Source organism: Haemophilus parainfluenzae, assembly GCF_014931375.1.
Classification (GTDB): domain Bacteria; phylum Pseudomonadota; class Gammaproteobacteria; order Enterobacterales; family Pasteurellaceae; genus Haemophilus_D.
The window spans coordinates 230,687-692,059 of the sequence record NZ_CP063117.1; the positions used below are offsets into that span (position 1 = coordinate 230,687).

General features: G+C 39.8%; 420 protein-coding genes, 13 tRNA genes, 7 rRNA genes, 7 pseudogenes and 1 riboswitch (2 of these 448 only partly in view). Of the genes and pseudogenes, 223 read left to right on the forward strand and 224 right to left on the reverse strand.

The window, feature by feature from the left end:
• The 7 genes from INP95_RS01130 to glnA all read right to left on the reverse strand — a co-directional run.
• Positions 1 to 578: the 5' portion of an acyltransferase family protein gene (locus INP95_RS01130; RefSeq protein ID WP_197560727.1), read on the reverse strand. The gene continues 526 nt to the left of window position 1, outside the view; only the first 578 of its 1,104 coding nucleotides appear in the window; its start codon is at positions 576 to 578; the stop codon falls past the left edge of the window.
• 7 nt (positions 579 to 585) lie between these two features.
• Positions 586 to 1,590 (reverse strand): glycosyltransferase family 2 protein, encoded by a 1,005-nt coding sequence (locus INP95_RS01135; RefSeq protein WP_197560728.1) that lies wholly within the window; start codon positions 1,588 to 1,590, stop codon positions 586 to 588.
• Positions 1,591 to 1,594: 4 nt separating this feature from the next.
• Positions 1,595 to 2,611, reverse strand: coding sequence for a glycosyltransferase family 2 protein (locus INP95_RS01140; protein WP_197560729.1), 1,017 nt, complete (start codon positions 2,609 to 2,611; stop codon positions 1,595 to 1,597).
• A gap of 497 nt (positions 2,612 to 3,108) precedes the next feature.
• Positions 3,109 to 3,666, reverse strand: a complete 558-nt coding sequence (locus INP95_RS01145; RefSeq protein WP_197560730.1) for an acyltransferase family protein — start codon at positions 3,664 to 3,666, stop codon at positions 3,109 to 3,111.
• A gap of 44 nt (positions 3,667 to 3,710) precedes the next feature.
• On the reverse strand, positions 3,711 to 4,442 hold the full coding sequence (locus tag INP95_RS01150) for an ABC transporter ATP-binding protein (RefSeq protein WP_197560731.1): 732 nt from the start codon (positions 4,440 to 4,442) through the stop codon (positions 3,711 to 3,713).
• Positions 4,442 to 5,233 (reverse strand): ABC transporter permease, encoded by a 792-nt coding sequence (locus tag INP95_RS01155; RefSeq protein ID WP_197560732.1) that lies wholly within the window; start codon positions 5,231 to 5,233, stop codon positions 4,442 to 4,444. Before INP95_RS01155 ends, INP95_RS01150 begins: the two co-directional genes overlap by 1 nt.
• 126 nt (positions 5,234 to 5,359) lie before the next feature.
• Positions 5,360 to 6,778: a glutamate--ammonia ligase gene (gene glnA / locus INP95_RS01160; protein WP_197560733.1), complete on the reverse strand. Its 1,419-nt coding sequence runs from the start codon at positions 6,776 to 6,778 to the stop codon at positions 5,360 to 5,362.
• Between the two features lie 248 nt (positions 6,779 to 7,026).
• On the opposite strand from glnA, the gene typA reads away from it, so the two are divergent.
• The gene (typA, locus tag INP95_RS01165) at positions 7,027 to 8,877 is read left to right on the forward strand and encodes a translational GTPase TypA (protein WP_014064214.1); all 1,851 of its coding nucleotides are present in this window, start codon (positions 7,027 to 7,029) and stop codon (positions 8,875 to 8,877) included.
• An 83-nt stretch (positions 8,878 to 8,960) separates the two neighbouring features.
• On the opposite strand, the gene rdgC is transcribed toward typA, so the two are convergent.
• The gene (rdgC, locus tag INP95_RS01170; RefSeq protein WP_197560734.1) at positions 8,961 to 9,872 is read right to left on the reverse strand and encodes a recombination-associated protein RdgC; all 912 of its coding nucleotides are present in this window, start codon (positions 9,870 to 9,872) and stop codon (positions 8,961 to 8,963) included.
• Positions 9,873 to 9,940: 68 nt separating this feature from the next.
• Here rdgC and proC point away from each other — a divergent pair, with 68 nt between their 5' ends.
• Genes proC through xerD form a run of 3 tightly spaced genes read left to right on the forward strand, consistent with a single transcriptional unit; the run spans position 9,941 to position 12,812 of the window.
• A complete protein-coding gene (gene proC, locus INP95_RS01175; protein ID WP_070590125.1) occupies positions 9,941 to 10,756 on the forward strand; it encodes a pyrroline-5-carboxylate reductase in 816 nt (271 codons plus the stop codon).
• Positions 10,756 to 11,916 carry a 3-phenylpropionate MFS transporter gene (locus tag INP95_RS01180; RefSeq protein WP_197560735.1) on the forward strand — a complete coding sequence of 387 codons (1,161 nt, stop codon included), beginning with the start codon at positions 10,756 to 10,758 and terminating at the stop codon, positions 11,914 to 11,916. Before proC ends, INP95_RS01180 begins: the two co-directional genes overlap by 1 nt.
• A 2-nt stretch (positions 11,917 to 11,918) precedes the next feature.
• On the forward strand, positions 11,919 to 12,812 hold the full coding sequence (xerD, locus tag INP95_RS01185) for a site-specific tyrosine recombinase XerD (protein WP_005698164.1): 894 nt from the start codon (positions 11,919 to 11,921) through the stop codon (positions 12,810 to 12,812).
• A 58-nt stretch (positions 12,813 to 12,870) separates the two neighbouring features.
• Here xerD and INP95_RS01190 read toward each other — a convergent pair whose 3' ends face one another.
• The 9 genes from INP95_RS01190 to epmB all read right to left on the reverse strand — a co-directional run bounded on the left by INP95_RS01190 (position 12,871) and on the right by epmB (position 23,202).
• Positions 12,871 to 14,001 (reverse strand): glycerate kinase, encoded by a 1,131-nt coding sequence (locus INP95_RS01190; protein WP_197560736.1) that lies wholly within the window; start codon positions 13,999 to 14,001, stop codon positions 12,871 to 12,873.
• 14 nt (positions 14,002 to 14,015) lie between these two features.
• Entirely contained in the window at positions 14,016 to 15,272 is a 1,257-nt protein-coding gene (locus INP95_RS01195; protein WP_197560737.1) for a GntP family permease, read from the reverse strand.
• 148 nt (positions 15,273 to 15,420) lie between these two features.
• Entirely contained in the window at positions 15,421 to 15,777 is a 357-nt protein-coding gene (locus INP95_RS01200; RefSeq protein ID WP_049364783.1) for a diacylglycerol kinase, read from the reverse strand.
• A gap of 20 nt (positions 15,778 to 15,797) precedes the next feature.
• Positions 15,798 to 18,047 carry a GTP diphosphokinase gene (gene relA, locus INP95_RS01205; protein WP_070590111.1) on the reverse strand — a complete coding sequence of 750 codons (2,250 nt, stop codon included), beginning with the start codon at positions 18,045 to 18,047 and terminating at the stop codon, positions 15,798 to 15,800.
• A gap of 101 nt (positions 18,048 to 18,148) precedes the next feature.
• On the reverse strand, positions 18,149 to 19,459 hold the full coding sequence (rlmD, locus tag INP95_RS01210; protein ID WP_070590105.1) for a 23S rRNA (uracil(1939)-C(5))-methyltransferase RlmD: 1,311 nt from the start codon (positions 19,457 to 19,459) through the stop codon (positions 18,149 to 18,151).
• A gap of 35 nt (positions 19,460 to 19,494) precedes the next feature.
• Complete coding sequence (gene recO / locus INP95_RS01215; RefSeq protein ID WP_070590100.1) at positions 19,495 to 20,199, reverse strand: DNA repair protein RecO; 705 nt, start codon at positions 20,197 to 20,199, stop codon at positions 19,495 to 19,497.
• 7 nt (positions 20,200 to 20,206) lie between these two features.
• Entirely contained in the window at positions 20,207 to 20,614 is a 408-nt protein-coding gene (locus INP95_RS01220) for an MliC family protein (RefSeq protein WP_049364780.1), read from the reverse strand.
• Between the two features lie 105 nt (positions 20,615 to 20,719).
• The gene (oapA, locus tag INP95_RS01225; protein WP_070590096.1) at positions 20,720 to 22,111 is read right to left on the reverse strand and encodes an opacity-associated protein OapA; all 1,392 of its coding nucleotides are present in this window, start codon (positions 22,109 to 22,111) and stop codon (positions 20,720 to 20,722) included.
• Between the two features lie 74 nt (positions 22,112 to 22,185).
• Positions 22,186 to 23,202, reverse strand: coding sequence for an EF-P beta-lysylation protein EpmB (gene epmB / locus INP95_RS01230; RefSeq protein ID WP_070590660.1), 1,017 nt, complete (start codon positions 23,200 to 23,202; stop codon positions 22,186 to 22,188).
• 36 nt (positions 23,203 to 23,238) lie between these two features.
• Here epmB and efp point away from each other — a divergent pair, with 36 nt between their 5' ends.
• Positions 23,239 to 23,805, forward strand: a complete 567-nt coding sequence (efp, locus tag INP95_RS01235; protein WP_005695259.1) for an elongation factor P — start codon at positions 23,239 to 23,241, stop codon at positions 23,803 to 23,805.
• A 121-nt stretch (positions 23,806 to 23,926) separates the two neighbouring features.
• Here efp and INP95_RS01240 read toward each other — a convergent pair whose 3' ends face one another.
• The 7 genes from INP95_RS01240 to rdgB all read right to left on the reverse strand — a co-directional run bounded on the left by INP95_RS01240 (position 23,927) and on the right by rdgB (position 30,253).
• On the reverse strand, positions 23,927 to 24,430 hold the full coding sequence (locus INP95_RS01240) for a surface-adhesin E family protein (protein WP_070582679.1): 504 nt from the start codon (positions 24,428 to 24,430) through the stop codon (positions 23,927 to 23,929).
• A gap of 53 nt (positions 24,431 to 24,483) precedes the next feature.
• Positions 24,484 to 25,224 (reverse strand): pyruvate formate lyase 1-activating protein, encoded by a 741-nt coding sequence (gene pflA / locus INP95_RS01245; protein WP_049364777.1) that lies wholly within the window; start codon positions 25,222 to 25,224, stop codon positions 24,484 to 24,486.
• Positions 25,225 to 25,353: 129 nt separating this feature from the next.
• Positions 25,354 to 27,666 carry a formate C-acetyltransferase gene (pflB, locus tag INP95_RS01250; RefSeq protein WP_049364776.1) on the reverse strand — a complete coding sequence of 771 codons (2,313 nt, stop codon included), beginning with the start codon at positions 27,664 to 27,666 and terminating at the stop codon, positions 25,354 to 25,356.
• Between the two features lie 55 nt (positions 27,667 to 27,721).
• Positions 27,722 to 28,576 (reverse strand): formate transporter FocA, encoded by an 855-nt coding sequence (gene focA / locus INP95_RS01255; protein ID WP_049372705.1) that lies wholly within the window; start codon positions 28,574 to 28,576, stop codon positions 27,722 to 27,724.
• A gap of 213 nt (positions 28,577 to 28,789) precedes the next feature.
• Complete coding sequence (locus INP95_RS01260; RefSeq protein WP_070590092.1) at positions 28,790 to 29,152, reverse strand: helix-hairpin-helix domain-containing protein; 363 nt, start codon at positions 29,150 to 29,152, stop codon at positions 28,790 to 28,792.
• A 145-nt stretch (positions 29,153 to 29,297) separates the two neighbouring features.
• The gene (locus INP95_RS01265; RefSeq protein ID WP_005695251.1) at positions 29,298 to 29,615 is read right to left on the reverse strand and encodes a heavy metal-binding domain-containing protein; all 318 of its coding nucleotides are present in this window, start codon (positions 29,613 to 29,615) and stop codon (positions 29,298 to 29,300) included.
• 38 nt (positions 29,616 to 29,653) lie between these two features.
• On the reverse strand, positions 29,654 to 30,253 hold the full coding sequence (gene rdgB / locus INP95_RS01270) for an RdgB/HAM1 family non-canonical purine NTP pyrophosphatase (protein ID WP_070776201.1): 600 nt from the start codon (positions 30,251 to 30,253) through the stop codon (positions 29,654 to 29,656).
• A gap of 131 nt (positions 30,254 to 30,384) precedes the next feature.
• On the opposite strand from rdgB, the gene copM reads away from it, so the two are divergent.
• Positions 30,385 to 30,756 carry a CopM family metallochaperone gene (copM, locus tag INP95_RS01275; RefSeq protein WP_070776202.1) on the forward strand — a complete coding sequence of 124 codons (372 nt, stop codon included), beginning with the start codon at positions 30,385 to 30,387 and terminating at the stop codon, positions 30,754 to 30,756.
• Between the two features lie 48 nt (positions 30,757 to 30,804).
• Here copM and ispH read toward each other — a convergent pair whose 3' ends face one another.
• The 3 genes from ispH to glmU form a co-directional block, all read right to left on the reverse strand.
• Complete coding sequence (gene ispH / locus INP95_RS01280; RefSeq protein ID WP_197560738.1) at positions 30,805 to 31,749, reverse strand: 4-hydroxy-3-methylbut-2-enyl diphosphate reductase; 945 nt, start codon at positions 31,747 to 31,749, stop codon at positions 30,805 to 30,807.
• Entirely contained in the window at positions 31,746 to 32,237 is a 492-nt protein-coding gene (gene lspA, locus INP95_RS01285) for a signal peptidase II (RefSeq protein WP_197560739.1), read from the reverse strand. Before lspA ends, ispH begins: the two co-directional genes overlap by 4 nt.
• 116 nt (positions 32,238 to 32,353) lie before the next feature.
• Entirely contained in the window at positions 32,354 to 33,724 is a 1,371-nt protein-coding gene (gene glmU, locus INP95_RS01290; RefSeq protein ID WP_197560740.1) for a bifunctional UDP-N-acetylglucosamine diphosphorylase/glucosamine-1-phosphate N-acetyltransferase GlmU, read from the reverse strand.
• Positions 33,725 to 33,981: 257 nt separating this feature from the next.
• Here glmU and pyrG point away from each other — a divergent pair, with 257 nt between their 5' ends.
• Both pyrG and INP95_RS01300 read left to right on the forward strand, forming a co-directional pair.
• Complete coding sequence (pyrG, locus tag INP95_RS01295) at positions 33,982 to 35,619, forward strand: glutamine hydrolyzing CTP synthase (RefSeq protein WP_197544942.1); 1,638 nt, start codon at positions 33,982 to 33,984, stop codon at positions 35,617 to 35,619.
• 122 nt (positions 35,620 to 35,741) lie between these two features.
• Positions 35,742 to 36,677, forward strand: a complete 936-nt coding sequence (locus tag INP95_RS01300) for a glycosyltransferase family 2 protein (RefSeq protein ID WP_197560741.1) — start codon at positions 35,742 to 35,744, stop codon at positions 36,675 to 36,677.
• 73 nt (positions 36,678 to 36,750) lie between these two features.
• On the opposite strand, the gene INP95_RS01305 is transcribed toward INP95_RS01300, so the two are convergent.
• On the reverse strand, positions 36,751 to 38,412 hold the full coding sequence (locus INP95_RS01305) for a DUF4153 domain-containing protein (protein ID WP_232088520.1): 1,662 nt from the start codon (positions 38,410 to 38,412) through the stop codon (positions 36,751 to 36,753).
• A 396-nt stretch (positions 38,413 to 38,808) separates the two neighbouring features.
• On the opposite strand from INP95_RS01305, the gene eno reads away from it, so the two are divergent.
• The 6 genes from eno to INP95_RS01335 all read left to right on the forward strand — a co-directional run bounded on the left by eno (position 38,809) and on the right by INP95_RS01335 (position 44,340).
• A complete protein-coding gene (gene eno, locus INP95_RS01310) occupies positions 38,809 to 40,110 on the forward strand; it encodes a phosphopyruvate hydratase (RefSeq protein WP_197560743.1) in 1,302 nt (433 codons plus the stop codon).
• 82 nt (positions 40,111 to 40,192) lie between these two features.
• Positions 40,193 to 40,612 (forward strand): DUF2251 domain-containing protein, encoded by a 420-nt coding sequence (locus tag INP95_RS01315; RefSeq protein ID WP_197560744.1) that lies wholly within the window; start codon positions 40,193 to 40,195, stop codon positions 40,610 to 40,612.
• Between the two features lie 8 nt (positions 40,613 to 40,620).
• On the forward strand, positions 40,621 to 41,328 hold the full coding sequence (locus tag INP95_RS01320; protein WP_197560745.1) for an HAD-IA family hydrolase: 708 nt from the start codon (positions 40,621 to 40,623) through the stop codon (positions 41,326 to 41,328).
• A 7-nt stretch (positions 41,329 to 41,335) separates the two neighbouring features.
• Positions 41,336 to 41,962: a hypothetical protein gene (locus tag INP95_RS01325; protein ID WP_197561023.1), complete on the forward strand. Its 627-nt coding sequence runs from the start codon at positions 41,336 to 41,338 to the stop codon at positions 41,960 to 41,962.
• A 2-nt stretch (positions 41,963 to 41,964) separates the two neighbouring features.
• Positions 41,965 to 43,146, forward strand: a complete 1,182-nt coding sequence (locus INP95_RS01330) for a glutathionylspermidine synthase family protein (protein ID WP_005695232.1) — start codon at positions 41,965 to 41,967, stop codon at positions 43,144 to 43,146.
• A 48-nt stretch (positions 43,147 to 43,194) separates the two neighbouring features.
• The gene (locus INP95_RS01335; protein ID WP_070714742.1) at positions 43,195 to 44,340 is read left to right on the forward strand and encodes an iron-containing alcohol dehydrogenase; all 1,146 of its coding nucleotides are present in this window, start codon (positions 43,195 to 43,197) and stop codon (positions 44,338 to 44,340) included.
• A 154-nt stretch (positions 44,341 to 44,494) separates the two neighbouring features.
• Here the strand turns inward: INP95_RS01335 and rplA are convergent, their stop codons facing one another.
• The 8 genes from rplA to lysM form a co-directional block, all read right to left on the reverse strand.
• A complete protein-coding gene (rplA, locus tag INP95_RS01340) occupies positions 44,495 to 45,184 on the reverse strand; it encodes a 50S ribosomal protein L1 (protein WP_005695230.1) in 690 nt (229 codons plus the stop codon).
• A 4-nt stretch (positions 45,185 to 45,188) separates the two neighbouring features.
• Entirely contained in the window at positions 45,189 to 45,617 is a 429-nt protein-coding gene (gene rplK / locus INP95_RS01345) for a 50S ribosomal protein L11 (protein ID WP_005695228.1), read from the reverse strand.
• 171 nt (positions 45,618 to 45,788) lie between these two features.
• The gene (gene nusG / locus INP95_RS01350; RefSeq protein WP_005695227.1) at positions 45,789 to 46,346 is read right to left on the reverse strand and encodes a transcription termination/antitermination protein NusG; all 558 of its coding nucleotides are present in this window, start codon (positions 46,344 to 46,346) and stop codon (positions 45,789 to 45,791) included.
• 1 nt (position 46,347) lies between these two features.
• Entirely contained in the window at positions 46,348 to 46,764 is a 417-nt protein-coding gene (gene secE / locus INP95_RS01355) for a preprotein translocase subunit SecE (RefSeq protein WP_005695226.1), read from the reverse strand.
• A 121-nt stretch (positions 46,765 to 46,885) separates the two neighbouring features.
• Positions 46,886 to 48,124, reverse strand: coding sequence for an ATP-dependent protease ATP-binding subunit ClpX (gene clpX / locus INP95_RS01360; RefSeq protein ID WP_197560746.1), 1,239 nt, complete (start codon positions 48,122 to 48,124; stop codon positions 46,886 to 46,888).
• 9 nt (positions 48,125 to 48,133) lie between these two features.
• Positions 48,134 to 48,715 carry an ATP-dependent Clp endopeptidase proteolytic subunit ClpP gene (clpP, locus tag INP95_RS01365; RefSeq protein WP_005695224.1) on the reverse strand — a complete coding sequence of 194 codons (582 nt, stop codon included), beginning with the start codon at positions 48,713 to 48,715 and terminating at the stop codon, positions 48,134 to 48,136.
• A gap of 145 nt (positions 48,716 to 48,860) precedes the next feature.
• Entirely contained in the window at positions 48,861 to 50,159 is a 1,299-nt protein-coding gene (gene tig, locus INP95_RS01370; protein ID WP_197560747.1) for a trigger factor, read from the reverse strand.
• Positions 50,160 to 50,372: 213 nt separating this feature from the next.
• The gene (lysM, locus tag INP95_RS01375; RefSeq protein WP_014064256.1) at positions 50,373 to 50,813 is read right to left on the reverse strand and encodes a peptidoglycan-binding protein LysM; all 441 of its coding nucleotides are present in this window, start codon (positions 50,811 to 50,813) and stop codon (positions 50,373 to 50,375) included.
• Positions 50,814 to 50,990: 177 nt separating this feature from the next.
• Here lysM and ypfJ point away from each other — a divergent pair, with 177 nt between their 5' ends.
• Positions 50,991 to 51,827 (forward strand): KPN_02809 family neutral zinc metallopeptidase, encoded by an 837-nt coding sequence (gene ypfJ / locus INP95_RS01380; RefSeq protein ID WP_070714739.1) that lies wholly within the window; start codon positions 50,991 to 50,993, stop codon positions 51,825 to 51,827.
• Positions 51,828 to 51,939: 112 nt separating this feature from the next.
• On the opposite strand, the gene ileS is transcribed toward ypfJ, so the two are convergent.
• The 3 genes from ileS to murJ are packed head-to-tail and all read right to left on the reverse strand — an operon-like array spanning position 51,940 to position 57,348.
• Positions 51,940 to 54,765, reverse strand: coding sequence for an isoleucine--tRNA ligase (ileS, locus tag INP95_RS01385; protein WP_197560748.1), 2,826 nt, complete (start codon positions 54,763 to 54,765; stop codon positions 51,940 to 51,942).
• Between the two features lie 32 nt (positions 54,766 to 54,797).
• Positions 54,798 to 55,724: a bifunctional riboflavin kinase/FAD synthetase gene (gene ribF, locus INP95_RS01390; protein WP_049384851.1), complete on the reverse strand. Its 927-nt coding sequence runs from the start codon at positions 55,722 to 55,724 to the stop codon at positions 54,798 to 54,800.
• A gap of 49 nt (positions 55,725 to 55,773) precedes the next feature.
• Positions 55,774 to 57,348: a murein biosynthesis integral membrane protein MurJ gene (gene murJ, locus INP95_RS01395; RefSeq protein WP_197560749.1), complete on the reverse strand. Its 1,575-nt coding sequence runs from the start codon at positions 57,346 to 57,348 to the stop codon at positions 55,774 to 55,776.
• Between the two features lie 266 nt (positions 57,349 to 57,614).
• On the opposite strand from murJ, the gene rpsT reads away from it, so the two are divergent.
• The 3 genes from rpsT to rlmB all read left to right on the forward strand — a co-directional run bounded on the left by rpsT (position 57,615) and on the right by rlmB (position 61,140).
• Positions 57,615 to 57,878 carry a 30S ribosomal protein S20 gene (gene rpsT, locus INP95_RS01400; RefSeq protein WP_070590027.1) on the forward strand — a complete coding sequence of 88 codons (264 nt, stop codon included), beginning with the start codon at positions 57,615 to 57,617 and terminating at the stop codon, positions 57,876 to 57,878.
• Between the two features lie 159 nt (positions 57,879 to 58,037).
• The gene (rnr, locus tag INP95_RS01405; protein WP_197560750.1) at positions 58,038 to 60,383 is read left to right on the forward strand and encodes a ribonuclease R; all 2,346 of its coding nucleotides are present in this window, start codon (positions 58,038 to 58,040) and stop codon (positions 60,381 to 60,383) included.
• 16 nt (positions 60,384 to 60,399) lie between these two features.
• Positions 60,400 to 61,140 carry a 23S rRNA (guanosine(2251)-2'-O)-methyltransferase RlmB gene (rlmB, locus tag INP95_RS01410; protein ID WP_005698098.1) on the forward strand — a complete coding sequence of 247 codons (741 nt, stop codon included), beginning with the start codon at positions 60,400 to 60,402 and terminating at the stop codon, positions 61,138 to 61,140.
• 65 nt (positions 61,141 to 61,205) lie between these two features.
• On the opposite strand, the gene brnQ is transcribed toward rlmB, so the two are convergent.
• Complete coding sequence (gene brnQ / locus INP95_RS01415; protein WP_197560751.1) at positions 61,206 to 62,507, reverse strand: branched-chain amino acid transport system II carrier protein; 1,302 nt, start codon at positions 62,505 to 62,507, stop codon at positions 61,206 to 61,208.
• A gap of 202 nt (positions 62,508 to 62,709) precedes the next feature.
• On the opposite strand from brnQ, the gene nhaA reads away from it, so the two are divergent.
• Both nhaA and INP95_RS01425 read left to right on the forward strand, forming a co-directional pair.
• Positions 62,710 to 63,897: a Na+/H+ antiporter NhaA gene (gene nhaA / locus INP95_RS01420; RefSeq protein ID WP_197560752.1), complete on the forward strand. Its 1,188-nt coding sequence runs from the start codon at positions 62,710 to 62,712 to the stop codon at positions 63,895 to 63,897.
• Between the two features lie 8 nt (positions 63,898 to 63,905).
• On the forward strand, positions 63,906 to 65,438 hold the full coding sequence (locus tag INP95_RS01425) for a glycosyltransferase (protein ID WP_197560753.1): 1,533 nt from the start codon (positions 63,906 to 63,908) through the stop codon (positions 65,436 to 65,438).
• Positions 65,439 to 65,529: 91 nt separating this feature from the next.
• On the opposite strand, the gene INP95_RS01430 is transcribed toward INP95_RS01425, so the two are convergent.
• Together INP95_RS01430 and INP95_RS01435 are read right to left on the reverse strand one after the other, a co-directional pair.
• The gene (locus tag INP95_RS01430; RefSeq protein ID WP_111327541.1) at positions 65,530 to 66,669 is read right to left on the reverse strand and encodes a DUF2827 family protein; all 1,140 of its coding nucleotides are present in this window, start codon (positions 66,667 to 66,669) and stop codon (positions 65,530 to 65,532) included.
• Positions 66,670 to 66,800: 131 nt separating this feature from the next.
• The gene (locus tag INP95_RS01435; protein ID WP_197560754.1) at positions 66,801 to 71,117 is read right to left on the reverse strand and encodes an ESPR-type extended signal peptide-containing protein; all 4,317 of its coding nucleotides are present in this window, start codon (positions 71,115 to 71,117) and stop codon (positions 66,801 to 66,803) included.
• A gap of 405 nt (positions 71,118 to 71,522) precedes the next feature.
• Here INP95_RS01435 and INP95_RS01440 point away from each other — a divergent pair, with 405 nt between their 5' ends.
• Together INP95_RS01440 and INP95_RS01445 are read left to right on the forward strand one after the other, a co-directional pair.
• Positions 71,523 to 72,692 (forward strand): EmrA/EmrK family multidrug efflux transporter periplasmic adaptor subunit, encoded by a 1,170-nt coding sequence (locus INP95_RS01440; protein WP_197560755.1) that lies wholly within the window; start codon positions 71,523 to 71,525, stop codon positions 72,690 to 72,692.
• 8 nt (positions 72,693 to 72,700) lie between these two features.
• On the forward strand, positions 72,701 to 74,227 hold the full coding sequence (locus tag INP95_RS01445; RefSeq protein WP_197560756.1) for a DHA2 family efflux MFS transporter permease subunit: 1,527 nt from the start codon (positions 72,701 to 72,703) through the stop codon (positions 74,225 to 74,227).
• 56 nt (positions 74,228 to 74,283) lie between these two features.
• On the opposite strand, the gene uvrA is transcribed toward INP95_RS01445, so the two are convergent.
• Positions 74,284 to 77,115, reverse strand: coding sequence for an excinuclease ABC subunit UvrA (uvrA, locus tag INP95_RS01450; RefSeq protein ID WP_049384229.1), 2,832 nt, complete (start codon positions 77,113 to 77,115; stop codon positions 74,284 to 74,286).
• 162 nt (positions 77,116 to 77,277) lie between these two features.
• On the opposite strand from uvrA, the gene INP95_RS01455 reads away from it, so the two are divergent.
• From INP95_RS01455 to INP95_RS01475, 5 genes are all read left to right on the forward strand, one after another.
• Positions 77,278 to 77,745: a single-stranded DNA-binding protein gene (locus tag INP95_RS01455; RefSeq protein ID WP_049357843.1), complete on the forward strand. Its 468-nt coding sequence runs from the start codon at positions 77,278 to 77,280 to the stop codon at positions 77,743 to 77,745.
• A 286-nt stretch (positions 77,746 to 78,031) separates the two neighbouring features.
• Entirely contained in the window at positions 78,032 to 78,622 is a 591-nt protein-coding gene (locus tag INP95_RS01460) for a hypothetical protein (protein ID WP_197560757.1), read from the forward strand.
• A 220-nt stretch (positions 78,623 to 78,842) separates the two neighbouring features.
• Positions 78,843 to 79,637, forward strand: a complete 795-nt coding sequence (locus INP95_RS01465; RefSeq protein ID WP_197560758.1) for a formate/nitrite transporter family protein — start codon at positions 78,843 to 78,845, stop codon at positions 79,635 to 79,637.
• A gap of 239 nt (positions 79,638 to 79,876) precedes the next feature.
• Positions 79,877 to 80,950: a T6SS immunity protein Tli4 family protein gene (locus tag INP95_RS01470; protein ID WP_197560759.1), complete on the forward strand. Its 1,074-nt coding sequence runs from the start codon at positions 79,877 to 79,879 to the stop codon at positions 80,948 to 80,950.
• Positions 80,951 to 81,288: 338 nt separating this feature from the next.
• The gene (locus INP95_RS01475; protein ID WP_197560760.1) at positions 81,289 to 82,929 is read left to right on the forward strand and encodes an ABC1 kinase family protein; all 1,641 of its coding nucleotides are present in this window, start codon (positions 81,289 to 81,291) and stop codon (positions 82,927 to 82,929) included.
• A gap of 134 nt (positions 82,930 to 83,063) precedes the next feature.
• On the opposite strand, the gene INP95_RS01480 is transcribed toward INP95_RS01475, so the two are convergent.
• Complete coding sequence (locus INP95_RS01480) at positions 83,064 to 83,432, reverse strand: rhodanese-like domain-containing protein (RefSeq protein ID WP_197560761.1); 369 nt, start codon at positions 83,430 to 83,432, stop codon at positions 83,064 to 83,066.
• A gap of 303 nt (positions 83,433 to 83,735) precedes the next feature.
• Between INP95_RS01480 and ygiD the strand changes: the two genes are divergently transcribed.
• Positions 83,736 to 84,521, forward strand: a complete 786-nt coding sequence (ygiD, locus tag INP95_RS01485; protein WP_197560762.1) for a 4,5-DOPA-extradiol-dioxygenase — start codon at positions 83,736 to 83,738, stop codon at positions 84,519 to 84,521.
• A gap of 121 nt (positions 84,522 to 84,642) precedes the next feature.
• Here the strand turns inward: ygiD and INP95_RS01490 are convergent, their stop codons facing one another.
• The 4 genes from INP95_RS01490 to INP95_RS01505 form a co-directional block, all read right to left on the reverse strand.
• Positions 84,643 to 88,686, reverse strand: coding sequence for a helix-turn-helix transcriptional regulator (locus INP95_RS01490; protein ID WP_197560763.1), 4,044 nt, complete (start codon positions 88,684 to 88,686; stop codon positions 84,643 to 84,645).
• Between the two features lie 330 nt (positions 88,687 to 89,016).
• A complete protein-coding gene (locus INP95_RS01495) occupies positions 89,017 to 89,223 on the reverse strand; it encodes a YnbE family lipoprotein (RefSeq protein WP_005695183.1) in 207 nt (68 codons plus the stop codon).
• Positions 89,207 to 91,954 (reverse strand): YdbH family protein, encoded by a 2,748-nt coding sequence (locus tag INP95_RS01500; RefSeq protein ID WP_197560764.1) that lies wholly within the window; start codon positions 91,952 to 91,954, stop codon positions 89,207 to 89,209. The genes INP95_RS01495 and INP95_RS01500 overlap by 17 nt, the downstream gene beginning before the upstream one ends.
• A 48-nt stretch (positions 91,955 to 92,002) precedes the next feature.
• Positions 92,003 to 92,479, reverse strand: coding sequence for a DMT family transporter (locus INP95_RS01505; RefSeq protein WP_070592640.1), 477 nt, complete (start codon positions 92,477 to 92,479; stop codon positions 92,003 to 92,005).
• Positions 92,480 to 92,779: 300 nt separating this feature from the next.
• Here INP95_RS01505 and INP95_RS01510 point away from each other — a divergent pair, with 300 nt between their 5' ends.
• From INP95_RS01510 to INP95_RS01530, 5 genes and pseudogenes are all read left to right on the forward strand, one after another.
• Positions 92,780 to 93,748: a mannose/fructose/sorbose PTS transporter subunit IIB gene (locus INP95_RS01510; RefSeq protein ID WP_197560765.1), complete on the forward strand. Its 969-nt coding sequence runs from the start codon at positions 92,780 to 92,782 to the stop codon at positions 93,746 to 93,748.
• A gap of 18 nt (positions 93,749 to 93,766) precedes the next feature.
• Entirely contained in the window at positions 93,767 to 94,564 is a 798-nt protein-coding gene (locus INP95_RS01515; protein ID WP_005695178.1) for a PTS mannose/fructose/sorbose transporter subunit IIC, read from the forward strand.
• Positions 94,565 to 94,574: 10 nt separating this feature from the next.
• Positions 94,575 to 95,408, forward strand: coding sequence for a PTS mannose transporter subunit IID (locus tag INP95_RS01520; protein WP_049364739.1), 834 nt, complete (start codon positions 94,575 to 94,577; stop codon positions 95,406 to 95,408).
• A 70-nt stretch (positions 95,409 to 95,478) separates the two neighbouring features.
• Positions 95,479 to 95,847 (forward strand): annotated as a pseudogene (locus tag INP95_RS01525) (hypothetical protein); the annotation flags it as partial.
• 121 nt (positions 95,848 to 95,968) lie between these two features.
• Entirely contained in the window at positions 95,969 to 96,514 is a 546-nt protein-coding gene (locus tag INP95_RS01530; protein ID WP_005698926.1) for a carboxymuconolactone decarboxylase family protein, read from the forward strand.
• A gap of 43 nt (positions 96,515 to 96,557) precedes the next feature.
• On the opposite strand, the gene INP95_RS01535 is transcribed toward INP95_RS01530, so the two are convergent.
• Positions 96,558 to 97,034: a redoxin family protein gene (locus tag INP95_RS01535; RefSeq protein WP_111387124.1), complete on the reverse strand. Its 477-nt coding sequence runs from the start codon at positions 97,032 to 97,034 to the stop codon at positions 96,558 to 96,560.
• A gap of 9 nt (positions 97,035 to 97,043) precedes the next feature.
• Positions 97,044 to 98,105 carry a bifunctional peptide-methionine (S)-S-oxide reductase MsrA/peptide-methionine (R)-S-oxide reductase MsrB gene (gene msrAB, locus INP95_RS01540; RefSeq protein WP_070592645.1) on the reverse strand — a complete coding sequence of 354 codons (1,062 nt, stop codon included), beginning with the start codon at positions 98,103 to 98,105 and terminating at the stop codon, positions 97,044 to 97,046.
• A gap of 112 nt (positions 98,106 to 98,217) precedes the next feature.
• On the opposite strand from msrAB, the gene INP95_RS01545 reads away from it, so the two are divergent.
• The 9 genes from INP95_RS01545 to INP95_RS01585 all read left to right on the forward strand — a co-directional run bounded on the left by INP95_RS01545 (position 98,218) and on the right by INP95_RS01585 (position 108,908).
• Positions 98,218 to 99,084 carry a DMT family transporter gene (locus tag INP95_RS01545; protein WP_070592649.1) on the forward strand — a complete coding sequence of 289 codons (867 nt, stop codon included), beginning with the start codon at positions 98,218 to 98,220 and terminating at the stop codon, positions 99,082 to 99,084.
• 91 nt (positions 99,085 to 99,175) lie between these two features.
• Positions 99,176 to 100,066, forward strand: coding sequence for a Fe(3+) dicitrate ABC transporter substrate-binding protein (locus INP95_RS01550; protein WP_070592650.1), 891 nt, complete (start codon positions 99,176 to 99,178; stop codon positions 100,064 to 100,066).
• Entirely contained in the window at positions 100,066 to 101,055 is a 990-nt protein-coding gene (gene fecC, locus INP95_RS01555; RefSeq protein ID WP_111387122.1) for an iron-dicitrate ABC transporter permease FecC, read from the forward strand. The genes INP95_RS01550 and fecC overlap by 1 nt, the downstream gene beginning before the upstream one ends.
• Entirely contained in the window at positions 101,055 to 102,038 is a 984-nt protein-coding gene (gene fecD / locus INP95_RS01560; protein WP_197560767.1) for a Fe(3+) dicitrate ABC transporter permease subunit FecD, read from the forward strand. Before fecC ends, fecD begins: the two co-directional genes overlap by 1 nt.
• On the forward strand, positions 102,038 to 102,805 hold the full coding sequence (gene fecE, locus INP95_RS01565) for a Fe(3+) dicitrate ABC transporter ATP-binding protein FecE (RefSeq protein ID WP_197560768.1): 768 nt from the start codon (positions 102,038 to 102,040) through the stop codon (positions 102,803 to 102,805). Before fecD ends, fecE begins: the two co-directional genes overlap by 1 nt.
• 217 nt (positions 102,806 to 103,022) lie before the next feature.
• Positions 103,023 to 105,440 carry a poly-beta-1,6 N-acetyl-D-glucosamine export porin PgaA gene (gene pgaA, locus INP95_RS01570; protein ID WP_197560769.1) on the forward strand — a complete coding sequence of 806 codons (2,418 nt, stop codon included), beginning with the start codon at positions 103,023 to 103,025 and terminating at the stop codon, positions 105,438 to 105,440.
• A 21-nt stretch (positions 105,441 to 105,461) separates the two neighbouring features.
• Complete coding sequence (gene pgaB, locus INP95_RS01575; RefSeq protein WP_197560770.1) at positions 105,462 to 107,378, forward strand: poly-beta-1,6-N-acetyl-D-glucosamine N-deacetylase PgaB; 1,917 nt, start codon at positions 105,462 to 105,464, stop codon at positions 107,376 to 107,378.
• 9 nt (positions 107,379 to 107,387) lie between these two features.
• Positions 107,388 to 108,629 carry a poly-beta-1,6-N-acetyl-D-glucosamine synthase gene (gene pgaC, locus INP95_RS01580; RefSeq protein WP_197560771.1) on the forward strand — a complete coding sequence of 414 codons (1,242 nt, stop codon included), beginning with the start codon at positions 107,388 to 107,390 and terminating at the stop codon, positions 108,627 to 108,629.
• 3 nt (positions 108,630 to 108,632) lie between these two features.
• Complete coding sequence (locus INP95_RS01585; RefSeq protein WP_049369877.1) at positions 108,633 to 108,908, forward strand: hypothetical protein; 276 nt, start codon at positions 108,633 to 108,635, stop codon at positions 108,906 to 108,908.
• Between the two features lie 248 nt (positions 108,909 to 109,156).
• Here the strand turns inward: INP95_RS01585 and pckA are convergent, their stop codons facing one another.
• On the reverse strand, positions 109,157 to 110,773 hold the full coding sequence (gene pckA / locus INP95_RS01590) for a phosphoenolpyruvate carboxykinase (ATP) (RefSeq protein ID WP_197560772.1): 1,617 nt from the start codon (positions 110,771 to 110,773) through the stop codon (positions 109,157 to 109,159).
• A 257-nt stretch (positions 110,774 to 111,030) separates the two neighbouring features.
• On the opposite strand from pckA, the gene INP95_RS01595 reads away from it, so the two are divergent.
• Complete coding sequence (locus INP95_RS01595; RefSeq protein WP_049381443.1) at positions 111,031 to 111,855, forward strand: alpha/beta hydrolase; 825 nt, start codon at positions 111,031 to 111,033, stop codon at positions 111,853 to 111,855.
• Between the two features lie 43 nt (positions 111,856 to 111,898).
• Here the strand turns inward: INP95_RS01595 and hslO are convergent, their stop codons facing one another.
• From hslO to INP95_RS01630, 7 genes are all read right to left on the reverse strand, one after another.
• A complete protein-coding gene (gene hslO, locus INP95_RS01600; protein WP_049381434.1) occupies positions 111,899 to 112,765 on the reverse strand; it encodes an Hsp33 family molecular chaperone HslO in 867 nt (288 codons plus the stop codon).
• A gap of 198 nt (positions 112,766 to 112,963) precedes the next feature.
• Positions 112,964 to 114,085 carry a porin gene (locus INP95_RS01605; protein ID WP_049381432.1) on the reverse strand — a complete coding sequence of 374 codons (1,122 nt, stop codon included), beginning with the start codon at positions 114,083 to 114,085 and terminating at the stop codon, positions 112,964 to 112,966.
• A gap of 164 nt (positions 114,086 to 114,249) precedes the next feature.
• Entirely contained in the window at positions 114,250 to 115,203 is a 954-nt protein-coding gene (gene rfaC / locus INP95_RS01610; protein WP_197560773.1) for a lipopolysaccharide heptosyltransferase RfaC, read from the reverse strand.
• Complete coding sequence (locus tag INP95_RS01615) at positions 115,200 to 116,105, reverse strand: DMT family transporter (RefSeq protein WP_197560774.1); 906 nt, start codon at positions 116,103 to 116,105, stop codon at positions 115,200 to 115,202. Before INP95_RS01615 ends, rfaC begins: the two co-directional genes overlap by 4 nt.
• Positions 116,102 to 117,145, reverse strand: a complete 1,044-nt coding sequence (waaF, locus tag INP95_RS01620; RefSeq protein WP_193451575.1) for a lipopolysaccharide heptosyltransferase II — start codon at positions 117,143 to 117,145, stop codon at positions 116,102 to 116,104. The genes INP95_RS01615 and waaF overlap by 4 nt, the downstream gene beginning before the upstream one ends.
• A 98-nt stretch (positions 117,146 to 117,243) precedes the next feature.
• Positions 117,244 to 118,167, reverse strand: coding sequence for an ADP-glyceromanno-heptose 6-epimerase (gene rfaD, locus INP95_RS01625; RefSeq protein WP_197560775.1), 924 nt, complete (start codon positions 118,165 to 118,167; stop codon positions 117,244 to 117,246).
• 52 nt (positions 118,168 to 118,219) lie between these two features.
• Entirely contained in the window at positions 118,220 to 118,723 is a 504-nt protein-coding gene (locus tag INP95_RS01630) for a protein disulfide oxidoreductase (RefSeq protein ID WP_197560776.1), read from the reverse strand.
• Positions 118,724 to 118,833: 110 nt separating this feature from the next.
• Between INP95_RS01630 and deoC the strand changes: the two genes are divergently transcribed.
• Positions 118,834 to 119,508, forward strand: a complete 675-nt coding sequence (gene deoC / locus INP95_RS01635) for a deoxyribose-phosphate aldolase (RefSeq protein WP_197560777.1) — start codon at positions 118,834 to 118,836, stop codon at positions 119,506 to 119,508.
• Positions 119,509 to 119,577: 69 nt separating this feature from the next.
• Here the strand turns inward: deoC and proS are convergent, their stop codons facing one another.
• From proS to truD, 6 genes are all read right to left on the reverse strand, one after another.
• Positions 119,578 to 121,293 (reverse strand): proline--tRNA ligase, encoded by a 1,716-nt coding sequence (gene proS / locus INP95_RS01640; RefSeq protein ID WP_197560778.1) that lies wholly within the window; start codon positions 121,291 to 121,293, stop codon positions 119,578 to 119,580.
• 95 nt (positions 121,294 to 121,388) lie between these two features.
• Complete coding sequence (nlpD, locus tag INP95_RS01645; protein WP_070714362.1) at positions 121,389 to 122,624, reverse strand: murein hydrolase activator NlpD; 1,236 nt, start codon at positions 122,622 to 122,624, stop codon at positions 121,389 to 121,391.
• Positions 122,625 to 122,647: 23 nt separating this feature from the next.
• Positions 122,648 to 122,836: a hypothetical protein gene (locus INP95_RS01650; protein ID WP_049363974.1), complete on the reverse strand. Its 189-nt coding sequence runs from the start codon at positions 122,834 to 122,836 to the stop codon at positions 122,648 to 122,650.
• A 16-nt stretch (positions 122,837 to 122,852) separates the two neighbouring features.
• A complete protein-coding gene (locus INP95_RS01655) occupies positions 122,853 to 123,428 on the reverse strand; it encodes a YqaA family protein (RefSeq protein WP_197560779.1) in 576 nt (191 codons plus the stop codon).
• Between the two features lie 51 nt (positions 123,429 to 123,479).
• Positions 123,480 to 124,220, reverse strand: a complete 741-nt coding sequence (gene surE, locus INP95_RS01660; RefSeq protein WP_197560780.1) for a 5'/3'-nucleotidase SurE — start codon at positions 124,218 to 124,220, stop codon at positions 123,480 to 123,482.
• Positions 124,220 to 125,242: a tRNA pseudouridine(13) synthase TruD gene (truD, locus tag INP95_RS01665; protein WP_197560781.1), complete on the reverse strand. Its 1,023-nt coding sequence runs from the start codon at positions 125,240 to 125,242 to the stop codon at positions 124,220 to 124,222. The genes surE and truD overlap by 1 nt, the downstream gene beginning before the upstream one ends.
• 206 nt (positions 125,243 to 125,448) lie before the next feature.
• On the opposite strand from truD, the gene rraB reads away from it, so the two are divergent.
• The 3 genes from rraB to slyD all read left to right on the forward strand — a co-directional run bounded on the left by rraB (position 125,449) and on the right by slyD (position 127,351).
• Positions 125,449 to 125,877, forward strand: coding sequence for a ribonuclease E inhibitor RraB (gene rraB, locus INP95_RS01670; protein ID WP_049363970.1), 429 nt, complete (start codon positions 125,449 to 125,451; stop codon positions 125,875 to 125,877).
• Positions 125,878 to 125,954: 77 nt separating this feature from the next.
• Positions 125,955 to 126,668, forward strand: coding sequence for an SIMPL domain-containing protein (locus INP95_RS01675; protein WP_197560782.1), 714 nt, complete (start codon positions 125,955 to 125,957; stop codon positions 126,666 to 126,668).
• 44 nt (positions 126,669 to 126,712) lie between these two features.
• Complete coding sequence (gene slyD / locus INP95_RS01680; protein WP_178161724.1) at positions 126,713 to 127,351, forward strand: peptidylprolyl isomerase; 639 nt, start codon at positions 126,713 to 126,715, stop codon at positions 127,349 to 127,351.
• 66 nt (positions 127,352 to 127,417) lie between these two features.
• Here slyD and hslU read toward each other — a convergent pair whose 3' ends face one another.
• Both hslU and hslV read right to left on the reverse strand, forming a co-directional pair.
• Entirely contained in the window at positions 127,418 to 128,752 is a 1,335-nt protein-coding gene (hslU, locus tag INP95_RS01685; RefSeq protein ID WP_049369891.1) for an ATP-dependent protease ATPase subunit HslU, read from the reverse strand.
• A 9-nt stretch (positions 128,753 to 128,761) separates the two neighbouring features.
• A complete protein-coding gene (hslV, locus tag INP95_RS01690; RefSeq protein WP_005695137.1) occupies positions 128,762 to 129,292 on the reverse strand; it encodes an ATP-dependent protease subunit HslV in 531 nt (176 codons plus the stop codon).
• A 220-nt stretch (positions 129,293 to 129,512) separates the two neighbouring features.
• On the opposite strand from hslV, the gene aphA reads away from it, so the two are divergent.
• The 3 genes from aphA (at position 129,513) to INP95_RS01705 (ending at position 132,585) form a co-directional block, all read left to right on the forward strand.
• Positions 129,513 to 130,220, forward strand: a complete 708-nt coding sequence (aphA, locus tag INP95_RS01695; RefSeq protein WP_111327791.1) for an acid phosphatase AphA — start codon at positions 129,513 to 129,515, stop codon at positions 130,218 to 130,220.
• A gap of 115 nt (positions 130,221 to 130,335) precedes the next feature.
• Positions 130,336 to 131,946: a DNA recombination protein RmuC gene (locus tag INP95_RS01700; protein ID WP_178161726.1), complete on the forward strand. Its 1,611-nt coding sequence runs from the start codon at positions 130,336 to 130,338 to the stop codon at positions 131,944 to 131,946.
• 81 nt (positions 131,947 to 132,027) lie between these two features.
• Entirely contained in the window at positions 132,028 to 132,585 is a 558-nt protein-coding gene (locus tag INP95_RS01705; RefSeq protein WP_178161728.1) for a TIGR00645 family protein, read from the forward strand.
• A gap of 39 nt (positions 132,586 to 132,624) precedes the next feature.
• Here INP95_RS01705 and hslR read toward each other — a convergent pair whose 3' ends face one another.
• Positions 132,625 to 133,020: a ribosome-associated heat shock protein Hsp15 gene (hslR, locus tag INP95_RS01710; protein ID WP_049376016.1), complete on the reverse strand. Its 396-nt coding sequence runs from the start codon at positions 133,018 to 133,020 to the stop codon at positions 132,625 to 132,627.
• 64 nt (positions 133,021 to 133,084) lie between these two features.
• On the opposite strand from hslR, the gene nudE reads away from it, so the two are divergent.
• The 14 genes and pseudogenes from nudE (at position 133,085) to INP95_RS01775 (ending at position 143,433) form a co-directional block, all read left to right on the forward strand.
• Entirely contained in the window at positions 133,085 to 133,636 is a 552-nt protein-coding gene (nudE, locus tag INP95_RS01715) for an ADP compounds hydrolase NudE (protein ID WP_049384635.1), read from the forward strand.
• 117 nt (positions 133,637 to 133,753) lie between these two features.
• Positions 133,754 to 135,754: an OPT family oligopeptide transporter gene (locus INP95_RS01720; RefSeq protein WP_197560783.1), complete on the forward strand. Its 2,001-nt coding sequence runs from the start codon at positions 133,754 to 133,756 to the stop codon at positions 135,752 to 135,754.
• Between the two features lie 50 nt (positions 135,755 to 135,804).
• The gene (locus tag INP95_RS01725; RefSeq protein ID WP_049376015.1) at positions 135,805 to 136,209 is read left to right on the forward strand and encodes an HI_0559 family membrane protein; all 405 of its coding nucleotides are present in this window, start codon (positions 135,805 to 135,807) and stop codon (positions 136,207 to 136,209) included.
• A 9-nt stretch (positions 136,210 to 136,218) separates the two neighbouring features.
• Positions 136,219 to 137,025 carry a 3'(2'),5'-bisphosphate nucleotidase CysQ gene (cysQ, locus tag INP95_RS01730; protein WP_197560784.1) on the forward strand — a complete coding sequence of 269 codons (807 nt, stop codon included), beginning with the start codon at positions 136,219 to 136,221 and terminating at the stop codon, positions 137,023 to 137,025.
• 72 nt (positions 137,026 to 137,097) lie between these two features.
• Positions 137,098 to 138,579, forward strand: a complete 1,482-nt coding sequence (zwf, locus tag INP95_RS01735) for a glucose-6-phosphate dehydrogenase (RefSeq protein ID WP_111327782.1) — start codon at positions 137,098 to 137,100, stop codon at positions 138,577 to 138,579.
• A gap of 61 nt (positions 138,580 to 138,640) precedes the next feature.
• A complete protein-coding gene (gene pgl, locus INP95_RS01740) occupies positions 138,641 to 139,339 on the forward strand; it encodes a 6-phosphogluconolactonase (protein ID WP_197560785.1) in 699 nt (232 codons plus the stop codon).
• A 33-nt stretch (positions 139,340 to 139,372) separates the two neighbouring features.
• Complete coding sequence (locus tag INP95_RS01745; protein ID WP_049373071.1) at positions 139,373 to 139,765, forward strand: GNAT family N-acetyltransferase; 393 nt, start codon at positions 139,373 to 139,375, stop codon at positions 139,763 to 139,765.
• A gap of 26 nt (positions 139,766 to 139,791) precedes the next feature.
• Entirely contained in the window at positions 139,792 to 140,208 is a 417-nt protein-coding gene (locus INP95_RS01750; RefSeq protein WP_232086146.1) for a hypothetical protein, read from the forward strand.
• 32 nt (positions 140,209 to 140,240) lie between these two features.
• Positions 140,241 to 140,573, forward strand: coding sequence for an avidin-fold protein (locus tag INP95_RS01755; protein WP_197544995.1), 333 nt, complete (start codon positions 140,241 to 140,243; stop codon positions 140,571 to 140,573).
• A gap of 16 nt (positions 140,574 to 140,589) precedes the next feature.
• Positions 140,590 to 140,746, forward strand: a pseudogene (locus tag INP95_RS09825) (GNAT family N-acetyltransferase); the annotation flags it as partial.
• Positions 140,747 to 140,770: 24 nt separating this feature from the next.
• Positions 140,771 to 141,160: a hypothetical protein gene (locus INP95_RS01760; RefSeq protein WP_197560786.1), complete on the forward strand. Its 390-nt coding sequence runs from the start codon at positions 140,771 to 140,773 to the stop codon at positions 141,158 to 141,160.
• An 85-nt stretch (positions 141,161 to 141,245) separates the two neighbouring features.
• Positions 141,246 to 142,700 carry a decarboxylating NADP(+)-dependent phosphogluconate dehydrogenase gene (gene gnd, locus INP95_RS01765; protein ID WP_197560787.1) on the forward strand — a complete coding sequence of 485 codons (1,455 nt, stop codon included), beginning with the start codon at positions 141,246 to 141,248 and terminating at the stop codon, positions 142,698 to 142,700.
• 79 nt (positions 142,701 to 142,779) lie between these two features.
• Positions 142,780 to 143,100 carry a DUF4298 domain-containing protein gene (locus tag INP95_RS01770; RefSeq protein WP_070712503.1) on the forward strand — a complete coding sequence of 107 codons (321 nt, stop codon included), beginning with the start codon at positions 142,780 to 142,782 and terminating at the stop codon, positions 143,098 to 143,100.
• Positions 143,101 to 143,229: 129 nt separating this feature from the next.
• Positions 143,230 to 143,433, forward strand: coding sequence for a YMGG-like glycine zipper-containing protein (locus INP95_RS01775; RefSeq protein WP_049373078.1), 204 nt, complete (start codon positions 143,230 to 143,232; stop codon positions 143,431 to 143,433).
• A 43-nt stretch (positions 143,434 to 143,476) separates the two neighbouring features.
• On the opposite strand, the gene srmB is transcribed toward INP95_RS01775, so the two are convergent.
• A complete protein-coding gene (srmB, locus tag INP95_RS01780) occupies positions 143,477 to 144,805 on the reverse strand; it encodes an ATP-dependent RNA helicase SrmB (protein WP_049373080.1) in 1,329 nt (442 codons plus the stop codon).
• Positions 144,806 to 144,875: 70 nt separating this feature from the next.
• Between srmB and INP95_RS01785 the strand changes: the two genes are divergently transcribed.
• Complete coding sequence (locus INP95_RS01785) at positions 144,876 to 145,574, forward strand: tRNA1(Val) (adenine(37)-N6)-methyltransferase (protein ID WP_197560788.1); 699 nt, start codon at positions 144,876 to 144,878, stop codon at positions 145,572 to 145,574.
• 202 nt (positions 145,575 to 145,776) lie between these two features.
• Positions 145,777 to 145,926, forward strand: a complete 150-nt coding sequence (locus tag INP95_RS01790) for a hypothetical protein (RefSeq protein ID WP_197560789.1) — start codon at positions 145,777 to 145,779, stop codon at positions 145,924 to 145,926.
• An 83-nt stretch (positions 145,927 to 146,009) separates the two neighbouring features.
• Here INP95_RS01790 and pnuC read toward each other — a convergent pair whose 3' ends face one another.
• A complete protein-coding gene (gene pnuC, locus INP95_RS01795; protein WP_197560790.1) occupies positions 146,010 to 146,687 on the reverse strand; it encodes a nicotinamide riboside transporter PnuC in 678 nt (225 codons plus the stop codon).
• A gap of 199 nt (positions 146,688 to 146,886) precedes the next feature.
• Here pnuC and rapA point away from each other — a divergent pair, with 199 nt between their 5' ends.
• Positions 146,887 to 149,649, forward strand: coding sequence for an RNA polymerase-associated protein RapA (gene rapA / locus INP95_RS01800; protein ID WP_197561024.1), 2,763 nt, complete (start codon positions 146,887 to 146,889; stop codon positions 149,647 to 149,649).
• 1 nt (position 149,650) lies between these two features.
• Entirely contained in the window at positions 149,651 to 150,310 is a 660-nt protein-coding gene (gene rluA / locus INP95_RS01805) for a bifunctional tRNA pseudouridine(32) synthase/23S rRNA pseudouridine(746) synthase RluA (protein WP_049373088.1), read from the forward strand.
• Between the two features lie 58 nt (positions 150,311 to 150,368).
• On the opposite strand, the gene rplQ is transcribed toward rluA, so the two are convergent.
• The 31 genes from rplQ to ftsY all read right to left on the reverse strand — a co-directional run bounded on the left by rplQ (position 150,369) and on the right by ftsY (position 167,487).
• Entirely contained in the window at positions 150,369 to 150,752 is a 384-nt protein-coding gene (rplQ, locus tag INP95_RS01810) for a 50S ribosomal protein L17 (protein WP_005695104.1), read from the reverse strand.
• A 40-nt stretch (positions 150,753 to 150,792) separates the two neighbouring features.
• Entirely contained in the window at positions 150,793 to 151,782 is a 990-nt protein-coding gene (locus INP95_RS01815; protein ID WP_197560791.1) for a DNA-directed RNA polymerase subunit alpha, read from the reverse strand.
• Positions 151,783 to 151,813: 31 nt separating this feature from the next.
• A complete protein-coding gene (gene rpsD / locus INP95_RS01820; RefSeq protein ID WP_005625866.1) occupies positions 151,814 to 152,434 on the reverse strand; it encodes a 30S ribosomal protein S4 in 621 nt (206 codons plus the stop codon).
• A 29-nt stretch (positions 152,435 to 152,463) separates the two neighbouring features.
• On the reverse strand, positions 152,464 to 152,853 hold the full coding sequence (rpsK, locus tag INP95_RS01825; protein WP_005543603.1) for a 30S ribosomal protein S11: 390 nt from the start codon (positions 152,851 to 152,853) through the stop codon (positions 152,464 to 152,466).
• Positions 152,854 to 152,869: 16 nt separating this feature from the next.
• A complete protein-coding gene (gene rpsM, locus INP95_RS01830) occupies positions 152,870 to 153,226 on the reverse strand; it encodes a 30S ribosomal protein S13 (RefSeq protein WP_005548758.1) in 357 nt (118 codons plus the stop codon).
• A 141-nt stretch (positions 153,227 to 153,367) separates the two neighbouring features.
• Entirely contained in the window at positions 153,368 to 153,481 is a 114-nt protein-coding gene (gene rpmJ, locus INP95_RS01835) for a 50S ribosomal protein L36 (protein WP_005625868.1), read from the reverse strand.
• Between the two features lie 28 nt (positions 153,482 to 153,509).
• The gene (gene secY / locus INP95_RS01840) at positions 153,510 to 154,835 is read right to left on the reverse strand and encodes a preprotein translocase subunit SecY (RefSeq protein WP_005695101.1); all 1,326 of its coding nucleotides are present in this window, start codon (positions 154,833 to 154,835) and stop codon (positions 153,510 to 153,512) included.
• A 7-nt stretch (positions 154,836 to 154,842) separates the two neighbouring features.
• Positions 154,843 to 155,277 carry a 50S ribosomal protein L15 gene (rplO, locus tag INP95_RS01845; protein ID WP_005695100.1) on the reverse strand — a complete coding sequence of 145 codons (435 nt, stop codon included), beginning with the start codon at positions 155,275 to 155,277 and terminating at the stop codon, positions 154,843 to 154,845.
• Between the two features lie 4 nt (positions 155,278 to 155,281).
• The gene (rpmD, locus tag INP95_RS01850; RefSeq protein WP_005543631.1) at positions 155,282 to 155,461 is read right to left on the reverse strand and encodes a 50S ribosomal protein L30; all 180 of its coding nucleotides are present in this window, start codon (positions 155,459 to 155,461) and stop codon (positions 155,282 to 155,284) included.
• Positions 155,462 to 155,467: 6 nt separating this feature from the next.
• Complete coding sequence (gene rpsE / locus INP95_RS01855) at positions 155,468 to 155,968, reverse strand: 30S ribosomal protein S5 (protein ID WP_005695098.1); 501 nt, start codon at positions 155,966 to 155,968, stop codon at positions 155,468 to 155,470.
• 14 nt (positions 155,969 to 155,982) lie between these two features.
• The gene (rplR, locus tag INP95_RS01860; RefSeq protein ID WP_005695097.1) at positions 155,983 to 156,336 is read right to left on the reverse strand and encodes a 50S ribosomal protein L18; all 354 of its coding nucleotides are present in this window, start codon (positions 156,334 to 156,336) and stop codon (positions 155,983 to 155,985) included.
• A 13-nt stretch (positions 156,337 to 156,349) separates the two neighbouring features.
• Positions 156,350 to 156,883: a 50S ribosomal protein L6 gene (gene rplF / locus INP95_RS01865; protein ID WP_005698881.1), complete on the reverse strand. Its 534-nt coding sequence runs from the start codon at positions 156,881 to 156,883 to the stop codon at positions 156,350 to 156,352.
• Between the two features lie 15 nt (positions 156,884 to 156,898).
• Entirely contained in the window at positions 156,899 to 157,291 is a 393-nt protein-coding gene (rpsH, locus tag INP95_RS01870; RefSeq protein ID WP_005625877.1) for a 30S ribosomal protein S8, read from the reverse strand.
• 36 nt (positions 157,292 to 157,327) lie between these two features.
• A complete protein-coding gene (gene rpsN / locus INP95_RS01875) occupies positions 157,328 to 157,633 on the reverse strand; it encodes a 30S ribosomal protein S14 (RefSeq protein WP_005695094.1) in 306 nt (101 codons plus the stop codon).
• 11 nt (positions 157,634 to 157,644) lie between these two features.
• The gene (gene rplE / locus INP95_RS01880; RefSeq protein ID WP_005695093.1) at positions 157,645 to 158,184 is read right to left on the reverse strand and encodes a 50S ribosomal protein L5; all 540 of its coding nucleotides are present in this window, start codon (positions 158,182 to 158,184) and stop codon (positions 157,645 to 157,647) included.
• A 17-nt stretch (positions 158,185 to 158,201) separates the two neighbouring features.
• Positions 158,202 to 158,513: a 50S ribosomal protein L24 gene (rplX, locus tag INP95_RS01885; protein WP_005695092.1), complete on the reverse strand. Its 312-nt coding sequence runs from the start codon at positions 158,511 to 158,513 to the stop codon at positions 158,202 to 158,204.
• Between the two features lie 13 nt (positions 158,514 to 158,526).
• Positions 158,527 to 158,898 carry a 50S ribosomal protein L14 gene (gene rplN, locus INP95_RS01890; protein ID WP_005619403.1) on the reverse strand — a complete coding sequence of 124 codons (372 nt, stop codon included), beginning with the start codon at positions 158,896 to 158,898 and terminating at the stop codon, positions 158,527 to 158,529.
• Positions 158,899 to 159,137: 239 nt separating this feature from the next.
• On the reverse strand, positions 159,138 to 159,395 hold the full coding sequence (gene rpsQ, locus INP95_RS01895; RefSeq protein WP_005695091.1) for a 30S ribosomal protein S17: 258 nt from the start codon (positions 159,393 to 159,395) through the stop codon (positions 159,138 to 159,140).
• Positions 159,395 to 159,586: a 50S ribosomal protein L29 gene (gene rpmC / locus INP95_RS01900; RefSeq protein ID WP_005695090.1), complete on the reverse strand. Its 192-nt coding sequence runs from the start codon at positions 159,584 to 159,586 to the stop codon at positions 159,395 to 159,397. Before rpmC ends, rpsQ begins: the two co-directional genes overlap by 1 nt.
• A complete protein-coding gene (gene rplP / locus INP95_RS01905; protein ID WP_005695088.1) occupies positions 159,586 to 159,996 on the reverse strand; it encodes a 50S ribosomal protein L16 in 411 nt (136 codons plus the stop codon). The genes rpmC and rplP overlap by 1 nt, the downstream gene beginning before the upstream one ends.
• 13 nt (positions 159,997 to 160,009) lie before the next feature.
• Positions 160,010 to 160,717, reverse strand: coding sequence for a 30S ribosomal protein S3 (gene rpsC / locus INP95_RS01910; protein WP_005640982.1), 708 nt, complete (start codon positions 160,715 to 160,717; stop codon positions 160,010 to 160,012).
• 17 nt (positions 160,718 to 160,734) lie between these two features.
• Entirely contained in the window at positions 160,735 to 161,067 is a 333-nt protein-coding gene (gene rplV, locus INP95_RS01915) for a 50S ribosomal protein L22 (protein WP_005625897.1), read from the reverse strand.
• 11 nt (positions 161,068 to 161,078) lie between these two features.
• Positions 161,079 to 161,354 carry a 30S ribosomal protein S19 gene (rpsS, locus tag INP95_RS01920; RefSeq protein ID WP_005539416.1) on the reverse strand — a complete coding sequence of 92 codons (276 nt, stop codon included), beginning with the start codon at positions 161,352 to 161,354 and terminating at the stop codon, positions 161,079 to 161,081.
• Positions 161,355 to 161,378: 24 nt separating this feature from the next.
• Positions 161,379 to 162,200, reverse strand: coding sequence for a 50S ribosomal protein L2 (gene rplB, locus INP95_RS01925; protein ID WP_005640979.1), 822 nt, complete (start codon positions 162,198 to 162,200; stop codon positions 161,379 to 161,381).
• Positions 162,201 to 162,217: 17 nt separating this feature from the next.
• The gene (gene rplW, locus INP95_RS01930) at positions 162,218 to 162,517 is read right to left on the reverse strand and encodes a 50S ribosomal protein L23 (RefSeq protein ID WP_005632756.1); all 300 of its coding nucleotides are present in this window, start codon (positions 162,515 to 162,517) and stop codon (positions 162,218 to 162,220) included.
• Positions 162,514 to 163,116, reverse strand: coding sequence for a 50S ribosomal protein L4 (gene rplD / locus INP95_RS01935; RefSeq protein ID WP_005695085.1), 603 nt, complete (start codon positions 163,114 to 163,116; stop codon positions 162,514 to 162,516). The genes rplW and rplD overlap by 4 nt, the downstream gene beginning before the upstream one ends.
• A gap of 15 nt (positions 163,117 to 163,131) precedes the next feature.
• Positions 163,132 to 163,758: a 50S ribosomal protein L3 gene (rplC, locus tag INP95_RS01940; protein ID WP_005632753.1), complete on the reverse strand. Its 627-nt coding sequence runs from the start codon at positions 163,756 to 163,758 to the stop codon at positions 163,132 to 163,134.
• Positions 163,759 to 163,774: 16 nt separating this feature from the next.
• Positions 163,775 to 164,086, reverse strand: a complete 312-nt coding sequence (gene rpsJ, locus INP95_RS01945) for a 30S ribosomal protein S10 (RefSeq protein WP_001181005.1) — start codon at positions 164,084 to 164,086, stop codon at positions 163,775 to 163,777.
• Between the two features lie 330 nt (positions 164,087 to 164,416).
• A complete protein-coding gene (gene ftsX / locus INP95_RS01950) occupies positions 164,417 to 165,349 on the reverse strand; it encodes a permease-like cell division protein FtsX (protein ID WP_070776255.1) in 933 nt (310 codons plus the stop codon).
• 9 nt (positions 165,350 to 165,358) lie between these two features.
• On the reverse strand, positions 165,359 to 166,015 hold the full coding sequence (ftsE, locus tag INP95_RS01955) for a cell division ATP-binding protein FtsE (protein WP_049364690.1): 657 nt from the start codon (positions 166,013 to 166,015) through the stop codon (positions 165,359 to 165,361).
• A gap of 14 nt (positions 166,016 to 166,029) precedes the next feature.
• The gene (gene ftsY, locus INP95_RS01960; RefSeq protein WP_197560792.1) at positions 166,030 to 167,487 is read right to left on the reverse strand and encodes a signal recognition particle-docking protein FtsY; all 1,458 of its coding nucleotides are present in this window, start codon (positions 167,485 to 167,487) and stop codon (positions 166,030 to 166,032) included.
• Between the two features lie 98 nt (positions 167,488 to 167,585).
• Here ftsY and rsmD point away from each other — a divergent pair, with 98 nt between their 5' ends.
• Together rsmD and trmL are read left to right on the forward strand one after the other, a co-directional pair.
• On the forward strand, positions 167,586 to 168,170 hold the full coding sequence (rsmD, locus tag INP95_RS01965; protein WP_197560793.1) for a 16S rRNA (guanine(966)-N(2))-methyltransferase RsmD: 585 nt from the start codon (positions 167,586 to 167,588) through the stop codon (positions 168,168 to 168,170).
• A 9-nt stretch (positions 168,171 to 168,179) separates the two neighbouring features.
• Positions 168,180 to 168,656, forward strand: a complete 477-nt coding sequence (gene trmL, locus INP95_RS01970; protein WP_197560794.1) for a tRNA (uridine(34)/cytosine(34)/5-carboxymethylaminomethyluridine(34)-2'-O)-methyltransferase TrmL — start codon at positions 168,180 to 168,182, stop codon at positions 168,654 to 168,656.
• 430 nt (positions 168,657 to 169,086) lie between these two features.
• Here the strand turns inward: trmL and INP95_RS01975 are convergent, their stop codons facing one another.
• Positions 169,087 to 169,842, reverse strand: a complete 756-nt coding sequence (locus INP95_RS01975; RefSeq protein WP_197560795.1) for a DeoR/GlpR family transcriptional regulator — start codon at positions 169,840 to 169,842, stop codon at positions 169,087 to 169,089.
• Between the two features lie 21 nt (positions 169,843 to 169,863).
• A complete protein-coding gene (locus INP95_RS01980; protein WP_197561025.1) occupies positions 169,864 to 170,439 on the reverse strand; it encodes a rhomboid family intramembrane serine protease in 576 nt (191 codons plus the stop codon).
• 96 nt (positions 170,440 to 170,535) lie between these two features.
• Here INP95_RS01980 and INP95_RS01985 point away from each other — a divergent pair, with 96 nt between their 5' ends.
• On the forward strand, positions 170,536 to 170,853 hold the full coding sequence (locus tag INP95_RS01985; protein WP_197560796.1) for a DUF5389 domain-containing protein: 318 nt from the start codon (positions 170,536 to 170,538) through the stop codon (positions 170,851 to 170,853).
• Positions 170,854 to 170,956: 103 nt separating this feature from the next.
• On the opposite strand, the gene pgdx is transcribed toward INP95_RS01985, so the two are convergent.
• Positions 170,957 to 171,682: a hybrid peroxiredoxin PGdx gene (gene pgdx / locus INP95_RS01990; protein ID WP_049364685.1), complete on the reverse strand. Its 726-nt coding sequence runs from the start codon at positions 171,680 to 171,682 to the stop codon at positions 170,957 to 170,959.
• Positions 171,683 to 171,813: 131 nt separating this feature from the next.
• Between pgdx and oxyR the strand changes: the two genes are divergently transcribed.
• Both oxyR and fabR read left to right on the forward strand, forming a co-directional pair.
• On the forward strand, positions 171,814 to 172,719 hold the full coding sequence (oxyR, locus tag INP95_RS01995) for a DNA-binding transcriptional regulator OxyR (RefSeq protein ID WP_197545010.1): 906 nt from the start codon (positions 171,814 to 171,816) through the stop codon (positions 172,717 to 172,719).
• A 25-nt stretch (positions 172,720 to 172,744) separates the two neighbouring features.
• Complete coding sequence (gene fabR, locus INP95_RS02000) at positions 172,745 to 173,368, forward strand: HTH-type transcriptional repressor FabR (RefSeq protein ID WP_014064558.1); 624 nt, start codon at positions 172,745 to 172,747, stop codon at positions 173,366 to 173,368.
• Positions 173,369 to 173,435: 67 nt separating this feature from the next.
• Here the strand turns inward: fabR and INP95_RS02005 are convergent, their stop codons facing one another.
• Positions 173,436 to 174,254 carry a 5'-nucleotidase, lipoprotein e(P4) family gene (locus INP95_RS02005; RefSeq protein ID WP_197545011.1) on the reverse strand — a complete coding sequence of 273 codons (819 nt, stop codon included), beginning with the start codon at positions 174,252 to 174,254 and terminating at the stop codon, positions 173,436 to 173,438.
• 251 nt (positions 174,255 to 174,505) lie between these two features.
• Between INP95_RS02005 and ftsB the strand changes: the two genes are divergently transcribed.
• The 3 genes from ftsB to ispF are packed head-to-tail and all read left to right on the forward strand — an operon-like array spanning position 174,506 to position 175,940.
• Entirely contained in the window at positions 174,506 to 174,784 is a 279-nt protein-coding gene (gene ftsB, locus INP95_RS02010) for a cell division protein FtsB (RefSeq protein WP_014064556.1), read from the forward strand.
• Positions 174,784 to 175,467 carry a 2-C-methyl-D-erythritol 4-phosphate cytidylyltransferase gene (gene ispD, locus INP95_RS02015; RefSeq protein WP_197560797.1) on the forward strand — a complete coding sequence of 228 codons (684 nt, stop codon included), beginning with the start codon at positions 174,784 to 174,786 and terminating at the stop codon, positions 175,465 to 175,467. The genes ftsB and ispD overlap by 1 nt, the downstream gene beginning before the upstream one ends.
• Complete coding sequence (gene ispF, locus INP95_RS02020; RefSeq protein WP_049369923.1) at positions 175,464 to 175,940, forward strand: 2-C-methyl-D-erythritol 2,4-cyclodiphosphate synthase; 477 nt, start codon at positions 175,464 to 175,466, stop codon at positions 175,938 to 175,940. The genes ispD and ispF overlap by 4 nt, the downstream gene beginning before the upstream one ends.
• Before the next feature lie 58 nt (positions 175,941 to 175,998).
• On the opposite strand, the gene mscL is transcribed toward ispF, so the two are convergent.
• The 11 genes from mscL to INP95_RS02075 all read right to left on the reverse strand — a co-directional run bounded on the left by mscL (position 175,999) and on the right by INP95_RS02075 (position 187,687).
• Complete coding sequence (gene mscL / locus INP95_RS02025; RefSeq protein WP_049364681.1) at positions 175,999 to 176,385, reverse strand: large-conductance mechanosensitive channel protein MscL; 387 nt, start codon at positions 176,383 to 176,385, stop codon at positions 175,999 to 176,001.
• 78 nt (positions 176,386 to 176,463) lie between these two features.
• The gene (trkA, locus tag INP95_RS02030; protein WP_197560798.1) at positions 176,464 to 177,840 is read right to left on the reverse strand and encodes a Trk system potassium transporter TrkA; all 1,377 of its coding nucleotides are present in this window, start codon (positions 177,838 to 177,840) and stop codon (positions 176,464 to 176,466) included.
• On the reverse strand, positions 177,837 to 178,652 hold the full coding sequence (locus INP95_RS02035) for a glycosyltransferase family A protein (protein WP_197560799.1): 816 nt from the start codon (positions 178,650 to 178,652) through the stop codon (positions 177,837 to 177,839). The genes trkA and INP95_RS02035 overlap by 4 nt, the downstream gene beginning before the upstream one ends.
• Positions 178,653 to 179,990: a 16S rRNA (cytosine(967)-C(5))-methyltransferase RsmB gene (gene rsmB, locus INP95_RS02040; RefSeq protein WP_197560800.1), complete on the reverse strand. Its 1,338-nt coding sequence runs from the start codon at positions 179,988 to 179,990 to the stop codon at positions 178,653 to 178,655.
• Entirely contained in the window at positions 179,990 to 180,946 is a 957-nt protein-coding gene (fmt, locus tag INP95_RS02045) for a methionyl-tRNA formyltransferase (RefSeq protein ID WP_049384350.1), read from the reverse strand. Before fmt ends, rsmB begins: the two co-directional genes overlap by 1 nt.
• Before the next feature lie 59 nt (positions 180,947 to 181,005).
• A complete protein-coding gene (gene def / locus INP95_RS02050) occupies positions 181,006 to 181,515 on the reverse strand; it encodes a peptide deformylase (protein ID WP_049384351.1) in 510 nt (169 codons plus the stop codon).
• Between the two features lie 123 nt (positions 181,516 to 181,638).
• Positions 181,639 to 181,754, reverse strand: a 5S ribosomal RNA gene (rrf, locus tag INP95_RS02055).
• Positions 181,755 to 181,897: 143 nt separating this feature from the next.
• Positions 181,898 to 184,795: ribosomal RNA gene (locus INP95_RS02060) — 23S ribosomal RNA — on the reverse strand.
• Between the two features lie 182 nt (positions 184,796 to 184,977).
• Positions 184,978 to 185,053, reverse strand: a tRNA-Glu gene (locus INP95_RS02065).
• Positions 185,054 to 185,165: 112 nt separating this feature from the next.
• A 16S ribosomal RNA gene (locus tag INP95_RS02070) occupies positions 185,166 to 186,705 on the reverse strand.
• Positions 186,706 to 187,018: 313 nt separating this feature from the next.
• Positions 187,019 to 187,687 (reverse strand): TfoX/Sxy family DNA transformation protein, encoded by a 669-nt coding sequence (locus INP95_RS02075; RefSeq protein ID WP_111388082.1) that lies wholly within the window; start codon positions 187,685 to 187,687, stop codon positions 187,019 to 187,021.
• A gap of 228 nt (positions 187,688 to 187,915) precedes the next feature.
• Here INP95_RS02075 and INP95_RS02080 point away from each other — a divergent pair, with 228 nt between their 5' ends.
• From INP95_RS02080 to recX, 3 genes are all read left to right on the forward strand, one after another.
• A complete protein-coding gene (locus INP95_RS02080) occupies positions 187,916 to 188,758 on the forward strand; it encodes a patatin-like phospholipase family protein (RefSeq protein ID WP_197560801.1) in 843 nt (280 codons plus the stop codon).
• Positions 188,759 to 188,894: 136 nt separating this feature from the next.
• Entirely contained in the window at positions 188,895 to 189,950 is a 1,056-nt protein-coding gene (recA, locus tag INP95_RS02085) for a recombinase RecA (protein WP_197560802.1), read from the forward strand.
• 68 nt (positions 189,951 to 190,018) lie between these two features.
• Positions 190,019 to 190,471 carry a recombination regulator RecX gene (gene recX / locus INP95_RS02090; RefSeq protein ID WP_197560803.1) on the forward strand — a complete coding sequence of 151 codons (453 nt, stop codon included), beginning with the start codon at positions 190,019 to 190,021 and terminating at the stop codon, positions 190,469 to 190,471.
• On the opposite strand, the gene crcB is transcribed toward recX, so the two are convergent.
• The 7 genes from crcB to INP95_RS02125 form a co-directional block, all read right to left on the reverse strand.
• A complete protein-coding gene (crcB, locus tag INP95_RS02095; RefSeq protein ID WP_197560804.1) occupies positions 190,446 to 190,841 on the reverse strand; it encodes a fluoride efflux transporter CrcB in 396 nt (131 codons plus the stop codon). The two genes, recX and crcB, sit on opposite strands and share 26 nt — an antisense overlap.
• Positions 190,842 to 191,660 carry a Cof-type HAD-IIB family hydrolase gene (locus INP95_RS02100; protein WP_197560805.1) on the reverse strand — a complete coding sequence of 273 codons (819 nt, stop codon included), beginning with the start codon at positions 191,658 to 191,660 and terminating at the stop codon, positions 190,842 to 190,844. It abuts the gene before it with no gap.
• 157 nt (positions 191,661 to 191,817) lie between these two features.
• A complete protein-coding gene (gene tuf, locus INP95_RS02105) occupies positions 191,818 to 193,002 on the reverse strand; it encodes an elongation factor Tu (protein WP_197544004.1) in 1,185 nt (394 codons plus the stop codon).
• Between the two features lie 104 nt (positions 193,003 to 193,106).
• Positions 193,107 to 193,182: transfer RNA gene (locus tag INP95_RS02110), tRNA-Thr, on the reverse strand.
• Positions 193,183 to 193,185: 3 nt separating this feature from the next.
• Positions 193,186 to 193,260: transfer RNA gene (locus INP95_RS02115), tRNA-Gly, on the reverse strand.
• A 41-nt stretch (positions 193,261 to 193,301) separates the two neighbouring features.
• Positions 193,302 to 193,386 (reverse strand) — tRNA-Tyr (locus INP95_RS02120).
• Positions 193,387 to 193,416: 30 nt separating this feature from the next.
• A tRNA-Thr gene (locus INP95_RS02125) sits at positions 193,417 to 193,492 on the reverse strand.
• Between the two features lie 214 nt (positions 193,493 to 193,706).
• Between INP95_RS02125 and coaA the strand changes: the two genes are divergently transcribed.
• Entirely contained in the window at positions 193,707 to 194,642 is a 936-nt protein-coding gene (gene coaA, locus INP95_RS02130) for a type I pantothenate kinase (protein WP_005695046.1), read from the forward strand.
• Between the two features lie 39 nt (positions 194,643 to 194,681).
• On the opposite strand, the gene cydC is transcribed toward coaA, so the two are convergent.
• The 5 genes from cydC to INP95_RS02155 all read right to left on the reverse strand — a co-directional run bounded on the left by cydC (position 194,682) and on the right by INP95_RS02155 (position 202,390).
• A complete protein-coding gene (gene cydC, locus INP95_RS02135; RefSeq protein ID WP_070589998.1) occupies positions 194,682 to 196,340 on the reverse strand; it encodes a thiol reductant ABC exporter subunit CydC in 1,659 nt (552 codons plus the stop codon).
• Entirely contained in the window at positions 196,333 to 198,078 is a 1,746-nt protein-coding gene (locus tag INP95_RS02140) for an ABC transporter ATP-binding protein/permease (protein WP_197560806.1), read from the reverse strand. The genes cydC and INP95_RS02140 overlap by 8 nt, the downstream gene beginning before the upstream one ends.
• 252 nt (positions 198,079 to 198,330) lie before the next feature.
• Positions 198,331 to 200,757 carry a DNA topoisomerase (ATP-hydrolyzing) subunit B gene (gene gyrB / locus INP95_RS02145; protein WP_197560807.1) on the reverse strand — a complete coding sequence of 809 codons (2,427 nt, stop codon included), beginning with the start codon at positions 200,755 to 200,757 and terminating at the stop codon, positions 198,331 to 198,333.
• 176 nt (positions 200,758 to 200,933) lie between these two features.
• Entirely contained in the window at positions 200,934 to 201,779 is an 846-nt protein-coding gene (locus tag INP95_RS02150; protein WP_232088521.1) for a DUF3137 domain-containing protein, read from the reverse strand.
• A 53-nt stretch (positions 201,780 to 201,832) separates the two neighbouring features.
• Positions 201,833 to 202,390 (reverse strand): LemA family protein, encoded by a 558-nt coding sequence (locus INP95_RS02155; RefSeq protein WP_232088522.1) that lies wholly within the window; start codon positions 202,388 to 202,390, stop codon positions 201,833 to 201,835.
• Positions 202,391 to 202,791: 401 nt separating this feature from the next.
• On the opposite strand from INP95_RS02155, the gene hybO reads away from it, so the two are divergent.
• The 6 genes from hybO (at position 202,792) to hybE (ending at position 209,040) form a co-directional block, all read left to right on the forward strand.
• The gene (gene hybO / locus INP95_RS02160; RefSeq protein ID WP_005697985.1) at positions 202,792 to 203,940 is read left to right on the forward strand and encodes a hydrogenase 2 small subunit; all 1,149 of its coding nucleotides are present in this window, start codon (positions 202,792 to 202,794) and stop codon (positions 203,938 to 203,940) included.
• A gap of 2 nt (positions 203,941 to 203,942) precedes the next feature.
• The gene (gene hybA, locus INP95_RS02165) at positions 203,943 to 204,983 is read left to right on the forward strand and encodes a hydrogenase 2 operon protein HybA (protein ID WP_070589986.1); all 1,041 of its coding nucleotides are present in this window, start codon (positions 203,943 to 203,945) and stop codon (positions 204,981 to 204,983) included.
• A complete protein-coding gene (gene hybB, locus INP95_RS02170; protein ID WP_070589981.1) occupies positions 204,976 to 206,202 on the forward strand; it encodes a Ni/Fe-hydrogenase cytochrome b subunit in 1,227 nt (408 codons plus the stop codon). Before hybA ends, hybB begins: the two co-directional genes overlap by 8 nt.
• The gene (gene hybC, locus INP95_RS02175; RefSeq protein WP_049371972.1) at positions 206,202 to 207,911 is read left to right on the forward strand and encodes a hydrogenase 2 large subunit; all 1,710 of its coding nucleotides are present in this window, start codon (positions 206,202 to 206,204) and stop codon (positions 207,909 to 207,911) included. The genes hybB and hybC overlap by 1 nt, the downstream gene beginning before the upstream one ends.
• Complete coding sequence (locus INP95_RS02180) at positions 207,911 to 208,390, forward strand: HyaD/HybD family hydrogenase maturation endopeptidase (RefSeq protein WP_049372989.1); 480 nt, start codon at positions 207,911 to 207,913, stop codon at positions 208,388 to 208,390. The genes hybC and INP95_RS02180 overlap by 1 nt, the downstream gene beginning before the upstream one ends.
• A gap of 140 nt (positions 208,391 to 208,530) precedes the next feature.
• A complete protein-coding gene (hybE, locus tag INP95_RS02185) occupies positions 208,531 to 209,040 on the forward strand; it encodes a hydrogenase-2 assembly chaperone (protein ID WP_049372988.1) in 510 nt (169 codons plus the stop codon).
• A gap of 110 nt (positions 209,041 to 209,150) precedes the next feature.
• Here hybE and serA read toward each other — a convergent pair whose 3' ends face one another.
• From serA to lon, 4 genes are all read right to left on the reverse strand, one after another.
• On the reverse strand, positions 209,151 to 210,383 hold the full coding sequence (gene serA, locus INP95_RS02190) for a phosphoglycerate dehydrogenase (RefSeq protein ID WP_049383967.1): 1,233 nt from the start codon (positions 210,381 to 210,383) through the stop codon (positions 209,151 to 209,153).
• Positions 210,384 to 210,402: 19 nt separating this feature from the next.
• Entirely contained in the window at positions 210,403 to 211,062 is a 660-nt protein-coding gene (rpiA, locus tag INP95_RS02195) for a ribose-5-phosphate isomerase RpiA (protein WP_197560809.1), read from the reverse strand.
• A gap of 108 nt (positions 211,063 to 211,170) precedes the next feature.
• Positions 211,171 to 212,319 carry a radical SAM family heme chaperone HemW gene (hemW, locus tag INP95_RS02200; protein ID WP_197560810.1) on the reverse strand — a complete coding sequence of 383 codons (1,149 nt, stop codon included), beginning with the start codon at positions 212,317 to 212,319 and terminating at the stop codon, positions 211,171 to 211,173.
• Positions 212,320 to 212,366: 47 nt separating this feature from the next.
• Positions 212,367 to 214,784 (reverse strand): endopeptidase La, encoded by a 2,418-nt coding sequence (lon, locus tag INP95_RS02205; RefSeq protein ID WP_014064526.1) that lies wholly within the window; start codon positions 214,782 to 214,784, stop codon positions 212,367 to 212,369.
• A 234-nt stretch (positions 214,785 to 215,018) separates the two neighbouring features.
• Between lon and INP95_RS02210 the strand changes: the two genes are divergently transcribed.
• Both INP95_RS02210 and INP95_RS02215 read left to right on the forward strand, forming a co-directional pair.
• Positions 215,019 to 215,897 (forward strand): VirK/YbjX family protein, encoded by an 879-nt coding sequence (locus INP95_RS02210; RefSeq protein ID WP_197560811.1) that lies wholly within the window; start codon positions 215,019 to 215,021, stop codon positions 215,895 to 215,897.
• A gap of 170 nt (positions 215,898 to 216,067) precedes the next feature.
• Positions 216,068 to 217,591, forward strand: coding sequence for a YfcC family protein (locus INP95_RS02215; RefSeq protein WP_197560812.1), 1,524 nt, complete (start codon positions 216,068 to 216,070; stop codon positions 217,589 to 217,591).
• A 54-nt stretch (positions 217,592 to 217,645) separates the two neighbouring features.
• Here the strand turns inward: INP95_RS02215 and INP95_RS02220 are convergent, their stop codons facing one another.
• The 3 genes from INP95_RS02220 to ansB all read right to left on the reverse strand — a co-directional run bounded on the left by INP95_RS02220 (position 217,646) and on the right by ansB (position 220,913).
• The gene (locus tag INP95_RS02220) at positions 217,646 to 218,281 is read right to left on the reverse strand and encodes a hypothetical protein (RefSeq protein ID WP_049369711.1); all 636 of its coding nucleotides are present in this window, start codon (positions 218,279 to 218,281) and stop codon (positions 217,646 to 217,648) included.
• A 125-nt stretch (positions 218,282 to 218,406) separates the two neighbouring features.
• Entirely contained in the window at positions 218,407 to 219,708 is a 1,302-nt protein-coding gene (locus INP95_RS02225; RefSeq protein WP_049365060.1) for an anaerobic C4-dicarboxylate transporter, read from the reverse strand.
• A 155-nt stretch (positions 219,709 to 219,863) separates the two neighbouring features.
• Positions 219,864 to 220,913 carry an L-asparaginase 2 gene (ansB, locus tag INP95_RS02230; RefSeq protein WP_049369709.1) on the reverse strand — a complete coding sequence of 350 codons (1,050 nt, stop codon included), beginning with the start codon at positions 220,911 to 220,913 and terminating at the stop codon, positions 219,864 to 219,866.
• Between the two features lie 249 nt (positions 220,914 to 221,162).
• Between ansB and INP95_RS02235 the strand changes: the two genes are divergently transcribed.
• The 5 genes from INP95_RS02235 to INP95_RS02255 are packed head-to-tail and all read left to right on the forward strand — an operon-like array spanning position 221,163 to position 224,818.
• Positions 221,163 to 221,609: a rhodanese-like domain-containing protein gene (locus INP95_RS02235; RefSeq protein ID WP_005695015.1), complete on the forward strand. Its 447-nt coding sequence runs from the start codon at positions 221,163 to 221,165 to the stop codon at positions 221,607 to 221,609.
• Positions 221,610 to 221,618: 9 nt separating this feature from the next.
• Positions 221,619 to 222,125 (forward strand): protein-export chaperone SecB, encoded by a 507-nt coding sequence (gene secB / locus INP95_RS02240; RefSeq protein WP_197560813.1) that lies wholly within the window; start codon positions 221,619 to 221,621, stop codon positions 222,123 to 222,125.
• A 53-nt stretch (positions 222,126 to 222,178) separates the two neighbouring features.
• Positions 222,179 to 223,186, forward strand: a complete 1,008-nt coding sequence (gene gpsA / locus INP95_RS02245; RefSeq protein ID WP_049369704.1) for an NAD(P)H-dependent glycerol-3-phosphate dehydrogenase — start codon at positions 222,179 to 222,181, stop codon at positions 223,184 to 223,186.
• A 9-nt stretch (positions 223,187 to 223,195) separates the two neighbouring features.
• Positions 223,196 to 223,993 (forward strand): serine O-acetyltransferase, encoded by a 798-nt coding sequence (gene cysE / locus INP95_RS02250; RefSeq protein WP_005695011.1) that lies wholly within the window; start codon positions 223,196 to 223,198, stop codon positions 223,991 to 223,993.
• Positions 223,994 to 224,002: 9 nt separating this feature from the next.
• On the forward strand, positions 224,003 to 224,818 hold the full coding sequence (locus tag INP95_RS02255) for a shikimate 5-dehydrogenase (protein WP_049368192.1): 816 nt from the start codon (positions 224,003 to 224,005) through the stop codon (positions 224,816 to 224,818).
• Between the two features lie 43 nt (positions 224,819 to 224,861).
• Here INP95_RS02255 and INP95_RS02260 read toward each other — a convergent pair whose 3' ends face one another.
• From INP95_RS02260 to INP95_RS02270, 3 genes are all read right to left on the reverse strand, one after another.
• A complete protein-coding gene (locus tag INP95_RS02260; RefSeq protein ID WP_049365067.1) occupies positions 224,862 to 226,217 on the reverse strand; it encodes an MFS transporter in 1,356 nt (451 codons plus the stop codon).
• A 201-nt stretch (positions 226,218 to 226,418) separates the two neighbouring features.
• Positions 226,419 to 227,177 (reverse strand): uridine phosphorylase, encoded by a 759-nt coding sequence (gene udp, locus INP95_RS02265; RefSeq protein WP_049368191.1) that lies wholly within the window; start codon positions 227,175 to 227,177, stop codon positions 226,419 to 226,421.
• A 49-nt stretch (positions 227,178 to 227,226) separates the two neighbouring features.
• The gene (locus INP95_RS02270; RefSeq protein WP_049368190.1) at positions 227,227 to 228,726 is read right to left on the reverse strand and encodes a helicase HerA-like C-terminal domain-containing protein; all 1,500 of its coding nucleotides are present in this window, start codon (positions 228,724 to 228,726) and stop codon (positions 227,227 to 227,229) included.
• A 122-nt stretch (positions 228,727 to 228,848) separates the two neighbouring features.
• Here INP95_RS02270 and INP95_RS02275 point away from each other — a divergent pair, with 122 nt between their 5' ends.
• From INP95_RS02275 to ppx, 7 genes are all read left to right on the forward strand, one after another.
• Positions 228,849 to 229,514 carry an MOSC domain-containing protein gene (locus tag INP95_RS02275; RefSeq protein ID WP_049383954.1) on the forward strand — a complete coding sequence of 222 codons (666 nt, stop codon included), beginning with the start codon at positions 228,849 to 228,851 and terminating at the stop codon, positions 229,512 to 229,514.
• A 1-nt stretch (position 229,515) separates the two neighbouring features.
• On the forward strand, positions 229,516 to 229,989 hold the full coding sequence (locus tag INP95_RS02280) for a YchJ family protein (protein ID WP_049368188.1): 474 nt from the start codon (positions 229,516 to 229,518) through the stop codon (positions 229,987 to 229,989).
• Positions 229,989 to 230,813, forward strand: a complete 825-nt coding sequence (locus INP95_RS02285) for a virulence factor BrkB family protein (RefSeq protein WP_049368187.1) — start codon at positions 229,989 to 229,991, stop codon at positions 230,811 to 230,813. Before INP95_RS02280 ends, INP95_RS02285 begins: the two co-directional genes overlap by 1 nt.
• Positions 230,810 to 231,244 (forward strand): D-aminoacyl-tRNA deacylase, encoded by a 435-nt coding sequence (gene dtd, locus INP95_RS02290; protein ID WP_049368186.1) that lies wholly within the window; start codon positions 230,810 to 230,812, stop codon positions 231,242 to 231,244. The genes INP95_RS02285 and dtd overlap by 4 nt, the downstream gene beginning before the upstream one ends.
• A 188-nt stretch (positions 231,245 to 231,432) precedes the next feature.
• Positions 231,433 to 233,169, forward strand: coding sequence for an autotransporter assembly complex protein TamA (gene tamA / locus INP95_RS02295; protein WP_049368185.1), 1,737 nt, complete (start codon positions 231,433 to 231,435; stop codon positions 233,167 to 233,169).
• Between the two features lie 3 nt (positions 233,170 to 233,172).
• Complete coding sequence (gene tamB / locus INP95_RS02300) at positions 233,173 to 237,072, forward strand: autotransporter assembly complex protein TamB (protein WP_420026392.1); 3,900 nt, start codon at positions 233,173 to 233,175, stop codon at positions 237,070 to 237,072.
• Between the two features lie 8 nt (positions 237,073 to 237,080).
• Positions 237,081 to 238,625, forward strand: a complete 1,545-nt coding sequence (gene ppx / locus INP95_RS02305) for an exopolyphosphatase (protein ID WP_197560815.1) — start codon at positions 237,081 to 237,083, stop codon at positions 238,623 to 238,625.
• 22 nt (positions 238,626 to 238,647) lie between these two features.
• Here ppx and INP95_RS02310 read toward each other — a convergent pair whose 3' ends face one another.
• Positions 238,648 to 239,013 (reverse strand): hypothetical protein, encoded by a 366-nt coding sequence (locus INP95_RS02310; RefSeq protein ID WP_111315842.1) that lies wholly within the window; start codon positions 239,011 to 239,013, stop codon positions 238,648 to 238,650.
• A 111-nt stretch (positions 239,014 to 239,124) separates the two neighbouring features.
• Here INP95_RS02310 and INP95_RS02315 point away from each other — a divergent pair, with 111 nt between their 5' ends.
• From INP95_RS02315 to purT (INP95_RS02330), 4 genes are all read left to right on the forward strand, one after another.
• The gene (locus INP95_RS02315; RefSeq protein WP_049365078.1) at positions 239,125 to 239,724 is read left to right on the forward strand and encodes a beta-phosphoglucomutase family hydrolase; all 600 of its coding nucleotides are present in this window, start codon (positions 239,125 to 239,127) and stop codon (positions 239,722 to 239,724) included.
• Complete coding sequence (locus tag INP95_RS02320; RefSeq protein WP_049372968.1) at positions 239,724 to 240,203, forward strand: YqaA family protein; 480 nt, start codon at positions 239,724 to 239,726, stop codon at positions 240,201 to 240,203. The genes INP95_RS02315 and INP95_RS02320 overlap by 1 nt, the downstream gene beginning before the upstream one ends.
• A 256-nt stretch (positions 240,204 to 240,459) precedes the next feature.
• Positions 240,460 to 240,963: an S-ribosylhomocysteine lyase gene (gene luxS / locus INP95_RS02325; RefSeq protein ID WP_049369677.1), complete on the forward strand. Its 504-nt coding sequence runs from the start codon at positions 240,460 to 240,462 to the stop codon at positions 240,961 to 240,963.
• A 9-nt stretch (positions 240,964 to 240,972) separates the two neighbouring features.
• Positions 240,973 to 242,154, forward strand: a complete 1,182-nt coding sequence (gene purT / locus INP95_RS02330; RefSeq protein ID WP_197560816.1) for a formate-dependent phosphoribosylglycinamide formyltransferase — start codon at positions 240,973 to 240,975, stop codon at positions 242,152 to 242,154.
• Positions 242,155 to 242,244: 90 nt separating this feature from the next.
• Here purT (INP95_RS02330) and INP95_RS02335 read toward each other — a convergent pair whose 3' ends face one another.
• Together INP95_RS02335 and INP95_RS02340 are read right to left on the reverse strand one after the other, a co-directional pair.
• A complete protein-coding gene (locus INP95_RS02335; protein WP_197560817.1) occupies positions 242,245 to 243,189 on the reverse strand; it encodes an immunity 49 family protein in 945 nt (314 codons plus the stop codon).
• 17 nt (positions 243,190 to 243,206) lie between these two features.
• Entirely contained in the window at positions 243,207 to 245,120 is a 1,914-nt protein-coding gene (locus INP95_RS02340) for a VENN motif pre-toxin domain-containing protein (RefSeq protein WP_232088523.1), read from the reverse strand.
• Between the two features lie 19 nt (positions 245,121 to 245,139).
• On the opposite strand from INP95_RS02340, the pseudogene purT (INP95_RS09830) reads away from it, so the two are divergent.
• Positions 245,140 to 245,280: pseudogene (gene purT / locus INP95_RS09830) on the forward strand (phosphoribosylglycinamide formyltransferase 2); the annotation flags it as partial.
• Positions 245,281 to 245,371: 91 nt separating this feature from the next.
• Here purT (INP95_RS09830) and INP95_RS02345 read toward each other — a convergent pair.
• Genes INP95_RS02345 through INP95_RS09905 form a run of 4 tightly spaced genes read right to left on the reverse strand, consistent with a single transcriptional unit; the run spans position 245,372 to position 248,417 of the window.
• Positions 245,372 to 245,746 (reverse strand): DUF5376 family protein, encoded by a 375-nt coding sequence (locus INP95_RS02345; RefSeq protein WP_049369768.1) that lies wholly within the window; start codon positions 245,744 to 245,746, stop codon positions 245,372 to 245,374.
• 2 nt (positions 245,747 to 245,748) lie between these two features.
• On the reverse strand, positions 245,749 to 246,099 hold the full coding sequence (locus INP95_RS02350; protein WP_049369769.1) for an EndoU domain-containing protein: 351 nt from the start codon (positions 246,097 to 246,099) through the stop codon (positions 245,749 to 245,751).
• On the reverse strand, positions 246,096 to 246,503 hold the full coding sequence (locus tag INP95_RS02355; protein WP_049369770.1) for a DUF5376 family protein: 408 nt from the start codon (positions 246,501 to 246,503) through the stop codon (positions 246,096 to 246,098). The genes INP95_RS02350 and INP95_RS02355 overlap by 4 nt, the downstream gene beginning before the upstream one ends.
• A gap of 9 nt (positions 246,504 to 246,512) precedes the next feature.
• Positions 246,513 to 248,417 carry a VENN motif pre-toxin domain-containing protein gene (locus INP95_RS09905; RefSeq protein WP_197560818.1) on the reverse strand — a complete coding sequence of 635 codons (1,905 nt, stop codon included), beginning with the start codon at positions 248,415 to 248,417 and terminating at the stop codon, positions 246,513 to 246,515.
• 256 nt (positions 248,418 to 248,673) lie between these two features.
• Here INP95_RS09905 and purT (INP95_RS09845) point away from each other — a divergent pair.
• Positions 248,674 to 248,814: pseudogene (purT, locus tag INP95_RS09845) on the forward strand (phosphoribosylglycinamide formyltransferase 2); the annotation flags it as partial.
• Between the two features lie 602 nt (positions 248,815 to 249,416).
• Here the strand turns inward: purT (INP95_RS09845) and INP95_RS02365 are convergent.
• Positions 249,417 to 251,390 carry a VENN motif pre-toxin domain-containing protein gene (locus INP95_RS02365; RefSeq protein WP_197560819.1) on the reverse strand — a complete coding sequence of 658 codons (1,974 nt, stop codon included), beginning with the start codon at positions 251,388 to 251,390 and terminating at the stop codon, positions 249,417 to 249,419.
• Between the two features lie 19 nt (positions 251,391 to 251,409).
• On the opposite strand from INP95_RS02365, the pseudogene purT (INP95_RS02370) reads away from it, so the two are divergent.
• A pseudogene (gene purT / locus INP95_RS02370) lies at positions 251,410 to 251,550 on the forward strand (phosphoribosylglycinamide formyltransferase 2); the annotation flags it as partial.
• A gap of 211 nt (positions 251,551 to 251,761) precedes the next feature.
• On the opposite strand, the gene INP95_RS02375 reads toward purT (INP95_RS02370), so the two are convergent.
• From INP95_RS02375 to INP95_RS02390, 4 genes and pseudogenes are all read right to left on the reverse strand, one after another.
• On the reverse strand, positions 251,762 to 251,950 hold the full coding sequence (locus tag INP95_RS02375) for a hypothetical protein (RefSeq protein ID WP_049368180.1): 189 nt from the start codon (positions 251,948 to 251,950) through the stop codon (positions 251,762 to 251,764).
• A complete protein-coding gene (locus INP95_RS02380; RefSeq protein ID WP_197560820.1) occupies positions 251,950 to 252,597 on the reverse strand; it encodes a hypothetical protein in 648 nt (215 codons plus the stop codon). The genes INP95_RS02375 and INP95_RS02380 overlap by 1 nt, the downstream gene beginning before the upstream one ends.
• A 414-nt stretch (positions 252,598 to 253,011) precedes the next feature.
• Positions 253,012 to 259,395: pseudogene (locus tag INP95_RS02385) on the reverse strand (hemagglutinin repeat-containing protein); the annotation flags it as partial.
• Complete coding sequence (locus INP95_RS02390; protein WP_070775824.1) at positions 259,373 to 260,626, reverse strand: VENN motif pre-toxin domain-containing protein; 1,254 nt, start codon at positions 260,624 to 260,626, stop codon at positions 259,373 to 259,375. The pseudogene INP95_RS02385 and the gene INP95_RS02390, both read right to left, overlap by 23 nt.
• Between INP95_RS02390 and INP95_RS09925 the strand changes: the two are divergent.
• Positions 260,571 to 260,786 (forward strand): annotated as a pseudogene (locus tag INP95_RS09925) (hypothetical protein); the annotation flags it as partial. The gene INP95_RS02390 and the pseudogene INP95_RS09925 sit on opposite strands and share 56 nt — an antisense overlap.
• Before the next feature lie 516 nt (positions 260,787 to 261,302).
• On the opposite strand, the gene INP95_RS02400 reads toward INP95_RS09925, so the two are convergent.
• The 6 genes from INP95_RS02400 to INP95_RS02425 form a co-directional block, all read right to left on the reverse strand.
• Complete coding sequence (locus INP95_RS02400; RefSeq protein WP_197560822.1) at positions 261,303 to 261,773, reverse strand: hypothetical protein; 471 nt, start codon at positions 261,771 to 261,773, stop codon at positions 261,303 to 261,305.
• Positions 261,774 to 261,801: 28 nt separating this feature from the next.
• A complete protein-coding gene (locus INP95_RS02405; RefSeq protein WP_197560823.1) occupies positions 261,802 to 262,170 on the reverse strand; it encodes a hypothetical protein in 369 nt (122 codons plus the stop codon).
• Positions 262,171 to 262,418: 248 nt separating this feature from the next.
• Positions 262,419 to 262,784, reverse strand: coding sequence for a hypothetical protein (locus tag INP95_RS02410; RefSeq protein ID WP_032827297.1), 366 nt, complete (start codon positions 262,782 to 262,784; stop codon positions 262,419 to 262,421).
• Between the two features lies 1 nt (position 262,785).
• Positions 262,786 to 270,858, reverse strand: coding sequence for a two-partner secretion domain-containing protein (locus INP95_RS02415; RefSeq protein WP_197560824.1), 8,073 nt, complete (start codon positions 270,856 to 270,858; stop codon positions 262,786 to 262,788).
• Positions 270,859 to 270,928: 70 nt separating this feature from the next.
• Positions 270,929 to 272,704: a ShlB/FhaC/HecB family hemolysin secretion/activation protein gene (locus tag INP95_RS02420; RefSeq protein ID WP_197560825.1), complete on the reverse strand. Its 1,776-nt coding sequence runs from the start codon at positions 272,702 to 272,704 to the stop codon at positions 270,929 to 270,931.
• Positions 272,705 to 272,925: 221 nt separating this feature from the next.
• Positions 272,926 to 273,408 carry a hypothetical protein gene (locus INP95_RS02425; RefSeq protein ID WP_197560826.1) on the reverse strand — a complete coding sequence of 161 codons (483 nt, stop codon included), beginning with the start codon at positions 273,406 to 273,408 and terminating at the stop codon, positions 272,926 to 272,928.
• Positions 273,409 to 273,951: 543 nt separating this feature from the next.
• Here INP95_RS02425 and INP95_RS02430 point away from each other — a divergent pair.
• Complete coding sequence (locus INP95_RS02430) at positions 273,952 to 274,629, forward strand: helix-turn-helix transcriptional regulator (RefSeq protein WP_197560827.1); 678 nt, start codon at positions 273,952 to 273,954, stop codon at positions 274,627 to 274,629.
• Between the two features lie 87 nt (positions 274,630 to 274,716).
• Here INP95_RS02430 and INP95_RS02435 read toward each other — a convergent pair whose 3' ends face one another.
• The 8 genes from INP95_RS02435 to INP95_RS02470 form a co-directional block, all read right to left on the reverse strand.
• Entirely contained in the window at positions 274,717 to 275,013 is a 297-nt protein-coding gene (locus INP95_RS02435; protein ID WP_049384238.1) for a hypothetical protein, read from the reverse strand.
• Between the two features lie 62 nt (positions 275,014 to 275,075).
• A complete protein-coding gene (gene cdiI, locus INP95_RS02440; protein ID WP_197560828.1) occupies positions 275,076 to 275,519 on the reverse strand; it encodes a ribonuclease toxin immunity protein CdiI in 444 nt (147 codons plus the stop codon).
• Positions 275,520 to 275,671: 152 nt separating this feature from the next.
• The gene (locus tag INP95_RS02445) at positions 275,672 to 276,886 is read right to left on the reverse strand and encodes an aromatic amino acid transporter (protein ID WP_049366722.1); all 1,215 of its coding nucleotides are present in this window, start codon (positions 276,884 to 276,886) and stop codon (positions 275,672 to 275,674) included.
• Between the two features lie 163 nt (positions 276,887 to 277,049).
• Positions 277,050 to 278,426, reverse strand: coding sequence for a tyrosine phenol-lyase (locus tag INP95_RS02450; RefSeq protein ID WP_049365086.1), 1,377 nt, complete (start codon positions 278,424 to 278,426; stop codon positions 277,050 to 277,052).
• Between the two features lie 528 nt (positions 278,427 to 278,954).
• On the reverse strand, positions 278,955 to 279,215 hold the full coding sequence (locus INP95_RS02455; RefSeq protein WP_049384236.1) for a hypothetical protein: 261 nt from the start codon (positions 279,213 to 279,215) through the stop codon (positions 278,955 to 278,957).
• A gap of 507 nt (positions 279,216 to 279,722) precedes the next feature.
• Positions 279,723 to 279,959, reverse strand: coding sequence for a hypothetical protein (locus tag INP95_RS02460; protein ID WP_049384234.1), 237 nt, complete (start codon positions 279,957 to 279,959; stop codon positions 279,723 to 279,725).
• A 502-nt stretch (positions 279,960 to 280,461) separates the two neighbouring features.
• Positions 280,462 to 280,716 (reverse strand): hypothetical protein, encoded by a 255-nt coding sequence (locus INP95_RS02465; RefSeq protein WP_070583590.1) that lies wholly within the window; start codon positions 280,714 to 280,716, stop codon positions 280,462 to 280,464.
• 166 nt (positions 280,717 to 280,882) lie between these two features.
• Positions 280,883 to 281,071, reverse strand: coding sequence for a hypothetical protein (locus INP95_RS02470; RefSeq protein WP_049384802.1), 189 nt, complete (start codon positions 281,069 to 281,071; stop codon positions 280,883 to 280,885).
• Between the two features lie 408 nt (positions 281,072 to 281,479).
• Between INP95_RS02470 and INP95_RS02475 the strand changes: the two genes are divergently transcribed.
• On the forward strand, positions 281,480 to 281,782 hold the full coding sequence (locus INP95_RS02475; protein ID WP_014064485.1) for a YMGG-like glycine zipper-containing protein: 303 nt from the start codon (positions 281,480 to 281,482) through the stop codon (positions 281,780 to 281,782).
• Between the two features lie 88 nt (positions 281,783 to 281,870).
• On the opposite strand, the gene INP95_RS02480 is transcribed toward INP95_RS02475, so the two are convergent.
• The 7 genes from INP95_RS02480 to rimO all read right to left on the reverse strand — a co-directional run bounded on the left by INP95_RS02480 (position 281,871) and on the right by rimO (position 292,964).
• A complete protein-coding gene (locus INP95_RS02480) occupies positions 281,871 to 283,325 on the reverse strand; it encodes a DASS family sodium-coupled anion symporter (protein WP_049384801.1) in 1,455 nt (484 codons plus the stop codon).
• A 207-nt stretch (positions 283,326 to 283,532) separates the two neighbouring features.
• Positions 283,533 to 286,010 (reverse strand): trimethylamine-N-oxide reductase TorA, encoded by a 2,478-nt coding sequence (gene torA, locus INP95_RS02485; RefSeq protein ID WP_197560829.1) that lies wholly within the window; start codon positions 286,008 to 286,010, stop codon positions 283,533 to 283,535.
• A 28-nt stretch (positions 286,011 to 286,038) separates the two neighbouring features.
• Positions 286,039 to 287,139 carry a NapC/NirT family cytochrome c gene (locus INP95_RS02490; protein WP_197560830.1) on the reverse strand — a complete coding sequence of 367 codons (1,101 nt, stop codon included), beginning with the start codon at positions 287,137 to 287,139 and terminating at the stop codon, positions 286,039 to 286,041.
• A 185-nt stretch (positions 287,140 to 287,324) separates the two neighbouring features.
• Positions 287,325 to 288,260, reverse strand: coding sequence for an alpha/beta fold hydrolase (locus INP95_RS02495; RefSeq protein WP_197560831.1), 936 nt, complete (start codon positions 288,258 to 288,260; stop codon positions 287,325 to 287,327).
• 54 nt (positions 288,261 to 288,314) lie between these two features.
• On the reverse strand, positions 288,315 to 289,430 hold the full coding sequence (gene asd / locus INP95_RS02500) for an aspartate-semialdehyde dehydrogenase (RefSeq protein WP_054420070.1): 1,116 nt from the start codon (positions 289,428 to 289,430) through the stop codon (positions 288,315 to 288,317).
• A 138-nt stretch (positions 289,431 to 289,568) separates the two neighbouring features.
• A complete protein-coding gene (locus tag INP95_RS02505) occupies positions 289,569 to 291,587 on the reverse strand; it encodes a UDP-glucose:protein N-beta-glucosyltransferase (RefSeq protein ID WP_197560832.1) in 2,019 nt (672 codons plus the stop codon).
• A 39-nt stretch (positions 291,588 to 291,626) separates the two neighbouring features.
• Positions 291,627 to 292,964 carry a 30S ribosomal protein S12 methylthiotransferase RimO gene (gene rimO / locus INP95_RS02510; protein ID WP_197560833.1) on the reverse strand — a complete coding sequence of 446 codons (1,338 nt, stop codon included), beginning with the start codon at positions 292,962 to 292,964 and terminating at the stop codon, positions 291,627 to 291,629.
• A 164-nt stretch (positions 292,965 to 293,128) separates the two neighbouring features.
• Here rimO and INP95_RS02515 point away from each other — a divergent pair, with 164 nt between their 5' ends.
• The 5 genes from INP95_RS02515 to mutS all read left to right on the forward strand — a co-directional run bounded on the left by INP95_RS02515 (position 293,129) and on the right by mutS (position 299,713).
• Entirely contained in the window at positions 293,129 to 293,845 is a 717-nt protein-coding gene (locus INP95_RS02515) for an MgtC/SapB family protein (RefSeq protein WP_014064479.1), read from the forward strand.
• A 249-nt stretch (positions 293,846 to 294,094) separates the two neighbouring features.
• Entirely contained in the window at positions 294,095 to 294,175 is an 81-nt protein-coding gene (tnaC, locus tag INP95_RS09930; RefSeq protein ID WP_080972355.1) for a tryptophanase leader peptide, read from the forward strand.
• Positions 294,176 to 294,263: 88 nt separating this feature from the next.
• Positions 294,264 to 295,682 carry a tryptophanase gene (gene tnaA, locus INP95_RS02525; RefSeq protein WP_197560834.1) on the forward strand — a complete coding sequence of 473 codons (1,419 nt, stop codon included), beginning with the start codon at positions 294,264 to 294,266 and terminating at the stop codon, positions 295,680 to 295,682.
• 82 nt (positions 295,683 to 295,764) lie between these two features.
• On the forward strand, positions 295,765 to 296,997 hold the full coding sequence (locus tag INP95_RS02530; protein WP_197560835.1) for an aromatic amino acid transporter: 1,233 nt from the start codon (positions 295,765 to 295,767) through the stop codon (positions 296,995 to 296,997).
• Positions 296,998 to 297,130: 133 nt separating this feature from the next.
• Positions 297,131 to 299,713 (forward strand): DNA mismatch repair protein MutS, encoded by a 2,583-nt coding sequence (mutS, locus tag INP95_RS02535; RefSeq protein ID WP_197560836.1) that lies wholly within the window; start codon positions 297,131 to 297,133, stop codon positions 299,711 to 299,713.
• Between the two features lie 59 nt (positions 299,714 to 299,772).
• Here mutS and glpX read toward each other — a convergent pair whose 3' ends face one another.
• Positions 299,773 to 300,786 carry a class II fructose-bisphosphatase gene (gene glpX / locus INP95_RS02540; RefSeq protein WP_197560837.1) on the reverse strand — a complete coding sequence of 338 codons (1,014 nt, stop codon included), beginning with the start codon at positions 300,784 to 300,786 and terminating at the stop codon, positions 299,773 to 299,775.
• A 143-nt stretch (positions 300,787 to 300,929) separates the two neighbouring features.
• Between glpX and zapB the strand changes: the two genes are divergently transcribed.
• The 13 genes from zapB to INP95_RS02605 all read left to right on the forward strand — a co-directional run bounded on the left by zapB (position 300,930) and on the right by INP95_RS02605 (position 311,742).
• The gene (gene zapB / locus INP95_RS02545) at positions 300,930 to 301,148 is read left to right on the forward strand and encodes a cell division protein ZapB (protein ID WP_049370030.1); all 219 of its coding nucleotides are present in this window, start codon (positions 300,930 to 300,932) and stop codon (positions 301,146 to 301,148) included.
• 51 nt (positions 301,149 to 301,199) lie between these two features.
• The gene (gene mioC, locus INP95_RS02550) at positions 301,200 to 301,637 is read left to right on the forward strand and encodes an FMN-binding protein MioC (RefSeq protein WP_049370029.1); all 438 of its coding nucleotides are present in this window, start codon (positions 301,200 to 301,202) and stop codon (positions 301,635 to 301,637) included.
• Positions 301,638 to 302,066: 429 nt separating this feature from the next.
• The gene (gene mnmG / locus INP95_RS02555) at positions 302,067 to 303,956 is read left to right on the forward strand and encodes a tRNA uridine-5-carboxymethylaminomethyl(34) synthesis enzyme MnmG (protein ID WP_197560838.1); all 1,890 of its coding nucleotides are present in this window, start codon (positions 302,067 to 302,069) and stop codon (positions 303,954 to 303,956) included.
• A 170-nt stretch (positions 303,957 to 304,126) separates the two neighbouring features.
• A complete protein-coding gene (gene rsmG / locus INP95_RS02560; RefSeq protein WP_178162431.1) occupies positions 304,127 to 304,738 on the forward strand; it encodes a 16S rRNA (guanine(527)-N(7))-methyltransferase RsmG in 612 nt (203 codons plus the stop codon).
• A 140-nt stretch (positions 304,739 to 304,878) separates the two neighbouring features.
• A complete protein-coding gene (locus INP95_RS02565) occupies positions 304,879 to 305,247 on the forward strand; it encodes an ATP synthase subunit I (protein ID WP_005699282.1) in 369 nt (122 codons plus the stop codon).
• Between the two features lie 41 nt (positions 305,248 to 305,288).
• Positions 305,289 to 306,086, forward strand: a complete 798-nt coding sequence (gene atpB / locus INP95_RS02570; protein WP_005699269.1) for a F0F1 ATP synthase subunit A — start codon at positions 305,289 to 305,291, stop codon at positions 306,084 to 306,086.
• 56 nt (positions 306,087 to 306,142) lie between these two features.
• Positions 306,143 to 306,397, forward strand: a complete 255-nt coding sequence (gene atpE, locus INP95_RS02575) for a F0F1 ATP synthase subunit C (RefSeq protein ID WP_005699353.1) — start codon at positions 306,143 to 306,145, stop codon at positions 306,395 to 306,397.
• Between the two features lie 37 nt (positions 306,398 to 306,434).
• Positions 306,435 to 306,905: a F0F1 ATP synthase subunit B gene (atpF, locus tag INP95_RS02580; protein WP_005699345.1), complete on the forward strand. Its 471-nt coding sequence runs from the start codon at positions 306,435 to 306,437 to the stop codon at positions 306,903 to 306,905.
• Between the two features lie 12 nt (positions 306,906 to 306,917).
• Positions 306,918 to 307,451, forward strand: a complete 534-nt coding sequence (gene atpH, locus INP95_RS02585; RefSeq protein ID WP_102704235.1) for a F0F1 ATP synthase subunit delta — start codon at positions 306,918 to 306,920, stop codon at positions 307,449 to 307,451.
• Positions 307,452 to 307,463: 12 nt separating this feature from the next.
• Positions 307,464 to 309,005: a F0F1 ATP synthase subunit alpha gene (atpA, locus tag INP95_RS02590; RefSeq protein WP_049365101.1), complete on the forward strand. Its 1,542-nt coding sequence runs from the start codon at positions 307,464 to 307,466 to the stop codon at positions 309,003 to 309,005.
• Positions 309,006 to 309,023: 18 nt separating this feature from the next.
• A complete protein-coding gene (gene atpG / locus INP95_RS02595) occupies positions 309,024 to 309,893 on the forward strand; it encodes a F0F1 ATP synthase subunit gamma (RefSeq protein WP_005694946.1) in 870 nt (289 codons plus the stop codon).
• 16 nt (positions 309,894 to 309,909) lie between these two features.
• Entirely contained in the window at positions 309,910 to 311,283 is a 1,374-nt protein-coding gene (gene atpD / locus INP95_RS02600) for a F0F1 ATP synthase subunit beta (protein ID WP_005694944.1), read from the forward strand.
• A gap of 30 nt (positions 311,284 to 311,313) precedes the next feature.
• Complete coding sequence (locus INP95_RS02605; protein ID WP_005699104.1) at positions 311,314 to 311,742, forward strand: F0F1 ATP synthase subunit epsilon; 429 nt, start codon at positions 311,314 to 311,316, stop codon at positions 311,740 to 311,742.
• Positions 311,743 to 311,792: 50 nt separating this feature from the next.
• On the opposite strand, the gene ilvA is transcribed toward INP95_RS02605, so the two are convergent.
• The 5 genes from ilvA to INP95_RS02630 form a co-directional block, all read right to left on the reverse strand.
• Positions 311,793 to 313,334: a threonine ammonia-lyase, biosynthetic gene (gene ilvA, locus INP95_RS02610; protein ID WP_197560839.1), complete on the reverse strand. Its 1,542-nt coding sequence runs from the start codon at positions 313,332 to 313,334 to the stop codon at positions 311,793 to 311,795.
• A gap of 86 nt (positions 313,335 to 313,420) precedes the next feature.
• Entirely contained in the window at positions 313,421 to 315,259 is a 1,839-nt protein-coding gene (ilvD, locus tag INP95_RS02615) for a dihydroxy-acid dehydratase (protein ID WP_049384789.1), read from the reverse strand.
• A gap of 407 nt (positions 315,260 to 315,666) precedes the next feature.
• Positions 315,667 to 315,885: an acetolactate synthase 2 small subunit gene (ilvM, locus tag INP95_RS02620; protein ID WP_197560840.1), complete on the reverse strand. Its 219-nt coding sequence runs from the start codon at positions 315,883 to 315,885 to the stop codon at positions 315,667 to 315,669.
• 1 nt (position 315,886) lies between these two features.
• Complete coding sequence (gene ilvG / locus INP95_RS02625) at positions 315,887 to 317,542, reverse strand: acetolactate synthase 2 catalytic subunit (RefSeq protein ID WP_049384723.1); 1,656 nt, start codon at positions 317,540 to 317,542, stop codon at positions 315,887 to 315,889.
• 183 nt (positions 317,543 to 317,725) lie between these two features.
• Positions 317,726 to 318,364: a tellurite resistance TerB family protein gene (locus tag INP95_RS02630; RefSeq protein WP_197559891.1), complete on the reverse strand. Its 639-nt coding sequence runs from the start codon at positions 318,362 to 318,364 to the stop codon at positions 317,726 to 317,728.
• 159 nt (positions 318,365 to 318,523) lie between these two features.
• Here INP95_RS02630 and INP95_RS02635 point away from each other — a divergent pair, with 159 nt between their 5' ends.
• Positions 318,524 to 320,038, forward strand: a complete 1,515-nt coding sequence (locus INP95_RS02635; RefSeq protein WP_070583632.1) for a sodium-dependent transporter — start codon at positions 318,524 to 318,526, stop codon at positions 320,036 to 320,038.
• Between the two features lie 2 nt (positions 320,039 to 320,040).
• A complete protein-coding gene (locus INP95_RS02640) occupies positions 320,041 to 320,139 on the forward strand; it encodes a methionine/alanine import family NSS transporter small subunit (protein WP_032827301.1) in 99 nt (32 codons plus the stop codon).
• Positions 320,140 to 320,196: 57 nt separating this feature from the next.
• On the opposite strand, the gene cpdB is transcribed toward INP95_RS02640, so the two are convergent.
• Entirely contained in the window at positions 320,197 to 322,170 is a 1,974-nt protein-coding gene (gene cpdB / locus INP95_RS02645; protein WP_197560841.1) for a 2',3'-cyclic-nucleotide 2'-phosphodiesterase, read from the reverse strand.
• A gap of 229 nt (positions 322,171 to 322,399) precedes the next feature.
• Here cpdB and INP95_RS02650 point away from each other — a divergent pair, with 229 nt between their 5' ends.
• From INP95_RS02650 to potE, 4 genes are all read left to right on the forward strand, one after another.
• Complete coding sequence (locus tag INP95_RS02650) at positions 322,400 to 323,404, forward strand: ornithine carbamoyltransferase (RefSeq protein WP_197560842.1); 1,005 nt, start codon at positions 322,400 to 322,402, stop codon at positions 323,402 to 323,404.
• Between the two features lie 216 nt (positions 323,405 to 323,620).
• The gene (gene speFL, locus INP95_RS09885; RefSeq protein WP_197545070.1) at positions 323,621 to 323,815 is read left to right on the forward strand and encodes a leader peptide SpeFL; all 195 of its coding nucleotides are present in this window, start codon (positions 323,621 to 323,623) and stop codon (positions 323,813 to 323,815) included.
• A 253-nt stretch (positions 323,816 to 324,068) separates the two neighbouring features.
• A complete protein-coding gene (speF, locus tag INP95_RS02660; protein WP_197560843.1) occupies positions 324,069 to 326,231 on the forward strand; it encodes an ornithine decarboxylase SpeF in 2,163 nt (720 codons plus the stop codon).
• Positions 326,232 to 326,336: 105 nt separating this feature from the next.
• Positions 326,337 to 327,653: a putrescine-ornithine antiporter gene (potE, locus tag INP95_RS02665; RefSeq protein WP_232088524.1), complete on the forward strand. Its 1,317-nt coding sequence runs from the start codon at positions 326,337 to 326,339 to the stop codon at positions 327,651 to 327,653.
• Positions 327,654 to 327,759: 106 nt separating this feature from the next.
• Here the strand turns inward: potE and INP95_RS02670 are convergent, their stop codons facing one another.
• The 6 genes from INP95_RS02670 to INP95_RS02695 all read right to left on the reverse strand — a co-directional run bounded on the left by INP95_RS02670 (position 327,760) and on the right by INP95_RS02695 (position 331,406).
• A complete protein-coding gene (locus INP95_RS02670) occupies positions 327,760 to 328,200 on the reverse strand; it encodes a SoxR reducing system RseC family protein (protein ID WP_197560844.1) in 441 nt (146 codons plus the stop codon).
• The gene (locus INP95_RS02675) at positions 328,194 to 328,961 is read right to left on the reverse strand and encodes a class I SAM-dependent methyltransferase (protein WP_197560845.1); all 768 of its coding nucleotides are present in this window, start codon (positions 328,959 to 328,961) and stop codon (positions 328,194 to 328,196) included. The genes INP95_RS02670 and INP95_RS02675 overlap by 7 nt, the downstream gene beginning before the upstream one ends.
• The gene (trmA, locus tag INP95_RS02680; protein WP_197560846.1) at positions 328,943 to 330,034 is read right to left on the reverse strand and encodes a tRNA (uridine(54)-C5)-methyltransferase TrmA; all 1,092 of its coding nucleotides are present in this window, start codon (positions 330,032 to 330,034) and stop codon (positions 328,943 to 328,945) included. Before trmA ends, INP95_RS02675 begins: the two co-directional genes overlap by 19 nt.
• Before the next feature lie 101 nt (positions 330,035 to 330,135).
• Positions 330,136 to 330,471: a MaoP family protein gene (maoP, locus tag INP95_RS02685; protein WP_197560847.1), complete on the reverse strand. Its 336-nt coding sequence runs from the start codon at positions 330,469 to 330,471 to the stop codon at positions 330,136 to 330,138.
• 53 nt (positions 330,472 to 330,524) lie between these two features.
• Entirely contained in the window at positions 330,525 to 331,130 is a 606-nt protein-coding gene (dsbA, locus tag INP95_RS02690) for a thiol:disulfide interchange protein DsbA (protein WP_049370007.1), read from the reverse strand.
• 9 nt (positions 331,131 to 331,139) lie between these two features.
• A complete protein-coding gene (locus INP95_RS02695; RefSeq protein ID WP_005694923.1) occupies positions 331,140 to 331,406 on the reverse strand; it encodes a YihD family protein in 267 nt (88 codons plus the stop codon).
• A 66-nt stretch (positions 331,407 to 331,472) separates the two neighbouring features.
• Between INP95_RS02695 and mobA the strand changes: the two genes are divergently transcribed.
• On the forward strand, positions 331,473 to 332,039 hold the full coding sequence (mobA, locus tag INP95_RS02700) for a molybdenum cofactor guanylyltransferase MobA (protein ID WP_197560848.1): 567 nt from the start codon (positions 331,473 to 331,475) through the stop codon (positions 332,037 to 332,039).
• Between the two features lie 78 nt (positions 332,040 to 332,117).
• Complete coding sequence (gene htpX, locus INP95_RS02705; protein ID WP_192829122.1) at positions 332,118 to 332,969, forward strand: protease HtpX; 852 nt, start codon at positions 332,118 to 332,120, stop codon at positions 332,967 to 332,969.
• 52 nt (positions 332,970 to 333,021) lie between these two features.
• Here htpX and INP95_RS02710 read toward each other — a convergent pair whose 3' ends face one another.
• Positions 333,022 to 334,470, reverse strand: a complete 1,449-nt coding sequence (locus INP95_RS02710; protein ID WP_197560849.1) for an aminoacyl-histidine dipeptidase — start codon at positions 334,468 to 334,470, stop codon at positions 333,022 to 333,024.
• Positions 334,471 to 334,581: 111 nt separating this feature from the next.
• Here INP95_RS02710 and gpt point away from each other — a divergent pair, with 111 nt between their 5' ends.
• From gpt to pdxH, 23 genes are all read left to right on the forward strand, one after another.
• The gene (gene gpt, locus INP95_RS02715) at positions 334,582 to 335,040 is read left to right on the forward strand and encodes a xanthine phosphoribosyltransferase (RefSeq protein ID WP_049364228.1); all 459 of its coding nucleotides are present in this window, start codon (positions 334,582 to 334,584) and stop codon (positions 335,038 to 335,040) included.
• An 88-nt stretch (positions 335,041 to 335,128) separates the two neighbouring features.
• Positions 335,129 to 336,349: a tetratricopeptide repeat protein gene (locus INP95_RS02720; protein ID WP_232088525.1), complete on the forward strand. Its 1,221-nt coding sequence runs from the start codon at positions 335,129 to 335,131 to the stop codon at positions 336,347 to 336,349.
• A 35-nt stretch (positions 336,350 to 336,384) separates the two neighbouring features.
• Positions 336,385 to 339,864 (forward strand): DNA polymerase III subunit alpha, encoded by a 3,480-nt coding sequence (gene dnaE / locus INP95_RS02725; RefSeq protein ID WP_197560851.1) that lies wholly within the window; start codon positions 336,385 to 336,387, stop codon positions 339,862 to 339,864.
• Positions 339,865 to 339,944: 80 nt separating this feature from the next.
• A complete protein-coding gene (gene pyrR, locus INP95_RS02730; protein ID WP_049365120.1) occupies positions 339,945 to 340,484 on the forward strand; it encodes a bifunctional pyr operon transcriptional regulator/uracil phosphoribosyltransferase PyrR in 540 nt (179 codons plus the stop codon).
• A 77-nt stretch (positions 340,485 to 340,561) separates the two neighbouring features.
• A complete protein-coding gene (locus INP95_RS02735) occupies positions 340,562 to 341,494 on the forward strand; it encodes a peptidylprolyl isomerase (protein ID WP_049365121.1) in 933 nt (310 codons plus the stop codon).
• A gap of 64 nt (positions 341,495 to 341,558) precedes the next feature.
• Positions 341,559 to 342,608: an endolytic transglycosylase MltG gene (gene mltG, locus INP95_RS02740; RefSeq protein WP_197560852.1), complete on the forward strand. Its 1,050-nt coding sequence runs from the start codon at positions 341,559 to 341,561 to the stop codon at positions 342,606 to 342,608.
• Entirely contained in the window at positions 342,608 to 343,240 is a 633-nt protein-coding gene (gene tmk / locus INP95_RS02745) for a dTMP kinase (RefSeq protein WP_197560853.1), read from the forward strand. The genes mltG and tmk overlap by 1 nt, the downstream gene beginning before the upstream one ends.
• Entirely contained in the window at positions 343,237 to 344,217 is a 981-nt protein-coding gene (locus INP95_RS02750; RefSeq protein ID WP_197560854.1) for a DNA polymerase III subunit delta', read from the forward strand. The genes tmk and INP95_RS02750 overlap by 4 nt, the downstream gene beginning before the upstream one ends.
• Positions 344,218 to 344,224: 7 nt before the next feature.
• Positions 344,225 to 345,007, forward strand: a complete 783-nt coding sequence (locus INP95_RS02755; protein ID WP_197560855.1) for a YchF/TatD family DNA exonuclease — start codon at positions 344,225 to 344,227, stop codon at positions 345,005 to 345,007.
• Between the two features lie 26 nt (positions 345,008 to 345,033).
• Positions 345,034 to 345,558: a DUF1523 family protein gene (locus INP95_RS02760; RefSeq protein ID WP_049371396.1), complete on the forward strand. Its 525-nt coding sequence runs from the start codon at positions 345,034 to 345,036 to the stop codon at positions 345,556 to 345,558.
• A 112-nt stretch (positions 345,559 to 345,670) separates the two neighbouring features.
• Entirely contained in the window at positions 345,671 to 346,981 is a 1,311-nt protein-coding gene (gene paeA / locus INP95_RS02765; protein WP_197560856.1) for a polyamine export protein PaeA, read from the forward strand.
• 81 nt (positions 346,982 to 347,062) lie between these two features.
• A complete protein-coding gene (locus INP95_RS02770; RefSeq protein WP_049365129.1) occupies positions 347,063 to 347,593 on the forward strand; it encodes an HI_0449 family lipoprotein in 531 nt (176 codons plus the stop codon).
• A 74-nt stretch (positions 347,594 to 347,667) separates the two neighbouring features.
• A complete protein-coding gene (gene fruB, locus INP95_RS02775; protein WP_197560857.1) occupies positions 347,668 to 349,188 on the forward strand; it encodes a fused PTS fructose transporter subunit IIA/HPr protein in 1,521 nt (506 codons plus the stop codon).
• 3 nt (positions 349,189 to 349,191) lie between these two features.
• Complete coding sequence (gene fruK / locus INP95_RS02780) at positions 349,192 to 350,133, forward strand: 1-phosphofructokinase (RefSeq protein ID WP_197560858.1); 942 nt, start codon at positions 349,192 to 349,194, stop codon at positions 350,131 to 350,133.
• A 4-nt stretch (positions 350,134 to 350,137) separates the two neighbouring features.
• Complete coding sequence (locus tag INP95_RS02785) at positions 350,138 to 351,814, forward strand: fructose-specific PTS transporter subunit EIIC (RefSeq protein WP_197560859.1); 1,677 nt, start codon at positions 350,138 to 350,140, stop codon at positions 351,812 to 351,814.
• Positions 351,815 to 351,898: 84 nt separating this feature from the next.
• The gene (locus INP95_RS02790) at positions 351,899 to 352,156 is read left to right on the forward strand and encodes an FAD assembly factor SdhE (protein WP_197560860.1); all 258 of its coding nucleotides are present in this window, start codon (positions 351,899 to 351,901) and stop codon (positions 352,154 to 352,156) included.
• Positions 352,157 to 352,273: 117 nt separating this feature from the next.
• Positions 352,274 to 352,849 (forward strand): RNA polymerase sigma factor RpoE, encoded by a 576-nt coding sequence (gene rpoE, locus INP95_RS02795; RefSeq protein ID WP_014064431.1) that lies wholly within the window; start codon positions 352,274 to 352,276, stop codon positions 352,847 to 352,849.
• 21 nt (positions 352,850 to 352,870) lie between these two features.
• Positions 352,871 to 353,452, forward strand: a complete 582-nt coding sequence (locus INP95_RS02800) for a sigma-E factor negative regulatory protein (RefSeq protein WP_049366672.1) — start codon at positions 352,871 to 352,873, stop codon at positions 353,450 to 353,452.
• 70 nt (positions 353,453 to 353,522) lie between these two features.
• On the forward strand, positions 353,523 to 354,467 hold the full coding sequence (rseB, locus tag INP95_RS02805; protein ID WP_197560861.1) for a sigma-E factor regulatory protein RseB: 945 nt from the start codon (positions 353,523 to 353,525) through the stop codon (positions 354,465 to 354,467).
• A gap of 134 nt (positions 354,468 to 354,601) precedes the next feature.
• On the forward strand, positions 354,602 to 355,111 hold the full coding sequence (mobB, locus tag INP95_RS02810; protein ID WP_197560862.1) for a molybdopterin-guanine dinucleotide biosynthesis protein MobB: 510 nt from the start codon (positions 354,602 to 354,604) through the stop codon (positions 355,109 to 355,111).
• Positions 355,090 to 356,499, forward strand: coding sequence for an MDR family MFS transporter (locus INP95_RS02815; protein WP_197560863.1), 1,410 nt, complete (start codon positions 355,090 to 355,092; stop codon positions 356,497 to 356,499). Before mobB ends, INP95_RS02815 begins: the two co-directional genes overlap by 22 nt.
• Positions 356,500 to 356,632: 133 nt before the next feature.
• Positions 356,633 to 358,279, forward strand: coding sequence for an ABC transporter substrate-binding protein (locus tag INP95_RS02820; RefSeq protein WP_197560864.1), 1,647 nt, complete (start codon positions 356,633 to 356,635; stop codon positions 358,277 to 358,279).
• 66 nt (positions 358,280 to 358,345) lie between these two features.
• The gene (pdxH, locus tag INP95_RS02825; RefSeq protein ID WP_197560865.1) at positions 358,346 to 358,978 is read left to right on the forward strand and encodes a pyridoxamine 5'-phosphate oxidase; all 633 of its coding nucleotides are present in this window, start codon (positions 358,346 to 358,348) and stop codon (positions 358,976 to 358,978) included.
• 51 nt (positions 358,979 to 359,029) lie between these two features.
• Here the strand turns inward: pdxH and INP95_RS02830 are convergent, their stop codons facing one another.
• From INP95_RS02830 to INP95_RS02845, 4 genes are all read right to left on the reverse strand, one after another.
• Entirely contained in the window at positions 359,030 to 360,037 is a 1,008-nt protein-coding gene (locus tag INP95_RS02830) for an FRG domain-containing protein (RefSeq protein ID WP_197560866.1), read from the reverse strand.
• A gap of 91 nt (positions 360,038 to 360,128) precedes the next feature.
• Positions 360,129 to 361,235, reverse strand: a complete 1,107-nt coding sequence (locus tag INP95_RS02835; protein WP_014064423.1) for a Gfo/Idh/MocA family protein — start codon at positions 361,233 to 361,235, stop codon at positions 360,129 to 360,131.
• 10 nt (positions 361,236 to 361,245) lie between these two features.
• On the reverse strand, positions 361,246 to 362,319 hold the full coding sequence (locus tag INP95_RS02840; protein WP_197561029.1) for a Gfo/Idh/MocA family protein: 1,074 nt from the start codon (positions 362,317 to 362,319) through the stop codon (positions 361,246 to 361,248).
• Positions 362,309 to 363,019 carry a FadR/GntR family transcriptional regulator gene (locus tag INP95_RS02845; protein ID WP_197560867.1) on the reverse strand — a complete coding sequence of 237 codons (711 nt, stop codon included), beginning with the start codon at positions 363,017 to 363,019 and terminating at the stop codon, positions 362,309 to 362,311. The genes INP95_RS02840 and INP95_RS02845 overlap by 11 nt, the downstream gene beginning before the upstream one ends.
• Positions 363,020 to 363,192: 173 nt before the next feature.
• On the opposite strand from INP95_RS02845, the gene INP95_RS02850 reads away from it, so the two are divergent.
• Positions 363,193 to 364,419, forward strand: coding sequence for an MFS transporter (locus INP95_RS02850; protein WP_197560868.1), 1,227 nt, complete (start codon positions 363,193 to 363,195; stop codon positions 364,417 to 364,419).
• A gap of 154 nt (positions 364,420 to 364,573) precedes the next feature.
• Positions 364,574 to 365,959, forward strand: coding sequence for an SLC13 family permease (locus INP95_RS02855; protein WP_197560869.1), 1,386 nt, complete (start codon positions 364,574 to 364,576; stop codon positions 365,957 to 365,959).
• A gap of 70 nt (positions 365,960 to 366,029) precedes the next feature.
• On the opposite strand, the gene INP95_RS02860 is transcribed toward INP95_RS02855, so the two are convergent.
• The 5 genes from INP95_RS02860 to INP95_RS02880 form a co-directional block, all read right to left on the reverse strand.
• Positions 366,030 to 367,121 (reverse strand): extracellular solute-binding protein, encoded by a 1,092-nt coding sequence (locus INP95_RS02860; RefSeq protein WP_049373729.1) that lies wholly within the window; start codon positions 367,119 to 367,121, stop codon positions 366,030 to 366,032.
• Between the two features lie 19 nt (positions 367,122 to 367,140).
• On the reverse strand, positions 367,141 to 367,992 hold the full coding sequence (locus INP95_RS02865; RefSeq protein WP_049369977.1) for an ABC transporter permease: 852 nt from the start codon (positions 367,990 to 367,992) through the stop codon (positions 367,141 to 367,143).
• Positions 367,989 to 368,858, reverse strand: a complete 870-nt coding sequence (locus INP95_RS02870) for an ABC transporter permease (protein ID WP_049373727.1) — start codon at positions 368,856 to 368,858, stop codon at positions 367,989 to 367,991. The genes INP95_RS02865 and INP95_RS02870 overlap by 4 nt, the downstream gene beginning before the upstream one ends.
• On the reverse strand, positions 368,855 to 369,925 hold the full coding sequence (locus tag INP95_RS02875; protein WP_197560870.1) for an ABC transporter ATP-binding protein: 1,071 nt from the start codon (positions 369,923 to 369,925) through the stop codon (positions 368,855 to 368,857). The genes INP95_RS02870 and INP95_RS02875 overlap by 4 nt, the downstream gene beginning before the upstream one ends.
• Positions 369,926 to 370,064: 139 nt before the next feature.
• Positions 370,065 to 370,286 carry a SlyX family protein gene (locus INP95_RS02880; RefSeq protein WP_005699194.1) on the reverse strand — a complete coding sequence of 74 codons (222 nt, stop codon included), beginning with the start codon at positions 370,284 to 370,286 and terminating at the stop codon, positions 370,065 to 370,067.
• A gap of 94 nt (positions 370,287 to 370,380) precedes the next feature.
• Here INP95_RS02880 and fkpA point away from each other — a divergent pair, with 94 nt between their 5' ends.
• From fkpA to INP95_RS02905, 5 genes are read left to right on the forward strand one after another with little or no spacing between them, the layout of a single operon-like run.
• Positions 370,381 to 371,103: an FKBP-type peptidyl-prolyl cis-trans isomerase gene (fkpA, locus tag INP95_RS02885; protein WP_049373724.1), complete on the forward strand. Its 723-nt coding sequence runs from the start codon at positions 370,381 to 370,383 to the stop codon at positions 371,101 to 371,103.
• Between the two features lie 59 nt (positions 371,104 to 371,162).
• The gene (locus INP95_RS02890; RefSeq protein ID WP_080971329.1) at positions 371,163 to 371,828 is read left to right on the forward strand and encodes a helix-turn-helix transcriptional regulator; all 666 of its coding nucleotides are present in this window, start codon (positions 371,163 to 371,165) and stop codon (positions 371,826 to 371,828) included.
• Positions 371,828 to 372,208, forward strand: a complete 381-nt coding sequence (gene tusD / locus INP95_RS02895; protein ID WP_049373722.1) for a sulfurtransferase complex subunit TusD — start codon at positions 371,828 to 371,830, stop codon at positions 372,206 to 372,208. Before INP95_RS02890 ends, tusD begins: the two co-directional genes overlap by 1 nt.
• Positions 372,205 to 372,564, forward strand: coding sequence for a sulfurtransferase complex subunit TusC (tusC, locus tag INP95_RS02900; protein WP_049373720.1), 360 nt, complete (start codon positions 372,205 to 372,207; stop codon positions 372,562 to 372,564). Before tusD ends, tusC begins: the two co-directional genes overlap by 4 nt.
• Before the next feature lie 8 nt (positions 372,565 to 372,572).
• Entirely contained in the window at positions 372,573 to 372,860 is a 288-nt protein-coding gene (locus tag INP95_RS02905) for a DsrH/TusB family sulfur relay protein (RefSeq protein WP_049373718.1), read from the forward strand.
• Here the strand turns inward: INP95_RS02905 and INP95_RS02910 are convergent.
• Together INP95_RS02910 and INP95_RS02915 are read right to left on the reverse strand one after the other, a co-directional pair.
• Positions 372,855 to 373,256, reverse strand: a complete 402-nt coding sequence (locus tag INP95_RS02910; RefSeq protein ID WP_005699125.1) for an HI_0559 family membrane protein — start codon at positions 373,254 to 373,256, stop codon at positions 372,855 to 372,857. The two genes, INP95_RS02905 and INP95_RS02910, sit on opposite strands and share 6 nt — an antisense overlap.
• Before the next feature lie 67 nt (positions 373,257 to 373,323).
• A complete protein-coding gene (locus INP95_RS02915; RefSeq protein ID WP_049373715.1) occupies positions 373,324 to 373,812 on the reverse strand; it encodes a YbaK/prolyl-tRNA synthetase associated domain-containing protein in 489 nt (162 codons plus the stop codon).
• A 157-nt stretch (positions 373,813 to 373,969) separates the two neighbouring features.
• Between INP95_RS02915 and INP95_RS02920 the strand changes: the two genes are divergently transcribed.
• Positions 373,970 to 374,368, forward strand: a complete 399-nt coding sequence (locus INP95_RS02920) for a pyrimidine dimer DNA glycosylase/endonuclease V (RefSeq protein WP_049373713.1) — start codon at positions 373,970 to 373,972, stop codon at positions 374,366 to 374,368.
• A gap of 68 nt (positions 374,369 to 374,436) precedes the next feature.
• Here the strand turns inward: INP95_RS02920 and INP95_RS02925 are convergent, their stop codons facing one another.
• The 9 genes from INP95_RS02925 to hemC all read right to left on the reverse strand — a co-directional run bounded on the left by INP95_RS02925 (position 374,437) and on the right by hemC (position 383,195).
• A complete protein-coding gene (locus INP95_RS02925; protein WP_049356856.1) occupies positions 374,437 to 375,549 on the reverse strand; it encodes an ABC transporter substrate-binding protein in 1,113 nt (370 codons plus the stop codon).
• Positions 375,550 to 375,772: 223 nt separating this feature from the next.
• Entirely contained in the window at positions 375,773 to 376,630 is an 858-nt protein-coding gene (locus INP95_RS02930) for a cysteine ABC transporter substrate-binding protein (RefSeq protein ID WP_014064400.1), read from the reverse strand.
• Positions 376,614 to 377,378 carry an amino acid ABC transporter ATP-binding protein gene (locus tag INP95_RS02935; RefSeq protein ID WP_049356852.1) on the reverse strand — a complete coding sequence of 255 codons (765 nt, stop codon included), beginning with the start codon at positions 377,376 to 377,378 and terminating at the stop codon, positions 376,614 to 376,616. The genes INP95_RS02930 and INP95_RS02935 overlap by 17 nt, the downstream gene beginning before the upstream one ends.
• A gap of 18 nt (positions 377,379 to 377,396) precedes the next feature.
• Complete coding sequence (locus INP95_RS02940; RefSeq protein WP_005699119.1) at positions 377,397 to 378,065, reverse strand: amino acid ABC transporter permease; 669 nt, start codon at positions 378,063 to 378,065, stop codon at positions 377,397 to 377,399.
• The gene (locus INP95_RS02945) at positions 378,055 to 378,714 is read right to left on the reverse strand and encodes an amino acid ABC transporter permease (protein ID WP_049373711.1); all 660 of its coding nucleotides are present in this window, start codon (positions 378,712 to 378,714) and stop codon (positions 378,055 to 378,057) included. Before INP95_RS02945 ends, INP95_RS02940 begins: the two co-directional genes overlap by 11 nt.
• A gap of 173 nt (positions 378,715 to 378,887) precedes the next feature.
• Positions 378,888 to 380,174 carry a heme biosynthesis protein HemY gene (locus tag INP95_RS02950; protein WP_049373709.1) on the reverse strand — a complete coding sequence of 429 codons (1,287 nt, stop codon included), beginning with the start codon at positions 380,172 to 380,174 and terminating at the stop codon, positions 378,888 to 378,890.
• A 9-nt stretch (positions 380,175 to 380,183) separates the two neighbouring features.
• The gene (locus INP95_RS02955) at positions 380,184 to 381,482 is read right to left on the reverse strand and encodes a uroporphyrinogen-III C-methyltransferase (RefSeq protein ID WP_049373708.1); all 1,299 of its coding nucleotides are present in this window, start codon (positions 381,480 to 381,482) and stop codon (positions 380,184 to 380,186) included.
• Between the two features lie 9 nt (positions 381,483 to 381,491).
• Complete coding sequence (locus INP95_RS02960; RefSeq protein ID WP_049373706.1) at positions 381,492 to 382,253, reverse strand: uroporphyrinogen-III synthase; 762 nt, start codon at positions 382,251 to 382,253, stop codon at positions 381,492 to 381,494.
• Between the two features lie 9 nt (positions 382,254 to 382,262).
• Positions 382,263 to 383,195 (reverse strand): hydroxymethylbilane synthase, encoded by a 933-nt coding sequence (hemC, locus tag INP95_RS02965; protein WP_049373705.1) that lies wholly within the window; start codon positions 383,193 to 383,195, stop codon positions 382,263 to 382,265.
• Positions 383,196 to 383,331: 136 nt separating this feature from the next.
• Here hemC and INP95_RS02970 point away from each other — a divergent pair, with 136 nt between their 5' ends.
• Positions 383,332 to 385,836, forward strand: a complete 2,505-nt coding sequence (locus tag INP95_RS02970) for a class I adenylate cyclase (RefSeq protein ID WP_049373703.1) — start codon at positions 383,332 to 383,334, stop codon at positions 385,834 to 385,836.
• A 181-nt stretch (positions 385,837 to 386,017) separates the two neighbouring features.
• Entirely contained in the window at positions 386,018 to 386,647 is a 630-nt protein-coding gene (locus INP95_RS02975; RefSeq protein ID WP_005694852.1) for a response regulator, read from the forward strand.
• A gap of 48 nt (positions 386,648 to 386,695) precedes the next feature.
• Here INP95_RS02975 and INP95_RS02980 read toward each other — a convergent pair whose 3' ends face one another.
• Both INP95_RS02980 and envC read right to left on the reverse strand, forming a co-directional pair.
• Complete coding sequence (locus tag INP95_RS02980; RefSeq protein ID WP_197560871.1) at positions 386,696 to 387,538, reverse strand: divergent polysaccharide deacetylase family protein; 843 nt, start codon at positions 387,536 to 387,538, stop codon at positions 386,696 to 386,698.
• A complete protein-coding gene (gene envC, locus INP95_RS02985; protein WP_197560872.1) occupies positions 387,538 to 388,770 on the reverse strand; it encodes a murein hydrolase activator EnvC in 1,233 nt (410 codons plus the stop codon). Before envC ends, INP95_RS02980 begins: the two co-directional genes overlap by 1 nt.
• A 186-nt stretch (positions 388,771 to 388,956) precedes the next feature.
• On the opposite strand from envC, the gene INP95_RS02990 reads away from it, so the two are divergent.
• Together INP95_RS02990 and INP95_RS02995 are read left to right on the forward strand one after the other, a co-directional pair.
• Positions 388,957 to 389,640, forward strand: a complete 684-nt coding sequence (locus INP95_RS02990) for a 2,3-diphosphoglycerate-dependent phosphoglycerate mutase (RefSeq protein WP_070583749.1) — start codon at positions 388,957 to 388,959, stop codon at positions 389,638 to 389,640.
• Positions 389,641 to 389,703: 63 nt separating this feature from the next.
• The gene (locus INP95_RS02995; RefSeq protein ID WP_197560873.1) at positions 389,704 to 390,513 is read left to right on the forward strand and encodes a hypothetical protein; all 810 of its coding nucleotides are present in this window, start codon (positions 389,704 to 389,706) and stop codon (positions 390,511 to 390,513) included.
• A gap of 2 nt (positions 390,514 to 390,515) precedes the next feature.
• Here the strand turns inward: INP95_RS02995 and INP95_RS03000 are convergent, their stop codons facing one another.
• The 3 genes from INP95_RS03000 to ilvC form a co-directional block, all read right to left on the reverse strand.
• Complete coding sequence (locus tag INP95_RS03000; RefSeq protein ID WP_197560874.1) at positions 390,516 to 391,202, reverse strand: rRNA large subunit pseudouridine synthase E; 687 nt, start codon at positions 391,200 to 391,202, stop codon at positions 390,516 to 390,518.
• A gap of 55 nt (positions 391,203 to 391,257) precedes the next feature.
• Positions 391,258 to 393,411 (reverse strand): autotransporter outer membrane beta-barrel domain-containing protein, encoded by a 2,154-nt coding sequence (locus tag INP95_RS03005; RefSeq protein WP_197560875.1) that lies wholly within the window; start codon positions 393,409 to 393,411, stop codon positions 391,258 to 391,260.
• Positions 393,412 to 393,481: 70 nt separating this feature from the next.
• Positions 393,482 to 394,963: a ketol-acid reductoisomerase gene (gene ilvC / locus INP95_RS03010; protein ID WP_197560876.1), complete on the reverse strand. Its 1,482-nt coding sequence runs from the start codon at positions 394,961 to 394,963 to the stop codon at positions 393,482 to 393,484.
• Between the two features lie 162 nt (positions 394,964 to 395,125).
• Here ilvC and ilvY point away from each other — a divergent pair, with 162 nt between their 5' ends.
• From ilvY to glpE, 3 genes are read left to right on the forward strand one after another with little or no spacing between them, the layout of a single operon-like run.
• Positions 395,126 to 396,004, forward strand: a complete 879-nt coding sequence (gene ilvY / locus INP95_RS03015; RefSeq protein WP_197560877.1) for an HTH-type transcriptional activator IlvY — start codon at positions 395,126 to 395,128, stop codon at positions 396,002 to 396,004.
• Between the two features lie 31 nt (positions 396,005 to 396,035).
• On the forward strand, positions 396,036 to 396,923 hold the full coding sequence (gene rarD, locus INP95_RS03020) for an EamA family transporter RarD (RefSeq protein WP_049384667.1): 888 nt from the start codon (positions 396,036 to 396,038) through the stop codon (positions 396,921 to 396,923).
• Complete coding sequence (gene glpE / locus INP95_RS03025) at positions 396,913 to 397,230, forward strand: thiosulfate sulfurtransferase GlpE (RefSeq protein WP_049373687.1); 318 nt, start codon at positions 396,913 to 396,915, stop codon at positions 397,228 to 397,230. Before rarD ends, glpE begins: the two co-directional genes overlap by 11 nt.
• A 53-nt stretch (positions 397,231 to 397,283) precedes the next feature.
• Here the strand turns inward: glpE and INP95_RS03030 are convergent, their stop codons facing one another.
• On the reverse strand, positions 397,284 to 398,321 hold the full coding sequence (locus INP95_RS03030; protein WP_049384665.1) for an LLM class flavin-dependent oxidoreductase: 1,038 nt from the start codon (positions 398,319 to 398,321) through the stop codon (positions 397,284 to 397,286).
• Positions 398,322 to 398,461: 140 nt separating this feature from the next.
• Here INP95_RS03030 and INP95_RS03035 point away from each other — a divergent pair, with 140 nt between their 5' ends.
• From INP95_RS03035 to lptD, 6 genes are read left to right on the forward strand one after another with little or no spacing between them, the layout of a single operon-like run.
• Positions 398,462 to 400,378 carry an ABC transporter ATP-binding protein gene (locus INP95_RS03035; protein ID WP_197560878.1) on the forward strand — a complete coding sequence of 639 codons (1,917 nt, stop codon included), beginning with the start codon at positions 398,462 to 398,464 and terminating at the stop codon, positions 400,376 to 400,378.
• Between the two features lie 9 nt (positions 400,379 to 400,387).
• Positions 400,388 to 400,930: a DNA topoisomerase family protein gene (locus tag INP95_RS03040; protein WP_197560879.1), complete on the forward strand. Its 543-nt coding sequence runs from the start codon at positions 400,388 to 400,390 to the stop codon at positions 400,928 to 400,930.
• A complete protein-coding gene (gene tsaC / locus INP95_RS03045) occupies positions 400,927 to 401,478 on the forward strand; it encodes an L-threonylcarbamoyladenylate synthase type 1 TsaC (protein ID WP_197560880.1) in 552 nt (183 codons plus the stop codon). The genes INP95_RS03040 and tsaC overlap by 4 nt, the downstream gene beginning before the upstream one ends.
• 3 nt (positions 401,479 to 401,481) lie before the next feature.
• Positions 401,482 to 402,300 carry a shikimate dehydrogenase gene (gene aroE, locus INP95_RS03050; protein ID WP_197560881.1) on the forward strand — a complete coding sequence of 273 codons (819 nt, stop codon included), beginning with the start codon at positions 401,482 to 401,484 and terminating at the stop codon, positions 402,298 to 402,300.
• The gene (locus INP95_RS03055; protein ID WP_178162546.1) at positions 402,297 to 402,848 is read left to right on the forward strand and encodes a DNA-3-methyladenine glycosylase I; all 552 of its coding nucleotides are present in this window, start codon (positions 402,297 to 402,299) and stop codon (positions 402,846 to 402,848) included. The genes aroE and INP95_RS03055 overlap by 4 nt, the downstream gene beginning before the upstream one ends.
• Positions 402,849 to 402,894: 46 nt before the next feature.
• Positions 402,895 to 405,237 (forward strand): LPS assembly protein LptD, encoded by a 2,343-nt coding sequence (gene lptD, locus INP95_RS03060; protein WP_197560882.1) that lies wholly within the window; start codon positions 402,895 to 402,897, stop codon positions 405,235 to 405,237.
• A gap of 84 nt (positions 405,238 to 405,321) precedes the next feature.
• Here the strand turns inward: lptD and xerC are convergent, their stop codons facing one another.
• On the reverse strand, positions 405,322 to 406,209 hold the full coding sequence (gene xerC / locus INP95_RS03065; RefSeq protein ID WP_014064388.1) for a tyrosine recombinase XerC: 888 nt from the start codon (positions 406,207 to 406,209) through the stop codon (positions 405,322 to 405,324).
• Complete coding sequence (locus tag INP95_RS03070) at positions 406,209 to 406,643, reverse strand: GNAT family N-acetyltransferase (RefSeq protein ID WP_070868226.1); 435 nt, start codon at positions 406,641 to 406,643, stop codon at positions 406,209 to 406,211. The genes xerC and INP95_RS03070 overlap by 1 nt, the downstream gene beginning before the upstream one ends.
• 200 nt (positions 406,644 to 406,843) lie before the next feature.
• Between INP95_RS03070 and tpiA the strand changes: the two genes are divergently transcribed.
• On the forward strand, positions 406,844 to 407,611 hold the full coding sequence (gene tpiA, locus INP95_RS03075) for a triose-phosphate isomerase (RefSeq protein ID WP_049365182.1): 768 nt from the start codon (positions 406,844 to 406,846) through the stop codon (positions 407,609 to 407,611).
• 63 nt (positions 407,612 to 407,674) lie between these two features.
• On the opposite strand, the gene INP95_RS03080 is transcribed toward tpiA, so the two are convergent.
• The gene (locus tag INP95_RS03080; RefSeq protein ID WP_070868227.1) at positions 407,675 to 408,433 is read right to left on the reverse strand and encodes a glycosyltransferase family 2 protein; all 759 of its coding nucleotides are present in this window, start codon (positions 408,431 to 408,433) and stop codon (positions 407,675 to 407,677) included.
• 61 nt (positions 408,434 to 408,494) lie between these two features.
• Here INP95_RS03080 and waaA point away from each other — a divergent pair, with 61 nt between their 5' ends.
• The 7 genes from waaA (at position 408,495) to INP95_RS03115 (ending at position 412,983) form a co-directional block, all read left to right on the forward strand.
• Positions 408,495 to 409,790, forward strand: coding sequence for a lipid IV(A) 3-deoxy-D-manno-octulosonic acid transferase (waaA, locus tag INP95_RS03085; protein ID WP_197560883.1), 1,296 nt, complete (start codon positions 408,495 to 408,497; stop codon positions 409,788 to 409,790).
• Positions 409,787 to 410,263, forward strand: a complete 477-nt coding sequence (coaD, locus tag INP95_RS03090) for a pantetheine-phosphate adenylyltransferase (RefSeq protein ID WP_049369942.1) — start codon at positions 409,787 to 409,789, stop codon at positions 410,261 to 410,263. The genes waaA and coaD overlap by 4 nt, the downstream gene beginning before the upstream one ends.
• Positions 410,260 to 410,472 (forward strand): YceK/YidQ family lipoprotein, encoded by a 213-nt coding sequence (locus tag INP95_RS03095; RefSeq protein WP_049369941.1) that lies wholly within the window; start codon positions 410,260 to 410,262, stop codon positions 410,470 to 410,472. Before coaD ends, INP95_RS03095 begins: the two co-directional genes overlap by 4 nt.
• A gap of 13 nt (positions 410,473 to 410,485) precedes the next feature.
• The gene (gene rep, locus INP95_RS03100; RefSeq protein ID WP_197560884.1) at positions 410,486 to 412,498 is read left to right on the forward strand and encodes a DNA helicase Rep; all 2,013 of its coding nucleotides are present in this window, start codon (positions 410,486 to 410,488) and stop codon (positions 412,496 to 412,498) included.
• Between the two features lie 160 nt (positions 412,499 to 412,658).
• Positions 412,659 to 412,752, forward strand: a tRNA-Ser gene (locus tag INP95_RS03105).
• 24 nt (positions 412,753 to 412,776) lie between these two features.
• Positions 412,777 to 412,853: transfer RNA gene (locus INP95_RS03110), tRNA-Arg, on the forward strand.
• Positions 412,854 to 412,906: 53 nt separating this feature from the next.
• Positions 412,907 to 412,983: transfer RNA gene (locus tag INP95_RS03115), tRNA-Arg, on the forward strand.
• 53 nt (positions 412,984 to 413,036) lie between these two features.
• Here INP95_RS03115 and INP95_RS03120 read toward each other — a convergent pair.
• On the reverse strand, positions 413,037 to 413,717 hold the full coding sequence (locus tag INP95_RS03120; RefSeq protein WP_197560885.1) for a metallophosphoesterase family protein: 681 nt from the start codon (positions 413,715 to 413,717) through the stop codon (positions 413,037 to 413,039).
• 1 nt (position 413,718) lies between these two features.
• Positions 413,719 to 414,828 carry a multifunctional transcriptional regulator/nicotinamide-nucleotide adenylyltransferase/ribosylnicotinamide kinase NadR gene (gene nadR, locus INP95_RS03125; protein WP_197560886.1) on the reverse strand — a complete coding sequence of 370 codons (1,110 nt, stop codon included), beginning with the start codon at positions 414,826 to 414,828 and terminating at the stop codon, positions 413,719 to 413,721.
• A 127-nt stretch (positions 414,829 to 414,955) separates the two neighbouring features.
• A riboswitch (FMN riboswitch) is annotated at positions 414,956 to 415,131 on the forward strand.
• Between the two features lie 88 nt (positions 415,132 to 415,219).
• Here nadR and ribB point away from each other — a divergent pair.
• Positions 415,220 to 415,867 (forward strand): 3,4-dihydroxy-2-butanone-4-phosphate synthase, encoded by a 648-nt coding sequence (gene ribB, locus INP95_RS03130; RefSeq protein ID WP_197560887.1) that lies wholly within the window; start codon positions 415,220 to 415,222, stop codon positions 415,865 to 415,867.
• Between the two features lie 71 nt (positions 415,868 to 415,938).
• Here the strand turns inward: ribB and dusA are convergent, their stop codons facing one another.
• On the reverse strand, positions 415,939 to 416,925 hold the full coding sequence (gene dusA, locus INP95_RS03135; RefSeq protein ID WP_197560888.1) for a tRNA dihydrouridine(20/20a) synthase DusA: 987 nt from the start codon (positions 416,923 to 416,925) through the stop codon (positions 415,939 to 415,941).
• Positions 416,926 to 416,928: 3 nt separating this feature from the next.
• Entirely contained in the window at positions 416,929 to 418,314 is a 1,386-nt protein-coding gene (locus INP95_RS03140) for a chloride channel protein (protein ID WP_197560889.1), read from the reverse strand.
• Positions 418,315 to 418,544: 230 nt separating this feature from the next.
• On the opposite strand from INP95_RS03140, the gene INP95_RS03145 reads away from it, so the two are divergent.
• The 5 genes from INP95_RS03145 to tuf (INP95_RS03165) all read left to right on the forward strand — a co-directional run bounded on the left by INP95_RS03145 (position 418,545) and on the right by tuf (INP95_RS03165) (position 424,133).
• Positions 418,545 to 419,426 (forward strand): hypothetical protein, encoded by an 882-nt coding sequence (locus INP95_RS03145; RefSeq protein WP_197560890.1) that lies wholly within the window; start codon positions 418,545 to 418,547, stop codon positions 419,424 to 419,426.
• A gap of 278 nt (positions 419,427 to 419,704) precedes the next feature.
• Complete coding sequence (gene rpsL, locus INP95_RS03150; protein ID WP_005543325.1) at positions 419,705 to 420,079, forward strand: 30S ribosomal protein S12; 375 nt, start codon at positions 419,705 to 419,707, stop codon at positions 420,077 to 420,079.
• 146 nt (positions 420,080 to 420,225) lie between these two features.
• Complete coding sequence (rpsG, locus tag INP95_RS03155; RefSeq protein WP_005699184.1) at positions 420,226 to 420,696, forward strand: 30S ribosomal protein S7; 471 nt, start codon at positions 420,226 to 420,228, stop codon at positions 420,694 to 420,696.
• 84 nt (positions 420,697 to 420,780) lie between these two features.
• Positions 420,781 to 422,883 (forward strand): elongation factor G, encoded by a 2,103-nt coding sequence (gene fusA, locus INP95_RS03160; RefSeq protein ID WP_049384788.1) that lies wholly within the window; start codon positions 420,781 to 420,783, stop codon positions 422,881 to 422,883.
• Between the two features lie 65 nt (positions 422,884 to 422,948).
• Positions 422,949 to 424,133, forward strand: a complete 1,185-nt coding sequence (gene tuf / locus INP95_RS03165) for an elongation factor Tu (protein ID WP_197544004.1) — start codon at positions 422,949 to 422,951, stop codon at positions 424,131 to 424,133.
• A 149-nt stretch (positions 424,134 to 424,282) separates the two neighbouring features.
• Here the strand turns inward: tuf (INP95_RS03165) and INP95_RS03170 are convergent.
• A tRNA-Sec gene (locus tag INP95_RS03170) sits at positions 424,283 to 424,377 on the reverse strand.
• A 72-nt stretch (positions 424,378 to 424,449) separates the two neighbouring features.
• Between INP95_RS03170 and selA the strand changes: the two genes are divergently transcribed.
• From selA to INP95_RS03185, 3 genes are read left to right on the forward strand one after another with little or no spacing between them, the layout of a single operon-like run.
• On the forward strand, positions 424,450 to 425,832 hold the full coding sequence (gene selA, locus INP95_RS03175; RefSeq protein ID WP_070589876.1) for an L-seryl-tRNA(Sec) selenium transferase: 1,383 nt from the start codon (positions 424,450 to 424,452) through the stop codon (positions 425,830 to 425,832).
• On the forward strand, positions 425,829 to 427,688 hold the full coding sequence (gene selB / locus INP95_RS03180) for a selenocysteine-specific translation elongation factor (RefSeq protein WP_070589873.1): 1,860 nt from the start codon (positions 425,829 to 425,831) through the stop codon (positions 427,686 to 427,688). Before selA ends, selB begins: the two co-directional genes overlap by 4 nt.
• A gap of 7 nt (positions 427,689 to 427,695) precedes the next feature.
• On the forward strand, positions 427,696 to 428,598 hold the full coding sequence (locus INP95_RS03185; RefSeq protein WP_065243656.1) for an RsiV family protein: 903 nt from the start codon (positions 427,696 to 427,698) through the stop codon (positions 428,596 to 428,598).
• Between the two features lie 28 nt (positions 428,599 to 428,626).
• Here INP95_RS03185 and tusA read toward each other — a convergent pair whose 3' ends face one another.
• Positions 428,627 to 428,866 (reverse strand): sulfurtransferase TusA, encoded by a 240-nt coding sequence (tusA, locus tag INP95_RS03190; protein ID WP_005697464.1) that lies wholly within the window; start codon positions 428,864 to 428,866, stop codon positions 428,627 to 428,629.
• Positions 428,867 to 428,981: 115 nt separating this feature from the next.
• On the opposite strand from tusA, the gene INP95_RS03195 reads away from it, so the two are divergent.
• The 12 genes from INP95_RS03195 to mazG all read left to right on the forward strand — a co-directional run bounded on the left by INP95_RS03195 (position 428,982) and on the right by mazG (position 438,383).
• A complete protein-coding gene (locus tag INP95_RS03195; RefSeq protein WP_070589869.1) occupies positions 428,982 to 429,593 on the forward strand; it encodes a YigZ family protein in 612 nt (203 codons plus the stop codon).
• A gap of 10 nt (positions 429,594 to 429,603) precedes the next feature.
• A complete protein-coding gene (locus INP95_RS03200) occupies positions 429,604 to 431,067 on the forward strand; it encodes a TrkH family potassium uptake protein (RefSeq protein ID WP_070589863.1) in 1,464 nt (487 codons plus the stop codon).
• Entirely contained in the window at positions 431,067 to 431,573 is a 507-nt protein-coding gene (gene hemG / locus INP95_RS03205) for a menaquinone-dependent protoporphyrinogen IX dehydrogenase (protein WP_070589856.1), read from the forward strand. Before INP95_RS03200 ends, hemG begins: the two co-directional genes overlap by 1 nt.
• A 341-nt stretch (positions 431,574 to 431,914) precedes the next feature.
• Positions 431,915 to 433,454 (forward strand): 16S ribosomal RNA (locus INP95_RS03210).
• 82 nt (positions 433,455 to 433,536) lie between these two features.
• Positions 433,537 to 433,613, forward strand: a tRNA-Ile gene (locus tag INP95_RS03215).
• Positions 433,614 to 433,666: 53 nt separating this feature from the next.
• Positions 433,667 to 433,742 (forward strand) — tRNA-Ala (locus INP95_RS03220).
• A gap of 244 nt (positions 433,743 to 433,986) precedes the next feature.
• A 23S ribosomal RNA gene (locus INP95_RS03225) occupies positions 433,987 to 436,884 on the forward strand.
• A gap of 148 nt (positions 436,885 to 437,032) precedes the next feature.
• Positions 437,033 to 437,148 (forward strand): 5S ribosomal RNA (gene rrf / locus INP95_RS03230).
• 50 nt (positions 437,149 to 437,198) lie between these two features.
• A 5S ribosomal RNA gene (gene rrf / locus INP95_RS03235) occupies positions 437,199 to 437,314 on the forward strand.
• A gap of 14 nt (positions 437,315 to 437,328) precedes the next feature.
• Positions 437,329 to 437,405, forward strand: a tRNA-Asp gene (locus tag INP95_RS03240).
• Between the two features lie 15 nt (positions 437,406 to 437,420).
• A tRNA-Trp gene (locus tag INP95_RS03245) sits at positions 437,421 to 437,496 on the forward strand.
• Between the two features lie 98 nt (positions 437,497 to 437,594).
• The gene (gene mazG / locus INP95_RS03250; protein ID WP_197560891.1) at positions 437,595 to 438,383 is read left to right on the forward strand and encodes a nucleoside triphosphate pyrophosphohydrolase; all 789 of its coding nucleotides are present in this window, start codon (positions 437,595 to 437,597) and stop codon (positions 438,381 to 438,383) included.
• Positions 438,384 to 438,419: 36 nt separating this feature from the next.
• Here the strand turns inward: mazG and INP95_RS03255 are convergent, their stop codons facing one another.
• Positions 438,420 to 439,214: a sulfite exporter TauE/SafE family protein gene (locus INP95_RS03255; protein ID WP_197559931.1), complete on the reverse strand. Its 795-nt coding sequence runs from the start codon at positions 439,212 to 439,214 to the stop codon at positions 438,420 to 438,422.
• Between the two features lie 213 nt (positions 439,215 to 439,427).
• Between INP95_RS03255 and INP95_RS03260 the strand changes: the two genes are divergently transcribed.
• The 8 genes from INP95_RS03260 (at position 439,428) to INP95_RS03295 (ending at position 448,114) form a co-directional block, all read left to right on the forward strand.
• A complete protein-coding gene (locus INP95_RS03260; protein ID WP_049373818.1) occupies positions 439,428 to 441,140 on the forward strand; it encodes a solute:sodium symporter family transporter in 1,713 nt (570 codons plus the stop codon).
• 49 nt (positions 441,141 to 441,189) lie between these two features.
• Complete coding sequence (locus INP95_RS03265) at positions 441,190 to 442,635, forward strand: sulfatase family protein (RefSeq protein WP_049373817.1); 1,446 nt, start codon at positions 441,190 to 441,192, stop codon at positions 442,633 to 442,635.
• A gap of 38 nt (positions 442,636 to 442,673) precedes the next feature.
• On the forward strand, positions 442,674 to 443,261 hold the full coding sequence (locus INP95_RS03270) for a Crp/Fnr family transcriptional regulator (RefSeq protein WP_197560892.1): 588 nt from the start codon (positions 442,674 to 442,676) through the stop codon (positions 443,259 to 443,261).
• Positions 443,262 to 443,282: 21 nt separating this feature from the next.
• Complete coding sequence (locus INP95_RS03275; protein ID WP_070775995.1) at positions 443,283 to 444,428, forward strand: anaerobic sulfatase maturase; 1,146 nt, start codon at positions 443,283 to 443,285, stop codon at positions 444,426 to 444,428.
• Between the two features lie 37 nt (positions 444,429 to 444,465).
• Positions 444,466 to 444,795 carry a DMT family transporter gene (locus INP95_RS03280; RefSeq protein WP_111388048.1) on the forward strand — a complete coding sequence of 110 codons (330 nt, stop codon included), beginning with the start codon at positions 444,466 to 444,468 and terminating at the stop codon, positions 444,793 to 444,795.
• A gap of 132 nt (positions 444,796 to 444,927) precedes the next feature.
• Positions 444,928 to 446,592, forward strand: a complete 1,665-nt coding sequence (locus INP95_RS03285) for a bifunctional metallophosphatase/5'-nucleotidase (protein ID WP_197560893.1) — start codon at positions 444,928 to 444,930, stop codon at positions 446,590 to 446,592.
• A 163-nt stretch (positions 446,593 to 446,755) separates the two neighbouring features.
• Complete coding sequence (gene rpe / locus INP95_RS03290) at positions 446,756 to 447,427, forward strand: ribulose-phosphate 3-epimerase (RefSeq protein WP_197560894.1); 672 nt, start codon at positions 446,756 to 446,758, stop codon at positions 447,425 to 447,427.
• A gap of 12 nt (positions 447,428 to 447,439) precedes the next feature.
• The gene (locus INP95_RS03295) at positions 447,440 to 448,114 is read left to right on the forward strand and encodes a phosphoglycolate phosphatase (RefSeq protein ID WP_197560895.1); all 675 of its coding nucleotides are present in this window, start codon (positions 447,440 to 447,442) and stop codon (positions 448,112 to 448,114) included.
• Between the two features lie 46 nt (positions 448,115 to 448,160).
• On the opposite strand, the gene INP95_RS03300 is transcribed toward INP95_RS03295, so the two are convergent.
• On the reverse strand, positions 448,161 to 448,958 hold the full coding sequence (locus INP95_RS03300) for an SAM-dependent methyltransferase (protein ID WP_197556196.1): 798 nt from the start codon (positions 448,956 to 448,958) through the stop codon (positions 448,161 to 448,163).
• A 175-nt stretch (positions 448,959 to 449,133) separates the two neighbouring features.
• On the opposite strand from INP95_RS03300, the gene purL reads away from it, so the two are divergent.
• The 4 genes from purL to INP95_RS03315 all read left to right on the forward strand — a co-directional run bounded on the left by purL (position 449,134) and on the right by INP95_RS03315 (position 454,908).
• The gene (purL, locus tag INP95_RS03305) at positions 449,134 to 453,027 is read left to right on the forward strand and encodes a phosphoribosylformylglycinamidine synthase (protein WP_197560896.1); all 3,894 of its coding nucleotides are present in this window, start codon (positions 449,134 to 449,136) and stop codon (positions 453,025 to 453,027) included.
• Between the two features lie 202 nt (positions 453,028 to 453,229).
• On the forward strand, positions 453,230 to 453,859 hold the full coding sequence (locus tag INP95_RS03310; protein ID WP_005697450.1) for a YkgB family protein: 630 nt from the start codon (positions 453,230 to 453,232) through the stop codon (positions 453,857 to 453,859).
• A gap of 193 nt (positions 453,860 to 454,052) precedes the next feature.
• Positions 454,053 to 454,343: a hypothetical protein gene (locus INP95_RS09855; RefSeq protein WP_232088526.1), complete on the forward strand. Its 291-nt coding sequence runs from the start codon at positions 454,053 to 454,055 to the stop codon at positions 454,341 to 454,343.
• Entirely contained in the window at positions 454,324 to 454,908 is a 585-nt protein-coding gene (locus INP95_RS03315; protein ID WP_232088527.1) for a hypothetical protein, read from the forward strand. Before INP95_RS09855 ends, INP95_RS03315 begins: the two co-directional genes overlap by 20 nt.
• A gap of 134 nt (positions 454,909 to 455,042) precedes the next feature.
• Here the strand turns inward: INP95_RS03315 and glpQ are convergent, their stop codons facing one another.
• From glpQ to glpT, 3 genes are all read right to left on the reverse strand, one after another.
• Complete coding sequence (gene glpQ / locus INP95_RS03320) at positions 455,043 to 456,128, reverse strand: glycerophosphodiester phosphodiesterase (protein WP_005697412.1); 1,086 nt, start codon at positions 456,126 to 456,128, stop codon at positions 455,043 to 455,045.
• 17 nt (positions 456,129 to 456,145) lie between these two features.
• Positions 456,146 to 457,057 carry a hypothetical protein gene (locus INP95_RS03325; RefSeq protein ID WP_049367604.1) on the reverse strand — a complete coding sequence of 304 codons (912 nt, stop codon included), beginning with the start codon at positions 457,055 to 457,057 and terminating at the stop codon, positions 456,146 to 456,148.
• Between the two features lie 93 nt (positions 457,058 to 457,150).
• Entirely contained in the window at positions 457,151 to 458,590 is a 1,440-nt protein-coding gene (gene glpT / locus INP95_RS03330) for a glycerol-3-phosphate transporter (RefSeq protein ID WP_197560897.1), read from the reverse strand.
• A 291-nt stretch (positions 458,591 to 458,881) separates the two neighbouring features.
• On the opposite strand from glpT, the gene glpA reads away from it, so the two are divergent.
• Together glpA and glpB are read left to right on the forward strand one after the other, a co-directional pair.
• Positions 458,882 to 460,573 carry an anaerobic glycerol-3-phosphate dehydrogenase subunit A gene (gene glpA, locus INP95_RS03335; RefSeq protein WP_197560898.1) on the forward strand — a complete coding sequence of 564 codons (1,692 nt, stop codon included), beginning with the start codon at positions 458,882 to 458,884 and terminating at the stop codon, positions 460,571 to 460,573.
• On the forward strand, positions 460,563 to 461,373 hold the 5' portion of the coding sequence (gene glpB, locus INP95_RS03340; protein ID WP_197559937.1) for a glycerol-3-phosphate dehydrogenase subunit GlpB. The gene runs 479 nt beyond the window's last position; the window shows 811 of its 1,290 coding nt (coding positions 1–811); its start codon is at positions 460,563 to 460,565; the stop codon falls past the right edge of the window. The genes glpA and glpB overlap by 11 nt, the downstream gene beginning before the upstream one ends.

Below are 461,373 nucleotides of genomic sequence, written 5' to 3' on the forward strand. Positions count from 1 at the left end.
ATCCATCTATCATTAAGGAAAACAATCATTCCTCTAAACATCATCATCATCAAAATCAGCAAAAAGAGATATTTTTTTCCATATTTAGCATAAAAAGAAATTAAAAATGGAAATAGCAAATAAAATTGAAACTCAACAGCTATAGTCCAAATAGGACCTGAAGGAAAATATTCCTGTCCCCAGCCTGTATCAGGATTCCCTGTATTCAACTGAAGAGTAAATACTCTTAAAATATCTAAAGGAGATGAGTTCGCTCTATTTACAGTTATTACAGCAAAAACAACTAAAGTAAGTAAAGGTAAAATCCTTAGTACTCTATTATAAATAAATTTCCAGTAGATTATCTGTTTCTTTCCTCCCGCACAAATTAAGGTAAATAGAAAAGCACTTAAAACTAGAAAAAGACTAACGCCGGTATGTCCATGCTCAACCCAAACCCTAGAAATTTTTTCAAATATATTTGAATAAGTAAAATTATTAAAATTAATTCCTTTGAAATGAAAAAAAACAACTAATATGGCAGCAAAAAACCTTAAATGGTCCAGTCTAGACAGGTATATAAAATTCTTAGACTTCATATAGTCCTCACTTCAATAAAAATCTTCTAATAAAATTATATTTATTTGCTAATAGTTTAGCCCGATAGCTAAGTTTAACTCCACCCAATTTATATTTTTTCCATAGCATAATTACTATTTTATCAACTTTAGAAAAATAAGTATCTTTATTACAATTATATAACTCATCAACAAAGGATGAATTAAGAATCTTATCAAGAACATTATCCCTTAATTTAATATTTTTCTCATGCCATAGATAATAAAATAGACAACCTCTTATTTTAATATAAAGCCAATGAGATAAAAAAGCCTGCTCAAACTCGTTAAGTGGATAGGTAGAGAACATTTTTAATTGAGTTGATATAACAGACTTTTCATAATCCCAATATTTTTCATCATATTTATTAGTTGCGGAAGATGCATGAGGAATATAATGATACAATCTTTGTCTAATTGTTCTTATCCGTCTACAATGCTTTAAGTAATCAGAAATAAACAAAGCATCTTCCCCTAATTTTAGGGTTGTATCAAATTTAATATGATTATCAATTAAAATATCTCTTTTAAAGAGTTTATTTACAGAAAAATTAGTATATTGAACATAATTATACATACTTGGCTTAGATAAAAAGGATCTAATATCCATATAACCATCTGATACAGGGAACCACTGCTCATCAATGCTACAAACAACAAGATCTGCGTTTCTTATATTTTTTACCAAAGAATAGAGAAAATTATTTTCAACAAAGTCATCAGCATCGTGAAAAACAATATATTTTCCACAAGCAATCTCAATTCCTTTATTTCTAGCTGCTGACACCCCAAGATTTTCCTGTGTGAAAAACTTTATTCTTTTATCTTGAGAATATTCTTTTTCTAAATGAGAATAATCTTTTTTACTTCCATCATTAATAAGCAGCACTTCAAAATTTATAAAGCTTTGCTCCAGAATAGAATCTAGAGCCTTTCTTAGCATAAGATGAGGTGTATTGTAAAACGGTATTATAATAGATACATCGACTAACATATAATTACACTCCCTCAAAAATATTAATTTTTCTCTTTTTATCTCTAAGCGTTTGGATTTTACCCACTATGCTATATCCAAAGAAACCAACTTTTCTTAAAAACTTAACTGCCCCATTTTCTATACTATTATAATAATCAGGATAATTCGCTTTTAATTCTCTATCAAACGCAATTAGCGCATCTTTATGCTCTTTAGTACCATTTAAGGCAAAAAAGAATATATATTGCCACTCACATACCCAATGTAATCTTTCTTTAAAAATCTTTTTAGTTCTCTCTGAAGTTATATTTTTCTTTTCATAATCTAACATTACCGATAACATTTTGAGATGATCTCGCCAATTTTTTCGAACACCCTCTATGCTCATACTTTGACCATTTCTAGCCAATCTATAGTAATAAATAGGTAATTCGTAATAAGAGAACGTCTTGCAGAATCCCATAACCTTCAATACAAATTCAACATCAGTATAGAAACATTTCTCTGTGATAGTGACATGATTATTTTTTAAAATATCCAATTTCACAGTTACAGTATGCATCGCAGGACAAAATAAAGGTATTTCAGATATTAAAATATCTTTTCTCCAAGGGATATCCCACCCTGAGGATAGTGTTCTTAAAATAGCTCCATTCTTATCGGAAAAAGTTGTGAAAGGAGAATGAATCAGATCTGCATTTGTATTTTTGAGATAGAGAATAAAATCATCTAAATTTTCATGAGAAAAATAATCATCACCATCTAATTGTTTAAAATACTTACCCGTGCCAATCTCAATTCCTTTATTTAATGTTGATCCCCAGCCACCATTTTCCTTTGTAACTAATTTAAAAGTATTAGGGTATCTTTCTTCATATTTTTTGGCTATCTCAGCAGTATCATCTTTAGAACCATCATCAACTATTAAGATTTCAAGTTCATCCTTATACACAGAATTAGTAAATGGTTCTAATGCTTCATCTAAATATTTAGAAACATTATATGCAGCAATAGATACAGTTAAAATTTTTTGGTTCATTACGTCCTCACTTTAAATAGTTTTCAATATATCTATATGAAATTTCAGAAAATATAGCCATTATTACAATACCTAATATAAAACTCCCACAACCTTCAGTAAAACTAAAATAGGAATATACCTCTTTCACTAGAAACCAAGAAAACATATGAGAGCAATAAATTGAATAAGAACGACTAGCTATCCAATCAATACTTTTATTAATATATTTTAAATCAATATAAAAATATCCATTACCACTTATAGCTAACAACACCATGATACTAGCAATCATTGCAGATATACTAATATTAAGATTAGGATATTCAGAAAAAACTCTTAGCACTCCAGAAAGAATAATTACTAGAGACAAAGAAATAATAGTTTTCCAAAATATACTAACTCTAAAAATCTCTTTTAATTTAGATTGTGGAACATGCTGTAAAAGGTAAAATATAATTACACCATATAATATAGAATCAAACCTAAACAAATACACATAATCTGCCCCACCAAATCTAAAAAAGGTCATCAAAAAAAATAAAAAACAAACTTAAATATATAGAAACCCTTTTACCTAAAAAAACATATATAATTGAGAATAAAATAAACACTTGCAACTCAAGCGAGACAGCCCAGTACACCCCAAACCAACCAACATCCGTTGTTTCTGTAAAATTACGAAGAAACATAATAGTAGACAGGAATTTCTTTGTTTCAATTATTGAGTCTTGCCATGGATATTGATTTTTACTTAACAACCCAAAAATAAAGATAATGCTAGCCCAAAAATAAACATTTGGAGCTAATCTCTTAAATTTTTTTACTAGAAACATCAAAAGAGTTTCAACCTTCCCAATTTCTTTTTCAGCTGATGCTTTTAAAAAACGCTCTAAAGAATAAATGAGAAAATATCCAGCAAGTACAAAAAAAATCTCTACCCCTGTAGAGGTAAAGAATAAACGCTGAAGCTTTATAACATAATCTTGCCAACTTGGAGGAACAATAGCCAGCCCATGAACTACTAAGACCATTATAATTGCAATGGCCCTTAAGCCTTGAATTTCTTTAATCATAATACCAATATATCAACTGCTTTTTTATTTAAGTAAGGCTCACACTACTCTGCATATAGCGGAATCACATCCTCTGCCTTCCCCACTGCCTTTACGATACCTTTATCAATCCAAATAACATTCTGACAAAGCTCTTTTACCTGTTCAATAGAATGCGAAACAAATAAAAGTGTTGTTCCATCTGAAAGCATTTTCTCCATACGAAGCTTACATTTTTCTTGGAATGCTGCATCGCCCACAGCCAATACTTCATCCACAATTAAGATTTCTGGTTTCACAATCGTTGCAACAGCAAATCCAAGTCTCGCAGCCATACCTGATGAAAAGTTTTTAAGTGGTACATCTACAAAATCTTGCAGTTCCGCAAACTCAATAATCTCATCAAAATGTTGCGCCATAAAAGCCTTTTTATGACCAAGTAATGCTCCATTAAGATAAATATTTTCTCTTGCAGTCAGCTCACCATCAAAACCAGCCCCTAACTCAATCAATGGCGCAATATTACCGCGCACCTCTACAGTACCTTTATAGGGTTTTAAAATACCACAAATTAACTTTAAAAGAGTCGACTTACCAGAACCATTGGTACCAATTAATCCCCAAGACTCACCTTTCTTCACTTCAAGATTAACATCTTTTAATGCTAAAAACTCTTGGAACATAAGTTCCCCCTTTAGCATTTTAATCACATACTCTTTTAAGCCATTATATTGTTCGGTTGCTTTATTAAAACGCACCGTAGCATTAGTGACTTTAATTACTGTTTCTTTATTCATTAGATATATAAAATAAACTCGTCTTGTTTTTTATTAAAATACCAAGCCCCAAGGACAAGAACCAAAATAGCCGTACCAAAACCGATTAGAATCGAATCAGTTTGTGGGAATCTTGCATGTAAAACAATATCTCTAAATTGCTCGATATAGCCATACATTGGATTTGCATTTTTGTATAACTCTTGGTATTCCTCGGGAATAATAGATACAGGGTAAAATAGTGGAGTAAGGTACATCCACATTGAAATAAATACCCCCCACAAATATTGAACATCTCGGAAAAATACTGTTATCGCTGAAAGCCATAAACCTAGTCCGAGGCTAAAGATAAAAACCTCAAAAATAATTATTGGAAAAAATAAAAGATTCCAAGAAAACTCAGCATTAGTAAAAACCATAACTAGCAATAAAGCACCAAGTGAGAAAAGTAAATTTACTAATGAGCTTCCAACTTTAGAAACTGTGAAAATATACTTTGGCACATACGTTTTTTTGATCAAGGAAGCATTTCCTGTAATTGAAGAAACGGACATATTTGTTGCCTCAGTCATGAAACTAAAAAGAAATTGTCCCGAGATCAGATAAAGTGGAAAATTAGGAATGTCAAAACGAAATAGATTAGAAAAAATAACGACAAGAACCATCATTAACATTAATGGGTTCAAAATACTCCATAGATACCCCAAATAACTGCGGCGGTACTTGAGTTTTACATCTCTTATGATAAGTTGTTTTAAAAGTTCATCGAATGCATAAAATCGGCGAAATTTGCCTACAAATTTATTTAGCATAATCTAGTCCTATCTATAATCGGATTTCGATTATACACGAATTAAATACAATATACACATACAAAAAGTGCGGTCAAAAATAACCGCACTTTTCTTGTTCAACAACTTAAATTCTGTTGTTTATGATTATGCATAATACATCTCAAACTCAACCGGATGTGGTGTCATATTTAAACGTTCTACTTCTTTACGTTTAATATTCATAAATGCTTCGATAAAGTCTTTCGCAAACACACCACCTTGCGTTAAGAATTCATAATCTTTTTCTAATGAATTCAACGCTTCTTCTAGCGAGCTCGCGACTGCTGGAATATCTTTTAATTCTTCCGGTGGAAGATCATAAAGATTTTTATCCATTGCATCGCCTGGATGAATTTTGTTCACAACACCATCAAGACCTGCCATTAATAATGCAGCGAAAGCAAGATATGGATTTGCCATCGGATCTGGGAAACGCGCCTCAATGCGGATTGCTTTCGGGCTAGTTACTGCCGGAATACGAATTGAAGCTGAACGGTTACTTGCAGAATAAGCCAACAATACTGGTGCTTCAAAACCAGGCACTAAACGTTTGTATGAGTTAGTACTTGGGTTGGTGAACGCATTTAATGCTTTTGCATGCTTAATGATACCGCCGATGTAATAAAGCGCGGTTTCAGAAAGCCCCGCATATTTATCACCTTGGAAAATGTTTTTACCGTCTTTGCTTAATGACATATTACAGTGCATACCAGAACCATTATCACCCGTAATTGGTTTAGGCATAAAGCAAGCGGTTTTACCGTGTTCTAAGGCAACGTTTTGCACCACATATTTATAGATTTGTGTTTCATCTGCTTTTAAGGTTAAGCTGTTGAATTTCGTTGCAATTTCGTTTTGACCTGCTGTTGCCACTTCATGGTGATGAGCTTCGATGACTAAGCCCATTTCTTCTAAAATTAAACACATTTCAGAACGAATATCATGAGCTGTATCAATTGGTGCCACCGCACAATAACCACCTTTCTTCAATGGACGATAAGCATTGTTGCCGCCTTCGTATTTTTTATTGGTGTTCCAAGCGGCTTCAATGTCATCAATGGCGAAAGAAGCACGGTTCATTGATACATCAAAACGCACATCATCAAATAAGAAGAACTCTGGCTCAGGACCAAAGAATGCCTGATCTGCAACGCCTGTTGAACGCATATAATTTTCTGCTCGAATAGCGATTGAGCGCGGATCACGATCATAGCTTTGCATGGTTGTTGGCTCATAAACGCTACAACGAATTGAAAGTGTTGGGATCTGCGCAAATGGATCGACTACTGCAGTCTCAGCGATTGGCATTAAAAGCATATCGGCTTTGTTAATGGTTTTCCAACCTTCAACAGAAGAGCCATCGAACATTTTGCCATCTTCAAACATATCTTCATCGACAAGGCTAACCGGGATGGAAACACCATGTTCTTTACCTTTAATGTCGGTGAAACGAAGTAGCACGAACTTAATATCGTTCTCTTCGATCAGTTTAAATACGTTGGCAATTGCATTTGCATTTGGCATAAGGAGTCCTCTATTTTGCTATGTGTATAATCTTTATAAAAATTAAAAGAGCATTATAACGCAATCGCTTGCCTTTTTCATAAGATTTATTTTATGTCTTGGCATAGCAGAGCAGCGAAATATCGTGTATAATTTTTGCCCTTTCGAGATTCTCGTAGAGTGGGTTTACTCACTAATTCAAACTACTTGGACTATTCGGTGGCATAAAAATTCCACCCTACAAAACTTAAACTTTAAGAACGTAATAAATGAAAAACGACATTGATATTAATAAATTGCGCAATATCGCAATTATCGCTCACGTTGACCATGGTAAAACCACCCTCGTTGACAAACTCCTTCAACAATCCGGTACATTTGAATCAACTCGTGGTGATGTTGATGAACGCGTAATGGACTCAAACGATCTTGAAAAAGAACGTGGCATTACCATTCTTGCAAAAAATACTGCAATTAACTGGAATGGCTATCGCATTAACATCGTAGATACTCCAGGACATGCCGACTTCGGTGGTGAAGTAGAACGTGTACTTTCTATGGTGGATTCTGTACTTTTAGTGGTAGATGCTTTTGATGGCCCAATGCCACAAACACGTTTCGTGACCCAAAAAGCCTTTGCTCACGGTTTAAAACCAATTGTAGTTATCAACAAAGTTGACCGTCCAGGCGCGCGTCCTGATTGGGTTGTGGATCAAGTATTCGATTTATTCGTCAACCTTGGCGCAACCGATGAGCAACTAGACTTCCCAATTATCTATGCTTCAGCATTAAATGGTGTTGCGGGTCTCGAACACGAAGAATTAGCGGAAGATATGACGCCGTTATTTGAAGCGATTGTTCAACACGTTGAACCGCCAAAAGTGGAACTTGATGCCCCATTCCAAATGCAAATTTCCCAACTAGACTATAACAGCTATGTGGGTGTTATCGGTATCGGCCGTATCAAACGTGGTTCAATCAAACCAAATCAGCCTGTGACTATCATTGATGGCGAAGGTAAAACTCGCCAAGGTCGTGTGGGTCAAGTATTAGGTCATCTTGGTTTACAACGTTATGAAGAAGATGTTGCTTACGCAGGCGATATCATCGCGATTACCGGTTTAGGTGAATTAAATATCTCGGATACTATTTGTGATATCAACGCCGTTGAAGCCTTACCGTCATTAACTGTTGATGAACCGACTGTCACCATGTTCTTCTGTGTAAATACTTCACCGTTTGCGGGTCAAGAAGGTAAATATGTGACTTCTCGTCAAATTCTTGAACGTTTAAACAAAGAATTAGTTCACAACGTGGCATTACGCGTAGAAGAAACGCCAAACCCAGATGAATTCCGTGTTTCTGGCCGTGGTGAATTACACCTTTCTGTATTAATTGAAAATATGCGTCGTGAAGGCTATGAGCTTGCGGTTTCTCGTCCTAAAGTAATCTACCGTGAAATCAACGGCAAAAAACAAGAGCCTTACGAACAAGTGACTATCGACGTAGAAGAACAACACCAAGGTTCTGTTATGGAAGCATTAGGTATCCGTAAAGGTGAAGTTCGCGACATGATGCCGGATGGCAAAGGTCGTGTACGTTTAGAATACATCATCCCAAGCCGTGGCTTGATCGGTTTCCGTGGTGAATTCATGACTATGACATCTGGTACTGGTTTACTTTACTCTAGTTTCGATCACTACGATGACATCAAACCAGGTGAAATCGGCCAACGTAAAAACGGTGTATTAATTTCTAACGCAACCGGTAAAGCACTTGCTTATGCACTATTTGGTTTACAAGAGCGTGGTAAATTAATGATCGAAGCCAACGTAGAAGTTTACGAAGGTCAAATCATCGGTATTCACAGCCGTACAAATGACTTAACTGTTAACTGTTTACAAGGTAAAAAACTTACCAATATGCGCGCATCAGGTAAAGATGATGCCATCGTCTTAACTACGCCGGTGAAATTTACACTTGAACAAGCTATCGAGTTTATCGATGATGACGAGTTAGTGGAAGTAACACCAGAATCAATCCGTATCCGTAAAAAACTCTTAACGGAAAACGATCGTAAACGTGCAAACCGTACCACAACCAGTACAAGCACACACTAATTAAAAACGTGCGGAAATTTGACCGCACTTTTAAACAAACAAAAGGCGAACATCATGTTCGCCTTTTTATTTCATGATTAAAACTAGCCTAATCTGACTTTCTCGCCACCGAATTCATCAAGCAAGTTTTCGGTTAACTTGGATAAAATGCCTGTCATTAATACAAAATCAGCATCAAAGCGTTGCGCATAATCTTCTTTTAAAATATCCGCATTTTTCTCACGCACTGCATCGGCAAATTTTAAACGTTTGAGCGTACAATCTTCATTAAATACAAACGTCAGCGTATCTTCCCACTCCAATGCGAGCTTGCTCACCACTTTTTTACCATCTTGTAAAAGCGCGAGAATCTCTTCATTTTCTAAAGGTTGTTTCTTACAACGAATCATGCTGTCTTCTTGGCTTCCACGAAGTTCAGCCTCCTCTAACGCCACCAACCAATGCGGAATTTTTTCCTGCACAATCCAATCCGTTAAAATGGTCGAAGGTTCATTTGCAAATGCCAACGGCACAACCGGTAACGAACCAAGTGATTTACGTAATAACGCCAAGGCATCTTCTGCTCGTTTACTGGATGCCGCATCGACATGCACAAGGTTGTTCTCCGTATCAATCCATACAGAAGTTTGCTGATTTTTAGTGAATGCGCGTGGCAATAAATTCATCACCACATCATCTTTTAACGTTTGTTTTTCCGTTTTCTTCAATTTACGGTTTTCTTTTTGCTCAAGGCTTTCAATGCGTTCATCTAATTCACGTTTTACCACATTCGCCGGCAACATTTTCTCTTCTTTTTTCGCAACCAATAAAATGTGTTTACCGACAGAAAAATGCAATAATTCGCTACCTTTCAAGGGATTCGTCCAGCCGAATTTACTTTGATCTTGTGAACCACAAGGATGAAATTCACAATCTGACAACTGGCGTTGTAATTCATTAAGATCCCAATCTAAGGGCTTCGTCAGCCTATATGACATTAAATTTTTAAACCACATCGTAACACTTCCTTCATAATAGGGTAAAATATGCAACATTGTAGCCCATAAACTCACGGGAAAAAATGATGCAACAGAAATTAATTGCCTTCATCGGCGGTGGCAATATGGCACAAGCGATTGTGTTAGGCCTATTAAAACAAGGTTATCCAGCCGACCAAATTATTGTTAATGATCCTAATGAAGAGAAACGTGCCTTTTTTGCTCAATATGGCATCGCCGTTTCGACAGACAACGAGCAATCCATCATACAATCTCAAGTTGTGTTATTTGCCGTTAAGCCACAAGTTCTTGCTGATGTTTGTAAGCCATTAAGTGCGGTTGATTTCTCTGATAAATTAATTATTTCTATTGCAGCAGGAATTTCGACTGCCCGATTAGCTGAACTCATTCCAACAGCAAAATCCATTGTACGCGTGATGCCAAATACCCCTGCATTAGTGGGTGAAGGTATGGCTGGCTTATTTGCTGATAAAAACACACCTGAAATTGACCGCACTTTTGCGGAAGATTTACTTTCAGCTGTAGGGAAAACCACTTGGGTGACAAATGAAGCTCAAATGCATGCTGTCACCGCTGCATCTGGCAGTAGCCCAGCCTACTTCTTCCAATTTTTAGAAGCCATGCAACAAGGCCTAATGGAAATGGGATTAGATGAAAAGCAATCGCGTGAGCTAGTACAACAAGCTATGTTAGGCTCAGCGAAGTTGGTGATTGAAAACCCACAGACTTCGCTTTCCACATTACGAGAAAATGTGACCTCAAAAGGCGGCACTACTGCAGCCGCATTAAATGTATTCAATCAACACCAATTTAACGACATCATTAAACAAGCGATGCAGGCCTGCGTGGCACGCTCACAAGAAATGGAAAAATTATTCTAATGCAAGTTCGTCCTTTTACTTGGCTCGCTTTGAGCTTTTTTGGCTACTATTGTGCCTATGGTGTGTTTCTTCCGCTTTTCCCTGCATGGTTGAAAACGCAATCTTATAGCGAAGAAAGCATCGGCTTATTGCTCGCCTGTGCCTACATTTTCCGTTTCAGCGGCGGTATTTTATTTTCTGGCTTAATCAAACGTGTTTCCCTCTTAGTAAATGGCTTACGTTATTTAGGTGTGGCCAGTGCCATTACGATGGCCTTAATTGGACTGATGTCGCACAATTTCTGGCTATTATTTATTGGACTTGCGTTGTATTCCATGGTGAATGCGGCCGGAATGCCGATTGGTGATAGCCTCGCCAGCACGTGGCAACAACAAATTCATTTAGATTATGGCAAAGCGCGCTTAATTGGTTCCTTTGCGTTTGTTGTTGGTGTGATGGTATTCGGGTATTTTGTTGGACTCGTGGGTGAGCAATATATTACTTGGATGATCACAGGCATACTCGTTTTTTACTGTATTGTGCAATTACTTCATCCGAACCCAATGCCGCAGGATGAATCCCAAAGTGCGGTCGAAAATTCCGTTGGATTTTTAGACTTGCTGAAAAATAAAACTACCCTTCGCTTGTTTATTGCGATTGCACTGATTCAAGGATCGCACGCAGCTTATTACTCATACAGCACCATTTTTTGGACAAATCATGGCCACTCCGTTTCCGATGCAGGCTTATTTTGGGGAATCAGTGTATTAGCTGAAATCGTGGTCTTTTTCTTCTCCACTCGATTATTCAAAAACTGGACCATTACAGCCCTTTTCTATCTTACCGGTATTGCGGCTATCGTGCGTTGGCTCGCGTTCGGTTATGCCGATACCTTTGTTGAAATCGTCCTATTGCAATGTTTTCACAGTCTTACTTATGTCGTCGGCCATTACGCGACCGTGCGTTATATCACCACTCAACCACAAACCCATATTGCGAAATTACAAGGCTTATACAATGCCTTGGCGGGATGTGCAGCCATTGCGATTTTCACTGCGCTTTCTGGTGTACTTTATCCGATTTCGCCAGTTTATGCCTTTAGCTTAATGGCCGCCTTTGCCTTCGTTGGCTTATTTATCACCCCACGTGGCGTGAAAGCTTTTTTGATACATAGAGTGTAAACATGAATAACCTCACGCTAGTTGATTTGTTCTTGAATGAATATTGGATCGAAAAAGGATTGTCTGAAAACACCGTGCAGTCTTATCGTCTCGATTTGACCGCACTTTGTGATTGGTTAGATAAACAAAATTTATCCCTCGAAACCCTCGAACCCTTAGATCTACAACAATTTTTAGGCAGCCGTTTAGAGCAAGGTTACAAAGCCACGAGCACAGCGCGAATGCTGAGCGCGATGCGGAAATTATTCCAATATTTATATCGTGAAAAGTATCGTACGGATGATCCGAGTGCCGTACTGAGCTCACCTAAATTGCCAAGCCGCTTACCTAAGTATTTAACCGAGCAACAAGTCACGGATTTATTAAATACGCCTGATGTCGAAATTCCGCTCGAGTTACGCGATAAAGCCATGTTGGAATTGCTATACGCCACTGGATTACGTGTCACGGAATTGGTCACGCTCACTATTGAAAATATGAATCTGCAACAAGGCGTGGTACGTGTAATTGGTAAAGGCAACAAGGAACGTATTGTACCAATGGGGGAAGAAGCAGCGTTTTGGGTGCGACAATTTGTGCTTTACGGTCGCCCTATTTTGCTCAATGGACAAAGTTCTGATGTGGTCTTTCCCAGTCAACGGGCTCAGCAAATGACTCGCCAAACCTTTTGGCATCGTATAAAGCATTATGCCGTGTTAGCAGGAATCGATACGGATGCGCTATCTCCACACGTTCTCCGTCATGCCTTTGCAACACATTTGGTGAATCATGGTGCGGATCTTCGTGTTGTGCAAATGCTCCTCGGACACAGCGATCTCTCCACCACGCAAATTTATACTCACGTGGCTAAAGAACGCTTGAAACACCTTCATGAAAGATTTCATCCAAGGGGATAAAATAAAAAAGTGCGGTCAAATTTATCGTTATTTTTGATCGCACTTTAGTATGAAAAGCTTATTTCAATGACAACAATCTCGCCACATTTTGAGCTGTTGAGATTAAATTCTGCTCGCCCTGTTTGAGAATTGTCGGTAAATCACCCAGATTACGAATAATTGGAAATACTGCGTCAATGCCATGTTCATACACCACTTCATAATCCTCACGCAAACAACCCACAATCGCAATGACTGGCTTATTAAATTGTTTCGCCGTGCGCGCCACACCGATTGGAGTCTTACCTAAGATACTTTGCGCATCCATACGGCCTTCACCAGTAATCACTAAATCAGCCTCTTTAACTTGCTCAGCGAGTTTCAAATTATCTAACACGATCTGCACACCAGCTTTCAGTTGCATATTAGGTAAAAGCAATAAACCACCACCCATACCACCGGCCGCCCCCGCCCCTGGTTGATCTTGAATTTTTTTACCACAATCCCGCTCGGCAATTTCGGCGAAATGGGCTAATGCCGCATCGAGTTCCTTCACCATCTCAGGCGTGGCACCTTTTTGAGGGCCAAAAATTGCAGAGGCACCTCGTTCACCACAAAGTGGATTATTCACATCACAAGCCACTTCGATTTGTACGTGTTGCAATCGAGGATCTAAATCAGCCAGTTGAATTTCAGCAAGATTAGATAATGCTGTACCACCAAAGCCAATGGATTGCCCATTTTTATCCAATAAACGTAAGCCTAATGCTTGCAGCATACCCGCACCACCGTCATTTGTAGCACTCCCACCAATCCCTAAAATGATATGTTGTACGCCAAGATCTAGGGCTTGCTTAATCAGCTCACCCGTGCCAAAACTGGTGGTTTGACAAGGATTGCGTTTATCCATCGGAACAAGATGCAATCCCGATGCGGCTGCCATTTCGATAATCGCCGTTTTACCATCACCTGATAAACCGAAAAAACTTTTTACTTGGTTGCCTAACGGTGCCGTAACTTCTGCCTCAATTAAGCGCCCCTGAGTGGCATCTACCAAAGATTGTACGGTTCCCTCTCCCCCATCTGCCATTGGTAATTTCACATATTCAGCATTCGGAAAAATACGCTTAAAGCCTGTTTCAATCGCATTAGCCACTTCAAGTGCGGTTAAACTTTCTTTGAATGAATCAGGCGCAATGACAATTTTCATATATTCTCCTTAAACTAATTAAATACACCAAAAATTAAGGTGGATACAATGGTCATAATTAACCCCACTGCACTTTCATAAGGAATCAATTTTAAGCGTTCTTTCATGTCCATATTTACGCTACCACCAGTTGCATGGAAGAAAGAACCATGTGGCATATGATCGAAAACTGTCGCCCCCGCATGAATCATCGCAGCACCTGCCAGACTACTCACCCCCAACTCTAATAGCGTTGAACTGAACACATTCGAAGCAACAGCTGTACCTGCAGTTGTTGATGCCGTCGCAAGCGACATGAGTGCACCTGAAATTGGCGCAAGGATATAAGAAGGTAAACCCGAATGTTTTAAGCCTTCAATGAGCACATCTTTCATGCCGGAATTGGCAATAATACCGGCTAAAGCTCCCGTACCAAGTAGCATAATCGCCACCGGAGCCATTTTCCCTAAACCGCTAATCGCATAGTTATTGGCGTGGCGAAGCTTGCCCATACAGAGTGCGCCAATCAGACCACCAAGTGGTAAAGCGATTAAAGGATCGACTTTAATATCGGCTAACGGACGAAGTGCTAGTAAGAAGATGGCAACCAAAGGTGCCACAAGTGCGGTCAAAAATGAGGGTAGATTCTGTGTTTCTACCGCGACAACCTCTTGGGATGAAACGCGCGAACCTTTATTTCTTAAACGTTTTGCTAAGAAATACGTCAATATTAAGCCAAAAATAGCGGGGATAATCCCTGCCATCATCACTGACGTTAAAGGAAGATGGAATGTATCTGCTGCAGCAATCGCATTAGGATTAGGTGACATTAAGTTTCCTGCTTTTCCCCCACCAATCATCGCTAAGAGAATAGCGGGTTTTGATAAGTCAGTACGACGAGCAAGTGCTAAGGCAATTGGAGAGACCGTAATCACGGCAACATCAATAAATACACCAACAGCGGTTAAAATTAATGTAGCCAACGCTAACGCTAATAATGCTCTGGTTTCACCTAACTTGTTTGTAATGGTTTCAGCAATGGTATTAGCCGCACCTGATTCAATCAGTACTCCCGCCAATACCCCTGCTGCAAGAATTCGCATGACTGCGGTAGTTATACCTTGAGCGCCTCCGATCATGAGACTCACGGTTTGAGATAAATCAGCGCCGCCAACTAATCCCCCTACTAAAGCCCCGACTAACATACCATAGGCTGGTGAGACTTTTTTCAAAATAAGGAAAATAGCGACAATGAGTGCAATGAGTGCACCTAAGGCTGAGACTGTAGGCATAGCGTCCTCCTGTTGATATAAATATGCAAAAATCTTTCTTATTTATATCAGCAAAAGTAGAGGAATAAAATCTTGTCCGACTTCCACCAACAAAAACGGCTTATGTAAAACACATAAGCCGAAATTATTACTGAAAATTGACCGCACTTTAGAAAAATAAAATACTTCCCCAAACCACGACAACAATGCAAAGTGCAATGAATACCGCTGCTGAGCCTTGGTCTTTGGCTCTCCCTGAAAGCTCATGTCGTTCTGTGCCAATGCGATCCACCACGGCTTCAACGGCGCTATTTAAGAGTTCTACTGCCATCACAAGTAAAACCGATGAAATCATAAGTGCGATTTCAATTTTAGTGTCACCCAGCCAAAATGCGAGCGGAATCAGAATGCACGCAAGAAAACATTCGTGGCGAAATGCGGTTTCATTTTTGAATGCACTTTTTAAGCCTTGTAAAGAATATTTTGTAGAGTTAATTAAATGGGTTAATCCCGTGGTTTTATACATAAAAGTTCCTATGTTGTAATCTATAAACGTTTTGCTTCGATAACGTCGTCTAACTTCGCTAATCTGGCCAGTATTTTACTTAAACTTTCGACATTTTTCAGTTCAATTTCCATGTCCATCGTTGCCACTTGTTTTTTGGTGTCTGCACGGCTTGAAACCCCTAACACGCTGACTTTTTCATTTGCAAGCACGGTCGTAATATCGCGCAATAAACCGTTACGATCACTGGCCACAATGCGAATATTAATATGAAAACCAGCCGCATAATTATCCCCCCAAAGGGCTTCTACTACACGTTCCGGATGGGCAGCTTGTAATTCAATAAACTGTTCACAATCGCAACGATGAATTGAGATACCTCGTCCCATCGTAATGTAACCTGCAATCGCATCACCTGGAATTGGCTGACAACAACGTGCCATGTGGTGCATTAAATTACCGACCCCTTCAACAATGACATAGCCTTTATTCTGTTGTTGCTCGGCTTTCTGCTGCGCCTTTTGCTGTGCAGTATTTGCACTTTTACTCGCCACATGACGGAGAATTTCTTGATCTGCTTCTTCAGCCGTCACTTTGATCAATCGGCTTTGCAAGAAATTCATTAACTGATTTAAACGGATATCCCCACTACCAATACCCGCGTATAAATCTTCAAGGTTTTTTAAGTTATAACGCGGCAAAGCAAGCTGCTCAACCTGTTTCAAACTTATATTCAAACGAGCAAGTTCATTATCTAACTGCTCTTTACCCGCTGGAACGTTTTTATCACGATCTTGTTTCTTAAACCACGCTTGGATTTTGGCGCGCGCTTTTGAGGTATGGGTAAAGCCTAAGTTCGGATTGACCCAATCTCGGCTTGGGTTAGGATTTTTCTGCGTGATGATATCCACTTGCTCACCCATTTGCAGGTGATAAGTGAATGGCACAATACGTCCCCCAACTTTCGCCCCGATACAACGGTGGCCAATCTCACTGTGGATCGCATAAGCAAAATCGAGAGGCGTGGATCCCGCAGGTAAATCAACCACTTCACCTTTCGGTGTAAACACATATACGCGATCATCAAAAACTTGGCTACGTAATTCAGCCATCACTTCGCCAGAATCCGTAATATCATCTTGCCATGCAAGTAATTTACGCAACCAAGTGATTTTTTCTTCGTAAGCGGAAAGGCTACCTGTCGTACCCTCTTTGTATTTCCAGTGAGCCGCTACACCAAGCTCCGCATCATCATGCATTTGCTGGGTTCGAATTTGCACTTCGATTGGCTTACCACCTTTGCCTAACACCACAGTATGAATGGATTGATAGCCATTTGGTTTCGGGTTGGCGACATAATCATCAAATTCTTTTGGCAAGTGTTTGAAATGTGTGTGGACGATACCGAGCGCCGTATAACAATCTTGCAATTTATGTACGATCACCCTAACCGCTCTGACATCATATAAGCCACTGAATTCCAAATGTTTCTTTTGCATTTTTCGCCAAATGCTATAAATATGTTTCGGACGGCCGTAAACCTCAACCTGGTCGATATTTTCTTTTAAATAACCGGTTAACTCTGTGACGAAATCTGCAATATACTGCTCACGATCTAAACGGCGCTCATGTAATAATTTGGCAATATTTCGATATTGTTCTGGATGCAAATAACGGAAGCAGTAATCTTCAAGCTCCCATTTCAATTGACCGATACCTAAACGGTTCGCCAACGGGGCATAAATATTGGAACATTCTTTGGCTGCCAACACTTTTTCTTCTTCGCAAAAATGATTTTCCGCATCGCGAAGAAACGTAATACGTTCAGCAAGTTTGATGATCACACAGCGGAAATCGTCCACCATCGCGAGGAGCATACGGCGCACATTATCCACTTGGGAAGCATTGGCAGAATGACTGGCGTTGAGCTGACGGATGTTATCCATCTCTTCCACACCTTTGAGTAATTTGGTGATTTTAGGACCAAAATCTTCTTGAATTTGTTCCCAATCTACGAGCTGGTTGGCTACTAATGGGAATAGCATCGCAGTGAGCAAACTCTCACTGTCCATATTCATTTCATGCAGAATTTCCACCATTTCCACACCAGATTGCAATGTGAGCACTGCATTTTCCATTTTATCGGCGTGTTCAGCTATTTTAGCTTGAGCGTAATACCAGGCATCAATCAGGGATTTTTCAGTGGCGGCAGGAAGTTTAAGGCTCGAACACCATTGCTCGATCACAAAATCTTGCGGATTTAATAAGTGAGAACCACGAACTGCAACCATAATACCCCCTTGTTGATGAATATGGCTCGGTGACATCCTGTCAACCGAGTTGTCTTTTTAAGACAACAAAAAAGTCTGACTATTCTATCAGAATTTACACCTTATTTGATAAATAATGTCACTGACTCCAAATGACTGGTATGCGGGAACATATCAATCATGGCCGTTTTGATGATGCGATACCCGAAAGAACGGAGAATTTCTGCATCTCGTACTAAAGTTGCAGGATTGCAAGATACATAAAGAATTTTTTCTGCACCAAGCTCACATAACGCATTCAGCGCAAAAGCGGCACCACTGCGAGGCGGATCGAGAAGAATTTTATTGAAATGTTGTTTTGCCCAAGGTTGTTCTGAAAAAGCTTGGTCTAAATCGGCTTGATAAAATTCAACATTCTCAATGTGATTAAATTGTGCATTCGATTGGGCTTTTTGAACCATATCAAAAACACCTTCAATTCCAACCGCACTTTTCACGCGTTTGGCTAAAGGCAACGTGAAATTGCCCATGCCGCAGAATAAATCTAAGACATGATCATCCTGATTCAAATCAAGCCAATCTAAAGCCGTCTCAACCATTTGCTGATTTAGATGAGTATTCACTTGAATAAAATCGCGGATATCAAAAGATAAACGAATACCGTCTAACGCATAATAAGGCATTTCACCATGCACAAGTTGGATGTTTTGATCATCTTGCAGAAACAAATTCACAGCATTTACGCGTGCAAACTCGAGCAACAAAGTGCGGTCAGTTTCGGCTAAATTTCCTTTGTAACGTAACAACATGGCTACGCCATTATCCGCTGAAACTAATTCAATATGCCCTAATTGTTTCGGGGTTGAATATTTAGCCCAAAGTGCGCTCAATTTGGGGATAAGATGATTAATCGCAGGCTCTGCGACTAAGCATTGCTGAATACTCACTAGCTGATTGGAGTTTTTCTGACGAAATCCCATTTCAACGGTTTTGTTTTTAGCATTCCATAGCAAACTTAATCGTACACGACGGCGATAGCCCCATTGTTCGCCACAAATCATTGGCATTAATTGAATAGGCTCTGCCTGCAGTTTACTTAATCGAGAAAAAAGGGCTTTCTCTTTCGCTTTACGTTGCATTTCCACAGGAATATGTTGGCCTTGACAACCACCACAACGTCCATAATAACGACATTGTGGCTCAACACGCTGACTACTCTTTTGTAACCACTTTTGCGCCGTGGCTAAACCATATTGACGCTTTTCATCAGTCACTACCGCTTCCACTTTTTCCATTGGCAAAGCATTTTCAATGAACCAGGTTTTACCTTGAACTTTGGCGACACCTAACCCTTGATAATCTAAATCCTGAATCTCAGCGACAACTTTTTGGGTGGTTTTCTGTTTTTTTTGTGGAGCGTAAAGTAAAGCCATGATGGTGTATTAATCTGTTTATATCAAAGAAAGGATTATTTTAAATAAAGCACGTTTTGCGTAAATAACTCTCGACTTTTCAGCGGCTTATCGCCTAAATAAGGTTTGAGCGCGATTCGAGTAAAGCGCTTTGCTGCTTGCAAGACGGACTCATCGGTGAATTCCAAACGGTCAAAAGCAAGCAAATCTCGCCCATAAAAGGTTAAGTTATCTTTCACTAACGAGGCGATAAACCCCTTTTCCGCACGGTATTGGTAAGTCATCGATTCATCTACTGGTAAACCTGAGCCTGCACAATGCAAAAAATCGATGCCATAACCTAAGATTTTAAGTAAATGAAATTCAAATAGACGCAGTGTAGGCTCAACCTGTGGTTGAGTGGCTAAGCCTGTTAAGCATTGAAGATAATGCTGAAAAAGTTGTGAATTGGCCGTTTCGGGCTCGATCACTCGAGTAATCAGCTCATTTACATAAAACCCGCTATATAAAGCCGTTTGCTGCAAAGGCAACGTAATTGCTGCGGGCTCTGCTTTCGTGAGTGTTTTTAATGCGCCTTTTCCTGACCAACGAAGAAGTAATGGCGTAAAAGGCTGTAAGACAGATTTCCATGCCGAACGTTTCGCACGTGCACCTTTTGCAATAACCGTCAAACGTCCCGTTTCTTCAGTGAATAAATCCACCAAAAGGCTGGTTTCACTATAAGGACGACGATGTAACACAAAGCCGCGTTGGAGATCCATAAAAGAATTATTTGCCTGATTTTAATTCACTTGGTTGTTTAACACAGCGTTCCGCGAGCACTTCACCTACGCTAGTTTGTAATTGACTGAAGTCATCACGCTCCTGCCAATACCAACGAATATTCGCATAATTTCTCCCACGCTCAGAAATCACTCGTGTCAATTTTTCGGTTACATCATTAAAAGTAACGGTCACCTGGCTGAGTGTTTTTTTACTTTTTTGTTTTTGCTTGGTATGAACCACACTCACTTCTTTATTGCCTTTACACAAATAAACCGTCGCTGAACCCTTTTGGGATTTTTTATCAACGGTTTGCACTTTCATTTTCTGTGGTGCGGGTTTGCTTAATTCAACATTTTGTGAACAAGCGGAAAGACAAAGTGCGGTCAAAATTACGCTTAACTTTTTTAACATGAATTCTATTTCCATCAAGGGTTGTTTATGATTGCTCACTTTGCGAAATGAGCAAGGATAAACAATCTTATCTAGAAAAATGGGCGATTACTCGCCCACTAAAAATTATTTTTTATACTGATATGAACCGTCGGCTTGACGAATGAACTTGCCGCCATTTGATAAGCGAAGCTCACTTACTCGACCTTGACTATTCACAGAAACCTGTACTTTATCACCAGGTTTGAAACTGCTTAATGCATTACCAGCACCGCTTGCTTTGGTCATCGCATTCACATCTGAAATATTCAGTTTATTATCACGGAATACTTGCATAAGTGACACACCTTGTGGCACCGTTAATGTTTTTGTTGCACCAGTTGAAGCGGTTTGTGCTGCCGGTTCAGCTGCTTTCACTGCATTGTGGGTTGCTGATTTCGCTTCCACAATTTGAACCTTACTGTCTTTAGTCGCAACAGGTTTCGCTTCTTGAATTTTGCTTGACTCTTTTTTCACGGTTTGAGTCGGTTGAGCTGTCGCTTTTTCAGTTACTGGTTTAGGTTGTTTTTTCTCTTGAACCACTGGTGTCTGTTCACGACGTGGTTCTACTTTATGCTCAACCATTGCGGTATGTTTTTCTACAGTTGGTTGTACTGTTTTCACTGGTTCTTTAACTGGTGCTGGTGCAACAGCTGGTTGAACCGGCGCAGGTTGTGTCGCTGGTTGTTGAGTAACAGTTTGTTGTGCAGGTTCTGCAGTTTGTGATTTAGCGGCATCTGCTCTATCACCTACATATTCCATTGCTGGAGGTGTATCTGATTTAGCATCATTTGCTGTTTGTTCTGTGGTTGCAGGAGCCGTAGTATTATTGTTATCTAATACTGTAGTTTCAACTGGTTGAGACTGATCCAATGATTGGAATTGAACTGGAATTTCATTACTGGTTTGTTGTTCAAAAGACTCCACCGTATCTGAGTTTGGTTTTAGGGTGAAGAAAATGATCAGTAATACCACTAAACCTAAAATTGCAATAAATAAACGACGATGTTTTTCTGGTAACATTTGTAGAACCTTCCATTTTTCAGGTGATTTCAAGCTTGCTGCCGCAGCGGCTGCCGGTGCAACTGTTTCAGCTTGAGTTGTCACTTCTTCCACAATCTCTTCTGCAGGCGAATTTTCAAAAATCACTTTTTCTTCCGCTACGTTTTCTACCTGAACATTCTCAACGGGCTCTTGAGTTCCGAAAGCACTTGATGGCGCTGATTGTTCAGTATTTTCACTTTGAAATGCTTGAGAAGGTGAAAAAGGTTGGCTTGCTGCCGCACCAAAAGTTGGTTCGCGACGAACATGGAATTGCGTATCTGGTTGCTCTTTTTTACCAAATAAACCTTTGGCTTTATCAAAAATTGAGCCACTTTGTTGAACCGGTTTTCTTGGGGTCACAGAGTCAGAGTGATTAAATCCTAAATCTAATTCATTTTGAGATGAATTGTCGTTAGGTTGATTTTTATTATCCACGGTATTACCTCGATTTGCTAAACTAAAGATCGCACAAAAGTGCGGTGAAAAATTGAATCGTATTTTATCGGATCTTAAGCGGTGTATAAAGTCTTATTTGGCTCTCCACCGATTTCTCGTGCTAATTTGGGCACTAAATAGCCAGAAGTGAGCGTCTGCAATTCTTTATAAATTTGTAAGGCACGCTCATCCGAGATATAGAAATGGCTCGCCCCCTGCACTTTATCCAATAAATGCAAGTAATAAGGCAGAATACCCGATTGAAACAACTTATCGCTCAATACTTTTAATATATATGGGTTATCATTCACATCTTTTAAAAGGACTGATTGATTGAGTAAGGTAACTTTAGCGCCTACCAGTTTTTGCATAGCCAAAGAGAGCGCCTCATCAATTTCATTTGGGTGATTGATATGCGTTACAAACACCGCTTGTAATCGGCTTTTTAGCAATAAATCACAAAATTCATCCGTAATGCGATCTGGAATCACGACTGGCAAACGAGAGTGAATACGTAAGCGCTGTAAGTGCGGTATTTTTTCAAGGCGTTCTAATAGCCATGCCCATTCACTATCCTTTGCCATCATCGGATCGCCACCCGAAAAAATCACTTCTTCAATTTCTGAATGGGTCGCAATATAGTCTATTGCTTGTTGCCAACTCGTTTTATTGCCTGGGTTTTGATCATAAGGAAAATGGCGACGGAAACAATAGCGGCAGTTAACTGCACAGCCCCCTTTTGCCATGAACAGCAAGCGATTTTGGTATTTATGCAGAATATTAGGCACGGCATTTTTTTGCTGTTCATCTAAAGGATCTTGGCTAAACCCTTCGGCCTCAATAAATTCTTGTTGAGCCGTCATCACTTGTAAAAAAAGTGGATCTTTCGGATTCCCTTTTTCCATTTTTTCAACAAAAGGCAAAGGCACTCGCATAGCAAAAAGTTTACGAGCGGCGATATCCTCGGCAAAATCGTCAACGGGCAGATTTAAGGTTTTTAATAAGATTTTCGGATCAGAAATCGCATTTTTTAGGGTTTCTAACCAATTTTGTTCTTCTCTAATCGCAATATTTCGGGTTAAAATACGCACTTTCAAACAATCTCTATTTTTTAGGATATTTTTAATATGGCTACATATACTACCAGTGATTTCAAACCAGGTCTAAAATTTATGCAAGACGGTGAGCCTTGTGTGATCGTTGAAAACGAATTCGTTAAACCAGGTAAAGGCCAAGCTTTTACTCGTACTCGTATTCGTAAATTAATTTCAGGCAAAGTATTAGATGTAAACTTCAAATCTGGTACTTCGGTTGAAGCTGCTGATGTTATGGATCTTAACCTGACTTATTCATACAAAGATGATGCATTCTGGTACTTCATGCACCCAGAAACATTTGAACAATACTCTGCTGATGCAAAAGCAGTGGGTGATGCTGAAAAATGGTTATTAGACCAAGCAGATTGTATCGTGACTTTATGGAACGGTGCGCCAATTACTGTCACTCCACCAAACTTCGTAGAATTAGAAATCATCGATACTGACCCTGGTCTTAAAGGTGATACTGCGGGTACAGGCGGTAAACCAGCAACATTAAGTACTGGTGCTGTGGTGAAAGTACCTCTTTTCGTTCAAATCGGTGAAGTAATTAAAGTCGATACTCGTTCAGGCGAATACGTTTCTCGTGTGAAATAATCTTTCATTGAGAGATAAAAAGAGCGGTCAATATTTGATAAATATTGGCCGTTTTTTATTGCCTGCTCATTAGTTTCATAGAGATAAAAAATGCGGTTATTTCTAACCGCACTTTGATTGATTATTTCGCTTTTGAGCCTTCTAAATCTAAAGAAGGTTTTCTATCTGAGTTAACACAAATGATTTGTGCCGCCGCATAAAGCGTTGTATTAGGTTTTAAGCTAATAGTGTATTTCTCTTGTTTTTTCGGTGCGGCACGTAAGCCTTCGCCCCAGAAATCATCATAAAAATCAGTACGAACTTGGGTTAAATGGTAGTTCTTACAGTTTAAGATTTTATATTGGCGAACAGAACGTGCATAACGTCTTTTCTCATTTGGATACACATATAAACCTTTATCCAAATTCACCACGGCATCAAAATGCACTTGGTTTAAATCTTGGTTGTCCACCCAAATTGAATCGGTATCAATGTAGTAATTTTTATCTTTTACTAATCGAACATACCCTACTCTATCTTTTGAAGGGGGCGTTAATGTCACCTCTTCTTGTGTAACTGGCGATTGAACAGCTGAACAGCCTGCTAAAAGGGCTACACCTAAAAACGTTAATGCTAATTTTTTCATTTTTCCTCCTTAAAGCTTTCTAAAGCCTGCTGTTAATCTTTTTACACCTTAGCTTAATATTTTACCGTATGTCCATATCCTTCAAGGATTGTTTTAATATGCTCAAGTGATTCTTTCGTCGGTGGTAAAACATCTGCGAGCTCATATTCAAAACCAAGGGTTTTCCATTTATGAGCGCCTAATCGATGATAAGGGAGAAGTTCGACTTTTTCAATATTGGTCATACCTTCAATAAACTGTCCGAGCAGATGAACATCATGATCGTTATCGGTATAGCCAGGAACCACTACATAACGAATCCAGGTTCGCTGATTACGTTTTTGCAGATATTTTGCAAATTCCAACGTACGTTTGTTTGGCACTCCAATAAGATTTTGGTGCACTTGATCGTTCAGTTCTTTTAAATCAAGCAAAACAAGATCGGTTACATCGATCAGTTCATCAATAATGTGATCATAATGACGTACAAACCCATTAGTATCTAAACAAGTATTAATGCCTTCTGCTTTACAAGCTCGGAACCAATCTCGTACAAACTCAGCTTGAAGAATGGCCTCACCACCTGATGCTGTTACACCACCACCGGTTGCATTCATAAAATGGCGATAGCTCACGACTTCTTTCATGAGTTCTTCCACACTAATTTCGCGACCACCATCAAGATCCCAAGTATCACGGTTGTGGCAATATTTGCAACGCATTAAACAGCCTTGCATAAATAAAATAAAACGAATGCCGGGACCATCCACGGTTCCACAGGATTCAAAAGAGTGAATTCTTCCTAGAACAGACATACATAAATTTCCAAAAAATAAATCTAGCTAAATTTTACCAAAAATATCATCTATAAAAAATGAGCCTGACTTAAATCAGGCTCATAATTTTTATGTTCCCGCTAAAGTGCGGTTAAATTTTATCGTGTTTTAGAACGATTCTGTGAATGTACGAGTTACAACGTCTTGTTGTTGCTCTTTAGTTAAAGAGTTAAAACGCACTGCGTAACCAGATACACGAATAGTTAATTGCGGATATTTATCCGGATTTTCCATCGCATCTAATAACATTTCACGGTTTAATACGTTCACATTTAAGTGTTGACCACCTTCTACTGCAGCTTCGTGGTGGAAGTAACCATCCATTAAGCCTGCAAGGTTGCGACGTTGTGCTTCTGGATCTTTACCTAATGCATTTGGTACGATTGAGAAGGTATAAGAAATACCATCTTTCGCGTAAGCAAATGGAAGTTTAGCTACAGAAGTTAATGATGCTACCGCACCTTTTTGGTCACGACCGTGCATTGGGTTAGCACCTGGTCCAAATGGCGCACCTGCACGACGACCATCTGGGGTGTTACCTGTTTTCTTACCATAAACTACGTTAGAAGTAATGGTTAATACAGATTGTGTAGGCACAGCATTGCGGTAAGTTTTAAGTTTTTGAATTTTCTTCATGAAACGTTCAACTAAATCACAAGCGATGTCATCAACACGGTTGTCGTTGTTACCATATTGTGGATATTCACCTTCGATTTCGAAGTCGATCGCGACGTTGCTTGCTACAACATTGCCATCTTTATCTTTGATGTCGCCACGAACTGGTTTAACTTTCGCATATTTAATTGCTGAAAGTGAGTCAGCTGCAACAGAAAGACCTGCGATACCACAAGCCATGGTACGGTATACATCACGATCATGTAATGCCATTAATGCTGCTTCGTATGAATATTTATCATGCATATAGTGGATGATATTTAAGGCAGTCACATATTGTTTTGCCAACCAATCCATAAAGCTGTCCATACGAGTCATTACGGTGTCGAAATCTAACACTTCATCAGTGATTGGTGCAGTTTTCGGACCTACTTGCATACCTAATTTTTCATCGATACCGCCGTTGATTGCGTATAACAATGTTTTCGCTAAGTTTGCACGCGCACCGAAGAATTGCATTTGTTTACCAACAACCATTGGTGATACACAACATGCGATTGCGTAGTCATCATTGTTGAAGTCTGGACGCATTAAATCATCGTTTTCGTATTGAACTGATGAGGTATCAATCGATACTTTCGCACAGAAACGTTTGAAGTTTTCAGGTAATTGTTCAGACCAAAGAATGGTTAAGTTTGGTTCTGGAGAAGTACCCATGTTGTAAAGGGTGTGTAAAATACGGAATGTATTTTTGGTTACTAATGTACGGCCGTCTAAACCCATACCTGCGATGGTTTCAGTTGCCCACATTGGGTCACCAGAGAATAACTGATCGTATTCAGGTGTACGTAAGAAACGAACCATACGAAGTTTCATGACTAAGTGGTCAACTAATTCTTGCGCTTCAGTTTCAGTAAGTTTACCTGCTTTTAAATCACGCTCGATATAGATATCGATGAAGGTTGCAGTACGACCGAATGACATCGCTGCACCATTTTGTGATTTGATTGCTGCTAAGTAAGCAAAGTACATCCATTGAATTGCTTCTTTAGCGTTAGTTGCAGGGTTAGAAATATCGTAACCGTAGCTTGCTGCCATTTGTTTCATTTGGCCTAATGCACGGTGTTGTTCTGCGATTTCTTCACGTAAACGAATAGTTGCTTCTAGATTTACGCCATCTTCTAAGTCTTTTTGTAAAGAAGAGAATTGTGCGTATTTATCTTTCATTAAGAAGTCAACACCATAAAGTGCGACACGACGATAGTCACCGATGATACGACCACGACCGTAAGCATCTGGAAGACCAGTTAATACACCTGATTTACGACAACGTAAAATGTCTGGCGTATAAACATCGAATACACCTTGGTTGTGGGTTTTACGATATTCAGTGAAGATTTTTTTCACTTCAGGATCTAATTCACGACCGTAAATTTTGCATGACCCTTCCACCATTTTAATACCACCAAATGGCATAATAGCACGTTTTAATGGAGCATCGGTTTGAAGACCTACGATTTTCTCTAAGTCTTTATTGATATAACCTGGTGCGTGAGAAGTAATCGTTGAAGGCGTATGTTCGTCAAAGTCTAATGGCGCATGTGTGCGGTTTTCAACTTTAATTCCTTCCATTACGGTTTCCCAAAGTTTTGTTGTCGCTTCGGTTGGACCTGCTAAGAAAGAATCATCACCTTCATACGGGGTGTAGTTCTTTTGAATAAAATCACGCACGTTGACGTTTTCTTGCCAATCACCGGCAACGAATCCTGCCCACGCAACTTTTTGTGCTTCATTAAGTTCTGACATAGTCATTTCCTTTTTTAATTGATAAAAAATAAGTCTTGTTTAGTTCGTTAGTACATTAGTGAGCTTTGGTTAAATAACGTTGGAATAAGCCGATACAAACCGCACCACCCACAATGTTTCCTAACGTTACTGGAATCAAATTCTTCACAATGAAATGATAGAGATCTAAATCTGCATATTTCATTGGATCCACACCAATTTGTTGCCAAAATTCTGGCGTACTAGAATGAGCTGTGATAATGCCTAGTGGAATCATAAACATATTTGCCACACAGTGTTCAAAACCAGATGCGACAAATAAACCAATCGGCATGATCATAATAAATGCTTTGTCTGTAACAGTTTTACCGGAATAAGACATCCATACCGCTACACACACCATAATGTTACATAAAATACCAAGGTTAAATGCTTCAAACCAAGTATGATGAATCTTATGTTGAGCGGTTGCCAAAATGGTTAAACCCCATTGACCATTTGCTGCCATGGTTTGTCCCCCAAACCAAATCACTGCAGCAATAAATAAACCGCCCACAAAGTTGCCCAAATATACCACAATCCAATTTCGGATCATTTGAGTTGTGGTTATCTTACCGCCTACGCGGGCAACTAAGGTTAAAGTAGAAGAGGTGAATAATTCAGATCCTAAAATTACCACCATAATTACGCCTAAAGAGAAGACTAACCCACCGACTAACTTGGTTAATCCCCAAGGCGCTCCTGCGCTTGCTGTTTGTGTCGTCGTATAGAATACAAAGGCTAAAGCAATACAAGCCCCAGCACTAATACCAGACAGAAATGATAAAAATGGGCGTTTTTGCGCTTTATACGCAGCGACGCTTTCAGCATAATCCGTTGCTTCAACTGGTGTGAGAGCAACAGAAGATTGATTTAAATTTTCTGATGCCATATCTAACTCCAAATAGTTGGTTTATTATTTCTTATACTACAACATAGGTATTCCTATACCCATTTGGTATTCTACTCTCTTATAAAACCATTGCAAGAAATCCCCAACTTATTCCAAAAAAATTTGATATTTTGCAAGTTTTGGTAAATTTTCTGCTCAAAAAATAAAAAAGCGGAATATCACTATTCCGCTTTTCATATAAAAATAACAACATTAAAACACGATACGATCTCGGTTTTTTTCTAACGTAGCTTTACCAATGCCTTGTACTTCAAGTAGTTGTTCTGCCGCAGTGAAACTACCGTGTTTTTCACGGTATTGCACAATGGCTTCTGCTTTTTTCGCCCCAATACCAATCAGCGCTTTTTGAATGTCTGATACGCTAGCGGTATTGATATTTAATTTATCACTCACCGTTTGTTGTACTGTTTGTGATGGTGCTTGTACAGCTGTTTGTTGCTGCACTTGCGTTTGCGGTTGAGCCTGCTCAGCTGTTTTTTCTTCTGCAAGCGCTTCTGTGCTCAACATCGCGCCTGCAATAAATAATGAACTAAATAAATGTTTCATCAATTTCATAAAAATGTCCTTTATTAACAAATAAGTACCGTTGATTCATATCAACAGTGACATTTTTAAGAAACACAGAAAACACGCAAGAAATCAACCGCACTTTTGCGATCTTGATCGCAAAAATTACATTTAAGCAAATAAAAAAACGACCTTATCGCACCACTACAGCTGTGCCACTCGCAATCACCATAAACATACTTTTATTGCTTACTGTTGCGTAATTAATCTCTACGCCAACCACAGCATTTGCCCCTAAAGCAATTGCTTTTTCTTCCAACTCTTTCAAGGCATCTTGGCGTGCACGACTAATACGACGCTCATAAACACTCGAACGCCCACCAATCACATCGGTAATAGCCGCAAAAAAATCACGGATGAAGTTTGCCCCAGCAATCACTTCCCCAAAGACGACTTGTTTATATTCTACGATTTGTTTACCTTCAATATTAGGCGTAGTGGTAATAATCATTTTGTATCCTTTAATTCTCGTTAAAAATCAACCGCGCTTTAGGCCGTTAATTTTGATTTCAAAACAGCTAATGCCTTCGCACGATGAGAAATTTTCTTTTTCTCTACGGTTTCTAATTCGGCAAAAGTACAGCCTTTTTCAGGGCTAAAAAAGAGCGAGTCGTAACCGAAACCATTTTCACCTTTTTCTTCATAAATAATCTGCCCGTCACATTCACCTTGAGCAATGATCGGAGAAGGATCACTTAGGTGTTGTAATAACACAATCGTACTCACAAATTTTGCTTGGCGACGTTCAGTCGGTACATCGGCTAATTCTGCCAATAATTTTTCTCGGTTTTTCGCATCAGCTTCGTCACCATCCACACCGGCATAACGAGCAGAATACAATCCAGGCGCACCATTTAACGCATCCACTACAAGACCGGAATCATCTGCAATGGCCGGTAAACCTGATTTTTCAGATGCATAACGTGCTTTCAAAATCGCATTTTCAACAAACGTTAATCCTGTTTCTTCTGGACTTTCAATGCCTAAATCGGTCTGAGCAATGACTTCAAAACCGAAATCGGCTAATACGTCTGCCATTTCTTTTACTTTGCCTTTATTGCCCGTGGCAAGCACAATTTTTTGCTTCATGATTCTGTCCCTCATATCAAATATTGTCTTATTTTAGCACCTCACCAAAAATTTTCGGAATAAATATTGACTTTAACCTTAGGTCAAGGTTTATGATTCGTGCGCATTCAGTTATCACATAGGAGAAAAACATGAAAAAACTTATGACTTTTATCACACTTAGCGCTGCTGCAGTTTCAATTTATGCCCAAGCTAATGAACAACCGCATCAAGCACACATGAATATGCCAATGTCGACAGATTCTGCAATGCAACAAGAATTAATGCAAGGTATGAATCAAATGAATCAAGACATGATGGCAGCTGCGCAATATAAAGATCCTGATGTTGCTTTTGCAGCAGGTATGTTGCCACACCATATTGGCGCAGTAAAAATGGCGGAAGTTGAATTGAAATACGGAAAAGATCCTGAGATGCGTAAGCTTGCTGAGAATATTATTAACGCTCAACAAGCAGAAATTGAACAAATGCAAAAATGGCTTAAAGTGCATAATAAAAAATAAAATAACACAAAAAAAGTGCGGTAAATTAACCGCACTTTTTTAATAGAATTAGTTCACTTCTTTTATTCTTAACTCTTTTGGCACTTCAAAGAACATATTTTCTTCTAAGCCTTGAAGCTCTTCAATAGCATCGGCACCAAATTCTTTTAATCGAGCAATCACAGATTGCACCAATTCTTCCGGTGCAGAGGCCCCCGCTGTTACGCCAATTGTTTTAACGCCTTCAAACCAATCTGCCGACACATCATTTGGATCATCAATCAATTTTGATTTCACCCCCATACGCGATGCCAACTCAGCTAAACGGTTAGAATTTGATGAGTTTTTAGAACCTACAACGACCACTAAATCACATTGTTTCGCTAATTCACGCACCGCTTCTTGTCGATTAGTTGTTGCATAGCAAATATCATTTTTATGTGGGCCTTGAATCGCAGGATATTTATCTTTCAATGCACTGATAGTTTCCGCCGTATCATCAAGAGAAAGTGTGGTTTGTGTCATAAAGGTTAAATCATCACTTTCTTGAACCGGCAAACGAGCAATATCTTCCACGCTTTCAATTAAGAAAATACCACCTTCCTCGTTTCTGTACTGCCCCATTGTGCCTTCCACTTCTGGATGGCCTTTGTGTCCGATCAAAATCGCTTTCGTCCCTTTACGGCTCGCACGAGCCACTTGCATATGTACCTTGGTTACCAACGGACAAGTTGCATCAAATACTTTTAACTGACGATCTTTCGCTTCTTGACGAACGGCTTGTGACACGCCATGAGCGGAGAAAATCACAATGGCACCATCTGGCACTTCACTTAATTCTTCTACAAAAATTGCCCCACGCTCACGCAAACCATTTACCACAAAACGGTTATGCACCACTTCATGACGTACATAAATCGGTGCACCATGAATTTCAAGCGCTAATTCAACAATGCTAATGGCTCGATCGACACCTGCGCAAAATCCGCGAGGGTTAGCTAAAATTATCTTCATTTTTGACCGCTCTTTTTATCACCTTTAAAGGCATCTAATGCTAATAAACCCGCACCAATACAAATCGCAATATCTGCCACATTGAATACCGGATAATGATAAATATCCCAATAAAAATCTAAGAAATCCACCACAAAACCGTTATACACACGGTCCACCATATTGGCTAACGCACCGCCAATAATCAGTGCATAAGCTGAGTTTTGTAATTTTTGCTCTGCAGAATTCTTTTTCATAAAGTAAACCAGCATTAAAGAAATCCCGATTGCTAGCACGATAAAGAAATATTTCTGCCAACCACCATGCTCAGCAAGGAAGCTAAACGCTGCGCCATAGTTACGCACATAGGTTAAATTAAAAACGGGCAATATGTTCACACTTTCATATAAATCAAAGCGTTGTACTACGATATATTTAGTCAGTAAATCAAGGATAAATGCGACCGCACTTAGCCAAAGGAATGAAAGTCCTGTTTTATTTTTTGTCATAGGAAATTATCTGTCTTTATAAATGGACGATGATTTTAACAACTCGAATAGCCTTTATAAAGCAAAAGGCATCAAATTATAAAAGGCGAACACATTGGTTCGCCTTGCAATGTTAATTACTTTTTCTTCACCGGTCTTTGCCAACCTTGAATATGGCGTTGTGGCACGCGAGTAATCACAAGCTCATCTTTCTCAATATTTTGAGTAATCGTTGAGCCCGCACCGATCGTTGCGCCATCTGCGACGGTAACTGGTGCGACTAACTGCGTATCTGAGCCCACGAATACATTGTTACCAATGATTGTTTTAAATTTATTTGCACCGTCATAGTTACAAGTAATCACACCCGCACCGATATTACAGTTCTCACCGATTTCGGTATCACCAACATAAGTCAGATGGTTGACTTTAGAGCCTTTACCCACTGTGGATTTTTTAATTTCTACAAAGTTACCCACATGGGTTTCAGCAGCTAATTCAGCACCTGGACGTAAACGAGAGAATGGACCAATCGCCGCTTTCTCACCAATTGTCGCATCTTCTAAAACAGAATAAGGCTTGATCTCAACATCATTACCAATAGTCACGTTTTTCAATACACAACCTGCACCGATTTTTACACGGTCACCCAAGCGTACATTGCCTTCCACAATTACGTTCACATCAATCTCAACATCTTTACCGTGCTCTAATGTGCCGCGTAAATCAAAACGCTCAGGGTCAATCAACATCACGCCTGCAAGTAAAAGTTTTTCTGCCTGTTTACGTTGATAATAGCGTTCCATTTTGGCTAATTGTAGGCGATTATTTACCCCTTCAACTTCCATAAAATCAGTTGCTTGCACAGCTACAATCGGACAACCATCTTGATGAGCTAAGCCAATTACATCAGTAATATAAAACTCGCCTTGTGCATTATTATTATCTAAACGCGCTAACCATTTTTTGAAACTTGCACCATCTGAAACTAACACACCTGTATTAATCTCTTGAATTTTAAGCTGCTCAGGCGTTGCATCTTTTTGTTCAACAATCCCTACAACTTTGCCATTTTCACGTACGATTCGACCATAACCTGTTGGGTTATCTAATACGACCGTTAACACTGCGATACCATTTTCAGGTTTCGCATCGATTAATTTTTGCAATGTTTCCGGTGTAATCATTGGGCCATCGCCATACACCATTAAAACATTTTCATCATCACGGAAAAAAGGCATTGCTTGTTGCATAGCATGTCCTGTACCCAATTGTTCCGCTTGGAACACCCAGTTCACGCTTTCATTTGCCAAACGCTCACGCATTAATTCGCCACCGTGACCATAAATCAAATGTACGTTTTCCGCACCTAATTGATTTGCCGTATCGATCACATGTTTTACCATCGGTTTTCCTGCCACTTTATGCAAGACTTTCGGTAAATCAGAATACATACGAGTGCCTTTACCGGCCGCTAAAATCACCACGCTTAATGCTTTATTTGTCATAAATTCTTCTCTTCTTTTTAAAAAAATTGAACGTATTCTATCGTAGAATGGAGAATATGATAAGCCATTTAATTTTCATACATTCCTGACAAGACAAGATTGTATAAAAATCTCAAATCCTGTAAACTATCCTCCCGTCTTGATAGCTAATCATCTTTTCTTTTATTTTTGACCGCACTTTTCAGCACTCTGCACAAATTTGCATAAAAGATGATTGGCTATAATCATTTTTATCCCAACATTTTAGGTCTCTTACTATGGCTACAAATTATATTTTCGTCACAGGCGGTGTGGTTTCATCGTTAGGTAAAGGTATTGCTGCAGCATCATTGGCAGCAATTTTAGAAGCACGTGGCTTAAACGTGACTATTATGAAATTAGACCCTTACATCAACGTGGACCCAGGTACAATGAGCCCAACCCAACACGGCGAAGTGTTCGTGACACAAGACGGGGCGGAAACCGATTTAGACTTAGGTCACTACGAGCGTTTTATTCGTACCAAAATGACAAAACGCAACAACTTCACCACAGGTAAAATTTATTCTGAAGTATTACGCAAAGAGCGCCGTGGTGATTATTTAGGTGCGACAATTCAAGTTATCCCACACATCACCAATGAAATTAAAGATCGTGTGATTGCCGGTGCACAAGGCCATGATGTGGTTATCGTGGAAGTAGGCGGAACCGTGGGTGATATTGAATCACTTCCATTCTTAGAAGCACTTCGTCAACTTGCCGTACAAGTCGGTCGTGAGAATACTCTCTTTATGCACTTAACGTTAGTGCCATATATCCCAACGGCGGGCGAAGTGAAAACCAAGCCAACTCAACATTCTGTAAAAGAATTACTTTCTATTGGTATTCAACCAGATGTGCTTATCTGCCGCTCAGATCGCATGATTCCACCAAACGAGCGTGCAAAAATCGCCTTATTCTGTAACGTACCAGAACGTGCCGTCATCTCATTAAAAGATGTGAATTCAATCTACCAAATTCCTGCGTTATTGAAATCACAAGGTTTGGATGAATTCATCTGCCAACGTTTCCACTTAGACTGTCCAGAAGCGGACCTTTCAGAATGGGAACAAGTGCTTTATCAAGAAGCAAACCCAGTGGGCGATGTGACCATCGGTATGGTAGGTAAATATACTGAATTACCAGACGCTTATAAATCAGTGAATGAAGCCTTAAAACACGCAGGTTTGAAAAACCGTTTAAGCGTGCATATCAAATACATTGATTCTCAAGATGTTGAAACCAAAGGCACTGATGTGTTAAAAGGTGTCGATGGTATTTTAGTACCAGGCGGCTTTGGCTATCGCGGTGTAGAAGGCAAAATTTTGACAGCAAAATATGCGCGTGAAAACAATGTTCCTTACCTAGGCATTTGTTTAGGGATGCAAATTGCATTAATCGAATATGCGCGTAATGTTGCAGGTCTTGAGAAAGCGAACTCATCTGAATTTGATCGCCACTGCGAACAACCAGTAGTTGGTTTAATTACAGAATGGCAAGATGCGGAAGGACACATTGAAACCCGTGATGATAATTCAGATCTGGGTGGTACGATGCGTTTAGGTGCGCAACAATGTCATTTAATTGAAGGCTCAAAAGCGCGTGCATTATATGGTAAAGAAACTATCGAAGAGCGTCACCGTCACCGTTATGAAGTGAACAATAACCTGCTTCCACAAATTGAAAAAGCGGGACTTAAAGTGACTGGCTTATCTGCGGATCGTAAATTAGTGGAAATTATTGAAGTACCAAACCACCCATGGTTTGTAGCATGTCAATTCCATCCAGAATTTACGTCAACGCCACGTGATGGCCACCCATTATTCGAAGGCTTTGTCAAAGCAGCCAGAGAAAATCAGTTAAAAACTGAAAAGTAATTTACTGATAATTCAATAAACAAGTGCGGTCAAAAATTCTTGTGTTTTTGACCGCACTTTGTATTAATAGGGAATAATATCATCTGTACCTTATTCACTCATTTAATAATGGATAACCAAAAATGAAACTTGCAGTAATTTTACCCGCATACAATGCAGAAAATTTTATTGCTGAATGTTTAGATTCATTATTGAATCAGACATTTAGTGATTTTTGTATTCTTGCGGTTAATGATGCTTCTACCGATAACACAGGCAAGATTCTCGAAACTTATGCAGCAAAAGATGCTCGCTTACGTGTTTACCATTTACCTCAAAACCAAGGTGAACCTGCTGTAATGCAATTTGCCATGGATATGCTTAACTATATGAATGTTGAATATGTTGCACGTATGGATGCCGATGATATTTGTTTGCCACACCGTTTTGAAAAACAAGTTCAATATTTAGATGAGCATCCCGAAATTGATATTTTAGGAAGTAATGCTCTGCTCTTTAATGATGGGCAAACTGATAAAACGACTAAAATAAGTACACTTCCTCTTTTAGATAAAGATATAAAAGCACATTTTTCTTTAGCTCGTGACCATATCATTAATCCCTCTTCAATGTGGCGACATTCTAGTATCAAAGCACTCAACATCAATTATGCACAAACAGCCACAGCGCCCGATTTTCACATGTGGGTACAATGTGCATTGCACAAAAAGACATTTGCGAATTTACCGGAGCCCTTGTTGCTTTATCGACTACATCCAGGGCAAGAAAGTAAAAAACATGACAAAATTAACGAGTCTGTTCAATACTCTATGGAACTCTGGATCAGTCATTTATTTCCAGAATTAACACCTAAAGAAGTCAGCCTATTAAGTCTTATACTGCACGGCAAAACCATTAAATTACGCACTGAAGAGTTTGAAATCGCCTTTTCGGCTTATGACAAAGTTCGTTCTAATAATGGAAACTCGCTATTTGGAGAAGATCGAGAAACCATGTTTAGTATTTTAGACAGACATACGCAAGCTTTAAAAAAGGTATTCTATAAACACATATCTTAATATTTAAAGCGGTCATTTTTAGCTAATTTTTAACAAAAACGCTGTGAAATATCACAGCGTTTTATATTTACGATTACTTATCAAAAATAGCTTTCGTATATATTCGACTATAGTAATAACCGCTTTCTGGTCTAAATTCCATATCAAGCTCACTCAAATAAATCGTAAAGCTTGGTCTATCAATTTTTAATAAATCTTGGTTAAGCGATTTAAGCTCAGCTTTAGAGATTTTTTTCATCGGGTCTAGCTGATGTTCTTTGAATACTTTGTGAATATGTTCATCCATATTCGTACAATATCTGTCATGATCTTCAACAAAGCAAACCTCTGGCTTCTCTTCGTGCTTATCCGCTTTTTCATCAGATTTCATATAAGTCTGAACCTCTGGACGATAAAATCCAGGTCTCGGTACACGAATCCATTTTTTATACTGCGTGACATCAATTGACGTCCATTCAAATCCTACTGTTGTTTTTCGGTCGCTAATTACTTGGCCATCGATGCGGATCTCATCACGATAAATATCGACTTTCAAAAGTTCTTTCGATTTTTCACCATATTGCTTCTTAAATACCTCTTGTCTTCCTTGATAAGCATCTTCCACAGAAGAGTCTAGCTCAATACTGTAAAGCAAATAGTCTGATACACTATCTAATTCTTTCCAATCCTTAAGCTCGCTTTTTGGCATATTTTCTAAACGTTCGACAAAATCTACATCATCACGAACTTTTCCTTGTCCATCAGATAAATTAAGCTTTGTGAGTAAATGCTCAAAACGTTCCGCTTGGCTTTGGTAAGCGATTTCTTTTGGCTTCACTACCCAAGTCATGGCAAAAATTGCCACCATGACAACCCCAGAAATCAGGCGGTATTGACGTGCTTTTGGCACAATCAGAATCGCATAAGCAATCGTAATCGCTGTAGCTAAAGCCACTAAATAAATACGTTGTTCCGTCCAAGCATAGGCACTAATACGGCGATCAATCGCCAACCATAACAACACGATTGGCACAATAGCAAGATATGGATAGAACTTAAAGAAAGTTTCCCAGCGGGCTTTAGCACAAATAGAACGTAATGCATATACGCCTAAACCACCAAGCAGGTAAGGCAAGGTAATATTAGCCAGCATGCCTTTTGGTAATACGCCTTCAAAAATAATTTGAACAACATAAGCATAAAGCAACACAGTGAAAATCATCAATGCGGGTGCTAATACGAAATTAACTAAAATTTCAAAAATGCGATTTAACGTCATTTCCGATTTAGCTTGGCGTTGTTGGAACACTAAGAAAAAGAGTGGCTGAGTAAAAATGCCTAAAGAAGTATAAAAATGACTGTAGAAACTATCAGAAAACTCGACATTAAAGAGTGTTGTAATCGTAAATAGAATAGCCGCTACTAATCCAAACACCAACAACCATACCGCCGTCGCTAAGCCAAGATGGAATAGATTGGTAAAATTACGGTAGGTAAACCCTTGATTATTTTTTTCAAATGGGAAGCCTAATAATACCAGTAACGCAATAAAATTTGCGCCCCAAAATTTTGGACTCGTGAGATAAAACTCTGCACTATCATTAGTCATGCCAATAATGGCCAGCGCCACCAATGGCACAATCCATGAAAAACGATACCAAGAATATGGGCGAGAGAGATAAACAAAGATAAACAACATTGGCTCAAATACCCAATAAGCCAAATGATCATTTCCTTGACGAGGCTCTAATTCCATAAACCAAATTCCAATTGCAAATGCACTAATTAGAAAAATTTCAATCGGATGTGCAGACACTGCATTTTTTATCTGCGCTTTAGTCTTTTCGAAAAATGTTGAAACAGACATCATCATTCCTTTTTTATTCTATAAAGTCTTAATTAACACTTAATAATTCATACTGAAATAGTATGGAATTTACTGGCACTTTAACGAACTTTTATGGATAAATCCACTAAAATTAAATAGATATTGGATAAAAAGAGACAAAATCTCACCGCACTTTATTGAAAAACAAGATGCAGATCAAAGTGCGGTCATTTTTCCAAGACAAATATCTAAATTTGCTTTATTATATTCCCGTTTTAGGTTCGCCTAACTAATTTTAATTAACTTTAAACAGAGGAAAACAAAATGGCAAAAATCGTTAAAGTCATTGGTCGTGAAATCATCGACTCTCGTGGTAACCCAACTGTAGAAGCTGAAGTTCATCTTGAAGGTGGTTTCGTTGGTTTAGCAGCGGCTCCATCAGGTGCATCTACTGGTTCTCGTGAAGCATTAGAATTACGTGACGGCGACAAATCTCGTTTCTTAGGTAAAGGTGTATTAAAAGCGGTTGCTGCAGTAAACGGTCCTATCGCTGATGCATTAGTAGGTAAAGAAGCATCTAACCAAGCTGAAATCGACCAAATCATGATCGATTTAGACGGTACTGAAAACAAATCTAACTTCGGTGCAAACGCAATCTTAGCGGTATCTTTAGCAACAGCGAAAGCCGCTGCAGCATCTAAAGGTTTACCACTTTACGCTTACATCGCAGAACTTAACGGCACCCCAGGTGTTTACTCTATGCCATTACCAATGATGAACATCATCAACGGTGGTGAGCACGCAGATAACAACGTTGATATCCAAGAATTCATGATTCAACCAGTTGGTGCGAAAACGTTACGTGAAGCACTTCGTATCGGTGCTGAAGTATTCCACAACCTTGCGAAAGTATTAAAATCTAAAGGCATGAGTACTGCTGTAGGTGATGAAGGTGGTTTCGCGCCTAACCTAGCATCTAACGCTGACGCTTTAGCATGTATCAAAGAAGCAGTTGAAAAAGCAGGTTATGTATTAGGTAAAGACGTCACTTTAGCAATGGACTGTGCATCTTCTGAGTTCTACAACAAAGAAACTGGCAAATACGAAATGAAAGGCGAAGGCCGTTCATTCACTTCTCAAGAGTTCACACACTATCTTGAAGAATTAACTAAACAATACCCAATCGTGTCTATCGAAGATGGTCAAGATGAATCTGACTGGGAAGGTTTTGCATACCAAACTAAAGTGTTAGGCGACCGCGTTCAATTAGTGGGCGACGACTTATTCGTCACTAACACCAAAATCTTAAAAGAAGGTATCGAAAAAGGTATCGCAAACTCTATCTTAATCAAATTCAACCAAATCGGTTCTTTAACTGAAACTTTAGCAGCAATCAAAATGGCTAAAGATGCAGGTTACACAGCAGTTATCTCTCACCGTTCAGGTGAAACTGAAGATGCGACTATCGCTGATTTAGCGGTTGGTACAGCAGCAGGTCAAATCAAAACTGGTTCTATGAGCCGTTCTGACCGTATTGCGAAATACAACCAATTAATCCGTATCGAAGAAGCATTAGGTGACAAAGCACCATTCTTAGGTTTAAAAGCGGTTAAAGGTCAAGCATAATTTTTGCTTAATTTAATGTAAAATAGCACCGCACTTTGCAAAAAGTGCGGTGTTTTTCTATCTAATATTCAAAGGAAAGAAAATGTTACATTTAACCCTCGAAGATCAACTCTTTCTCGGTCAACCAAAACAAGTCGGCACACACTCGACAGTGCATGATCATCTGGCAGTGATGTTTGAAGATGACGGTGAAACCGGCTATTTTTATGCGTTAGATATGCGTCAAAATGCACAGCCTGTTGTCGATTGCTTACATGTTTATAACGTCGATAATACACGCAATCACCACGAAGCACGTAAATTAGAAATCTGCTGGGATGAAAGCGGTTATTTAGCCTTATTGCTTATTAACGGCTATCCACATGCTGTATTTGATTTTGCTCATTTGATCGGCTATAACACCAACAAACATCCTCAACCTGACTTAATGAGCATGTGGACACACGAAGAAATCACCAATGAACGTGCGACCACATGGCTTGGTGTGAATACGATTAAATAGGATTAACTATGCGATTTTACCGTGGTCTTCAGCCTTTCAAGGTCATGAGTTTTGATCTTGATGATACCCTTTACGATAACAGTGATGTCATTCGTTTGGCCGAAGAACGCTTTCTTCAATGTGTGCAAGAACACGCACAACTGAGCGAGCTTACCTCAGAATATTGGCGAGAATGGAAATGGCAACTGGCGAAGAAAGATCCCTTGATTGCTGAAGATGTGATTGCCTGGCGTGTCGAAACGTTACGGCACTTACTGATGCATCATGGTAAAAGTGCGGTTGAAATTGACCGCACTTTGGTCCTTGCCATGGAAGAATTTATTGAATGGCGACATAAAATTGATGTGCCAGCTGAAAGCATTGAAGTATTAAACCAACTGAAAGATCGCTACCCGCTTAGCGTGATTACTAATGGTAATGTGATTGCAACACGCATTGGGCTTGAACACTTTCAGCTGCGTTTACGTGGTGGAGAGCAAGGCAGAGCGAAACCTCATCAAGATTTGTTCCACCAAACCGCCCATTATTTTGGCGTAAAACCGAGTGAAATTTTACATATTGGTGATAACTTAACCACGGATATTCAAGGCGCCATTCAAGCCGGCTGCCAAGCTGTATGGATTAATTTATCAGGCAAAAACCTCAATTCATTTACTGAAGCAAGAGTTTTGCCTACATTAGAAATCAATCATTTAACTGAATTATTAACACTTTAACTCTATGATGAAAAAGAAAAATCAAGTTCTCGTCAGCCTTTCCATTGTGGCTTTACTGGGCGGTTGCTCAGAAGAGCAAGTTCAACGTGATGTTTATAATAGCCTTGAGGATTGTTTAGCTGATTGGCAAAAAATTGAATTATGCGAAGCTGACCAATCTAATGAAAATAACAGCAGCACGACTGCACATGCAGGATCTGGCTCCTCTCTCTCGGGTAATTTAAATACACGTCCAAGCAATAATAGTGAATGGTCAGAAGACAATCAAACCGTCAAACAAACCTTAAATCCAGATGGAGCGACTCACTCTGGCAACTCAAGCAGTTCTGAGGGAACAAGCCACACGAGCTCTGCAACAGGAGAAGGACACGGCAGTATGGGTAGTGCGATTGCAGGTGCCGCAATGGGTTATATGATCGCGCGTACGATGGGCTCATTTTTAGGCCCTAGCTATAATCCAAGTAACCGTGCCGTTTCAACCCCAACCGGTCAAGTTATCCAACCTCAAACTAATCGTTCTGTCGGTAAACCTGTATTAGTGAAAGGTAATGCAGGTAGCACTTACAGTAAACCGGTTTCTCGCGGTGGATTTAAAAGCTCAAATTCAAGCAGCAGCCGTAGCTCAGGCGGTTAAACATGAAACGTATCACAGGCTTTCCTACTCGTCCCAATATGGTGCAACAATTATTAGATGTGGGCTTTGATTACTATAATCTGCCTTCTTCTGATGGCTCCCATTATTGGTCAGATAATGTGGCGTATGAATTTACCCTAGCGGAAATCGATCATATTGAAGACGCCACCAACGAATTGCACGCGATGTGTATGGACTTTGTTGCCGATGAAGTGAAACAAGGTGATTATGCCCATTATCGCTTCACCGATTTACAGAAAAATCTGATTGAACAAACATGGGCTAAAAACGTACCGCACTTATATGGCCGTTTTGATTTTGGTTATGACGGCGAAAACCTCAAAATGTTTGAGTACAATGCCGACACGCCCACTTCCCTGCTTGAAGCTGCCGTGGTGCAATGGCAATGGTTAGAGCAAATTGAAGGCTTAGCACATCGTGATCAATTTAATTGGATTCACGAAGAATTGCTCAATCGCTTTCAGTTTATTCAACAGCAAACAGGGCTAAACGATTTCCATTTTAGTGCCATGCAAGAAGCGGGCCGTGAAGATTGGGGCAATATAGATTACTTGGCGGATGTGGCTTACAATGCAGGTTGGCATATTCATCAGCTTGCTATTGAAGATGTAGGTTACGATAAAGACAGTCAACAATTCCTCGATCTGAATAATCAGCCTATTGATTGTTTATTCAAGCTCTACCCGCTTGAATGGATGACTACCACCGAATATGCACCACACATGCTTAATTCATCCACCACCTTTATTGAACCTGCGTGGAAATTACTATTAAGCAATAAAGTGCTATTAGCGAAATTGTGGCAAAAACATCCAAACCACCCTTTATTACTACCCGCTTACTTTAGCAAGCATGATATTACCGATCGCCAATCAATATGGGTGAAAAAACCGACGTTAGGCCGTGAGGGCGCCAATGTTTCTTACTATGAAAAACGTAATGGTCTAGAATTTGCCGCCAAAGGCAGCGAACATTCTGCCTTTTACGATCAAGCAGGATACATCTATCAACAAAAATTTGAACTGCCAAATTTTGATGGTATGTATCCAATGATTGGTTCTTGGGTAGTAGGTGATGTGGCTTGTGGCATCGGATTAAGAGAAGATTTTACCCCAGTTACCGGCAATGATAGCCACTTCATTCCGCATTACTTTGTGGAATAAAAACAACACAAAAACTGACCGCACTTAATAGATAATAAGGAGATAAATATGTATCCATTTAGTTTTCAAAACCCAACTCGCATTGAATTTGGACTCGATAAAGAAAAAGAGATGGGGAAATATATGCACGAATACGCTGCAAAAAAGGCCTTAATTATCTATGGTAGTGAGCGTGTCAAACAATCAGGCTTATTTGAAGATGTGGCGAAAAGCTTGCGTGAGCATGGCATTGAATACATTGAATGTGGCGGGGTAAAAAGTAACCCAACAATCAGTAAAGTCCGTGAAGCCGTTGCAATGGCAAAAGCCTTTGGTGCAGATAGTGTGTTGAGTATTGGTGGCGGCTCTTGCCTTGATAGTGCGAAAGCGATCGCAGCAGGTGCGTGCTATGACGGTGATACTTGGGACTTCTTTAAAGGCACACCTGTGCAAAAAGCATTGATGATTTTTGATGTAATCACCCTTGCAGCAACAGGCAGTGAAATGAACTGGGGCTCAGTCATTACCAATGAAGAAACGCAACAAAAATATTCGATTCACAGCAACCATTTATTCCCAAAAGTATCAGTCATTAATCCGAAATTACAAGCGACCGTCAGTCGTGATTATTTAGTGTATTCTGCTGCGGATATTATTGCTCATTCTATTGAAGCCTACTTCACGGCTGAATATCGCCCTGAAATTATTGATTTCTTAGTAGAAAGCAATATTAAAACGGTTATTCGCACCACGGAAATCTTGCTTAATGACCCACAAGATCTCAATGCACGTAGTGAATTTGCCTGGGCGGCTACACTTGCGTTAAATGGTTTAACGCATTTAGGTATCTCACCTTACGGTTTCCCAAATCATATGATTGAGCATTCCATGAGTGCGATTTCAGATGTGCCACATGGAGCTGGGCTGTCCGTCATTATGCCTGCGTGGATGCAATGGTATCAATCTCAAAGACCTGCTCAATTCAAACGCTTTGCTAAAGAAATATTTGGCCTAGATAATGCTGAAGAGGGTATCTTCGTCTTAAAAGCTTGGTTTGATAAAATCGGCACACCAACTCGTCTTGAACAACTTGGTATTGATGATAAAACCTTAGCTGAAATTGTCGATAATGCGGCTCAAACTGCAATCAGAGCGAAAGTGGAAAAAACGTATACCAAAGAAGCTATTGAAGCCATTTTTGCTTTAGCGAAGTAATCTCTCATAAAAAAGAGCGGTCAAATTCAAAATATAATAAAATTTGAGCGCTCTTTTTATATTCTCAATATTTCACTTATTGAAAGCATGTAAAAAATAACCGCACTTTAGTTACCCAAAGTGCGGTTAATTTGAATTAAGTTTTAACGCTTAATTATAGTGAAGCTTGATCAACAGCCACACCAGCACCCATAGTTGTAGAGATGCTTACTTTCTTGATAAAGATACCTTTTGCAGTAGTTGGTTTTGCTTTGTTTAAAGCAGCCAATAATGCTTGAAGGTTTTCTTTTAATTGAACTTCAGAGAAGTTTGCTTTACCAATTGTTGTGTGGATGATACCGTTTTTATCGTTACGATAACGGATCTGACCAGATTTAGCATTTTTAACTGCTTCAGCAACGTTTGGTGTTACGGTACCAACTTTAGGGTTTGGCATTAAACCACGTGGGCCTAATACTTGACCTAATTGACCAACAACACGCATTGCATCAGGAGAAGCGATAACAACGTCAAAGTTCATTTCGCCTTTTTTGATTTGCTCTGCTAAATCTTCCATACCGACTAAATCAGCACCAGCTTCTTTAGCTGCATCTGCGTTAGCACCTTGGGTGAACACAGCTACGCGTACTTCACGACCAGTACCGTGTGGTAATACAGTTGCACCACGAACGTTTTGGTCTGATTTACGAGGATCGATACCTAAGTTTACTGCAACGTCAACACTTTCAACGAATTTAGCTGTTGCGAATTGTTTTAATAACGCGATTGCTTCGTTGATTTCGTATGCTTTAGTAGAATCTACGCCAGCTTTGATTGCTTTCATTTTTTTAGTCAATTTAGCCATCGTATTATTCCTCCACCACTAAGCCCATTGAGCGAGCAGTACCAGCAATTGATTTCATTTTAGTTTCGATAGTCGCGCCAGTCATATCTGCTGCTTTAGTTTCAGCGATTTGACGAACTTGATCTAAAGTTACTTTACCCACTTTATCTTTGTTCGGTTTACCAGAACCAGATTTAATACCTGCAGCTTTTTTCAATAATACTGCTGCTGGTGGAGTTTTAGTAATGAAAGTGAATGAACGGTCTGCATATACAGTGATAACAACTGGAATTGGTAAACCTTTTTCAATGCTCTCAGTACGAGCGTTGAATGCTTTACAGAATTCCATGATGTTCACACCTTGTTGACCTAATGCAGGACCAACTGGTGGTGATGGGTTTGCCATACCAGCTGCAACTTGCAACTTAACGTATGCTTGGACTTTTTTTGCCATTTTTTAGTTTCCTCTAAATGGGTGATAACGCCGAAATCGGCTCCCCTGTTAATGAAAGGCTGTATTTTAATTAATCAGCCTCGAAATTTCAAGTAGAAAAACTACTCGAAAAACAACCGCACTTTATTGCTTAAGTGCGGTCATTAAATCTCTTATTTTGGAAAAGGGAAATTAACGTGTTTTTTCCACTTGACCAAATTCAAGCTCAACTGGTGTTGCACGACCGAAGATAGATACAGACACTTTTAAGCGGCCTTTTTCGTAATCCACTTCTTCAACCGTACCATTAAAGTCAGCAAATGGACCTTCTGTCACACGTACTTCTTCACCTGGTTGATATTCTTTACGATGACGTGGTTTTTCAGCACTTTGCTCTAAACGATTTAAAATTAAATCTGCTTCACGTTTAGAAATTGGCGCTGGCTTATCTGGTGTACCACCAATAAAACCCATTACACGTGGTACACTTTTCACTAAGTGCCATGTGTCATCATTCATTGCCATTTCAACTAATACATAGCCAGGGAAGAATTTACGTTCACTTTTACGACGTTTACCTGCTACGTTTTCAACGACTTCTTCAGTCGGCACTAACACTTCGCCAAACTGATCTTCCATTTGTTGTTGTTTGATATATTCACGCAATGTGATTGCAACACGACTCTCAAAGCCTGAGAATGCTTGCAATACATACCAACGTTTTTTGGATACGTTTTCAGTTTCGCTCATTTTAGAATCTCAAATCAGTTAAGAAGTTAATCAATGCAATGATAATTGAATCAATTGCCCAGAAGAATAAAGAGGTAAGCACGGTTACTGCAATCACGATTAAAGTGGTTTGACGTGTTTCTGCACGAGTTGGCCATACCACTTTACGACCTTCAACTTTTGCTTCGCTAAAGAATGTACGAGCTTTTGTACCTTGGTTGGTAATTGCAGCGAAACCAAAGGCAATTAATAAGGCGACAACTACGCCAACTACACGCACAGGTAAAGAAAAGGCTTCTTTAAAATAAACGTTACCAATTGCTGCGGCGGTAAAAAATGCCACAGAAAGAATCCAAAGAAGCGTGTTTAAGCCTTTTGATTTTCCTTCTACGACTTGTTCTTGGTCGTGTTTCTTTTTCTCAACAATTTCAGTTGCCATAATTGAATCCGTATAAAATAAGGGATAAATAATTTTTAGATTAATTTCAGAACGTGCGATTGTAGCATTTTCTTTGGGGATTGCCTATGAAAAATATTAGAAAAAACAACCGCACTTTCTGTTAATTTTTATATTCGAGTTTTGGTGGTTTGTTATCAACGATGGTTTCTTCATCCACAATCACTTTTTGCAAGTTTTCGATTGAAGGTAAATCATACATCGTATCTAACAACACAGCCTCAACGATTGAGCGTAAACCACGCGCACCGGTTTTACGTTCAAGGGCTTTTTTCGCCATTGCTTTTAATGCTTCTGGGGTGAATTCAAGTTCCACATCTTCTAAGCCAAATAATGCTTGATATTGTTTGGTCAGTGCATTTTTCGGTTGAGTCAGGATCTGAATCAACGCTTCTTCATCTAATTCGCTTAATGGCGCAATCATTGGAAGACGACCAATAAATTCTGGAATCAAACCAAATTTCATTAAATCATCCGGCTCAACTTGACGGAATAATTCAGAAAGATTTTCTTTCTCTTCTTCCTTCTCTACTTTCGCATCAAAACCAATTCCAGTATCAGTTTGTGTACGCTTACCGATGATTTTATCTAAGCCGGCAAATGCCCCACCACAGATAAAGAGGATTTTTGAGGTGTCCACTTTCAACATTTCTTGTTGAGGATGTTTACGTCCACCTTGTGGCGGTACAGACGCAATCGTACCTTCAATTAATTTCAACAAGGCTTGTTGCACACCTTCACCAGACACATCACGAGTAATAGATGCGCCTTCTGATTTACGGCTAATTTTATCAATTTCATCAATATAGATAATGCCCTGCTCTGCTTTTTCTGTATCAGAATCGCAATTTTGCAATAATTTTTGCAGAACATTTTCCACGTCCTCGCCCACATAACCGGCTTCAGTTAACGTCGTCGCATCGGCCATAGCAAAAGGTACATTTAAACGACGCGCTAAGGTTTGTGCTAATAAGGTTTTACCGCTACCTGTTGGACCGATTAACAAGATGTTACTTTTACCTAATTCCACATCATTGCTTTGGTGGTTCGTGCGTAAGCGTTTATAGTGATTATAAACCGCCACTGACAAGACTTTTTTCGCATAATCTTGCCCAATCACATAATCATCTAAGTGTGCACGAATTTCGTGTGGGGTTGGTAATTTTTCTTCAACTGCCAGTTCGCTAGGTGTTTCGATTTCACCACTGTCTTCTAACATACTGTGGCAAAGCTCGATACACTCGTTACAAATATAACCATCTGTACCCGCAATTAATTTACCTACTTCACTTTTCTCTCTTCCGCAGAAAGAACAGTGAAGATCATTATCATTTGTTGTCATGTTAAATCCTTAACGTTTAATCAACACATCGTCCACTAAGCCGTAAGCTTTTGCTTCTTCTGCCGACATAAAGTTGTCACGATCGGTGTCTTTTTCGATACGCTCGATGCTTTGACCTGTATGGAAAGCAAGACGCTCGTTTAAGGTTTGTTTAATTTTTAAAATTTCTTGTGCGTGGATCTGAATATCTGATGCTTGTCCACGGAAACCACCTAACGGTTGGTGAATCATTACGCGTGCATTCGGTAATGCAGCACGTTTTCCTGCCGTACCACCCGCAAGTAAGAATGCGCCCATTGAGCAAGCTTGCCCAATACAAAGGGTACGCACATCCGGTTTAATAAATTGCATGGTATCGTAAATTGCCATACCCGCAGTCACAGAGCCACCCGGTGAGTTAATATAAATATTGATGTCTTTTTTCGGATCTTCTGATTCTAAGAAAAGTAGCTGTGCCACGATCAAATTTGCCATACGATCTTCTACTTCACCACTCAAGAAGATCACGCGCTCTTTTAATAGGCGGGAATAAATGTCGTACGAACGTTCACCACGAGAGGTTTGTTCGACAACCATAGGAATTACACTCATTTTTGCCCCTAAATATGTGCTAAAAAATCGGGCAATATTCTACCCGAAAATCAGTAAAAACAAAAATGCGGTCGCTTTTCATTGAAAAAAACAACCGCACTTTTCGATGATATGCTTGTGAATTTAATTCACGTTCTATCAATTATTATGCTTGTGGATTCATGATCTCATCAAATGAAGACGCTTTTTCAGTCACTTGAGCTTTAGCAAGAACGGCATCAACTGCTTGTTCTTCTAATACTACGTTGCGAATGTTGTTCATTAACTCTTCATTTTTGCTGTAATACTCAACAACTTCAGCTGGTTGTTCGTAAGCAGAAGCGATATCCGCGATCATTGCTTTCGCACGTTCTTCATCCGCTTTCAATTCGTTTGATTTGATCACTTCAGAGAATAATAAACCGACTTGAACACGACGTTTTGCATCCGCTTCAAATAATTCGCGTGGTAATTGTGCAGCTTGTTGTGCATTGCCACCGAAACGTTGTGCTGCTTGGTTACGTAATACATTGATTTCTTCTTCTACTGCAGAAGCTGGAACATCAATTGGGTTTTGTTCGATTAAACCGTTGATTACTTGTTGTTTAACGCGAGAAACTAATGCATTTTTCAATTCTCGTTCCATATTTTTACGAATTTCTGCACGTAAATCTGCCACAGTTTTGGTGTTTGGACCAAATTTAGCAACGAACTCATCTGTTAATTCTGGTAATTCCATTTCTTCTACTTTTTTCAAGGTAATCGCAAATTTTGCATCTTTACCTTTTAAGTTTTCAGAATGGTATTCCGCAGGGAAAGTCACATTGATATCGAACTGTTCGCCTGCTTTGTGACCTACGATACCTTCTTCGAAACCAGGAATCATACGACCTTGTCCCATGAATAGAACGAAATCTGTTGCTTTACCGCCTTCGAATTCTTCGCCATCTACTGAACCAACGAAGTCGATGGTTACACGAGAATCTTCTTTAGCTGCTGCTTTGCTTTCAGCCCAAGTGGCTTGTTGTTTACGTAATACATCGATCATTTTATCGATATCAGCTTCAGTGATTTCAACAGTTGGTTTCTCAACTTTGATGTTTTCTAAACCTTTTAATTCAACTTCTGGGTACACTTCGAAAGTTGCAGTGAAGGATAAATCTTTACCTGGTTCGAACGTTTCGATTGCGAAAGTTGGACGACCTGCGATGTTGATTTTCTCAGCGATGACTGCGTCAAAGAAATGACGTGGTAATAAATCGTTTAATACATCTTGACGGATTGATGCGCCAAAACGTTGTTCAATGATGTGAGCTGGCACGTGACCTTTACGGAAACCATCAACACGTACATTTTTTGCTGCACGTTTGAATTCTTCACGAGTTGCTTTTTCTACAGCTTCAGCTGGAACGGTGATCGTCACACGACGCTCTAAACCTTGAGTTGTTTCAATATTTAATGACATTTGTAACCTCAATTAATGTTGCACTCGGTAAAAACCACACCGAACACGTTATTGTTTGTAAAAATAAAAAACCGCCAAATTATAGCGAAAGAAAATCAAACAGTCGATAGAAACCGGAAAATTCAATAGAAAACCGGCTAAAATTGCACAATTTATCAACAATTTTTGATAAAGAAAAAAGTGCGGTCAAAAATAACCGCACTTTTTATCGAATTATAAACCTTTCGGTAAACGAATTTTTTGACCTGGGAAAATCTTATCCGCGTCTTTAATCACTTCTTTGTTCGCTTCAACGATAGCGGTATATTTCGCGCCATTTCCATAAGCTTTCTCAGCGATTTTCCACAAGGTGTCACCTTTTTGGATTACATAGAATGTTTCATCACTGCCTAAGGTTTCACCGTTATTGATGCTTGCATCGCTGGTTACTGAGTGGATACCTTGAATGTTACCTGCCATTAATACTGCTTTTTCTAATGCTGCGGCAGTTGATGCCACACCTTGGATATTTGCTACACCATTTTCAACGGTAACAGATAAGTTTTCTACACCTGGATTATCTTCAGCGATGTGTTGAGTCACTGCTTTAGATGCATCTTCTTCTTTAGAGAAAACTTTCTTACCAATGTCACTGACAAAATCAAATAAACCCATTTTAAAGTTCCTTTTGTATGTTTGTTTAAGGGAGTATTACGATACTGAAATTCCCTTAAGAAGTCTATAAATCAGAGTGTAAAGCTATGTAAATATTTCAAGAAAACTGATCTAAAATTGACCGCACTTTGATAGAATACGCCGATTTTTAATTTACTCACACAAAAAGGACAAATTATGCGTTGGGAAGGTCGTAGAGAAAGCTCAAATATTGAAGATAGACGTGGCTCTGGCGGCGGTAACTTCGGTGGCGGAAAAGGCGCCAGTGTACTCGGTATTATCATTCTTTTAGTCGGCGCTTATTATGGTGTGGATCTTTCAGGCTTAGTGGGTACGCCTGATTTTTCAGGACAAAGCTCTCAACAATTAGAAACCCAAGAAGAACAGCAGCTTGCGAGTCTTTCTAAAGTTGTATTAGCCGATACTGAAACCGTTTGGGGACAATATTTCAGACAAATGGGTAAAACCTATAGCGAGCCAACCATGGTGCTTTACAATGGTGTAACGCCGACCGCTTGTGGTACGGGTCAATCTGCAATGGGTCCATTCTACTGCCCGAGCGATCGCAAAGTTTACCTTGATTTATCATTCTATAACGAAATGAAAAATAAACTGGGTGCAGCAGGTGATTCAGCCTTTGCTTATGTGATTGCACACGAAGTTGGTCACCACGTACAAAATATGCTCGGCATTCTGCCGCAAGTGAATCGCGCACAACAAAGCAGCGATCGTAAAACTGCAAATCAACTTTCTGTTCAATTAGAACTTCAAGCTGACTGCTTCGCCGGTGTTTGGGCGAGCCAAGCGGTAAAAAGTGGTTTATTTGAACGCGGTGATGAAGAAAAAGCATTTAATGCAGCAGAAGCTGTGGGCGATGACCGTTTACAAAAACGCAGCCAAGGTTATGTGGTGCCTGATAGCTTCACTCACGGCACATCTGCACAGCGTCTAGAATGGTTTAGAAAAGGCTTACAAAGCGCTAATCCTTCTGTGTGTAATACTTTTAACCAATAAAATCTTTAAGGCTGATTCATGTCAGCCTTTTTTATTTCTGTGCATTTCAGCATAAAAAAAGAGCGGTCAATTTTGACCGCTCTTTTTCTTTATGGTGTTTATGGTGTTAAGCTTACGCGAACTGACGTACTTCGCCGTTACCCGCTACGTTTTCCACACAACGTGGACAAAGTGTCGGATGTTCAGGATTCACGCCGATTTTGTCAGAATAATGCCAGCAACGTGGACATTTTTCACCGTTAGAACGTGCAACGCTTACAGCAATTCCCTCTAACTCTCCCGTAGCTACATTTGCAGGTTTGTCAGCTAATGGTTTCACTTCCGCTTTTGAGGTAATTAACACGAAACGTAATTCATTGCCTAATTGTTCTAACAATGCTCGATATTCATCGTTAGCATAAACTGTTACTTCTGCTTCTAAACCACCACCGATCACTTTATCATTACGGGCGATTTCTAATACACGGTTCACTTCAGAACGAACTTTAATCAGTTGTTGCCAGTAAGCATCATCTAATTTTTCATTCTCGCCTAAACCAAATAAGCCTTCGTAGAATTCTTCAGTAAAGACAAATTCTGCACGAGCAGTTGCGGTTTGTGGCAAGTAGCCCCAAATTTCATCTGCCGTGAATGACAAGATTGGTGCCATCCAACGAACTAATGCTTCTGCAATGTGCCATAACGCTGTTTGGCAGCTACGACGAGCAAGGCTGTCTGCTTTGGTGGTGTATTGACGGTCTTTAATAATATCAAGGTAGAACGAGCCCATTTCCACAGAACAGAAACGCATTAAACGTTGTACCACTGTGTGGAATTGATAGTTATCGTACGCGTCTTTAATTTCTTTTTGTGCATCTAACGCACAAGCTACCGCCCAACGATCCAAGCTAATCATATCTTCCGGTTTAACCGCATCACGTTGCGGATCAAAACCATTTAAGTTCGCTAATAAGAAACGTGCGGTGTTACGAATACGACGATAGCTATCCGCGGCACGTTTTAAGATCTCATCAGAAACGGTCATTTCACCGGTATAGTCGGTAGAAGCGACCCATAAACGTAAAATATCACCACCGAATTTATCCATGACTTCTTGTGGGGTTACGATGTTACCGATAGATTTTGACATCTTACGGCCTTGACCATCCACGGTGAAACCATGGGTTAATACTTGTTTGTATGGTGCTTTGCTGTCTGTTGCCGTAGAAAGCATTAAAGAAGACATAAACCAACCACGGTGTTGATCAGAACCTTCTAAATACATATTGATATCTTGACCGTTAAATTCTGGGCGATTCGCCACAACAGAAGAATAGGTTGATCCTGAGTCAAACCATACGTCAAGGGTATCAGGCACTTTGCGATAGGTTTCTGCGTCAGCCCCTAATAATTCTTTTTCGTCTAAATCCCACCATGCTTGAATACCGGCTTTCTCTACACGTTTAGCCACTTCTTCAAGTAATTCTAAGGTACGCGGATGAAGCTCTTCGGTTTCTTTGTGCACGAATAAGGTCATCGGCACGCCCCAAGTACGTTGGCGGGAAATACACCAGTCTGGGCGGTATTCAACCATTTTCTCAATACGTGCTTGACCCCAATCTGGAATCCAACGTACACCTTTGATTTCACCTAAGGCTTGTTGGCGTAAACCTTGTGTTTCCATACCGATAAACCATTGTGGGGTTGCACGGAAAATAATCGGGGTTTTGTGACGCCAGCAGTGTGGGTAGCTGTGTTTAATTTTCTCAACTTTTAATAAGTTGCCCACTTCTTGTAATTTTTCAACAACCAATGGATTGGCTTCAAATACGCCTTTGCCTGCAAAGAATTCAGTCGTTGAAATAAATTTACCGTCATTAGATACGAGACCCGCCATTGGTAAATTATATTTTTGTCCAACAATAAAGTCGTCCAAACCGTGATCTGGTGCGGTATGAACTAAACCTGTACCACCATCAGTAGTCACGTGATCACCTAAAATCACTGGTACAGTGAAATCATAGAACGGATGATTAAAGCGTACTAACTCAAGCGCTTGACCTTTTACTGAACCTAACACTTCAACGTGTTCTACACCCACCGCTTTCGCCACAGATTCCACTAATTCAGCAGCTAAAATCACACGCTCATCGCCAAGTTGTACTAAGTTGTATTCTAAGTCTGCATTTACCGCAATCGCACGGTTAGATGGCATTGTCCAAGGTGTGGTTGTCCAAATCACCGCAGATAATTTGCCATGGCCTTTGCCTACTGCGTTAAATTTCTCTTCAATTTCAACCGCACTTACTGCTGGGAAACGAACATAGATAGATGGAGAAACTTTGTCTTCATATTCCACTTCTGCTTCTGCTAAAGAAGAGCCACAATCCAAACACCAATGCACTGGTTTTGAACCTTTGTATAAATGGCCATTCGCAATCACTTTACCGAGTGTACGGATGATGTTTGCTTCTGTGTTGAAGTTCATTGTTAAATAAGGATTATCCCAATCGCCTAACACACCTAAACGGATAAAATCTTTTTTCTGACCTTCTACTTGCTCTGCGGCGTATTCACGGCATTTTTGGCGGAATTCAGCTGCGGTCACTTTCTCGTTTGGTTTGCCCACTAAACCTTCTACTTTTAATTCAATTGGCAAGCCATGACAGTCCCAACCTGGGATATAAGGCGAGTCAAAACCTAATGCAGTTTTAGATTTAACAATAATATCTTTCAGAATTTTATTAACGGCGTGACCGATATGAATATTGCCGTTCGCATATGGAGGGCCATCATGCAAAATAAAGGATTTTTTGCCTTTAGTCGCTTGGCGGATTTTTTGATACAACTGTTTGTCATACCAATTTTTTAACATTACAGGTTCGCGTTTGGCTAGATCGCCACGCATTGGGAAACCTGTTTCAGGTAAATTTAACGTGTTTTTGTAATCAACTGTCATGTTATTTTCCAATTTTATATTTCAATATAATTCTATTTTGCAAAAAAGGCTTTCGCTGTTTTTACGTCTTGTTCAATTTGAACTTTCAACGCTTCAAAAGACGGAAACTTTATCTCATCGCGAATCTTCTGGCAGAATTCCACTTCGACCATTTGTCCATAAATATTCTGAGAAAAATCAAATAAATGAACTTCTAATAATTGTATCGTACCGTTAATGGTTGGGCGTTTTCCCATGTTAGCGACGCCGTTAAAAATCTCGCCCGATTTTAACCGCACTTTCACCGCATAAACCCCTTTTACTGGATTCACTTGGCGATGTAAGCGAACATTCGCGGTAGGAAAACCAATGGTTCGCCCTAATTTATTGCCATGTATAACTCGACCCAAAATACGATAAGGCTTACCGAGTAAATTTTGCGCGTGCTGTAAATCATCTTTAGCCAACGCTTCTCGAATAGCGGTGCTACTGATACGTAACTCATCTAAACAGAAGGTGCGACTGTCTTCAACTTCAAAACCAAACTGCTTTCCGGCTTGTTGCAACATCGCAAAATTGCCTAAACGTTTCGCACCAAATTTGAAATCATCGCCAATGCTGAGAAACTTCACATTTAATTTGCGTACAAGCCAATCTTCAATAAATTGTTCTGCTGGAAGATCAGCAAAAGTGCGGTCAAATTTCGCGACGATCACCACATCCACACCCGCCTGAGCCAAATAATGCAATTTATCTCTTAATCGCATTAAGCGCGCAGGGGCTTTGTCGCCCATAAAATATTCACGCGGTTGTGGTTCGAAAAGCATCACCGCCATAGGTAAATTCAGCGCATTCGCTTTCTGACGAAGATGACGCAAAATCGCCTGATGCCCCAAATGCACCCCATCAAAATTGCCAATGGTTAATGCGCACCCTGACAAATATGGCTGTGAATTATGAAGCCCACGAATTAATTGCATTACATCTTATCCAAAAAACAAAAAATAATCGGTGCATTATAGCGGTAACTTAATGTTTTGTCAGTAAATGGTGTTTACGAACACCCAAGAGCACCAATACGCCTAAATAAACGACCGCAGCCAGCCCAATTAACCAAACCAACCAATAGATACGTATTAAAAATGTCATGGCAGCCCATTCTTGAATCAACGGGCAGTTATACCAAACCAAACCGCCCATGGCTAAGGCTGCGCCTAAAACTTTCAGAAAAAAGACCGCACTTTTACGTGAAAAATGGTATACATCTTCTTTCGCTAAACCACGATAAAGCAAATAAGCATTTAAGGTTGCTGACATGGCAGAAGCAATCGCTAAACCCACATAACTAAATGGAATCGCCAAGACATTAAAGCCCATATTACTCACCATGGCGATGATCCCGATTTTCACGGGCGTTTTGGTATCTAGACGTGCGTAATAGCCATTAGCCAAGATCTTAATCAGCATAAAGCTAAGTAAACCGGCATTGAATGCCCATAAAGAATAAGAGGCCGCATGTACATCTGTTAAGGTAAAACTGCCACGCATAAACAATACCAGTAACATTGGTTGGGCTAACACGGCAATACCAATCGCAGCCGGCACGCCGAGTAATAAAATCATTCGTACGCCCCAGTCCATTGTATTGCGAAAATCAACCGCACTTTGGGAAGAATTATCTTCTCGATTCACATGATGGCGAGCAAGCGTCGGTAAAATCACAGTGGAAATCGCAATACCAAATAGCCCAAGCGGAAACTCTAATAGACGATCAGAATAATAAAGCCAACTAATGGATCCCGTCATTAAGAAACTGGCAATGACCGTATCAAGCAGCAAGTTGATTTGACTTACGGAAACCCCGAACAAGGCAGGAATCATCAATCGACGGATTTTGGCTACCCCTTCATCATGCCATGCCCATTTTGGTTTTACGAGCAAGCCTGCTTTCTTCAAGAAAGGGATTTGGAATAAAAATTGTAGTAAACCGCCTAAGAAGATCCCGATAGCAAGGGCAAGATCAGGATTGTCTAATCTTGGTGCGAGGAAAAGTGCGGTCGCAATCATGGCGATATTTAACAAAACAGGCGAAAACGACATCACGCCAAATTTGCCTATCGTATTTAAAATCGCGCCTGAAAGTGCCACAAAGGTGACGAACCATAAATAAGGAAAAGTAATTTTTAAGAGTAAAGATGCTTGTTCAAATTTGTGTGCATCGGGTCCGTCATTTAGCCAATCGGTAAACCAGCCCATCCCAAAGATCGCCGCCACAACAGGTGATCCCACCATAGCAAGCAAGGTGACAATACTGACTAAGCCGCCTAGCGTACCCGACACTTTCCCGATAAATTCTCTCGTTTTAGAAAGATCGCCCGATTTTTGATATTCGGCTAACACAGGGACAAAAGCCTGAGAAAATGCCCCTTCCGCAAATAAACGACGTAAAAAGTTTGGGATACGGTTAGCGAATAGAAACACGTCCGCCGCTGCACCAGCACCGATTAAATGGGCAATCACCACATCGCGGACTAAACCTAACACACGGGACACTAATGTCATCCCACTCACGATAATGCCGGATTTTAAAAGTCGTTTACTCAAAATAGGGGTCTCTTCAAAAAAATTTGCCTTAATTGTATAGAATTTTTGTTTTTACGCTATATTCCAACGAAAAAAACTGATAAAATCCTGCCCACATCGTTTGTGTGAGCCAATAGAAAGCGCTTTTTTTAAATAACGATGCTTACTTTCGGTTGTGTCTCACCGAAATCAACACAAATTATTCATTGACAAAAGTATAAAAAATCGGCATATTCTACGCCCTTATTTTGTCATAATCATCTAACAGAAATTTTAGGAGTTTGACCTTGGCTAATATCAAGTCAGCAAAAAAACGCGCGGTTCAATCTGAAAAACGCCGCCAACACAACGCAAGCCAACGCTCTATGATGCGTACTTACATCAAAAAAGTATATGCTCAAGTAGCAGCAGGTGAAAAAGCAGCAGCTGAAGCAGCATTCGTTGAAATGCAAAAAGTTGTTGACCGTATGGCTTCTAAAGACTTAATCCACGCTAACAAAGCAGCAAACCACAAAGCTAAATTAGCTGCTCAAATCAAAAAATTAGCGTAATTAAAGCATTAAAACAGCTTAAAAATAAAACCGCACTTTGGTGCGGTTTTTGTTTGCCGTAAACCTCCTGCCACAAACACCTCATAACGAGCTTGCATTCCCTCCTTTAACCTGTAAACTACCCCACAACTTAAAAATTAATCATAAAATAAACAATAAATGACCAAAAAATCTTTTAAAAAAGCGGATCCAAATTATCAAAAAGAATTAGCCAAATATGGTAATCCGATCCCAAGCAGAGACTACATTCTGCAAATCATCCGTGAAAATAATGCCCCGATGAGTCGGGAAGAAATTCTGACCGCACTTTCAATTAAAAGTGATGAACAACAAGAAGCCATGCGCCGCCGCTTGCGCGCCATGGAGAATGATGGACAATTAGTTTTCACTAAACGTAAATGCTATGCCTTGCCTGAAAAATTAGATTTATTCAAAGGCATGGTCATTGGCCATCGCGAAGGCTATGGCTTTTTACAAGTCGAAGGTAAAAAAGAGGATCTCTTTATTCCTAATCACCAAATGCAACGTGTAATGCACGGTGATTTTGTATTAGCCCAACCTGCAGGCTTAGATCGCCGTGGTCGTCGCGAAGTCCGCATTGTTCGCGTACTTGAAAGTCGCAAAAAACAAATTGTCGGCCGTTTCTTCTTAGAAAATGGTTTTAGCTATGTGGTGCCTGATGACAGTCGTATCGGACGAGATATTTTAGTCCCTAATGAACACCGCAATGGAGCACGAATGGGGCAAGTTGTCGTGGTTGAATTGCAGGAACGCTCTGCCTCCTTTACTCAACCAGTTGGCATCATCACCGAAATTCTGGGTGACAATATGGCAAAAGGGATGGAAGTGGAGATTGCTCTTCGTAATCATGACATTCCTCACCAATTCCCAAGTGCGGTCGAAAAATACGTTAAAAAATTCACGGAAGAAGTGCCTGAAGAAGCAAAAAAAGGCCGTGTAGATTTACGCAATCTGCCACTGGTTACCATTGATGGCGAAGACGCACGCGATTTTGATGATGCCGTATATTGCGAAAAAAGCGGTAAAGGCTGGAAACTTTGGGTGGCAATTGCCGATGTCAGCTATTATGTGCGTTTACGTTCTGCACTAGACACTGAAGCCTATAACCGAGGTAACTCCGTTTACTTCCCAAATCGTGTCGTGCCAATGCTGCCAGAGATTTTATCAAACGGATTATGTTCACTGAATCCACAAGTTGATCGCTTGTGTATGGTGTGTGAAATGCACATCTCCGCAAAAGGTAAACTCACCGATTATCGTTTTTATGAAGCAGTAATGAACTCCCATGCACGTTTAACCTACACGAAAGTCGCGGCAATTTTAGATGGTGATGATGAGCTCCGCACCCGTTATCAAGGGCTTGTGCCACATTTAGAAGAATTGCATCACCTCTATCAAGCGTTACTCAATGCACGCAAACAACGTGGTGCCATCGATTTTGAAACCATCGAAACCAAATTTATTTTCAATGCCATGGGACGAATTGATCGCATTGAACCCGTTGCGCGAAATGATGCTCACAAAATCATTGAAGAATGCATGATTCTTGCGAATATTGCAGCGGCAAACTTTATGGAAAAACATAAAGAGCCAGCACTCTATCGTATTCATGCCACACCGAGCGAAGAAAAACTGACGTCTTTCCGTGCATTTTTAGGTGAATGTGGCTTAAGCCTTGAAGGCGGCATGAAACCGACCACAAAAGATTATGCGAAATTATTAGAGCAAGTGAAAGATCGTCCGGATCACGAACTCATTCAAACCATGTTACTTCGCTCATTAAGCCAAGCGGTTTATCATGCGGATAATATCGGCCACTTTGGTTTGGCATTAGAGGAATATGCACACTTCACTTCCCCGATTCGTCGTTATCCGGATTTAACCCTTCATCGTGGGATTAAGTATTTATTAGCGAAAGAAAAAGGCGCTAAACGTAAAACCACAGATACTGGCGGCTATCACTATTCCTTTGATGAAATGGATTTGTTAGGCGATCACTGCTCGATGACAGAACGCCGTGCCGATGATGCCACTCGCGAAGTAGCAGATTGGCTGAAATGTGAATATATGCAAGATCACGTGGGCGCTGAATTTAGCGGAGTGATCTCATCTGTAACCGGTTTTGGCTTATTCGTACGTTTAGATGATTTATTCATTGACGGCTTAGTCCATATTTCCACTTTAGATAACGACTACTATCAATTTGATGCGGCAAAACAACGTTTAATCGGTGAAAATAGTGGTATGATCTACCGCCTTGGCGATAAAGTCAAAATTCGCGTGGTCGCCGTTCATTTAGAACAAAAAATGGTAGATTTCAGTTTAGTCGAAAGTGCCAGAAAACCACGTCGTGTGGGAAAAACGGCGAAACAAAAAGCGAAAAAAGTCTTTAAGGAACTGCCACCTAAAGCGTCAAAAAAACGTAAAAGTGCGATTAAAAATAAAGATGTATCGAAGAAACCGACGAGAAAACGGAAGAAATAATAAATAAGAGAACCCTATGTCAGAAAATATCTATGGTATCCATGCTGTAAACAGCATTTTAGCAAATAGCCCTGAGCGTTTAATTGAAGTATTTGTGCTGAAAGGCCGTGAAGATAAACGCCTGCAGCCCTTACTCAATGAGCTCTATGCTTTAGGCATTGCGGTGCAATTTGTAAACCGTCAAACATTAGATAAAAAATCCAACGGTGAAGTGCATCAAGGTGTGATTGCTCGTGTGCAAGAAGCAAAAGAGCTGAATGAACATGATCTGGATGAACTTCTTACTCGTAAACAAAATCCACTTTTATTGGTGCTTGATGGTGTGACGGATCCCCATAACCTGGGCGCCTGCTTACGTACTGCAGATGCTGCTGGAGTGAGCGCTGTTATCGTACCCAAAGATAAATCCGCTCAACTCACTTCTATCGCACGTAAAGTGGCTTGCGGTGCTGCGGAGACTGTGCCATTAATTCGCGTAACCAATTTAGCGCGTACTTTGCGAGATCTACAACAAAATCATAATATTTGGGTAGTAGGTACGGCTGGCGAAGCAACAGAAACCATTTATCAGAGCAAACTTACGGGTTCTCTTGCCTTAGTGATGGGGGCCGAAGGTGAAGGCATGCGCCGTCTTACTCGTGAGCATTGCGATCAACTCATTAGTATTCCAATGGCGGGCTCAGTGTCATCCCTGAATGTTTCCGTTGCAACAGGTGTATGTTTATTTGAAATTGTGAGACAACGTCTTGCAGCCTAAAAATGCGTGAAAAAACGACCGCACTTGATATAAAAAATGCCGATAAATCATTGTCAGCATTTTTGTTATTTTGAAATCGTTTTCCCGAATATCATGGAAAGCACTAAAGTACATAATGCGGGCACAAGCCACGCAAGCCCTTGTGAATAGAGCGGGAAATGAGTCATGATTTGATGTAACCCTTCCGGCAACATATCCAAGTTTTTCAGGCTATCAATCAAACTAAAACAAACCGTTACTAAAATGGTCACGTAATAGCTCAATCGAATAGAAGGCAATTTATTACGCACAAGCTGTAAAACCACCAACATAATCGCCATTGGGTAAATCAACAACAAGGCAGGAATCGTCACTCGGAGTAATTTTGTTAAGCCATATTGTGAAATGATTGTCGTCATGGCAGTGAAGAAAACAATCCAGAATGGATAAGAAAAACGTGTCGAAAACTTAGAGAAATAATCACCACACGCACTGGTTACGCCCACTAATGTGGTTAAACTTGCTAAAGTAATAATACCCGCCATAATCCAGGTTCCTGCCATGCCAAATAAACTGTTCACATAACGAGAGAAAATTTGTCCGCCATTTGTTGCGCCTTGTGCCACCGCATCAGAAGTCGCCCCTAAGTAGAATAAGGCAAAATACAAGCAGCCTAATAAAATGACTGAGACAAAACCCGCTGAAATCGTATATTGAACAATCTTTTGTGGATTGGTCACATTTTTTGCAGATAACGCCCGTGCAACAATGCCACCAAAGGCAATCGCTGCCAGTACATCCATCGTTTGATAACCACTAATTAAGCCTGTGGTTAATGCTGAATTCTCGGCATACGCCTGCGACGGAGCAACAATGTCAGAAAGAGGTGAAACAAAAACCGTGATCCCAACAACGAGTAATAATACCAACAATGCCGGCGTCATCACTTCACCCACTGTTGAAATAATGGTACTTGGGCGAATCATGAATCCCATCGCGATAATATTAAAGATCACAGAGAAAATAAGACGTGTCGTCGCACTATCTTCAACGAGCCCCAATGGTAACCATGCCATTTCATAAGCAACATTGGTAATTCGAGGCATCGCAAAGGTTGAACCGATGACTAAATAAAGAATAGTTAAAAAGGATACGCCTGCCCATTTGGGCAAGTCCTTAGTCAGTTCTTCGCCACGTCCTAACACTGACACAACAACCAATGTAATAAATGGCATGAGTACGCCTGTTATCACAAACCCTAGCGAAGCCGTTGCCCAATGATTGCCTGCGGAGTACCCCTCCATCGGTGGGAAAATAATATTTCCCGCGCCTAAAAATAAAGCAAAAATCATCATACCTAGTACGATGATGTCTTTTTTTGAAAACATAAGTATTCTCGAATAAATAAATCTTAAGGATTTTACTATTAAATTGTTTTTTATTCCAAAAATGAAAATAATTTTTGTGAAATAGATCACGAAATCTATCACATCTCGATTAAATCACACATTATCCATAGCCTATTTTCCCTAAATTAGTAAATTTGTGATAATATCCAGCCTTTATTATTACTTTTTTAGGAGAGAATGAATGAATAAACTGAGTTTGATTCAACAAATTCAGCGTTTTTTCAAATTGGAATCAGCTGGCGGAATTTTATTACTTTTTTCAGCAGTAGTCGCAATGCTATTAGCCAATTCACCGCTCAATCAAAACTATAACGACTTTTTAAACTTACCAGTCAGCATTCAAGTCGGTACCTTTTCTATCGATAAAACCTTAATTCACTGGATCAACGATGGTTTTATGGCGGTATTCTTTGTTTTAGTGGGAATGGAAGTCAAAAGAGAATTATTTGAGGGCTCCCTTTCAAGCTATCAACAAGCGGTTTTCCCTGCCATTGCTGCAGTTGGCGGAATGGTTATTCCTGCCTTGGTTTATATTTTTATCGCCCAACAAGATCCCGCTTTAGCCGATGGCTGGGCAATCCCAATGGCAACCGACATTGCCTTTGCACTCGGTATCATGGCGTTATTAAGTAAACAAGTGCCACTCCCACTAAAAATCTTTTTACTTGCTTTAGCCATCATTGATGACTTAGGTGCCATTGTCGTTATTGCACTGTTTTTCTCACACGGATTAAGTGTACAAGCACTTATCTTTGCTGCGGTTGCTATTGTTGTACTTATCGCATTAAACCGCTTTAAAGTGACCGCACTTTGTGTCTATATGGTAGTGGGAACAATCTTATGGGCTTCGGTATTAAAATCAGGTGTGCATGCTACCCTTGCAGGGGTTATCATCGGATTTTGTATTCCATTGAAAGGCAAAAATGGCGAAACACCATTACACGACTTTGAGCACATTCTTGCCCCTTGGTCATCCTTTGTGATCCTGCCATTATTTGCATTTGCCAATGCAGGTGTAAGCTTTGATGGCATTGATCTCAGCATGCTGACATCTCCATTATTGCTCGCGATTTCTCTTGGCTTAATTATCGGAAAACCACTCGGCGTATTTGGTTTCAGTTATCTTTCCGTTAAACTTGGCATTGCAAAACTTCCACAAGGCATCAACTTTAAACAAATTTTTGCCGTAGCAATTTTGTGTGGTATCGGCTTCACCATGTCAATGTTCTTAGCCAGCCTTGCCTTCAATGCTGATGCCGGTGAAAGCATTAACGCCCTTTCTCGATTAGGGATCTTATTAGGCTCCACTGTTTCTGCGATTTTGGGGTATATGGCGTTAAAAGCGACTACCGCGAAAAATAAAGGGTAATCAAAACGATGGAAAAACTAACCTGTTATGTGATTTATGCTTCTGAAAAAATAGAGAGGCTGAGTCATTTTTTACAATGTGCCTCTGACTCTCATGTTGTTCCTATTTCTGCAGTAACTAAAGAACAGGTTAGCTTACTCGGTAATTCTTCAGCCTTATTTAATTTAAAGAAAGCAGAAGAACTACTTGATCGGACTCCCAATAACAAAGAAATTGCCCACACGCTATCTCATATTCAGTGCTGGAAGACAATTGCTGAAAATAAACAGCTACAAGATAATGATTTTGCTTTAATTGCTGAAAGTGAAATACAACCTGTTGAAAACTTCATTCAGCATACTATCCATTATGCCAATAAATATTCCTCTTACGGAATTATCAAATTACAGCGCGATGGTGAAACTCCTGCTTGTGAACGCCTATACCAAGCTAGTGATGAGCCGAATGCATTAATCTATGGTGATACAAATCAGTACAACTATGGTTGTTCGCTTTATCTCATCCGCAAAGATGTCGCAAAAAAATTAACCGTACTTTTAAGTGAAACAAAACCCTACTGGCTTGCAGATCAATTTACTGCATTCCATGAACCTCAAAATATTGCTCAAGCACGTTATCTATTGGGGAAAAATCCAAGACAAAAACAACAAGATAAAGTTGAAAATCCACTATTTAGTATCATTGTACCAATCTATAATGTTGAACGTTACCTCGAGCAATGTATTGAATCTGTCTTAGCGCAAGATTATCAAAATTATGAACTTATTTTAGTTGATGATGGTTCACCAGATAATTCTATCGACATTTGCGCCAAATATGCTAAACAATATTCTAATATTGTTTTTATCCATAAAATTAACGGTGGAGTATCCGACGCAAGAAATGCAGGCATTCAAATTGCTCGAGGAGAGTATTTAATGTTTTTAGATAGTGATGATTATTGGGAAGGAACAACTGTTCTCTCTGATTTACAAAAGATAATTACTGAAAATAATCCCGATATTATCTTCAATTATATGAGCAGTATCTATCCTGACAAAATTGTAAACCATTACATCAACCGAGATAAGCTAATAGGTTCTTTTAGGGAAGACTTTCAAGGTCTTTATCAAGATGGAATTTATCTTGGGTTCCCCTTTACAAAAACAATAAAAAGAGAATTAATTTTAAAAAACCACCTCTTTTTTATAAAAGGACGATCTTTTGAAGATGTGGCATGGAGTTTTTTTCTTACTAAATATATTAGTAGTTATGCGATTTATAAAAACTGCTTTTATATGTATAGAAGAGAAAGAAAAGGTTCAATTAGTTCTGTTGCGACCTCTAAAAATCAAGTAAGTCTATTTCAAAATCTATCTGATGTAATAACTGAAATAGAAAATATGAAACTCAACAATGAGTTGTTGCCTGGATTTAAAAAATATGTAGATGATATTTATGGATATGTAATGACATGCTATGAACTACTGCCAGAGAATGAAAAAGTAGATTTTCTTAATTTGAAAGAAAAATACGAAAAAGAATTTAATGCTTTGTGGTAAATATTATAGATAAACACACTATTAATACTAATTAAGATTTATAAGTTGAATAAAAAATCCCTTAGTGCTCACTGAGGGATTTTTACAAGTCTTATTCAGAAAACAACCGCTTGATCTCTTTCTCGTACAAATAAATATTCACAGGATTAGTTGGTAATTGAGAATCCAAATATTCATTTGCTCTTTTCACATATTCTTCATGATGCTTATCATGGTTATCAATCACATCAAGCAACACTTTTGCACCTTCAAATGCGTCAAACTGATCGTAGTAATACCCCACGCCTTTAGGGATAAGTTTTGAATTATGAATAAATGGATAGCCACCATACAAAGCATCATTGTAAGCATAATTCAAACCATTTTCCCACTGATGACTTAGCACAATATCTACATAGCGAGTAAGAAAATCAGGCATTTGATAACGCCCTTCTACCGTCATCACCCCATTTTTAACAAGATTAGTTCGACCTATAAAATTGAAAAAGGTTGGATTATCTTTTTTATCGTAGGTGTTGCACATATAGACGTTTTTAATTTTCTCAGGAGCTTCACGATAGGCCTGTTCAGCAATTAACACTGGTGTAAAACACGTTTTTACAATGTTAATATTGGCTTCAAAAGAAGCTATACGCTTAGCTTTTTTCTCAGTATCTGGTTTATACCCAAAAGTAAGATTATGCTTCTCTTTGATTCGCTTAATCACCTGATCACAGAATACCGGCGACCAAATTGCAGGCACCACATAAGCAGGACAACGATACATAATGGAAAAATAAGATTTACAGGTATTCTCATGCTGTGGGATCATCCATACAGAATCAAATAACGTACCATTAAACACTCTTCCTGCTTTCTTATCAAAGAGGAAATTTTCCATATCCATAATAAAGTCATTGCCCATTTTATAGCAAACAACTTTACCACCATGCTGATGCATTCGAGTAACTTGATGAGGTTCAATCACTAATGTCCCCTCAATCAATACGTCTAATTGATCAATTACATCCTCAATATAAGCGTATTTCAAATTTAATCCATCAAGCATAAACCCTTCTGGAGGTGTAGTGCGCTTTTCTGGTCCCCAAGAAACCAGAATAACATCTTCTACAATTGACGAATGTTGAAATAAATGAAAAAGATGAATGACATTTTGATTTGCGCCGTTTGCCCAAATATCCGTAACCTTCGCCTCTAAATTAAACGTAATTCCAATTTTATATTTACGCATATTCTTTTTCCTCTTCTATTATTTAAGTCATCTAAAAGTGCGGTCAAAAATAGAACTATTTTTAAATGGCTTAAATAATAAAAATCACTCGGATATTCCTACCCGAGTGATTTGTCTAGTCTAGTAAGTGACTACCATTGATAACCTACACCAGCACCAACATTATAATCACCTTGAGTGGTTGCAGCCCCGCTGACTTTGAAGATAACTTTATTGTTATCGCTCGCACGAGAGTAACCTACTGCAACGGCACTTTCACCTTTGTAGTTACCTACACCAAGGCCAACCATTGAACCACCTGGTTTAGTCACTTGTGGAATATTCGCTGCAGCAGTTGCTCCTGCGATACCACCACGAAGTTTCTTATCAGTTTTCTTCATTTCACTACGAACTGCACCAACAGAACGATCAACATATTGTTTGTTTGCTGCATCCGTACCACGAACAGGATCTGCGACATTTGTGATTCGGCGTTCATTACCAACTGAACCCACTGAAACAGTATTAGCTTCATTTGCTACAGAGCCTTGGCCTAGTGCTACTGAGTTAGCTGCAGTTGCTTTCGCACCTTGACCCACTGCGGTTGAGTTTTTACCTGAAGCTTGTGAGTTATTGCCCAATGCAGTGCCATTTTCGCCACTTGCATTTGATCCATAACCAACCGCAGTCGCATCTTTACCTTTCGCTTTCGCACTATCACGTTTACTAGTGTTATCCGCTGCAAATGCAGTTTTACCATCTTTACTGATCAATCCTGAATCTTCAATACGTTTTGCTGTGCTTTCAGCCGCTGTCGCTGAAGATTTAGCTGCCGAAGCAGAAGAGCTTGCTGCAGTCGCTGAACTATCTGCCGCTGAAGCTGATGAGCTTGCTGCAGTTGCAGAGCTGTCTGCTGCTGATGCTGAGGAGCTTGCTGCTGTCGCTGAGCTATCTGCCGCTGAAGCGGATGAACTTGCTGCTGTCGCTGAGCTGTCTGCTGCAGATGCTGATGAGCTTGCTGCAGTCGCTGAGCTATCTGCTGCTGATGCTGAGGAGCTTGCTGCGGTTGCAGAAGAATCTGCCGCTGAAGCTGAAGAGCTTGCTGCGGTTGCAGAAGAATCTGCCGCTGATGCTGAAGAGCTTGCAGCTTTTGCAGAGCTGTCTGCTGCTGACGCTGATGAACTTGCTGCGGTTGCTGAGCTATCTGCCGCTGACGCTGAAGAACTTGCTGCGGTTGCTGAGCTATCTGCCGCTGACGCTGAAGAACTAGCTGCGGTTGCTGAGCTATCTGCCGCTGAAGCTGAAGAGCTCGCTGCAGTCGCTGAAGAATCTGCTGCTGATGCTGAAGAACTTGCTGCAGTTGCAGAAGAATCTGCCGCTGATGCGGATGAGCTCGCAGCTGTCGCTGAGCTATCTGCTGCTGAAGCTGAAGAGCTTGCAGCTGTTGCTGAGCTGTCTGCCGCTGAAGCGGATGAACTTGCAGCTGTCGCTGAGCTATCTGCTGCTGAAGCTGAAGAGCTTGCTGCGGTCGCTGAGCTGTCCGCTGCTGAAGCTGATGAACTTGCTGCAGTCGCAGAAGAATCTGCCGCTGATGCTGAAGAACTTGCTGCAGTCGCAGAAGAATCTGCCGCTGATGCTGAAGAACTTGCTGCTTTTGCAGAGCTGTCTGCTGCTGACGCTGATGAGCTTGCTGCGGTTGCTGAGCTATCTGCTGCTGAAGCTGAAGAGCTTGCTGCAGTTGCAGAAGAATCTGCCGCTGATGCGGATGAGCTTGCGGCTTTCGCTGAAGAATCTGCTGCTGATGCTGAAGAGCTTGCTGCAGTCGCAGAAGAATCTGCCGCTGATGCTGAAGAACTTGCTGCTTTTGCAGAGCTGTCTGCTGCTGACGCTGATGAGCTTGCTGCGGTTGCTGAGCTATCTGCCGCTGATGCTGAAGAACTTGCTGCTTTTGCAGAAGAATCTGCCGCAGATGCTGAAGTACTTGCTGCTGTCGCTGAGCTATTTGCTGATGAAGCGGCACTTACAGCTGCTGAAGCTGCACTTTCAATTTTACTTAAGTTGCTGGTAACCACTTCCGCCGCTGATGTTGCCGCTGAAGCTGCTGTAGAGGCTAAAGAAACTGCACTACTTGCACTTGAAGCGGCTGTCTTAGCTGTTTCGTTTGTTTTATCTAATTGTGAAGTTACTGCATAAAGTTGTGAACCATTGATCGCTTCTGTTGAAGTCGCGGAAATATTTCCTGCTGCAACATTGATCAATTTACGCTCATCACCTGCCGCACCGACGCTTACGAAGCTACCTGCACCTGCAACGGTTCCTTTGAAGCCACTATAGGTTAAATTACCTACAGTTGCAGAAGTTACATTCGCAATTGAATGTGAGCCTGCTGTGGTTGAATGATTACCTAATACTACCGCTTCATCTAAACCCGCAGCGATATTTAAGTTATTACCCAATACGGTTGTGCCATTTGATGCAATAGTATTACCGTGTCCAATAATCGTGTTATTTTTAACGCCATCTTTTACATTATTTGCAACGCCTACAGCAATGGTATTTTGAGTATTATTACCAACAAGGTTATATACCCCTAACGCGGTGCCATTATTCACATTTTCGCCAACCCAAGTGCGAGCACCAACTGATGTACCATTTGTTGTGCTGTTATCCACACCAGCGTAATGACCTAATGCTGTGCCATCATTCGTATTTGGACGAACATAACTTCTTGAACCTACAACGGTTGCATTCACAGAATCTTTACCTGCAGCAGAGAATTGACCAACAACAGTCGCATTTTGGGCACCAGCTTGAACTTCTGAGTTAGAACCTAATAGAGTTGCATTAGTACTACCCGCTTTTATGCTTGAGTTTTTACCAATGACTGTTGCATTTGCTGCATCAGTATAAACAGCACTACCAGAACCAATTACAATTGCATCTTCAGATGCTGCTGAAGATTTATACCCCATCACAACGGCACCAGCTGCAGCTGTTGTTGTAGTGGCTTCTACACCTGCAGTAATAGAGTTTCTGCCTTGTGCCCCACCTGCTAAACCAACTTTATCATTATTAGTAGTTTTAGCAGCATCAGAAGACGCATCATTAGAACCATTATTTACATGGAAATAGTTAGTTGTATTTAATGCTTGATTTGCTGCATCTAATGCTGTATTAGCTGTTGTATTAGCTGCGTTAGCTGTTGTATTAGCCGCATTAGCAGTTGTGTTAGCCGCATTAGCAGTTGTATTAGCCGCATTAGCCGTTGTGTTAGCTGCATTAGCCGTTGTGTTAGCCGCATTAGCAGTTGTGTTAGCTACAGTTGCTGTGCTTAATGCATTGCTAATATTAGCTTTAGCTGTAGTAGAAAGATCGTAAACTACATCACCAGTGCTAGAAACAGTTGCAATAGTTTCTGTTCCATTTTTAAAATTAAGCTTACTATCATTGTTAATACGTGCTTTTGATAAACCATTTTCTGCAGCATTAAAGCCCACATTAGTCATTACTGCATAAAGTTGGCTACCATTAACAGCATCTGTAGAAGTGCTACTTAGGCGACCAGCACCCACGTTTTGGATTTGGCGTTGTTGTTGTTCTGTACCAACAGAAACTGCTCCAGAAAAACCTGTAGTGCCAGCAAAATCAACGGGTTTGCCATTAAATGTTGCTTTTTTAGCTGAGTCATCGAATTTATTTTCTTTAGCTTCAGATTGCGCACCTAATGCCACACCATACTCAACACCAGTCTTAGCAAGCATACCAATTGCTACTGCGCCAGTAGCTGTTACATTCGCTCTAGTACCTAAAGCGGTACCTGAAGCGCCACTTACAAATGCATTTGCCCCAAATGCAGAACCATAATTCGCGGCCTCAGTAACATTAGCCTCAGGACCAACAGCAACACTATATGCACCTACTGCTTTAGCACCCTGTGAAATCGAAGTAGAATTAAGTCCAGCAGCTTCAGCTTCAGCACCAATTGCTATCGCATTATCTTTACGAACAATTGCAGTATTACCGACAGCTACACCATTAGCTGCAGCATTAGCTAAACGTCCTACAGCAACAGATTGAGTTTGAGCATTTGAATTCGAACCAATAGCGACTGCATCTTGCCCATTAGCATAAACAGTATGACCAATTGCGATACCTTTAACCCCTCCAGTTGCTTTTGATGATGCCCCCACAACAACAGCACCAGGCCCATCCGTCCAACTTCCACTACCAATTGCTATCGCTTGACCAGCAGTTCGAGTCACTGTGCCTTCAGGAATTGCAGCATATGCAATACCCGTTACATCTAAAAGCAATAAAGATAATGCCGATAATTTAAAAATTTTGCCTAATGAGGACTTGCTCTCCCCGTGCGTGTCACAAGATGATTTCACTTGCCCTTTTGCTAATTCGGACGTTACTACCAACGACTGAGTAGTACGATTCCAAATCACTTTAAAAATCTTATTCATAAAAAAATAAAACTCCTTTGCATAAATTTAACTATTATAAAACGATGATCCTACCTCAAAACGCAAAAGCAGAAACCAATCCCCATTATCTAACACACGCTTAATAAAATCTAGGCATTTTCAATATAATTTTTGTAAAAGTATGTAAATAAATTATCTTAAAAAAACAAACACATATTTATTTTATTTTTATACTCAGAAACTATAACAAAATCCCACTCTCTGCTTTAGCAATACCGACACTTGTTTGTTATGAAAAAACGTCATTAAAATTGACCGCACTTTTATCTAAACAAGCGCGGTCATTCTTGAAATAATTCTAATTCACGTTCATAATGAACAAATATTCATATTTTATAGACTGAAGCTTTTTTTACTTCAGCATTTTTTCATAAGGCTCGCATTATGACCGAGCAACATTCAGATATACAAAATTCTTCCAATAATAAATCCCAACAACGTAAAAAAGGACTTTCTATTTTTATCCTTTTGCTTCTTCTGATTGCAATCGGTTCGGCGGCTTATTGGTATCTCTTTATTAAAGGCTTTGAAGAAACGGAAGATGCCTATGTCAGCGGCAATCAGGTGATGGTATCGGCACAAGTCGCGGGGAATATTTCGAAAATTAATGTCGATAATATGGATCCCGTACAAGCGGGTGACGTGTTATTAGAACTGGATGATACCAACGCCAAATTAAGTTTTGAGCAAGCTAAAAGCAATTTAGCCAATGCGGTTCGCCAAATTTCTCAACTAAATTACACTGTAAAACAATTGAAATCCGCCGTTCGTGCGAATGAAATCACCCTTGCTCAAGCACAAGGAAACTTGAACCGTCGTGTGCAATTAGTCAAAGATGGGGCGATTGATAAAGAATCTTTCCAACACGCCAAAGAAGCGGTTGAGCTTGCCAAAGCAAACTTAACGACTTCACAAAACCAACTTGAGGCTAATCAAGCCTTATTGCTAGACGGGCCTTTAAGTGAACAACCCCAAATTCAAAGTGCGGTCAGTAATTTGAAACAAGCTTGGTTGAATTTAGAACGCACAAAAATCCGCAGTCCAATTAAAGGCTATGTGGCTCGTCGTAATGCTCAAGTAGGACAAGCGGTTTCTGTTGGTGGCGCATTAATGGCGGTGGTGACTACCGATCAAATGTGGTTAGATGCCAACTTCAAAGAAACACAATTAACCCATATGCGAATTGGTCAGCCAGTTGAAATTCATTTCGACCTTTATGGCAAGGATAAAACCTTTAATGGAAAAGTCGTCGGAATTGAAATGGGGACAGGCAGCGCATTCTCATTATTACCCACTCAAAATGCGACGGGGAACTGGATCAAAGTGGTGCAGCGTGTGCCGGTGCGTATTCAATTAGATCCGCAACAGCTGGCTGAAAATCCATTACGCATCGGTCTTTCTGCCACTGTGAAAGTAAATGTGAGCGATAGCCAAGGTGAAACCTTGCGTGACCAAGCGCCATCTACAACGCTTTATTCCACGAATGTGCTGCAATATGATGAAAGTGCGGTCAATAATTTGATCGAATCTATTATTCGCGACAATAGCTATTAGGTTCTGTTATGCCGCAATCTCATTTCAAGCCGCTGCAAGGCGGTGCGCTAGCGATGCTCACATTGGTGCTTTCATTAGCCACCTTTATGCTTGTGCTGGACTCCACCATCGCTAACGTAGCCATTCCAACCATTGCAGGGGATTTGGGTGCCTCGTCCAGCCAAGGAACCTGGGTGATCACCTCGTTCGGTGTGGCAAATGCTATTTCGATTCCGATTACAGGCTGGCTGGCAAAACGTTTTGGTGAAGTGCGGTTATTTTTAATCGCAACGCTATTATTCGTGCTAGCCTCTTGGCTTTGTGGTATTGCAAATAGCTTGGAAATGTTGATCGTTTTTCGCGTCCTTCAAGGTGCGGTAGCCGGCCCAATCATTCCCCTTTCTCAAAGTTTATTATTAAATAACTACCCACCTGAAAAACGCGGAATGGCATTGGCCTTTTGGTCAATGACGATCGTCGTCGCCCCGATTTGTGGCCCGATTTTAGGCGGTTGGATCAGCGATAATATTCACTGGGGTTGGATTTTCTTTATCAACGTTCCGATTGGGCTTGCCGTTGTCTTAATCAGTTGGAAAGTTTTAGAAGGCCGAGAAAGCAGAATTTCTCATCAACCTGTTAATACGGTTGGGCTGATTTTGTTAGCGCTCGGTGTAGGTGCGTTACAATTGATGCTGGATCAAGGTCGCGAGCTAGACTGGTTTAATTCCACTGAAATTATCGTACTCACCATTATCGCAGCGATAGGGTTAATCGCCCTCATCATTTGGGAACTCACGGACGATAATCCAGTTGTGGATGTCTCCTTATTCAAATCCCGAAATTTCACCGTAGGTTGTGTTTCGACTAGCCTTGCTTTCTTGGTGTATTCAGGGACGGTCGTGCTCATCCCGCTGCTGCTCCAACAGGTTTACAACTATACCGCAACATGGGCGGGGCTTGCGGCTGCACCAGTTGGATTATTACCGATTCTACTTGCACCGATTATCGGAAAATTCGGCAATAAAATTGATATGCGGATTTTAATCACCGTCAGTTTTATGGTTTATGCGCTCACCTTTTATTGGCGAGCCGTGACGTTTGAACCTGGCATGACCTTTGCCGATGTTGCCTTGCCACAATTTGTGCAAGGTTTAGCGGTTGCTTGCTTCTTTATGCCGCTGACAACCATTACGCTTTCTGGTTTACCGCCCGAAAAAATGGCTTCGGCGTCGAGCTTATTTAATTTCCTTCGAACCCTTGCCGGCTCAATAGGCACATCACTTACTACTTTTATTTGGTATAACCGCGAAGCCGTGCATCATACTCAACTCACGGAAGCGATTAACCCATATAATCCGATTTCCCAACAGTTCTTCCAAACGATGGGGAGTTTTGGTTTAAGTGAAGAACAAACGGCATCATATATTGCCAGACAAATCACTGCTCAAGGCTTTATTATTGGTGCTAACGAGATCTTCTTTGTCTCCGCGATAACGTTCATTTCCTTGGTTGTTCTCATTTGGTTTGCTAAACCACCGTTCAGTAGCAAACATTAAAAACATCCAAAAAAATAACCGCACTTTAATGATGTTCAAAAGTGCGGTTAGTTTTTCTAGCCTTTTGCCAAAATGTCTTTTAGGAATCTCGCGGTATGCGAGCCTTTGACTTTAGCGACCTCTTCCGGGGTGCCTGTCGCGATGATTTGACCACCGCCACTGCCCCCTTCTGGACCAAGATCCACAATCCAGTCTGCGGTTTTGATCACATCTAAGTTGTGTTCGATCACCACGATAGTATTGCCTTGATCGCGCAAGCGGTGTAACACTTCGAGAAGTTGTTTAATATCGGCAAAATGCAGACCAGTTGTCGGTTCATCCAAAATATAAAGGGTTTTACCGGTATCGCGTTTTGAAAGCTCTGTCGCTAACTTAACGCGTTGTGCCTCACCACCTGAAAGCGTGGTAGAAGACTGACCTAAACGAATATAAGACAAGCCTACATCCATTAGGGTTTGCAATTTACGCGCAATCATTGGGATGGCATCAAAAAACTCACGGGCTTCTTCCACCGTCATATCTAACACTTGGTGAATAGTTTTACCTTTGTATCGGATCTCTAAGGTTTCACGATTATAGCGTTTACCTTTACATTGATCACAAGGCACATACACATCCGGCAAGAAGTGCATTTCCACTTTTAGCACGCCATCACCTTGGCATGCTTCACAACGACCACCGCGTACGTTAAAACTAAAGCGTCCTGGATTATAACCACGCGCACGCGCCTCTGGTACGCCCGCAAATAATTCACGAATTGGCGTGAATAAACCGGTGTAAGTTGCAGGGTTAGAACGCGGTGTACGGCCGATCGGACTTTGGTTAATGTCGATCACTTTGTCAAAATATTCCAAGCCTTCAATGGATTTATAAGGCGCAAAATCCGTTTTTTCCGCACGATTTAAGGCGTTTTGAGCCAATGGGAATAACGTATCATTAATTAGCGTTGATTTGCCTGAACCTGATACCCCTGTGATGCAAGTAAATAAGCCCACTGGGATCTCTAAATTCACACCTTTCAGATTATTCCCTGTCGCACCTTTTAATTTTAGAAGTTTGCTTTTATCAAGTGCGGTTCGTTTTTTAGGAATTTCAATTTTTTCTTCGCCTGATAAGAACTTACCCGTAATTGAATTTGGGTTCGCCATAATTTCTTTGGCTGTCCCCTGAGCAATCACTTGACCACCATGCACACCAGCTCCAGGGCCAATATCAATAATATGATCGGCTTCTCGAATAGCATCTTCATCATGTTCCACCACGATCACGGTGTTGCCTAAATTACGCAGATGAATCAGCGTATTTAACAGACGCTCATTATCGCGTTGGTGTAAACCGATAGAAGGCTCATCCAACACATACATGACACCCACTAATCCCGCACCAATCTGACTCGCAAGACGAATACGTTGCGCTTCCCCCCCCGAAAGAGTCTCGGCAGAACGAGAAAGGGAAAGATAATTTAACCCCACATTCACTAAGAATTCTAATCGCTCTCTGATCTCTTTCAGGATTTTTTCCGCAATTTGTGCTTTTTGACCGGTTAAAGTAAGCCCTTGGAAAAACTCAAGGCTTTCACCAATGCTTTTCTCTGAAATTTGCGGCAAGTTAATGCTGCCAATATACACGTTTCGAGCTTCAGGGCGAAGACGCGAGCCGCCACAATCTGCACAAGGTCGGTTACTGATATTTTTCGCCAATTCTTCGCGTACAGACATGGATTCCGTTTCTTTATAACGGCGCGCCATATTATTTAAAATCCCTTCAAAAGGATGTTTACGGATCACCACATCGCCACGGTCATTCATGTATTGGAATTCAATTTCTTCCTTGCCTGAACCGTGCATCACAATATCTTTAATTTTTTGTGACAAATCTTCGTATGGCGTTTCAATATCAAATTTATAATGCTTCGCCAACGAGGTAAGCATTTGATAGTAATAGAAATTGCGACGATCCCAACCTTTCACCGCACCACCTGCGAGGGAAATACTTTCATTTTGCACCACACGGCTTTCATCAAAGAACTGCTGAACACCTAAGCCATCACAAGTCGGACACGCCCCTGCCGGGTTATTAAATGAGAATAAGCGAGGCTCTAATTCTGGTACGGAATAGCCACAATGCGGACAAGCAAAATTCGCCGAGAAAACTAATTCTTCAGCATTAGGATTATCCATATCAGCCACCACAGCCGTACCACCAGAAAGCTCCAATGCTGTCTCAAAAGATTCTGCCAAACGTGTGGCTAAATCTGACCGCACTTTAAAGCGATCCACCACCACTTCAATGGTATGTTTTTTCTGTAAAGCAAGTTCTGGTGGATCGGATAAATCACAGATTTCACCATCAATTCTTGCACGAATATAACCTTGTGCCGCCAAGCTATCTAACAACTTAACATGCTCACCTTTACGGTTTTTCACCACGGGCGCAAGCAACATCATTTTGCTTTCTTCAGGCAGACTTAAAACTTTATCCACCATTTGACTGATGGTTTGTGCCGTTAATGGCACATCATGATCAGGACAACGCGGCTCCCCTACGCGAGCAAACAGCAAACGCAGGTAATCGTAAATTTCGGTGATCGTGCCCACGGTTGAACGCGGGTTATGAGAAGTGGATTTTTGCTCAATAGAAATCGCTGGCGACAAGCCCTCAATCGAATCCACATCAGGTTTTTCCATCAAAGAAAGGAACTGACGCGCGTAAGCAGAGAGCGATTCCACATAACGACGCTGCCCTTCCGCATAAAGCGTATCAAATGCTAAAGAAGATTTGCCCGAACCGGACAAACCTGTAATCACAATTAATTTATCGCGCGGAATGGTTAAATTGATGTTTTTGAGGTTGTGGGTTCTAGCCCCACGAATGTCGATAGTATCCATAAAAAAAGCGATTGCCTTAAGAAAATAAATTCAAAAATTGCGACCATTATCGCATATTTCAATATCTGTGCAAATATCCAGTTAATTTTTATGGATCTTTTGTTTCTTTTAAGGCAAAATAGCCAAAATTTTTCATCTTATTTCTAAAATATAGAGGATTCTATGGCAGGTATTAATAAAGTAATCATCGTAGGTAATTTAGGTAATGATCCTGAAATCCGCACGATGCCAAATGGCGAAGCGGTAGCGAATATCAGCGTGGCAACAAGTGAAAGCTGGACAGATAAAAACACGGGCGAACGTCGTGAAGTCACCGAATGGCACCGTATCGTGTTATATCGTCGTTTAGCGGAAATTGCGGGTCAATACTTACGCAAAGGTTCACAAGTTTATGTTGAAGGTCGTTTAAAAACCCGTAAATGGCAAGATAACAACGGCCAAGATCGTTACACCACTGAAATCCAGGGTGATAACTTACAAATGTTAGGTGGTCGTAATCAAGAGATGGGCGGTTATACACCTGCGCAATCAGCACCACAACCAAGCTATCAATCTCGTCCAGCACAATCTGCGCCAGCGCCACAAGCTGAGCCACCAATGGACGCATTTGATGACAACATTCCATTCTAAATTGTATTAATACAAGATTATCTATACGAAGAGAGACCTTTCATTGAAAGGTCTCTTTTTTATCTCTCATTTTGACATCAATTATTCGTGCGCCTGCACTAAAACGCAATAAATATTCAATTTATTGCACAGCATCCGAATCTAATATATCTTTATTTGAATACTGGAAAATAGTATAGATATCAAGGAGAACATTTCTTAGATGGGCAACATCACTCTAATCAGGAAAAAGAAAACGATGTATCTTTGCTTTATTTCCTTTGAACATCTTCAGGAGTAAGAATATATGGAAAATTTTAAACAAATCCTTTCGAAATTATCTGTTATTTTTTTATTATTCTATTCGCAAAATATATTTTCCATGACACAAACCGAAATCCAATTGGAAAAAGCTTATTTAGCAGAAATGATTGATATGGCATCTGAAATTATGGAGAAAAAACAATCTATTGATCCTGATTCATTGCAATATAAACGTAGGAATATCAAGGTTTTTACTCATACAAACATGAAAAACGGTTATACAAGCTACACTTTGGAAAAATCAAAAGTTCATTTGGTTGTACCTAAAGAGTTAAAACAGAATACAAAACTTAATCTCTATTGGGATGAAAGCAAAGGTTCAATAAATATCCTATTTGACAAAGATGAATTGACAAAATACTTTCATCTGAATCTTAAAAAAAGTGAGGAAAAATCAGAAACACTGAAAACGGTTTTTGATGAGACCATATATTTTTTCACTTCCTATGAATTTTCTATCGATAAATACCCTAACGTTACCATTGAGTTTCGTCTCTACCATTCACCTGGTACGACATTCAGATTGGACTACCCGACTGAATTTACGCGGATTTTGATTTATAGAAAAATGTAACAGACGATGTTTCCTTATACCGTTTCTAACTTAGGCGACATTGTTCAACCACCGACCGCACTTTGCCCTCAAAAAAAGAACCTAAACACCTAATTTGAAGTACGAATTATTATTCAATTTCGTTATAACTAAAAATCAGTACATATATTTAACAATTCTTTCGGTTTTGCTATGTGGTTTGCTACATTTTTACCGTCTTATTTTTACTAGAGGTACAACTATGCAGCATCGCGATCTTTATCCCCACGAAATCTTACAAGATGTTATTGATAAAAGTTATGCTAAGTCGCAAGGACACCTAAAAACACTTTCTATTTTAAGTTTTTTAGGTGGCGGCTATGTGAGTTTTGGTTATATGGCCTATTTAAAAGTCGTGAGCGGTATTCCTCCAGAGTGGAGTGGGCTATCAACATTACTTGGTGCGGCCGTGTTTCCTATTTGTTTGATTTGTATTCTGATCGGTGGTGGTGAATTAGCCACGGGAAATATGATGATGATGGCATTAGGCCGTTTAACAAAAAGAGTAAGCCTCAAAAAATTATTTCGTAACTGGATTGTAGTGAGTTTGGGCAACCTGCTCGGTGCGCTGTTTATGGCCTATTTCTTAGGGCATTATGTCGGTTTATCAGAAGGTGCAGCCTCTGCTAAAACCATTGCTATCGCCGAGGCTAAAGTGCAAATGGATTTTGGTCGCGCCTTTGTTTCTGCCATTGCCTGTAACTGGATGGTCTGCATGGGTATTTGGTTCTATTTCGGTGCCAAACAAACCTCCGGTCGTATCCTAGCCATATGGTTCCCAGTGATGATTTTTGTGCTTATCGGATTACAGCACTTTGTCGCCAATATGTTTATTATTCCTGCCGGGATTTTTGCTGGTGCTAATGTGACTTGGAGCCAATTCTTCTTCAATATGATTCCTGTCTTTTTAGGCAATGTTACCGGTGGTGCAGCATTTGTCGGTGCGTCTTATCTTTACGCCTATCGTCACTTATTAAAAGAAGATTATTGTATTTAGTAAATGAAAATCTGCCCGCACTTTGGCGTGAAAAAGGTCTTTTGAAATGTCAAAAGGCCTTTTATTCTCTCTAAAATGTATTGAATCGCCTTTTAATTACCCTTTCTTAAATAGTGTAAAGTTGCACTTTACACTAAAAGCATGTAAACTCATCTATTAAGATCAATATGGAAAGAAAAGTGTTAGCAGAATTTCCATATTATTTAGCATCTTCAAATTTACACTAAGGAAGAGATCACATGCCGAAGATGAAAATTTCTAGACTGATGTTTTATAGCACTGTTTTGACTAGTGTTATGTTGTCTTCTTGCAGTCAACACGCCCAAACCCACTCAACAGTAGAAAATACAGCAAGCAATTATGCTCAAAATGCGGCAACGTATTGGACTGAACAGCCATTTTGTAGTGGGCGTTACCAAATTAACTTACCATCTAACCGTATAAGTGGGACTGGTTGGCTTAAATACAATGGTTGGCAGATAAGAGTGCGACCAGATTATTGGAATCTGAAAGTAGAATCCGCATTAGAGGTTAAAGAAAAAGGATATAATGGAAACGAGAGTTTTATAGAGTACCGCACGGTTATTCCTAATAAAGCGATAGCGATGGTCACACAGGCTCCTGGTTCATGGGAACACGCGGTGTCAAAGCATCTAAAAGGCATGATCTATTATGTCAATTTCTATTTCAAGTTAGGTAAGAATGATGCCTATTCCATTCAAACTCTTTCAAGCATTATGCCTGTCAACGGCAAAGCTCCCCCAAACCTTAAGCAACTGGAAAAAAGTAAAGCAGATGAAGCTATTAGTCGTATACGGAATGATTTTTTCGACAAGCTGAGAGATCGTAAAGATACTGAAATGCCACAGCAACAAGGTGTCTGTTTAACAGAAGGATTTATTGCCGATAAGGGAACCGAGCCGTTTTTTGGCAGTGCGGGAATCAAAATCAAAGACTATAAAGACGTTTATGCCGAGCTGACGACAGGTGGATCTTTGGAGGAAGGTGATAAACCGCTATTAGAACGCGATCTTTTCGTTAAAGATAGTGCTTTAGATAAACTCTTCTCATGGGCGAAATACAGCACCATCCGTAAAGGAAAGCGCGATATTAATGGTATGGCAGGTAATGAAAAATTGGTGAAATGGCAAGGAAATCGATATCTATTTATTTGGGAAAAAGAGGATGGCAGTGTGAGATTTAAGATGACTTTCGGTGCTAATGAGAAAAATACCAAGGGTTCGCCACTCAGTGAGAAAGAGGCTTTAAGCGCTTGGGATGCAATATTGCCAACATTGAAAAAACGACTTTAAACAAGGGACTACTGCAGTTAAATTGAAGTAAAAATACAAGCGGTCAAGTTTTGAAGAGCATTTGCAAAAACACCTCAAAATTTGACCGCTCTTTTAAATCAAAAGCCTTCAAAACTTAGCGCATTGAGATTTTTATTATTAGTATTAAATTAAAAAAATCTAATGTGGCTTGCCTTGGAAATAATTGTAGAGATCCAATTGAAGAATGGATAAACTGAAATCATCAGCAATTTTCGAAAATCTTCAGTTAGAGATGTAAAAGACCTGTCTCAATTTAGTCGCAAATCAACCTTATTTTAAATACTCGCCAAATAGCATGCACAAAGAGGAAAGTTACAATGGCTATTTTTAACAAATTTCAACGTACCAAGCAGGTTGCAGAAATCTTATTACGTTATGGTTTAGATGAGTTTTTTGAACGCAGTAATTTAGAGAAGTGGTTACCGGAATCCCTTTCAAATAAGTTAGTCAATGAATCAAGTGGAAGCGTGTCTGTATATGAACGTATCCGTCAAGCGATGGAAGAGCTGGGCACAACTTACGTTAAATTAGGGCAGATGTTAAGTGATCGCCGAGATTTGCTACCAGTTGAAATGATTACTGAACTACAAAAATTGCAAGATAAAGTAGAAGTTCAGCCCATTAATATTGCAGAGAAATTTCAGCGTGAATTAGGCATAGATATTCATGAACATTTCGAAACGCTTGCTTCAGAGCCTATGGCATCAGCTTCTATCGGTCAAGTATTCAAAGGGCGCTTGAAAAACGGACAAGATGTTGCGGTAAAAATCAAGCGAGAAGGCATTGATCAAGTCATTAAGGCAGATTTACTTATCTTACAAGATCTCGTGAATTTTCTAGAACAACGCAACGACATTATTTCTAACCTTCAACCTAAAGCGTTATTAAATACCTTCAAAGAATCCATTACAACAGAACTCTCCCTTGAAAGTGAACGTCGTAGCATTGAACGTTTTGCTAATAATTTTAAGCAAGATTCACGTATTTTAGTCCCACAAACCTATTCGAATTTATCAAACAATAACATTCTTTGTATGGATTTTGTGTATGGCTCAAAAGTGACCAATAAAGCACAGATTGAACAACAAGGTTTACTGGCTAAAGATGTTGCTTTACTTGGATTAGATCTCTATATGAAACAAGTATTTGAGTTTGGTTTCTTTCATGCTGATCCCCACCCTGGCAATATTCTATTAACGCCTGACGGGCGGATTGCTTTTATTGACTTGGGGGCAATGGGCAAACTCAGCCCTAAAGAACGCGAATTACTCGGAAATTGTTTGTACTATTCCTCTCAAAAAAATGTGCGAAAAATCATCGAGACCATTAAGCAGCTTGCTGTCAGTTATAATGTGCCGAATGAAAAAGCACTAGAAAATGATCTTTCTGAGATTTTCATGCTCCTCACTGAAAGCAATTTGGCAGGGTTAGATATCGGTGAATTGATGAATCGTTTTACCAAAATTATGAGCGAAAATAGCATTATTATGCCTGAGGGCGTTTATTTGCTAGCAAAAGGTTTTGCCCAGATTGAGGGGATCGGACGTTATCTCTATCCTGAATTAGATATTGCAGCCGTACTTAAACCTTATGTTACACAAATGCTCAAGAAACGATTTTCACCTAAACGCGTGATTAGTGAAAGTTTCGAAAAAATTGCTGACAGCTACAACAACTGGCTTTCGCTTCCAGAAGAAGTCAAAATTTTCTTACAAAAAATCAGCAATAAGGAAATTCGTCTTGAACATGAAATTCACGGATTAGAGCGTTTTCGTAAGACTGTCGAACGAGTGGGCATTATGTTGATTATTGCCGCACTCATTATTGCAGCGTCTATTTTATCGTTGAACAAAAATCTCCCTCAGCGTAATGGCATCCCAATACCAAGCTTGATTTGCGGTGCGATTGCATTAGTACTGGCCGTCTTTTTATTGATTAAGCGAATAGATAAGAATTAATGTAATGAGTACAATACAAGCGGTCGAATTTTTAAGATGATCTGCAAAAATACCTCAAAATTTGACCGTGCTTTGGAGTAAAAAAATCCCCTAAATACTAAATCTAGGGGATTTTTCTTTAAATGATGTGATATTTATTTCAAACCTTTCTTAACCAAATCTTCATAACCACCATGATTGGTTACATTGGTATAGCCTGCATTTTTCAACTCAGTGAGCGCGGCTTCGGCACGGCGGCCACTACGACAATAAAGGTTGATCGGTGCATCTTTATCTGAGCCAATCGCTTTAACACCTTCAATGATTTTATCGTGTGGAATATTCACCGCATCTTGTAAATGACCTGCGTTAAATTCCTCGGCTGAACGTACATCAATCCAAACGCCTTTTGCTTTTTCCTGTTGTACTGCGCTTTGTTCTGTTTGTGGCGCAGTATTCGCAGAAGCAAAAAAAGGTACAGCAATCGCTGCCGCAGAAAGTACTGCTGTGAATAATTTTTTCATTATTCAATCTCCTATTAAATAGAAATAATATATTTACCTAAATAAATTTAGGGATTATGTAAAACTAATAGTCATCATACGCCTAAATATAAAGATAATAAACTGTAAATGAAGTAAATTTTAAGTAAAATTTTCGTAAAATTTAACCGCACTTTGTAATATTTCCCCTATTTTATACGCCCATATCTCTAAACCTTACCATTCATTATTTCCGATTAGTAAAAGATGTTGTTCATAAAGTAGTATTTTTCACACAAAGATTTAACCGTACAATCTGCTCCATCAAATATTGAGGAGAAAATAATGAAAAAAATGCCTGTATTATTTGTTGGGCATGGTAGCCCGATGAATGCGTTAGATAAAGAAAACCCGTTCAATCAGAATTTCAGCCTAATTACACAAAAGTTTACTAAACCAAAAGCCATTTTGATGATTTCAGCGCATTGGTACAGTAGCCGTTTGCAGGTAACATCAGGTGAACATCCTGAAATGATTTACGATTTCTACGGTTTTCCTGAAGAGCTCAGCCAAGTGCAATATCCTGCACCCGGTTCGCCTGAGTTGGCGGAGCAAGTGCGGTCATTATTACAGCCGGAAAATGTCGAGCTGAACCCAACACGAGGCTTTGATCATGGTGCTTGGGCGGTATTGAAATTTCTCTATCCTAATGCCGATATTCCCGTGGTACAACTTAGTCTTAACCGTTTGCAATCGGCTGAATGGCATTTCAATTTGGCAAAAAAATTATCTGCCTTGCGAGAACAAGGTGTGTTGATTATTGGGAGCGGCAACATTGTGCATAATCTAAGAGTGATAAGCTGGGAACATATCGACCAAATCGGTGCAGGTTATGACTGGGCGTTTGCTTTCCGTGAAACAATCAATCAAGCGATTGCGACACAAGATGATAAAACTTTGGTGCATTATGAGCAGTTAGGTGAAAAAGCCGACCTTTCAGTACCAACACCAGATCATTATTTGCCGTTGCTTTACATTATGGCGTTATGCGAACCGCAAGACGAGATTACGTTTTTCAATAATAAGCTGATTACAGGATCGCTCAGTATGATGTCGGTTTTAGTGGGGTAATATATTTGCAAAAACGTTTGAAAATCTGACCGCTCTTAAAAATAAAAAAGGCCATCTGAAATTTAACATTCAGATGGTCTTCTTAATTATTAACACAAATGTTTTATGTCATTAGATTTTATTACAAATGCATATCTAATCGGTGTTCATCATCCCACATTTCAGCTTCATGTTTATAAGAGCTAGCCAGCCAACCAAGCAACTCATCTGCTACAAACGGATGAGTAATAGCTAATTGTCTACTCCAATCTTGATATTGTTCGACTATTCTCCATTCTTGAGCACCTCCATCACCAAATGAACGGCTTGTAACTCCCCTGCTATTACGTTTTTCTATATACATTCCTTCAATCATATTTTTAGAATGTATATCTTCAACTAAATCACGTACACCTTCACAAGGCCAAATTCCATCTTCTCCATTTTGACAATGACCTAATAATTTACCAATAAAATATTCAACGATATTTCTACACCCTTTCTTTTCAGCAAGGTTAATTGCTTGTTGTACCCATTCTTCAAGCTTTTCGGTATTAATTTTTCCTGAATTATCTTCACCAGGTATATGGCTTAAAGCCCCCAAAGCATCGAAACACTTAGCCCTAAATTCTTTCTTATTTGTATTTTCATCTCTGTCATCCTTTCCATCATCTCTTTTAGAAAGCTCTGAAATAAGTTGAACGAAGAATTCAGGATGTTCTTCCAAATATCTTTCCAAACTTTTAATTGAACAATTTTCACTTTTCAACCCACAAGGTGCTAAAACCTCTATATAAGCAAATTCTAAACTCGCCTTTTGTTCTAAGCTCAACATTTCATACTCAGAAATTTGAGAAAACGCCTCTCCTAATCGATAACGATCGGGTGGATTATTTTCATCTTTTGATGTAGGTAAAAGCATTGCTGATAAAATATCAAAAATCAATTTAGGGGATATTTTTTTGAGAATTAAATCAATATATAAGAAAGCAGTTTGAGGCCTATCGGCTAACAACAAATATTTTACCGCTTCTTCTGCTTCATCTTCATTCTGACAATAAGATGGAACTATTTCCCCCCAATACGCTTGTTGGTAATTTTCATCTAGAGAATCAACCAAGCGCCATACCTGTGAGCCAAAAGGAGACTGCAAGTATACCTGTACTTTATCAGAATCATCCAAACACACAGAAAGAGATTCAAATAAAGAGATATTATCATTACTTTCGGATAATAATCCCCGAATAATGTTCTTATAATTAATGTGAGCATCTTTTTTAAAAGACTCCAGAGCCAATTTAATTAATTGTACTGACTCCTCATCTGATGAAAATACAAAACGTCTTAGAAGAAAACCTATCGTACTTGCGCAATCTCCTTTTAAAGATAATTCTAGAATTCCTGAAAATCCTTTTTCTTGTAGAATTTCTTTTAACGCAATAACACGCTTTTGCCTAATAATTTCTTCTCTTTCTTCAAAATTCATATTTTGATAATCTTCTACCTCATCAGCAGAGTCATCAACCCAATGAGAAGCAAATAACCAAAAATGTTTATCTATTAATTCTTTTGGTTCTAATGTTGCATATACCTTCTCTCCCAACTCTGTAAACGTAATTCTATTAGAATGCCTTTTAGCTCTTTTGGATAAAACAGTCGTGCGAAGCTTTTCTCGCATGGTAATTTTCTCAGATTCTGTAGCTTGGTTTAATGCCCAATCTTCAATGAGAAGCCAAATCTTATCTTGCTGCTCAGTTGTTAAACCATAAATATGGCTGACCAAATCAAGTAATTGTTCAAATGTATAACTTGCCCAAGTTAATGCTATTTCTACTGCTGCATTGCAGAAATCATAAACGTCTTTCTTGGTTACTATATTTGGTCCGCAATTATTCCTCCAAATACATTTACTAGCCGGAAATGCTGTTTGGGGAAGCGAGCCTGGAAATTGGCTAATACAAATTCGCCAACCGATATCTGGAAATTTTCTAACTAACTTTTTTAATAATTGAATACGTTCCTGCGTCTTAATACTTGTGTCAGGACACCAAGATCTGAAAATGCCTAATAAGGATGAAAAGGGTTTATTTCTATAATTATCATTAATTTCTTTTTGGCTTAATTGAGCTAAAATTTTTACCACTCTAGTAACCGTTGACTTATCCCAAGCTAACTTCTCCAATGCCCACAATAAATCAGTATACTTAGGTGAAGAAAAAATATTAGTAGAAACTGGTTGCATCAGCTCTAAGAATTGCTTATCAGTTTTCAAATCGTTTTCTATAATACTTAAAAATACTTTTGGGCTCGCTTCTGCATACACTGAGAAATCAGATGATTGTGCTAGTAATACTCTTAAGTTAAGCGGAGAGAATAATTCTTCCACAAGTTTATTTACTGCTTCCTCACAATTAAAAGCTAATCTACTTTTAAATAATTCATTACCATGAACTGCCAATAAAATAAGCATCTCCCCTATACTATTTCTTAAGTATTTAGAATACTGTCGCTTTTTATCGTATATATTGGCTTGCCACTGCTGATCTTCTGGTAAATCTAAAGCAGGGTCATCTTCTCCTAAAACTAACGTAGCTATCTTAAAGAAGTGCTCTAAATCTACTTTAGTAATATATGATGCAATAGCAAATAACAAATCTATTTTTGATATTACCCCCCTATGCGAACTTACCGCCCAAACGGGAGAGTCATTAAGAAGTAAACTTGCTTGAAGATCTTTCTCTAAATCTTCATACGATAAACCATTTGATAAATCTTCTAAAATCGAAATATCATATTGATTAGAACTATCCCATACCCCAGCAAATAGAAATGGAATAAGAACTTGATTATAGCCGTCTACCCATTCTGGCTTATTAACAGCCTCATTCTTTGACAGTTGACGTCGCAGGACAGTTAATGAATAACCAGATTTTTTTGCCAACGCTTGTGCTTCATCATAAGAGCAACCCATTTTTTCTAACGAATGAATAAATGTTACCGAATCTAATATTTCAATTTTTAGATCAAAATTTTGTATTAGAGTATTTTTGGGATAAACAACAAAGGCATGAATCTGCTGCGAATATTGAGCTAGCTCTTTTTCGACGTTTTTATTATCAGTGATTGCAATAAAACTCTTAGAGCCTTGAGCAAGACGAGGAAGGACACTCTCTTCTTTAAATACTAGACAATTATCTCTATAAGAAATAAATTTTTTATCTAAGAACAGGGCGGACAAAAATGCCATTGCTTCGATTTTAGAATCAGCTGCAATGTAAAAAGGTTTTTGAGGTGGTTTGGATAAATAATCCAAAATCTGTTCTTCATATACTTTAATTAATTTGTTGAAGAAAGATGTATTTAAACTTGGATTACACACATTTGCCCATTCTTGCCATACACTATCTAAGGAATCTACATTTTGTGTAGGTAATTTTGCTTCATTTGCCAGCCAGCTTTGTGCTGGTAATGACTGAGCTAGCCACTGTTCAAGATCGCTTGCATCATATGCTCTGACATCTTTCCATTTATTAAGAGCTTTCTTTTGCTGAACCCATTTATTTTTTCCAGGCCAGCGACGAGGTGTTACAAAAATAAACGTTATATTTGAAGAATCTGAAAGGTGAGCCTTAAGGCTTTTATCAAAATCACTATCAGCTTTGGCTTTAATATCTTTATTAACACCAAATTCCCAGCCTGAATTACCATCAGGAATCCACGGAGTTGCCTCATTTGACTCAATCCAACCATCCCAGCCAGGTCGTTGTGAATCATCATTTCCAGGAAAATCAATTTGAGTTATTTTTTCGCTCGTTGAGTGGATCAGTGTTCTCAAAAAAACAGATAAACGTGATCTTGATGAAATTTCGCAAGTATTGACCCAATTTTCAATATCATTTGCTTTTATATCTAAAAAAGGAGGAGCATAAATATGAGTTGCGGGAGCTTCAGTTTGTTGAATTAGAGCATCTTCATACTCAGCCTGCCATTGCATTAATTGATCTAATGGGAAGTTAAAGGTCTTTGATAACCGCTGAGCCATGTTAGGTGACAACATTGCTTTACCATTCAAGAAATTAGATAGTGCAGGTCGACCAATTGCTAGCAATTTTGCAGCTTCTGTTACCGTCATTCCTTTAGGTAATAACTCTTCTTTGATTCTTAAGCCAGGATGTTTTACAATCATGTTTAGTTCCTTATTTAAGGGTTTATCAGATGCATTTCTGCGTATATTTTGTAACACTAACGATACGCCAATACTGTGTAGCGTTACACAATACAGATTAACTCTGAGGAATTAAAAAGTCAAGCATATGCTTGGCTTTTTCTTTGGGAATAATAATGCTACTTAAGAGCCTTTAGATGCCCTTTCGATAATAAACAATATCATAATTGCTGAAATCATAATTAAGCATAATCCCAATAATTTATGTAAACACCTAAAAATTCAACCGCACTTAAAAAGAAAAAAGCCATCTGAAATCTAACATTCAGATGGCCTTTTCAATTTATTCGATTATTTCTTCGCAGGCTCTACTTCACCCACGGCTTTCTGTGATTTTTCATCCATTTCCACTTTAATATTGTGGTCCACCACCACATTCATATTAATGGTGATGCCTTCCTTTGGTGTGTCCAATTGAATGGTTGGTGTGCAAGCTGTAAGTGTAAACATCGCCGCAAAAATAAAAAAGTGCGGTTGAAATTTAAGGTGTTTTATCATTTGTCTTGTCTAATTGCTTATAAAGTTTATATTGCAGATTTTGTTCAAATTGCGAGCCATAGTCAATCATATTCCACAATTCAAACATATTTTCTTGGTGCGTATAATTTAACGTTATCGGATTATTGGTTCGCTTGGTTGGATTAAACCCGCTGATACTCGCACGCAATGTCATTTGCCCTTTCGGATCGAGCGTCACCGCTGCATGGGAATTTTGTAGTTCCATTTCTTTTAATAAATCCACCAAGATATTTTCTGTCCAACCACCTTTTTTCAACCCTTTCACCATTTCATCGGTTAATTTGATGGACACATTTCCCACTTGTTCCAATGTACCATTACAAATCAAACATTCCTTATGTCCAAGCCAAAATGGCAGGGTCGCATTGGCGCGGCCGGTTAAGGTTACTTGGTTATATTGTGCCAAGGCTAACACTTGGGCTAAATCAATATTAGTAAAAGAAAGTGTCGCCATTTTACTTTGTGGAAAACTGAGCTGAGGCACCGTCAATACGCCATCAAATAAGGAAAGTTTCACATTTCTCAAAGTAAGCGGATTTTTCATGGTATTCGGATAACGCCCAAACAAATCCAATTCTCCATTTGCGACGGAAAGCGCACCATAGCGAATATTGTGAGTCGAAATATGGATTGGTTTGCTCGAAGACACTTGCAATGCCGAGTTTTCATAATTCATCGGGAAGCGAATGTTTAAGCCATAAATCTCGCCATCTGGCATAGTGATTTTGCCATTTTTAAGATTCAGCTCCCCCTTCATCTTCACGCCATTGCCATTGATTGCGAATTCACTCTGCCCTTTAATGCTACCCTCATGAATTAACCAATTCCATTGTTGAGGGAAAAGTGATTGGAATACTTTTGCAGATTGTTCTTTCCAGCTGATTTTGCCTGAAAGTGCAGTATTTTGATATACACCCAAGACATCTAAAGGCCCAAGCGAACCAGCCTTTAAATCACCTGCGAAATTGAAGTTACTGATACTCTTACCATCAATACCTAAACCGAAAACAGGCGAAACAAAACGACCGCCATAAGCCAGTTCAATCCAATCTGTTTTCGCTTGCAACAAACCTCGAATATGCTCTTCTTCATAATCCCAGCGGAGTCGGTCTTTGAGTTCTAACGAAAGCGGTGCCATTTTCACCTCTTTCATTTTCACTTCATTAGAACGTGCAGAAAGCTGATTTAATTCAATATGATCCGCTTCCCAAAAACCTTTCCCTTCCATTTTGACTGGCGTATTTAAGGATTTCCAGTTTGCACTGCCATTGATTGTCCAATCCCAACGGTTTGTCGCTTGTTTTTCTACAGACTGCAACTTATGTTCTTCATCCCGCAAATCAAACACGGTTTTAATACCGGCAATAAACTCATGGGCGTTTCCGTCTAATTTTAAATCGAGATTTTCAAACTGTGGTGTCGTGCCCGTTAATGTTGCGAGCAAACGACCTTCCAAACCATAACGACCAATAATAATGTCATCTAACGGTAAACGAACGTGCAACTTGGTATCTGGCTGAACGGTATCCATTTTAAAGACGGAACCCGGGTAAAAATACACCACTGGATGTGTGAAGAGCCCGCCAAGATGATAGGTTAAATTGGTTTGTGCCACGGTAGCGTTATAACGTAAATCCCCGCGTGTTTTCAGCTCAAAATCCAATTCATTATTGTCATCGCCACCGCCGATTTCACCATTTTTGCCTGAAATCACAATCTCCCCTTTGCCCATTTCACCAAAGGTTTGCAAGATAACGTTCATATCAATGCTTAATGGCAATAAGCCTTCAGCAGCACGGTGAATAGATAACCCAAGGAAGCCTTTGATTGGTTGATAGCTATCAAAGGTCCAATAAAATTTCCCCCATGAAATATCCAAGCCATCTTTGGTGAACACAAAAGGCACATCCAACAATGGTGAATTAGTTGTTAAATCTTGGGCATTTAACTGACCATCCGCCCCTTGCCACGACACTTTTGCCTCGCCTTTTGTGACGGCTAGTTCTGGGTTATTCCAATTGAATAAAACATTTCCTTGTTGAGGCAGTTGAGAAAGATCGGGCTCAAAATTTGCAGTGAACTGAAGATCATAGGTTTTATCGCCTGATTGTTTGATATCGGTATTGCCCGTCCATTGGAAGATCCCATCTCGTGGCGTGACCGTGGATTGGTGATGTAGCTCAAGCCCATCATTATTCGCTTGAGCTTCAAGCGCTAATTGATTGCCATTATAGTTGGCATCTAACGCCCAATCAGCTGATAAAAAAGGCTGCAAAGCAGCTTGTTTCAGCGCTTCGGTATTCGTTAATTGAAAGTGTTTAACTTTGACATCAGAAATAGGTAATGCCGCCCAAAGTGCGGTCAAATTTGGTGGTGTTTTTTCAGCGTTATCGCTTGGTAAATGAGTTAAACAATCATAATCCAAACTAGCCTTTTCAATATCAAGACTATGCGTATTCCACCAAGTGAGTTGCGCATCATTGAGATTTACGAGGGTACATTGATCTGTTTTCACTTTTAGTTCAGGCAGTGTTAAACCTGTCGCTTTCCATTGCCAGTCATCAGCTAATTCAATGTGATAATGCGGTGCTAAAAAATGATTGGTAAGTTGCGCTACACGTTTTGGGGTCGCAAAAACGCGTAATAAGCCAACGCTTACTACGATTAACAGCAACAAAATAATCAAAGCCCACAGGCAACGCTTTCGCATAGTTTCCCCAATTACGCGATAAATAAATGAACAGAGACGTATTCTATCTTATCTCGTCCCAAATAGCTCAACTAACTTATCCCCAAAGAAATAAAATACTAATCCAAAGGCGACAATAATTAAGCCAATAAATTTCGTGATATTGACTTCTCGAATCGGCATACCGATAAGACCGAAATGATCAATAGTGGTTGCGGTAATTAATTGTCCGACGATGATAAAAAATAACATCGCGGTAATGCCTAGCTTAGGTGCAAGTAAAACCGTTGTGAACACGACAACTGCACCAAGTATCCCACCAATTAATTTCCACCAAGGTTGTGAAGGGACGGTTGATAAATTGCCCCATAAATCGGTTTTTACCCAAGCAATAAAAAAGAGAACGATTGTTCCCACTGCAAAAGAAATAAAGGTCGCGATCACCGCTTCGCCACTCATGGCCTTCGCCAACTGCGTATTAATGGCTGATTGCGTCGCGAGTGCGACACCTGCCGCTAAGGCGATAATAAGATAAACAAAAAACATCTAAACTCCCAACAGAAGATTTGGCTTATTTTAACCTTTTCCTATTTGTCTTGTCGCGAAATGCTTTCCATTCGATAAAAATCGTCCAAAAATCAACCGCACTTTGCATTTCATTTATAAATACCTCAAAAGTTGTAAGTCATCTTACCTGTTTATTTGATCTCGATCACTATTTGACTATTCTTTATTTGACGGTAATCTTCAAATCAATACACTTAACTCCATTCGGAGCAATCGTTTGCGTAATGCGTATTGAAAGCAAAATAGACTGATTTTATCAACTCAATGGGAGGAATATCCATGACCCACATTATCGTTGCAACGCACGGTAAGTTTTCTGAAGAAATCGTCAATTCCGCCGCTATGGTGTATGGCGAAGATGAAAACTGCCATGTCGTGACTTTCTTACCGGGTGAAGGCGGTGAGCATTTAATCGAGAAATACAATGCGATTATTGCCACGCTGCCTGAAAATGAACCGGTGCTCTTTTTGGTCGATTTATTTGGTGGTAGCCCATACAACGCGGCAAGCCGAATCGCCAGTGAAAGGGATAATACCGATATCGTCACCGGCATTAATCTACCAATGTTGCTTGAAGTGCTTGATGCTAAAGATGGCGCTAGCTTAGATGAATTGGTAGAAACCGCGAAAGAAGTCGGGGTCGCTGCCGTGAAATCCTTCCGTCAACCTAAAGAAAGCAAGCCTGCTCCAACGCCAGCCGCTAAACCAGCTGAAGCACCAAAAACCGCTCCAAATCCAACCGCACTTTCCGGCAATATGAACATTTCCTTATTACGTATTGATAGCCGTTTAATCCACGGCCAAGTGGCGACCTCTTGGGCGAAAGCAGTGAAATGTGAAGCGATTTTTGCGATAAATGATGATGTGGCGAACGATGCGCTTCGTCGTGATTTATTACTTCAAATCGCGCCTGAACATTTAAAAGCTTATGTGATTCCTGTGGAAAAAGCCATTAAAGTGTATCACAACCCGAAATATGCGGGAAAAAACATTCTTTGGTTAGTGACTAATCCAACAGATATCGTGCGCTTAATCGAAGGCGGTGTGAAAATTGATAAAGTCAACGTGGGCGGTATGACGTTCCGTGAAGGCGACAAAATGCTTTCCCAAGCAGTTGCTGTCAATACAACTGATGTGGCGGCATTTAAACAGCTTTTAGATAAAGGCGTGGAATTAAGCTTACAACAAGTGGCGAGCAGCCCGAAATCAATGCTCACACACAAAGAGCTTGATGCGATTCAATTTTAATTACGAGGACAATTCATTATGACAACAATGGAAATTATTTTAGTCACGCTCGTTGCCGCCATTTGCGGTATGGGGAGTGTATTGGACGAACGTCAAACTCATCGTCCTTTAGTTGCTTGTACCCTAATCGGCTTAGTATTAGGTGATTTAGAAACCGGTATTATTGTCGGTGGTACCCTTGAATTAGTGGCATTAGGCTGGATGAACGTGGGTGCGGCAATGGCACCAGATGCGGCATTAGCCAGTGTGATTGCGACTATCCTCGTCATCAAAGGCGGCCAAGATAAAGGGAGCGCATTAGCGATTGCGATTCCAGTAGCAGCTGCAGGTCAAGTATTAACCATCTTCGTTCGTACTTTAACCATCTTCCTTCAACACAAAGCCGATGATTTTGCCGCAAAAGCGAACTTCCGTGGCATTGAATTCTGTCACTTTAGCGGTCTTGCATTACAAGCATTACGTGTGGCAATTCCAACCTTCTTCGTTGCGTTAGTAGCAGGTACAGATACGGTGACTGAAGCATTGAACGCGATTCCTGAAGTAGTCACTCGCGGTTTACAAATCGCCGGTGGCTTTATCGTGGTCGTCGGTTATGCAATGGTAATCAATATGATGCGTGCAGGTGCATTAATGCCATTCTTCTTCCTAGGCTTCGTGATCGCCTCTTTCACCAATTACAACCTTGTAGGTCTCGGTATTTTAGGCACATGCTTAGCGATGATTTATATTCAATTAAACCCACGTTTCCATCAATCTACTGCCCCACAAGCAGTTGCAAAACGTGAATTAGCTGATGATGAACTTGAAGGACTATAAGGAAGAAATTATGACTGAACAAACTAAAAAATCATTAACAAAAGGCGATATCCGTAGCACTTACTGGCGTTCAACTTTCTTGCTAGGTTCCTTCAACTTTGAACGTATGCAAGCAATGGGTTTTTGTGTATCCATGATCCCTGCCATTAAACGTCTTTACAGCAAAAAAGAAGATCAAGCAGCGGCATTAAAGCGCCACTTAGAATTCTTTAATACCCAACCTTGGGTGGCCTCATCTATCATCGGTGTAACCGCCGCGATGGAACAAGAGCGCGCGAACGGTAACGATATTGATGACTCAGCAATCAGCGGGGTGAAAGTCGGCTTAATGGGCCCATTAGCCGGTGTGGGTGACCCAATTTTCTGGGGAACATTACGTCCTGTACTAGCAGCTCTTGGTGCGGGCTTAGCCATTACTGGTAGCCTTTTAGGGCCATTACTTTTCTTCATCGGTATCAACCTTTGCCGTGCAGTAACTCGTTGGTATGGTTTCAAATACGGCTATGAAAAAGGTACCACAATCGTTAACGATATGGGTGGCGGTCGCTTACAAAAATTGACGCAGGGGGCATCTATCCTCGGTCTCTTTGTCATGGGCTCTCTGGTATCGAAATGGACGAGTATCAACATTCCATTAGAACTTTCCCGCTATAAAAACCAAATGGGCGAAGAAGTGGTTACCACTGTGCAAAGCGTGTTAAATGACCTTCTCCCAGGCCTTGCAGCGTTAGGTTTAACCTTCTTATGTATGTATTTATTACGTAAAAAAATCAACGCTATGTACATCATCTTCGCCTTATTCGGCGTGGGTATTTTAGGCTATCATTTTGGTGTGTTAGCATAATATATTATGGTATTGCCTTCCCTCTTTCTCTTGAGGGAAGGCAAATTTTTTAGCATGACATATAAATCCTATGAACTGGAAAGATCTCATCAAGCCACCACCGGCTGAAGGCTATATTAAAAATTCATCCAATTTAGTGACCGCACTTTTTGTTCTGGCGGGCATTCTTTATTATCCCACTAATGGCTATGGCGCCGTCATCGCTTTAATTGCCGCATTAATTGTATTAATCGGACAAAAAGTGCTGCTTGCTCAAACCAATAAAGATTTCACTGAAATGCAATTAGCCGAAAAGCAATTCCAAGAAACCCAAAACAGCGATTACCTCCGCTTTATTGAAGCACGCGCCACCCAAATGTTGCACGACAACAAAGTCCTTTCCGAAAAAGGCAAAAAAGAGTTGGAGAGATTACTGTCTATCGTCAAAACGCATTTAGCATAGCTGATCCAAAATAATCATAACTTTTAGCTATATGAAATAAGCTTTTCTTCTTTTTCTTACTTAAGTTAGAAAGGTATTATCAAGCGGAAATTTATGATTTATCCCTTAGGAGTAGTTTATGTCTCAATTTAAAATTCACACTATTGAATCAGCCCCTGAAGCAGCACAAGAAGCTTTAAAAGCCGTAAAAAATGCCAATGGTTTTATTCCAAATTTAATTGGTGTTCTTGCGAACGCCCCTACCGCACTTGAAACTTATCGCACAGTGGGTGGCATTAATGGTCGTAACAGCTTAACGGCAACAGAACGCGAAGTAGTGCAAATTACCGCGGCAGTAGTCAATGGCTGTGGTTTCTGTGTAGCAGGCCATACGAAGATCGCTTTAAAAGTATTAAAACTTGAAGAAGAGCTTGTGAACCAAATTCGTGCAACTGCTCGTATTGAAAGTGATAAAAAACTCGATACTTTAGCGCGTTTCACCCTTGCCGTTATTTTGCAAAAAGCAAAATTAACTGAAGCACAGCTTAAAGCGTTCTTTGATGCAGGTTATACTCAAGAAAATGCCATTGATGTGATTTTAGGTGTCAGCCTCGCCACATTATGTAACTATGTGAATAATATCGCTGAAACCCCAATCAATCCTGAATTACAGGCATTTGCATAATCAAGCCAATAATAAAAGTGCGGTCAAAAATGACCGCACTTTTTTATTCCTTCACAAATTGTTTAATTTGATCTGAATTCAAATGTCCAGGTTGTGCTTTGATAAGATTTAAATCCTTATCCAATAGTAAATTAAACGGATAGCCTAATACATTAGCTCGTTTAATGATTTCACCGTTTTCATCCAATAATACGGTGATATTTTTATAGTCCAAGCCTTTATACCAATTGATAAATTTTTGACTATTTTGTTCATTCTTTTGTCCAGGTGAGGCAATCGTAATCACATTAAAATCAAGGTTCTTTTCAGCACTGAGATCATCAATTTCTGCTAACCCCGCTAAACAAATTGGACACCAAGATGCCCACATTTTGATATAAAGCGGTTTGCCTTGATATTGTGATAAAGAGACGGTTTGATTATCCAACGTCTTCAAGGGGATGTCCGCCAAAGACACATTCTCTTGTGCAAAACTCAATGGACTCAAAAACAATAAAAGTGCGATCAATATTTTTTTCATTTTTTCCTCTTATTTCACAAAGGGAATCAAATCGCCATAGCCTTGTTTTTCCATTTCATCTAATGGAATAAACTTAATCGATGCGCTATTGATGCAATAACGTAAACCGCCTTTATCACGAGGGCCATCATCAAATACATGACCTAAATGGGCATGGCCACTGCGGCTTAATACCTCAATGCGAGTCATATTAAAGCTATTGTCTCTTTGATACTCCGCCACTTCAGCGGCAATCGGTTTGGTAAAACTTGGCCAGCCGCAACCTGATTCAAATTTATCTTTAGAAGAAAATAACGGTTCTCCCGTGGTGATATCCACATAAATACCCGGCGCGAAATTATCCCAATATTCGTTACTAAAAGAGCGTTCGGTATGTTTGCCTTGCGTCACATCATATTGAAGTGCGGTCAGTTTTTGCTTTAATTCTGCATCACTTGGTTTTGGGTATTTTTTATCATCAATTAATGGCTCATCGGCTTTTTTGATGTCAATATGGCAATAACCATTCGGGTTTTTCTTGAGATAATCCTGATGATACTCTTCCGCCTCCACATAATTTTTCAGCGGTTCTACTTCAATTTGAATCGGCACTTGATATTTACTTTGTAAGGTTTTTAATGCCGCTTCAATAACGGCTTTATCTTGCTCATTTTGATAATAAATGCCGGTGCGATATTGTCTGCCTCGATCATTGCCTTGCTTGTTAATACTGGTTGGATCGATAACGCGGAAATAATATTGCAGTAATTTATCTAACGAAATTTTATTTGGATCGTAAGTGACTTTCACCGTTTCCGCATGATCTGTCGCATGCAATAATTGGTAGTTAGTGGTATCACCTTTTCCATTGGCATAACCAGAAACAGCATCAGTCACGCCTTGAATTCTTTCCATATAAGCTTCTAGTCCCCAAAAACAACCACCGGCAAGATAAATAATTTGTTGTTCTTGTTTACTTTCCATTGTCATTTTTTGCTCCTTTGATGATTCTGTGTGATCAGCATACGTTAAACTACTTTGCAAACCGCCAAAAAGTGCGGTCAATATGAGAAATGTTTTTGTATATTTCATTTTCTTTCCTTATTATAGAAAAATCTTCAGCTTGCATTTCATTAGACGAAGACAAGCCCATTTTCTTACAAAATAAGGCAATTTTTTACCGCACTTTGTGCAAGGAACCTTTATGCCAAACATACATCTCCGCAATAATTATCAAAAAGCTGTTGTTTGTATGGTGTTAGCTTACATCAGCATTGCCTTAATGGGTGTATTTGTAAAATACGCCTCTGATGAATTACCGTCCAGTGAAATTTTATTTTCCCGCTTCTTTATTGGTTTTGTTTTTCTCTTGCCCTTTTTAATTAAAGATGGAGATTTCAAAGTCGATATGTCGCAATGGAAGTTTCTCATTTTGCGTAATCTAGCCGGCATTGCCAGTATGTTGCTAACCTTCTACGCCATTAAATATTTGCCGATTTCTATTGCGATTTTATTGATGAATACGTCCGCACTTTTTGTGCCTTTATTGCTGTTTTTCTTTAAAGTCAGAACGCCATTAAAAGTATTAGCTTGCAGTTTTATGGGGTTTATCGGTGTATCCATCATTATGCTGACCAACGGTTCAATGAATATCAACCCTATCCATGTAGGCTATGCGTTAGGTGCTGCAGTATTGGCGGCCATGGCATTTATCAGCTTACAAGAGCTCAATAAACACAACTCACCTAAAAATATCGTGTTTTACTTCCACTTATTAGGCTCGATTTTATTGCCACTCTTTTTTATTACTCAATGGGAAATACCAACACTACATGGATTCACATTACTGCTTTTAGTGGGCGGATTTGGTCTTATTTTCCAATTATTACTCACTCGCGCCTTTAAATACGCCCCTGCCAATGTCATCACGCCTTTTGCTTTTACTGGCGTGATTTTCTCCAGCATCTGTGACTGGTTCTTCTGGGATAACGTACCAAGCCTAAATTTCTGGATTGGTTCATTAGTCATTATTATTGCCGTCAGTTTACTTGCCAGAATGCGGGCAAAATAGAGAAATCCGACCAAATAGCTAGAATATAACTATTCTCAATAACATTGTTTGAGTGTATAATCCAAATGCTTTTTATTATTGAGGACACAACATGAAAAAATTATTCAAAACTACTTTAGCTTCCGCATTATTAATGGTATCCGCATTCGCTAGCGCCGTGACGGTTAAAGATGCGAAAGGTGAATTTACCCTTGATAAAACCCCAAGCCGTGTTGTGGTATTGGAATATTCTTTTGTGGATGCTTTAGCCCAAGTCGGTGTAAGCCCAGTAGGTGTGGCTGACGACAACAAAATCGATCGTATTTTGCCGCAAGTGCGCGAAAAAATTGCTGCATGGCAATCCGTTGGCACGCGTTCTCAACCGAGTCTTGAAGTGATTGCTTCTCTCAAACCCGATTTAATTATTGCTGATCCATCTCGCCATACTGCAGTATTTGAAGAATTGAAAAAAATTGCGCCAACGGTGATGTTTGATTCCCGTCATGAAAGCTACCAAGAAAATCTTGAAACTGCGCAGAAAATTGGTGATTTAGTCGGTAAAAGCGCTGAAATGAAAGCGAAGATCAATGAACATAATGATTACATTGCCAACATCGCAAAAAATTTAGGTGTACAAGGCAAAAAAGCCTCATTTGGTACTTCCCGAGAAGATAAATTTAATATCCAAAATGACAATGGCTATGTGGGTAGTTTCTTAACGACATTAGGTTTTGCGCCAACTAAACTCAATAGCGATCAAGCTTTCGTAGAAATCAACCTTGAACAATTAGTAATGGAAAAACCGGAATACTTGTTCATTGCCCATTATCGTGATGAAAGTATTGCGCGCAAATGGGAAGCTGAGCCACTTTGGAAAGCCATTCCTGCGGTCAAAGCGAACCATGTTTACAGTGTTGACTCCGACATGTGGGCGCGTGGTCGCGGTTTAGAAGCAAGCAAAATTATGGCAAAACAAATTGAAGATTTCGTGAAGCAAAAATAATGATGAAGTCTGCTTTCCGTTGGGGACTTCCCCTTATCATTCTGGCTTTCCTATTATGGGGAAGCCTGTTTTTGTATTATCCCATCGAAATTCGACCGCTTGCAGCGTTACAAGCGTTCCTCCCCGATGGCGATGAAATTGCCAAAATTACGGTAACCGATTTACGCCTACCGCGCGCATTAGTTGGCATGATTTTAGGTGCCAATCTTGCGGTGGCGGGGGCGTTGTTACAAACCATTACGCGCAACCCGCTTGCTTCACCTACGCTACTCAGCGTGAACTCTGGAGCTAGTCTTGCCATGGTAACCGCCAGTGCGTTTAGCCCCTTGATTCTTTCTGGTTATAGCATTGCCTTAGTGGCTAGTATCGGCGGCGGTCTGAGTTGGTTTGTGGTGATGCTGATCAGCAACGGATGGAAAGATAATAGTGGAGATCGTAGCCGAGTGATTTTAGCGGGGATTGCCGTATCACTACTTTGTGCCGCGCTCACGAAATTGGTGCTCATTATCGCGGAAGATCATGCCTTCGGTATTATGAGCTGGCTAGCTGGCGGCATTGCACATGCCCGTTGGAATGAATTATTGACGTTATTTCCGTTCTTTATTTTGACCGCACTTTTCTGCCTGCTTTTTGCCAGTCGTTTGAATTTACTCAATTTAAGCGATGAATCTGCGCGTTCGTTAGGCATCAATCTCTTCCGTTTACGTTGGTACGCTAACATCATGGCGTTATTGATTGTAGGTTCAAGCGTGAGTGTTGCTGGCCCAGTAGCCTTTATCGGCTTACTAGTGCCCCATCTGGCACGCTATTGGATTGGTTATGACTTGCGAAAATCGCTCCCTATGGCGATGTTACTTGGCGCAATTTTAATGCTCGCTGCAGATACCATTGCCCGCGCGGTCAACTTTCCTAGCGAAGTGCCTGCTGGTGCGGTGCTTGCCTTAATCGGTGCCCCAGTCTTTGTATTATTTGCCAGAGGAAGACACTAATGCGAACCTCTCATGTATCTTTTCGTGCTATCAGCTTTTATGTCGTCACGCTTAGTCTAATGGTACTGCTCTTTGGATTGAGTATTCGCCTTGGCACTTATACGCTTTCTTTTGAGGAAATTTGGGCGGCCTTTCAGCCTGATGATAAAAACTATTTTACCTTGATGGAATATCGCCTACCCCGTGCAGTATTAGCGATTTTATTAGGCGGAGCCTTAGCAATTTCTGGTGTGTTAGTGCAAAGCGTGGTGCGCAATCCACTTGCCTCTCCCGATATTTTAGGGATTAACAACGCGGCTGGGTTGGTTGCCGTTTCGGTATTGATGTTCTTGCCAAACTTAGCATTTTACTGGATGCCAATTTTTGCCTTTTTAGGAGGTGTGCTCTCTTTTGCCATTTTATGGATCGTGTGCGGTTTTAACTTCCGCCCTATCAAAATGGCAATCATTGGGGTCGCACTTTCCGCATTGTGGGCAGCCATTAGTCATTATCTGATGCTGACCAATCCGGTCGAGATCAATACGGCGATGTTATGGCTTACAGGAAGCCTATGGGGGCGCAGCTGGTCTTATTTGAATGTGGTATTGCCATGGTTAATCGTATTACTGCCCTTGCCATTTATTTTCTGTCGCGATCTCGACACCCTTGGTTTAGGTGAAAACAAAGCCTCAACCCTTGGCGTGACCGTAAATAAAGTGCAAATCAGCGTTTTAGTGCTAGCGGTAGCCCTTTCCACTACAGCCGTGGCAATTTGTGGTCCTATTGCCTTTTTAGGCTTGGTTGCGCCGCATCTTGCCCGTCGTTTAGTCGGCGGTAGACACCGCACCCTATTACCGGCAGCCTTGATTATTGGCGCCCTCTTATTACAACTTTCGGATATTTTGGCGCGGGTGATTGACCCACCAACTGAACTACCAGCGGGTATTCTGACCGCGATTATCGGTGCGCCATATTTCTTCTACTTATTGATGAGAACTAAATAATGAGCATTGAAATCAATAATTTATCTTTAGGTTATCAAGATAAACTCGTGGTTAAAAATCTGTCGCTAAAATTCCCGAAAAATAAAGTGATTGCGTTAATCGGCCCAAATGGCTGCTGTAAATCCACCACATTAAAAGCGGTAGCGCGCTTGCTTAAGCCAAAGCAAGGCTCAATCACCCATAAAGGTCAGGATATTTGGCAAAAAAGCCCTAAAGAATATGCCCAAGAATTGGCTTTTCTCCCGCAGCAACACTTAGTGCCAGAAGGGATTAAAGTACACGAATTGATCGCTTACGGGCGTTCGCCTTACTTAAACCTCTGGGGTAAACTCAGCCAAAAAGATGAAGAATTGGTTAATTGGGCGATGACACAAACACAAACTGCCGAACTCGCCGAACAGTTAGTTTCCGATTTATCTGGTGGTCAGCAACAACGGGTATTTTTAGCTATGACTCTTGCGCAAGATGCTGAATTAGTGCTACTCGATGAGCCGACTACTTATCTAGATTTAAACCGCCAAGCTGAACTCATGGGCATGATGCGACAAATGCAACAAAACGGCAAAACCGTGATTACGGTGTTGCATGACCTCAACCAAGCCTGCCGCTATTGCGATCACTTAATCGTCATGAAAAAAGGTGCAGTGATGGCACAAGGTACGCCTGATGAAGTGATGACCGAAGGGTTGCTGAAGGATGTGTTTGATTTGGATGTCATCATTCATCGTGATCCTATCAGCAACACACCGATGTTTATTTTGAAATAACGCTAAATCACTTCTCTAATATATCTCTAATATATAAGATAGGCGTTTTATTTTACTAAAACGCCTATTTTTCTATCTAAAACACCTGCGTTCATACGCAATTAATATTTTCCATTGCCCGCAAAGAGATCCGACCACTTTGCAAAACTTACACTTCTTTACACTGTCTGAAATAACGAAGCACTAGATAATTATTATTAATATAGTAGAACTTAAAATGAAATCTCTAGCCCATGTCTTTAAGGCAATGCTATTAGCGGGTGTCAGTACCTCAGTAGCACAGGTTGCCTATGCCCAAAAATCCTCTGTTGATACCGAACGAGAAAATATCATCATTTTCTCCCGTCAAGGAGATTCCCAATTAAATCAAGCTATTCCCAAACTTGAATCCTTATTTAAGAGGACTCACGATGTAAAAGTGCGCGATGATTTAATGACACTCTATCTGAGGACGAATCAATCCGCTAAAGCACTTTCACTTTGCGAAAGCTGCGCACCAGCGCAATTTTCCCAAAATGAACTGGAAAATTTAGGCAAAGCCGCTCGAAATGAAAAACAATACGATCGTGCCGTTGCATTCTATTCCCAATTGCAAAAGCAATACCCTGATAATCCAAATGGCTGGCTTGGTGGCGCATTAGCTTTCACAGAAACCAAAAACTACAATGCGGCAAAAAATGCACTGAGTGTTTATAAAAAACGTTTTGGACAAGATAATGCCTATCTTGATGCTGAGAGTTATTTGCTTGATTTCACTGAACCCGATATGGCTAAACTTGGCCGTTGGCAACGTCAGTTAGAACAAAATCCGAAAAATATCACCTTAATGAGAGAGTTGTATCGTTTAGCATCAAAATACAACCTTCTGCCATTACAAGAGAAACTACAAAAAGCCTATCCAGATCAATTCAATCAAAAAGACATGATGTGGTTTGAGCATGGTAAGACGATTACCTCCTCAAAAAATGCGACAACGCCTGCACAGCAAGAAAAATCATTTGAAGAATTGACCGCACTTTTGGCTAAAATTAACCCTGAACATCCTTTGTATCAACAAGCATTGCAAGATCATTTTGTGATGGGTGTCCGATTGAATAAATTTGATGAAATAGAGGATGACTTCAATACATTACAGGCTCAACCTAATGTGCCCGCGTATTTAGAAGAAGCCTTTGGTGATTATTGGGCAGCAAAAGGCTCACCACACAAAGCATTAGCGATTTATCAAGCAATTGAACAACAAGCCTTAAACAATAAACTCGCTGTGAGCGATGGTTTACTTCATAAACTCTCTCTCACTGCAAGCGATGCGGGCAAATTTGAATTGGCTCAACAATATTTAGAGCGTATGAATTCAAATATTTATATCAATGACTATACCCGAACATCAAAAATTCTAAATCCAGGCCACGATTCTCGCTATTTTAGTTTGGCTCGTTTAGCATTATGGCGTGGTAACAGCAAATTGGCTCAGCAACTGATTGATGATCGTCTATTTAATAAAACGCCAGGTGATCCATGGGTTATGTTGCAAAAAGCAGAACTTGAGCGAAATCGTGGCAACTATGATGATGCCAAATTATGGGCGGAAAAAGCTGGTTATTTTTTGAGAAAAAATGATCAGCAAGAAGCTCGTAATAACCTGGCTGAAACTGCCTTAAGTCAAAATGATTTACCAGCAGTTTCAAAAACGATTAATGCAATGAATGAAGAACAACGTCAGTCAGCGCAATCCCTTATTAAGCATTATGAACAAGCGCGTTCTGGCAAAATTGTAGGGAGTGTCGGCTTACAGCATCGCACCTCACCAATAAGTTATAGCAATGAAAGTAGCCAAGATTATGCGATTTACACACCGAAAACAGCAAATGGGCACGATCTCTACGTTCATTACTTAGAAACTCGCTCCCCTTATGACAAAGAAAGTCTTATTTCTCGCCGAATTGGTGTAGGAACAGAGCTCAATTTCTATCCACTCCAAGTGAAAATGGAAGGCGGGAAAGGCATTAAGCTTAATGATAAAGCCTATTTCTCTACAGAGGCAAATTATACCCTCAACCAGCATTGGTCATTTAATTTAGACGCCAATATTAATGGTAGTGGCACTCCAGTTAAAGCCATCAATAAGGGTGTGTATACCAAAGATATTGGTTTCTCTACCACGTATTCCTATTCCGATATTTTCCAAGCTGGGCTAGGTGGTGGCGTCATGAAATTTGATGATGGCAACTTAAGAAAAGAAGCCAATTTCTGGTTGAATCTCAATACATTCAAACATGACCGTTGGGCGCTAACCAACAATTTCAGAGTCGATTACAGCAAAAATAAAACCATTGATTCTGCTGAATATTACAACCCATCAAAAGCGACAAGCTTGGAATTGGGTGCGGATTTAAGTTACTACCAACCACTTAATTATGGCTTAGTCTTAAATCATCACCTGAAAGCCAGTGTGGGTGCTTATAAACAGGCAGAACTCAGTCGAGAAAAAATGTGGTCGATAAGTTACGGACACCAATGGCGTGTTGGTAAAAAATTTGGCGTGTCTTATGAAATTGGTCGTAAAAAGAATATTTACGACGGTAGTGCTGAATTCAACAATTTCGGAAATTTAAACTTCTCTATTTATTATTAAATACTTAAGCGGTATAACTTTATGAGATCTCTAAAACATTTTGCAAAAATCATTATTTGCACGCTTTCCCTTTTTTCGGCTTTTGCCTTTGCGCAAGATCGTTATGGCGTATTAGCTTATCACTCTGTTGTAGATGAAAGTGCGGCTGAAAATCAAAAACATTATTTTCCTCAAACGATTTCAGCCCAAACCTTAATTAAACATTTTAATTGGCTAAAAGAAAACGGATACAACGTGATCAGTTGGCAGCAAGTTATCGATGCTGAAAATGGTAAAGGCACATTACCTGATAATGCGGTATTGCTAAGCTTCGATGATGGCTATGAAACCATGTATAACGTGGTCTTTCCTCTATTAAAGGCCTATCACTACCCTGCTGTTTTTGCGCCAGTGACAGGCTGGTTGGATACACCGGCAAATCAAAAAATCACTTATGCCGATAAAATGCTAGATCGTTCTGTTTTTGCCACTTGGTCGCAAGTCAAAGAAATGGAACAAAGTGGGCTCGTTGAAGTAGCCTCACATACTCATAATCTTCATAACGGTATTAATGCTAACCCATCTGGTGGCCAATTACCCTCAGTGATTGCGCCTGAATATAAAAATGGAAAATATGAAACAGAAGATGCCTACAAAAACAGATTGAAATCTGATTTTGCTCGTTCTGTTCAAACGTTAGTCAATCATATCGGTAAGAAACCACGTGTAATGGTGTGGCCTTATGGACAATTTAATGATGTTGCTGTGCAACTTGCACGACAAGCAGGAATGCCACACTATTTCTCATTAGGTGAAAAAATCATCAATAAAGTTGGCGATAAACATATTGGACGCTTATTACTTAATGCAGAAACCGATCTAAATACCGTTAAAAACTATCTTGATGGCATTGATGAAAGCAAACAAATTCAACGAGTACTGCATGTTGATTTAGATTATGTCTATGATGCGGATAAAGCTCAGCAAGCCAAAAACCTTGATAAGTTAATCGACCGCATCTATCGCTATGGTGTGACGACAGTTTATCTTCAAGCTTTCTCCGATCCTGATGGGGATGGTGTAGCCGATGCCTTGTATTTCCCCAATAAATATCTTCCTGTACGAGATGATATTTTTGGCCGAATTGCTTGGCAATTACAAACACGCGCAGGCGTAAAAGTCTACGCCTGGATGCCTGTACTCGCCTTTGATTTACGCAAAAGCGTAAAAGAGGCAGAATATGTCATTGATAGCCGCACGGGCAAGCCTTCAACAAAGGCTTATTTACGCCTTTCACCTTATAACAAACAGAATGTTGAAATCATTAAATCCATTTATAACGATTTGTCATTCTACGCCAAATTTAATGGCATTTTATTCCATGATGATGCGTTCCTAACCGATTTTGAAGGCGCAGAAGGCAATCACGCTGAAGGCATAGTTAGCCCACAAGCAAAACAAAAAACACAAGATTTAATCCAATTAACCCATCAACTCACTGATGCGTTAAAACCTTATTTCTTGCGTGGTTCATATTCTCTTAAAACGGCTCGTAATCTTTATGCATCAGTGATCACCAATCCCAATGCAGAAGAATGGTTGGCACAAAACTTAAAAACGCTCACTGACAATTACGACACGACGGCCATTATGGCGATGCCATACATGGAAAATGAGCAGCCGATTTCACAAGAAGAAGCCTATCAATGGTTTGCCTCTCTCATTGAAAATGTGAAAGCCCAAGCACCATTAGATAAAGTCTTATTTGAATTCCAAGCGGTGAATTGGCGAACTCAAAAGCCAATTCCTGAATCCGAATTGATTGATTGGATGATGCTATTACAAAAAAATCATATTTATAGCTATGGCTACTATCCAGATAACTTTTTAACTAATCAGCCGGATCTGAACAAAATGAAACCGTATTTTTCTGTAAATACGAATGCAGGAAAAAAATAAGGATTGATCATGAACCAACAATTCTTAGAAGCAGTGAGTATTTTCGTATTCATGTATCCTGCTGGAATGGCAATATATTGGGTGACGGCAAGTTTGTGTTATTACCTTTTTATGGAAGGAAAACTTGGGCAACCAACTTTCCAACAAATGCCCAAAGAACGCGTGCCAATGGTCAGCATTATGGTGCCTTGCTACAACGAAGGGGACAACCTAGATGAAGCTATTCCTTACTTGCTTCAACTTCGATACCCAAACTATGAGCTGATCTTTATCAATGATGGCAGTAAAGATAACACGGGTGAAATTATTGATCGTTGGGCAAAAGCTGATGAGCACATCGTGGCGCTTCACCAAGAAAACCAAGGTAAAGCCAGCGCATTAAATCATGGTTTGTTAGTTGCTAAAGGTGAATATGTAGCCTGTATTGATGGTGATGCCGTATTAGATTTCGATGCGATCGACTACATGGTGCAATCCCTCGAATTAAACCGTGCTTATGGTGCTGTTACTGGCAACCCACGCGTACGTAACCGCAGTACTATCTTGGGACGTTTACAAGTGTCTGAATTTAGCTCCATTATCGGTTTAATCAAACGAGCTCAAAGCTTGATGGGAACGATCTTCACGGTATCCGGCGTATGTTGTCTATTCCGCAAAGATGTGATGGAAGAAATTGGTGGCTGGAGCACCAATATGATCACGGAAGACATTGATGTCAGCTGGAAAATTCAAACGGCCGGTTACAACATCATGTATGAACCCCGTGCCTTATGTTGGGTATTAATGCCCGAAAGCCTGCGCGGATTATATAAACAACGCTTGCGTTGGGCACAGGGTGGTGCAGAAACCATCCTCAAATATTTCCCACAGGTCTGGCGCTGGAAAAACCGTCGCCTATGGCCTATGTATGCAGAATATTTCATTACCGCAACTTGGGCAATCTTATTGGTTGCACTCGCGGCTCTTGCACTATACCGCAAGATTGCTTTAGGTATAGGTATTCAAAACATGGAGTTGTTTGAAATCAATATCTCGATCATGTTTTTTTCCTTCTTCTTACAGTGTCTCTTAAGCTTATACATTGACTCACGTTATGAAAAAGGATTAATCCAATATGGAATTTCCTGCATTTGGTATCCCTACGTTTATTGGTTACTCAATACTGTAACGTTACTCATTGGAATCCCAAAAGCGATTTTTAGAAACAAGTCCAAGCTAGCTGTCTGGACAAGCCCTGACAGAGGAGTTTAAACAATGGCAACCGCCACTTTACAACAATTGATGGTAATTAATAAAGGTAGCAGCCTTCCCTTGCTGATTAAAGCCAAAAGCTTTGTACTCGATATAATCACCTGGGGGTTATGGGCTTATATCATCACTTTTGTCGCGAGATATGCAGAACGCATCTTCACTAAACCGATTCTGGAAAGTTTCTTTTTCGTTGATGTGATAAGCATAATGTTTTCTGTTTCTGCGGTATTGGTTATATTGGCTTATATTTGGTCTATTCTCACTGTAGCAAAAGAATAGCTCGCAAAAATCTTAATATAAAAAACCGCACTTTGGTTTTGAAACCAAAGTGCGGTTATTTTTATAGATGTTTTCACTCAGCTGATTCAAAATCGCAAACTTATCTTTATGGTATCAACCATATTGATGACACTTATTTATATTTAGTCTACTCTCATTATGTCGAAAGGATAAAGAAAACCGCACTCTGATTTGTAAACCAAAGTGCGGTTATTTTTTATCGATATTTTAACTAGATACTAATCTAATTAAGCTTTTGGACCTGCTGCGATAAGTGCTTTACCTTCTGCATTAGTCGCATATTTTTCGAAGTTTTTCACGAAACGACCTGCAAGATCTTCAGCTTTAGCTTGCCATTGTGCTTTATCTGCATAAGTATCACGTGGGTCTAAGATCGCTGGATCTACACCTGGTAATGCTTTTGGAATCGCTAAGTTAAAGATTGGTAACTCGCCCATTTCTGCTTTTTCGATAGAACCATCTAAGATTGCATCGATAATACCACGAGTATCTTTGATTGAGATACGTTTACCTGTACCATTCCAACCGGTATTAACTAAATACGCTTCTGCACCAGCAGCTTGCATACGTTTAACTAAAACTTGAGCATATTGTGTTGGGTGGAGGGTTAAGAACGCCGCACCAAAACATGCTGAGAAGGTTGGAGTTGGTTCAGTAATACCACGCTCTGTACCGGCTAATTTAGCGGTGAAACCAGATAAGAAGTAGTATTTGGTTTGCTCTGGTGTCAATTTAGACACTGGAGGTAACACACCGAATGCATCCGCAGTTAAGAAAATGACTTTCGTTGCGTGACCAGCACGAGACACTGGTTTAACAATATTATCAATGTGATAAATTGGGTAAGACACACGAGTATTTTCAGTTTTAGAACCATCATCGAAATCAACTGAACCATCTGCACGAACCACTACGTTTTCTAATAACGCATCACGACGGATTGCACGATAGATATCTGGTTCATTTTCTTCAGAAAGATGAATAGTTTTCGCGTAGCAACCACCTTCGAAGTTGAAGATACCTACATCATCCCAACCGTGCTCATCGTCACCGATTAATTCACGTTTTGGATCGGTAGAAAGGGTGGTTTTACCTGTACCTGATAAACCGAAGAAAATTGCTACATCACCGTCTTTACCTACGTTAGCAGAACAGTGCATTGCACCTACACCTTTAAGTGGTAGGAAGTAGTTCATCATTGAGAACATACCTTTCTTCATTTCACCGCCGTACCAAGTACCACCGATTAATTGGATACGCTCAGTTAAGTTGAATGCAACGAAATTTTCAGAGTTCAAACCTTGTTCTTTCCAGTTCGGGTTGGTGCATTTAGAACCATTCATTACCACGAAATCTGGTTTAAAGGTTTTTAATTGTTCTTCTGTCGGACGAATGAACATATTTTTCACAAAGTGTGCTTGCCATGCTACTTCAGTCACAATACGTACCGCGATACGGTCTTGTTCACTTGCACCACAGAAACCATCAACCACGAATAAACGTTTGCCAGAAAGTTGTTTAGTCACAAGACCTTTCAAGCTTGACCAAGTTTCTTGAGTCATTGGTTTGTTATCGTTTTTCGCCACATCAGAAGTCCACCACACAGTATCTTTTGTGGTATCATCTAAAACGATGTATTTATCTTTCGGTGAACGACCGGTAAAGATCCCTGTATCAACAGCCACCGCGCCAGTTGTGGTAAGCGTACCTTTTTCAAAGCCTTCTAAGCCGGGTTTTGTTTCTTCTTCAAAAAGTTGTTCATAGCTTGGGTTATAAACCACTTCTTTTACATCATGAATACCAACGGCTTCAAGTTCTTTAATTACATTTTTAATGTCAGTCATAGTTCACCTCTTGATTAAAGTCTAAAAATTTTTCCTATGTTTATTGTAGGGGAATTGCCAGAAAAAAAATGTTAACTAGATCAAATTTTTGAACATTCATTAGAAATTTCTACCTATTTTTAGGGTGTTTTTGAGATCCAAGATGAAGTGCGGTTGATTTCACCTTTACTTTTCCTATATAGTGAGAACCATTATCAACTCAAGGCTCGATAACCATGTTCTCATTTCTGCGTTTACCCTTTTTATTTTGTCTGCTGATGTTTACGCAAAGCACGCAAGCAGAACCTGATTTTAAGATTCCACCTATTCAAGAAAGCATGAAAAAAATGTATCAAATTCAACAAAAAGATTTTACTTTTGAAGGCAAGCATTATCGTTTGTTTATTGCTGTTCCACCGAAAACGTCGAAAAAACTGACCGCACTTTATACGCTAGATGGTAACGCTCAATTTCCAATAGCAGTGAATGCTGTCAATCCTAACAAACCGCTCCCCCTTATTGTCGGTATCGGTTATGTATCTGATAAAGCTTACGTCATTGAAGAACGCACGAGAGACTACACTTTTCCTGCAGAAGGTGCTGAATTCGCCAAAGGAGGAAAAGCCGCCGATTTTCTACGTTTTATTCAACAAGACGTAAAACCTTATATTGAGCAACATTTTGATATCAATAAGGAAAAACAATATTTCTTTGGGCATTCTTTTGGTGGGTTATTTGGATTGTACGTGCTCTTCCATCAACCAGATTTATTTCAATATTACACCTTGGCAAGCCCTTCTCTTTGGTGGGGAAATGGCTCATTTTTACCTCAAAATGAGCCATGGATTAGCCAAAAACCATCACATATCCTGATTACATTAGGCTATTATGAAGAACATCCTGAGCAGGATCCAAATATGACTGAAGAACAATTACAACGAATTAATCAACGGAAACAAATGCGAACGCTCAATGCACATCAATTAGCGGAAATATTGGAAAAACAAGGTAATTCCGTGACGTTTGTTTCTATCCCCAATAAAAATCATGGTGGCTCGATTCCGGACGCCATCAAACATTGTTTGGAACAGGTTCAACAATAAAAAACCATAAAAAAATCCCCGTCATCATGAACGGGAATTTTTCTTATTGGGCTTGTTTGAGTTTATTGATTGCTTCTTTATTGAAGAAGTAATGCGTGCCACAACATTCACACTGCATATCAATGCTGCCTTTATGCTCTTCTAAGATTTCCTCAATTTCAGCTTCTGGAATCAGTAATAATGCTGCCCCTGAACGCTCAGGTGAGCAACCACAGAAGAAAGAAACTGATTGTGGTTCAAAAACTTCCACCACTTCTTCGTGATATAAGCGATAAAGCAATTCTTCTGCGGGTAATCCAAATAACTCCTCATCTTTTACGGTTGCAGCTAACGTAGTTAAATGCTCAAAATCCTCTGGTGTACCTTGGCCATCCGGCATAATCTGTAGCAACATTCCTGCAGCAACTGGTTTGCCTTCATATTCACCCGTGCGAATAATAAGCTGAGTTTGTAATTGTTCTGAACGAACAAAATAGTCTTCTAAACATTCCGTAATCGTTGGTTTATCTAAACCGATAACGCCTTGATACCGCTCACCTTCAGTTGGAGCAATCGTAATCACTAATACGCCTTTGCCGATCATATCATGAAGGCTCATACCGTCTTGAATATCGCCTTGTACACGTGCTAATGCACGGATCTGTTGTTGGTCATTACCATTTACTAAAGCTAATTTTAATGGACCATCACCTTGAATTTGAACAGTAATATTACCGTTAAATTTTAATGTTGCAGTCAATAAATTAGTCGCCACCATCATCTCACCTAATAAGTTTTGTACCGCTTTTGGATAATGATGAGTATTCAACGTATCAGTAAAAGTTTGATTTAATCGCACCCATTCACCACGCACGGCACGGTTTTGGAAAAGGTAGCGGTAAAGTTTGTCATTGTCTTGAGTGTAATTCATTATTTGTTCCTATTTATTCTTTGAGTAAAAAGCGCGGTCAATTTTTCGAATAAATCGTAAACATTCAAAAAAGATGTCATTTTGTTACCGCACTTTGCGCCTGAGCAGTATTATGGGGGTGAAAATCAAAATTACAAGCCAAAAAGAAAAGCGGATAGCTTTCACTATCCGCTCACTTTATAAAATTAAACTGATAAATTACCAGTATGCACGTAAACCGATAACAGTTTTGAAATCACGGCTACGATCAAGCTGTTTACCTGCGTCATCAAAGGTATTCTCGTATTTAGTACGAGTCGCTTGCCATTCAATGAATGGTTTAACTTTTAATGAACCTTGATTATACACATAGTATTCAGTACCCACTAAGAATTGGCGATCTGTTGATTTGGAATATGCAGAACCCACAGGTAACGTTTTCTCAGTTTTATAAGAATACATTGCATATACGTTCCAGTCTTCATTTAAACCTTGGCGAATTACTGCGGTTACTTCATTATTTTTTACCTTGTTACCTGCGCCATCTTTATTTTTAGTATCTTTGTGAGCAAAGTCTAAACCATAAGTAGTGTGAACAAAGTTATATGCTAAGCCTAAAGCATAAGCATTGCTGTAGTATGCTGTTTTGTCAGCATTTTCAGAAATTTCACGAGTGAAACCTGCTGCGACAGTTACATTTTGGATACTATCAATTTCATGATCAAAGATAAGACCTGTACCCCAAGTGTTTTTACGGTTATTTTTTAAATCTACGTTTTTGATGTCACGTTTGCTTGAACCGCCATAGTACGCACCAAATTTCACTTTATTTGAGCCGTAGTCACCATTATAAACATATTGTGCTACACGACGAGCTGAAGTCTCTAATAAACCATCAGTCAAGCTATAAGTATTTGCTAAATCACTTTGTGTTACTTCATCAGTGATAGTTACCATGTTACCGTAAGTTAACTCACCGAATTGTTTGTGGCCAAAACCAGCATAAAGTTGACGAGTATAAACATGGTCAAAATCATGTTGTGAAGGCGCTTCACCACGCATACGCCATTCCGCACGACCTAAAGCATAGAAATCGCCACCTAAACTTTGTTTTAATTTAAAGCCAAAACGTGAACCATCGTTATCAACTGCATGGTTGATGTGCTCTTTGCTTTCACCGCCCGCTACATAGTTAGTTTTGTTAGAGGTGCTTTCCCATTTAACACGTAAAGAACCGTAAAAATCAACATCTGTACCAGTTTGGTCAATGTGGAAGTTATAAGCTTGTGCAGAACCTGCTGCTAATGCCGCTACAGATAAAGCAAGAAGTGTTTTTTTCATAACGCTTTCCTTATGATTTAATGAAGTTAATAAAAAATTGAACTTTTTTAGTCTATACACCAGAACCAGAATGTGTCAATCTTAAATTTTCCCAACTATCAGAAAATAGGCAATTTTTTGACTAAAATCAATTCAGATAAATATATTTTTGATTATTTTATCGCCTATTTAATTAATAAATTTAGCGCAGAAAATACTTGGTCTGAGGTAATATTTTCCATTGAATTCGCTGTTAAATAATGCTGATTTTGACCATAACAGCCAATTAAGGTCGGATCTGTTGCGCCATAAAGCGTAATATTTGGTTTATCCAGTGCGGCAGTCAAATGGGCAAGACCTGTGTCTACCGATACCACGGCTTTCGCATTGGCAATTTGTTCAGCCAATTCATGCAATGAAAGCTTAGGCAAAACAACTGCATGAGATAAGCTGACAGCTAATCGCTCGGCTCTCGCCTTTTCTTTTTCATTTCCCCAAGGCAAACGAACCTGAACAGAAAGTGCGGTCAGTTTTTCAATTAAATTTCGCCATTCATGTTCTGGCCAATGCTTTTCATCTCTTGTCGTAGAATGAAAAAAGATCACATAAGGTTCGATAGAATCTGCGGAAATGAAATGACGCGCAATGTCATAATCCCCTTTCTCTTTCGGTAATGGATAAGATAATGCTTGTGCAAAAAGTTGACGAATACGTTCTACCGCATGTTGTTGATAAGAAATCGCGTATTTTTTATCGTAAAACAAGGAGGCAATTGGTTCTCGGATACTTTCGCGATCATAGCCATGTTTAACGCCATTAGCTAAGCGTGTCGCAAAAAAGGCACTCTTAAAAAGTCCTTGTGCATCAATCACTGCATCATATTGATTGGCTTGTAATAAAGTGCGGTAAGATTTCCACTCTTTTTTGGTCTGAGCCGAAAAAGGCGATTTTCGCCAGCGTCTTAAGGCGATTGGAATGATTTGCTTCACTGCCGAATGCCAACGAGGAATTTCGGCAAAATTCTCTTCCACCACCCAATCAATAGAGAGATTAGGAATAGCACGCTGTGCATCAGTCAATGCCGGCAAAGTATGGATTACATCTCCCATAGAAGACGTTTTGATCACGCATACTTTCATTTAATTAACCTTCTTCCCCAGTGCATAATACCGAGACCTGATACAGCTAAAATACCACCAATAATTAAGGATGAATCCACTTGTTCATTCAACCAAACGGCTGAGAATAAAATCCCTAAAATTGGCACAAGAATAATATAAGCTGAGGCATTACCTGCCCCTAAGTATTTCACCCCATCAAAATACCATGCATAGGCTAATACTGTTGCACCAAATGCGAGGCCAAGCAAACTGATCCACTCACCTTGAGATAAATTCAATACCGTAAGCCAATCGTCTGCACTTTCCACGCATAACGCGCTCATAAATAACAATAAAAAACCAAAAATAGAAGATAAGGTGGTTGCGGTGAGCGAATCAATTCCCGCGAGTACTTTTCTCGCCAATAAGGTGTAAACGACCCAACAAATTAGCGCCCCAATTAATAATATTTGCCCAAAGCCAAAGGAATCCATCATTTGTGAAAAATTTCCTTTTGTGAGAGCTAATAACGATCCACTCATGGCAATAATCATTCCGAGTATTACCCATCGATTCCATTTTTCTTTAAATAAAAAAATTGCCAAAAGCGTCGTGAAAACTGGGTTTGTTGCCACAATAACGGCAGCTTGCCCTGCAGGAAGATATTTCAGTCCCCAGATAAAAAACGTGGAATAGGCAAAAACACCGAAAAAGGCAGTCACAAACAAACCTATCCATTGGTTTGCCCTTAGTTGTTTCGCGTATTTAAAGCGATTTGCCACATATAACCAAATTATGAGCGGAATAATCGCGAACAAAAATCGCAAACTTGAAGCCACAAATGTCGGCATAGCTTGGGCAACCACTCGCCCCCAAGGCCAAGATGCACCCCATAAAATCGCCATTCCGATTAATTGTAAATGTATACGGAGAGGGTTCATTTTGCTAATAATGCCTCTAATTTTTCTAATGCCATTTCAGGTGTAATATCAATCAAACTTTGATGATACCCTTCCGAGCTATCTGCACTTTTACGTACCTTAATTAAATCGCCTTCAATTAAACGAATAATCACGGCTTTATCTGATAATGGTGGCGTATAAGTTGGGCTCGTTGGGCCATAAAGCGCAACTAATGGACGATCTGTCGCAGCGGCAATATGCATTAAGCCGCTATCATTGCTCACCACTGCCGTACAGTTAGCGATTAAATCTACCGCTTGATTCAGGTTTGTTTGTCCCGCTAAATTTAAACAAAATGATTGTAGCTCGGCTGGTAATGCATTACGAATTTGCTCTCCTGCTTCCACATCTTTTGGTGAACCAAATAATTCCACGGCATAGCCTTTTTCAATCAGCATTTCCGCTAATTTAGCGTAATGATAATGCGGCCAACGTTTTGCCGGGCCAAATTCAGCTCCAGGACAGAAACCGATAACCGGACGTTCGCCTAAAAGTGCGGTCTGTTTTTCAAAGTTTTTTAAGGTTTCCGCTTGTTGAGTGGGATCAACGGTTAAATAAGGTTTTAGAACAGGAATATCTGCCGCTTTAGGTACCGCATTTTGCTCAAAAGCTAACGCGACATAACGCTGCACCATCATAGGATAATCACGTTTATTATTGCGTAAATCGTTAAGCAAGAAATAACGGCTTTCCCCTTTCCAACCACGACGTACCGCAATTTTTGCAAAAGCGGGAATAAAGGCTGATTTCAAGGAATTTGGTAACACAATCGCCATATCATATTGATTGCGCAATGCCTTACCTAAACGATAACGTTCACACAAGGCAAATTTGCCGTGTCCGAGTGGCATTTCAATAGCATGACGCACTTCTGGCATACGGGCTAAAAGTGGTTTACACCAATTCGGTGCCATCACATCAATTTGGCAATTTGGATATTGCTGTTTGAGTTGTTGATACAAACTGTGCGACATCATCATATCGCCGACCCAAGACGGGCCGATAATTAAAATATTCATATTTGACCTTATAACAAAAGTGCGGCTAAAAATAAGACTAATTTTAACCGCACTTTATTCATTTTCTAGTATTGAACAACATTATTTGTTCAATATTTTTATTTATTTAACCACGCCATATACTCAGCTACACCTTCCGCTACAGTTTTAAATGGTTTGTCGTAGCCAGTTGCGCGAAGTTTCGTTAAATCTGCTTGAGTATATTCTTGATAGCGAGATTTTAAATGCTCTGGGAATGGAATGGTTTCCACTGCACCTTTGCCATGGAATTTAATCACCGCTTTCGCCACTTCTGCGAAAGACTCCGCATTGCCGGTACCACAGTTGAAGATACCTGAAATGCCATTTTGCCAGCACCAAATATTAACTTGTGCCACATCACCTACATAAACGAAATCACGGCGGAAGTGTTCACTACCTGCAAATAATTTTGGATTTTCGCCTTTCAGGATTTGGTTATTTAAGTGGAATGCCACGCTTGCCATTGAACCTTTGTGGCCTTCACGCGGACCATACACGTTAAAATAACGGAAACCACATACTGGTGATTTTGCTTCAGGTAAAATCGCTCGCACATATTGGTCGAATAAGAATTTAGAATAACCGTACACATTCAATGGGCCTTCAAATTCACGCTCTTCACGGAATTCAGTTTTGTCGCCATAAGTCGCCGCACTTGATGCATACAAGAACGGAATTTGACGATCTAAGCAGTAATGCAATAACTCTTTTGAATATTCGTAGTTATTATGCATGATGTATTTACCGTCCCATTCAGTAGTCGCCGAGCAAGCGCCTTCATGGAATACCGCATCGATCTCACCTAAATCATCACCAGCAATAATTGACGCAATGAAGTCCTCTTTATCGCAGTAATCTGCGATATCAAGATCCACTAAGTTAATGAATTTAGTCCCGTCTTTTAAATTATCCACCACTAAAATATCTTTGCGTCCCATATCGTTTAATGCTTTAACGATATTACTGCCGATAAAGCCGGCGCCACCTGTTACGATAATCATAATTCTGTCCTCTTTAAAATAAGTCTGTGTATTGTAATAGATTTTGTACCGCTTAGCCAAAAAACTCTGTGAAAAACAACCGCACTTTTAAGCCCCAGTAACTTGTCCAGCCTGTTGTGGCCAAATCCATTTTTCCTTTATTTAAAATAATAATGGTCGGTGTCACATTCACCTGCCATTGATCCGCAATCTTGCCTTGAGGATCATTCACCGTTGTAAACTGATAGTGATGCGTTTGTAAATAATCCTCCACGTCCTTATTTGTCCCCGAACGCAGTGCGACAGAGACTACCGGATAGCCTTCTTCTGAAAGTGAATTAATCGCTGGCGAAGTATAACGACAATAGCCGCACCAACTCCCCCAGAAATAAATAATCGTCGGCTTAGCTTGATCTAATTGGGGTAAAAAGAAGGCATTTCCCTGTAAATCATAAAGCGCCGTCGCATTGATTTCAGGTGGAATATTAGGTTTACGAATAAAATCGAGAATACTGCTTACGATAATCAATGTTAGCAGGAGCGAAATTACATTTTTTAATAAAGTTTTAAGTTTCACAATAAAATTTCATGCTCTAGGATAAATGGATTGTAATCGATCAGAAAAGTGCGGTCAAAATTACAGATATTTTGCTATGATAACCACATCATTTAATAAGGAGAAAAAATATGGATAGTAAACAATTAGCACAATATATTGACCACACTACCCTTACAGCTGAAAAAACAGAACAAGATATTCTTAAGCTCTGCGATGAAGCCATTCAATACGGCTTTTATTCAGTCTGCATTAATTCAGGTTATATTCCTTTAGCCAAAGAAAAACTCGCTGGCTCAAACGTCAAAATTTGTACGGTTGTTGGTTTCCCACTTGGTGCCAACTTATCCTCAGTCAAAGCGTTTGAAACCCAAGAAGCCATCAAAGCTGGTGCGGGTGAAATCGATATGGTAATTAATGTCGGCTTAATTAAATCCAATAAATGGGATGCCGTAAAAGACGACATTCAAGCTGTATTAACCGCTTGTCATGGCGTGCCGCTTAAAGTGATTTTAGAAACGTGCTTACTCACCAAAGAAGAAATCGTAAAAGCCTGTGAAATCTGTAAAGCATTGGGTGTTGCATTTGTTAAAACCTCAACGGGTTTCAATAAAAGCGGCGCAACCGTAGAAGATGTGGCATTAATGAAGAAAACGGTAGGCAACATTGGCGTGAAAGCCTCTGGCGGTATTCGTGATACTCAAACCGCACTAGCAATGATTGAAGCAGGTGCGACTCGAATTGGCGCAAGCGCAGGCATTGCGATTGTAACGGGTGTTTCTGGTGCTACCTCAAGTAATTACTAATCTAATCGATAATAAAAAAGGAGATTGAAGTGTGTGCCTCAATCTCCTTTTTAGTCATCAAAGACTTAATTAAGCTTTAATTTGTCCTTTTAAGAAATCTAACAACTGCTCTTTTGCAATCATTTGTTTTTCACCGGTGCGGCGATTTTTGTATTCGATTTCGCCATTTGCGAGATTTTTCTCACCAATCACCACCATGTGTGGCACGCCGATAAGTTCCATATCTGCAAACATCACACCTGGGCGTTCTTTACGATCATCAAAGATCACTTCTACACCTTGTGCTTGTAAAGTGCGGTACAATTCTTCGGCATATTCTTGAACGCTTTCAGATTTATGCATATTCATTGGTACAACGGCAACTGTGAATGGCGCAATTTCATCTGTTGGCCACACAATACCGCGTTCGTCAAAATGCTGTTCAATCGCTGCAGCAACCACACGTGTTACACCAATCCCGTAACATCCCATGGTTACGACCATTGGACGACCATCTTCACCTTGAACGGTTGCATTCATCGCTTCTGAGTATTTTTTACCTAATTGGAAGATATGACCCACTTCGATACCACGTTTAATCAATAAGGTACCTTTACCATCTGGGCTTGGGTCACCTTCAACCACGTTACGAATATCCGCCACTTTTGGTAACGCCACATCACGTTCCCAGTTAATATTGAAGTAATGTTTACCATCAATGTTTGCACCCGCGCTGAAATCAGATACTAACGCCACTGAACGGTCAATAATCACTGGAATATTGAGATTAACAGGGCCTAATGAACCCACACCTGCACCGATTTTGGCTTTGATAACAGCTTCATCTGCAAACTCAAATGGTGAAGCCACTTCAGGTAATTTTTCCGCTTTGATTTCATTTAATTCATGGTCACCACGAATCACTAATGCCACTAACGGTTGATCTTCGCTTGCACCTTTTACAATTAAGGTTTTAACCGTTTTCTCAATAGGCAAATTGAATTGTTCCACCAACTCAGCAATGGTTTTTGCATTTGGCGTATCAACTAATTCCATTGCTTTCGTTGGCGCGGCACGTTCACCAATCGCCACCGCTTCGGCTAATTCAATGTTTGCTGCGTAATCTGATTCAGTAGAGAAAATCACATCATCTTCACCGCTATTTGCTAACACTTGGAATTCATGTGAGGCGCTACCGCCGATAGAACCAGTGTCCGCTTGTACTGCACGGAAATCTAAACCTAAGCGATTAAAAATATTGCTGTAAGTTTGGTACATCACATCATAAGTTTGTTGCAAGCTCGCATGATCCGCATGGAAAGAATACGCATCTTTCATGATAAACTCACGTGAACGCATGACACCAAAACGAGGACGCACTTCATCACGGAATTTGGTTTGAATTTGGTATAAATTGATTGGGAGTTGTCTGTATGATGACACTTCGCGGCGAACTAAATCCGTAATCACTTCTTCATGTGTTGGACCTAATACAAAGTGACGATTACCACGATCTTCAAAACGAAGTAATTCGGGGCCATATTGTTCCCAACGGCCTGATTCTTCCCATAATTCTGCTGGCTGCACGACTGGCATTTTGATTTCAAGAGCGCCGCTTTTATCCATTTCTTCACGAATGATTTTTTCTACTTTACGGAGCACACGCCAGCCGGTTGGCATCCAGTTATAGAGACCTGAAGCAAGAGGACGAATCATCCCTGCACGAAGCATTAATTGATGGCTCACAATGGCCGCTTCAGCTGGGGTTTCTTTAAGTGTTGAGAATAAATATTGACTTGTACGCATTGAATTAACCTTAGATTCTAAGCATTGAGAAAAAATTGGTGAGAGTATAACAAAAAGTGCGGTCATTTTTAACCGCACTTTTTTCTGAGAAAAGATTATCTTCTCGGTAAGTATCTGACAGGATCGACAGATTTACCTTTATAACGGATCTCGAAGTGAAGTTTCACAGCATTGGTTCCTGTGCTACCCATTTTCGCAATCTCTTGACCCGCTTTCACTTCTTGTTGATCGCTCACAAGGATCTTGTCGTTGTGCGCATAAGCACTTAAGAAATCATCATTATGTTTGATGATGATTAAGTTACCGTAGCCTCGTAATGCGTTACCCGCATAAACAACACGACCGCTCGCTGCCGCTTTAATCGCTTGTCCGCGAGAACCACTAATATCAACCCCTTTATTACCACCATCAGAGTTAGAGAAACCTTGGATCACGTTGCCTTGTGTTGGCCATTGCCATGCCACATTCGATGCAACTGGAGCCACAACGTTCGCATTAATCGGTGTATCGTTCGTAGTAGTTTCCACTTGCGTTGTCGTTGTCACCGGTGTGCTCGGTGTATTGTTGGTAAACGCTGGTGTTGATGCACCACCTGTTGCAACACCTGATTTAATTGGACCAATTACCGTACCATCAGAACCAATTTGCGTACCGTTCGCACCTGGTGTATAAGTCACTTCTGGCTCAGCTGGGGCTGCCGGTGCAGCTGGTGCCGTCGTTTTTACCGGTACAGTCGTAGTAACCGTTTTAGTTGAACAATTTGAAATTTTTAACGTTTGGCCTACACTTAAGCTATAAGGCTCTTTCATATTGTTCATGCTTGCCAAATCTTTCACGTCCATACCCGTCAAGTAAGCGATTAAGAACATGGTATCGCCTTTGTTTACTTTATAGGTATTTCCTTTGTATGAACCTTTTTGAATTTGGCTGTAATCCGGTGCATTGGTATTTGGATTACGCGGCACGTTGATTGCGCCAGAGCTAGTGCAATCAGAAACCGTTTTAGTTACTGTTTTAGTTTGTGGTTGAACCGGTGCAGGAGCAGGCGTTGGTTTAGGCTGTGCTGCAGCAGGTTGTTGAACCGGTTGATAAGTCGGTTGAAAACTTGGTTGTGGTGTTTGAGTTCCCGTTGGCACGCTATTGCCCATGGTATTTGGCATCGTATTTTGTTGGATTTCTGGCTGCCATGTACCGCTCGAATTATTATCAACAGGCTGCATTACCCCTGGAGAAAGTGTGCCATCTACATTTTCAATTGGCGCAGGGCTATTTGAACTACACGCCGTTAAAATAGCGATACTCACAGGGAGCAATAAAAACGATTTTTTCATTTATTCTTCCTTTAACATTAAATTTATTTCATTTGATTTGGCATCGAATTCTTTTCAATTTCCGGCATAAAGCTACCACCGGCAACAGCTCCCGTTCCTTCTACGGGTTGCATAATACCATTAGGTAATGCATCGGGATCTTGTTTTTGTGGTTCTCCTGTACAAGCTGAGATCAGCAATGCACTTGAGATAATTAAGAGTAATTTATTCATAAAAAAGGTCATCCTGTTATTTTAAAATAAGATAAGCAATCACAGCCAGAGCAACCACACTCCAACCAATGATTTCAATAGATTTACGTAATTTCGTTGCGAATTTCTCTCCGCCCCATGCGGCAAGTTTTGCCACTAAAATAAAACGAGCAAAACGCGATACAAATGCGGTAATCACAAAGGGGATAAATGCCATTTGCATCACACCTGCACAAATCGTGAAAACTTTATAAGGAATTGGACTAAAACCAGCAACAAAGACTACTAAAATGCCCCATTCTTTAAACCACGCCATGGCCTGTTCCCAAGCAGCTTGGTAGCCCCATTGTTGAATATAACCTTGAACCCAACCAAAGGCATAGTAACCAATAGCATAACCAATCATTCCACCGACAACCGAAGCAATCGTAGTATAAAGTGCAAAACGAAATGCACTTTTCGGCTTTGACATTGACATCGGAATCAACATCACATCCGGTGGAACAGGGAAAAAAATGGCCTCAATAAAACTCACAAAGGATAACCAAAACACGGCAAAGCGATGTTTTGACCATTGCATTGTTTTATCATACATCGCACCAAAAATATTCATTCACTTATCCTTTATTGCTTCAATAGGGAAATTTCGTTTCAAAACGGCACATTATTCACTTTCCAGCCAATCTTGTAAAGCAGCAATTGACTGATGAGCCGTAAGATCGGCTTGAATTGGCGTAATGGCGACATAACCATTTTTTACCGCATGGAAATCTGTACCTTCACCATCATATTCTGGCAAGCCTGATGGTCCAATCCAATAAATATTTTCGCCACGATGATCTTCTTGTTTAATTACTTCCGCAGCGGATGAGCGATAGCCTAAATGACAGACTTTAATGCCTTTGAGTTCTTCGTAAGGCAAATCTGGCACATTGATATTGATCACTTCGCGTTTATTCAATAATTGAGGATGTAATTTGGGAATCAAATCACACACCACGCGAGCCGCTGTTTCATAATGCAGACGACCATCTAAAGAGACGGCAATGGCTGGCAATCCCAAATGGCGACCTTCTAATGCTGCAGCCAAGGTGCCTGAATACAATGTATCATCACCCATGTTACAACCTGCATTAATACCTGATACCACAAGATCCACTTGGCCAGATAAAAAACCGTTCAATGCCAAATGCACACAATCAGCCGGCGTGCCATTTACGCAATAATCACCACTATCTAAATGACGAGGGCGAAGCGGCTCAACAAGCGTTAATGAGCTTGATGCCGCGCTACGATTACGATCGGGCGCAACAATCACTACATCGGCAATTTTTCGTAATTCTTTTGCTAAAACTTGAATCCCTTCGGCGTGAAAACCGTCATCATTGCTGACTAAAATTCGCATTATTCTTTTTCCTTAATATTCACCAACTCTCGCACCAATGCAGTGGCATAACTCCCTGCCGGCAAATAAAATGAGAGCTTCAATCCTTCTTCAACAAACGACCAATGGAAATCTTTTGCCTGCATCAATAAAGGGCGGCGAGCGGCTTTCATTCGTTCTTGTTTCATTAATTCTTGGAAAACCTGGTGTTCTAAAACCACTTGATTTTCGACCGCACTTGCAGATAAATTTTCTTCGCCAATTAAAGGCGCAGTCAATAAAATATCTTGCTCGTTCAAACGTTGCTGTAAAACCGCTAAATCTTCATTTTCATCGGCTTTAAACCAACTGTGCGATCCGTTTAATTGCACAATATCGTCTCTTAGAACCCGATCTGCCACATTTTGTTCAATTCGTTCTGCCACAACTAAATTAAAAATTTCACTGCGAGCCGCTGAAAGGTAAAAACTGCGTTTTTTACGATCTTTGACCTTAATCTCCCCTTTCGCCCAACGAATCGCTTGAGTCAGATTATGGCCGTCGCGTCCAAAACGTTGTTCGGTAAAATAGTTAGGGAAACCGTATTTCGCCACAAAATTTAAGCGCTCATTCAACTCGTCACTTTCTTTTGCGTCACGCAATAAAATCTCGAAGGCATTTCCTTGAAGGCTACCAGTACGAATTTTACGATTGTGGCGAGTCACTTCTAAAATCTCGACGCCTTCTAATTGAAATTGGCTAAAATCAGGCGTTTCTTTCCCCGGCATTTGCAAACAAAACCATTGTTCTGTAATACCATGACGATCTTTTAAACCGGCATACCCCATATTTCGATCAGAAATACCCGCAAACTTGGTAAGTTTTTCACCCACAAACAGTGTATTGCAATCCGTTTTACGGATTTTTACCGCGACAAATTCGCCTTCGCCTGACATTTCATAGCCAAGATCTTCTTTAACGATAAAATCAGCAAATTCTTGCTTTAAAAGTGCGGTTGTTTTTGGCTGTGTTTTTAAGGTGAAATAAGGGAGATGTTTGACCATTTTTTTCGTTCTAAAATAAGAAAGCCCAACTTTTTTCGCTGCAATAAATAGCGTGATCAGCTGGGCATGTTAAGCACAATTTATTCGCGCAGAATTTTAACCTTTCCGCCCCCTCAAGGCAAACTGAAATGAGCATAAATTTTTAGCGACATTTTCATCTTTATCCCCTACAATGACCGCACTTTTTCTGACAAAAGGAATGCCTTATGACGAACTTTAACGAACTCCAAGAAGAAACCCGTGAAATCATTACGGATTTATTAAATGACGGCAGCGATCCGGATGCCCTTTATATTATCGAACATCATATCGCCCATTATGATTTTGATACCTTAGAAAAAATTGCCGTGGATGCTTTCAAAGCAGGCTATGAAGTGTCAGAAGCAGAAGAATTTGAAGATGAAAATGGCAAGGTCATTTTCTGTTTTGACATCATCAGTGAAGTGGAATTAAAGCCTGAAATTATTGATGCACAACAAAAAGAAATTTTACCATTAGTCGAAAAATACAAAGGCATTTATGATGGCTGGGGCACATATTTTGAAGATCCGAATGCAGAGGACGATGAATACGGCGATGACGGCGAATTTTTTGACGATGAAGATGTCGAAGACGACAACGAACGTTTACATTAATAACGTTTACATTAATAATAACACAGGGCGTGTCAAACCGCCCTTAATTTTTATCTTACCAAAATAGGAATGAAACAATGAAACTCAAAGCGCTTTCTTTAGCATTACTTGCCTTGCCTATCACTTCTTTTGCTGCAGAACCCGTACCTCATCAGCCAACTGATGTCAGCTTTAGTGTTGAAGCTGAAAGAGAGGTAGAACGTGATTTATTGCAAGTCTCCCTTTTTTACCAAGCGGAAGGCAATGATTTATCTGCACTCAATAAAACTATGGCAGAAAAAATGAATAAAGCCATTGAGTTGGCAAAAGCACAAAGTGCGGTTGAAATTAAAGATAATTCTCGTAATACCTGGATTCGCTATGACAATAAAGGCAAACAACAAGGTTGGATTGCACGTGCAGAATTAACTTTGGAAAGTAAAGATTCTCAAGCGTTATCAACCTTAGTGCATGAATTAGATGGTGTATTAGCCATTGATCGCGTTAGTGCGTCTGTTTCACGTGAGAAATTAAGTAGTTTAGAAAAGGAATTAACTAAAGAAGCTTTAGCGAAAGTTAAAGATAAAGCACTCTTAATTCAAGAATCTTTGCAGATGAAAGGTTATCACACACAAAGCCTTGACGTATCTTCTGCCAATGATTCAGCGAATGATTTCCGCCCTTATGCCGCAGGGGCAATGATGGCAAAAAGTTTCTCTTACTCGGATGAAAAAGATGAAACTTACACTCAAAGTGGCAAAGAGAAAATTAAAGTCAGTGTGAATGCGCGAATTGCATTGCTTAAAGAATAATTTTCTATACAATGAATGACGATTTTTTTAATAAGGAAAACAATATGAAAGTAGCAAAAAATACGGTTGTGAGTATCGCTTACCAAGTACGTACTCAAGACGGTGTATTAGTTGATGAAGCACCAGCAAATCAACCATTAGAATATTTACAAGGCCACAATAACTTAATCATTGGTCTTGAAAATGCCTTAGAAGGTAAAGAAGTTGGCGACAAATTTGAAGTGCGTGTTCAACCTGAAGAAGGCTACGGCGAATACAATGAAAACATGGTTCAACGTGTACCAAAAGAGGTATTCCAAGGCGTTGATGAAGTCGTTGTTGGCATGCGTTTCTTAGCTGACACGGATATCGGCCCTGTTCCTGTTGTGATCACTGAAGTGGATGGCGATGAAGTAGTGGTTGATGGTAACCACATGTTAGCGGGTCAAGAATTACACTTCACTGTGGAAGTTGTTGGCACTCGTGAAGCAACATTAGAAGAAATTGCTCACGGTCACGTGCATGGTGAACACGATCATCACCATCATCACGATGATGAAGGTGGTCACGGCTGCGGTTGTGGCGGTCACGGTCATCATCACCATGATCACGATCATGGACACGGCGGTTGCTGTGGCGGTGATCATAAACACGATCATGATCACGGACACGGTCATGGCGGCTGTGGTTGCGGCGGTCACTAATCTTAATCTAGAGACAAAAAAAGTGCGGTTAAAAATAACCGCACTTTTTCTTTATCTAAACTTTCATTACAGAATAAATCGACTTAAATCTTCATTCTCGATCACTTCGCCTAATGCCTCAATCACATAGGCCGCATCAATATTTACGGTTTGTCCGTTCATATCGCTCGCATCGAATGAAATTTTATCCATTAAACGTTCCATAACGGTATGTAAACGTCTTGCGCCGATATTCTCCGTTTTCTCATTCACACGGAAGGCGGCTTCAGCAATTTTCTTAATCGCATCTTGTGTAAACTCAATGCTCACGCCTTCTGTTGCCATGAGCGCTTTATATTGCTCCGTTAAAGATGCATTTGGTTCAGTTAGAATACGCTCAAAATCTTCTGCCGTTAATGCTGATAATTCAACACGAATCGGCAAACGACCTTGCAACTCTGGGATTAAATCCGATGGACGCGCCACTTGGAATGCACCCGATGCAATAAAGAGAATATGATCAGTTTTCACCATCCCGTGTTTGGTATTAACCGTTGAACCTTCCACTAATGGCAATAAGTCTCGTTGCACGCCTTCACGAGAGACATCGGCACCACTGTATTCGCCTTTTTTACAGATCTTATCGATCTCATCAATAAACACGATACCGTTTTGCTCAACTGCATCGATAGCTTTTTGTTTCAATTCCTCTGGATTGATCAATTTGGCTGCTTCATCATCAATTAAGGTTTTTAACGCATCCTTAATTTTCATTTTGCGTTTTTTAGTTTTATCCGATCCCAGGCTTTGGAACATGGATTGCAACTGATTAGTCATTTCTTCCATGCCTGGAGGCGCCATGATTTCTACGCCCATTGACACGCCCGCAGACACATCAATTTCGATTTCTTTATCGTCTAATTGTCCTTCACGTAATTTTTTACGGAACGCTTGGCGAGTGCTGCTGTTGGTGTCGTGGTTTTCGACTTCACCCCATTGATTTTTCGGTGGGGGCAATAATGCATCTAAAATACGATCTTCCGCCGCATCTTCTGCTTTCGCACGATTTTTCGCAATTTCTTGTTGGCGAACCAATTTCATCGCACTGTCCGTTAAATCACGGATAATGGAATCCACTTCTTTCCCCACATAGCCCACTTCGGTGAACTTGGTTGCTTCCACTTTAATGAATGGTGCATTAGCTAATTTTGCAAGACGACGCGCAATCTCGGTTTTACCCACGCCCGTTGGTCCAATCATTAAAATATTTTTAGGGGTAACTTCATGGCGAAGTGGCTCTTGCAACTGCATTCTTCTCCAACGGTTACGCAACGCGATCGCAACCGCTCTTTTCGCCTCTTTTTGGCCGATAATATGTTGATCTAATTCGGAAACAATTTCACGAGGGGTCATTTCAGACATAATTTTTCCTTATTTATTCGGTAATTCTTCGATAGTGAAATTCGTATTGGTGAACACGCAAATATCACCCGCAATTTTTAAAGATTTTTCTACAATTTCACGAGCTGATAAATCGGTATTTTCTACCAACGCACGGGCTGCTGATAATGCATAATTACCGCCTGAACCAATGGCTAAAATCTGATCAGCTTCTGGTTGCACCACATCACCAATACCGGTAATGATTAAACTTTCTTTTTCATCCGCCACAATCAGCATCGCTTCTAACTTGCGTAACGCACGATCGGTTCGCCAATCTTTGGCTAATTCCACCGCAGCTTTTAACAAATGTCCTTGATGCATTTCTAATTTACGCTCAAATAATTCAAATAAGGTGAACGCATCGGCTGTACCACCTGCGAAACCGGCTAAAACTTTGCCATTATATAAACGGCGCACTTTACGGGCATTCCCTTTCATCACTGTGTTGCCTAATGAAACCTGTCCATCGCCCCCAACAACCACTTGGCCATTACGACGTACGCTTACAATTGTTGTCATTCTTTTAATCCTTCTTTTAAGAAAAGTTACTCGTTATATGGCGATCGATTCCACCAAATTCAAGGGAAAATTTTTCTTTGATGCTTTATTAGACAATCAGTTTTAAAAAATGTGACAAAGATCACTTTTTTAAATAGCAAACGATTGCTATTATTTCACACCTTTATTTTAAAGGAATATGATTTGTTACAAATAAAACAAACTACTTAATGAGGAAAACATGAAAAATTTACTTAAACTTTCTGCCATTGCAATTTTAGCGGCAAGCGCAGCCTCTACTTTTGCATCAAACAAAGAACCTTACACTGAACAAGGTACGAATGCTCGTGAAATGACAGAGCAAAAACCGATTCACTGGATCTCTGTTGAGCAGTTGAAAAAAGAATTAGAAGGCAAAGCACCAATTAATGTGAGCTTCGACATTGATGATACTGTACTTTTCAGTAGCCCTTGTTTCTACCACGGCCAAGAAAAATACTCACCAGGTAAAAATGATTACTTAAAAAATCAAGATTTCTGGAATGAAGTGAATGCGGGTTGTGACCAATATTCCATTCCAAAACAAATTGCGGTGGATTTAATTAATATGCACCAAGCACGTGGTGACCAAATTTATTTCATCACAGGTCGTACAGCGGGCGATAAAGATGGTGTGACACCTGTGCTACAAAAAGCCTTTAATATTAAAGATATGCACCCTGTAGAATTCATGGGCGGTCGCAAACTTCCAACTAAATATAACAAAACACCGGGTATTATTGACCACAAAGTGAGTATTCACTATGGAGACAGCGATGACGATATACTCGCAGCAAAAGAAGCAGGTGTTCGTGGTATTCGTTTAATGCGTGCAGCAAACTCTACTTACCAACCAATGCCAACCCTTGGTGGCTACGGTGAAGAAGTATTGATTAACTCAAATTACTAATCTTCCTAAAAAGTGCGGTTATTTTGACCGCACTTTTCTTATCTAATTAACCATCTTAATTTTTAAAAAGTTTCTGGGAATATGCTAAAATTTTTCTGTTTTCAGGAGCCTATTTATGTCAGAACTCACGTCTAATCAATACTTAATTATCATTGCCGTGCTGGTTTTTATCAGTATTGTGATGCTTTTTCTATTAAGCCGTAGCAAACAAGATACACAAGAATTACAACAAGATCTCAATAAAACTATCGGCGATTACAATCAATTGGCTGAGCGTTTTGACTCCTTAAGTGCGGTCAAAAATCAATTAGAACAACAAGCCGTTAAAGTACAAACTCATGCGGAAGGTTTGCAAACTCGTCTTAATGAACGTGATGAAAAAATCCAATATTTAGAAAAAGAATTAGATGAAGAACAGCTCCGCCACGATCAAATTGGCGGGCAAATCACCGCATTAAAAGAACGCTTTGGGATAGCATCTGCACAAGCAGAAAGCTTGCAAGGTCAATTACAACAAGCACAAGAAAATGTACTTAGAAAAGAACAAGAGCAGCAAAAAACGCAGGAAAAATTGACCGCACTTTCACAAGAATTAACGGAGCTCAAAACCACCCTTTCCGAAAAAGAAAAACATTTTGCTGAACAGCAACAGCATATTGAGCAATCCAAACAACAGCTAGGTGTGGAATTCCAAAATCTGGCCAACCGCATTTTGGAAGAAAAAAGCCAATCCTTTAATCAAACCAATCAAACCGCATTGGAAACCTTGTTGAAGCCTTTCCGTGAACAAATCGAGGGCTTTCAAAAACGAGTCAATGAAATCCATTCGGAATCGGTGAAAGGCAATGCGGGTTTAGAAGCGGAAATCAAAAAGGTGTTGGAAATTGGCTTAAATATGTCGCAAGAAGCCAATAATTTAACTTCTGCTTTAAAAGGTGAAAAGAAAACCCTAGGCAACTGGGGAGAAGTACAACTTGAGCGCGCACTTCAGTTGGCAGGCTTGATTGAAAACGTGCATTACAGTGCACAGGCTCATTTTAAAGATGAACAAGGCGGTCGAAACTATCCTGATTTTGTGCTCAATTTACCTGATGAGAAAAATATTATCATCGATAGCAAAATGTCATTGAATGCTTACGAAAGTGCGGTCAATTCTGAGGATGAATTTGAACGTGAGCGTTTACTAAGGGAGCATATTAAAGCCCTGAAAAATCACATTGATGACTTGCACCGCAAGGATTACAGCAATTTGATTGGCATGCGCAGTCCTAATTTTGTCTTGATGTTCATTGCAGTGGAACCCGCTTATATTGAAGCCTTAAAATTAGACCCAAGTCTATTTAATTATGGCTACGAGAAAAATGTCATTATGGTTTCACACACGACTCTCATGCCAATTTTACGCACAGTGGCAAATTTATGGCGTATCGAACGAGGCAATGCCGAAGCCAAAGAAATCGCAGAAAAAGCAGGTGAAATTTACAACCAGATTTGCTTGGTGGCCGAACGCTTGAACAAACTAGGCAACACCCTTTCCACAGTGAGCAATCAATACAACAGCACCGTTACTGCCCTAGTGGGGCAACAAGGTTTAGTGGGGAAAGTGGAACGCTTTAAAGACTTGTCAGCGAAAGCTAACAAGAGCATGCCAAACGTTGAATTGCTCAATAATGACGTGGATTTAACGCGCCTATCCCTTATCACTACCGAGAATGAGGTAAAATAAAAAACATCGGTTGAATTTTTCTTTAAAAGCGGCTATTTTCTTGCCGCTTTTTTATTTGAATTTTTATTTATGAGGAATTTTATGGCAACGGAACAAAAAGAAATCTCGGATCCATGTGCAAAATATAATGAACAAACTAGCTTTCTAAGCAAAACGATTTTTGCAAGTCGTTGGTTACAAGTGCCTATTTATTTAGGTTTAATTGTTGTACAAGGCATCTATGCCTACAAGTTTATGAAAAACTTGTGGTATCTCATCACCAATGTTAATGAAATGGATGCGGACACCATTATGCTCGCCGTCCTCAATCTCATTGATGTGGTGATGATTGCAAACTTATTGGTGATGGTAACATTAGGCGGATACGAGATTTTTGTTTCAAAACTTCGTACAAAAAACCATCCTGATCAACCTGAATGGATGAATCATGTGAATGCAACCGTACTGAAAGTGAAACTTTCTATGTCAATTATCAGCATTTCGTCTATTCACTTATTGCAAACCTTTGTGAATGCCTCAAAAATTTCTGAAAAAACGATTATGTGGGAAGTGATTATTCATTTTTCTTTCTTGATTTCTGCAATTGCCATGGCTTATACCGACAAAATTCTCTACAGTACAAGCCACAAAAACCATTAATACAAAAAGTACGGTCAAAATTGATCGCACTTTTGTTTTTTAGAACTCATCTTGATGTTTAAATTTCAATAAATCTCGACGTTCTTTTTTATTTGGACGACGATCCGGGTGTGGCATCGAAAGGGCATTATTTTTTCTTGCCCACGCCATTTCTTCCCGTTTTTTCACACTCTGTGCTGTTTCTTGGTAAAGCAGTTGAGCCTCAGGTGCACCACGACGTTGATCGCTCAACGCAATCACTTCAATTTCTTTCTCATCATTGCCTTGGCGGAGTTTAATCATTGCACCAACTTCCACGGTTTTACTCACTTTAGCACGTTGACCGTTATAATGGACTTTGCCCCCTTCAATCATCGCTTTCGCAATGCTACGAGTTTTATAAAAACGTGCCGCCCAGAGCCATTTATCTAATCGTACTTCGTTATTTTCAGCCATAACTCTTCCTATTTCTCTCACTTTGCGTATGATGAGCCAATGACAAGATAATAGGGCTAATATCATGAAAAAACAACTTCCACACATTCTCTCCCTTTCCACCGTGGCAAAATCCCGTTTATTTGAAATTCAAGCTGTCGAACTCAAATTCTCCAATGGAATTGACCGCACTTATGAACGTTTTCGCCCTTTCAATCGAGATTCCGTGATGGTGATTGCGATTGATGGTGAAGATTTACTTCTTGTTCGTGAATACGCGGTAGGAACAGAACAATATGAGTTAGGCTTTGTAAAAGGTGGAATGGATATGGGAGAAACTCCAGAACAAAGTGCAAATCGAGAATTACAGGAAGAAATTGGCTTTGGCGCAAAAAAATGGACATTTTTACGTACCATGAAAATCAATCCACAAATTATGGGGCATAAAATGCACGTTTTATTAGGCGAAGATCTGTATCCAAATCAACTAGAAGGCGATGAGCCTGAACCATTAGAAATCGTGCGTTATCCTTTATCGCAACTTGATGCACTTTTAGTCAGTGATGAATTTAATGAGGCCAGAAATCTTGCTGCACTTTATTCTTTGCGCGATCATTTAAAAAAACGCCAAAATTAATCGAATAAATTTAAATAATTTCTAATAGCAAGCGATTAACTTTAAAGAAAACTTGCATAAATATTCTTTTTTTGAGAATGTATCGCCATTTTTCGAAAAATATATATAGGAAAATCTATGTCTCATAATAATTTAAAAGAATTGACCTTCCGAGGGATGTTCCTTGGGGCGTTAATTACAGTGATCTTCACTGCATCTAACGTTTATTTGGGTCTTAAAGTGGGGATGACGTTTGCGTCCTCCATTCCTGCTGCCGTTATCTCTATGGCTGTTTTAAAATTCTTCAAGGATTCCAGTATTTTAGAAAATAATATGGTACAAACCCAAGCTTCATCAGCAGGGACGTTATCTTCTGTTATTTTCGTGCTTCCTGGTCTATTAATGATGGGTTACTGGCAAGAATTCCCATTCTGGCAAACAGTGCTTATTTGTGCCGCTGGTGGTACCCTAGGCGTACTATTTACTATTCCATTACGTCGTGCAATGGTGGTGAATAGTGACTTACCTTACCCTGAAGGTGTGGCAGCGGCTGAAATCTTAAAAGCGGGTAATAATGACGAAAGCGACAGTGGTGTAAAAGATATTGCTTACGGCGGTATTTTTGCAGGAACCGTTGCATTCTTAACCAACGCATTACGTGTCATGTCTGATAGCGCGAGCGCATGGTTCTCTAACGGCAAAGCGATTTTCCAATTACCAATGGGCTTCTCTCTTGCCTTAGTGGGTGCCGGTTATTTAATTGGTATCGTGGGCGGTCTTGCCATGTTATTCGGTACATTCCTTGCTTGGGGTGTAGCGGTACCTTATTTCACCGCAACAGGTGATATGCCAACTGATGCCTCTATTGTTAGTTATGCCATGGCTGAATGGAAAACCAAAGTTCGCTTTATTGGTGTGGGTACTATCGGTATTGCAGCAATTTGGACATTATTAATCCTTCTCAAACCAATGATTGAGGGGATGATTCATTCTTTCCGTATGTTAAAAGGTTCCCAAGAGGAATCAGAACATCGTATTGATATCGACTTATCACCAAAAACCATCATTTACATTTTATTGGCGACTGTCGTGTTAATCGTGATTTCCTTATATCACTTTGTGGCAGCAGCGCCTATTTCTGCTGAACTTGCCGTATTATTAGTGGTGGTTTGTACGCTGCTTGCGGTGTTAATTGGTTTCTTTGTTGCTGCCGCATCGGGTTATATGGCTGGACTTGTGGGCTCATCTTCTAGCCCTATTTCTGGTATCGGTATCATTTCTGTTATCGTGATTTCACTTGTTTTGGTGACTATCGGTAAAAGCAGTGGTTTATTTGAAACAACGGACGGTCAAAAATTCTTAACCGCATTGACCTTATTCACGGCATCTATCGTTTTAACCACTGCAACCATTTCAAACGATAACTTACAAGACTTAAAAACCGGTCTTTTAGTGGAAGCAACTCCTTGGAGACAACAGGTTGCATTGATTATCGGTTGTTTCGTTGGTGCATTAGTCATTGCACCGGTATTAGAAATTCTATACCACGCTTATGGTTTCACTGGCGCATTACCACGTAATGACATGGATCCTGCACAAGCGCTTTCAGCACCACAAGCAACCCTTATGACTACCATTTCACAAGGTATTTTCACCAACCATTTAGAATGGACTTACATTTTAACTGGTGTAGGTTTAGGTATTGTGTTGATTATTGTGGATGCATTCATGCGTAAAACCAGTGACAGCCGCTTTGCCTTGCCGGTATTAGCGGTGGGGATTGGTATCTACCTTCCACCATCAATCAATATGCCGGTTGTAGTCGGTGCAGTAATGGCATGGTTTATCACCCGTCACATTAAAAACTATGCAAAACGCACTAACGATACCGAAGTGGAGAAAAAAGCAGAACGTTTCGGCACACTTTTCGCTGCGGGTTTAATTGTGGGTGAAAGCTTGATGGGCGTAATCTTAGCCTTCATTATTGCGGCGTCTGTTACATCAGGTGGTTCTGAAGATCCATTAGCCTTAGGATTAGAAAATTGGGATAATATTGGCGAATTACTTGGTCTTGTCGTATTTATCTTTGGTATCTTTATTTTCGTTTCTCGTGTATTACGTGCGAAGAAATCGAAATAATGGATTAAAATAGGCTGTCCTCGGATAGCCTATTTTTCTAGGAGCTTAAGGTGTCAACGCAATCCCCTTATCTAAAAGCAATTATCATCTTCCCATTGGTTACACAGATAATAGGTAGCATTATTGCTTATGTCGCTTTCGGAATGGACTACTGCAAAGAAGGTAACTTCGATGCCGCATTATTTGGTTTCTTTCTAACATTCTGGCCACTCACCGTGCCAGCAATAATCAACGCTTACTTTGCTAAATACCGCGGCTATCTACGTCATCAGTGGAATAAAATTCTCATTTTTTCATTCATCATTCTTTTTTGTTATTGGAGTATCGGCAATCTTCTCATCGCACAAAATACCCAATATCTGACTGACCGTGTATTATTCGTCTTAGAGGGTTCTGTTATCCTGGCAATCTATACGACAGTCTTCCTCTCCTTGTTATTACCGAAATCAAAGTAGGAAATAAACATGCAATTATCTCAATCTCTTCTCGATCAAGTCCTCACGCTCGCTAATGAAGCGGGAAAACATTTAGCTCGTTTTTACCAACAGGACGTGACAATACAAACTAAATCGGATAACACCCCTGTCACGGAAGCCGATTTATTTGTCAGCCAATTTCTAATCGAAAAACTGACCGCACTTTTCCCTGACATTCCTGTTATTTCAGAGGAAAACTGCAATATCCCCTTTGAACAACGCCAAACTTGGCACACTTATTGGCTAATCGATCCCCTTGATGGCACGCAGCAATTTATTGATCGCACCGATCAATTCTCCGTATTGATTACACTCGTGCAAGACCACCAACCTGTGCTAGGCGTGATTCACTTCCCTATTTTGAATATCACCTATTACGCCATGAAAGGTTTTGGGGCATTCAAACAAAGTAACAAAGAGATAACACGCTTACAGCCAAGAAACATAGATCTCACCAAACCGTTAAAAATCGCCGTAGGCGCCACCACCTCACAAGAAAAAGTGCGGTCAATTTTAGCGAAGAATTTGTCATGTGAATTTACTGTGGTGGGTTCGAGTAGTTTGAAAAGTGGTTTGGTTGCAGAAGGAATTGTTGATTGCTATGTTCGCCTCGGTAAAACCGGTGAATGGGACACGGCTGGCGCTGAAATTTTATTAGCTGAAATCAATGGAATGATTTTCGATCCGCAGTATCAGCCGCTCACCTATAATCAGCGTGAAAGTTTAATTAATCCACCCTTTGTGATGGTGGCAGATAATACACAAAATTGGGCATCTGTCTTTCAATTTAATTGATTGGTTCGATTGGTAAAGTGCAGTAATATATTGCATTATTTAAAAATACTACTCGGAACAATAAGGAATAATATGCAAACTAATAATAACTGTATCGTGATTTTTGGTGCTTCCGGTGATTTGACTCACCGTAAACTCATTCCAGCACTTTATAATCTCTTTAAATTTGGTCGTTTAAACAAATTTTCTGTATTAGGTGTCGCGCGTTCAGAATTAAACGATGAGACTTTCCGTGAAAAAATGCGTGAAGCGTTACTTGAAACAGAAGAAACCACACCTGAAACGCTAGACGCTTTTTGTAGTCATCTCTATTACCAAGCGGTAAACACATCTGATGCGGCCGATTACGGAAAATTAGTCCCACGTTTAAAAGAATTACATACTAAATATCAAACGAATGGCAACACCCTTTACTATATGTCTACGCCACCAAGCTTATATGGTGTGATTCCAGAATGCCTTGCAGCTCATGGTTTAAACACAGAAGAAGACGGTTGGAAACGGATTATTGTCGAAAAACCTTTTGGTTATGATGAAAAAACCGCACAAGAACTCGACGTCAAAATTCATCGTTTCTTTGAAGAACATCAAATCTATCGTATCGACCATTATCTTGGTAAAGAAACCGTACAAAACTTACTTGTTTTACGCTTCTCAAATGGTTTATTCGAACCGCTTTGGAACCGTAATTACATTGATTATGTCGAAATTACGGGAGCCGAAGCCATTGGTGTAGAAGAACGTGGTGGCTATTATGATGGTTCCGGTGCAATGCGTGACATGTTCCAAAACCACTTATTACAAGTTTTAGCCATGGTTGCCATGGAACCACCTGCTATCATTAATGCGAACTCAATGCGTGATGAAGTGGCCAAAGTCATGCACTCTTTACGTCCATTAACGCAAGATGACGTTGAGCATAATTTAGTGCTAGGTCAATACATCGCAGCAGAAATTGATGGCAAAGAAGTCAAAGGTTATTTACAAGAAAAAGGCGTGCCGTCTAACTCTCGCACTGAAACCTTTATGGCTTTACGTTGCGAAATCGAAAACTGGCGTTGGGCGGGCGTACCTTTCTATGTACGTACAGGTAAACGCTTACCAGCACGTGTGACGGAAATTGTGATTCACTTTAAAACCACACCACATCCAGTATTCAGTCAAAATGCGCCTGAGAATAAATTGATCATCCGTATTCAACCTGATGAAGCCATTTCAATGCGCTTCGGTTTGAAAAAACCAGGGGCAGGCTTTGAAGCCAAAGAAGTCTCAATGGATTTCCGTTATGCTGATTTAGCCGATGACCAAGTCCTGACGGCTTATGAGCGCTTATTGCTCGATGCGATGAAAGGTGATGCAACACTCTTCGCTCGTACTGATGCCGTTCATGCTGCATGGAAATTCGTTCAACCAATTTTAGACTACAAAGAAGCGGGCGGCCGAGTTCATGAATATGAAGCGGGAACTTGGGGACCTGTTGCGGCGGAAAAACTTATCGCAAAAAGTGGTCGTGTATGGCGTAAACCAAGCGGCAAAATGAAGAAAAAGGTTTAATTATTAATATCTCGCCTTCTTCAATAGGAGAAGGCTTATCACCGAATAGAGAGAAGCGAACATGAACACCATTACTTTCCCAACAGCTCAGCATGCTGTTGAAAAGATTGCCGAAGAATTTGTGATTTATAGCCAATTAAATCACCCTGTGCATATTTCTCTTTCTGGCGGTTCAACGCCTAAGCTGTTATTCAAAACCTTAGCCCAAACGCCTTATGCGGAACAAATTAACTGGAAAAATCTGCATTTTTGGTGGGGTGATGATCGCATGGTTCCACCAACCGATTCAGAAAGCAACTACGGTGAAGTGCAAAAACGCTTATTCGATCATATTCAAATTCCAACGGAAAACATCCACAGAATTCGTGGAGAAAATGAACCGCACTTTGAACTAAAACGCTTCGAAGAAGAATTAAGTGCGGTCATTCCAAACGGTATTTTTGATTGGATCATTCTAGGTATGGGAACTGACGGTCATACCGCTTCTCTTTTCCCACATCAAACCAATTTTGATGATGAAAACCTTGCTGTTATTGCAAAACACCCTGAAAGCGGTCAAATCCGCATTTCTAAAACAGCCAAACTGATTGAACAAGCCAAACGCATTACCTATTTGGTCACTGGCGAAAGCAAAGCGGATATTTTAAAAGAAATCCAAACGACTCCTGCAGAAAATCTGCCTTACCCTGCTGCCAAAATTCAGGCGAAAAACGGCGTGACGGAATGGTATTTGGATAAAGCGGCGGCTAAATTGCTATAACAAGTTGAGTATCAAATATCATAGGTTTGCAAAATGATAGACTACAAAGTGAATGAACCAATTTCAGTTAAACAATTTATTGAATTGCTAAATAAGACAACGCTTGGGGCGCGCCGTCCATTAGAGGATGAAAAGCGTGTCGCGGCAATGTTACACCATGCAGATTTATTAGTGACCGCTTGGGATGGTGAACGATTAGTGGGTGTGGCACGTTCCGTGACAGATTTTGCCTACTGCTGTTATTTATCTGATTTAGCGGTTGATGAACAATATCAAAAACAAGGTATCGGCTTGCAGTTAATTGAACACACTAAACAAGCCTTACATCCACAAGCCAAAATTGTGCTTTTATCCGCTCCACAAGCAGTGGATTATTATCCGCATATTGGATTTACTCAACATATGAGTGCATGGACGAAGAGTTAATTTATTAGAATGATATGGTGACAAAAATGAAAAAACTGTTTGTACTACTTACTTCAACTTTGTTATTTGCTTGTTCATCTGGTCCATCTTTAGATCAGTTAGCGGCACAAATGCCAAAAGATAATCGCTCAGTAATGCTTCAAGTTCCGGAAGCAGGAAACCCAGTTTCAAATGGAATGCTAGTAGCAACGATTAGAACCGCAGGTGGTACTTCAGGAAAACGACTCGTATCTCTTTTAGCTACAGATAATTTACACATTGGAATTGCAGGAAACAGTCAATCTGTGAATAAAGCAGTTGCTATGTATGGACTAAATAATGCAGAAAAGGTCGGCAAGGATGTATCTTTATACCTTGTTGGAGATAGTCAAAGTGATAAAACAGATCTAGAAAAAGCCGCAAAAGCGAAAAATGTAGAAATGCATTACATTATGCAAAAATAAGATATAGATACATCAGATGCAGAGTGACTTTAATGTTGAATTTAGATAATAAAAAATTTATTGCTGTTGAAAACACCGAAAATGGTGAGGTGAGTAGCCAAACAGAATTTCATTACCATCAACAAGGTAAAATGATTTGGGCCGAATATTGTGGTGGTGAAATTTTAAAAGGCTTTTTAATTGGGAAGTGGATTAACGATACTCAAATTGAATTTACGTATCAACATTTAAATCAATCTCTAGAAAATCGTTTGGGGCGTTGCTGTACAACATTTTCTTTAGAAGAAAGCAAACTCATCGGTCATGAAAAATGGCAGTGGCTAGACACGTTAGAGCAAGGCAGCTCTTTAATTAAAGAAATTTAAAAGAAGTTTTTCTATAGAATATCTGAAACAAGGTATCATCTTGCAATTGATTGAACACACTAAACAAGTCTTACATCCACAAGCTAAAATTGTGCTTTTATCTGCTACGTAAGCTGTAGATTATTATCCGCATTAGATTTATGCAACATATGAGTGCGTGGGCAAAGAGTTAATTTAATTGTATAAGGGAAACCTTGATGTCTACAACACAGATTGAAAATGCGAAAAAAATTATTGATGATAATTATGAAGAAAATCCTAATAGTTTTTTACACGACTTTTGTCACAATTCTTTTTTTAGCAGAGAAAAATTCGAAGAATATTTAGATGCTATCGGCTATCTGATTGCTGTTGATTATCAAAGATATAAATTTGATAGAGTAAAGTTAGTTCAGATAAATGATATACAAGCTCAAATTCTAATTTATCTTGGATATCATAAAGATCCTTCAGATGTTATTTTTATTGAAAACTTACCTGAATATATAAATGAAGGAATTATTACTCCTTTACGGGAAAGAACAAATAGCTATAACTCAGGATTTTTTAATAGAGATGTTTTTGATTATATTATAAAAAATAAATAATTTATATTTTAGAGTGGGATTTGTCCCACTATTAACCATTTCCAAAATCACGGTGGGCATCCCCACACTACAACAGGAGAAAACAATGTCAGTAAAAGGCGACATCGGTGTTATCGGCTTAGCCGTAATGGGGCAAAACCTCATTTTAAATATGAACGATCATGGCTTTAAAGTCGTAGCATATAACCGCACCACTTCAAAAGTGGATGAATTTCTACAAGGTGCAGCAAAAGGCACGAATATTATCGGCGCATACTCTTTAGAAGATTTAGCTTCTAAATTAGAAAAACCACGTAAAGTGATGTTAATGGTGCGTGCGGGTGATGTAGTGGACCAATTCATTGAGGCATTACTGCCACATTTAGAAGAAGGTGACATCATTATTGATGGTGGTAACTCAAACTATCCTGATACTAACCGTCGTGTAAAAGCATTGGCTGAAAAAGGCATTCGCTTTATCGGCTCGGGTGTTTCTGGTGGTGAAGAAGGCGCTCGTCATGGGCCATCTATTATGCCTGGTGGTAACCACGAAGCATGGCCATATGTTAAGCCAATCTTCCAAGCAATCTCTGCTAAAACAGAACAAGGTGAACCTTGCTGTGACTGGGTTGGTGGAGAAGGTGCTGGCCACTTTGTAAAAATGGTTCACAATGGTATCGAATATGGCGATATGCAATTAATCTGTGAAGCTTACCAATTCTTAAAAGAAGGTTTAGGCTTAAGCTATGAAGAAATGCAAGCTATCTTCGCAGAATGGAAAAAAACTGAACTTGATAGCTATTTAATTGATATCACTACCGATATTCTTGGTTATAAAGATGCTGATGGTGAACCATTAGTTGAAAAAATCTTAGATACAGCTGGCCAAAAAGGGACTGGTAAATGGACAGGTATCAATGCATTAGATTTTGGTATTCCATTAACCTTAATCACTGAATCTGTCTTTGCTCGTTGCGTATCTTCATTTAAAGATCAACGTGTTGCCGCTAATCAATTATTCGGCAAAACAATTCAACCTGTTGAAGGCGATAAAAAAGTTTGGATTGAGGCGGTGCGTAAAGCCTTATTGGCGTCTAAAATTATTTCTTATGCACAAGGCTTTATGCTGATTCGTGAAGCCTCTGAACAATTTGACTGGAACATCAACTACGGCGCAACGGCATTATTATGGCGTGAAGGTTGTATTATCCGTAGCCGTTTCTTAGGCAACATTCGGGATGCATATGAAGCAAATCCAGATTTAATCTTCTTGGGTTCAGATAGCTACTTCAAAGGCATTTTAGAAAACGCATTAAGCGACTGGCGTAAAGTGGTGGCAAAATCTATCGAAGTGGGCATTCCAATGCCATGTATGGCATCTGCGATTACGTTCTTAGATGGCTACACATCAGCACGCTTACCAGCAAACTTATTGCAAGCACAACGTGACTACTTCGGTGCTCACACTTATGAACGTACTGATAAACCACGTGGTGAATTCTTCCACACCAACTGGACAGGTCGCGGTGGCAACACAGCATCTACCACTTATGATGTGTAAGTCTAAAAACTCATGATAAACTCACCGCACTTTGTTCGAATAAAGTGCGGTTTATTTTTACCTTATTTTGGAGAAACCTATGTTACCTCAATCACGCTTAGATAAAATTTCAGAAATGGAAAACCTTCTCAATGAAGCGGAGAGTTTCTTAGCTGACGCGGAACAATTTCTTGAAAAATGGCAAGCTTTCTTACCAAAAATGAAAACCTTAGAACACTATTATTTTGATGGTGACTGGCGAGACGATTATCAAGCTTATGAGGACGGTAAAATCCCAGAGGATATGCCTTGTGGTGTATTAAGTGAAGATTTAGTATTTAATGCGAGTACAGGACACCATGGATTGGCGATTGAATATTTGAAAGTGGTTGCGAAAGTATTAGATCAAGCTAAAGATTAACATTCAATATATTCAATTGTTCAAAAAAACATCGAAAAACGCATATTTTTGAACTTTCATTCATCTCCGTTTGTCTTATGGAGTACTATCAATATGGATAGTTTTATATGTTAAACACGGAGAGATCCTATGAAATTAATTGGAAAATCACTTGTTATCGCGATGACTATTATTTCCCTTGCTGCATGTGGAAATATGAACCGTACACAAAAAAATACAACAGCTGGCGCAGCTATTGGTGGTGCAGCAGGCTATATGCTTGGTGGTAATACCGCGACCACATTAGGTGGTGCCGCATTAGGTGGCGTAATCGGTAGCCAAGTCAATAAATAGTCAAAAAAATAACCGCACTTAATAAGTGGCGGTTATTTTTTTATTATTTCTCATCTGTTTTTTCTGTGCTTGGTTTACGGCGTTTACCAATATTTTTCGTATCTTTATGACGTAATTTGGCTTTCTTCTTCACCTCTGATTTTTTCTTTTCTTCACGTTTTTCTTTAATACGCGCCTTTTGCTTTTTAGACATGGATTTTACTTCACCATCTTTTGGTGGTTTAGTGCGAGGTTCTAAGCCTTCTAAAATCCGTGCTTTCAAAAGCTCTTCCGTATAACGTTTTATTTTACCGAGCAATTTATAATCATGGGCTTCAACAAAAGAAACAGCTGTGCCCTTTTTCCCTGCACGAGCCGTACGACCAATACGATGTAAATAGGTATCTGCACTGTAAGGTAAATCGAAGTTCATGACATGTGTCACATCATCAATATCAATCCCACGAGCAGCGACATCAGTAGCCACTAACACAGTAACAACACCTGATTTTAATTTATCAATGGCATTATTACGTTGTGTTTGCGCCATATCGCCTTCTAAATAAGTAGAACGAATACCGCGTTTACGCAAAGTCTCAGAAAGCTCACGCACATCTTCTCTACGACGCACAAACACAATGCCGCGACTCACGTTCTCGGTTTCGATAAAACGCGCAAGCAACTTGATTTTATGTTCATTGCTGTCGGCATGATAATACCATTGGTTGATTTTCTTGCGCTCACGACGACTTGGTTCTGCATCGATTTTTACCGGATCATTTAATAAACGATCTGCAAAATCGACTAATAACTCCCCTTCTAATGTGGCAGAGAAAAGAAGGGTTTGTTTACGCCAACGCGTTTCAGCGGCAATTTTCTCCGCATCTTGGCCAAAGCCCATTTGCAACATGCGATCTGCTTCATCAAAAATCAATATTTCTACCGCACGACAATCAAAGTTTTCTTCTTTGATGTATTGCAACAAACGCCCCGGTGTTGCCACCACGATATCTTGATTTGAATTAAACACTTCCCCATGATTTTGATACGCCACACCGCCAGTAATGGTTGCAATCTTCAAATGTGTGAATTGTGTCAACTCTTCCGCTTGCTCTGCAACCTGCATCGCTAACTCACGGGTTGGCGTTAAAATTAAAATACGAGGTGCCCCTGGTTTACGACGTGGATAATCCAATAAATGCTGAATCGCGGGCAATAAAAATGCAGCAGTTTTGCCTGTACCTGTTGGTGCAGAACCGAGCACATCACGTTCTTCCATGGCTGCCGGAATCGCTTCTAATTGGATTGCGGTCGGGCGGGTGTAGCCTTTCTTTTCTAAGGCTTTTAATAATTCGGGGGAAAGATCGAATTCTTCAAATGGGGATAAATTCATTATTTTGCATTAATTTGTTAAAATTGGGGCTGATTATACCTGAAAGTGCGGTCATTTTCCGCAAGATTTTATGAGCAGCTTTACCTTTAAACAATTCCATATTAATCAACAACATTGTGCAATGAAAGTCGGCACAGATGGCATTTTACTGGGTGCTTGGGCGGATGTGTCTGATTGTCAGCGGATTCTTGATATGGGAACTGGCACAGGCTTGGTTGCACTAATGCTCGCCCAACGAAGTCATGAGCATTGCCAAATTGAAGCCGTTGAACTTGATCCCCTTGCAGCACAACAAGCACAAGAAAACTTCAAGGCTTCGCCATGGCACAATCGTCTTCATTTAACACGCCAAGACGTGCAAACTTATTGCCAACAAACAGCGCATCAATTTGATTTAATTGTGGCGAATCCGCCTTATTTTGCACAAGGCGTTGAATGTAAAAATGATGAGCGTGCTCTTGCCCGTTATGTTCAACAAAGTCATTTAGATTGGTTAAATTGGGCGTCGAGTTGTTTATCCGAAAAAGGGAAGATCAGTTTTGTCTTGCCTTATGAGGCGGGGAAAACATTGATAAATTCAACCGCACTTTATTGCATTAAGCAGACTGATGTCATTACAAAAATAGGGAAAACTCCACAACGGATGTTGCTAACCTTTAGCAAAGAAGCCTTACCACAAATGAAAGAGAGGTTAATTATTTATGATGAGAATAATCGATATACAGTTGCATTTGTCACTTTAACTAAAGATTTTTACTTAAATTTTTAATATAAAATGAATTGAATACTACTTTATAAAACCGAGCACTAAAGCTCAAACAAGAGCTTAACTCTTTAAAAACTATTTAAAACTGTTACAATCAACAGGGAACTAGGTTGAAAAACAAATTATTGGTTAATTACAATAATATTATTTTTCAATTTTCTTGCATCACGCGTGCAAATTTATTATTTTAAATCAAGGAGGGTATATGAAATCAATAATTGGTATTTTATGGGCAATTGCACCACTCTATGCTGCATATCATGACTTTCAGAATGGGAATTGGATTCTAGCATTAGCCGATTACATCTTTTTCCCACTAGGGCTTATTAGAAGTATCATGTTTTTATTTGGTTAATATAAAGAAGTTTTTATTTTATTAAATCATCCCAAAAGGCAAGCTTTTTAGCTTGCCTTTTTTATGAATAATGTTGTCCTACCTCAATCTAATTTTACTAATTTCGTCCAGTTGTAATAACCATACAATGAGTTAAGTAAGTAAGCACTATACATTAAATACATCGCTGGCTGCCCTTGCCAAAGCAAAATGGAAAGCACATTTAAGACAATCCATAATAACCATTGCTCACGATAACGCAAAATCATCAATAATTGCGCCGCTACAGTGATAATTGTGGTTAAACCATCTAGCGTTGTAGAACTCCCACCCGCTGCTTTTAAAGCCTGTACAAAACAAAGAGTACCAATTCCAACACTCACAAGCAAAATTGCCCAACCTTTCGGTGTTAAGGCTTTGGCTATCACACTTTCACCACCATTATCGTTTTGCATGTTTTGTTTCCACATGAAATACCCGATAAATTGTGATGGAATATAGACATAGAGCGCCGTATTCATTTCACCAAGAAAATTGCTTCCCCAGGAGACATAAAAATACGTGTAAGCAAAAATAAGCCCAAAGAAATAGTTACTAATTTTTCCTTTACTCACAAATACTACACAGAGAATACCTGCAATCCCCGAAATCATGCCTAATGCGCTATCCGGCATAAGAACATAAGCAATAATTTGTGCTGCAAGGAAAATAACTACCCATGCCACTTCAAAAGGCTTCCAACCTGATAAAAATTCTTCTTTAAGTCGTTCTGTCCAATTCATGGAACACTCCTGTTTTATGAAAAAGTACGTCATTTTTACACCGCACTTTTTTAAAGTAAAGCTTAGGTGACATTTAATTTAATTATTGTGAGAAAAATCACACTTTATTTTTCATGCTTTTACTCGCCTGTACCTTGCATTCCCTTATAATCAGACTACAATATCGCCCCATTTTAAGAGATTCATTAAGAGGAAGATGATGTCATTTGCAATCGGTCAACGTTGGATTAGTGAAACAGAAAATAGCCTCGGATTAGGGATGATTACCGCCTTAGATTTCCGCTCGGTTACCCTTCACTTTCCTGCCACAGATGAAACCCGAATTTATGCGGTGGCACAAGCGCCATTAACCCGAATTGTGTTGAATAAAGGAGAACAACTTCATCACCAAGCAGGTTGGCAAGGTGAAGTCCTTGATATTCAAGAAATGAATGGTCTCTTATTTTATTTAGTCAAAAATGCACAAGGCGAAGACGTTATCGTCAATGAAAAAGAACTTTCTCCGATAATTTCTTTTAGCCAAGCGAAAGATCGCCTCTTTTCATCACAGATTGATCGTAGTGAACATTTTGCGTTGCGTTATCAAACCCTTCTGCATCAACAAGCTCAATTTCAATCGCCTTTGCGTGGCTTACGAGGCAATCGTGCGGGTTTAATTCCTCATCAACTTCATATTGCGCAAGAGGTAGGTAATCGTATCAATCCTCGCGTGCTCTTAGCGGATGAAGTGGGGTTAGGTAAAACCATTGAAGCAGGCATGATTTTGCAAAACCAGCTTTTTGCTGAAAAAGTACAACGTGTGTTAATTATTGTACCGGAAACCTTGCAGCATCAATGGCTTGTCGAAATGCTTCGTCGTTTTAATTTACATTTTTCATTATTTGATGAAGAACGTTGTGAAGATTTTGCCGAACAAGCGATCAATCCATTTAGTACTGAAAGCTTAATTATTTGTGCACTAGATTGGTTGAAATCTCACCCTCATCGCGTACAACAAGCCATTGAAGCTGAATTTGACTGTTTAATTGTCGATGAAGCACATCATTTAGCTTGGTCTGAAAATGCGCCGAGTACCGCTTATTTATTGGTGGAACAATTAGCCAACGCTATTCCGTCTGTTTTATTACTCACTGCAACGCCTGAACAACTGGGTTTGGAAAGCCATTTTGCACGCTTACGCTTGCTTGATCCTGAGCGTTTTTATGATTACCAAGCGTTCTTGAAGGAACAGGAAAATTATCAACCTGTGGCCGATGCGGTGCAATCTTTACTCTCAGAGAAGCCACTAATTGCGGTCGAAAAAAATCATATTTCTGATTTACTCAATGAGCGGGATGTCGAACCATTATTCAAAGCTTTAGCCTGTCATAATGATGAGGAGAAGCAAGCTGCGAGACAAGAGCTCATTCAAAATCTCATCGATCGACATGGCACAAGCCGTATTTTATTTCGCAATACACGCCAAGGTGTAAAAGGTTTTCCACATCGGTTTTATCACCAAGTAACGATTGATGCGACTGAGACTGATGAAAAAATTCATTGGTTAATTGATTTCCTAAAATCACACCGAAATGAAAAAATCTTAGTCATTTGCAAAACTGCACAAACGGCAATTCAACTTGAGCAAATTTTACGAGAAAAAGAAGCCATTCGTAGTGCTATTTTCCATGAAAGAATGTCAATCATTGAACGAGATCGTGCTGCCGCTTATTTTTCCGATAGCGAAAATGGTGCTCAAGTTTTACTGAGTTCTAGCATTGGTTCTGAAGGCAGAAATTTCCAATTTGCTTGTCATCTCGTACTCTTCGATTTACCGGAGAATCCTGACTTACTTGAGCAATGTATCGGTCGTTTAGATCGTATTGGGCAAACACGAGACGTGCAAATTTATGTCCCTTGCCTAGCAGGTTCTGCACAACAAGATTTAGCCCGTTGGTATCATGAGGGCTTAAATGCCTTTGAACAAACTTGCCCTATTGGTATGGCATTGTTTGAACAATATGAAACTTTATTAAAAGTGCGGTCAGAAAATAAAGCAGATTTTGAGCAACTCATTCTCCAAACGCAAAAACAAGCAAAAGCATTGCGTTTAGCCTTAGAGAAAGGCCGTGATCGTTTGTTAGAATTAAATTCTAATGGTGGCGAAAAGGCACAACGACTTGCGGCAGAAATCGCTCAAACTGATAATTCACCACAATTAGTCGATTTTGCACTGAATTTATTTGATATTATTGGCGTAGAACAAGATGATTTAGGTGAAAACAGCATTGTTATCACACCAACGGGCACCATGCTTGTTCCCGATTTTCCAGGACTAAAAGAAGAAGGTGTTACAGTAACCTTTGACCGACAACTTGCTCTTGCGCGTGAAGAATTAGAATTTCTTACCTGGGATCACCCAATGATACGCCAAGGCATTGATTTAATCGCTTCTGGTGACATCGGCAAAGCAGCAATGGCATTATTAGTTAATAAACAGCTGCCCGCAGGCACGCTGTTGGTTGAATTAATTTATATGATTGAAAGCCAATCACCAAAAGGTTTGCAACTGAATCGTTTTCTTCCGCCTACACCTGTTCGCTTATTGCTGGATAGCAAAGGAAACGATCTCGCCGGACAAGTTAATTTTGATACATTGCAAAATAAACTTAAGCCGCTAGGTAAAGATATTGCGAATAAAATGGTTAAAATGGCTCGTCTAAATATTGAGCAATTAATTAAACTAGGCGATCACAAAATAACTGAAATTGCACAATCTCAAATTCGAGAAGCCAGTAGATTAGCAGATCAAACATTGAGTACTGAAATCAATCGACTTATAGCCTTGAAAGCAGTAAATAAAAATATTCGCCAGGCGGAAATTGATGTATTAGAAAAACAACGTTTAGTTTCTTTGGAAGAGTTAAGTAAAGCAAGCTGGCGATTAGATAGCCTTCGGGTAATAGTGACAAACAAGGAATAATATGGCACTTATTGAATACCATCCCCCTTTAGAACCTTATTTAGATATCATCTACCAAGATAATCATATCTGCGTGGTAAATAAACCAAGCGGTTTACTTTCTGTTCCTGGCAATCAACCAGAATACTACGATAGTGCAATGAGTCGAGTGAAAGAGAAGTTTGGATTTTGTGAACCTGCACATCGTCTAGATATGGCCACAAGCGGGATTATTCTGTTTGCATTAAGTAAAGCGGCAGATAAAGAGTTGAAACGTCAATTCCGTGAACGTGAACCAAAGAAATATTATCAAGCGTTAGTCTGGGGACACTTAGAACAAGATAGTGGGGAAATTAATCTTCCAATGATTTGCGATTGGGAAAATCGCCCGCGTCAACGCATTGATTTTGTATTTGGCAAAAGAGCGGTCACTTTTTATGAAGTTTTAGAACGATTACCGACTAACTGTACTCGAGTTAAACTGACTCCAATTACAGGACGCTCACACCAACTACGTTTGCATACACTTGCACTTGGACATCCCATTTTAGGTGACAAGTTTTATTCTCACCCACAAGCTAAATCGATGTCACCTCGCTTATGCTTACATGCAGAAGAACTTACGATTACGCACCCTATCACTGGTGAAAAAATGACATTCAGAGCTGAAGCTGAATTTTAGGAAAACAAGACATAAAAAAGGCTCACATCAGTGAGCCTTTTTATTTTATAACAAATTATTATTCCGCTGCTGCTTCTGCAACTTCTGGACGATCAACTAACTCAATGTATGCCATTGGAGCGTTGTCACCTGCACGGAAACCACATTTTAAGATACGGGTGTAACCACCTGCACGTTGAGCAAAACGTGGACCTAATTCATTGAATAATTTCGCAACAGTTTCAATGTTACGAGTACGAGCGAATGCTAAACGACGGTTTGCAACGCTATCTTCTTTTGCTAATGTAATTAACGGTTCAACTACACGACGTAATTCTTTAGCTTTTGGTAAAGTTGTCTTGATGATTTCATGACTAACTAAAGCACTTGCTAAGTTACGGAACATCGCTTGGCGATGGCTGCTATTACGGTTTAGTTGACGACCACTCTTACGATGGCGCATGATCTTATCCTTCTCAGAAAAATCTTAACCTATGACCAAACTAGTCTTCAGCAATACTTGCTGGTGGCCAATTCTCAAGGCGCATACCAAGTGACAAGCCACGTGAAGCGAGAACGTCTTTAATTTCAGTAAGAGATTTCTTACCAAGATTAGGCGTTTTTAATAACTCAACTTCTGTACGTTGTACTAAGTCACCGATATAGTGAATTGTTTCTGCTTTCAAACAGTTAGCAGAACGAACTGTCAACTCTAAGTCATCAACAGGACGTAATAAAATCGGATCAAATTCCGGTTTTTCTTCCTTGACTTCAGGTTGACGAACATCACGCAAATCAACGAATGCATCGAGTTGCTCTGCTAAAATTGTTGCTGCACGACGAATTGCTTCTTCCGGATCAATAGTCCCGTTAGTTTCTAACTCGATAACTAGTTTATCTAAGTCAGTACGTTGTTCAACACGTGCTGCTTCAACATTGTAAGCAATACGGTCAACCGGGCTATAACAAGCGTCTACTAATAAACGACCAATTGGACGATCTTCATTTTGTGAATGAGTACGAGCAGATGCAGGTACATAACCTCTACCACGTTGAACACGAATACGCATATTAATAGATGCATTTTCGTCTGTTAAGTGACAGATTACATGTGATGAATTAACAATCTCAACATCACCATCGTGGGTGATATCTGCTGCAACAACAGGGCCAATTCCAGATTTATTTAATGTCAGAATAACATCATCTTTATTCTGTACTTTAACCGCTAGACCTTTAAGGTTTAAAAGAACTTCAAGAATATCTTCCTGAACACCTTCTTTACTACTATATTCGTGCAGTACGCCATCAATTTCTACTTCAGTTACAGCACAACCTGGCATTGAAGACAGAAGGATACGACGTAATGCATTCCCTAGAGTATGACCAAAGCCACGCTCTAACGGTTCTAAGATCACCTTAGCATGAGTAGAGCTAATTTGCTCGATATCTACTAAGCATGGCTTTAAAAATTCTGTAACAGAACCCTGCATTTTATCCTCTCTTTGCTTTTAAGCTTAACTATTATTTAGAGTAAAGCTCAACGATCAGATGTTCGTTAATGTCTGCTGATAAATCAGAACGTTCAGGAACACGTTTGAACACACCTTCCATTTTTGCAGAATCAACTTCTAACCAAGTTGGTTTTTCTCTTTGTTCTGCTAATTCTAATGATGCTTTAATACGTGCTTGTTTTTTAGATTTCTCACGAACAGCAACAACATCATTTACAGAAACTTGGAAAGATGGGATATTTACAACACGACCATTTACGACAATCGCTTTGTGGCTCACTAATTGACGAGCTTCTGCGCGAGTTGCAGCAAATCCCATGCGATAAACAACGTTATCCAATCTACCTTCTAATAATACTAGTAAGTTTTCACCAGTATTACCTTTTAAACGGTTTGCTTCTTTATAGTAGTTACGGAATTGACGTTCTAAAATACCATAGATACGACGAACTTTTTGTTTTTCACGTAATTGACTACCATAGTCAGACAAACGCGGTTTACGAGCACCGTGTTGACCTGGTGCTGTATCAATTTTACATTTTGAATCAATCGCACGCACACCTGATTTAAGGAATAAATCAGTGCCTTCACGACGGCTGAGCTTGAGTTTAGGGCCCAAATATCTTGCCATTTTCTTTCTCCAACTATCCTATTACGCCATTAAACACGACGTTTTTTCGGTGGACGACAACCGTTATGAGGAATCGGAGTCACATCAGTGATGTTCGTGATACGGAAACCCGCTGCATTTAACGCACGGATTGTTGATTCACGACCCGGACCCGGACCTTTAACCATAACTTCCAAGTTCTTTAAGCCGAATTCTTTAACGATTTCAGCACAACGTTCTGCAGCAACTTGTGCAGCGAACGGGGTAGATTTACGAGAACCACGGAAACCTGAACCACCTGCTGTAGCCCAAGCTAAAGCATTACCTTGACGGTCAGTAATGGTAACGATTGTATTATTGAAAGATGCGTGAATATGTGCTACGCCATCTACAACTTGTTTTTTTACACGTTTACGTGCACGAACTGGTGTTTTAGCCATTCTTTATTTACCCCGACTATTTTTTGATCGGCTTACGTGGACCCTTACGGGTACGCGCATTAGTTTTAGTACGTTGACCACGTACCGGTAAACTACGACGATGACGTAAACCACGGTAACAACCTAAGTCTAAAAGACGTTTGATGTTTAGTGTTACTTCACGACGTAAGTCACCTTCAACGGTAAATTTACCAACTTCGTCACGCAGTTTGTCAATCTGCTCTTCAGACAATTCGCTGATCTTAACATCTTCAGCAATACCCGCTGCAGCACAAATGCTTTTAGAACGAGTTTTACCGATACCGTAAATTGCAGTTAAAGCGATTACAGCGTGTTTGTGATCAGGAATGTTAATGCCTGCAATACGGGCCACTATGCACTCCTATTATTTTAACTAATTTGGTATTCTGATCTTGAAAAGCCCGTTTTCAGGATACTCAAACAGAATACCAAGGACATAAATGAGTTGAGTAGTATAACTACTCAACCGGTTCTTTGCAAGAAGAAATGTTAATTAACCTTGACGTTGTTTGTGTTTAGGGTCGCTGCATAATACGCGAACAACACCTTCACGTTTAACAATTTTACAGTTACGACACATCTTCTTAACGGAAGCACGAACTTTCATTGCTTATCCTTTTTACTTAAATGAACAATTATTGTCCAAAACCTTTAAGGTTTGCTTTTTTTAACGCAGATTCATATTGAGACGACATTAAGTGACTCTGAACTTGCACGATAAAATCCATAATTACAACAACAACGATTAATAAGGAAGTACCACCGAAGTAGAATTTAACATCCCATGCTGATGTCATAATATAAGGGACTAAACATACGAACGTTACATAAAGACCGCCAATTAATGTTAAGCGAGTCATTACTTTATCAATGTAACGAGATGTTTGTTCACCTGGTCTAATTCCTGGGATAAATGCACCAGATTTTTTTAGATTATCTGCTGTATCACGTGGATTATATTGCATTGCAGTGTAGAAGAAACTGAAGAAAATAATCGCTACCGCATAAACAAGAAGATATAAAGGTTGTCCAGGATTCAACAACATTGATAAGTCATTTAACCACTCAAACTTATCATTCTGACCAAACCATTGTGTCAATGTAGCAGGGAATAAAATAATGCTTGAAGCAAAAATTGCTGGCATTACGTTTGCCATATTAACTTTTAATGGTAAGTGAGTTGAATGACCACCTAAAATTTGACGCCCTTGTTGACGCTTAGCATATTCAACACGAATTCTACGTTGTCCACGCTCTACGAAGACAACAAAGTAAGTTACTGCAAAAACAATAGCAGCGATTAGTAGAAGAACTAAAGGATGCATTTGTCCTTGACGAGCTTGCTCAACTGTTTCGATGATTGCATGTGGCAATCCTGCAACAATACCACCAAAAACAAGAATTGAGATACCGTTACCAATACCTCTTTCAGTAATTTGCTCACCTAACCACATTAAGAACATGGTTCCGGTAACAAGACTCACTACTGCAGTGAAGTAAAAAGTAAAACCGATATTTGGCACTAATTGTGGCAACATATTCGGTAAACCGGTAGAAATTGCGATAGCTTGGATAGTAGCAAAAACCACCGTTGCATAACGAGTATACTTGGTGATTTTTCTTTGTCCTGCAGCGCCTTCTTTTTTCAATTCTGCTAAAGCAGGTGAAACCGTAGCAAGCAATTGCATTACGATAGATGCCGAGATATACGGCATGATACCTAATGCTAAAATTGATGCTCGGCTCAATGCACCACCAGAGAACATGTTTAACATATCAATGATGGTGCCTTTTTGTTGTTCAACTAATTGAGCTAGCACGGCGGCATCAATACCAGGAAGCGGAATAAAAGAACCAATACGATAAACGATAAGTGCACCTAATACAAAAAGCAATCTGCTTTTTAGTTCACCAGTACCACTATTAGTACTTCTGCTTTGATAACCTGGTTGTTTAGCCATTTGCTAATTATTCCTCAACTGAACCGCCAGCAGCTTCGATTGCTGCTTTTGCACCTTTAGTTACACGTAAACCACGTACAGTAACTGCAGATTTCACTTCACCAGCTAAGATAACTTTAGCGAATTGAATATCTTTAGTTAAAATGTTTGCAGCTTTTAATGCTTCTAAAGTGACAACATTTCCTTCAACTTTTGTTAATTCGTTTAAACGAACTTCAGCAGTTACCGCTGATTTCATTGAAGTGAAACCAAATTTTGGTAAACGACGGTATAATGGCATTTGGCCACCCTCGAAACCACGACGAACACCGCCGCCAGTACGAGATTTTTGACCTTTATGACCACGACCACCAGTTTTTCCTAAACCTGAACCAATACCACGACCAAGGCGTTTTGCGCTGTGCTTAGCACCTTCAGCCGGAGATAGAGTATTTAAACGCATTCTCTTACTCCTCCACTTTAACCATGTATGAAACTTGGTTAATCATACCACGTACTGCCGGAGTATCGATTAACTCAACAGTATGGTGCATATGGCGAAGACCAAGACCACGCAAGGTAGCTTTGTGCTTCGGTAAACGAGCAATTGAGCTACGAACTTGAGTTACTTTAATAGTTTTAGCCATTATCAATTACCCCAAAATTTCATCAACGGTTTTGCCACGTTTAGCAGCAACCATTTCTGGTGATTTCATATTTGCTAATGCATCAATAGTTGCACGAACAACGTTGATTGGGTTGGTTGAACCATACGCTTTAGAAAGAACGTTACGTACACCAGCAACTTCTAACACTGAACGCATTGCACCACCTGCGATGATACCTGTACCTTCGCTAGCTGGTTGCATAAATACGCGAGAACCAGTGTGAACACCTTTAACTGGGTGTTGTAATGTACCTTCATTTAAAGCGACATTAATCATATTGCGACGTGCTTTTTCCATCGCTTTTTGGATCGCTGCCGGAACTTCGCGAGCTTTACCATAACCAAAACCTACGCGACCGTTACCATCGCCTACTACTGTTAAAGCAGTAAAGCTCATAATACGACCACCTTTTACAGTTTTTGATACACGGTTTACTGCGATTAGCTTCTCTTGCAGTTCACCAGCTTGTTTTTCGATGTTTGACATCTCAATTTACCTCATTAGAACTGTAGACCAGCTTCACGTGCAGCGTCCGCTAAAGTTTGGACACGACCATGATATTTAAAACCGGAACGGTCAAAAGCAACGTCTTTAACGCCTTTTGCTAATGCGCGCTCAGCAACAAGTTTACCTACTACTGCTGCGGCATCTTTATTACCGGTATATTTAACTTGCTCACGAATTGCTTTTTCAACAGTTGAAGCAGCGGCAAGCACTTCTGAACCGTTTGGTGCAATAACTTGTGCGTAGATATGACGCGGAGTACGGTGAATAACTAGACGAGTTACACCTTGCTCTCTCATCATATGACGTGCACGAGCTGCACGACGGATACGAGCTGATTTCTTATCCATAGTGTTACCTTAATTATTTCTTCTTAGCCTCTTTCATACGTACTACTTCATCAGAGTAACGTACACCTTTACCTTTATAAGGTTCAGGACGGCGATAAGCACGAATATCTGCTGCAACTTGACCAATTAACTGCTTGTCAGCACCTTTTAAAACGATTTCCGTTTGTGAAGGGCATTCAGCAGTAATACCTGCTGGTAAAGTGTGCTCCACAGGGTGAGAGAAACCTAAGCTTAATGCAACTACGTTGCCTTTAACTTGAGCTCTGTAACCAACACCCACTAGTTGTAATTTCTTAGTGAAGCCTTCAGTAACACCGATAACCATTGCATTAACTAATGCACGAGCTGTACCCGATTGAGCATTCGCTTCAACAAAACCTTCACGTGGAGTGAAAGTAAATTGACCATTATCTTGTTTAACTTCAACTGAGTGATGAATTGTGCGAGATAACTCGCCATTTTTTCCTTTTACTGTTAATAGCTGACCGTCGAGTTTAACTTCAACGCCGGCAGGAATATTAACAGGTGCCTTTGCAACACGAGACATTTTCCTACCCCTCTATTAAGCTACGTAACAGATGATCTCACCGCCTAAGCCCGCTTGACGAGCTGCACGGTCAGTCATAACACCTTTAGATGTAGAAATTACAGCAACACCTAAACCACCCATAACTTTTGGTAATTCGTCTTTACGTTTGTAAATACGAAGACCAGGACGGCTTACACGTTGGATGCTTTCTACAACCGGTTTGCCTTGGAAATATTTTAAAGTAATTTCCAATTCAGGTTTTGCACCTTCTAAAACTTTAACGCTTTCGATATAACCTTCAGCAGCTAATACGTTGGCAATTGCCACTTTTAGCTTGGAAGAAGGCATATTGATTGCAACTTTGTTCGCAGCTTGACCGTTACGAATACGGGTCAACATATCTGCGATTGGATCTTGCATACTCATTGTACTTTTTCTCCGATTCCAAAATAAAGTGGTATATTACCAGCTCGCTTTTCTAAGGCCTGGGATCTCGCCGCGCATAGCAGCTTCACGAACCTTAATACGGCTTAAACCAAACTTACGTAAAACGCCGTGAGGACGTCCAGTTTGGCGGCAACGGTTACGTTGACGACTAGGGCTAGAATCACGTGGTAAAGTTTGTAATTTTAACACTGCATTCCAACGATCTTCGTCAGAGGCATTGACATCAGAAATGATTTTCTTTAATTCTGCACGTTTAGCGAAGAATTTTTCAGCCAATTTAACGCGTTTTACATCGCGTGCTTTCATTGATTGTTTTGCCATTATAACCTGCCTTATTTACGGAATGGGAAATTAAAGGCAGCAAGTAGTGCTTGACCTTCTTCATCATTCTTAGCAGTAGTTGTGATAGTGATATCTAAACCACGTACACGATCTACTTTATCGTAATCGATTTCAGGGAAGATGATTTGTTCACGCACACCCATGCTGTAGTTACCACGACCATCAAATGATTTCGCGCTTAAACCGCGGAAGTCACGAATACGTGGAACAGCAATTGTAATTAAACGTTCAAAGAACTCCCACATACGCTCACCGCGTAGTGTTACTTTACAACCGATTGGATATCCCTGACGGATTTTAAAGCCAGCAACAGATTTACGAGCTTTAGTTACTAAAGGTTTTTGACCGCTAATTGCTGCTAAGTCCGCTACTGCGTTGTCTAGCAATTTCTTATCGGTCAATGCTTCACCCACACCCATATTCAGGGTAATCTTTTCGATTCGTGGGACTTGCATGACAGATTTGTAGCCGAATTTATTTTTTAACTCGTTTACTACTTGATCTCTGTAGTAATCATGCAGTTTCGCCATCGCATTACTCCAGTTTGTTAGATAATTTCATTGTTAGATTTGAAGAAACGTACTTTCTTGCCGTCTTCGAATCTAAAACCTACACGGTCAGCTTTGTTTGTTTTTGGATTGAAAATCGCAACATTAGAAGCATCGATAGCTGCTTCTTTTTTCACTAAACCACCAGCTTGTCCTAAAGCAGGAACTGGTTTTTCATGTTTAGTGATGATGTTGATACCTTCAACAAACACTTTACCGTTTGGTAACACTTTAGTTACCTTGCCACGCTTGCCTTTGTCTTTACCGGCAAGTACGATTACTTCATCGTTTTGACGAATTTTTGCAGCCATTTCTCACTTCTCCTTACAGTACTTCTGGTGCCAAAGAAATGATCTTCATGAATTTCTCAGAACGAAGTTCACGAGTCACCGGTCCAAAAATACGAGTACCGATTGGTTGCTCTGTGTTATTGTTTAAAATTACACAAGCGTTACCATCGAAGCGAATGACTGATCCGTCTGGGCGACGAACACCCTTCTTGGTGCGCACAACAACTGCTTTTAATACATCACCTTTTTTAACTTTACCGCGTGGAATTGCTTCTTTCACAGTAACTTTGATGATATCACCAATAGCAGCATAACGACGGTGCGATCCACCTAGAACCTTGATACACATTACGCTGCGAGCACCAGAGTTATCGGCAACATCCAGCATAGTCTGTTCTTGGATCATATTTTATGCTCCGTTAAGTTAATAATACACCCTTGCGGGACGAACCTATCCATGCCTTATAAAGATATATGGCGGATAGGTGGCGGAGTTTACCAAAATCAAGCTAGAAACGCAATCAAAATTTTATGCTTAAATTAGTGTATTTAAAGTGCGGTCAAATTTTCATGACTTTTTAGCAAGTTTTGGAAAGAAAAAAGCCAACGGTATAAACCATTGGCTTTTATTTTTTAACTTGTTAATTAAGCAATAACTGCTTTCTCAACAACACGAACTAAAGTCCAAGATTTGGTTTTAGAGAGAGGGCGACATTCGCGAATCTCTACTACATCACCTAATTTGGCTTCGTTGTTCTCATCGTGTACGTGTAATTTAGTTGTACGACGGATAAATTTACCGTATAACGGGTGTTTTACCTTACGTTCAATAGCAACAACGAAAGATTTTTCCATTTTGTCGCTAACAACTTTACCTTGTACGCTACGAATTTTATCAGTCATTACTCACCCGCCTTCTCAGTTAAAATGGTTTTAACACGTGCGATATCACGACGCACTTGTTTAGCCTGATGGGTTTGTTGAAGCTGACCGGTGGCTGTTTGCATACGCAATTTGAATTGTTCACCTAAAAGGTTCACTAACTCATTATTCAGCTCTTCAACACTTTTTGTACGTAAATCTTGAGCTTTCATTACATCACCGTCTTAGTTACGAAGGTAGTCTTGATTGGCAATTTAGCAGCTGCTAATGCAAATGCTTGTCTTGCGATCTCTTCTGACACACCATCCATTTCATAAAGTACTTTACCCGGTTGGATTAAGGCTACCCAGTACTCAACGTTACCTTTACCTTTACCCATACGGACTTCTAATGGTTTTTCAGTAATTGGTTTATCTGGGAAAACACGAATCCAGATTTTACCTTGACGTTTAACTGCACGTGTCATTGCACGACGAGCCGCTTCAATTTGACGAGCGGTTAAACGACCACGACCAACTGCTTTTAACCCGAATGTACCGAAACTAACTTCAGTACCACCCGCGATACCACGGTTACGGCCTTTGTGAACTTTACGGAATTTTGTACGTTTTGGTTGCAACATTTAGCGTTTCTCCTTACTTACGACCTTTGCCACGCGGAGCCTTTTTAGGCTTGTCGGCAGGTTGTTGTTCTGATTGCGCAACTGCAGCCATTCCACCCAAAATTTCACCTTTGAAGATCCATACTTTAACGCCAATTACGCCGTATGTAGTATGAGCTTCTGCAGTGTTATAATCGATGTCCGCACGAAGAGTATGTAGAGGTACACGACCTTCACGATACCATTCAGAACGTGCGATTTCTGCACCACCTAAACGCCCGCTAACTTCAACTTTGATACCTTTAGCACCTAAACGCATTGCGCTTTGTACCGCACGTTTCATAGCACGACGGAACATTACACGACGTTCTAATTGAGAAGCGATGCTGTCTGCAACTAATTTTGCATCTAATTCCGGTTTTTTCACTTCAGCAATGTTGATTTGAGCCGGAACGCCAGCGATTTGAGATACTGCGTTACGTAATTTTTCAACATCTTCACCTTTTTTACCGATAACGATACCAGGGCGAGCTGTGTGAATTGTTACACGAATACTTTTCGCTGGACGCTCAATAGTAATACGTGAAACCGAAGCGTTTGCTAATTCTTTAGTTAAGAATTTGCGTACTTTGAAGTCACCGTCAAGATTGTCGGCGAAATCTTGTGTATTCGCGAACCAAGTAGAGTTCCAAGGTTTTACAATACCTAGGCGAATACCATTTGGATTTACTTTTTGACCCATTGCTATTCCTCTACTTATTAACGATCTGACACAACCACAGTGATGTGGCTAGTACGTTTTAAAATACGATCTGCACGACCTTTAGCACGTGGCATAACACGTTTCATGCTAGGACCTTCGTCAACGAAGATTTTAGCAACTTTAAGATCATCGATATCTGCACCATCATTATGCTCTGCGTTAGCAATAGCAGACTCTAATACTTTTTTCACCAAAGCCGCAGCTTTTTTGTTAGTAAAAGTTAAGATTTCTAATGCTTGCGCAACTTTTTTACCACGAATTAAATCGGCAACTAAGCGAGCTTTTTGGGCAGAAGTGCGAGCGTAACGATGTTTTGCGATAGTTTCCATCTATTTACCTCTTATTTCTTAGCTTTCTTATCTGCCGCGTGACCGCGGTATGTACGAGTCGGTGCAAATTCACCTAATTTATGGCCGATCATTTCATCAGATACATAAACAGGAACGTGCTGACGACCATTATGGACTGCGATGGTCAATCCGATCATTGAAGGAATGATCATTGAACGACGGGACCAAGTTTTGATTGGTTTTTTATCCCCGCTTTCCACCGCCTTCTCTACCTTCTTCAACAAGTGTAGGTCAAGGAAAGGACCTTTCTTGAGAGAACGTGGCATGGCTTATCCTCTTATTAATTTAAATTATTTGCCACGACGACGTACGATATATTTATCAGTACGTTTGTTGTGACGAGTTTTCTTACCTTTAGTTTGAACGCCCCAAGGAGTTACTGGGTGTTTACCAAAGTTACGACCTTCACCACCACCGTGTGGGTGATCTACTGGGTTCATTGCTGTACCACGAACTGTAGGGCGAATGCCTCTCCAGCGGTTAGCACCAGCTTTACCCAATACGCGAAGCATATGTTCTGAGTTACCAACTTCACCGATTGTAGCAACACATTCAGCTAATACTTTACGCATTTCGCCTGAACGTAAACGTAAAGTTACGTAGTTGCCTTCACGAGCGATGATTTGTACATAAGCACCAGCAGAACGAGCGATTTGACCGCCTTTACCTGGTTTTAATTCAACGTTATGTACTGTTGAACCAACTGGGATATTACGCATTGGTAATGAGTTACCCACTTTAATTGGTGAGTTAACGCCAGATTGGATTTGATCGCCAACTGACAAACCTTTAGGTGCTAAGATATAACGGCGTTCACCATCTTTATAAAGCACTAAAGCAATGTTAGCTGAACGGTTTGGATCATATTCTAAACGTTCAACAACCGCTGGGATATCTAACTTGTTACGTTTGAAATCGATTAAACGGTAATGTTGTTTATGACCACCACCGATGTGGCGAGTGGTAATACGACCATAATTGTTACGACCACCAGTTTTAGATTTAGTATCTAGAAGAGGCGCGTAAGGTTTACCCTTGTATAATTCAGGGTTCACGATTTTAACAACGTGACGACGACCAGCGGAGGTCGGCTTACATTTAACGATAGCCATTCTCTAATTTCCTCCGATTACTCTGCACTGTCCACGAAGTCCAAGTTTTGGCCTTCGGCTAAAGTTACATAAGCTTTTTTCCAGTCGCTGCGACGACCCATTTTGTTACCACGGCGTTTAGTTTTACCTTTAACAACCACAGTACGAACTGAGTCAACTTTTACTTCAAATAATTGAGCAACAGCAGCAGCAATTTCAGCTTTGTTCGCATCTAAAGCAACTTTAAGTACAACAGTGTTAGATTTTTCAGCATTGTTAGTTGCTTTTTCAGAGATGTGCGGTGCACGTAGCACGCTTAGCAAACGTTCTTGACTCATGCTAGGATCTCCTCAATTTGTTTCACAGCGTCAACAGTAACAATCACTTTATCGAAAGCGATTAAGCTAACTGGATCGATACCTTGAACATCACGTACATCAACTTTATATAAGTTACGTGCCGCTAAGAATAGATTTTCATCTAAACTTGCTGTGATAATTAACGCATCTTCAACTGCTAAATCTTTTAATTTTTGTACTAATACTTTAGTTTTTGGTGCATCTAATTCGAATTTTTCAACAACAACCAAACGGTCTTGACGAACTAATTCAGAAAGAATGCTTTTGATAGCACCACGGTACATTTTCTTGTTCACTTTTTGGCTGTGATCTTGTGGTTTTGCCGCGAAGGTTGTACCACCAGAACGCCAGATTGGTGATTTGATATCACCAGAACGAGCACGACCTGTACCTTTTTGACGCCAAGGTTTTTTACCTGAACCAGACACTTCAGCACGAGTTTTTTGCGCACGAGTACCTTGACGAGCACCTGCTGCATAAGCAACAACAACTTGGTGAATCAAAGCTTCGTTAAACTCACGTCCGAAGGTAGTTTCAGAAACAGTTAGTGCGTTTGCACCTACAACTTGTAATTCCATCTCTATCTCCTAGACTTATGCTTTAACTGCCGGCTTAACGATAACATCGCCATTGATAGCACCAGGTACAGAACCTTTTACTAATAGCAATTTACGCTCAGCATCTACACGAACAACTTCAAGTGATTGAACGGTTACACGCTCAGCACCTAAATGTCCTGCCATTTTTTTACCTTTAAACACACGACCTGGAGTTTGGTTTTGACCAATAGAACCAAGTACACGATGTGATAAAGAGTTACCGTGTGTAGCATCTTGAGTACGGAAGTTCCAACGTTTAACACCACCTTGGAAACCTTTACCTTTAGAAGTACCAGTAACATCTACTTTTTTAACATCTGCAAAGATGTCAACATTGATTTCTTGACCTAAAGTGAATTCTTCACCTTCAGTACGAAATTCCCATAAACCGCGACCAGCTTCAACACCTGCTTTCACGAAATGGCCTGCTTCAGGTTTAGTTACACGATTCGCTTTTTTAGAACCAGTAGTAACTTGAACTGCAGTATAGCCATCGTTTTCAAGAGTTTTAACTTGAGTTACGCGGTTGGCTTCGATTTCGATAACGGTAACTGGTACAGAAACACCGTCTTCATTGAAGATACGGGTCATACCAACTTTACGACCGACTAAACCAATCATTGTAATAACCTCTTAATTAACCTAGGCTGATCTGCACGTCCACGCCGGCAGCCAAATCTAAACGCATTAATGCATCAACAGTTTTTTCTGTTGGCTCTACGATATCTACTAAACGTTTGTGTGTACGAATTTCGTATTGGTCACGCGCGTCTTTGTTCACGTGTGGAGAAATCAACACGGTGAAACGCTCTTTACGAGTTGGTAAAGGGATTGGACCACGAACTTGTGCACCAGTACGTTTAGCTGTTTCTACGATCTCCGCAGTAGATTGATCGATCAAACGGTGATCGAAAGCTTTTAAGCGGATACGGATTCTTTGGTTCTGCATTAGACCAGAGCTCCAATAAAATTTAGCTAATAAAAAACTAACACCAATCACAATTCTAACTTCAAAATAGAAAAGGAGGTGTAAGTTACCTGTTATATAGTCTCCAAATCGGAAACATTGTTAGTATTACATATCGTAATACTCGTTTAATAAATGATTACATTAAACGGCTTTCAATATCTGAAAGCCCGTGGATATTACACAAAAACACCTAATTATGCAAGCTTTTTGTTCAATTAATTTCCACATACAAAAAGTGCGGTCATTTTCCCCGAATGTTTTTCAGCTGAAAACACGACAAAAAATGACCGCACTTTATATAAGTAAAATTTATAGTTTGTTATCTAACATTGCAATATGTCTTGTTGCTGCAATCCATGCACCAACATACCCCATAATCAAGCAACTTACTAATAAGAAGATCAGCTCGCCTACACCTAATCCATTGAGCTCAAATGTAACTGCAAAGATATCCGTCACATACTTCACCGCTGAAGTAAAGTACCCGACAATAAGACTGCTAAATAGCGCTGCAATCAATCCGCCCAACACCGCGTAAATCATGCCAGTATAAAGATAAGGACGAAGAATAAATTGATCCGTTGCACCTAATAGCTTCATCACATCAATACTCGCACGACTGCTATAAACATCGGATCGAATGCTATTTCCGATAACAAGGAATACAGCTATTGTCATTAACACCGTGCAGAAAATTGCCACGTGTGCAAAAAGCCACGAAAGTGCGGTCAATTTTTCCATCCAATCATTATCTAGTCGAACTTCTTGCACGCCTTTAATTTTATTTAAATTTGCGCGTAACTCAGCTCGTTTTTCTGATTCATTAAATGCTTTAGACGGTTTCACCATCACCACCGCCGGCAATGGGTTGTCATCTAAAATTTCTAACTCTTCACCAAAACCAGACCAACTTTTAAATTCTTTCAAACTGTCTTGGCGAGAAACATAATTTAACGATTCAACACCTTCTTGCTGACGAATTTTTTCTACCACTAAGTTAGCATCTTCTTCACTTAAATTTTTATGTAAATAGATTGTGAGCTCGCTTTCCGGATAAAATTGAGTCGTCGCTAAGTGTAAATTTTTCCATAACAAATAGCTCACCGTTGGAATCGTTAGAGACACGGCAATCACAAGAATTGTTAGTAATGTACCAAATTTACGTTTTACTAAATCGTTCAAAACAGAACGCAAAGTATAAGCAGTTTGCACGCCAAAAGAAGCATCAATACGTCTTGTCATTTTTTATCCTTAATAGCGTAAGTAGCCTTGTTCAAGCACAAGACATGGTTTTGGTTTTTGTTGAATTAAATTGATATCGTGTGTCGCAATTAACACCGTCATGCCTAAACGATTAAACTCTTCAAACAGATTGAAAATCCCTAAGGAAAGTTCATCATCAAGGTTACCTGTAGGCTCATCCGCTAATAAAAGTTGCGGTTTATGTACGATTGCACGTGCGATATCCACGCGTTGTTGCTCCCCACCTGAAATTTGTGGCGGCATATAATTGGCTTTACTACGTAAGCCCACACGATCTAATGCAACCAATGCGCGTGTATGCGCTTCTTTCGGGTTCATTCCCGCAATAATCAATGGCAACGCCACATTTTCTGCCACGCTACGATCCGTTAATAGACGGTAATCTTGGTGAACCATGCCGATTTGACGACGTAAAAATGGGATTTCATACTTAGACAAACGCGTAATATCATGACCATTAAACCAAATATTACCAGCATTCGCCTTTTCCATTCCCATGATTAATTTAAGCAAGGTACTTTTACCTGCGCCTGAATGCCCAACAAGATAAGTCATACTTCCGACAGGAAGATGAAAATTCAAACCCTGCAAGGCCGGCTGAGTCGCACCGTGATAAGCTTTAGAGACATTTGAAAATCGAATCACTTTATTATTCCTTTTTATTCTTCATTTTCGTGAACAAACAATGCTTCAATAAATTCTTCTGCATTAAATTCGCGTAAATCTTCAATCTTTTCACCCACACCAATATAACGAATTGGTAAATTAAACTGATCTGCAATGGCGAAAATTACCCCACCTTTTGCTGTACCGTCTAACTTGGTTAATGAGATACCGGTTAGTCCAACTGCTTCATCAAAGAGTTTCGCTTGGCTAATTGCATTTTGTCCTGCACCCGCATCAAGAGTAAGCATAATTTCGTGCGGTGCCGTTTCATCGTATTTTCTCATGACGCGAACAATTTTCTTCAATTCATCCATGAGATTATTTTTATTTTGTAAACGTCCTGCCGTATCCGCAATTAAAACATCAATGTTACGTGCTGCGGCAGATTGCATCGCATCAAAAATCACCGACGCAGAATCTGAACCCGTACTTTGTGCCACCACCGGAATATTGTTACGCTCCCCCCACACTTGAAGTTGTTCTACTGCCGCCGCACGGAAAGTATCCCCTGCTGCTAACATGACTGATTTACCTTCATTTTGGAATTTACGAGCTAACTTACCAATTGTGGTTGTTTTACCTACACCATTCACACCAACCATTAAAATAACATATGGTTTTTTAGTCGTATCAATAACTAGCGGCTGCGCGACAGGTTTTAAGATCTCCGCCATTTCAACTTTAAGTTGTTGGTAAAGTAATTCTGCATCTTGTAATTGTTTACGACTTGCATGCTCGGTTAAATTCTTAATGATTTTATTCGTTGTTGGCACACCAATATCGGCAATTAAAAGCTGCTCTTCCAACTCATCAAACAAATCATCATCAATTTTTTTACCTAAAAAGAAAGATCGGAAACCCGCACCAATATTTTGCTTGGTTTTGAGTAAACCTTTAACTAAACGGCTGAAAAAGCCACCTTCACTTGGTTTTTCTTGTGTTTCGGTATCGATCTCTGAACGTAATTCGTCTTTAACATCGTCAACAATTTCAGATTCAATCTCCGCTTCAACCACAGGAAGATCTTCAATGACATTATCTGGTTCAATAATGCTTTCTGTTGGCTCTTCTGTAGGAAGTGCGGTTGAAATTTCTTCTGTTTTTGCCGTTTCTTCATCAATTGTTTCAATCACCGGTGTATCTAAAACAGGTTCAATATTGACCGCACTTTTAGGTGAAATCACTTCTTCTACGATAGGTTCAAGATGCTCAACAACGATCTCTTCTGCTTTCTCTTCTTGCAGTTGTTCAGCTAATTCCTGTAATTCTTCCTGTTCAACTTTCTCTAATTGAACGTTCTCTTCAGCGTGAACAATTTCTTCCTCAGGTGAAACCTCGGTAGGTTCTACAGATGGCTCTTCAATAATTGGCTCAATTTTTTGTTCTTCTTGCTTTTTATTGCGACCAAAAAGGGAGGCCCAAAATCCACCTTTTTTCTTTTCTTCTGACATAAATTCTTCTCTTAAACACAAATCTGTAAAAAATACTGCCTATTCTAGCAAAAAATCGTCTAAACTAAGCACAATTTTCACTAAAAATCTGTTTCTTTATGAAAAAAATGCAAGTTCAAAATGCCAAAGGCGAAGTTCGAATCATCGCAGGTCTTTGGCGAGGGCGAAAATTACCGGTTTTAAATGCGGAAGGTTTGCGTCCAACAGGCGATCGCGTAAAAGAAACCTTATTCAACTGGTTGATACCTTATATTGTAAATAGCCATTGTCTTGATTGCTTTGCGGGCAGTGGCTCACTTGGCTTTGAGGCCCTTTCTCGCCAAGCGAAACAGGTGACGTTTTTAGAGTTAGATAAAAATGTGGCAAATCAATTAAAGAAAAATTTGCAAACACTAAAAACAACGAGTGAACAAGCTCAGGTAATCAATCAAAATAGCTTAGAATTTTTAAAACAAGCGCAAAATCAACCGCACTTTGATGTGGTATTTTTAGATCCACCTTTCCATTTTGGTTTAGCAGAACAAGCAATAGATCTCTTAGAGGAAAAGAATTGGTTGTTACCTCGTGCGTTGATTTATGTGGAAACAGAAAAAGACAAACCGCTTAGCGTGCCTGACAATTGGCAATTACTAAAAGAAAAAACTACAGGTATGGTGAGTTATCGCCTGTATCAAAAAGATTAGGAAATGATTATGTTAGATATTGTGTTATACGAACCTGAAATTCCTCAAAATACGGGGAATATTATTCGTCTTTGTGCCAATACTGGCTTTCGCCTTCATCTAATCGAGCCGCTTGGCTTCACCTGGGATGATAAAAAATTACGTCGCTCGGGTTTGGATTATCATGAATTTGCAGAAATCAAAAAGCATAAAACCTTTGAAGCTTTTTTAGAAAACGAAAAACCGAAACGTCTTTTTGCACTTACAACCAAAGGTAGTCCTGCACATAGCGAAGTACAATTTGAATTAGGGGATTACTTGATGTTTGGTCCTGAAACACGTGGTATTCCCATGTCTATTTTAGATAGTATGCCAATGGAGCAAAAAATCCGGATTCCTATGACCGCAAATAGCCGTAGCATGAACTTATCTAACTCGGTAGCCGTGACGATTTATGAAGCTTGGCGACAGCTAGGTTATGAAGGCGCTGTGAATTTAAATCGATAAAAAATCAGTAAAATAGCCGCTTATTTTCTAAACAAAAATAAGTGGCTTTCTTTTTGCATTTAAATTGTGATCTCGATCACAGATTTGTAATTTTAATATTCCCTTTTTTTAAAAACAGCAGTATAAATAAATTACATTTAGAGAGGGATCTCGATGTACTCCACTTGATCTATCAAGATCTTGTCTTTCTTGACTCTTCAAGCAAACCTTCCCCGTAGTCCTAAATAAAGAATTGGCAGTCGAATGATTTGTCGTCCGTTTTTATCCCTAAAATTTAATAATTTAATATGCAGCAAAATTAGCCTTATCTCATATTAATAAGGATGTTGGCATGAATGGGGTTAATTTTGGATTGGTCGAAACAGCAGTGGCTAAGCATGGATGCCTACAAAAAAAGTGCGGTCAATTTTGGCCGCACTTCCTATTTCTATCATTTGCAAATCACTAACTTTGTGTTGCTATTTTCTAAATAATCCGCAATTTGTTTTGGCACATCATCAGTGAAAAGATAATCTACATCTTTAAGCTCACCCAATCGCACAATCGCTTGTCGAGAGAATTTCGAATGGTCGGTCGCTAATAACGTTTGGCGAGAGCTTTCTATAATGGCTCGTTTAACTTGGACTTCGTGATAATCATAGTCCAATAATGAGCCATCAAGGTCAATCGCACTAATACCCAGAATCCCGAAATCTAAACGGAATTGCGAAATAAAATTAACCGTTGCCTCACCAATAATTCCCCCATCCTTACGCAAAGAACCACCCGCCATCGTAATATCAAAGGTTTCATTTTGACGTAATAAATGAGCCGCATTGAGATTATTTGTCACAATGCGTAAACGTTCATGATTTAACAAGGCACTTGCTACCGCTTCAGGCGTGGTTCCAATATCAATAAATAAGGAGGCACCATTTGGAATACGTTTTACTACCTCACGGGCAATAGCACTTTTTTGGGAAGGGAAAAATTGTTTACGTTCAATATAATCGGAATTCTCTGCGGTAGAAGAAGGTGCCGCACCACCATGATGGCGTCGAATTAAATCTTGTTCCGCAAGGATGTTCAGATCGCGACGAATCGTCTGAGGGCTTACATCCAGCTCTACCACCAACTCTTCTGTGCTGGCATAGCCTTTTTGCGTCACAAGCTCAATAATTTTCTGATGGCGTAATGATTGCTTCATATAAATGCCTATAAATTTGAATTAGCTAAACGATTTAGCCTTAATTTTACTCTGCAGAAATCCCCAAACTAATCCTAAGATAAAGCCTGAAATATGAGCTGCGTTGCCTATATTAATACCAAAAAGCGGACTAATAAAGCCAAATACAAGCCCTACCAGTAACATTGTAAAAAAACCTTCCGGTAAGTCAAAGCTATGCGGATGCAATTTGTCCACCACCAACACATAACCTAACACCGCATATACGACGCCAGATAATCCGAAAAAGGCTGGACCGGTAAAGTAATTCTGTACAGCGCCACTCACTGCAGCAGACACTAAGACCAATAATAAAAAATGGAAAGAACCAAATCGGCGTTCAATCGCACCACCAAATAACCAGAACCACGAAAGATTAAATAAAATATGCGGTACCGACAAATGAACAATAGCATGAGTGAAATAGCGCCATACTTCCTGATCTTCCCAAGAATAAGCAGGATAATGGAATAAATCAATAATTGGCTCTTCAAACCCGACATTCTGCAAGAGATAAATCACCGCGCAAAGTGCGGTCAAAATAAACGTGATTTTTTGTGCGCTCAATGTGCGTTTCAATACTTTTCTCTCTTCTGGCACATCGGTTTCACTATCAAATAAAGATGGCATTTGTTATATTCCTTTTTATTTTTCGTCAATCATATAAGGTTCATTATGAAAAAACAAACTATGCCGACAGGATTTAGTGGCTTCGCTTGGGGACTTGCGGCATTTTGTTTACCCATTTTACTGTGGCCCATGGCCTCTCTGCTTTCTACTTCTTTTGTGAAAAACCCTACACTGAGCGATTTTCAGATCGATCTTTTCTCGATTATCTTTTGGGTGTATCCCTTTGTTTTAGTTTTGATTGCACGTTTGCTTTATAAACTGCACCAGCGCAAACCTAAACTTGCCGTAAAATTATTACTGCTAAGTGCGGTCATTTTTTACATTGTTTTAGTTTCGGTTTGCTACATTGGCTTTAATGCTTAAGAATATAAAAACAAAATCACAAACAACAAAAAGGGAGCTTTCGCTCCCTTTTACATTATGTTCCTAATAATCAAAAATATAAAAAATACCTATTTGCAATCAATTATGCAAAGTATTTTTCTAAATCGTCGCTACCACCGATGTGTTTACCACCAATAAATACTTGTGGCACAGTTGAACGACCAGAAACTGCACGTACACTCACGATTGTTGCATCGTGACCTAATACGATTTCTTCAAAGCTTAAACCTTTATCGCGTAAAAGTTGTTTTGCTTTCGCACAATATGGGCAACCAGGTTTAGTGAAGATTGAGATTGATTCTTGCACTTGGTAATTTGGTGCAATGTATTTCAACATGGTATCTGCATCCGATACTTTAAATGGATCGCCTGGTTCATTTGGTTCAATAAACATTTTTTCAACTACGCCATTTTTCACAAGCATAGAATAACGCCAAGAACGTTTACCAAAACCTAAATCATCTTTTCCAACTAACATGCCCATACCTTCAGTGAAAGTACCGTTACCATCTGGAATGAATTTCACGTTATGTGCTTCTTCAGCTTCTTTCCACGCATTCATAACAAACGTATCATTTACTGATACAACTAAAATATCATCTACACCATGTTGTTTGAAAACGGGTGCGAGTTCGTTATAACGTGGTAAGTGAGAAGATGAACAAGTTGGCGTGAAAGCACCTGGTAATGAGAATACAACAACTGTTTTGTTATCAAATAATTCAGATGTAGTCACATCAACCCATTGATCACCTTGACGAGTACGAAATGTAACTTGTGGGACTTTTTTTCCTTCCATATTAGACATAATGTGTCTCCTCTGTTAGTTAAATGAATTTGCCTTAAAAACTTGATAGGCATTATAGAAAGTTTTGTGATATAGTTACAATCAATTAATTCTATCCTTTTAATTGACATATTCTATAAAGTGAGAACCCTATGAATATTCGTGATTTAGAATACTTAGTTGCCCTTTCTGAATTCAAACATTTCCGTCGAGCGGCGGATTCTTGCAATGTTAGCCAACCCACTTTAAGTGGCCAAATCCGCAAACTCGAAGATGAGTTAGGCATTATTTTACTTGAACGTACGAGCCGTAAAGTGCTCTTCACGCAATCGGGCATGTTACTTGTGGAACAAGCTCGCACTGTATTACGTGAAGTAAAATTACTTAAAGAAATGGCTAGCAATCAAGGTAAAGAAATGACGGGGCCATTACACATTGGACTCATCCCAACTGTTGGTCCTTATCTACTACCTTACATTGTACCAACATTGAAAGAAACTTTCCCTGATCTTGAAGTATTTCTTTACGAAGCTCAAACCCATCAATTATTAGAACAATTAGAAACGGGCCGCCTAGATTGTGCGATTGTCGCTCGCGTACCCGAAACTGAAGCGTTTATCGAAGTGCCTATTTTTGATGAAAAAATGTTACTCGCTGTATCCGACCAACATCCTTGGGCTTCAGAAAGTAAAATTGCCATGAATACCTTAAAAGGGCAAGAAATGCTTATGTTGGATGATGGGCATTGCTTACGTAATCAAGCACTCGATTATTGTTTTACGGCCGGTGCTAAAGAAGACTCTCACTTCCAAGCCACTAGCCTTGAAACGTTGCGTAATATGGTGGCAGCTAATGCAGGCATCACCTTTATGCCAGAACTTGCTGTATTAAATGAAGGCACACGTGCAGGTGTAAAATATATTCCTTGCCATTCGCCAGAACCGTCTCGTACTATTGCGCTTGTTTACCGCCCAGGTTCACCGTTACGTAATCGTTACGAACGCGTTGCAAATGCAATCAGCGAACAAGTTAAATCGATTTTAGCGAATAAAAAATAATTTATCATAAGCTGAGGAAAACCAAATGGCTGGTGTTCGAGCAATTCAAAAAGAAAAAACCCGTCGGGCCTTAATTGATGCCGCATTCAATCAGTTGAGTGCAGAAAAAAGCTTTTCTAATTTAAGCTTACGTGAAGTTGCGCGCGAAGCGGGCATTGCACCAACTTCTTTCTATCGCCACTTTAGCGATATGGATGAGCTCGGATTAGAAATGGTAGATGAAGCAGGTTTAACCCTCCGTCAATTAATGCGCCAAGCGCGTAAACGCATTGATGCCGGCGGCAGTGTCATCCGTGTTTCTGTTGAAACCTTTTTTGAATTTATCACTCACAGCACCAACGTGTTCCGTTTGCTCTTACGTGAAAGTTCGGGCACATCTCAAGCTTTCCGTACCGCAGCTGCCCGCGAAATCAAACACTTTGTCGATGAATTGGCCGAATATATTGCGAAGAAAAATCACTACTCTCAATATGTCTCTTATGTTCAGGCAGAAGGCATGGTAACCATCGTTTTCACGGCAGGCTCCAATGCCTTAGATATGACTAAGGCTGAACAAGACTTGCTAAAAGAGCGTGTTATCTTACAACTTCGTATGCTTGCCAAAGGTGGCGACTTCGCTGCCCATAAAGAAAAAATGATGCGAAAATAGACCGCACTTTTCGACTAAAACAAAACACCCGCATCTCTGCGGGTGTTGCTTTATTTAAAACAGGAGATTATTTACCATCCCAAGCTTTAATCGCATCTAAACGTGCTTTCACTTTGCTGCTTGAATCACCTTTGAAGTAATCTTTTGCTAAACCACCTTCAAAACCGCCGTAGTTCGGGTTAGGTAAAACGATGAATGTTTTACCAAATTTCGCTTTGTTTTGTGCAACGAAATCACGACGTTCTGCATTTTGTTTACCGTAGATCGCATCACCGAAGTCATCGAGGTTATCACCTACATAAACGACGATTTCATAACCTTGTTTTTCAATTTCTTCAAAACGTGCTGCTTTTGGTGATTTATCTTTTTTCAAGTAAAACGCTGAGTCTTCAACACCATTAAAACCTAAACGTTTCATGTCATCGATCGTACCTGCTTTTTCATTGCTTTCTTTACGATTAGAAACGTAGAACATTTTACCGCCGTGGGTATTTACATAGTTATTGAATTCTACTGCGCCTGGTACAACACCTGATTGACGAGCTTCTACCCAACGAGTCCAGTCTTTGCCATCAAATGGTTTATTGTTTTGAACTTGCCAACCTGCATAAGGGCTGTTATCTAACATAGTTTCATCTAAGTCCACCACAACAGCTTTTTTCTTACCTTTTTTCACTTTAGCGTGATCAAATGCCACTTTTGCCGCATTGTATGCTTGGTAAGAAAGGGCTTGGTATTCACCTGATTGTTGAATCCAGTTAAGACCTAATACCGCTTGTTGTTGAAGCTGTGCATCTGCTTCTGCGCTCTTATCTTGAGTCGCACAACCGGTTAAAATAAATGCTGACATCGCTGCAATAGCGGTAAGTTTTAATGTTGTTTTCATTGATTTTTCCTTCTGTTAAAAAGTCATAATGACAGGCAAAAGTATAACAAGCCTATTTGGGCAGTGACTATGGGTTTATCAAACTTTATAACTAATTTGTGAGATAGATCACATTTTTCATTTTGAAGTAATCTAACAAGCCCGATGAAATCATTTCAAAAATCATCTTATTTTTTAACCGCACTTTTTCATCGCATTTCGCTGTATTTCACGGTAAACTATCCCCAGTTTTCAGAAATAATAGGTAATTTATGCGTCTTTTCATTGGAATTTTAGTGGGTATTCTCGTGCTATTTCAGTACGATCTTTGGTTTGGTAAAAACGGCTATTTTGACTACAAAGATGTCGAAGCTCAAATCAAAGAGAATAAAGCTGAAAATGAAAAGCTCTCACAAAGAAATCAAATGATTTCCGCCGAAATTCAAGGATTAACAAAAGGCTTTGAATCTATTGAAGAGCGTGCACGCATGAGTCATGATATGGTCAAACCAAACGAAGTGTTCTATCACATCGTCAAAGAGCATAAATAATGAACCGCGAAATTATTGCCGTCATTCCTGCTGCGGGTGTTGGAAGCCGTATGCAAGCAAACAAACCGAAGCAATATCTGAAAATCCTAGACAAGACGATTCTGGAACATACGCTCTCAGTCATTCTATCCCATCCTGCAATCAATCACGTTATCCTTGCGGTGGGAAAAAATGATCCCTATCTTTCTGAAATTACCTTATTCCCTCATCAAAACATCTCCCTCGTTGAAGGGGGGGAAACACGCGCTGAGTCAGTTCTAAATGGACTCAACGCGATCAAAAATGACCATGCTTGGGTGTTGGTGCATGATGCAGCCAGACCTTGTTTAACACATCAAGATTTAGATAAATTGCTCCAAATCGATGATGAGCAAGGTGCTATTTTAGCTATTCCGGCGGTCGATACGATTAAACGCGCGAATAAACAACAAAATATTATTAAAACAGAAGATCGCTCCGAACTTTGGCTTGCTCAGACGCCTCAATTTTTCCGTTGCGATCTATTAAGAAATGCACTTAAACAGGGGCTTTCTCAAGGCGCCAATATTACAGATGAAGCCTCTGCGATGGAACTTGCCGGATTTCAACCGCACTTAGTTGCAGGACGAAGTGATAATATTAAAGTTACACGTCCAGAAGATTTAGCTTTAGCCGAATTTTATTTAACAAGGAAAACACTATGATACGAATTGGACATGGGTTTGATGTTCATGCCTTTGGTGAAGACCGCCCTTTAATTATTGGTGGCGTTGAAGTGCCTTACCACACTGGGTTTATTGCCCATTCTGATGGTGATGTCGCCTTACATGCCTTAACAGATGCTTTATTAGGTGCAGTAGCATTAGGTGATATTGGTAAACTCTTCCCTGATACCGATATGCAATATAAGAATGCAGATAGCCGTGTTTTATTACGAGAAGCATTCCGCCAAGTACAAGCAAAAGGCTATAAGGTCGGTAATGTGGACGTGACCATTATTGCTCAAGCCCCTAAAATGCGTCCGCATATCGATGCAATGCGAGCGAAAATTGCGGAAGATTTACATTGTGATATTGAGCAAGTCAATGTGAAGGCAACTACAACAGAAAAACTTGGCTTTACAGGCCGAAGTGAAGGCATTGCTTGCGAGGCCGTCGCATTATTATTAAAAGCTTAAATTTTAGGTAAAAGAAAAGGTTGGTAAAATACCAACCTTTTTTATTTGGATTAAATTCTTATTGTTTTTTTAATAAATCGCGAATTTCAGTAAGTAATTCTTCTTGTGAAGGACCTTTTACTTCTTCTACTGGTTTTTTCACTTTGTTGATACCTTTGATCATCATGAAGATTGCGAATGCAATGATGATGAAATCAAAGACGTTTTGAATAAATACACCGTAGTTTAAGGTTACTGCTGGGGTTTCACCTACAGCTTGAGCTAACGTGATTTTCAAATCTTTGAAATCCACGCCACCAGTTAAAATACCTAATACAGGCATCACTACGTCACCGACAAGTGAACTTACGATTTTACCAAAAGCACCACCGATGATCACACCGACTGCCATATCTACTACGTTGCCGCGCATTGCGAATTCGCGGAATTCTTTAAGAAAGCTCATAAAATTTCCTTTTGTGTTGGTTTAAAAAATTAAAAGAGTGCGTATTATAGGTTTTCAGATTAAAAAGTAAACTGTTATTTAAATAAAAAATGCACTTGGTTGGAATAATTTTTCAATTTCTGACACAGATTTCTTGTCATTAATATAAACAATCACATTATCGCCTTCTTCAATAACAACCTGACGACGAGCAATGATTACTTCATTTTTACGTAAAATTGCCGCAATCATCGCCCCTACAGGCAGCTTAATATCGCCAATTTGTCTTCCTACCACATTGGATGTTGTCGCATCGCCATGTACAACAAGTTCAATGGCTTCTGCAGTACCATGACGCAAAGAGGCCACATTTTTGATATCCCCTTTACGTACATGGCCTAATAACGCTGAGATTGTCGCTTGTTGTGGTGAAACCGCAATATCAATGGTTCCGCCCTGAATCAAATTGATATATGCCATTCGTTGAATAAGCACCATGGCTTTTTTAGCCCCTAGGCGTTTTGCCAGTAACGCCGACATAATATTGGCTTCATCATCCGCACTTAGAGATAAAAAGACATCAACGCTCTCAATATGCTCTTCAAAAAGTAAATTTTGATCAGAAGCATCACCATGGAAAACCAGGGTTTTAGAGAGTCTTTCTGCTAAAACTTTCGCTTTTTCTCCATCACGCTCAATGAGTTTTACTTGATACTTATCTTCTAGCTGTTTTGCTACACCTGAGGCAATATTCCCGCTGCCAACAATCATGATACGCTTGTAGGTTTTCTCAAGGCGTTGCAACTCACTCATCACCGCTTTAATGTGCTCTGTCGCACAAATGAAGGTAATTTCGTCTCCCGCCTCAATAATGGTCGAACCTTGCGGGCGAATTAATTTATCATTACGTAAAATTGAAATGATACGGCAATCAATATGTGGCATATGCTCTTTAAAAGCGGATAACGCATAGCCTACTAATGGACCGCCGTAATACGCTTTTACGATCACAATGCTAATTCGATTATTGGCAAAATGCGCCACTTGCAACGCACCTGGATAAGCAATTAAGCGTGTAATCTCATCTGTAACTAAATTCTCTGGCGAAATCAGATGATCGATTGGTACGTTTTCATCATTAAATAATTTATCTTTCTCACGCAAATATTCCGCATTACGAATACGTGCAATACGGGTTGGTGTGTTGAAAAGTGTATATCCCAACTGGCAAGCAATCATATTAGTTTCATCAGATGCGGTTACGGCAACCATCAAGTCTGCATCTGCTGCCCCAGCATCTCGTAAAATCTTGGGTGAAGAAGGCGAACCTTTAACCACACGTAAATCATGCTTATCTTGCAAATTCTGCAAATGTTGAGATTCATTATCTACCAGTGTGATGTCGTTATCTTCACTCACTAAATTTGCCGCAAGTGTTGTGCCTACTTGCCCTGCACCTAAGATGATTATTTTCATTCTGTTCTCTCCACAACCAAAGGTCGGATGCCAATTTCAGCTGAATTTAGACCGCACTTTAATGCCTCAATACGGCGACAAATAGTCGATGTGACTTGTTCAGCTTCTGCCATTTTTTCGGCTGTAATCGCTGGATCTTGTTTACTAAATAACAGGCCATCGAGTAAACGCTCCGCATGCATGCCTTCACGACAAAAATGCAACACACCCACATCTTCAAATAAGGTCGCCACTTTTGCCGTTTTAGTGGTTGCAATGCCCAAGGCTCCATCTTCACCGCCGAGCTCTCGGAATAATTGATGTGTTGGAAATCCGCCACACGCTAAGAAAAAAGCTTTATTGAAAACGATATTTCCCCCGCAGGTCATGCGCATATATTGCCATGCCTGATCAAAATTAGGGTGTTCCGCATAACGTTGGGCTAAATTTATCGGTTTTAATGCTAATCTCACGACTGAAGTATCTGGCTGAAAATGAAAGGTTGCCGCAGCTACTTCTAATGCACCAGGTTCATATGCATCATCTGCATCTAAAAACGCGACAAAATCGACCGCACTTTTAGCCGAGAGCATCGCACCCCAATTTCGAGCCATTGCAACACCACTATTTTTCGGCATTTGCTCGATAGAGATTCTGTCAGGATATTGTTCTGCAAGCTGTAAGGCTAATGCAAATGTATTATCTGTCGATGCATCATCAATCAGCCAAAGGTGACCAAGATTATTTTGCTGCAACACAGACTCTACTGCACGAACAAGCGTGTGTTCAGTGTTATAGCAAGGAATGACGACATCAATTAAAGGCAAATTCATTTAAGCCGACCGTTTTCTCAATTTTGCATAATAGAACCCATCACCGCCATTCTCTTGTGGCAGGAATTGGATTCCAATCGTATTTTCCGTTTGTTCAAACGGCAATGGCATTAATTCTGCATCGGGTGTTTCAGCTAAAAAATGCTGTATTTGCTGACTGTTCTCATCAGGAAGCACCGAGCAAGTCGCATAAAGCAAAATACCATTAGGTTTTAATTTTGCCCACAGCGCTTTTAGAATTTGTCCTTGCAAAGCAACCAATTGAGCAATATCTGTTTCTTGACGTAACCATTTAATATCTGGATGACGACGAATCACGCCCGTTGCTGAGCAAGGTGCATCTAATAAAATACGATCAAAGGATGCTCCACTTAAACCTATTTCTGAGAGCCACTTTTCTGGCTCGGTCGCATCACCACAAACAATTGTCGCCTGCTGATTCAAACGGGCAAGATTTTCTTCAACACGTCTTAAGCGATGAGCCTCGACATCAAGCGCAATCACTTTCGCTTGTGGCGCCATTTCTAAAATATGCGTAGTTTTCCCACCTGGCGCCGCGCAAGCATCTAAAATTAATTCACCATTTTGTGGCTCAAGCAATAAAGCAGACCATTGGGCATTGAGATCCTGAACTGTCACTGCGCCTTGTTCAAAATTTGGTAGTTTTGAGACAGAAAGTGGTTGAGCTAAGCGCAGAGCATGTGGATTATCACATTCAAATGCTGCTATCTCTTGCTTTTCCAACAAAGTGCGGTAAGTTTTCGTGTTATTTTGCTGTTGATTGACCCGTAACCACATTGGTGGCTTTTGGTTATTCGCCTCAATAATTTCACGCCAATTCGGATAAGCTTTTTTGAGTTTATTCACAAACCATTCAGGATGAAGCGTTTGCCAATGCTTATCGACTACAGCAAGAATATCCTCTTGCTCCCGTAAGAAACGACGCAATACACCGTTAACTAAACCACGGAAACTGTCCGATTTTAATGATTTTGTGGCATTCACTACTTCATCCACTGCAGCATGAGCGGGCACACGCATATAAAGTAATTGGTACAATCCTACTAATAACAAGCAATGTACAATACGGGTCTTACCCTTCAATGGCTTATCTAATAGTTTTTTTATAATATTTTCTAAACGAGGTAATACGCGACAAATACCAAAGGTGATTTCCTGTAATAAAGGTAAATCCTGTGGTTTTACCTGCGATTGCACTTCAGGAAGCAACGTTGATAAGGACTTACCTTGATCTAAAACCTGTAAAATCACTTGAGCAGCAATAGCGCGTACCGAAAGTGCGGTCGATTTTTCCGTTTTTTTTCGTTGAAATACCATTAGTTTAGAACCTTACCAACCTGGAACCAATCTGCTCGACCATTGAGGAAGTCTTGCACAGACATAGGTTTCTTGCCTGCGGGCTGAAGTTGCAATAAATTTAAAACGCCTTCTTTCGTGGCAATTTGGATACCTTTTTTATCGACACTTAAAATCGTCCCAGCTGGTTTATCTACATGTGGCAACACGGCTGCAGCATAAACTTTTAAGGTTTGTTCATTACCCTGCTCATCAGTTAATTGTAGGAAACTAATCGGCCAAGGATTAAACGCGCGAATATTGCGTTCAAGCTGGGCTGCCGATAGCGACCAATCTAATTTAGCCTCTTCTTTGGAAAGTTTCTCTGCATAGTTACTTTGGCTATCATCTTGTTTTTCTGCAGTGAATTTCCCTTCTTCCAAATGATCCAAAACATCAATCAATGCAGCTGGCGCAATTTCAGCTAATTTATGGTAAAGCGAGGTTGAGGTTTCTTGTGCATCAATATCGCAATACACTTTGTGTAACATATCGCCAGTATCCAAACCCACATCCATTTGCATAATCGTCACACCGGTTTGTTGATCCCCTGCCCAAATAGACCGCTGAATAGGTGCAGCACCACGCCAACGTGGCAAGAGAGAACCATGCACATTTAAACAACCTAAACGAGGCATATCCAACACTGCTTGAGGTAAAATCAAACCATAAGCAACAACAACCATTACATCAGCATTTAACGCTTTAAGCTCTGCTTGTGCGTCTTCTTTACGTAAGGATTTTGGTTGATAAACAGGAATTTGATGCTGTTCAGCTAATTGCTTTACAGGACTCGCCTGTAATTTTTTACCTCGACCAGCCGGTTTATCTGGCTGCGTATAAACAGCAATAATATTGTGATGTGAATTTAAGAGTGCAGCAAGATGCTGTGCTGCGAAGTCCGGCGTACCGGCAAAGATGATATTCAATGGTTTCATAATGTTCTACGTTATGGCGTTGATAGGAAAAGTGCGGTCATTTTATACCGCACTTTTGATTATTGTTTTGCAATTTGTTTTTTATATTTCACTAATTTTTCTTTGATACGTTGACGTTTCAACGGTGAAAGATAATCCACAAATAAAATACCGTTCAAATGATCGATCTCATGTTGAATGCAGATCGCTAATAAACCATCTGCATCAAGCGTAAATTCTTTTCCATTACGGTCTAACGCTTTTACCGTGACTTTTTCTTTACGAGGAACTAAAGCCCGGAATCCAGGAATAGATAAACAACCTTCTTCAATGCCTGTTTCACCTTCAGAAGCCAAAATTTCTGGATTAATCAACACTAATTGATTTTGTTTGTCACCTTCAATATCAATCGTAATAATACGCTGCAAGATATCTACCTGTGGAGCGGCAAGACCAATGCCTTCTTCTTGGTACATCGTATCAAACATATCATCTACAATTTTGCGAATGTCATCATTGACTTCAGCAACTGGCTCACAAACAATCTTTAGGTGATCATCTGGATAAATTAATACATTAAGTGCGGTCATATTTTCTCTTGTTTTATTAAAATTACGGCGGTGATTGTATCATAGAATCAACGCTTTGCTAAAATATTGAAAACTCTATAAACAAAAAACCCCAAGCTATTTAGCTCGGGGTTCACATTCACTACCTGGCGGTGTCCTACTCTCACATGGGGAAACCCCACACTACCATCGGCGCATCGGCGTTTCACTTCTGAGTTCGGTATGGGGTCAGGTGGGACCACCGCTCTATCGCCGCCAGGATTATTCCTTTAATAACTTCTTCTATCTCTTTCTGCTCTCACTATCTCTAGTGTCTCACAACCAAACAAGCTGATTAAACTTCAAAACTTTCTCTTTCGTCTCTGAGTTTCGTCTTACAACACCCAAAACCCTTGAGCGTTGTATAGTTAAGCCTCTCGGGCAATTAGTATCTGTTAGCTCAACGGCTCGCACCGCTTACACACCAGACCTATCTACGTCTTAGTCTTAAACAACCCTTACTGTCTTAAAAACAGGGAGAACTCATCTCTTGGCAAGTTTCGTGCTTAGATGCTTTCAGCACTTATCTCTTCCGCACTTAGCTACCCGGCAATGCGTCTGGCGACACAACCGGAACACCAGTGGTGCGTCCACTCCGGTCCTCTCGTACTAGGAGCAGCCCCAATCAATTCTCCAACGCCCACGGCAGATAGGGACCGAACTGTCTCACGACGTTCTAAACCCAGCTCGCGTACCACTTTAAATGGCGAACAGCCATACCCTTGGGACCTACTTCAGCCCCAGGATGTGATGAGCCGACATCGAGGTGCCAAACACCGCCGTCGATATGAACTCTTGGGCGGTATCAGCCTGTTATCCCCGGAGTACCTTTTATCCGTTGAGCGATGGCCCTTCCATTCAGAACCACCGGATCACTATGACCTACTTTCGTACCTGCTCGACTTGTCTGTCTCGCAGTTAAGCTTGCTTATACCATTGCACTAACCTGACGATGTCCGACCGTCATTAGCAAACCTTCGTGCTCCTCCGTTACTCTTTGGGAGGAGACCGCCCCAGTCAAACTACCCACCAGACACTGTCCGAGACCACGTTTCGTAATCTTCGTTAGAACATCAAACGTTAAAGGGTGGTATTTCAAGGTCGACTCCATAATCACTGGCGTGACTACTTCTAAGTCTCCCACCTATCCTACACATCAAAATTCAATGTTCAGTGTCAAGCTATAGTAAAGGTTCACGGGGTCTTTCCGTCTAGCCGCGGGTACACCGCATCTTCACGGCGATTTCAATTTCACTGAGTCTCGGGTGGAGACAGCCTGGCCATCATTATGCCATTCGTGCAGGTCGGAACTTACCCGACAAGGAATTTCGCTACCTTAGGACCGTTATAGTTACGGCCGCCGTTTACTGGGGCTTCGATCAGGAGCTTCTCTTTCGATTACACCATCAATTAACCTTCCAGCACCGGGCAGGCATCACACCCTATACGTCCACTTTCGTGTTTGCAGAGTGCTGTGTTTTTAATAAACAGTTGCAGCCAGCTGGTATCTTCGACCGGTTCAACCTTCGCCCGCTAGGGACTACAATCTACGCCGGCGCACCTTCTCCCGAAGTTACGGTGCTATTTTGCCTAGTTCCTTCACCCGAGTTCTCTCAAGCGCCTGAGTATTCTCTACCTGACCACCTGTGTCGGTTTTCAGTACGGTTTAGATAAACCTGAAGCTTAGTGGCTTTTCCTGGAAGTGTGGTATCGGTTACTTCAGCTCCGTAGAGCCTCGTCATCATCTCTCGGTGTTAAAGAAGTCCGGATTTGCCTAAACTTCTCACCTACCAACTTAAACGCACATATCCAACAGTGCGATAACCTAACCTGCTCCGTCCCCACATCGCAGTTTATCCAAGTACGGGAATATTAACCCGTTTCCCATCGACTACGCTTTTCAGCCTCGCCTTAGGGGCCGACTCACCCTGCCCCGATTAACGTTGGACAGGAACCCTTGGTCTTCCGGCGAACGGGTTTTTCACCCGTTTTATCGTTACTTATGTCAGCATTCGCACTTCTGATACGTCCAGCAAACCTCTCGATTCACCTTCATCCGCTTACAGAACGCTCCCCTACCCAACAGACTTTCGTCTGATGCCGCAGCTTCGGTGCTATATTTGAGCCCCGTTACATCTTCCGCGCAGGCCGACTCGACTAGTGAGCTATTACGCTTTCTTTAAATGATGGCTGCTTCTAAGCCAACATCCTAGCTGTCTAAGCCTTCCCACTTCGTTTCCCACTTAATATAGACTTTGGGACCTTAGCTGGCGGTCTGGGTTGTTTCCCTCTCCACGACGGACGTTAGCACCCGCCGTGTGTCTCCTGAGTATCACTCTTCGGTATTCGTAGTTTGCATCGGGTTGGTAATCCGGGATGGACCCCTAGCCGAAACAGTGCTCTACCCCCGAAGGTGTCCGCTCAAGGCTCTACCTAAATAGATTTCGGGGAGAACCAGCTATCTCCCGGTTTGATTGGCCTTTCACCCCCAGCCACAAGTCATCCGCTAATTTTTCAACATTAGTCGGTTCGGTCCTCCAGTTAGTGTTACCCAACCTTCAACCTGCCCATGGCTAGATCACCGGGTTTCGGGTCTATACCTTGCAACTATTCGCCCAGTTAAGACTCGGTTTCCCTTCGGCTCCCCTATTCGGTTAACCTCGCTACAAAATATAAGTCGCTGACCCATTATACAAAAGGTACGCAGTCACCCTTAAAGGGCTCCCACTGCTTGTACGTACAAGGTTTCAGGTTCTATTTCACTCCCCTCACCGGGGTTCTTTTCGCCTTTCCTTCACAGTACTGGTTCACTATCGGTCAATCAGGAGTATTTAGCCTTGGAGGATGGTCCCCCCATCTTCAAACAGGATATCACGTGTCCCGCCCTACTTGTCGTTAGCTTAGTACCATGACCTGGACTTCGAGTACGGGGCTATCACCCTGTATCGCCAAGCTTCCCAGCTTGTTCCTCTGTCTCTGTCATTATCACTAACAGGCTCCTTCGCGTTCGCTCGCCGCTACTAACGAAATCTCGGTTGATTTCTTTTCCTCGGGGTACTTAGATGTTTCAGTTCTCCCGGTTTGCCTCACTTACCTATGGATTCAGTAAGTGATAGTAGATTCTTCATCTACTGGGTTTCCCCATTCGGACATCTTGGATTAAACGCCTCTTATCGACTCATCCAAGCTTTTCGCAGATTAGCACGTCCTTCGTCGCCTCTGATTGCCAAGGCATCCACCTTGTACGCTTAGTCACTTAACTATACAACCTCAAAAATTCTTGATGTTGTGTTTTCAACTAAACACTTGATTGCTTTTGTTCAATCAAGATTTTTTTCTTACTCAGACTTTTTCTTATCCTTTAAAAGGACTTGAAAGTCTCTTCAGTTTTTCAGCTTGTTTCCTGGTTGTTAAAGAACAGAAGATAATAAAGTTATCTTTATTTGGCGTCCCCACGGGGATTCGAACCCCGGTTACCGCCGTGAAAGGGCGATGTCCTAGGCCTCTAGACGATGGGGACAACAAATAAAGATACTCTATCTTACATTTTGCTTACGCACTTTTCTCTCTTCATTCATTTTCTACAATATATCAATCAATCTGTGTGGACACTTATTGTCTCTCGTTTTTGGTAAGGAGGTGATCCAACCGCAGGTTCCCCTACGGTTACCTTGTTACGACTTCACCCCAGTCATGAATCATACCGTGGTAAACGCCCCCCCGAAGGTTAAGCTATCTACTTCTGGTACAACCCACTCCCATGGTGTGACGGGCGGTGTGTACAAGGCCCGGGAACGTATTCACCGCAACATTCTGATTTGCGATTACTAGCGATTCCGACTTCATGGAGTCGAGTTGCAGACTCCAATCCGGACTTAGACGTACTTTGTGAGATTCGCTCCAGCTCGCACTCTCGCTTCCCTCTGTATACGCCATTGTAGCACGTGTGTAGCCCTACTCGTAAGGGCCATGATGACTTGACGTCATCCCCACCTTCCTCCGGTTTATCACCGGCAGTCTCCTTTGAGTTCCCGACCGAATCGCTGGCAACAAAGGATAAGGGTTGCGCTCGTTGCGGGACTTAACCCAACATTTCACAACACGAGCTGACGACAGCCATGCAGCACCTGTCTCAGAGTTCCCGAAGGCACCAATCCATCTCTGGAAAGTTCTCTGGATGTCAAGAGTAGGTAAGGTTCTTCGCGTTGCATCGAATTAAACCACATGCTCCACCGCTTGTGCGGGCCCCCGTCAATTCATTTGAGTTTTAACCTTGCGGCCGTACTCCCCAGGCGGTCGATTTATCACGTTAGCTACGGGCGCCAAGCTCAAAGCTCAACCCCCAAATCGACATCGTTTACAGCGTGGACTACCAGGGTATCTAATCCTGTTTGCTCCCCACGCTTTCGCACATGAGCGTCAGTACATTCCCAAGGGGCTGCCTTCGCCTTCGGTATTCCTCCACATCTCTACGCATTTCACCGCTACACGTGGAATTCTACCCCTCCCTAAAGTACTCTAGCGACCCAGTATGAAATGCAATTCCCAGGTTAAGCCCGGGGCTTTCACACCTCACTTAAGTCACCGCCTGCGTGCCCTTTACGCCCAGTTATTCCGATTAACGCTCGCACCCTCCGTATTACCGCGGCTGCTGGCACGGAGTTAGCCGGTGCTTCTTCTGTAGTTAACGTCAATCACCTAGTTTATTAAACTAAATGCCTTCCTCGCTACCGAAAGAACTTTACAACCCGAAGGCCTTCTTCATTCACGCGGCATGGCTGCGTCAGGGTTGCCCCCATTGCGCAATATTCCCCACTGCTGCCTCCCGTAGGAGTCTGGGCCGTGTCTCAGTCCCAGTGTGGCTGGTCATCCTCTCAGACCAGCTAGAGATCGTCGGCTTGGTGAGCCTTTACCTCACCAACTACCTAATCCCACTTGGGCTCATCCTATGGCATGTGGCCCGAAGGTCCCACACTTTCATCTCTCGATTCTACGCGGTATTAGCTACAGTTTCCCGTAGTTATCCCCCTCCATAAGCTAGATTCCCAAGCATTACTCACCCGTCCGCCACTCGTCATCAAAGAAGCAAGCTTCTTTATGTTACCGTTCGACTTGCATGTGTTAAGCCTGCCGCCAGCGTTCAATCTGAGCCATGATCAAACTCTTCAATTCAAGTTCAATCGCTCAATACTGCTGACATAAAATGTCACTACTTAAAAAGTATTATGAATTTCTAGTTAGCACCTATTAAGACTTCAAAATTAAAAAATATTTTTAAAACAAGTCAATCAACAAGTGCCCACACAGATTGTCTGATATATTGTTAAAGAGCAAAAAACAACGACGCACTGGTTTTGTTAAAGCTTCACAACAGCGCGTCGTTGTGTGGGGTGCATTATAGGGATTTTTGAAATCCACGCAAGCACTTTTTTAAGAAATTTCTTCGATAGACGATTTTTTAAGCGTTAACTCCTTTATATGAATGCTATTCAGCCTTTTTTAAGGTCCGCTTACAACGTCTAAACCCATTTGCAGAAAGTATTTCATTAAGTTTACTTAGGCCTCTTTCCTTCTCTTTTTCAGTATAAAACTCGCAATTACGGTTATCTAAAGCACCTCGAAGCCGCCAATAAAAAGCCTCTGTTGCCCCTATATCCGCTTTCTTCAAACGAACAATCGCATTTTCAGCACCTATTTGTCGTAAAATATCGACACTATCAATGCCGACTTTCTTTAATGCTCGTTCATATTTAACCGATAAATTCGGTAAATCACGAATCCGTCCAATCTTAGAGAGGGCGGAATCAAGTTTCTCCTTCCTTATTTGACTAATAGAAAGAATAAGCAAGTTTCTCATTAAAGCATTATCTTTTAAAATACTTTCAGTTAAAGCATAATAATCAGATAGCACAAAGCGTTTATTGAGTTCATTTGTTGCAAAAGGTTTACATCCTAATCCTTTTAGCTTTATCGAAAGCTCATGTTTTGCACGCAAGTAAATCTTATTGTTTGTCCAAACAGCAAACATATCTTTCTCTTTATGAAACAGGCCATATCCCGTAAATAGATTTTTACTTGTCACATCTCCAATGAGTTGATTTAACAAATTACATACTTTACTGATATGATCATTTGGGATTATGAGAGTTTTCATTTTAAAACTCCTCCTTATCAAAGGGTTAATCACATACGACTAAACCAACAAGTACTTCTCAAAGTAGTTATATCATAACCAACTAAGTGTGACGAATATAAAAAATCAAATTTGTGAGAGAGATCGCAAATGTAAAATTTATTTATTGATAAACAACAAGATAAATATAAATAAGTTTATAGTTTAATATTTATTCCACTAAAATTTTTTCAAATTCTAGGAGTAAAAATGACAGTAGGACTCGTTCTTGAGGGCGGTGGTATGAGAGGTATGTTTACCGCAGGCGTCCTTGATGCCCTCATGGAGCAAAACATTCAAATAGATAAAATTATTGGCATTTCTGCAGGTGCATTATTTGGCATCAATTATGCATCCAACCAAAAAGAAAGAGCGTTGAGATATAACCTAAAATATCTTAAAGATAAACGTTACATGGGATTTCATAGTCTTTTTACAACGGGTAATATTATCAATAAAGATTTCGCTTTTTATAATCTCCCCTTTAATCTCGACCCTTTTGATCAAAATGAATTCGAGAAATCTCACATTGATTTCTATTTAGCAGCCACAAACATCGAGAGCGGTAAAGCTGAATATTTCAAAATCAAAAATGTTTTCGAAGAAATGGAATACTTCAGAGCAACTTCAGCGATGCCTTTTGTCTCAAAGTTTGTAGAAATTAATGGACAAAAGTACCTAGATGGAGGAATTGCCGATAGTATTCCATTTGAAAAAGCACAAGAGCTCGGTTGTGATAAAATCATCGTTGTTTTAACTCAACCGATCGACTACCGTAAAACAAAATCTTCTTCTTTTTTATTCAAGCTTTTTTATCGCAACTATCCACACTTAGTTAAAACCTTAGAAAATCGCTACCGCACTTATAATGAACAAGTAGAAGAAATCATTCGCTTAGAAAAACAAAATAAAATCTTTGTGCTTCGTCCAAATGTATCACTCAATATAGGTCGATTAGAACGAGATGAAACCAAAATAAGAACTGTATATGGACTGGGTGAAAAAATTCTCGAAGCACAAATTCAAGATCTAAAAAAATACTTAAAAATTTGATTTTAAATAAACTATTTCTCAAGTTTGGAATCTAGTTCACATTTTTTCATCAAGGAAAAAATTTTCTCTTGATACTGTACATCAATACAGATATAATCTAGCCAAATTTAGATAACTCTATTCAAGAAGGTTTTATATGGCAACTCAAGAAGAAAAGCAAAAAGCACTCGCGGCAGCACTTGGTCAAATTGAAAAGCAATTCGGTAAAGGCTCAATTATGAAATTGGGCGATACTCAAGCCCTTGATGTTGAATCTGTTTCAACGGGTTCTTTAGGTCTTGATGTCGCTCTTGGTATTGGTGGTTTACCAATGGGGCGTATTGTTGAAATTTTTGGACCTGAATCTTCTGGTAAAACAACCTTAACTTTATCTGTTATCGCTCAAGCTCAAAAAGTGGGTAAAACTTGTGCGTTTATCGATGCGGAGCATGCACTTGATCCTATTTATGCAGCAAAACTTGGCGTTGATGTGAAAGAACTTTTAGTTTCCCAACCTGATAATGGTGAACAAGCACTTGAAATTTGTGATGCATTAGTTCGTTCTGGTGCCGTAGATGTGGTCATTGTGGACTCTGTTGCGGCTCTCACTCCGAAAGCTGAAATTGAAGGCGAAATGGGTGATTCACACATGGGTTTACAAGCGCGTTTAATGTCTCAAGCACTACGTAAATTAACTGGTCAAATCAAAAATGCAAACTGCCTTGTTATCTTCATTAACCAAATTCGCATGAAAATTGGTGTCATGTTTGGTAACCCTGAAACCACAACTGGTGGTAACGCGCTAAAATTCTACTCTTCTGTGCGTTTAGATATCCGTCGTACTGGTTCAGTTAAAGATGGAGATGAAATCATTGGTAACGAAACTCGTGTTAAAGTGGTTAAAAACAAATTAGCCGCACCTTTCCGTCAAGTGGATTTCCAAATTCTTTACGGAGAAGGGATTTCCAAAGCTGGAGAATTAATTGAACTTGGTGTTAAACACAAACTTGTTGAAAAATCCGGTGCATGGTATGCATATAACGGTGAAAAAATTGGTCAAGGTAAAGCTAATGCGATGAAATGGCTAAATGAAAACCCTGCAAAATCAGACGAACTTGAAGCGAAACTTCGTGCTGAATTAGTCGCTAACCCAGAACAAGCATTAATGGCTGATATTGAACAATCTAATGATGATGCAGAAAGCGATTTCTAATCACTAAAAGTGCGGTCAATTTTGACCGCACTTTTCATTTCAACCGTATTTAACCACAAGGAATTTATATGTCTTCTCTTGCCTTGAGCTATGTTGTTAATTTACTGGCTCGACGTGAATATAGCGAATTTGAACTACGCAATAAAATGCAGGAAAAAGCTTTTACAGAAGATGAGATCGATGAAACAATTGCTCACTGTCAGAAAAAAAACTGGCAAAATGATAAACGGTTTACTGAAAATTATTTACATGCACGTTCGCAACGTGGATATGGTGCAAATCGTATTAAACAAGAATTACGTCAACTAAAAGGTGTGTCTTCAGACGTCATAAATGAAGTCCTTGTAGAAAGTGAAATTAATTGGACTGAAATCGCAGAAAGGGTTCTACGTAAAAAGTTTCCTAATTATTCAGAACCACAACCAATTAAAAGCAAACAAAAAATTTGGCAGTATATGCTTTCTCATGGATTTTATTCTGAAGAATTTAGCGATTTTATCGGAAATGGAATAGAAGACTGATGAGCCTAAAGAAATAAATACCTAATACTGTAAAGATTAAACAACCAACTAAATGACTCACTAAAACGAACAATCCATTGCCCCATTCTTCTTTAAAAAAGAGTTCAATCACTTCGCCTGAAAAAGAGGAAAATGTGGTGAGCGCACCAAGAAATCCAGTCACTAAGAATAATCGCCATTCAGGACTGACTTGAGGGAAGGTCCAAAAGGCTGCTAGTAAAATCCCCATCAAAAAGCAGCCAATAAAATTAGCCACAAGTGTACCAAATGCAAGTGAACTAAACAGGGAATTAAGCCATAGACCTAATCCCCAGCGTAAAGAGGCTCCGATCGCTGCACCGGCACTAATCAGAAAAATTGACTGGAACATCTATTTAATACCAAAAATTTCTGCTAAATGTTTGGCCACTGCTTCGTCTTTATTGAACCCGATCTCTTCCAGTTCAGGACAAGCTTCTTTTAAACGAGAATCAGCATTTGCCATTACATAACCTTTACCAACCCAAGAAAGCATTTCAACATCATTCTGGCCATCGCCAAAAGCAATACAATCTTTTAATCCATAATTTCTATTTTCTAATAGATGAGCTAATGCATCACCTTTCGATACATTTTTGTTCATCACCTCTAAGCAAGTTACCGCTGAATAAACAATTGTGGTTTTATCTCCGAAATGTGTTCTAAGGTAATCTTCTAGTTCGATTAGATCTTTAGGATCATGAGCAATAAAAAATACTTTTTCAGTTCCTCTTCCATGATGCTTTGTAAAATCAACAACTTCGTACATAAAACCTGAATCCTTATGATATTTTGCTAATTCAGGCACATCTGTATTGATAAACCAACCATCATCTTGATAAGTATTGATACAAATTTTGGTGCGATCAAAAGGAATTTTATACAACTCAAGCACAATTTCTTCAGGAAGACTATTGCTATAAATACGATTACCTTTTAGGTCGCGTACTCTCGCACCATTAGAGGTTATCATTACAGCATGCTCCGTACCAATCTTATCTAAAATAGAAGCAACATCTGTATGATTACGACCCGTTGCTAAAATAATATCTACACCTTTTTGTTCTAATTTATTTAATATCTCAATTGTAAAATCACCAATTACATGATTAGCATTGAGTAATGTACCGTCAAGATCAGAAACAACGGCTTTAAATGGAAGTTGTTGCATAAAACCACCTGTATAAAAAATGAGTCTGTATCATACCAAAACAACACGATTTTTGACCGCACTTTCTATCATAAAAACGACATTCATTGATAAAAAACAAAAAGGCGCATCTTTCGATACGCCTTCTTAATCTAACTTATTACAGTTAATACATCAATTACTTGATGATTTTCGCAACAACGCCAGCACCTACTGTACGGCCACCTTCACGGATTGCGAAACGTAAACCTTGGTCCATCGCGATTGGGTGGATTAAGCTTACTGTCATTTTGATGTTATCACCAGGCATTACCATTTCCACGCCTTCTGGTAACTCGATTGTACCAGTTACGTCAGTTGTACGGAAATAGAACTGTGGACGGTAACCTTTGAAGAATGGAGTGTGACGACCACCTTCATCTTTTGATAATACGTAAACTTCTGATTCGAAATCAGTATGTGGAGTGATTGAACCTGGTTTCGCTAATACTTGACCACGTTCGATTTCTTCACGTTTTGTACCACGTAATAATGCACCGATGTTTTCACCTGCACGACCTTCGTCAAGTAATTTACGGAACATTTCAACACCAGTTACAGTGGTTTTCGCTGTTGGTCTGATACCAACGATTTCAACTTCATCACCAGTACGGATGATACCACGCTCAACACGACCTGTTACTACTGTACCACGACCTGAAATTGAGAATACGTCTTCGATTGGAAGAAGGAACGGTTGGTCAATTGCACGCTCTGGCTCAGGAATGTAAGTATCTAAGTGGTTTGCTAACTCAAGGATTTTTTCTTCCCATTCTGCAACGCCGTTTAATGCTTGTAATGCAGAACCACGTACGATTGGAGTATCGTCACCTGGGAAGTCATATTGAGAAAGAAGTTCACGAACTTCCATTTCTACTAATTCTAATAACTCTTCGTCATCTACCATGTCGCATTTGTTTAAGAATACGATGATGTAAGGTACACCTACTTGGCGACCTAATAAGATGTGCTCACGAGTTTGTGGCATTGGACCATCTGTCGCTGCTACTACTAAGATAGCACCGTCCATTTGCGCCGCACCGGTAATCATGTTTTTAACATAGTCCGCGTGTCCTGGGCAGTCAACGTGTGCATAGTGACGAGTTGGAGTATCGTATTCAACGTGTGATGTGTTGATGGTGATACCACGCGCTTTTTCTTCTGGCGCGTTATCGATTTGGTCGAATGCACGAGCTGCACCACCGTAGTGTTTTGCTAATACGGTTGTGATTGCTGCTGTTAAAGTTGTTTTACCGTGGTCAACGTGGCCGATTGTACCCACGTTTACGTGCGGTTTTGTACGTTCAAATTTTTCTTTAGACATTTAAAGAGTCCCTCTAAATAGACACGGTTATCGATGGGTAAATTAAACCACATTAACCAATAAAATCATTACTATTTAATAAAGGAAAGAGGAATTTGGAAGGCTGGTGCTGATAGGCGGATTTGAACCGCCGACCTCACCCTTACCAAGGGTGCGCTCTACCAACTGAGCTATATCAGCGTTTGGAGCGGGCAGCGGGAATCGAACCCGCATCATTAGCTTGGAAGGCTAAGGTAATAGCCATTATACGATGCCCGCAGTCCTAAATTCATCTGTCCCATCAGAATTCATTTAGAAAATGGTGGAGGGAGAAGGATTCGAACCTTCGAAGGCTGAGCCAACAGATTTACAGTCTGCCCCCTTTGGCCGCTCGGGAACCCCTCCACGCTAAATGAATACTTGTTTACTAAAGGATGGTGCCGACTACCGGAATCGAACTGGTGACCTACTGATTACAAGTCAGTTGCTCTACCTACTGAGCTAAGTCGGCGTGTTGTAAGCAAGTGAGGCGTATTATATGGAAAATTTTATGCCTGACAAGTTTTTTTTATGAAAAATGCGTTTTTTTTAACTATTCGTCTAATTTACAAGCAAAAAGCCTCATTCTTGCTTTAAAAGTCACCACTTTTAATAAAAAACGATGATCACAACGCATTTATAGGGTATATTTTGTCCAATTTTTTTCACTCTAGATATAAAGCACCGTGGAAATTACTGAACAACTAACGCCCTTTCTGAACTTTAGCCGTCAGCAATGGGCTGAATTAAGAAAATCTGTTCCGCTAAAATTAACGGAGCAAGATCTCAAACCACTTTTAGGTTTTAATGAAGAGCTTTCTCTCGATGAAGTGAGCACCATTTACTTGCCACTCGCACGTCTTATTAACTATTACATTGACGAAAACCTTCGCCGCCAAACCGTTTTGAATCGTTTTCTTGGCGGACAAAGCCCTAAAGTCCCTTACATCATTAGTATCGCGGGTAGTGTTGCGGTTGGGAAAAGTACATCGGCACGTATTTTGCAATCGCTACTAACTCATTGGCCTACTGAACGAAAAGTCGATTTAATCACTACCGATGGTTTCCTGTATCCATTAGAAAAACTGAAAAAAGATGATTTGCTACAGAAAAAAGGCTTCCCTATTTCTTATGATACGGCCAAATTAATTCGTTTTTTAGCTGATATCAAATCAGGCAAGCCATCGGTAAAGTCGCCTATTTATTCTCATCTGACTTACGATATCGTTCCTGATAAATTTGATATTGTCGATCAACCGGATATTTTAATTTTAGAAGGGTTAAATGTTCTCCAAACAGGTTCAAATAAAGCGAATCAAACCTTCGTATCTGATTTTGTGGACTTCTCCATTTATGTTGATGCTGACGAGAATTTACTTAAAGAATGGTACATCAAGCGATTTTTAAAATTCCGCCAAAGTGCTTTCACTAATCCAGATTCCTATTTTAAACATTATGCGAATCTCTCTGAGCAAGAAGCCATTGAAACAGCCAGCAACATTTGGGATAACATTAATGGATTGAATTTAAAACAAAACATTCTGCCAACTCGTGAACGCGCTAATCTGATTCTTAGAAAAGGTGAAAATCACGAAGTTGAGTTAGTGAAATTAAGAAAATAAAAAAGAGCGGTCAATTTGACCGCTCTTTTTCTCACTGCCTTACGACATTCTACCATTCTCAATGCCAATCACCTGATCACAAATAGCCATAGTCGATTGACGATGACTCACAAGAATAATCAATTTTTCTGCTTTCACATTCAATAACGATTTCAAAATCATCGCCTCGTTTAAGCTATCCAAATTACTGGTTGGTTCATCAAGTAAAATAATCGGTGCGTTGTGTAAGAATGCACGAGCAATACCGATACGTTGTTTTTCACCATCAGAGAGGTTACCGCCTAATTCCGTCATTTTCGTTTGATAGCCTTCTGGCAAGCTTAAAATGAAATCATGAATTGATGCTTTCTTCGCTGCTTCCATCATTTCTTCTAACGTGGCATCACGGCGCGCAAGGCGAATATTTTCCTCGATGGTTTCGTTGAAAATATAGGTTTGCTGAGTAATGTACGCTATATTGTCTCGCAAACTACGGGTGTTGATATTCGGTAAAGTTTCGCCGTTAATTTTAATGCTACCCGATTTAGGATCGTAAAAACGCATCAGCAGTTTTAACAGGGTACTTTTACCGCTACCACTTCTGCCGTGAATCCCTAGGATTTCACCCTTTTTCACAGATAAGCTGACATCCGATAAAATTTGTTCTTCACCATAAGCAAAACTTACGTTCTCTACATCAATGCGAGAAACATCTTTTAAATCGACCGCACTTTCTACGTCTTTTAATTCGGGTTCTTCTGCTAGCAAGCTCAATACACGCTCACCTGAAGCCAAGGTTTGTAACAAGTTGCTTGAAAGGTTACTTAACGCAATAACCGGGCCATAGCTCGACATCAATAAAATCACGCCAATTAAAAAGGCAGAAAAATCAATCTTATCTAGACTAAACAAAATTAAGCCGGTGAATAACATAATGATGTTAAACGCCGATACTGCCACTTCAGTGTAAACGCGAACTTTGGCTTCTTGGTCTTTAATGCGCTCAAAAGCCGTATCAATTTTTTGGCTGCGTTGTTGAATTTCATCTAAACGTTGTTTTGCGTAGCCGAAAAGTTGGATCTCTTTCATACCACGCACACTGTCGAGGAAGAAATCATTCATTTCGCCTACTAATTCACGATAGCGTCTACCATCTTCACGCGCTAATTTAGTGGTGATAATGGGTAAAATCACACCTACTGTTAAGTAAGCGGCTAATGCTACAAGTACAAACCAGCCTGAAAGATGCCCAAAAACCAACAATAAAATCGCAGAAGTAAAAAATGCGATCATAATTGGCGCGATGGTGTGCGCATAGAACACTTCGAGCAATTCGATATCATTAGTCACCAAGGACACTAATTGCCCCGCTTGTTTATCTTGCAATTTCACAAAAGCTAAGCGGCGTAAAGACGAAAACACTTTGTCACGCAATAATGCCAATAATTTAAAAGCAATATAGTGCCCTGACATTTGCTCTAAATAACGCAATGCGCCACGAGCCACCGCTAACACGATAAGTGCGATCAAAATTCCAGAAAAACTTAAATGGGTGTCAAAGTTTAATAAATTCACTAAACCCATCGCCCCAAGCACCATAATAAAGATAGCAGCAAGAAAACCGAGCGTTCCCATCGTGATAGTAAACGCCATGATATGCGCCAATGGAGTCACTAATTTCAACAAATGCCCCATCACAACAAAACCATTTTTACGCATTTGCCACCTCTCTAATTTGTTCTAAATCTTTTTGTTGTTGGAACATTTCAGCATACGCACCTTGTTTTTCCATGAGCTCTTTATGTGTGCCTTGCTCAATTAATTTGCCTTGTTCAAGCACATTAATGCAGTCGGCATTCACGGCATTCGCCAAGCGGTGAGAAATCATCACAATGGTTTTCTGTTGTTTAAATTGCTGAATGAACTGCAAAATAATTTCTTCGCTTTCCACATCAATGTTACTGGTCGCTTCGTCAAAAATATAAAGCGCCGCATTGTGTAATAACGCGCGTGCTAAAGCTAAACGTTGAATTTGACCGCCAGATAAATTTGCGCCACGACTTAATAATGGCATATCTAATCCACCATTATCTCGAACGAATTGCGCCAGATTGACTTGTTCTAAACACGCATAAATTTGTTCATCTGTAGCATCGATTTTCGCCATGGTCATATTTTCACGTAGCGTACCTTTAAACACATAACTGCTATGGCTCACCAAAGAGACTTTTTCATAAAACGAATGACGATTAATCTCTTGAATTTCTTGGCCGTTGAATAGAATTTTGCCTTGTAGCGCCTTATTAAAGCCCATTAGCAATGAAACCAAGGTAGATTTACCACAACCACTTTTACCCACAAAGACCGTAAGCTGATTTGGTAAGATGCTTAAATCTAAGCCAACAATCGCAGGCTTCTCTTCACTATAAGAAAAATGCAGATCTTGAATATCCACTTGAATAGCATTTTTCGCTGCAAAATCGACCGCTTGTGTTTGAGTTTCCACGGGCGTATCTAACAATGTGAATATCTTATCTGATGCCGCTTTACCATTCATCGCTACATGGAAGAAAGAACCCAATAAACGAAGCGGAATAAAGAATTCAGAAGAAAGTAGAATAAATAAAATGACGCCTAATACGGTTAATTGATCGGCTTGGAATTGCAACAACGCCGTTAAAATCCCGATTGCTGCCCCACCGTAAGCAAGTAAATCCATCAGCGATACCGAGTTAAGCTGCATGGTAAGCACTTTCATGGTAATTTTGCGGAAATGTTCTGCTTCCTCATCCATTGCTTTCGCTTTATAAGCATCATCTTGGTAGATTTTCAGCGTGATTAAACCTTGTAGGTTATCCAAGAAACTGCTGCCTAATCCCACATAAATGGACCAATATTTTGCCAGGAGTTTTTTCGCAATTTTATTCACCGCAATAATCGACATCGGGATCAACGGCACGCAAATCAACAAAATTACCGCTGTTTTAAAACTGAAAAAGATCAGGAAAGCAAAGAGTGTGAGCGGAGCAAGCAAGCTATAAAAAAGCTGAGGCAAATAACGCCCAAAGTAGATTTCAAGCTGCTCCACACCTTCTGAAGCCACTTGGATAATATTTGACGTAGATTGTTGATTCACTTGGTTAAGTGGCATTGAGGCTAATTTGCGATAGATGAGGCTACGCAGTTCATGTTTTACTTTCGTACTCGCAAAATAAGAAGACTGCACCGATTTTTTACCCGCAAAGGCACGCAACGCCAAAGCAGCAATTAAAACGATGCCCAAAATGACCGCACTTAGTGGACCCAATTCATTAAAATAAGCCGCCTGTAAAATATAAGAAAACACGACGGCACTAATAATCCCACCAATTAACGCCACCCAGTTCCATAACACCGTGATACCAATCCATTTTTTACTGTCGGCCACCGTGTTAATTAGGCGTTTATCTATCATCATAATGATTGCTCCTAAAAACAAAAAAGAAGTACGCACATTACTATGCGTACTTTGCTACCAATCTAACAACAAAAAACGAGTCTATTTCGTATCATTGTCCTTAAACGATAAAAATCGTGAAAATTATAGTAAAGAATACACACAAATAATAGATCTAATTGAAAATTATTTCTATTTCTAAATAAAATAAAAAAATACCGCACTCGGTTTTCCTAAGTGCGGTCATTCTCAGTGATATTTTTGAATATTAGACTAAACGTCTAAGTTTGCTCGCAACGCATTCATTTCGATGAATTCACGACGAGGCTCAACTTCATCCCCCATTAATGTGGTGAAGAGTTGGTCTGCAGCAACAGCATCTTTAATTGATACTTTTAACATACGACGAGCATTTGGATCCATGGTGGTTTCCCAAAGTTGCTCAGCGTTCATTTCACCTAACCCTTTATAACGTTGGATTTCTAAACCTCGGCGAGATTCTTTCATCAACCATTCAACAGCTTGTTCAAATGATTGAACTGGTTGAGTTTTTTCACCACGAGTGACATACGCCCCCTCTTCGAGCAAGCCATTGACTTGCTGGCCGAATGTCGAGATCTTCGCAAATTCATTGCCTGTCACAAAATCAAAGTTAATGAAGTAATCTGTATCAATACCATGTTTACGAACGGTAATGACGGCTTCATATACTTGGCGTTCGCTGTTAAATTGGGTTCTTGCTGAATATAAATGGGCTTCCGTTTCTTTTTCGGTTAAGTACGCAACAAAAGCATTCGCCCAATTTTCGACCGCACTTTCATTACGCATTAACTCAACGGTTAATTGTGGTTGGTAAACCAAGCCTTGTAACAATGGCTCTGGATAGTAACGACTTAAACGAGTAATTAATTTCTGAACATTGTTATATTCGCCTACTAATTTCTCAAACACTAAATCATTCATTGCTGGCGCATTAGCACTAATATGTAACGCTGCACCATCTAACGCAAGCATTAACTCATATTGCACCATTTCGTCGTTATCTTTGATATAACGCTCTTGTTTACCTTTTTTCACTTTATAAAGTGGCGGCTGAGCGATATACACGTAACCACGTTCAATTAATTCCGGCATTTGACGATAGAAGAAGGTCAACAATAAAGTACGAATATGTGAACCGTCCACGTCCGCATCAGTCATGATAATGATGTGATGATAACGTAATTTATCCGGATTATATTCATCACGGCCAATACCACAGCCTAACGCCGTAATTAATGTCCCCACTTCTTGAGAAGAAAGCATTTTGTCAAAACGTGCTTTTTCAACGTTAAGAATCTTCCCTTTTAACGGTAAAATTGCTTGAGTTTTACGATCACGACCTGATTTAGCCGAACCACCCGCAGAATCCCCCTCCACGAGGTAAAGTTCTGAAAGAGCTGGATCTTTTTCTTGGCAGTCAGCTAATTTACCCGGAAGACCAGCAATATCTAATGCGCCTTTGCGACGGGTCATTTCACGTGCTTTACGTGCAGCTTCACGTGCACGTGCAGCCGTAATAATTTGATTTACAATGATTTTTGCATCAGCTGGATTTTCTAATAGATATTCCTGCATGCGCTCATTCATGGCAGATTCAACCGCACTTTTCACTTCAGAAGACACTAATTTGTCTTTTGTTTGCGAAGAGAATTTAGGATCGGGCACTTTCACCGAAATAATCGCCACCAAACCTTCACGCGCATCGTCACCTGAAGTACTCACTTTCTCTTTTTTCAGTAACCCTTCGCTTTCCATATAGTTATTTAAGCTACGAGTTAATGCACCACGGAAACCGGCCAAGTGTGTACCACCATCACGCTGTGGAATGTTATTGGTAAAGCAATAAACGTTTTCGTTTACGCCATCATTCCATTGCAATGCAACTTCCACGCCAATACCGTCTTTTTCAGCTGAAAAATAGAATGGTTTTGGGTGAATTGGATTTTTATTTTTATTTAAATATTCAACGAACGCTTGAATACCACCTTCGTAATGGAAGTGATCTTCTGTGCCATCACGTTTATCGATTAAACGAATCGATACACCAGAGTTTAAGAATGAAAGCTCACGTAAACGTTTTGCTAAAATTTTGTAATCGAAAGTTGTAATTGCAAAGATTTCTGGACTTGGCCAGAAACGCACCGTTGTACCCGTCGCTTGCGTTTCACCGATAATAGTTAAAGGCCCTTGAGGCTCACCTAAGTGATAGAATTGCTCGTACACATGACCTTGGCGACGAATGGTTAATTGCAATTTATCAGAAAGTGCATTTACTACCGAAACACCCACGCCGTGCAAACCACCTGATACTTTATAAGAGTTATCATCGAATTTACCGCCCGCGTGAAGCACTGTCATGATTACTTCTGCTGCAGAAACACCTTCTTCCGGATGAATATCTACCGGGATACCACGACCGTCATCTTGCACGGAAACAGAATTATCATCATGAATAGTGACGATAATATCGGAACAATAGCCAGCAAGCGCCTCATCGATCGCGTTATCCACCACCTCAAACACCATATGGTGTAGGCCTGTTCCATCATCGGTATCCCCAATATACATGCCCGGACGTTTCCGAACCGCATCAAGCCCTTTTAAGACTTTAATACTTGATGCACCATAAGCATTTTCTGTAACCGGTGTTTCTGACATAGTTTTTCTCTATTTTGTAATGAAAATTGTGCGGAATTATAGCAAAAAACTGACTATTTTGCGAAATAAAAGTGCGGTCAAAATTTTCGCTGTTTAAAAACCAATAAACAAATACATAGCATATAAACAAAAAGACGAGTTTTTACCTAAACTCGTCTTTTTTATTGCATTAACACTTATTTCCAAATGTGGTTATTTAACCCGAGTTCTTTCACCATATCTGTGAAACCTTTGATACTCGAAATATAATCTCGAATAGTATTATCCTCCAATAAGGACTTTTCAAAGGATGGTTCAAAACTATTCCTGCCTAAATTAACCGCAACAATCACTTCTCGGTTACGAAGTACCATCGAAATAGGACAATTAAATTTCTCTTTCAAACCACAAAAGCTCTCCATTAACTTAGGTGATAAGGCATATCTAGCTAAGATTTGATCTTCCGTAAACACATCAAAGTAACGATTAAAAGATGGATTATCCATTAAGGCAATTTCACCTTCTTTTCTTAAACCCGCTTCCTTTTTATCGCAAACATAAACCCAATGAGCCAGCTCTTTAGGAAAAGTGGCTTTAAATAAAATGCCTTGAAAATTCTGAGTGCCTAATGCCCTAACTGATTTCTCTTTCAACGACATGTTAAATGCTGAAAAATCACAGATTTCAACTTCAGTTTGGTTAAACTCACCAAAAATTAAATCCTCACTACGGAATGTCGCGGTACCAGTATCATAAACGGTGAGGAAATCAGCAATATTCAGTCCTCTATCAGCGCTAAAGCGGAAACCAAATTCCTGGACAATCGTATTAATCACTCGAGTTTTAAATTCTGCAATAAAGCGCTTATATTTAAAAAATAAATGACGAAAAGAATAAATGAGCACACCAAGGATCAATGCTGTACTTAATAGATACCCATTCCCTATCGTTCCGATGAGAAAAAATAACCCAACGCATAGCATAATAATCCATTTATTGATGAGGGATTTTATGGCTAAACGTTCCTCATCTAATTTTTCCAATCCAAGAAAACGAATCCCTTCAATCTCTTTTGGTGTATTCATGGTTTTTTCACTTATTGTTTAAATAAATTACTCACATTAGGGACTTCAGCCTCATTCTGAGGAATATCGAAAAATGTTCCTTTCTGGAAATTAAACAAATTTGCGATTAAATTTGACGGGAACATTTCCACCGCATTGTTATACTCTTCAACTGCTGAATTATAAGTACGTCTAGCTGCAGAGATTTGCTCTTCTATATCGCTAAGTGTGGTCTGAATTTGCAAAAGATTTTGATTGGCTTTGAGATCCGGATAATTTTCTAGACGAACCTGTAAATGACGTAATACCCCCGAAATCTCATTATTGAGTTGGAATTTCTCACTTGTAGAATGGGCTGATTTAGCACTTTCGCGTAAAGTCACGATACGCTCAAGTAAGCTACGCTCATGCGACATATATTCCTTTGCAGTAGCAACAAGGTTTGGCAATAAATCATAACGACGCTTTAACTGAACATCCACACTGGCTTCAACACTACTCACCTGATTACGTTTTCTAATCAATTTGTTATACATTGAAATAGTGAAAGCTAAACCGAGAAGGACAATACCCACAACTATATTCATCATTGTTTCTCCATAGAAAAATTACCCTACTCAGTATAGGGAAAAGCGTAATAAAATCTATTCACTTAGACAATATTTTGTTGATAAAAATCAATAAAACCAAGAATTTAGTTTTGTCCCCCCCTCTCAGATCACACAAAAGTGCGGTTAATTTTTCACAAAGTTTTTGTGAGCCTAAATCCTAGCTTTTTTATTGTGATTTAGTGTACAAAAAATATACTCTAAGTGGATGCAATGCTAATAAATAACAATCATTCTCAACAATTAAGCAAAAACAATCACTTACCCACTTATTTTGTAAGAAAAATAAGGATATTTTTGATTACGATCAAATAAATTTCCCGCATCAGGGCATATCATGGTCAGATTAACCATACAAGTAACGTGCCAATTGGAGTGATTATATGCAACGAAGTGATGGATTATTTTCTGCTTTAGCAGAAGTTTCCCGTCGGGATTTTATGAAGTTATGTACCGCACTTGCGGCGACTATGGGGTTAAGTTCAAAGGCAGGTGCAGAAATGACCGCTGCTTTAACCGAACCTAAACGTCCACCAGTATTATGGATTGGTGCGCAAGAATGTACGGGTTGTACTGAATCCTTGCTACGCGCGACCCACCCAACAGTAGAAAACTTGGTATTGGAAATGATTTCCTTAGAATACCACGAAACTCTTTCTGCAGCCTTTGGGGAACAAGCTGAAGATAACAAACACAATGCAATTAAACAGTATTATGGAAAATATGTTTTAGTCGTAGATGGATCTATTCCGGTAAAAGACGGCGGCGTCTATTGTATGGTAGCAGGCAAACCGATTGTAGAACACATCCAAGAAGCAGCTAAAGGGGCTGCCGCAATTATTGCGATCGGTTCTTGTGCAGCATGGGGCGGCGTACCTTCTAGCGGTGGCAACCCAACTGGTGCAAGCAGCTTGTCTGAAGTATTACCAAAAGGCACTCCGGTGATTAATATTCCAGGTTGTCCACCAAATCCACACAACTTCCTTGCAACTGTCGCTTATATTCTTACTTATAAGAAACTACCCGCAATGGACAAATTAAATCGTCCATTATTCGCTTACGATCGCTTAATTCATGAAAACTGCTATCGTCGCCCGCACTTTGATGCAGGTCGCTTCGCTAAAGAATACGGCGATTATGGTCACCGCAACGGTTGGTGTTTGTATCATCTCGGTTGTAAAGGACCAGAAACTTACGGTAACTGCTCTACTTTGGAATTCTGTGATGTCGGCGGTAATAACTGGCCGGTTGGTATCGGGCACCCTTGCTATGGTTGTAACGAAAAAGGCGTCGGCTTTACCAAAGGTATTTTCCAATTAGCGGGCGTAGAAAACCCAACGCCACGTGTTGAAAAACCAGATGTTAATAATACCGAAGGTTCAGGTGCAACTATGACCGCTATTGGTTTATTAGGTGGTGCCGCTGCAATCCTAGCCGGTGTGAGTGTTGTGACCTTACGCGAATTAAGCGCTCAACATAAAGCCCGTTCTGAAGCTAAAGCAGCAGAGAAAGAACAACATACAGGTAAATAATAATGGATAGACGAAAATTTCTAAAAGCAGGTATGCTTGGCGGAATCGCTTCCTCCTTGCCTGTGTCGAGTGCGCAGGCAACGGAAACGGTTGAGCCCATTCCTGGCGCACTAGGAATGCTTTACGACTCTACCCTTTGCGTAGGTTGTCAAGCATGCGTGGCTGAATGTCAAAACGTAAACCACACACCCGTGAACCCAAAAGGTGATCAAACTTGGTCAAATAACGACAAACTCACCCCATTTACTCGTAACGTGATTCAAGTATGGAGTGATGGTGACGGCACAAATAAAGACAAAACAGAAAACGGCTATGCTTACGTGAAAAAACAATGTATGCATTGTGTTGACCCTAACTGTGTTGCGGTTTGCCCGGTTCAAGCACTTACCAAAGATCCAAAAACCGGTATCGTAAAATATGATCCCGATATCTGTACTGGGTGCCGTTATTGCATGGTAGGTTGTCCGTTTGATGTACCAAAATACGACTATGACAATCCATTCGGTGAAATCAGCAAATGTGAACTCTGTAACCAAAAAGGTGTTGAACGTTTAGATAAAGGCGAATTACCTGGTTGCTGTCATGTTTGTCCAACTGGCGCCATTATTTTTGGTACACGTGAAGAATTATTGGCTGAAGCTAAACGTCGTTTAAGCTTATTACGTGGTACTGAATATGATTACCCACGTCAACACGTAAATAGTACAGATAAATACCGTGCTACCGTACCGGCATATCAATATCATATCTACGGTGAAAAAGAAGGTGGTGGTACACAGGTGCTCGCCTTAAGTGGTGTACCTTTTGCTAATCTTGGTTTACCAGACTTAGATGAAGTTGCGACAGGTTCTCGTGCGGCGCATTTACAACACTTCTTGTATCGCGGTTTAGCCTTACCGTTAGTGGCACTTGCTGGTTTAACCTTTATGACTTACAAAAATATGCATGGCGATAAAATCGCTGAGCGTATTGCAGCACAAAAAGAAGCCATGCGTCAGGCACGCAAGGAAATGGAAGAAGCGGAGGATGAGCATCATGAGTAATCCACGTCCAGTAGGCGGTCGACTTGTTTCTGCCGCAATTCTCTTTTTTGCACCACTTGCCGTGCTTTGCGTTTTATTAATTTTAAAACGTTTAGTGTTTGGTATCGGTTCTGTAACCGCACTTAACGGCGGTTATCCTTGGGGTTTATGGATTGCCTTCGACTTACTTGTTGGTACAGGCTTTGCCTGTGGCGGTTGGGCATTAGCTTGGACCGTGTATATTTTCAATAAAGGGAAATATCACGCCCTTGTACGCCCAGCATTGCTTGCAAGTTTATTCGGTTATTCACTCGGTGGCCTATCTATCACCATTGATATGGGTCGTTATTGGCATTTACCTTATTTCTACATTCCAGGCCAGTTCAACACGAACTCTGTTCTATTTGAAACAGCATTTTGTATGACGGTGTATATCATCGTAGTGACCCTAGAATTTGCCCCTGTATGGCTTGGTTTCTTCGGCTTGAAAAAATGGTTTAATAAACTGAATAAAATCATGTTTTTCATTATTGCCTTGGGTGCCTTGTTACCAATGATGCACCAATCTTCAATGGGTTCCTTGATGATTGTAGCTGGTCACAAAGTCCATCCGGTATGGCAAAGCTATGAAGCACTACCAATTCTCTCCTTGCTGACTGCTTTCATTATGGGCTTCTCTATTGTGATTTTTGAGGGGTCTTTAGTTAAAGCGGGTCTTGCAGGAAAAACACCAGATGAACGTCATTTATTTACTCAATTAGCACGCGTTACCGCAGGATTAATTTTCTGTTTCTTAGCGGTGCGTTTTGGTGAGTTGATTTATCACGACAAACTGCAAATGGTTATGGGTTTCGATAAATTAACTAAATTTGAAGCATGGATGTTCTGGATGGAAGTTTGGTTGATGGTATTACCATTGCTGACCCTCTTCCTTGGGGAGAAAAAATCAGATTCCCGTTGGTTATTTATTTCGGCATTAAGCATGTTACTCGGTGCAGCATTATGGCGTATGAACTATTCGCTTATCATGTATAATCCGGGCAACGGCTATCAATATTTTCCATCTGCGGAAGAATTGCTTATTTCAATCGGTTTCGTATCTATTGAAGTATGTGCCTATATTTTAATCATTCGTTTATTCCCTGTATTACCGGTATTTAAAGAAAAACATACCGAAGACTCAGAAAAAATTATTGCCGAAAAAGCGGCATTCAGCCAAAAAGTTAGCGGAGCAGAATAATGTCAGAAAAAAAACGTATCTCAATTGACCCAATTACCCGTATTGAGGGTCATTTACGTATTGATTGCGAAATTGAAAACGGTGTTGTCACCAATGCTTGGTCATCCGGTACCATGTGGCGCGGTATGGAAAATATCGTAAAAGGTGCAGACCCACGTGATGCATGGATGATTATGCAACGTATTTGTGGTGTATGTACCACAGTACACGCGATTATCAGTGTGCGTGCTGTAGAAGATGCTATCGGTGCTAAAGTACCTGTCAATGCACAATACATTCGTAACATGATTCTAGCTGCACACAGCATTCACGACCATATCGTGCATTTCTATCAACTCTCTGCGATGGACTGGGTGGATATCACCGCTGCACTAAAAGCTGATCCTGAAAAAGCGGCAGATATGCTAAAAGGTGTCTCTACATGGTCATTAAACAGTGCTAACGAATTCCGCAACGTACAGAAAAAAATCCAAGCATTAGTGGATAGCGGACAACTTGGTATTTTCGCTAACGGTTACTTCGGTCATGCAGCAATGAAACTTCCACCAGAAGTAAACCTCATTGCCGTCGCACACTATTTGCAAGCCCTTGAATGTCAACGTGATGCTAACCGCGTGGTGGCATTACTTGGTAGTAAAACACCACATATTCAAAACTTGGCGATTGGTGGCGTAGCAAACCCAATTAACTTAGATTCCCAAGCGGTACTAAACCAAGAACGTCTCATGTTCGTGAAAGCTTGTATCGATCGCTTAACTGACTTCATTAACCAAGTGTATAAAGTAGATGCGGCAGTATTTGCGGCTTACTATCCTGAATGGTTAAGCTTAGGTAAAACATCAGGCAACTACTTATCTGTACCTGAATACCCAATTGATGCAGATAACTCTAAATTCATGTTGAAAGGTGGTTATATCGAAAACGGCGATTTATCAACTTTCCGTGCAATCGACCAACAAAAAGATGAGTTCGTTGTAAAAGGCATTAAAGAGAGTGGTAAACATGCTTGGTACGAAGATGATGAGCCATTAGAACCTTGGGCTGGCTTAACTCGCCCGAAATATACCGGCTGGCAAGATGATGGTAAATACTCTTGGGTAAAAGCACCAACCTTCTACGGTAAAGTTGTCGAAGTTGGTCCTCTCGCCTATTTAATGTGTGGTTTGGCTGCGAATGACACGCCAACTGTCAACCACTTCAATGAATTAAAAGGCATTTATGAAAAATTGACTGGTAACACGTTAACCACCGATCAATTACATTCTACCCTTGGACGTATTATCGGTCGTACAGTGCATTGCTGTGCGATCAACGACATTTTAAGCGCTCAATGGCAAATGCTCATTGATAATATCGCTAAAGGTGATATGACGGCGTATATCAAAACAGATATTCCAGCAAGCGGTGAATTCCGTGGTGTTGGTTTCGGTGAAGTACCACGTGGTATGCTTTCTCACTGGGTTGTCATCAAAGACGGTCGCATTGAAAACTACCAAGCAGTTGTACCATCTACATGGAATGCAGGTCCACGTAACGAACAAGACCAAATGGGCCCTTATGAGCTTTCCATTATTGGTACACCGGTGGCAGATCCAACTAAACCGTTAGAAGTGGTCAGAACCATTCACTCTTTCGACCCTTGTATGTCCTGTGCCGTGCATGTCGTTAATACCGAAAGCGGTGAAGTGACTGAAGTGAAGGTGTTGTAATGAAGCCATTAATTCTTGGCGTTGGCAATATTTTGTTAAGCGATGAAGGTGTCGGTGTGCGTGTTGTGCAGGAGCTTGAAAAACGCCCTGAAATTCAACCGCACTTTGACGTCATCGATGGTGGTACTTGTGGCATGGAATTACTGGATGCGATGGCAAATCGCGAGCATTTGATTATTGTCGATGCCGTGCTTGCTAATAAACAGCCAGGTGAGATTGTCGTGTTACATGACGAGCAAGTACCAACCTTTTTCTCTCGTAAAATTTCGCCACACCAACTCGGCATTTGTGATGTACTTTCTGCAATGAAATTAACGGACGAATTTCCCAAACACCTTTGTCTCATCGGCATCCAACCAGAGTCGCTAGAGTCTGGAATTGGTTTAACGGAAACGATAAAAAACGTGTTGCCAAAGGTTTTTGAAACGTTAAATCAAGTCATTAAGGAATACGGCTTAAATCTAGATTCCCCTCTTTAGAAAAGAGGGACTGGGGGAGATTTGACTTAATTAATCGAGACAAGTGTTAAATCTCCCCTAACCCCTCTTTACAAAAGAGGGGAATTTTCTTTAAGGTTTCGCCAGAATTCTTTAATCTTATTAATATTGAAAAATAAACCATGTATAGACACGAAAAAACACCTGAAAACTCTACCGCACTTTTAACCTCTGTTACTGGCTTTGAAGAAAACCCAACGGAGATTTTCCTTGCCGAAATGCAAAACATTGTACCTGAAATGCAAGATCTCCCTTTTTATCACAAAGGCGTCGAATGTTTCTGCCCTAAATTTGTTTTATTCGAAGACCAATGGATTGGCACAGTATTAACCCCGTGGATGATGAGTGTGGTGATTCTACCTGGCCCTCAACAACAATGGGAACCACGTGAATTAGGTGATAAACTCACTGTACAACTACCGTACAAAGCACTCACTTTCACCGTTAGTAGTGTTGAAAATGTACCGCAATATTTAAGTTGCTCTTTACATTCACCACTCGACCCGAATCTGACTAACGAACAAGCGGTTCAACTTACACAAGATTGTTTGCGTATGGTTTTATCCATCCCAACCGCACAGCCGACATTTAATTCTGATCGCCGTAATCTATTTAAGGCCATGATCAAATAAATGTTATCTGCAAACAGTTAATAAAAATGGGCAAAGTAAAATAACTTACTTTGCCCATTTTGCTTTGCATCCCGCACAAAGTGCGGTCAATTTTTGCTTAATTTTTCACATTAATACAGCACACGTGCTTTAATTGTGCCTTCAATCTCACGGAGTTTGGCTAACAATGGTGATGCATCATCTGTTTCAACATCTATCACAACATAACCAATTTTCGGATCGGTTTGCAGATATTGCGCTGCAATATTGAGATTGGCTTCGACGAAAATTTGGTTCAGTTTGTTTAATACACCTGGGCGGTTTTCGTGAATGTGAAGTAAACGTTTTGCACTGACGTGTTCTGGTAAAGAAACTTCTGGGAAATTCACGGAAGAAAGAGTTGAGCCGTTATCTGAATATTTCACAAATTTACCCGCGACTTCAAAACCAATGTTTTCTTGTGCTTCCGCGGTTGAACCACCGATATGCGGGGTTAAAATCACATTATCGAATTTACGTAATGGAGAAATAAACTCTTCATTGATTGAAGCAGGTTCAACAGGGAATACGTCAACCGCTGCACCACGAACTTTACCTTGCTCAAGCGCAGCTGCTAAAGCATCAATATCCACTACCGTACCACGTGCTGCATTGATTAAAATAGAATCTTGTTTTAATTGTGCAATACGTTCAGCACTCATTAAATTACGAGTTGAAGGTAAATCTGGTACATGAAGCGAAATCACATCACAAGAGCCCAATAACTCTTCAAGTGTATGTAATTGTTTTGCATTACCCAATGGTAATTTATTTTCAATATCGTAGAAATATACTTCCATCCCTAGAGATTCCGCAATAATACTTAATTGCGAACCGATATGGCCGTAACCCACAATACCGAGTTTTTTACCACGCACTTCATGAGACCCCACTGCCGATTTATTCCATAAACCACGATGCACATCTGCATTCGCTTGAGGAATATTGCGCATTAAGAGCAAAATCTCACCCAACACTAATTCAGCTACAGAACGTGTATTGGAGAACGGTGCATTAAATACTGGAATCCCACGCATTTTTGCTGCATTAAGATCCACTTGGTTGGTACCGATACAGAAACAGCCAATAGCAATAAGCTTCGGTGCAGCTTCAATCATTTCTGCAGTTAATTGGGTACGTGAACGTAAGCCAATAAAATGCGCATCTTTAATCGCTTCTTTTAGCTCATCACCATCTAAAGCTTTTTTGTAAAAGTCGATATTAGTGTAGCCCGCCGCATGCAAGGTATCTAATGCACTTTGGTGCACGCCTTCTAATAGCACAAATTTAATTTTTGATTTGTCGAGTGAGACTTTGTTTGTCATGTTTGCTTCCTTATTTTTATTAATCAATAATTTTTGCGCCGTCTGGTGTACCAACAATCACAATATCCGCCCCACGTAAGGCAAAAATACCATTTGTTACCACACCGGCTATGTTATTCAATTCTTTTTCCATTTCCACAGGATTTAAAATGGCGAAGTTATGTACATCTAAAATCACGTTACCGTTATCAGTCACCACGCCTTCACGATATTCTGGCGCGCCACCAAAAGAAACTAATTTACGACCAACTTGTGAACGAGCCATTGGAATCACTTCTACTGGCAATGGGAATGTGCTGCCTAACACATCCACTTGTTTACTAGAATCCACGATACAAATAAATTTTTTCGCTAAAGCGGCCACAATTTTTTCGCGCGTCAGAGCCGCACCGCCGCCTTTGATCATCATTTTTTGTGGATTGATTTCATCTGCGCCATCCACATAAATATCTAAACTGGATACATCGTTAGCACTAAACACTTCAATGCCCTGTTTACGTAATAATTCTTCTGAGGCTTTAGATGCCGCTACCGCGCCTTGAATTTGATCTTTTAATTCTCCTAAGGCTTCAATAAAACAATTCACTGTTGAACCACTTCCCACGCCAACAATGGTATCGGGCTTAACATATTTTAACGCCGCACGTGCCGCTAATTTTTTCATTTCTAATTGGTCCATTTTTCTCTCCCTTTTAAATCGTGGATACAACGTAAACGTTTGCTTTACTTTAATACGACACTATTAAATAAACAAGTGTAAAAATTTATTCATGATGATGAAAAAATTTTATTCATCTAAAAAAAGCGCTAACAGCTCATTCAAAAACAATTTGCCGTGTTCGGTGATCTGCCAAAAATCCAGTGTTTCCACGATATAATTTTGTTGAATAGCAAAATCAATTTGATTTTTGACCGCACTTTGCGAAAGTCCCGTGTAATACTCAAACTCTTGTTTAGGCACCGCTTCCAATAAACGAAAACGATTCATAAAGAACTCAAAAGCGCGGTCATTTTTTTCCACGTTTTTTTCTTCATAAAGGTATTCACCACGCAAGTAGCCTTTTGGATGCTTCGTTTTAGAAAAACGTAAAATATCGCCATCAGGAAAAGTGAGTTTTCCATGAGCACCGCAACCTATCGCCAAATAGTCCCCGAATCGCCAATAATTCAAATTATGCTGACATTGAAAACCCGGTTTTGCATAAGCAGATGTTTCATATTGTTGATAACCGGCTTCGGTTAAAAGTTGGTGGCCTTGCTCAAAAATATCCCAAAGTTCATCATCATCCGGCAACTTAGGTGGACGATAAGCAAACATGGTATTGGGTTCAATGGTGAGTTGATACCAAGAAAGGTGCGGCGGAGCAAGCTCAATGGCTTGTCGCAAATCATCTAGAGCTTCCTCAAGCATTTGATTTGGCAAGCCGTGCATTAAATCCAAATTGAAACTTTTCAAGCCTGAAACTTTCGCCAAACTGACCGCACTTTTAGCTTCCGCCGCATTATGAATACGCCCTAAACGTTGTAATTTATCATCATTAAAACTTTGAATGCCCATGGAAATACGTGTTACACCAGCATCCACATAACCTTTAAAACGCTCTGCTTCCACGGTGCCAGGATTGGCTTCCATGGTAATTTCTATATTCTCTGAAAAAGGAATGCGACGTTGAATTTCTGCCAATAACAACTTGATACTTTCCGCTGAAAATAAACTCGGCGTGCCCCCACCAATAAAAATTGAATGAAGTGGACGATTTTGAATACTAGCCTGATATTTCTCTAAGTCTGCCTCAAGATCGGCGATCAGATGTTGCACATATTCTTGTTCAGGAATTGCGCCTTTCTGTGCATGCGAATTGAAATCACAATAAGGGCATTTCTGCACACACCAAGGAATATGCACATAAAGGGAAAGAGGGGGAAATTTTTGCATAATTAAAAGTCAAAAGGGCTTGTTTTCACAAGCCCTAAAATGAGTCATTAATTGACCGCTCTTGCTGTTTTAGTCGCAGCTTTACGGCGTGGTGCTTTCGCTTTCGTTTCCACTTTCACGAATTCAATGCCTTCTGGTGGATTCTCTAAAGCTAAGCCTAACACTTCATCAATGGTTTCTACCGCATGAATTGCAAGATTTTCTTTTACGTTATCTGGAATTTCTTCCAAATCTTTCACATTATCTTTTGGAATCAATACAGTTTTAATACCACCACGATGTGCCGCAAGTAATTTTTCTTTTAATCCGCCAATTGGTAGCACTTTACCGCGTAGGCTGATTTCACCAGTCATCGCGACATCGGCACGCACTGGGTTACCCGTTAAGCAAGAAACCAATGCGGTACACATTGCGATACCTGCACTTGGACCATCTTTCGGTGTCGCACCATCTGGTACGTGAATGTGAATATCACGTTTTTCATGGAATTCAGAATTGATACCCAATTTCTCCGCGCGCGCACGGACCACGGTCATGGCTGCTTGAATAGATTCTTTCATCACATCGCCTAATGAACCAGTAAAGGTTAATTTGCCTTTACCCACCACTGACGCAGTTTCAATGGTTAGTAAGTCACCGCCCACTTCAGTCCACGCAAGGCCTGTTACTTCGCCCACACGGTTTTGGGTATCCGCTTTACCAAATTCAAAACGTTTCACACCAAGATAGTCATGCAAATTGTCTGAATTAACGGTAATGGATTTCACTTTTGGATTGACCAATAAATTCTTCACTGCTTTACGACAGATTTTAGAAATCTCACGCTCTAATCCGCGCACACCAGCTTCACGGGTGTAATAACGGATAATATCTAAAATGGCGTTTTCTTCGATGGTTAATTCGCCTTTTTTCAATCCATTGCGTTCAATTTGTTTTTGTAACAAATGTTGCATCGCAATATTGAGTTTTTCATCTTCGGTATAACCAGAAAGACGAATCACTTCCATACGATCTAACAATGGACCAGGAATATTCATGGAATTTGAGGTTGCCACAAACATCACATCAGACAAATCGTAATCTACTTCAAGATAATGATCGTTGAAGGTGGTATTTTGTTCAGGATCAAGCACTTCTAACAAGGCTGATGCTGGATCACCACGCATATCCGAAGACATTTTATCGATTTCATCAAGCAAGAAGAGCGGGTTTTTCACGCCAACTTTTGCCATTTTTTGAATCAATTTACCTGGCAATGCACCAATATAGGTTTTACGGTGGCCACGGATTTCTGCTTCATCTCGTACTCCGCCTAATGCCATACGCACATATTTACGACCTGTTGCATTGGCAATAGATTGACCTAGTGAGGTTTTACCTACCCCTGGTGGCCCGACTAAGCAAAGGATTGGACCTTTGATTTTGTTTAAACGTGCTTGCACCGCAAGGTATTCTAAAATGCGTTCTTTCACACGTTCTAAACCGTAGTGATCCGCATCCAAGACTTGTTGTGCTTTTGCGATATCTTTCTTCACTTTAGTGCGTTTATGCCATGGTACTTGAAGCATCCACTCAACATAGCTACGCACCACCGTTGCTTCCGCAGACATCGCTGACATCATTTTGAGTTTTTGTAACTCACTTTCTACTTTTTCACGCACATCTGCCGGCATACCTGCCGCTTCAACCTTTTGACGAAGTTGTTCAACTTCATCAATGGTATCTTCGCTTTCGCCTTCGTCCATTTCTTTGCGAATTGCTTTAATTTGTTCGCTAAGATAATAGTTACGCTGGCTTTTCTCCATTTGTTTTTTCACTCGGCCACGGATACGTTTTTCAACTTGAAGAATATCCGCTTCAGATTCCATCATGCCGAGCAAGTATTCCAAACGCTCTTGCACATCTGCCAGTTCTAACACGCTTTGTTTATGGCGAACGGTCACTGGAATATGCGCCGCCATGGTATCTGCTAAACGATCGGCATCATCAATGCGTTGAAGCGCACCTAAAACATCAGCAGGAATTTTTTTATTAAGTTGCAGATAGCTTTCAAATTCATTTAAAACGGCTGCCTTCACCACATCTAATTCTTTTTCATCGCCAAATGTGGTTTCAATCGGCGTGACTTCTGCAGAAAAATGGTCTTCACCATCATTTAATTGATTGATTTTTGCGCGTTGTTGACCTTCTACCAACACTTTCACTGTGCCGTCTGGCAATTTTAATAATTGAATAATATTGGCAATCGTCCCGACATCGAATACATCATCAACGGTAGGTTCTTCTAAATCAGCTTGTTTTTGTGACACCAATAATAATTGTTTGCCCTCATTCATGGCCTCATCAAGGGCACTAATGGATTTCGCGCGCCCAACAAAAAGTGGCATCACCATATAAGGGAAAACGACAACATCCCGTAATGGCAATACAGGAAGTGTACGTTGTTGAGTTCTTTTGGCGTTCATAGTTATCTCTCTTACATCAATTCTATAATTTCATTGAATATGGGGATGAGTTGCATAAATTCAAGGTAGGATTTGGCATATTAAGGAGAAATCGAAAAATAGGCAAGTAAAGAACCACCTTTATTGATGGTTAATTGGAAAAACCATGGAATACAGGTACAATAAGTGCGGTCAAAAATCAGCATGATTTTACCTAATAAAAACGTTTGAAAAAATAACCGCACTTTATCCATTATGACAGCAAAACAAACTATTACTTTCGCGACCTTTCAAGAATTACTACCCGATTCTTGTAATCATCCATTAAAAAAACAATTAAGGGATAAAGCCCGTTATTACGGACGCAAATTTTTATTTAAAAAACAATGTGATGCACTGGTTGATTTCTTAAATACTAACCAAACCTGGATTCCGCTGTTTCAACAAAATCCATATCGTTTTAATGCATTGCTCGCGACCTATTGTGACAAACGTTTTTCTGCCACAGAGCGACTCAATGCCATTACCAATAATCTGCTAATGCTTGAAGAAAAAATGGGCGTGGAATTTTGTAAGAAATTGCTACAAGAAAAATCCCTTTTATTAGCGCAATTAACGGATCAACTTGGTATCTATTTCAATATCAACCAGATTGACCCTTTTGAAGGTTATTTTTCCATTAACTTAAAAGACAATGATGGGCGTAGCATTTATGATGCTTCTTTCACCTTTTTAAAGCCAAATAAATTACTTATCGCCTCAATTCAAGGCCCTTCTTATGAAGAGGCGCAAGAAGCTGTGAAACAAGCCACAAAAGAATTACACGGTGTTCGTCCAATGTTTATGTTGATGAATGTTTTCCGCTTGTTAGCTGAAAAATGGCAATGTGAATTAATCGGTATCCCTCACACTTCACAAGGTAAATACCGTTTATCTGCTCGCAGTAAAATTCTATTCAACTATGATGAATTTTGGCAGGAAAACCAAGGGCAATTAAAAGGTCAATATTGGCAATTACCGCTTGAAAGTGCCCGCAAACCGCTGGAAGAAATCGCCAGCAAAAAACGTTCCATGTACCGAAAACGTTATGAAATGTTAGATGATTTGAGTGAAAAAATTACTCAATTTTCCTAAATAAAATAGACTTAAGCCAGGCTTAACCAGATCTAGGCTGGTTTAAGTAAACGATTGCCAACCTTGCTATTATTGCATTCTTTCAAAAATCACACTTTGCTTTTTTGCTCATTTTGTGTAGAATACGCGCTCGGCTTATTGATTAATCCGAACACAAGGAGTTCTCCATAATGGAAGCATCAAAGAAAAAGATGAAATTCCCTTCCGCATTTAGCATTCTCTTTATTATTCTTCTTATTGCTATTGGTCTTACTTGGCTTATTCCCTCAGGGTCCTACTCTAAACTTTCCTACGACACCACCGAAAATCATTTTATTGTCAAAACTCACGGAATTCCCGATCAAAGCTATCCAGCAACAGAACAAACCCTTAATCAACTCAATATCAAAATTCAACTTTCTCATTTCACCAACGGCATTATCAAAAAGCCAATTGCTATCCCCGATACCTATCAACGCATTGAACAACACGAAAAAGGCATTACCGATATGATTCACGCCATGGTGGATGGCACCATTGAAGTCGCGGATATTATGATTTTTATCTTCATACTCGGTGGAATGATTGGTGTGATAAACAAAACAGGAGCATTCAATGCCGGATTAATGTCTCTCACCAAAAAAACGAAAGGAAATGAATTCTCCGTTGTCTTTGCTGTCTGCGTGTTGATGCTGTTAGGCGGTACGGCTTGTGGTATTGAAGAAGAAGCGGTAGCCTTCTACCCAATTCTTGTTCCTGTCTTTTTAGCCTTAGGTTATGATTCTATTGTCTGTGTTGGTGCCATATTCCTTGCCGCATCAATGGGCACAGCCTTCTCAACAATCAATCCATTCTCTGTTGTTATTGCTTCAAACGCTGCAGGGATTCCATTCACTGAAGGGATGGGATTTCGCACACTGGGACTTATTCTTGGTGGAACCTGTGTAATAGCCTATATGTATTGGTACTGTAAAAAACTGCGTACCAATCCTGAATTTTCTTATACCTATGACGATCGCCAAGCCTTCTATGATCTCTATATGAAAGATATTGATCCGAATGCAACCGTTGAATTTACCTTTAGAAGAAAACTGATTCTGATTCTATTTAGTGGCGCCTTTCCTCTCATGGTATGGGGGGTGATGTTTGGTGGTTGGTGGTTCCCTCAAATGGCGGCTTCCTTCCTAGCCATTACCATCATTATTATGTTTATCAGTGGATTGCCTGAAAAAGATGTCGTAAATGGCTTTACTCATGGTGCTTCTGAATTAGTCGGCGTCGCATTGATTATCGGACTCGCTCGAGCAGTTAATATCATTCTAGAGCAAGGAATGATTTCTGACACTATTCTCGATTATATGACGCATCTTGTCGGTGGAATGAATGGTGGCGTCTTTATTATTGGTCAGCTCATTGTCTTCATTTTCTTAGGATTGGTTGTACCTTCCTCTTCAGGCCTTGCCGTACTCGCTATGCCAATTATGGCACCGCTGGCTGATACTGTTGGCATTCCAAGAGATATCGTCGTATCGGCTTATAACTGGGGACAATATATTATGTTATTCCTTGCGCCAACAGGATTAGTCCTTGTCACGCTACAAATGCTTGGTATTCCATTCAATAAATGGCTGAAATTTGTCATGCCAATCGTGGGCTGTCAATTTGTTATCTCATCGATACTTCTTCTCGTTCAAGTATTTATGTATGCACACTAAGCAATCAAATAAAAAGCCACGCAATCTAGCGTGGCTTCTTTTTATCATCTTATATTATTTGACAAACTCATCAAACTCTAACTCATAATCATCACCATCTCTGGTGTATTTGATATAACGTGGAAATTGTTCACCTGAGAATTTCTTCACCATAATATCCTTATTACCTGTTTTAAATGAATAAGTGATTTCCGTGACAGTTTGCTTGTTATATTGGATCTGTTTTTCCACTTTCTTCACATTCACATTTTCCATTGGGTAAAGTTTTTTACCGTTTGTAATTTGGAAACTGGTTGGCAATTTATCGTAATAGCTCAACTGAAATGCCATGGTGAATAAGTCAAAAGTCGGTAATGTTAACGGTTCGGTTTCTAACCCATTTTTCACTTTACCGTATTCAATTGTTGTTGGCGAAATTTTAGAAATAGCATAAGGCTTACCATTACGCACATCTTGATAATTCACCATTTTAAATTGGCTCGCAGTTTGCGAACCACGAGAAGTAAACACAATGTTGTACAACGGAATATTAATTTTCGCATTGACTGAATACTGTGAACCATCAGCCTTAAAATGCACATACGCCGGCATTAAATAATTGGAACTATATTTAATATTATAATCCACCGCAGACCATGCTGTTGGCACATAAGCAATTAATGCAGCAAAAAGGATTTTAAATAACTTCATTGGTTTTCCTTATATATAAAAATAGGTTGCCCTTTAGAGTATCACAGTGAGAAGAAGTTCCCCATTAAAAAAACCATCTTATCTGCAGACAAGATGGTTTTCATTTATGTTAGCTTAATGGGAGATTATAAAACTGCACCCGCCATTAAGAAACCGAATAATACAGATAAGCTGATTGCAATCACACCTGGCACTAAGAATGGGTGGTTGAATACATATTTACCGATACGAGTTGAACCGGTATCATCCATTTCTACTGCCGCAATTAAGGTTGGGTAAGTAGGAAGAATGAATAATGCTGATACTGCGGCAAATGCTGCAATCGCGGCTTCCGGAGAAACACCTAATAAAATTGCAGTTGGATATAATGCTTTCGCAGTTGCAGCTTGTGAGTAAAGTAAGGTACTTGCGAAGAACAAGATTACCGCTAAACTCCAAGGGTATTGTTGTAAGAACTCAGCTGATACCGCTTTAATTTGATCGATATGACCTTCAACAAAAGTATTACCTAACCATGCTACACCAAGCACACAAATTACCGCTGACATACCAGATTTAAAGGTTGCTGCATTAGTAATTTTTGCGGTATCCACTTTACATGCCATAGTGATAATGGCTGCAGTTGCAAGCATGAAAGAGATAATGGCGTTATCACGAGAAAGAATTGGGTTTTGAATTAAACCAACTGTTTTACTGATTGCAGTTGCATAAAGCATGACCACTAAAATCGCGATAAGGAAAATTGCGACAGAACGTTTTGCATAAGGTTTGATCTCAATTTGCATTTCACCACGCATAGTAATTAAACCTTTTGCTAGACGATCTTGGTAAACTTCATCATCTTTCAAATCTTTACCAAGGAAGTTACAAATCACCGCAGTAATCATACATGCTGCGTAAGTAGTTGGGATCCAAATACCTAATAATTGTAAGTAACTTAAACCAAAGTTTTTCTCTAATTCAGCAGAAAGGAATACCACCGCAGCAGAAATTGGAGAGGCTGTAATCGCAATTTGTGAAGCGATAACCGCAATAGAAAGTGGACGTGAAGGACGAATACCTTGTTCTTTTGCCACTTCAGCAATCACTGGAAGTGTTGAGAACGCTGTGTGGCCAGTACCCGCAAGTACAGTCATAAAATAAGTCACCGTTGGCGCAAGGAAAGTGATGTATTTGGGATTTTTACGTAGGATTTTTTCAGCCATTTTTACTAAGAAATCCATACCACCCGCAACTTGCATTGCCGCAATCGCCATGATTACAGACATGATAACTGAAATTACATCAAACGGAATGGCGCCAGGTTTTAAGCCAAGTAGTGAAAGTGCAACAACACCCATACCACCCATGAAACCGATACCAATACCGCCTAATCTAGCCCCTAGGTAAATAAAGAGTAGGACGACTAAAAGTTGAGCCCAAATCATAATATTTTCTCCATATTAATTTTAAAAATAATTCCGGAACATATATTAACAACAAACTAGTGCATTATCTATATTTATTAATTGGATTAGTCTATTTTATCTGAAAGTGCGGTTAAAATTTGATTCAAATTCTGACCGCACTTTCAATGACTTTCCTAGAAATCCTCGAAGTATTGTTGAATCACTTTTGGATCTTTTGTTTGTGTTAAGGCTAATTGTAATAACACACGTGCTTTTTGCGGATTCAATGTACCTGAAGCCACAAAACCATATTTAGAATCATCTACTTCAGCATCACGTGTTGTGTAACCGGTTGGCACACGAGATGAGCGTACCACCACAACACCATCTTTCGCCGCTTTTTCTAAACGTTCTAAATGTGCTGCATTCACGTTACCATTACCCACACCCGCAGAAACAATGCCTTGATAGCCCGCATCCAATAGTGAATTTAACGGCTCAATTGGAGCATTAGAATACGCATAAACAATGCCTACTTTCGGTAAGCTGTCTAATTTATCTACGTTAAATGGTGTGTTTACAGTATGTTTGCTTTCAGGTGAACGCTCGTAATCTACTTTACTGTTATGGATATAACCCAAGGTACCATAGTTTGGAGAATGGAACGTTTGCACCGCAGTGGTACTCATCTTGGTCACATCACGAGCACCTAATACTTCATCATTCATCGCCACTAATACACCGCGACCAGATGATTTTTTATCCGTTGCCACGACGACGGCGTTATAAAGGTTTAACGGACCATCCGCACTTTTTTCTGTCGCAGGACGCATTGCACCGACTAATACAATTGGTTTTTCACATTTCGCGGTAAGATCTAAGAAATAAGCGGTTTCTTCCATGGTATCGGTACCATGAGTAATCACGAAACCATCGGTATCTTTACACTGTGCATTAATCGCTTTCGCTAATTTTAACCACACATCATCGCTCATATCTTGTGAACCAATTTTTACAATTTGCTCACCTTTTATATTTGCAAGCTGCTTAATTTCGGGCACCGCATCAATTAGTGCATCAACATTGAGTTGCCCTGCTTTATAAGCAGAAGAAACTGCGGTTTCACCGCTTCCTGCAATGGTGCCGCCAGTCGCTAAAATCGTAATATTAGGTAATTCCGCAGCTTGTGCGACCGAAAAACCGAATCCGAGCATCATAAGTGCCGTTAATTTTTTTAATTTCATGCGCGTCTCCTTTCACGTTTAATCATCTAAGTTTGGCTATTCTCTACTTAATTAGGCGTAGAATAAACACAAAGATAGTATATTTATGATCCCGATCACATTTTTATTAATCCGATTGTATAAGCTTTCGCCAACGTTACGTTTCCTTGATAATTTTTTTGAAAGATAACTAAAGTGCGGTTATACTTAAAGCCTTATTTCATCTGAAGATAAACTCTTATTCATTATTAAAATTAAGTTGAGAACAACATGCAAGAATTTATACCTCAAGCAATTGAATTTGCTCAAAAACACACTTTTTTAACGATCGCATGGTTTGCTGTCCTTTTTATGACACTTTTCACCTTTTTTAAAAGTGCGACACAAAAATATCGCGTCATCACCAATCCTGAAGCCGTTCGCTTAATGAATGACGAAGAAGCAGTGGTGATTGATTTACGCCCTATTGATGAATTCCAACGCGGCCATATCATTGGTAGCGTAAACTTGCTTCCAACTGAAATTAAAAATCAAAATGTAGGCAAAATTGAACATCACAAAGAAAAACCGCTTATCATTGTGGATGTTAACGGTGTTTCTTCTGCTACGTCCGCAGAACTTTTAACCAAACAAGGCTTTGAAAAAGTTTATGTCTTAAAAGACGGTTTAGCGGCTTGGGCGGGTGCAAATTTACCATTAGTAAAAAAACATAAGTAAGGATCCTCTATGTCTGAACAAAATCAACAACCTGAAGTAGCGGCTGAAGAACAAGAAGCGGTACTTCAAATTCAACGTATTTATGTAAAAGATGTTTCTTTTGAAGCGCCAAATCTTCCTCATATTTTCCACCAAGAATGGAAACCAAAACTTGGCTTCGACTTAAGCACTGAAGCCGTTCAGGTAGGTGAAGATTTATACGAAGTCACGTTAAACATCAACGTAGAAACCACCATGGAAGACTCTGGTGATGTGGCGTTTATTTGTGAAGTGAAACAAGCTGGCGTATTTACAATCAGCGGTTTAGAAGATGTTCAAATGGCACACTGCTTAACATCTCAATGCCCAAATATGCTTTTCCCTTATGCACGTGAATTGATTTCTAACTTAGTGAATCGTGGTACATTCCCGGCATTAAATCTTTCTCCGGTAAACTTCGATGCGTTGTTCATTGATTACATGAACAAGCAGCAAGCAGCAGCCGAAGCGGAAGAAAATCAGGAAACCCAACATTAATTGTGATGAGGGCAGGCGATATCGCCTGCCCTTTTATTTTAAAGGTGATTGAAATGAACGCATCCCAATCTCCAATTACCATTCTTGGTTGCGGTTCTTATGGAACAGCGCTCGCTATCTCATTTTCTCGCAATGGTTCTCCAACCTATCTTTGGGGGCACAATCCCGATCACATTCATCAAATGCAACAGGAACGTCAAAATCGCCGTTTTCTGCCTGATATTGAATTTCCAGAAAGTTTGCATTTAGAATTAGATTTGAAAACTGCGCTTGATCAAGCTAAAGACATTTTAATTGTGGTGCCAAGCCATGCTTTTGGTGAAATTCTGTTAAAAATTCGACCGCACTTAAAACCTGATCATCGTTTAATTTGGGCAACCAAAGGATTAGAACGCAACACAGGCCGATTACTACAAGAAGTAGTGGAAGAAACCTTAGGTAAAGGAATTCCGACAGCAGTGCTTTCAGGTCCCACTTTTGCGAAAGAATTGGCTCAAGGTTTGCCTACGGCGATTACCCTTGCCTCTCGTAATGAAAAATTTGCCTTAGAATTTCAAGCTCGGATTCATTGCAGTCAGCATTTTCGGGTGTATGTAAACCAAGATATGATCGGCGTTCAATTAGGTGGCGCCATTAAAAACGTAATTGCGATTGGTGCAGGTATTTCAGATGGTATGGGATTTGGTGCCAATGCCAGAACAGCATTGATTACCCGTGGGATTGCGGAAATTACTCGCTTAGGCGTATCCATGGGGGCTAATACGCAAACCTTTATGGGTATGTCTGGTTTAGGGGATTTAGTGCTCACTTGTACCGATAACCAATCCCGTAATCGTCGGTTTGGTTTAATGCTTGGTAAAGGTACCGATAGCCAACAAGCCATGGATGAAATTGGTCAAGTGGTAGAAGGTTTTTATAACACCAAAGAAACCTATTTATTAGCGCAACGACAAGGCGTCGAAATGCCGATTACAGAACAAATTTACCAAATGCTCTTTTGTGGTAAAAGTGCACAAGAAGTCTCACTGAGCTTATTAGGTCGTGAACGAAAAGGCGAATAAGGAGAAAAAATGACGTTAGAAGTATGGCAACACATTCGCCAAGAGGCAAAAGAATTAGCAGAATGCGAACCAATGCTCGCCAGCTTTTTCCATTCCACCATTTTAAAACATCAAAATCTTGGCAGTGCCTTGAGTTATTTACTAGCGAATAAACTGGCTAACCCGATCATGCCGGCAATTTCGCTGCGTGAAATTATTGAAGAAGCCTATCAGGCCGAGCCAAATATCATTGATTGTGCTGCTTGTGATATTAAAGCCGTGCGCCACCGCGATCCTGCCGTGGAATTATGGTCTACCCCATTGCTTTATTTAAAAGGTTTTCACGCCATTCAAAGCTATCGCATTACCCATTATTTGTGGAACCAAAATCGAAAAGCACTCGCACTTTATTTACAAAATCAAATTTCAGTAGCTTTCGATGTGGATATTCACCCTGCCGCCAAAATTGGGCACGGCATTATGTTTGACCATGCTACCGGTATTGTCGTGGGCGAAACTTCGGTAATTGAAAATGATGTGTCTATCTTGCAAGGCGTCACCCTGGGTGGTACAGGTAAAGAATCCGGCGATCGCCATCCAAAAGTACGAGAAGGTGTGATGATTGGGGCGGGCGCAAAAATTCTCGGCAATATCGAAGTAGGCAAATATGCCAAAATCGGCGCCAATTCTGTTGTACTCCAACCTGTGCCTGAATATGCCACAGCAGCAGGTGTGCCTGCTCGTATTGTCGGCAAAGACAAAGCGGCAAAACCAGCTTTTGAAATGAATCAATATTTTATTGATGATGATATAAATTTGAATATTTAAGACCAAAATATGATTAACAAAGACACCCAACTTTGCATGTCTCTTTCTGGCAGACCGGGCAATTTTGGCACAACATTCCATAACTATCTGTATCAAAAATTAGGGCTTAATTTTATCTATAAAGCCTTTACCACCACAGATATTGAAAGCGCAGTCAAAGGTATTCGTGCACTTGGTATTCGAGGCTGTGCTGTTTCGATGCCATTTAAAGAAAGCTGTATGCCATTTTTAGATGAAATCTCTTCTTCTGCACAAGCCATTCAGTCTGTGAATACCATTGTGAATGATCGAGGTTTTCTTCGCGCTTACAACACAGACTATATTGCCATTGTTAAACTTATCAAAGAATATCAATTAGATAAAAAGAGTCGTGTGATTGTACGAGGCAGTGGTGGTATGGCTAAAGCGGTCGTTGCGGCCTTTAAAAACAGCGGACTTGAGCATCTGAAGATTTTTGCTCGAAATGAAAAAACAGGTAAAAATTTAGCCGCACTTTATGGCTATGAATATATCCCATCTTTAGACAATCAATCGGCAGACATTTTAGTCAACGTTACGCCAATTGGGATGAAAGGTGGAAAAGAAGAATTTGATCTTGCCTTTCCTGAAAATCTCATTCAACAAGCTCAAACCGCTTTTGATGTGGTGGCGATTCCTGCTGAAACACCGTTTATCCAATTTGCTCAACAGCAAGGCAAACAAACCATTTCTGGTGCAGAAGTAATTGTGCTACAAGCTGTCGAACAATTTGAGCTCTACACAGGTATTAGACCTGATGACCAATTAATCGCTGAAGCGGCTGCTTTTGCTAGGGCAAATAGTTAAGGTTCAATAAAAAAGGCGTTTTGAATTAAAACGCCTTTTTTGTTTATTGCATATTAAGAATTTTTTGCAAGCCACGGTGAGATAAATAGCAGAAAATAAAACACATCACCGCGCCACACATGATGGTATAGAATCCACTACTCCAACCAAATTTATCTACAACAAAACCAAACAATGTTGTACCAAATGTGGAGCCAACGATATAACTCATAAATCCACGTAACCCTACTGCAGATCCTAATGCAAAACTAGGAATAACTTCCATTGCTTGTACTGCAACCATAGATTGAGGAATATAGACCAAACACCCAACTATTGCAGAGAATAAAATAATGGCAAAAATAGATTCTGAGTTCATGTAGCCGAATACACAGAAGAAAACAATCGTCATACAAATCATTGGTAAATACATAATTTTTCCACGGAAAAATTTATCAATTAACCATCCAGCAATGAGCGTTGATGGAATAGCTGCCCATTCAAAAATCATAAATGCAGCGCCCATATCTGTTTTAGTAAGACCTTTTTCTTTAAGAAGATAAAGCGGAATCCAGGTTAACATACCAAAACGAACCATATAGGTGAAAATATCAACACCAACGAGATACCAAGAATTAGGGTTTTTAACGACAAATTTATAAAAAATTTGGAATGCAGTCATGTTTTCTGGCTTTTCAGATAAATGACCTTTTAATTTTGTATTAACCGTTTCTTCGTTATACATTTCCTCAACAGTTGGCAATCCTTCTTCAGCAGGACGGCGTTTCACAAAAAATAACACAAGGAAAACACCAATTAAGGCAATGATACTCGGTACAACATAAGTAGAAATTTCCCATTGTTCAGAACCGAGATAAGCAAGACTAGCACCTACAATAGGAGCCACAATACCACCACCTAAATTATGTGATACATTCCAAGTTGTACTTGCTCGCCCACGTTGGCTACGTGGATACCAATATCCAACTGTAATAATTGAAGGACCTACCCCCATTCCCTGGAATACCCCTAATAAAATGACTAATCCTACGAATAAATAGAAGCTTGTTGAGAACCCCATCATAATATTAATAAGAATACAAAGAAGAAGCCCTAAAGCCATAAAGTAGCGAGGATTAGCTTTATCTGCCAAGATACTCATTGCGCCTTTACTACACCCATATGTAATCAGCAAAGAGGATGTCAGTAAACCAATTTGTGTCTTAGAAAGCTCTAATTTTTCTGCCAGATAGGGAGTGGATAGAACGAAGTTATTACGGACAATGTAGTAACACATGTAACCAATAAAAACACCGATAAGAGAATGAAGTTGATATTTTAAATATTTACTTTTGATTTCAGTTGAATAACTACTATTCATACCATTCATTCTTGATGAAAGATTTGTTGTACTGCTCATAATGAATCCTTTCTAGTAAAGATAACGTTTAGAATTTTAATGAAAAAGGAGACTAAATTTTGTGACGTACATCACATTTTTGTAGCATTTTGAGAAAAATTTGAATATTGAGATAAAAATATTTTCAGAGGTGAGTAGAATTCACTTGTTTTAATATGATGAAAAAATAAAGGCGTTTTAATTAAAAACGCCTTTTACACATTACGCTAACAATTTTCTTGCTGCTTCCACCACCACAGATACTGCTTTTTCTTCCGTATCTTTCATGGTGGCTTCATTTGGAATTTCTTGTTGTGTACGGTTTACAATCACACCTGCCACCATACCTGATCGTAAGCCAAGGGCATTACACATCGTGAATAACGTCGCAGACTCCATCTCATAGTTCATCACATTGAGATCTTGCCATTGTTTTAACAAGCCTTGGTAATCACGATACACTTTGCCGCTATAAGTATCATAACGTTCTTGACCTGGATAGAACGTATCTGAAGAGGCTGTAATCCCTACAAATGGCTCAATGCCTTTTTCTTTAGCTGCATTGAAAAGTGCCGTAGTACATTCAAAATTTGCCACTGCTGGATATTCAATTGGCGCAAAATGACGGCTTGCACCATCAAGACGAACCGCACCCGTTGTAATAAGAATATCGCCCACATTAATATGTGGTTGAATCGCACCCGTTGTGCCAATACGTAAGAATGTACGCACGCCAAGTTGGGCTAGCTCCTCCACACAAATAGACGTAGAAGGGCCGCCAATACCGGTTGAACACACTACCACCGGTTGACCATTTAAATAGCCTAACCAAGAAGTGAACTCACGTGTACTTGCAAGAAACTCCGGGTTATCAAGTTTTTTAGCAATACGTTCGCTACGTGCAGGATCCCCTGGTACGATAGCGAGTGTAGCACCTTTCAGTTGTGCTTTAGTCAGGTTTAAGTGAAATACATCAGACATAACAATCTCCTTTTTATCATTCTTGCCGCAAAGTGCGGTCAAATTTTCGTTATTTTTTCAATGCGCCTAAAATACCACGCATGATTTGTTTGGTCACTTCATTACGAATATTGCGACCGACTGATTTTGCCACGCTATTCACAATTTGTTCTGTTGGCGAAAGTTTATCTCCGCGTTTTTGTGTTCCAAAAATCATACGGCTTAAGCTACCAAATAAACCGCTTTCTTCCTCTTGCTGCGCTTGTTCAGCTTGTTTTTGTTGTACTGCCGCTAAATCCGCTTGCGCATTTAATACTTCGAAAGCTGACTCATTATCCACGTAATCTTTATAGAATGCATAAAGATCATCGTCTTTCACCCAAGCTGCTCGCTCTTCTTCAGTAATCGGGGCAAGTTGGCTTTTCGGCGGATAAACATAAGCCACTTCAACGGGCGCTGGCATGCCTTTTTCATCTAAGAATGAAATCAATGCTTGGCCTACACCTAAAGTTGAAATGGTTTCCACCACATTGACAGCAGGATTTGAACGGAACGTTTCCGCTGCAGATTTCACTGCTTTTTGATCGCGTGGAGTGAAAGCTCGCAACGCGTGTTGTACACGGTTACCTAATTGGCCTAACACGGTATCCGGTAAATCTAATGGGTTTTGGGTTACAAAATAAATCCCCACCCCTTTAGAACGAATCAAGCGAACCACTTGTTCCACTTTGTCCACCAACACACTCGGTGCACCATCAAAGAGTAAGTGTGCTTCATCGAAGAACATCACAAATTTTGGTTTATCTGGATCGCCCACTTCCGGCAATTGCTCAAATAATTCAGACATCAACCAAAGCAAGAATGCGCTATACATTCTTGGGGAATTAATTAATTTTTCAGAATTTAACACATTGATCACACCACGACCATCACGGGTTTGTAACCAATCTTCAAGATTTAATGCCGGCTCACCAAAAAGATTGGTCGCCCCTTCATTTTCAAGGGTCAATAAAGCACGTTGAATCGCCCCTACACTCGCGGCTGAAACATTACCGTATTCTACTTGGAAGGTTTTTGCATTCTCTGCCACAAATTTAAGCATTGCACGTAAATCTTTTAAGTCGATGAGTAGCAAGCCTTTATCATCTGCCACACGGAATACAAGGTTTAATAAGCCTTCTTGGGTCGCATTTAAATTTAATAAACGAGAAAGTAATAATGGCCCCATTTCAGAAATCGTGGTGCGAAGTGGAATACCGGTTTCACCGAATACATCCCAAAATGACACAGGATAGCCATTTAAATAACTCTCGCCACCTAAATCAAATTGCTCAATGCGTTCCGCCACTTTGCCACTGAATGTGCCCGCTTTGACTAAACCGGACAAATCGCCTTTTACATCCGCTAAAAAGACCGGCACACCATCATCACTGAACGCTTCCGCCATTTTACGTAATGTTACGGTTTTCCCCGTCCCTGTCGCCCCTGCGATCAGGCCATGACGGTTTGCCATTTTTGCGGTAATGCCAAGGGTTTGACCTTGTTCGGTACGCGCGAGAGAATATTGCATAAAGATTCCTTTGTTTTGTTGGTTTTATTTAAACGAATAATAAGGAAAAAACGAAGTGCGGTCAAAATTTAAGTGATTTTACGGTATAATTTCTCAAAACTAACTCAAAGCAGGAAAAATAGATGTCAAACGCAAAAATTCTTATTATTAAAACAGGATTGATCGAAACCTTAATATTCCCTGATGGCAGCTCATATGAAAGTGCCATCCGTAAAAAACCGGTACCCATGGTAAAAGTGCACACGCTAGGTGCAGAAGGTAACGATGTAGGCTTAAAAGCCCATCACGGTGGTGTCGATAAAGCCTTGTTTTTTATGTCTGATGTATCTTTCCCTGCTTTAAACGTGCTACTTGGTGAAAAGTTTGATTTTCACGGTAGCGCGATTTATGGTGAAAACTTTGTGGTATCCGGCTTACATGAAGATAATGTTTGCGTAGGCGATCGTTACAAAATTGGCACGACGCTTTTAGAAGTGTCTCAACCACGTAAACCTTGCGAGCGTTTATCTCATAATACCAAGAATGAGAATACAAGAGAGGTAATTCGTCAGTCAGGCTGGACAGGTTGGTATGTTCGCGTGATCGAAGAAGGTGAAATTCATCAAGGCGATGAACTCATCTTGCAACATCGTCCTTATCCAGAATGGACAATTCGTCGTTTAAACACACTACTTTCTGCTCCTTCAAGTGTCTCAGAATTAGAAGAAGCCTTAGCCATTGAGGAATTAGCGCCAGCGTTTAAACGTTCTGTTAACTCACAATTACGTAATTTACAGCAGGCGGCCTAAAATGTCGGCTAAAACGACCGCACTTTGTCCATGCCAATCTTCGCTTTCTTACGAAGATTGTTGCGGACGCTTTCACTTAGACAATCTGTTTCCAGAAACAGCGGAACAACTTATGCGTTCCCGCTATTCAGCGTTTGTACTCAAAAATATTCCTTATATCGTGCAAACCACTGTGCCAAGCCAACAAACCTTATTAGATGAAAAAGCCCTGCAAGATTGGGCTGATGAAACGCAATGGCTCGGTTTAGAGATTGTCAAAGCCGAAACCTTAACCAAAACACAAAGTGCGGTTGAATTTAAAGCACATTTTCAAGGCAGCGAACAGCCGCAAGTGCATCACGAATATTCTCTTTTTGTAAAAATTGATGGTCGTTGGTATTTTGTTGATCCCACTGTACCGCTCCCAAGCAATAAACAGCCTTGTGTTTGTGGCTCAGGGAAGAAATTTAAACATTGTTGCGGAGGCTTGCTCTAATGACCTTAACGTCTTTTCTCGCATTATTCTGGCAGCGTTCTCAAGAAAATAAATTAACGCAAGCCGCCGGTTCACTCACTTACAGCACCATGCTCGCTATCGTGCCATTAATTATGGTGGTGTTTTCAATTTTCTCCGCCTTTCCCGTTTTTAACGAAGTAACTGGCGCATTGAAAGAATTCATCTTCACCAATTTCGCTCCTTCCGCGAGTGATGTTGTGGGACAATATATTGATGAATTCGTCTATAATTCAAAGAAAATGAGCGCCGTGGGGATTGTGAGTTTGATTTTAGTGGCATTAATGCTGATTAACTCCATTGACCGTACACTCAATGGCATTTGGAAAGACACCAGTAATCGCCCAATTTTTACGTCATTTGCTATTTATTGGCTCATTTTAACGCTCGGTCCGCTTTTAATCGGTACTAGCATTGCGGCGAGTTCCTACGTCAAAGCTATGTTCGAGCAATCGGAAACGCTCTCTTTTGGCTTAAAACTCCTCAGTTTTGTGCCATTTCTTTCTACTTGGTTTATCTTCACGCTCATTTATATGGTCGTGCCAAATAAGAAAGTGAGCATCAAACACTCTGCAGCAGGCGCATTAATTGCGGCAATTTTCTTTACCTTAGGAAAACAAGCCTTTACTTGGTACATCGCCACCTTCCCGTCTTATCAATTAATTTATGGCGCCATGGCGACGTTGCCGATCATGTTATTGTGGATTCAAATCAGCTGGACAGTGGTGTTATTCGGTGCACAATTAGCCGCAGTACTTGCAGAAGTGCGGTCAACAAATCAAACAAATTTAGAGGAAGTAAAATGATCGCATTAATCCAGCGTGTAACACAGGCTAAAGTGGAAGTTGAAGGTCAAATTGTGGGACAAATCGGCAAGGGATTATTGGTCTTATTAGGCGTGGAAAAAGAAGATGACCAAGCCAAGGCGGATAAACTTGCCGAGAAAGTATTAAATTACCGTATTTTCAGCGATGAAAATGACAAAATGAATTTAAACGTGCAACAAATCGGTGGCGAAGTGCTTGTGGTATCCCAATTTACCCTAGCTGCAGACACACAAAAAGGGCTACGACCAAGTTTCTCAAAAGGTGCCGCGCCAGCATTGGCTAACGAATTGTATGAGTATTTTTCGCAAAAATGTGCAGAAAAAGTCACCGTTGCTAACGGACAATTTGCAGCAGATATGCAAGTAACGCTAACCAATGATGGCCCGGTTACATTTTGGTTAAATGTCTGAATAAAGAGAACAATCACTATTTTTTTCAAAGCAAAGGAAACTCTTTCTTTGATCGCATTGTCGTATTAACGCTCAAATGCATATAACAATTTCAAATCCCATCCATAATTGCGTTGGTAATCCACTTATTTTATGGGTAAACTAGGGCGGTTTGATGTGGACCTTCTTAAAGTTTAGCTTGTAATAAAATGAAAAAAATTTCGTTAAAAATAACCGCACTTTTGCTTGGATGGATGAGTTTTTCAGCCCTTGCAGAACAAACCGTAGATATTGAGATCCGCGGTATTAAGGGTGAACGCGCCATTCGCAATACTGACATGAATGTCAATCTCATTGATAAAGGCGAGATGGATGGCTCAGATCGGTATAAACAATTAGTTTCAGATGCTGTCGATAAAGGCCTTCGAGTCTTTGGTTATTATGGTTCTTCCGTGACCTTTGAATTGAAAAAACGTAAAGGTCAACGAGATTTACTTATTGCGAATGTCACCCCGGGTGAGCCAAGTAAAATTGCAGGAACAGACGTTGAAATTACAGGCGAAGCGGCAGAAGACGAAAACTTCACGGCACTCCGTAAAAACTTGCCAAAACAAGGTGAGTTAGTTGAGCATCAAAAATACGATGATTATAAAAGCAGCATTTCAAACCTTGCGCTAGCTCGTGGTTATCTTGACGGAAAATTCCAAATTTCTCGCTTAGAAATCAGCCCAGAAACGCATGAAGCATGGTGGCGTATGCTATTTGATAGTGGCGTACGTTATCATTATGGCAATATCACCTTCAACCATTCCCAAATTCGCGAAGATTATTTGCAAAACATGCTCAACATCAAATCGGGCGATCCTTATTTAGTCAGTGATTTATCTGAATTAACCAATAATTTTTCTTCCACCAACTGGTTTAGCTCCGTACTTTTACAACCGCATGTCCGCGAAGAAGAGAAATTAGTCGATATCGAACTTTTACTTTATCCACGTAAGAAAAACGCAATGGAGCTTGGGGTCGGTTTTGCGACTGATACAGGCCCTCATGTCCAAATTGGTTGGACAAAACCTTGGATCAATAGCCGAGGCCATAGTTTCCGTACCAATCTTTACGTCTCTGCGCCAAAGCAAAACTTTGAAGCCACCTATAAAATGCCATTGTTGAAAAATCCATTAAATTATTATTATGAATTTTCAACCGGTTATGAAAAAGAAAATAAAAACGATACGGATACCAAAGCCCTCACTTTCGCTGCATTACGTTATTGGAATAATAGCGAGGGTTGGCAATATTTTGCAGGTCTTCGTGTCCGTTATGACAGCTACACACAAGCTGATTTCACCGATAAAACCTTCCTGGTTTATCCAACTGGGGGCTTTAACCGTACCCGTTTAAGAGGTGGCCAATTCCCAACATGGGGAGATACCCAAAAAATCACAGTTGATTTAGGGAATAAGCTTTGGATGTCCGAGGCCAATTTCTTTAAAGTACAAGCTTCTACCGCCTGGATTCGTACTTATGCAGAAAATCACCGTTTTATTACCCGTGCAGAAATTGGTTATTTAAATACCGCGGATATTCGTAAAATTCCACCTGCATTACGTTTCTTTGCGGGGGGCGATCGCAGTGTGCGAGGTTATGGCTATAAGAAAATTTCACCGAAAAATAAAGACGGGAAATTAGTCGGCGGCTCTCGCTTAGTAACAGGTAGCCTTGAATATCAATATCAAGTTTACCCTAACTGGTGGGGTGCCGTGTTTGCAGATACAGGCTTGGCGGCTAACTCTTATAAAGCCACTGAGTTGCGTTATGGTGCGGGTGTCGGTGTACGTTGGGCATCGCCAATTGGCGCCATCAAATTTGATATTGCAACGCCAATTCGAGATAAAGATAACAGCAAAAACATTCAATTTTACATTGGCTTAGGGGCTGAAATTTAGGGTATGACTATGTCTGAACAAGAAAAACAACCAGATAACCAAACCACACAACCCGTTAAAAAGAAAAAGACCTGCCGTAAAATTTTATGTGTCGGAAGTGCGGTCATTTTTGTCCCTGTTTTAGGCTTAGTCACAGCACTTTCTTTTGATAGTGGACAACGTGCACTTATTCAACTCGCCGATAAAATGCTCGATAGCTTATCTATTGAGCAAGTCAGCGGTGGCTTACAAGATGGTTTAGTCTTAGAAAATTTACGTTTTCAAACAACCGGCGTAGATGTGGCGCTCCCTAAAACGCGATTACAACTGAATTTAGCTCGTTTACTTTCGGGTGATATTATTGTTGATGATCTCAGCTTAACGCAGCCGAAAATTGCCATTGATACCAGTGTAATGCCACCTTCTGAAGAGAAACAAACGGAAAGTGGTCCAATGGAAAAAATCCATTTACCGGTTTCTGTGCTAGTGAAAAATGTGGCGATTACTGACTTTGATATGAAACTCGATCAAAGCAATATTACGTTTTCGTCTTTTCAAAGTGCGATCAGTTTAAACAATGAATCTGGCCTTACCCTTGAGCCCACCACGCTTTCAGACGTGCTTTTCTCAACGGTCTCCCAAACTCAACCGAATCCCCCTCAGCCCGAGCAAAAAGAACCCGCTAAACCCGTTGATTGGGCGCAAATTGAGCAAACACTCACACCGGCTTTTTTAGGTAATTTAAATGCGGTGAACTTGCCTTTTGATATGCACATTCCAAGTTTTTTGGGTACAAACTGGCAATATCAATCGCTCAATGAAAAAGGCGAAGAAATCCAAAAAATCACTGTGCCTAAAGAGGAATTGCAAGCAGATGCCACCGATCATTTAGTGAAATTACAAAAACTCGACATTGACAGCTCTCTTGGTACACTTTCTAGCCAAGGGCAACTCCAGCTCAATGACGATTTTCCAGTTGATCTCACATTAAAATCTGATCTCCAGGCATTTAAATCAAAAGACAAAACCATTCTTCCTGCCAGCAAAGTTGATCTCAATGTATCGGGCTCCTTGAAAAAAACGACCGCATTTTCGTTAACCACACAGGGAGTGCTTGATGCCACCTTAACAGGTGATGTGAAACTGGCTGAAGATAAAATGCCATTAAATCTGCAATTAAAAGCGAAAAAAGGTCAATATGCTTTTACAGACAGCCTAGCGCCGCTCAAAATTAACGATGTCGATATCAAACTCACGGGCGATTTATTGAATTATCACGCAGAAGTTGTTGGTGGCGTTGAGGGTATGGATCATATCCCTCATACTCACGTTGATTTAAATGCAGACGGTAAACTCTACGAAGTCACCATCAACGAATTAAAACTTGCTGCCCTAGATGGTACGGCACGTTTAACGGGTTCATCAAACTGGAAAGATGGCGCGCAATGGGATGTGACCGCTGATTTAAACAAAATGAACATTCGCCCTTATGTGCCAGCCATGCCAGCCGTATTATCAGGCAAAGTGAGCTCACAAGGTTCCGCTGATTCCAATCATTGGAAAGTGGATGTGCCTACCGTGGATTTAACCGGTAGTCTTTCCTCTCGCACATTAAGCTTAAAAGGTAGTGTCTTTTTAAGTAATGAAACCTTATTAAACATTCCTGATCTATTGCTGAACTATGGCGATAACCGCATTGCAGCAAAAGGTACATTAGGTGATAAATCAAACCTAGATTTAGATATCAACGCACCAAGCTTACGTGGTCTGTGGCAAGATTTAGCGGGCTCAGTCGTTGGTAAAGCACAGATTTTAGGGAAGCTTACTGCGCCAAGCATTAATACCGATTTAACGGCACAAGGCTTGCACTTCCAAGGATTAGACTTATCCAAAGCCTTAATTAAAGGTAATGTTGTGAGTGAACCGCAAGTGAAAGGTGAACTTACCGTCAAAGCGGAAAACTTCCGCTATGGCGATAGCATCAAATTGCATAATATTGATTTGAATGCATCGGGTGATGAAAAACATCATACGCTCACCTTAAAATCAAAAGGTGAACCCGTTGCAGCTGATTTGCAAATCGCGGGGAATTTTGACCGCACTTCTCAGCAATGGAAAGGTAATTTAAGCCAAGTAAGCCTTAACTCACCTATCGGCGATTTTAAAGTGAATCAAACTATTCCGGTGACTTATGACAATAAAAAAATCCAAGCCACCATTGGTTCACACTGCTGGATTAACCAAGACTTAGATCTGTGTTTCCCTCAACAATTTACAGCAGGGAAAAACGGCGAAGTCCCTTTTGAGCTTAAACGTATTAATTTAGATTTAGTGAATAAATTGATGGAACAAGATACACTCAAAGGCCAGTTACAAAGCCGAGGTAAAGTGGCATGGTTCACGGATAAACCATTACAACTAAATGTGGCAGTGGAAGGAAATAACATTGGTGTGGCACAAAAATTAGACTACCGCACCTTTAAGCTGGATATTCCTAAATTAAGTGTGAATGCCGATATTCAAAATAACAATTTAACCTTGAAATCTGACATTAACGTTCAAAATCAAGGTCGAATCGGCACAGACTTAAAAATTCATGATTTAAGTAAAGGTCGTCAATTAGGCGGTACCTTTACCATTGAAGGTTTACGCTTATCCTTAGCCAATCAACTTTTCTCTAGCGGTGAAAGCATAGATGGTGAAGTGGTCTCTCGCTTAAGTTTCGGTGGTAATTTAGAAAAACCATTATTAAACGGCAATTTTGATATTCGAAATGTGAAAACGAAACTGAAAAGCCTGCCTTTTGATGTGACTGATGGCCAAGTGGCAATTCGCTTTAATGGCACCTCTTCAACCTTAAATGGCCATGTTCAAACACCAGATAGCAAGCTCAATATTAATGGACAAGCTAACTGGGCGCACATGAATAATTGGACGGCAGAAGTCAGAGCGCAAGCAGATAATTTCAAAGTCGATATTCCATCCATGGCGAAATTAAAAGTCAGCCCGAATGTGGTTGTCAAAGCCTCGCCAAAACTCTTAGATTTGAGTGGTAATGTGGATATCCCTTGGGCAAGAATTGCTATTGAAAGCTTACCGGACAATGCTGAACCAGTGAGTGAAGATGAAGTCATTTTAAATGGCCCAAGAAAAAGTAAAGAAGAACTCATTAATCGCCAATTTGCTTCAGAAACGAAATCTGGGATGCAAATTCAATCTGATTTAAAAATTAAAATCGGTGATGATGTGCATTTAGATGCCTATGGTTTAAAAACGAATTTGGATGGTTTACTTTCGGTGAAACAGGATAAAGGTAAGCTAGGATTATTTGGTCAAATTAACCTAAAAAATGGTCGTTATGCCTCTTTTGGACAGGATTTATTAATTCGTAAAGGACAAATCAGCTTCTCTGGTTTACCTTCACAGCCGATGTTGAATATTGAAGCGATTCGTAACCCTGAGGCTATGGAAGACAGTAAAGTGACCGCGGGGGTAAAAGTGATTGGTCTGGCGTCTAGCCCACAAGTCACGATTTTCTCTGATCCAGCCAAATCTCAAGACCAGGCACTTTCTTATTTATTAACCGGTCGCTCATTAGAAAACAGCGGTGAAGCAGGTTCCAGTGGTTCTGTGGGTGCGGCATTACTTGGCTTAGGTTTAGCGAAAAGTGGTAAAGTAGTCGGCGGTATTGGTGAAGCCTTTGGTATTCAAGACTTAAACTTAGGCACTGCCGGTGTTGGGGATAGCTCCAAAGTACAAGTTAGTGGTAATATTGGTAAACGCTTACAAGTGAAATATGGTGTAGGATTGTTTGATGGCTTAGCCGAAGTGACCTTACGTTACCGCTTAATGCCACAACTTTATTTCCAATCAGTAACCAGCACAAACCAAGTTTTTGATTTATTGTATAAATTTGAATTTTAGGAAAGGACATGCATAACGACAAGCAACTGGCTCAACTCGTAGAACCTCATCACCGAGGTGAGGCCCGGGAGATTGCCGCCATTGATTTAGGCTCAAACAGCTTCCACATGATTGTGGCGCGCATTATCAATGGCTCGATTCAGGTGCTGTCTCGTTTAAAACAAAAAGTGAGGCTCGCCGACGGCTTAGACGAGCACAATGTATTAAGCCAAGAAGCCATTGAGCGCGGTGTAAATTGCCTTGCACTTTTTGCTGAACGCTTACAAGGCTTTGCGCCAGAAGATGTGAATGTGGTGGGTACTTATACCTTACGAAGAGCGGTCAATAATGACGAATTTTTACGTCAGGCTGCCGCTGTCTTTCCTTATCCAATTAATATCATCAGCGGTCAAACAGAAGCCAAAACCATTTATGCGGGTGTTTGCCACACTCAACCTGAAAGCGGACGTAAACTGGTCATCGATATTGGTGGTGGCTCGACCGAAATGATCATCGGTGATGATTTCACCCCCTTAGTGGCAGAAAGTCGTCATATGGGTTGTGTGAGCTTTGCCAAAAAATTCTTCCCGAATGGCGAAATTTCAAAAGAAAACTTCGAGCAAGCTCGCCAAAGTGCGGTCAATAAAATTGAAGATTTAAGCTGGGAATATCGCAAGCTCGGGTGGCAATCAGTGTTAGGCTCATCGGGCACCATCAAAACCGTCTATCAAGTGATTACCGCAACCCTTGATCCTAACGGCATCATCACGGCTGAACGCTTACAAAATTTAATCGAGCGAACCTTACAAGCTTCCCATTTTGAAGAGCTCAATATTGCAGGATTAAACCCTGATCGCGTGGATGTATTTGTGCCAGGATTAGCCATTTTAAGCGCAGTTTTTGACGTTTTTGGCTTAGAAAATATGCGCTATTCTGACGGCGCTTTGCGTGAAGGGGTGATTTACAGCTTAGAAAAAAACTTCCAAGTTTCAGACATCCGTACACGTACTGCATTAGGACTTGCCGAACAATTTAACTTAGATTTAGTGCAAGCCGATCGCGTGGCCAATAGTGCGAAAACCTTAATTGACCAATACACCCATTGGCAAAAACCGCATCTTGCTGATGAAATGAAAAACCTGCTGATTTGGGCAGCGCGTTTATTGGAAGTTGGCATTGTCATAAATCATCGCAATGTGCAAAAACATTCCGCTTATATTCTGCAGAATATGGAATTACCGGGTTTTGATCGTGAACAACAACGCTTATTGGTAAATTTAGTTCGTTATCACACGGGTGCATTTAAAAATAATGATTTACCGATTTTTGCTCGTTATGCGGATGAAGATGTCCTTGTTTTACTGCTTCTTTTACGCATTTCGGTAATTTTAAATAAATCTCGTCAAGCGACAGACAGCACCGACAAAATTAATCTCAGAATTGACCGCTCTTTGCAGACTTGGGAACTGACTTTTGAGAAACATTACTTGGATAATAATCCGTTAGTATGGAATGATTTGCGCTTAGAAAGCAATTTACTCAAAGATTTAGAACTCAGTTTGATTTTTAACTGATAAAATAGGGGCTTTCGTGCCCTTATTTTTTATCTTGCTCCAACAGCAAGCTATAAATATTGGCGAGATAATAGCTCTGCTCGGCTTCGGGAATGTCTTGCGGAATAAAAGAAAGCAAATCGTGGTGAATTTCCAAAACATCAGGGAAAATGGCCGCACTTTGCATTTCATCATAAAAGGATTGATGAAGCGGGGAAACGCAACCCCCTCGTTTTAAGCGGGCAAGGCTGTTGGCAATATGCAATAAGAGTGTGATGACGGTCGGAATAGACACATCTATGCGCCAATGATGTTCTAGGCGACTTTGCAAAGTCAGAATAATATCAATAACGTCCTGATCAATCTGACCGCGAATTTTCCAACGGGTTAATTGTTTGAGTAACGACATAACATTCCTTTTTAAGATAGGATAACTTTACCGCGATTTCATAAAATTACCAGTGCACAGATCACAAAATTGAAACAAAGTGAAAAAATTTACGAACTAGGAAAGCAATAAATGATAGATAACAGACTTTTTGAAAAATATGACGGCCTTATTTTTGATATGGATGGCACTTTAATCGACACCATGCCAGTACACGCCCGTGCGTGGAACATGGTGGGGGAACAATTTGGTTATCGTTTTAACAGCCAAATTATGTATGATTTAGGTGGCGCAACTGTGAGCACTATCGCCTCTGCCATTATGCAAGATGCCGGTATGCCACAAGAACGTTTAAATGAAGTGATACAAGCAAAACGCAAACTTTCCTATGAATTGATTCCAACAGAATCAAAATTACTCCCAACCTTTGATGTGGTGCGTCATTACTATCAACAAAAGCCAATTGCGCTTGGCTCTGGTTCAAACCGCCAAATCATTGATATGTTGATGCAAAAATTAGATATCAAACATTACTTTAACGCCATTGTCAGTGCTGATGATGTGAAAGAACATAAACCGCATCCAGAAACCTTTTTACGCTGCGCAGAACTGGCAAAAGCCGAACCATCACGTTGCATCGTCTTTGAAGATGCCGATCTCGGCGTAAAAGCAGGATTAAATGCAGGGATGGATGTGTTTGATGTCAGAACGCGTGAGATTATTAGAGCCTAATGTGGGATATTTTCTCTTTCAGCTTTTGGGCTGATTTTTGGCAAACCCATGGTTTGTGGTTGATGTTTTTCAGCGCGTTCTTAAGTGCCACCATCTTGCCGGGCAATTCAGAAATTGTGTTTGTCTCCCTTGCTGTGCCAAAAGTATTGGTCGGGTCATTATTAAGTGCGGATATTTTTTGGCTTGTTTTTCTGGCAACCGCAGGCAATACACTTGGCAGCCTCACCACTTACTGGATTGGTCGATGGTTTCCGAAAATTGACAGCAAAAATGACCGCACTTTATGGGCAATAAACAAAATACAACGCTATGGTGCCATCACTCTATTATTGAGCTGGTTGCCTATTATCGGGGATGTATTTTGCGCGGTAGCCGGTTGGCTTCGATTGAATTGGCTAAGTTGTTTGATTTTTATGACGATTGGAAAAGGACTGCGTTATATTGCGTTACTCTTTTTCAGTTTACCTTTCGTGTCATAGCCGAGAATAGCCTTTGTGCATAACCTGGTTGTGGACTAGAATAAAGACGAATTGATATTCAACAGATAAAAAAACGCCCCTTATCGAGTAAGGGGCAAATAACCTAAGGAACCAATTTTATTAAAACAACTGCAAGTTGCTTGTTCTATAAGACCGACGCTAAAAAGAAAAGTTCAAAGAAATTGTAAAAAAATGTAAAAAAATTTACAAAAACTTGCAATTAATTTACAAATCACTGATTTTCAAGGAAATAAATATGCCATTACTCGACAGTTTTAAAGTGGATCACACCCGTATGAACGCACCTGCCGTGCGTGTTGCCAAAACGATGCGTACCCCAAAGGGCGATAACATCACCGTTTTTGATCTCCGTTTTTGCATTCCAAACAAAGAAATTCTCCCACCAAAAGGGATTCACACCCTTGAGCATTTATTTGCGGGCTTCATGCGTGACCATTTAAACAATGACAGCGTAGAAATCATCGATATTTCCCCAATGGGCTGTCGCACAGGTTTTTACATGTCATTAATCGGCACACCAAACGAGCAGCAAGTGGCTGATGCATGGTTAGCTTCCATGAAAGATATCTTAACCGTGCAAGATCAAAACCAAATTCCTGAATTAAACGAATACCAATGTGGAACTTACACCGAGCATTCTTTAGAAGAAGCGCATGAAATTGCTAAAAATGTGATTGCTCGCGGTGTAGGGATTAATAAAAATGACGATTTAGCGCTTGATGAATCTTTCTTAAAATAAGGACACAACATGACAACCCTAGGTACAGCATTAACCCCGAATGCCATCAAAGTGATGATGCTTGGTTCCGGTGAACTGGGCAAAGAGGTGGTGATTGAATTACAACGTTTAGGCGTGGAAGTGATTGCCGTCGATCGTTATGAAAACGCCCCAGCACAACAAGTGGCACATCGTGCTTATACGATTTCCATGCTAGATGGTGTCGCACTCAAAGCCTTAGTGGAAAAAGAGCGCCCAGATTACATCGTGCCGGAAGTAGAAGCCATCGCGACTGATACGCTGATTGAATTAGAACAAGCGGGTTTTAATGTTGTTCCTACCGCCAAAGCCACCAAGCTTACGATGAATCGCGAAGGTATTCGCCGTTTAGCTGCTGAAGAGCTTGGCCTACCAACCTCACCTTATCAATTTGTCGATAACTTTGCTGACTTCCAAAGTGCGGTTGAAAAAATCGGTATTCCTTGCGTAGTGAAACCGATTATGTCCTCTTCTGGCCACGGTCAAAGTATTTTAAAATCCAAAGACGACTTACAAAAAGCGTGGGATTACGCTCAACAAGGTGGTCGAGCAGGTGCGGGACGCGTGATTGTAGAAGGGTTTGTTAAATTCGATTATGAAATCACCTTGCTCACCGTTCGCCACATTAATGGCACCAGCTTCTTAGCGCCAATTGGTCATCGTCAAGAAGATGGCGACTATCGTGAATCTTGGCAGCCACAAGCCATGTCTGATGTAGCGTTGAAAAAAGCCCAAGATGTTGCCGAGAAAATTACCACTGCATTAGGTGGTCGTGGTATTTTCGGTGTGGAAATGTTTGTGTGTGGTGATGAGGTGATCTTCAATGAAGTCTCCCCTCGCCCACATGATACCGGAATGGTCACACTAATTTCTCAAGAATTATCTGAGTTCGCCTTACACGCCCGTGCGATTTTAGGCCTACCGATTCCAGAAATCACCTTAATTAGCCCATCGGCTTCCAAAGCCATTGTGGTGGAAGGTCAATCGAAAAACGTGCAATTTGGCAATATCGCTGAAGTGTTGGCAGAACCCCACACCAATATTCGCATTTTCGGCAAAGGCGAAGTCAATGGCCATCGCCGTTTAGGTGTCTTACTCGCCCGTGATATTTCCGTAGAAAAAGCATTAGAAAAAGTAGAGCTTGCTTACACTAAGTTGGATGTGAAATTATAAGATTGGCTTAAATATAAGTAGTTCTGAAAATACAAAAGTGCGGTCAAAATTGCTTATGTTTTTGACCGCACTTTAATGCTTATTCCCGACTTATCTACCAAACAGCGAAGCCCAAAATCCTTTTTTATTTTCAACTTTCTTTTGCTTTGCTTCTTCCATTCTTTGTTTGACATAATTTACCCAAACTTGATGGGGCGCATCAAAATCAAATGATTTCATAAAATCATAAGGAATTTTATATTCTGCTAATGGATTTATATCAATCAATTCTTTTGGCGCTATAGGGCTATCAATACCCAAATCAAAACCGTGGATTGCTGCGATTTTGGCATACATTAAAACTTGCGGTTGCAAGTAAAAATCAAAATGTAAAAGTGTGTCTTTTGCTGCTCGTTTAGCAAGCTTAAGTTCGAGTAATTTATCTAAAGCCTCTTGCATTCCTTTTATATTTTTATCTGCTAGTGCCACATAAAATTCATGATCGGGAATGCGCTTTAAATCGCTACGGGCTTTTTTCTCATCATTTAAGAACGTGAGTGCGCGCTCTTTTAATAATTGCCAATCGCCACTTAACGCCAATAAAGTGTTCGCATTAAAAAAAGGTCTCGTATCAGTTCGTTTATAGGGAACTGAAATATCCACAATTTCATCACGATGTTTAATTAAATAATCAATCAACTTTTGATTATCTGAAAGCAAAATCATAAAAAAGAAATTTGTATTAATCCCGTTGTAAGCCCATTGAAAATCATACTTAGATAAAATACCTAAGAAACCTGCAATAGAAGCATTTTCTTTAAATCCTGAAATATCATTTTCTAATAAATGCTTAGAGGCTAATGCACGATGAAAATCATTTAAATAATGAACTAAAGGAAATACATTTCCTGTAAAATTTTCTATAGGAATTAAAGTAGCAAATAATTCTTTATGATTGAAGTTAACATATTCCTCAACTCTAGCTAGAGTAAAATTCTTAGCTTCATCATAGGTTTTAGCAATCTCACTACCTAAAAAAACCTTATACTTTTCCATATTTACACCTCTTACGACTAATTCTTATTAGGAATCTTCACTGGTAATAACACAACTTTACTATTTGATTTATCTACACCAGCTATAATTGTTTTAACTGATTTACTATTCTGCTCCGCATTTTTTATTGCTAATTTAGTTGGATCATTATTAGGTAATTTATCCAAAACTGCATTTATCCATTCACTTGACAACTGATTGGTGTTTCCTACCCCCTTAGAACTCACCTGAATTGCCCCATTAGCTTTTATTTGTTTACTATCAATAATGACTACTGAACCATCTTTGCCCACTAACACATGATCAAAACCATTATTTGAGCCATATTTTCCGCCTTGTAATGGTTCATAACCTGAACGTTTTGCTAAACCATGAATTAACGACTCTGTTTTTCCGCCTTTAATATCACCATTTTTGACAATGTCATCGATTAAAGCTTGCTCAGCTTTACTAGTTGCTTTTATTTCACAACTTGCTCCACAAACTTTAGTGGCATTGATAAATCCTTTATCAGTTGATACAGCGATATTATCAACTTCATTAATTACTCGATTCAAAACAGTGTGATTAACTACTCTATTTACTTGATTTTTAGTAAAATCAACCACACCGTTTTTCAGTGCTCCCATTGGCTTAACTAACGCCAATCCCGCACCACTTAGCACCACTCCTCCAGTTGAAACACCTTTCATTTTACCTTGGCGGTAACCTTGCATTTCACCCGCGAGTTTTGGATTTTCTTGAAGGGCAAGCGCATAAGCCTCATCCCAATCTTTCAACGAGACCACAACATTATTATAGGTTTTCTCTGGATTTGAGATTGCTTCCCATAAAGATACAACGGTATCATCTAAATTAACAACCGCATCCGCTGTGTCTTTAACACTATCAATTTGACCCTGAGCTTCTGCAAGCTCTAGACCTTCTTGATATTCTTTAGCTTTATCCTCATCTCCATTGAATAAAACCTTGGCATACATTTCAATGTTTTGCTTACGCTCATCACTAGGATGAACGTCATCAGCCATGCCATTATTCTCTACCGCATCTTTCGCTGTCTTAGCCGCAATAATCGCCCCATCAGAGCTATCTGATAAACTACCACCAGCAATACCTGCTGCTACCTGACTTAAAGACGATACCGTACGTTTTTCTTCTTCACTAAGCTTTTCAGGTGATTTATTGTAAAGTGTCGAGGCAAGGAAATGAGCCGCTGCCTCTCCACCTGCTGCACCCGCCGCACCAGCAGCAACATTACGGTTGCCCGCATAAGCCTCTACCGCGCCCCAAAGTGCATGAGCAGTCAAATTGAGAGCGGTATTTACATTACCTTTTGCATCTGTGGTCGCTTTCTTAATTTGGTTATTCACCGCAGGTGATAATCCTGAAGCCACCACTTCCGCTGCCGGTCTGCCGGCTAAAGCTGTGCTGATAACATTTAATGCCGAATCAATGACAAGACGTTGACTTCCACCCGTTTCCCATTCTTTGGCTTCGCGACTCGCTGTCTCAAAATTATCTCGTGCTTGTTTGGCTAAAGCTTGGTTCGTTTCGTTGTTGTTTTCTGCCTTGGCTTTTTCTGCTTCTTCTAAGGCAATTGCGGCTGCATTACGCTTCGCCTTCGCTTCTTCGCCAAATTTATTAGCAAGCAAACTTCCAGCTTCCGCGACATTTGGTCCAAATTTCTCTGTCACCTCACGTTGGAAATCAAGTTCTTTTTGAACATCATCTTTATTAAAACGATTCTCTAATTTACCACTTTGACTTTGTGCACTCTCTGTAGTGATATCTGTTTTTATCGCAGCAATTTTATCTTGTACCGTTTTGCCTGTACGTTTTAATTGCTCTGCTTCATCTTTAATTATGATATTTTGTGTATTAATACCACTTTTTGTTGTGCTAGATTGGCTATCGGAATCTTTACCATACACCAATGCAGGGTTTAGGTTTAATAGTAATATTCACATTTTCGGCAAAAGAGAAATAAATGACCATCGCCGCTTAGGTATCTTACTCGCTCGTGATATTTCCATAGAAAAAGCATTGGAAAAAGTAGAGCGCGCTTACGCGAAGTTGGATGTGAAATTATAAGATTTGCTCAACTTAAGTATCGTTGAAAATAAAAAGTGCGGTCAATTTTGAGAGGTTTTAAAACTCTTTGAAAATTGACCGCACTTTTAACTTAAAATTCTAAGCGCTGTGTTAAGCCTTCTTCGGGTTCTTGACTTCGGAAAATCAGCCATAACCTCAACACATCAATCATAATTCCACGCGGTAAAGTGAGATAAAGTGATTCCTCTTCTTGGGCAAAAAGGAAATAAAAATTCACTTGATCGTTCATCACCTCAACGCCCCAAGAATTAGAGGAGATATCCGCTTCTTGAGTCATCTCATCTGTTAAGATTGACAATGAATGATCTAAAAAAGAGAAATAATTTGGACCACCCATTGGATCATTCAAATAGCCGGTTAGTGGATTTAGTTGATGATTTTCTTCTAAATAGCAAGTTGGAATAATTTGACCTTTATGCTGAATATACGTAAAAACAAGTTTCATCTTTACTCCTGCTCAGCACTTGGAAAAGCGGTGACGACAGGATAGGTATAACCTTCTATACGCACGCCTGAATTTGAAATGCCAACCCACATACCTTCAGCTTTACGAATAGGATCTAAATCATCTACTTGATTCATATAAGCAGAATTAATTTCTACTTTGATACGATCTGCCGTCCACGTTTGAGGAAACATCAAGGTCTCCCCATTATTGTTAGTTTTAGCAATATATTGATTAGTTTCACTATCAAAGGCGGAAATCTGTGCTAAATATACGCCATTTGGATAAGTGTATAATATCCGATCAACACGGATATTACCTAAGGTGGAATGGCCACCGATCATGACTGTCATTTATAAGCATCCTCTGAGTCGATAATTTCTTGGTAATCTGGCTGCTTTAACTCTACAGGTCTTTGAATGAAACTATACCACCGTCTAGCCAAATACGTTAATTCCTCTCTATCTACAATATAATACTTTTCCTCACTAGGATCATAATCTGCAGGTCTATCTTCAGGTAAATACAAGGAGAATCCCAAATATACCTTATCCTTATCTATTACTGCATCCATCACATCCGTACTAACATAATCTTTATCTATAGATAAATCGGCTAATGTAATACTACTATCAAAATTTAAAGTATCTAAATATATACGTACATATTCATCTCTCCAGGAGTGATTTTCATCATTTAAAAACACACAAGTTGATTTATAAAAACTTGAATCATCAAACTTAAATAATAATTTCATATACTTTTCCTAATTATAACTAGGAGCCTTAGGATAAATAGTGTCGATTTTTCCATTTTCCTTAACATACCAACGAACTTCAACTCCTGATTTTGTCACTCCTTTCCACTCAGACTTAGTACTAGGAACTTTGCTAGCATTTTTAAATGCATGCTCCAATTCAACTTTTAATCTATCCTGAGTCCAAGTTCTTGGAAACATTGTTGATACACTATCTTTTTCCTTACCAGATTTTTCTAAAAATGGCTTCGCATTTGGATCTTTTAAAGCCCTAGGATTTGGAATAGAAACTTTAGCCTCATAAACACCGTTTGCATATTCTTTAATTACTTTTTCCACTTTTACATTTCCGAGTGTGGTGTGTCCTCCTTTAAAGAAACTACCTTTTGGCTCACCATTAATAATATGTTTTTCTAACACTTTATCAGAAATTGGTAATTTAATATTTTTCGCCAACTCATTAGCTTCTCTATTTAAATTCTGTTCATTTAAATAAAAGTCTTTTTGGCGATTAGAAATCCTTTCATTTAATCCTTTATTTCGATTTACTCCTAGATTTGTATTATCCCTTGAATAATCCACATCTGGTGAACGAACCCACTTACCCCCAATCCATTTCATAGTTTTTCCAGCCACAGAGACCGTTGCAGCACCGGTTGTTAAACCAAAGAAGACCTCTCCCACATCTTGAGGATTTCCATCTGTCATCTCACGTAGCGCTTTCTCAACAGAATGCGCAGGGATATCTTGCTCAATCCATTCTTTTGGTAGACGAACAAGTTTCTCACCTATGCGCAAGGTATCATCTAATACCTCACCGAAAGATGTATTATCAATATAATCTTTCGCTGATTTTAAACTTTCCTTCGTTTTTTGTGGCCCTGAATTTGTTAAGCCATACCAAATTGAACGAAAATAGGCATCATCTGGATAATAATTTCTTGCTAGGGACTCAAAATCCTTACCTTCTGATACATGAGCCAAATAAGCATTAAGTTGTTCTTTAAAATGCTTATTCGCTTCCTGTGAATAGGCTAGATAACAATCTGAATTACCTGCACATTGTTGCTCTGCGCTGCGTTTTGCTGCGAGAAGCTCCCGCTCAAGGGATTGACGATATTCATCCAGTTCTTGATTCCGTTTTTTACTAAGCTCATTAGTTTCCTCGACCACTCTCATTTCGCAATCAGAATCACCTTTACAAGCTTTATATTTTCTTTCTGCTTCAACTAAATCAGATGGTTTTAAATAATTATTCTCCACCGCATCTTTCGCTGTCTTAGCTGCAATAATCGCCCCATCAGAGCTATCTGATAAACTACCACCAGCAATACCCGCTGCCACTTGGCTTAAAGACGATACAGTACGTTTTTCTTCTTCGCTAAGCTTTTCAGGTGATTTATCATAAAGTGTCGAGGAAAGAAAATGAGCTGCCGCCTCTCCACCTGCTGCACCTGCCGCACCCGCAGCAACATTACGATTGCCCGCATAAGCCTCTACCGCGCCCCAAAGTGCATGAGCAGTCAAATTGAGAGCCGTATTCACATTGCCTTTTGCATCTGTTGTCGCTTTCTTAATTTGATTATTCACCGCAGGTGATAATCCTGAAGCCACCACTTCCGCTGCCGGTCTGCCGGCTAAAGCTGTGCTGATAACATTTAATGCCGAATCAATGACAAGACGTTGACTTCCACCCGTTTCCCATTCTTTGGCTTCGCGACTCGCTGTCTCAAAATTATCTCGTGCTTGTTTGGCTAAAGCTTGGTTCGTTTCGTTGTTGTTTTCTGCCTTGGCTTTTTCTGCTTCTTCTAAGGCAATTGCGGCTGCATTACGCTTCGCCTTCGCTTCTTCGCCAAATTTATTAGCAAGCAAACTTCCAGCTTCCACGACATTTGGTCCAAATTTCTCTGTCACCTCACGTTGGAAATCAAGTTCTTTTTGAACATCATCTTTATTAAAACGATTCTCTAATTTACCACTTTGGCTTTGTGCACTCTCTGTAGTGATATCTGTTTTTATCGCAGCAATTTCTTCTTGTACCGTTTTGCCTGTACGTTTTAATTGCTCTGCTTCATCTTTAATAATGATATTTTGTGTATTAATACCACTTTTTGTTGTGCTAGATTGGCTATCTTAATCTTTACTATACACCAATGCAGGGTTTAGGTTTAATAGTAATATTCGCATTTTCGGTAAGGGCGAAGTCAATGGCCATCGCCGTTTAGGTGTCTTACTCGCTCGTGATATTTCTGTGGAAAAAGCATTAGAAAAAGTAGAGCGCGCTTACGCGAAGTTGGATTTGAAATTATAAATAAAGTTTACTTAGCATAAGTATCGTTGAAAATACAAAAGTGCGGTCAATTTTGAGAGATTTTAAAACGCTTTGAAAATTGACCGCACTTTATACTTCAGTATTTTAAATTATAGTTTATTTAAATACCAAACAGCCTACAAGCTACTAAAGGAGCTAACAGCAAAAATTAAACACTGACTCTCAGTTTTTAGATATAAGAATTGATAATCACTATTAATAGTGATTATCTAGAAAAATCATATAAGTTAAATGACAATACACCAATAACACACTTCATAGATACACTTCCAAACCTCACAATAAATTTGAACAATATAAATACGAACAGAGAATAACCTATAAATAAATCATTCTTGATATATTTCTAATGTTTTTTATCTTTGGTTCTCTTATGAAATTTTATTGCAAAATCAAGAAAACTAAGAGGTAAATACATAGCCAGTGTCGGACTCAATGCCTCTTTAAATGCATCTGAATTCCAATATACTTCATTAAATTTAAAATATATAAATAGAGAAAAAATTATATCTCTAGATATAAATAATAAATATAAAAAAGAAAATAACACTAGATTGCTAAACCATGAATTTTTCCTAAGCTTATTTAGCATATTTTTCCTCGAGAAATCTGTAGTATTGTTTCAGTTTTTCTGCATCACCTAAATATTCACTTGTAATAGCTGAACCAGTGGGAACAACCATTTTATTTATCGAAGGCGATATATTTACTTTCGACAATCCATTAGATACTGCAGCTGAACCTAAGGTTCCAGTAACAGCACTGATTGCATTCCAACCATAATCCTCTGGTTTTGTTGTGGCCATAACATTAAGCCCTATATTAATTGCGGTTTGTTGGCCTAGAGATTTGTTTCTATTGAACAATGTAGATAATTCTGCTTTTAATAAGTCATCCCCACTAAATTCTTTCTTTGATGACAGTTGATATCCTGTATTTATAACTCCAGAAACAACTAATTCAGAAAGTAAAGGATATTTCTCTGCAACCATGCCTACTCTAGGCAATACTTTTGAGGTGCCTTGAACAATTAATCCTTCAGCTGAAGATATTGCTTGCGCTCCCCTCAGGGCAAAAGGAGCAATGAAAGCTTCAGGGTATACCGATTCGAGAGGAATTTCTCGGTTAAAGTATTTATAACCACCTGTGAGATCAGTAAGATCAACCAAATTCTTGTACTTTGAAAGCCCTTCTCCAAACTCATACGCATTGCTTTTTTCCATTCTAACTGCTAATGTTGATTCATCCACTGCATCAATAAATTCTTTCCGTAAATTCTCATCAGATTTTAATTTTTTTAAAACTTTAGGATTCTTAGCCATGTCATTTAAATTATTAAGTGACTCATCACCTAAAAGTGCAACACTTGGTTCTTTTTTACTATCGGAATAACCTTGCTCTATACGCTGCCTTAACCATAATTCATTGCGCCCATCAAACATCGGTTTATAAAATTCTTGTACAGCATAGTCAACACCATCTCTAGCTTCTTCAGACATTGTTTGACATTTAGAAGAACTTCCGCCTAATTTACAAGCTGCCACTAAATCAGCATGTTTTTCAGAGTCAAGTTTTGCATATTTTTTATTAATATCCATTTGACACTGTTTATTTCCTTGGCAATTTTGAAGGTCTTTGCGATAATTATCCCAATCATCCTTAGAAAGATAATTATTCTCCACTGCATTCTTAGCCGTAGTTAGTCCTACGCCAATTCCTTGACTACTATTTGCTGCCGCTCCCCCCACTAAAGCACCGGCTGCTTGACTAACAGAAGATACGACTTCTTTTTCTTCTCGATTAAGTTGGTTCGGCTTTTTACCATAAAGCTCTTTTGCAATTACATCAGCCATCACCTCACTCGCTAAAGCACCACCAGCTCCCGCAGCTGCATTTTGATTTGCGGAGTAAGCTTCCACGGCACCCCAAACTGCATGGGCAACCTTATTAGCCATAGGGCTACCCTCAGTGGCTAGCTTAATTTGATGATTTATTTCTGGCGAAATTGCGGAGGTAGCAATACCCGCTGCTGGCAAACCACCCAATGCTGCAGAAATAGCATTCATGGCACCATCAATTTTTCGCTTATATTCTCCTCCAGTTTGCCACTTGTCCGCTTCATTATTAGCCGTTATCAGATTTTGATTTGCGGTATTTAATGCAGCTTCATTTTCTTTGCTTGGGTTAGCTTTATACGCACGGTCAGCAACTTCTTGAGCAGCTTGTGCTTCACGTTGTTTAGCAACAGCTTCTTCACCTAATTTATTTGCAATTGCATTCCCAGCTGCACTCGCTGTTTGAACAAACCCTTTTGTTGCCTCGACTTGTACATTAAGCTCTTTTTGTAAGGTATTCTTATCAAAACGATTTTCTAATTTACCACTTTGACTTTCAGCATTATCAGTATTGATATCGGTTTTAATTGCTGCAAGGGTCTCGGTGATGGATTTCCCTGTACGTGCTTGTTGTGCGTTTTCATTGCGGATTTCAATATTTTGAGTATTGATACCGCTTTTTATTGTGCTAGATTGGCTATCGGAACCTTTACTATACACCAATGCTGGCTTTAGGTTTAATAGTAATATTCGTATTTTCTGCAAAGGCGAAGTGAATGGCCATCGCCGTTTAGGTGTGTTACTTGCCCGTGATATTTCCGTAGAAAAAGCATTGAAAAAAGTAGAACGTGCTTACGCTAAATTGAATGTGAAATTATAAGGTTTACCTAATATAAGCATCGTTGAAAATACAAAAGTGCGGTCAATTTTTGAGAAGCTTTAAAACTCTTTGAAAATTGACCGCACTTTATATCTAGATATTTTAAATTATATACCTTTTCAGATAGCTAAAAATTTAAAAGCCACTAAAAACCTAACGTTAGAAAACTTAATCTTTTGGATATATTACTGAAATACATATCCATTAAAATTCAATGATCTATTTTTTCCCTACCTAAGATTCCTAATATAACAATAAAAAGTATATATAAATAAAATTTTTTTATAAAAGAGAAGAAATCCTGTACTCCTCCATATTCTATATATTCAAATAAATAAAAAATCGATGTAGCTAAAAAAGAAACTATAGCTACTTTTATTAGTGTAATAATAAATTTCATTATTCTCCTTTAGAAGGCTTATCTCTATTTATGCTTTCTTTATTATAATCAACAGCATTATTAACTGATGAAGATATAAATTTGGTCATTGTATCACTCAAGCCAAGTTTTTTACCTAACCCCTCAATGCTCATTGATATGCTATTAGATTTACCAGAATCATAAAAAGCATCGTTAGCACCTTTACCATCTTTAACAATCCCTTTCAATGTATCAAGTCCTAAAGATTGCAATGGGTTTGCCGTATAAAAAGCGGAATCACAAGCTGCATTTACACCAACATTATATACAGAGCCCAAAACATCTGCTGGATTAGATAAACTTTTCGAGCCATCCATATAATAAAACGACTCACCTGCGACCCCTGCACCAGTACTGACACCAAGTGCTGTCTTATATGGTTTAGGCATTGAAGCTATAGCTTTCCCAGTATCAACAACCAACTCAGCTGGTCGATAAGAATAATAAATCCCTTGACTCACTAATTCCCGAGTTCCTTCAATACCTTCTCGTGCCGCTATTTTAGCTGTATTAACTCCTTTCGCAATAGCATCCGCATACGCAAGCTGTCCGTTGATATAGGCATTTGCTGCTTCTGTTGAAGCGGTATTTGATGAGAGTTGTAACTGACCATCTTCTCCTTTCACATGGAAAAGTGCTTTACGAGCAAGTGTTGTTTCACTACGTTGGAAACCAGATAACGCTATATTTTCTGGTAAACTTCATTCGTGAGCTTGCCTCGGGATTTTGCTAACCCCAGAACTATAATAGATTGTAATGGCACAAGCGTGGACGCTTGCGCCATCAGAGGGGCGCTATCAAGGTGATATTCTTAAAGCACCTTTCATCTTCTTTTTAAATTATCTGAAATAAATATAGATAAAAAGAGTAAAGGAAATCCCTTACTAAACACATTAAAGAAAAATAAAACAATGTCTTTTATTTCACTTAAAGATATTTCTCCCCAATTTAATATATAGGATATAAGAATTAAAAATAACGAAAACCCAATAAAGCAAACTAAGGATGCAAAAAATGTAAAAATCAAGTACTGGAATAACCTACTTAGCATCATTCCCACCTTTTAACCAGCTATTTATTTTGGGCTCATTCTTCTCCAACTTATTATTTATATATTCACTAGACAATGAATCTCCAATAGTTCCTATTTTAGTAGGAATATATTTATATTCTTCATTTAAAAGATTATAAAATTTTTGATTTCTATATAATGGTTCATAATAATCTTTATTTCTACTAACATTACCAACCAGTACTCTAAATCCTAATTTTTCGATTCCTTTCCCTATACCTCCACCGACTAATGTTGCTATACCGGATGAAGCGGCTTTATAACCAGCATGTTTAACTGGCTCATCATTTTCTTCAAAATATCCCTGAACACCTCCGCTAACAGAGTTAATAGCTAATGTTGTTCCAAATTTTGTTCCTCCCGCAACAAAACCAGTTCCTGCACTCCATGCCAGATCGCTCATCGAAGTCTCTTTCCCACTTAATGAATTTCCAAGATAAGTAAATCCCATACTTGTACCCGAATTCACCACCTTTTCAGTCAAAATAGGGTGTGCTTTAGCAAAATCCCCAACTTTCGCTGTTGCAGAAACCACTTTGTTTGGTAAGTTCAATGTATTAACAGTTGCTGGCAATTTGCTTAATGCATTTGAAAGTACACCAACGCCATAAATCATCGAGGCTGACTCCAGCCCATCCTTAACTGAATAAGCTATTTTCCCATTCGCTGAATTTTTATAATTCTCAGGAGCATCAAGTTCGTTCTTGACAGTATAATACATCTCTTCATCACGAGAATGTTTTTCAGAACGCCATCCTAGCCAGTTCTTACTCTCTTCTGGCAAAGTATTCACTGCTTGCGATCTTTGCGCATCCGTACCTGCAAAAGGGAAATGACCATAATCTCGTTTTGGTACAGGATCGTTTATTAAATATTCTGATTCAAAACGATTTTGAGCATTAACCAGTGATGTTGGTGATGCCAATTTATAACCTGATGCGGTATTCCCCGTAACAGTTTCTATATAATAACGATCTACATAGCTTAAAAATGCCTCTCTTTCCTTGCTATTTAAGGAATTTGGATCTTTTCTAAATTTATCCAAGAGAATATCACTACGCTGATCTGATTCAATTAAATCTCTAAACTCCAATTTTTCTTTGTTTGTTAATTTTTCTCCACGATGATATTTTGTTTTTAACGCATTTAATCTCGCTCTTGATGCATCACTCAAGAAATTATTCTCCACCGCATTCTTAGCTGTAGTTAGTCCTACACCAATTCCTTGACTACTATTTGCTGCCACTCCACCCACTAAAGCACCGGCTGCTTGACTAACAGAAGATACGACTTCTTTTTCTTCTCGATTAAGTTGGCTCGGCTTTTTACCATAAAGCTCTTTTGCAATTACATCAGCCATCACCTCACTCGCTAAAGCACCACCAGCTCCCGCTGCAGCATTTTGATTTGCGGAGTAAGCTTCCACCGCACCCCAAACTGCATGGGCAACCTTATTAGCCATAGGGCTACCCTCAGTGGCTAGCTTAATTTGATGATTTATTTCTGGCGAAAGTGCGGAGGTAGCAATACCCGCTGCTGGCAAACCACCCAATGCTGCAGAAATGGCATTCATGGCACCATCAATTTTTCGCTTATATTCTCCTCCAGTTTGCCACTTGTCTGCTTCATTATTAGCCGTTATCAGATTTTGATTCGCGGTATTTAATGCGGTTTCATTTTCTTTGCTTGGGTTAGCTTTATACGCACGATCAGCAACTTCTTGAGCAGCTTGTGCTTCACGTTGTTTAGCAACAGCTTCTTCACCTAATTTATTTGCAATTGCATTCCCAGCAGCATTCGCAGTTTGAACAAATCCTTTTGTTGCCTCCACCTGTATATTAAGTTCTTTTTGTAAGGCATTCTTATCAAAACGATTTTCTAATTTACCACTTTGACTTTCTGCATTATCAGTACTGATATCGGTTTTAATTGCTGCAAGTGTCTCAGTGATGGATTGCCCTGTACGTGCTTGTTGTGCGTTTTCATTACGAATTTCAATATTTTGAGTATTGATACCGCTTTTAGTCACGCTATTTTGATTATCACTTTCGCGACCATAACCTACACTACCAGAAATACCATTTTTCTCTTGACCAGTCCATCCGCCATTTGCATCTCCCTTAGCAGATATACCTATTGAAGAACCTTTATAAGATGAGTGGTTTTCAATATCACTATGGCTTAATGTACCAGTACTAAATTGATTTAATCCTAAGCTTTCAGCTTGTTGAGTTGAAGTAATGATCGCACCTTTTAAATCTGTGTGATTTTTTACATTCACATCATAGCCTTCATCACCCGCATAGATCCCAGCTTGTTCATTCACGCTTGCATGTTCAGAATTGATTTTTGATTTACTAAAACCGGCACTAGCTGAAAAGCCATAACCAATTGTGACACTACCTTGCATATTCATCTGTTTACCATGGTAGCTAGATTTATCTTGCAAGCTCTCGATATTGAGGTTTTCCGCATCCAATTCAACACGTTTACCCTTCACTTGACTGCCTGCAAGAGTGACATCACCACCTGCATTAATCACGGTTTTACTTTGACTATCACCTACATGGCTAGCAACATAAGTAGTTTCATCACCATTACCGTAACCTTTACCATAGTTTCCACCTACAGTTAATCCAGCTGAAACACCTTTTCCAATATCAATAGCAACCCCAGCGTTAAATCCACTGGATTTGTTAGTACTACGCTCTTGATGTGTTTGCTCTGCTGCTTTGATATTTACTTGATTATCAGCAATTAAAGTTGTTCCTTGTTTTCCCCATATATCAGATCCAACAACATCAATATTTGATGCTTTACCCGCTCCTGTAGCGATGATATTCACTTTACCGCCAGCATTGACTTGAGACTTAGCAGCAGTATTACCCACAGTATGTGTTCTGGATTCACTTTGTTGTTGACCATAAGTGATTGAAATTTTGAGCCCCGTAGAACCACCAGCGGCTTGCCCTGCACCACTAGCCGCACCAGCTAACTCACCTAGAGCTTGGCCTGCTTGAACCACGTTATATGCGCTATTCGCTGCTGTCATTGCATTTACTCGAGCATGTTTACTTTTCCCTATCATTTCAGCTGATTTAGCGACTCCCTGAATAGCTGAAATCACTGGAGAACTTAAGGAAATAGTAACGCCTTTTTGCTGAAAAGTTTGCTTAGTATTCGTTTCATATTTATTATCTGCTGCTTTAATTTCAGCTTTTTGAGCTAGAATATTTACATCACCTTCTATCGCTTTCACAGTACTCGCTGTTTGTGCGTATGATTGCTCAGCAATCATTGTAGTATTACCCTTGAGGCTACCAACTTGACTACTTTGGGCATAAAGCTTAGTTTGGTCACTTTCCGTGGTTTGTTTTTGGGTACCAAAAGCAACCCCTATACCAGCACCTAGCATCCCTGATTTTTTCTTGCTATAAAAATCATCAGAGTAAACTCGGTTCTCAGCCTCACGAATATCAATATTCTTACCCTTCACCGTCAAGCCATTACCTGCAGCCACATTTGAGCCCTGAATAGTGACATTACCTTTGCTTGAATGAAGATAAATCTTATCTGCATCTAAATTTGAGGCTTCCGCAACATCATAATCGTGTTTATGTCGATAAACTTCTGTCGTTGAGCTTGTTAAACCTCTAGATTTACTTTTGGATGCACTCGACAACTGCTCTTTATAACGTGCTTCTTGAATATTGATATTACCGTCAGAAAGTACATTCATGGTGCCATTACTGGTTACCGAAACACCTCGCATTTCAACCGCACTTTTACCTACAGCATCAAGATTTCCTGTAACATTTAACTGACTGCCAACTTCTTGTTTTTGATCAAGCTTATAGTAATTATCTGCATTTGGTACGTAATGCTCTTTATTTTCAGTTTCTACCGTACCAAAATTCAATGCTTTACCTGCAGAGAAAACCACATTTCCATTCACATCTACATTTGCACCTTTTACAGTAATATTTTCAGTCGCAATAAAGCTAGCACTGCCTTTTTTGTTATCATTGCCAACCTTTACAGATGCTTGTTGTGTTAGTGATTTTTGGTAAAAATCAGGTGTGTTTTCTGTTTCACTCGTGGTACTTTCAATATTAATATGCTTTCCTTGAGCAACTAAATGATCTGTTGCATTTAACTCTCCACCAAGATTATTGAGCATATTTTTAGCTACCAAATAAAGTTCTCGACCCTGTAAGCGACCACCTAAGTTCTCAATATTATTTGCGGCTAAGCCTGTTAGATTACGTCCAGAAATTACGCCACTATTTTGTACATCACCTTTGATATTCATAATGACATCATTGGCAGAAATCACTGCACCTCGACTATCAATATCGGTATTACGTCCAACAACGTAAACCTGTGGCACTAATACTTCTTTCTTAGAACCATCTTTTAAAGTCACTTCACGTTTTACCATCCAAACCATATCAGAAGTTAACTCTTTCATCTGAGAAGATGTCAAAGCAACGCCTGGTACTAAATTCATTTTTTGGGCGTAGTATGCCCCGTTATCCATCAAGGCTTTATATTGGTCATAATCGGAAGAGTAATTTTCTAGAAAACGTCTACCAGTGAGCTGATTAATTTGTTCGTTTACTAAACGTTGTTCATAAAAACCATCGCCCAAACGTTTAAGCATATTTTGTGGATCATTGCGCAACTGTTTGAACATATAATCAGAACTGAGCCATTTAGATTTCTGTGTAAAACGCGGATCTGTTTCAACCAAAAACTGTCCTGATACCTCAGGGTTGATTTTATAAAGGCTTGCCTGTGGCAATGAAATATCTGGTAAATGCGTTTTGATATCAAGGTTATCTTTATTTTTCATCACTCCAGACGTGATTGCTTCTAGATTAACGCGGTGAACATTTAAATCTGTATTTAAAGGTGTTTTCTCCGCTAATGAAATGCCTTGGAAATCTGATTTATCCCCAACAATTATGCCAGTAGACTCCACCGGCTCACCTATTTTTAAAAGTTCCAGCCCAAATTTGAACGGTTCGACAGGTAAGAGGCGGTCAATTTTTTGTTCATCTCCTCCATACACAGCCCAAACTTTTTTACCTCTCGAACCATGATGACGATGTTCTTTTTTAATATCTTTTTTCAAACCGATATCTCGACGATGAATTTCACCATCAACATCAATATTACTCAGTTTTAGTAATCCTTGACTTACTGTACTGACGGGTTCCTTAATCGCCTTATCCGCTAAATATAAGGTGTCACCAATCACAATTCGAGAGTGTTTATTCGTATACTCCCCCCCTTCCAAATGTAAAGATTGCCCGATAAGCAATTTACTGGGATCTTGGTGTTCAATGGTATTAGTATCTGTGGTTCGAATGTAATCTTGTTTCAGCCAATTTCGAGCTGCCACAGCTTTACGTCCATCATTGAAACGAAAATATTGATTGCTATTATGACGACTATTATTAACATGATCTAAATAACCCTCACCTTTTTCTCCTTCATTACTATAATAAGTCGCACTACTATCAAATGGGGAATAAGTAACAAAATGATTTTTAGTATATTTATGTCCTAACCTTAAATGTAAATCGTGGTTTAGCAGACGATTTGTTTTAATCCAACCACTTCCTAAAGCTTCAATGGTTGCACTACCGTTATCAATGCTATTTGCATAACCAGTTGCTTGATTATTGTCATTTAACTGTCCACCAATATAGATATTACCTAAACTCATAATAAGTGAATGGTTACGGTTTACTAAATTACTGACACCTAAATCAAGTCTCTCGCGAGCAGCGATAGTCGCTGCTGTTCCGTCAGTGTTCTCAAGATTATTTAAATTATTTGCTTGAATGGCAAGATGACTACCATAAATACGTGCAGTACCGATATTATTGACATCATTGGCTTTAATCACTGTGGTGTCACCATCTATTAAACCAAAGTTATCCAGTTTATTGGCTTGAATGCGAGTGTTTATCGAGGAAATTTCTGCATTAGCATTATTTTGAATAGTAGATCCTTCAACTGATGCTGAATTACCTACCACAAGGTTGGAATTATTAACAAAATCACCTTTTGTTTTAAAAGTAAGATTATTGCCTACACCAAAGGCTTTATTTAGGGTAAAGCTATCATTTAACTCAATACCCAAATCTCCTTTTGTTCTAATCGAACCTTCATCCGCTAATGTTTTGGCTTGTAATGTTGTGCCAATCACCGATTCAATTTTTCCTAGTGCATTATTTACAACCAAGGTTAAATCTGGATTTACAATATCAACTCGACCAGCCGATAAAATCTCACCTTGTTGGTTATCAAGAGATTGATTAACTGTAATATTTGCTGATTTTCGCAACATTAACACTGGAATGGGCTACATCAATCTTTCCATTTTTTAATTTGGCAATAGACTTAGCTATCGCCAATCCCGCACCACTTAGCACCACTCCTCCAGTTGAAACACCTTTCATTTGGCCTTGGCGGTAACCTTGCATTTCACCCGCGAGTTTTGGATTTTCTTGAAGAGCACGCGCATAAGCCTCATCCCAATCTTTCAACGAGACCACAACATTATTATAGGTTTTCTCTGGGTTTGAGATAGCTTCCCATAAAGAGACAACGGTATCATCTAAATTAACAACAGCATTCGCTGTTTCTTTAACACTATCAAGTTGCCCTTGAGCTTCTGCAATCTCTAGACCTTCTTGATATTCTTTAGCTTTATCTTCATCTCCATTGAATAAAACCTTGGCATACATTTCAATGTTTTGCTTACGCTCATCACTAGGATGAACGTCATCAGCCATGCTGTTATTCTCCACTGAATCTTTCGCTGTTTTAGCTGCAATAATTGCCCCATCAGAGCTATCCGATAAAGTACCACCAGCAATACCTGCTGCTACTTGGCTTAAAGACGATACCGTACGTTTTTCTTCTTCGCTAAGCTTTTCAGGTGATTTATTGTAAAGTGTCGAGGCAAGGAAATGAGCCGCCGTCTCACCACCAGCTGCACCCGCAGCACCAGCAGCAACATTACGGTTGCCTGCATAAGCCTCTACCGCGCCCCAAAGTGCATGAGCTGTCAAATTGAGCGCGGTATTCACATTGCCTTTTGCATCTGTTGTCGCTTTCTTAATTTGATTATTCACCGCAGGTGATAATCCTGAAGCCACCACTTCCGCTGCCGGTCTGCCAGCTAAAGCGGTACTGATAACATTTAATGCCGAATCAATGATAAGGCGTTTACTTCCACCCGTTTCCCATTCTTTAGCTTCGCGACTCGCTGTCTCAAAATTATCTCGTGCTTGTTTTACTAAAGTGCGGTTAGTTTCGTTGTTGTTTTCTGCCTTGGCTTTTTCTGCTTCTTCTAACGCAATTGCGGCTTCATGACGCTTCGCTTTCGCTTCTTCGCCAAATTTATTAGCAAGCAAACTTCCTGCTTCCGCGACATTTGGTCCAAATTTCTCTGTCACCTCACGTTGGAAATCAAGTTCTTTTTGAACATCATCTTTATTAAAACGGTTCTCTAATTTGCCACTTTTTGTCGTGCTAGATTGGCTATTGGAATCTTTACTATACACCAATGCAAGGTTTAGGTTTAATAGTAATATTCACCTTTTCGGCAAAGGCGAAGTCAATGCCCATCGCCGTTTAGGTGTCTTACTCGCTCGTGATATTTCCGTAGAAAAAGCATTAGAAAAAGTAGAACGTGCTTACGCGAAGTTGGATGTGAAATTATAAGGTTTTCTTAATATAAGCATCTTTGAAAATACAAAAGTGCGGTCAATTTTTGAGAGGTTTTAAAACTCTTTGAAAATTGACTGCACTTTGTATCTAAAGATTTTAAATTATATGCTTTTCAAATGTTGAAAGGCATATAAATCTATCGCCCCAAAGCAATATATTTTGGGAAGATATTTCAATGCTCTTGTAACTTATTCCCAAGGGTTAGCATACGGTTTGCAGTGTTTTTTTTCGCCATTGAACACAAAGAGGTTTATCCCACATTATTGTATTTCCACAGACAGGTCCGCCCTCTAAGCACCATTCTTTTTTTCGAAGCAAAGATTTACTTTCAGATCATCACTTTCACCAATGACAAAATCCATACCACAATCTTCCATATCTTTTTTTCTTCTTACTAAGATATTTATATGCGGCTTTAGGATCTGAGCTTAAAAATAGCATATTCTCATTATATAAACTCCAACCCAAATAAGGTGGCGCAGATTTAAATCAAACTAGTTATAAGAGCTACTATTTAAAAAATAAAATTTGTATAAGACAAACAATAATCCCTATAACAATACCTATTTTTATAGAAGGATTTCTAAGAAAATAAAAACCTTTTTCCTTTGTTGTATTTTTAAATAAATATTCATCATCAGAATGGATATATGTATCCTCTAAAGAGTTATATGTCTCCCCTTCATCTCCTCTAACTCTAGTACCATCATTTAACTTTTCAGCAATAGAAATTAGCTTTTCTATATGCTTATCATCCGTGGTATTAATGTAATATTCACCTTCAATACCTTCAGTATAAAAAATAGTAAAAGAAGGATCATCTTTATCATAATAAAACTCTAAAGCTCCATTTTTATTTATCTCTTCCTTCATGTTGAATTCTTTAAATAAAAACTCTCTAAACTTTTCTTTATTCATGATTAGTTTATAAGAAATATCTTTCTTATCCGTATTAACTAAAGAAACATGATAAGCCATCATTTATCCTCTTTTTTACTGTTATTACTATTTATAATCCCCAAGGCTTAGCATCAGGCTTGCTGTGTTTTTTTCGCCATTGGATACATGGAGGTCTATCCCACATTAGTGTATTTTCACAAACAGGTCCACCTTCTAAATACCAGCCTTTTTTCTCTAAACAAAGATTGACCTCTGGATTATCACTTTCTCCTGCCGCCCAATCTATAATACCGCAATCAGTCATATCTTTTTTTCTTCTGTCAACATATTTAGTTAAAACATCAGGATCTGATTCAGGGAATAATGCATCCGCATTATGCAAACGCCAATGATAGTATGGCGGTAGAGGTTGAAACCATCCACTACAGCTTGTAAGCAATAAGATTGAGGGTATTAAGAATAAAAATCTTATTTTCATTTTATTTCTCCTTCGCTTTATTTAATTCAAAAATAGTTCTTTCATTACCCATTTTAAGATCTCCTCCAGTTCTATATCCGTCAGTAATACATTGTCGTTGTCCTAAGCCATGGCAATTATGTACGGATAAACGTTCATCACTAAACATATCTGCTGTTCGCTGTAACCAGCTTTTATTCAGATTATTTTTAAAATTAAAAAAACCAAAATTTTTGACCGCACTCTATTTAAATAATAAATTCAATGCGTTATAAGTTACACTTTCCATTATCCCACTTAGGATCTTGATAGCCACATTCAGCGGGAGAAAGATATATATACCCCTTAGTATTCATACATTCATCAAGATTTTTATATCTTTTGTCATTTATTTGATAGTTTTGCGGATAGTAGTGTAGATTTATATCACCATACTTTCCTCCACAAGAAACAAGATCTTTCCATCGTTGTTTTGAGTTTGTATGTCCTAGTAGTTCTTTTTTTTGATACCCTGCAATTAATGGATATTCTTTCCCCTTATCAACACAATTAACCATTTGTGGAGTATAAAAACATCCGTTTGAATACCAACATCCGTTTAATATAAAACAAAGAATAAATAAGGTGTATTTCATTTTATTTACCTCCTATTTTCATCAAAAGTTCAAACATATCTGATGACATTACATCGGATAAAGCAAATGGTGCGGATACCGGTATTGCAATAACAGTTGTTACACCTGATGCTACACCAGTAAGTTTATTTTTTTCTGCAGTATTTCCTTGTTTATCATACCAGCCCCATGCTTGGCCTCCTAACAGGTCGTGAGTACCAGCAAAGGATTCTACCGCCATATCCGAGATAGAACCGATGCTATACGGAATTCTCTTAAAATGTAGATTCCACTCACCTTGAACAGGTTGAAAACCACCGGTTTCTCCATATAATCCACCCGCTTTTTTATTTTGTTGCGGATCAATAGCATCATCTAATGTATAGTCTTTATTACCTTTAAATGTGATTGAATTATCATCATTATAAGTACAAGTCCCCATGTTACTATTGCAAATAGCATCAACATCAATCCTTACACCACCTAATTTTACTCCATCAAAATAACCGCTATCATAACTATCATTACGAAGAATTTTCCCCGTCTTCGCATCTTTAATACCTTTAAATAATCTTGAATTAGCCAAAGTCTCCTCTCTCATCTTCGTTGCGGCTAATTGCAAAGTTCCTTGAGTGATTGCAACATCCGGTGAGCCGGCGGCAATGCCAACCACTGTTTCAAGCAAACGTTTTTGATACTGCAATTTATAAATTGCTCCATAAAGTGCGGTCTTTTCCTCTTCCGTTTTGGCTTCCTTGATTTGTTTTCTCAATTCAGCCTGTTTTGGAAGCACATAGTCATCAATCATTGAGAAGGCATTTTTACGAAAATCTTGAGTAACTTTCACTTGAATGTTGAGCTCTTTCATCACTTTATCTTTATCAAAATGATTTTCCAACTTGCCGGAATGCTGCTCTGCATTATCCGTAGTTACATCGGTTTTAATGCTATCTAGCGTTTGCTCAACCGTTTCACCGGTTTTCGCCAGTTGTTCCGCTTGGTCTCTAATTTCAATATTCGCAGTATTAATACCACTTTTTGTCACGCTACTTTGACTTTCTTTATCTCGCCCAATACCAAATCCTGTTGAGGTTTCTAAAGAATCCCAACCTGTAGCAAGTTGTTTTGCGTTGTCTTTACCCTGCGCATTTTTGGCTTCTGTGGTCAATTCTCCTCGGTCGTTTCTATAAATCAGATTGCCATCATCATCCACCGCCTGTTTACCACTTTGTGCTTGACCCTCTTTACCAAATGGTGTTTCAAAGTTAGCTGACACACTGCCACTTACACCAAAACTGCGGCCACTATAATTTGAGTGATTTTCAATATCTGAATGTGTAATGCTGCCGGTACTAAAATGGTTTTTACCATCTGCTTCTGCCTTTTGTGTAGAGGTAATCAATGCACCTTTAAGATCGGTATGCTTATTAACATTAATATCATAGCCTTCATCTCCGGCATAAATTCCTGCCTGTTCATTCACACTCGCATGATCAGCATTGATTTTTGATTTATTGAAACTGCCTCCAACGGATGCGCCATACCCCACTGTCACACTACCACTTACATTCATTTGTTTACCATGATAGCGAAATTTATCTTGCAAGCTCTCGATATTGAGGTTTTTCGCATCCAATTCAACACGTTTACCCTTCACTTGACTGCCTGCAAGAGTGACATCACCACCTGCATTAATCACGGTTTTACTTTGGCTATCACCTACATGGCTAGCAACATAAGTGGTTTCATCACCATTGCCATAGCCTTTTCCGGAATTACCGCCTAAAGTAACCCCAGCAGCCTCACCATTACTCACTTTAATGGCTACCCCAGCATTAAAACCACTCGATTTATTGGTACTACGTTCTTGGTGGTTTTGTTCTGCTGCTTTGATGTTTACTTGATTGTCTGCCATCAAAGTCGTGCCTTGTTTGCCTGAGATATCTGAACCTTCAATATTAATGTTGGAATCCTTTCCTGCACCCGTTGCCACTATATTTACTTTGCCGTCTGCATTCACTTGAGATTTGGCCGCGGTTTTGCCTTCAGTATGCGTGCGAGATTCATTTTTTTGTTGGCCATAAGTGATTTGTGCACCAATCACAGAATCTACATTTCCTGTGTTACTCATAAATTTTCCGACATCATTTGCAGCTTGTCCGACTGATTGAGCTGCCCGATAAGCATCAAAACCAGCATTAGCTGCTGCCATCGCATTCACACGACCATGCTTACTCTCACCTACTTGTCTAGTTGATTGCACTACGCCTTGTACTGCTTGAATAGCAGAAATAACAGGGGAGGTAATCGCAAGAGTTACACCTTTTTGTTCAAAGGTTTGTTTGGTATTGGTTTCATATTTGTCATCTGCAGCTTTAATATCGACTTTTTTCGCCAGAATATTCACATCGCCGTCTTTGATTGCACTCACCTTACTCGCAGTTTGAGTATAAGTGTTTTCCGCAATCATCGTAGTATTACCGTTCAAGCTACCTACTTGGCTACCTTTCGCATAAAGCTTAGTCTGATCACTTTCTGTGGTTTGTTTTTGAGAACCAAAGGTTACTCCAATACCACCTCCCAATATGCCTGATTTTTTCTTGCTGTAATAATCATCAGAGTAGACTCGGTTCTCAGCTTCGCGAATATCAATGTTTTTAGCCTTCACCGTCAAACCATTACCAGCTGCTACATTTGAGCCCTGAATAGTGACATTACCTTTGCTTGAATGAAGATAAATCTTATCTGCATCTAAATTTGAGGCTTCCGCAACGTCATAATCGTGTTTATGTCGATAAACTTCTGTCGTTGAGCTTGTTAAACCTCTAGATTTACTTTTGGAGGCACTCGACAACTGCTCTTTATAACGCGCTTCTTGAATATTGATATTACCGTCAGAAAGTACATTCATGGTGCCATTACTGGTTACAGAAACACCTCGCATGTCAACCGCACTTTTACCTACAGCATCAAGATTTCCTGTAACATTTAACTGACTGCCAACTTCTTGTTTTTGATCAAGCTTATAGTAATTATCTGCATTTGGTACGTAATGCTCTTTATTTTCAGTTTCTACCGTACCAAAATTCAATGCTTTACCTGCAGAGAAAACCGCATTTCCGTTCACATCTACATTTGCACCTTTTACAGTAATATTTTCAGTCGCAATAAAGCTAGCACTGCCTTTTTTGTTATCATTGCCAACCTTTACAGATGCTTGTTGTGTTAGTGATTTTTGGTAAAAATCAGGTGTATTTTCTGTTTCACTCGTGGTACTTTCAATATTAATATGCTTTCCTTGGGCAACTAAATTATCTGTTGCATTTAACTCTCCACCAAGATTATTAAGCATATTTTTAGCTACCAAATAAAGTTCTCGACCCTGTAAGCGACCACCTAAGTTCTCAATATTATTTGCGGCTAAGCCTGTTAGATTACGTCCAGAAATTACGCCACTATTTTGTACATCACCTTTGATATTCATAATGACATCATTGGCAGAAATCACTGCACCTCGACTATCAATATCGGTATTACGTCCAACAACGTAAACCTGTGGCACTAATACTTCTTTCTTAGAACCATCTTTTAAAGTCACTTCACGTTTTACCATCCAAACCATATCAGAAGTTAACTCTTTCATCTGAGAAGATGTCAAAGCAACGCCTGGTACTAAATTCATTTTTTTGGCGTAGTATGCCCCGTTATCCATCAAGGCTTTATATTGGTCATAATCGGAAGAGTAATTTTCTAGAAAACGTCTACCAGTGAGCTGATTAATTTGTTCGTTTACTAAACGTTGTTCATAAAAACCATCGCCCAAACGTTTAAGCATATTTTGTGGATCATTGCGCAACTGTTTGAACATATAATCAGAACTGAGCCATTTAGATTTCTGTGTAAAACGCGGATCTGTTTCAACCAAAAACTGTCCTGATACCTCAGGGTTGATTTTATAAAGGCTTGCCTGTGGCAATGAAATATCTGGTAAATGCGTTTTGATATCAAGGTTATCTTTATTTTTCATCACTCCAGACGTGATTGCTTCTAGATTAACGCGGTGAACATTTAAATCTGTATTTAAAGGTGTTTTCTCCGCTAATGAAATGCCTTGGAAATCTGATTTATCCCCAACAATTATGCCAGTAGACTCCACCGGCTCACCTATTTTTAAAAGTTCCAGCCCAAATTTGAACGGTTCGACAGGTAAGAGGCGGTCAATTTTTTGTTCATCTCCTCCATACACAGCCCAAACTTTTTTACCTCTCGAACCATGATGACGATGTTCTTTTTTAATATCTTTTTTCAAACCGATATCTCGACGATGAATTTCACCATCAACATCAATATTACTCAGTTTTAGTAATCCTTGACTTACTGTACTGACGGGTTCCTTAATCGCCTTATCCGCTAAATATAAGGTGTCACCAATCACAATTCGAGAGTGTTTATTCGTATACTCCCCCCCTTCCAAATGTAAAGATTGCCCGATAAGCAATTTACTGGGATCTTGGTGTTCAATGGTATTAGTATCTGTGGTTCGAATGTAATCTTGTTTCAGCCAATTTCGAGCTGCCACAGCTTTACGTCCATCATTGAAACGAAAATATTGATTGCTATTATGACGACTATTATTAACATGATCTAAATAACCCTCACCTTTTTCTCCTTCATTACTATAATAAGTCGCACTACTATCAAATGGGGAATAAGTAACAAAATGATTTTTAGTATATTTATGTCCTAACCTTAAATGTAAATCGTGGTTTAGCAGACGATTTGTTTTAATCCAACCACTTCCTAAAGCTTCAATGGTTGCACTACCGTTATCAATGCTATTTGCATAACCAGTTGCTTGATTATTGTCATTTAACTGTCCACCAATATAGATATTACCTAAACTCATAATAAGTGAATGGTTACGGTTTACTAAATTACTGACACCTAAATCAAGTCTCTCGCGAGCAGCGATAGTCGCTGCTGTTCCGTCAGTGTTCTCAAGATTATTTAAATTATTTGCTTGAATGGCAAGATGACTACCATAAATACGTGCAGTACCGATATTATTGACATCATTGGCTTTAATCACTGTGGTGTCACCATCTATTAAACCAAAGTTATCCAGTTTATTGGCTTGAATGCGAGTGTTTATCGAGGAAATTTCTGCATTAGCATTATTTTGAATAGTAGATCCTTCAACTGATGCTGAATTACCTACCACAAGGTTGGAATTATTAACAAAATCACCTTTTGTTTTAAAAGTAAGATTATTGCCTACACCAAAGGCTTTATTTAGGGTAAAGCTATCATTTAACTCAATACCCAAATCTCCTTTTGTTCTAATCGAACCTTCATCCGCTAATGTTTTGGCTTGTAATGTTGTGCCAATCACCGATTCAATTTTTCCTAGTGCATTATTTACAACCAAGGTTAAATCTGGATTTACAATATCAACTCGACCAGCCGATAAAATCTCACCTTGTTGGTTATCAAGAGATTGATTAACTGTAATATTTGCTGATTTTCCTGCATAAATACCACCAGATTGGTTTTCAATATGCTCTGCATTTATTACTAAATTAGTTGTTTGAATACCTTGAGTAGGGGTATCTTGTTTAGCTTTTGTATTTTTATTATTTACATTTGTAACATTTAACACTAAACGATTTGTTGCACTAACCAAAGAGCCTTTATCACCTTCAGACTGGTTATCCATCTTGGTCAAATTTAATGTTGCATTCACACTTTGAACAATGCCACCTTTGTTATTTAAATTTGTACCAGATAATGTTAAATCCTGAGATGAAATTACACCTTGTGCATTATTTATTGCAGCAGAAGAAATCGCTGCTGTTTTCGCTGAAATATCACCTTGTGTATTATTCAAATTTTGGGTTTGAATCGTTAAATCAGACTCTCCCTGAATCACTCCTTTAAGGTTATTTAAATCATTTGCAAGCAATGTCGCACGAGAAACAGATGAAATAATGCCATCTTGGTTGTGTAAATTTTCTGTCTTTAATGATAGTTCACCTTGGTTATAAACAATACCACGCTGATTATTAAATTGATTAACTGATAAATCTGCGCGATTTCCGACAATTAACTTCCCTTCCTCATTATTAACTTGCTGTGCAGCCAATAAAACCTGTCCACCTAACATTTCACCTTTTTGGTTATTCAAGGTTGAAGTACTAATATCAAGACTATTTTTTCCAAATAAATAACCAGATTGAGACTCTATATGTCCTGCATTTGTGTTAAGTTTCACACCTTGATTTGACCAAATCACACCTTGATTATTTTGAATTAATGGCGTTTGAACAGAAAGCGTACCTTCTGCGACAATTTTTCCTTCAGTATTGTCTAATCCCTTTTGTACATTTAATGCAAAAGCTTCGGCGCCACGTTGAATCCAACTGCCCTGATGATTATTAAGTTGAACACTATCCACCACAAAATGATCAGCATTCAAATGTGCATTTTCAGTTGAAATAAGATTTGGGTTGCTTAATGTTGTTTTTCCTTCGCTATATAGCGTTGTTTTATTCAGATTTAAAGCTGATTGAGCAGATTGGAGAGCGATGCGATCTCCACTTAATTGACTATCAGATAAATCAACCATTTCCGCTCTCACATTAATCTCACCACTCGCTAGATGTTTTGCTTTGGATGAAATGGTCTTTTCAGCTGAAAGAGTAAGATTTGCACCTTGTGCATGTTGAGTATCTAGAGAACGAATCTCACCTTGCGTAGTATCCTGTACCGTAACGCCAGCAGCAACTAAAGCACCACTTTTTACTTCAATATTTTTTGCCTGATACTGAATATCGCCCTTAGCAACAGTTTCACCGGTTTGAGTAACTTTATCCTTAGCTTGAACAAAGCTCCCCCCTTGATGTGAAACAATTGAACCATGCTGCTCTACTCGAGTTTGTGAGCGCAATGCAACATTCCCCTGTTTAGTTTCAACTTTACCTTTATTTTCAATAACCTTTTCTGCATTAAGATCAGCTTGGTGAGTTGCGCTAATTACCCCTTCATTAACAATACGTCCTTGACTATCAATCTTCACATCACCCGCTGATGCACCAATATGCCCCGCATTGCGTACACCAAGACCTTGGCCGTTATCCACTAAATGGATTTTTTCAGCATACATCCCACCTAATTGGCTCACATCCACACTGTAGCTTTGGTTTTCGCCTTGGGTATCGGAAGTGTGGTCGGTTTTATCGGTGATTTTATCGCCCACATACACAACTGAATCATTGGTGCGGTCAACGTTGTTTTTACCAGTGGTAACTTTAATGCCTTTCTTCGACCAAACACCACCATTGATTTCCGCTTTCTCAGCGATAATATCGGTGTAATCAGATTGGCTGTTATCCATCCCTTTTTGGCCAACAGTCACCTTACCGCCTTTTACGCGATAGCCTTTCAACTCACCATTTTCTACATCAGCTTTACCGGTTGTCAGCGTGGTACGTCCAGCATTAATCACACCACAACCATCACATTGGATACCGCTTGGGTTGGCAATCACCACATCTGCTTTTTTGCCTGCGACTTCTACATAACCTTTTAAACGGCTTGGATTCGCTGAATTGACCTCGTTAAGAATGACTTTCGCTTCACCGCGAGCAAGATTCGGGTTACCTTGCACCCATCCTGCCATTTGCGTTTGGGCTGCTTTGCGGGCATTGTTTAACACAGCGCCTTTTTCTGCCACATCAAATTGTGAATATTGGTTACGTGATACCCCACCTGCACTTGGTGTTTGAATATTTACCTGCGGTAAACCATTGCCGGTTTGAAGTACGGTAGGTTGTTGATTACCTGGTGCAGATTTATCAGCACGAATTGCCATATCTTCTGCATGAACAGAAGGCGATAAGAAGACAAAGCCTAATGCCAACATTAAGCTAAAATGAATAGGATTAAGTGAAAGTGCGGTTGAAAACAATCCTGTTTTTTCTTGTTCTGAGCTCACATTTTCACTTTGCGCTTTACCTTGAGATTTTGCCAACTCAGAGACCACCACAAGCTGGTTTAATACACGGCTAAAAATCACTTTATAATGACGTTTATTCATTTTTTAATTTCCTTTAAAGTTTTAAATTCTGTTTGGTTTTAATCAATTTATTCATCTAAAAGCGTGAGCATTAAAAACGGTAGCTCACATTAAATCCGGTTGTCACATGACTAGTTCTAAATCCTTCCGGTTTTTTAATTGGAACACCCACAAAATAATCATAGTTAATGCCCCATAATTTACCGCGAAGTCCAATTGCACCACCCATTAAGCTATCACCAATTTGAAGCTCTTCTTGACTAGAGTGCACCTTGCCTCGGTCTATTCCTAAATAAAGCTCATGTCCTTTATTGGCAATATTCCAACCGAGCTCATTTCGCCATAACCAACCTTTTTCACCGGAAAGTGATAGCTCACCATCAAATCCGCGTACGGTATAACGACCACCAATACTCAATTTATCTTGTTGGGTTAAAGGTGTGCCGTTCCATTGTCCATTCCAACTGGTGTTAAAGCGGAAAGGTTGATTGCCGATAGTGAAAGGATAGGTAAAATCAATGCCTGCAGTAAAAATCTGCATGCGAGAAGTGCCTTCACCAAATTCTTCTTCCGGTGCTGGTAAGGATTTATTCCCACCCGTACCACGTTTATAGTTCGCAAACAGTTGTAAAACAGTTTCACCAATGTATTGGGTGTGATTAAGCCCCACTTCCCAACCTGCTGTTCGACGACGTTGCACTTCAATTTCGGTGTCATTAATGTAGTTATGAGATTTTTTCGTCCATAACGCGGCATTCACATAGGTTTTATGAAGACTTCCACGAGTTAATAAGCGACTTAAATTCGCTTTCATTTGTTGGCTTTCACCCGAATAGGTGTAAGACTCAAATGCGCCCGCTACCGTTTGGTGATAAGAATATTTTGAACCGGAAAGCGTTAAGAGATAGTTCTTCCAAGGAATGGAATAATAGAGACTGACATTTTTACTGCCATAATCGCCTTCCGCATCATCGCTATCACGTTTAAAGCTACGTGTACCACTGATATAGAACATATCATTAAGTGTTAGCACGTTATCCCAAGAAAACGTAGCTGAACCTTGTAAACGACCCGTAGCTTTACTGCCTGAATCATCTAATCCTAAGGTTAAATGAAAAGGTAAGCTTTGCTTATAAGCAATCACCACGTCTGTTTCACCTACTGCATCCGTTGGCACAAGCTCCATATTCGCATCAGCACTCGGTACACGTTTTAAGTTTTCTAAACCTTGTTCAATATTGCGAATATTTAATATATCCCCCTGCGCCATTGGCATGGCAAACCATAAGGTACCACGGGTGGCAAACGGAATCGCACTTTGGTCTTGTAATTGAATACGACCTACTTTACCCGGAATCACAGTGAGTACGAGCATACCTGAACGTAAATCCTGTGGCTCCACCACCACGCGTGTCGTGACATAACCAAAATCAATTAAACGATTTTGAATACGGCGAAGTAAGACATTAATCCCCTCCGAGCCAATACAAGCCGGCAGCGCAAAATCACGCTCAGCATAAACTGACTTTAATGCCCAAGAGAATCGGCTTGGTTGGATTAATTTAAGAGAAGAGGCTGATGAATTTTCTTCTTCAGCTTGATAATCGGTCAGCACCAATTGATTGATAGGAAAACACTGTGCTTCATTTTTTGGAAAGCCAAGTGAGGCCTCTTTTTCACCCTCTAAACGCACATTCGCGGATTGCGTTTGCTGGGCTAAAATGGCTGCATCTTGTTCCGCTTGCTGTTTTTGTTGTTGGGCATCGATTTGTTTTTCTACATTTGCATTTGGTGAGCTGGGTGCCGCCAAAGCGAAAGAGGAAATAAATAATAAACTAGAAAGAAAAGAGCGAGATAAGTTCTTCATTATACTTCAGAGATTAAGTTATTGATAAAATTGCGATATGATATAAAAAGTTGTTTTAAAATTCTATAAACTAATATTCTCAATACAAAAGTGCGGTCTGTTTTTGAGAAGTTTTAAAACTCTTTTAAAATTGACCGCACTTTATCATTAATGAACTATAATAGCCCATATAACCTCAAATAAAACCCAGATTATCTAGGCTTTATTTCTTAACACGCTAATTACCAACTATCAAAATATCGATCCAACTTTAGGAACTCCTCATAGCATCCAAACTTAGGATAATTATAATAATTAGAATTAGTATTTATAATAACCTCATAACTATCAACAATATTAGACTCATAGTCCATTCTTTCTGAAAAAACGTGTCCATCCTCTAAAATTTTAAATTGATGTATAATAATAGGAGCCTTACTTACCCCATATTTTTTAGATGTAATAAAAGATAAAAATAATTTATCAGTTGTTAATTTACTAAATTTAAATTCATATGATAAAACCTCATTAATATTATCATCTAAAAAGTACACAATGACATAATCTTTCCCAATAACAATATAGGAATCAGGTCTACTAGAAGAATTGATTAAAACAGTATATTCCTCCTTTCCATGTCTCCTTAAGGCATCTTCGACAGAAAACTCCCCCCAAGATTTTTTTTTAACAAATGACCATCCTTTACTGTAAAAATATTTCTCCATACAACAACCTCTTGTAAATTAATAAACATTACCTTCACTATCACGAATAATTATTTTCAATTCATTAGCCTTATCTAATATCTTAGATGGAATAGGATTATACTGTTTAGGCACCTCTAAAATATATTCACCTCTTAATACTTGCCCACCTAAGATGCCATTAGAAGGAACATCCGAAATTCTACTTCCCACTGAGTATTTAATAGATTCTCTTACTACAAGACTAACCGTATTAAATTTACTATTTCCTAAAGAGTTATCAAGAAGAATAAGCTTTAGCTATATCGTACTTACCGTTATCTTTATACCAATCACTTACAATTCCTAAATCTGTAACAGAGATTATTGGCATACCTACCGTTGCTGATGATAAACCATCTGTATAAGGTATGATAACCATACACAAACAAAAATTCTAAATGAGTATGACATTATAAGTAAAACACCACAGATAACCTGCCGTTTTTTACAATATATTTGCTATAAAAAATAAGCGGTTATAGAATACCTATAGCAAGCTGAAATTAATGAGATTAAGTTGGTATGAATAACGTACAAAAGAAATATTTTATTGGCCTAACCCATTTTTTAGGAAATGTTCTCGGCCCTAAATACGAAGTCGTATTTCATTCTTTTGATAAGAATAAGGCTCATATGGAAGCCATTGCGAATAGCCACGTCAGTGGTCGAACGCTTTCTTCTCCGCTTAGCTCTTTTGGTTCTAGTTTGTTGCAGGATAAAGTGTATTTAGATAAGGATTTTGTCTTTAACTACAAAGCGGTGGCTGATTCCGAAAAGGTCATTCGAGGTGCAACTTATTTCATTAAAAACGGGGATAAATTAGAAGGCATCCTTTGTATTAATCATGATACTTCTGAGTTGGTTGATGTGATGACCAAATTAATTTCACTGGAAAACCTTGGAAACTTCGTCAATATTTTAGGTATTGATGCTGCCTTTGCTGACGTAGAAGAGGCCGAAATAATTAATAAAGAAAAACTCGAAAACTCCATCGAAGATATCCTTTGTGAATACCTTGATTTCACTCTATTACACTCCGATAAACCACTCAGCTTAAGACAACGGGAAAACGCCATTAAAGTCTTATTTGATAAAGGTATTTTCAATATCAAAGGTGCCATTCCAATGGTGGCGAAATATTTGAAAATCTCAGAACCTAGCGTATATCGATATCTTAAAGCAATCAAAGAGAAAGCATAAAAAAGTGCGGTCAATTTTCGAGAAGTTTTAAAACTCTTTGAAATTTGGCCGCACTTTATATCTCCAGGCTATAAAAGCAAACCTTCGCTAATTACCATTAAATAAAACCTCCATAAACTCAAAGAAATCTTTTTCCGATACTTCATCAGGAGAAATCATTTTGTTATATATAATATCTATATCTCTATTTTCTAATTTATATATTTCCAACCCTACCCAATGACTACTCCATAGCTCAATAGTTGCTGTTTTTTTATTTGAATATAAGTCAAATCTAGTTAAATAACCAAAATCTCCCTCTTTCTCAAAATCAACTTGAACAACTCCGAATTTTTCAATTACCCTAGGGTAAACAACATTTTCAAAAAAATTAAATATATCCATTATTTTTTCTAGCACTCTTATATTATTAATTTACCTATAAAAATAGACACAAATTTTGACTTTTATTTCATCTTTGATGTTTCCCAGTTGTTTAAAATATCATAAATAAACTCTACATATTCTTTTTCAGGATGTAATTCTAAAAAACGTTTGCATGCCTTTTTAAAATACATAAAGCAGATTTCTTCAGATACATGAATCTGGTATCTAGGATCACATAGGCCTCCAATCTCAAACCTTACCCCTTCGAAGTGATCTTCTGGAAACGGACTATTCATATCAGGGTAATAGCAATCTGCTCCCTCCTCACAGAATCCATCCTTTTCTACCAGAACAGAATAAATAGCTTTTAAAAAATCTCCCTCATAATATACAATATTAAAGTAGGTTTTTATACTAAACTCAGGCTCATCTAAACCACCTGTTCCACCATAAAAAAAATTTAAAGGGCTATAAGAATCCTCTCCTTTGGCTGTATATAAGGGAATACTATTCTGGGTGTACATTTGTTACTCCTTTAGTATCTTTATCAATATAATAACGAAATTTTTTCACTACCAATAGTAAAATGACACCTTTCCCTAGACTGATAATAAAATAAAAGTGCGGTTAAAAACACACTGATTTTTAACCGCACTTTTTTATTTTAATCGTGTTATTAACCCACTACTTCAGGTAATACACCTAATTTAATTAGGAATGGGATACTCACGATAATAATCCCTAGAATTGAGACAAAGAGTAGGAACCCTGAACCACCCGGCACACGATAAGGTAAGTTTGGATGTTGATGGCGAGCTTTCCAAACCAATGCTGCTGGCAATACCACTGCATAGAAAGCAAACATTTGTCCTGCATAACCTAATGCAAGGATGAAGCCTTCTGGATAGAAGAATGCAAAGAGCAATGGCGGAAGGAAGGTTAAAAAACCTAAACTTAAACGGTTTGCTGAAATATTGAAGGCGCGTTTTAACAAGTCGTCAATACATTCTAGTAAACCTAGTGCCACCCCTAAGAATGAGGTAATCAGTGCTAAGGCAGAGAAGATTTTCACGACAGCCGCAATAATGGTGCTGCCTGTAATCACTCGAACGGCTTCAATCAATCCATTTAATGTTGGATCTTGATTAAGGATTTCTAAGAATCGGCTTTGACTTAACACGCCGTGAGTAGAAAATTGCCATAAAAGATAACCCACTAATGTGATTGCAGAGCCCATAATAATAGAAAATCTTAAGGCTTTTACATCACCTTCTAAGTATTTATTTAAGCAAGGAATTGAGCCGTGGAAACCAAAAGCGGTAAAGAAAACTGGACTAGCCGAAATCAATAGCGCTTTATCAATAGGCATGGCCATTAAGTTATCGATTTTAATTTCTGGAATCATCAATCCAAGCACAATAAATAAAGCCGCAATCATCACGATAAATAAGAAACGATTTAAGGCATCCACAAAGCTTGTGCCAATTGCCACGAAGATACCAAAGAAGATCGTAAATGCTAGGATAGAACCTTTCATTTTGAGATCAGGTGTCGCAAAATCAGGTAAAGTTGAAGCAAGAATTGCACCACCACCGGTTACATAGGCGGAAAGTAATGCATAAAGGAAAATCATTAATACGCTGGTTGCGACAATTCGTCCTGGTCGACCAAAATACTGTGCGGCAAGCGTGCCAATACCGGCATCATGTTCAGCTGTTTGGTAAACCTCAACAAATAATAATGCGCTATAGGTGAGCAGAATCCATAAAAGAACAAGTAGAACAACTGTAAACGTGAAACCTATTCCTGCAGAGGTGAGAGGCATGGCAAGCATCCCTGCCCCAATCATCGTCCCTGAGGTAATCAAGGTACTTCCCAATGTTTTGTTCATAAGTTTTCTCCTTTCCGATTATCGTAGAAAGGCTAGTCACTTCCTTATTTGACAATACATCAAACTACAATGTCATTAGAATGTTTTCGCATTTTTCTCATTAACCAAATATTTTTTAGATACAAAAAGCCCTTACCCCGTTACTGAGGTAAGGGCGGTAGGCCTATTTTTGTTCAAAACGTGCTGTGAAGAAACGTAATTGTTTTGGTTCATACACGAAACGAAGCCCTTTAATATCCTCTTTATGTTTGAATAAGTGGATAATACCATCAGCAACTAAATCCATGTGTGCGTAGGTGTAAACACGACGCGGAATAGTAATACGTACAGTTTCAAGTTTTGGATGATGGTTTTCGCCAGTTTTGATATCACGACCAGCTGAAATAATACCACGTTCCATTGTACGCACACCGCATTCAACATAGATTGCTGCCGCTAATGCTTGTGCTGGGAAGTCTTCTTCTTGTTTCAAATGTGGACAGAAACGACGTGCATCTAAGAACACCGCATGACCACCAATTGGTTCTACAATCGGTACACCCGCTGCTTTTAATTTTTCACCGAGGTAACGTACTTGTTTAACACGGTGTTCAATGTACTCTTCCTGAGTCGCTTCTTTCAAACCGATCGCCATCGCTTCCATATCACGACCAGCCATACCACCGTAAGACGGCATACCTTCGAACACAACAACCAATTCTTTCGCTTTCATGAATAATTCTTCATCATTCATACATAAGAAACCACCGATATTGGTTAAGCAGTCTTTTTTACCACTCATTGTACAACCATCTGCATAGCTGAACATTTCTTGAACGATAGATTTGATTGAACGATCTTGATAGCCAGGTTCTTGTTCTTTAATAAAATAAGCATTTTCAATACAACGTGTTGCATCGTAGAACACTTTAATGCCGTGTTTTGCGGTTAATTCACGAACGGCTTTCATGTTTGCGATAGAAACCGGTTGACCACCAGCTAAGTTTACTGTTACTGCCAAGCACACATAAGCAATATTTTCAGCGCCTTTTTCGTTAATTAATTTTTCTAATTTTTTAACATCAATATCGCCTTTAAATGGCACATCTAATGTCGCATCATGCGCTTCATCACGAATAATATCGTAGAAAATACCGCCATTGGCTTCTTGGTGGAAACGAGTGGTTGTGAAATACATATTACCTGGTACGTATTGACCCGGTTTAATCGCGATACGAGAAAGGATATTTTCAGCACCACGACCTTGGTGAGTTGGCACAATATGTTTGAAACCAAATAAGTCTTGAACTGTTTCTTGTAAATGATAGAAGTTGCGGCTACCTGCATAAGCTTCATCACCCATCATAATACCGGCCCATTGACGGTCACTCATTGCATTCGTACCGCTATCGGTTAAAAGGTCGATATAAACATCTTTTGAATCAAGTAAGAAGGTATTGAAGCCTGCCGCTTTCATTGCTTTTTCACGTTCTGCTTTTGGTAAGATTGAAACAGGTTCAACACTTTTAATACGGAACGGTTCTGCTGGATAGTATGCCATAATAAATCTCCTATTATGTTAGGTTTAAAGTCCATGATTATTAACCCGCTACTAAAAACATCTATCATCGAGTTGCAAGCATAGTACTGAATTTTTTTCTGCAATACTGTGATCAAAGTCACAAATCAATAAAATTTTATCAAATTTGTGTAAAAATATTTTTATTTGATAATTTTGTATCAAAACATCATAAACATTCTGATTTTTAGAGCAAGTAAACAAGCGAGTTGGACTAACCAGTTTTCTCAATAGAACAAGTGGACATAGGAATGGTATTACAGGCGGGATTGCTATGAGAGGGGGATATTTCGGTAGAAGAAGCATCAAAAATATAAAAGTGCGGTCAGTTTTTGAGAGGTTTTAAAACTCTTTGAAATTGACCGCACTTAAATTATCAATGCTTCAATAACTTCTTCAGATGTATAGTTTTTTAGATAGATTCAAGCACACATCTGGAGATGCGTGATATCTAAGGGGTAGTCTTTAGCAACCTGAATTAATAGAAACTAAACCATCTTGATTAACCTTTTATTTATAAGTATCAGGAATATTTTTTAATTGCTCCAAAAAATTCCACTCTTTTTTTATACCTGTATCTAAAAACCAATTACATCCAGACACAATCCAACTTTCTCTATATTTTCTAATAGATGCTAAATCACTATCTTCATATCCAAACTCAACGCCACAACAAGGACAGATATTATAAGTTGGATAAATCCCCTTCTCCCATGTGATTTCATCATTTATATAGCCACATACTCTACATACATATTCATTTTGGGGCATCAAAATACTCCTTTTTTCAATTAGTTTAAATATTTCTATTTTTAACCAAAACAAGAGTTCCTTTTTATTAAAATTCTATTAATAAATCAGATAATTCATACTACAATATAGTGATAATTTAATTCACTCTCATTAAAAAATAGTTTTACTAATTTAATGATTTTTATTTTTTGTTTTATAAGATTTTATTGCAAAATCAATAAAACAAAGAGGTAAATACATAGCTAATGTTGGGATCAATGCTTCTTTAAATACATCTGAATTCCAATACACTTCATTAAACTTAAAATATATAAATAGAGAGAAAATTATATCTCTAGATATAAACAATAAATATAAAAGAGAAAATAACGCTAGATTGCTAAACCATGAGTTTTTTCTAATCTTATTAAGCATGTTTTCCTCGAGAAATTCAAATTATTGTTTTAAGCTGTTTAAACAAAAGATTCACGTGCGAATTAAATTATTAAACATGCATGGATTTTCAAATCAATGCACCCTACCTAGCTATTTTTCGTCATCAATACATTTTAATGTAGCAAGACTTGCTTTTCCCCTTTCCTCAGCTGTTCCTCTTGGTAAATTTTTAGTTTTCTCATAGCATAGATCAAATTTTTTCTCCTCCTCAGGAGTCATATCAGATATAACATCACCATTCCAGAATCGAACAAAATGACTATTAGAAGAAACACATGCTGTCAAAATACTACAAAGTAAAAAGAGACTGAGATTTATCTTTTTCATTTTTATCTCCAAAATATTTTTTCATTTCAACTACTCTAATCTCGCTTAAAAAAGAGAAGATATATCGGCAAAGCAACCACCTGAAATTTTAGAGACATAAGTAAAGCTTCTTTCATAAGAACTGCATATTGCAAATTATTCCTTCCCATATCGAACTGAACTATCACCATAAACAAGAAAAAAATGAATGCAACAGCTATAAAAAACTTTAATATTTTTAAAATCATTATGTTTATCTTCTGTTATACAGTACAACACCCGCAATAAATACACTAATAACTGACGATGAAATTAAAATAAATTCTACATCTTCAAAATTAATATAAAAGGAAATACCTAAATTAGTATGAATTAAAACATAAACATTTCTAACAACTAGAATAGATAAAAATAAAGCCATAGATATATAAATAAAAAATATAATAAAATTTATTAAAAACACCTTAATCATTTATATTTTCTCGCTTATTAAATTTTTTAGTAATAGTGCCGATAACTTATACTACAATCTAGTGATAATTAAACCACTCTCATTAAAAAATAGTTTTACTAATTTTAATGCTTTTTCCTGATAGAAACTCCTCCAACCATCCCATTCTTCAGGTCTTCCTACCATCTCCCACTCATCAAGGGCTAAGGCATTTAATATTTCCATATTAAGCCAGCTATCTAAATGACCATAATCTTTCTCCATTTTATGGACAAACTCGTTATAGAGAAAAATATGACTTGTAATATCTAATTCATTATCTTTCATAGGTAAAATTCATAAAAAATAAATATAAAACCACTACAACTTGGAATCACTAATTTTGTATTATTCATTTTTATTTTTCCTTGAGTATCAAGTTCTCTAAAACTAAAACAGAAAAAAGTCTGGAACTCTTTGTAAGATTTTTTCTGAAAAATCTATTAATTTAAGTTCAATGATCTATCTTCTCTTTAGCTAAAATCGCAAACACTGCAATAACAAAAGCATAAGGATAAACATCTTCTAGAAAATCTACAAAATTTTCTACATGCCCATACCAAACCCACTCGGTTATATATAAAATAATAACACAAGATAAGACAGCAATAGATAATTTAAATATTTCTATAATAAATTTCATTAAATATCCTTATTTTCTTCCTGTAAGAAGATAACTACCTAAAATTGCTGGTATGGGAATCAATAATGATAACAATATCTCAGCCTTTGAAGAAAAAACAACCTTTATAGAAAACTCACCATTGGCTAAAAAATCAAGTAACAAATTTATCGATAGTAATAGCAAAAAAATACAAGGAACTATTAATAAATAAAATTTTATTAGTTTCAATATCATTATTACTCTCCAATTTAATAGTATTCATCAGCAATCATACCAAAATTTGTTCATTCTTAAACCAATTAAACAAGGCATTTGAACTAACTAATTTTCCAAACAGTCAAAGCAATCGTAAAAGGAATGCTTTTACACGCCGGATTGCATAAGTGCTTAGACAAGCAATCCCGACAAAAATGAAGGAGTAGATTTATGAAATCTAAATTGATGAAAGGGTTAGTGATTGTTGCATTAGCAGGAAGCTTAACCGCTTGTGAAATGGACAGACAACAACGTCATACTGCAACAGGTGCAGCAATCGGCGGTGTAGCCGGTGGTTTATTAGGTGGTGATATTGCCACAACACTCGGCGGCGCAGCATTGGGTGGTGTAATCGGTAGTCAAGTGAATAAAGGCGGAGACTACGATGACAGAGAATATCGCCATCATAAAAAACATAAAAGACATCACCACCACAGAAAACATCGTGATTGGGATGACGACTGGGATGATTAATTCAAAATACAGATAAAAATGACCGCACTTTTGAGATACAAATCAAAGTGCGGTCGTTTTTTAGGGATTATTTATGAATTAATAAGGATTACCACCAGCCAAGGAGTTTCATCCATAATCCACCCACACCAAACCAAATCACTAATGAGAGGATGGAAACAATAAAGCTCACGCCCCACCATTGACCGGTTGAGTTATAACCTGAACCATATAAAGCAGGGCCAGGACCACCTGCGTATTGCGTTAAACTCATGGATAATGTTGAGGTGTAACCTAAACCAATTGCAGCAATGATTGGTGGTGTACCCACAGCAATAGCCGCAGCCACGAAAGCGAGATACATTGCGGAAATATGCGCCATGGCTGAAGCAAAGAAATAGCGGGTATAGAAATACACCAACACTAAAATAGTAAAGGCAACTGGCCAGCTGAAATCGCCCACAGATGCGGAAATGTGGGTGGAAATCCAAGTGATTGCACCGTATTTATTAAGTGCATTCGCCATCATGACCAATACCGCAAACCAGAACATCGTATCCCATGCGGTAGTTTCTGCCACGATATTTTTCCAGCTCATAATGTTGGTTAATAATAAAATCACTAAACCGATAAACGCTGAAATTGTTGCTGGGATATGGAAGACTAAATCACCCACAGTCCAAAGGAATAAAAGAAGGATAAAGTCTAGGGCAAGAATCCATTCCGCTTTACTCATTGGGCCCATGCTTTTTAATTCTTCACGTGCCATTTCTGCCATTTTAGGCGTATCTTTTAATTCTGGCGGATAAATTAAATACACGAAATAAGGCAAGACGATTAGGCTCACAATACCCGGTACGATCGCCCCTAAGAACCATGTCATCCAAGTGATTTCCACACCTTGGCTTTTCGCGAGTTCTGCAATTAACGGGTTACCCGCCATGGCGGTTAAGAACATGGTACAAATAATGGTATCGATTTGAGAGACCGCAATCGCTAAGAAAGCACCTGCACGACGAGCAGTTGGACCCGGTTTGGACTCATATGCATCAGCAATAGATTGCATAATAGGGTACATAATACCGCCCCCACGCGCAGAAGCCGAAGGAATACCCGGACCGATAACGACATCAGCCAACGCCATACCATAAGCCACACCCATCATTTTTTTACCAAAACGACCAACGAAGTACAGCGCGATACGTTTACCTAAACCTGTTTTAATCACCGCGCGAGATAAAAACATAGCAATAGCAATCAACCAAATTGTGCCGTTTGCAAAACCAGATAACATGCCGACATCACCTTGTTTTGGCGAAATTGGCGTAAGCCCAGTCAAGCCACTAATCACTAAGGCAACGAGCGTTGCAGCACCCATAGGCATTGCTTTAGCGATAATAGCCACAATGGTTGCCACAAACAGTGCTAGCATTCCCCATGCTTTTGCGGATAAGCCTTCTGGCGTTGGGATTAACCAAATCCCTAAACCAACGATGACGGCAATCAGCAGCCCCTGCCATTTAAAGCCAAGTTTGACTTCTACTGCTGGAATTTTACTTTCCATAGGATAACTCCTAGATAAATGAACAGAAAAATAATTCATCACGTATAACGACCGTGATGCAATCGATTAAATAAGCGGTTATAAAGATACCACTTATTTAGTACGAGTAAAGATTTAAGCGCATTTTTTTAATAGAATTGAGTAAAAATTTGATATAAATAAAAAAATAACCGCACTTTAAAAGTGCGGTCGTTTTTTTAATTAATTTTATACTGCTTGTTTCGGTTGTTTGAATACCGTCACTTCTGGTGCTTTGCCGGTAAATTTTTCAACCTGAACAATACAGGTATTTGGTGAGTTACCTTGTGCAAGTTTTGATGTACCTTCATCCCGCGTTAATACGTTCGGGCAACCATTTTTACACAACGGTTTTTCACTTTCGCCTAAGTCCATTGGGTCATACCATGCGCCTTCATGAAGAGCGACAGTGCCTTTGATGATATTTTCTGTGACAACCGCACCCGCTAGCACTTGACCACGTTTACTGTGAACACGAACAATATCACCGTCTTTAATGCCACGCGCAGCCGCATCTTCAGGATGAATCATCACTGGCTCACGATCGTTTACTGCATATTTTTGACGCAATGAAGTATGTGCTAATTGGCTGTGTAAACGATAGTAAGGATGTGGTGTCACTAAAGCTAACGGATATTCTTCCGTCACATTGCCCGCAAACTCTTCTGGTTCCATCCAGCTTGGATGACCTTTACAGTCGTTATAATGCATTTTCTCGATAACATCAGAGAAAATCTCAATTTTGCCTGACGGCGTACCGAGAGGGTTAAGCAATGGATCTTCACGGAACTCGCCATAACGCACCCATTTTTTCGCGGCTTCACCTGCTTCAAAACTTAATGGTTTATTTTCTGCCCAGAATTTATCAAAACGTGGCATTGCAACACGGTTTGCACGAGCTGCAGTAAAGGCTGCATTGTAGAATTCTTCCAGCCATTCCATTTCAGTTTTACCTTCAGTGTATTGCTCTTCCACTCCGGCACGTTTAGCGAGTTCAGCGAAAATATCGTAGTCATTTTTCGCCTCAAATTGTGGTGGAACCACTTGTTTCATCGGGTAAATGCTCATCATGGAGTAATCGCCTGCCATGGTTAAGTCATTACGTTCATAACTGGTGGTTGCAGGCAATACAATATCTGCCATGCGTGCAGTCGGCGTCCAGTTCACTTCATTCACAATCACCACATCCGGTTGTTGGAAAGCCTTCACTAAGGTATTGGTATCTTGATGGTGAACAAATGGATTACCGCCCGCCCAATATACCGCTTTAATGTTCGGGTAAGTAATTTCAGTACCGTTATAGTGAATTTTTTTGCCTGGATGGAGCAACACATCTGAAATACGCGCCAATGGGAAAGCGGATTTAGAGGTATCATCCAACCATGTTTTTGCACCTGCTTTGCCTGATGGACTTGCGGTAATAGAGCCAATAATACCGCCTGTTGCTGTTGGCACTCCACCATTTGAATAGTGATAACTTAACCCGAAACCACCACCCGGCAAGCCAATTTGTCCTAACATAGAGGCTAGCGTTACTAACATCCAATGGGTTTGTTCGCCATGGCGTTGGCGTTGCATACCCCAGCCACCCATTAACATGGTACGTTTGCTAGAGAAATCGGCTGCAAGTTGCTTAATTGTTTCTGCCGGTACACCACAAATTTTTGCCGCCCATTCTGCTGTTTTTGGTTGGCCATCGGTTTTACCTAATAAATATTCCTCGAATTTAGCGTAACCCGACGTATATTTTTTCAAGAAATCCTTATCGTGCTTACCTTGTTCAACTAAAGTATGTGCAATACCCAGCATTAATGGCACATCCGTTGCGGTATTCACTGGAATCCATTCTGCGTTCAGCATTTGGCAAGTTTCACTTTTTTGTGGGTCGATACAAATAATACGTTTTCCACTTGCTTGGAATTTTTTGAAATATTCAATCCCTTTTTGGTCGGTGGACATCCAAGCAATACGCATGGTTGTGAGTGGGTTTGCAGACCAAAGCACAATAATATCGCTGTTTTCCAGCACAGATTCCCAGCTGGTTTGTTGTTCATAAACTTCAATAGTACCAAGCACATGCGGCATGATGACTTGCGCAGCACCCGTAGAGTAATCCCCTTTGTGGCCCACAAAACCACCGGTAGCGTTCATGTAGCGCTGTAATAATGTACGAGAAGCATGTAATGAACCACAACTAAACCAACCATAAGAACCGGCAAAAATGCCTGTTGGCCCATGTTCGTCACGAACACGTTTAAGTTGATTGTGTACTAAATCTAACGCCTCATCCCAAGAAACTCGCACCCATTCATCGCGACCACGCATGGTAGCATCGCTTTTTCCAGGGTTAGCTAAAAAGCCTTTACGCACCATTGGATATTTCACGCGAGTTTCGCTGTAGAGCTGATCAGCCACAACCGTTTGTAATTCGTTCGATACAGCGGGTTCAATAGCTGGACCGGATTTCACAACCTTGCCATCTTCCACAACCACACCAAGCGGTCCCCAGTGAGCCGCCGTAACCACGGTTTTCATTTCAGCTTCTTTTGCCACCGCACTTTTTGATACAACGCCCACCATACCACCAGAAAGGGCACTACCTGCCACGCCTAAAGATGTTTTTTTCAGAAAATCACGACGTTGTTCGTTTACGTTATTCTTTTTCATTTCAGCCTCGTTTTAGATAGTTAATTCATTATTGTTTTGCCATATCTTTGGCATTGCGTTGCAGATAAATAGTTAATGCACGTACTTCATCTTTATTCATTGATGTACGGTCTTTCATGGAATTCACCACACCAATCCATTGGTTAGCCGTGTAATGATCTGCACTAATTGCCGCGTGACAACCACTACATTGAGTTTGATTTAACTGATTACCGTATTGATTAAGTGCGGTCAAATCTGACGTCATTTTTTCTTTTGCAACATTCACCGCAACATTGATTTCTTTCCAGTCAGAATCCGTTACTGCATCATGTACTGTTTTTACGACTTGAACATGGTTACGTGCATCTTCATCCAGTAAAGCAAGTGTGATACGTTTACCTAACTCTTGATAAACAACCGCTTCAGCTCCCACTTGTTGCCAACCATGTAAGGTGCCTTGAACTTGATCGCCATTTACTTTCCATTGCATTAATTCTGCATAAGGCATTAAGCGAACCTCATTTCCTTTATCATTAGTTGCTTTCACCATTTCAGTGGCAAAAATCGCTGAGCCATCAGAGAGAGTACCGCCTTGTACAGCAGAAGATTTTTGCGCATTTTGGCCGCCATGTACTTCAGGAAGGAAGTGAACAATGCCTTTATGACAATCAATACAGGTTTGGCCGTTTGTTTGCGCATCTGTATGGGTTTGTTTTGCTAATTTAGTTTGTTTTGAAAGCTCCATTGCATCAAAACTGTGACAACTGCGACAGGTTTCTGAATCGTTGGCTTTCATATCATTCCATACCATTTGAGCAAGCTCGGCACGGTGGGCTTCATATTTTTCTTTATTTTCAATCTTGCCTTGTGCTTCATACCACAAATCTTTCAAAGCAATAAATTTAGCTTTGACATAATGCCAACCTTCTTTTGGAATATGACAGTCTGAACATTGTGCTCGCACGCCTTTTGCATTAGCAAAGTGGCTAGAACCTTCCCATTCTGCTTTTGGATAGCTCATTGAATGACAACTTTCACAAAACTCCGGTGTACTGGTTTTATGCATAACCCACTGTGTTCCCCACAATGCCACAGCGCCGACACCCGCCAAGCAAAGTGCGGTCACGATTTTCTTCATTTTTGACATAGACACTCCAACTATACAAATAATAAAAAAATATACCTATAAATAATTAGTACAGATTGTAGGGATATAGTGAGAGCAAAACTATGATCTTGCTCAATAAAAGGCTAAACATTCATAATATAAAAATAAAAAAACATTATATAAATCAATATATAATGTTTTTTATTTAATCTAATTAGGAAAATTTAAGAATGAAGAAATTGATTCACGCGTTCAAGCACCGCTTTTCTCACGTTATCCTTTTCAAAAAGGATTTCATGTTTTGCTTGAGGTACAAGCATGGATTCGGCATGCGGAAAAAGTGCGGTCAATTTTTCCAGATTTTTGTTATCCACAATTTTTTCCTTTTCTGCTTGTAGGATAAGTACAGGTGTTTCCACTCTTGGAATAATTTTAGGGAGCGCTTTAATTGCATTTAAACACAAATGTACCCAGCGGAAAGTCGGGCCGCCTAAGTGAATAGCAGCGCGTTTTCGATTAATACGGTTCATCCATTTCATTCGCGTTTTAGAATGGCTAAGTTCATTAAGATTTAAATCTGCCGGTTTGTAATGTCCTTTGCCGAAAACATAACGATGACCTTGACCAAATGCCATCATCGTTGCAATGATGACTTCATCTCGTAACGGATGTTTCATGGGAACGCCAAAGAAAGGCGAAGAAAGCACAGCTTTTTTAATATGATGATCGTAATTGGCCAGATAATAGGTGGAAATTAGAGCGCCGAGAGAGTGCGCGAGAATATATTGGGCTTGATAAGCATAAAGTGCGGTCGTTTTTTCAATGATTTTTGCCATATCATCGGTATAAAAACGAAACTCATCTAAATGCCCTTTTTGAGGAATAATACGCTGTGAATAACCTTGTCCTCGATGATCGAAAAGCAATACATCATAACCTTGTTGGTAGAAATCATAAGCCAACTCAGTCCATTTCAGCATATTTTCTGCTCGACCATTCACCAAAATCATCAATTTTCTGACCACACTTTCAGGCTGAACCAAATGACGATAAGCCAATTTGATATTTCGTTCGCCAGAAAGATATTGCGTCGGAAATTGCTCAAAAAAAGGCAATAACTCCGCAAGAGCAAATTGATGAAAATGAGGTTCTCTGATCATAATTTTCCAATGAAAAGGGCGTAGTGAATACGCCCTTTGTAATGAAAGTAAAAATTATGCCACCAATTGTTTTAAGATACGGCGAACTGGCTCTGCAGCACCCCATAATAATTGGTCACCTACAGTGAATGCCGCTAAGTATTCTGGACCCATTGCCAATTTACGTAAACGACCAACCGGTACGCTTAATGTACCTGTTACTTTAGCTGGGGTTAATTCACGTAATGTGATTTCTTTGTCATTTGGAATCACTTTCACCCATTCGTTGTGAGACGCTAAAATTTGTTCGATTTCTTCTAACGGTAAGTCTTTTTTCAGTTTGATAGTGAATGCTTGGCTGTGGCAGCGTAATGCACCGATACGCACACATAAACCATCAACAGGAATTGGATTATCGCTTAAACCTAAGATTTTGTTGGTTTCTGCATAGCCTTTCCATTCTTCTTTAGTTTGTCCTGTTTCTGGGAGAAGTTTGTCAATCCAAGGGATTAAGCTACCACCTAATGCCGCACCGAAGTTATCAGTTGGGAAACTATCAGAACGCATTTCTGCAGTCACTTTACGTTCAATATCTAAAATTGACGAAGCAGGGTCTTTTAATTCACTTGAAACCGCTTGTTCTAATAAACCCATTTGTGAAAGCAATTCACGCATATTTTTTGCGCCTGCACCTGAAGCCGCTTGGTAAGTTGCAACAGATACCCATTCCACTAAATCTTTTTCAAATAAACCACCAATAGCCATCAACATTAAGCTCACGGTACAGTTACCGCCCACGAAAGTTTTAATGCCTTTTTTCAAGCCTTCAGAAATCACGTGTTGGTTTACTGGATCAAGTACGATAATTGCATCATCTTTCATACGTAGTGCAGACGCTGCATCAACCCAATAACCATCCCAACCTGTTGCTTTTAATTTTGGATAAACTTCATTGGTATAGTCGCCACCTTGACAGGTCACGATAATGTCTAATTTTTTAAGTTCTTCAATGTCGAATGCATTTTTAAGCTCACCCGCTTCTTTGCCTGCGAATACAGGGGCTTTTTGACCTGCTTGAGAAGTGGTGAAGAAAACTGGATTAATATTGGCAAAATCTTGCTCTTGCACCATACGATCCATTAATACGGAACCGACCATTCCGCGCCAACCGATAAAACCGACGTTTTTCATGAGTTTTTCCTTATTTTATGTTGTGTTGAATGGGTCTATTAATTACAGGCTTTATGCCACAAAATCAAGTTTTTTTAGAAAAAATGAGGCTTTGTTTAATTTTTCTCAATAAAAAATCCCCTTTCGGGGATTTATTGATTATTTATCTGCTTTTTTCGTGGTTTTCTTTACCGTTTTTTTCGGCTCAGATTTACCTTCAGATTTGACCGCACTTTTCTTTGCTGTGGTAGATTTTGTTGTCTTCTCTTTTGTCGTAGCGGGTTTAGTCGCTTTTTTCTTTGGCTTTTCAGCTAAATTTGCCGCTTTCCATTCTTCAAATTTTTCAAGTAACACTTTACCCATTGGGCTTGGATCACCTGTAAATAAGGTTTGTAAGCCGTTATTTTCAATGATATGACGACGAAGTTCTAAACGTTCTTGATGGTTTTCTGCTAAACGAATTGCACGTTCAACATATTCATCTACCGTATTTGCAATTAACCATTCCGGTAAACCTAAACGTTTGAATAACCCTTCATCAATATGTTCATGCACTTCTGCACCGGTTTTACATACGCCCACTAAACCTAATGTCACCATATCAATAATGCCATTCGTGTTACCGAATGGGAATGGGTTTACCATCATATCGCAGTTATGCAAAATACGAAGATATTGATCATAAGGCGCATGTGGATGAGCTGTCGCATCATTGCCTAAATAAGATTTAATAAAACGCTCAACGTAAGGGTGTGTCACACCACTGGATTGACCTAAAGCAAAGTGGAAATGAACTTTAACATTCGCACGATCACGAATAGCCTTTAATGCTGCTAAGAAATATGGGTTAAGCTTCATTGTAGTAGAAGCAATACCAATATTCACCACTTCTGGATTTTCACGTAAGCGATATTCTACGTGTTGTGGAGCAAGCGCTGAAGGCACATAAGGTAAAGCATCTTTTGGTAAACGTAATAATTGCTCACTGAAACATTTTTCAGAACCCACATAATCATCTTCTACAATCACATATTCAATAAAATCAGAATGTGTCGTAGCAGGGTGGCCTAACGCAATCACTTGAACTGGCGCAAGACGCGTGTTACTTGCAAAAATGGTGGTTAAATCCATCCCGATACTTGGCATATAAAGAACGGCCGCACCATTTTTTTCACAAATCTCTTTTAACTCATTCAATTTACTAAAAATATTATCACCTTTTAATAAATGGAATTCATCAAACACTGCTTGGCCTGCTGCATCTACAGCTTCATTACCCACACCAATTAAATGAAAACGCTCACGTGCAGCAATCATTGAAGTGGAATGTGTACGATAAATTGAATGGGATGAATGGAAATGCTCCAATAATACGACCATGACAGGTTTGCCATCACGTTCACCTAATTTCGTGACATCGCGATCTGTCCATCCACCTTGCAATAAATGACGACGAATGACTTGGTTCAATGCTTTTTTCACCCAGTGTTTATTTTCAGCAATATCGTAGCTGCAATGCATATATACATCGTGTGAAATTGCACTCGGCACATTATTTAAGTTTTTAATCGTCGCTAATTTTTCAGGGAACCATTGTAAAAGTGTACCACGCTTAGAAAAAGCTTGATCAGTACCGATAAAACGTGGTGATTGCAATGCAAAACAAAGGGATGCACATAATTCAGGGTCTAAATTCCATAAAGCATCAAGATTAACATTCACATTAGATTCTGGCAGATAGAAAATACAGAATTTAATCAATGATGATCTCGCATTATCTAAATGGAAATCGGATAAATTAGTTTTATCTGGATTGCGGTTATAAGTTTGCAACACATGATCAGCATTCACAAAAGGTGATGATGCAAAAATCATATTAATCCAACGTTGTAAAGTAAAGAAACGTTGTGCTCCACCTTCAGAAATATCTAATTTAGGATCAGAAAATAGCTCGCTCATTGCTACCGCTACACGGGTACAAAAATGCTTAATTTTATCTTGTACTAATTCATCATTTAATTGGCTAGGATAATCAATTTCAATGCCTTCAATGCCACCAAAATTAGTATCAATTTTGCTTAAAATATCGAGCAATTCTACGCAAGCTGCTTCATAATTTTTTGCCGCAACTTCTTGTTCAAAACGGATAACACTGGGTTGTTTTTGTGTTTCTGCCATTTTTTAATTCCTTTGGTAAAAAATAAATAAGATTAATAATTAACAGGTTCCCCACAGATCGTATTCATCTGAATGAGTAATGGTTACTTTAATAAATTCACCTACTTTCACAGGCGAGCCACTTAGATTTTCAATATAAACTAAGCCATCAACTTCGGGTGCATCAGCTTTTGTACGCCCGATAATACCTTCGTCATCAATTTCATCCACAATTACATCAAGCGTTTGGCCAATTTTTTGTTTTAATCGTTCAGCCGAAATTTCTTGTTGTAACTGCATAAAGCGGTGGAAACGTTCTTCTTTTACATCTTCAGGTACTTGGTCGGCCATTTCAGTTGCAGGTGCGCCTTCTACCGGACTAAATTTGAAACAGCCCACGCGATCAAGTTGTGCTTCTTTTAAGAAATCCAATAACATTTGGAAGTCTTCTTCTGTTTCCCCCGGGAAACCTACGATAAAAGTTGAACGCAAGGTTAAATCAGGACAAATCTCACGCCATTGCTTGATACGCTCTAAAGTGCGGTCAATTTTTCCTGGTCTTTTCATCGCTTTTAAAATTTTTGGACTCGCATGTTGTAATGGAATATCCAAATAAGGCAACAATAAACCTTCCGCCATTAATGGAATTAAATCATCCACATGAGGATAAGGATAAACGTAATGTAAACGCACCCAAATACCTAATTTACCAAGCTGTTTACACAAGGTCATTAAGTCATTTTTAATTGGCATACCATTCCAGAAAGCCGTTTTCACACCACCTTCTTTACGTTGTGTATCCATTGCATAAGCAGAAGTATCTTGTGAAACGACCAATAACTCTTTCACGCCTGCATCAGCAAGACGTTTTGCTTCATCCAATACTTGCGTAATAGAACGGCTTTCTAAATCCCCACGTAATGAAGGGATTATACAGAATGTACAGCGATGATCACAGCCTTCTGAGATTTTCAAATAAGCATAGTGTTTAGGCGTTAATTTCACCCCTTGTTTTGGTACAAAGCTGGTGTAGGGATTATGCTCTGGTTTCGGTACATATTTGTGTACTTGTGCCATTACCGTTTCATAACTGTGCGGACCGCTCACTTCCAATACTTTTGGGTGAACTTGGCGAATTTGATCTTCCTTCGCCCCTAAACAGCCGGTCACAATCACGCGTCCGTTTTCTTCCAACGCCTCTCCAATGGCTTCTAGGGATTCCTGTACAGCGCTATCAATAAAACCGCAAGTATTCACAATAACCAAGTCCACATTTTCATAACTTGGCACAATGTTATACCCATCAGTACGTAATTCAGTCAGAATACGTTCAGAATCCACTAAATTTTTAGGACAACCTAAACTTACAAAGCCAATATTCGGCGTTGATTTTTGCATAAATTTATTCTCAGCTATCATCATCTTTCAAAGCTTGAGATTTTACTCAATTTCAAGCAGAAAGGCGATAAATTAAAGGTAAATTGATTGTAAATTTGCCCATTAAAGTCCTTTTTTCAGGTAGAATAATGCCCGTTTTTTATTTACTCATATTCATTATTAACATGGAAAATTCTTTTCTTTTTTCTACCGCTCTTGAACAGACGGCTTATTTACTTATCCTAGGGAAAATGCTACTCGCACTTGTACTTGGCGGGATTATTGGCTTAGAACGTGAACTTAAACACAAACCGGTTGGGGTCAAAACCTGCGCCATTATTGCGGTGACAACTTGTGTACTGACGATTGTCTCCATTCAAGCCGCGGAACATTATGCGCAAGTTTCAGATAATATCCGAACTGACCCTATGCGACTTGCCGCTCAAGTAATCAGTGGCATCGGTTTCTTAGGTGCAGGGGTAATTTTACACAAGAAAAATGATGCGATTTCAGGTTTAACCACTGCAGCAATAATCTGGGCTGCGGCAGCTATTGGTGTGGCAACAGGTGCTGGCTTTATTTTTGATGCGATTATTGCCACTTTAATGATTTTAATCGCCATCCGTATCAGCCCGATTGTGCAACGTTATGTTCGCCGTAAAACCTATAAAAAACGTACTCGCTTGGCTATTCAACTGAGTTCTGCAAACGGCATCAGTAAAGTGACCGATTTATTATTGAAACATGATTACCGCATTGAAAATATTTCGGTAAAAGATCAAGCTAGCGGCGAAGTTCGCTTGCAAGTCCGATGCTACAACATTGATAATGAAATGCTAAAAGATGTCTATACGCTGTTAAAAACAGAAGATGAAGTACTGAGTGTAGATGTAGAAAATTAAATTATTACTAATAGCTATTACCAACAAAAATAAACTGAATAAAAATTATTTATTAAGTGTCTATATTTAGAATATATTATATTACTAATAAAGGTTATTACTTTACCTTTAAATATTTTGTGACGAATATCACAAAATGATAAAATAAAAGATGACAAATTTGATTTTTAGATTATTCTGGTGGTGCTTCGCAGTTAGAAGCAAGTGTTAAGTTGTATTAAGTTTATCTTCTATTAAAAGGATTTTAATATGCTGAACTTGCTATCTCCTAACCAAACTTGGGTTATTATTGATCCAAGATTATCTTTTTATTTTCCCATAATTCATTAATCCTTTCTTATTAATTATCAAAGTATTTTCATTTTAGAAAATAAATTTTTTATTTAAACCAAGAAAATTAATTTTGGAGGATTTTTCTATGGAAAATTTTAAACATTTACCTGAGCCTTTCCGTATTCGTGTTATTGAACCAGTAAAAAGAACCTCTCGTGAATACCGTGAACAAGCGATCTTAAAATCAGGAATGAATCCATTTTTATTGGATAGTGAAGATATTTTCATTGACCTTCTAACTGATAGTGGTACTGGAGCTGTCACACAAGATATGCAATCTGCAATGTTGCGTGGAGATGAAGCTTACAGTGGTAGTCGCAGTTATTATGCGTTAGCTAAAGCTGTAAAAGATATTTTTGGTTATGAATATACAATCCCTACTCACCAAGGTCGTGGTGCTGAACAAATTTATATTCCTGTATTGATTGCTAAACGTGAACGTGAGAAAGGTTTAGATCGAAGCAAAATGGTTGTTTTCTCTAACTATTTCTTTGATACCACACAAGGGCATAGCCAAATTAATGGAGCAACAGTTCGCAATGTTTATATAAAAGAGGCATTTGATACAACAGCAAAATTTCCATTTAAAGGTAACTTTGATTTAGAAAAATTAGAAAAAGGTATTCAAGAAGCTGGGGCACATAATGTACCTTACATTGTATGTACCATTACTTGTAACTCTGCGGGTGGTCAACCAGTTTCTATTGCAAACTTAAAAGGCATGTATGAAATTGCCCGTAAATACGATATTCCAGTCATCATGGATTCAGCTCGTTTTGCCGAAAACGCCTATTTTATTCAACAACGTGAAGAAGCTTATAAAGACTGGACTATTGAACAAATTACTTACGAAAGCTATCGCTATGCTGATGCTTTAGCTATGTCCGCCAAAAAAGATGCTATGGTGCCAATGGGTGGTATTTTAGCATTTAAAGATAAATCAATGGAAGATGTCTATCACGAATGTAGAACTCTTTGTGTTGTTCAAGAAGGTTTCCCTACTTATGGTGGTTTAGAAGGTGGCGCAATGGAACGCTTGGCTGTTGGCTTACGTGACGGTATGCGCCAAGAATGGCTGGCTTATCGTATCGCGCAAATTGAATATTTGGTTGCAGGCTTAGAAAAAATTGGTGTACCTTGCCAACAACCGGGTGGGCACGCAGCGTTCGTAGATGCGGGTAAATTATTACCACATATTCCAGCCGACCAATTCCCAGCACAAGCTCTTTCTTGCGAACTTTATAAAGTTGCAGGTATAAGAGCGGTAGAAATTGGCTCATTTTTATTAGGACGGGATCCTAAGACTGGTAAACAACTACCATGTCCAGCAGAGCTTTTACGCTTAACTGTACCACGTGCAACTTATACACAAACCCATATGGATTTCATTATTGAGGCATTCCAAAAAGTGAAAGAAAATGCAGAGAATATTAAAGGTTTAACTTTTACTTATGAACCAAAAGTTCTCCGCCACTTTACGGCTCGTTTAAAAGAAGTTGAATAATATAACGAAAAATGCAGTTCATTTTGAACTGCATTTTTTATAAACAGCTAACTCAATAATTTGTTATTGATAAGGATGTTCTATGAAAAAACAACCTTCCATTTTTGGTGGCGCATGTATTATTGCTAGTGTTTGCGTTGGAGCTGGAATGCTTGGTTTACCAACATCTGGTGCTGGAGCTTGGACATTATGGTCAGCATTAGCAATTTGCTTAACGATGATAGTCATGACATTATCAGGCTGGTTATTACTTGAGGCCTATTCCACTTATGATTTAAGAGCATCATTTAGTACTGTAACTAAAGATATGCTCGGTTCAACCATCAATTCTGTTAATAACCTTGCAGTATATTTTGTAGGGGGTATTTTGCTTTATGCTTATACCACTGCATCAGGCGGTATACTAGAGAACCTTATTAAACCATGGATTGATTTAGGTTCATCCACATTGGCTATTTGCTCTACTGTATTTGTATTAGTCTTTTCCTTCTTTGTTTGGCATTCCACTCGCATTGTTGACAGAATATCTGTTTTATTGATTGTATTCATGGGGTTTACTTTCATTTTTAGTACTTATGGATTGGCAACTAATATTAGTTTAGACACTTTATTAGACATTGGTGGAAAAGATACAAACTATGCAAAATATGCTGTAGGGATGTTTCCTGTTGCATTAACATCTTTCGGTTACCATCATTCTGTTTGTACTATGCGAGCCTATTATGGAGACGAGAAAAAAGCTAAATATGCCATTTTAGGTGGAACAGCAATTGCTCTTACACTTTATTTACTTTGGATTTTTTCAATTTTCGGAAATTTGCCTCGTGATCAATTTGCTCCTGTAATAGCTAGCGATGGAAATTTAGATATATTACTTAACGCTTTAGGTGGAGTAATAGAATCTAACACGGTTAAACAAATGATTAATGCGTTTTCTATAGCCGCAATTTTATCATCTTTTATTGGCGTGGGATTAGGGATATTTGATTATTTGGCTGATTTCTTTAAATTTGATAATTCTAAAATTGGACGAACAAAGTCATGGGCTGTGACTTTCCTACCTCCATTAATTATGTCAATTTTATTTCCATTGGGTTTCTTAAAAGCCATTGGGTATGCCGGCGCAGTAGCGACAATTTGGACCTGTATAATTCCAGCTATTCTCGCTTATAAATCCCGCAAAATAAATGCAGCAGCAACATTCCGAGTTTGTGGTGGAAATAGCTTAATAATCTTTATTGCATTATTTGGTGTTTTTGTCGCTATTTTCCATTTTCTAGAAATGTTTAACTACTTGCCTGTCTTTAAAGGATAAATATAGACCTAAAGAGCGGTGAAAAATCTCAACAAATATTCACCGCTCTTTTTTATCTAGCTTTTTCCCCTTTTGGCTCCTAAAATAACTGCCACAAAACCTATCTTTATTAAGTTTCAAAGCAGGTAATTAGATGATTTCTGAAGAAAATTTCCAGCAGCATACGCCGATGATGCAGCAATATCTCAAGTTAAAAGCAGAAAATCCTGACATTTTATTATTTTATCGAATGGGGGATTTTTACGAGCTTTTTTATGATGATGCAAAAAAAGCGGCAGCGTTGTTAGATATTTCTTTAACGAAACGTGGACAATCAGCAGGTAATCCAATACCCATGGCTGGCGTACCTTATCATGCGGTAGAAGGTTATTTAGCAAAATTAGTACAATTAGGTGAACCTGTAGCTATTTGTGAGCAAGTGGGTGATCCTGCCACATCAAAAGGGCCGGTTGAGCGCAAAATTGTACGAATTGTGACACCAGGTACAGTGAGTGATGAAGCGCTTTTACCAGAACGCCAAGATAACTTAATTGTGGCCGTTTATCAGGAAAAAGAAAAATTCGGTCTAGCCACATTAGACATGACATCTGGACGCTTTCAGCTTTGTGAACCTCATTCAAAAGAAGCCTTGCAAGCTGAATTACAGCGTATTAATCCCGTAGAATTACTTTATTGTGAAGATTTTGCCGAAATGGCCATTATCGAGCATTATAAAGGCCTACGCCGTCGTCCAATTTGGGAATTTGAACTCAGTACGGCGATTTCTGAACTTAATCGTCAATTTGGTACAAAAGATTTACGTGCATTTGGTGTGGAAAAATCCCCTCTTGGCTTAGCTGCTGCAGGCTGTTTATTGCAGTATGCAAAAGAAACACAACGTGCTTCTCTTCCACATATTCAAAGCATCAGTGTTATTCAAAATAACGATAATATTCAATTAGATGCCGCAACACGCCGAAATTTAGAACTCACTCAAAATCTTGCGGGAGGCACAGAAAACACGCTGGCTTCGGTATTAGATAAATGTGTTACGCCAATGGGTAGCCGTTTGTTAAAACGCTGGATTCATCAGCCTATCCGTCAAACAGACATTCTATTAAAACGCCAAAAAACCATTGGTGAAATTATTGAGCAAGATTTGTATCACGAATTGCAGCCTTATTTGCAACAAGTGGGTGATATGGAACGTATTCTTGCTCGTGTAGCACTGCGTTCTGCACGTCCTCGCGATCTCACGCGTTTACGTACTGCATTAGAACAAATTGAACCGATAAAATCGCTAATTAATACAAAAACATCATCAAATTTGACCGCACTTTCCGCGCAAATTAGTGATTTTTCTGCGCAAATCGAGCTACTTCAAAAAGCAATTATTGAAACCCCTCCGTTATTAATTCGCGATGGTGGCGTTATTGCTGAAGGCTATAATGCCGAATTAGATGAATGGCGAACCCTTTCCGCTGGTGCTACGCAATATTTAGAAAATTTAGAACAACGCGAACGAGAAAGCACGGGCATTGATACCTTAAAAATTGGTTTTAATGCAGTGCATGGCTATTACATTCAAATTAGCCAAGGACAAGCTCATAAAGCACCAATTCATTATGTTCGCCGTCAAACTTTAAAAAATGCCGAACGTTACATTATTCCTGAATTAAAAGAATACGAAGATAAGGTTTTAAAATCAAAAGGCGCGGCGCTTGCTTTAGAAAAACAACTTTATGATGAATTATTTGATTTATTATTACCACATTTAGGTCAATTACAATTAGCCAGCTTGGCATTATCTGAATTAGATGTGTTAGTTAATCTCGCAGAACGAGCAGAAACCTTAAATTATGTTGCACCACAATTTAGCGATGAAATTGGCGTAAAAATTGAAAATGGTCGTCATCCTGTAGTGGAACAAGTCTTAAAAGACCCTTTTATTGCTAATCCAGTGAATCTCAATCAGCAACGTCATTTACTGATTATTACTGGCCCAAATATGGGCGGTAAAAGTACCTATATGCGTCAAACAGCTTTAATTACGTTAATGGCCTATATAGGCAGTTTTGTGCCGGCTGATAGCGCGGTTATAGGGCAAATTGATCGTATTTTTACTCGAATTGGTGCTTCTGACGATTTGGCATCCGGTCGTTCTACATTTATGGTGGAAATGACCGAAATGGCGAATATTCTTCATCAAGCCACTTCACAAAGTTTAGTGCTGATTGATGAAATTGGACGCGGTACTTCTACCTATGATGGGCTTTCTTTAGCTTGGGCTTGTGCTGAATGGTTAGCGAAGAAAACTCGTTCGCTTACGTTATTTGCGACCCATTATTTTGAACTCACTGCGCTTCCAGAACAAATTGAAGGTATTGCTAATATTCATTTAGATGCATTAGAACATAACAATACCATCGCCTTTATGCACGCGGTTCAAGACGGTGCGGCAAATAAAAGTTATGGTCTTGCTGTTGCAGCATTGGCTGGTGTACCACAATCTGTCATTAAACTGGCTAAGCAAAAATTACATCAATTAGAAAAATTGTCAGCACAAAATGGTGATCAACAAATTCAACATTTAAGAGCATTAAATCAACATCAAGGTGAATTGGCTTTTGAAGCAGAACCGGATGCTTTACGCGAAGCTATTGAGCAGCTTGATCCAGATGAATTAAGTCCAAAACAAGCATTAGCTTATTTGTATCAATTGAAGAAAATGCTGTAAGAAATAAAAAAGAGCGGTCAAAAAATTCATTGTTTTTTATGACCGCTCTTTTATTTTCACTAATTTCTTAAAATCTCATAGATTTCAGAATCTTTTCTATCGAGATAATGGATGGATTGGATTTTACGAATAGTGCGTGATTTACCACGGATTAATAAAGTTTCTGTGGTGGCCAAGTTACCACGACGAGAAATCCCTTTAAGCAATTCACCGTGCGTAATTCCCGTTGCAGCAAAAACAAGGTTATCATCACGTACTAAATCTTCTAATTTTAAGATTTCATTGACCTTCACACCTAAGGCTTCACAACGTTGAATTTCTTCAGCGGCAATTTTACGGTTTTCTTCTGTATCACCTTTCACTTCATTGCGTGGAATAAGACGAGCTTGCATATCTCCACCTAATGCACGAATTGCAGCAGCAGCTGCCACACCTTCAGGTGCACCGCCAATGCCATAAACCATATCCACTTCAGCATCCGGTAAACAGCATAAAACCGAAGCCGCCACATCACCATCTGGAATAGCCATCACGCGAATACCAAGATTATGCATTTGTTTAATCACTTCATCATGACGTGGTTTAGCGAGCACCATCACGGTTAAATCTGATAATGATTTACCTAAACGAGAAGCCACACGACGAAGGTTTTGTTCAATCGGTAAACTTAAATCGATCATGCCTTTCACTTCAGGGCCGACGACCAATTTTTCCATATACATATCGGGTGCTTTTAAGAAGGTACGTTTACCACCAGCTGCCAACACAGAAATGGCATTTGATTGGCCCATTGCGGTCATTCTTGTGCCATCAATCGGATCAACCGCAATAGAAACGAGTTCACCATTACCTGAGCCCACTTTTTCGCCAATATAAAGCATTGGTGCTTCGTCAATTTCCCCTTCACCAATCACAATTTCACCGTCCATATGGATTAAATTCAGCATATAACGCATGGCTTTGACTGCTGCCTCATCTGCCGCATTTTTATTACCACGACCAAGCCAAGTATAAGCTGCTAATGCTGCCGCTTCGGTTACTCTTGAAAATTCAATAGCTAATGCACGATTCATTTTTCTCTCCCAATGCAAAAAGTCTCGTTATTTTATCACTAAGCAAACGTTTGCATAATAAATTTTGACAAGAGGCTTTTAAAAATAGGATTAAGTCGGTAGAATAAAGCCGTTTCGGACTTATTTTAAAAAAGGAAATCACTATGTCTTTAGAAATTTTAGATCAGCTTGAAGAAAAAATTAGACAAGCAGTAGAAACCATTCAATTACTTCAACTTGAAGTAGAAGAATTAAAAGAACAAAAAAATCAATCTCAACAAGCGGTAGAAGCGTTGCAACATGAAAATGAGCAACTTAAAAATGAACACCGCAACTGGCAAGAACATATTCGTTCATTATTGGGTAAATTCGACAACGTATAATGACTATAAAGGCTTAGAAAATCTAAGCCTTTTTTCTTATTAGGAAACAATATGAATATTTGCGTGATTTCAGGCAGCACATTAGGCGGCGCTGAATATGTGGCAGAGCATTTAGAAGAGGTGTTAAAAACACAAAATTTTTCTACCGCACTTTTCCACGGACCAGAACTTGATGATGTGATTGATGAAAATATTTGGTTGATTGTCACTTCAACACATGGTGCAGGTGAATTGCCTGATAATTTGAAACCACTCTTTGAACAAATTGCGGCATCAGATAAAGATTTCTCTTCTCTCCGCTTTGCCGTTGTAGGCTTAGGCAATTCAGATTACGATACATTCTGTCATGCCGTGAATAAAGTTGAAACACAATTAAGTGAAAAAAGTGCGGTCAAAATTTGCAACAGTTTAAAAATCGATGTCTTGCATGTTGATGATCAAGAACAATTTGCTGAAGATTGGCTACCACAATTTATAAATGCACTTTAGTCATAATAAAGCGATAATTTGAGTTATCGCTTTTTCTTTATCCATTATCCTAAAAAATCACCTGTGGATAACTTTAATAAAACCTGTCAAAAACTTGTTCTTTTCCACTGAGTAAATATGATGATTGTTTTAACTGTGGATAAAATTGAAGGTTATACACAAGAAAAAACCTTCAAACTGACGACATTTCAACACTATCTAAAACGATCTAACTTCTTCATTTAAAAAAGGAAAAGGATCTTATTCACAAGATAAATGGATCCTAATAGTAACAATAATAAGATCTTTATATATAAATAGATCTTATCTTTATTACCTCTCGATCTTATCTCATCACAGATTGAATTCTTGCTTTCAAGCACACGTAATTTTCAGTAGAATAGCGCCTATTTTTAGATCGAAGATCAAATTGAAGACGAAGAGAGAGATATGTTTTACACCGAAAATTATGATGTGATCGTTGTTGGTGGCGGTCATGCCGGTACAGAAGCCGCATTGGCTCCGGCACGCATGGGATTAAAAACCCTGTTATTGACACATAATGTTGATACCCTTGGACAAATGTCATGTAACCCTGCTATTGGTGGTATTGGTAAAGGCCATTTAGTGAAAGAAGTGGATGCCATGGGTGGCTTAATGGCGCACGCTGCAGATAAGGCGGGGATTCAATTTCGTACTTTAAACAGCAGTAAAGGGCCTGCTGTACGTGCAACTCGTGCTCAAGCTGACCGCGTGTTATATCGCCAAGCCGTACGCATCGCACTAGAAAATCAACAGAATTTAGATATTTTCCAACAAGAAGTAACCGATATTTTAATTGAGCAAGATCGAGTTTGTGGTGTGGAAACCAAAATGGGACTTAAATTCCGTGCTAAATCGGTCATTTTAACTGCCGGTACTTTCTTAGCGGGTAAGATCCATATTGGTTTAGAACATTATGAAGGTGGTCGAGCTGGTGATCCGGCATCTGTTACACTTTCTCATCGTTTACGTGATCTGAATTTACGTGTAGATCGTTTAAAAACCGGTACGCCACCACGTATTGATGCACGCACGATCAATTTTGATATATTGGCTAAACAACATGGTGATGCCATATTACCTGTATTTTCTTTTATGGGATCGGTATCTGATCACCCTCAACAAATTCCTTGTTATATCACGCACACTAATGAACAAACTCATGAAGTGATCCGTAATAATTTGGATCGCAGTCCAATGTATACCGGTGTGATTGAAGGGATCGGTCCGCGTTATTGCCCATCTATTGAAGATAAAGTGATGCGTTTTGCAGATCGTAATTCACATCAAATTTATTTGGAACCGGAAGGCTTAACCAGTAACGAAGTGTATCCAAACGGGATCTCTACTAGTTTGCCGTTTGACGTGCAAATGGGCATTGTGAATTCCATGAAAGGTTTGGAAAAAGCGCGCATCATTAAACCGGGTTATGCCATTGAATATGATTATTTTGATCCGCGTGATTTAAAACCAACGTTAGAAACTAAATCGATTTCGGGTTTATTCTTTGCCGGTCAAATTAACGGTACAACGGGTTATGAAGAAGCGGCGGCACAAGGTTTATTGGCAGGGATTAACGCAGGACTTTACGTACAAGAGAAAGAAGCATGGTATCCACGTCGCGATCAATCTTATACAGGCGTATTGGTGGATGATCTTTGTACACTTGGTACCAAAGAACCATATCGCGTATTTACTTCTCGTGCTGAATACCGTTTGTTATTACGTGAAGATAATGCGGATATTCGTTTAACGCCAATAGCCCATGAATTAGGTTTGATTGATGAGGCTCGTTGGGCGCGCTTTAATCAAAAAATGGAAAATATTGAACAAGAACGCCAACGCTTACGCAGCATTTGGTTGCATCCGCGTTCTGAATATTTAGAAGAAGCCAATAAAGTACTTGGTAGTCCACTTGTGCGTGAAGCCAACGGTGAAGATTTATTACGCCGTCCAGAAATGACCTACGATATTTTGACTTCTTTAACGCCATATCAACCGGCAATGGAAGATAGAGAAGCCGTAGAACAAGTGGAAATTGCTATTAAGTATCAAGGCTATATTGAGCATCAACAAGAAGAAATTGAAAAACAAAAACGTCACGAAAATACGGCTATTCCGGCTAACTTTGATTACAGCAAAGTGTCTGGTTTATCTAATGAAGTACGTGCGAAATTGGAACAGCATCGTCCGATTTCCATTGGTCAAGCAAGCCGAATTTCAGGCGTTACTCCTGCAGCAATTTCAATTATTCTGGTGAATTTGAAAAAACAAGGCATGCTAAAACGTGGGGAGTAAACTTCTCAGGTATTGAAAGCAAAAGTGCGGTGAATTTTCATCGCACTTTTTTATATTACAAATTAAAAAAATGTAATTAGTAGGCTAAATTTTTGCTGAAATAAAAACACTAAGGATTTTAACCGCACTTTCAAGTAGAATGACGACAAACAGACAAGATAGATAGAAAAATGAAAGCAAAACTCGAAAATTTACTGGCTCAAGCTGAAATTCAATTAACCGATCTACAAAAAGATCAACTGATCCAGTTAGTACAATTACTCAATAAATGGAATAAAGCCTATAACTTAACCTCTGTGCGTGATCCACAGGAAATGTTAGTGAAACATATCTTGGATAGTATTGTTGTTAGTCCTTATTTACAAGGGGATCGTTTTATTGATGTAGGAACCGGTCCAGGCTTGCCAGGCCTGCCTTTAGCCATTATTAATCCTACCAAGCAATTTGTCTTGTTAGATAGTTTAGGTAAGCGTATTAGCTTTATTCGAAATGCAGTACGTGAGTTAGGACTAACAAATGTAGAACCTGTTCTTAGCCGCGTTGAGGAATACCAACCTGAACAAAAATTCGACGGTGTATTAAGTCGTGCATTTGCTTCGTTAAAAGATATGACAGATTGGTGTCATCATTTGCCAAAGAAAGATGGATATTTTTATGCCTTGAAAGGCATTTATCACGAAGATGAAGTTCAAGAATTAGACAAAAAATTCGAAGTAAAAGACGTAATAACTTTACATGTTCCTGAGCTTGTAGGTGAACGACATTTAATCGTTTTACGATAAAACACACTTTTTTTACGGCTATTTTGTTAATTATTTTTTAAAAGTGTGATTTGTTTAACATTTTTTAGTGGTTTAAAAGTTGAAACTCTTTGTAGCACGGGTATAATTAGATGGTTTTTGTATTTTAAAAAAATAAGATAATGTCTAAGGTTTTAACACAGGCTAAAAATCGATATCAAAAGGCGATAATCATTGAGTCGGTTTGTCTTGTTGTTTTTGGGGTATTCCTTGCAATTTGGCAAGGTGAAAGTGCGGTAGATTTCAGTTTAGGATTTATCAGTGCTTTTGTACCATTTTGTGCTTTTGCTTATATTGTTTTTTTTCGCAAACAAGATTTTTCAACAAAATTAAAGGCATTTTATCTTGCTGAAGTAGTTAAGTTTCTATTCACTATTTTGTTGGTTATAACCTTTTTTAAATGGTTTGAAATTACTAATTTTTTACTGTTTTTTAGCGGTTTTATGGTGGCATTATTATTGAATAATTTGCTTCCTTTTTTGTTTAGATAAAACAGCATCCATTTTATTATTTTTTATACAGGGTATTTATTATGTCAGGACAAACCTCGATTGAGTATATCCAGCACCATTTGACTTACCTAACCACAGGGGAAGGATTTTGGACCTTTAATTTAGATACATTTTTCTTTTCTATCGTTTGCGGTTTAGTTTTTATTGGTATTTTTTATAAAGTAGCTAAAAAAACGACAACCGGTGTTCCAGGAAAATTGCAGTGTGCAGTTGAAATGGCTGTAGAATGGATAGATGGTGTCGTTCGTGAAAACTATCATGGAAAACGAGGGGTTATTGCGCCATTAGCATTAACTATCTTCGTTTGGGTGTTTATCATGAATGCAATTGACCTTGTACCTGTTGATTACATCCCTCAACTTTTTGCTTTAATTAGCGGAGATCATCATATTCCTGTACGTGCCGTGCCTACTACAGATATGAACATGACCTTCGCAATGTCTATTTCTGTATTTATTCTAATTCTGTTTTATACCGTGAAATCTAAAGGTATTACAGGATTGGTTAAAGAATATACGTTACATCCTTTTAATCATTGGGCTTTTATTCCCGTAAACTTACTATTAGAGTCTGTTACTTTAATTTCAAAACCAGTCTCTCTTGCTTTACGTTTGTTCGGTAATATGTATGCTGGTGAGTTGATTTTCATTCTTATCGCAGTGATGTATTCAGCTAATGCTTTCGTTGCTGCTATGGGAGTGCCATTGCATTTAGTTTGGGCTATATTCCATATTTTGGTTATAACGTTGCAAGCCTTTGTTTTCATGATGTTAACTGTTGTTTATCTCAGTATCGCTTATAACAAAGCCGAACATTAATTAACTTTTTTATTAACAAACCGGGCGAAAGCCTTAACTCAACTTGGAGAAATCTTATGGAAACTGTAATTAGTGCAACAATTATTGCATCTGCGATTATGCTTGCTTTTGCTGCTTTAGGTACTGCAATTGGCTTCGGTCTTTTAGGTGGTAAATACCTAGAATCTGCAGCTCGCCAACCTGAATTAGCTAACTCACTACTTACAAAAATGTTTATCGTTGCAGGTCTATTGGATGCGATTGCTATGATTGCAGTTGGTATCGGCTTGTACTTTGCATTTGCAAACCCATTTGCCTCATTATTAGGTTAATAAACAACAAACAGCCTATTAAAGAAGGGGGTATGTTGTGAATATTAATGCAACATTAATTGGCCAAACTATAGCATTTATCATCTTTGTATGGTTTTGTGTTAAATATGTATGGCCACCAATTATTAAAGCAATTGAGGAACGTCAGAGCCAAATTGCGAACGCGTTAGCGTCAGCTGAAGCAGCGAAAAAAGAGCAAGCAGATACTAAAAATCTTGTGGAACAAGAACTTTTATCTGCAAAAGTACAAGCTCAAGAGATTTTAGATGCTGCGAATAAACGTCGCAATGAAGTGTTAGACGAAGTGAAGGCAGAAGCCGAAGAACTGAAAGCAAAAATTATTGCTCAAGGTTATGCTGAAGTAGAAGCAGAACGTAAACGTGTTCAAGAAGAATTACGTGTTAAAGTGGCTTCATTAGCAGTGGCTGGTGCTGAGAAAATTGTGGGTCGTTCTATTGATGAAGCGGCAAACAATGACATTATTGATAAATTAGTTGCAGAGTTATAAGAGGCTTAGCTTATGTCAGAATTAACTACAATAGCTCGCCCTTATGCAAAAGCTGCATTCGACTTTGCCATTGAACAAAGTGCGGTTGAAAAATGGACTGAAATGTTAGGTTTTGCTGCAGCCGTAGCTGAAGATGAAACGGTAAAAGCTTACTTAAGTAGTTCTCTTTCTGCACAGAAATTATCTGATACAGTAATTTCTATTTGTGGCGAACAATTGGATCAATATGGGCAAAATCTTATTCGGTTAATGGCTGAAAATAAGCGTTTGAGTGCGATTCCTACCGTGTTTGAAGAATTTAAACATTATGTGGAAGAACATCAAGCTATTGCAGAAGTTGAAGTAACTTCAGCACAACCATTGAATGCAACACAAATCGAAAAAATTGCAGCTGCAATGGAAAAAAGATTAGCTCGCAAAGTGAAATTAAATTGCAATGTAGATAGCTCACTGATTGCCGGTGTAGTGATTCGTACAGAAGATTTTGTAATTGACGGAAGTAGTCGTGGACAACTTGCTCGTCTCGCAAATGAGTTGCAATTATAAGAGGAATACAAGATGCAACTAAATTCAACTGAAATTAGTGAATTGATTAAAAAACGCATCGCTCAATTTGACGTGGTGAGCGAAGCCCGTAATACAGGGACAATTGTTTCTGTAAGCGACGGGATTATTCGTATTCATGGCTTAAGCGATGTGATGCAAGGCGAAATGATCGCCTTACCAGGCAACCGTTACGCAATGGCACTTAACCTTGAACGTGATTCTGTTGGTGCGGTAGTAATGGGTCCTTACGCAGATTTAGCGGAAGGTATGGAAGTACAATGTACTGGCCGTATTCTTGAAGTACCAGTTGGTCGTGGTTTATTAGGTCGTGTGGTAAATACACTTGGTCAACCAATTGATGGTAAAGGTGAAATTGAAAACGATGGTTTCTCTCCTGTTGAAGTCATTGCACCAGGTGTTATCGATCGTAAATCTGTTGATCAGCCTGTACAAACTGGTTATAAAGCGGTTGACTCAATGGTGCCAATCGGTCGTGGTCAACGTGAGTTAATCATCGGTGACCGTCAAACGGGTAAAACAGCATTAGCAATCGACGCAATCATTAACCAACGTGATTCAGGTATTAAATGTATCTATGTAGCGATCGGCCAAAAAGCGTCGACTATTGCAAACGTAGTACGTAAATTAGAAGAGCACGGTGCGCTTGAAAATACTATCGTTGTTGCGGCATCTGCATCTGAATCAGCTGCTTTACAATATTTAGCGCCTTATGCTGGTTGTGCAATGGGTGAATATTTCCGTGATCGCGGTGAAGATGCGTTAATCGTTTACGATGACTTATCAAAACAAGCCGTTGCTTATCGTCAAATTTCATTATTATTACGTCGTCCACCAGGTCGTGAAGCCTATCCAGGTGACGTATTCTATCTACACTCACGTTTACTTGAACGTGCAGCACGTGTAAACGAAGAATACGTAGAAAAATTCACTCAAGGTGCAGTAAAAGGAAAAACTGGTTCTTTAACCGCTCTTCCAATTATTGAAACTCAAGCAGGTGACGTTTCAGCATTCGTTCCAACCAACGTAATTTCGATTACCGATGGTCAGATTTTCTTAGAATCTAACTTGTTTAACTCTGGTATTCGTCCAGCGGTAAACCCTGGTATTTCGGTCTCTCGTGTGGGTGGTTCTGCACAAACTAAAGTAGTGAAAAAATTAGCTGGTGGTATTCGTACCGCATTAGCTCAATATCGTGAATTAGCGGCATTTGCTCAGTTCGCATCTGACCTTGACGATGCTACCCGCAAACAACTTTCTCACGGTGAAAAAGTCACTGAATTATTGAAACAAAAACAATATGTACCGCTTAGCGTAGCAGAGCAATCTGTGTTGCTTTTCGCGGTTGAGTTTGGCTATTTAGAAGATGTGGAATTGCAAAAAATTGCAAGTTTTGAAGCCGCACTTTTAGATTACGCTCGCCGTAACCACAGCGAGTTTATGGCTGAATTGACCAAAACCGGCAATTACAATGATGAAGTTAAAGCATCATTGAAATCGATTTTGGATAACTTTAAAGCCAACAGCGCGTGGTAAAAGTAACGGAGAAATAAGATGGCAGGTGCAAAAGAGATAAAAACCAAAATTGCCAGTGTACAAAGTACACAAAAAATTACAAAGGCAATGGAAATGGTGGCGACCTCGAAAATGCGTAAAACGCAGGATCGTATGTCGGCTTCTCGTCCGTATTCTGAAACAATACGAAATGTTATCAGCCACGTCTCTAAAGCAAGTGTTGGTTATAAACACCCATTTTTAATTCAACGCGAAGTGAAAAAAGTCGGGATCTTAGTGGTCTCGACTGACCGCGGAATGTGTGGTGGTTTGAACATTAACTTGTTTAAAACCGTCATGACAGAAATCAAACAATGGAAAGATAAAGGTGTTAATGTTGAATTGGGTTTAATTGGCTCAAAAGGCATTAGCTTCTTCCGTTCATTAGGATTACCTGTTCGTGCACAACTTTCCGGTTTGGGTGATAATCCGACAATGGAAGACTTAATTGGTGTTGCAAACGGTATGTTTGGTAGCTATAAAGACGAAGAAGTAGATGCAGTTTATATTGCCTACAATAAATTCGTTAATACAATGGCACAAAAACCTGTTTATCAACAATTAATACCATTACCGGCATTAGAAACCGATAATTTAGAGCAAAGACAAAGCACCTGGGATTACCTTTACGAGCCAGAGCCAAAAGTCTTATTAGACAGTTTGCTTACTCGTTATTTGGAATCACAAGTGTATCAATCTGTGGTAGATAACCTTGCTTCCGAGCAAGCTGCTAGAATGGTAGCAATGAAAGCGGCAACTGATAATGCAGGTAATTTAATCAATGACTTGCGATTAGTTTACAATAAAGCCCGTCAAGCAAGTATTACAAATGAATTAAACGAAATCGTCGCCGGCGCGGCAGCGATTTAATGAAAGAGGAACGGTAATGTCAGCAGGAAAAATTGTACAAATCATCGGTGCGGTGATTGACGTTGAATTCCCACAAGATGCAGTACCAAAAGTTTACGATGCATTAAAAGTTGAATCAGGTTTAACCCTTGAAGTTCAACAACAATTAGGTGGCGGTGTAGTTCGCTGTATCGCATTAGGTACATCTGACGGCTTAAAACGTGGCTTAAAAGTAGAAAATACGGGTAACCCGATTCAAGTTCCAGTAGGGACTAAAACGTTAGGCCGTATTATGAACGTATTAGGTGAACCAATCGATGAGCAAGGTGAAATTGGCGCGGAAGAAAATTGGTCTATTCACCGTCCGGCACCAAGCTATGAAGAACAATCTAACAGTACGGAATTATTAGAAACTGGTATCAAAGTTATCGACTTAATTTGTCCATTCGCAAAAGGTGGTAAAGTAGGTCTATTCGGTGGTGCGGGTGTAGGTAAAACCGTTAACATGATGGAATTAATCCGTAATATCGCGATTGAGCACTCAGGTTACTCCGTATTTGCGGGTGTAGGTGAGCGTACTCGTGAAGGTAACGACTTCTATCATGAAATGAAAGATTCTAACGTATTAGACAAAGTATCATTAGTTTACGGACAAATGAATGAGCCACCAGGTAACCGTTTACGTGTTGCGTTAACCGGTTTAACTATGGCAGAGAAATTCCGTGACGAAGGTCGTGATGTATTATTCTTCGTGGATAATATCTATCGTTATACCCTTGCTGGTACTGAAGTATCTGCGTTATTAGGTCGTATGCCATCTGCGGTAGGTTACCAACCAACATTAGCAGAAGAAATGGGTGTGTTACAAGAACGTATCACTTCAACCAAAACAGGTTCTATCACCTCTGTTCAAGCGGTATACGTACCTGCGGATGACTTAACTGACCCATCTCCGGCAACAACCTTCGCGCACTTAGACTCAACAGTTGTATTAAGTCGTCAAATTGCATCTTTAGGTATTTACCCTGCGGTTGACCCATTAGATTCAACTTCACGTCAATTAGATCCACTCGTTGTTGGTCAAGAGCACTATGATGTAGCGCGTGGCGTACAAGGTATCTTACAACGTTATAAAGAATTAAAAGATATTATCGCAATTCTTGGTATGGACGAGTTATCTGAAGATGACAAACTTGTGGTAGCACGTGCTCGTAAAATTGAACGTTTCTTATCACAACCGTTCTTCGTTGCTGAGGTATTTAACGGTACTCCAGGTAAATACGTTTCTTTAAAAGAAACTATCCGCGGCTTTAAAGGTATTTTAAACGGCGAATACGACCATATTCCAGAACAAGCGTTCTACATGGTCGGTACAATCGACGAAGCGCTAGAAAAAGCCAAAAATATGTAATCACTTCAAGTCATTTGAAGGAGAACAAAAATGGCGACATTTAACCTAATAATAGTCAGCGCAGAGCGAAAAATCTTTGAAGGTGCTGTGAAACAAATCCAAGCAACAGGTGTGGAAGGTGAACTTGGTATTTTACCAAACCACACCCCTTTGATGACGGCGATTAAGCCAGGGATTGTTAAATTCACCCTTGAAGATGGCAATGAAGAAGTTATCTATGTTTCAGGCGGCTTCTTAGAAGTTCAGCCTAAAGTAGTAACAGTGCTTGCCGATGTTGCAATTCGCGGTAGCGAATTAGATGCAGATCGTATTCGTGAAGCAAAACGTAAAGCAGAAGAAAATATTGTGAATCACGCTGTTGATGTGGATCATGATTTACTTGTAGCTAAACTTTCTAAAGAATTAGCGAAACTTCGTGCTTACGAACTTACAGAAAAACTCGTTAAATCAAAACGATAAGTTAATGATAATAAAAAAGAGCGGTTATTTTGACCGCTCTTTTTGTTTTTCTATCGTAAGAAATATCGATACGCTTTACTTTCACTCACATCTTCATAAACATAGCCAAGTTCTGCTAAAGCTTGTTCAAATGCTACGTTATCTTTTTCGCCTAATTGGAAAGCCGCAAGAATATTACCGTAATCAGCTCCATGTGCACGATAATGGAATAATGAAATATTCCAACGTTTACCCAAAATTTCTAAGAATTTAAGTAAAGCGCCTTTTTGTTCTGGAAATTCAAAGCTATAAAGTCTTTCATGATGATTAGAAACTCGTCCACCCATTAAATAACGCACGTGAGTTTTCGCAATATCATCATCAGACATATCTTCAACATCAAAACCATTTTTCGTTAAATCAGCAATAATTTCCGATTTTTCAGCTTCATTAGCCGTGCGCACACCAACGAAAATACAGGCTTTTTGATTATCTGCATAACGATAACTGAATTCTGTTACTGCACGATTACCGATGACATGGGCAAATTTTAAGAAGCTGCCTGGTTGTTCAGGCATGGTTACCGCCAGTAAAGCTTCACGGTTTTCACCAATTTCACAACGTTCCGATACGTAACGTAATGTATGGAAGTTGAGGTTGGCGCCGGATAAAATTGCAGCCATATTTTTGCCTTCCAGATTGTTTTGTTTTACGTATTTCTTCAAACCGGCCAATCCTAAGGCGCCAGATGGTTCTGCGACAGCACGCACGTTTTCGAATAAATCTTTCATTGCCGCACAAACTTCATCGCTATCTACTAGCACCATACCGTCTAAATATTTTTGACATAAACGGAATGTTTCATCACCAATACGTTTTACTGCTACGCCATCGGCAAATAGCCCAACATGTGATAAATCGGTAGGTTCACCTTTTTCTAAGGCGGCATTCAAACAAGCTGAATCTTTGGACTCGACACCAATGACTTTGATTTCCGGCATAAATTGCTTGAGCAAAATGGCTACGCCAGCGGCGAGACCACCGCCTCCGACTTGCACAAAGACATAATCTAAATCGGCAACTTGTTGTAGCATTTCCATTGCCAATGTGCCTTGACCAGCAATGACCAATGGATGATCAAATGGCGGGATAAATGTCATATGTTTCGATTTTGAAAGCTCAATGGCTTTAGCTTTTGCTTCATCAAAATTGGCTCCGTGTAACAGCACTTCGCCACCAAAACCACGAACAGCATCCACTTTAATGCTCGGTGTATTTTGTGGCATAACAATTAATGCTTTTAAGCCGAGTTGTTTAGCGGATAAAGCAACCCCCTGTGCATGGTTACCTGCGGAAGCGGCAATAACACCAGCCTGTTTTTGTTCATCAGAAAGGCTGGATATCATTGCATAGGCACCACGCAGCTTAAAGCTATTTACTGGCTGTCGGTCTTCACGCTTAATCCAAATATTATTATGTAGGCGATCAGATAATTTGCCCATTTTTTGTAGCGGGGTTACGGTAGCGGCTTCATATACTCTGGAGCCAAGTTTAACAATCGCATTAATGTAATCCGATTGAGAGGGTTGAGGATTGGTGAGTAGGTTTTTCATGATATTTGTTATTTATGATGAAGTGCGGTTAATTTTTTCTTTATTTTTATCCTCCTCTCATAAAAGAGAGGAGGAATGATTAGAGATTATTTTAATAGACTTTTATCACGCACAGCACCTTTATCCGCAGAAGTTGCGAAGTGACCGAATACTTTTAATGCAAAAGACACTTCACGTTCACGGTTAGCTGGTTGCCAGCCTTTGGCATCTTGTTCGGTACGGCGTTTTGCTAATTCTTCATCGCTGATTTTGAGATTAATCGCGCGATTTGGAATATCGATTTCGATAATATCGTCATCATGTACTAAGCCGATCGCACCGCCAGAAGCTGCTTCAGGAGAAGCATGGCCAATAGATAAACCAGATGTACCACCAGAGAAGCGACCATCTGTTAATAAAGCACATTTTTTACCTAGGCCCATCGATTTTAAATAGCTGGTTGGATATAACATTTCTTGCATACCCGGGCCGCCTTTTGGACCTTCGTAGCGAATTACCACCACATGGCCTTCTTTCACTTTGCCACCTAAAATACCGGCTACCGCATCTTCTTGGCTTTCAAATACGATTGCTCGGCCGGTAAATTTCCAGATAGATTCATCCACGCCCGCAGTTTTTACGATACAGCCGTCTTTAGCAATGTTACCGAACAATACTGCTAGACCACCTTCTTGAGAAATCGCATTTTCTTTGTTACGGATACAACCGCTTACACGGTCATCATCTACGCTATCCCAACGGCAATCTTGTGAGAAGGCTTGCGTGGTACGAATACCTGCCGGACCCGCACGGAAGAATTTATGTAATTCTTCGTCTTTGTTACGAATGATATCGTATTGATTTAATTGCTCTTCTAAAGTCATACCTAACACGGTTTTGGTATTACGGTGGATTAGACCTGCGCGATCTAGTTCACCTAATAAGCCCATAATGCCACCTGCACGGTGCACATCTTCCATGTGGTATTTATTGGTGTTTGGTGCGATTTTGCTTAAGCAAGGCACAACGCGTGATAAGCGGTCAATATCCGCCATTTTGAAATCGACACCCGCTTCTTGAGCAGCTGCTAATAAGTGTAAAACGGTATTACTTGAACCACCCATCGCAATATCTAAACTCATTGCATTTTCAAAGGCTTCAAAGGTGCCGATTGAACGTGGCAATACGCTTTCATCGTCTTGTTCATAATAGCGTTTGCAAAGTTCAACAATTTGACGACCTGCTTGTAAGAATAATTCTTTACGGTCAGCATGGGTCGCCAACATTGAGCCATTGCCTGGTAAAGATAAACCCAACGCTTCGGTTAAGCAGTTCATTGAGTTAGCAGTAAACATCCCTGAGCAAGAACCACAGGTTGGGCAAGCGCTGCGCTCAATGGCATCAACATCTTTGTCGCTGACATTCACATCAGCGCTTTGGATCATGGCATCAATTAAGTCTAATTTGATGAGCTGGTCGGAAAGTTTGGTTTTACCCGCTTCCATCGGACCGCCTGAAACGAATATGGTTGGAATATTTAAACGCATTGCTGCCATCAACATTCCCGGGGTGATTTTGTCACAGTTGGAAATACATACCATTGCATCTGCACAATGAGCATTAACCATATATTCCACGCTGTCTGCGATTAAATCACGGCTTGGTAAGGAATAAAGCATCCCGCCGTGGCCCATCGCGATACCATCATCTACTGCGATAGTATTGAATTCTTTTGCCACGCCGCCAGCTTTTTCAATTTCAGCTGCGACTAGTTGACCCATGTCTTTTAAATGAACATGCCCTGGTACAAATTGGGTGAATGAGTTCACCACCGCAATAATCGGTTTACCAAAGTCATTTTCTTTCATCCCTGTTGCACGCCATAAGGCACGTGCACCCGCCATATTACGACCTTGTGTACTGGTCGCTGAACGTAGTTTTGGCATAAATAATCTCTCCAAGTAAATTTTTGTTAAAGTTTGTTATGTTATTTAATTTCTTCGTTAATTGATACTGCCAAATCTCCCCTACCCCTCTTTGCTAAAGAGGGGGAAATCTTTAGTTAATCGGCAACAATTTTGTCACTTTCATTTTAGCGGTACTAAATTATTAACGCTAATATCAAATTTTATCTCATTTCAATCCCCTCTTTAGCAAAGAGGGGTAGGGGAGATTTGGCAGAAGATAATACGAAGAAATTATTCGATAAAATTAAGTTTATAAATGCAATTATTTAGATAAAGAGCCTATCGATTAAAATTTTTTAACCATATTTAAATTAAATTGATCCATTAGCTATATCTACACACTTGTAAACCATTTGTTTTGTATCGTATTGTCCTTCAAATTCTTTTTAAATAATATTTAAAACATCTGGCAATTTCGCCAACTGATTCACCAACAAATCAAAAGTGCGGTCAGATTTTACAGTGATTTTTATCTGAACTTTAGTTTCTACCAATGCCATCTCCATATTAGTCACAGTAAAGCCACGTAAACGAATAACGCGTAATATGCGTTCTAAAACCTCTGGACGATGTTGAGCAGTCAATTCAAAAGTATATTGATTCATCTTAAATTTCCTCCAACATATCAGCATTACACGCACCTGGTGGGACTAATGGCCATACGCATTCCTCCGGAGGAATGCATACTTGTAGTAAATAAGCGGTTTCGCTATTTAATAAGCGATTAAGTGCTTCATCCACCTCATCAGCACACTCAATGCGTTCAGCTGGAATATCAAAGGCTTTCGCCAGCATCACGAAATCAGGGTTATCTTCTAAAATGGTTTCTGAACGGCGTTTGTTCCAGAAAAGGTCTTGCCATTGACGCACCATACCAAGACGTTGGTTATCTAACAGCAAAATTTTTACGGGTAATTTGCCGCGTTTGATTGAACCTAATTCTTGAATGTTCATCATTAATGAACCATCACCTGTCACTAAAATCACTTCATCATGAGGGCGTGCTTTTTTCGCACCCACTGCTGCAGGTAAACCAAATCCCATGGTGCCGAAGCCCGCGGAGGTAATATAGTTTTCTGGTGCGAAATGGCGCATATGTTGCGCAGACCACATTTGATGTTGGCCCACATCGGTACAAATCACCGCATTTTGTGGTTTACGCTGAGAAAGCGTGTTGAGCAACGACCAAGGGTCAATAGGTCGGTTGCCTGCATTGTCAATATAAGTGAAATCGAGTTTGGCTTTCAATGCTTGAATGTGTGCTCGCCAATCATTAATCTCAAGCGGGATACTTAAAGCGTCTAAGGCCTGAATTAAATCACCTTGAAGGGCGACATTTGCCACACGGAGTTTGTTGATTTCCGACGCATCAATATCACAATGAATCACTTTCGCATGTGGTGCAAAACTGTCCAATTTACCGGTCACACGGTCATCAAAACGTGCACCGCACACTAACAATAAATCACATTCTTGTACGGCAATATTTGCGGCTCTTGTGCCATGCATACCAATCATGCCCATATAAACGGGATCGGTTGGGTCAATTGAGCCTAAACCTTTCAATGTTGAAACAGATGGCATTTGGGTAATTTGTAGGAATTTTTTGACCGCTTGTGTGGCTTTCGCCATACCTACACCACCACCTACATAAAGCACGGGTTTTTTCGCTTGTGTCAATAATGCTTTTGCTTCAGTTAATTTTAATTCTGAAAGTGCGGTTGGTTTTACGGTTGGTTTGACAATAGGTTTTACATGTTCAGGTACATCACTCACTTGGATGTTACGAGGTACATCGATGAGAACTGGACCAGGTCTGCCACTTTGTGCAATTTGGAAAGCAGAGGCAATAATTTCGGGGAGTTCTTCGATGGATTGCACAATGTAGCTGTGCTTGGTGCAAGCAAGAGATAAACCTAAAACATCGGCTTCTTGGAAAGCATCGGTACCGATAAGAGGTGCAGCCACTTGGCCAGTAAATGCCACGATTGGTACTGAATCAGCAAAGGCATCACCTAAACCGGTAATTAAATTGGTGGCACCCGGGCCTGAAGTTGCGACACATACGCCGACTTTTCCTGTAGAGCGTGCATAACCAATCGCAGCTATTGCAGCACCTTGTTCGTTACGGCAAAGAAGATGGTCAAGACCTGAGTCATAGATGGCATCATAGGTTGGCATGATTGCCCCGCCTGGGTAGCCGAAAAGATCGGTTACACCGTGCGCTTTTAAACATTCGATAATGAGTTGTGCGCCTGTCATGTTGCTTCCCGTTTTTATGATTATTAAATAATTTTATGAATATTGAAGTTTTGCATTGTAGCGGAATTTTTCGCCTTTGGTTAGGTTTTCGCGAAAAAACAAATGAAAAAAACACGATAACAGAGATTATCGTGTTTTTTGATAAGAAGTGCGGTCAGAAAACGCGATGTTTTCTACACAAAATTAGAAGCCTGCTTGTTTTTCTAATTGTTCAACAAGCGCATCATCTAAACCTAACGCTTGAGCTAAATTAGCTAAGAAAATGATTTCTTTGCGAGATAAGTCTTTGCTTACTAAACGTGCAGCTAAGTATACATTGCTTGCAAGTGCAGTATCGTTACCAACAAGACGTGCAATTTCATTGATAGAAATTGGATTTTGGATTTCTTGTTCAAGCCATTGCGCTAATTCAGGGTTGTTACCTGCTTCATTTGCGATAGTTTGTTTTTCATCTTCAGTGATTTCACCGTCTGCAGCCGCTGCAGCAATCATAGTACGTAAAATCAATTCACCCACATCAACATGGCTTGATGAATTTAATACATCAAACGCATTTTCTGAAATGTTTGGTTGGGTATTTTGTTGGGATTTTTGATAGTTTTGGTACGCTTGGTAAGCAAGGTTACCTAAAACGGCAAGTGAGCCTAATTTTGCTAAGCTTGCACCGCCGCTACGGCCTAAAATCATGGATAAAATACCGCCTAATGCTGCACCACCGCCTACTTTGGTGAGAGAGTCGATTGTTTGGTTGCCGGTTTCAAGTTTGCTTGCAGAGTTTTTAGCAACATCTAAAACTTGATTTAAAATGCTGTTGAGATCCATAAATGTTTCCTTTTGGTTGTTAATAGAGATTAAATTCGGCCTTTAGACAGTGATTTTTAAAAAAAATTCATTATTTTTAACCGCACTTTAAATCAAATTCTTGACTCGGTTTTAGAATTCATTATATTGAAATCTTTCTTCATTCAAAAGGAACTTAATATGACGCAGTCAAACGCAAAGCGTGAGACCTTTTCTGGTCGGAATGCATTTATTATGGCGGCGATTGGATCCGCTGTTGGCTTAGGAAACATCTGGCGTTTCCCTTATACCACTTATGAAAACGGGGGCGGTGCATTTATTATCCCTTACCTTATTGCACTTTTAACCGCCGGTATTCCATTGCTTTTCTTAGATTATGCAATTGGTCATCGCCATCGTGGTGGTGCACCGCTTTCTTATCGTCGCTTTAACCCACACTTTGAAGTGTTTGGTTGGTGGCAAGTAATGGTGAATGTTATCATTGGTCTTTACTACGCGGTAGTATTAGGTTGGGCGGCAAGCTATACCTATTTCTCACTTAATTCTGCTTGGGGCGACCAACCTATTGATTTCTTCCTACACGAATTCTTAAAAATGGGTGATATCAGTAACGGCGTGAGCTTCGAATTTGTCGGCATGGTAACTGGCCCATTAATTGCTGTATGGTTAGTGGCGTTAGGCGTGCTTTCTTTAGGTATTCAAAAAGGGATTTCTAAATCTTCAGATATCTTAATGCCTGTTTTAGTGGTGATGTTTGTGGCGTTGGTCGTTTATTCTTTATTCTTACCAGGTGCAGAAAAAGGCTTAAACGCACTATTTACACCAGACTGGTCAAAACTCTCTAATCCGAGCGTGTGGATTGCGGCTTACGGTCAAATCTTCTTCTCTCTTTCCATCTGTTTCGGGATTATGATTACGTATGCATCGTACTTGAAAAAAGATTCAGATTTAACTGGTAGCGGTTTAGTTGTTGGTTTTGCAAACTCAAGTTTTGAAGTGCTTGCTGGTATCGGTGTATTTGCGGCATTAGGTTTCATTGCAACCGCGCAAGGTGTAGAAGTGAGCGAAGTGGCAAAAGGTGGTATTGGTTTAGCCTTCTTTGCATTCCCAACTATTATTAACAAAGCACCATTCGGTGAAGTATTAGGGGTATTATTCTTCGGTTCATTAACCTTTGCGGCGTTAACCTCATTTATTTCTGTTATTGAAGTAATCATTTCAGCGATTCAAGATAAACTCCGTTTACGTCGAGCAAAAGCGACCTTTGTTGTTGGTTTACCAATGATGGTGGTATCAGTCATTTTATTTGGTACGACAACCGGCTTACCAATGCTTGATGTATTAGATAAATTCGTGAACTACTTTGGTATCGTTGCAGTTGCATTTGTTTCATTAATTGTGATTGTAGCAAATGAAAAATTAGGCTTATTAGGCAACCACTTAAATCAAAGCTCTTCATTCAAAGTCGGTTTCCTATGGCGTTTATGCATTGTAATCACCACGGGTATTCTTGCCTTTATGTTATTGAGTGAAGGTGCGAAGGTATTTACAGAAGGTTATGAAGGCTATCCAAGCTGGTTTGTAAATATCTTTGGTTGGGGGATGGCAATTTCGCTAGTGGTGGTTTCGTTCATTCTTTCTCGTTTAAAATGGAAAAATGAAGACAACTTCAAGCTTGAAGAAAAAGGAGAATAAAGATGACAAGTATTGCAATTACAATGATGATTGTGGCGCTTTTTGTGATTTGGGGCGGCTTGATCTTTTCCTTAATCAGACTTCCAAAAGAAGAAAAATAAGGTCAAAATTGACCGCACTTTGAAATAAGTAGGGCGTGCTGAGCACGCCCTTTTTTGTTATTTCGATAAATCGATTTGATATACCGCAAATCCAACTTCATCGGTGCCGACTTTCTTCATTGGGTATTGTGCATTGTCTTGAATAAATTTCGCAGCTTGCTCGCTTGGCGAGGTTTCAAAACGCACGTCTAATTTATCGTTACCTTTAATCGGTGCAAAGCGCCAGTTTTTATCTGCACTTGGGTTTACATGGCCATTTTTTTCGCTTTCTGCTTTGATGTAATCCGCAAGAATTTGGCGGTTTTCATCAGGAGAAGCGTAAACAATGTGCGCATCGCCAGTGCCTGGGAATTTATTACCGTAAGCGCGATAGTTGTTGGTTACAATTAAGAATTCTGCTTTTGGATCAACCGGTTTACCTTGGTAAGTTAAATTCACCACTCGGTGTGAGTTCGGGTTAATCAATTTACATTCGCCGTCATAACGCGGTGGTTGGGTCAGGTCGAATTCATAATTTACGCCGTCAATCACATCGTAGTTATAAGTACGGAAACCGTCCCAATCAAGTAAAGATTGTGGTTTGTCGCTGGTAGGATCGATTTGTTTGAACATCCCTGCGCTACATTCTAACCACTCTTTCAGTTCTTCACCGGTTGCTTTCACCACAACTAAGGTGTTTGGATAGAGGTATAAATCTGCTGCATTACGGAAGGTTAATTCACCTTTGTTCACTTCAGTATAGCCCGTTGGGTCATTTTTACGTCCGCCTGCTTTAAATGGTGCGCCTGCACTTAAAATTGGTAAGCCCGCCATTGCTGCAACACTTGGTGCTACTTTTTCAACGTAAGCTTTTTGTGCTTGGTTCACAATTTGAATGGTTGGGTCATCTTGCACTAGGGCTAAGTAGCTATACATGTTATCGGTCGCTTTACCGATTGGCTGTGCCACAAATTCACGGGTGGCTTCATGCACAGGTTTTAAAAGTGCGGTCAATTCGGCATCACTTTCTGTGGTCGCTTTTTTGTTTTCAGCATCATAAATTGGGCGAAGTACCGCTTTACCATCAGCCACTAACCATTTGCCGTTGTGTTGAGCAAGGGTTAAGTCGATTACACTGATGTTGTTTGCCCAGTAGCCAGCCATACTTTCAGGTACGCCTTTTACAGTACCTTTAGCAATATCTGCATTTGGTGATTTGGCGAACTCTTTGTTTGGGAATAGACGGTGAGAGTGACCGAAAACAATCGCGTCAATGTGTGGTACATCAGCAAGGTAGAATGCTGAGTTTTCTGCACCTTCTTGATATGGCTCATCTGATGGGCCTGTGTGAGCAAGTGCCACAATAATATCTGCGCCTTTTTGTTTCATTTCTGGCACATATTTTTGTGCAGTTTTCACGATATCGCGAGTTTCTACTTTGCCTTGTAAGTTTGCTTTATCCCATACCATAATTTGAGGTGGTACAAAACCGATATAACCAATGTTTAGTTTGTGCTTTTTACCTTGGCTATCTACCACTTCTTTGGTTTGAATCACATAAGGTGTGAAATAGGGCTCTTCGGTACCGACTTTTACTACGTTGGCATTGATGATTGGGAATTTCGCTTGTTTAATCGCATCGGCTAAATAATCTAAGCCATAGTTAAATTCGTGGTTACCTAATGTGCCCACTTCATAGTGCATTGCATTTAAGCAATCTACCGCTGGGTTTGATTTGCCTTCTTTGTAACCTTTAGCCGCTTGATAGTCAGCGATTGGGTTACCTTGGATTAAGTCACCGTTATCAACTAAAACGCTATTTTTCACCTCTTGACGAGCTTGACGAATCAAGCTTGCTGCACGAGTAAAACCGAATTTCTCAGTGGGTGCATCTTTGTAGTAATCGAAGTCAGTTAAAAAACTGTGAATATCGGTTGTTGCCACAATACGTAAATCGACTTGTGTGTCGCTTTTCGCAAAAGCAAAGCGGCTAGCACTTAACGCTAAAATGCTGCTTGCGCCAAGTTGGATGAAATTTCTTCTGTTGATCATATGAGCTCCTGTTGTATAAGAATCGGCAAGATTTTAAAGCTCTTTTATATATAAAGAAAGTGCAATATAAAGTTCTGAAATGAAGTGTGATATGCATCACAAAATAAGGGATTGAATTTGGTTGCAAAACTTCACGTTTGGGACAAAAATAGGGTATCCAATCCGCTAAAAATCACTTCACTCACAGTAAGGTAGCCATTTATTGATGGCATCCGATAAGGAGATCGCTATGGCTTTTAATCTTAAAAATAGACACCTATTGAGTCTTGTTCATCATTCAGAATACGAAATTAATTATTTGTTAGATTTATCGCGTGATTTGAAACGAGCGAAATATGCGGGAACTGAGCAACCTAAACTGCAAGGTAAAAATATCGCATTAATTTTTGAAAAAACCTCAACTCGTACTCGTTGTGCTTTTGAAGTCGCTGCTTATGATCAAGGTGCTAGAGTGACTTACATTGATCCAAATTCATCTCAGATTGGACATAAAGAAAGCATGAAGGATACGGCTCGAGTTCTTGGGAGGATGTATGATGCGATTGAATATCGGGGCTTTAAACAAAGTACTGTGCAAGAGCTTGCAGATTATGCTGGTGTCCCAGTGTTTAATGGTTTAACGGATGAGTTTCATCCTACACAAATGCTCGCGGATGTTCTCACGATGATTGAACATTGTGATAAGCCACTTCATCAAATAAGTTATGTGTATATTGGTGATGCGCGTAATAACATGGGAAATTCTCTTTTACTAATTGGGTCTAAACTTGGGATGGATGTGCGTATTTGCGGCCCTAAAGCCTTATTGCCAGAAGCTGGTTTTGTTGAAATGTGTGAAGGTTTTGCTAAAGAAAGTGGTGCACAGATTACTGTCACTGAAGATATCGACACAGCCGTAAGAGATGTTGATTTTGTGCATACCGATGTTTGGGTTTCAATGGGTGAGCCATTAGAAGCTTGGGGAGAACGTATTAAATTATTGCTACCTTATCAAGTAACACCTGAGTTAATGAAACGCACAGGTAATCCTAAAGTGAAATTCATGCACTGCTTACCCGCATTTCATAACAGTGAAACAAAAGTGGGTCGTCAAATTGCAGAAAAATACCCTGAATTAGCAAATGGCATTGAAGTGACTGAAGAGGTATTTGAGTCACCCATGAATATTGCGTTTGAGCAAGCTGAAAACCGGATGCATACAATTAAAGCGGTAATGGTTTCAAGTTTAGCTTAGTATTGAAAATTAGATAAAATGTGTATCGTTTTTTTAATTCTAAATTTTGAATGAATTCTTAAGTTGTTTGTTGTGATTTTTTATTATTTATGTGAAATTTTATGTTATTTTTTGATTATGATCACATTTTTCAAAAAATATTATTGACATAATATTTACACAAGCAGAGAATGTACCCAACAAAGGTTAGTTTATATAGAAAGAGGGACTTTTTCTATGCTACTTCGTACATATATACACAGATACGTCCATACGAAAGTATTGAGACTTTTACGGTTTAATCCGATAAAAGGTCGTTCTTTGATGGCGCACATCCGTCGTACACGCCATATTATGATGCCGTCGCATCGCTCTTGCTTCTCATACTCACTATTTGCTTCTCAAAACAAACCATCCAACACGGCTCTCTAAGCAGAGTTGTTCTCTCTGTTTAGAGAGTCTCCACAGATTAATTTCTGAATATTTTTGTATTGTCTAGAACAGGCAAAAAATATTTTTTGAAATTAACTTAATCTTATTTAATTTAAAATAAAAATTTCTTACTTTAGTTTTTTATATTAAAAAGCTAGAGCAGGTTGTTTTATTCTAAATAAATCTAGTGCGTTGTTAAAATTAATAGCGCAGGGTAACTTTACGTCAAAAAAATAAATAAAAGGAGTTTATTATGCCAAACTTAAAAATTGCATATAGTCCAAAAGTTGAACAATATTTCTCTACAAATAGAGAATTAGTTGAAATTACCAAAACAGACTTTACTGATGTTGCCGCTATTGTGTTGACAGCAGGAGATGTAGGTGAATACCTTGAACGTATTCAAGCAACAAATTTTGGTATCCCAGTATTTGTTGTTCAAACTGAAGAAGAACAAGTTGATCCGAAATTCTATGATGCTATTTATCATATTCAAGATTTAAATGGTTATGACATTAAGCTTTATAGCCGTCAAATCGAAACTGCAGCAAGACTTTATGAAGAAAAAATGTTACCTCCATTCTTCAAAATGTTAAGTGAATATGTAGAAATGGGTAATATTGCTTTTGACTGTCCGGGACACCAAGGTGGTCAATACTATCGTAAACACCCAGCAGGTCGTTTCCTTTATGACTTCTACGGTGAAAATATTTTCCGTTCAGATATTTGTAATGCTGACGTGAAATTAGGTGACTTGTTAATTCACGAAGGTGCAGCTTGTGATGCACAAAAATATGCGGCTCAAGTATTCAATGCAGATAAAACTTACTTCGTATTAAATGGTACATCTTCTTCAAACAAAGTTGCGTTAAACGCAGTACTTGCTCCGGGCGATTTAGTGTTATTTGACCGTAATAACCATAAATCAAACCACCATGGTGCATTAATTCAAGCGGGTGCAACCCCAATTTACTTAGAAACTGCACGTAACCCATTTGGTTTCATTGGTGGTATCGACAGTCACTGCTTCGAAGAAGATTATTTGAAATCATTAATTAAAGAAGTTGCACCTGAAAAATTAAATCAAAAACGTCCATTCCGTTTAGCGGTTATTCAATTAGGTACTTATGACGGTACAATTTATAACGCTCGTCAAGTGGTAGATAAAATTGGTCATCTTTGTGACTACATCTTATTCGACTCTGCATGGGTAGGTTATGAACAATTCATTCCAATGATGAAAGACTGTTCTCCATTATTGCTTGAATTAAATGAAAATGATCCAGGTATTTTAGTGACTCAATCTGTTCATAAACAACAAGCAGGTTTCTCACAAACTTCACAAATTCACAAAAAAGATAAACACATTAAAGGTCAAGATCGTTATGTAAACCACAAACGTTTCAATAATGCCTTTATGTTACATGCGTCAACCAGTCCGTTCTATCCATTATTTGCGGCATTAGATGTGAATGCGAAAATTCAAGGTAGTGAAGCAGGTCGTCGTTTATGGCATGAATGTGTGAAAGTAGGTATCGAAGCACGTAAATTAGTATTAAATCACTGTGAATTAATTCGTCCATTTATTCCAACCACAATTAAAGGTAAAAAATGGCAAGATTATGACACAGAAGAGATCGCAACTAATCTCGAATTCTTCAAATTCCACCCAACAGATACATGGCATAAATTTGAAGGCTATGCTGATGAACAATACTTCGTTGACCCATGTAAATTCTTGCTTACCACTCCAGGTATCAGCTTAGAAAATGGTGAATATGAAGACTTTGGTATTCCAGCAACCATTCTTGCAAACTACTTACGTGAAAACGGTATTATTCCGGAAAAATGTGACTTGAACTCTATCTTATTCTTGCTCACTCCGGCAGAAACTCTCACCAAAATGCAAACATTGGTAGCTCAAATTGCCTTGTTCGAAAAACACATTAAACAAAACTCTTTATTAAAAGATGTATTGCCAACCGTGTACAAAAACAACGAAGACCGCTACAAAGGCTACACAATCCGTCAATTATGCCAAGAAATGCATGATCTTTATGTCAGCCGCAATGTAAAACAACTTCAAAAAGACCTATTCCGTAAAGCAACATTACCGGAATATGCATTAAATCCACACGATGCGAATATTGAATTCGTTCGTAACAAAGTTGAACTTGTTGCATTAACTGACATTGTTGGTCGCGTAGCTGCGGAAGGTGCATTACCTTATCCTCCAGGTGTGTTATGTGTGGTTCCAGGGGAAAGATGGAGTCCGACTGCACAAAAATACTTCCTCGCATTAGAAGAAGGTATCAACACATTACCTGGTTTCGCACCTGAAATCCAAGGGGTTTACTTACAAAAAGACCCTGATGGACGTACTCGTGCATATGGCTATGTTTTAACTGACTATTAATAAAGTGTGGTTATGAGGTTTTCCCTCATAACCCTCTCAGCACAAACAAAAAAAGTGCGGTTAAAAACATTTAATTTTTTGACCGCACTTTAAGGAGTATAAATTATGAGTGCTAAAAGTAATAAAATTGGTGTGGTTCAACTCACCATTCTGACCATGGTTAATATGATGGGTTCAGGTATCATTATGTTACCGACCAAATTAGCTGAAATTGGGACTATTTCTATCGTTTCTTGGCTTGTAACCGCAGTTGGTTCAACAGCCTTAGCTTATGCATTCGCACAATGCGGTATGTTTAGTAGAAAATCCGGTGGTATGGGTGGCTATGCTGAATACTCTTTCGGTAAAGCCGGTAACTTCATGGCAAACTATACTTATGGTGTGTCGTTAGTTATTGCGAATACTGCGATTGCGATTTCTGCTGTAGGTTATGGTTCAGAGTTCCTCGGTGCAACCCTTTCTCCACTTTCTATCGCATTATGGACAATCTTCACTCTTTGGCTTGCGACTATTCTTAACTTCGGTGGCGCAAGAATTACGGGTAACATCAGTTCATTCACCATTTGGGGTGTAATTATTCCTGTGGTGGGTATTTCAATCATCGGTTGGAAATGGTTTGATGGTTCAATGTATGTAAATTCTTGGAACCCACACAACGTGCCTACTTTTGAAGCGATCGGTGTATCTATTTCAATGACATTATGGGCATTCTTAGGGTTAGAGTCTGCTTGTGCGAACTCTGATGCGGTTGAAAATCCAGAGAAAAACGTACCAATCGCGGTACTTGGTGGTACTTTAGGTGCAGCGGTAATTTATATCGTTTCTACTAACGTTATCGCAGGTATTGTTCCTAACCTTGAACTTGCTAATTCAACAGCACCGTTCGGTTTAGCCTTTGCTCATATGTTTGATGAAACAATCGGTAAAGTCATCATGGGCTTAATGGTGATGTCTTGTTTCGGTTCATTATTAGGTTGGCAGTTCACTATTGCTCAAGTATTCAAATCTTCAGCGGAAGAAGGTTATTTCCCAGCATTCTTCAAAAAAGTTACTAGCAAAGATGCACCAATCGTTGGTATGGTAACTATCACTGCGTTACAAACATTACTATCATTAATGACAATCAGCCCATCATTAAATAAACAATTCAATGTGCTGGTGGATCTAGCGGTAGTAACAAACGTTATTCCATACTTGCTCTCAATGGCTGCACTTGCTGTATTGTTGAAAACTGAAAATGTTCCTCAACAAAAATACAAAAAAACTGTTCTTGTTGCCTTTATTGGTTCAGTCTATAGTATCTATGCGCTTTATGCTGCGGGTGAACAAGCGATGTTATACGGTTCAATTGTGACCTTTATCGGTTGGACATTGTATGGTTTTGTTTCTTACAAATTTGACCTTAAAAAATCTCAAGCTTAATTAAAAAAGAAAAGCCTACATCTTCATGTAGGCCTTTTGAGTAGTAATAAGCTTAAAGTATAAAAGAGCGGTTGAAAATTTAATTGTTTTCAACCGCTCTTTTTATTTAGGACAACACTCTCAACAAAACAGGCTGAAATTCCGTTTGTTGGCCGAGTTTGTGGGTATATCGTTTAACCATCACAAAGGAAAGAGCGGTCAACATAAAGATTAAAATCGCACGGATGAGCTCATTTTCACTGATATAGCTAGAAAGTAATGTTGCAACTAATAGAGTGAAAAGTGGCACGATATACATTAACAGTGCGGAGAAAAGCATGGATTTTTCTTCTAGACCGATTTCTACCATTTGGCCTGTGCGCAGTGGCGTGATGGTTTCTAATGTGAAGATATGTTCGCCTCGTTTTCCGTTAAGCTCAGAAAGGGAAGCTGTTCCACAGGCTTCTCTAGCCGAACAAGCTCCACAGGCGCTTTGTGATTGACATTTCACTTTAGCAAGACCCGTTTCTGCATCATAGCTCATCACTACTGCACTTTCTTTTAGCATTGTGCTTCTCCCATATAAATATCAAAGCGGTGGTTTTTGGTTTCACGACTAACATGGGGTGCTTTTTGCGCTAAAAATTCCGCATAATCAGGACGTTTTACCACCACACGTTTACGGGCTAATTGTAACGCAGGTGTCAAGAGCTCATCGGCATCTAAATCGGCACCAACCAAATGTTGGAATACACGCATTTCTTTTTTAACTAGGGCTGATTTTTGTTTGTGCGGATACATTGGATCCAAATACACCACATCGGCACTCTCGGTTTGTGGATTGAGTTCGGCAATATGATGAACATCTAGCAATTGCATATTTTGTTGCATCATTTCGCCTATTTCTACATCCTGATAAGCGCGGTTGAGCCCATCCTGTAATAATAAATACACCACAGGATGGCGCTCTACTAAGCGCACTTGGCAACCAATAGAAGCTAAAACAAAGGCATCTCGACCAAGTCCGGCTGTAGCATCAATTACGCTAGGTAATTCAGCACCCTTAATGCCTACAGCTTTGGCAACAGCTTCGCCACGTCCACCGCCGAATTTACGACGATGGGCCATTGCACCAGCTACGAAATCTACAAACACATCGCCCAATTTAGGCTCATCGAGTTTACGCAAGGCAAGATGGGTTTCAGTTCGCACCAATGCAAGCGGACTTTCAGTACAATGCTCGATACCAAGAGGGGAACAAAGTGCGGTCAATTCTGACAATGTTCCTGCTTCGGCAAGCAGTTGAATTTTTATTTTCTCACCAGCCATACGCCGCTTTCCATATGATCCGTGTAAGGGAATTGGTCAAACAGTGCCGCTTTTTCAATGCGGTAGGTTTGGCTTAGGGTCTGTAAGTTCTCGCAAAGCGTATGTGGATTACAGGAAATATACAAAATACGATCGTAATTCTGCACCAGTTTTACCGTGTCAGGGTCAAGCCCTGCTCGTGGTGGGTCAACAAAAATCGTATTGCATTGATAGGCTTTTAAATCAATGCCTTTTAAGCGATTAAACTCACGTACGCCATTCATGGCTTGGGTAAACTCTTCTGCGGACATACGGATAATTTGTAGATTATCTATACCATTTTCCGCAATATTAAATTGTGCGGCAGCCACGGATGGCTTGGCGATTTCGGTAGCAAGCACTTTACGGAAATTTTGTGCAAGGGCGATGGAGAAATTGCCATTACCACAGTACAGCTCTAATAAATCCCCTTGCGAACCTTGTGTGCAATTAATCGCCCACTCCAACATTTTGCAATTCACCGCTGCATTAGGCTGGGTAAAGCTGTTTTCCACTTGGCGATAAACATAATTGCGTCCTTTTACCGGTAACACTTCATCGACAAAATCCTGCTCTAAACAGATTTTTTGTTTACTCGCACGACCAATCAACTGCACATCAAAACCAAGTTGTTGTAATGCTTCTTTTAAGCGTGTAGCAGCGCTTTGCCATTCTTCTGTGAGTTGCTTGTGGTAAAGCAGGCTTACAATAATCTTATTGCTGAGCGTGCTCAAATAATCAATTTGAAACAGTTTTTTATGAAGCACTTCCTGCGTTTTTAACAACGGTAATAAGGCTTTCATCATGCGATTGATCAGTTCGCTGGCAATCGGGAACTCATCCACTCGATAGCGCTGCAAGGTGCTTTGATCAAACATAATGTGATAAAAATCGCCTTTATCATGCCAAATACGAAATTCTGCACGCATCCGATAATGGCTGGTTGGCGAATCAAACACGGCTATTTCTGGGGCGTTAAAAGGCTGCAAAAGTGCGGTCAGTTTTTCAGTCTTTTTTTGCAGGAGTTCGGTATATTGGGAAATGGGTAGTTGCATTGATGTTTACGTTTGAATGATAAATATCCCATAGCCCTTGGCAAGCATGGGGATTGAGTAAAAAAGCAAAAGGCAAGCTTCTGCCTGCCTTTTAAAATGTATTATTCGCCAGAATAATCTTCGCCGCCAGAAGCCGCTTCGCTCACATCACCTGATAAGGTGTAAACACGTTTTGTTGTGTTAATGCGAGTACGATATTTATTCCAGGTTTTTTCGAAGAAAGTTTCCGGTGCACGTTCACCACGGCAAAAAGCAACAAATTCTTTTTCTTCTTTTGTCGCTGGCTTGCGCTCGCTTGAATCTAATGCTTTAAACGCTTGACCATATTGCTCTAATACTTGGGATTCTTTGATTGTATAATCACCGTGACGGGAAAATCCGCGTGGGTAGTTTTTGTCGTCAAAAAAACGACGAGTAACACTGAAACTAGCAGCCATAATCATCTCTCTTCTTTATATTTAAAAACGGCAGGCATTAAACCAATTTTTTTTTATTTTTGCAATAAACCTTTCACGGTTTCTACATAATCTTTGACGAAATCATCGTAATTTAAGCCTTCAGGGTTTACACGATATTTGCCATTGACATAGAAATCAGGTACGCCATGTACTTTAAACTGCTCAGCTGCATTCACTTGTTTATTCACTAAACCGTTTACAGCAAAGCTGTTGATGTTGTTATCAAATTGTTCAGCAGTCACACCGTTATCAATGAAGATTTTACGAATATCGTCCATTGAGCTTAATTTATCTTGTTGTGCGGCTTCAAATAAAGGCGCTTTCACTTTGCTTTCTGCACCAAGTGCCATCGCTAATGCCCATGCACGAGTGAGGTTTTCAGATTGACGACCTAAGAAGTTAACGTGATATTGTTTAAATTCAGTGCCTTTTGGTAAGCTTTCTGCAACTTGTTTTGGAATGTGGTATTCCATTTCAAAGGCATAGCAATGCGGGCAGTAGAAAGAGAAAAATTCAATCACTTCAGGCTGTGCAGAAGCGGTTTGACCCACTTGAACGTATTGTTTACCTTCTTCTAGATTAGCTGCGAATGCGTTAAATGAAAATAAAGCACCGAGTAAAAATAAAACTTTTTTCATTTGTTTTCCTTATTTAATAATTCCGCGCGCTTTTAACAATGCGGTTTTAAAATCTTCTTCATAATCTTTTTTGATACCAGGAATTGGCTCAAGTTTATCTGTGCCGTGCATTTTTAAATGATAAATAATCACTTCATCAGATAATTCTGCTACGGGTTTATCAAAACCTGCTTCATCAGCAATTTTTTGCAAAATTTGTAACAAGCTCAGATCTGGGTCTTTAGACCAGTAAGGTTGTAAAAGTTCCAAAACTTCATTTAAACGCTTACATTTCATTGCTATTTCCTTTTAAATGGAGAAAAATAAGGCTAGATCATACTTCAAATAAGGCAATAAGAAAACATGGAATACACAATAAGTGCGGTTATTTTAGCGGGTGGAAAAGCACGGAGGATGAATGGGGCGGATAAAGGCTTGCAGCTTTTACAAAATAAACCATTAATTAGCCATGTGATTGAGCGCTTACAACCTCAAGTGATTGATATTTCAATTAATGCTAATCGCCACCATACGGAATATGCACAATGGGGTTTTCCCGTATTTTCAGATGAATTGCCTGATTTTCAGGGGCCGTTGAGCGGTATATTAACAGCACTTGAACAAGCTAAAACAGATTTTGTACTTTTTGTGCCTTGTGATAGCCCGTATTTTCCACAAAACTTATTAGAAAAATTAAAAAGTGCGGTTAAAAATGACCACACTTTAATGGCTTATGCAAAAGATATGGAGCGTGAACACCCGACATTTTGTTTGATGTCCGTTCAGCTTAAAGATAAGTTACGAGCTTATTTAAACGAAGGCGAACGTCGTTTATTACAATTTATGAACAAAAATGGCGCAGTTGCTGTCCAATTTGACGAACAAGAAGGGCGATTTGTAAATTTTAATACCTTAGAAGATTTACAATAAATTATTTGTTTAACCTTGAATTTTGTAAAAAATTCTCCATTATTGCAGTGTTTACTTTCTATTTTATTGAGGAACTTTATTATGATGCGAATCCTTTTATTTTTAGCCACTAACTTTGCTGTGATGCTTGTGTTAGGGATTATTTTAAATGTGACCGGTATTGCAGGAAATAGTACAGGTGGCATTTTAATTATGGCAATGCTTTTTGGTTTTGCTGGATCATTGATTTCATTATTCTTATCAAAAACCATGGCATTGCGCTCTGTGGGGGCTGAAGTAATTACCGAACCTCGTAATCAAGCGGAGCGTTGGTTAGTAGAAACTGTACGCCGTCAAGCGCAACAAGCAGGTATTCCAATGCCAGATGTGGCGATTTACCATTCTAATGATGCGAATGCTTTTGCTACAGGTGCGACTAAAAACAATTCTTTAGTGGCGATTAGTACAGGCTTATTAAACTCCATGACGGAAGAAGAAGCTGAAGCAGTATTGGCTCATGAGGTCTCACACATCGCGAACGGTGATATGGTGACCATGACTTTATTGCAGGGCGTATTGAATACCTTCGTGATTTTCTTATCTCGCGTGATCGCCAATGTGGTAGCAAGTTCTCGTAATGGCGATGAAGAAAGCCGTAGTTCAGGCATTTATTTCTTGGTTTCAATGGTGTTAGAAATTGTATTTGGTATTTTAGCGAGCATTATCGCGATGTGGTTCTCGCGCTATCGTGAATATCGTGCAGATGCAGGTTCTGCACAGCTTGTTGGAAAAGAAAAAATGATTGCGGCATTGCAACGTTTACAACAAATTCATGAGCCGCAAGAGATGGAAGGTTCACTTAATGCTTTTATGATTAACGGCAAACGTAGCGAACTCTTTATGAGCCATCCTCCGCTTGAAAAACGTATCGAAGCATTACGTAGTTTATAAAAGATAAAAAATAAAGGGCTAAATGTAATATTTAGCCCTTTTTATTTGTAGATTATTTAATATCCGCTAAGACTTTAGTGAGTAATTCCCAGTAAGTTTGTACTGTTGAAATTTGGACTTTTTCATCTGGCGAATGCGCATTACGAATAGTTGGCCCCACAGAAATCATATCAATATTTGGATAATGTTCTTTCAATAAGCCACATTCAAGCCCCGCGTGAATCACTTTAATCTCAGGCTCTTTGCCAAGCACTTCTGCATAATGTTTTTTCATTAAGGCTAAAATTGCAGTGTCGTTTACCGGTTTCCAACCAGGGTAAGAACCTGAGAATTCAACTGTTGCACCAGTGAGTTCAGCGAGTGAAGTTAAGGTTTCTTCTACATACTCTTTACCACTTTCAATAAGCGAACGAATAAGAATCGTACCTTTGATTTTGTCTTCAAGAGTTTTTAATACACCAATGCTCAATGAGCTTTCCACGACATTTTTGATTACATCACTGTTGCGGATCACGCCATTTGGTAAGACGTTCAGCAAATTAATCACTTTTTGAGTGCTTTCAAGCGTGAAGGTTTGTTTTGGATTTTCAACTTGCTCAAAGGTTAATGTTAAGTTCGGCTCAGCGATAGCAAGCTCTTCTTTCAATAAAATTTCAAAATTTTTGACCGCACTTTTTACGCTTTCTACATCATGATTGAAGCAAATGGTTGCAGCCGCTTCACGTGGAATCGCATTACGAATTGAGCCACCACGAATTTCTGCAAGGGCAAAGTGCGGTTGATTTTGTGTAAGTTTTGCTAATAAGCGTGCTAATACTTTAATTGCATTCGCACGTGTGGTGTGAATATCACAACCAGAGTGACCGCCTCGTAAACCTTTTAAGTTAATTTGCAAAGTGTGGTTGAATGAATTGGTTTCACGGTGAACAGGTAGCTCAACATTAGCATTCACACCACCAGCACAACCAATATAAATTTCACCGATTTCTTCGGTATCGGTATTAATTAAGATTTCTGATTTTAACCAGTTACGACGAAGGTGTACGGCACCATCCATGCCGGTTTCTTCAGTCATGGTGAGTAACACTTCAAGTGGTGGGTGTGCAATATCGGTACTTTCTAATACCGCTAAGGTCGAGGCTAAACCAATACCGTTATCCGCGCCAAGTGTCGTACCTTTTGCTTTTACCCAATCCCCATCAATATAAGGGCGAATAGGGTCTTGGGTAAAATTATGCGGATTGCCTTCATTGGCTTGTGGCACCATATCTAAATGTGCCTGTAAGACAACAGGTTGGCTGTTTTCCATCCCGGCTGTAGCCGGTTTACGAATTAATACATTGCCGGTCTCATCACGTTCTGCAAAGAATTGTTTTTCTTTCGCCCAGTTGACAATAAAAGTGGCGAGTGCATCTTCGTGATGAGAAGGATGTGGAATCGCACAAATTTGATCAAACCATTTCCAAAGTAATTGCGGTTGTAATGTGGTAATTTCTGACATAATGAACTCCTTTTTTCATTAAAATTTTTGCGGAAATCATAGCATAAAACGCCAATTCAGGTTAAAATTCTGCAATTTTTTTATTTAGCGACAAAGTTTAAGGTATTTGTTATGAGCGAAAAATATGTTGTGACTTGGGATATGTTCCAAATGCATGCCCGCAAATTAGCGGAACGTTTACTTCCTGCCACTCAGTGGAAAGGTATCATCGCAGTAAGTCGTGGTGGTTTATTCCCAGCAGCGGTACTTGCTCGCGAATTAAATATTCGTTTCGTAGAAACCGTGTGTATTGCGAGTTACGATCACGATGAACAAGGTGCATTAAAAGTATTACACCGAGCAGATGGTGATGGTGAAGGTATGATCGTGGTAGACGATTTGGTAGATACCGGCAACACTGCTCGTGCAATTCGTGAAATGTATCCGAAAGCAAAATTTGTCACAGTATTCGCAAAACCAGCAGGTGCTGAGTTAGTGGATGATTACGTGATTGATATTCCACAAAATACTTGGATTGAACAACCTTGGGATTTAGGTTTAACTTTTGTGCCACCATTAGCAAGAAAATAATAAAACCTAAATATAAAATTTTGTTACGCCGGTGCTTTTATAGTTCCGGCGTAATAATTATGACCAATTTATTTTGATTATGAATAATATGGACGCACAAAAAGCGCTAGAGCGATCTTACGTTTCCTCACTTGAAAATAAAGAATATGATGAAGCAGTCAAGCTGGCTGAAACGCTTTGCTTACTTGATCCTAATAATCCCGAATACTCTCATAAAATTGCTTATGTTTATTTGCAACAATTAAAATGGGAAGAGGCAATTGAGGCAGAATTAAAAACATTAAAAATAGATGCGCAATATATTCCGGCTTTAGATTTATTGGCACATGCTTATGGTGCACTAGATGATTGGGAGCGCTCAGGTTTTTATGGTAGTTTAGCCCTTGAGTTGAAAGATAAAGCTATTCCCGTTCCAACACAGGAAATGGTTCCTGCGTCTGCGCCTAAAAATGGTAAGCGAATTATCGCATTTTCTTTATTTGGTAATAACTCCAAATATATTGAGCCGGCTGTATTAAATACGCAAGTTTCTCCGATGTTATTCCCAGGTTGGGTATGCCGTTTTTATGTAGATGATTCAGTTTCTCCTGAAGCGATTCAACGATTAAAAAATAATGGTGCGGAAGTAGTTTATGTCACTTCACCTGTGAATAAATGGCCTGGTGCAATGTGGCGTTTTCTTGCAATTAATGATCCCGAAGCTGAGTATGTGATCTTCCGTGATGCTGACTCAGTAGTTTCTCACCGAGAAGCAGAAGCCGTGGCCGAATGGATTGAAAGTGGTCATTCATTCCATACAATGCGTGATTCTGGCTCCCATACCGCACTTATTTTAGCGGGGATGTGGGGGGCTAAAGCTGGTGCGGTGCCAGATATGGAAGCAAGAATTCAATGTTTTGTTGATAAGGGATATGACTCTCGCCATTTTGCCGATCAGGATTTCCTTGCTGAAGACTTGTGGGGTTATATTCGCCAAGATGTATTTTCGCATGATAGAGTATTTAACTTCTGTAATGCAAAACCTTTCCCTGGGGAGTTTTACCCTCATTACCAAATTGCGCATTGCGAAGGGGCAAGCAGTTTTGATGCGAAAACCTCTTTTGAAGAAGGAAGCAAAGTCAGATGGACGTTATATTCAAAAATATCGCCTATGGTGAATGTCGATTATTCCTTTATTCGTGTGCCTGAATTTAAAGTTTGCAGCTATGAAACTATCGTAGAGAATGGTCGATTTGAAGCATCAATACCAAGACGTTATGGATTCGCTTTTAAAGAAGGCTTAGCTAGAATAGATATTAAAAAAGCCTAAGTTATCTGTTTTAACTATCAACATAAGGATTATTCATGTCAACTCAACCGCGTTTTGTACATCTTCGTACACACACCGATTTTTCAATGATCGATGGTATTGTGAAAGTGAAACCATTGGTCAAAGCGTGTGCTGCAAACAATATGGTTGCGTTGGCATTAACGGATTTTACCAATTTCTGTGGTGTGGTGCGTTTTTATGGTGAAACCCTTTCTTCGGGAATTAAACCGATTATTGGCGCAGATGTTCATGTTAAAAGTGAGCTATGCGGTGAGGAATTATTCACCCTCACTTTACTTGCCAAGAACAATGAAGGCTATAAAAACATCACTTTACTGCTTTCAAAAGCCTATCAACGCGGCTATGTGGACTTGCCTTATATCGACCAGGAATGGTTGATTGAACACCGTGAGGGTGTAATTGTTTTATCAGGTGGCACACAAGGCGATATCGCAAAAAAACTCCTTAAAGAAAATATTTCCGAAGCGGAAAGTGCGGTCAGTTTTTATCAAGAATTTTTTCCTGACCATTTTTATCTTTCGCTTTCCAGAACAGGGCGTCCAGATGAAGAGCGTTATATTCAAGCCGCATTAAAATTGGCTGAGGAACATGATTTACCGCTTGTTGCAACCAACGATGTTGTCTTTCTCGCACCTGATGATTTTGAGGCACACGAAATTCGAGTTGCTATTCATGATGGCTATACCCTTGACGATCCGAAACGTCCAAAACGTTATACCGAGCAACAATATTTCCGCTCAGAAGAAGAGATGTGCGACTTATTTGCGGACATTCCTTCAGCACTTGAAAATACGGTATTAATAGCGCAACGCTGTAATGTGATTTTGCGTTTAGGGCAATATTTCCTCCCTCAATTTCCAACTGGCGAACTGAGTACGGAAGATTATTTGGTGATGAAATCTAAAGAGGGTTTAGAAGAGCGTTTGGCGTTTTTATTCCCTGATGAAAAAGTGCGGGCAGAAAGACGACCAGAATATGATGAGCGCCTTCAAGTTGAACTTGATGTGATCAACCAAATGGGTTTCCCGGGTTACTTCTTAATCGTCATGGAGTTTATCCAGTGGTCAAAAGACAATGATATTCCGGTAGGACCAGGACGTGGCTCTGGTGCTGGTTCATTGGTGGCTTATGCACTAAAAATTACCGATTTAGATCCCCTTGAATTCGATCTTCTTTTTGAGCGTTTCCTCAATCCAGAGCGTGTTTCTATGCCCGATTTCGACGTGGATTTCTGTATGGATGGACGGGATCGTGTTATCGATCATGTCGCAGAAACCTATGGTCGTGGTGCGGTATCACAAATTATTACCTTTGGTACCATGGCGGCCAAAGCGGTAATTCGAGATGTAGGTCGCGTATTAGGCCATCCTTATGGCTTCGTGGATCGTATTTCGAAAATGATTCCCCCTGATCCCGGCATGACTTTAGCCAAGGCTTTTGAGGCTGAACCACAGTTACAAGTGGCATATGATTCAGATGAAGAAGTCAAAGCCCTAATTGATATGGCGCGTAAGCTAGAAGGTGTCACTCGAAATGCAGGTAAACACGCGGGTGGCGTGGTAATTTCGCCTTCTTTGATTACAGACTTTGCGCCACTTTATTGTGACAATGAGGGGCTTCATCCGGTTACTCACTTCGATAAAAATGACGTGGAATATGCGGGTTTAGTGAAGTTTGACTTCTTAGGTTTGCGTACACTCACCATTATCAAATGGGCGTTGGATATGATTAACGCTCGCCTTGCTCGTGAAGGCAAACCGCCAGTTGATATTGCTGCTATTCCATTGGATGATCCAGAATCCTTTGATTTGCTGAAACGGTCTGAAACGACCGCCGTATTCCAGTTGGAATCGCGCGGAATGAAAGATTTGATTAAACGTCTTCAACCAGACTGTTTTGAAGATATTATCGCATTGGTAGCGTTATTCCGACCAGGTCCATTACAATCAGGCATGGTGGATAACTTTATTGACCGTAAACATGGTCGTGAGGAAGTGTCTTATCCTGATGCAAACTACCAACATGAAAGCCTTAAACCGATTCTAGAGCCAACTTACGGTATTATTTTGTATCAAGAGCAAGTCATGCAGATTGCTCAGGTGTTAGCGGGTTATACCCTCGGTGGTGCGGACTTATTACGTCGTGCGATGGGTAAGAAAAAGCCGGAAGAAATGGCGAAACAGCGCTCAGTGTTTAAAGAAGGCGCTGAAAAAAATGGCGTTGATGGCGAACTTTCCATGAAGATTTTCGACTTGGTGGAAAAATTTGCCGGCTATGGTTTCAATAAATCGCACTCTGCCGCTTACGCATTGGTATCTTACCAAACTCTTTGGCTGAAAACCCATTTCCCTGCTGAGTTTATGGCAGCAGTAATGACCTCGGAAATGGATAATACGGATAAAATTGTTGGCTTGTACGATGAATGTTTGCGTATGGGCTTAAAAGTTACCCCACCGGATATCAACGTAGGGAAACATCATTTCAGCGTGAATGAAAATGGTGAAATTGTTTACGGCATCGGTGCAATTAAAGGTGTAGGGGAAGGTCCGATTGAGGCATTGATTACCGCACGTAATGAAGGTGGGATTTTCAGAGATTTATTTGATTTATGTGCTCGCGTTGATTTGAAGAAAATTAACCGTCGTACCTTTGAAAGTCTGATCATGTCGGGCGCATTTGATAAGCTAGGACCACACCGTGCGGCGTTATCTAAGAATCTCGAAGATGCACTCAAAGCGTCAGATCAGCATGCAAAAGATGAGGCCATGGGACAAGCCGATATGTTCGGTGTACTGACAGAAACACATGAAGAAGTGGAAAATGCTTATGCCCATACGCCACCTTACACAGAAAAACAAATTTTAGATGGTGAGCGTGAAACCCTAGGCTTGTATTTAAGTAGCCATCCAGTGAGTCGTTATTTGAAAGAGCTTTCTCATTACAGCTCTACGCGATTAAAAGATCTCACGCCAAACCGCCGTGGGCAAATTAGTACGGCAGCAGGTTTGCTGGTATCAACTCGCTTCGCGACAACGAAAAAAGGCAATCGAATTGGTATCGCAACTATTGATGACCGTTCTGGGCGTTTAGACCTAACCCTATTCGGTGAAAGCTTAGACCAATTCGGCGAAAAACTGCAAAAAGATACAGTTGTGGTGGTATCTGGCCAAGTGAGTTTTGACGATTTTTCAGGCGGATTAAAAATGTCGGTACGGGATTTGATGACTTTGGATGAAGCACGTTCCCGTTATGCGAAATCCTTGGCAATAAGTTTGTCAGAGGAACAGATTAACCCAAGTTTTATTAAGAAACTGAAAGAAATGTTAGAGCCGGTTAGTGGTGGCACCTTACCGATTAACGTATATTATCAAAGCGCAAAAGGTCGTGCGTTATTGCGTTTAGGGATTCAATGGTCGATTACACCAACTGATGACATTCTAACAGAATTGGTGAATTTGCTCGGCGAAAATGCAGTAGAGCTAGAATTCGGTTAATATTCCAGTCAAAGTGCGGTCAAAAAATCAGTGTTTTTTTTAGCCGCACTTTAGTCGATATAAATAAAGCGAGAGATAAAATGGAAAAAATCATTATTGATGCAGACAGATTTTTACGTACCATTTCACGTATTTCCCATGAAATTATTGAAAAGCACCAAGATTTCGATAATGTGATTTTAGTTGGGGTGAAACGCCGTGGTGCTGAAATTGCCGAATTAATTCAACGTCGCATTGAAGAGTTGAATGGTGTGAGTCTTCCAATGATGGAATTGGATATCACATTTTACCGCGATGACTTAGAGTATGTTGAACCTGAAAATCCAACCCCTGTGTATAGCGGTGCCTCAAGTTATATGAATATTCAGGGTAAAGAAGTCATTTTGATCGATGACGTGCTCTTTACCGGGAGAACGATTCGTGCCGCGATGGATGCGTTAACAGATTTTGGTCGAGCTGCTAAAATTGAATTGGTGATTTTAGTGGATCGCGGACATCGTGAATTACCGATTCGGGCAGATTATGTAGGTAAAAATGTGCCGACTTCCCGTGATGAACAAGTTCAAGTGCGTACATTAAAATACGATGGTTGTTATGAAGTGGCATTATTGCCTAAATAACTATCAGCCTATTGTGAACCTTTGATAAAATTGATAATCTAACGAGCATTATCCTATTATTTTTTAAGACAACTAAAATGAAAAAATCAATGTTAAAATCTCTTTTATTTGCCATGATCGGTCTGTTTACTTTTTCTCAAGTACAAGCAGAAGAACGCGTTGTAGCGACCGTAAATGGTACACCAATTTTACAAAGCCAAGTGAATGCTGTAATGGGTAAAAAAGGTAGCCAACGTGCGGCATTAGATAAGATTATTGATGATATGCTGACTGATAAGGCTATCAAAGAATCAGGCGTAAAAGTAAACCAAGCGGAAGTAAACCGTATCGTAGAAGATATTGCGGCAAAAAATGGTTTAACTTATGGTCAATTCTTAGATGCGTTGGATTATCAAGGCATTTCCTTAAATGCATTTAAACAACAAATTTCTCGCCAAATGTTAATGGCGGGTGTGCGTAACCATGCTATTCAAAACAGCGTAGATGTGACTCGCGAGCAAGTGGATGCATTGGGTAAACAAATGCTCGATGAAGCGAAAGCAAAAGGTACCGCACAAAAAGTGATGGGTAAAGAGTATGAAGTTCGTCATATTTTATTAAAATTAAACCCATTACTGAACGATGCTCAAGCTAAAGCAGAATTAGAACGTATTCGTAGCGAGATTATTTCTGGCAAAATGACATTTGCTGATGCAGCATTAAAATATTCTAAAGATTATTTATCAGGTGCGAATGGCGGAAGCTTAGGCTATGCTTTCCCAGAAGCTTATGTAGGTCCATTTGCAAAAATGGTTGAAACCACACCACAAGGTACTATTTCTGCACCGTTTAAATCTGAATTTGGTTGGCATATTCTCGAAGTAACCGGTAGTCGTGATGGCGATAAAACAGAAGATGCCTATCGTCAAAAAGCTTACGAACAAATCGTGAATAGCCAATTACAAGATGCAACCAAAGACTGGGTGAAAGCATTACGTAAAAATGCTGATATTCAATATTTCGATAAGTAACAGAAACCGTTAGAATAAGGGGGCATTTTTGCCCCTTTTGTCGTTTTTATAAAATGAGTGACGCATGAAAAAATTTTTTGTCTTTTTACTGATTATCTTGCTAATTCTTGGCGGTGTTGGTTTTTGGGGTTATCAAAAATTAACTGAGTTTGTTCATACGCCGGTGAATGTCACGCAAGATCAATTGCTTACAATTGAGCGAGGCACTACTGGCAGTAAACTCGCCGCTTTATTAGAGCAAGAAAAAATTCTTGAACATGCCGATTTATTGCCTTGGTTATTGAAATTACAACCTCAGCTCAACAAAGTGAAAGCGGGGACTTATTCTTTAACGGGCGTGAAAACGTTACAAGATTTATTGGATATGCTCAATTCCGGCAAGGAAGCGCAATTTAGCGTGAAGTTTATTGAAGGTAAAACGTTCAAGGAATGGCGTAAAAACCTTGAAAGCGCACCGCACTTAAAACAAACCTTGCAAGGTAAAACGGATAAAGAGATCATGGCGTTATTGGATATTCCAGCCGTTGCAAAAGCCGTTTTCGAATGGAATAACATGGATGGATGGTTGTATCCAGATACCTATAATTACACGCCTAACTCGACGGATCTTGAATTATTAAAACGTTCAGCTACTCGCTTACAAAAAGCTTTAGATAAAGCGTGGAATGAACGTGATGAAAATCTCCCATTAGCAGATCCATATCAGATGCTAATTTTGGCTTCTATTGTGGAGAAAGAAACAGGAATTGCAGCGGAGCGTCCACAAGTGGCTTCCGTATTTATTAATCGTTTAAAAGCCAATATGAAACTGCAAACTGACCCAACCGTGATTTATGGAATGGGTGAGCGTTATACCGGCAATATTCGTAAAAAAGATTTGGAAACGATGACCCCTTACAATACCTATATGATTGAGGGGCTACCACCAACACCAATTGCGATGGTGAGTGAAAGTGCTTTGCAGGCCGTGGCTCATCCAGCAAAAACGGACTTTTATTATTTTGTTGCCGATGGAAGTGGCGGTCATAAATTTACTCGTAATCTGAACGAGCATAATAAAGCAGTGAAAGAATATTTACGTTGGTATCGTAGCCAACAAAAAGGAGCCAACTAATGCAAGGCAAATTTATCGTGATTGAAGGCTTGGAAGGTGCAGGTAAAAGTACCGCCATGCAAACGGTGGTGGATACATTAAAATCCCTTGGTGTAAATGATATCGTATTTACTCGTGAGCCAGGTGGTACTCCGCTAGCAGAAAAATTGCGCCATTTAATCAAGCATGAAACAGAAGAACCCGTTACGGATAAAGCGGAATTATTAATGCTTTATGCGGCACGAATTCAATTGGTAAAAAATGTGATTAAGCCAGCATTGGCAGAAGGTAAAATTGTGCTTGGCGATCGACATGATATGTCTTCACAGGCTTATCAAGGCGGTGGGCGTCAGTTTGACCAAACACTTATGGCGAATTTAAAAAATATGGTATTAGGCGATTTTGAGCCTGATTTTGTACTGTATTTAGACATTGATCCTGCAGAAGGGCTGGCTCGTGCTAGAGGTCGTGGTGAATTAGACCGCATTGAACAACAAGGACTCGATTTCTTCCATCGTACCCGCCAACGTTATTTGGAATTAGTACAGAACAACCCAAAAACCGCTGTTGTTAATGCAGGTCAGCCTTTGGAAAAAGTACAAGCAGACATACAAAGTGCGGTCAAAAATTGGTGGGTTTCACAAGCAAAATGAGCGAACTTTATCCTTGGTTAGTGCCTACTTATCACAAAATTAGCCAAACTTTTAGCGAAGGTTTGGGGCATCATGCATTATTGATTAAAGCTGATCAAGGTCTCGGTGCTGAAGGTTTGTTTGAGGCTTTGACAAAACACATTATGTGTCAAACGCCAGATAATGCACCTTGTGGCCATTGTCATGCTTGCCATTTAATGGCAGCGCACAGTCATCCTGATTTTCATGTTTTAGCCTCTCAAGAAGGCAAAGATATTGGTGTTGATCAGGTAAGGGCAATTAATGATGTTGTCAGCCAACACGCGCAACAAAATGGCAATAAATTAGTATATATCCAGGATGCAGAACGTCTTACGGAAGCGGCAGCGAATGCATTGCTCAAAACCTTGGAAGAGCCACGTCCAAACACGTATTTCTTATTACAAACAGAGCCTTCCTCTTCGTTGTTAGCGACTATTTACAGCCGTTGCCAAGTGTGGAATGTGCCTTTGCCAATGGAAATGGAAGCCCTAAATTGGCTTTCTTCTCAATTTCAGGCAGAAACATCAGAATTATTAACCGCACTTGCGATGAATTTGGGGCGTCCGCTGTTAGCATTGGAAACCCTCCAGCAAGGATTAATTGAACAACGGAAGAATTTCCTACGCCAATTTTGGCTTTTTTATCGTCGTCGTTCGCCTTTGGAAATTTTGCCTTTCTTTGAAAAAGAGCGCACCATACAACAAGTGGATTGGATTTTAGCGTTTTTAAGCGATGCCATTAAATACAAACTCGAAATACAAAGTGGCTGGCAAACACTTGATCTTAAAACAGGTGTAACTCAATTTGCAGATGAGCAAACAGCGCTTGGGTTATTAACCGCAAATAAAATTATGCAAAAAGTACGCTCGGATTTACTCACTATCAACGGCGTTAACACAGAATTAATGTTATTAGATGGTTTGACAAAGTTAATTACCGACGTATTTAAGGACTAAATAAATTATGTTTATCGTAGATTCCCATTGCCATTTAGATGCATTGGATTATGTAAATTTACACAAAGATATTGCTGATGTAGTGACTAAAGCCAATGCACGGGATGTGAAGCATTTACTCGCCATTGGCGTAACATTAAGCCGTTTTGAAAAAGCTTACCCTGAGTTAGCGAAATTCTCAAATGTGTCTTTAGCTTGCGGCGTGCATCCACTAGATCTTGAAGAAGAACCTTACGATGGCGAGCGTTTATTATGTTTATCCCAAGATAAAAAAGTGATCGCAATTGGCGAAATTGGTTTGGATTATTATTACAGTGCAGATAATAAGGCATTGCAGCAAACGGTTTTTGCGGATCAAATCAGAATTGCTAATGAAGTGGATAAACCCGTGATTATTCATACTCGTTCAGCACCAGAAGATACCATTGCCATGTTGCGTGAGCACCAGGCAGAAAAGTGCGGTGGATTAATTCATTGTTTTACAGAAACCTTGGACTTTGCGAAAAAGGCACTTGATTTAGGTTTTTATATTTCTTGTTCAGGCATTATAACCTTTAAAAATGCGGAAAGTATTCGCGAAGCCATTCGTTATGTACCGGCAGATCGTTTGTTAGTTGAAACGGATTCGCCTTACTTAGCACCCGTGCCTTATCGTGGTAAAGAGAACCAGCCTGCCTATACGCGAGAGGTGTGTGAATATGTGGCAGCGTTAAAAGGGCTGTCTATGGAAGAATTTGCACAAATTAGTACACAAAACTTCGAGCGTTTATTTAAAATTAATGTACAATAAATCATCGATTTAAATGAGGGAGTTTTATGCGTAAGTTTTTTAAGTACTTTTTATTTTTAGTAGTCTTTGTTTTCCACGGCTTTATGTTCGCGGTGGTAGACTACGTTTTCCCACACTATGATGTAACGCGAGTAACCGGTGTGGAAGTGAAACGTGTGGATAAAGATGGCCCGATTACAAAATCGAATCCGGCTGATGGTCCAACGCGCGATGTGTATTTTATCAATACACAAAATGATGATGGCAAAATCATGGTGTATCGTAATGAAGATACCCGTTGGGGTTTTCCATTCTACTTTAAATTTGGTTCAGCGAACTTACAGGCTCAAGTTCAAGCCTTGGGTAATGAAAACAAATTAGTGCAAATCAAGTATTACGGTTGGCGGATGACGATGTTCGATGAATATCGCAATGCCGTTGCAGTGAAAGAAATCAGTGGCGATGTGACACCAAGCCATCCGATTTTATCTTGGGTATTCTATGCTTTCTTATTAGTTACTCTTTTCCTTTCTATCCAATTTGTACGTGGCTGGTTCGACAGCGAAAATTAGCGTTTCTCAAATATGGGGCGTCATAGAACGCCCTCACAATTTAATAATAACATTTCTAACCTAAAAACCAGCGGTAAATTGACCGCACTTTAAAACCAATAAAGAGAACATTATGAGTTTATCTGCAGCGATTTTTATTTTAATCGTATTAATTATTGTCAGTGCAATCTTGTCATCAGCTGAGATTTCTCTCGCGGGTGCAAGACGCATTAAACTACAAGCGTTGGCCAATGAAGGCAATATCAAAGCGGAGAAAGTTTTAAAATTACAGGAACAGCCAGGGCGTTTCATTACTGTAGTACAAATTGGACTTAATATGGTTGCCGTACTCGGTGGTGTGATTGGTGAAGCAACCATTAGTCTTCACTTACAGAGTTTTTTACATGAATACACTACGGCAGAATGGGTTGAGCCAGCCTCCTCTTGGATTGCTTTTTTCATGGTAACCACAACATTTGTTTTATTAGCCGATTTAATTCCGAAACGTCTCGCATTGATTAATCCTGAAGGTGTGGCTTTACGGACTATTGGCATTATGCAAGTCTTCATTTTCTTCTTAAAACCTATTGTATGGTTTTTTGATGGTCTTTCTAATATCTTCTTCCATTTAATGGGGATATCCACTAAGCGCGAAGATAATATGACTCCAGAAGACATTGTGGCGATTGTGGAGGCTGGTGCCGAAGCGGGCGTACTAAAAACACAAGAACATTATTTGATTGAAAACATCTTTGAAATGCAAGAGCGTACCGTGTCTTCAACCATGACGACTCGTGAAAACATCGTGTTTTTAGACCGCACTTTTACTCGTCAGGAAGTGTTGAATACCTTATCGGCTGACTCTCATTCTAAATTAGTGATCTGTGATAATGGTTTGGATAAGATCTTGGGTTATGTGGAATCACATACCTTATTAACACTCTATCTTCAACAAGAAGTGGTAGATTTAACGGATAGCCGTTTATTGCGTAAAGCGTTATTTATCCCAGATACGCTGTCGCTATACGAAGTATTGGAATTGTTTAAATCTACGGGTGAAGATTTTGCCATTATCGTCAATGAGTATGCCCTGGTCGTAGGCTTGATCACTTTAAACGATGTGATGAGTATTGTGATGGGCGAATTGGTTTCTAACGAAGAAGAACAAATTGTCAGCCGTGATGAAAACTCTTGGTTGATTGATGGTGCGACCCCTCTTGAAGATGTGATGCGCGTTTTGGATATTGAATCTTTCCCTGATTCAGAAAATTACGAGACTATTAGTGGCTTTATGATGTATATGTTACGCAAAATTCCGAAAAAAACCGATTTTGTCGTATACGATAAATATAAATTTGAAGTTATTGATACCGAAAACTTCAAAATTGATCAAATTTTAGTTTCGATTGTCAAAGACAGCGGTGTGAGCAAAGAATCAGCGTAGTGCTAGGCGTTTCCTTGCTTAATCCCCCATTCTAAGTATAATTAACGGCGGTTTTAACCGCCTATAAATAAGGAAAATTTAATGTTTAAAAAAATCTCGGTATTCTTTGTAGCAGTAATGCTTGCAGGTTGTTCTTCAATTTCAGATATGACCTCTTACATTCCGTTTATGGGTAAAGACAAAAAGGTCATTGATTTAGATAAAGATAAAATCGACCAAAAATCTTACGCGGCAGCTTATGAAGCCACTGTGGCAACCTATAAAGATCGTGTAACAAAAAATTTCTTTGTGGATAATTTTGCAAGTGGTGCAAATGACTGGTATCTCGGTCGTATTGTTGTGCCAATCAAACAAATTCAAGATAAACTCTACACAGGTGGCCATGATTCTGATGTGTATGCTTACTACAGTGGTGTGTTGCATGCAGAAGCATTACAAACCAACTTCAGCCGCTTAAGCGCAAATTGTTGGCAAAAAGTGGATTCGCCAAGTGTGACGCAAGGGATCTACGATGCAATGCGTGATTTGCAAAAAGGCAAAGAGCGCGGTGAAAATGACGCCTACATTTCCCAAGGCAGCGAAATGCTACTCAAAGCCTGTACCGGCCAATAATCAATTTGAGCTGTTGATGAGTGATCTCATCAGCAGCTTTTCTTTTTTTAAATCATCAATGTGAAGGAGCAAGAATGTTAGAACTTTCGGAAAGCAACATTCATTTAAATGCTACGGCAACAAATAAGCTGCAAGCTATTGAAATGGCTGCAAGTGCGTTAGAGCAAGCTGGCAATGTTGAACAAGGCTATTTGCAAGGCATGCTTGGACGTGAACAGCAAACCTCCACTTTTTTAGGCAATGGGATTGCAATTCCACACGGTACATTAGAAACCCGTTCAATGGTGAAAAAAACCGGTGTGCAAGTTTTCCAATTTCCACAAGGTATTGAGTGGGGTGAAGGCAATATTGCCTATGTTGTAATTGGTATTGCTGCCCGTTCTGATGAGCATCTTGCTTTACTTCGTCAATTAACGCATGTTTTAGGTGATGAAGACACCGCAGCACAGTTAGCGACATTAACAGATGTTGAAAAATTTCGTGTGATTTTGTTGGGTGAAAGTGATTCTTTTAGTATTACTGAAGAAACATTAAGTTTAGATATTGAAACACAAAGTTTGCTCACCCTTACCGCCATCAATGCAGGTAAATTACAACAGCAAAGTGCGGTTGAAAATAGCTTTGTTTCTGAAGTGGTATCCAATTCTGCTCTGCCACTAGGTAAAGGTTTATGGATTACAGATGCCGTATCAGGTAATGTGAAAAATGCGTTGGCATTCAGTCGTGCGAAAACCATTTTTAATCATAATGGTAAAGCGGTGAAAGGCGTATTGACGATTTCGGCGGTTAACGATCAAATTAATGAGACATTAGCGCGTTTATTGGATGATGAAGTCCAAAATATTTTATTAAGTGGTAATACGCAGCAAATTTTGACCGCACTTAATGGCGGTAAAGTGCCTGTTGCAGCTGCTGCTCAATCTGAAGGTCAAATCGCTACGGGTGCAGTGATTGGCACCTTTACTGTTCGTAATGAGCATGGCTTGCACGCTCGCCCAAGTGCGGTGCTCGTCAATGAAGTTAAAAAATTCACCTCCAAGATTACGGTACAAAATCTTACTCGAGAAACCGCACCAGTTAGTGCAAAAAGTTTAATGAAAATCGTGGCATTGGGTGTGACTCAAGGTCATCGCTTACGTTTTGTTGCGGAAGGTGATGATGCGAAACAAGCTATTGAAGCCTTAGGTAAGATCATTGCGAGTGGACTTGGCGAAACAGTATCTGCCATACCACCGGCTGAACCGGATACCATTGAAGTAAGCAGCGAGCATGCACCACAAATCCACGAAGAAAACACGGGTTTACCAGCCGATGCCATTGAAGCCGTATTTATGATTCGTAATGAACACGGTTTACATGCTCGTCCAAGTGCGGTGCTTGTTAATGAAGTGAAAAAATACAATGCATCTGTTGCGGTACAAAACTTAGATCGTGACACCCAATTAGTCAGTGCGAAAAGTCTGATGAAAATTGTGGCGCTTGGTGTCGTGAAAGGTCATCGCTTACGTTTTGTAGCGAGCGGCGAAGAAGCCCAACAAGCGATTGAGGGTATTGGTGCAGTCATTGAAAGTGGTTTAGGCGAAGGTCGGGGGTAAGTGATGGCAAAAGTAGCAACAATTACCTTAAACGCCGCTTATGATTTAGTTGGGCGTTTGCCGCGTATTGAAATCGGTGAAGTGAATACCGTTGAAACACTTGGTCTTTTCCCTGCTGGCAAAGGCATCAATGTCGCTAAAGTATTAAAAGATTTGGGCGTAGAGGTGGCCGTTGGTGGCTTCTTAGGGGAAGACAACGTGGGTGATTTCGAAACCCTATTTAAAAAACAAGGCTTAGAAGACAAATTCCATCGTGTTGCAGGCAAAACCCGTATTAATGTAAAAATTACGGAAACCGAAGCCGATGTGACAGACCTTAATTTCTTAGGTTATCAAATTACTCCAGAAGCTTGGCAGCAATTTACAGCAGATTCATTAGCGTATTGTCAAAACTTTGACATTGTTGCGGTTTGCGGCAGTTTACCGCGTGGTGTCAGTCCTGAATTATTTGCGGATTGGCTTAATCAGTTGCATCAAGCTGGTGTGAAAGTCGTATTAGATAGCAGTAATGCCGCACTCACGGCTGGTTTGAAAGCGCATCCTTGGTTGGTGAAACCGAATCATCGCGAATTAGAAGCGTGGATTGGTCATCCGTTAAATTCTCTTGATGAAATTATTGTTGCGGCAAAAAAACTTAAAGCCGAAGGCATTGCTAATGTGATTATTTCGATGGGAGCAAACGGTTCTTTATGGCTGAGTGATCAAGCTGTTATTCAAGCTCAACCACCTAAATGTGAAAACGTGGTGAGCACCGTAGGGGCTGGTGATTCTATGGTGGCAGGCTTAATTTACGGTATCGAAAAAGGCTTATCTCAAGCGGAAACCTTAGCATTTGCGAGTGCGGTTTCTGCCTTTGCCGTTTCGCAAAGTAATGTGGGCGTGAGCGATATCGACTTGCTTGAGCCAATTCTGGCGAATGTCAAAATTTCTGTGATTGAAGGATAATGTAATGAATTTGTTTTTAACTCAATCCCCGCAAATTGGTGCGGCAAAATCCTATTTACTTCGCCAAGCATTGAGCATGGCAGCGAAAAAAGCCAATCATACTGTGGTTGAGCAAGCCAAAGATGCGGATTTAGTGATTGTTTTCGGATCTACTTTGCCAAACTCTGCTGAACTTGTGGGCAAAAAAGTCTTTTTAGCCAATGAAGATGCGGCGATCGCTTCCCCTGAAGTCACGCTGACGAATGCACTCAATCAAGCAGTGGACTATGTTCAACCCGCTCAAAGTGCGGTTGGATTTGGTGGCGTTTCTGACGTCAAAAATATTGTCGCGGTTACAGCTTGCCCGACGGGTGTTGCGCATACCTTTATGTCTGCTGAAGCCATTGAAACCTATGCAAAAAAACAAGGTTGGCAGGTAAAAGTCGAAACCCGTGGCCAAGTGGGCGCAGGTAATGAAATTACCCCAGAAGAAGTCGCTGCGGCAGATTTAGTCTTTGTTGCGGCCGATATTGATGTGCCGTTAGATAAATTCCAAGGTAAACCGATGTATCGTACGTCGACGGGTTTAGCGTTAAAGAAAACCGCACAGGAATTTGATAAGGCATTCAAAGAAGCTAAAATTTATGAAGGCGGCGCAGCAAAATCTTCTGCTAAATCAGAAGAAAGCGGCGAGAAAAAAGGCGTCTATAAACATTTGATGACGGGTGTATCGCACATGTTGCCGTTGGTGGTTGCTGGTGGTTTGCTAATCGCGATTTCCTTTATGTTTGGTATCGAAGCCTTCAAAGATGAAACAATTTTTCATGGTATTCCAAAAGCCTTAATGGATATCGGCGGTGGCGCAGCATTCCATCTGATGATTGCAGTATTTGCCGGCTATGTGGCCTTTTCTATCGCAGACCGTCCGGGGCTTGCGGTAGGTCTTATTGGCGGTATGTTAGCCACCACAGCCGGTGCAGGGATTTTAGGTGGGATTATCGCCGGTTTCTTAGCGGGTTATGTGGTGAAAGGATTAAATGCAACCATTAAATTGCCGGCAAGTTTAACCTCCTTAAAACCGATTTTAATTCTCCCGCTCTTTGGTACCTTGATTGTTGGTCTTGCGATGATTTATGTGATTAACCCACCAGTTTCACAAATTATGACGACCTTAAGCGATTGGTTAAAATCCATGGGCGAGGTTAATGCGATGGTATTGGGTGCGATTATCGGTGTCATGATGTGTATTGATATGGGTGGTCCAGTAAACAAAGCAGCTTATACGTTCTCCGTGGGAATGTTAGCCTCTCAAGTTCATACCCCAATGGCTGCCGCTATGGCTGCCGGAATGGTGCCGCCAATTGGTATGGCAATTGCAACTTGGATTGCTCGCAGTAAATTTACCAGTAATCAACGTGATGCAGGTAAAGCTTCTTTTGTCTTAGGCTTATGCTTTATCTCTGAAGGGGCATTGCCGTTTGTGGCTGCCGATCCATTGCGTGTGATTATTAGCTCGGTTATCGGTGGAGCAACTGCTGGTGCGATTTCAATGGCATTAAATATTTCTCTGCAAGCACCACATGGTGGTTTATTTGTGATTCCGTTTGTTTCTGAGCCATTACTCTACTTAGGTGCAATCGCAACGGGAGCATTATTAACCGGTGTGGTTTACGCGGTGATTAAGCCGAAGGCGACAGAATAATCGATTCTTTGATTAAAAAGTGCGGTAATTTTTAACCGCACTTTTCATTTATCAGGTATAATTACAATGATTTAGGGAGAAATTATGGATAAATACAATAAACTCCGCATTGAATGGGATTGTCGTCGAGGTATGCTTGAGCTGGATAAAATCATCATGCCTTTTTATAAAGCGCATTTTGACCAACTGACTAACGACAAAAAAGATATTTTTATTCGTTTACTTGCCGCCACGGATTTACAACTTTTTTCGTGGTTTTTTAATGGCAGTCAATCAGACGATGCCGAAGTGCAAGCGATGGTTGAATATATCCAAGATGTGCAGAAAACGAATGTCCGTTAATTTTTTTGAAATTTTTTATACATAAGGAACTTTTCAATTTTAACTCTGTCAGATAAAGCAACAATAGCTTGCTGTCTTGAATATATGAAGGCGTGTTAGACGTAGCATAGGAGATATATGGCTGAACAGCTAACAGATCAGGCTTTGGTAGAAAGAGTGCAGCAAGGCGATAAAAAAGCCTTTAATTTATTGGTTTCTCGTTATCAAAATAAAGTAGCCGGACTTTTAACCCGCTACATTTCTCATAACGACATTCCCGATGTTGTACAAGAATCCTTTATTAAGGCCTATCGTTCCATTGAATCCTTTCGGGGTGATAGTGCATTCTACACTTGGCTATATCGAATTGCCGTTAATACGGCAAAGAATTACTTAACGGCACAGGGGCGCCGTCCACCGAGCGAAGATATTTTGGCGGAAGATGCCGAAAGCTACGATGTGGGAACCCATCTACGTGATGTAGATACCCCTGAAAACGAAATGTTATCTAGCGAATTAGAAAAAGTGGTGTTTGATACCATTCACAGTTTGCCAGAAGATTTAAGAACCGCGATTACCTTGCGTGAGCTTGAAGGGTTAAGTTACGAAGAGATCGCAGAAATAATGGATTGCCCAGTAGGCACTGTACGTTCTCGCATTTTCCGTGCTCGGGAAGTGATTGAGAACAAAATACAACCGCTTATGCAACGTTAAAATAAAGTCGGAGTTTATAAAATGCAAAAAGAGTTACTTTCAGCCTATATGGATGGAGAAGAAGTCAGTGCCGAGTTGACGGAACAACTTTGTCAGGATAAAGATTCACAAGAATCTTGGGCGGCATATCACACCGTAAGAGCAGTTATGCGTAAAGAGTCACCAGTATTATTAGGTGCTGATTTTACCGCGAAAATGGCTGATTTAATTGAATTAGAAGAAGTAAAACACGTTGAGATTACTGTCTCTCAACCAACACCAGAAGAAGCTGACAGCTTACCATTCGTGCAAAAATTAAAAGCATTCTTTGCACCAATGACACAAATTGCGGTGGCTGCGGGGGTGTGTTTAGTGGCAGTAGTAGGTGTGCAATCATTTAATGCGAAAAGCACGTCGGTTACACCAGAAAACCCTGTTTTACAAACCTTACCATTTAACAGTTCAGTTCAAGAAGTAAGTTACAACGCTCCGACCAAAGATGTAGCCACTTCGGAACAGGTTGAACAAAAAAATCGCCGTATTGGTACGATGTTACAAAACTATGAATTACAGCGTCGTATGCATGCAGATAGCTTAAATGTGGGTAGCAACCAAGCGAAATAATTACAGCAATTAATCGATAATTCACCACCTTAGGCGTGGTGAATTTTTTTATGGATCAATTGATTTATTTATGAAAAAAACGTTTCTAAAATTAACCGCACTTTTAGGCTTATTCTTGTTGCCTTTCATGGCATTTGCAGAAGAGCCAATCCAGTCATTAAATAAAATGTCGCAAGCCATGCGAGATTTAAATTATGAGATTGCTTTTGTGCAAACGACACCAACGAATATGGACTCGTTCCGCTATCGCCATATTAAGCAAGGGCAAAAAGTGTATGCGCAGTTGGTGACATTAGATGGTGAACAGCAAGAAATCATCCAGCGCGGTAATTTAGTCAGCTATTTCCAGCCGGGTTCACGTGCTTTCACGATTAACAGTGGTGAGATTGTGGATGCGCTTCCGGCAGTGATTCGTACTGATTTTAGCAAGCTAAGTCAGAATTATGACTTTATTAAGCTTGGAAAAGACCGAATTGCAGGCCGATTCGTCGATACCATTCGAATTGTGCCAAAAGACGATTTTCGCTATCAATATCTCGTTTTCTTAGATGAAGAAAATGGTTTGTTATTGCGTGGCGATATGCTTGATCGAGAAGGCAAGTTACTTGATCAGTTCCGTGTGGTGACGTTATATATCGATGATCGTCTGCGTGGTTTAACGGATTACCTTAATAAGGTATCAGTGCCGCCACTTTTAAATGAAGGAAAGCAAGAATCATCGCTTTCAATCAATTGGAAAACTGATTGGTTACCACAAGGGTTTGATTTAATTCGCCAGAATCAAGATGTGATAGATGGTGAAGTGATTGAAAATGCGTTATTTAGTGATGGTCTTTTCACTTTTACACTTTATATCAATAAAGCTGATAGCACCGCTGCAAAAGAAAACACCTGGAGACAAGGGGCTTACACGATTTACAGTGAAGTCATAGGCGATAAAGAAATTACCTTTATCGGACAGCTTCCAATTGCTGCAGCGAAACGAATTGTACAAGGTGTAACATTCCTAAAATAATTCAGTAGCAGTGAGAAAGTTGCTATTTTGTTTCCCCTTGCTATACTTTCTTCACCTAATGGATTTTGATAGCTAAACCCCGTCCTGCGGGGTTTTGTTTTATCAAGTGCGGTCATTTTTTTAAGGTTTTTACGATGAATAATCCCCTTCCTCTTCTTGGCATTACAGGTTACAGCGGTAGTGGCAAAACCACATTGCTGGAAAAATTGCTTCCTCAATTAATTAAAAAAGGTCTACGTGTTTCAGTGATTAAACACAGCCATCACAACGCTCATGTGGACAAAGAAGGAAAAGACAGTTGGCGAATGAAAGAGGCGGGGTCTGCGCAAGTTATTATGGCTTGTGATACTCGCTGGGCATTGATGACAGAAACCCCTCAAGAACCAGTTTCATTAGCCTATTTAAGTCAACAATTTGATCGTCATTTAACGGATTTAATTTTGGTGGAAGGATTTAAACAAGAACCTATTCCAAAGATTTTGTTGCATCGACAAGAGATGACAAAACCGTTGCCGGAATTAGATGAAAACGTGTTGGCTTTAGCAATCGATTATTCGCTTGAAACTGACCGCACTTTATTAGATATTAATCACATTGAACAGATCGCTGAGTTTATTTATCAATGGTGGAAAAAGACACAGTAATAGAACGTCAGCATTATAAAGGGCTGGCTTGGGTGGCTTCCATGGCTTTGTTTATGCAAAGCTTGGATGCGACTATTTTAAATACTGCCTTACCCACCATCGCAACAGATCTACAAACCCCCGTCTTTGAAATGCAAATGGCGATTATCGCCTATTCTCTTGCCGTTGCTTTATTTATTCCTTTAACCGCTTGGGCGGCAGCTAAATTTGGTACGCTTACTGTTTTCCGTTCAGCTGTTTTTACCTTTGTATTCGGTTCAGTCGCTTGTGCGATGGCAACGTCTCTCGAGACTCTTGTGCTTGCACGGATTCTCCAGGGTATTGGCGGGGCATTTATGATGCCTGTCGCTCGCCTTGCGATTATTCAAACGGTACCGAAAAATCAATTAATTAATGCCTGGAATTTAATGGCGACAGCAGGACTCATCGGCCCGATTCTTGGCCCGATTTTAGGTGGTTGGCTTGTGGTGCATACGTCATGGCATTGGATTTTCTTAATCAATATTCCGATTGGCATGTTAGGCTTTTGGGCGGCGGCTAAAGTGATGGGAAATCATAAGGGTAATGCGAATAAGTTAGACTGGACAGGCTTTTTACTCTTTGCATTTGGTTTAGTCGGTTTAACGCTAGGGCTTGATTTACTGGGCGAAAGTCGCCGTGACAATATGACTACATATAGTGCATTGTCGATTGGTATTGCATTATTAGTGGCCTATTATTTTTATGCAAAAGGTAATGAACGCGCCATTTTACCGTTATCTCTTTTCAATACGAGAACATTCCGATTAGGCATTGCAGCCAATATCTTTATTCGTCTTTCCGGTTCGGCTGTGCCATTCTTATTGCCATTAATGTTCCAACTTTCTTTTGGCTGTTCAGCTGAAGAGTCAGGCTGGTTGCTTGCACCCATTGCGCTAATGTCTGTCGTATTTAAACGTTTTATTGGTCATATCTTAAATATCTTAGGTTATAAAACCACGTTAATTTTATCGTCACTTTTAATGGCAGGTTCAACGGTTTCTATGTCATGGCTTGATACCTCATCATCAACGACATGGATTATATGTAATCTGATGTGGTACGGTGCCTGTATGTCGATGATTTTTACCTCAATTAATACGCTTACCGTTGGTGACCTATCACAGGCTCAAAGCGGTGTAGGCTCAACGGTGCTGAGTATTGTACAACAAGTGGGGATCGGATTTGGTATCGCTGTGGCATCTATTATTTTAACGTTATATCGTCAATTTATTGGTAATGAAGATGAAGCGTTACAACATGCTTTCAGTTATACATTTCTGACCACGTCTGTTTTTGCCATCGCACTAGTTTGGATATTGAGTTATTTACGCAAAACAGATGGAGATCATTTGCGGAAAAAACGCTGATATTGAATGCCTTAGTTTAATTTGTTATAAGAAAGATCTTTTTCTTATTTCGTAAAAGTTTGATTTGCTTATATCTTAGGTAAAATTTTATATTTATGTTTGTGTGTTACACCCGATTAAAGAAGGAAAACTTATGAAATTAAAAGCGACCTTAACTCTTATTGCAGCCAGTTTGTTTTTAGCAGCTTGTGATCAATCTGGTTCTGCGGCAAAAGAAAATGCAAAAGCAGAAACAGCAAAACCTTCAGGCAATAACACCTTTGTGTACTGTACGGCAAAAGCACCACTTGGCTTTAGCCCGGCATTGGTAATGGAAGGCACATCTTACAATGCGAGTTCACAACAAGTGTATAACCGTTTGGTTGAATTCAAAAAAGGTTCAACTGACCTTGAGCCAGCATTGGCTGAAAGCTGGGAGATCAGTGATGATGGTTTAACTTATACGTTCCATTTGCGTAAAGGGGTGAAATTCCATACGACAAAAGAATTTACGCCAACACGTGATTTTAATGCGGATGATGTGATCTTTTCTTTCCAACGTCAGTTAGATCCTAACCACCCTTATCACAACGTATCGAAAGGGACTTATCCGTATTTCAAAGCGATGAAATTCCCAGATTTATTAAAATCAGTTGAGAAAGTGGATGACAACACCGTTCGTATTACTTTGAATAAAAAAGATGCGACTTTCTTAGCAAGCTTGGGTATGGACTTTATCTCTATTTATTCCGCTGAATATGCAGATGCGATGTTGAAAGCGGGTAAACCAGAAACAATCGATAACAAACCGGTTGGGACAGGTCCGTTTATTTTTGTGGATTACAAAACTGACCAAGCGGCACAATATGTAGCAAATGAAACCTATTGGAAAGGTCGTACACCGCTTGACCGTTTAGTCATCAGCATTGTGCCAGATGCGACCACGCGTTATGCGAAGTTACAAGCGGGTTCTTGTGATTTAATTCTCTTCCCGAACGTGGCGGATTTAGCCAAAATGAAGACTGATCCAAAAGTACAGCTTTTGGAACAAAAAGGTTTGAACGTGGCATATATCGCATTCAATACGGAAAAAGCACCGTTTGATAACGTGAAAGTGCGTCAAGCATTAAACTATGCTGTAGATAAAAAAGCCATTATTGAAGCGGTTTATCAAGGTGCAGGTACTGCAGCGAAAAACCCATTACCACCAACAATTTGGAGTTATAACGACGAAATCCAAGATTATCCGTATGATCCAGAGAAAGCGAAACAGCTTTTAGCGGAAGCAGGTTATCCAAACGGTTTTGAAACGGACTTCTGGATTCAACCAGTGGTGCGTGCGTCTAACCCAAATCCAAAACGTATGGCTGAACTTGTGATGGCTGACTGGGCAAAAGTTGGTGTAAAAGCAAATCCAGTAACGTTTGAATGGGCAGACTATCAAAAACGTGCTAAAGCAGGTGAATTAACGGCAGGTATCTTCGGTTGGTCAGGCGATAACGGTGATCCAGATAACTTCCTTTCTCCATTACTTGCAAGTGCTAACGCGGGCAACTCAAACTTTGCTCGTTTCAAAAATGCAGAATTTGATGCCTTATTAGATAAAGCGATTGGTTTAACTAATAAAGATGAACGTGCAGCGCTTTATAAACAAGCACAAGTGATTTTCCATGATCAAGCACCATGGATTCCAGTTGCACACTCTGTTGGTTTCGCACCACTTAGCCCTCGCGTAAAAGGCTACGTACAAAGCCCATTTGGCTACGATGCGTTTTATGGCGTGAGTGTTGATGGTAAATAATTAACGGACTATACTAGCCCTTGCAGTTGCAAGGGCTTTTTGTTTTCAAGCAAAAGGAGAAAGAAAATGGACTTACATGATATTCGTGAGGATTATTGCAAACAGGCGCTTTCTCAGCATGATTGCGATCCCAATCCAATAAAACAATTTGAAAAATGGCTCAACGAGGCCATTACCGCCAAAGTAAATGAGCCAACAGGTGTTAATGTTGCGACGGTCAATGAAGATGGTCGACCAACAAGCCGTATGGTGCTGTTAAAAGAAGTGAACGAACAAGGTTTTGTCTTTTTCACGAACTATCACAGCCGAAAAGGCCGCGCCATAGAACATAATCCTTTCGTCGCCCTGACATTCTTTTGGCCTGAATTAGAACGTTCTGTTCGTATTGAGGGCAAAGCCGAAAAAATCTCGCCTGAACAATCAGATGAATATTTTGCGACTCGACCTTACACCAGCCGAATTGGCGCTTGGGCCAGTGAGCAAAGTGCGGTCATTTCTAGCCACAAATCTTTATTAGCGAAAGCGGCACTGATTGCAGCAAAACACCCATTAAATGTCCCACGACCACCATATTGGGGCGGTTATCTTGTGATTCCTGATCGCATTGAATTCTGGCAAGGTCGCCCAAGTCGCTTACATGACCGAATTTGTTATTTATTCAATGAGGGGAAATGGGAAAGAGAGCGGTTATCGCCGTAAACAACAAACACTCTAAAAAACAACCGCACTCTTTGTAAGTGCGGTTGGATATTAAAGATATTTAGATACCAATTCTATAGCTTGCTTTTCTAATTCTGGAAACAATATTTGAGTACTAACTCCGAATAATTCAAGTTCTTTTAGAATATTTTGTTTATTTCTTACTATAAATTTTTGTTTTTTTGTTTTTCTGAACCATTCTTCAGGGATTGGGGGATGAGATAATTTATCTTCATTCATTCCATATAACAAAAAACACCCTTGCTGCCTTGTAATTCTTGCATTATTTAATTTTGCTTTGACACAAAGAATTCGATTCAAATCTTCACTATTAATGATTGGTTGAAAACTTGGTTTGTCTGCTCTAATATCATGAATTAATGCTACGATTTCTTTTTGTTCATTAAAAGAATGCAAGAAGGCATTTTGACCAGCCTCAGGGAACCCAGAAGCAATTAGATTTTTATAGTCGTTTTTAGTCATATTAAATAACTTCCCGAGACCAGATTCTTCAAAATTATTAATATTTTTATCATTAAAATTACTTGCAATATATGAAAGTTCTTTTAGTTGTTTATGTATTGATGCGTTTCTTATACACTTTGTGATATTGAAATCATTAGATTGTACGCTAATTGCAGTTAATACTGATACAGTGTCGCTATCTGAATATTTAATATGTTCATTTGGAATGTCTAATATAATTAATTCACCATCTTTATGATGATGTGATTTTTCTACACAGGAAAAATATAATGCAACTAATGCATTACTAGTCAAATCAAGCAATCTTGTTTTGCAACCATAGTGTTGTAATTTAACTAATTTCTCGAAAAGAGTATCATTTGGAGAAAAATCATCTGGACAGTTTGTTAATAAGTCCTTGATGATTCTATGTTCATTTTCTATGAGTTTTTTATTGCGAAATATACTTGGCTCGATAATCCAATTTTTATCTGCTTGACCTCTGAAGAACCTAGTCTTACCAACATCAGGGATTCCTAGTTTATTAAGTATTTTTATCAGGTCACTCACATTACTAATGATATGTTCTATCATATTTATCCTTTATTAAAGAACTTTTTAGTGATAATAAATAAACCGCACTTTTATTGACCAGTCAAAGTGCGGTTTATTTTTACATTATTTTTTATTTACCGATGATTTCGGCTAAATCAACTTTGCGGTTTTCGTAACGAGAACGAGTACATGCATCGGCAGTGGCGATAGCAGCACGAGCAGCTTCACCGGTGAGTAATTTTACAAATTCCTCTGTTGGTTCCATTCCATGAAGAATATCGTTTAAATAACGCATTTCTTTTTTCATGATAGAACTTAACCAGAGCGGTGTGCGTTTACCCGGTTTACCGTATTGAATCGCACCGTCCATTTCTGTGCTGTTGTAAATACGGGTACGGTCATCATCTTCTTCTTGGGTTTCGTGAATGAGGAAATAGGTGTCTTTTCCATCCACACGAAGGGTACCTTTGGTATTGTACATATCAAGTTTGATCGCGCCTTTTTCCCCTTGAATTAATACATAATGCTCACCCCAACGGAAAGCGGAACCCCATTCTAGAACTGCGAAGCGATTATCATCATATTCCATGGTGACAAAAATCATATCGTCTTCATCACCAAATTTTTCGCCTTTGTGTGCAACATTGGCGGCTGCCATGGTAACGGTTTTTGGCATGCCACCCATAATGAATTGTACGCAGTCTAATTCGTGAATATGGTGGTATAAGTGACCGCCAGATTTTTCACGGATTTTTTTCCATGAAATGGTTGGTTGTTGTTCTTCCCAGCCATTACGTGCGGTGTGGCAATAAAGCACTTTACCGATCACGCCTTGATTGATTAATTCTTTGGCGTGGTGAACACCGTTAAAGAAGTTCATCACATGGCCAGCCATGAAGGTAACGCCATTTTCTTCGCAAGCGCGGACCATGTCGTCACAGTCTTGATAGCTTAAGGCAATAGGTTTTTCACAGAAAACATGTTTTTTGTTTTTCGCCGCAAGAATGACCGGTTCTTTGTGTAAGTAGTTTGGAGTGGCAACAATCACACAATCCACCTCAGGTGAAGTGACCAATTCTTCAAGAGATTTTGCCGCTACGCATTGTAATTCTTGAGCAATGGTTTCACCATTTTCAGGGTCATATACCATGGTAATCTGTGCATCATCAAATTCATTCATGAAGCGTGCTAGATCTGCACCAAAATAGCCAACGCCAACAACACCATATCGCATCATAATAAACTCCTTATTTTTTCACTGAGATTTGTTTTTCCGTTACCATGGATTGTTTCGCTGCTTCTGCAACTTCGATGGCTTCAGTTAAACATAGACTTAATGGGCTGGTTTTTCCTTGCGTTAAGTGCTCTACCACGCTTTGTACTTCGATTTCAGCCGCTCGGCTTAACCAAAGTTGGCAAGGTGCGTGGGTGACATTATATTGCTGTGTGCCTTTGGCACTTTCACGTAAAGATAAATCAGCCTCAAATTCATCAAATAAATCAACGTGTTCTATTTTTCCATCTAGATAATTAAATGTGACACTTGAGGTAAAGAAATTAACTTCGATCACACCATGTTCACCATGAATTTGAATGCCCCATTGGTGTAATCGATAAGCCGTGCCCATTTCGAGCGAACCTAACACGCCATTTTCAAAACGTAGTAACAGTTGCAACACATCACGACTATCTGGTGTATCGTGATGCGCTTGGTTAGCCGCTTGAGCAAAGACCGCCTCAATATCGCCTAGTAACCAACAGAGTAAATCCAGTTCATGAATGAGGTGGAAAAGCTCGCCGCCCGTAAGATTGGCATCTAATTTCCACCATTCTTTGTTTGGCAGATTTTCAATCCAACGCTGACGCATAGCTCGTGCGACCGTAATTCTGCCTAATTTCCCTTGTTCTAAAGCCACTTTGACTTTCAACATGCCTGGTAACGTACGTTCTAGATGACCCACAAAAATGAATTTGCCTTTTTCTTCGGCAAGACGGCGTAAATGTTGGCCTTGGGAAGAACTTAAGGTAAAAGGTGTTTCAATAAAGACATGACAGCTGGCATTTAACGCCAAAATAGCCGGAGAATAATGAGCATAGTTTGGTGTGGCGATGACCACTAAATCAGGTTTGGTTTCAGCTAACATTTCTTCCACACTAAAAAAGGCTTGGCTGCCGTATTGATCTGCAAGTTTTTGTGCAAGAGAAGGGTTGATATCGGTCACCGCAATTAAGTTTGCTTGGGCTTTATCAAATGCTGAAGCCAACTGAACGCCAAAAAAGCCGCAGCCGATTAAGGCAATGTTTAATCCATTAGTTTGCATCATGCCCTCCTTGTTGTAAGCGTTGGCGAATACTTTGGAAATATTGCAAGATCGCGCGTTGCATCCGTACCAAATCATGTGCTTCTACCGCATCAATTAATTCACGGTGTTGTATGGCTAATTTTTCAGGCGAAAGTATTGGTGGCGGTAAGCCTTTTTCTACTTGCTGATAAATTTGCCAAAACGCATCTAAATATTGAATCAGTAACGGGTTATTTAATGGCTCATAAAGTTTTAAATGAATGTGGTATTCATCTTTAGGTGAAAATTTTTGCTCACGGGCATTTTTTTCCATATTGGCCACTGATTTTTGCAAAAGTGCGGTCTGTTCTTGGCTAATTTTTCCCAACACCATAGGGGCAAAACCGTATTCCAAAATTTCCCGAATATCCAAAATATTAATCAGCTGATTATGATCATTATGCAAATTCAGTTGAGTGTGAAAACCTAGTCCGCGAATCATTGGTACAAGAGAGGATTCACTCACAAAGGTGCCGACGCCATGGCGAATATCTAAAATATGTAGCGCCTCTAAAGATTTAATGGCTTCACGCAAACTGGAACGGCTCACTCCGAGCTGTTCAATCAGCTCATTTTCTGTTGGCATCAAATCGCCAGATTTAAGATTTTGTTTAATGATGAGCGATTTGATTTTATCCTGCAAAACGAGACTTGCTTCTTTTTTACTTGTTTTTTTCATTTCTGTTCTCATTTCTAATCTATTTTCTGAATTTGTGATCCAGCTCTCATTCTCTCTAATTGACATAAGACATCATACGTCTTATCTTTATTTATGCAAGCAGAAATTAGCAGTGATTTTAAATTCTGTGATCTATACCACAAAATTCTCAAATACAAGGAAGGGAGGTTGTTATGGCAACATCATTACCATGGTATAAAGAAGTCAGTCCTACGCAAAAGAAAGCGTTATTTGCGGCTTGGTTAGGTTATGTTTTTGATGGCTTCGATTATATGCTTATCACTTATGTGCTTTTGGATATTCAAAAGGAATTCGCCATGAGCACAACGGAAACATCCACATTATTACTTGCAGCGTTCGTCGCACGTCCATTAGGTGGGGCGATTTTTGGTAGTTTTGCCGATAAATATGGTCGTCGTTTGGCGATGATTGTTTCCATTATTACGTATTCCGTTGGCACATTCTTGTGCGGTTTATCCACCAGTTATATTTGGCTTTTCATCTTCCGTATGATTATCGGTATGGGGATGGCGGGTGAATATGCTTGTTCTTCCTCTTATGCCATTGAAAGCTGGCCAAAACATTTGCGTACAAAAGCCAGTGCATTTTTAGTGAGTGGCTTTTCTATCGGTAATATTCTTGCTTCTCAAGTGATTCCTTGGGTTGCACAAGCTTATGGCTGGCGTATGGCTTTCTTCATTGGTTTAGCACCAGTCGCTTTAGTACTCTATGTTCGTCGACATGCCCCTGAAAGTGAAGAATGGGCTCAAGCGAAAGCAGCGGGTAAAGTGAATAAAGTTCCACTTACTGACCTATTCACTAAAAAACAATTACCAATCACCTTAATTATTTTCTTAGTTTGTTATTCAATTTTCTCCGTAAACTGGCCAGTAGTGGGCTTACTTCCACTTTACCTCAAAGAAAACGGTTATGCTGAAAATGTGAAATCACTGATGTTCTGGGCAGGCTTTGGTATCCTCATCGGTACCTTAATTGCTGGCTTTATCGGGGATAAATTGGGTGAGAAGAAAACCTTTGTATATAGCTTATTGTTATCACTTTTCTTCCTCTTCCCAGTATTCTATTTGCCAGAAAATAATGTATTAGCACTTGGTGCGTTGCTCTTCTTCTTACTTGCAACAAACTTAGGGATTGCCGGTTTAGTGCCAAAATATATGGCGACTTTCTTCCCGGCTGAAATGCGAAGCACAGGTATCGGTTTCATCTATAACTTCGCTGCGATCGGTGGTGGGGTGTCTCCTGTGATTGCCGCTGCACTTAGCGAAAGAGTGGGACTTGGTTCAGCCCTTGTGTATGTCACCTTATTCTGGACAATTGTCCTTGTTGCTCTCGTTGGATTAAGATTGCCAGAACGTATTCAAGCTCGTATGCAACAATAAAAAACGAAAGCAAAACAGACCGCACTTTTAGGTGCGGTTTGTTGTTTATACAAAAATAGTTTGAAGCGTGTCACAAATTTGTTAAAAATATGTTTCAATTTTTTCGGTTAAATGCTAATTAATAATCTCCCCTATCGTTTTGTAGGAGATTTATATGCAAACTCAACAAACCTTTCTCTCTAAATATAAAAGTCTCATCATTCTTGCCCTAGACTTTGTCTTCATGTTGGTGTTAATCAAAATATTGCCATTTTCTGCTCAAGAGAATCGCGGATTAGCCTTGCTGATTTTCATTGGCATTTTATGGTTAACGGAAGCCTTTAATATTACCGTGACATCCCTTATGGTGCCCGTTGTGGCCATAGGATTAGGCTTGATTAATACGCAAAAAGCCCTTGCCCCATTCTCCACGCCAATTATTTATATGTTCTTTGGGGGATTTGTGGTGGCTGCGGTGTTACAAATTCAGAATCTAGATAAGATTATTGCGAATTACATTATCCGTTTGGCCAAAGGAAACTTAAAACTTTCTATCACCTATCTGTTTACTGCAACCACATTCCTTTCCATGTGGATTAACAACACCGCTGTGGCAGCCATGATGTTACCGCTCACTATGGGGATGTTAAAAGGTATCAATGCGGAGAAAAACCATCGGTTGTATGCCTTTGTATTGCTAGGCATGGCATTTAGTGCCAGTATCGGTGGTATTGGTACATTAGTGGGAAGTGCGCCAAATGCGATTTTGGCATCTCAAATTCAGGTGACTTTCACTGAATGGCTAAGTTACGGTTTCCCAGTAATGATCTTACTTGTGCCTTCAATGATTTTTTCTTTATGGGTGATTTTACGTCCAGACTTTTCTGTGGATTTTAATCCATCACTTGAGAAAGTCAGCTTTAATCGAAAAAATATCATTACCTTAGTGATCTTTATCGGTATGGCGATTATGTTACTTTTCAGCTCTCTCTTAAACCCATGGATTACGGCTTTCCTTGAATTGCCGAAAAAAATTGAAAACTTTGATACCGTGATTGCACTATGCGTTGTGATCTTTATTTGTGTTTCAGGTGTCGCGAGTTGGAAAGAAATTCAAGAGCGTGTTGAATGGGGCGTGCTCGTTTTATTCGGTGGTGGTTTAACACTCAGTATCGTGATGAAAGATTCTGGTGCCAGTAAGATTATGGCGGATAGTATCGTTCAGTTTGTGCAAACCAAACCACTTTGGGTACTTTGCTTTGTGATGACGGCATTTATTATTTTCTTAACGGAATTTACATCGAATACCGCCAGTGCAGCGTTGATTATGCCAATTGTGATTTCAGTGGCACAATCTATGAATTTACCGCCTATCGCTTTAGCCGCAATTATCGCTTGTGGGGCAAGTTGTGCATTTATGTTGCCAATCGCTACACCGCCAAATGCTATTGTGTTTGCAACAGGCAATGTGAAACAACTTGATATGGCCAAAGTCGGCTTGATTCTCAATCTATTCTGTATCGCCATCATAGGCAGTATGACTTATTTTGTTTGGTTGTAAATGTGGTTAAAACTGACCGCACTTTATTAGCCTATAAAAGTAAACCGCACGTTAAAGTGCGGTTTATTGTTTATCTCGAAATAACCTCTTTTGTGAAGGCTTCCATTTCGGCTTTACGCCATGGTGTTGAGAAGAAAATGGTATCTTTCAAACCAGATTCACTATTTAGTGGACGAACACCGAATTCTTGGTTTAATTTCTGTTGTACTTCAGGTGAGGTAATCCAATGCACGAAAACAAGTGATGCGGCTGGGTTCGGCGCATTTTTTGCTACGGTTACAACATTACCACCACCAGGCATCCCAAATTTTGGTACATAGAATTTTAAACGGTCAGTAATTGCACCTTGTTTTTGCAAGCTGAACAAGTGATCTTGCCATGCGGAGACAATTACTAACTCACCATCGTTTAAACGGGTTAGACTATCAGCATTTGAAGCGGTACGGATTAGCGCATCTTTTTTACTGCTGAACCAATCCCAGGTTTTCTTCCAATTAGCAATCTGTGCTTCATCGATTTTATCGGTACGATAATCATAATCACCATTGATGTACACTAAAGCTCGTTGAATGAAGGCATTACCGGAGCTACCACCATTTGGATCTGAATAGCCGAATTTTTTTGGATTTTTATCAATATAGCTTTCCATGTCTGCCCAAGATTGTGGCAATTCCTCTTCTTTGATTCGCATAGGATCATAAGCTAGACCGGTTTGGTTTCCCCAATAACCTACTGCCATATCGCCCAATTCAACACCTTGTAAGTAGTGATTTAATTTATCGAAATTTGGTAAGTTATTGAGTTTTACAAGAATGTCATTTTTCGCTACGTTGCCTAAACGGTCAGCATTTAACACAACCACATCCATTTTGCCGGTTTCTAGATTTTTTTCAGCGATCAGTTTATTGATATTACCGTCCAAGGTGCCTTCAGGTACTTTGACTTTAATACCGTATTGATTTTCAAATTCTTTGACAAAATTACGGAATTGCGGCTGCAAATACCAAACGCTAACTGTCAATTTCCCTTCTTTTTTAGCGAGTTCTTCGATTTCACTCCAAGATTTATCACTTAAGTCTGTGGAAGCCGAGGCGAAAGTGCTGACAGCCAAGGCGGCAGCGGTAAGACCAATGGATAGAAGTTTACGGATATTTTTTTGCATAAGATGCTCCTTGTGAAAATTATGCTTTTCCTGTGGATTGAGAGAGATAATTCCCTTTCAACAATTTTTCGATAATCATCATCAAAATAATGTTTGGTACCAACAAAATAATCGATACAACGGCCGCATTCGGACGAATAAAAGAATAACCGAGGAAAGAATATAAAATGGTTGGCACGGTAATAAAGTCAGGTGAGCCGATAACGAAAGCGATAGCAAACTCTTCAATACTTTTCACTAAACAGAAAATAATTGATGCTAAAAAACTGGGTTTTAACATCGGCATATATACGTCTTTGAAAACGGTAAATTTAGATGCACCCAAGTCACGGCTAGCATCAATAAGGTCTTGCGGTACAGAAGAAAAGCCTGCGGATAAAATCCGAATAGCATAAGGTAACGTGAGTACAACATGCCCAATAACAATGCCGATGAATGGATTATTAATATTTAAATCCAATAACATACGGCTAAAGAATAGGGCAATAATCATGCCTGGAATAACCAATGGAATCAGTGTTAATAATTCTGCTAATTTTTTACCTCTAAACTCCATACGTCCAAATGCATAAGCTGTTGGGAGAGAGAGTAAAATAGTGATCAGAGAAACCGTAGGCGCAATGGTATAGCTATTAAACATTGCTTCAGGTAAAGAGGTGGTTTCCCAGACGATTTTCCAACGCTCAAAAGATAATGATTGAGGGAAAATATCTGGATAACTCCACGGTTTAGCGGGATCTACCAATGACCATAAACCAGCCATCAAAAATGGCAAGAACAACCAAATAAAATTAGCAAGAATAAAGAAAGTTAAGGAAATTCGTGCGATTAATCGACCATTTTTCGTTGTGATTTGTACGGAACTACTCATTTGACTTCTCCACGTTTGACGGCTAATGGTTTAATCAATAATGACACTAGGATGGAGAAGAAGGCAGAGGTCAACATAATAGTTAATGCCATGACCGCACTTTGATTCCACTCTTCAAATTCATAGGCGGACATTTGCATTAAACGTGCTAAAGAATAGGTACTACGAGGACCTGCAATACTATAAAAGGCGAAATCACCGAGTGCACCGATAAATATTAAAATAAAGGAAACTTGTACCGCACCTAAGGTTAGAGGGAATATCACATAACAAAAACGTTGCCAAGGACTCGAACCTAAATTAGCTGCCGCATCTAATAAATCAGTTTTCAGTGAATTGACCGCGCCACCAATAAGAATTAAAGCAAAGGGAATGTTTTTCCACATTTGTAAAATCACTACCCCCCAACCAAATTCATCATTTTGTAAGGTTTTCGGTTCGTCCCAAATGCCTAAATAAACAAATACCTCATTAAGAATGCCGTGGTAAGAGATCATATTGACGAACAAGAAGGCTGCAACTAATCCTGGTACCAACATAGGCGCCCGCAAGATAGTTATAATTGTTACCTTGGCTGGTAATTTTTTACGTAACCACATGGCAATGGGATAAGCCACGATGATGGATAAAATCGCCCCTAATAAAGACACTTTTACGGAATAAATAAACGAATTTTGGAATACTGGGCTATTTAATACGGCTTGCCAATACTCTAAACTAAATTGACTTTCTTCCCCGCCCATACTGTATAAACCAAGGCTTTGAGAGACGACAATGTAGAACGTGGACCCCATTAAAAATAGGATCGTACCTAAACCGCTACATAGCAATAACCATGCTTTTACATCATTTTTGAGACTTTTCATTTTACGGACTCCAAGAATTTAATCGCATAGCGGGGAACCGTAAAGGTGAGTTTATCGCTCAAATTCGGACATTTTGTTAGTTGCAGGCGTAATTTTTTCTCTTCATCATTACGTTTAATGACTCCTTGCACTTCCGTGATATTGCCCATAAAAGCGGTGTTGATGATATCTACTGTAATTTGGTTTTCCGCTTCCGTTTGTGCGTTTGGTAACAATTCAATGTCTTCCGGTCGAAAGCAAATATAAATTCGTTCTGATTCCGGTTTTTTCTCAGAAAATACGGTGAAATCGCCAAAAATAGAACTAACAGCATAAAGGTTATCGCCGATGTTTTTTACATTGGCTTCCGTGATATTGGCAATGCCAATAAAATCTGCCACAAAGCGGTTTTTAGGATGATGGTAAATATCTTGAGGAGAGCCAATTTGCTCAATAGCACCTTTATTTAACACAATAATTTTATCTGACATGGTCAGGGCTTCAGCCTGATCGTGAGTCACATAAATACTAGTCAAATTGTATTGTTTTGAGAGTTGCTTAATTTCAAAACGTACACTTTCGCGTAATTTGGCATCTAAGTTGGAAAGCGGTTCATCAAATAAAATTACATCTGGACGAGTGACCATGGCTCTGGCTAATGCGACACGTTGCTGTTGACCACCAGAAAGCTCATTGGGTAATTTCAATTTATGAAATTCTAAATCCATTTGTTTCAATGCAAGATTTAAACGCTGTTTTTGTTCTTCAATATCAATTTTACGTTGCTTTAAACCATAGCAAATATTGTGAGAAACGTTGAGGTGAGGGAAAAGGGCATAGGATTGGAAACACATGGCTGTATTGCGTTTTTCTGGAGGAACATTGTTAACATTTTTTCCTCCGATAAGGATTTCACCTTCATCTGCCACGTGAAATCCAGCGATTAATTTTAATAAGGAGGTTTTACCACAGCCGCTTGGTCCTAATAAGGTGACAAACTCGCCTTCTTCAGCGGTAAAAGTAATATTATTTGCTGCGTAAAAGTCACCAAATTTTTTTGTAATATTTTTTATTTCTAACTTTGCCATTTTTACATCCTCTATTTGGCTATACAACTATAGGGGTAACCATAAAAACACTTAGTTATTTTTTCAATAAAATAAAAATATTTTTTATGAATTTGTGATGAAGATCACGCATTTAGATAAAATATGGTTTTATTACATTTTAATAATGCGGAGGCGGCGTTTCTTCTGCTTGGCTGGCAATATTAGAAGGTTGCATATCTTTTAATTTGCCAGCGAGATAGCGGAGTTGAAGTTGAATTTTATCCATATCAAACTGTTGTTGAACTAATGCTTGGTTGAGTTCGTCTAAAAGTTGTTCTTGAAAAGCAATTTTCATTTCAAGTTCGGCGATGCGATCTTCTAAAATTTGTTGATTTTGCATAAAATTTCTCTAATTTTTAAAAAAATGTTGTGAATTTGGTCAATCCGATTTAACCTATTCGCTATTCCGTTTCTATTATAAAGGATCAAGCAAAATGTTGAAAATTCAAAAGCTTTCTCTTGCTGCACTTATGGTAAGTGCGGTTGTTTCAGGTTCTGTTTTTGCAGAAGATAAAGAAGCGCCAAGCGCAAGTGATGCGTCTTATGCTGTAGGTGCATTAATGGGTAACCAAGTAAAAGATTTAGTGGATGCTCAAAAAGAAGTGATTCAATACGATAATGCGCGTATTTTAGATGGCTTAAAAGATGCATTAGAAGGTAAAGTTGATGTTCGTAAAGACGAAAAAATTCAACAAACCTTAGATGGTATTCAAGAGCAATTAGTGTCTGCAGCGAAAGCAAAAGTAGAACAACAAGCGAAAGCTGCAAAAGAAGAAGGCGATAAATACCGCGCTGAATTTGCGAAAAAAGACGGTGTGAAAAGCACTAAAGATGGCTTACTTTACAAAATTACTGAAGCAGGTAAAGGTGATGCGATTAAAGCAACGGATACTGTGAAAGTACATTACACCGGTAAATTACCAGATGGTAAAGTATTTGATAGCTCTGTTGAACGTGGTCAACCGGTTGAGTTTAAATTAAACCAAGTGATCAAAGGTTGGACTGAAGGTCTTCAGTTAGTGAAGAAAGGCGGTAAAATCGAATTAGTGATTCCACCTGAATTAGCTTATGGCAAACAAGGTGCAGGCGATTCAATTCCACCTGATGCAACGCTTTACTTCGACGTTGAAGTATTAGACGTTAATCCTAAAAAATAATCCTTAATTCAACCGCACTTTGTCCAAAGTGCGGTCATTTTCCCTACCAGATTTGAAAAATGATACTAACCGATAGACAACCTTTCACTGATGAAGATCGTGCTATTCTGATTTCCTATAAAGCGGTAGTTGATGGCGTGAGCGCGTTGATTGGCAAGCATTGTGAAATCGTATTGCACTCTTTGGAAGATATTGAGCATTCCGCCATTTGTATCGCCAATGGGCATAATACCAATCGCCAGGTAGGTTCCCCGATTACGGATTTAGCCCTGAAATCCTTGCGTAATATGCAAAGTGAGAGTGTGTCTAAGCCTTATTTCACGCGTGCGAAAGGCAATGTGTTGATGAAGTCCGTGACCATCGCTATTCGAAATGGCAAACAACGCATTATTGGTTTACTTTGTATCAATATTAATTTGGATGTGCCGGTCTCTCAATTTATGCAGACCTTTATGCCAACGCAGGAACAAAATGAAACCTCTTCCGTCAATTTTGCAAGTTCAGTGGAAGAATTGGTGGCACAAACGGTAGAAAAAACCATTGAAGAAGTGAATGCAGATCGCTCGGTTTCGAATAATAATAAGAACCGTCAGATTGTGATTTCACTTTACGAAAAAGGCATTTTTGATATTAAAGATGCCATCAATTTAGTGGCTGATCGCCTCGCGATTTCTCGCCACACCGTGTATTTGTATATTCGTCAAATCAAACAAGAGCAAGAGTAATGAACTATGTTCTCGCCGTGAAAAGTCCTGTTTATGGAAAAGAAGGGGCTTTTCTTGCCTATCAATTAGCCCAAGCTTTACTTGAAAAAGGGCATGTCATTAACCAAATTTTCTTTTTCCAAGACGGTGTGAGTAATGGCAATGGTTTTGTTTATCCTGCCAATGATGAATGTAATCTCACGCAAGCTTGGCAAGCCTTTTCAGCGCAGCATCATATTCCTTTGCATTTATGTGTAGCCGCTTCACAACGTCGTGGCGTAGTGGATGCACTTACGGCAAAAGATACGGATCAAACGAATCTGGCAGAAGGTTTTGAGATTACAGGCTTAGGCGAGTTTATGGCGATGGCATTAAAAGCAGATCGGGTAGTGACATTATGAAGCTAGCATTCTTATTTCGTACCGCACCGCATGGAAACGCGATTTCTCGTGAAGGTTTAGATGCTTTGCTTGCTGCAACAGCATTTTGTGATGAAGAGGAAATCGGTGTCTTTTTTATCGATGATGGTGTATTAAATCTACTCGATGGACAAAATCCTGAGTTATTGTTACAAAAAGACTTTATTCGTACCTTTAAATTATTGGATTTATACGATATTGAACAGCGCTTTGTCTGCGCCGATTCGCTCGACCAATACCATTTGCAAACAGAACAACTCATTATTTCTGCTGAAAAAATTGACCGCACTTCGCTGATCAATAAACTCAGCCAAGCAGAAAAAGTGTTTACGTTTTAAGGAATATTATGCTTTATACCTTTTCTCAAGCTCATTATTCTGAGACAGAACTTCAACGTTATTTGACAGAAATCACGGAAAATGATGCGGTGGTTTTATGGCAAGATGGCGTGTTGCTAGCGGTAAAGTATGGGGAAATGTTTACTCAATGCAAAGGACAATGTTTTGTGTTGGAGCAGGATGTTTTAGCCCGAAATTTAACCGCACTTTTGCCAGAAAACAATCAAGTGCGGTCAATTTCATTAGCAGATTTGGTGGGTTTAACTGCTCAATATTCGCCTCAAATCGCCTTATAGCGGGCGTTCTTTAGGTAACAAGAGCGGTAATACCATAACAGAATAAAGCGCCAAACCTGCGGCCATTAAGCAGGTAATTTCTAATCCTCCTGCACGTAACCATTCGCCAAATCCCATATCATTTACTAGCGTTGCATAAAAGATCCCCGCTACGACGGTATAACAAAATCCAATTAGTACCGAAATTAATGCGATAGCTTTTACGTGATAACTCGCATAACGGTGAAATGCTGCCCAAAGTGTAATGAGAAAAGTCGGTACCGCAGCCACGATAAAGACGGTAATCGCTGAAGATTGAAATCCATCGGCATCATTGTTTGCGAACATTAGGCCAATAGTGCCAATAATTTGAATAATCAACGGTAAAAGAATAAATGCTTTAAGATATTTTTTCATGAGATGTCCAATTAATAGAAAAACGGAAGCATTGTATCAATCAAATGAAAGACAACCAATCTTTTCTCTATTCGGTTTTTATTACATCCACTAATGTGGGCTGAACGATTGAGGCATAATCTTGTGTATTGAGAATAATAGAGCGTTCTAACGTACCTGCATTAAACGCTAATTCATCATAACGAGACAGTAAGCTAGGATCGGCAATTAATAACAAATTAGGATGAAAGCTAAAAGGCGGAATTGCACCAAATACACAGTCAGTTAGGGTATCTACTTCTGCAGGACTAGCAAGCGAGGCTTTCGTGCCGCCTAAATAGGCTGCAACTTTGCTTAAATCAGATTGTTGATCAGCCGGCAATATAACTAACACTGCTTGTTTTACGCCATTTCCTTTCACTTTGCATACTAGAGCTTTTGCCCCTTGCCCTAATTCTGTACCACGAATTTTAGCCACTTCTTCTGATTTTCCTGCTGTGGGGTGTTCAACGACACGATAGCGTGCTTGATGTTTATCTAAAAGTGCGGTCAATTTTTCAAATGTTTTGACAGACATGCGGGTTCCTTCAATAACGATATTTTTAATGAGTTTAACAAAGGTTGATTTATGTGAAAATCAAAGAAAAATAATTAATCTTTTGGGGCGTATTTATTATGAGATAGACAAATACCTTTACGCCCCGTACTATGTTCCTTTTTATTTGGTATCGATTATGACTCGAATTAATCTTGTTCCGCCAGCGGAGCTTTGTGATCAGCATCTTTTAGCGGAGCATCGCGAATTAACCCGCATTCCTAACGCCGTGGCGAAAGGTAAATTTCATTTGAAAGGACAGCCTACGGAATATAAATTAGGTGAAGGGCATGTGCGCTTTTTCTTTAATAAATTGGCGTTTTTAAAGAAACGGTATGATGCATTGCATGCGGAATGTAAGGCGCGAGGCTTTAACGTGCAGTATATTTGGAATGAAACGTTACCCGATGATCCAAGTTTATGGTTGGACTATGAAGCCACAGAGGCGGCGTTACAGATTAATCGGGAACGTATTCAGGAAAGAATGCCATTAAAGGCGAGATTTACACCGCATCTTCCAAAGAGCGGTCAAAAATAAAGGAGTTTTCACTTATGAAAGGCAGTGAGAATATAAAAAAGGTGAGCATCGCTCACCTTATGAATTGTTTAATCTTTCAATTTAATAAAAAATGTACCACTAGGTATGATAGGCAAATAGTTTTTATGGAAATCCATAAAGGTTTTTTGTGGGTCTATGTCTTCAAAAAGTTTTGGGTAAAGTGCTTTTGCCATAAATTGAGCGGCTGCTAGATCACTTAGTGAGCGAGAAGCCGTATGATAAATACCGTAAACACGGTGGTTTTTAACTGCAGGTAAATCTTGCCACCCTGCACGGGTTAAGAAACCTTTTAGGCGTTTTTGTGCATCCTGTTCATTGATGTTTATTCCCATCGCCATCATTTCATCGTTAGTTTCATGCCCCATTTCTGTGCCAGAAATCATAATAACTTCAGGTTGTGCGGCAAGAAGTTGTTCTGGATTAATTGGTCCCCAATTTTCGACAAAAGGCGCGCTTACGTTATCCCCGCCAACAGTTTCAGCAATAGCACCCCACATATTTTTACCAAAGGTAAAGCTATATTCACTAGGACCTTTATTGCCAAATTCTACATAGATTTTAGGTTTAGGTAGGTTAGCCTCTTTTACACGTTTTTGAATATCAGTAATGCCTTGAGCATATTCATCTGCAATTTTATTTGCTCGTTCTTCGGTACCTGCAAGTTGCCCAAAAATCTTTGCGCTTTGGGTGTGTCGTTCTACACTTTGAGCATTAAAATCGACAACAATAATTGGAACGCCAGCTTGTTCTAACTTTGGTAGTTCGGAACCAATAGTTTGATATTGCCATTCTGCAAGAATCAATACATCAGGTTTTAATGCCAAGGTTTTTTCGGTTGAGAAAGTTCCTGTATTTACATTACCAATATCAGCAATATTTTTGAGTTCAGGCATTTTTTCAGAAAACAATGCCCAACTTCCTGGATTAAATTTTTCCCAAAATTCACGTGAGATACCTTTAACATATTTAAAATTTTCAACACCCGTAACAGCAATGTAATCAGGATAGTAAAAGCCTAACACGGCATTTTTTACGGGCACATCAACGTTAACTTCTCGTCCTAATACATCTTTGATTGTTTTTATTTCTGCTTGAGTAGTGATACCAAAAGTCAGTAATAGAACGGCCAAAATTAAACGAATTGTTGATTTTTTTTGCATATAAACTCCTGTCTGAATAAAACATCAGAATATTGCCATAAATAAGAATCATTATCAAATTTAGATGTTATAAAGTGATAATACAAGAAATGCTGTTGAAGGGTAAAATAGGCATATATCTAGAAAAAACATATTTCGCATTTAAAATTGGAAGTGCGGTCAAAACTTAGTAAGTTTTCACTTCTCCTTGAGTTGGACTAAAGGAGAAGTGAATGGGGTTAAATTATTTATATTCAACCACGATATCGCTTTCGCTGACGGTATCACCATAAACTGGCAATAAGGTTTTTTCATAAGCTTGTTTTAAACGCCCATCTTTGCCTAAGGTTTGGATTTCGTTATTTAACCAATTTAACAATTCAGGTGCATCTTTGCGAACAGCTGGTGCAATAACATCTTGATCGCCAAAGTTTTTTACGCCCACGGTATAACCTGGATTTTGTTTTGCCCAAGCGAATAAGAAGGTATTGTCATTAGATAATGCATCACCACGGCCATCACGTAAGGCTTCAAAGGTTTCGGTATTTTGTTCGAATTTCAATAACTTCACATCTGGATAGTTTTTGGTGAAGAAAATATCAGCAGTAGTGCCTTTATCCACGATCAAGGTTTTGCCTTTTAATTGTTCAAGATCAGTAATGACTGAGCCATCTTTTGATACGACACCGAGTGCCACTTTCATATATGGATTCGCAAAATCTACCACTTCTTTACGAGCTGGTGTTACAGTGAAGTTGGCGAGAATGATATCAACTTTCTTAGAAAGTAAGTATTCAGCACGGTTTGCGGCATCCACTAAAACAAATTCCACTTTGTTTTCGTCACCTAATAAATCTTTACCGATCGCTTTACCAATTTCGACATCAAAGCCTTGGCTTTTACCTTGCGCATCTACATAACCAAATGGTGGTTTATCGCTAAATACACCAATGCGCACTTTGCCATCTTTTTGTATTTGCTCAAGGCTTGAAACCGTTTTTGCTCCGTCTTTAGCCGGTTCTTTATCATTACACGCGGTTAAGCCAAATGCTAATGTAGCTGTGGCGAAAAGTGCGGTCAATGTTTTAAATGTTTTCTTCATAGTTTGTCCCTCTCGGTTCATAATTTAAGATATTTAAGAATGTTTTCGCACGATCCGTGGTTGGATTCGTGAAGAAATCTTCCGGTTTTGCTTGTTCAATAATTTGCCCTTTATCCATAAACACAATGCGATTGGCTACTTGGCGGGCGAAGTTCATTTCGTGGGTAACGATGAGCATCGTCATACCGTCTTTAGCGAGGCCTAAAATTACATCAAGTACTTCACGTACCATTTCAGGGTCAAGGGCAGCGGTTACTTCATCGAACAGAATAATTTCAGGGTTCATGCATAGTGAACGCACAATAGCAATTCGCTGTTTTTGCCCACCTGATAATTCTCGCGGATAAGCATTTTTTCGGTCATATAGACCTACACGTTTAAGTAACTCATCGGCTTGTTTTTCAGCTTCTGCGCGATCGCGTTTTTGTACTTTTAAAGGGCCAAGTAAAATATTGTCAATCACTGATAAATGAGCGAATAGTTCATAACTTTGGAATACCATCCCAATGCGTTGGCGCGCTTTGACCCAAGGAATGTCTTTGCCTAATTCGCCTGCATTTTGCAGCAAAATCTGACCGCGCTTTATTTCCTCTAGCCCATTTAGGCAGCGTAAAAAAGTACTTTTACCACAACCCGATGGACCTAAAATAACGACAACTTCGCCTTTCTCTATAGAAAGATTGATGCCTTTGAGTGCTTCTACATCACCGTAATTTTTGACGAGGTTTTTAATTTCTAATAACGCCATGTGTTTTCCTAATAAAAATTAACTTTCCCAACGGGTTTCTAAATAACGGGAAAATAAGGATAGCGGGTAACAAATCACAAAATATAAACCGAAAATGACACCGTAAATCCAAAGCGCCGCCGATTGATTACTAAATAATGAATGCTCGATAATTTGTTGACCGACTTTAATCACTTCGACTACACCAATTAACATCGCCAAAGAGCTGGTTTTTACCATGCGAGTAAAGAGGTTAATAGCACTTGGTGTCACACGTTTTAAACTTTGCGGAAGTAAAATATACACAAAGGTTTGAAACGGCGTTAAACCTAAAGCGTAGGCGGATTCCACTTGATGTTTTTCAATGGAAGTTAATGCACCACGCACTAAATCGCCCATTTCTGCTGTTCCCCAGAAAATAAACACCAAAATACATACAGAAATGCCATCTAAGTGAATATCAAACCATTTTGCTAAACCGAAATAAGCGAGAAAAAGTAACGCTAATAATGGAATGATGCGTACAAATTCTAAATAAAAGCGACAAATGGCTTTGATAATGGGATTTCTGCTTGTCATGATTACGCCAAAAATCACACCTAAAATACAGGCGAAGAAGACAGAAACGAATGCAATTTCAGCCGTTACCCATAAACCGTTGAGCAAGCGTTCAATGTTGCTGCCTTGGAATAATAACTCAAGCCCCATATTTTGCTCTCCGAGTACGGCGTTCTAAGTAACTGATGAAAAGAGACATCGGTAATAGAATGATCAAATAAAACACCACTAATAAAAATAAGGCTTCATTGGTTTTGTAATCGAGCCCGATGACTTCTTTTGCGACAAACATGAGTTCAGCAACAGCAACGGCACTGATCACTGAGGTTTCTTTCATTAAGAATAAGCAATTTGCGCCAATTGCAGGTGTCGCAATCGCAAAGGCTTGTGGGAAAATGACATAGCGAAAAGCTTGATAAGGAGTTAGGCCGATACTTAAGGCTGATTCAATTTGTCCTTTTGATACCGCTTCCAAACCACCACGAAAGGCTTCTGCCATATAGCTTCCACCTAAAAATGCCAGGCCGATAATGCCGCAAGTAAAACCATCTAATTTCAGGCCAATTTTAGACAGCCCAAAATAGAGAAAAAATACTTGAATTAATAAAGGCGTATTACGAGAAAGCTCAATATAGCCTTTTACTAGCCAAGTTAATGATTTGACTTTGTAGGTGGTAATCACCGCACAAATCACACCAATCACCAGCGACAATAAAATGCCCCAAAAGGCGAGATGAAGCGTCATCAGCGTGGCATGAATAAAACGTGGTGTGACACTTAAAATATAATCCCAATTCATTTTTCATGATTTAATCGTTTGTGTGGCGATATAGTAAAAAATTTTTAATCGGTGAGAAAAGAATGGAAATTTATTACTTATAAAGAAATGTAATAAGAAGTGGGTTTTAAATAAAATAAGTGGCGGTGGGGAATGAAAAAACGGGGCTTTATTCAGCCCCGTCGTTGTTTATTTTAATCACGTTTTGCGATAAGTGCGGTTGGTTCTTCATCTGTTTTTGGTTCAGTCTGCTGTTCAGCTGGTTTGTCTTGAATAGACATGGCTGATTTTAAACTGTCCTGACGAATTTTTTCTGCAGCTTCTTTGTCACCAGCTTGTTCGAATACATAAGACGCCATCATGACATCATTTGGTTGGAGCTGGGTTGGGCAAGCAGTAACTTCTTTAAATGCTTCTGCTGCTTTAGCGAAGTCATTATTACGCACATAAAGATAGCCTAATGCACGATTGAGACAACAACGTTGGCTTTCATCCGCACGTTTTGCACGTTTTTCCACTAGTTTGAGCAGTTTGCTGTTATCTTCTGCTTGTAAACGAGTGATTTGCGTGCAAAGTTCAGGACTAATTGGGGTGTTATCACCCAATTTTTTCATGATTTCAAGCGTGAATTCATAAGCTGACTCATGATCGTTACAATCAATTAAACGCTGAATTAAAGCTGTTTTTAACTCTAAGTCATTGCGACGACGGCGTGGTTGAGCTTCCCACCATGCAAGCAGACCTTCAACGCCTTCTTCATTCATTTTTTCATCTAACAAGCCATTTTCTGTTTCTTGTTGAAGCGCTTTAAATTCTTCTGCTGAGAATAAGCCTGAACCTTCGATTAAATCTAAGATTTCATCTAAAGCTTGATAAGCTTTGGAGCGGCTATAAATTTCAGCAGCAAGTTTTAATACTTCTTTGTTGCGATCTGACATTTCAAGCAAACTGTCAACGGAACTGCGCGCAGCCGGTAATTTATTTTGTTGTAATAAAATACGGGTGCGAGCAATTTCGACAACTAGGTTATCTGAACCTGCAAGTTCAGTCGCCTCAATTAAATAACGGTTTGCGCTGAATTCATCACCGCGTTGCTGTGCAGCTTCAGCCGCTTTAATCAGATTTAATACTGGCTCTGCAGAATGTTTCGCATTTTTACCAATCAGTTTTTCTGCTTTGGCATAATCGCCTTCATTCATCTTCATCAAGCCTTCAAGGGTTTGACGCTGTGCTTTCACACGTTTACGGCGAGAGAACCAGTTATAGGTATTGCTACTTAAGCGGAAGAAACGGGTCACCAACCACTCTAACGAATAAATCACTGCAAGCGTGACCACAAAGAGAATCACTAATGTGGTGAGTGACATTTCATATACGGTGTTTGCCGTTTCAACTCTGACATAACCTTGCTGACCGGAGAGGTAAGGCCCTGCAATCAATCCGGCAAGTAAGGCGATCATTAAAAAGAGAACTCTAAACATTATCTATCCTTATTGTTGGGGTTCAGTTGCCGGTTGTGCAGCTGGTGCTTCAGCGGGTTTTTCTTCAGCTTTTGGCTCTTCCGCTTTCGCTTCAGGTGCTGGTTTTACTTCTTCTTTTCTTGGTGAATTATCAACCGCTTTTTCTGCTTCAATTTCCACTTTCTGCACATCTAAAGGTGTACGATTTAAGTACTTATCAAGCATACTTAAGCTTTGTAATTGGCTTGGCACATCCACATAGATGGATACTTCAGATAATTCATCCACTGATTTTAAGAAACTTTGAGTCACTTCAGCATTGGTATCAAAATAACTACGAATCCAAGATGCAACAGCTTCTAAAGATTGTTTATAAAGTTCGTTTTGCTGACGAGGCACTGCCATAATCGCTAATTGTAAGCGTAAACGAATGTTTTCACGCAAATAGATATCTTGGTTTGGCGCTAATAATTCTTTGCGATCCGCACCATGTTTCGGTGAAATACGAATAAAGTGATTTAGGAATGAGGTTGCACTTTTTTCTGCATTTTCCGCCCAGTCAGACAGGGAATCAGATAATTTTGTTGCATTTTGATCATCACCGAAATTCACATCTAATACCGGTAATTCATCAACCGTATTGGCTAATTGCGATAATTTTTGCATGACCGCATTTTGATCCACGCCAGCTACGGAGAGAAGTTGTTTCAGATCTTGATTGATTGCACTACGAATAGCTGCTGATTGTGAGTTATTCACTTTAGCAAGAGTTTCATCAGCGAGTTTTAAGAGTGAAACCGCTGTATCCACATCATTATCTAACACTAATTTACGCAATGCATTGTTGAGCAAGAAATCTGCTTCTGAGAATAACCAATCAGTAGGCTGTTGAGCATTAGCTTGTGCGCTCACTTTATTGATTTGTGATTGTAAGCCAACTAACTCATGTGATTTGGCATTGATTAGCTCTTCTACTTGCGCAATTTTGTTTTGCGTTGCTTTATTCGCAGACTCTAACTGAGCAAGCTGTGTAGTATCAAATTTTACTTCTTGAGCAGGTGCTGAAACCACGGTTTTATTATTGATTTGAGCTTCAAGTGCGGTCAATTTTTGTTGGAATTCATCCACCTGTTGTTGGCCAAAATAATAACCTGCACCACCCACGCCAAGTGCAATGAGAATAGCCAATAAACTTAATCCAGTACCACTTTTCTTCACAACGGTTTGTGTACGTGGCGCAACAGGCTCGCGATCTTCAGTTTGAATTTCCACTGCATCTGTTTCTTGGATTTCATCTGTCGTTTCAGGGGTTAATTTCTCTTTCGCCATATCTTTTCCTTAGTGAGAAAGGGGAGTTACTTCATTAAGTAAGGTATTAAGTAAACTTTGATTGTCCGCACCAGCGGAAACCACCACATTATGCCAACCTTGTTGTATTGCGACATCCGCAATGCGTTGACTTACCGTGACTAAACAGCAATTTTTTAGCCAATTTTGTTCATTTTCAGGCACAAATTTGATTAACGCCTGCAAAATTTCAAGGCTTGTGACCACAAGGGTTTGCACACCAGAACGAATACAAATACTGGTTTGCTCTTCGTTATTATAACTAATCGGCGTGCGTTGGTAACATTCGACTGTCTCAACAGTTGCACCGCGTAGTGTGGTCTGTTCACGTAGTAATTCTCGTCCACCGTTGCCACGTAAAATTAACAAGTTTTTATCTGTTAATTTTGCCATTTGCGGTAAATTTAATACACCTTCAGTATTTTCCGACGTGATTGGATAGCGAACAGTACATTCAGTTTGACAGGAAAAATGCTGCGCCGTTCTATGTCCAACTGTAAAGTATTGTAAATCTTGACGCCAGCTAAAGCCAATATCTTTCAGGGTTTTATCCGCAAAATCGACAGTACTTTTTGAAACCAAAAACACATAATCACCACTTTTTAGCTGATTAAGTTTCGTCGGTAATTGAGCCAACTCAGCACCCGCTTCAATAGAAAGTAAAGGCAAATGCAAGGCAACCACACCGGCTTGATTCAGCTGGTCAACTAGGGCTTTTCCTCGTTCATCCGGGCGAGTAACTAGTACGGCCATGGTGATTTCCTATGCTGAGTAAATCTTCGCCAGAATCTTATCTGCGCCCTGTGCTAGAAGTTGTTCAGCAATGGTCACGCCTAATGCTTCGGCATTTTCAACCGCACTTTTACCTTCCGCACGAATAATCGCAGAGCCATCAGTTTCTCCGACGAGTGCTCGTAAGAAAACTTCACCATCTTGCTCAATAGCATAACCACCGATTGGTACTTGGCAGCCGCCTTGTAAGCGGGTATTCATTGCACGCTCAGCTAAAACACAAGTCGTCGTGGTGGCATCTGAAAGTGGAGCAAGTAATGCTTTTACTTCTTCATCATCAACACGGCACTCAATGCCTACCGCGCCTTGTCCGGCAGCCGGTAACGACTGTTCTACTTCAATAAATGAGGCAATACGTTCCGCTAGCCCTAAACGAATTAAGCCAGCTGAGGCTAAAATAATGGCATCGTATTCGCCATTGTCTAATTTACTTAATCGGGTTCCTACATTGCCACGTAAGGAGCGGATATCAAGATCAGGGCGTAATTGTTTTAATTGGCATTGACGACGCAAGCTTGATGTTCCAACAATAGCATCTTGTGGCAATTCATCTAATGAACGGTATGTATTAGACACGAAAGCATCACGTGGATCCTCACGTTTACAGATCACACTTAAGCCTAGACCTTCAGGAAATTCCATAGGCACATCTTTCATTGAATGGACGGCAATATCAGCACGTTTTTCAAGTAAAGCGTTTTCTAACTCTTTAACAAATAAGCCTTTTCCACCAATTTTAGCTAAAGGAGAATCTAAGATTACATCACCTTTTGTCACCATCGGAACTAATTCAACAGAAAGTGTTGGGTGAAATTTTTCTAATTGATCTTTTACAAAATTCGCCTGCCAAAGCGCTAAAGGGCTTTGACGGGTCGCAATTTTTAAGGTTTTAAGTGCTGCCATAAATACCGCTGATTTTAAATAGAAATATGGCCTATGCTACCATTTTTAGGGCAAAAAGTCAGATCATTTAAATTTTTGATTTCCGACTAGGTAAGTGGTACATTAACGCCAATTATTTGGTCATAGGTAGGAAGCCTTGAAATACGATTTCACTCAAGCCCGAAAATGTATTGAAACATTAGACAAGCGTCGTTTTGATCGAGCATTATTGGGCTCAGGTGATGCATTCCGACACATCGTCTCTTTAGTGCCGCTGTTGTTGCATCTTAATCATCCTGCTCTGCCGGGTTATGTGGAAGATGCCCCAGCAGGCATTGCCGATTTTACTCTTTCCAATTATCAGCAAAATTTTCTCTCAAAAGAACATCCCGAACTTGTCGAAGACGTGCAAAGTGCGGTCAATTCTGATGCTGTTTTTGCACCGATCTTCGGTATTTATGTGATGGGGAGTTTTGGCTCCATTAGCCAAACTTCAGCTTCGGATTTGGATATTTGGATCTGCCATCAAGATGATTTATCTGAACAAGAACAGCAGCGCTTAGCGGAAAAAACGAAGAAAATTAGCCAATGGGCATCCACATATCATGTGGAAATGCATTTCTATTTGATGACACAACAACGTTTCCGTAACGAACGTTATTCCGATCCATTAACTAAAGAAAACAGTGGTTCTGCCCAATATATGTTGTTATTGGAAGAATTTTATCGTTCCGCTGTACGTCTTGCGGGTAAACCATTGTTGTGGCCTCACTTGTGGGTGGAAGATGAAAAGCAATATGAGGCCGAAGTTGCGCGTTTAGTCGCGGCTGGTGAGCTTAATCCAAATGATTGGGTAGATTTTGGTGGATTAGGACAATTCTCAGCCAGTGAATATTTTGGTGCGAGCTTATGGCAACTTTATAAAGGTATTGATTCACCTTATAAGTCGGTGATGAAAATCTTGTTGTTGGAAACCTATGCCCAAGAATACCCAAATGCCCAGTTAATTGCTCGCCAATTTAAAGAGGATTTGCTTTCTGGTCACAGCACGGCTATACATCATTTCGATCCTTATATTGCGATTTTAGAGAGAATTAGCCAATATTTGACCGCACATTCAGAATTTAAGCGTCTTGATTTTGTACGTTCTTGTTTTTACGTGAAAGCCACAGAAGACTTTGCGTTATATCACGCCTCAAACTGGCGTATTTCTTATATGAAAATGATGGCCCAAGAATGGGGTTGGTCAAAAGAACGTATTGAAGAATTAGATCTGCGTCCAAATTGGAAAATTAAACGGGTGAAAGAAAGTCACAATAATTTGGTGAATTTCTTGATGATGAGTTATCGAAATCTAGTGGATTTTGCACGCAAACATAAAATTAATTCTAGCGTGATCCCGCAAGATATTACGGTGCTTTCTCGCAAACTTTATACTGCCTTTGAAGAATTGCCGGGTAAAATTACGTTACTAAACTCACAAATTTCCTATAACTTAACAGAAGAACACCTCACATTTATCGAAGTTCTCGGCAATAAGAATTTTAAGGATGGGTGGTATATGGTGAATCAGCCACCACATCATATGATGTTCTCGAAAGAACGTGTGATTGAATACGGTGAAAGTTTAAATAAAGTCGTCGCATGGGCTTATTTTAATCGCTTGTTGACCGCTGAAACTCATTTGCACTTAATCAGTCAAAATATCGACCAACTCACTTTACGTAATTTTGTCGCCGATTTACGGTTGTTTTTCCCGCATACAAATGGTCAAGCTCCAACAAATGAGGCGCTTTCGTCCCAATGTGAAATCCGCGATCTATTTATTGCAGTGAACTTAGTTAATGACCCAACTGCCCAAGTCGAAGAACTTAAATCCAATATTTCACCAAGTGATTTATTTAGTTTTGGTCAGTTAGAACAGAGTTTGGTCGGCAGCATTGATTTCACTTACCGTAATGTGTGGAATGAAATTCGAACTTTACATTTTGAAGGGCAGAATGCGATTTTGCTTGCCTTAAAAGTGCTTTCTAATAAAATTGATCAAGGTGTGAATCAGCCCCGTTCTATACAGGTTTTCTGTTACAGTAAACACTACAACCGCACATTGCGAAACTTAGTGAGCGTACTTGTAAACCGTTGTATCAGTATTCAATTAGGCGACAGTCGCCCAACAACGCACTCCCGTTTACGTGTGGCAGGGAAAAACTGGCAATTCTTCTTTGAAGAAAAAGGGATCAGTTTGCAACCTATTGATGGTGGAAAAGAAAGTGCGGTCAATTTTGAGGACGTTTTACCGACTCAGTTGGAAGAAAAAGAAATTATTCCAGAGGCCCGTCGATATCCGCCTGAAATTGATTTGTTTGCCAGTGAAGGTTTTTTACAATTCTTCTTTGAGGATAATGCCGATAATAGCTTTAACGTTTATTTGTTAGATGAAAAGAATCGTCTCGAAATTTATCGTCAATGTGAAGGTTCAAAAGATGATAAAGTGCGTGAAGTGAATCAGATTTATCAATCACTCGGCTCGAAAGATTGTAAAAATCCGTATAAAATGGTGCAACGGAATTTTAATTATCCTCAATTTTATCAATTGCATCCGACAGAAAGTGGCATGCGTATTATGCCGTTCAAATTTAAAAGCAAAAGGACTTGCGAATAGCTCAATCAAAACAAGCATTGTTTGAGGTAAATCAAATTTATCTGCAAATTATGCATTGGAAGATAGGCAAAATCCCGATAGAATCCTTCGTTCGAAAATCTATTGAGAAATAATCTAAGGCTGTGGACGTTTTCGCCTTCAGGCGATAGAATGTTTGTCCGCTTATCTCTTGGAGAATATTATGCAAGAAAAGTTAAAAGTATTAATTATCGACGACCATCCATTAATGCGTCGTGGTATCAAACAATTAGTTGAATTAGAAGAGAATTTTGAAGTCGTTGCCGATGTAGGAAGCGGTACAGAAGGCATTTCCATTGCGATTCAAGAATCCCCGGATTTAATCATTTTAGATCTGAATATGAAAGGTCTTTCTGGTTTAGATACCCTTAAAGGCTTGCGTGCAGAAGGTGTTGATGCACGAATTTTGATCTTAACTGTGTCTGATGCGAAAAATGATATTTTCACTCTCATCGATGCGGGTGCTGATGGCTATTTATTGAAAGATACTGAGCCAGATGTGCTACTTGAGCAAATTAAACGTATTGCACAAGGTGAAGTGATTTTAAGTGATTCGATTAAAAATCTTCTTTTAGAACGCAAACATACTGTTGATCCAATGGATTCTCTCACCGATCGTGAAATGGATGTATTACGTTTAATCGCAACAGGTTTATCTAATAAACAAATTGCGGGCCAACTTTTCATTTCGGAAGAAACAGTTAAAGTCCATATTCGTAATTTACTTCGTAAACTTAACGTGCATTCACGTGTTGCAGCAACCGTCTTGTTCTTTGAACGAAATGGTCGATAGGCAAGTTTCAAATCATAAAAAAGAGCGGTTTTTTAACCGCTCTTTTTGTTATCTCGGTACGCCTCGCAATAAAGGGATTGGCTCAAATGGCTCAACTGAGGTTGGTGCAGGAATATCATTAAAAATTAGGATAAATGGTTTAGGTGGCAAGATTTTTTCATTTCGCCATAAACTGCCCATACTCACTAATTGAATATCATCGGGTAAATTTTTTATTCCCGCTTTTAATACAGCCACAGTATTTGGGCGAGGGTGTCCAATAGCAATGGCTGTGCCATGTTTACGCGCATATTGAATTGCACTTTGAAATTGGCGTTGAACATCTGCCAAATTATCACTGTCATCTAAAAACACATGGCGATCTAATACACGTACGCCTTGTTCTTTTGCTATTTTTCCCGCGACTGATTTTCCGATAGTACGGCTATCTAAAAAGAATAAATGTTGCTCGTGAAGTGCGGTCATTAAATAGGTCATTAATGTGGCATCAGCAGTGGCTGCACTGCCCATATGATTATTCATTCCAATGGCATTTGGCACAATAGCTTTCGCTTTTTGCACTCGATCATTCACTTGCGCTTCAGACAAGCCTAAAGTCAAACCACCTTCTTCAATTTTAATATTGCTGACCGGTTGCATCGGCATATGAATGAGAATATCGTGATTTTGTGCTTTTGCTTCTTGATTGCGTATTTTGGCATAGGGTGCAGCTGGAATAATCGCAACGGAGATTTCTTTTGGCATGGCTAAAACTTCGGCATCTTCTTTCGGATGATAGCCAATGTCATCAATCACAATAGCCAGTTTGCCTTGTGCAAAAGTAAAAGCAGAGAAAAGTGCGGTTGAAAAAATAATCGTATTTTTGACCGCACTTTGAAAGAACCTTGCCATTATTTAATCCACCCAGCCGGATTCATAGGCACCCCTTTACGGCTAATACCAAAGTAAAGTGCCGGTTTAGAGAGTTCACCCGTATTACCCACTTGTGCGATGGTTTGTCCCGCAGATACCAGCTGACCTTGTTTTACAAATACCGCTTGGTTGAAACCATACAAACTCAAATCGCTGTCACCGTGTTTAACAATCACCATATAACCATAGCCATTAAGATGACCCGCTAGAATAACACGACCACTTGCAATGGCTTTTACCGCTGTACCTGTTGGTGCACCGATAACCATACCTTTCCAGCGCACTTCACCCGCTTGGATTGAACCAAAAGAATACAACGTCGGGCCCGAAACTGGACGACTGTATTGACGTGCAGCCGTACCTAAACCACTGGTACTATTAATCAACTTACGCTCTTGATCGGTTGGTTGATAAGGTTTTGAGGTCCGTTTTTCTTCTGCTTGTTTTTTCTGCGCAAGGGCTTCACGCTCACGTTGTTCTTGTTGGCGAGCGGCTTGTTCTGCACGTTGAATTTCTTGGCGAAGGGCATTTTCATTCGCTTTCAACGTTTCCAGCTTATTCTGATCTTTCGTTAAGTTTTTGTTGAGTTCATTTAACGTAGATTGACGTTCTTGTTGCGCTTTTTGTAATTCTTGCTGCTGTTTCTTTTGCGTAGAAAGTTGATCGCGATGATTTTTTTGTTGGCCTGAAATCGCTTCGCGTTGTTTTGCTAAATTTTCTTGTGTCGCTTTCAGATTGTTAATCATATCAATGCGAACTTGGTTTAAGTGCTGATAATACACTTTCATGCGTTCCGCTTTTTTCGCATCTTCTGAAAGCATTCTTTCCAAGGTAGAAGGATTTACACCTGAACGATAGATGGCATCTACTTGCTTTGCGAGCTTCGCTTTTTGCACACGCTCTTGCTTTTCTAATTGTTTGATTTGCTTTTCGGTTTCCGCCATTTGCTTGCGAATTTCTTTTAAGCTTAATTCTGTTTCACGTAATTCACCGACAACGCTATTAATTTTGCTTTCTTGATCTTTAAGACTGGCTTGGAGTTTAGCTTGTGCGCGTTTTTGCTCGGCGATCTTCGATTCTTGTTGTTTAATTTGTTTTTGAATCTGGTTGAGATCGTTGCCTTGCGCGAAAGATGAAAAGCCAAGCAGACCACAAGCAAAAAGTGCGGTCAGTTTTGATAAGATTTTTTTTCTACAATTGCTTTGCTGCATACATCTAAACTTGAGAGAAATTAAGAGACGAATAAAGCTTAAATACTAGCATTATTTTTAAGTGGCTAAAAGTTTACAGACGTTTTTTTGCGAAAGATCAGTAAATGCCGCCTTTTTACTTTTAAACATAACGATTTTTTGCTATAACAGAGCCATTCATTTTTTATTAATACTTAGGAGATCCTTATGGAATTAGTATTCATTCGTCACGGTTTCAGTGAGTGGAACGCAAAAAATTTATTCACCGGTTGGCGTGATGTGAATTTAACCGAGCGCGGCGTAGAAGAAGCAAAAGCAGCGGGTAAAAAATTGTTCGAGAAAGGCTATGAATTTGATATTGCCTTCACTTCTGTTTTAACTCGTGCAATCAAAACCTGTAACATCGTGTTAGAAGAATCTCACCAATTATGGATTCCTCAAGTGAAAAACTGGCGTTTAAATGAGCGTCACTACGGTGCATTACAAGGCTTAGATAAAAAAGAAACAGCAGAAAAATACGGTGACGAACAAGTTCATATCTGGCGCCGTTCTTATGATATTTCCCCTCCAGATTTAGATCCGAAAGATCCAAACTCTGCTCATAACGACCGTCGTTATGCAAACATCCCATCTGATGTTGTACCAAACGCAGAAAATTTAAAATTAACCTTAGAACGTGCATTACCATTCTGGGAAGATCAAATTGCTCCAGCAATGCTTTCTGGTAAACGTGTTTTAGTGGTGGCGCACGGTAACTCACTTCGTGCATTAGCAAAACACATTATCGGTATTTCTGATGCGGAAATCATGGATTTTGAAATCCCAACCGGTCAACCGTTAGTGTTAAAACTTGATGATAAATTAAACTACGTAGAACACTACTATCTTTAATTTATAAATGATTTCAAAGTGCGGTTAATTTTGACCGCACTTTTTGTTTAAGGAGAATAACGGATGAAAAAATTACTCGCGGTGATTTTTGCCTTGTTGCCTGTTTTGGCCTTTGCTGCATCGCCAAATCATACGGCAAAATCAACTCAAACTAAGTCAGTGAAAACGGCAGTTAAAAAAGTAGAAGCAAAAAAAGCCACTACGTCTAAAACTGTAGCTAAAACAGCTAAAAAGAAAGCAGATGCCAAAAAAGCAGAAGCGAAAAAGCCAGCTAAAATTGTCGAAGCGAAAAAAGCGGTAACGAAAAAAGAAAAAATAAAAAATAAAACGATAAATAAAGCCGCTAAAGCAGAGCCGACAAAAACGAAAAGCAAACAGCCAGTAGAAAAAACGAAGCAAACTGCACTAAAAGACAAAAAGACGGTAGTGAAAAGCAAACAAAGTGCAGTTAAAGAATCAGCTAAACCTGAAAAAATGATTGCTAAAAAAACACCAGCGGTTAAAACAGAAGTGAAGAAAGCGGAACCAAAAGCCGTTGAAAAAGCGACTGAAAATAGCGTGGAAACTGTTGCACAAAAAACAGCGAATACTGTGACAAAATCCGTCGTTGTGCCAAGATGTAATGATTCAAAAGTTTTTGCGGTATTATCTGATGCCTTTAAAAAACAAGGTGCAGCTACTAACACCCAAATGACAGTGAAACAAATTACGCAAGCCCGAGAAACACAATCTTATCCACAACAAGGCATTCGTAGCTGTAATGCGATAGTGGAAACCAACGGCATTAAATATGTTACCGATTACAGCATTATCTTGAATGATAAAGGCTTTTTCGTGCAAGTTGAAAACGCACAACCTGCTCAACGTTTCTAATCTTAACGTGCGTTATTTAAATGAAGTTGTTTGAATAACGCACGCATTTCTTCTTCATTCAAACGGCGATATTCGCCATTACTTAGTCCATCAAGTGTTAAATGGCTCATTTGGTAACGAATGAGTCGTAATGTCGGAAAGCCGATATGTGCCGTCATTCGACGCACTTGTCGATTACGCCCTTCACTAATTTTGATTTCCAACCAGCTCGTTGGAATACTTTGACGTTCACGAATAGGTGGATTGCGAGGCCATAGAAAATCTGGTTCTGAAATCAACCGCACTTTTGCCGGCTTTGTCATTCCATCTTTCAATTCAACGCCTTTGCGGAGTTTGTCTAAGTCCGTTTCTTCAGGAATACCTTCCACTTGCACAAAATACGTTTTTTCTGTTTTAAACTTAGGATCCGCCAAACGATGTTGCACTTCACCATTATTCGTTAAAATCAGTAACCCTTCGCTATCACGATCCAATCGCCCTGCCGCATACACATTGGGAATATTAATAAAATCTTTTAATGCCGCTCGGCCATTTTCATCGGTGAATTGTGTCAGCACATCAAAAGGTTTGTTAAATAAAACAACGATTGTTTGTTCTAATGTAAGTGGCTTCGCTTTAGGCTTAAATGAACGAGTGGATTTTGCCGTTCGTTTGGTTGTAAATGAGTGAGAAGGGAAAGGTTTTGACATATTATTTATTGAGTAAAAAAGAAAAAAAGGGCGGATTTTAACCCGCCCTCTTATATTACCATTGATAGCGATAAACTGCTTGAATTGCATAAGGTTTGTCGAAGTTTTTACCGTCAGCACGGCTTACTTCTAAACCAAAACGATGATTTGCAAATCCAGCATTTAAACCGACCGCACTTTCAAAACGTCCACGGCTGCTTGCAACATCAAGCGCGCTGTTTGCGTAATGAATTTTGCTGCTACGGTTTTTACTCGTAATCGCATTCACTTCTGCGTAAGGTTGTAAATTCCAACCATTACTTAATGCAAAGCCTTTCGCTACACGTAAACCAATTCGAGAATACACAGAAGATAAGCTATCTTCATTCTCTTGTGATGAAATATGTGTCCACGCTAATTGTGCTTGCGGAGTAATTGTCCAATCATTCGCAAGGCTAAAGCGTTTACCTAATTCACTCGAAATCGTATAAGCATTGTAATGACGTTTTTCGGTGAGATCTGAGTTAGCGTGTAAACGGCTGTATTTCACAATGTTATCTACATAAATACCGTTATCTCCAAGGTAAGCTGCATATAAGCCCACGCTGTTGCTTCTTACTTTGCCATCACCGTAATGACCATTGAAATCAACGTTAGCTTGGCTACGACCAACAAATCCACCAACACGGAGATTATCTGTTACAGCAGCATCAGCGCCCACTTGTACGCTATGTACGTTTTGTTTAAAGCCAGAAGTTTCACTCTCACCAGTCGAAAGTGCGGCTAATTTTTGGCGAGAATTCACATTGCGAACCCACACATTGCCTTTTTCACCATTTTTCACTTCACCTAGACGTTGATGAATGCCACTTAAGTCATCTTCTACTACAAGCAATTGTGCTTGGCGAAGAGAAACTTGAGCATTCGCTAAGGATGAAAGTAATGGTGTGCTTGGCAATACTGGAGCATTTGATGTGACTGCATTTTTAGAATGTGCTAATACCCAATTATTTCCTTCTTTTGTTAAGAAGTATTGGTAAGCCCCTAAATCTACGCGGTTGTTTGGGTTGGTTAAGCTAAACGCTGCATTACCACCATTGGTTTCTACAAGAGTTACTTTACCGTCAGCAACATTCGCGCCTTGATTAGTTACACCAATTTTATGATTACCTTCGGCAGTACCTTTAACAACAATTCTATCGCTTTTGTTTTCAGCGATATTCGTGTTTAGATTGAATGTGCCTGAGCCAGTGAGGTTGCCACGAATAATGATACCTTGGTAGTTATCATTGGCTAAATTTACTACGCCATTATTAAGATCTAAATTAGTTAAGCTTGTTGTTTGAACCACGCCATCTTCATCAGTGAAAGCTTTCGTTGTCCAATTGCTATTATTTAAGTTTAAATTGAGTGCACTGTTGCTATCGGTAGTAGTAACTCCAGAAACAGTAGAATTATTGAAGGTTAGTTGGATATTTTCTGTAATGCTCTCTGCATCATTAAATTTAACATTTTCACCACTAGCAAGCATACCTCCATTTATTGTTGAGTTATTAAAGGTCGCAGAGAAGTGACTGTTGATAACTTCGCCAACCCCAGATCTTAAAGCAATGATTCCACCTTGAGGAATTGAAACATTGGAATTATTAACGATCAATTCTGGCCGAGCTTGATTCTCCGCTTCATATACAAAAATAGAACTATCATTGTTTGATGTTACATTCACATTGTTTAATGTTAATTTACTCTTCTGATTCAGAGCAAATGCCTCTAATATGGAGTCTTGGTTGTTATCACCCATCAAGACTTTTGAGTTATGCATGGTTACCGTTGAATTATTTAACTCAAATAAATAACCATTAGCATCTGCATTGTTAGGATTAGTAATACTATAGGTTCCACCATTGATTTCAGTTGTGGAATTAGTGATATTCATTACCACAAAAGAACTGTGTCTATTTGCTGGAATAGATAGTGAAGCATTAACATTATTTAATTGTCCGCTTGAGTTTGTCATTTTTACAGCAGAGAGAGACCCCCATTCAGGACCATTTGTTGGACTGGTTGGATTAATCGAACATTGATTCAACACAGCTCCACTTTGTCCTGTAATAGTCACACCACTACTATTACAAGCTACGTCAGCTGCTAGCGCTGAATTTACCAATCCAAGAGCTGCAGTGACTAAACTTATTTTAAAAGTGCGGTTAAAAATTTTATTATTTTTCATATGAATTCCTTTGGATTATAAAAAAGCCAACTTATTGAATAAGTTGGCTTGAATTTTACTGATTTAATCATTAACCTGCAACTGCGATACGTTTCATATCTGTCATATAACCACGTAACTCTTGACCGATTAATTCAACCGGGTGGTTACGGATTGCATCATTTACATCGCGTAAAGTGATGTTGTCGATAGCAACTGCTGGTGTAGGTTCACCTAAGTCACCTTTTTGTAAGGTTGGGATGATTTCTTTTGCAAGAATTGGGGTTGCTACGTTAGAGAATAAGTAGTTACCGTATTCTGCAGTATCAGAAATTACTACGTTCATTTCGTATAAGCGTTTACGTGCGATGGTGTTAGCGATTAACGGTAATTCGTGAAGTGATTCATAGTAAGCTGATTCTTCATAGATACCGCTTGCTACCATTGCATCAAAGGCTAATTCAACACCCGCTTTCACCATTGCTACCATTAATACGCCGTTATCAAAGTATTCTTGTTCAGAAATTTTGATGCCGTCTGATTTTGGTGCGTTTTCAAAGGCAGTTTTGCCGGTTGCTTCACGCCATGCGAATAAGTCTTTATCACCGTTTGCCCAGTCAGCCATCATAGTCGCAGAGAAGTGACCGCTGATGATGTCATCCATGTGTTTGTAATATAAGAAACCAAGGCTTTCTTTGATTTGCTCAGCGAGTTCAAATGCACGTAATTTTGCGCTGTTTGATAAGCGATCCATCATTAATGTGATACCGCCTTGTTTTAAGGCTTCAGTAATCGTTTCCCAACCGTATTGGATTAATTTACCTGCGTATGCTGGATCTTTACCGTCTGCAACTAATTTGTCGTAACATACGATAGAACCTGCTTGTAACATACCGCAAAGAATGGTTTGTTCACCCATTAAGTCAGATTTTACTTCTGCGACGAATGAAGATTCTAATACGCCCGCACGGTCACCACCGGTTGCAGCAGCCCATGCTTTTGCAATTGCCATACCTTCACCACGTGGATCATTTGCTGGGTGAACCGCGATTAATGTTGGTACACCGAAACCACGTTTATATTCTTCACGCACTTCAGTACCTGGACATTTTGGTGCACTCATCACCACAGTGATGTCTTCACGGATTTGCTCACCTACTTCAACGATGTTGAAACCGTGTGAGTAACCGAACGCAGAATCTTTTTTCATTAATGGCATCACATCAGCCACCACTTTAGAGTGTTGTTTGTCTGGTGTTAAGTTAATCACTAAGTCTGCTGTTGGAATTAATTCTTGGTAAGTGCCCACTTTAAAGCCGTTTTCGGTTGCACGTTGGAATGATGCACGTTTTTCTGCAATCGCTTCAGGGCGTAATGCATAAGCAATATCTAAGCCAGAGTCACGCATATTTAGACCTTGGTTTAAACCTTGTGCGCCACAACCTACGATAACGATTTTTTTGCCTTTTAAGTAGTTGCAACCGTCAGCAAATTCGCTGCGATCCATAAAACGACAACGACCTAATTGGTCTAATTTTTCGCGTAAATTTAATGTGTTGAAATAGTTAGCCATTTTTCACCCTTTCTATGATGTTGATTAATGTGTATGAGGTTGTGTTTGAATATAGTTTTTTGTTGTGAAGTGGATTATAAGGTTTTTAGTTGTTGCGTAAAGTGATATTATTTGCACTTAGTGTTGCAATTTTTGCAATGTCATTTACTTTTACCGATACATATGAACTTTCAAGACCTTCAAATATTTCTTCATCTTGCGGATACACAAAATTTTGCAAAAACCGCTACGCAAAATTATATGTCACCCTCTACGCTCTCACGTCAAATTCAACGCATGGAAGAAGAATTAGAACAGCCTTTATTTATTCGTGATAATCGACAAGTGCGTTTAACCGAACAAGGTGAGAAATTTTTGCAATTTGCGAAAACAGAATGGCAAAACTGGCAACAGTTTAAGCGTCAGCTTCGGGATAACTCAGCGGAATTGAGCGGAGAGTTACGTTTATTTTGTTCGGTAACGGCTTCATATAGCCACTTGCCACAGGTATTAGCCAAGTTTCGCTCTCGTTATCCAAAGGTTGAAATTCAACTAACCACAGGTGACCCCGCTTCAGCGGTGCAATTTATCCAATCGGAACAAGTCGATCTCGCTTTAGCTGGGAAACCGAATAATCTGCCGACGGGAGTAGCGTTTTATAAGATCGATGATATTTCCCTTTCATTGATTGCGCCTCGCGTGGCTTGTTTGGCGACACAATTATTACAGGAAGAACCGATCAATTGGCAGCAAATGCCTTTTATTTTGCCATTGGATGGGATGGCACGGCATCGTATTGAACAATGGTTACGTAGCAAACACATTAAACATCCGAAAATCTATGCCACCGTAGCAGGACACGAAGGGATCGTGCCGATGGTGGCGCTCGGTTTTGGACTAGCCATGTTGCCCGATGTAGTGATTGATAATAACCCGATGGCAAAAGAAGTTTCCCGTTTAAATTTGGATAATCCGGTAGAAGCATTTGATTTGGGCGTTTGTGTGCAAAAAAGAAATTTGGCAAACCCCTTAATTCGTGCATTTTGGGAGATGTTAGACTAGAATAATAAGTAGAATTAACCTAAGGATTATTATGTTAAGAGGCGTACTCATTTCACTTTTAGCCTCATTTTTATTTGGCTATATGTATTATTTTTCCACGCTGCTGAAACCACTTAGCGGCACGGATATTTTCGGCTATCGAATGCTATTTACATTCCCTTTCGTTGCCCTTTCCGTCATCATGTTTAAGCAAAAACAGGCATTAGTGGAACATATAAAACGCATCAAAAAACAACCGCTCTTTGCCCTTTCCTATATCACCTGTGGCGCATTAATGGGTTATCAAATGTGGCTCTTTTTGTGGGCACCCAATAATGGCAGCTCCTTAAGTGTTTCTTTCGGTTATTTATTGTTACCAATTGTGATGGTGGCCGCAGGACGGATCATTTTTAAAGAACGAATTTCAACATTGAAATTTATTGCTGTGTTAATTGCGGCTGTAGGGGTGATTTCTAACATCGTTTTAAAAGGCGGATTATCTTGGGAAGCCATTGTTATCTGTGTGGGTTACACCACCTATTTCTCCATACGAAAAGCTTTAAAAAATACCGATCTTGGTGCCTTTTGCTTAGAAATGATCGCATTATTGCCGATTAGCGTTTACTTTGCTCTTCAAACCGATTTTGCCACCGTGCAGGAATCGAATCCTAATATTTGGGGGTTATTGGTATTGCTCGGGCTCATTAGTGGTTCAGCATTAATTGCTTACGTGATCGCCAGCAATATGCTGCCAATGAATTTACTTGGCCTTCTAGGCTACGTTGAAACCATTTTGATGGTGATTATTTCATTTTTAATTGGAGAGAAAATGGATGCGGACAGCTACCCATTATTCATTTGTTTAGTATTGGCGATGAGCCTGATTATTTTTGATGGCGTGTATAAACAGCGCGCAAAAGGAACAAACCATGTCGTTTAAAGAAATTACCCCGGAACAAGCGTGGGAAATGGTGCAAAATGGTGCCATGCTTGCAGACATTCGGGATCCACAACGTTTCACCTATTCTCATGCGAAAGGGGCGTTTCATTTAACCAACCAAAGCTTTTTACAATTTGAAGAACAGGTGGACTTTGACTCCCCGATTATCGTGAGTTGTTATCATGGCGTGAGCAGCCGAAGTGTGGCAACTTTCCTTGTTGAGCAAGGCTATGAAAATGTGTTTAGCGTCATTGGTGGGTTTGATGGCTGGGAGAAAGCCGGTTTACCAATAGAAACGGCTTATTAATATTTTTTGATTTAAAGTGCGGTGAAATTCACCGCACTTTTCTTTTTGTCTCGCTATTGTTTATCCACAATCGCTTTCAACATCGTGTAAGATTGGGCTTGCTTTTGCTCATCAAAAATATAGCTCACTGCCATAATTTCATCAAAATGTACTCGTTCACGTAATTGCTTGAGTTGAAAATCCACGCTTTCAGGACTACCGATAAGCGAACAAGCAGTCATTTGTTCCACTACTGCACGCTCTTGGTTGTAAATCGGGATTTCCTCGAAATCGACTGGGCCAAAGTGTGGTTTCTTTTGGGCGTGCATTTGAGTTTTCCAAACATCTTCTTCTGAAGCCATAGGCGGTTGTAAATTTTGTTGTGCGTTAGTCACCACGCTTAAGAAAAATAGTGTTTGTGTTGTCGCCAGTTGTTTCGCTTCTTTATCGGTTTCAGCAACAATCGCGTTCACACCTAAGATGACATAAGGTTCAGCAAGATAGGTAGAAGGTTTGAAGTTTTTGCGGTAAATCTCCACCGCCATTTCCATCATGCGTGGCGCAAAGTGTGAAGCAAAGGCATAAGGCAAGCCAAGCTCTGCCGCAAGATACGCACTTTCGGTGCTAGATCCTAAAATGTAAAACGGTATATTCAAGCCAGCGGAAGGATAAGCCGAAACAGGGTTGGAATCTTTAAAGTAACCGCGAAGTTCTGCAATTTCCGCAGGGAAATCCAGACTGTTTCGTCCACGACGAAGTGCTGCAGCCGTTTGCATATCAGTTCCTGGTGCACGGCCTAAACCGAGTTCAACACGGTTTGGATAAAGCGTCTCCAGTGTGCCATATTGCTCAGCGACTACATACGGCGAATGATTCGGTAACATCACACCACCTGACCCCACGCGCAAAGTTTTCGTATTGGCTAGCGTATGTTGAATTAAAAGTGCGGTCGCTGAACTCACCAAATTTTTCATATTATGATGCTCAGCAATCCAATAGCGTTCAATGCCGATATTTTCAGAATGTTTTGCAAGACTTACCATAGACTCAACGGCTTGCAAATAAGTTTGTCCTTCTCGAACAGGGGCGAGATTAAGAATAGAGAGCTTCATTTTATTTCCTCATGATTGATTTGTTGAGCGTCATTATACACGTTTTTTTCTGGCAGAAACATCGATAAAATTGGAATAGACAGTTCCGATAAAAGGAAAAATATTGCAAAATAGGCACAAATTCAGATGTATTCGAAAAAATGATTGTATTTAATAATATTTCCCTAAAGCGCGGGCAAACCGAATTGCTCGAAAATGCCACGGCAACCATCAATCCGAAACAAAAAGTCGGCTTGGTGGGGAAGAATGGTTGCGGTAAGTCGTCTCTTTTTGCCCTATTAAAAAAAGAATTAACGCCAGAGGGCGGCGAAGTCACTTATCCATCCAACTGGCGGGTATCTTGGGTGAATCAAGAAACGCCGGCATTGGATATTCCCGCCATTGATTATGTAATTCAAGGGGATCGCGAATATTGCCGTTTGCAGCAGGAACTTAATGAAGCCAATGAACGTAATGATGGCCATGCGATTGCGCGCATTCACGGGCAATTAGAAACCTTGGATGCTTGGACAATTCAATCTCGCGCGGCTTCCTTATTGCATGGTTTAGGTTTTAACCAAGAAGAAATCGCTCAACCAGTGAAATCCTTCTCTGGTGGTTGGCGAATGCGCTTGAATTTGGCGCAAGCATTGCTTTGTCCATCGGATTTATTATTGCTGGATGAGCCGACCAACCATTTAGATTTAGATGCGGTTATTTGGTTAGAACGTTGGTTAGTGCAATATCAAGGCACCTTGGTATTAATTTCCCACGACCGTGATTTTCTCGATCCGATTGTGACGAAAATTCTTCATATCGAAAATCAGAAGCTTAACGAATACACGGGCGATTATTCTTCCTTTGAAGTGCAGCGGGCAACCAAATTGGCACAACAAACAGCGATGTATCGTCAGCAACAACAAAAGATCTCTCATTTACAAAAATATATCGACCGCTTTAAAGCCAAAGCGACCAAAGCCAAACAAGCACAAAGCCGCATGAAAGCCTTAGAGCGTATGGAACTGATTGCACCGGCTTATGTGGATAATCCTTTTACTTTTGAATTCCGTCCACCACTATCCTTGCCGAATCCTTTAGTGATGATTGAGCAGGCGAGCGCAGGTTATGGCAACGGTGAAAGTGCGGTAGAAATTTTAAGTAAAATTAAGCTGAATTTAGTACCGGGTTCACGCATTGGTTTGCTCGGGAAAAATGGTGCAGGAAAATCAACCTTAATCAAATTGTTAGCTGGCGAGCTCACCGCTCTTTCCGGTACAGTACAATTAGCTAAAGGCGTGCAACTCGGTTATTTTGCTCAGCATCAGCTTGATACCTTACATGCAGATGAATCCGCTCTCTGGCACATGCAGAAACTCGCACCGGAGCAAACGGAGCAACAGGTACGGGATTATCTTGGGAGTTTTGCGTTCCATGGTGACAAAGTTAACCAAGCAGTGAAAGCCTTTTCCGGTGGAGAAAAAGCTCGTTTGGTACTTGCGCTAATTGTTTGGCAACGTCCAAACTTATTACTGCTTGATGAACCAACTAACCATTTGGATTTGGATATGCGTCAGGCATTGACCGAAGCGCTGGTGGATTACGAGGGATCTTTGGTGGTGGTTTCTCACGATCGCCACTTACTACGTAATACCGTAGAAGAATTCTATTTGGTACACGATAAAAAAGTGGAAGAATTCAAAGGTGATTTAGAGGATTATCAAAAATGGCTGAATGAACAAAATTGCGCACCAGAAAATAAATCCTCGGAGAAAAATGACGACAATGAAAATTCCATGCAAAACCGCAAGGAACAAAAACGTCGTGAGGCCGAACTTCGCCAACAAACCGCACCTCTTCGTAAACAAATTTCTCAATTGGAGGAAAAAATGAATAAGCAAGCCTCCAAACTTGCGGAGATTGAAAACCAATTGGCTGATTCCGAGCTATACAGTGCGGAAAATAAAGAAAGATTGACCGCACTTTTGGCACAGCAAGTAGAGGTGAAGAAAGCATTGGAAGAAGTCGAAATGGATTGGTTAGCGGCCCAGGAAGAATTGGAAGCAATGCTACAAGCATAGGGACAGCGTATGAGTCAAAGTCTTTTCCAACACACAAAACACGAAGAATATTGCCCACAATGCGGCTCGCCTTTGCAAATGAAACAGGGTAAAAAAGGACTGTTTTTAGGTTGTACAGCCTATCCCGCCTGTGATTATTTGCGTCCTCTACATAAGGTGGAGAATAAGGTATTGAAGGAGCTTGATGAGGCCTGTCCTCAATGTGGTAATCCACTCCAACTCAAACAAGGTGCCTTTGGGATGTTTATTGGCTGTAGCCATTATCCCGATTGTGATTTTGTGGTACATGAGCAACAGGATGATGAACAATCCATTGACTGCCCAGAGTGCCATAAAGGACATTTAGTTGCTCGTCGCGGACGACAAGGGAAAATCTTTTATGGCTGCGATAACTTTCCCCATTGCAAATTTTCCTTGCCCGCAAAACCCTATGTCATGCCTTGTCCACAATGCCATTTTCCACTCGCTCTACTAAAAAGTGAAAATGCCGAACACCAAGTGTGGCAATGTGCAAATAAAAGCTGTCGACATATTTTTGAGAACGAAAAATGAATGTACAACAAATTGCCGCCTGTTTAATGCAAGATGAAGTGGTTGCCTATCCTACTGAGGCAGTATTCGGTTTGGGCTGTAATCCGCTAAGTGAAAGTGCGGTCAGAAAATTGCTCGATTTAAAACAGCGTCCGATTGAAAAAGGTCTTATTTTGGTCGCACCGAGCTTGCATTTTTTACAGCCATTTATCGATTTTTCCCATTTATCAGACGAACGACTTGCGCGCTTACAGGAACAATATGAGCATCCGATCACCTGGGTGGTGCCGGCAAAGACAGAGGTGCCACATTTCCTGACGGGGCAATTTAATAGCATTGCGGTGCGTTTATGTACTCATCCAGCCGTCAAAGCCTTGTGCGAAAAAACAGGCTTTGCCCTCACCTCGACCAGTGCGAACTTAACCGGTCAATCACCTTGCCGCAGCGCAGATGCCGTGCGTTCCCAATTTGGGGCAGATTTTCCCGTGCTTGATGATGCAGTCGGCCAAGCACAAAATCCATCGGAAATTCGTGATTTGCTCACAAACCAACTCTTCAGACAAGGATAAGATATGCAGCACTATGCCGTTTGGGGCAATCCAATTGCTCAAAGTAAATCCCCGTTAATTCACCGCTTATTTGCCAAGCAAACCCAGCAAACGATGGAATATGTTGCCAAATTAGGTGATCTTGAGGATTTTGAGCAGCAATTACAGACCTTTTTTTATGAAGGGGCACAAGGTTGCAATATCACTGCACCATTCAAAGAACGCGCCTATGCGCTTGCTGAAGAACATAGCGAACGGGCGAAACTGGCAGAAGCTTGTAATACATTAAAAAAATTATCTAACGGCAAACTCTATGCGGACAATACCGATGGCATTGGTTTAGTGACGGATTTACAACGCTTAGGTTGGATTCAGCCTCAACAACGCATTTTAATTTTAGGTGCTGGTGGGGCAACCAAAGGGGTATTACTGCCTTTATTAGAAGCACAACAGCAGATTGTCTTGGCTAACCGCACGCTAGAAAAAGCGCAACAACTGGCAGATAAGTTCAAGCCTTACGGCACAATTGAAGCTGTCGCGATGGATGCGATTCCCGCGCAAACCTACGATTTAGTGATCAATGCAACTTCGGCCGGATTAAGCGGACATACCGCCGCTGTTGATGGATCAATCTTATCGTTGTCCCGCGCCTGTTATGACATGCAATATGCCAAAGGTAGTGACACGCCTTTTATTGCCTACTGCAAATCCTTAGGTCTGAATAATGTCAGCGATGGTTTTGGTATGTTGGTGGCGCAAGCTGCCCATTCATTCCATTTGTGGCGCGGGGTGATGCCTGATTTTATCGCAATCTATGAACAACTCAAAAAGGATATGGCATGAGTACAAGATGCCCTTGGGTGGGCGAACTTCCGATTTATATCGACTACCACGATAAGGAATGGGGTAAACCACAATTTGATAGCCAAAAACTGTTTGAGAAAATCTGTTTAGAAGGACAACAGGCGGGGCTTTCCTGGATTACTGTATTGAAAAAACGTGAAGCCTATCGGGCTGCATTCCATCAATTTGATCCTGCCAAAATCGCGCAAATGACCGAACAGGATATTGATCGTTGTATGGAAAATGCCGGACTTATTCGCCATCGGGCAAAACTGGAAGCCATTGTAAAAAATGCTAAAGCCTATCTAGCCATGGAAAAGTGCGGTGAAAATTTCAGTGATTTTGTGTGGTCGTTTGTGAATCATCAACCGATTATCAATGATGTCCCCGATATTTCTGTGGTGCCCGCTAGAACTGAAATCTCAAAAGCAATGTCAAAAGCGTTGAAGAAACGTGGTTTTATCTTTGTTGGGGAAACCACATGTTATGCCTTTATGCAATCTATGGGGTTAGTTAACGACCATATAAATGGCTGTTGTTGTAAGTGATATTCCAGTATAATCCCCCTAATTTCATCTGAATAAGAACTGAATTATGAATAAAAAATATACCTTAATTTCAATCTCAATTCTGACCGCACTTTATAGTCAACAAAGTTTGGCCGATCTGCATTCTCAATGTTTGCTTGGTGTGCCTCATTTTACTGGTGAGGTCGTGAAAGGTGATGCCAATAATTTGCCAGTTTATATTGAAGCAGATAAAGCAGAGATTAATCAGCCAACTCAGGCAATTTATCAAGGCAATGTGGATTTGAAACAAGGAAACCGCCATTTGGTAGGGAATTCAGTTGAAGTCAAGCAAACAGGTGAGGGCAATCAAACTCAACGCTGGGCTTATTTGCGAGGCGGATTTGATTACAAAGATAATCAAATTAATCTATTAGGTAATGATGCGAGTTTTAATTTAGATAGCAAAAACGGTAACGTCACCGATGCTGACTACCAACTTGTAGGACGTCAAGGTCGCGGTAAAGCACAAGAAATTGAGTTAGGTGATAATTATCGCGTAATGAAAAACGCGACATTTACCTCTTGTTTGCCAGATGATAATGCCTGGGCGGTGGATGCCTCTGAGATCCGTCAGCACATCAAAGAAGAATATGCTGAATTTTGGCATGCACGTTTTAAAGTATTAGGTGTGCCAGTATTCTATACTCCTTATCTACAATTACCGATTGGTGATCGTCGTCGTTCAGGTTTATTAATGCCAACAGTCGGTCATTCTAGCCGTGATGGTTATTGGTATAAACAACCAATTTATTGGAACATTGCACCAAATTACGATGCCACATTTGCACCAAAATATATGTCTCGTCGTGGCTGGCAATTAAATGGTGAATTCCGTTATTTAACACCTGTTGGTGAAGGTAAACTTGCGGGAGAATATTTAGGACGTGATCGTTATGATGAATATACTAGCGATAGCCGTAAGCGTCATTTATTCTATTGGAACCATACTTCCTCTTTTCTTGAAAATTGGCGTTTAAATGTTGATTACACTAAGGTAAGTGATAAACGTTATTTTACTGATTTTGATTCCGATTATGGTAGCAGTACTGATGGTTACGCGAACCAATATGCTCGTATTGCTTACTATAAACCAAATTACAACTTTGCGATTTCTGCGCGTCAATTCCAAATTTTTGATGAAGTTTCTGTGGGGCCTTACCGTGCAATGCCACAAATCGACTTTAATTATTACAAAAATGATTTGGCGAACGGTTGGGTAGATTTCAAGTTGTTCTCACAAGCAGTACGTTTTGATAATGATAGTACCTTGATGCCGACAGCATGGCGTTTTCATGTTGAACCAAGCTTGTCTACAGCAATGTCAAATAAATACGGAAACTTGAATATTGAAACCAAACTTTATGCAACGCATTACAATCAGAAGAAAGGCTCTTCTTCTGCTGCAGAAGAGGTACAAAAATCCGTAAATCGTGTATTGCCACAATTAAAAGTAGATTTACAAACAGTTTTAGTCACCAACAAAACTTTATTTGATGGCTATACACAAACACTGGAACCACGCGCACAATACTTATATCGACCATATAAGGATCAAAGCAATATTGGTTCTAAGTTAGTTAATGACTATCTTGGCTTTGGTTATGATTCCGCTTTAGTTCAGCAAGATTATTATTCATTATTCCGCGATCGTCGTTATAGTGGTTTAGACCGTATTTCATCTGCTAACCAGATAACGCTTGGTGGTACAACTCGTCTTTATGATAAAAATGCCGATGAGCGTTTTAATTTCTCAGCAGGGCAAATTTATTATTTAACCGCCTCCAGAATTGATGATAATCCAAGTAATCGTACGCCAAAATCCTCTTCTTCTTGGGCCTTGGAGTCTAACTGGAAAATTAGCGATAAATGGAATTGGCGCGGTAGCTACCAATACGATACATTGCTAGATAAAGCCTCCTTAGCAAATAGTAGTTTGGAATTTAACCCGATGAAGAATAATCTGATTCAGTTAAATTATCGTTATGCGAGCAAAGAGTACATCAACCAAAACTTGGGTGCTTCTGCTAACCGTTACCAACAAGACATTAAACAGATTGGCGTTGTGGCTGCATGGGAAGTCTCAGATAATTGGGCGCTTGTGGGAAAATATTATCAAGATATTGCGTTGAAAAAGCCAGTTGAGCAATATGTAGGTGTGCAATATAACTCGTGCTGTTGGTCTGTTGGCGTAGGGGCGAGACGTTATGTGACGAGTCGCCAAAACCAACGTAATGACCAAGTGGTTTATGACAACAGCGTTGGTGTCACCTTCGAATTACGTGGTTTAGGTGAAAATGACCATCAAAGCGGTATTGAAGATATGCTGAAGAAAGGTAAACTGCCTTATATTCAAGCGTTTAGCTTATAGTGAAATGAATAAAGGCTACCAGAAGGTAGCCTTTTTGTTTAGAAGTGCGGTTAAAAAAGACGATGATTTTTGACCGCACTTTGTTTATTTTTTTCGTTTTGCTCGAGGATGGGCTTGATCATACACTTCTGCAAGATGTTGGAAATTTAAATGCGTATAAATTTGCGTGGTGGACAAATTGCTGTGTCCTAAAAGCTCTTGAACAGCCCGCAAATCTGAACTCGCTTCCAACATGTGAGTGGCAAAAGAGTGACGCAGTTTATGCGGATTGAGATGGCTGTTTAATCCTTGTCGAATGCCCCAGGTTTCCATTCGTTTTTGAATAGAGCGATGAGTAAGGCGATTTCCCTGTTGGCTCACAAAAAGGGCGTCATCCTTTGGATTAAATAAAGGGCGTACTTTCAACCATTGCTGAATTGCATGAGAAGCATAGCGTCCAAAAGGCACAATACGTTCTTTGTTTCCTTTACCAATCACTCTTACTTCACGTACACGGGTGTTAATGCTATTGAGATTTAAGCCTTGCAATTCAGATAAGCGAAGCCCTGAACTATACATCAATTCCATCATGGCACGATCACGCAAATCAATGGGATCTTTGCTGTCATTTGAAAGCAATTTTTGGACCTGTTCAGCATCAATATTTTTCGGTAAATGCTTGCCTTGTTTCGGTGCTGAAATACCCGTTGCCGGATTCACTTTCATTTGCCCTTGTTGTACAAGATAGCTGAAAAACTGACGAAGAGCAGATAAGCGTAATGCCAAGCTCTTTTCTTTTAAACCTTGCTTACGGCTTTCCGCCAAAATAAGGCGAACCACGCTTGGATTTACTTGCTGCCAGTGCTGAATACCTTTTTCAGCGAGAATCGCTAAAATGGCATCCAGTTGATGTTGATAATTAGTGAGGGTATGTGGGCTTACTTGGCGTTCAATTCGCAAGTAATCCCAATATTGATTGAGGAGCGTATGCATTAGAGAGTTAATTCAAACAAACTTTTTTTCGTGTTTAGCTTAAATCCTTCGCGTTCTAAAATACTCTGTTGAGCTTGGCTTAATTCCGCTACTAAACGGTTAGATTGTGTATAACGGACAAACTCTTTTGCTTTAGAAATAAGCGCTGCATAAATCTCGGCTTGATGTTTATCTTCTTTGACAAAAATATCAGTTAATTGCCAATAGCGTTGTAGTTGTAAAGAAGATAAGCGAGGATAAAGTTGAACAAAGCCAATCGCTTGTGCATTTTCGTTTACAGCAATAAAAAACATGCTTTCATTAAAACGCATACGATTTGTTAGAAAGGTTAAAGTGCGGTCAGGATTTTCACTCATTCCGTTGGCAAGTCGATAGGCTTCAAAGAGTGGAGCAAGCACTTCTATATTCCATTGTTCGGCTTTGAAAATTTTCATTGTTACCAGACCTATTTTCCGTTTATTTATAAAATTGGTTATTTTTTATCGGTTCCGTACAGTAGATTGTAGCTTTTTAGCACAAAATAATCATCATTTCCCCAAAAAAATTTTCAAAATGTGATTTTGCACAAAGAAATCTGTTCAAAGTTTGGTATAGTAAACATACTTTTTATTTATTCAATATGGAGAAACAAAAAATGGCACGTCGTCCTTTAGTGATGGGTAACTGGAAATTAAACGGTTCCAAAGCCTTTACCAAAGAATTAATCGAAGGATTAAAAGCTGAATTACAAGGTGTAACAGGTTGTGATGTGGCAATTGCCCCACCTGTTATGTACTTAGGTACAGCTGAAGCGGCACTTGCAGGCAGCCAAATTGCTTTAGGTGCACAAAACGTTGATGTGAATGTTAAAGGTGCTTTCACCGGCGATATTTCAACTGAAATGTTAAAAGATTTTGGTGCAAAATACATCATTATCGGTCACTCTGAGCGTCGTACTTACCATAAAGAAAGCGACGAATTCGTAGCGAAAAAATTTGGTGCATTAAAAGAAGCAGGTTTAGTGCCAGTATTATGTATCGGTGAAACTGAAGCTGAAAACGAAGCTGGCAAAACGGAAGAAGTATGTGCGCGTCAAATTGATGCAGTGATCAACGCATTAGGTGTAGAAGCATTTAATGGTGCCGTGATTGCTTATGAACCAATTTGGGCAATCGGCACGGGGAAATCAGCAACTCCAGCACAAGCTCAAGCTGTTCACGCATTTATCCGTGGCCACATCGCAGCAAAATCACAAGCTGTAGCAGATCAAGTGATCATTCAATACGGTGGTTCAGTAAATGATGCTAACGCAGCAGAATTATTCACTCAACCAGATATCGATGGTGCGTTAGTGGGCGGAGCTTCACTTAAAGCGCCTGCGTTTGCAGTAATCGTGAAAGCAGCGGCAGCAGCGAAAAACTAATTTTCTTGTCCTAAAAGAGATAAAAAAAGTGCGATTAAAATTAACCGCACTTTTTGTTTTTGATTAATGTTGATTGCGTTCCCACAAATCAGCATATTTCACAAAGGTGGAGTGGGCAGAAAGTACTGCAAGCAGAAAACCTTGTTTCCCATCTAAGAAACCGGCTTTTAAAATGTACATTTTGACAAAGCAACCAATCGCATGGCTAATACCTTGCCATAACGTCGCTTTTTTCCCTTTGGTTTGGCGTTGGTCTGCCCAAGCTTTGGCGTAGCCTGCAGATTTCACCAAATAGTGATGGATGCTTTTATAGGTGAAATGCTCTAGATCGCCAGTTAATTTCTGTACTTTCGTGTTTTCAGGATAAACTACTTTTTCATGTACCAGAGAATCGTTATATCCCGCATAATTTGTGCGATATAAACGCACCACATAATCCGGATACCAACCAGAATGACGAATCTCACGCCCAAACACTTCACTCACACGAGGAATATCATAAACCGTATTTGGCGTATCTTGTTGAACTGCTTGTTGAATGGATTCACGAAGTTTCGGAGTGACGCGTTCATCGGCATCTAACCATAAAACATAATCACAGGTGACATATTGTTGTGCACGTTGGCGTTGTTTGCCAAAGCCTGGCCAATCAGGATGCGAATAAAATTTTGCACCATATTGTTCTGCGATTTCTTGGGTATTATCAGTACTGCCTGAATCGACGATAATGATTTCATCTACCCAATCTTTTACCGTATCGAGACATTGAGCGAGATCTGCCGCTTCATTTTTGACAATCATGGCAACGCTAATTGTTGGCATATTTTGATCCTTTTTTTGCTATACTAGCCGAAATTTTTGTAAGTATAACCGAATTTATTTTATGTGGCGTTTTTTTTATACCTGCCTGATGTATCTGATTCAGCCTTTTGTCTTGTTCTTCATGTTGCTACGAAGTCTCAAGGCGCCGAATTATCGTAAGCGTTTAGGCGAGCGATATGGTATTTATGCGACTCTTGCTAAGCCCGTGCAAGATGGGATCGTCATTCATGCTGCATCAGTCGGTGAAGTGATTGCAGCCACACCGCTAGTAAAACGTATTCAGAAGGAATATCCACATTTACCAATCACGTTTACAACGGTTACACCAACAGGCTCTGAACGCGTAAAAGCCGCATTCGGGGAAAGTGTGACGCATTGTTATTTGCCTTACGATTTACCTTGTGTCATCAATCGTTTTATTGATTTTATTCAACCTAAAGTATTCATCGTGATTGAAACGGAGCTTTGGCCAAATTTGATTGATTGTTTGGCTCATCGAAATATTCCTTTCATTGTGGCGAATGCTCGTCTTTCTGCGCGTTCAGCGAGACGTTATGGCAAAGTTAAACAACATCTACAACGAATGTTTTCTCAAATCAGCTTGATTGCACCGCAAGATAGTATTAGCGGAAAGCGTTATTTAGAGTTAGGTTATGAAAAAGAACGCCTTCAATTAACCGGCAATATTAAATATGATCTTGTGGTCAGTGACGAATTACTCAAAGACATTGCAACACTTCATGAAAGCTGGGCGAAAGATCGTCAGATTTGGATTGCGGCGAGTACCCATGAAGGGGAAGAAGAGCTTATTTTACAAGCGCATCATTTGCTACTGAAAAAACATCCAAACTTGCTGTTATTGCTTGTACCTCGTCATCCTGAGCGTTTTAATCCTGTGGCTGATTTAATTGAAAAAGCCCACTTTAACTTTATCCGCCGTTCAACGGGTGAGATTCCTTCAGATAATACTCAAGTGATTCTAGGCGATACCATGGGTGAATTGATGTTGATGTATGGTATTTCTGATATTGCATTTGTCGGTGGAAGTTTGGTCAAACATGGGGGACATAATCCTCTAGAGCCTCTAGCCTTTAAATTACCCGTTGTGAGCGGAAAGTATACTTTCAATTTCCCTGAAGTCTTTACTTCGTTGCTAGAAGTACAAGGTGTATTGCAAATCAACTCAACAGAAAAAGCATTGGCAGATATTATTGATAAGTTATTGAATTCAAAAGAAGCGCGTCATCGTTTAGGCAATGCAGGCTATGAGGTGTTAATTGAAAATCGTGGTGCATTACAGCGACTTTTAGATTTGCTTCATCCTTATTTAACCAATATTTCGGAGAACCATAAATGACAAGCGTAATTTACCCCGGCACGTTCGACCCGATTACCAACGGGCATTTAGATATCATTGCGCGAAGTGCGGTCATTTTTCCGAAAGTTTTTGTCGCGGTGGCGAATAGTCCGAGCAAAAAGCCATTGTTCTCATTGGAAGAACGCGTTGAGCTCGTGCGTCAATCGGTCGCTCATTTGTCCAATGTGGAAGTATTTGGCTTCTCTGATTTACTCGCGAATGAAATCAAAACGAAAAAGATTACCGCCATTATTCGTGGCGTGCGTACAACGACTGACTTCGAATATGAATTACAACTGGCCGCGTTAAACCGTTTATTAACTGATGGTGTGGATAGTTTGTTCTTCCCCCCAACAGAAAAATGGGCGTTTGTGTCTTCCACGATTGTACGAGAAATTTATTTGCATCATGGCAATGTAAAAGAACTGGTGCCGGAAGCCGTCTATTTAGCTTTACAAGCACGTCGTGAATGAAAAAAACACTTCTAATTTTAACCGCATTTTTAGTGTTAACGGGTTGTGGTACGGTGGTGAAATTAATTGACCCATCGGAGAAATACACGCCTTACGCGGGTGCGGCTTATGATTTAGAGATGGCACAAAAATGGGGCTTACCTATTTTAGATTTGCCACTGTCATTTTTATTAGATACCGCATTATTGCCTTATGCGTGGTCAAATTAATTTGCATTAAGATATGAAACTCAATCCTCAACAACAACAGGCTGTCGAATATGTCAGCGGACCTTGTTTGGTGCTAGCTGGCGCAGGCTCAGGCAAAACTCGCGTGATCATCAATAAGATTGCTCATTTGATTGAACATTGCGGTTATTTACCTAAACAGATCGCCGCCGTAACTTTTACCAACAAAGCCGCTCGTGAAATGAAAGAGCGTGTAGCCCATTCGATTGGTAAAGAAAAATCCAAAGGATTGATTGTTTCCACTTTCCATACCTTAGGTTTCGACATTATCAAACGGGAATATAAAGCGTTAGGCTTTAAATCCAATATGACCTTGTTTGATGAGCACGATCAACTTGCCTTACTCAAAGAGCTGACGGCAGATATGCTGCAGGAAGATAAAGACTTACTGCGTGAATTAATTTCCGTTATTTCCAATTGGAAGAATGATTTGGTTTCGCCAAAACAGGCTTATGCCTTAGCGAAAGATGCTAAATATCAAACCTTTGCTAAATGTTATGAGCGTTATGCGGCGCAAATTCGTGCTTATAATGCGTTGGATTTTGATGATTTGATTATGTTACCGACCTTGCTTTTCAAACAGAACGAAGAAGTGCGGTCAAAATGGCAGGAGAAAATCCGTTATTTGTTGGTGGATGAATATCAAGATACCAATACTAGCCAATATGAACTCATCAAACTACTCGTTGGTGAGAGAGCTTGCTTTACGGTGGTAGGAGATGACGACCAATCCATTTATTCTTGGCGAGGTGCTCGACCGCAAAATATGGTGCGCTTACGTGATGATTTTCCGCGTTTGCAAGTCATCAAATTAGAACAAAATTACCGTTCCACTCATCGTATTTTGCATTGTGCTAACATTTTAATTGATAACAACGAGCACGTGTTCGATAAAAAACTGTTTTCTAACTTGGGCGAAGGTGAAAAACTGCAAGTCATTGAAGCGAAAAATGAAGAGCATGAAGCCGAACGGATTGTGGCAGAATTAATTGCTCATCGTTTTAGCCGTAAAACCAAATTTAAGGATTATGCGATTTTATATCGCGGTAATCATCAATCTCGTCTATTGGAAAAAGTGCTGATGCAAAACCGCATTCCGTACAAAATTTCTGGTGGCACGTCTTTTTTCTCTCGTGCTGAAATTAAGGACATGATGGCTTACCTGCGTTTAGTGGTAAATCAAGACGATGATGCGGCTTTCTTGCGTATTGTGAATACACCGAGAAGGGAAATTGGTACCGCAACATTGCAAAAACTAGGCGAGTTGGCACAGGAAAAACATATCAGCTTATTTGAGGCGATTTTTGAGTTTGAACTCATGCAACGTGTTACACCGAAAGCCTATGATGCTTTGCAAAAATTTGGTCGTTGGATTGTGGAGTTAAACGATCAAAGTTTACGTTCCGATCCTGAAACGGCTGTGCGTTCTTTACTTTCTTCATTGCATTACGAAGAATATTTGTATGAGTATGCCACCAGCCCGAAAGCTGCCGAAATGCAAAGTAAAAACGTGGCAACCTTATTTAGCTGGGTAGAGGATATGCTCAAAGGCGATGAAGTGAATGAACCAATAAATTTAAATCAAGTGGTCACTCGTTTAACCTTGCGCGACATGATGGAACGTGGCGAAGACGATGACGAGAGCGATCAAGTGCAATTGATGACGCTGCATGCCTCTAAAGGTTTAGAGTTTCCCCATGTGTATTTAATTGGTATGGAAGAGGGGATTTTGCCGCATCAAACCAGTATTGATGAAGACAATGTGGAAGAAGAACGCCGTCTAGCTTATGTGGGCATTACGCGAGCACAACAAACGCTGACTTTTTCTCTTTGTCGTGAACGGCGTCAGTTTGGCGAGTTAATTCGCCCAGAACCTAGTCGTTTCTTGGCTGAGTTGCCACAAGATGATGTGCAATGGGAAAAAGATAAGCCAAAATTAACGGCAGAGCAGAAGCAACAACAAACGTCTAGTCAGCTTGATCGTCTGCGGGCAATTTTAAAAGGCTAGAGATGATAAAAATTAAAGTGCGGTGAGAAATATATTTGTTTTTTCAACCGCACTTTATTTATGCAAAATGTAGATAAATCAAGCAACCAACATCGCTTTTTCAAAAAATGATTTGACATATTTTCAAAAAAACGTATTATACCGCCCACACACCGAATGTGGTGAGATGGCCGAGTAGGCTGAAGGCGCTCCCCTGCTAAGGGAGTATGGGGTCAAAAACTCCATCGAGGGTTCGAATCCCTCTCTCACCGCCATTTGTTGTTAGTTTTATTTATTCTGCACCCGTAGCTCAGCTGGATAGAGTACTCGGCTACGAACCGAGCGGTCAGAGGTTCGAATCCTCTCGGGTGCGCCATTTTAAATCGGCTCTATCAGTTAAAATGGTTACGAATAATAAAACATCACTACGCACCCGTAGCTCAGCTGGATAGAGTACTCGGCTACGAACCGAGCGGTCAAAGGTTCGAATCCTTTCGGGTGCGCCATCTTCTCTCTTCAAACTTTTCTTTTTATTAAAAACAATTAACAACTAACTCAGTTATTTTTCTCTATCATCAATCATTTTTAATAAATAATTTCCGTGTGCATCAGTAACACTTCTAAAACCGACATTCGTGATTTTATAAGGGAAATTTGTCTTGTACTCGACATTATCGTGGTGATGACCATGGAAAACGTGTCTTACCCCTAATTTTTCTGCGAGTTGATTAATCACACGAAATCCCATGGGATGGGGTTTAGGTGCTTCATGGCAAATTAAAATATCGGCTTGTTCATTTTCAATGGCTTCGATATCAGAAGGGAAAATAGACGTGCGATGACGCAATGGTACACCGCCACGCCAAATTTTTTCTTGTGGACTATATTGGCAATAGTGGATGGGATCAAAATACATTGGCTTATTGGGTGGCATCCAGATTTGCCCACGGAATACTCCTCCTAAGCCTGCAATGCGTTGTCCTTGAATTTCAATAACACGATTATGCAAATTACGCGATTTCCAATGAGTGCCCCAAATCGAATCAAATGCGGCGACGGTTTTGCTATCGTGGTTGCCGTGAATAAACCAAATATCACAATGTTGTGCGAGTTTATCTAATTCATCAGGCGAAGAAAGTTGCAAGTCGCCCAAAATAATCAGGGCAACGTTATCATTTTCTTGCACGAAAGGATAAAGATGTTCATAACTTCCGTGTGGATCGCCTGCGAATAAAAGCATTTTATTTCTCGGTGGTTAATATGCGTTTAGTATGTGGTAAACCTTCAAGTTCTTCATCATTTAACACTTTTTCCACAACAGATTTGACCTGGTTATAACGATCCAAATAACTTGGCGATTCAATTTCAATGTAAGGCACTTTGTATTTATCTAACAATTTCTTCAATAACTGTTGGAATTGTTGACGTTGTTTTTGGCTGCCTAGACTACGTAAGCCATCATCCACCCATTTTGTGTTGTTTTTCAATAAGATTGTTACATCAAATGGGTATTCTTTGATCATGGAATCGAGGAAAGGATGCGCTTTGCCTTCGTATTGAATACAAAAAGCCTGCGTGGTAATAAAATCGGTATCAATAATCGCTACTTTATGGGCATGACGCACCGCATAATCAATATAGCGTTGATGACCTAATGCCATTTGTGGATAGTCAGAATATTGCATGGCTTGCTCATCGCCACCTAATTTTTCGAAGACATATTCACGACCATATTCCCAGGCGGAAGTGGTGTTAAATACGGCAGCTAGTTTGCTGACTAACACGCTTTTACCGCTACTTTCGCCACCCAAAATGGCAATGGTTTTCGCAAAGAACGGACGGACTTCTTTCGGAATGAATTTCCAATATTGGAAAGGAGTAGTACGAATTTTCGTTGCAGATACGTTAAAGAAAGATCGGTCAGGATCCACTAAAGAAACTTCGAGACCCAAGTATTTTTCGTATGGTGCTTTGTCTTGTGGTTCACTACTAAAAACCATCGTCGGGGTAAATTGTTTTTCTTCAAAGAGATTTTTTACCGCTTCACTCCAAGCTTGCCAACCATTCGGATAACTTGGAATGCCATCCTCAACTAAATGATGAATGAAAATTTGATTTTTTTGATATTTAAAGATTTGCTGCATCCAGCGAAGACGATCTTGTACCGTCGGCATACGCTTCATTTTACTATCATAAAACAGCTTTAAATCGCGTTCGGTATCGCTACAGACAATCACGTGAAGCTCATCCACTTTACTGAATGCTTCATAAATCATATTAATATGGCCGGTGTGAACAGGGTAGAATTTTCCAAAAATCACACCCATTTTTTTATCGTGTTTGTTCGACATAATGTATCCTTCGCTAAATCGCCACCGCATAGTGACAGTGTAGCCCTATTTTATGCAATCTTTGTGCAAATAAAAACATTTTTCATTGAATGATTTTTTACCGCGACATTTTGCGTTATACTACAGCCTGCATTCTCAGGGCAGGGTGAAATTCCCTACCGGTGGTGACAGCCCACGAGCACTTAAAAGTGCGGTCAATTTTGATTAAGTTTTTACAAAATTGTTTCGCTTTGTCCTTTTAAGGTTAGCAGATTTGGTGAAATTCCAAAGCCGACAGTATAGTCTGGATGAAAGAGAATAAAACGGATTGGGTTCCCAATTCCGTCCTATTTATTTGCATTTCTCAGCCCTGATTCTGGTTAATTTTAACGTAACAACAAAGGAAATTACGATGAATCAGTCAATTTTATCTGCATTTGGTGCGACCGGTGAAGAACGGGTAATTAACGCATTGAACGCATTCAAACAAGGCAATGGCGTATTAGTATTGGATGATGAAGATCGCGAAAATGAAGGCGATTTAATTTTCCCTGCAGAAACCATTACGCCAGAACAAATGGCAAAACTTATCCGTTATGGCAGCGGTATTGTGTGTTTATGTATCACCGATGAACAATGCAAACAGCTTGATTTGCCACCAATGGTTGAGCATAACAATAGCGTGAATAAAACCGCGTTTACTGTGACGATTGAAGCGGCAGAAGGTGTGTCAACAGGTGTATCGGCACAAGATCGTGTTACCACAATCAAAGCGGCAATTGCAGATCAGGCGAAACCGACAGATCTTCACCGTCCAGGACATGTTTTCCCATTACGTGCGGCAGAAGGTGGTGTTTTAACGCGTCGCGGTCATACTGAAGCCTCAGTTGATTTAGCGCGTTTAAGTGGTTTTAAACCGGCAGGGGTGATTTGTGAAATTATGAATGATGATGGCACTATGGCTCGCGCACCAGAAATTATCGAATTTGCGAAAAAATTTGGTTATGTAGTGTTAACAATTGAAGATTTAGTGGCGTATCGTCAAAAACATCATTGCTAATTAAATACTCAGAAAAAAAAGTGCGGTCAGAAAATCTGTTAAATTCTGACCGCACTTTACATTTTATAGATTTAATGGGTTTCCACAAAGCTTAATGCCGTTTCAACCACTTCAATGCCCGCGCCTTGTTTAAAGGCATTTTCACTTAGATAGCGTCGCCATTGTCTTGCCCCTTTGCAGTTTTGGAATGCACCGAGCATATGTCGAACGATATGATTTAAATAAACGCCTTGGCTCAGTTGTTTTTCAATATAAGGGAACATGGCTTCCACCGCTTGTCTTGGTGTGACGATATCCGCATTAGCATCAAAAAGCATTTGATCAACATAGCCCAATAACGACGGATTCTGATAGGCCTCACGCCCAACCATCACGCCATCAACAAATTGTAAATGATGTTTCATTTCTTCGATGGTTTTAATGCCGCCATTAATAGCAATGGTTAATTGTGGGAAGTCTTTCTTCAATTGATAAACACGATCATAATCCAAAGGGGGAATTTCTCGATTCTCTTTTGGGCTTAATCCTGAAAGCCAGGCTTTTCGGGCATGAACAATAAATTCTTGGCAGCCTGCATGATGGACTTTTTCGATAAAGTCGCAGAGAAATTCATAGCTATCCAAATCATCAATGCCAATACGCGTTTTCACAGTGACAGGAATATTCACGACATTTCGCATTTCAGCAATACATTCAGCTACTAAATCTGCTTTTGCCATCAAACACGCACCAAACATGCCATTTTGCACGCGATCGGAAGGACAGCCCACATTCAGATTAATTTCATGATAGCCTCTTTCTTCGGCTAATTTAGCACAATGTTTAAGCTGTGCGGGATCGCTTCCGCCGAGTTGTAGGGCAACCGTGTTTTCTTGCAAATCAAAATCTAAATGATCGTATTTGGCATGAATAATGGCAGGAGCCGTAACCATTTCGGTATAAAGCAACGCATTTTTACTAAATTGACGATGAAAATAGCGGCAATGGCGTGTCGTCCAATCTAACATTGGCGCAACGGAAAAGCGTCCACGATAAAAGTGCGGTTGGTTTTCTGACATATATTATTTCTCTTGAATCTCGTTACGGCGCAGATCTTCTGCTTGTTGTTCCTGCATTCGTTGACGGAAACGTCCAGCCGCAAAGTGGTAAAAAGGTTTTGGACTAAATTGGCGCGAAATTATGGAGGCAATGATACTGGAAATCAAGAGCCAAATCAGCACAGGTTGAGCCCCCGTCATTTCCATCACTACTACGCTTGCTGTTACAGGGGATTGTGTTCCACCGGCTAAAAAGGCCGCCATACATAAAATGACGAGGAAACGTTGATCAACCATGCCATTGCTGATTTCCCATAACATGGTGCCGATACCTGCACCGGTAGTGAGGGATGGCGTAAAGATTCCGCCCGCGATACCATTCCAATACGTCGTAACTGTTGCGAAGAGTTTTAGTATCCCCACTTCAGGCGAAACAAGTTGTCCTTCCAATGCTCTTGCGACCACATTATAACCTGTTCCATAAGTTTGCCCTTCGCTGTAGGTTCCCATCGCGGCAAGTACTAAACCGAGTAATAAGGCAACGTAAATGGGATGTTTGCGGATCCAATCACGCCATTTGAGTGGAGACAGTCCTGCTAATCCTTTTGCAAGGAGTCGCCCAAATATACCGCCTAGTACACCACAGACGACACCACAAATGGCAAGCCAAAGATATAAATAAGGAATAGTGGTCGCGCCTTTATAGGCTGGAAAGTAAGGGCTATTGCCTTGAATCGCTACCAAAATAAAACCCGCTGCTAATACCCCAAGTAATACGCGGCGTTCCCAGCGTAACATCACGCCTCGACCCAATTCTTCAATGGCAAAAATCACCCCAGCCAAAGGGGCATTAAATGCGGCAGCAAGACCACCTGCCGCACCGGTTGCGACGAGTTCATTCGTACTTAATCCACGGAAAGCAAAGTTATATTTACGACAGAAATTTCCCCAACTCAGCATAACAGCAGCACCGACTTGAACAGAAGGACCTTCACGCCCAACAGACGCACCGATAACCATTGCAAAAAAAGTAAGCGGAATTTTCCAAATGGTTTGGCGAAATTTAACCAGTTTCGTTTTATAGCCATTGTAAGGAAGATTAATGGAGGCAATCACTTGTGGAATACCGCTACCACCAACATAAGGCGTGTATTTAGCGGTAAACCAGGTGAGAAAAGCAAGACCAAGCGGTAAAACAATCCAAACGGCGAGAGGGTATTTGGCAGACCAATAGGCATTAAATTCAAGTCCGATATCGGCTAGCTTGGCAAATCCAAAGGAAAAAAGGGCAACAAATGTCGCACCAATCAGTAAACATACGAATTCGAGTGTTTTATGAGAGATACGATGCGTTTGTCGAAGTTTTTTGTGATAGAAATAACGTAAATGAAAAATGAATGAACGTAACATAATGATTGCCAACAAAATAATTCTGCTTGAAATTATAAAACCCTGGCTTCAGGCAGGCAATTGATTTGGAAAAGAGAGGTAAAACTAAATGAATTAAATATCTTGAAGATAATGTATGAAATGTAAAGATGGGATGGAATAAATTATTTTAAAATCATATAATTGTAGAAGATCTCTTAAGCTAAGTCAGAATTCACTACACTTAGATCAATAATTATAAGGATTCTATTATGAAAAAAATACTATTTATCTCTATGTTTAGCTGTTTCCTAACTTGTACTGAAGTACAAGCATCTATAGCAAATTCCACCAGTTCGAGTAGTCAATTTAATCAAATTTCGACTAATTTAAGTAATGAAGAATTTGGCAAACATATTCTCAAAAAAGTTTATCCGAGAGCTGTATACGATAAATGGAGTAAATCTTGGGAAGATGATAGTTTTTTTATTGATTATGATTTAAAAGATATTCAAACCAGTGAAGGAGAAAAGCGTTATTTTGCACTGAATTATGGAACTGCAGGGTATAATGAGGAACTGTATTTATACATTTTCAAAAAGTCATTAGATAAATGGGTTTTAGAAAATCAGGAATATATAAATTCAGAAAACTTTGATCAACAACCATTATTTAAAAATAAAAATATAGAGTTTCTTGGTAAGGCAGCGGTCGTTAAGCTAGGAAAGGATACACTGGGTTTTCAATTAAACAGCCGTGATGGTGGGAGTGGCGGTGAGAAAGGTGATATTAGTTGGGTTTATCTAGTAGATAATAAAATGAAAATGGTGGCTGGGTGTCATTATGAAGAGTGGCGTTTTGGGCCTCTTGGTGTTGAATGCGAGCCTAAAATCAATTCAAGCCTAAAGCCAACAGAGGCATTTTATCCGATTGAATTGAATTATAAGCTTGTGAAATATCAGCTTAATGATAAGGCTCAGAGTGGGTCAGAAGAATGGGATATAAAGAGCATAGGTAACAAGAAAGGTAAGGTAGTAATTTTATTTAATCCACAAACTCAAACTTATGAACTACCAGTTGGTTTTGAAAAAATTAGTACGGATGCGAATAAACTATGGGAATACTTTAGTAGCTCAGCGGCATCTAAAAAATAAGTAAATAGTAACCAATTAATAGATTTGGCAGATTTTCTAGTTATTGATGAAAATGATAAGCCACCACCAAAAGTAAAGATCATTTATGAAAAGAAGGAAAGTCTTTTTCTAGACTGTCAGTTATAGGGGATGGGTGTCAAGTACAAAGAATGCGATACTTGACATTCCCAAGGGAACTCTTTAGAATTTAGCGTCTATTTCTTCTGTCTATTGGATGGAGAGATAGATTTTGTAACAAACATTCTATTATGAATAACATTTAAACTGGAGCTTTTTTAATGGCAACTATCAACCAGCTAGTACGCAAACCGCGTGTGAAAAAGGTTGTAAAAAGTAACGTTCCTGCATTAGAGGCTTGCCCGCAGAAACGTGGTGTGTGCACTCGTGTATACACAACTACACCTAAAAAACCGAACTCAGCATTACGTAAAGTATGTCGTATTCGTTTAACTAATGGCTTTGAAGTAACTTCTTACATCGGCGGCGAAGGTCACAACCTTCAAGAGCACAGTGTTGTGCTTATCCGTGGTGGTCGTGTTAAAGACTTACCAGGTGTTCGTTACCACACTGTACGCGGCGCATTAGACTGTGCAGGCGTTAAAGATCGTAAACAAGGTCGTTCTAAATACGGCGTTAAACGTCCTAAAGCTTAATGGAACTCCGTTAAGTAAGGCCAAACGTCTAAATTAGTAAAAATTTAAATCAGAAACTCCAGTATCACATTAGCTCACTTTAAAGTGCGGTTAATTTTTATAGAGTTTTGGATATCCTGAAGATTAAATATACGGAGAAATTCGCAATGCCACGTCGTCGTAGTGTTGAACCACGCAAGATTCTTCCAGATCCGAAGTTCGGTTCAGAGTTACTTGCAAAATTTATTAATGTATTAATGGTAGACGGTAAAAAATCCGTTGCTGAAACCATCGTTTACGGTGCGTTAGACAAACTTGCAGAACGCACAGGTAAAGAACCTTTAGAAGCATTTGAAATTGCACTTGAAAACGTTCGCCCAACCGTTGAGGTTAAATCTCGTCGTGTTGGTGGTTCTACTTACCAAGTGCCAGTTGAAGTACGTCCAGTTCGTCGTAACGCATTAGGTATGCGTTGGATCGTTGAAGCTGCACGTAAACGCGGTGATAAATCAATGGCTTTACGTCTTGCAAATGAATTATCTGATGCATCAGATAACAAAGGTGCAGCTGTGAAAAAACGTGAAGACGTTCACCGTATGGCTGAAGCTAATAAAGCATTTGCTCACTTCCGTTGGTAATACGCTTTTAAAATTTAAGGGCTTCATCCTCGATGAAGCCTTACCCTTATATAAACAGATATTAAACTTAACAAGGTTATAATAATGGCTCGTACAACCCCTATTGAAAGATATCGTAATATCGGTATTAGTGCGCACATTGATGCTGGTAAAACTACTACCACTGAACGTATCTTATTCTACACTGGTGTAAGTCACAAAATTGGTGAAGTACACGATGGTGCAGCAACAATGGACTGGATGGAACAAGAACAAGAGCGTGGTATTACCATTACCTCTGCAGCAACTACCGCATTCTGGTCTGGTATGTCACAACAGTTCCCACAACACCGTATCAACGTTATCGATACTCCGGGACACGTAGACTTTACTGTTGAAGTAGAACGTTCTATGCGTGTTCTTGATGGTGCGGTAATGGTTTACTGTGCGGTTGGTGGTGTTCAACCTCAGTCTGAAACTGTATGGCGTCAAGCTAACAAATATCAAGTTCCACGTATTGCGTTCGTAAACAAAATGGACCGTACTGGTGCTAACTTCTTACGTGTTGTTGAACAACTTAAAACTCGTTTAGGTGCGAATGCTGTTCCTCTTCAACTTCCAATCGGTGCAGAAGAAAGTTTCACTGGTGTTGTTGATTTGATCAAAATGAAAGCGATCAACTGGAACGAAGCTGACCAAGGTATGACCTTCACTTATGAAGATATTCCAGCAGATATGCAAGCAGCGTGCGAAGAATGGCGTCAAAACCTTGTTGATGCAGCAGCTGAAGCAACTGAAGAATTAATGGAAAAATATCTTGGTGGTGAAGACTTAAGCGAAGAAGAAATCAAAGCAGGTCTTCGTCAACGCGTATTAGCAAACGAAATCATCTTGGTAACTTGTGGTTCTGCATTCAAAAACAAAGGTGTTCAAGCGATGCTTGATGCAGTTGTTGAATACTTACCAGCACCAACTGATATTCCAGCAATCAAAGGTATCAACCCAGATGAAACTGAAGGTGAACGTCACGCAAGCGATGATGAGCCTTTCTCTTCATTAGCATTCAAAATTGCAACTGACCCATTCGTAGGTAACTTAACCTTCTTCCGTGTGTACTCAGGTGTAATTAACTCTGGTGATACAGTATTAAACTCTGTACGTCAAAAACGTGAACGTTTTGGTCGTATCGTACAGATGCACGCTAACAAACGTGAAGAAATCAAAGAAGTTCGTGCGGGCGATATCGCTGCAGCAATCGGCTTAAAAGATGTAACTACGGGTGATACATTATGTGCTATCGATGCACCAATCATCCTTGAGCGTATGGAATTCCCAGAGCCAGTAATCTCTGTAGCAGTAGAACCTAAAACTAAAGCTGACCAAGAAAAAATGGGTCTTGCATTAGGTCGTCTTGCTCAAGAAGACCCTTCATTCCGTGTTCACACTGATGAAGAATCTGGTGAAACCATTATTTCTGGTATGGGTGAGTTACACTTAGACATCATCGTTGACCGTATGAAACGTGAGTTCAAAGTGGAAGCTAATATCGGTAAACCACAAGTATCTTACCGTGAAACTATCCGCACTCGTGTTAACGATGTGGAAGGTAAACACGCAAAACAATCTGGTGGTCGCGGTCAATATGGTCACGTTGTTATTGACTTATACCCATTAGATCCAGAAGGTCCTGGTTACGAATTTGTAAACGAAATCAAAGGTGGTGTAATCCCTGGTGAATACATTCCTGCAGTTGATAAAGGTATCCAAGAACAGCTTAAATCTGGTCCATTAGCGGGTTATCCGGTAGTAGATATTGGTGTACGTTTACACTTCGGTTCATACCATGATGTTGACTCATCAGAATTAGCGTTTAAATTAGCAGCTTCTTTAGCATTTAAAGCAGCGTTCGCTAAAGCAAACCCAGTTCTACTTGAGCCAATCATGAAAGTTGAAGTAGAAACTCCACCTGAGTATGTGGGTGATGTAATCGGTGACTTAAGCCGTCGTCGTGCTATGGTTAACGGTCAAGAAGCGAACGAATTCGTTGTTAAAATCGATGCAGAAGTTCCACTTTCTGAAATGTTCGGTTATGCAACAGACTTACGTTCACAAACTCAAGGTCGTGCATCATACTCAATGGAACCGTTAAAATATGCTGAAGCGCCAACAAGTGTTGCTGCTGCAGTAATTGAAGCGCGTAAAAAATAATTTTTTGTAACAATCCGCTCTATAAGTCGAATGGCTTATAGAGCATTTTCTAGGAAACTAAACAAATGTCTAAAGAAAAATTTGAACGTACAAAACCGCACGTAAACGTGGGTACAATCGGCCACGTTGACCACGGTAAAACAACTTTAACAGCAGCAATCACAACCGTATTAGCAAAACACTACGGTGGTGCAGCTCGTGCATTCGACCAAATCGATAACGCGCCAGAAGAAAAAGCGCGTGGTATCACAATCAACACCTCACACGTTGAATACGATACTCCAACTCGTCACTACGCACACGTTGACTGCCCAGGACACGCGGACTATGTTAAAAACATGATTACCGGTGCGGCGCAAATGGACGGTGCAATTTTAGTAGTAGCAGCAACAGATGGTCCTATGCCACAAACTCGTGAGCACATCTTATTAGGTCGCCAAGTAGGTGTACCTTACATCATCGTATTCTTAAACAAATGCGACATGGTAGATGACGAAGAGTTATTAGAATTAGTAGAAATGGAAGTTCGTGAACTTCTTTCTCAATATGACTTCCCAGGTGACGATACTCCAATCGTACGTGGTTCTGCATTACAAGCATTAAACGGCGTTGCAGAATGGGAAGAAAAAATCCTTGAGTTAGCAAACCACTTAGATACTTACATTCCTGAGCCAGAGCGTGCAATTGACCAACCGTTCCTTCTTCCAATCGAAGACGTATTCTCAATTTCAGGTCGTGGTACAGTAGTAACAGGTCGTGTTGAGCGTGGTATCATCCGTACTGGTGATGAAGTTGAAATCGTTGGTATCAGACCAACAGCGAAAACCACTGTAACTGGTGTTGAAATGTTCCGTAAATTACTTGACGAAGGTCGTGCAGGTGAAAACATCGGTGCATTATTACGTGGTACTAAACGTGAAGAAATCGAACGTGGTCAAGTATTAGCGAAACCAGGTTCAATCACTCCACACACTGACTTCGAATCAGAAGTTTACGTATTATCAAAAGATGAAGGTGGTCGTCACACTCCATTCTTCAAAGGTTACCGTCCACAATTCTATTTCCGTACAACTGACGTAACTGGTACAATCGAGTTACCAGAAGGCGTGGAAATGGTAATGCCTGGTGATAACATCAAAATGACAGTAAGCTTAATCCACCCAATCGCGATGGACCAAGGTTTACGTTTCGCAATCCGTGAAGGTGGCCGTACAGTAGGTGCTGGCGTTGTTGCGAAAATCATCAAGTAATTGATGTATTAACTGTAACAAGTTAGATTAAGAAGGCGTATCGAAAGATACGCCTTTTTGTTTGCCTAAAATTCAGTGAAATTATAATGAAAGTTCAAATTAAACATGTGAATGTTAGGGAGAGAGAAATATTCTTTGGAAGAAAAGAGTGGCGGAAGGTCATGGGAGTTGAACCCACCCGGGAACGCTGGCGTCCCCAACAGGATTTGAAGTCCTGCCACCTCACCGGAGATGACGACCTTCCGTTATTGAAATTGCGGTTACTTTAGCGTAAATTAGTTCGCAATTCAACGCCATTTTGAAATAGGAATTAAAAATGACCGCACTTTTTCAACAACTTCCTTCGGTAGATAAATTTTTAAAAACACCAGAAGGTGAAATGCTTTTAACTGAATTTGGTCATTCAGCTGTCGTGCGTGAATTGCGCCAATTATTGTCTGAAGGGCGCGAGTTTATTAAACAGCATCAAAATTTACCGCACTTTTTTGCCGATCATCTAAGTACATTGCATTATTTACAAGAACGATTGACTCAACAAAATCATGTACAAATTAAATCAGTTCATAATTTAACAGGCACGGTATTACATACAAATTTAGGACGAGCATTATGGGCTGAAAGTGCACAACAAGCGGCACTTCATGCGATGAAAGGTAATGTTGCGCTGGAATATGATTTGGAAGAAGGAAAACGCAGTCATCGAGATAATTATATTAGTGAACTACTTGCGCAACTCACAGGTGCAGAAGCTGCATGTATTGTGAATAATAATGCGGCAGCCGTACTCTTGATGCTGGCAACCTTCGCAAAAGATAAAGAAGTGATTATTTCCCGCGGGGAATTGATTGAAATTGGCGGAGCATTTCGCATTCCAGACATTATGGCTCAAGCAGGCTGTAAACTTGTTGAAGTCGGAACAACAAATCGCACACATTTGAAAGATTATCGTCAAGCAATCAATGAAAACACGGCTTTCTTAATGAAAGTACATTGCAGTAACTATCATATTAGTGGGTTTACCGCTTCGGTTTCAGAACAAGAGCTAGTTGATCTTGGACGAGAATTTGATATTTCAGTGATTACGGATCTGGGTAGCGGTGCATTGATTGATCTAAGCCAATATCATTTACCGAATGAGCCGACGGTACAAGAAAAAGTCACACAGGGCGTAAACTTGGTGTCATTTTCAGGCGATAAATTATTGGGTGGAACACAAGCCGGTATTATCGTCGGTAAAAAAGAGTGGATTGCTCAGTTACAAGCTCACCCATTAAAACGCGTGTTGCGTTGTGATAAAGTGATTTTAGCCGGGCTTGAGGCAACATTACGCCTTTATCTCCAACCCGAAAAACTCACTGAAATGTTGCCAACTTTACATTTACTCACCCAATCGATGGATGTATTAAAAGAAAAAGCCGAACAACTTAAAGTCTGTTTAGCAAACCGCTTAAAAGATTACCAGGTTGAAATCGAAGAAAGTTTTGCTCAGATTGGGAGTGGATCTCAACCGATGGCGACGATTCCTTCTATTGCGGTAACGATAGCTGAAAAAACAGAGGCAAAATTGACCGCACTTTTAACGGTATTCAAAGCGTTAGAACAACCAATAATCGGCCGCGTTGAGAAAGGAAAAATTTGGTTAGATTTACGTAGCGTGGCTGATTTTAAGGCATTATTAGATACGGTGGAAAAATTATGATCATAGTAACATCAGGGCACGTCGATCATGGTAAAACAGCCCTTTTAAAAGCACTGACAGGTACGAATACCGCCCATTTGCCGGAAGAAAAAAAACGTGGCATGACCATTGATTTAGGCTATGCCTATTTACCTTTAAAAGAGAAAGTGCTTGGGTTTATTGATGTACCTGGCCATGAAAAGTTTCTCGCCAACATGTTGGCCGGGCTTGGTGGTGTGCATTATGCCATGCTTATTGTTGCAGCCGATGAAGGGATTGCCGCACAAACTAAAGAACACTTAGCGATTTTACGTCAGCTTCAATTTACTGAAATCATGGTAGTGATTACCAAGGCTGACCGAGCAAAAAATGAGCAAATTGTGGCACTAAAAACACAAATTCAGACAGATTATCCATTCTTAGCTGAATCTCATTATTTTATTACATCGGCACAAACAGGCTTAGGTATTGATGCGTTACGCGATTATTTAGCCAATTTACCTGAATTAGCTGAAATAGATAAACCGTTCCGTTACGCCATCGACCGTGTTTTTAGCGTGAAAGGGGCGGGGACAGTGGTAACAGGGACAGCATTTGCGGGAACGGTGGCCATTGATGATGAACTCTTCCTTTCTACGGGACAAAAGGTTCGCGTAAAAAATATCCATGCTCAAAACACACCAAGTGAGAAAGGTGTCGCAGGTCAGCGTTTAGCGCTCAATTTAAACGTTGATTTAGATCGTATTCCAATGCAGCGTGGCGATTGGTTGTTAGCCTCAGAACCGCTTGAACCAACCGATCGTATTACTATTGAAATTACACCTGAAGTGAATTTGAAAGACAGTCAGCCTGTACACATTTATCATGCGGCAAGCCGTACAACGGGTAAGCTCACCTTACTTGAAAGCAAAAATGCAATGAAAAATGACCGCACTTTGGCTGAGGTCATTTTAGAACAGCCATTATTTTTAGCTTTTGGGGATAAATTAATTTTACGTAGTGGTGATGCGAAAGCGTTAATTGGTGGTGCCAAGGTACTCGAAATTCACTCACAAAAACGTTATAAGCGCACAGAGGCTCGTCTAGCGTTCTTGGCTAAACTTAATCAGGCTCAAACCGCCACACAACGCATCGGATTGACCTTACAAAAAGAGGCGATTTCAGCTCAAGCTTTAATGTGGAGTGAGCAACTAACCGAAAATCAACTGGCTGAAGTATTAGCCGAGAATGGCGATATCCGTTTCCAAAATTGGTGTTTTAATCGCGATTATCAACGTGAAAAAACGCAGCAAATTTTGACCGCACTTGCCACCTATCATGAGCAACATAATGATCAGCTAGGTTTGAGTAAGGCCCGCTTATACCGTATTGCGACACTAAACCAACCGGAAAATCTGATTTATCATTTTATTGAAGAAATGCTTGATGAAGGCCAATTGCAGCAGACTCGTGGCTGGTTGCATTTGCCTTCACACAAAATCCAATTTTCAGCCGAAGAGCAAAGCTTATGGCAAGCGGTGTTTGCTGAATTTGAGAAAGCGCATGGTCAAGCCATTTGGGTGCGTGATATGGCAACAGCCTTGGCGCAAGATGAAAGTGTGATGCGTAATTTTATGTATAAAGCGGGTAAATTGGGCTATCTTACGCCAATCGTAAAAGATCGATTTTTCCTGACTGAGAGCATTTATGCTTATGCTCGCTTAATTAAGCAAATAGCAGGTGAAGAAGGTAAGATTGCGGTAAATGAATTACGTGACAAGCTTAATTTTGGTCGAAAACTGACCGTACAGTTAATGGAGTATTTTGACCGTACCGGCTTTTTACGCCGCAAAGGCAATGACCATATTTTACGTGATAAAGATACATTTGATTTATAGGTAATACATGAAAAAGACACTGATTTCAGCCTTAATTTTAACCGCACTTTTTGTGGTAACAGGCTGCGAAGATAAAGAAATGAAAGCAACCATTGAGCAACAAACACAGACAATTGCACAACTAACGGCAGAAAATACGCAATTAAAAGCTGAAAAAGAAAAGGCGGAGAAGGTTATTCCAGCAATTATTGCTCAAGATGATGTGATTTTTGATAAAGAGGAAACCATCAAATATCCTAAATCGCTCAAAGAAGATGAATATGTGCCTGTAGAAGGTAAACTTCATTACAGCATTTCTACACTAAAAACGAATATTGAATGGTTAGATACACTACTTTTAGAACAAATTTCAAAAAATGCAGATGGCAAACCAAGAAGTCGCGAGCAGCTTATTACGGATTACCAGAAAAAATATGATGAAGCTAAAAAAGAGATGTTGGAATTCCCGATAATTGGTGTTGATGAAACTTTAGAGTTAGCATTTAGTCACCAAAGAGGTAAGCTTGCTGTATTTTTAATAAATTATTACAGCTATGGCGGTGGCGCTCATGGCGTTGGTGGTTATCATTATCTTAATATTGATTTAGAAACGAAAAAACTGCTCTCATTTGATGATGTGTTTAAACCAAACCAACAAGCTAAATTAAAAGAGCTACTTTGGGAACGTTACACTCGATATGGCGAGGTAAAAGATGAGGAAGCATTTACATCAAAAGACGCTTTTGAAGTGACCGATAATTTCTATTTAGATCATGATGGGATTCACTTTGTGTATAACGTGTATGAAATTGCGTCTTATGCAGAAGGACCACAGGAGCTTGTGATTGAGTGGTGGAATGCCTCTGCGTTATTGAAGCCTGAATTTCTTCAGAAACAGTATTATCCCGTTTCGAGTAATACGGCAGAATAACAAAGTGCGGCCAATATTGGCCGCATTTTTATTGGCCTTTTTTCACCCAGTATTTAAAAGGGGTGTCTTGGGTTTCACTCGCTAAAAGAGTATGTTCCATAAATTGGCAGAAGCTGGGAATATCGCGAGTCGTGGCTGGGTCGTCAGCCAAAATAAGCAGAACTTCACCTTCATTCATGTGGCGAATGTTTTTTCTCACAAGCATTACAGGTTCTGGACAACGTAAACCAACGGTATCAAGGGTTTTATCGACAGTAATTTCAGTCATGGTTATTCATTAGTTTTATTGGAATTGAGCTACATCATACAATAATTATGGGGAAATTTCGATAAATCCGCTATCAATGATAAACTACGCAACAAATTTACTTGAATAATATTCCATGGCTGAATACCTTATCCCCAAAAGTGCGGTCGTTTTTGAAGAAGAAATTAAGAAAAGTCGATTTATCACGTATTTGCAACATACGGAAGGACTTGAACAAGCCAAAGCTTTTTGGGCAGAAATTAAAGCGCAGCACCCTAATGCCCGCCATCATTGTTGGGCTGCAGTGGCCGGCAAGCCAACGGATTCGCAGCAATTAGGTTTTTCCGATGATGGTGAGCCAGCTGGCACTGCAGGGAAACCGATGCTATCCGCTTTGCAAGGTAGCCAAATCGGTGAGATTAGTGCCGTAGTTGTTCGTTATTATGGTGGCATTTTATTAGGCACTGGCGGTTTAGTTCGTGCTTATGGAAATGGTGTGCAGCAAGCTTTAAAATTATTAGAAACTGAACGAAAAGTAGAACGTCAGTTATTCCAAGTTCATTGTGATTATGCACAATTAAATTGGATCCAAATTTTATGTGAACAGCATCAAATTGAAATTTATCAACAAGATTTTCAAGTACAGATTACATTGCAGTTAGGCATTAGTGAAGATCAAATTAAACCTTTTGAACAAGCATTAATTGAGCGTTCGGCAGGAACGTTGAAATTAGAAGAAATGAATTAAGCGAGATATTGTGCATATTTTATCCATTATTCGGATTATCGGCATTTTGATCATGTGTTTTTCCGGCACGATGCTGATTCCAGCCTTTGTGGCGCTTATTTATGGCGATGGAGGCGGTAAAGCGTTTATGCAAGCTTTTGCATTGAGCTTAACCGTGGGCATGTTGCTTTGGTGGCCTTGTCATCACCACAAACAAGAATTGCGATCTCGTGATGGTTTCTTAATTGTGGTGGCATTTTGGTTCGTTTTGGGTGGTCTAGCAACCTTGCCATTGCTATTATTTGACTCACCTCATTTAACAGTGGCTTCCGCCGTGTTTGAAGCATTTTCTGGGCTAACAACCACGGGTGCTACCGTCATGACAGGATTAGATAATTTACCGAAAGCCATTCTGTTTTATCGTCAATTCCTACAATGGTTAGGCGGGATGGGGATCATCGTACTTGCGATTGCGATTATTCCTTTATTAGGTATTGGTGGAATGCAGTTATACCGTGCAGAAATGTCAGGCCCAATGAAAGATCAGAAAATTCAGCCTCGGATAGCGGAAACGGCAAAGGCATTGTGGTTTGTTTATTTCTTTTTAACCATGTCTTGTGCTTTGGCTTACTGGCTAGCGGGTATGACACCATTTGATGCGATTACACATAGTTTCTCAACCGTATCTATTGGCGGCTTTTCTACTCATGATGCTAGTATCGGCTATTTTAATAGTTCGGCGATTAATTTTATCACCGTCATTTTCCTGTGGATTTCGGCTTGTAACTTCGCATTGCACTTCAGAGCATTTTCGACCTTAGGACGAGAAAATATTTTGAAGATTTATACAAAAGATCCAGAATTTCGCTTCTTTATGAGTATTCAAATTTTGCTTATCGTGGCTTGTACATTGGTAATGATAAGCCATCAATATTTTGATTCCTCATGGCAAGATTTTGAGCAAGTCGTATTCCAAGCCGTATCGATTTCAACCACAACAGGTTACACCACATCAAATTTCGCTGAGTGGCCTTCTTTTGTGCCAATGTTATTAATTATTGCCTCTTTTATTGGGGGCTGTGCGGGCTCAGTTGGTGGCGGTTTGCGTGTTGCACGGATTTTAGTGTTATACCTTCAAGGTGCAAGAGAGCTAAAACGATTTGTTCACCCAAATTTAGTGTATCCAATTAAATGGGGTAAAAATGTTCTTGATGAACGTGTGATTGGAAGTATTTGGGCCTTTTTCTCTGCATATCTATTGGTATTCACGATTTGTTTGTTAAGTGTGATTGCCTGTGGTGTCGAACCTTTTGATGCATTTAATGCAGTATTGGCAAGTATTAATAACCTTGGACCAGGCTTAGGTTCAGTAAGTAGTAATATGACAGCGATGCCAGATAGTGCTAAATGGGTACTAACTATTGCGATGGTGTGCGGCCGTTTAGAAATATTCACACTATTGGCGCTTTTCACACCGGCATTTTGGAAGGAATAATGAAAACATTAATTTTATATTCAAGCCACGATGGGCAAACAAAAAAGATTGCTGAATTTATGGCTCAGTATCTTGAAGAAGAAGTAGTGGTTTCACCGTTAACGGAGGAACCGGATCTTCTATTTTTTGATCGGGTGATTATTGGGGCATCCATTCGCTATGGTCATTTTAATAAACAGTTATACCATTTTGTGGAACGCCATCATGAATTACTGAATGCAAAAAGAGCGGTCTTTTTTGGCGTAAATTTGACAGCGAGAAAAGAAGGAAAAGATACGCCAGAGGGAAATGTCTATGTGCGTAAGTTCCTTCAACGTATAAAATGGACGCCGGAAAAAGTTGGCGTGTTTGCAGGGGCATTGTTATATCCGCGCTATAAATGGATTGATCGTGTCATGATCCAATTGATTATGAAAATTACAGGTGGTGAAACAGATACGACCAAAGAAATTGAATATACCGATTGGGGAAAAGTAAAGACATTTGCAGAAAGCCTGAATTCGTAGAATAAAACACCATAAAAATTGTGTTTTTTAGACGATTTGATTAAAAGATCTTCAACTAAGAAAAAATTTACATTTTTTTACAAAAAGATCTTGCAAAGGCATCTGAAATGCCTATAATACGCTCCACACAACGACGCGCTGTTGTGACTCTTAAGAAAAACCGGTGCGTCGTTCTTTTTTGCTCTTTAACAATATATCAGACAATCTGTGTGGGCACTTGTTGATTGACTTGTTTTAAAAATATTTTTTAATTTTGAAGTCTTAATAGGTGCTAACTAGAAATTCATAATACTTTTTTAAGTAGTGACATTTTATGTCAGCAGTATTGAGCGATTGAACTTGAATTGAAGAGTTTGATCATGGCTCAGATTGAACGCTGGCGGCAGGCTTAACACATGCAAGTCGAACGGTAACATAAAGAAGCTTGCTTCTTTGATGACGAGTGGCGGACGGGTGAGTAATGCTTGGGAATCTAGCTTATGGAGGGGGATAACTACGGGAAACTGTAGCTAATACCGCGTAGTATCGGAAGATGAAAGTGTGGGACCTTCGGGCCACATGCCATAGGATGAGCCCAAGTGGGATTAGGTAGTTGGTGAGGTAAAGGCTCACCAAGCCGACGATCTCTAGCTGGTCTGAGAGGATGACCAGCCACACTGGGACTGAGACACGGCCCAGACTCCTACGGGAGGCAGCAGTGGGGAATATTGCGCAATGGGGGCAACCCTGACGCAGCCATGCCGCGTGAATGAAGAAGGCCTTCGGGTTGTAAAGTTCTTTCGGTAGCGAGGAAGGCATTTAGTTTAATAAACTAGGTGATTGACGTTAACTACAGAAGAAGCACCGGCTAACTCCGTGCCAGCAGCCGCGGTAATACGGAGGGTGCGAGCGTTAATCGGAATAACTGGGCGTAAAGGGCACGCAGGCGGTGACTTAAGTGAGGTGTGAAAGCCCCGGGCTTAACCTGGGAATTGCATTTCATACTGGGTCGCTAGAGTACTTTAGGGAGGGGTAGAATTCCACGTGTAGCGGTGAAATGCGTAGAGATGTGGAGGAATACCGAAGGCGAAGGCAGCCCCTTGGGAATGTACTGACGCTCATGTGCGAAAGCGTGGGGAGCAAACAGGATTAGATACCCTGGTAGTCCACGCTGTAAACGATGTCGATTTGGGGGTTGAGCTTTGAGCTTGGCGCCCGTAGCTAACGTGATAAATCGACCGCCTGGGGAGTACGGCCGCAAGGTTAAAACTCAAATGAATTGACGGGGGCCCGCACAAGCGGTGGAGCATGTGGTTTAATTCGATGCAACGCGAAGAACCTTACCTACTCTTGACATCCAGAGAACTTTCCAGAGATGGATTGGTGCCTTCGGGAACTCTGAGACAGGTGCTGCATGGCTGTCGTCAGCTCGTGTTGTGAAATGTTGGGTTAAGTCCCGCAACGAGCGCAACCCTTATCCTTTGTTGCCAGCGATTAGGTCGGGAACTCAAAGGAGACTGCCGGTGACAAACCGGAGGAAGGTGGGGATGACGTCAAGTCATCATGGCCCTTACGAGTAGGGCTACACACGTGCTACAATGGCGTATACAGAGGGAAGCGAGAGTGCGAGCTGGAGCGAATCTCACAAAGTACGTCTAAGTCCGGATTGGAGTCTGCAACTCGACTCCATGAAGTCGGAATCGCTAGTAATCGCAAATCAGAATGTTGCGGTGAATACGTTCCCGGGCCTTGTACACACCGCCCGTCACACCATGGGAGTGGGTTGTACCAGAAGTAGATAGCTTAACCTTCGGGGGGGCGTTTACCACGGTATGATTCATGACTGGGGTGAAGTCGTAACAAGGTAACCGTAGGGGAACCTGCGGTTGGATCACCTCCTTACCAAAAACGAGAGACAATAAGTGTCCACACAGATTGATTGATATATTGTAGACAATATCGAGCAGAAAACCGTTATTCCCTTGGGTCTGTAGCTCAGGTGGTTAGAGCGCACCCCTGATAAGGGTGAGGTCGGTGGTTCAAGTCCACTCAGACCCACCACTCAAACTGAGTGAGTGATAAAGGTGAATAAGGTGATAAATAAACGATGACATGGGGATATAGCTCAGCTGGGAGAGCGCCTGCCTTGCACGCAGGAGGTCAGCGGTTCGATCCCGCTTATCTCCACCACTTATCATCGTTAAGTAAATTGACTGATTTAATGCTTAAAATGCTTTAATGAGTTTATTTAACGATGATAACTGAAAATGTTATTTCTGTTCTTTAACAACCAGAAAACAAGCTGAAAAACTGAAGAGACTTTCAAGTCCTTTTAAGGATAAGAAAAAGTCTGAGTAAGAAGAAAATCTTGATTGAACAAAAGCAATCAAGTGTTTAGTTGAAAACGCAACATCAAGAATTTTTGAGGTTGTATAGTTAAGTGACTAAGCGTACAAGGTGGATGCCTTGGCAATCAGAGGCGAGGAAGGACGTGCTAATCTGCGAAAAGCTTGGATGAGTCGATAAGAGGCGTTTAATCCAAGATGTCCGAATGGGGAAACCCAGTAGATGAAGAATCTACTATCACTTACTGAATCCATAGGTAAGTGAGGCAAACCGGGAGAACTGAAACATCTAAGTACCCCGAGGAAAAGAAATCAACCGAGATTTCGTTAGTAGCGGCGAGCGAACGCGAAGGAGCCTGTTAGTGATAATGACAGAGACAGAGGAACAAGCTGGGAAGCTTGGCGATACAGGGTGATAGCCCCGTACTCGAAGTCCAGGTCATGGTACTAAGCTAACGACAAGTAGGGCGGGACACGTGATATCCTGTTTGAAGATGGGGGGACCATCCTCCAAGGCTAAATACTCCTGATTGACCGATAGTGAACCAGTACTGTGAAGGAAAGGCGAAAAGAACCCCGGTGAGGGGAGTGAAATAGAACCTGAAACCTTGTACGTACAAGCAGTGGGAGCCCTTTAAGGGTGACTGCGTACCTTTTGTATAATGGGTCAGCGACTTATATTTTGTAGCGAGGTTAACCGAATAGGGGAGCCGAAGGGAAACCGAGTCTTAACTGGGCGAATAGTTGCAAGGTATAGACCCGAAACCCGGTGATCTAGCCATGGGCAGGTTGAAGGTTGGGTAACACTAACTGGAGGACCGAACCGACTAATGTTGAAAAATTAGCGGATGACTTGTGGCTGGGGGTGAAAGGCCAATCAAACCGGGAGATAGCTGGTTCTCCCCGAAATCTATTTAGGTAGAGCCTTGAGCGGACACCTTCGGGGGTAGAGCACTGTTTCGGCTAGGGGTCCATCCCGGATTACCAACCCGATGCAAACTACGAATACCGAAGAGTGATACTCAGGAGACACACGGCGGGTGCTAACGTCCGTCGTGGAGAGGGAAACAACCCAGACCGCCAGCTAAGGTCCCAAAGTCTATATTAAGTGGGAAACGAAGTGGGAAGGCTTAGACAGCTAGGATGTTGGCTTAGAAGCAGCCATCATTTAAAGAAAGCGTAATAGCTCACTAGTCGAGTCGGCCTGCGCGGAAGATGTAACGGGGCTCAAATATAGCACCGAAGCTGCGGCATCAGACGAAAGTCTGTTGGGTAGGGGAGCGTTCTGTAAGCGGATGAAGGTGAATCGAGAGGTTTGCTGGACGTATCAGAAGTGCGAATGCTGACATAAGTAACGATAAAACGGGTGAAAAACCCGTTCGCCGGAAGACCAAGGGTTCCTGTCCAACGTTAATCGGGGCAGGGTGAGTCGGCCCCTAAGGCGAGGCTGAAAAGCGTAGTCGATGGGAAACGGGTTAATATTCCCGTACTTGGATAAACTGCGATGTGGGGACGGAGCAGGTTAGGTTATCGCACTGTTGGATATGTGCGTTTAAGTTGGTAGGTGAGAAGTTTAGGCAAATCCGGACTTCTTTAACACCGAGAGATGATGACGAGGCTCTACGGAGCTGAAGTAACCGATACCACACTTCCAGGAAAAGCCACTAAGCTTCAGGTTTATCTAAACCGTACTGAAAACCGACACAGGTGGTCAGGTAGAGAATACTCAGGCGCTTGAGAGAACTCGGGTGAAGGAACTAGGCAAAATAGCACCGTAACTTCGGGAGAAGGTGCGCCGGCGTAGATTGTAGTCCCTAGCGGGCGAAGGTTGAACCGGTCGAAGATACCAGCTGGCTGCAACTGTTTATTAAAAACACAGCACTCTGCAAACACGAAAGTGGACGTATAGGGTGTGATGCCTGCCCGGTGCTGGAAGGTTAATTGATGGTGTAATCGAAAGAGAAGCTCCTGATCGAAGCCCCAGTAAACGGCGGCCGTAACTATAACGGTCCTAAGGTAGCGAAATTCCTTGTCGGGTAAGTTCCGACCTGCACGAATGGCATAATGATGGCCAGGCTGTCTCCACCCGAGACTCAGTGAAATTGAAATCGCCGTGAAGATGCGGTGTACCCGCGGCTAGACGGAAAGACCCCGTGAACCTTTACTATAGCTTGACACTGAACATTGAATTTTGATGTGTAGGATAGGTGGGAGACTTAGAAGTAGTCACGCCAGTGATTATGGAGTCGACCTTGAAATACCACCCTTTAACGTTTGATGTTCTAACGAAGATTACGAAACGTGGTCTCGGACAGTGTCTGGTGGGTAGTTTGACTGGGGCGGTCTCCTCCCAAAGAGTAACGGAGGAGCACGAAGGTTTGCTAATGACGGTCGGACATCGTCAGGTTAGTGCAATGGTATAAGCAAGCTTAACTGCGAGACAGACAAGTCGAGCAGGTACGAAAGTAGGTCATAGTGATCCGGTGGTTCTGAATGGAAGGGCCATCGCTCAACGGATAAAAGGTACTCCGGGGATAACAGGCTGATACCGCCCAAGAGTTCATATCGACGGCGGTGTTTGGCACCTCGATGTCGGCTCATCACATCCTGGGGCTGAAGTAGGTCCCAAGGGTATGGCTGTTCGCCATTTAAAGTGGTACGCGAGCTGGGTTTAGAACGTCGTGAGACAGTTCGGTCCCTATCTGCCGTGGGCGTTGGAGAATTGATTGGGGCTGCTCCTAGTACGAGAGGACCGGAGTGGACGCACCACTGGTGTTCCGGTTGTGTCGCCAGACGCATTGCCGGGTAGCTAAGTGCGGAAGAGATAAGTGCTGAAAGCATCTAAGCACGAAACTTGCCAAGAGATGAGTTCTCCCTGTTTTTAAGACAGTAAGGGTTGTTTAAGACTAAGACGTAGATAGGTCTGGTGTGTAAGCGGTGCGAGCCGTTGAGCTAACAGATACTAATTGCCCGAGAGGCTTAACTATACAACGCTCAAGGGTTTTGGGTGTTGAGAAGACGAAAGAAACTCAGAGAAGAAAGAGAAAGTTTTGAAGTTTAATCAGCTTGTTTGGTTGTGAGACACTAGAGATAGTGAGAGCAGAAAGAGATAGAAGAAGTTATTAAAGGAATAATCCTGGCGGCGATAGAGCGGTGGTCCCACCTGACCCCATACCGAACTCAGAAGTGAAACGCCGATGCGCCGATGGTAGTGTGGGGTTTCCCCATGTGAGAGTAGGACACCGCCAGGTACTTTTTATTTTGTTAGTTTATTTTTAGAGTAAATTAACAAAATAAAAATTTTGGCAGCAACAGTGCAATGGTACCACCTGAATCCATACCGAACTCAGAAGTGAAACATTGTTACGCCGATGGTAGTGTGGGGCTTCCCCATGTGAGAGTAGGTCACTGCCAATTATACCTCATTTAGCGGAGTGGTAGTTCAGCTGGTTAGAATACCTGCCTGTCACGCAGGGGGTCGCGGGTTCGAGTCCCGTCCATTCCGCCAATTCTTAATACCAATAGGGGCGTAGTTCAATTGGTAGAGCACCGGTCTCCAAAACCGGGTGTTGGGAGTTCGAGCCTCTCCGCCCCTGCCATTATTTCTTATCAATTTATCTTTAATTTTTGTAAGAATATTGTCTATTTTGTTATTCGTTTTATACTAATTGCATTTTAGTATTTCAGAGATATTCTTATGCGTTATTCTATTCAAGATTTTATTCAATTAATTGCACAATTACGCAATCCTAATGGCGGTTGTCCTTGGGATCTTAAACAAAATTATGACTCCATGATTTCTTGTTTAACTGAAGAAACTTATGAAGTTATTGATGCCATCCAAAAGAAAGATATTGCGAATTTAAGAGAAGAGCTTGGTGATCTTTTATTACAGGTAGTATTCTTCAGTCAGCTTGCTTCAGAGGATGGTTATTTCACATTTGATGATGTTCTTAATGATGTTTCTGAAAAGATTGTACGTCGCCATCCTCATGTATTTGGTGATGCAACAGCAGGAAATGAAGAAGAAGCTTTAGCCCGTTGGAACAGCATCAAAGCTCAAGAAAAATCAGCTCAAAAACAACAGTCTATTTTAGATAATGTTCCGAATGCTTTTCCTGCATTGTTAAGAGCACAGAAAATTCAAAAACAATGTTCAAAGATTGGATTTGATTGGGATGATGTTGAACCTGTATTAACAAAAGTTGAAGAAGAATTGCAAGAAGTAAGGGATGAAATCAATCAAACTCTTCGTAATCAGGAAAAAATAGAAGAGGAAATTGGGGATTTATTTTTTGCAACGGTTAATTTATCTCGACATCTCAAATGTAATGCAGAAGAGGCTTTGCGTAAGGCGAATAATAAATTTGAACAACGTTTTCGTAAAGTAGAAGAAAAAGCATTGGAACGAGGTTCATCAGTTAAAGATCTTTCTTTAATTGAAATGGATATCCTATGGGATGAAGTGAAAAGAGAAGAAAAATAATTGAAATGGCAGAGGGAGTTTTCCTCTGCCATTTTTTTATTTTATAGCATGGATAAGTAACATATAGGCACTTATCACCAATAAAATAATGCCTAATAGTTTTTTGACTAAGTGTGGCGATAATTTACCTCGAATTTTCATCGAGAAAAAACCTGTTACAAAAGCACTTAGCACGACAATAATCACGATCGAAAAATTAACGTAACCGATTTGCCAACCAAAGTGATGCGGTGAGCTTTTTGAAAGATAGCCATAAAGGCTGCCTAATCCACCAATAAACATCATTGCATTGGTATAAGGGGCAATTTGATGGGCTTTAACGGATTTTAGCTGACCAATTAAAGGTGCCATGATTGAGCCTCCTCCAATACCCGTCATACCAGCAATAAATCCCCCAAAAGTCGAAAGGCCCATTCCTTTTATGGTTTCATCAGCTGTTGCTTGCTGATTCATAACACTTTCTTTACTAAAAATAGTGCGAATTGCTAATAGAGAAAGGGTGATAACAAATACACTGATGATGGCAATATCTGGCACGTAAAAACTTAATTCAAATCCTAGCTGTACACCAATAATCATGCCCACAGACCAAATGAGCATCGCTTTGTAATTAATTGATACTTTTTGTTTATAGAAATAAATCAAGTTAATAAAGGATGATCCCATGACAATCGTCAACGATGTTGCAGCAATCATTTGCAAAGGAAATTGTGGGAATAAGGTATAGAGAATAGGTACCATCAATACACCGCCACCAATACCAAAAATGGCCGACATGATATTCGTCATGACACCACATAAAATCAAAATAAGAATTAACTGTAAGCTCATTTCAAACCCCTTTTGTGTGGGAGTACGGCATTATTATTTTTTTGGATAAATAAATAATTTATGATCTTGCTCATAATTATCTATAAAAATAGACTTTATTTTAATTTTGTGATCCTTCTCACACAATCAGTATGACAATTATCATATGCTCTTTATACACCTAGCAGTAGTCTATAAATGGAATTTAATAATGGCTTCTACAAGGAGGAGCGTATGCTATTAACAGTTTCGAGTTTCCTCATCGTAACAGCTTTGGTGGCCTATATTTCATGGCTACGGACTAAAAACGATGATTTAACCACCTCGAAAGGTTATTTCTTAGCGGGACGAGGATTAAGCGGTATTGTGATTGGTTGCTCAATGGTTTTAACTTCACTTTCTACTGAGCAATTGATTGGGGTGAATGCCGTTTCTTATCAAAACAACTTTTCTATTATTGCGTGGACAGTGCCAACGGTGATTCCGCTTTGTTTCTTGGCGCTTTATATGTTGCCGAAATATTTGCGTAATGGTTATACCACCATTCCTGAATTTTTTGAAAATCGCTTTGACCGTCAAACGCGTTTGATTATGTCTGGATTATTCTTAGTCTTCTATCTTTTAATCGTTATTCCGACCGCACTTTATACTGGAGCGATTGCCTTTAATAAAATCTTCAATCTAGAAACGATCTTCGGATTAAGCTATGCACAGGCAATTGTCTATACCGTGATTGCTATCGGTGTAGTGGGTGCGATTTATGCGATTTTTGGTGGGTTAAAAGCGGTAGCCGTTTCCGATACTATCAATGCCGTGATCTTAGTGATTGGTGCATTGCTTGTGCCTGTATTTGCATTGCTTTATTTAGGTAATGGCAGTATTTCAGAAGGGTTGAATATCATCACTACCACCCACGTTGAAAAATGGAACGCTATTGGTAGTTCAACCGACTCTACCCCTTGGCCAACAATCTTTACCGGTATTATGGTCGTTCACTTCTTCTATTGGACGACAAACCAAGCTATCGTACAACGTTGTTTAGGGGCGAAGGATTTAGCATCCGGTCAAAAAGGGATTTTAATTGCAGCGCTTTTCCTACTCACATTACCGATTATTCTTAATTTACCGGGTTTATTGAGTTTCCATATTTTAGGTGAAGGCTTAAATCCAATTGATACCTCTTATCCATTATTGGTTAATAAAGTGATGCCGACTGCATTGCAAGGCTTCTTTATTGCGGCACTTTTCGGTGCAATTTTAAGTACCTTTAATTCATTCTTAAACTCTGCAGCGACCATTTATTGTAAAGACTTATTACCATCTATTAGTAAAAAACAACGTACCGATCAAGAGTTGATCGTCTATGCGAAAAAAGTCTCAACCATTATGGCGATTGTGACCATGATTATTGGCCCACTTTTGATGTTCGGTACAGATGGTATTTTCTTAATCACTAAACGCTTTGCCGGTTTTGTGAATATTCCAATCGTGGCGTTATTTGCTGTGGGTTTATTTAATAAAACTGTTTCTGGCTTGGCTGCACGTATTGCTTTACTTGTACACGTAGTACTTTATTTCAGTATTGTTTGGGTGTTCAATGTGAAAATCAATTTCGTGTATGTGATGGGTGGATTATTCGTATTTGATGTTGTTTTCATGTTGATTCTAGGTCTATTCTTAAAACGTGAACCTTATGTGGAAAATACCATCAATAAAGGCGATGTAGACTTAACCAATTGGAAATACATTAAAGTAACATCTGTTTCATTAATTCTTGGTTTAATTGCGCTTTATGCATTCTTATCACCAATTGGTATTGCTTCACCAGATGGCAATCCAATGTTAGTGTTGGAAGTGTATGCGGTATTACAACTCATTGTGTTGATTGTCTTTAGACCAAAAAATGAAAAAACAGAACATCAATTACATCTTTCTAACCAACATTAAGCAGTCGGGCGTACATCACGTACGCCCTTAAAATAGATAAGGATTGTGTATGAACATTATCTATATTTTACTCGACCAAGTGCGTAAAGATATGTTGGGGGCTTATGGTCATCAGATCGTTAAAACCCCGAATATTGACCGTCTAGCTAAAGATGGTGTACGTTTTAATAATGCTTTTACGCCAGCTTCCGTTTGTGGGCCCGCTCGGACTTCGCTCTTTACCGGTTTAATGCCATCTACCCATGGCATCATTCGTAATGGTGAAAAAGGCGGTACAGGTGAAGTGAGCGAAGCCGCCCCCAATATTGGTAAACTAGACGGCTATAACACCTATGTTGTGGGGAAATGGCACGTGGGTACAAAATCCGTACCGGAAGATTATGGCATTAAAGGGCATAACTTTGATGGCTATGGTTATCCGGGCAGTGGTGTGTATAAAAATTTAGTGTTCAACCAACCGCCGACACATTCCAATCGTTATAAAGAATGGTTAGATGAAAAAGGCTATGAAATTCCTGAAGTGAGCCGTGCTTATTTCGGTGATAACCCTCATTTACGTGTACAAGAACTGTGTGGTTTGCTTTCAGGCACAAAAGAACAAACTATCCCGTATTTCATCATTGATGAAGCGAAAAGTTATATTCGTGAATCACTTACTGAAAATAAACCGTTCTTTACATGGATTAATTTCTGGGGACCGCATACGCCTTGTATCGTGCCAGAGCCTTATTATTCCATGTATCGAAAAGAAGATGTGGTGCTAGATGAAAGCTTCTTCAAGCCACTAGAAGGTAAACCAGGACATTATCGTACCATCTCTAAAATGTGGGGCATGTGGGAAGCGAGCGAAGATCATTGGAAAGAAGTGATCACAAAATTCTGGGGTTATATCACCTTGATTGATGATGCAATTGGTGAGCTATTTACCTTCTTAGAAAACAACGGTATTTATGATCGCACTTTTATTGTGGCAACCGCTGATCATGGTGATGCGATGGGCGCTCATCGAATGATTGAGAAAGGGGAATTCATGTTTGATACCACCTACAACATTCCGATGATTATTAAAGACCCGAATTCAAATCGTGTTAATCAACAGGATGATAATCTTGTCTATCTCCATGATTTAACCTCAACAGTTTACGATCTCGCTAATCAGCCTATTCCTCAAGCCTTTGAAGGGGAGAGTATTTTGCCGATCGTTCGTCAACATCAAGATAATCAACGCAAAGGGATATTGGCACAGTTAGCAGGGCATTTCGTCTATTTTGAACAACGCATGTGGCACCGTAAAGACTATAAATTAGTGTTTAATGCTTCGGACATTTGCGAGCTTTATGATGTGAAAAATGATCCAGCTGAAATGCATAATTTGTTCTACAAGCCAGAATATGAGGCGGTCAAAAAAGAGATGCTGGAAGAAATGCGCCAAGAAATGAAACGCTTAAATGATCCATTAGAAAACTGGGTATATCGGATTATAAACGAAGTGTAAAACTAATAAAAAATTGACCGCACTTTTAAGGGATGATTATGGAAAATTGCGCAATCAAGCCTACTGAATTGTTACATTGTCAGTTTACTGAGCTGCATCACTTGCCGAAAGGTTCCTTCTTGTATCAACAAGGTGAGTCAGCACATGAATTTTATTATGTGCAAGCAGGCTTGGTTGGCTTATTTCATACCCTTGAAAATGGCAAGGAAAGCTTAGTGCGATTATATTCCAAGGGTGATTATTTTGGTTTTCGAACTTTGTTTTCGATGGCAGATAAACATTATCATTGCAATGCAAAAGTCTTAATTGATGCGGAGATTACTCGCATCAAACCTAATGTAGTGAGTGAATTTTTCACGCATAATACAGTGATGAGCCAATGTTTATTACAGATTTTGGCAGATGAATTACGCGAAGCAGAGGAACGTTTGGCAAAAAGTGCCTATTTGCGTACTTTAGATCGCGTGATGGATAGTTTGTATTTTCTCAAACAACATTTTCCTGATTATAATTGGACATATCGTGAAATTGCAGAATATGCTGGCTGTGAAACTGAAACCGCGATTCGTATTGCAAAAGAACTCAAACAAAATGGCGTATTAGACCGAATATCTGGTCATAAATAATGTTGTAACAAAGGATGGTTGATGTCTGTTTTTCCACCACAAGCTCATTTTCACTTAATGGCAAAACCAAGCAGTTTTCACTGTAACATTCAGTGTGAATATTGTTTTTATTTGGAAAAATCAGAACAGTTGGGGCAACATGTGCCTTTCATGTCGAAAGACACCTTAAAACATTATGTCAAAAACTATATCCAATCTCATGCCGGTAATGTGGTTGAATTTGCTTGGCAAGGGGGGGAGCCGACTCTCTTAGGCTTAGATTTTTATAAACAAGCCGTTGAATATCAGCAGGAATTTGCTCAAGGCAAACAGATTACAAACGCCTTTCAAACCAATGGCATTGCTCTTAATCAGCAATGGGCCGCATTTTTCAAACAACATCATTTTCTCATTGGGCTTTCTATTGACGGTTTAAGCGCTGTGCATAACCGTTATCGTATTTCGGGTAATGGTAATCCCACCTTTGAAAAAGTCGTAAAAGCGTTAAATCTGCTACAAGAATATGGCGTGGAATTTAACACCTTAACCGTCATTAACGATCAAAACTGGCAAAAAGGAAGAGAAACCTATTTAGCACTCAAACAGCTTGGTTCAACTTATATGCAGTTTATTCCTATCGTTGAACATCACGCCCAAACTCAATCAGTAACCGATTTCTCGGTACCATCAGAAGGCTACGGACAATTTCTTGTGGATGTCTTTCATGAATGGTATGCTCATGATGTGGGAAAAGTTTATGTGTCGCAGTTTGATAATTTACTAGGGCAATGGCTGGGTTATCCTTCCACAACTTGCGTTCATCAACCCACTTGCGGGCAATCTCTTGTCTTGGAAGCCAATGGTGATGTGTATGCTTGCGATCATTTTGTGTACCCCGAATACAAGGTCGGCAATTTAACTCAGCAACCTTTAACGGAGATTGTGCTTTCCAGTAAACAGCAACAATTCGGTTTAGAAAAATCACAAAAATTGACCGCACTTTGTCGGCGTTGCGAGTTTCGTAAACTCTGTTATGGCGGCTGCCCGAAACATCGTTTTATTTCTCTCGAAAATGAACCTAATCCACATAATTATTTATGTGCCTCTTACCGTTATTTCTTTGAGCAAACGGCGCCTTATATACAAGCCATGGCTCGTCAAATTCGGTTACATACATCCGCCGCTTAAGGTAGAATGGTGTCTTTCTATTTACTGTTTGATTGATATGAATCCTTGGATATTACTCGCTATTTCGATTTGCCTTGAAATTGTGGCAACAAATTTATTAAAAGTCAGTGATGGCTTTACCAAACTTTTACCCACCGTTGGCTCATTAACGCTATACGCTATTTCGTTTTATTTTGTCTCCATTGTTTTCCGAACACTTTCCGTGGGCTTGGTTTACGCCATTTGGTCGGGCGTTGGCATTGTTTTGACGGCCATTGTGGCGTATTTCGCTTTTGGTCAGAAAATTGATACCGCCGGGCTGATTGGTATGGCGTTGATTATCTGTGGCGTTTTAGTGATTAACTTGTTTTCTCAAACAGGGCATTAATCCTCCAAATGAAATGTGATCAAACTCACAAATTTTATTTTTCTTCAAAATAAAATTATGTAAGCAATCGATTCACCGCTATAATTCTCCGGCATTTTTAACCGCACTTTGTGCAACTTTAAAGGAAATTCTATGAAAAAATTACTTTGCTCATTATTTGCGCTTTCTGCTGTTAGCACAGCAATGGCACAAGAAGTGAATATTAAATTATTAGGAACCTCCGATGTTCACGGTCGTATCGTACCTTGGAGCTATGGTGCAGATGTAGAGGACAAATCAGGTTCTTATGCACAAATTGCAACTTATGTGAAAGATGTGCGTAAAAATAATAAAAACGTAGTGTTAGTGGAAGTTGGTGATGCGATCCAAGATAACCAAATCGATGTGTTCGCAAAAGATAAAAAATATTACAAAGATCACCCAATTCCAAAAGTATTAAACGAAATGAATTATGATATTTTCGTATTGGGTAACCACGAGTTTAACTTTGGGATGAAAGCATTAGATGAAATCCTAAAAGATATCAAAGCGAAAAAATTAACCGCAAACTTCTATCATAAGAAAAATGACAAACGTTATATCGATGCGACAACCATCATCGAAAAAGATGGCGTGAAGTTAGGGATTATTGGTTTAAGTACCCCAATGTCAGCAAAATTTGAAGAAGACACGGGCAACTTAAAAGACATGAAATTTACTTCTCCGACAGAAGAAGCACGTACACAAGTTGAGAAATTAAAAGCAAAAGGCGTGGATGCGATTATTGCGGTGACCCACATGGGTATCGATAATGAAAACAATATTCCTGATACTGGTATGCGTGATGTCATCAATGCAGTAGATGGTATTGATGTGGTTATTGCAGGCCACATGCACAAAGATGTACCAAGTGAAACCATTAAAAACACACTCATCACTGAACCACACCGTTACGGTACCGTGGTATCTGAAGTGGATTTAACTTTTGATATCAACGATAAAAAAGAAGTGAAATTAGTGAAGAAAGAATCTAAAACGGTTCCAGTTAAAGCACTTGAAGCAGACAAGAAAATTGTGGAAATCTACAAACCTTATCACGAGAAATTACGTGAATTAAACAACGTAGTAATCGGTCAAACAGCGAATGAAATGGTACCTCAAGAGACTAAACACGGTGTATCTGCTGCATTCTCAAAAGATACTGGTTTATCTTCATTTATTAATGATGTTGAACAACATTACAGTGGTGCAGATGTAGTCACTTTCTCTTTCGACCATCAAAAAGCACGTATGGATAAAGGCGATATCAAGAAAAAAGACATCATCTTTAACTATCGTTATGCAGGTGGCGATGTCACCGTTTATGAAATGACCGGTAAACAATTGAAAGAATATATGGAATGGTCTGCAGACTACTTCGATACCATCCAACCAGGTGATACTGAATACCGTTACAATGCAGAGCGTAAAAAATCAAAATATGTGACTTACGACATTTTTGGTGGCGTAAATTACAAAATTGACTTACGTAATCCAAAAGGTAGCAAAATCGTTGATTTAACCCTTGCTGACGGCAAACCGGTGACAGATGATATGAAATTAAAAGTGGGTATGAACTCATATCGTTTCGCTCAATTAAACGGTAAAGGTGGTATTTGGGAAGGCCAACAAATTCCAGTACTTTGGGAATCTAAAGTAGCAATGGGCCGCGAAAAAGGCACTATCCAAAATATGATGCTCGATTACATCACTAACGTGAAAAAAGGTAAAATCGATGGTCAATCTCACAACCGTTGGGAAATCATTGGATTAAACTAATCAGCCCTTTTTAAATACGATAAAAACAAACCGCACTTTGAGGTAATTGAATCAAGTGCGGTTATTTTTTTCTTTGTTTTCAGCTAAAACTTGTAAATAATCAAGGTAAAATTAAGCCTAACGTAGTAAACTACAAGGACTTTTATCCTTTAGGAGATGACAAATGAAACCTTATTTAATCGCCCCTTCTATCCTTTCTGCAGATCTTGCTCGTCTTGGTGATGATGTGCAAAACGTGTTGAATGCTGGTGCGGATGTGATTCATTTTGATGTAATGGATAATCACTATGTGCCGAATTTAACCTTTGGCCCTGCTGTGTGTAAAGCTTTGCGTGATTATGGCATTAAAGCACCCATTGACGTGCATTTAATGGTGAAACCGGTCGATCGTATTATTCCTGATTTTGCCAAAGCGGGTGCGGATTACGTTACGTTTCATCCTGAAGCCAGTGAACATATTGATCGGTCGTTACAGCTCATTCGTGATCACGGCTGTAAAGCGGGTTTAGTGTTTAATCCTGCCACGCCATTAAGTTATTTAGATTATGTATTAGATAAGGTGGATGTGATTTTGTTAATGTCCGTGAATCCAGGATTTGGTGGACAATCTTTTTTACCGTCAACATTGAAAAAATTACAACAGGCACGTCATCTGATTGATGAAAGCGGTTTAGATATCCGTTTAGAAGTTGATGGTGGGGTAAAAGTGGATAATATTGCAGAAATCGCCGCAGCCGGTGCAGATATGTTTGTGGCAGGCTCAGCGATTTTTGGTAAACCAGATTATAAACAAATCATTGATCAAATGCGCGCACAGTTAGCTTCAGTTAAATAGATGGTAGTAAGAATGAAGACTCAATTTAAAGTTATCGGTTTTGATTTAGACGGTACGCTTGTGAATAGCTTGCCAGATTTAGCGTTGTCTGTGAATTCTGCTTTAGCAGACTTTGGATTACCTCAAGCACCAGAAGAGTTAGTGTTAACTTGGATTGGTAATGGGGCACCTGTATTGATTGCACGAGCTTTAGAATGGGCAAAAGAGCAAACAGGTAAAGATTTTTCAGATGCAGAAATGGAGCAAGTGAAAGAGCGTTTTAACGTGTATTACGCGGAGAACCTTTGTAATGTGAGCCGTTTATATCCAAATGTAAAAGAAACATTGGAAACCTTAAAGGCTCGCGGTTATACCTTAGCCGTGGTAACGAACAAACCAACTCGTCACGTTCAGCCTGTATTGGCGGCATTTGGTATCGATCATTTATTCAGTGAAATGCTTGGTGGACAATCATTACCCGCGATTAAGCCACACCCAGGTCCATTGTATTATTTATGCGGTAAATTTGGCGTAGAACCTCGCCAAGTGCTGTTTGTGGGTGACTCTCGAAATGACATTCTCGCTGCACATTCAGCAGGTTGCCCGGTTGTAGGATTAACTTACGGATACAATTACAACATTCCAATTGCTGAATCAGACCCAGATTGGGTATTTGATGACTTTGCGAAGTTATTAGAAATTCTTTAATCTATCTTAAAGCGTAAAGTGCGGTCAAAAATGACCGCACTTTTTCTTAAACCTCCCACCAAATCAACGCCCATTTACGTTGTCCGTGTTTTATTGGGTCGTTATTAGTTTGTTTTTGTTGATAGAATTGAGCCAAATCTTGTTTTTCTTTTTCAGTGAGATTACCAAGAGAAAATTCCACGGAATTTAATAAATCCTCAAAGGTTTCACCTTGGAAATGGCCTGATTCAGTTTCAATAAAACTCACATTCGCGTGAATGCCTTTTTGGTAAAGGCGATTAACTAAATAAATATAAGTTGGAAAGCCCACATCATCACGACCAATGGCTTCAAATACACCTTCATCGAGAAAATGGCGTTGTGTCACTGAGGTTAAAAAGACCCGTTTTTTCGCCTTGCTTTGTAGCTTTTCAATCATGTCATCCAAATCATCGACAAGCGTTGAGCGAGAGGCGAGTATTACATCTGCTTGAGGTACATCATCCCAGTTATCCGACCATGATTTATGTAGAAGCGTAATATTATTCAATTGATGCTTTTCTTTATATTGCTGAACCATATCCAACATGCCTTGGCTGTAATCGAGGGCATACACAGCTTGGCATTGTTGGGCTAAAGGAATTACAAAAGTGCCAGGGCCACAGCCGATGTCTAATACCGTTTCATTGGGTTGCACATTCATGGCTTTAAGTAAGATCTCGTTATAACGGCTTGGTTTGCCCACTAAGTTCTCAGCCATTTTAGGGGCTTTTTTATCCCATTTTGTCGGTGGAAGATTATAGTGATTACAGGCTTTTAGATGTTGTTGATAGAGATCGTTGAAATTGATGTCGTTGATGATCATAGTGACGCCCCAAAGTGCGGTTAGTTTTAGGATTGTTTTAAATTGCTTGATGATTATATGCTTTCTCCCATTTAAAATCATTTGAAAATGATTGACGCAAACGTTTTCGTTTTGGTGTATTTTCCTTTATAATAGCCCGCGATTTTTACCTCAAACACAACTCAAAGGTACCCGTATGTTTCAAACTTTTCGTGGCTCACCCGCCCTTTCTGAATTCCGTATTCAAGGTTTAATGCAAAAATTCCAACAAAATCAATTACCGGTAAAATCGGTTTATGCGGAATATTTGCATTTTGTGGAATTAAATCGACCGCTTGTTAGCGAGCAGGAAGCAAAACTAAAAGCATTGTTACATTACGGACCAACCTTGACAGAACACGATGCAAAAGGCGAAACCTTCATCGTGATTCCACGCGTTGGCACGATTTCTTCTTGGTCTTCTAAAGCGACAGATATTGCGCATAACTGTGGTTTAAGTGAAGTGGAGCGTATTGAGCGTGGTTTGGCATATTATTTTGAGTTAAGCCAACCGCTTGATGAAAAAACAACAGAAAAATTGACCGCACTTTTACACGACCGAATGATGGAAACCGTAGTGCGCAATCCGCAAGATGCCGAGATTTTATTCCGTCATCAAGATCCGAAACCGTTTAAAACCGTGGATATTCTGAAAGGTGGACGCGAAGCGTTGGTCACAGCCAACGTAGAATTAGGTTTGGCACTAGCTGAAGATGAAATTGATTATTTGGTGGAAAACTTTACCCAATTAGGACGCAATCCGCACGATATTGAACTTTACATGTTCGCGCAAGCCAACTCTGAGCACTGTCGTCATAAAATCTTTAATGCGGATTGGATTATCGATGGCAAAAAACAGGATAAATCCCTGTTTAAGATGATTAAAAACACCTTTGAGAAAACCCCTGATTTCGTGCTTTCAGCCTATAAAGATAATGCAGCGGTGATGGAAGGCTCAAAAGTCGGCCGTTTCTTTGCGGATCAAGATGGGCAATATCGCTATCACAATGAAGATGCACATATCTTAATGAAAGTGGAAACCCACAACCACCCAACCGCAATTTCGCCATTCCCTGGTGCCGCAACGGGTTCAGGCGGTGAGATTCGTGATGAAGGCGCAACGGGTCGTGGTGCAAAACCTAAAGCAGGTTTAACCGGTTTCTCCGTATCAAACCTTGTCATTCCAAACTTTGAACAACCTTGGGAAAATCCACTTTCCAAACCAAACCGTATTGCTTCGGCCTTAGATATTATGATTGAGGGCCCATTAGGTGGCGCTGCATTTAACAACGAATTTGGTCGTCCTGCGTTATTGGGTTATTTCCGTACCTATGAAGAGAAAGTCAACAGCTTCAACGGTGAAGAAGTGCGAGGTTATCATAAACCGATTATGTTAGCGGGCGGTATTGGTAATATTCGTGGCGAACACGTTCAAAAAGGTGAAATTCCCGTTGGGGCGAAATTGATCGTATTAGGTGGCCCAGCCATGAACATCGGCTTAGGCGGTGGCGCAGCTTCTTCGATGGACAGTGGTAAATCAAAAGAAGATTTAGATTTTGCCTCTGTTCAACGTGAAAACCCAGAAATGGAACGTCGTTGCCAAGAGGTGATTGACCGCTGCTGGCAATTAGGTGATGAAAACCCAATTCTCTTTATCCACGATGTGGGCGCGGGCGGTTTATCCAACGCGATGCCTGAATTAGTGCACGATGGCGAACGTGGCGGTAAATTTGATTTACGCTCAATTCTTTGCGATGAAAAAGGCATGTCACCATTGGAAATTTGGTGTAACGAATCGCAAGAACGTTATGTATTAGCGGTTGCACCAGAAAAACTCGAATTATTTACCGCACTTTGTGAGCGTGAGCGTGCGCCGTTTGCAGTCATTGGTGAGGCAACGGAAGAGAAACATTTAACCTTGCACGATAGTCATTTCGACAATAACCCAATTGATTTGCCAATGAATGTGTTATTAGGCAAAACGCCGAAAATGACGCGTGAGGTTTCGTCAAAAACTGTCGAAAATCGACCGCTTGCAACAGAAAATATTCAATTAAAAGAAGCCTTCCATCGCGTATTACGCTTACCGGTGGTGGCAGAAAAAACCTTCTTAATCACCATTGGTGACCGTTCGGTAACCGGTATGGTGGCACGCGATCAAATGGTCGGTCCGTGGCAAATTCCGGTGTCTGATGTGGCTGTTACAACCGCGTCATTAGGCAGCTATCACGGTGAAGCCATGGCAATGGGCGAACGTGCACCTGTGGCATTATTAGACTTTGGTGCATCAGCACGTTTAGCGGTGGCTGAATCCATTACTAACATTGCGGGCACCAACATTGGTGATATTAAACGCATCAAACTGTCTGCAAACTGGATGTCTGCGGCAGGTCATGGTGGTGAAGATGCCGGCTTATATGAAGCGGTGAAAGCAGTCGGCGAAGAGCTTTGTCCAGCGTTAGGCATTACCATTCCAGTGGGTAAAGACTCGATGTCGATGAAAACCACTTGGGAAGAAAATGGCGAGAAAAAATCCGTCACCGCACCGCTTTCTTTAGTGATTTCATCTTTTGCACGCGTGGAAGATGTCCGCAAAACCGTGACACCTCAATTACGCACAGACAAAGGCGCAAGCCGTTTATTGTTGATTGATTTAGGTGAAAGAAAAAATCGCTTAGGCGCGACCGTACTTGCGCAAGTGTATAAACAATTAGGTGATAAACCAGCCGATGTGGTAAACGTAGCTAAACTGAAAAACTTCTTCGATGCAATGCAAGCATTGGTGGCAGAGCGTAAATTATTGGCTTACCACGACCGTTCCGACGGTGGTTTAATTACCACCCTTGCAGAAATGGCATTTGCGGGTAACTGCGGTGTAGATGTGGATATCTCTGCATTAGGCGATAATGATTTAGCCGTGTTATTCAATGAAGAATTAGGTGCGGTAATCCAAGTGTCAGAACGTGAATTAAGCGCCGTGCGTGAGGTATTAAAAGCGTATGACTTGCTTGGTTTAACTTATGAACTCGGTTCTGTAAGTTCAGAAGATCGTTTTGAAATCACACGAGGCAGTAAAAAACTATTAAGCGAAAAACGTTCTGAATTACGTGGTATTTGGGCAGAACTCACTCACCAAATGCAACGCTTACGTGATAACCCAGAATGTGCTGACCAAGAATTTGAAGCGAAAAAAGCAACAGACAACAGAGGCTTATCGGCTCACTTAACTTATGATGTGAATGAAGATATTGCCGCACCGTATATCAGCAAAGGCGTAAAACCGAAAGTAGCCGTATTGCGTGAACAAGGTGTAAACAGCCACGTTGAAATGGCGGCCGCTTTTGATCGTGCAGGCTTTGCGGCGATTGATGTTCACATGAGTGATTTAATGGCAGGCCGTTACAACTTAAACGACTTCAACGCGATGGTGGCCTGTGGTGGCTTCTCTTACGGTGACGTATTAGGCGCAGGTGGCGGTTGGGCAAAATCTATTTTATTCAACCCACAATTACGCGATCAATTCAGCCAATTCTTCGCCAATGAAAACACTCTTTCATTAGGCGTATGTAACGGCTGTCAATTTATCTCCACCCTTGCGGAAATCATTCCTGGTGCAGAAAACTGGCCACGTTTCGTACGTAATAAATCAGAACGTTTTGAAGCGCGTGCTGCGATGGTGAAAATCAACGACACCAACTCATTGTGGTTTAAAGGCATGACGGGTTCACATATGCCGATTGCCGTTTCTCATGGTGAAGGTCGTGTAGAATTCAAAACACCTGAGAATTTGACCGCACTTCAAGCGCAAAACTTGATTGTGGCACAATATATCGACAGCCATTTGAATGTAACTGAAACCTATCCAGCCAACCCGAATGGTTCAGCATTAGGGATTACCGCCATTTCTAACGTGGACGGTCGTATTGCCGCGATGATGCCACACCCAGAACGTGTATTCCGTGCCGTGAGCAACTCATGGTATCCAGAAGATTGGTCTGAAGATGGCGCATGGATGAGAATTTTTAGAAATGCGAGAGTGAATTTCAAATAATGTGAAATTGATCACGGAAAATTAATTAAAAATAAGAGATACTAAGAAATTGGTATCTCTTTTTTTATTGCATAAATCTTAGCAATAAAAAATACCAACAATATTACTCGCTAATATTGTTAATGATTTATATAAATATTTTATATAAAAATTCTTGGACATTATGTCCGTTATATCCATTGAACTATATAAGGAGTTCTGAATGAGTGCATTAGTTACATTGCTAGCTAATATTGTTGCGCCATTGCAACGTCAATTTATTAACTTTATCCGCATTGCGATTTGTGTTGTGATGGTTTGGATTGGAGGTTTAAAAGTTTGCCAGTATGAGGCAGATGGTATCGCACACTTTGTGTCAAATAGTCCTTTTTTAAGCTTCCTTTACAAAAACGGTGCAAATGAAGTGACAAATGATAAGGGTGTTTTAGTAAAAGAATATACCTTATATAAAAACCCTGAAGGCAAAATGGTCGCAAAAAATATCGAATGGCATAAAGCCAACGGCACCTATACCGCTTCTTATATTATTGGCGCAATCATTGTGACAATTGGTATTTTAGTATTAGCAGGAATTTGGTCTCCAACATTAGGTTTATTTGGGGGCTTACTCACCTTTGGCATGTCGATAGTCACGCTGTCGTTCCTGATATTTACGCCAGAAACCTGGGTGCCTAATTTAGGAGGGGACTTCCCAACCCCTAATTATGGCTTCCCATATCTCTCAGGTGCTGGCCGACTCGTGATTAAAGATATTATTATGATGGCTGGTGGCTTAGTTGCTGCAGCAGAATGTGCAAAACGCTATTTAGAGAATAAAAAGCAGTTTGCTTAATTAGTTTATTTAAAAGGCTTGCTGAGATAAATAGCAAGCCTTTTTACTTAGACATAAAAAGAGATGGGTAAATAATGTTCATGTGTCAATCTTGATGATACGATATCAAGAACCTGCACACCACGCATTTAGCAAAATTAATTGCACCTAACAAATTCTGGAAATGATATTAGCTTATTAAGGTGATTACATCATGAAAAAAAACATTACAGCTAAAATATATAAGATAACTGAATACCCAGATGTCAATGAATTGTGTGAGTTAAAGATTAACAATAGTAATATTCTCTTTTTACGTTCTGTTCTATTGTCTAATAATAAGTTTTATGAAGATAAAAATGGAAATTGGTTACTAATGTTTTTTATCGGTGAAAAATATGAACAAAGTATGTTTGTTGATTTTTCAAAAATAGAATTAGATTATAAGAAATATTCTATTTTATCAGTTTCAAAATTAATTATTGATGATTCTTTTTTTCAATGATGCTATTGCAGAAGAAATCTCTCTAGAGATAAGAAAGTCAAAAGCCATAAAGAAAAATGATTTTATAGAGTATCCATCTCATTATGAGCATATTGATGGCAGAGGAATGGGATTCTATTCTCGAATACCAGAGCAAGAATATAATTTTAAACGGAGACTTATTCTGTTAGCGTTGGCTCATGCTTATTTGGGGGCTATTGAAAATATAAGCAATAGGCTTTCTGAGAGTATTTGTTGTCAGGATGATGTTGATAAGTTAAGACAGCTATATATAGAGGCTACAAAGTTTAAGGCGGTATTTTTATTCCATCAGCCAGTTGTTATGAGAAATATTAGTTTGATTGAAACATGGAAGTACTTGGATAATGTTTTTGACATAAATCAAAACTCAGATGAGTTGTTGGAGCAGTTATCTAGTGTGCATTACATCTTGAATTTGGATGAGGATAAAAAGCGGAAAGAAATAGAGAAATTAGCACATGAAAAACAAGATAAATGGAATATGAGGTTTACAATATTTGCTATATTAATTAGTTTGTTGGATTTAATAGAATTGTTTAAGTAAAGTTTAGCTAATTGTAATTATGATATCTACTTTATAAAATTATTGGAAAGTGATCTATTTAACTTTATAAATGAAAAAACGGTCAAAAATCACAACGAATTTTGACCGCTCTTTTTATTACTTTTACTTACGTATTATTTTTGTTTTTTCAAAAACTCAACGCCAGTGTCTGGGAAGTCAGTGAATACACCGGTTGCACCAGATTTATTCAATAACGCATCGTACATTTGATTTACGTCAGTGAAGAATTCAGGTAACGCATCTTTACGCACTGTGTATGGGTGTAATTCCACTTTGTATTGTGCGAGTTCTTTCACTAATGGAGTATACACAATGTTGCCTGGTTTAGATTTTTCTTTATCCACTAACATATACCAGCCTGGGCCAACACCGTCAGCATATTTCACCACTTCAGCCATTGCACCTGGTTTGAACATCCAATCGTAATCGTAGTTCACCCATTTGCCTTTCGCATCTTTTTCTTCAGTTTCATGCCAGTCGGTGTATGCCACTAATTGAACAAGTTTTAAATCCATGCCCATTTTTGGTAGCAATTCGTTTTTGATACGTTTTAACTCATTGAAGTCGAAGGTTTGTAAGTAAACCATGTCAGATTTCTTATCGTAACCGTATTTTTTCAACACTTTAAGGGTTTCAACTGCAATGTCTTTGCCATTTTGGTGGTGGAACCAAGGTGCTTTGATTTCAGGGTAGATACCCACTTTTTTACCGGTAGATTTTTCTAAACCTTGGATGAATTCTAACTCATCTTCAAAAGTATGGATTTTGAAGTGTGATTTCCAAAGTGGGAAACGACCTGGATATACTGCAACTTGTTTACCATCTTTAGTTTCAAAGTTTTCAGTCATATTTAAACTTTGAATTTCTTTTAAGGTGAAGTCGATTACATAGTAGCGACCATCTTTACGATGACGATTTGGGAATTTTTTCGCTACGTCAGTTAAGCCGTCTAAGAAGTGGTCATGGATAACAACCAAACGACCATCTTTTGTCATCGCTAAGTCTTGTTCTAAGTAGTCTGCGTGCTGTGCAAATGCAAGCGCTTTAGACTCAAGTGTATGCTCTGGTAAGTAACCACTTGCACCACGGTGAGCAATGATAATTTTGTCTGATTTCATAGTGTCCACAGAAGAGTGTGCGCTACATCCTGCAAGTACGCCTGCAGCTAATAAAGAAAGCGCTAAAGTTTTGAGTTTCATGGTGTGTTCTCCTTGATTTACTTATTACATCTTGGTTTCATGTCGTAAAAATAGATTTCACTAATTTCACGGTCATATCCTGGATAAAATCCTTTTGGCATCCCTAACACAATTTGTTTGCCTCGGTTTGCATGGACAAGCAGTTGTTTCGTTTTCGGATTCACATTCAAGCCTTCGACTTCGCCGACATCTCGAATGTCATTCAATGTTTTTTCTAAAACAACGCGAGCTTCATTATTTTTATCTGAAATTTCTACACGATAAATATGATCGGGTTCTTTTTCATCTGCCGTACCATCATCAGATGTGACGTAGAGATCACCGTTATAGGCATAAACCCCTTGAATCCATTGTGGAACAGGTTGTAAATGCACTTTACGTTTATATTTACCTGTTGAAAGATCATATTCATATAAATAACGGCCACTTTCTTCACCGACCCAAGATGCCATCCAAACTGAATTGTGAACGGTATCTACGGTGATGCCGGAAACTTCGACTTGACCTGACTCAGGATTAAAATCAACTGATCTTTTTAATGCGAGGGTTTCGGGATCGTGAATCGCAATTTGAATATTTTTACCTACGCCGGCATCAAACCATTCGGAGGAAACATAAAGTTCATTGTTGTAGATATCAATGTCGCCAATGTGATTGGCTTCTTTTTGATAGCCGACAAAAGGATCTTTATTTTCTTTAATCAGTTTTCCATCCATATCGTATTTGGCGAGCGTTTTACTGCCCGATACATATAAATATTTACCATCAGTGGTAATGCCTTGACGTCCATTGACTTCGAGCACCTTGTCTAATTTATAAGTATAAGCGGGGAGGGCTGAACGATAGGGCGCTTCACAAGTTTGATTTGCGAATGCTGCATTTGCCATAACTGCCGCGCCTAACATAATGGTTAATTTATTCAATTTCATCACATTATCTCCTTTTAAAGTGCGGTTAAAAATTCAGTTGTTTTTGTAATAAAAAAGGCGGCAAGCCTTCGCCTGTCGCCTTTAATTTATAGATTATTTACCGTAGGTATCACCTAATTTAGCTTTATGTTTACCTTCTTCAACCATTACGATGAAGAGTAATAACACCGCTAAGACACCACCACCGATCATGACGTAGAAACCGCCGTCCCAGCCATAGTGTTGTGCTGCCCAACCGATAACAGCTGATGCTGATACTGTACCGCCTAAGTAACCGAATAAACCGGTGAAACCTGCTGCTGTACCAGCTGCTTTTTTCGGTGCAAGCTCAAGCGCGTGTAAGCCGATTAACATTACAGGGCCGTAGATTAAGAAGCCGATTAAGGTCATTAAGATGAAGTCAGTTAATTGATATGGGTTTTCATACCAAGCTGAGTAGTTTGCAAGCTCTGCTTCAGGTGTAGCTGGGTTCATCCAGTATGCTACTACTGCTAAAGTAGTTAAGATCATGAAGATGAAACCGGTTAAACCACGTTTACCTTTGAATACATGGTCAGATACCCAACCACAAAGTAATGTACCTGGAACCGCTGCTAATTCATAAATGGTGTATGCCCATGCGGTACCTTTGATGTTGAAGTGTTTTACTTCACTTAAGTAAACCGGAGACCATTTCAATACGCCGTAGCGGATTAAGTATACGAATACGTTAGCAATCGCGATGTACCATAACAATTTGTTTTTCAATACATAGGTTACGAAGATTTCTTTTGTACTTAAATCGTTTTCGTAAGTTTTTTCGTTATAGTCATCTGGGTAGTCATTACGCCATTTTTCGATTGATGGTAAACCACAAGATTGCGGAGTATCACGCATGACGAAGTAAACTGGAATTGCACAGATCATTGCTGCAATACCCGGATAGTAGAGGGATTGTTGCCAAATGTCTTTTGCTTGTGCTTCAATGCCGTGAGTGCTGAAGAACACTGCACTTGCCAATAGCACCATTGCACCCGGCATCATACCACCGATGTTGTGCGCGGTATTCCAGATAGATACGATAGTACCGCGTTCTGATTTAGACCACCAGTGTACCATTGTACGACCACATGGAGGCCAACCCATACCTTGGAACCAACCATTTAAGAAGATCATTACCCACATGATGGCAATGCCTGAAGTTGCCCATGGGAATAAACCCATCATGGTCATACAAAGACCAGAAAGCAATAAACCAAATGGTAAGAATACACGAGGGTTCGAACGGTCAGACATACCTGCCATTACGAACTTAGATAAACCGTAGGCAAGACCAGCCGCTGAGCCGATAACACCTAATTCCGCTTTTGAGTACAAGCCGGCTTGAATTAAACCAGGTTGTGCTAAGTCAAAGTTTGCACGTACAAAATAGTAAGCGGCATAACCAAAGAAGATCCCTGCAAACACTTGCCAACGTAAGCGTTTATACGTGGAATCAATTTTCTCCGCTGGAAGTTCCGCAATATGCGGAGCGGGTTTAAATGGTCCAAACATAATTTCTCTCCAAAATCATTTTAATTATGAGTCCACCCCCATGATGGGGATAGCGTGCATGATAAAATAAAAATAGAAATTAAAAAGAGAAATAATTCAAAAATGTGATGCATTTCACAAAATATTTTTTAACAAATGAGCGAATTCGAAAATTGTGTGATCTATCTCACAAAACAGCTTTCTTTTTCGCTCAGAATGTTGTGAATTTAACCGCTCTCCCATACAATAGCCATGGAATTTGTAACGGTTTTTACGTTTCTTTTTATTAATATTTTGGCTTTGGGGGTAACAATGGGATTATCGCCTAATATGTATCGTGATGTGGGTGATTTTTCACCTATCTCGACGGATGTGATTATCATTGGTGGTGGTGCAACAGGTGCGGGTATTGCTCGTGACTGTGCATTGCGTGGAATTAACTGTATTTTATTAGAGCGTCGTGATATTGCGACAGGCGCAACAGGTCGTAACCATGGTTTGTTACATAGTGGTGCGCGTTATGCCGTAAACGATCAAGAATCAGCAGAAGAATGTATTAAAGAAAATAAAATTCTGCGCAATATCGCTCGTCACTGTGTGGATGAAACAGAAGGTTTATTTATTACCTTACCTGAAGATTCCCTTGATTATCAAAAAACCTTCATCGAAAGTTGTACCAAATCCGGTATTGAAGCTGTCGCCATTGATCCTAAACTAGCCCAAATTATGGAACCATCAGTAAACCCTGATTTAGTTGGTGCCGTTGTAGTGCCAGATGGTTCAATCGACCCTTTCCGTTTAACGGCTTCTAACGTGATGGATGCCACCGAAAATGGTGCGAAAATGTTCACTTATTGCGAAGTGAAAAGCTTAATTCGCGAAGGTGGCAAAGTAATCGGTGTGGATGTTTACGATCACAAAAATCGCGTAAACCGTAAATTCTTTGCGCCATTAGTCGTCAATGCTGGTGGTATTTGGGGACAAGGCATCGCAGAATATGCGGATCTCAAAATCAAAATGTTCCCGGCAAAAGGTGCATTACTTGTCATGGGGCATCGTATCAACAAAATGGTGATTAACCGTTGCCGTAAACCGGCAGATGCGGATATTCTTGTACCGGGTGATACTATTTGCGTTATCGGTACAACCTCTAGCCGTATTCCTTACGATCAAATTGACAACATGGAAGTGACTCCGGAAGAAGTGGATATCTTATTCCGTGAAGGGGAAAAACTCGCGCCGAGCTTGCGTCATACTCGTGTATTACGTGCTTATGCGGGCGTACGTCCGTTAGTAGCGTCTGATGATGACCCATCAGGTCGTAATGTGAGTCGTGGTATTGTGTTACTTGACCACGCAGAACGTGACGGCTTAGACGGCTTTATCACTATCACTGGCGGTAAATTAATGACTTACCGTTTAATGGCAGAATGGGCAACGGATCTCGTTTGTAAAAAACTCAACAAAACAGCACGTTGTACGACAGCTGAACGTCCATTGCCAGGTTCAAGCGAAAGCCGAGCAGAAACCAATCAGAAAGTCATTTCACTTCCAAGTCCGATTCGTTATTCAGCGGTGTATCGTCATGGTTCTCGTGCAACTCGTTTATTAGATAAAGAACGTCTTGATCGTTCAATGGTGTGTGAATGTGAAGCAGTAACAGCGGGTGAAGTCCGTTATGCTGTTGATGAATTAAATGTGAATAACTTAGTGGATTTACGTCGCCGTACTCGTGTGGGTATGGGGACTTGCCAAGCTGAGCTTTGCGCATGCCGTGCGGCGGGTTTAATGAACCGTTTTGAAGTGGCAACACCTCGTCAATCTACCACGCAATTAACCTCTTTCATGGAAGAGCGTTGGCGCGGTATCGAGCCTATTGCATGGGGTGAAGCGATTCGTGAAGCCGAATTTACTTCATGGATGTATAGCAGTGTGTTGGGCTTAAATGATGTTCAACCGCTTGAAATTGACAAACAGCAAGGGACGGATAACAATGAATTTTGATGTAGTGATTATTGGTGGCGGCCTTGCAGGTTTAACTTGCGGCATCGTTCTACAAGAACAAGGCAAACGTTGTGTCATTATTAATAACGGCCAAGCGGCGATTGATTTTGCATCTGGCTCATTGGATTTATTAAGCCGTTTACCAAATGGAGCGTTTGTTAAAAATATTCCTGAAAGTTTGACCGCACTTTCAGCTCAATTACCGCAACATCCATACAGCATTATGGGTGCAGAACGCGTATTAGCGAAAGCGCAAGATTTCGAAAAATTAGCGGAGTCGTTAAATTTAGATTTAGTTGGCTCAAGTGCAGAAAATCATCTTCGCGTAACGGGTTTAGGTAGCTTACGTGGTGCATGGCTTTCACCAAATAGTGTGCCAACCGTACAAGGCGAAACGCCATTCCCGTATAAAAAAATTGCGGTTTTAGGCATTGAAGGCTATCACGATTTCCAACCAGAATTATTGGCAGATAACCTTACACTCAATCCACAATTTGCTCATTGTGAAGTGAAAACGGGCTTTTTAAATATTCCTGAATTGGATCAGTTACGTGCCAATTCGCGTGAATTCCGCAGTGTGAACATTGCGCAAGTTTTAGAATATAAACTGAAATTTGATGATCTTGTGGCTGAAATGAAAGACGCCGCGAAAGGTACAGAAGCGATTTTCTTACCCGCTTGTTTCGGTTTAGAAAATCAAGAGTTTATGGAGTCACTTCGTAAAGCAACTGGCTTGCCATTATTTGAATTGCCAACTTTACCGCCTTCTTTATTAGGTATGCGTCAACGTATTCAATTAC

Excerpts from the sequence above, each read along its gene's own strand:
- INP95_RS01135 (WP_197560728.1), bottom strand. The coding sequence starts at position 1,590 with ATGTTAGTCGATGTATCTATTATAATACCGTTTTACAATACACCTCAT.
- INP95_RS01140 (WP_197560729.1), bottom strand. The coding sequence starts at position 2,611 with ATGAACCAAAAAATTTTAACTGTATCTATTGCTGCATATAATGTTTCT.
- INP95_RS01145 (WP_197560730.1), bottom strand. The coding sequence starts at position 3,666 with ATGATTAAAGAAATTCAAGGCTTAAGGGCCATTGCAATTATAATGGTC.
- INP95_RS01150 (WP_197560731.1), bottom strand. The coding sequence starts at position 4,442 with ATGAATAAAGAAACAGTAATTAAAGTCACTAATGCTACGGTGCGTTTT.
- INP95_RS01155 (WP_197560732.1), bottom strand. The coding sequence starts at position 5,233 with ATGCTAAATAAATTTGTAGGCAAATTTCGCCGATTTTATGCATTCGAT.
- glnA (WP_197560733.1), bottom strand. The coding sequence starts at position 6,778 with ATGCCAAATGCAAATGCAATTGCCAACGTATTTAAACTGATCGAAGAG.
- typA (WP_014064214.1), top strand. The coding sequence starts at position 7,027 with ATGAAAAACGACATTGATATTAATAAATTGCGCAATATCGCAATTATC.
- rdgC (WP_197560734.1), bottom strand. The coding sequence starts at position 9,872 with ATGTGGTTTAAAAATTTAATGTCATATAGGCTGACGAAGCCCTTAGAT.
- proC (WP_070590125.1), top strand. The coding sequence starts at position 9,941 with ATGCAACAGAAATTAATTGCCTTCATCGGCGGTGGCAATATGGCACAA.
- INP95_RS01180 (WP_197560735.1), top strand. The coding sequence starts at position 10,756 with ATGCAAGTTCGTCCTTTTACTTGGCTCGCTTTGAGCTTTTTTGGCTAC.
- xerD (WP_005698164.1), top strand. The coding sequence starts at position 11,919 with ATGAATAACCTCACGCTAGTTGATTTGTTCTTGAATGAATATTGGATC.
- INP95_RS01190 (WP_197560736.1), bottom strand. The coding sequence starts at position 14,001 with ATGAAAATTGTCATTGCGCCTGATTCATTCAAAGAAAGTTTAACCGCA.
- INP95_RS01195 (WP_197560737.1), bottom strand. The coding sequence starts at position 15,272 with ATGCCTACAGTCTCAGCCTTAGGTGCACTCATTGCACTCATTGTCGCT.
- INP95_RS01200 (WP_049364783.1), bottom strand. The coding sequence starts at position 15,777 with ATGTATAAAACCACGGGATTAACCCATTTAATTAACTCTACAAAATAT.
- relA (WP_070590111.1), bottom strand. The coding sequence starts at position 18,047 with ATGGTTGCAGTTCGTGGTTCTCACTTATTAAATCCGCAAGATTTTGTG.
- rlmD (WP_070590105.1), bottom strand. The coding sequence starts at position 19,459 with ATGGCTTTACTTTACGCTCCACAAAAAAAACAGAAAACCACCCAAAAA.
- recO (WP_070590100.1), bottom strand. The coding sequence starts at position 20,199 with ATGGATCTCCAACGCGGCTTTGTGTTACATCGTCGTCCTTATAGTGAA.
- INP95_RS01220 (WP_049364780.1), bottom strand. The coding sequence starts at position 20,614 with ATGTTAAAAAAGTTAAGCGTAATTTTGACCGCACTTTGTCTTTCCGCT.
- efp (WP_005695259.1), top strand. The coding sequence starts at position 23,239 with ATGGCTACATATACTACCAGTGATTTCAAACCAGGTCTAAAATTTATG.
- INP95_RS01240 (WP_070582679.1), bottom strand. The coding sequence starts at position 24,430 with ATGAAAAAATTAGCATTAACGTTTTTAGGTGTAGCCCTTTTAGCAGGC.
- pflA (WP_049364777.1), bottom strand. The coding sequence starts at position 25,224 with ATGTCTGTTCTAGGAAGAATTCACTCTTTTGAATCCTGTGGAACCGTG.
- pflB (WP_049364776.1), bottom strand. The coding sequence starts at position 27,666 with ATGTCAGAACTTAATGAAGCACAAAAAGTTGCGTGGGCAGGATTCGTT.
- focA (WP_049372705.1), bottom strand. The coding sequence starts at position 28,576 with ATGGCATCAGAAAATTTAAATCAATCTTCTGTTGCTCTCACACCAGTT.
- INP95_RS01260 (WP_070590092.1), bottom strand. The coding sequence starts at position 29,152 with ATGAAATTGATGAAACATTTATTTAGTTCATTATTTATTGCAGGCGCG.
- INP95_RS01265 (WP_005695251.1), bottom strand. The coding sequence starts at position 29,615 with ATGATTATTACCACTACGCCTAATATTGAAGGTAAACAAATCGTAGAA.
- rdgB (WP_070776201.1), bottom strand. The coding sequence starts at position 30,253 with ATGAAGCAAAAAATTGTGCTTGCCACGGGCAATAAAGGCAAAGTAAAA.
- copM (WP_070776202.1), top strand. The coding sequence starts at position 30,385 with ATGAAAAAACTTATGACTTTTATCACACTTAGCGCTGCTGCAGTTTCA.
- ispH (WP_197560738.1), bottom strand. The coding sequence starts at position 31,749 with ATGAAGATAATTTTAGCTAACCCTCGCGGATTTTGCGCAGGTGTCGAT.
- lspA (WP_197560739.1), bottom strand. The coding sequence starts at position 32,237 with ATGACAAAAAATAAAACAGGACTTTCATTCCTTTGGCTAAGTGCGGTC.
- glmU (WP_197560740.1), bottom strand. The coding sequence starts at position 33,724 with ATGACAAATAAAGCATTAAGCGTGGTGATTTTAGCGGCCGGTAAAGGC.
- pyrG (WP_197544942.1), top strand. The coding sequence starts at position 33,982 with ATGGCTACAAATTATATTTTCGTCACAGGCGGTGTGGTTTCATCGTTA.
- INP95_RS01300 (WP_197560741.1), top strand. The coding sequence starts at position 35,742 with ATGAAACTTGCAGTAATTTTACCCGCATACAATGCAGAAAATTTTATT.
- INP95_RS01305 (WP_232088520.1), bottom strand. The coding sequence starts at position 38,412 with ATGGAATTAGAGCCTCGTCAAGGAAATGATCATTTGGCTTATTGGGTA.
- eno (WP_197560743.1), top strand. The coding sequence starts at position 38,809 with ATGGCAAAAATCGTTAAAGTCATTGGTCGTGAAATCATCGACTCTCGT.
- INP95_RS01315 (WP_197560744.1), top strand. The coding sequence starts at position 40,193 with ATGTTACATTTAACCCTCGAAGATCAACTCTTTCTCGGTCAACCAAAA.
- INP95_RS01320 (WP_197560745.1), top strand. The coding sequence starts at position 40,621 with ATGCGATTTTACCGTGGTCTTCAGCCTTTCAAGGTCATGAGTTTTGAT.
- INP95_RS01325 (WP_197561023.1), top strand. The coding sequence starts at position 41,336 with ATGAAAAAGAAAAATCAAGTTCTCGTCAGCCTTTCCATTGTGGCTTTA.
- INP95_RS01330 (WP_005695232.1), top strand. The coding sequence starts at position 41,965 with ATGAAACGTATCACAGGCTTTCCTACTCGTCCCAATATGGTGCAACAA.
- INP95_RS01335 (WP_070714742.1), top strand. The coding sequence starts at position 43,195 with ATGTATCCATTTAGTTTTCAAAACCCAACTCGCATTGAATTTGGACTC.
- rplA (WP_005695230.1), bottom strand. The coding sequence starts at position 45,184 with ATGGCTAAATTGACTAAAAAAATGAAAGCAATCAAAGCTGGCGTAGAT.
- rplK (WP_005695228.1), bottom strand. The coding sequence starts at position 45,617 with ATGGCAAAAAAAGTCCAAGCATACGTTAAGTTGCAAGTTGCAGCTGGT.
- nusG (WP_005695227.1), bottom strand. The coding sequence starts at position 46,346 with ATGAGCGAAACTGAAAACGTATCCAAAAAACGTTGGTATGTATTGCAA.
- secE (WP_005695226.1), bottom strand. The coding sequence starts at position 46,764 with ATGGCAACTGAAATTGTTGAGAAAAAGAAACACGACCAAGAACAAGTC.
- clpX (WP_197560746.1), bottom strand. The coding sequence starts at position 48,124 with ATGACAACAAATGATAATGATCTTCACTGTTCTTTCTGCGGAAGAGAG.
- clpP (WP_005695224.1), bottom strand. The coding sequence starts at position 48,715 with ATGAGTGTAATTCCTATGGTTGTCGAACAAACCTCTCGTGGTGAACGT.
- tig (WP_197560747.1), bottom strand. The coding sequence starts at position 50,159 with ATGTCATTAAATATTGAAACAACTCAAGGTTTAGAGCGTCGTGTGACG.
- lysM (WP_014064256.1), bottom strand. The coding sequence starts at position 50,813 with ATGGGTTTATTTGATTTTGTCAGTGACATTGGTAAGAAAGTTTTCTCT.
- ypfJ (WP_070714739.1), top strand. The coding sequence starts at position 50,991 with ATGCGTTGGGAAGGTCGTAGAGAAAGCTCAAATATTGAAGATAGACGT.
- ileS (WP_197560748.1), bottom strand. The coding sequence starts at position 54,765 with ATGACAGTTGATTACAAAAACACGTTAAATTTACCTGAAACAGGTTTC.
- ribF (WP_049384851.1), bottom strand. The coding sequence starts at position 55,724 with ATGCAATTAATTCGTGGGCTTCATAATTCACAGCCATATTTGTCAGGG.
- rnr (WP_197560750.1), top strand. The coding sequence starts at position 58,038 with ATGACCAAAAAATCTTTTAAAAAAGCGGATCCAAATTATCAAAAAGAA.
- rlmB (WP_005698098.1), top strand. The coding sequence starts at position 60,400 with ATGTCAGAAAATATCTATGGTATCCATGCTGTAAACAGCATTTTAGCA.
- brnQ (WP_197560751.1), bottom strand. The coding sequence starts at position 62,507 with ATGTTTTCAAAAAAAGACATCATCGTACTAGGTATGATGATTTTTGCT.
- nhaA (WP_197560752.1), top strand. The coding sequence starts at position 62,710 with ATGAATAAACTGAGTTTGATTCAACAAATTCAGCGTTTTTTCAAATTG.
- INP95_RS01425 (WP_197560753.1), top strand. The coding sequence starts at position 63,906 with ATGGAAAAACTAACCTGTTATGTGATTTATGCTTCTGAAAAAATAGAG.
- INP95_RS01430 (WP_111327541.1), bottom strand. The coding sequence starts at position 66,669 with ATGCGTAAATATAAAATTGGAATTACGTTTAATTTAGAGGCGAAGGTT.
- INP95_RS01435 (WP_197560754.1), bottom strand. The coding sequence starts at position 71,117 with ATGAATAAGATTTTTAAAGTGATTTGGAATCGTACTACTCAGTCGTTG.
- INP95_RS01440 (WP_197560755.1), top strand. The coding sequence starts at position 71,523 with ATGACCGAGCAACATTCAGATATACAAAATTCTTCCAATAATAAATCC.
- INP95_RS01445 (WP_197560756.1), top strand. The coding sequence starts at position 72,701 with ATGCCGCAATCTCATTTCAAGCCGCTGCAAGGCGGTGCGCTAGCGATG.
- uvrA (WP_049384229.1), bottom strand. The coding sequence starts at position 77,115 with ATGGATACTATCGACATTCGTGGGGCTAGAACCCACAACCTCAAAAAC.
- INP95_RS01455 (WP_049357843.1), top strand. The coding sequence starts at position 77,278 with ATGGCAGGTATTAATAAAGTAATCATCGTAGGTAATTTAGGTAATGAT.
- INP95_RS01460 (WP_197560757.1), top strand. The coding sequence starts at position 78,032 with ATGGAAAATTTTAAACAAATCCTTTCGAAATTATCTGTTATTTTTTTA.
- INP95_RS01465 (WP_197560758.1), top strand. The coding sequence starts at position 78,843 with ATGCAGCATCGCGATCTTTATCCCCACGAAATCTTACAAGATGTTATT.
- INP95_RS01470 (WP_197560759.1), top strand. The coding sequence starts at position 79,877 with ATGCCGAAGATGAAAATTTCTAGACTGATGTTTTATAGCACTGTTTTG.
- INP95_RS01475 (WP_197560760.1), top strand. The coding sequence starts at position 81,289 with ATGGCTATTTTTAACAAATTTCAACGTACCAAGCAGGTTGCAGAAATC.
- INP95_RS01480 (WP_197560761.1), bottom strand. The coding sequence starts at position 83,432 with ATGAAAAAATTATTCACAGCAGTACTTTCTGCGGCAGCGATTGCTGTA.
- ygiD (WP_197560762.1), top strand. The coding sequence starts at position 83,736 with ATGAAAAAAATGCCTGTATTATTTGTTGGGCATGGTAGCCCGATGAAT.
- INP95_RS01490 (WP_197560763.1), bottom strand. The coding sequence starts at position 88,686 with ATGATTGTAAAACATCCTGGCTTAAGAATCAAAGAAGAGTTATTACCT.
- INP95_RS01495 (WP_005695183.1), bottom strand. The coding sequence starts at position 89,223 with ATGATAAAACACCTTAAATTTCAACCGCACTTTTTTATTTTTGCGGCG.
- INP95_RS01500 (WP_197560764.1), bottom strand. The coding sequence starts at position 91,954 with ATGCGAAAGCGTTGCCTGTGGGCTTTGATTATTTTGTTGCTGTTAATC.
- INP95_RS01505 (WP_070592640.1), bottom strand. The coding sequence starts at position 92,479 with ATGTTTTTTGTTTATCTTATTATCGCCTTAGCGGCAGGTGTCGCACTC.
- INP95_RS01510 (WP_197560765.1), top strand. The coding sequence starts at position 92,780 with ATGACCCACATTATCGTTGCAACGCACGGTAAGTTTTCTGAAGAAATC.
- INP95_RS01515 (WP_005695178.1), top strand. The coding sequence starts at position 93,767 with ATGACAACAATGGAAATTATTTTAGTCACGCTCGTTGCCGCCATTTGC.
- INP95_RS01520 (WP_049364739.1), top strand. The coding sequence starts at position 94,575 with ATGACTGAACAAACTAAAAAATCATTAACAAAAGGCGATATCCGTAGC.
- INP95_RS01530 (WP_005698926.1), top strand. The coding sequence starts at position 95,969 with ATGTCTCAATTTAAAATTCACACTATTGAATCAGCCCCTGAAGCAGCA.
- INP95_RS01535 (WP_111387124.1), bottom strand. The coding sequence starts at position 97,034 with ATGAAAAAAATATTGATCGCACTTTTATTGTTTTTGAGTCCATTGAGT.
- msrAB (WP_070592645.1), bottom strand. The coding sequence starts at position 98,105 with ATGAAATATACAAAAACATTTCTCATATTGACCGCACTTTTTGGCGGT.
- INP95_RS01545 (WP_070592649.1), top strand. The coding sequence starts at position 98,218 with ATGCCAAACATACATCTCCGCAATAATTATCAAAAAGCTGTTGTTTGT.
- INP95_RS01550 (WP_070592650.1), top strand. The coding sequence starts at position 99,176 with ATGAAAAAATTATTCAAAACTACTTTAGCTTCCGCATTATTAATGGTA.
- fecC (WP_111387122.1), top strand. The coding sequence starts at position 100,066 with ATGATGAAGTCTGCTTTCCGTTGGGGACTTCCCCTTATCATTCTGGCT.
- fecD (WP_197560767.1), top strand. The coding sequence starts at position 101,055 with ATGCGAACCTCTCATGTATCTTTTCGTGCTATCAGCTTTTATGTCGTC.
- fecE (WP_197560768.1), top strand. The coding sequence starts at position 102,038 with ATGAGCATTGAAATCAATAATTTATCTTTAGGTTATCAAGATAAACTC.
- pgaA (WP_197560769.1), top strand. The coding sequence starts at position 103,023 with ATGAAATCTCTAGCCCATGTCTTTAAGGCAATGCTATTAGCGGGTGTC.
- pgaB (WP_197560770.1), top strand. The coding sequence starts at position 105,462 with ATGAGATCTCTAAAACATTTTGCAAAAATCATTATTTGCACGCTTTCC.
- pgaC (WP_197560771.1), top strand. The coding sequence starts at position 107,388 with ATGAACCAACAATTCTTAGAAGCAGTGAGTATTTTCGTATTCATGTAT.
- INP95_RS01585 (WP_049369877.1), top strand. The coding sequence starts at position 108,633 with ATGGCAACCGCCACTTTACAACAATTGATGGTAATTAATAAAGGTAGC.
- pckA (WP_197560772.1), bottom strand. The coding sequence starts at position 110,773 with ATGACTGACATTAAAAATGTAATTAAAGAACTTGAAGCCGTTGGTATT.
- INP95_RS01595 (WP_049381443.1), top strand. The coding sequence starts at position 111,031 with ATGTTTACGCAAAGCACGCAAGCAGAACCTGATTTTAAGATTCCACCT.
- hslO (WP_049381434.1), bottom strand. The coding sequence starts at position 112,765 with ATGAATTACACTCAAGACAATGACAAACTTTACCGCTACCTTTTCCAA.
- INP95_RS01605 (WP_049381432.1), bottom strand. The coding sequence starts at position 114,085 with ATGAAAAAAACACTTCTTGCTTTATCTGTAGCGGCATTAGCAGCAGGT.
- rfaC (WP_197560773.1), bottom strand. The coding sequence starts at position 115,203 with ATGAAAGTATGCGTGATCAAAACGTCTTCTATGGGAGATGTAATCCAT.
- INP95_RS01615 (WP_197560774.1), bottom strand. The coding sequence starts at position 116,105 with ATGAACCCTCTCCGTATACATTTACAATTAATCGGAATGGCGATTTTA.
- waaF (WP_193451575.1), bottom strand. The coding sequence starts at position 117,145 with ATGAATATTTTAATTATCGGCCCGTCTTGGGTCGGCGATATGATGATG.
- rfaD (WP_197560775.1), bottom strand. The coding sequence starts at position 118,167 with ATGATTATCGTAACAGGTGGCGCCGGCTTTATCGGCAGTAATATCGTT.
- deoC (WP_197560777.1), top strand. The coding sequence starts at position 118,834 with ATGGATAGTAAACAATTAGCACAATATATTGACCACACTACCCTTACA.
- proS (WP_197560778.1), bottom strand. The coding sequence starts at position 121,293 with ATGCGTACAAGTCAATATTTATTCTCAACACTTAAAGAAACCCCAGCT.
- nlpD (WP_070714362.1), bottom strand. The coding sequence starts at position 122,624 with ATGAAAAAATCGTTTTTATTGCTCCCTGTGAGTATCGCTATTTTAACG.
- INP95_RS01650 (WP_049363974.1), bottom strand. The coding sequence starts at position 122,836 with ATGAATAAATTACTCTTAATTATCTCAAGTGCATTGCTGATCTCAGCT.
- INP95_RS01655 (WP_197560779.1), bottom strand. The coding sequence starts at position 123,428 with ATGAATATTTTTGGTGCGATGTATGATAAAACAATGCAATGGTCAAAA.
- surE (WP_197560780.1), bottom strand. The coding sequence starts at position 124,220 with ATGCGAATTTTAGTCAGCAATGATGACGGTTTTCACGCCGAAGGGATT.
- truD (WP_197560781.1), bottom strand. The coding sequence starts at position 125,242 with ATGGTCAAACATCTCCCTTATTTCACCTTAAAAACACAGCCAAAAACA.
- rraB (WP_049363970.1), top strand. The coding sequence starts at position 125,449 with ATGACGAACTTTAACGAACTCCAAGAAGAAACCCGTGAAATCATTACG.
- INP95_RS01675 (WP_197560782.1), top strand. The coding sequence starts at position 125,955 with ATGAAACTCAAAGCGCTTTCTTTAGCATTACTTGCCTTGCCTATCACT.
- slyD (WP_178161724.1), top strand. The coding sequence starts at position 126,713 with ATGAAAGTAGCAAAAAATACGGTTGTGAGTATCGCTTACCAAGTACGT.
- hslU (WP_049369891.1), bottom strand. The coding sequence starts at position 128,752 with ATGTCTGAAATGACCCCTCGTGAAATTGTTTCCGAATTAGATCAACAT.
- hslV (WP_005695137.1), bottom strand. The coding sequence starts at position 129,292 with ATGACAACAATTGTAAGCGTACGTCGTAATGGCCAAGTGGTTGTTGGG.
- aphA (WP_111327791.1), top strand. The coding sequence starts at position 129,513 with ATGAAAAATTTACTTAAACTTTCTGCCATTGCAATTTTAGCGGCAAGC.
- INP95_RS01700 (WP_178161726.1), top strand. The coding sequence starts at position 130,336 with ATGTCAGAACTCACGTCTAATCAATACTTAATTATCATTGCCGTGCTG.
- INP95_RS01705 (WP_178161728.1), top strand. The coding sequence starts at position 132,028 with ATGGCAACGGAACAAAAAGAAATCTCGGATCCATGTGCAAAATATAAT.
- hslR (WP_049376016.1), bottom strand. The coding sequence starts at position 133,020 with ATGGCTGAAAATAACGAAGTACGATTAGATAAATGGCTCTGGGCGGCA.
- nudE (WP_049384635.1), top strand. The coding sequence starts at position 133,085 with ATGAAAAAACAACTTCCACACATTCTCTCCCTTTCCACCGTGGCAAAA.
- INP95_RS01720 (WP_197560783.1), top strand. The coding sequence starts at position 133,754 with ATGTCTCATAATAATTTAAAAGAATTGACCTTCCGAGGGATGTTCCTT.
- cysQ (WP_197560784.1), top strand. The coding sequence starts at position 136,219 with ATGCAATTATCTCAATCTCTTCTCGATCAAGTCCTCACGCTCGCTAAT.
- zwf (WP_111327782.1), top strand. The coding sequence starts at position 137,098 with ATGCAAACTAATAATAACTGTATCGTGATTTTTGGTGCTTCCGGTGAT.
- pgl (WP_197560785.1), top strand. The coding sequence starts at position 138,641 with ATGAACACCATTACTTTCCCAACAGCTCAGCATGCTGTTGAAAAGATT.
- INP95_RS01745 (WP_049373071.1), top strand. The coding sequence starts at position 139,373 with ATGATAGACTACAAAGTGAATGAACCAATTTCAGTTAAACAATTTATT.
- INP95_RS01750 (WP_232086146.1), top strand. The coding sequence starts at position 139,792 with ATGAAAAAACTGTTTGTACTACTTACTTCAACTTTGTTATTTGCTTGT.
- INP95_RS01755 (WP_197544995.1), top strand. The coding sequence starts at position 140,241 with ATGTTGAATTTAGATAATAAAAAATTTATTGCTGTTGAAAACACCGAA.
- INP95_RS01760 (WP_197560786.1), top strand. The coding sequence starts at position 140,771 with ATGTCTACAACACAGATTGAAAATGCGAAAAAAATTATTGATGATAAT.
- gnd (WP_197560787.1), top strand. The coding sequence starts at position 141,246 with ATGTCAGTAAAAGGCGACATCGGTGTTATCGGCTTAGCCGTAATGGGG.
- INP95_RS01770 (WP_070712503.1), top strand. The coding sequence starts at position 142,780 with ATGTTACCTCAATCACGCTTAGATAAAATTTCAGAAATGGAAAACCTT.
- INP95_RS01775 (WP_049373078.1), top strand. The coding sequence starts at position 143,230 with ATGAAATTAATTGGAAAATCACTTGTTATCGCGATGACTATTATTTCC.
- srmB (WP_049373080.1), bottom strand. The coding sequence starts at position 144,805 with ATGAATTTATCCCCATTTGAAGAATTCGATCTTTCCCCCGAATTATTA.
- INP95_RS01785 (WP_197560788.1), top strand. The coding sequence starts at position 144,876 with ATGAGCAGCTTTACCTTTAAACAATTCCATATTAATCAACAACATTGT.
- INP95_RS01790 (WP_197560789.1), top strand. The coding sequence starts at position 145,777 with ATGAAATCAATAATTGGTATTTTATGGGCAATTGCACCACTCTATGCT.
- pnuC (WP_197560790.1), bottom strand. The coding sequence starts at position 146,687 with ATGAATTGGACAGAACGACTTAAAGAAGAATTTTTATCAGGTTGGAAG.
- rapA (WP_197561024.1), top strand. The coding sequence starts at position 146,887 with ATGTCATTTGCAATCGGTCAACGTTGGATTAGTGAAACAGAAAATAGC.
- rluA (WP_049373088.1), top strand. The coding sequence starts at position 149,651 with ATGGCACTTATTGAATACCATCCCCCTTTAGAACCTTATTTAGATATC.
- rplQ (WP_005695104.1), bottom strand. The coding sequence starts at position 150,752 with ATGCGCCATCGTAAGAGTGGTCGTCAACTAAACCGTAATAGCAGCCAT.
- INP95_RS01815 (WP_197560791.1), bottom strand. The coding sequence starts at position 151,782 with ATGCAGGGTTCTGTTACAGAATTTTTAAAGCCATGCTTAGTAGATATC.
- rpsD (WP_005625866.1), bottom strand. The coding sequence starts at position 152,434 with ATGGCAAGATATTTGGGCCCTAAACTCAAGCTCAGCCGTCGTGAAGGC.
- rpsK (WP_005543603.1), bottom strand. The coding sequence starts at position 152,853 with ATGGCTAAAACACCAGTTCGTGCACGTAAACGTGTAAAAAAACAAGTT.
- rpmJ (WP_005625868.1), bottom strand. The coding sequence starts at position 153,481 with ATGAAAGTTCGTGCTTCCGTTAAGAAGATGTGTCGTAACTGTAAAATT.
- secY (WP_005695101.1), bottom strand. The coding sequence starts at position 154,835 with ATGGCTAAACAACCAGGTTATCAAAGCAGAAGTACTAATAGTGGTACT.
- rplO (WP_005695100.1), bottom strand. The coding sequence starts at position 155,277 with ATGCGTTTAAATACTCTATCTCCGGCTGAAGGTGCTAAGCACAGCGCA.
- rpmD (WP_005543631.1), bottom strand. The coding sequence starts at position 155,461 with ATGGCTAAAACTATTAAAGTAACTCAAGTTCGTAGCTCAATTGCTCGT.
- rpsE (WP_005695098.1), bottom strand. The coding sequence starts at position 155,968 with ATGTCAAACATCGAAAAACAAGCTGGTGAACTGCAAGAGAAGCTAATC.
- rplR (WP_005695097.1), bottom strand. The coding sequence starts at position 156,336 with ATGGATAAGAAATCAGCTCGTATCCGTCGTGCAGCTCGTGCACGTCAT.
- rplF (WP_005698881.1), bottom strand. The coding sequence starts at position 156,883 with ATGTCTCGTGTTGCAAAGGCACCTGTTAATATTCCTGCCGGCGTTGAA.
- rpsH (WP_005625877.1), bottom strand. The coding sequence starts at position 157,291 with ATGAGTATGCAAGATCCAATCGCAGATATGTTGACCCGTATTCGTAAC.
- rpsN (WP_005695094.1), bottom strand. The coding sequence starts at position 157,633 with ATGGCAAAACAATCAATGAAAGCACGCGATGTAAAACGCGTTAAATTG.
- rplE (WP_005695093.1), bottom strand. The coding sequence starts at position 158,184 with ATGGCGAAACTGCATGATTACTACAGAGATCAAGTAGTAAACGAGTTA.
- rplX (WP_005695092.1), bottom strand. The coding sequence starts at position 158,513 with ATGGCTGCAAAAATTCGTCAAAACGATGAAGTAATCGTACTTGCCGGT.
- rplN (WP_005619403.1), bottom strand. The coding sequence starts at position 158,898 with ATGATCCAAGAACAGACTATGCTGGATGTTGCCGATAACTCTGGTGCT.
- rpsQ (WP_005695091.1), bottom strand. The coding sequence starts at position 159,395 with ATGACTGATAAAATTCGTAGCGTACAAGGTAAAGTTGTTAGCGACAAA.
- rpmC (WP_005695090.1), bottom strand. The coding sequence starts at position 159,586 with ATGAAAGCTCAAGATTTACGTACAAAAAGTGTTGAAGAGCTGAATAAT.
- rplP (WP_005695088.1), bottom strand. The coding sequence starts at position 159,996 with ATGTTGCAACCAAAACGTACAAAATTCCGTAAAGTTCACAAAGGCCGT.
- rpsC (WP_005640982.1), bottom strand. The coding sequence starts at position 160,717 with ATGGGTCAAAAAGTAAATCCAAATGGTATTCGCCTAGGTATTGTAAAA.
- rplV (WP_005625897.1), bottom strand. The coding sequence starts at position 161,067 with ATGGAAACTATCGCAAAACATCGTTACGCTCGCACTTCTGCCCAAAAA.
- rpsS (WP_005539416.1), bottom strand. The coding sequence starts at position 161,354 with ATGCCACGTTCTCTCAAGAAAGGTCCTTTCCTTGACCTACACTTGTTG.
- rplB (WP_005640979.1), bottom strand. The coding sequence starts at position 162,200 with ATGGCTATCGTTAAATGTAAGCCGACCTCCGCTGGTCGTCGTCACGTT.
- rplW (WP_005632756.1), bottom strand. The coding sequence starts at position 162,517 with ATGAGTCAAGAACGTTTGCTAAGCGTGCTACGTGCACCGCACATCTCT.
- rplD (WP_005695085.1), bottom strand. The coding sequence starts at position 163,116 with ATGGAATTACAAGTTGTAGGTGCAAACGCACTAACTGTTTCTGAAACT.
- rplC (WP_005632753.1), bottom strand. The coding sequence starts at position 163,758 with ATGATTGGTTTAGTCGGTCGTAAAGTTGGTATGACCCGTATCTTCAAT.
- rpsJ (WP_001181005.1), bottom strand. The coding sequence starts at position 164,086 with ATGCAGAACCAAAGAATCCGTATCCGCTTAAAAGCTTTCGATCACCGT.
- ftsX (WP_070776255.1), bottom strand. The coding sequence starts at position 165,349 with ATGACAAGACGTATTGATGCTTCTTTTGGCGTGCAAACTGCTTATACT.
- ftsY (WP_197560792.1), bottom strand. The coding sequence starts at position 167,487 with ATGTCAGAAGAAAAGAAAAAAGGTGGATTTTGGGCCTCCCTTTTTGGT.
- rsmD (WP_197560793.1), top strand. The coding sequence starts at position 167,586 with ATGAAAAAAATGCAAGTTCAAAATGCCAAAGGCGAAGTTCGAATCATC.
- trmL (WP_197560794.1), top strand. The coding sequence starts at position 168,180 with ATGTTAGATATTGTGTTATACGAACCTGAAATTCCTCAAAATACGGGG.
- INP95_RS01975 (WP_197560795.1), bottom strand. The coding sequence starts at position 169,842 with ATGAAGCAATCATTACGCCATCAGAAAATTATTGAGCTTGTGACGCAA.
- INP95_RS01985 (WP_197560796.1), top strand. The coding sequence starts at position 170,536 with ATGAAAAAACAAACTATGCCGACAGGATTTAGTGGCTTCGCTTGGGGA.
- pgdx (WP_049364685.1), bottom strand. The coding sequence starts at position 171,682 with ATGTCTAATATGGAAGGAAAAAAAGTCCCACAAGTTACATTTCGTACT.
- oxyR (WP_197545010.1), top strand. The coding sequence starts at position 171,814 with ATGAATATTCGTGATTTAGAATACTTAGTTGCCCTTTCTGAATTCAAA.
- fabR (WP_014064558.1), top strand. The coding sequence starts at position 172,745 with ATGGCTGGTGTTCGAGCAATTCAAAAAGAAAAAACCCGTCGGGCCTTA.
- INP95_RS02005 (WP_197545011.1), bottom strand. The coding sequence starts at position 174,254 with ATGAAAACAACATTAAAACTTACCGCTATTGCAGCGATGTCAGCATTT.
- ftsB (WP_014064556.1), top strand. The coding sequence starts at position 174,506 with ATGCGTCTTTTCATTGGAATTTTAGTGGGTATTCTCGTGCTATTTCAG.
- ispD (WP_197560797.1), top strand. The coding sequence starts at position 174,784 with ATGAACCGCGAAATTATTGCCGTCATTCCTGCTGCGGGTGTTGGAAGC.
- ispF (WP_049369923.1), top strand. The coding sequence starts at position 175,464 with ATGATACGAATTGGACATGGGTTTGATGTTCATGCCTTTGGTGAAGAC.
- mscL (WP_049364681.1), bottom strand. The coding sequence starts at position 176,385 with ATGAGCTTTCTTAAAGAATTCCGCGAATTCGCAATGCGCGGCAACGTA.
- trkA (WP_197560798.1), bottom strand. The coding sequence starts at position 177,840 with ATGAAAATAATCATCTTAGGTGCAGGGCAAGTAGGCACAACACTTGCG.
- INP95_RS02035 (WP_197560799.1), bottom strand. The coding sequence starts at position 178,652 with ATGAATTTGCCTTTAATTGATGTCGTCATTCCTTGCTATAACACTGAA.
- rsmB (WP_197560800.1), bottom strand. The coding sequence starts at position 179,990 with ATGGTATTTCAACGAAAAAAAACGGAAAAATCGACCGCACTTTCGGTA.
- fmt (WP_049384350.1), bottom strand. The coding sequence starts at position 180,946 with ATGAAACCATTGAATATCATCTTTGCCGGTACGCCGGACTTCGCAGCA.
- def (WP_049384351.1), bottom strand. The coding sequence starts at position 181,515 with ATGACCGCACTTAATGTATTAATTTATCCAGATGATCACCTAAAGATT.
- INP95_RS02075 (WP_111388082.1), bottom strand. The coding sequence starts at position 187,687 with ATGAAAACTCTCATAATCCCAAATGATCATATCAGTAAAGTATGTAAT.
- INP95_RS02080 (WP_197560801.1), top strand. The coding sequence starts at position 187,916 with ATGACAGTAGGACTCGTTCTTGAGGGCGGTGGTATGAGAGGTATGTTT.
- recA (WP_197560802.1), top strand. The coding sequence starts at position 188,895 with ATGGCAACTCAAGAAGAAAAGCAAAAAGCACTCGCGGCAGCACTTGGT.
- recX (WP_197560803.1), top strand. The coding sequence starts at position 190,019 with ATGTCTTCTCTTGCCTTGAGCTATGTTGTTAATTTACTGGCTCGACGT.
- crcB (WP_197560804.1), bottom strand. The coding sequence starts at position 190,841 with ATGTTCCAGTCAATTTTTCTGATTAGTGCCGGTGCAGCGATCGGAGCC.
- INP95_RS02100 (WP_197560805.1), bottom strand. The coding sequence starts at position 191,660 with ATGCAACAACTTCCATTTAAAGCCGTTGTTTCTGATCTTGACGGTACA.
- tuf (WP_197544004.1), bottom strand. The coding sequence starts at position 193,002 with ATGTCTAAAGAAAAATTTGAACGTACAAAACCGCACGTAAACGTGGGT.
- cydC (WP_070589998.1), bottom strand. The coding sequence starts at position 196,340 with ATGCGTAAAAATGGTTTTGTTGTGATGGGGCATTTGTTGAAATTAGTG.
- INP95_RS02140 (WP_197560806.1), bottom strand. The coding sequence starts at position 198,078 with ATGATGATAGATAAACGCCTAATTAACACGGTGGCCGACAGTAAAAAA.
- gyrB (WP_197560807.1), bottom strand. The coding sequence starts at position 200,757 with ATGTCAGAAACACCGGTTACAGAAAATGCTTATGGTGCATCAAGTATT.
- INP95_RS02155 (WP_232088522.1), bottom strand. The coding sequence starts at position 202,390 with ATGATGAATATAGTTGTGGGTATTGTCCTTCTCGGTTTAGCTTTCACT.
- hybO (WP_005697985.1), top strand. The coding sequence starts at position 202,792 with ATGCAACGAAGTGATGGATTATTTTCTGCTTTAGCAGAAGTTTCCCGT.
- hybA (WP_070589986.1), top strand. The coding sequence starts at position 203,943 with ATGGATAGACGAAAATTTCTAAAAGCAGGTATGCTTGGCGGAATCGCT.
- hybB (WP_070589981.1), top strand. The coding sequence starts at position 204,976 with ATGAGTAATCCACGTCCAGTAGGCGGTCGACTTGTTTCTGCCGCAATT.
- hybC (WP_049371972.1), top strand. The coding sequence starts at position 206,202 with ATGTCAGAAAAAAAACGTATCTCAATTGACCCAATTACCCGTATTGAG.
- INP95_RS02180 (WP_049372989.1), top strand. The coding sequence starts at position 207,911 with ATGAAGCCATTAATTCTTGGCGTTGGCAATATTTTGTTAAGCGATGAA.
- hybE (WP_049372988.1), top strand. The coding sequence starts at position 208,531 with ATGTATAGACACGAAAAAACACCTGAAAACTCTACCGCACTTTTAACC.
- serA (WP_049383967.1), bottom strand. The coding sequence starts at position 210,383 with ATGACAAACAAAGTCTCACTCGACAAATCAAAAATTAAATTTGTGCTA.
- rpiA (WP_197560809.1), bottom strand. The coding sequence starts at position 211,062 with ATGGACCAATTAGAAATGAAAAAATTAGCGGCACGTGCGGCGTTAAAA.
- hemW (WP_197560810.1), bottom strand. The coding sequence starts at position 212,319 with ATGCAAAAATTTCCCCCTCTTTCCCTTTATGTGCATATTCCTTGGTGT.
- lon (WP_014064526.1), bottom strand. The coding sequence starts at position 214,784 with ATGAACGCCAAAAGAACTCAACAACGTACACTTCCTGTATTGCCATTA.
- INP95_RS02210 (WP_197560811.1), top strand. The coding sequence starts at position 215,019 with ATGACAGCAAAACAAACTATTACTTTCGCGACCTTTCAAGAATTACTA.
- INP95_RS02215 (WP_197560812.1), top strand. The coding sequence starts at position 216,068 with ATGGAAGCATCAAAGAAAAAGATGAAATTCCCTTCCGCATTTAGCATT.
- INP95_RS02220 (WP_049369711.1), bottom strand. The coding sequence starts at position 218,281 with ATGAAGTTATTTAAAATCCTTTTTGCTGCATTAATTGCTTATGTGCCA.
- INP95_RS02225 (WP_049365060.1), bottom strand. The coding sequence starts at position 219,708 with ATGATTTGGGCTCAACTTTTAGTCGTCCTACTCTTTATTTACCTAGGG.
- ansB (WP_049369709.1), bottom strand. The coding sequence starts at position 220,913 with ATGAAATTAAAAAAATTAACGGCACTTATGATGCTCGGATTCGGTTTT.
- INP95_RS02235 (WP_005695015.1), top strand. The coding sequence starts at position 221,163 with ATGCAAGAATTTATACCTCAAGCAATTGAATTTGCTCAAAAACACACT.
- secB (WP_197560813.1), top strand. The coding sequence starts at position 221,619 with ATGTCTGAACAAAATCAACAACCTGAAGTAGCGGCTGAAGAACAAGAA.
- gpsA (WP_049369704.1), top strand. The coding sequence starts at position 222,179 with ATGAACGCATCCCAATCTCCAATTACCATTCTTGGTTGCGGTTCTTAT.
- cysE (WP_005695011.1), top strand. The coding sequence starts at position 223,196 with ATGACGTTAGAAGTATGGCAACACATTCGCCAAGAGGCAAAAGAATTA.
- INP95_RS02255 (WP_049368192.1), top strand. The coding sequence starts at position 224,003 with ATGATTAACAAAGACACCCAACTTTGCATGTCTCTTTCTGGCAGACCG.
- INP95_RS02260 (WP_049365067.1), bottom strand. The coding sequence starts at position 226,217 with ATGAGCAGTACAACAAATCTTTCATCAAGAATGAATGGTATGAATAGT.
- udp (WP_049368191.1), bottom strand. The coding sequence starts at position 227,177 with ATGTCTGATGTATTTCACTTAAACCTGACTAAAGCACAACTGAAAGGT.
- INP95_RS02270 (WP_049368190.1), bottom strand. The coding sequence starts at position 228,726 with ATGCAATATTCTCTCGCGCGTACCGAACAAGGTCAAACCCTTGGCATT.
- INP95_RS02275 (WP_049383954.1), top strand. The coding sequence starts at position 228,849 with ATGTCAAACGCAAAAATTCTTATTATTAAAACAGGATTGATCGAAACC.
- INP95_RS02280 (WP_049368188.1), top strand. The coding sequence starts at position 229,516 with ATGTCGGCTAAAACGACCGCACTTTGTCCATGCCAATCTTCGCTTTCT.
- INP95_RS02285 (WP_049368187.1), top strand. The coding sequence starts at position 229,989 with ATGACCTTAACGTCTTTTCTCGCATTATTCTGGCAGCGTTCTCAAGAA.
- dtd (WP_049368186.1), top strand. The coding sequence starts at position 230,810 with ATGATCGCATTAATCCAGCGTGTAACACAGGCTAAAGTGGAAGTTGAA.
- tamA (WP_049368185.1), top strand. The coding sequence starts at position 231,433 with ATGAAAAAAATTTCGTTAAAAATAACCGCACTTTTGCTTGGATGGATG.
- tamB (WP_420026392.1), top strand. The coding sequence starts at position 233,173 with ATGACTATGTCTGAACAAGAAAAACAACCAGATAACCAAACCACACAA.
- ppx (WP_197560815.1), top strand. The coding sequence starts at position 237,081 with ATGCATAACGACAAGCAACTGGCTCAACTCGTAGAACCTCATCACCGA.
- INP95_RS02310 (WP_111315842.1), bottom strand. The coding sequence starts at position 239,013 with ATGTCGTTACTCAAACAATTAACCCGTTGGAAAATTCGCGGTCAGATT.
- INP95_RS02315 (WP_049365078.1), top strand. The coding sequence starts at position 239,125 with ATGATAGATAACAGACTTTTTGAAAAATATGACGGCCTTATTTTTGAT.
- INP95_RS02320 (WP_049372968.1), top strand. The coding sequence starts at position 239,724 with ATGTGGGATATTTTCTCTTTCAGCTTTTGGGCTGATTTTTGGCAAACC.
- luxS (WP_049369677.1), top strand. The coding sequence starts at position 240,460 with ATGCCATTACTCGACAGTTTTAAAGTGGATCACACCCGTATGAACGCA.
- purT (WP_197560816.1), top strand. The coding sequence starts at position 240,973 with ATGACAACCCTAGGTACAGCATTAACCCCGAATGCCATCAAAGTGATG.
- INP95_RS02335 (WP_197560817.1), bottom strand. The coding sequence starts at position 243,189 with ATGGAAAAGTATAAGGTTTTTTTAGGTAGTGAGATTGCTAAAACCTAT.
- INP95_RS02345 (WP_049369768.1), bottom strand. The coding sequence starts at position 245,746 with ATGAAACTTGTTTTTACGTATATTCAGCATAAAGGTCAAATTATTCCA.
- INP95_RS02350 (WP_049369769.1), bottom strand. The coding sequence starts at position 246,099 with ATGACAGTCATGATCGGTGGCCATTCCACCTTAGGTAATATCCGTGTT.
- INP95_RS02355 (WP_049369770.1), bottom strand. The coding sequence starts at position 246,503 with ATGAAATTATTATTTAAGTTTGATGATTCAAGTTTTTATAAATCAACT.
- INP95_RS02375 (WP_049368180.1), bottom strand. The coding sequence starts at position 251,950 with ATGAAATTTATTATTACACTAATAAAAGTAGCTATAGTTTCTTTTTTA.
- INP95_RS02400 (WP_197560822.1), bottom strand. The coding sequence starts at position 261,773 with ATGATGGCTTATCATGTTTCTTTAGTTAATACGGATAAGAAAGATATT.
- INP95_RS02405 (WP_197560823.1), bottom strand. The coding sequence starts at position 262,170 with ATGAAAATAAGATTTTTATTCTTAATACCCTCAATCTTATTGCTTACA.
- INP95_RS02410 (WP_032827297.1), bottom strand. The coding sequence starts at position 262,784 with ATGAAATACACCTTATTTATTCTTTGTTTTATATTAAACGGATGTTGG.
- INP95_RS02415 (WP_197560824.1), bottom strand. The coding sequence starts at position 270,858 with ATGAATAAACGTCATTATAAAGTGATTTTTAGCCGTGTATTAAACCAG.
- INP95_RS02420 (WP_197560825.1), bottom strand. The coding sequence starts at position 272,704 with ATGAAGAACTTATCTCGCTCTTTTCTTTCTAGTTTATTATTTATTTCC.
- INP95_RS02425 (WP_197560826.1), bottom strand. The coding sequence starts at position 273,408 with ATGGAGAAATATTTTTACAGTAAAGGATGGTCATTTGTTAAAAAAAAA.
- INP95_RS02430 (WP_197560827.1), top strand. The coding sequence starts at position 273,952 with ATGAATAACGTACAAAAGAAATATTTTATTGGCCTAACCCATTTTTTA.
- INP95_RS02435 (WP_049384238.1), bottom strand. The coding sequence starts at position 275,013 with ATGGATATATTTAATTTTTTTGAAAATGTTGTTTACCCTAGGGTAATT.
- cdiI (WP_197560828.1), bottom strand. The coding sequence starts at position 275,519 with ATGTACACCCAGAATAGTATTCCCTTATATACAGCCAAAGGAGAGGAT.
- INP95_RS02445 (WP_049366722.1), bottom strand. The coding sequence starts at position 276,886 with ATGAACAAAACATTGGGAAGTACCTTGATTACCTCAGGGACGATGATT.
- INP95_RS02450 (WP_049365086.1), bottom strand. The coding sequence starts at position 278,426 with ATGGCATACTATCCAGCAGAACCGTTCCGTATTAAAAGTGTTGAACCT.
- INP95_RS02455 (WP_049384236.1), bottom strand. The coding sequence starts at position 279,215 with ATGCCCCAAAATGAATATGTATGTAGAGTATGTGGCTATATAAATGAT.
- INP95_RS02460 (WP_049384234.1), bottom strand. The coding sequence starts at position 279,959 with ATGAAAAAGATAAATCTCAGTCTCTTTTTACTTTGTAGTATTTTGACA.
- INP95_RS02465 (WP_070583590.1), bottom strand. The coding sequence starts at position 280,716 with ATGAAAGATAATGAATTAGATATTACAAGTCATATTTTTCTCTATAAC.
- INP95_RS02470 (WP_049384802.1), bottom strand. The coding sequence starts at position 281,071 with ATGAAATTTATTATAGAAATATTTAAATTATCTATTGCTGTCTTATCT.
- INP95_RS02475 (WP_014064485.1), top strand. The coding sequence starts at position 281,480 with ATGAAATCTAAATTGATGAAAGGGTTAGTGATTGTTGCATTAGCAGGA.
- INP95_RS02480 (WP_049384801.1), bottom strand. The coding sequence starts at position 283,325 with ATGGAAAGTAAAATTCCAGCAGTAGAAGTCAAACTTGGCTTTAAATGG.
- torA (WP_197560829.1), bottom strand. The coding sequence starts at position 286,010 with ATGAAAAAGAATAACGTAAACGAACAACGTCGTGATTTTCTGAAAAAA.
- INP95_RS02490 (WP_197560830.1), bottom strand. The coding sequence starts at position 287,139 with ATGTCAAAAATGAAGAAAATCGTGACCGCACTTTGCTTGGCGGGTGTC.
- INP95_RS02495 (WP_197560831.1), bottom strand. The coding sequence starts at position 288,260 with ATGATCAGAGAACCTCATTTTCATCAATTTGCTCTTGCGGAGTTATTG.
- asd (WP_054420070.1), bottom strand. The coding sequence starts at position 289,430 with ATGAAAAACGTCGGTTTTATCGGTTGGCGCGGAATGGTCGGTTCCGTA.
- INP95_RS02505 (WP_197560832.1), bottom strand. The coding sequence starts at position 291,587 with ATGGCAGAAACACAAAAACAACCCAGTGTTATCCGTTTTGAACAAGAA.
- rimO (WP_197560833.1), bottom strand. The coding sequence starts at position 292,964 with ATGCAAAAATCAACGCCGAATATTGGCTTTGTAAGTTTAGGTTGTCCT.
- INP95_RS02515 (WP_014064479.1), top strand. The coding sequence starts at position 293,129 with ATGGAAAATTCTTTTCTTTTTTCTACCGCTCTTGAACAGACGGCTTAT.
- tnaC (WP_080972355.1), top strand. The coding sequence starts at position 294,095 with ATGCTGAACTTGCTATCTCCTAACCAAACTTGGGTTATTATTGATCCA.
- tnaA (WP_197560834.1), top strand. The coding sequence starts at position 294,264 with ATGGAAAATTTTAAACATTTACCTGAGCCTTTCCGTATTCGTGTTATT.
- INP95_RS02530 (WP_197560835.1), top strand. The coding sequence starts at position 295,765 with ATGAAAAAACAACCTTCCATTTTTGGTGGCGCATGTATTATTGCTAGT.
- mutS (WP_197560836.1), top strand. The coding sequence starts at position 297,131 with ATGATTTCTGAAGAAAATTTCCAGCAGCATACGCCGATGATGCAGCAA.
- glpX (WP_197560837.1), bottom strand. The coding sequence starts at position 300,786 with ATGAATCGTGCATTAGCTATTGAATTTTCAAGAGTAACCGAAGCGGCA.
- zapB (WP_049370030.1), top strand. The coding sequence starts at position 300,930 with ATGTCTTTAGAAATTTTAGATCAGCTTGAAGAAAAAATTAGACAAGCA.
- mioC (WP_049370029.1), top strand. The coding sequence starts at position 301,200 with ATGAATATTTGCGTGATTTCAGGCAGCACATTAGGCGGCGCTGAATAT.
- mnmG (WP_197560838.1), top strand. The coding sequence starts at position 302,067 with ATGTTTTACACCGAAAATTATGATGTGATCGTTGTTGGTGGCGGTCAT.
- rsmG (WP_178162431.1), top strand. The coding sequence starts at position 304,127 with ATGAAAGCAAAACTCGAAAATTTACTGGCTCAAGCTGAAATTCAATTA.
- INP95_RS02565 (WP_005699282.1), top strand. The coding sequence starts at position 304,879 with ATGTCTAAGGTTTTAACACAGGCTAAAAATCGATATCAAAAGGCGATA.
- atpB (WP_005699269.1), top strand. The coding sequence starts at position 305,289 with ATGTCAGGACAAACCTCGATTGAGTATATCCAGCACCATTTGACTTAC.
- atpE (WP_005699353.1), top strand. The coding sequence starts at position 306,143 with ATGGAAACTGTAATTAGTGCAACAATTATTGCATCTGCGATTATGCTT.
- atpH (WP_102704235.1), top strand. The coding sequence starts at position 306,918 with ATGTCAGAATTAACTACAATAGCTCGCCCTTATGCAAAAGCTGCATTC.
- atpA (WP_049365101.1), top strand. The coding sequence starts at position 307,464 with ATGCAACTAAATTCAACTGAAATTAGTGAATTGATTAAAAAACGCATC.
- atpG (WP_005694946.1), top strand. The coding sequence starts at position 309,024 with ATGGCAGGTGCAAAAGAGATAAAAACCAAAATTGCCAGTGTACAAAGT.
- atpD (WP_005694944.1), top strand. The coding sequence starts at position 309,910 with ATGTCAGCAGGAAAAATTGTACAAATCATCGGTGCGGTGATTGACGTT.
- INP95_RS02605 (WP_005699104.1), top strand. The coding sequence starts at position 311,314 with ATGGCGACATTTAACCTAATAATAGTCAGCGCAGAGCGAAAAATCTTT.
- ilvA (WP_197560839.1), bottom strand. The coding sequence starts at position 313,334 with ATGAAAAACCTACTCACCAATCCTCAACCCTCTCAATCGGATTACATT.
- ilvD (WP_049384789.1), bottom strand. The coding sequence starts at position 315,259 with ATGCCAAAACTACGTTCAGCGACCAGTACACAAGGTCGTAATATGGCG.
- ilvM (WP_197560840.1), bottom strand. The coding sequence starts at position 315,885 with ATGAATCAATATACTTTTGAATTGACTGCTCAACATCGTCCAGAGGTT.
- ilvG (WP_049384723.1), bottom strand. The coding sequence starts at position 317,542 with ATGACAGGCGCACAACTCATTATCGAATGTTTAAAAGCGCACGGTGTA.
- INP95_RS02630 (WP_197559891.1), bottom strand. The coding sequence starts at position 318,364 with ATGGATCTCAACAGCATTTTAAATCAAGTTTTAGATGTTGCTAAAAAC.
- INP95_RS02635 (WP_070583632.1), top strand. The coding sequence starts at position 318,524 with ATGACGCAGTCAAACGCAAAGCGTGAGACCTTTTCTGGTCGGAATGCA.
- INP95_RS02640 (WP_032827301.1), top strand. The coding sequence starts at position 320,041 with ATGACAAGTATTGCAATTACAATGATGATTGTGGCGCTTTTTGTGATT.
- cpdB (WP_197560841.1), bottom strand. The coding sequence starts at position 322,170 with ATGATCAACAGAAGAAATTTCATCCAACTTGGCGCAAGCAGCATTTTA.
- INP95_RS02650 (WP_197560842.1), top strand. The coding sequence starts at position 322,400 with ATGGCTTTTAATCTTAAAAATAGACACCTATTGAGTCTTGTTCATCAT.
- speFL (WP_197545070.1), top strand. The coding sequence starts at position 323,621 with ATGCTACTTCGTACATATATACACAGATACGTCCATACGAAAGTATTG.
- speF (WP_197560843.1), top strand. The coding sequence starts at position 324,069 with ATGCCAAACTTAAAAATTGCATATAGTCCAAAAGTTGAACAATATTTC.
- potE (WP_232088524.1), top strand. The coding sequence starts at position 326,337 with ATGAGTGCTAAAAGTAATAAAATTGGTGTGGTTCAACTCACCATTCTG.
- INP95_RS02670 (WP_197560844.1), bottom strand. The coding sequence starts at position 328,200 with ATGCTAAAAGAAAGTGCAGTAGTGATGAGCTATGATGCAGAAACGGGT.
- INP95_RS02675 (WP_197560845.1), bottom strand. The coding sequence starts at position 328,961 with ATGGCTGGTGAGAAAATAAAAATTCAACTGCTTGCCGAAGCAGGAACA.
- trmA (WP_197560846.1), bottom strand. The coding sequence starts at position 330,034 with ATGCAACTACCCATTTCCCAATATACCGAACTCCTGCAAAAAAAGACT.
- maoP (WP_197560847.1), bottom strand. The coding sequence starts at position 330,471 with ATGGCTGCTAGTTTCAGTGTTACTCGTCGTTTTTTTGACGACAAAAAC.
- dsbA (WP_049370007.1), bottom strand. The coding sequence starts at position 331,130 with ATGAAAAAAGTTTTATTTTTACTCGGTGCTTTATTTTCATTTAACGCA.
- INP95_RS02695 (WP_005694923.1), bottom strand. The coding sequence starts at position 331,406 with ATGAAATGTAAGCGTTTAAATGAAGTTTTGGAACTTTTACAACCTTAC.
- mobA (WP_197560848.1), top strand. The coding sequence starts at position 331,473 with ATGGAATACACAATAAGTGCGGTTATTTTAGCGGGTGGAAAAGCACGG.
- INP95_RS02710 (WP_197560849.1), bottom strand. The coding sequence starts at position 334,470 with ATGTCAGAAATTACCACATTACAACCGCAATTACTTTGGAAATGGTTT.
- gpt (WP_049364228.1), top strand. The coding sequence starts at position 334,582 with ATGAGCGAAAAATATGTTGTGACTTGGGATATGTTCCAAATGCATGCC.
- INP95_RS02720 (WP_232088525.1), top strand. The coding sequence starts at position 335,129 with ATGGACGCACAAAAAGCGCTAGAGCGATCTTACGTTTCCTCACTTGAA.
- dnaE (WP_197560851.1), top strand. The coding sequence starts at position 336,385 with ATGTCAACTCAACCGCGTTTTGTACATCTTCGTACACACACCGATTTT.
- pyrR (WP_049365120.1), top strand. The coding sequence starts at position 339,945 with ATGGAAAAAATCATTATTGATGCAGACAGATTTTTACGTACCATTTCA.
- INP95_RS02735 (WP_049365121.1), top strand. The coding sequence starts at position 340,562 with ATGAAAAAATCAATGTTAAAATCTCTTTTATTTGCCATGATCGGTCTG.
- mltG (WP_197560852.1), top strand. The coding sequence starts at position 341,559 with ATGAAAAAATTTTTTGTCTTTTTACTGATTATCTTGCTAATTCTTGGC.
- tmk (WP_197560853.1), top strand. The coding sequence starts at position 342,608 with ATGCAAGGCAAATTTATCGTGATTGAAGGCTTGGAAGGTGCAGGTAAA.
- INP95_RS02750 (WP_197560854.1), top strand. The coding sequence starts at position 343,237 with ATGAGCGAACTTTATCCTTGGTTAGTGCCTACTTATCACAAAATTAGC.
- INP95_RS02755 (WP_197560855.1), top strand. The coding sequence starts at position 344,225 with ATGTTTATCGTAGATTCCCATTGCCATTTAGATGCATTGGATTATGTA.
- INP95_RS02760 (WP_049371396.1), top strand. The coding sequence starts at position 345,034 with ATGCGTAAGTTTTTTAAGTACTTTTTATTTTTAGTAGTCTTTGTTTTC.
- paeA (WP_197560856.1), top strand. The coding sequence starts at position 345,671 with ATGAGTTTATCTGCAGCGATTTTTATTTTAATCGTATTAATTATTGTC.
- INP95_RS02770 (WP_049365129.1), top strand. The coding sequence starts at position 347,063 with ATGTTTAAAAAAATCTCGGTATTCTTTGTAGCAGTAATGCTTGCAGGT.
- fruB (WP_197560857.1), top strand. The coding sequence starts at position 347,668 with ATGTTAGAACTTTCGGAAAGCAACATTCATTTAAATGCTACGGCAACA.
- fruK (WP_197560858.1), top strand. The coding sequence starts at position 349,192 with ATGGCAAAAGTAGCAACAATTACCTTAAACGCCGCTTATGATTTAGTT.
- INP95_RS02785 (WP_197560859.1), top strand. The coding sequence starts at position 350,138 with ATGAATTTGTTTTTAACTCAATCCCCGCAAATTGGTGCGGCAAAATCC.
- INP95_RS02790 (WP_197560860.1), top strand. The coding sequence starts at position 351,899 with ATGGATAAATACAATAAACTCCGCATTGAATGGGATTGTCGTCGAGGT.
- rpoE (WP_014064431.1), top strand. The coding sequence starts at position 352,274 with ATGGCTGAACAGCTAACAGATCAGGCTTTGGTAGAAAGAGTGCAGCAA.
- INP95_RS02800 (WP_049366672.1), top strand. The coding sequence starts at position 352,871 with ATGCAAAAAGAGTTACTTTCAGCCTATATGGATGGAGAAGAAGTCAGT.
- rseB (WP_197560861.1), top strand. The coding sequence starts at position 353,523 with ATGAAAAAAACGTTTCTAAAATTAACCGCACTTTTAGGCTTATTCTTG.
- mobB (WP_197560862.1), top strand. The coding sequence starts at position 354,602 with ATGAATAATCCCCTTCCTCTTCTTGGCATTACAGGTTACAGCGGTAGT.
- INP95_RS02815 (WP_197560863.1), top strand. The coding sequence starts at position 355,090 with ATGGTGGAAAAAGACACAGTAATAGAACGTCAGCATTATAAAGGGCTG.
- INP95_RS02820 (WP_197560864.1), top strand. The coding sequence starts at position 356,633 with ATGAAATTAAAAGCGACCTTAACTCTTATTGCAGCCAGTTTGTTTTTA.
- pdxH (WP_197560865.1), top strand. The coding sequence starts at position 358,346 with ATGGACTTACATGATATTCGTGAGGATTATTGCAAACAGGCGCTTTCT.
- INP95_RS02830 (WP_197560866.1), bottom strand. The coding sequence starts at position 360,037 with ATGATAGAACATATCATTAGTAATGTGAGTGACCTGATAAAAATACTT.
- INP95_RS02835 (WP_014064423.1), bottom strand. The coding sequence starts at position 361,235 with ATGATGCGATATGGTGTTGTTGGCGTTGGCTATTTTGGTGCAGATCTA.
- INP95_RS02840 (WP_197561029.1), bottom strand. The coding sequence starts at position 362,319 with ATGCAAACTAATGGATTAAACATTGCCTTAATCGGCTGCGGCTTTTTT.
- INP95_RS02845 (WP_197560867.1), bottom strand. The coding sequence starts at position 363,019 with ATGAAAAAAACAAGTAAAAAAGAAGCAAGTCTCGTTTTGCAGGATAAA.
- INP95_RS02850 (WP_197560868.1), top strand. The coding sequence starts at position 363,193 with ATGGCAACATCATTACCATGGTATAAAGAAGTCAGTCCTACGCAAAAG.
- INP95_RS02855 (WP_197560869.1), top strand. The coding sequence starts at position 364,574 with ATGCAAACTCAACAAACCTTTCTCTCTAAATATAAAAGTCTCATCATT.
- INP95_RS02860 (WP_049373729.1), bottom strand. The coding sequence starts at position 367,121 with ATGCAAAAAAATATCCGTAAACTTCTATCCATTGGTCTTACCGCTGCC.
- INP95_RS02865 (WP_049369977.1), bottom strand. The coding sequence starts at position 367,992 with ATGAGTAGTTCCGTACAAATCACAACGAAAAATGGTCGATTAATCGCA.
- INP95_RS02870 (WP_049373727.1), bottom strand. The coding sequence starts at position 368,858 with ATGAAAAGTCTCAAAAATGATGTAAAAGCATGGTTATTGCTATGTAGC.
- INP95_RS02875 (WP_197560870.1), bottom strand. The coding sequence starts at position 369,925 with ATGGCAAAGTTAGAAATAAAAAATATTACAAAAAAATTTGGTGACTTT.
- INP95_RS02880 (WP_005699194.1), bottom strand. The coding sequence starts at position 370,286 with ATGCAAAATCAACAAATTTTAGAAGATCGCATCGCCGAACTTGAAATG.
- fkpA (WP_049373724.1), top strand. The coding sequence starts at position 370,381 with ATGTTGAAAATTCAAAAGCTTTCTCTTGCTGCACTTATGGTAAGTGCG.
- INP95_RS02890 (WP_080971329.1), top strand. The coding sequence starts at position 371,163 with ATGATACTAACCGATAGACAACCTTTCACTGATGAAGATCGTGCTATT.
- tusD (WP_049373722.1), top strand. The coding sequence starts at position 371,828 with ATGAACTATGTTCTCGCCGTGAAAAGTCCTGTTTATGGAAAAGAAGGG.
- tusC (WP_049373720.1), top strand. The coding sequence starts at position 372,205 with ATGAAGCTAGCATTCTTATTTCGTACCGCACCGCATGGAAACGCGATT.
- INP95_RS02905 (WP_049373718.1), top strand. The coding sequence starts at position 372,573 with ATGCTTTATACCTTTTCTCAAGCTCATTATTCTGAGACAGAACTTCAA.
- INP95_RS02910 (WP_005699125.1), bottom strand. The coding sequence starts at position 373,256 with ATGAAAAAATATCTTAAAGCATTTATTCTTTTACCGTTGATTATTCAA.
- INP95_RS02915 (WP_049373715.1), bottom strand. The coding sequence starts at position 373,812 with ATGTCTGTCAAAACATTTGAAAAATTGACCGCACTTTTAGATAAACAT.
- INP95_RS02920 (WP_049373713.1), top strand. The coding sequence starts at position 373,970 with ATGACTCGAATTAATCTTGTTCCGCCAGCGGAGCTTTGTGATCAGCAT.
- INP95_RS02925 (WP_049356856.1), bottom strand. The coding sequence starts at position 375,549 with ATGCAAAAAAAATCAACAATTCGTTTAATTTTGGCCGTTCTATTACTG.
- INP95_RS02930 (WP_014064400.1), bottom strand. The coding sequence starts at position 376,630 with ATGAAGAAAACATTTAAAACATTGACCGCACTTTTCGCCACAGCTACA.
- INP95_RS02935 (WP_049356852.1), bottom strand. The coding sequence starts at position 377,378 with ATGGCGTTATTAGAAATTAAAAACCTCGTCAAAAATTACGGTGATGTA.
- INP95_RS02940 (WP_005699119.1), bottom strand. The coding sequence starts at position 378,065 with ATGGGGCTTGAGTTATTATTCCAAGGCAGCAACATTGAACGCTTGCTC.
- INP95_RS02945 (WP_049373711.1), bottom strand. The coding sequence starts at position 378,714 with ATGAATTGGGATTATATTTTAAGTGTCACACCACGTTTTATTCATGCC.
- INP95_RS02950 (WP_049373709.1), bottom strand. The coding sequence starts at position 380,174 with ATGTTTAGAGTTCTCTTTTTAATGATCGCCTTACTTGCCGGATTGATT.
- INP95_RS02955 (WP_049373708.1), bottom strand. The coding sequence starts at position 381,482 with ATGGCGAAAGAGAAATTAACCCCTGAAACGACAGATGAAATCCAAGAA.
- INP95_RS02960 (WP_049373706.1), bottom strand. The coding sequence starts at position 382,253 with ATGGCCGTACTAGTTACTCGCCCGGATGAACGAGGAAAAGCCCTAGTT.
- hemC (WP_049373705.1), bottom strand. The coding sequence starts at position 383,195 with ATGGCAGCACTTAAAACCTTAAAAATTGCGACCCGTCAAAGCCCTTTA.
- INP95_RS02975 (WP_005694852.1), top strand. The coding sequence starts at position 386,018 with ATGCAAGAAAAGTTAAAAGTATTAATTATCGACGACCATCCATTAATG.
- INP95_RS02980 (WP_197560871.1), bottom strand. The coding sequence starts at position 387,538 with ATGGCAAGGTTCTTTCAAAGTGCGGTCAAAAATACGATTATTTTTTCA.
- envC (WP_197560872.1), bottom strand. The coding sequence starts at position 388,770 with ATGCAGCAAAGCAATTGTAGAAAAAAAATCTTATCAAAACTGACCGCA.
- INP95_RS02990 (WP_070583749.1), top strand. The coding sequence starts at position 388,957 with ATGGAATTAGTATTCATTCGTCACGGTTTCAGTGAGTGGAACGCAAAA.
- INP95_RS02995 (WP_197560873.1), top strand. The coding sequence starts at position 389,704 with ATGAAAAAATTACTCGCGGTGATTTTTGCCTTGTTGCCTGTTTTGGCC.
- INP95_RS03000 (WP_197560874.1), bottom strand. The coding sequence starts at position 391,202 with ATGTCAAAACCTTTCCCTTCTCACTCATTTACAACCAAACGAACGGCA.
- INP95_RS03005 (WP_197560875.1), bottom strand. The coding sequence starts at position 393,411 with ATGAAAAATAATAAAATTTTTAACCGCACTTTTAAAATAAGTTTAGTC.
- ilvC (WP_197560876.1), bottom strand. The coding sequence starts at position 394,963 with ATGGCTAACTATTTCAACACATTAAATTTACGCGAAAAATTAGACCAA.
- ilvY (WP_197560877.1), top strand. The coding sequence starts at position 395,126 with ATGAACTTTCAAGACCTTCAAATATTTCTTCATCTTGCGGATACACAA.
- rarD (WP_049384667.1), top strand. The coding sequence starts at position 396,036 with ATGTTAAGAGGCGTACTCATTTCACTTTTAGCCTCATTTTTATTTGGC.
- glpE (WP_049373687.1), top strand. The coding sequence starts at position 396,913 with ATGTCGTTTAAAGAAATTACCCCGGAACAAGCGTGGGAAATGGTGCAA.
- INP95_RS03030 (WP_049384665.1), bottom strand. The coding sequence starts at position 398,321 with ATGAAGCTCTCTATTCTTAATCTCGCCCCTGTTCGAGAAGGACAAACT.
- INP95_RS03035 (WP_197560878.1), top strand. The coding sequence starts at position 398,462 with ATGATTGTATTTAATAATATTTCCCTAAAGCGCGGGCAAACCGAATTG.
- INP95_RS03040 (WP_197560879.1), top strand. The coding sequence starts at position 400,388 with ATGAGTCAAAGTCTTTTCCAACACACAAAACACGAAGAATATTGCCCA.
- tsaC (WP_197560880.1), top strand. The coding sequence starts at position 400,927 with ATGAATGTACAACAAATTGCCGCCTGTTTAATGCAAGATGAAGTGGTT.
- aroE (WP_197560881.1), top strand. The coding sequence starts at position 401,482 with ATGCAGCACTATGCCGTTTGGGGCAATCCAATTGCTCAAAGTAAATCC.
- INP95_RS03055 (WP_178162546.1), top strand. The coding sequence starts at position 402,297 with ATGAGTACAAGATGCCCTTGGGTGGGCGAACTTCCGATTTATATCGAC.
- lptD (WP_197560882.1), top strand. The coding sequence starts at position 402,895 with ATGAATAAAAAATATACCTTAATTTCAATCTCAATTCTGACCGCACTT.
- xerC (WP_014064388.1), bottom strand. The coding sequence starts at position 406,209 with ATGCATACGCTCCTCAATCAATATTGGGATTACTTGCGAATTGAACGC.
- INP95_RS03070 (WP_070868226.1), bottom strand. The coding sequence starts at position 406,643 with ATGAAAATTTTCAAAGCCGAACAATGGAATATAGAAGTGCTTGCTCCA.
- tpiA (WP_049365182.1), top strand. The coding sequence starts at position 406,844 with ATGGCACGTCGTCCTTTAGTGATGGGTAACTGGAAATTAAACGGTTCC.
- INP95_RS03080 (WP_070868227.1), bottom strand. The coding sequence starts at position 408,433 with ATGCCAACAATTAGCGTTGCCATGATTGTCAAAAATGAAGCGGCAGAT.
- waaA (WP_197560883.1), top strand. The coding sequence starts at position 408,495 with ATGTGGCGTTTTTTTTATACCTGCCTGATGTATCTGATTCAGCCTTTT.
- coaD (WP_049369942.1), top strand. The coding sequence starts at position 409,787 with ATGACAAGCGTAATTTACCCCGGCACGTTCGACCCGATTACCAACGGG.
- INP95_RS03095 (WP_049369941.1), top strand. The coding sequence starts at position 410,260 with ATGAAAAAAACACTTCTAATTTTAACCGCATTTTTAGTGTTAACGGGT.
- rep (WP_197560884.1), top strand. The coding sequence starts at position 410,486 with ATGAAACTCAATCCTCAACAACAACAGGCTGTCGAATATGTCAGCGGA.
- INP95_RS03120 (WP_197560885.1), bottom strand. The coding sequence starts at position 413,717 with ATGCTTTTATTCGCAGGCGATCCACACGGAAGTTATGAACATCTTTAT.
- nadR (WP_197560886.1), bottom strand. The coding sequence starts at position 414,828 with ATGTCGAACAAACACGATAAAAAAATGGGTGTGATTTTTGGAAAATTC.
- ribB (WP_197560887.1), top strand. The coding sequence starts at position 415,220 with ATGAATCAGTCAATTTTATCTGCATTTGGTGCGACCGGTGAAGAACGG.
- dusA (WP_197560888.1), bottom strand. The coding sequence starts at position 416,925 with ATGTCAGAAAACCAACCGCACTTTTATCGTGGACGCTTTTCCGTTGCG.
- INP95_RS03140 (WP_197560889.1), bottom strand. The coding sequence starts at position 418,314 with ATGTTACGTTCATTCATTTTTCATTTACGTTATTTCTATCACAAAAAA.
- INP95_RS03145 (WP_197560890.1), top strand. The coding sequence starts at position 418,545 with ATGAAAAAAATACTATTTATCTCTATGTTTAGCTGTTTCCTAACTTGT.
- rpsL (WP_005543325.1), top strand. The coding sequence starts at position 419,705 with ATGGCAACTATCAACCAGCTAGTACGCAAACCGCGTGTGAAAAAGGTT.
- rpsG (WP_005699184.1), top strand. The coding sequence starts at position 420,226 with ATGCCACGTCGTCGTAGTGTTGAACCACGCAAGATTCTTCCAGATCCG.
- fusA (WP_049384788.1), top strand. The coding sequence starts at position 420,781 with ATGGCTCGTACAACCCCTATTGAAAGATATCGTAATATCGGTATTAGT.
- tuf (WP_197544004.1), top strand. The coding sequence starts at position 422,949 with ATGTCTAAAGAAAAATTTGAACGTACAAAACCGCACGTAAACGTGGGT.
- selA (WP_070589876.1), top strand. The coding sequence starts at position 424,450 with ATGACCGCACTTTTTCAACAACTTCCTTCGGTAGATAAATTTTTAAAA.
- selB (WP_070589873.1), top strand. The coding sequence starts at position 425,829 with ATGATCATAGTAACATCAGGGCACGTCGATCATGGTAAAACAGCCCTT.
- INP95_RS03185 (WP_065243656.1), top strand. The coding sequence starts at position 427,696 with ATGAAAAAGACACTGATTTCAGCCTTAATTTTAACCGCACTTTTTGTG.
- tusA (WP_005697464.1), bottom strand. The coding sequence starts at position 428,866 with ATGACTGAAATTACTGTCGATAAAACCCTTGATACCGTTGGTTTACGT.
- INP95_RS03195 (WP_070589869.1), top strand. The coding sequence starts at position 428,982 with ATGGCTGAATACCTTATCCCCAAAAGTGCGGTCGTTTTTGAAGAAGAA.
- hemG (WP_070589856.1), top strand. The coding sequence starts at position 431,067 with ATGAAAACATTAATTTTATATTCAAGCCACGATGGGCAAACAAAAAAG.
- mazG (WP_197560891.1), top strand. The coding sequence starts at position 437,595 with ATGCGTTATTCTATTCAAGATTTTATTCAATTAATTGCACAATTACGC.
- INP95_RS03255 (WP_197559931.1), bottom strand. The coding sequence starts at position 439,214 with ATGAGCTTACAGTTAATTCTTATTTTGATTTTATGTGGTGTCATGACG.
- INP95_RS03260 (WP_049373818.1), top strand. The coding sequence starts at position 439,428 with ATGCTATTAACAGTTTCGAGTTTCCTCATCGTAACAGCTTTGGTGGCC.
- INP95_RS03265 (WP_049373817.1), top strand. The coding sequence starts at position 441,190 with ATGAACATTATCTATATTTTACTCGACCAAGTGCGTAAAGATATGTTG.
- INP95_RS03270 (WP_197560892.1), top strand. The coding sequence starts at position 442,674 with ATGGAAAATTGCGCAATCAAGCCTACTGAATTGTTACATTGTCAGTTT.
- INP95_RS03275 (WP_070775995.1), top strand. The coding sequence starts at position 443,283 with ATGTCTGTTTTTCCACCACAAGCTCATTTTCACTTAATGGCAAAACCA.
- INP95_RS03280 (WP_111388048.1), top strand. The coding sequence starts at position 444,466 with ATGAATCCTTGGATATTACTCGCTATTTCGATTTGCCTTGAAATTGTG.
- INP95_RS03285 (WP_197560893.1), top strand. The coding sequence starts at position 444,928 with ATGAAAAAATTACTTTGCTCATTATTTGCGCTTTCTGCTGTTAGCACA.
- rpe (WP_197560894.1), top strand. The coding sequence starts at position 446,756 with ATGAAACCTTATTTAATCGCCCCTTCTATCCTTTCTGCAGATCTTGCT.
- INP95_RS03295 (WP_197560895.1), top strand. The coding sequence starts at position 447,440 with ATGAAGACTCAATTTAAAGTTATCGGTTTTGATTTAGACGGTACGCTT.
- INP95_RS03300 (WP_197556196.1), bottom strand. The coding sequence starts at position 448,958 with ATGATCATCAACGACATCAATTTCAACGATCTCTATCAACAACATCTA.
- purL (WP_197560896.1), top strand. The coding sequence starts at position 449,134 with ATGTTTCAAACTTTTCGTGGCTCACCCGCCCTTTCTGAATTCCGTATT.
- INP95_RS03310 (WP_005697450.1), top strand. The coding sequence starts at position 453,230 with ATGAGTGCATTAGTTACATTGCTAGCTAATATTGTTGCGCCATTGCAA.
- INP95_RS09855 (WP_232088526.1), top strand. The coding sequence starts at position 454,053 with ATGAAAAAAAACATTACAGCTAAAATATATAAGATAACTGAATACCCA.
- INP95_RS03315 (WP_232088527.1), top strand. The coding sequence starts at position 454,324 with ATGATTCTTTTTTTCAATGATGCTATTGCAGAAGAAATCTCTCTAGAG.
- glpQ (WP_005697412.1), bottom strand. The coding sequence starts at position 456,128 with ATGAAACTCAAAACTTTAGCGCTTTCTTTATTAGCTGCAGGCGTACTT.
- INP95_RS03325 (WP_049367604.1), bottom strand. The coding sequence starts at position 457,057 with ATGAAATTGAATAAATTAACCATTATGTTAGGCGCGGCAGTTATGGCA.
- glpT (WP_197560897.1), bottom strand. The coding sequence starts at position 458,590 with ATGTTTGGACCATTTAAACCCGCTCCGCATATTGCGGAACTTCCAGCG.
- glpA (WP_197560898.1), top strand. The coding sequence starts at position 458,882 with ATGGGATTATCGCCTAATATGTATCGTGATGTGGGTGATTTTTCACCT.